Source organism: Pantoea sp. nfd-35 (assembly GCF_056892255.1).
Map to the genome: position 1 here is coordinate 1,091,346 of NZ_CP122403.1, position 461,373 is coordinate 1,552,718.

At 54.6% G+C, this 461,373-nt stretch carries 398 protein-coding genes, 8 tRNA genes, 3 other RNA genes and 4 pseudogenes (1 of these 413 cut by a window edge); 247 read left to right on the plus strand and 166 right to left on the minus strand.

Going from position 1 to position 461,373, the window contains the following annotated elements:
* Positions 1 to 261: 261 nt before the first annotated feature.
* Positions 262 to 579 (minus strand): DUF883 family protein, encoded by a 318-nt coding sequence (locus P9J57_RS05220; protein ID WP_014605201.1) that lies wholly within the window; start codon positions 577 to 579, stop codon positions 262 to 264.
* A 151-nt stretch (positions 580 to 730) separates the two neighbouring features.
* Between P9J57_RS05220 and P9J57_RS05225 the strand changes: the two genes are divergently transcribed.
* The 4 genes from P9J57_RS05225 to P9J57_RS05240 all read left to right on the plus strand — a co-directional run bounded on the left by P9J57_RS05225 (position 731) and on the right by P9J57_RS05240 (position 4,050).
* Positions 731 to 1,066 (plus strand): DUF2002 family protein, encoded by a 336-nt coding sequence (locus P9J57_RS05225; RefSeq protein ID WP_014605202.1) that lies wholly within the window; start codon positions 731 to 733, stop codon positions 1,064 to 1,066.
* A 136-nt stretch (positions 1,067 to 1,202) separates the two neighbouring features.
* Complete coding sequence (mmuP, locus tag P9J57_RS05230) at positions 1,203 to 2,609, plus strand: S-methylmethionine permease (protein ID WP_014605203.1); 1,407 nt, start codon at positions 1,203 to 1,205, stop codon at positions 2,607 to 2,609.
* Complete coding sequence (gene mmuM, locus P9J57_RS05235; RefSeq protein WP_015699657.1) at positions 2,599 to 3,534, plus strand: homocysteine S-methyltransferase; 936 nt, start codon at positions 2,599 to 2,601, stop codon at positions 3,532 to 3,534. The genes mmuP and mmuM overlap by 11 nt, the downstream gene beginning before the upstream one ends.
* 96 nt (positions 3,535 to 3,630) lie before the next feature.
* On the plus strand, positions 3,631 to 4,050 hold the full coding sequence (locus tag P9J57_RS05240) for a hypothetical protein (protein WP_015699658.1): 420 nt from the start codon (positions 3,631 to 3,633) through the stop codon (positions 4,048 to 4,050).
* Here the strand turns inward: P9J57_RS05240 and speG are convergent, their stop codons facing one another.
* From speG to P9J57_RS05270, 6 genes are read right to left on the minus strand one after another with little or no spacing between them, the layout of a single operon-like run.
* Positions 4,051 to 4,596, minus strand: a complete 546-nt coding sequence (gene speG, locus P9J57_RS05245; RefSeq protein WP_029570534.1) for a spermidine N1-acetyltransferase — start codon at positions 4,594 to 4,596, stop codon at positions 4,051 to 4,053. It abuts the gene before it with no gap.
* A gap of 13 nt (positions 4,597 to 4,609) precedes the next feature.
* Positions 4,610 to 5,293: an ABC transporter ATP-binding protein gene (locus P9J57_RS05250; RefSeq protein ID WP_015699659.1), complete on the minus strand. Its 684-nt coding sequence runs from the start codon at positions 5,291 to 5,293 to the stop codon at positions 4,610 to 4,612.
* Entirely contained in the window at positions 5,286 to 6,116 is an 831-nt protein-coding gene (locus P9J57_RS05255) for an ABC transporter ATP-binding protein (protein ID WP_019106311.1), read from the minus strand. The genes P9J57_RS05250 and P9J57_RS05255 overlap by 8 nt, the downstream gene beginning before the upstream one ends.
* Positions 6,106 to 6,963 carry an ABC transporter permease gene (locus P9J57_RS05260; protein WP_013026852.1) on the minus strand — a complete coding sequence of 286 codons (858 nt, stop codon included), beginning with the start codon at positions 6,961 to 6,963 and terminating at the stop codon, positions 6,106 to 6,108. The genes P9J57_RS05255 and P9J57_RS05260 overlap by 11 nt, the downstream gene beginning before the upstream one ends.
* Entirely contained in the window at positions 6,960 to 8,012 is a 1,053-nt protein-coding gene (locus P9J57_RS05265; protein WP_013026851.1) for an ABC transporter permease, read from the minus strand. Before P9J57_RS05265 ends, P9J57_RS05260 begins: the two co-directional genes overlap by 4 nt.
* The gene (locus P9J57_RS05270; protein WP_019106312.1) at positions 8,012 to 9,586 is read right to left on the minus strand and encodes an ABC transporter substrate-binding protein; all 1,575 of its coding nucleotides are present in this window, start codon (positions 9,584 to 9,586) and stop codon (positions 8,012 to 8,014) included. Before P9J57_RS05270 ends, P9J57_RS05265 begins: the two co-directional genes overlap by 1 nt.
* 648 nt (positions 9,587 to 10,234) lie before the next feature.
* Here P9J57_RS05270 and mgtA point away from each other — a divergent pair.
* The 4 genes from mgtA (at position 10,235) to P9J57_RS05290 (ending at position 15,202) form a co-directional block, all read left to right on the plus strand.
* Positions 10,235 to 12,937, plus strand: a complete 2,703-nt coding sequence (gene mgtA / locus P9J57_RS05275; RefSeq protein ID WP_072137093.1) for a magnesium-translocating P-type ATPase — start codon at positions 10,235 to 10,237, stop codon at positions 12,935 to 12,937.
* A 472-nt stretch (positions 12,938 to 13,409) separates the two neighbouring features.
* The gene (locus P9J57_RS05280) at positions 13,410 to 14,195 is read left to right on the plus strand and encodes a winged helix-turn-helix domain-containing protein (protein ID WP_022623559.1); all 786 of its coding nucleotides are present in this window, start codon (positions 13,410 to 13,412) and stop codon (positions 14,193 to 14,195) included.
* Positions 14,182 to 14,655 carry a hypothetical protein gene (locus P9J57_RS05285; protein WP_022623558.1) on the plus strand — a complete coding sequence of 158 codons (474 nt, stop codon included), beginning with the start codon at positions 14,182 to 14,184 and terminating at the stop codon, positions 14,653 to 14,655. Before P9J57_RS05280 ends, P9J57_RS05285 begins: the two co-directional genes overlap by 14 nt.
* Positions 14,656 to 14,947: 292 nt before the next feature.
* On the plus strand, positions 14,948 to 15,202 hold the full coding sequence (locus P9J57_RS05290) for a FaeA/PapI family transcriptional regulator (protein ID WP_019106315.1): 255 nt from the start codon (positions 14,948 to 14,950) through the stop codon (positions 15,200 to 15,202).
* 406 nt (positions 15,203 to 15,608) lie between these two features.
* Here the strand turns inward: P9J57_RS05290 and eitC are convergent, their stop codons facing one another.
* From eitC to eitA, 3 genes are read right to left on the minus strand one after another with little or no spacing between them, the layout of a single operon-like run.
* Positions 15,609 to 16,370, minus strand: coding sequence for a siderophore ABC transporter ATP-binding protein EitC (eitC, locus tag P9J57_RS05295; protein ID WP_014605212.1), 762 nt, complete (start codon positions 16,368 to 16,370; stop codon positions 15,609 to 15,611).
* The gene (locus tag P9J57_RS05300) at positions 16,370 to 17,407 is read right to left on the minus strand and encodes a FecCD family ABC transporter permease (RefSeq protein WP_013026844.1); all 1,038 of its coding nucleotides are present in this window, start codon (positions 17,405 to 17,407) and stop codon (positions 16,370 to 16,372) included. The genes eitC and P9J57_RS05300 overlap by 1 nt, the downstream gene beginning before the upstream one ends.
* On the minus strand, positions 17,407 to 18,405 hold the full coding sequence (gene eitA / locus P9J57_RS05305) for a siderophore ABC transporter substrate-binding protein EitA (RefSeq protein WP_013026843.1): 999 nt from the start codon (positions 18,403 to 18,405) through the stop codon (positions 17,407 to 17,409). Before eitA ends, P9J57_RS05300 begins: the two co-directional genes overlap by 1 nt.
* A gap of 561 nt (positions 18,406 to 18,966) precedes the next feature.
* Between eitA and P9J57_RS05310 the strand changes: the two genes are divergently transcribed.
* Positions 18,967 to 19,911, plus strand: a complete 945-nt coding sequence (locus P9J57_RS05310; protein WP_483279411.1) for an ATP-grasp fold amidoligase family protein — start codon at positions 18,967 to 18,969, stop codon at positions 19,909 to 19,911.
* Here the strand turns inward: P9J57_RS05310 and P9J57_RS05315 are convergent.
* The 3 genes from P9J57_RS05315 to P9J57_RS05325 all read right to left on the minus strand — a co-directional run bounded on the left by P9J57_RS05315 (position 19,908) and on the right by P9J57_RS05325 (position 22,410).
* Positions 19,908 to 20,975: an ATP-binding protein gene (locus tag P9J57_RS05315; RefSeq protein WP_483279412.1), complete on the minus strand. Its 1,068-nt coding sequence runs from the start codon at positions 20,973 to 20,975 to the stop codon at positions 19,908 to 19,910. The genes P9J57_RS05310 and P9J57_RS05315 overlap by 4 nt on opposite strands.
* Positions 20,972 to 21,670: a response regulator gene (locus P9J57_RS05320; protein WP_014594389.1), complete on the minus strand. Its 699-nt coding sequence runs from the start codon at positions 21,668 to 21,670 to the stop codon at positions 20,972 to 20,974. The genes P9J57_RS05315 and P9J57_RS05320 overlap by 4 nt, the downstream gene beginning before the upstream one ends.
* A gap of 200 nt (positions 21,671 to 21,870) precedes the next feature.
* Entirely contained in the window at positions 21,871 to 22,410 is a 540-nt protein-coding gene (locus P9J57_RS05325) for a GNAT family N-acetyltransferase (protein ID WP_116219801.1), read from the minus strand.
* Positions 22,411 to 22,658: 248 nt separating this feature from the next.
* On the opposite strand from P9J57_RS05325, the gene P9J57_RS05330 reads away from it, so the two are divergent.
* Positions 22,659 to 22,946: a hypothetical protein gene (locus P9J57_RS05330; protein WP_019106128.1), complete on the plus strand. Its 288-nt coding sequence runs from the start codon at positions 22,659 to 22,661 to the stop codon at positions 22,944 to 22,946.
* Between the two features lie 147 nt (positions 22,947 to 23,093).
* Entirely contained in the window at positions 23,094 to 26,195 is a 3,102-nt protein-coding gene (locus P9J57_RS05335; protein WP_483279413.1) for a multidrug efflux RND transporter permease subunit, read from the plus strand.
* A gap of 167 nt (positions 26,196 to 26,362) precedes the next feature.
* On the opposite strand, the gene P9J57_RS05340 is transcribed toward P9J57_RS05335, so the two are convergent.
* Together P9J57_RS05340 and ompC (P9J57_RS05345) are read right to left on the minus strand one after the other, a co-directional pair.
* On the minus strand, positions 26,363 to 26,791 hold the full coding sequence (locus tag P9J57_RS05340) for a GFA family protein (RefSeq protein ID WP_026021031.1): 429 nt from the start codon (positions 26,789 to 26,791) through the stop codon (positions 26,363 to 26,365).
* Positions 26,792 to 26,876: 85 nt separating this feature from the next.
* Positions 26,877 to 27,980: a porin OmpC gene (gene ompC / locus P9J57_RS05345; RefSeq protein WP_014605218.1), complete on the minus strand. Its 1,104-nt coding sequence runs from the start codon at positions 27,978 to 27,980 to the stop codon at positions 26,877 to 26,879.
* 669 nt (positions 27,981 to 28,649) lie between these two features.
* On the opposite strand from ompC (P9J57_RS05345), the gene P9J57_RS05350 reads away from it, so the two are divergent.
* Entirely contained in the window at positions 28,650 to 28,772 is a 123-nt protein-coding gene (locus P9J57_RS05350) for a helix-turn-helix domain-containing protein (protein ID WP_240758751.1), read from the plus strand.
* On the opposite strand, the gene P9J57_RS05355 is transcribed toward P9J57_RS05350, so the two are convergent.
* The gene (locus tag P9J57_RS05355) at positions 28,762 to 29,667 is read right to left on the minus strand and encodes a LysR family transcriptional regulator (protein WP_105083404.1); all 906 of its coding nucleotides are present in this window, start codon (positions 29,665 to 29,667) and stop codon (positions 28,762 to 28,764) included. The genes P9J57_RS05350 and P9J57_RS05355 overlap by 11 nt on opposite strands.
* A gap of 97 nt (positions 29,668 to 29,764) precedes the next feature.
* On the opposite strand from P9J57_RS05355, the gene P9J57_RS05360 reads away from it, so the two are divergent.
* On the plus strand, positions 29,765 to 30,364 hold the full coding sequence (locus tag P9J57_RS05360) for an NAD(P)H oxidoreductase (RefSeq protein ID WP_105083403.1): 600 nt from the start codon (positions 29,765 to 29,767) through the stop codon (positions 30,362 to 30,364).
* 83 nt (positions 30,365 to 30,447) lie between these two features.
* A complete protein-coding gene (locus P9J57_RS05365; protein WP_246871713.1) occupies positions 30,448 to 31,554 on the plus strand; it encodes a right-handed parallel beta-helix repeat-containing protein in 1,107 nt (368 codons plus the stop codon).
* Positions 31,555 to 31,741: 187 nt separating this feature from the next.
* Here the strand turns inward: P9J57_RS05365 and P9J57_RS05370 are convergent, their stop codons facing one another.
* Positions 31,742 to 32,140 carry a winged helix-turn-helix transcriptional regulator gene (locus P9J57_RS05370; RefSeq protein ID WP_105077895.1) on the minus strand — a complete coding sequence of 133 codons (399 nt, stop codon included), beginning with the start codon at positions 32,138 to 32,140 and terminating at the stop codon, positions 31,742 to 31,744.
* Positions 32,141 to 32,242: 102 nt separating this feature from the next.
* Here P9J57_RS05370 and P9J57_RS05375 point away from each other — a divergent pair, with 102 nt between their 5' ends.
* Positions 32,243 to 33,256, plus strand: coding sequence for a zinc-dependent alcohol dehydrogenase family protein (locus P9J57_RS05375; RefSeq protein ID WP_105083401.1), 1,014 nt, complete (start codon positions 32,243 to 32,245; stop codon positions 33,254 to 33,256).
* Between the two features lie 193 nt (positions 33,257 to 33,449).
* Here P9J57_RS05375 and P9J57_RS05380 read toward each other — a convergent pair whose 3' ends face one another.
* Positions 33,450 to 34,118 carry an ATP-dependent Clp protease proteolytic subunit gene (locus P9J57_RS05380; RefSeq protein WP_483279414.1) on the minus strand — a complete coding sequence of 223 codons (669 nt, stop codon included), beginning with the start codon at positions 34,116 to 34,118 and terminating at the stop codon, positions 33,450 to 33,452.
* A 910-nt stretch (positions 34,119 to 35,028) separates the two neighbouring features.
* On the opposite strand from P9J57_RS05380, the gene P9J57_RS05385 reads away from it, so the two are divergent.
* Positions 35,029 to 36,369: an MFS transporter gene (locus P9J57_RS05385; protein WP_072138979.1), complete on the plus strand. Its 1,341-nt coding sequence runs from the start codon at positions 35,029 to 35,031 to the stop codon at positions 36,367 to 36,369.
* 122 nt (positions 36,370 to 36,491) lie between these two features.
* On the opposite strand, the gene P9J57_RS05390 is transcribed toward P9J57_RS05385, so the two are convergent.
* From P9J57_RS05390 to P9J57_RS05405, 4 genes are read right to left on the minus strand one after another with little or no spacing between them, the layout of a single operon-like run.
* A complete protein-coding gene (locus P9J57_RS05390) occupies positions 36,492 to 37,844 on the minus strand; it encodes an MFS transporter (protein WP_483279415.1) in 1,353 nt (450 codons plus the stop codon).
* A 38-nt stretch (positions 37,845 to 37,882) separates the two neighbouring features.
* Complete coding sequence (locus tag P9J57_RS05395) at positions 37,883 to 38,815, minus strand: SMP-30/gluconolactonase/LRE family protein (protein ID WP_483279416.1); 933 nt, start codon at positions 38,813 to 38,815, stop codon at positions 37,883 to 37,885.
* Positions 38,812 to 39,750: a hydroxyacid dehydrogenase gene (locus P9J57_RS05400; protein WP_483279417.1), complete on the minus strand. Its 939-nt coding sequence runs from the start codon at positions 39,748 to 39,750 to the stop codon at positions 38,812 to 38,814. The genes P9J57_RS05395 and P9J57_RS05400 overlap by 4 nt, the downstream gene beginning before the upstream one ends.
* Positions 39,750 to 40,442: an RraA family protein gene (locus tag P9J57_RS05405; RefSeq protein WP_014605231.1), complete on the minus strand. Its 693-nt coding sequence runs from the start codon at positions 40,440 to 40,442 to the stop codon at positions 39,750 to 39,752. The genes P9J57_RS05400 and P9J57_RS05405 overlap by 1 nt, the downstream gene beginning before the upstream one ends.
* Positions 40,443 to 40,617: 175 nt before the next feature.
* On the opposite strand from P9J57_RS05405, the gene P9J57_RS05410 reads away from it, so the two are divergent.
* Positions 40,618 to 41,334 (plus strand): IclR family transcriptional regulator, encoded by a 717-nt coding sequence (locus tag P9J57_RS05410; protein WP_015699685.1) that lies wholly within the window; start codon positions 40,618 to 40,620, stop codon positions 41,332 to 41,334.
* A gap of 120 nt (positions 41,335 to 41,454) precedes the next feature.
* Here P9J57_RS05410 and P9J57_RS05415 read toward each other — a convergent pair whose 3' ends face one another.
* The 10 genes and pseudogenes from P9J57_RS05415 to smpB all read right to left on the minus strand — a co-directional run bounded on the left by P9J57_RS05415 (position 41,455) and on the right by smpB (position 51,638).
* On the minus strand, positions 41,455 to 42,213 hold the full coding sequence (locus P9J57_RS05415) for an iron ABC transporter ATP-binding protein (protein WP_483279418.1): 759 nt from the start codon (positions 42,211 to 42,213) through the stop codon (positions 41,455 to 41,457).
* The gene (locus P9J57_RS05420; protein ID WP_064374196.1) at positions 42,210 to 43,202 is read right to left on the minus strand and encodes an iron chelate uptake ABC transporter family permease subunit; all 993 of its coding nucleotides are present in this window, start codon (positions 43,200 to 43,202) and stop codon (positions 42,210 to 42,212) included. The genes P9J57_RS05415 and P9J57_RS05420 overlap by 4 nt, the downstream gene beginning before the upstream one ends.
* Positions 43,192 to 44,151 carry an ABC transporter permease gene (locus P9J57_RS05425; RefSeq protein ID WP_064374195.1) on the minus strand — a complete coding sequence of 320 codons (960 nt, stop codon included), beginning with the start codon at positions 44,149 to 44,151 and terminating at the stop codon, positions 43,192 to 43,194. Before P9J57_RS05425 ends, P9J57_RS05420 begins: the two co-directional genes overlap by 11 nt.
* On the minus strand, positions 44,148 to 45,092 hold the full coding sequence (locus tag P9J57_RS05430; RefSeq protein WP_013026818.1) for a siderophore ABC transporter substrate-binding protein: 945 nt from the start codon (positions 45,090 to 45,092) through the stop codon (positions 44,148 to 44,150). The genes P9J57_RS05425 and P9J57_RS05430 overlap by 4 nt, the downstream gene beginning before the upstream one ends.
* A 230-nt stretch (positions 45,093 to 45,322) precedes the next feature.
* Positions 45,323 to 47,470, minus strand: a complete 2,148-nt coding sequence (locus P9J57_RS05435) for a TonB-dependent receptor domain-containing protein (RefSeq protein ID WP_227008698.1) — start codon at positions 47,468 to 47,470, stop codon at positions 45,323 to 45,325.
* Positions 47,471 to 48,203: 733 nt separating this feature from the next.
* A complete protein-coding gene (locus P9J57_RS05440; protein WP_014605236.1) occupies positions 48,204 to 49,100 on the minus strand; it encodes an alpha/beta fold hydrolase in 897 nt (298 codons plus the stop codon).
* Between the two features lie 164 nt (positions 49,101 to 49,264).
* Complete coding sequence (locus tag P9J57_RS05445; protein ID WP_013026815.1) at positions 49,265 to 49,882, minus strand: TetR/AcrR family transcriptional regulator; 618 nt, start codon at positions 49,880 to 49,882, stop codon at positions 49,265 to 49,267.
* Positions 49,883 to 50,178: 296 nt separating this feature from the next.
* A pseudogene (locus P9J57_RS05450) lies at positions 50,179 to 50,568 on the minus strand (integrase arm-type DNA-binding domain-containing protein); the annotation flags it as partial.
* A 181-nt stretch (positions 50,569 to 50,749) separates the two neighbouring features.
* Positions 50,750 to 51,112, minus strand: a transfer-messenger RNA (tmRNA) gene (ssrA, locus tag P9J57_RS05455).
* A gap of 43 nt (positions 51,113 to 51,155) precedes the next feature.
* Positions 51,156 to 51,638 (minus strand): SsrA-binding protein SmpB, encoded by a 483-nt coding sequence (gene smpB / locus P9J57_RS05460; RefSeq protein ID WP_013026784.1) that lies wholly within the window; start codon positions 51,636 to 51,638, stop codon positions 51,156 to 51,158.
* A 158-nt stretch (positions 51,639 to 51,796) separates the two neighbouring features.
* Here smpB and P9J57_RS05465 point away from each other — a divergent pair, with 158 nt between their 5' ends.
* Entirely contained in the window at positions 51,797 to 52,231 is a 435-nt protein-coding gene (locus P9J57_RS05465; protein WP_013026783.1) for a type II toxin-antitoxin system RatA family toxin, read from the plus strand.
* Complete coding sequence (locus P9J57_RS05470; protein ID WP_013026782.1) at positions 52,224 to 52,517, plus strand: RnfH family protein; 294 nt, start codon at positions 52,224 to 52,226, stop codon at positions 52,515 to 52,517. The genes P9J57_RS05465 and P9J57_RS05470 overlap by 8 nt, the downstream gene beginning before the upstream one ends.
* A 131-nt stretch (positions 52,518 to 52,648) precedes the next feature.
* Here the strand turns inward: P9J57_RS05470 and bamE are convergent, their stop codons facing one another.
* The 3 genes from bamE to nadK form a co-directional block, all read right to left on the minus strand.
* Entirely contained in the window at positions 52,649 to 52,999 is a 351-nt protein-coding gene (bamE, locus tag P9J57_RS05475) for an outer membrane protein assembly factor BamE (RefSeq protein WP_014605250.1), read from the minus strand.
* Between the two features lie 186 nt (positions 53,000 to 53,185).
* Entirely contained in the window at positions 53,186 to 54,847 is a 1,662-nt protein-coding gene (gene recN / locus P9J57_RS05480; RefSeq protein WP_105077667.1) for a DNA repair protein RecN, read from the minus strand.
* 84 nt (positions 54,848 to 54,931) lie between these two features.
* Positions 54,932 to 55,810 (minus strand): NAD(+) kinase, encoded by an 879-nt coding sequence (gene nadK, locus P9J57_RS05485; protein ID WP_014605252.1) that lies wholly within the window; start codon positions 55,808 to 55,810, stop codon positions 54,932 to 54,934.
* 122 nt (positions 55,811 to 55,932) lie between these two features.
* On the opposite strand from nadK, the gene grpE reads away from it, so the two are divergent.
* Positions 55,933 to 56,514, plus strand: coding sequence for a nucleotide exchange factor GrpE (gene grpE, locus P9J57_RS05490; RefSeq protein WP_072404112.1), 582 nt, complete (start codon positions 55,933 to 55,935; stop codon positions 56,512 to 56,514).
* 58 nt (positions 56,515 to 56,572) lie between these two features.
* Here the strand turns inward: grpE and ung are convergent, their stop codons facing one another.
* Positions 56,573 to 57,253, minus strand: a complete 681-nt coding sequence (gene ung, locus P9J57_RS05495) for a uracil-DNA glycosylase (protein WP_014594344.1) — start codon at positions 57,251 to 57,253, stop codon at positions 56,573 to 56,575.
* Positions 57,254 to 57,509: 256 nt separating this feature from the next.
* On the opposite strand from ung, the gene grcA reads away from it, so the two are divergent.
* Complete coding sequence (grcA, locus tag P9J57_RS05500; RefSeq protein ID WP_014605253.1) at positions 57,510 to 57,893, plus strand: autonomous glycyl radical cofactor GrcA; 384 nt, start codon at positions 57,510 to 57,512, stop codon at positions 57,891 to 57,893.
* Between the two features lie 208 nt (positions 57,894 to 58,101).
* On the opposite strand, the gene srmB is transcribed toward grcA, so the two are convergent.
* On the minus strand, positions 58,102 to 59,430 hold the full coding sequence (gene srmB / locus P9J57_RS05505) for an ATP-dependent RNA helicase SrmB (protein ID WP_014594342.1): 1,329 nt from the start codon (positions 59,428 to 59,430) through the stop codon (positions 58,102 to 58,104).
* A 167-nt stretch (positions 59,431 to 59,597) separates the two neighbouring features.
* Here srmB and trmN point away from each other — a divergent pair, with 167 nt between their 5' ends.
* Complete coding sequence (gene trmN / locus P9J57_RS05510; protein WP_014605254.1) at positions 59,598 to 60,350, plus strand: tRNA(1)(Val) (adenine(37)-N(6))-methyltransferase TrmN; 753 nt, start codon at positions 59,598 to 59,600, stop codon at positions 60,348 to 60,350.
* Here the strand turns inward: trmN and nadB are convergent.
* Positions 60,332 to 61,993: an L-aspartate oxidase gene (nadB, locus tag P9J57_RS05515; protein WP_483279419.1), complete on the minus strand. Its 1,662-nt coding sequence runs from the start codon at positions 61,991 to 61,993 to the stop codon at positions 60,332 to 60,334. The genes trmN and nadB overlap by 19 nt on opposite strands.
* Before the next feature lie 371 nt (positions 61,994 to 62,364).
* Here nadB and rpoE point away from each other — a divergent pair, with 371 nt between their 5' ends.
* From rpoE to acpS, 11 genes are all read left to right on the plus strand, one after another.
* Positions 62,365 to 62,943, plus strand: a complete 579-nt coding sequence (gene rpoE / locus P9J57_RS05520) for an RNA polymerase sigma factor RpoE (protein WP_006120509.1) — start codon at positions 62,365 to 62,367, stop codon at positions 62,941 to 62,943.
* Positions 62,944 to 62,969: 26 nt separating this feature from the next.
* Entirely contained in the window at positions 62,970 to 63,623 is a 654-nt protein-coding gene (rseA, locus tag P9J57_RS05525; RefSeq protein WP_014594339.1) for an anti-sigma-E factor RseA, read from the plus strand.
* Positions 63,623 to 64,579, plus strand: coding sequence for a sigma-E factor regulatory protein RseB (rseB, locus tag P9J57_RS05530; RefSeq protein WP_014594338.1), 957 nt, complete (start codon positions 63,623 to 63,625; stop codon positions 64,577 to 64,579). The genes rseA and rseB overlap by 1 nt, the downstream gene beginning before the upstream one ends.
* Positions 64,576 to 65,040: a SoxR-reducing system protein RseC gene (gene rseC, locus P9J57_RS05535; protein ID WP_013026770.1), complete on the plus strand. Its 465-nt coding sequence runs from the start codon at positions 64,576 to 64,578 to the stop codon at positions 65,038 to 65,040. The genes rseB and rseC overlap by 4 nt, the downstream gene beginning before the upstream one ends.
* Before the next feature lie 219 nt (positions 65,041 to 65,259).
* Positions 65,260 to 67,059, plus strand: coding sequence for a translation elongation factor 4 (lepA, locus tag P9J57_RS05540; RefSeq protein ID WP_013026769.1), 1,800 nt, complete (start codon positions 65,260 to 65,262; stop codon positions 67,057 to 67,059).
* 9 nt (positions 67,060 to 67,068) lie between these two features.
* Entirely contained in the window at positions 67,069 to 68,043 is a 975-nt protein-coding gene (gene lepB / locus P9J57_RS05545) for a signal peptidase I (RefSeq protein ID WP_014594337.1), read from the plus strand.
* A 131-nt stretch (positions 68,044 to 68,174) separates the two neighbouring features.
* Positions 68,175 to 68,855, plus strand: a complete 681-nt coding sequence (gene rnc, locus P9J57_RS05550) for a ribonuclease III (protein WP_014594336.1) — start codon at positions 68,175 to 68,177, stop codon at positions 68,853 to 68,855.
* A gap of 44 nt (positions 68,856 to 68,899) precedes the next feature.
* The gene (era, locus tag P9J57_RS05555; RefSeq protein WP_013026766.1) at positions 68,900 to 69,805 is read left to right on the plus strand and encodes a GTPase Era; all 906 of its coding nucleotides are present in this window, start codon (positions 68,900 to 68,902) and stop codon (positions 69,803 to 69,805) included.
* Positions 69,806 to 69,809: 4 nt separating this feature from the next.
* Entirely contained in the window at positions 69,810 to 70,547 is a 738-nt protein-coding gene (recO, locus tag P9J57_RS05560) for a DNA repair protein RecO (protein WP_013026765.1), read from the plus strand.
* A gap of 66 nt (positions 70,548 to 70,613) precedes the next feature.
* The gene (gene pdxJ / locus P9J57_RS05565; RefSeq protein WP_014605257.1) at positions 70,614 to 71,345 is read left to right on the plus strand and encodes a pyridoxine 5'-phosphate synthase; all 732 of its coding nucleotides are present in this window, start codon (positions 70,614 to 70,616) and stop codon (positions 71,343 to 71,345) included.
* Positions 71,345 to 71,725: a holo-ACP synthase gene (acpS, locus tag P9J57_RS05570; protein ID WP_006120525.1), complete on the plus strand. Its 381-nt coding sequence runs from the start codon at positions 71,345 to 71,347 to the stop codon at positions 71,723 to 71,725. Before pdxJ ends, acpS begins: the two co-directional genes overlap by 1 nt.
* Here the strand turns inward: acpS and P9J57_RS05575 are convergent.
* On the minus strand, positions 71,722 to 71,970 hold the full coding sequence (locus P9J57_RS05575) for a YfhL family 4Fe-4S dicluster ferredoxin (protein ID WP_013026763.1): 249 nt from the start codon (positions 71,968 to 71,970) through the stop codon (positions 71,722 to 71,724). The genes acpS and P9J57_RS05575 overlap by 4 nt on opposite strands.
* Before the next feature lie 330 nt (positions 71,971 to 72,300).
* Positions 72,301 to 73,140, minus strand: a complete 840-nt coding sequence (locus P9J57_RS05580; protein WP_014594334.1) for a MurR/RpiR family transcriptional regulator — start codon at positions 73,138 to 73,140, stop codon at positions 72,301 to 72,303.
* Positions 73,141 to 73,295: 155 nt separating this feature from the next.
* Between P9J57_RS05580 and yfhb the strand changes: the two genes are divergently transcribed.
* Together yfhb and tadA are read left to right on the plus strand one after the other, a co-directional pair.
* Positions 73,296 to 73,934, plus strand: coding sequence for a phosphatidylglycerophosphatase C (yfhb, locus tag P9J57_RS05585; RefSeq protein WP_013026761.1), 639 nt, complete (start codon positions 73,296 to 73,298; stop codon positions 73,932 to 73,934).
* Positions 73,935 to 74,007: 73 nt separating this feature from the next.
* Positions 74,008 to 74,502 (plus strand): tRNA adenosine(34) deaminase TadA, encoded by a 495-nt coding sequence (gene tadA / locus P9J57_RS05590; protein ID WP_014605260.1) that lies wholly within the window; start codon positions 74,008 to 74,010, stop codon positions 74,500 to 74,502.
* Here tadA and mltF read toward each other — a convergent pair.
* Positions 74,499 to 75,956: a membrane-bound lytic murein transglycosylase MltF gene (mltF, locus tag P9J57_RS05595; protein WP_014605261.1), complete on the minus strand. Its 1,458-nt coding sequence runs from the start codon at positions 75,954 to 75,956 to the stop codon at positions 74,499 to 74,501. The genes tadA and mltF overlap by 4 nt on opposite strands.
* Before the next feature lie 267 nt (positions 75,957 to 76,223).
* On the opposite strand from mltF, the gene purL reads away from it, so the two are divergent.
* From purL to glnB, 5 genes are all read left to right on the plus strand, one after another.
* Positions 76,224 to 80,114 (plus strand): phosphoribosylformylglycinamidine synthase, encoded by a 3,891-nt coding sequence (purL, locus tag P9J57_RS05600; protein ID WP_105082814.1) that lies wholly within the window; start codon positions 76,224 to 76,226, stop codon positions 80,112 to 80,114.
* Between the two features lie 567 nt (positions 80,115 to 80,681).
* Positions 80,682 to 82,109, plus strand: coding sequence for a sensor histidine kinase (locus P9J57_RS05605; RefSeq protein ID WP_014605263.1), 1,428 nt, complete (start codon positions 80,682 to 80,684; stop codon positions 82,107 to 82,109).
* A gap of 3 nt (positions 82,110 to 82,112) precedes the next feature.
* Positions 82,113 to 82,784 (plus strand): two-component system QseEF-associated lipoprotein QseG, encoded by a 672-nt coding sequence (qseG, locus tag P9J57_RS05610; protein ID WP_483279420.1) that lies wholly within the window; start codon positions 82,113 to 82,115, stop codon positions 82,782 to 82,784.
* A complete protein-coding gene (gene glrR, locus P9J57_RS05615; protein WP_019106085.1) occupies positions 82,784 to 84,118 on the plus strand; it encodes a two-component system response regulator GlrR in 1,335 nt (444 codons plus the stop codon). Before qseG ends, glrR begins: the two co-directional genes overlap by 1 nt.
* 89 nt (positions 84,119 to 84,207) lie before the next feature.
* Entirely contained in the window at positions 84,208 to 84,546 is a 339-nt protein-coding gene (gene glnB / locus P9J57_RS05620) for a nitrogen regulatory protein P-II (protein WP_003848647.1), read from the plus strand.
* Between the two features lie 206 nt (positions 84,547 to 84,752).
* On the opposite strand, the gene hmpA is transcribed toward glnB, so the two are convergent.
* On the minus strand, positions 84,753 to 85,937 hold the full coding sequence (gene hmpA / locus P9J57_RS05625) for an NO-inducible flavohemoprotein (protein WP_014605265.1): 1,185 nt from the start codon (positions 85,935 to 85,937) through the stop codon (positions 84,753 to 84,755).
* Between the two features lie 325 nt (positions 85,938 to 86,262).
* Between hmpA and glyA the strand changes: the two genes are divergently transcribed.
* Both glyA and P9J57_RS05635 read left to right on the plus strand, forming a co-directional pair.
* A complete protein-coding gene (glyA, locus tag P9J57_RS05630; RefSeq protein WP_014605266.1) occupies positions 86,263 to 87,516 on the plus strand; it encodes a serine hydroxymethyltransferase in 1,254 nt (417 codons plus the stop codon).
* 130 nt (positions 87,517 to 87,646) lie between these two features.
* Positions 87,647 to 88,795 (plus strand): 3-phenylpropionate MFS transporter, encoded by a 1,149-nt coding sequence (locus P9J57_RS05635; protein ID WP_014594325.1) that lies wholly within the window; start codon positions 87,647 to 87,649, stop codon positions 88,793 to 88,795.
* Here P9J57_RS05635 and csiE read toward each other — a convergent pair.
* Positions 88,777 to 90,045 carry a stationary phase inducible protein CsiE gene (gene csiE, locus P9J57_RS05640; RefSeq protein ID WP_029568392.1) on the minus strand — a complete coding sequence of 423 codons (1,269 nt, stop codon included), beginning with the start codon at positions 90,043 to 90,045 and terminating at the stop codon, positions 88,777 to 88,779. The two genes, P9J57_RS05635 and csiE, sit on opposite strands and share 19 nt — an antisense overlap.
* 155 nt (positions 90,046 to 90,200) lie before the next feature.
* Between csiE and P9J57_RS05645 the strand changes: the two genes are divergently transcribed.
* The 3 genes from P9J57_RS05645 to P9J57_RS05655 all read left to right on the plus strand — a co-directional run bounded on the left by P9J57_RS05645 (position 90,201) and on the right by P9J57_RS05655 (position 93,007).
* The gene (locus P9J57_RS05645) at positions 90,201 to 90,827 is read left to right on the plus strand and encodes a DUF1007 family protein (RefSeq protein ID WP_013026749.1); all 627 of its coding nucleotides are present in this window, start codon (positions 90,201 to 90,203) and stop codon (positions 90,825 to 90,827) included.
* Positions 90,818 to 91,798 (plus strand): nickel/cobalt transporter, encoded by a 981-nt coding sequence (locus P9J57_RS05650; protein WP_014594323.1) that lies wholly within the window; start codon positions 90,818 to 90,820, stop codon positions 91,796 to 91,798. The genes P9J57_RS05645 and P9J57_RS05650 overlap by 10 nt, the downstream gene beginning before the upstream one ends.
* 195 nt (positions 91,799 to 91,993) lie before the next feature.
* Positions 91,994 to 93,007, plus strand: a complete 1,014-nt coding sequence (locus tag P9J57_RS05655; RefSeq protein ID WP_014605268.1) for a YrzE family protein — start codon at positions 91,994 to 91,996, stop codon at positions 93,005 to 93,007.
* 47 nt (positions 93,008 to 93,054) lie between these two features.
* Here P9J57_RS05655 and suhB read toward each other — a convergent pair whose 3' ends face one another.
* Entirely contained in the window at positions 93,055 to 93,858 is an 804-nt protein-coding gene (gene suhB, locus P9J57_RS05660) for an inositol-1-monophosphatase (RefSeq protein ID WP_013026746.1), read from the minus strand.
* Positions 93,859 to 93,980: 122 nt separating this feature from the next.
* On the opposite strand from suhB, the gene trmJ reads away from it, so the two are divergent.
* The 5 genes from trmJ to sseB all read left to right on the plus strand — a co-directional run bounded on the left by trmJ (position 93,981) and on the right by sseB (position 98,841).
* The gene (gene trmJ / locus P9J57_RS05665; protein WP_013026745.1) at positions 93,981 to 94,727 is read left to right on the plus strand and encodes a tRNA (cytosine(32)/uridine(32)-2'-O)-methyltransferase TrmJ; all 747 of its coding nucleotides are present in this window, start codon (positions 93,981 to 93,983) and stop codon (positions 94,725 to 94,727) included.
* A gap of 136 nt (positions 94,728 to 94,863) precedes the next feature.
* On the plus strand, positions 94,864 to 95,361 hold the full coding sequence (iscR, locus tag P9J57_RS05670; protein ID WP_014594322.1) for a Fe-S cluster assembly transcriptional regulator IscR: 498 nt from the start codon (positions 94,864 to 94,866) through the stop codon (positions 95,359 to 95,361).
* An 89-nt stretch (positions 95,362 to 95,450) separates the two neighbouring features.
* Positions 95,451 to 96,611 (plus strand): IscS subfamily cysteine desulfurase, encoded by a 1,161-nt coding sequence (locus P9J57_RS05675; RefSeq protein WP_483279421.1) that lies wholly within the window; start codon positions 95,451 to 95,453, stop codon positions 96,609 to 96,611.
* A 127-nt stretch (positions 96,612 to 96,738) separates the two neighbouring features.
* Positions 96,739 to 98,025: an aminopeptidase PepB gene (gene pepB, locus P9J57_RS05680; RefSeq protein WP_013026742.1), complete on the plus strand. Its 1,287-nt coding sequence runs from the start codon at positions 96,739 to 96,741 to the stop codon at positions 98,023 to 98,025.
* 51 nt (positions 98,026 to 98,076) lie between these two features.
* Positions 98,077 to 98,841, plus strand: coding sequence for an enhanced serine sensitivity protein SseB (gene sseB, locus P9J57_RS05685; protein WP_013026741.1), 765 nt, complete (start codon positions 98,077 to 98,079; stop codon positions 98,839 to 98,841).
* Between the two features lie 33 nt (positions 98,842 to 98,874).
* Here the strand turns inward: sseB and sseA are convergent, their stop codons facing one another.
* Positions 98,875 to 99,717, minus strand: a complete 843-nt coding sequence (sseA, locus tag P9J57_RS05690) for a 3-mercaptopyruvate sulfurtransferase (protein ID WP_483279422.1) — start codon at positions 99,715 to 99,717, stop codon at positions 98,875 to 98,877.
* A 145-nt stretch (positions 99,718 to 99,862) separates the two neighbouring features.
* Here sseA and P9J57_RS05695 point away from each other — a divergent pair, with 145 nt between their 5' ends.
* The 13 genes from P9J57_RS05695 (at position 99,863) to P9J57_RS05755 (ending at position 119,992) form a co-directional block, all read left to right on the plus strand.
* Positions 99,863 to 104,761, plus strand: a complete 4,899-nt coding sequence (locus tag P9J57_RS05695; protein WP_483279423.1) for an alpha-2-macroglobulin family protein — start codon at positions 99,863 to 99,865, stop codon at positions 104,759 to 104,761.
* Positions 104,762 to 104,773: 12 nt separating this feature from the next.
* Positions 104,774 to 107,101, plus strand: coding sequence for a peptidoglycan glycosyltransferase PbpC (gene pbpC, locus P9J57_RS05700; RefSeq protein ID WP_105079346.1), 2,328 nt, complete (start codon positions 104,774 to 104,776; stop codon positions 107,099 to 107,101).
* 176 nt (positions 107,102 to 107,277) lie between these two features.
* On the plus strand, positions 107,278 to 107,709 hold the full coding sequence (gene ndk / locus P9J57_RS05705; RefSeq protein ID WP_003848684.1) for a nucleoside-diphosphate kinase: 432 nt from the start codon (positions 107,278 to 107,280) through the stop codon (positions 107,707 to 107,709).
* Positions 107,710 to 107,892: 183 nt separating this feature from the next.
* Positions 107,893 to 109,062, plus strand: coding sequence for a dual-specificity RNA methyltransferase RlmN (rlmN, locus tag P9J57_RS05710; protein WP_013026737.1), 1,170 nt, complete (start codon positions 107,893 to 107,895; stop codon positions 109,060 to 109,062).
* An 81-nt stretch (positions 109,063 to 109,143) separates the two neighbouring features.
* Positions 109,144 to 109,875, plus strand: coding sequence for a type IV pilus biogenesis/stability protein PilW (pilW, locus tag P9J57_RS05715; protein WP_013026736.1), 732 nt, complete (start codon positions 109,144 to 109,146; stop codon positions 109,873 to 109,875).
* The gene (rodZ, locus tag P9J57_RS05720; RefSeq protein ID WP_028715467.1) at positions 109,865 to 110,875 is read left to right on the plus strand and encodes a cytoskeleton protein RodZ; all 1,011 of its coding nucleotides are present in this window, start codon (positions 109,865 to 109,867) and stop codon (positions 110,873 to 110,875) included. The genes pilW and rodZ overlap by 11 nt, the downstream gene beginning before the upstream one ends.
* A 39-nt stretch (positions 110,876 to 110,914) precedes the next feature.
* Entirely contained in the window at positions 110,915 to 112,036 is a 1,122-nt protein-coding gene (ispG, locus tag P9J57_RS05725) for a flavodoxin-dependent (E)-4-hydroxy-3-methylbut-2-enyl-diphosphate synthase (RefSeq protein WP_014594315.1), read from the plus strand.
* Between the two features lie 105 nt (positions 112,037 to 112,141).
* The gene (hisS, locus tag P9J57_RS05730; RefSeq protein ID WP_013026733.1) at positions 112,142 to 113,416 is read left to right on the plus strand and encodes a histidine--tRNA ligase; all 1,275 of its coding nucleotides are present in this window, start codon (positions 112,142 to 112,144) and stop codon (positions 113,414 to 113,416) included.
* A 38-nt stretch (positions 113,417 to 113,454) separates the two neighbouring features.
* Positions 113,455 to 114,072: a YfgM family protein gene (locus tag P9J57_RS05735; protein ID WP_014594313.1), complete on the plus strand. Its 618-nt coding sequence runs from the start codon at positions 113,455 to 113,457 to the stop codon at positions 114,070 to 114,072.
* 19 nt (positions 114,073 to 114,091) lie between these two features.
* Entirely contained in the window at positions 114,092 to 115,273 is a 1,182-nt protein-coding gene (bamB, locus tag P9J57_RS05740) for an outer membrane protein assembly factor BamB (protein WP_013026731.1), read from the plus strand.
* A gap of 173 nt (positions 115,274 to 115,446) precedes the next feature.
* A complete protein-coding gene (gene der, locus P9J57_RS05745) occupies positions 115,447 to 116,931 on the plus strand; it encodes a ribosome biogenesis GTPase Der (RefSeq protein WP_013026730.1) in 1,485 nt (494 codons plus the stop codon).
* 71 nt (positions 116,932 to 117,002) lie between these two features.
* Complete coding sequence (locus P9J57_RS05750; RefSeq protein WP_014605275.1) at positions 117,003 to 117,224, plus strand: zinc ribbon domain-containing protein; 222 nt, start codon at positions 117,003 to 117,005, stop codon at positions 117,222 to 117,224.
* A gap of 326 nt (positions 117,225 to 117,550) precedes the next feature.
* Positions 117,551 to 119,992, plus strand: a complete 2,442-nt coding sequence (locus P9J57_RS05755) for a glucose/quinate/shikimate family membrane-bound PQQ-dependent dehydrogenase (RefSeq protein WP_014605276.1) — start codon at positions 117,551 to 117,553, stop codon at positions 119,990 to 119,992.
* 50 nt (positions 119,993 to 120,042) lie between these two features.
* Here P9J57_RS05755 and P9J57_RS05760 read toward each other — a convergent pair whose 3' ends face one another.
* From P9J57_RS05760 to xseA, 3 genes are read right to left on the minus strand one after another with little or no spacing between them, the layout of a single operon-like run.
* Positions 120,043 to 120,375: a protealysin inhibitor emfourin gene (locus tag P9J57_RS05760; protein WP_015699744.1), complete on the minus strand. Its 333-nt coding sequence runs from the start codon at positions 120,373 to 120,375 to the stop codon at positions 120,043 to 120,045.
* Positions 120,372 to 121,385 carry a M4 family metallopeptidase gene (locus P9J57_RS05765; protein WP_019106077.1) on the minus strand — a complete coding sequence of 338 codons (1,014 nt, stop codon included), beginning with the start codon at positions 121,383 to 121,385 and terminating at the stop codon, positions 120,372 to 120,374. Before P9J57_RS05765 ends, P9J57_RS05760 begins: the two co-directional genes overlap by 4 nt.
* A 40-nt stretch (positions 121,386 to 121,425) precedes the next feature.
* On the minus strand, positions 121,426 to 122,799 hold the full coding sequence (xseA, locus tag P9J57_RS05770) for an exodeoxyribonuclease VII large subunit (RefSeq protein WP_026021029.1): 1,374 nt from the start codon (positions 122,797 to 122,799) through the stop codon (positions 121,426 to 121,428).
* A 168-nt stretch (positions 122,800 to 122,967) separates the two neighbouring features.
* Here xseA and guaB point away from each other — a divergent pair, with 168 nt between their 5' ends.
* Together guaB and guaA are read left to right on the plus strand one after the other, a co-directional pair.
* Positions 122,968 to 124,434 carry an IMP dehydrogenase gene (gene guaB / locus P9J57_RS05775; RefSeq protein ID WP_013026725.1) on the plus strand — a complete coding sequence of 489 codons (1,467 nt, stop codon included), beginning with the start codon at positions 122,968 to 122,970 and terminating at the stop codon, positions 124,432 to 124,434.
* Positions 124,435 to 124,503: 69 nt separating this feature from the next.
* Entirely contained in the window at positions 124,504 to 126,084 is a 1,581-nt protein-coding gene (guaA, locus tag P9J57_RS05780) for a glutamine-hydrolyzing GMP synthase (protein ID WP_019106075.1), read from the plus strand.
* 183 nt (positions 126,085 to 126,267) lie between these two features.
* Here the strand turns inward: guaA and P9J57_RS05785 are convergent, their stop codons facing one another.
* Complete coding sequence (locus P9J57_RS05785) at positions 126,268 to 127,146, minus strand: DMT family transporter (protein WP_019106074.1); 879 nt, start codon at positions 127,144 to 127,146, stop codon at positions 126,268 to 126,270.
* 496 nt (positions 127,147 to 127,642) lie between these two features.
* Positions 127,643 to 128,662 (minus strand): alpha/beta hydrolase, encoded by a 1,020-nt coding sequence (locus P9J57_RS05790; protein WP_015699747.1) that lies wholly within the window; start codon positions 128,660 to 128,662, stop codon positions 127,643 to 127,645.
* A gap of 358 nt (positions 128,663 to 129,020) precedes the next feature.
* On the opposite strand from P9J57_RS05790, the gene P9J57_RS05795 reads away from it, so the two are divergent.
* Both P9J57_RS05795 and P9J57_RS05800 read left to right on the plus strand, forming a co-directional pair.
* On the plus strand, positions 129,021 to 130,991 hold the full coding sequence (locus P9J57_RS05795) for a tetratricopeptide repeat protein (protein WP_128391917.1): 1,971 nt from the start codon (positions 129,021 to 129,023) through the stop codon (positions 130,989 to 130,991).
* A gap of 452 nt (positions 130,992 to 131,443) precedes the next feature.
* Entirely contained in the window at positions 131,444 to 132,217 is a 774-nt protein-coding gene (locus P9J57_RS05800) for a DUF3750 domain-containing protein (RefSeq protein WP_019106071.1), read from the plus strand.
* Positions 132,218 to 132,334: 117 nt separating this feature from the next.
* Here P9J57_RS05800 and P9J57_RS05805 read toward each other — a convergent pair whose 3' ends face one another.
* Complete coding sequence (locus P9J57_RS05805; RefSeq protein ID WP_013026715.1) at positions 132,335 to 132,514, minus strand: DUF2158 domain-containing protein; 180 nt, start codon at positions 132,512 to 132,514, stop codon at positions 132,335 to 132,337.
* Between the two features lie 189 nt (positions 132,515 to 132,703).
* On the opposite strand from P9J57_RS05805, the gene P9J57_RS05810 reads away from it, so the two are divergent.
* Positions 132,704 to 132,973, plus strand: coding sequence for a hypothetical protein (locus tag P9J57_RS05810; RefSeq protein ID WP_015699752.1), 270 nt, complete (start codon positions 132,704 to 132,706; stop codon positions 132,971 to 132,973).
* A complete protein-coding gene (locus P9J57_RS05815) occupies positions 132,970 to 133,473 on the plus strand; it encodes a helix-turn-helix transcriptional regulator (RefSeq protein WP_015699753.1) in 504 nt (167 codons plus the stop codon). The genes P9J57_RS05810 and P9J57_RS05815 overlap by 4 nt, the downstream gene beginning before the upstream one ends.
* Here P9J57_RS05815 and mgtE read toward each other — a convergent pair whose 3' ends face one another.
* From mgtE to ppk1, 5 genes are all read right to left on the minus strand, one after another.
* Complete coding sequence (mgtE, locus tag P9J57_RS05820) at positions 133,474 to 134,907, minus strand: magnesium transporter (protein WP_013026712.1); 1,434 nt, start codon at positions 134,905 to 134,907, stop codon at positions 133,474 to 133,476.
* Between the two features lie 124 nt (positions 134,908 to 135,031).
* Positions 135,032 to 135,217: a YfgG family protein gene (locus P9J57_RS05825; RefSeq protein WP_013026711.1), complete on the minus strand. Its 186-nt coding sequence runs from the start codon at positions 135,215 to 135,217 to the stop codon at positions 135,032 to 135,034.
* Positions 135,218 to 135,315: 98 nt separating this feature from the next.
* Complete coding sequence (gene tehB, locus P9J57_RS05830) at positions 135,316 to 135,915, minus strand: tellurite resistance methyltransferase TehB (protein ID WP_033766119.1); 600 nt, start codon at positions 135,913 to 135,915, stop codon at positions 135,316 to 135,318.
* A 41-nt stretch (positions 135,916 to 135,956) separates the two neighbouring features.
* Positions 135,957 to 137,480 (minus strand): exopolyphosphatase, encoded by a 1,524-nt coding sequence (gene ppx, locus P9J57_RS05835; protein ID WP_014594297.1) that lies wholly within the window; start codon positions 137,478 to 137,480, stop codon positions 135,957 to 135,959.
* A 5-nt stretch (positions 137,481 to 137,485) separates the two neighbouring features.
* The gene (gene ppk1 / locus P9J57_RS05840) at positions 137,486 to 139,546 is read right to left on the minus strand and encodes a polyphosphate kinase 1 (protein ID WP_014605285.1); all 2,061 of its coding nucleotides are present in this window, start codon (positions 139,544 to 139,546) and stop codon (positions 137,486 to 137,488) included.
* A 154-nt stretch (positions 139,547 to 139,700) separates the two neighbouring features.
* Here ppk1 and P9J57_RS05845 point away from each other — a divergent pair, with 154 nt between their 5' ends.
* From P9J57_RS05845 to pstB, 3 genes are read left to right on the plus strand one after another with little or no spacing between them, the layout of a single operon-like run.
* Positions 139,701 to 141,797 carry an ABC transporter permease subunit gene (locus P9J57_RS05845; protein ID WP_483279424.1) on the plus strand — a complete coding sequence of 699 codons (2,097 nt, stop codon included), beginning with the start codon at positions 139,701 to 139,703 and terminating at the stop codon, positions 141,795 to 141,797.
* Entirely contained in the window at positions 141,794 to 143,428 is a 1,635-nt protein-coding gene (gene pstA, locus P9J57_RS05850) for a phosphate ABC transporter permease PstA (protein WP_483279425.1), read from the plus strand. Before P9J57_RS05845 ends, pstA begins: the two co-directional genes overlap by 4 nt.
* Positions 143,429 to 143,434: 6 nt before the next feature.
* Positions 143,435 to 144,208, plus strand: coding sequence for a phosphate ABC transporter ATP-binding protein PstB (gene pstB / locus P9J57_RS05855; RefSeq protein WP_013026705.1), 774 nt, complete (start codon positions 143,435 to 143,437; stop codon positions 144,206 to 144,208).
* A gap of 29 nt (positions 144,209 to 144,237) precedes the next feature.
* Here pstB and purN read toward each other — a convergent pair whose 3' ends face one another.
* Both purN and purM read right to left on the minus strand, forming a co-directional pair.
* Positions 144,238 to 144,876: a phosphoribosylglycinamide formyltransferase gene (gene purN / locus P9J57_RS05860; RefSeq protein WP_013026704.1), complete on the minus strand. Its 639-nt coding sequence runs from the start codon at positions 144,874 to 144,876 to the stop codon at positions 144,238 to 144,240.
* The gene (gene purM / locus P9J57_RS05865) at positions 144,873 to 145,913 is read right to left on the minus strand and encodes a phosphoribosylformylglycinamidine cyclo-ligase (protein ID WP_013026703.1); all 1,041 of its coding nucleotides are present in this window, start codon (positions 145,911 to 145,913) and stop codon (positions 144,873 to 144,875) included. Before purM ends, purN begins: the two co-directional genes overlap by 4 nt.
* Positions 145,914 to 146,143: 230 nt before the next feature.
* Here purM and upp point away from each other — a divergent pair, with 230 nt between their 5' ends.
* From upp to hda, 4 genes are read left to right on the plus strand one after another with little or no spacing between them, the layout of a single operon-like run.
* Positions 146,144 to 146,770, plus strand: coding sequence for a uracil phosphoribosyltransferase (gene upp / locus P9J57_RS05870; protein WP_013026702.1), 627 nt, complete (start codon positions 146,144 to 146,146; stop codon positions 146,768 to 146,770).
* Complete coding sequence (locus P9J57_RS05875) at positions 146,770 to 146,955, plus strand: hypothetical protein (RefSeq protein WP_019106067.1); 186 nt, start codon at positions 146,770 to 146,772, stop codon at positions 146,953 to 146,955. Before upp ends, P9J57_RS05875 begins: the two co-directional genes overlap by 1 nt.
* Entirely contained in the window at positions 146,930 to 148,213 is a 1,284-nt protein-coding gene (gene uraA, locus P9J57_RS05880) for a uracil permease (RefSeq protein WP_013026701.1), read from the plus strand. Before P9J57_RS05875 ends, uraA begins: the two co-directional genes overlap by 26 nt.
* Positions 148,214 to 148,245: 32 nt before the next feature.
* Positions 148,246 to 149,022: a DnaA inactivator Hda gene (hda, locus tag P9J57_RS05885; RefSeq protein ID WP_014594292.1), complete on the plus strand. Its 777-nt coding sequence runs from the start codon at positions 148,246 to 148,248 to the stop codon at positions 149,020 to 149,022.
* Here the strand turns inward: hda and arsC are convergent.
* Positions 149,019 to 149,366, minus strand: a complete 348-nt coding sequence (arsC, locus tag P9J57_RS05890) for an arsenate reductase (glutaredoxin) (protein WP_014594291.1) — start codon at positions 149,364 to 149,366, stop codon at positions 149,019 to 149,021. The genes hda and arsC overlap by 4 nt on opposite strands.
* A gap of 5 nt (positions 149,367 to 149,371) precedes the next feature.
* A complete protein-coding gene (gene bepA, locus P9J57_RS05895) occupies positions 149,372 to 150,835 on the minus strand; it encodes a beta-barrel assembly-enhancing protease (protein WP_013026698.1) in 1,464 nt (487 codons plus the stop codon).
* 352 nt (positions 150,836 to 151,187) lie between these two features.
* On the opposite strand from bepA, the gene P9J57_RS05900 reads away from it, so the two are divergent.
* The 7 genes from P9J57_RS05900 to P9J57_RS05930 all read left to right on the plus strand — a co-directional run bounded on the left by P9J57_RS05900 (position 151,188) and on the right by P9J57_RS05930 (position 158,473).
* Positions 151,188 to 152,213: a substrate-binding domain-containing protein gene (locus P9J57_RS05900; protein WP_013026697.1), complete on the plus strand. Its 1,026-nt coding sequence runs from the start codon at positions 151,188 to 151,190 to the stop codon at positions 152,211 to 152,213.
* A complete protein-coding gene (locus tag P9J57_RS05905) occupies positions 152,197 to 153,219 on the plus strand; it encodes an ABC transporter substrate-binding protein (protein WP_014605289.1) in 1,023 nt (340 codons plus the stop codon). Before P9J57_RS05900 ends, P9J57_RS05905 begins: the two co-directional genes overlap by 17 nt.
* Complete coding sequence (locus P9J57_RS05910; protein WP_110015588.1) at positions 153,219 to 154,100, plus strand: ABC transporter permease; 882 nt, start codon at positions 153,219 to 153,221, stop codon at positions 154,098 to 154,100. Before P9J57_RS05905 ends, P9J57_RS05910 begins: the two co-directional genes overlap by 1 nt.
* Complete coding sequence (locus tag P9J57_RS05915) at positions 154,097 to 154,912, plus strand: ABC transporter permease (RefSeq protein ID WP_483279426.1); 816 nt, start codon at positions 154,097 to 154,099, stop codon at positions 154,910 to 154,912. Before P9J57_RS05910 ends, P9J57_RS05915 begins: the two co-directional genes overlap by 4 nt.
* Positions 154,909 to 155,895 (plus strand): ABC transporter ATP-binding protein, encoded by a 987-nt coding sequence (locus tag P9J57_RS05920; RefSeq protein ID WP_019106065.1) that lies wholly within the window; start codon positions 154,909 to 154,911, stop codon positions 155,893 to 155,895. Before P9J57_RS05915 ends, P9J57_RS05920 begins: the two co-directional genes overlap by 4 nt.
* Positions 155,896 to 155,906: 11 nt before the next feature.
* The gene (locus P9J57_RS05925; protein ID WP_028715449.1) at positions 155,907 to 156,737 is read left to right on the plus strand and encodes a phosphodiesterase; all 831 of its coding nucleotides are present in this window, start codon (positions 155,907 to 155,909) and stop codon (positions 156,735 to 156,737) included.
* Positions 156,738 to 156,892: 155 nt separating this feature from the next.
* Positions 156,893 to 158,473, plus strand: coding sequence for a sensor domain-containing diguanylate cyclase (locus P9J57_RS05930; protein ID WP_014594286.1), 1,581 nt, complete (start codon positions 156,893 to 156,895; stop codon positions 158,471 to 158,473).
* A gap of 52 nt (positions 158,474 to 158,525) precedes the next feature.
* Here the strand turns inward: P9J57_RS05930 and P9J57_RS05935 are convergent, their stop codons facing one another.
* Positions 158,526 to 159,344: a helix-turn-helix domain-containing protein gene (locus tag P9J57_RS05935; protein ID WP_013026690.1), complete on the minus strand. Its 819-nt coding sequence runs from the start codon at positions 159,342 to 159,344 to the stop codon at positions 158,526 to 158,528.
* Between the two features lie 247 nt (positions 159,345 to 159,591).
* On the opposite strand from P9J57_RS05935, the gene P9J57_RS05940 reads away from it, so the two are divergent.
* The 3 genes from P9J57_RS05940 to P9J57_RS05950 all read left to right on the plus strand — a co-directional run bounded on the left by P9J57_RS05940 (position 159,592) and on the right by P9J57_RS05950 (position 164,271).
* On the plus strand, positions 159,592 to 160,992 hold the full coding sequence (locus P9J57_RS05940; protein ID WP_064352285.1) for an MFS transporter: 1,401 nt from the start codon (positions 159,592 to 159,594) through the stop codon (positions 160,990 to 160,992).
* Positions 160,993 to 161,002: 10 nt separating this feature from the next.
* On the plus strand, positions 161,003 to 162,958 hold the full coding sequence (locus P9J57_RS05945; protein ID WP_019106063.1) for a glycoside hydrolase family 127 protein: 1,956 nt from the start codon (positions 161,003 to 161,005) through the stop codon (positions 162,956 to 162,958).
* A gap of 242 nt (positions 162,959 to 163,200) precedes the next feature.
* Complete coding sequence (locus tag P9J57_RS05950; RefSeq protein ID WP_013026686.1) at positions 163,201 to 164,271, plus strand: AI-2E family transporter; 1,071 nt, start codon at positions 163,201 to 163,203, stop codon at positions 164,269 to 164,271.
* Positions 164,272 to 164,308: 37 nt separating this feature from the next.
* On the opposite strand, the gene bcp is transcribed toward P9J57_RS05950, so the two are convergent.
* Both bcp and P9J57_RS05960 read right to left on the minus strand, forming a co-directional pair.
* Positions 164,309 to 164,776 carry a thioredoxin-dependent thiol peroxidase gene (gene bcp, locus P9J57_RS05955; protein WP_014605294.1) on the minus strand — a complete coding sequence of 156 codons (468 nt, stop codon included), beginning with the start codon at positions 164,774 to 164,776 and terminating at the stop codon, positions 164,309 to 164,311.
* 142 nt (positions 164,777 to 164,918) lie between these two features.
* Positions 164,919 to 165,500: a glycine cleavage system transcriptional repressor gene (locus P9J57_RS05960; protein WP_089517136.1), complete on the minus strand. Its 582-nt coding sequence runs from the start codon at positions 165,498 to 165,500 to the stop codon at positions 164,919 to 164,921.
* Positions 165,501 to 165,643: 143 nt separating this feature from the next.
* Between P9J57_RS05960 and dapA the strand changes: the two genes are divergently transcribed.
* The 6 genes from dapA to ypfH all read left to right on the plus strand — a co-directional run bounded on the left by dapA (position 165,644) and on the right by ypfH (position 172,141).
* Positions 165,644 to 166,522, plus strand: coding sequence for a 4-hydroxy-tetrahydrodipicolinate synthase (gene dapA, locus P9J57_RS05965; protein WP_014594282.1), 879 nt, complete (start codon positions 165,644 to 165,646; stop codon positions 166,520 to 166,522).
* A gap of 14 nt (positions 166,523 to 166,536) precedes the next feature.
* On the plus strand, positions 166,537 to 167,568 hold the full coding sequence (bamC, locus tag P9J57_RS05970; RefSeq protein ID WP_015699760.1) for an outer membrane protein assembly factor BamC: 1,032 nt from the start codon (positions 166,537 to 166,539) through the stop codon (positions 167,566 to 167,568).
* A gap of 146 nt (positions 167,569 to 167,714) precedes the next feature.
* Positions 167,715 to 168,428, plus strand: a complete 714-nt coding sequence (purC, locus tag P9J57_RS05975; RefSeq protein ID WP_014605296.1) for a phosphoribosylaminoimidazolesuccinocarboxamide synthase — start codon at positions 167,715 to 167,717, stop codon at positions 168,426 to 168,428.
* Between the two features lie 131 nt (positions 168,429 to 168,559).
* Positions 168,560 to 169,423 carry a KPN_02809 family neutral zinc metallopeptidase gene (gene ypfJ / locus P9J57_RS05980; RefSeq protein WP_014594278.1) on the plus strand — a complete coding sequence of 288 codons (864 nt, stop codon included), beginning with the start codon at positions 168,560 to 168,562 and terminating at the stop codon, positions 169,421 to 169,423.
* Positions 169,420 to 171,387: a tRNA(Met) cytidine acetyltransferase TmcA gene (locus P9J57_RS05985; RefSeq protein ID WP_483279427.1), complete on the plus strand. Its 1,968-nt coding sequence runs from the start codon at positions 169,420 to 169,422 to the stop codon at positions 171,385 to 171,387. The genes ypfJ and P9J57_RS05985 overlap by 4 nt, the downstream gene beginning before the upstream one ends.
* Before the next feature lie 73 nt (positions 171,388 to 171,460).
* Positions 171,461 to 172,141 carry an esterase gene (gene ypfH, locus P9J57_RS05990; protein WP_014594276.1) on the plus strand — a complete coding sequence of 227 codons (681 nt, stop codon included), beginning with the start codon at positions 171,461 to 171,463 and terminating at the stop codon, positions 172,139 to 172,141.
* Between the two features lie 35 nt (positions 172,142 to 172,176).
* Here the strand turns inward: ypfH and P9J57_RS05995 are convergent, their stop codons facing one another.
* From P9J57_RS05995 to P9J57_RS06005, 3 genes are read right to left on the minus strand one after another with little or no spacing between them, the layout of a single operon-like run.
* Complete coding sequence (locus P9J57_RS05995; RefSeq protein WP_013026677.1) at positions 172,177 to 172,365, minus strand: YpfN family protein; 189 nt, start codon at positions 172,363 to 172,365, stop codon at positions 172,177 to 172,179.
* Positions 172,366 to 172,387: 22 nt separating this feature from the next.
* Positions 172,388 to 173,515 (minus strand): succinyl-diaminopimelate desuccinylase, encoded by a 1,128-nt coding sequence (dapE, locus tag P9J57_RS06000; protein WP_013026676.1) that lies wholly within the window; start codon positions 173,513 to 173,515, stop codon positions 172,388 to 172,390.
* A gap of 1 nt (position 173,516) precedes the next feature.
* Positions 173,517 to 173,885 carry an ArsC family reductase gene (locus tag P9J57_RS06005; protein WP_014594275.1) on the minus strand — a complete coding sequence of 123 codons (369 nt, stop codon included), beginning with the start codon at positions 173,883 to 173,885 and terminating at the stop codon, positions 173,517 to 173,519.
* A gap of 399 nt (positions 173,886 to 174,284) precedes the next feature.
* On the opposite strand from P9J57_RS06005, the gene P9J57_RS06010 reads away from it, so the two are divergent.
* Entirely contained in the window at positions 174,285 to 174,332 is a 48-nt protein-coding gene (locus P9J57_RS06010) for a hypothetical protein (protein ID WP_227008733.1), read from the plus strand.
* A gap of 130 nt (positions 174,333 to 174,462) precedes the next feature.
* On the opposite strand, the gene acrD is transcribed toward P9J57_RS06010, so the two are convergent.
* The 3 genes from acrD to narQ all read right to left on the minus strand — a co-directional run bounded on the left by acrD (position 174,463) and on the right by narQ (position 180,255).
* Positions 174,463 to 177,579 (minus strand): multidrug efflux RND transporter permease AcrD, encoded by a 3,117-nt coding sequence (acrD, locus tag P9J57_RS06015; RefSeq protein ID WP_014594274.1) that lies wholly within the window; start codon positions 177,577 to 177,579, stop codon positions 174,463 to 174,465.
* Between the two features lie 165 nt (positions 177,580 to 177,744).
* Positions 177,745 to 178,377: a response regulator gene (locus P9J57_RS06020; protein ID WP_013026673.1), complete on the minus strand. Its 633-nt coding sequence runs from the start codon at positions 178,375 to 178,377 to the stop codon at positions 177,745 to 177,747.
* 189 nt (positions 178,378 to 178,566) lie between these two features.
* Positions 178,567 to 180,255, minus strand: a complete 1,689-nt coding sequence (gene narQ / locus P9J57_RS06025; RefSeq protein ID WP_089517137.1) for a nitrate/nitrite two-component system sensor histidine kinase NarQ — start codon at positions 180,253 to 180,255, stop codon at positions 178,567 to 178,569.
* Between the two features lie 253 nt (positions 180,256 to 180,508).
* Between narQ and P9J57_RS06030 the strand changes: the two genes are divergently transcribed.
* The 3 genes from P9J57_RS06030 to nudK all read left to right on the plus strand — a co-directional run bounded on the left by P9J57_RS06030 (position 180,509) and on the right by nudK (position 183,260).
* A complete protein-coding gene (locus tag P9J57_RS06030) occupies positions 180,509 to 180,781 on the plus strand; it encodes a YdgH/BhsA/McbA family protein (RefSeq protein ID WP_013026671.1) in 273 nt (90 codons plus the stop codon).
* A gap of 272 nt (positions 180,782 to 181,053) precedes the next feature.
* Positions 181,054 to 182,526: an L-asparagine permease gene (ansP, locus tag P9J57_RS06035; protein WP_014605303.1), complete on the plus strand. Its 1,473-nt coding sequence runs from the start codon at positions 181,054 to 181,056 to the stop codon at positions 182,524 to 182,526.
* 155 nt (positions 182,527 to 182,681) lie between these two features.
* Positions 182,682 to 183,260 carry a GDP-mannose pyrophosphatase NudK gene (gene nudK, locus P9J57_RS06040; RefSeq protein WP_013026669.1) on the plus strand — a complete coding sequence of 193 codons (579 nt, stop codon included), beginning with the start codon at positions 182,682 to 182,684 and terminating at the stop codon, positions 183,258 to 183,260.
* A 44-nt stretch (positions 183,261 to 183,304) separates the two neighbouring features.
* Here the strand turns inward: nudK and P9J57_RS06045 are convergent, their stop codons facing one another.
* Genes P9J57_RS06045 through P9J57_RS06080 form a run of 8 tightly spaced genes read right to left on the minus strand, consistent with a single transcriptional unit; the run spans position 183,305 to position 191,225 of the window.
* Positions 183,305 to 184,264, minus strand: coding sequence for a ribokinase (locus tag P9J57_RS06045; RefSeq protein ID WP_015699767.1), 960 nt, complete (start codon positions 184,262 to 184,264; stop codon positions 183,305 to 183,307).
* Positions 184,261 to 185,157, minus strand: coding sequence for an allose kinase (alsK, locus tag P9J57_RS06050; protein WP_088900722.1), 897 nt, complete (start codon positions 185,155 to 185,157; stop codon positions 184,261 to 184,263). The genes P9J57_RS06045 and alsK overlap by 4 nt, the downstream gene beginning before the upstream one ends.
* Complete coding sequence (gene alsE, locus P9J57_RS06055) at positions 185,154 to 185,846, minus strand: D-allulose 6-phosphate 3-epimerase (protein WP_483279502.1); 693 nt, start codon at positions 185,844 to 185,846, stop codon at positions 185,154 to 185,156. Before alsE ends, alsK begins: the two co-directional genes overlap by 4 nt.
* Positions 185,846 to 186,898 carry an ABC transporter permease gene (locus P9J57_RS06060; protein WP_072138199.1) on the minus strand — a complete coding sequence of 351 codons (1,053 nt, stop codon included), beginning with the start codon at positions 186,896 to 186,898 and terminating at the stop codon, positions 185,846 to 185,848. Before P9J57_RS06060 ends, alsE begins: the two co-directional genes overlap by 1 nt.
* A gap of 14 nt (positions 186,899 to 186,912) precedes the next feature.
* Entirely contained in the window at positions 186,913 to 187,902 is a 990-nt protein-coding gene (locus tag P9J57_RS06065; protein ID WP_024471243.1) for an ABC transporter permease, read from the minus strand.
* Positions 187,895 to 189,400 (minus strand): sugar ABC transporter ATP-binding protein, encoded by a 1,506-nt coding sequence (locus P9J57_RS06070; RefSeq protein ID WP_013026664.1) that lies wholly within the window; start codon positions 189,398 to 189,400, stop codon positions 187,895 to 187,897. Before P9J57_RS06070 ends, P9J57_RS06065 begins: the two co-directional genes overlap by 8 nt.
* A 2-nt stretch (positions 189,401 to 189,402) precedes the next feature.
* Positions 189,403 to 190,383: a substrate-binding domain-containing protein gene (locus P9J57_RS06075; RefSeq protein WP_019106056.1), complete on the minus strand. Its 981-nt coding sequence runs from the start codon at positions 190,381 to 190,383 to the stop codon at positions 189,403 to 189,405.
* A gap of 11 nt (positions 190,384 to 190,394) precedes the next feature.
* On the minus strand, positions 190,395 to 191,225 hold the full coding sequence (locus P9J57_RS06080; protein WP_013026662.1) for a DeoR/GlpR family DNA-binding transcription regulator: 831 nt from the start codon (positions 191,223 to 191,225) through the stop codon (positions 190,395 to 190,397).
* A 489-nt stretch (positions 191,226 to 191,714) separates the two neighbouring features.
* Between P9J57_RS06080 and P9J57_RS06085 the strand changes: the two genes are divergently transcribed.
* Positions 191,715 to 192,782 (plus strand): DUF1176 domain-containing protein, encoded by a 1,068-nt coding sequence (locus P9J57_RS06085; RefSeq protein WP_014605307.1) that lies wholly within the window; start codon positions 191,715 to 191,717, stop codon positions 192,780 to 192,782.
* Here the strand turns inward: P9J57_RS06085 and ampH are convergent.
* The 3 genes from ampH to P9J57_RS06100 all read right to left on the minus strand — a co-directional run bounded on the left by ampH (position 192,779) and on the right by P9J57_RS06100 (position 196,468).
* Positions 192,779 to 193,942, minus strand: coding sequence for a D-alanyl-D-alanine-carboxypeptidase/endopeptidase AmpH (ampH, locus tag P9J57_RS06090; RefSeq protein ID WP_014594262.1), 1,164 nt, complete (start codon positions 193,940 to 193,942; stop codon positions 192,779 to 192,781). The genes P9J57_RS06085 and ampH overlap by 4 nt on opposite strands.
* A 212-nt stretch (positions 193,943 to 194,154) precedes the next feature.
* Positions 194,155 to 194,841, minus strand: a complete 687-nt coding sequence (locus P9J57_RS06095; RefSeq protein WP_013026659.1) for a response regulator — start codon at positions 194,839 to 194,841, stop codon at positions 194,155 to 194,157.
* Positions 194,831 to 196,468, minus strand: coding sequence for an ATP-binding protein (locus P9J57_RS06100; protein WP_015699773.1), 1,638 nt, complete (start codon positions 196,466 to 196,468; stop codon positions 194,831 to 194,833). Before P9J57_RS06100 ends, P9J57_RS06095 begins: the two co-directional genes overlap by 11 nt.
* A 304-nt stretch (positions 196,469 to 196,772) precedes the next feature.
* Here P9J57_RS06100 and P9J57_RS06105 point away from each other — a divergent pair, with 304 nt between their 5' ends.
* The gene (locus P9J57_RS06105; protein ID WP_014594259.1) at positions 196,773 to 198,134 is read left to right on the plus strand and encodes a 2-hydroxycarboxylate transporter family protein; all 1,362 of its coding nucleotides are present in this window, start codon (positions 196,773 to 196,775) and stop codon (positions 198,132 to 198,134) included.
* Positions 198,135 to 198,356: 222 nt separating this feature from the next.
* On the opposite strand, the gene tkt is transcribed toward P9J57_RS06105, so the two are convergent.
* Together tkt and tal are read right to left on the minus strand one after the other, a co-directional pair.
* The gene (tkt, locus tag P9J57_RS06110) at positions 198,357 to 200,357 is read right to left on the minus strand and encodes a transketolase (RefSeq protein WP_019106053.1); all 2,001 of its coding nucleotides are present in this window, start codon (positions 200,355 to 200,357) and stop codon (positions 198,357 to 198,359) included.
* Between the two features lie 63 nt (positions 200,358 to 200,420).
* Positions 200,421 to 201,371 carry a transaldolase gene (gene tal / locus P9J57_RS06115; protein ID WP_483279428.1) on the minus strand — a complete coding sequence of 317 codons (951 nt, stop codon included), beginning with the start codon at positions 201,369 to 201,371 and terminating at the stop codon, positions 200,421 to 200,423.
* 360 nt (positions 201,372 to 201,731) lie between these two features.
* Here tal and maeB point away from each other — a divergent pair, with 360 nt between their 5' ends.
* On the plus strand, positions 201,732 to 204,011 hold the full coding sequence (maeB, locus tag P9J57_RS06120; RefSeq protein ID WP_483279429.1) for an NADP-dependent oxaloacetate-decarboxylating malate dehydrogenase: 2,280 nt from the start codon (positions 201,732 to 201,734) through the stop codon (positions 204,009 to 204,011).
* Between the two features lie 98 nt (positions 204,012 to 204,109).
* Here the strand turns inward: maeB and hemF are convergent, their stop codons facing one another.
* Together hemF and amiA are read right to left on the minus strand one after the other, a co-directional pair.
* The gene (gene hemF, locus P9J57_RS06125; protein WP_194761266.1) at positions 204,110 to 205,024 is read right to left on the minus strand and encodes an oxygen-dependent coproporphyrinogen oxidase; all 915 of its coding nucleotides are present in this window, start codon (positions 205,022 to 205,024) and stop codon (positions 204,110 to 204,112) included.
* 48 nt (positions 205,025 to 205,072) lie between these two features.
* On the minus strand, positions 205,073 to 205,918 hold the full coding sequence (amiA, locus tag P9J57_RS06130) for an N-acetylmuramoyl-L-alanine amidase AmiA (protein ID WP_029568366.1): 846 nt from the start codon (positions 205,916 to 205,918) through the stop codon (positions 205,073 to 205,075).
* A 209-nt stretch (positions 205,919 to 206,127) separates the two neighbouring features.
* Here amiA and P9J57_RS06135 point away from each other — a divergent pair, with 209 nt between their 5' ends.
* From P9J57_RS06135 to P9J57_RS06180, 10 genes are all read left to right on the plus strand, one after another.
* Positions 206,128 to 206,553, plus strand: a complete 426-nt coding sequence (locus P9J57_RS06135) for a GNAT family acetyltransferase (RefSeq protein WP_006117810.1) — start codon at positions 206,128 to 206,130, stop codon at positions 206,551 to 206,553.
* Positions 206,543 to 207,004: a DUF2919 family protein gene (locus P9J57_RS06140; protein WP_013026651.1), complete on the plus strand. Its 462-nt coding sequence runs from the start codon at positions 206,543 to 206,545 to the stop codon at positions 207,002 to 207,004. The genes P9J57_RS06135 and P9J57_RS06140 overlap by 11 nt, the downstream gene beginning before the upstream one ends.
* A gap of 65 nt (positions 207,005 to 207,069) precedes the next feature.
* Positions 207,070 to 207,690, plus strand: coding sequence for an RpoE-regulated lipoprotein (locus P9J57_RS06145; RefSeq protein WP_029570411.1), 621 nt, complete (start codon positions 207,070 to 207,072; stop codon positions 207,688 to 207,690).
* A 207-nt stretch (positions 207,691 to 207,897) separates the two neighbouring features.
* Complete coding sequence (locus tag P9J57_RS06150; RefSeq protein ID WP_015699780.1) at positions 207,898 to 208,911, plus strand: sulfate ABC transporter substrate-binding protein; 1,014 nt, start codon at positions 207,898 to 207,900, stop codon at positions 208,909 to 208,911.
* Positions 208,912 to 208,913: 2 nt separating this feature from the next.
* A complete protein-coding gene (gene cysT, locus P9J57_RS06155; protein WP_014594252.1) occupies positions 208,914 to 209,747 on the plus strand; it encodes a sulfate/thiosulfate ABC transporter permease CysT in 834 nt (277 codons plus the stop codon).
* Positions 209,747 to 210,622: a sulfate/thiosulfate ABC transporter permease CysW gene (gene cysW, locus P9J57_RS06160; protein WP_013026647.1), complete on the plus strand. Its 876-nt coding sequence runs from the start codon at positions 209,747 to 209,749 to the stop codon at positions 210,620 to 210,622. Before cysT ends, cysW begins: the two co-directional genes overlap by 1 nt.
* The gene (cysA, locus tag P9J57_RS06165; RefSeq protein WP_013026646.1) at positions 210,612 to 211,700 is read left to right on the plus strand and encodes a sulfate/thiosulfate ABC transporter ATP-binding protein CysA; all 1,089 of its coding nucleotides are present in this window, start codon (positions 210,612 to 210,614) and stop codon (positions 211,698 to 211,700) included. Before cysW ends, cysA begins: the two co-directional genes overlap by 11 nt.
* A gap of 118 nt (positions 211,701 to 211,818) precedes the next feature.
* On the plus strand, positions 211,819 to 212,700 hold the full coding sequence (gene cysM / locus P9J57_RS06170) for a cysteine synthase CysM (RefSeq protein WP_013026645.1): 882 nt from the start codon (positions 211,819 to 211,821) through the stop codon (positions 212,698 to 212,700).
* A 179-nt stretch (positions 212,701 to 212,879) separates the two neighbouring features.
* Complete coding sequence (locus P9J57_RS06175) at positions 212,880 to 213,560, plus strand: response regulator transcription factor (RefSeq protein WP_013026644.1); 681 nt, start codon at positions 212,880 to 212,882, stop codon at positions 213,558 to 213,560.
* Positions 213,557 to 214,909: an ATP-binding protein gene (locus P9J57_RS06180; RefSeq protein WP_013026643.1), complete on the plus strand. Its 1,353-nt coding sequence runs from the start codon at positions 213,557 to 213,559 to the stop codon at positions 214,907 to 214,909. Before P9J57_RS06175 ends, P9J57_RS06180 begins: the two co-directional genes overlap by 4 nt.
* Before the next feature lie 49 nt (positions 214,910 to 214,958).
* On the opposite strand, the gene crr is transcribed toward P9J57_RS06180, so the two are convergent.
* From crr to cysZ, 5 genes are all read right to left on the minus strand, one after another.
* Complete coding sequence (gene crr, locus P9J57_RS06185; RefSeq protein ID WP_013026642.1) at positions 214,959 to 215,459, minus strand: PTS glucose transporter subunit IIA; 501 nt, start codon at positions 215,457 to 215,459, stop codon at positions 214,959 to 214,961.
* 42 nt (positions 215,460 to 215,501) lie between these two features.
* Positions 215,502 to 217,229: a phosphoenolpyruvate-protein phosphotransferase PtsI gene (gene ptsI, locus P9J57_RS06190; RefSeq protein WP_133345032.1), complete on the minus strand. Its 1,728-nt coding sequence runs from the start codon at positions 217,227 to 217,229 to the stop codon at positions 215,502 to 215,504.
* 160 nt (positions 217,230 to 217,389) lie between these two features.
* Entirely contained in the window at positions 217,390 to 217,647 is a 258-nt protein-coding gene (gene ptsH / locus P9J57_RS06195) for a phosphocarrier protein Hpr (RefSeq protein WP_003848868.1), read from the minus strand.
* 388 nt (positions 217,648 to 218,035) lie between these two features.
* Positions 218,036 to 219,004, minus strand: a complete 969-nt coding sequence (gene cysK, locus P9J57_RS06200; protein WP_013026640.1) for a cysteine synthase A — start codon at positions 219,002 to 219,004, stop codon at positions 218,036 to 218,038.
* Positions 219,005 to 219,149: 145 nt separating this feature from the next.
* Complete coding sequence (gene cysZ, locus P9J57_RS06205) at positions 219,150 to 219,911, minus strand: sulfate transporter CysZ (protein ID WP_024471233.1); 762 nt, start codon at positions 219,909 to 219,911, stop codon at positions 219,150 to 219,152.
* A gap of 218 nt (positions 219,912 to 220,129) precedes the next feature.
* Between cysZ and zipA the strand changes: the two genes are divergently transcribed.
* From zipA to P9J57_RS06220, 3 genes are all read left to right on the plus strand, one after another.
* Positions 220,130 to 221,128, plus strand: coding sequence for a cell division protein ZipA (gene zipA, locus P9J57_RS06210; protein WP_308538716.1), 999 nt, complete (start codon positions 220,130 to 220,132; stop codon positions 221,126 to 221,128).
* 67 nt (positions 221,129 to 221,195) lie between these two features.
* A complete protein-coding gene (gene ligA / locus P9J57_RS06215; protein WP_014594249.1) occupies positions 221,196 to 223,214 on the plus strand; it encodes an NAD-dependent DNA ligase LigA in 2,019 nt (672 codons plus the stop codon).
* 1 nt (position 223,215) lies between these two features.
* A complete protein-coding gene (locus P9J57_RS06220; protein ID WP_013026636.1) occupies positions 223,216 to 223,434 on the plus strand; it encodes a DUF3820 family protein in 219 nt (72 codons plus the stop codon).
* 55 nt (positions 223,435 to 223,489) lie between these two features.
* Here P9J57_RS06220 and P9J57_RS06225 read toward each other — a convergent pair whose 3' ends face one another.
* On the minus strand, positions 223,490 to 224,497 hold the full coding sequence (locus P9J57_RS06225) for a bile acid:sodium symporter family protein (protein ID WP_013026635.1): 1,008 nt from the start codon (positions 224,495 to 224,497) through the stop codon (positions 223,490 to 223,492).
* Between the two features lie 95 nt (positions 224,498 to 224,592).
* Between P9J57_RS06225 and P9J57_RS06230 the strand changes: the two genes are divergently transcribed.
* On the plus strand, positions 224,593 to 225,513 hold the full coding sequence (locus P9J57_RS06230) for a LysR family transcriptional regulator (RefSeq protein ID WP_013026634.1): 921 nt from the start codon (positions 224,593 to 224,595) through the stop codon (positions 225,511 to 225,513).
* On the opposite strand, the gene P9J57_RS06235 is transcribed toward P9J57_RS06230, so the two are convergent.
* The 7 genes from P9J57_RS06235 to P9J57_RS06265 all read right to left on the minus strand — a co-directional run bounded on the left by P9J57_RS06235 (position 225,510) and on the right by P9J57_RS06265 (position 226,701).
* Positions 225,510 to 225,860, minus strand: coding sequence for a FlxA-like family protein (locus P9J57_RS06235; protein ID WP_013026633.1), 351 nt, complete (start codon positions 225,858 to 225,860; stop codon positions 225,510 to 225,512). The two genes, P9J57_RS06230 and P9J57_RS06235, sit on opposite strands and share 4 nt — an antisense overlap.
* Positions 225,861 to 225,979: 119 nt before the next feature.
* Positions 225,980 to 226,111: non-coding RNA, RtT sRNA (locus P9J57_RS06240), on the minus strand.
* A gap of 31 nt (positions 226,112 to 226,142) precedes the next feature.
* A non-coding RNA gene (locus P9J57_RS06245) (RtT sRNA) lies at positions 226,143 to 226,274 on the minus strand.
* Positions 226,275 to 226,305: 31 nt separating this feature from the next.
* Positions 226,306 to 226,381 (minus strand) — tRNA-Lys (locus P9J57_RS06250).
* A 4-nt stretch (positions 226,382 to 226,385) separates the two neighbouring features.
* Positions 226,386 to 226,461 (minus strand) — tRNA-Val (locus P9J57_RS06255).
* Positions 226,462 to 226,502: 41 nt separating this feature from the next.
* Positions 226,503 to 226,578 (minus strand) — tRNA-Val (locus tag P9J57_RS06260).
* A 47-nt stretch (positions 226,579 to 226,625) separates the two neighbouring features.
* A tRNA-Val gene (locus P9J57_RS06265) sits at positions 226,626 to 226,701 on the minus strand.
* Positions 226,702 to 226,971: 270 nt separating this feature from the next.
* On the opposite strand from P9J57_RS06265, the gene gltX reads away from it, so the two are divergent.
* Positions 226,972 to 228,390, plus strand: coding sequence for a glutamate--tRNA ligase (gltX, locus tag P9J57_RS06270; protein ID WP_013026632.1), 1,419 nt, complete (start codon positions 226,972 to 226,974; stop codon positions 228,388 to 228,390).
* Between the two features lie 124 nt (positions 228,391 to 228,514).
* Here gltX and P9J57_RS06275 read toward each other — a convergent pair whose 3' ends face one another.
* Both P9J57_RS06275 and P9J57_RS06280 read right to left on the minus strand, forming a co-directional pair.
* The gene (locus tag P9J57_RS06275; RefSeq protein WP_024471562.1) at positions 228,515 to 228,868 is read right to left on the minus strand and encodes a YfeC-like transcriptional regulator; all 354 of its coding nucleotides are present in this window, start codon (positions 228,866 to 228,868) and stop codon (positions 228,515 to 228,517) included.
* A 112-nt stretch (positions 228,869 to 228,980) separates the two neighbouring features.
* Positions 228,981 to 229,769 carry a formate/nitrite transporter family protein gene (locus P9J57_RS06280; RefSeq protein WP_013026630.1) on the minus strand — a complete coding sequence of 263 codons (789 nt, stop codon included), beginning with the start codon at positions 229,767 to 229,769 and terminating at the stop codon, positions 228,981 to 228,983.
* A 360-nt stretch (positions 229,770 to 230,129) separates the two neighbouring features.
* Between P9J57_RS06280 and P9J57_RS06285 the strand changes: the two genes are divergently transcribed.
* Positions 230,130 to 230,205 (plus strand) — tRNA-Ala (locus P9J57_RS06285).
* A 46-nt stretch (positions 230,206 to 230,251) separates the two neighbouring features.
* Positions 230,252 to 230,327, plus strand: a tRNA-Ala gene (locus P9J57_RS06290).
* A gap of 143 nt (positions 230,328 to 230,470) precedes the next feature.
* Here the strand turns inward: P9J57_RS06290 and P9J57_RS06295 are convergent.
* Entirely contained in the window at positions 230,471 to 231,232 is a 762-nt protein-coding gene (locus tag P9J57_RS06295) for a nucleotidyltransferase domain-containing protein (RefSeq protein WP_210494149.1), read from the minus strand.
* Between the two features lie 225 nt (positions 231,233 to 231,457).
* Positions 231,458 to 232,648, minus strand: coding sequence for a NupC/NupG family nucleoside CNT transporter (locus P9J57_RS06300; protein ID WP_014594244.1), 1,191 nt, complete (start codon positions 232,646 to 232,648; stop codon positions 231,458 to 231,460).
* A gap of 361 nt (positions 232,649 to 233,009) precedes the next feature.
* Between P9J57_RS06300 and P9J57_RS06305 the strand changes: the two genes are divergently transcribed.
* Both P9J57_RS06305 and P9J57_RS06310 read left to right on the plus strand, forming a co-directional pair.
* The gene (locus P9J57_RS06305; protein WP_013026627.1) at positions 233,010 to 234,251 is read left to right on the plus strand and encodes an Nramp family divalent metal transporter; all 1,242 of its coding nucleotides are present in this window, start codon (positions 233,010 to 233,012) and stop codon (positions 234,249 to 234,251) included.
* Between the two features lie 117 nt (positions 234,252 to 234,368).
* Positions 234,369 to 235,046: an O-methyltransferase gene (locus P9J57_RS06310; protein WP_014594243.1), complete on the plus strand. Its 678-nt coding sequence runs from the start codon at positions 234,369 to 234,371 to the stop codon at positions 235,044 to 235,046.
* Between the two features lie 55 nt (positions 235,047 to 235,101).
* Here the strand turns inward: P9J57_RS06310 and P9J57_RS06315 are convergent, their stop codons facing one another.
* Together P9J57_RS06315 and mgrA are read right to left on the minus strand one after the other, a co-directional pair.
* On the minus strand, positions 235,102 to 235,464 hold the full coding sequence (locus P9J57_RS06315; RefSeq protein WP_013026625.1) for a DUF2502 domain-containing protein: 363 nt from the start codon (positions 235,462 to 235,464) through the stop codon (positions 235,102 to 235,104).
* A gap of 152 nt (positions 235,465 to 235,616) precedes the next feature.
* The gene (gene mgrA, locus P9J57_RS06320) at positions 235,617 to 236,606 is read right to left on the minus strand and encodes an L-glyceraldehyde 3-phosphate reductase (RefSeq protein WP_014594242.1); all 990 of its coding nucleotides are present in this window, start codon (positions 236,604 to 236,606) and stop codon (positions 235,617 to 235,619) included.
* A 219-nt stretch (positions 236,607 to 236,825) separates the two neighbouring features.
* Here mgrA and P9J57_RS06325 point away from each other — a divergent pair, with 219 nt between their 5' ends.
* Positions 236,826 to 238,478 carry a thiamine pyrophosphate-binding protein gene (locus P9J57_RS06325; RefSeq protein ID WP_064374158.1) on the plus strand — a complete coding sequence of 551 codons (1,653 nt, stop codon included), beginning with the start codon at positions 236,826 to 236,828 and terminating at the stop codon, positions 238,476 to 238,478.
* A gap of 162 nt (positions 238,479 to 238,640) precedes the next feature.
* The gene (gene glk, locus P9J57_RS06330; protein ID WP_014594240.1) at positions 238,641 to 239,606 is read left to right on the plus strand and encodes a glucokinase; all 966 of its coding nucleotides are present in this window, start codon (positions 238,641 to 238,643) and stop codon (positions 239,604 to 239,606) included.
* A gap of 53 nt (positions 239,607 to 239,659) precedes the next feature.
* On the opposite strand, the gene P9J57_RS06335 is transcribed toward glk, so the two are convergent.
* Positions 239,660 to 240,388 carry a LytR/AlgR family response regulator transcription factor gene (locus P9J57_RS06335; RefSeq protein ID WP_013026621.1) on the minus strand — a complete coding sequence of 243 codons (729 nt, stop codon included), beginning with the start codon at positions 240,386 to 240,388 and terminating at the stop codon, positions 239,660 to 239,662.
* Positions 240,385 to 242,055 carry a sensor histidine kinase gene (locus P9J57_RS06340; protein ID WP_026021025.1) on the minus strand — a complete coding sequence of 557 codons (1,671 nt, stop codon included), beginning with the start codon at positions 242,053 to 242,055 and terminating at the stop codon, positions 240,385 to 240,387. Before P9J57_RS06340 ends, P9J57_RS06335 begins: the two co-directional genes overlap by 4 nt.
* A 265-nt stretch (positions 242,056 to 242,320) precedes the next feature.
* On the opposite strand from P9J57_RS06340, the gene P9J57_RS06345 reads away from it, so the two are divergent.
* Together P9J57_RS06345 and alaC are read left to right on the plus strand one after the other, a co-directional pair.
* The gene (locus P9J57_RS06345) at positions 242,321 to 242,845 is read left to right on the plus strand and encodes a GNAT family N-acetyltransferase (RefSeq protein WP_483279430.1); all 525 of its coding nucleotides are present in this window, start codon (positions 242,321 to 242,323) and stop codon (positions 242,843 to 242,845) included.
* 117 nt (positions 242,846 to 242,962) lie between these two features.
* Entirely contained in the window at positions 242,963 to 244,198 is a 1,236-nt protein-coding gene (gene alaC / locus P9J57_RS06350; protein ID WP_013026618.1) for an alanine transaminase, read from the plus strand.
* A 50-nt stretch (positions 244,199 to 244,248) separates the two neighbouring features.
* On the opposite strand, the gene ypdK is transcribed toward alaC, so the two are convergent.
* The 3 genes from ypdK to P9J57_RS06365 all read right to left on the minus strand — a co-directional run bounded on the left by ypdK (position 244,249) and on the right by P9J57_RS06365 (position 247,155).
* Positions 244,249 to 244,320: a membrane protein YpdK gene (gene ypdK / locus P9J57_RS06355; RefSeq protein ID WP_006120362.1), complete on the minus strand. Its 72-nt coding sequence runs from the start codon at positions 244,318 to 244,320 to the stop codon at positions 244,249 to 244,251.
* Between the two features lie 198 nt (positions 244,321 to 244,518).
* The gene (locus P9J57_RS06360; RefSeq protein ID WP_105079364.1) at positions 244,519 to 245,547 is read right to left on the minus strand and encodes an HlyD family secretion protein; all 1,029 of its coding nucleotides are present in this window, start codon (positions 245,545 to 245,547) and stop codon (positions 244,519 to 244,521) included.
* 6 nt (positions 245,548 to 245,553) lie between these two features.
* The gene (locus tag P9J57_RS06365; RefSeq protein ID WP_019106043.1) at positions 245,554 to 247,155 is read right to left on the minus strand and encodes an MFS transporter; all 1,602 of its coding nucleotides are present in this window, start codon (positions 247,153 to 247,155) and stop codon (positions 245,554 to 245,556) included.
* Positions 247,156 to 247,305: 150 nt separating this feature from the next.
* Here P9J57_RS06365 and P9J57_RS06370 point away from each other — a divergent pair, with 150 nt between their 5' ends.
* The 5 genes from P9J57_RS06370 to P9J57_RS06390 all read left to right on the plus strand — a co-directional run bounded on the left by P9J57_RS06370 (position 247,306) and on the right by P9J57_RS06390 (position 251,252).
* Entirely contained in the window at positions 247,306 to 248,091 is a 786-nt protein-coding gene (locus P9J57_RS06370; protein ID WP_072138917.1) for an IclR family transcriptional regulator, read from the plus strand.
* Positions 248,092 to 248,098: 7 nt separating this feature from the next.
* Positions 248,099 to 248,551 (plus strand): universal stress protein, encoded by a 453-nt coding sequence (locus P9J57_RS06375; RefSeq protein ID WP_014605321.1) that lies wholly within the window; start codon positions 248,099 to 248,101, stop codon positions 248,549 to 248,551.
* 9 nt (positions 248,552 to 248,560) lie between these two features.
* A complete protein-coding gene (locus P9J57_RS06380) occupies positions 248,561 to 249,370 on the plus strand; it encodes a G protein-coupled receptor family protein (protein WP_013026612.1) in 810 nt (269 codons plus the stop codon).
* A gap of 257 nt (positions 249,371 to 249,627) precedes the next feature.
* On the plus strand, positions 249,628 to 249,909 hold the full coding sequence (locus P9J57_RS06385; RefSeq protein ID WP_014605322.1) for a lipoprotein: 282 nt from the start codon (positions 249,628 to 249,630) through the stop codon (positions 249,907 to 249,909).
* A gap of 467 nt (positions 249,910 to 250,376) precedes the next feature.
* A complete protein-coding gene (locus P9J57_RS06390) occupies positions 250,377 to 251,252 on the plus strand; it encodes an SMP-30/gluconolactonase/LRE family protein (protein ID WP_126843461.1) in 876 nt (291 codons plus the stop codon).
* Between the two features lie 32 nt (positions 251,253 to 251,284).
* On the opposite strand, the gene P9J57_RS06395 is transcribed toward P9J57_RS06390, so the two are convergent.
* Positions 251,285 to 252,505, minus strand: a complete 1,221-nt coding sequence (locus P9J57_RS06395; protein WP_263751792.1) for an L-lactate MFS transporter — start codon at positions 252,503 to 252,505, stop codon at positions 251,285 to 251,287.
* 265 nt (positions 252,506 to 252,770) lie between these two features.
* Between P9J57_RS06395 and P9J57_RS06400 the strand changes: the two genes are divergently transcribed.
* The 17 genes from P9J57_RS06400 to P9J57_RS06480 all read left to right on the plus strand — a co-directional run bounded on the left by P9J57_RS06400 (position 252,771) and on the right by P9J57_RS06480 (position 266,132).
* The gene (locus P9J57_RS06400; protein ID WP_015699793.1) at positions 252,771 to 253,010 is read left to right on the plus strand and encodes a hypothetical protein; all 240 of its coding nucleotides are present in this window, start codon (positions 252,771 to 252,773) and stop codon (positions 253,008 to 253,010) included.
* A 383-nt stretch (positions 253,011 to 253,393) separates the two neighbouring features.
* Entirely contained in the window at positions 253,394 to 253,723 is a 330-nt protein-coding gene (locus P9J57_RS06405; RefSeq protein WP_015699794.1) for an STN domain-containing protein, read from the plus strand.
* A 321-nt stretch (positions 253,724 to 254,044) separates the two neighbouring features.
* Positions 254,045 to 254,578, plus strand: coding sequence for an RES family NAD+ phosphorylase (locus P9J57_RS06410; RefSeq protein ID WP_029571443.1), 534 nt, complete (start codon positions 254,045 to 254,047; stop codon positions 254,576 to 254,578).
* Positions 254,579 to 254,634: 56 nt separating this feature from the next.
* On the plus strand, positions 254,635 to 255,003 hold the full coding sequence (locus tag P9J57_RS06415) for a hypothetical protein (protein WP_015699796.1): 369 nt from the start codon (positions 254,635 to 254,637) through the stop codon (positions 255,001 to 255,003).
* A 1,023-nt stretch (positions 255,004 to 256,026) separates the two neighbouring features.
* On the plus strand, positions 256,027 to 256,602 hold the full coding sequence (locus P9J57_RS06420) for a fimbrial protein (RefSeq protein WP_013026604.1): 576 nt from the start codon (positions 256,027 to 256,029) through the stop codon (positions 256,600 to 256,602).
* Positions 256,603 to 256,677: 75 nt separating this feature from the next.
* A complete protein-coding gene (locus tag P9J57_RS06425) occupies positions 256,678 to 257,214 on the plus strand; it encodes a fimbrial protein (RefSeq protein ID WP_014605327.1) in 537 nt (178 codons plus the stop codon).
* A gap of 42 nt (positions 257,215 to 257,256) precedes the next feature.
* Positions 257,257 to 259,731, plus strand: coding sequence for a fimbria/pilus outer membrane usher protein (locus P9J57_RS06430; RefSeq protein ID WP_483279431.1), 2,475 nt, complete (start codon positions 257,257 to 257,259; stop codon positions 259,729 to 259,731).
* Between the two features lie 57 nt (positions 259,732 to 259,788).
* Entirely contained in the window at positions 259,789 to 260,538 is a 750-nt protein-coding gene (locus P9J57_RS06435; protein ID WP_457196910.1) for a fimbrial biogenesis chaperone, read from the plus strand.
* 58 nt (positions 260,539 to 260,596) lie between these two features.
* Positions 260,597 to 261,175, plus strand: a complete 579-nt coding sequence (locus tag P9J57_RS06440) for a fimbrial protein (RefSeq protein ID WP_217268014.1) — start codon at positions 260,597 to 260,599, stop codon at positions 261,173 to 261,175.
* Complete coding sequence (locus P9J57_RS06445) at positions 261,175 to 261,729, plus strand: fimbrial protein (RefSeq protein ID WP_014594227.1); 555 nt, start codon at positions 261,175 to 261,177, stop codon at positions 261,727 to 261,729. The genes P9J57_RS06440 and P9J57_RS06445 overlap by 1 nt, the downstream gene beginning before the upstream one ends.
* A gap of 161 nt (positions 261,730 to 261,890) precedes the next feature.
* Complete coding sequence (locus tag P9J57_RS06450) at positions 261,891 to 262,109, plus strand: FaeA/PapI family transcriptional regulator (RefSeq protein WP_457196907.1); 219 nt, start codon at positions 261,891 to 261,893, stop codon at positions 262,107 to 262,109.
* Positions 262,109 to 262,783, plus strand: coding sequence for a hypothetical protein (locus P9J57_RS06455; protein WP_014605331.1), 675 nt, complete (start codon positions 262,109 to 262,111; stop codon positions 262,781 to 262,783). Before P9J57_RS06450 ends, P9J57_RS06455 begins: the two co-directional genes overlap by 1 nt.
* Entirely contained in the window at positions 262,762 to 263,556 is a 795-nt protein-coding gene (locus tag P9J57_RS06460; protein WP_014594226.1) for a fimbria/pilus periplasmic chaperone, read from the plus strand. The genes P9J57_RS06455 and P9J57_RS06460 overlap by 22 nt, the downstream gene beginning before the upstream one ends.
* Positions 263,546 to 264,058, plus strand: coding sequence for a fimbrial protein (locus P9J57_RS06465; protein ID WP_126843463.1), 513 nt, complete (start codon positions 263,546 to 263,548; stop codon positions 264,056 to 264,058). Before P9J57_RS06460 ends, P9J57_RS06465 begins: the two co-directional genes overlap by 11 nt.
* A gap of 9 nt (positions 264,059 to 264,067) precedes the next feature.
* The gene (locus tag P9J57_RS06470; protein WP_072138911.1) at positions 264,068 to 264,571 is read left to right on the plus strand and encodes a fimbrial protein; all 504 of its coding nucleotides are present in this window, start codon (positions 264,068 to 264,070) and stop codon (positions 264,569 to 264,571) included.
* Between the two features lie 87 nt (positions 264,572 to 264,658).
* Entirely contained in the window at positions 264,659 to 265,138 is a 480-nt protein-coding gene (locus P9J57_RS06475) for a fimbrial protein (protein ID WP_233516634.1), read from the plus strand.
* Positions 265,139 to 265,274: 136 nt separating this feature from the next.
* Positions 265,275 to 266,132, plus strand: a complete 858-nt coding sequence (locus P9J57_RS06480) for a hypothetical protein (protein ID WP_015699805.1) — start codon at positions 265,275 to 265,277, stop codon at positions 266,130 to 266,132.
* 201 nt (positions 266,133 to 266,333) lie between these two features.
* Here the strand turns inward: P9J57_RS06480 and P9J57_RS06485 are convergent, their stop codons facing one another.
* Positions 266,334 to 267,524: an ROK family transcriptional regulator gene (locus tag P9J57_RS06485; RefSeq protein ID WP_049800811.1), complete on the minus strand. Its 1,191-nt coding sequence runs from the start codon at positions 267,522 to 267,524 to the stop codon at positions 266,334 to 266,336.
* Positions 267,525 to 267,584: 60 nt separating this feature from the next.
* Here P9J57_RS06485 and P9J57_RS06490 point away from each other — a divergent pair, with 60 nt between their 5' ends.
* The 6 genes from P9J57_RS06490 (at position 267,585) to P9J57_RS06515 (ending at position 273,909) form a co-directional block, all read left to right on the plus strand.
* Positions 267,585 to 268,961, plus strand: coding sequence for an ABC transporter substrate-binding protein (locus P9J57_RS06490; protein ID WP_014594220.1), 1,377 nt, complete (start codon positions 267,585 to 267,587; stop codon positions 268,959 to 268,961).
* A 44-nt stretch (positions 268,962 to 269,005) separates the two neighbouring features.
* A complete protein-coding gene (locus P9J57_RS06495; protein WP_199226579.1) occupies positions 269,006 to 269,920 on the plus strand; it encodes a carbohydrate ABC transporter permease in 915 nt (304 codons plus the stop codon).
* Positions 269,920 to 270,984 carry a carbohydrate ABC transporter permease gene (locus P9J57_RS06500; protein ID WP_158150814.1) on the plus strand — a complete coding sequence of 355 codons (1,065 nt, stop codon included), beginning with the start codon at positions 269,920 to 269,922 and terminating at the stop codon, positions 270,982 to 270,984. Before P9J57_RS06495 ends, P9J57_RS06500 begins: the two co-directional genes overlap by 1 nt.
* A gap of 5 nt (positions 270,985 to 270,989) precedes the next feature.
* Positions 270,990 to 272,099: an ABC transporter ATP-binding protein gene (locus P9J57_RS06505; protein ID WP_022623453.1), complete on the plus strand. Its 1,110-nt coding sequence runs from the start codon at positions 270,990 to 270,992 to the stop codon at positions 272,097 to 272,099.
* A gap of 15 nt (positions 272,100 to 272,114) precedes the next feature.
* Positions 272,115 to 272,828: a glycerophosphodiester phosphodiesterase family protein gene (locus tag P9J57_RS06510; protein WP_015699811.1), complete on the plus strand. Its 714-nt coding sequence runs from the start codon at positions 272,115 to 272,117 to the stop codon at positions 272,826 to 272,828.
* Between the two features lie 757 nt (positions 272,829 to 273,585).
* Complete coding sequence (locus P9J57_RS06515; RefSeq protein WP_013026586.1) at positions 273,586 to 273,909, plus strand: hypothetical protein; 324 nt, start codon at positions 273,586 to 273,588, stop codon at positions 273,907 to 273,909.
* On the opposite strand, the gene P9J57_RS06520 is transcribed toward P9J57_RS06515, so the two are convergent.
* From P9J57_RS06520 to P9J57_RS06530, 3 genes are all read right to left on the minus strand, one after another.
* Complete coding sequence (locus P9J57_RS06520) at positions 273,906 to 274,724, minus strand: DUF4225 domain-containing protein (RefSeq protein ID WP_078829265.1); 819 nt, start codon at positions 274,722 to 274,724, stop codon at positions 273,906 to 273,908. The two genes, P9J57_RS06515 and P9J57_RS06520, sit on opposite strands and share 4 nt — an antisense overlap.
* 282 nt (positions 274,725 to 275,006) lie before the next feature.
* Positions 275,007 to 275,081 (minus strand) — tRNA-Arg (locus P9J57_RS06525).
* 73 nt (positions 275,082 to 275,154) lie between these two features.
* Entirely contained in the window at positions 275,155 to 276,087 is a 933-nt protein-coding gene (locus P9J57_RS06530; RefSeq protein ID WP_161610873.1) for a formate/nitrite transporter family protein, read from the minus strand.
* A gap of 243 nt (positions 276,088 to 276,330) precedes the next feature.
* Between P9J57_RS06530 and ccmA the strand changes: the two are divergent.
* The 10 genes and pseudogenes from ccmA (at position 276,331) to mlaA (ending at position 284,180) form a co-directional block, all read left to right on the plus strand.
* Positions 276,331 to 276,949 (plus strand): annotated as a pseudogene (ccmA, locus tag P9J57_RS06535) (cytochrome c biogenesis heme-transporting ATPase CcmA).
* On the plus strand, positions 276,949 to 277,608 hold the full coding sequence (gene ccmB, locus P9J57_RS06540; protein WP_019106029.1) for a heme exporter protein CcmB: 660 nt from the start codon (positions 276,949 to 276,951) through the stop codon (positions 277,606 to 277,608). Before ccmA ends, ccmB begins: the two are co-directional and overlap by 1 nt.
* Positions 277,609 to 277,662: 54 nt before the next feature.
* Entirely contained in the window at positions 277,663 to 278,403 is a 741-nt protein-coding gene (locus tag P9J57_RS06545; protein ID WP_014594213.1) for a heme ABC transporter permease, read from the plus strand.
* Entirely contained in the window at positions 278,400 to 278,633 is a 234-nt protein-coding gene (gene ccmD / locus P9J57_RS06550; RefSeq protein WP_013026580.1) for a heme exporter protein CcmD, read from the plus strand. The genes P9J57_RS06545 and ccmD overlap by 4 nt, the downstream gene beginning before the upstream one ends.
* Positions 278,630 to 279,115, plus strand: a complete 486-nt coding sequence (ccmE, locus tag P9J57_RS06555; protein ID WP_014594211.1) for a cytochrome c maturation protein CcmE — start codon at positions 278,630 to 278,632, stop codon at positions 279,113 to 279,115. The genes ccmD and ccmE overlap by 4 nt, the downstream gene beginning before the upstream one ends.
* Positions 279,112 to 281,070, plus strand: coding sequence for a heme lyase CcmF/NrfE family subunit (locus P9J57_RS06560; RefSeq protein ID WP_483279432.1), 1,959 nt, complete (start codon positions 279,112 to 279,114; stop codon positions 281,068 to 281,070). The genes ccmE and P9J57_RS06560 overlap by 4 nt, the downstream gene beginning before the upstream one ends.
* Positions 281,067 to 281,621, plus strand: a complete 555-nt coding sequence (locus P9J57_RS06565) for a DsbE family thiol:disulfide interchange protein (protein WP_014605344.1) — start codon at positions 281,067 to 281,069, stop codon at positions 281,619 to 281,621. Before P9J57_RS06560 ends, P9J57_RS06565 begins: the two co-directional genes overlap by 4 nt.
* A complete protein-coding gene (locus tag P9J57_RS06570; protein ID WP_042676304.1) occupies positions 281,618 to 282,073 on the plus strand; it encodes a cytochrome c-type biogenesis protein in 456 nt (151 codons plus the stop codon). Before P9J57_RS06565 ends, P9J57_RS06570 begins: the two co-directional genes overlap by 4 nt.
* Positions 282,073 to 283,284: a c-type cytochrome biogenesis protein CcmI gene (gene ccmI, locus P9J57_RS06575; protein WP_104933533.1), complete on the plus strand. Its 1,212-nt coding sequence runs from the start codon at positions 282,073 to 282,075 to the stop codon at positions 283,282 to 283,284. The genes P9J57_RS06570 and ccmI overlap by 1 nt, the downstream gene beginning before the upstream one ends.
* A 131-nt stretch (positions 283,285 to 283,415) precedes the next feature.
* Complete coding sequence (gene mlaA, locus P9J57_RS06580; RefSeq protein ID WP_014605347.1) at positions 283,416 to 284,180, plus strand: phospholipid-binding lipoprotein MlaA; 765 nt, start codon at positions 283,416 to 283,418, stop codon at positions 284,178 to 284,180.
* 166 nt (positions 284,181 to 284,346) lie between these two features.
* Here mlaA and fadL read toward each other — a convergent pair whose 3' ends face one another.
* Positions 284,347 to 285,624, minus strand: a complete 1,278-nt coding sequence (gene fadL, locus P9J57_RS06585) for a long-chain fatty acid transporter FadL (protein ID WP_014594206.1) — start codon at positions 285,622 to 285,624, stop codon at positions 284,347 to 284,349.
* 358 nt (positions 285,625 to 285,982) lie between these two features.
* Here fadL and P9J57_RS06590 point away from each other — a divergent pair, with 358 nt between their 5' ends.
* From P9J57_RS06590 to sixA, 4 genes are all read left to right on the plus strand, one after another.
* On the plus strand, positions 285,983 to 286,279 hold the full coding sequence (locus P9J57_RS06590; RefSeq protein ID WP_014594205.1) for a YfcZ/YiiS family protein: 297 nt from the start codon (positions 285,983 to 285,985) through the stop codon (positions 286,277 to 286,279).
* Between the two features lie 162 nt (positions 286,280 to 286,441).
* Positions 286,442 to 287,752, plus strand: coding sequence for an acetyl-CoA C-acyltransferase FadI (gene fadI / locus P9J57_RS06595; RefSeq protein ID WP_014605349.1), 1,311 nt, complete (start codon positions 286,442 to 286,444; stop codon positions 287,750 to 287,752).
* Positions 287,752 to 289,872, plus strand: coding sequence for a fatty acid oxidation complex subunit alpha FadJ (fadJ, locus tag P9J57_RS06600; RefSeq protein WP_028715420.1), 2,121 nt, complete (start codon positions 287,752 to 287,754; stop codon positions 289,870 to 289,872). Before fadI ends, fadJ begins: the two co-directional genes overlap by 1 nt.
* Before the next feature lie 201 nt (positions 289,873 to 290,073).
* Positions 290,074 to 290,556 carry a phosphohistidine phosphatase SixA gene (gene sixA, locus P9J57_RS06605; protein ID WP_042676303.1) on the plus strand — a complete coding sequence of 161 codons (483 nt, stop codon included), beginning with the start codon at positions 290,074 to 290,076 and terminating at the stop codon, positions 290,554 to 290,556.
* 77 nt (positions 290,557 to 290,633) lie between these two features.
* On the opposite strand, the gene P9J57_RS06610 is transcribed toward sixA, so the two are convergent.
* Positions 290,634 to 292,454, minus strand: a complete 1,821-nt coding sequence (locus P9J57_RS06610) for a methyl-accepting chemotaxis protein (RefSeq protein ID WP_019106023.1) — start codon at positions 292,452 to 292,454, stop codon at positions 290,634 to 290,636.
* Positions 292,455 to 292,729: 275 nt separating this feature from the next.
* Complete coding sequence (gene smrB, locus P9J57_RS06615; RefSeq protein WP_013026568.1) at positions 292,730 to 293,278, minus strand: endonuclease SmrB; 549 nt, start codon at positions 293,276 to 293,278, stop codon at positions 292,730 to 292,732.
* Positions 293,279 to 293,438: 160 nt separating this feature from the next.
* Between smrB and prmB the strand changes: the two genes are divergently transcribed.
* From prmB to P9J57_RS06645, 6 genes are read left to right on the plus strand one after another with little or no spacing between them, the layout of a single operon-like run.
* On the plus strand, positions 293,439 to 294,371 hold the full coding sequence (prmB, locus tag P9J57_RS06620) for a 50S ribosomal protein L3 N(5)-glutamine methyltransferase (RefSeq protein ID WP_014605352.1): 933 nt from the start codon (positions 293,439 to 293,441) through the stop codon (positions 294,369 to 294,371).
* A gap of 46 nt (positions 294,372 to 294,417) precedes the next feature.
* Positions 294,418 to 295,503, plus strand: coding sequence for a chorismate synthase (gene aroC, locus P9J57_RS06625; protein WP_014605353.1), 1,086 nt, complete (start codon positions 294,418 to 294,420; stop codon positions 295,501 to 295,503).
* A gap of 4 nt (positions 295,504 to 295,507) precedes the next feature.
* On the plus strand, positions 295,508 to 296,326 hold the full coding sequence (gene mepA, locus P9J57_RS06630; protein WP_022623444.1) for a penicillin-insensitive murein endopeptidase: 819 nt from the start codon (positions 295,508 to 295,510) through the stop codon (positions 296,324 to 296,326).
* Positions 296,327 to 296,334: 8 nt separating this feature from the next.
* Complete coding sequence (locus P9J57_RS06635) at positions 296,335 to 297,138, plus strand: sulfite exporter TauE/SafE family protein (RefSeq protein ID WP_014594199.1); 804 nt, start codon at positions 296,335 to 296,337, stop codon at positions 297,136 to 297,138.
* 20 nt (positions 297,139 to 297,158) lie between these two features.
* The gene (locus P9J57_RS06640; RefSeq protein WP_013026563.1) at positions 297,159 to 297,704 is read left to right on the plus strand and encodes an elongation factor P hydroxylase; all 546 of its coding nucleotides are present in this window, start codon (positions 297,159 to 297,161) and stop codon (positions 297,702 to 297,704) included.
* A gap of 34 nt (positions 297,705 to 297,738) precedes the next feature.
* On the plus strand, positions 297,739 to 298,020 hold the full coding sequence (locus tag P9J57_RS06645) for a YfcL family protein (RefSeq protein ID WP_013026562.1): 282 nt from the start codon (positions 297,739 to 297,741) through the stop codon (positions 298,018 to 298,020).
* A gap of 27 nt (positions 298,021 to 298,047) precedes the next feature.
* On the opposite strand, the gene mnmC is transcribed toward P9J57_RS06645, so the two are convergent.
* Positions 298,048 to 300,060, minus strand: coding sequence for a bifunctional tRNA (5-methylaminomethyl-2-thiouridine)(34)-methyltransferase MnmC2/FAD-dependent 5-carboxymethylaminomethyl-2-thiouridine(34) oxidoreductase MnmC1 (gene mnmC, locus P9J57_RS06650; RefSeq protein WP_105087405.1), 2,013 nt, complete (start codon positions 300,058 to 300,060; stop codon positions 298,048 to 298,050).
* A 152-nt stretch (positions 300,061 to 300,212) separates the two neighbouring features.
* Here mnmC and fabB point away from each other — a divergent pair, with 152 nt between their 5' ends.
* Positions 300,213 to 301,433: a beta-ketoacyl-ACP synthase I gene (fabB, locus tag P9J57_RS06655; RefSeq protein ID WP_013026560.1), complete on the plus strand. Its 1,221-nt coding sequence runs from the start codon at positions 300,213 to 300,215 to the stop codon at positions 301,431 to 301,433.
* Positions 301,434 to 301,525: 92 nt separating this feature from the next.
* Here fabB and pdxR (P9J57_RS06660) read toward each other — a convergent pair.
* Positions 301,526 to 302,965, minus strand: a pseudogene (gene pdxR / locus P9J57_RS06660) (MocR-like pyridoxine biosynthesis transcription factor PdxR).
* An 88-nt stretch (positions 302,966 to 303,053) separates the two neighbouring features.
* On the opposite strand from pdxR (P9J57_RS06660), the gene P9J57_RS06665 reads away from it, so the two are divergent.
* The gene (locus P9J57_RS06665) at positions 303,054 to 303,497 is read left to right on the plus strand and encodes a rhodanese-like domain-containing protein (RefSeq protein ID WP_014605357.1); all 444 of its coding nucleotides are present in this window, start codon (positions 303,054 to 303,056) and stop codon (positions 303,495 to 303,497) included.
* Between the two features lies 1 nt (position 303,498).
* On the opposite strand, the gene flk is transcribed toward P9J57_RS06665, so the two are convergent.
* From flk to P9J57_RS06685, 4 genes are all read right to left on the minus strand, one after another.
* Positions 303,499 to 304,539 (minus strand): flagella biosynthesis regulator Flk, encoded by a 1,041-nt coding sequence (gene flk / locus P9J57_RS06670; RefSeq protein WP_014605358.1) that lies wholly within the window; start codon positions 304,537 to 304,539, stop codon positions 303,499 to 303,501.
* Positions 304,540 to 304,653: 114 nt separating this feature from the next.
* Positions 304,654 to 306,156: a tripartite tricarboxylate transporter permease gene (locus P9J57_RS06675; protein WP_026021021.1), complete on the minus strand. Its 1,503-nt coding sequence runs from the start codon at positions 306,154 to 306,156 to the stop codon at positions 304,654 to 304,656.
* 11 nt (positions 306,157 to 306,167) lie between these two features.
* Positions 306,168 to 306,599 carry a tripartite tricarboxylate transporter TctB family protein gene (locus tag P9J57_RS06680; protein ID WP_013026555.1) on the minus strand — a complete coding sequence of 144 codons (432 nt, stop codon included), beginning with the start codon at positions 306,597 to 306,599 and terminating at the stop codon, positions 306,168 to 306,170.
* 12 nt (positions 306,600 to 306,611) lie between these two features.
* On the minus strand, positions 306,612 to 307,592 hold the full coding sequence (locus tag P9J57_RS06685) for a Bug family tripartite tricarboxylate transporter substrate binding protein (protein ID WP_105082223.1): 981 nt from the start codon (positions 307,590 to 307,592) through the stop codon (positions 306,612 to 306,614).
* Positions 307,593 to 307,711: 119 nt separating this feature from the next.
* Here P9J57_RS06685 and tctD point away from each other — a divergent pair, with 119 nt between their 5' ends.
* Positions 307,712 to 308,383, plus strand: a complete 672-nt coding sequence (gene tctD, locus P9J57_RS06690) for a transcriptional regulator TctD (protein WP_014605360.1) — start codon at positions 307,712 to 307,714, stop codon at positions 308,381 to 308,383.
* A complete protein-coding gene (locus P9J57_RS06695) occupies positions 308,374 to 309,762 on the plus strand; it encodes a sensor histidine kinase (RefSeq protein ID WP_210502080.1) in 1,389 nt (462 codons plus the stop codon). The genes tctD and P9J57_RS06695 overlap by 10 nt, the downstream gene beginning before the upstream one ends.
* On the opposite strand, the gene P9J57_RS06700 is transcribed toward P9J57_RS06695, so the two are convergent.
* Positions 309,743 to 310,642: a DMT family transporter gene (locus P9J57_RS06700; protein WP_105088688.1), complete on the minus strand. Its 900-nt coding sequence runs from the start codon at positions 310,640 to 310,642 to the stop codon at positions 309,743 to 309,745. The genes P9J57_RS06695 and P9J57_RS06700 overlap by 20 nt on opposite strands.
* A 149-nt stretch (positions 310,643 to 310,791) precedes the next feature.
* Between P9J57_RS06700 and pdxB the strand changes: the two genes are divergently transcribed.
* The 14 genes from pdxB (at position 310,792) to hisP (ending at position 324,116) form a co-directional block, all read left to right on the plus strand.
* Positions 310,792 to 311,925, plus strand: coding sequence for a 4-phosphoerythronate dehydrogenase PdxB (gene pdxB, locus P9J57_RS06705; RefSeq protein ID WP_033775293.1), 1,134 nt, complete (start codon positions 310,792 to 310,794; stop codon positions 311,923 to 311,925).
* 106 nt (positions 311,926 to 312,031) lie between these two features.
* Positions 312,032 to 313,042, plus strand: coding sequence for an aspartate-semialdehyde dehydrogenase (locus P9J57_RS06710; RefSeq protein WP_014594188.1), 1,011 nt, complete (start codon positions 312,032 to 312,034; stop codon positions 313,040 to 313,042).
* Positions 313,042 to 313,845, plus strand: coding sequence for a tRNA pseudouridine(38-40) synthase TruA (gene truA, locus P9J57_RS06715; RefSeq protein WP_013026548.1), 804 nt, complete (start codon positions 313,042 to 313,044; stop codon positions 313,843 to 313,845). The genes P9J57_RS06710 and truA overlap by 1 nt, the downstream gene beginning before the upstream one ends.
* Positions 313,846 to 313,870: 25 nt before the next feature.
* On the plus strand, positions 313,871 to 314,521 hold the full coding sequence (locus P9J57_RS06720) for a DedA family protein (protein ID WP_013026547.1): 651 nt from the start codon (positions 313,871 to 313,873) through the stop codon (positions 314,519 to 314,521).
* Between the two features lie 161 nt (positions 314,522 to 314,682).
* Positions 314,683 to 315,597 (plus strand): acetyl-CoA carboxylase, carboxyltransferase subunit beta, encoded by a 915-nt coding sequence (gene accD, locus P9J57_RS06725; RefSeq protein ID WP_013026546.1) that lies wholly within the window; start codon positions 314,683 to 314,685, stop codon positions 315,595 to 315,597.
* A gap of 91 nt (positions 315,598 to 315,688) precedes the next feature.
* Positions 315,689 to 316,957: a bifunctional tetrahydrofolate synthase/dihydrofolate synthase gene (folC, locus tag P9J57_RS06730; protein ID WP_105082220.1), complete on the plus strand. Its 1,269-nt coding sequence runs from the start codon at positions 315,689 to 315,691 to the stop codon at positions 316,955 to 316,957.
* Positions 316,947 to 317,738 carry a cell division protein DedD gene (gene dedD, locus P9J57_RS06735; RefSeq protein ID WP_015699833.1) on the plus strand — a complete coding sequence of 264 codons (792 nt, stop codon included), beginning with the start codon at positions 316,947 to 316,949 and terminating at the stop codon, positions 317,736 to 317,738. Before folC ends, dedD begins: the two co-directional genes overlap by 11 nt.
* Positions 317,739 to 318,003: 265 nt before the next feature.
* A complete protein-coding gene (gene cvpA, locus P9J57_RS06740) occupies positions 318,004 to 318,489 on the plus strand; it encodes a colicin V production protein (RefSeq protein WP_026021019.1) in 486 nt (161 codons plus the stop codon).
* A 37-nt stretch (positions 318,490 to 318,526) separates the two neighbouring features.
* On the plus strand, positions 318,527 to 320,044 hold the full coding sequence (gene purF / locus P9J57_RS06745; protein ID WP_013026542.1) for an amidophosphoribosyltransferase: 1,518 nt from the start codon (positions 318,527 to 318,529) through the stop codon (positions 320,042 to 320,044).
* Positions 320,045 to 320,145: 101 nt separating this feature from the next.
* Positions 320,146 to 320,715, plus strand: a complete 570-nt coding sequence (locus P9J57_RS06750) for a UbiX family flavin prenyltransferase (RefSeq protein ID WP_013026541.1) — start codon at positions 320,146 to 320,148, stop codon at positions 320,713 to 320,715.
* A 270-nt stretch (positions 320,716 to 320,985) separates the two neighbouring features.
* Positions 320,986 to 321,768 carry a lysine/arginine/ornithine ABC transporter substrate-binding protein ArgT gene (gene argT, locus P9J57_RS06755; protein ID WP_014594186.1) on the plus strand — a complete coding sequence of 261 codons (783 nt, stop codon included), beginning with the start codon at positions 320,986 to 320,988 and terminating at the stop codon, positions 321,766 to 321,768.
* Positions 321,769 to 321,934: 166 nt separating this feature from the next.
* Complete coding sequence (locus P9J57_RS06760; RefSeq protein ID WP_014594185.1) at positions 321,935 to 322,621, plus strand: histidine ABC transporter permease HisQ; 687 nt, start codon at positions 321,935 to 321,937, stop codon at positions 322,619 to 322,621.
* Entirely contained in the window at positions 322,618 to 323,334 is a 717-nt protein-coding gene (locus tag P9J57_RS06765) for an ABC transporter permease (RefSeq protein ID WP_014594184.1), read from the plus strand. The genes P9J57_RS06760 and P9J57_RS06765 overlap by 4 nt, the downstream gene beginning before the upstream one ends.
* A gap of 8 nt (positions 323,335 to 323,342) precedes the next feature.
* Positions 323,343 to 324,116 (plus strand): histidine ABC transporter ATP-binding protein HisP, encoded by a 774-nt coding sequence (hisP, locus tag P9J57_RS06770; protein WP_013026537.1) that lies wholly within the window; start codon positions 323,343 to 323,345, stop codon positions 324,114 to 324,116.
* A 5-nt stretch (positions 324,117 to 324,121) separates the two neighbouring features.
* Here hisP and P9J57_RS06775 read toward each other — a convergent pair whose 3' ends face one another.
* A complete protein-coding gene (locus tag P9J57_RS06775; protein ID WP_014605367.1) occupies positions 324,122 to 325,072 on the minus strand; it encodes a sugar-binding transcriptional regulator in 951 nt (316 codons plus the stop codon).
* 192 nt (positions 325,073 to 325,264) lie between these two features.
* Between P9J57_RS06775 and dalD the strand changes: the two genes are divergently transcribed.
* Genes dalD through P9J57_RS06790 form a run of 3 tightly spaced genes read left to right on the plus strand, consistent with a single transcriptional unit; the run spans position 325,265 to position 329,444 of the window.
* On the plus strand, positions 325,265 to 326,656 hold the full coding sequence (gene dalD, locus P9J57_RS06780) for a D-arabinitol 4-dehydrogenase (RefSeq protein ID WP_014605368.1): 1,392 nt from the start codon (positions 325,265 to 325,267) through the stop codon (positions 326,654 to 326,656).
* 9 nt (positions 326,657 to 326,665) lie between these two features.
* Positions 326,666 to 328,129 (plus strand): xylulokinase, encoded by a 1,464-nt coding sequence (gene xylB / locus P9J57_RS06785; RefSeq protein ID WP_483279433.1) that lies wholly within the window; start codon positions 326,666 to 326,668, stop codon positions 328,127 to 328,129.
* Positions 328,130 to 328,163: 34 nt separating this feature from the next.
* The gene (locus P9J57_RS06790; protein ID WP_013026533.1) at positions 328,164 to 329,444 is read left to right on the plus strand and encodes an MFS transporter; all 1,281 of its coding nucleotides are present in this window, start codon (positions 328,164 to 328,166) and stop codon (positions 329,442 to 329,444) included.
* A gap of 33 nt (positions 329,445 to 329,477) precedes the next feature.
* On the opposite strand, the gene P9J57_RS06795 is transcribed toward P9J57_RS06790, so the two are convergent.
* Positions 329,478 to 330,377: a TIGR01777 family oxidoreductase gene (locus P9J57_RS06795; protein ID WP_013026532.1), complete on the minus strand. Its 900-nt coding sequence runs from the start codon at positions 330,375 to 330,377 to the stop codon at positions 329,478 to 329,480.
* A 182-nt stretch (positions 330,378 to 330,559) separates the two neighbouring features.
* On the opposite strand from P9J57_RS06795, the gene yfcF reads away from it, so the two are divergent.
* Complete coding sequence (yfcF, locus tag P9J57_RS06800) at positions 330,560 to 331,201, plus strand: glutathione transferase (RefSeq protein ID WP_013026531.1); 642 nt, start codon at positions 330,560 to 330,562, stop codon at positions 331,199 to 331,201.
* A 110-nt stretch (positions 331,202 to 331,311) separates the two neighbouring features.
* Positions 331,312 to 331,836 (plus strand): NUDIX hydrolase YfcD, encoded by a 525-nt coding sequence (yfcD, locus tag P9J57_RS06805; RefSeq protein ID WP_014594178.1) that lies wholly within the window; start codon positions 331,312 to 331,314, stop codon positions 331,834 to 331,836.
* A 197-nt stretch (positions 331,837 to 332,033) separates the two neighbouring features.
* On the opposite strand, the gene P9J57_RS06810 is transcribed toward yfcD, so the two are convergent.
* Positions 332,034 to 332,834 (minus strand): helix-turn-helix transcriptional regulator, encoded by an 801-nt coding sequence (locus tag P9J57_RS06810; RefSeq protein WP_014594177.1) that lies wholly within the window; start codon positions 332,832 to 332,834, stop codon positions 332,034 to 332,036.
* Positions 332,835 to 332,941: 107 nt separating this feature from the next.
* On the opposite strand from P9J57_RS06810, the gene P9J57_RS06815 reads away from it, so the two are divergent.
* A complete protein-coding gene (locus P9J57_RS06815; protein WP_105078782.1) occupies positions 332,942 to 334,036 on the plus strand; it encodes a quinone oxidoreductase family protein in 1,095 nt (364 codons plus the stop codon).
* A gap of 115 nt (positions 334,037 to 334,151) precedes the next feature.
* Here the strand turns inward: P9J57_RS06815 and P9J57_RS06820 are convergent, their stop codons facing one another.
* From P9J57_RS06820 to P9J57_RS06835, 4 genes are all read right to left on the minus strand, one after another.
* Complete coding sequence (locus P9J57_RS06820; RefSeq protein WP_014605373.1) at positions 334,152 to 334,976, minus strand: ABC transporter permease; 825 nt, start codon at positions 334,974 to 334,976, stop codon at positions 334,152 to 334,154.
* A gap of 10 nt (positions 334,977 to 334,986) precedes the next feature.
* The gene (locus P9J57_RS06825) at positions 334,987 to 336,252 is read right to left on the minus strand and encodes an ABC transporter permease (protein ID WP_014605374.1); all 1,266 of its coding nucleotides are present in this window, start codon (positions 336,250 to 336,252) and stop codon (positions 334,987 to 334,989) included.
* 45 nt (positions 336,253 to 336,297) lie between these two features.
* Entirely contained in the window at positions 336,298 to 337,323 is a 1,026-nt protein-coding gene (locus P9J57_RS06830; protein WP_483279434.1) for an ABC transporter substrate-binding protein, read from the minus strand.
* Positions 337,324 to 337,439: 116 nt separating this feature from the next.
* Positions 337,440 to 338,702: a 4-aminobutyrate--2-oxoglutarate transaminase gene (locus P9J57_RS06835; RefSeq protein ID WP_105080342.1), complete on the minus strand. Its 1,263-nt coding sequence runs from the start codon at positions 338,700 to 338,702 to the stop codon at positions 337,440 to 337,442.
* Between the two features lie 118 nt (positions 338,703 to 338,820).
* Between P9J57_RS06835 and pdxR (P9J57_RS06840) the strand changes: the two genes are divergently transcribed.
* Together pdxR (P9J57_RS06840) and P9J57_RS06845 are read left to right on the plus strand one after the other, a co-directional pair.
* Positions 338,821 to 340,314, plus strand: a complete 1,494-nt coding sequence (gene pdxR, locus P9J57_RS06840) for a MocR-like pyridoxine biosynthesis transcription factor PdxR (protein ID WP_029569024.1) — start codon at positions 338,821 to 338,823, stop codon at positions 340,312 to 340,314.
* Positions 340,315 to 340,579: 265 nt separating this feature from the next.
* Entirely contained in the window at positions 340,580 to 341,665 is a 1,086-nt protein-coding gene (locus P9J57_RS06845; protein WP_105078779.1) for an ABC transporter ATP-binding protein, read from the plus strand.
* A 50-nt stretch (positions 341,666 to 341,715) separates the two neighbouring features.
* Here P9J57_RS06845 and pta read toward each other — a convergent pair whose 3' ends face one another.
* The gene (pta, locus tag P9J57_RS06850) at positions 341,716 to 343,845 is read right to left on the minus strand and encodes a phosphate acetyltransferase (RefSeq protein ID WP_483279503.1); all 2,130 of its coding nucleotides are present in this window, start codon (positions 343,843 to 343,845) and stop codon (positions 341,716 to 341,718) included.
* A gap of 84 nt (positions 343,846 to 343,929) precedes the next feature.
* The gene (gene ackA, locus P9J57_RS06855; RefSeq protein ID WP_028715405.1) at positions 343,930 to 345,132 is read right to left on the minus strand and encodes an acetate kinase; all 1,203 of its coding nucleotides are present in this window, start codon (positions 345,130 to 345,132) and stop codon (positions 343,930 to 343,932) included.
* 333 nt (positions 345,133 to 345,465) lie between these two features.
* Here ackA and yfbV point away from each other — a divergent pair, with 333 nt between their 5' ends.
* The 3 genes from yfbV to P9J57_RS06870 all read left to right on the plus strand — a co-directional run bounded on the left by yfbV (position 345,466) and on the right by P9J57_RS06870 (position 347,226).
* Positions 345,466 to 345,915: a terminus macrodomain insulation protein YfbV gene (gene yfbV, locus P9J57_RS06860; RefSeq protein WP_105080341.1), complete on the plus strand. Its 450-nt coding sequence runs from the start codon at positions 345,466 to 345,468 to the stop codon at positions 345,913 to 345,915.
* 143 nt (positions 345,916 to 346,058) lie between these two features.
* On the plus strand, positions 346,059 to 346,553 hold the full coding sequence (locus tag P9J57_RS06865) for a YfbU family protein (protein WP_026021018.1): 495 nt from the start codon (positions 346,059 to 346,061) through the stop codon (positions 346,551 to 346,553).
* A 13-nt stretch (positions 346,554 to 346,566) separates the two neighbouring features.
* Positions 346,567 to 347,226 carry a sugar phosphatase gene (locus P9J57_RS06870; protein WP_013026518.1) on the plus strand — a complete coding sequence of 220 codons (660 nt, stop codon included), beginning with the start codon at positions 346,567 to 346,569 and terminating at the stop codon, positions 347,224 to 347,226.
* A 28-nt stretch (positions 347,227 to 347,254) separates the two neighbouring features.
* Here P9J57_RS06870 and yfbR read toward each other — a convergent pair whose 3' ends face one another.
* Complete coding sequence (gene yfbR, locus P9J57_RS06875; RefSeq protein WP_013026517.1) at positions 347,255 to 347,854, minus strand: 5'-deoxynucleotidase; 600 nt, start codon at positions 347,852 to 347,854, stop codon at positions 347,255 to 347,257.
* Positions 347,855 to 347,924: 70 nt separating this feature from the next.
* On the minus strand, positions 347,925 to 349,142 hold the full coding sequence (locus P9J57_RS06880; protein ID WP_014594167.1) for a pyridoxal phosphate-dependent aminotransferase: 1,218 nt from the start codon (positions 349,140 to 349,142) through the stop codon (positions 347,925 to 347,927).
* 959 nt (positions 349,143 to 350,101) lie between these two features.
* On the opposite strand from P9J57_RS06880, the gene lrhA reads away from it, so the two are divergent.
* The 16 genes from lrhA to P9J57_RS06960 all read left to right on the plus strand — a co-directional run bounded on the left by lrhA (position 350,102) and on the right by P9J57_RS06960 (position 368,457).
* Positions 350,102 to 351,025, plus strand: a complete 924-nt coding sequence (gene lrhA, locus P9J57_RS06885) for a transcriptional regulator LrhA (RefSeq protein ID WP_013026515.1) — start codon at positions 350,102 to 350,104, stop codon at positions 351,023 to 351,025.
* Between the two features lie 638 nt (positions 351,026 to 351,663).
* Positions 351,664 to 352,107, plus strand: a complete 444-nt coding sequence (locus P9J57_RS06890) for an NADH-quinone oxidoreductase subunit A (RefSeq protein WP_013026514.1) — start codon at positions 351,664 to 351,666, stop codon at positions 352,105 to 352,107.
* A gap of 15 nt (positions 352,108 to 352,122) precedes the next feature.
* Complete coding sequence (locus tag P9J57_RS06895; protein ID WP_006120026.1) at positions 352,123 to 352,800, plus strand: NuoB/complex I 20 kDa subunit family protein; 678 nt, start codon at positions 352,123 to 352,125, stop codon at positions 352,798 to 352,800.
* 117 nt (positions 352,801 to 352,917) lie between these two features.
* On the plus strand, positions 352,918 to 354,717 hold the full coding sequence (nuoC, locus tag P9J57_RS06900) for an NADH-quinone oxidoreductase subunit C/D (RefSeq protein ID WP_013026513.1): 1,800 nt from the start codon (positions 352,918 to 352,920) through the stop codon (positions 354,715 to 354,717).
* Positions 354,718 to 354,719: 2 nt separating this feature from the next.
* On the plus strand, positions 354,720 to 355,235 hold the full coding sequence (gene nuoE / locus P9J57_RS06905; protein WP_013026512.1) for an NADH-quinone oxidoreductase subunit NuoE: 516 nt from the start codon (positions 354,720 to 354,722) through the stop codon (positions 355,233 to 355,235).
* A 2-nt stretch (positions 355,236 to 355,237) separates the two neighbouring features.
* The gene (gene nuoF / locus P9J57_RS06910) at positions 355,238 to 356,587 is read left to right on the plus strand and encodes an NADH-quinone oxidoreductase subunit NuoF (protein ID WP_483279504.1); all 1,350 of its coding nucleotides are present in this window, start codon (positions 355,238 to 355,240) and stop codon (positions 356,585 to 356,587) included.
* A 111-nt stretch (positions 356,588 to 356,698) separates the two neighbouring features.
* Positions 356,699 to 359,422: an NADH-quinone oxidoreductase subunit NuoG gene (gene nuoG / locus P9J57_RS06915; protein WP_028715403.1), complete on the plus strand. Its 2,724-nt coding sequence runs from the start codon at positions 356,699 to 356,701 to the stop codon at positions 359,420 to 359,422.
* Positions 359,419 to 360,396 (plus strand): NADH-quinone oxidoreductase subunit NuoH, encoded by a 978-nt coding sequence (nuoH, locus tag P9J57_RS06920; RefSeq protein WP_013026509.1) that lies wholly within the window; start codon positions 359,419 to 359,421, stop codon positions 360,394 to 360,396. Before nuoG ends, nuoH begins: the two co-directional genes overlap by 4 nt.
* A gap of 11 nt (positions 360,397 to 360,407) precedes the next feature.
* Positions 360,408 to 360,950, plus strand: a complete 543-nt coding sequence (gene nuoI / locus P9J57_RS06925; RefSeq protein WP_013026508.1) for an NADH-quinone oxidoreductase subunit NuoI — start codon at positions 360,408 to 360,410, stop codon at positions 360,948 to 360,950.
* Positions 360,951 to 360,960: 10 nt separating this feature from the next.
* Positions 360,961 to 361,512: an NADH-quinone oxidoreductase subunit J gene (gene nuoJ, locus P9J57_RS06930; protein ID WP_014605380.1), complete on the plus strand. Its 552-nt coding sequence runs from the start codon at positions 360,961 to 360,963 to the stop codon at positions 361,510 to 361,512.
* Positions 361,509 to 361,811 carry an NADH-quinone oxidoreductase subunit NuoK gene (nuoK, locus tag P9J57_RS06935; protein WP_013026506.1) on the plus strand — a complete coding sequence of 101 codons (303 nt, stop codon included), beginning with the start codon at positions 361,509 to 361,511 and terminating at the stop codon, positions 361,809 to 361,811. Before nuoJ ends, nuoK begins: the two co-directional genes overlap by 4 nt.
* Positions 361,808 to 363,643 carry an NADH-quinone oxidoreductase subunit L gene (gene nuoL / locus P9J57_RS06940; RefSeq protein ID WP_013026505.1) on the plus strand — a complete coding sequence of 612 codons (1,836 nt, stop codon included), beginning with the start codon at positions 361,808 to 361,810 and terminating at the stop codon, positions 363,641 to 363,643. The genes nuoK and nuoL overlap by 4 nt, the downstream gene beginning before the upstream one ends.
* 204 nt (positions 363,644 to 363,847) lie before the next feature.
* The gene (gene nuoM, locus P9J57_RS06945) at positions 363,848 to 365,368 is read left to right on the plus strand and encodes an NADH-quinone oxidoreductase subunit M (RefSeq protein ID WP_013026504.1); all 1,521 of its coding nucleotides are present in this window, start codon (positions 363,848 to 363,850) and stop codon (positions 365,366 to 365,368) included.
* 6 nt (positions 365,369 to 365,374) lie between these two features.
* Complete coding sequence (gene nuoN, locus P9J57_RS06950; protein WP_013026503.1) at positions 365,375 to 366,832, plus strand: NADH-quinone oxidoreductase subunit NuoN; 1,458 nt, start codon at positions 365,375 to 365,377, stop codon at positions 366,830 to 366,832.
* A 199-nt stretch (positions 366,833 to 367,031) separates the two neighbouring features.
* Positions 367,032 to 367,958, plus strand: coding sequence for an alpha/beta hydrolase (locus tag P9J57_RS06955; RefSeq protein WP_019105999.1), 927 nt, complete (start codon positions 367,032 to 367,034; stop codon positions 367,956 to 367,958).
* 40 nt (positions 367,959 to 367,998) lie between these two features.
* On the plus strand, positions 367,999 to 368,457 hold the full coding sequence (locus tag P9J57_RS06960) for a GNAT family N-acetyltransferase (RefSeq protein WP_013026501.1): 459 nt from the start codon (positions 367,999 to 368,001) through the stop codon (positions 368,455 to 368,457).
* An 89-nt stretch (positions 368,458 to 368,546) separates the two neighbouring features.
* Here the strand turns inward: P9J57_RS06960 and P9J57_RS06965 are convergent, their stop codons facing one another.
* Entirely contained in the window at positions 368,547 to 370,205 is a 1,659-nt protein-coding gene (locus P9J57_RS06965; RefSeq protein ID WP_041930844.1) for a glucan biosynthesis protein D, read from the minus strand.
* A 343-nt stretch (positions 370,206 to 370,548) separates the two neighbouring features.
* Between P9J57_RS06965 and elaB the strand changes: the two genes are divergently transcribed.
* On the plus strand, positions 370,549 to 370,860 hold the full coding sequence (gene elaB, locus P9J57_RS06970) for a stress response protein ElaB (RefSeq protein ID WP_015699853.1): 312 nt from the start codon (positions 370,549 to 370,551) through the stop codon (positions 370,858 to 370,860).
* Between the two features lie 207 nt (positions 370,861 to 371,067).
* The gene (locus P9J57_RS06975; RefSeq protein WP_028715401.1) at positions 371,068 to 372,264 is read left to right on the plus strand and encodes a nicotinamide mononucleotide deamidase-related protein YfaY; all 1,197 of its coding nucleotides are present in this window, start codon (positions 371,068 to 371,070) and stop codon (positions 372,262 to 372,264) included.
* Positions 372,265 to 372,499: 235 nt separating this feature from the next.
* Here the strand turns inward: P9J57_RS06975 and yfaE are convergent, their stop codons facing one another.
* The 4 genes from yfaE to ubiG all read right to left on the minus strand — a co-directional run bounded on the left by yfaE (position 372,500) and on the right by ubiG (position 377,445).
* On the minus strand, positions 372,500 to 372,760 hold the full coding sequence (gene yfaE / locus P9J57_RS06980; protein ID WP_014605383.1) for a class I ribonucleotide reductase maintenance protein YfaE: 261 nt from the start codon (positions 372,758 to 372,760) through the stop codon (positions 372,500 to 372,502).
* A gap of 2 nt (positions 372,761 to 372,762) precedes the next feature.
* The gene (gene nrdB / locus P9J57_RS06985; protein WP_014594159.1) at positions 372,763 to 373,893 is read right to left on the minus strand and encodes a class Ia ribonucleoside-diphosphate reductase subunit beta; all 1,131 of its coding nucleotides are present in this window, start codon (positions 373,891 to 373,893) and stop codon (positions 372,763 to 372,765) included.
* A gap of 78 nt (positions 373,894 to 373,971) precedes the next feature.
* Positions 373,972 to 376,257, minus strand: coding sequence for a class 1a ribonucleoside-diphosphate reductase subunit alpha (nrdA, locus tag P9J57_RS06990; RefSeq protein WP_013026495.1), 2,286 nt, complete (start codon positions 376,255 to 376,257; stop codon positions 373,972 to 373,974).
* Positions 376,258 to 376,716: 459 nt separating this feature from the next.
* On the minus strand, positions 376,717 to 377,445 hold the full coding sequence (gene ubiG, locus P9J57_RS06995; protein WP_210509689.1) for a bifunctional 2-polyprenyl-6-hydroxyphenol methylase/3-demethylubiquinol 3-O-methyltransferase UbiG: 729 nt from the start codon (positions 377,443 to 377,445) through the stop codon (positions 376,717 to 376,719).
* A 176-nt stretch (positions 377,446 to 377,621) separates the two neighbouring features.
* On the opposite strand from ubiG, the gene gyrA reads away from it, so the two are divergent.
* Together gyrA and rcsC are read left to right on the plus strand one after the other, a co-directional pair.
* Complete coding sequence (gene gyrA, locus P9J57_RS07000) at positions 377,622 to 380,264, plus strand: DNA topoisomerase (ATP-hydrolyzing) subunit A (RefSeq protein WP_019105996.1); 2,643 nt, start codon at positions 377,622 to 377,624, stop codon at positions 380,262 to 380,264.
* Positions 380,265 to 380,481: 217 nt separating this feature from the next.
* Complete coding sequence (rcsC, locus tag P9J57_RS07005; RefSeq protein ID WP_013026490.1) at positions 380,482 to 383,331, plus strand: two-component system sensor histidine kinase RcsC; 2,850 nt, start codon at positions 380,482 to 380,484, stop codon at positions 383,329 to 383,331.
* 39 nt (positions 383,332 to 383,370) lie between these two features.
* On the opposite strand, the gene rcsB is transcribed toward rcsC, so the two are convergent.
* From rcsB to P9J57_RS07020, 3 genes are read right to left on the minus strand one after another with little or no spacing between them, the layout of a single operon-like run.
* Positions 383,371 to 384,021 carry a response regulator transcription factor RcsB gene (gene rcsB / locus P9J57_RS07010; protein WP_014605387.1) on the minus strand — a complete coding sequence of 217 codons (651 nt, stop codon included), beginning with the start codon at positions 384,019 to 384,021 and terminating at the stop codon, positions 383,371 to 383,373.
* 1 nt (position 384,022) lies between these two features.
* Positions 384,023 to 386,683 (minus strand): phosphotransferase RcsD, encoded by a 2,661-nt coding sequence (gene rcsD, locus P9J57_RS07015; RefSeq protein WP_483279435.1) that lies wholly within the window; start codon positions 386,681 to 386,683, stop codon positions 384,023 to 384,025.
* Between the two features lie 19 nt (positions 386,684 to 386,702).
* Complete coding sequence (locus P9J57_RS07020) at positions 386,703 to 387,857, minus strand: MFS transporter (protein WP_089517167.1); 1,155 nt, start codon at positions 387,855 to 387,857, stop codon at positions 386,703 to 386,705.
* Between the two features lie 693 nt (positions 387,858 to 388,550).
* Here P9J57_RS07020 and P9J57_RS07025 point away from each other — a divergent pair.
* The 5 genes from P9J57_RS07025 to ompC (P9J57_RS07045) all read left to right on the plus strand — a co-directional run bounded on the left by P9J57_RS07025 (position 388,551) and on the right by ompC (P9J57_RS07045) (position 408,776).
* Positions 388,551 to 401,708, plus strand: a complete 13,158-nt coding sequence (locus tag P9J57_RS07025) for an Ig-like domain-containing protein (protein ID WP_483279436.1) — start codon at positions 388,551 to 388,553, stop codon at positions 401,706 to 401,708.
* 661 nt (positions 401,709 to 402,369) lie between these two features.
* Positions 402,370 to 403,725: a TolC family outer membrane protein gene (locus P9J57_RS07030; RefSeq protein WP_019106571.1), complete on the plus strand. Its 1,356-nt coding sequence runs from the start codon at positions 402,370 to 402,372 to the stop codon at positions 403,723 to 403,725.
* Positions 403,726 to 403,751: 26 nt separating this feature from the next.
* On the plus strand, positions 403,752 to 405,899 hold the full coding sequence (locus tag P9J57_RS07035; protein ID WP_019106570.1) for a type I secretion system permease/ATPase: 2,148 nt from the start codon (positions 403,752 to 403,754) through the stop codon (positions 405,897 to 405,899).
* Positions 405,896 to 407,062 (plus strand): beta-barrel domain-containing protein, encoded by a 1,167-nt coding sequence (locus tag P9J57_RS07040; RefSeq protein ID WP_014594151.1) that lies wholly within the window; start codon positions 405,896 to 405,898, stop codon positions 407,060 to 407,062. The genes P9J57_RS07035 and P9J57_RS07040 overlap by 4 nt, the downstream gene beginning before the upstream one ends.
* Before the next feature lie 586 nt (positions 407,063 to 407,648).
* Complete coding sequence (gene ompC, locus P9J57_RS07045) at positions 407,649 to 408,776, plus strand: porin OmpC (protein ID WP_014594150.1); 1,128 nt, start codon at positions 407,649 to 407,651, stop codon at positions 408,774 to 408,776.
* Positions 408,777 to 408,811: 35 nt separating this feature from the next.
* On the opposite strand, the gene P9J57_RS07050 is transcribed toward ompC (P9J57_RS07045), so the two are convergent.
* Together P9J57_RS07050 and P9J57_RS07055 are read right to left on the minus strand one after the other, a co-directional pair.
* Entirely contained in the window at positions 408,812 to 408,961 is a 150-nt protein-coding gene (locus tag P9J57_RS07050; protein ID WP_014605391.1) for a hypothetical protein, read from the minus strand.
* A gap of 145 nt (positions 408,962 to 409,106) precedes the next feature.
* Entirely contained in the window at positions 409,107 to 409,220 is a 114-nt protein-coding gene (locus tag P9J57_RS07055; protein WP_013026480.1) for a hypothetical protein, read from the minus strand.
* Positions 409,221 to 409,365: 145 nt separating this feature from the next.
* Between P9J57_RS07055 and apbE the strand changes: the two genes are divergently transcribed.
* The 3 genes from apbE to P9J57_RS07070 all read left to right on the plus strand — a co-directional run bounded on the left by apbE (position 409,366) and on the right by P9J57_RS07070 (position 412,799).
* Complete coding sequence (gene apbE, locus P9J57_RS07060) at positions 409,366 to 410,406, plus strand: FAD:protein FMN transferase ApbE (protein ID WP_014605392.1); 1,041 nt, start codon at positions 409,366 to 409,368, stop codon at positions 410,404 to 410,406.
* Positions 410,407 to 410,420: 14 nt separating this feature from the next.
* Entirely contained in the window at positions 410,421 to 411,062 is a 642-nt protein-coding gene (gene alkB, locus P9J57_RS07065) for a DNA oxidative demethylase AlkB (protein WP_013026478.1), read from the plus strand.
* A gap of 84 nt (positions 411,063 to 411,146) precedes the next feature.
* Positions 411,147 to 412,799 (plus strand): multidrug ABC transporter permease/ATP-binding protein, encoded by a 1,653-nt coding sequence (locus tag P9J57_RS07070; protein WP_028715396.1) that lies wholly within the window; start codon positions 411,147 to 411,149, stop codon positions 412,797 to 412,799.
* A gap of 184 nt (positions 412,800 to 412,983) precedes the next feature.
* On the opposite strand, the gene P9J57_RS07075 is transcribed toward P9J57_RS07070, so the two are convergent.
* A complete protein-coding gene (locus tag P9J57_RS07075) occupies positions 412,984 to 413,187 on the minus strand; it encodes a hypothetical protein (protein WP_013026476.1) in 204 nt (67 codons plus the stop codon).
* A 282-nt stretch (positions 413,188 to 413,469) separates the two neighbouring features.
* Positions 413,470 to 414,723, minus strand: coding sequence for a mechanosensitive ion channel family protein (locus P9J57_RS07080; RefSeq protein WP_483279437.1), 1,254 nt, complete (start codon positions 414,721 to 414,723; stop codon positions 413,470 to 413,472).
* A gap of 731 nt (positions 414,724 to 415,454) precedes the next feature.
* Here P9J57_RS07080 and P9J57_RS07085 point away from each other — a divergent pair.
* Together P9J57_RS07085 and arfA are read left to right on the plus strand one after the other, a co-directional pair.
* Positions 415,455 to 416,858: a glycoside-pentoside-hexuronide (GPH):cation symporter gene (locus tag P9J57_RS07085; RefSeq protein WP_014605394.1), complete on the plus strand. Its 1,404-nt coding sequence runs from the start codon at positions 415,455 to 415,457 to the stop codon at positions 416,856 to 416,858.
* A gap of 41 nt (positions 416,859 to 416,899) precedes the next feature.
* Complete coding sequence (arfA, locus tag P9J57_RS07090) at positions 416,900 to 418,414, plus strand: arabinosylfuranosidase ArfA (RefSeq protein ID WP_019106566.1); 1,515 nt, start codon at positions 416,900 to 416,902, stop codon at positions 418,412 to 418,414.
* Between the two features lie 520 nt (positions 418,415 to 418,934).
* Here the strand turns inward: arfA and P9J57_RS07095 are convergent.
* The 5 genes from P9J57_RS07095 to P9J57_RS07115 all read right to left on the minus strand — a co-directional run bounded on the left by P9J57_RS07095 (position 418,935) and on the right by P9J57_RS07115 (position 422,650).
* Complete coding sequence (locus P9J57_RS07095) at positions 418,935 to 419,366, minus strand: ExbD/TolR family protein (protein WP_013026472.1); 432 nt, start codon at positions 419,364 to 419,366, stop codon at positions 418,935 to 418,937.
* 26 nt (positions 419,367 to 419,392) lie between these two features.
* Positions 419,393 to 420,013: a MotA/TolQ/ExbB proton channel family protein gene (locus P9J57_RS07100; protein WP_235193314.1), complete on the minus strand. Its 621-nt coding sequence runs from the start codon at positions 420,011 to 420,013 to the stop codon at positions 419,393 to 419,395.
* Between the two features lie 181 nt (positions 420,014 to 420,194).
* On the minus strand, positions 420,195 to 420,893 hold the full coding sequence (locus P9J57_RS07105; RefSeq protein ID WP_227008702.1) for an energy transducer TonB: 699 nt from the start codon (positions 420,891 to 420,893) through the stop codon (positions 420,195 to 420,197).
* A 252-nt stretch (positions 420,894 to 421,145) separates the two neighbouring features.
* Entirely contained in the window at positions 421,146 to 422,102 is a 957-nt protein-coding gene (locus P9J57_RS07110) for a FecR family protein (protein WP_013026469.1), read from the minus strand.
* Positions 422,099 to 422,650 carry a sigma-70 family RNA polymerase sigma factor gene (locus P9J57_RS07115; protein ID WP_014594144.1) on the minus strand — a complete coding sequence of 184 codons (552 nt, stop codon included), beginning with the start codon at positions 422,648 to 422,650 and terminating at the stop codon, positions 422,099 to 422,101. The genes P9J57_RS07110 and P9J57_RS07115 overlap by 4 nt, the downstream gene beginning before the upstream one ends.
* A 685-nt stretch (positions 422,651 to 423,335) precedes the next feature.
* Between P9J57_RS07115 and P9J57_RS07120 the strand changes: the two genes are divergently transcribed.
* The 7 genes from P9J57_RS07120 to P9J57_RS07150 all read left to right on the plus strand — a co-directional run bounded on the left by P9J57_RS07120 (position 423,336) and on the right by P9J57_RS07150 (position 433,193).
* Positions 423,336 to 425,780 (plus strand): TonB-dependent siderophore receptor, encoded by a 2,445-nt coding sequence (locus P9J57_RS07120; RefSeq protein ID WP_105079380.1) that lies wholly within the window; start codon positions 423,336 to 423,338, stop codon positions 425,778 to 425,780.
* A 28-nt stretch (positions 425,781 to 425,808) separates the two neighbouring features.
* Positions 425,809 to 427,500 carry an ABC transporter ATP-binding protein/permease gene (locus P9J57_RS07125; RefSeq protein ID WP_019106562.1) on the plus strand — a complete coding sequence of 564 codons (1,692 nt, stop codon included), beginning with the start codon at positions 425,809 to 425,811 and terminating at the stop codon, positions 427,498 to 427,500.
* 29 nt (positions 427,501 to 427,529) lie between these two features.
* Positions 427,530 to 428,786, plus strand: a complete 1,257-nt coding sequence (locus P9J57_RS07130) for a thioredoxin family protein (RefSeq protein WP_105079381.1) — start codon at positions 427,530 to 427,532, stop codon at positions 428,784 to 428,786.
* Between the two features lie 26 nt (positions 428,787 to 428,812).
* Positions 428,813 to 430,162, plus strand: a complete 1,350-nt coding sequence (locus P9J57_RS07135) for a TldD/PmbA family protein (protein WP_241866537.1) — start codon at positions 428,813 to 428,815, stop codon at positions 430,160 to 430,162.
* 17 nt (positions 430,163 to 430,179) lie between these two features.
* A complete protein-coding gene (gene tldD / locus P9J57_RS07140; protein WP_013026463.1) occupies positions 430,180 to 431,637 on the plus strand; it encodes a metalloprotease TldD in 1,458 nt (485 codons plus the stop codon).
* A gap of 224 nt (positions 431,638 to 431,861) precedes the next feature.
* Entirely contained in the window at positions 431,862 to 432,890 is a 1,029-nt protein-coding gene (locus tag P9J57_RS07145; RefSeq protein WP_105079383.1) for a DUF2891 domain-containing protein, read from the plus strand.
* Positions 432,891 to 432,986: 96 nt separating this feature from the next.
* Positions 432,987 to 433,193, plus strand: a complete 207-nt coding sequence (locus tag P9J57_RS07150; protein ID WP_015699874.1) for a hypothetical protein — start codon at positions 432,987 to 432,989, stop codon at positions 433,191 to 433,193.
* 84 nt (positions 433,194 to 433,277) lie between these two features.
* On the opposite strand, the gene P9J57_RS07155 is transcribed toward P9J57_RS07150, so the two are convergent.
* The 3 genes from P9J57_RS07155 to P9J57_RS07165 all read right to left on the minus strand — a co-directional run bounded on the left by P9J57_RS07155 (position 433,278) and on the right by P9J57_RS07165 (position 435,429).
* Positions 433,278 to 433,354: transfer RNA gene (locus tag P9J57_RS07155), tRNA-Pro, on the minus strand.
* 73 nt (positions 433,355 to 433,427) lie between these two features.
* Positions 433,428 to 435,182: an LPS biosynthesis-modulating metalloenzyme YejM gene (gene yejM / locus P9J57_RS07160; protein ID WP_019106559.1), complete on the minus strand. Its 1,755-nt coding sequence runs from the start codon at positions 435,180 to 435,182 to the stop codon at positions 433,428 to 433,430.
* A gap of 22 nt (positions 435,183 to 435,204) precedes the next feature.
* On the minus strand, positions 435,205 to 435,429 hold the full coding sequence (locus tag P9J57_RS07165; RefSeq protein ID WP_013026459.1) for a YejL family protein: 225 nt from the start codon (positions 435,427 to 435,429) through the stop codon (positions 435,205 to 435,207).
* 158 nt (positions 435,430 to 435,587) lie between these two features.
* Here P9J57_RS07165 and yejK point away from each other — a divergent pair, with 158 nt between their 5' ends.
* Complete coding sequence (yejK, locus tag P9J57_RS07170) at positions 435,588 to 436,592, plus strand: nucleoid-associated protein YejK (RefSeq protein ID WP_014594136.1); 1,005 nt, start codon at positions 435,588 to 435,590, stop codon at positions 436,590 to 436,592.
* Between the two features lie 92 nt (positions 436,593 to 436,684).
* Here yejK and rplY read toward each other — a convergent pair whose 3' ends face one another.
* Both rplY and radD read right to left on the minus strand, forming a co-directional pair.
* A complete protein-coding gene (gene rplY, locus P9J57_RS07175) occupies positions 436,685 to 436,969 on the minus strand; it encodes a 50S ribosomal protein L25 (RefSeq protein WP_013026457.1) in 285 nt (94 codons plus the stop codon).
* Between the two features lie 131 nt (positions 436,970 to 437,100).
* A complete protein-coding gene (gene radD / locus P9J57_RS07180) occupies positions 437,101 to 438,855 on the minus strand; it encodes a DNA repair helicase RadD (RefSeq protein WP_483279438.1) in 1,755 nt (584 codons plus the stop codon).
* 155 nt (positions 438,856 to 439,010) lie between these two features.
* On the opposite strand from radD, the gene rsuA reads away from it, so the two are divergent.
* From rsuA to P9J57_RS07195, 3 genes are all read left to right on the plus strand, one after another.
* Entirely contained in the window at positions 439,011 to 439,730 is a 720-nt protein-coding gene (rsuA, locus tag P9J57_RS07185; RefSeq protein WP_013026455.1) for a 16S rRNA pseudouridine(516) synthase RsuA, read from the plus strand.
* An 11-nt stretch (positions 439,731 to 439,741) separates the two neighbouring features.
* Positions 439,742 to 440,938: a Bcr/CflA family multidrug efflux MFS transporter gene (locus tag P9J57_RS07190; protein WP_013026454.1), complete on the plus strand. Its 1,197-nt coding sequence runs from the start codon at positions 439,742 to 439,744 to the stop codon at positions 440,936 to 440,938.
* A gap of 265 nt (positions 440,939 to 441,203) precedes the next feature.
* On the plus strand, positions 441,204 to 441,524 hold the full coding sequence (locus tag P9J57_RS07195; protein WP_013026453.1) for a YejG family protein: 321 nt from the start codon (positions 441,204 to 441,206) through the stop codon (positions 441,522 to 441,524).
* Here P9J57_RS07195 and yejF read toward each other — a convergent pair.
* From yejF to yeiP, 9 genes and pseudogenes are all read right to left on the minus strand, one after another.
* Positions 441,511 to 443,116 (minus strand): annotated as a pseudogene (gene yejF, locus P9J57_RS07200) (microcin C ABC transporter ATP-binding protein YejF). The gene P9J57_RS07195 and the pseudogene yejF overlap by 14 nt on opposite strands.
* On the minus strand, positions 443,117 to 444,139 hold the full coding sequence (locus P9J57_RS07205; RefSeq protein ID WP_029569011.1) for an ABC transporter permease: 1,023 nt from the start codon (positions 444,137 to 444,139) through the stop codon (positions 443,117 to 443,119).
* Positions 444,139 to 445,233, minus strand: a complete 1,095-nt coding sequence (locus P9J57_RS07210) for a microcin C ABC transporter permease YejB (protein ID WP_015699894.1) — start codon at positions 445,231 to 445,233, stop codon at positions 444,139 to 444,141. Before P9J57_RS07210 ends, P9J57_RS07205 begins: the two co-directional genes overlap by 1 nt.
* Positions 445,234 to 445,244: 11 nt before the next feature.
* Positions 445,245 to 447,053 (minus strand): extracellular solute-binding protein, encoded by a 1,809-nt coding sequence (locus P9J57_RS07215; protein ID WP_210531581.1) that lies wholly within the window; start codon positions 447,051 to 447,053, stop codon positions 445,245 to 445,247.
* A gap of 65 nt (positions 447,054 to 447,118) precedes the next feature.
* Positions 447,119 to 448,681, minus strand: coding sequence for a cyclic di-GMP phosphodiesterase (locus tag P9J57_RS07220; RefSeq protein WP_014605412.1), 1,563 nt, complete (start codon positions 448,679 to 448,681; stop codon positions 447,119 to 447,121).
* Between the two features lie 206 nt (positions 448,682 to 448,887).
* On the minus strand, positions 448,888 to 449,457 hold the full coding sequence (gene mepS, locus P9J57_RS07225) for a bifunctional murein DD-endopeptidase/murein LD-carboxypeptidase (protein ID WP_013026447.1): 570 nt from the start codon (positions 449,455 to 449,457) through the stop codon (positions 448,888 to 448,890).
* Positions 449,458 to 449,971: 514 nt separating this feature from the next.
* Complete coding sequence (locus P9J57_RS07230; RefSeq protein ID WP_015699897.1) at positions 449,972 to 450,673, minus strand: phosphatase PAP2 family protein; 702 nt, start codon at positions 450,671 to 450,673, stop codon at positions 449,972 to 449,974.
* A gap of 41 nt (positions 450,674 to 450,714) precedes the next feature.
* Entirely contained in the window at positions 450,715 to 451,692 is a 978-nt protein-coding gene (locus tag P9J57_RS07235) for a CobW family GTP-binding protein (protein WP_210531582.1), read from the minus strand.
* A gap of 77 nt (positions 451,693 to 451,769) precedes the next feature.
* Positions 451,770 to 452,342, minus strand: a complete 573-nt coding sequence (gene yeiP, locus P9J57_RS07240) for an elongation factor P-like protein YeiP (protein ID WP_015699899.1) — start codon at positions 452,340 to 452,342, stop codon at positions 451,770 to 451,772.
* 283 nt (positions 452,343 to 452,625) lie between these two features.
* Here yeiP and P9J57_RS07245 point away from each other — a divergent pair, with 283 nt between their 5' ends.
* Positions 452,626 to 452,910: a YkgJ family cysteine cluster protein gene (locus P9J57_RS07245; RefSeq protein WP_014594124.1), complete on the plus strand. Its 285-nt coding sequence runs from the start codon at positions 452,626 to 452,628 to the stop codon at positions 452,908 to 452,910.
* A gap of 330 nt (positions 452,911 to 453,240) precedes the next feature.
* Positions 453,241 to 453,816, plus strand: coding sequence for a hypothetical protein (locus P9J57_RS07250; RefSeq protein ID WP_210531584.1), 576 nt, complete (start codon positions 453,241 to 453,243; stop codon positions 453,814 to 453,816).
* Between the two features lie 312 nt (positions 453,817 to 454,128).
* Here P9J57_RS07250 and P9J57_RS07255 read toward each other — a convergent pair whose 3' ends face one another.
* Positions 454,129 to 455,511 (minus strand): MFS transporter, encoded by a 1,383-nt coding sequence (locus P9J57_RS07255; protein WP_028715357.1) that lies wholly within the window; start codon positions 455,509 to 455,511, stop codon positions 454,129 to 454,131.
* 474 nt (positions 455,512 to 455,985) lie between these two features.
* On the opposite strand from P9J57_RS07255, the gene P9J57_RS07260 reads away from it, so the two are divergent.
* The 5 genes from P9J57_RS07260 to fruK all read left to right on the plus strand — a co-directional run.
* Positions 455,986 to 457,017 (plus strand): LacI family DNA-binding transcriptional regulator, encoded by a 1,032-nt coding sequence (locus P9J57_RS07260; RefSeq protein WP_028715356.1) that lies wholly within the window; start codon positions 455,986 to 455,988, stop codon positions 457,015 to 457,017.
* A 247-nt stretch (positions 457,018 to 457,264) separates the two neighbouring features.
* Positions 457,265 to 458,194 carry a dihydrodipicolinate synthase family protein gene (locus P9J57_RS07265; protein ID WP_013026440.1) on the plus strand — a complete coding sequence of 310 codons (930 nt, stop codon included), beginning with the start codon at positions 457,265 to 457,267 and terminating at the stop codon, positions 458,192 to 458,194.
* 315 nt (positions 458,195 to 458,509) lie between these two features.
* The gene (locus P9J57_RS07270; RefSeq protein WP_174261453.1) at positions 458,510 to 459,796 is read left to right on the plus strand and encodes an anaerobic C4-dicarboxylate transporter family protein; all 1,287 of its coding nucleotides are present in this window, start codon (positions 458,510 to 458,512) and stop codon (positions 459,794 to 459,796) included.
* Between the two features lie 394 nt (positions 459,797 to 460,190).
* Complete coding sequence (gene fruB, locus P9J57_RS07275) at positions 460,191 to 461,321, plus strand: fused PTS fructose transporter subunit IIA/HPr protein (protein WP_014594120.1); 1,131 nt, start codon at positions 460,191 to 460,193, stop codon at positions 461,319 to 461,321.
* On the plus strand, positions 461,318 to 461,373 hold the 5' end (the start) of the coding sequence (gene fruK / locus P9J57_RS07280; RefSeq protein ID WP_013026437.1) for a 1-phosphofructokinase. 883 nt of this gene lie beyond the right edge of the window; 56 of the gene's 939 nt are visible here — the first part of the coding sequence; it begins with the start codon at positions 461,318 to 461,320; its stop codon lies beyond the right edge, outside the window. The genes fruB and fruK overlap by 4 nt, the downstream gene beginning before the upstream one ends.

The following is a 461,373-nucleotide window of genomic DNA, read 5'->3' on the forward strand; positions in this document are numbered from 1 at the left end:
TGCGGATAACGAAGTTTTTTTCCATGAATCAGGCTTCGTCCTTGCAAACATCTTGTGGTGTGACAATGAAATGAATACTAGATGTAGCGTTAATTGCGGTCAAGCGTACTATATATGGGGTTAATGGCCCCGGATGCGGCAAGCCAGTGGCGACGCGCCCTGCCACGCGAAAAAATATTTTGTAAAGCCAGTTGCGCAAAAAACAGGCATAAAAAAAGCCCCGCTCATTGAGCGAGGCTGATGATAACGGCAGGGCAGGGACTAGCGGCGGGACACTAACAGCGCGCCCAGCACAATCCCGACCGCAGCGCCGATGCCGACACCGTACCAGGGTTTATCATGCACATAGGCATCAACCTGATAGCCGGCATCGCGGGCGGCCTGCGAAACACGATTGCCGCCACCGTTTAATTTCGCACGGGTTTGCTTCAGCAGCGCTTCCGCCTGGCTGCGGGCTGAATTAACCTCATCCTTCGCTTCGCTGCCGTAAGATTTCAGCAACGCTTCAAGTGAATCAGCCAGCTCGTTCACATCCTGATTGATATCAATGTCATCGTTTTTTTGCGTTCGATTAAACATTTTTGGCTCCCTTGTCATTAACACGTAATACTCAGTGTAGACCACGTTTGACTTAACGAGGCGCGGGATGGCCCTTTAGGGAAAATTCCGAATGCCCGTGCAGCCACGCTGATGTAAGGTTGCGTGGCTTTTGAAGAGGAGAGGATCAAGCATGTATTTACGACCAGATGAGGTAGCGCGCGTACTGGAAAAAGTAGGCTTTGAAGTCGATGAGATTACACCACGCGCTTATGGCTACCGTCGTGGCGACAACTATGTTTATGTTAACCGCGAAGCGCGTATGGGGCGCACGGCGCTGATCATTCACCCAACGTTGAAAGAAAAAAGTCAGCCTTTTGCCGAACCGGCGTCAGAAATGAAAACCTGTGATCACTACACGCAGTTCCCTCTCTACCTGGCGGGTGATTCGCAGGAACATTATGGTATTCCACACGGTTTCAGTTCCCGCATGGCGCTTGAACGCTATATACAGAGCGTGTTCGGCTAGCGCATCCCGCCCCGTTAACGCGGGGCAACGATCCCTTCCCGTCGATGCCTGACCGTTTCGCCCGTTGCATTTCGGCGCCGTAATGCGTATAAATCTGCTGCATATAGATGTTTAGACGTCCATACGGATGGGATATATGAGCGAGCAGACGACTTCTTCGCAGGATCAATTTAAGCGAACCATGAAAGTTCGCCACCTGGTGATGCTATCGCTGGGCGGCGTCATCGGTACCGGCCTGTTTTTTAATACCGGCTACATTATTTCCACCACCGGGGCCGCAGGCACGCTGCTGGCTTATCTGATTGGTGCGCTGGTGGTATGGCTTGTGATGGCCTGCCTGGGTGAGCTGTCGGTCGCCATGCCTGAAACGGGGGCATTTCACGTCTATGCCGCTCGCTATCTGAGCCCGGCCACGGGCTATACCGTCGCCTGGCTGTACTGGCTGACCTGGACCGTCGCGTTGGGCTCCAGCCTGACGGCGGCAGGGTTCTGCATGCAGTACTGGTTTCCACATGTGCCGGTCTGGCTATGGTGCCTGGTCTTCTGCATCGCCATCTATCTGCTCAACGTGATTTCCACCCGTTTCTTTGCCGAAGGGGAATTCTGGTTTTCCATCATCAAAGTCATCACGATTGTCGCCTTTATCGTCCTGGGCGGCGCGGCCATGTTTGGCTTTATCCCGATGAAAGACGGCACGCCCGCGCCGGGTTTGAGCAATATCACCGCACACGGCTGGCTACCTAATGGTGTATTACCGATTCTGATGACGATGGTCGCGGTGAACTTTGCCTTTTCCGGCACCGAGCTAATTGGCATTGCCGCAGGCGAAACCGAAAACCCGCAAAAAGTCGTGCCGCTGGCCATTCGCACTACCGTCGCGCGCCTGATCCTGTTCTTTGTCGGCACCGTTTTCGTGCTGGCCGCCTTAATTCCAATGGACCAGGCCGGCATCGTTAAAAGTCCCTTTGTGCTGGTATTTGAGAAGATCGGCATTCCCTGGGCGGCAGATATCATTAACTTTGTGATACTCACGGCCATCCTGTCTGCGGCGAACTCGGGTCTGTATGCCTCAGGCCGCATGCTGTGGTCGCTGGCCAATGAGAACACGCTGCCGCGCGCCTTCGCCCGGGTCAACAAACGCGGGGTACCGCTGCTGGCGATAACGGTCAGTATGATCGGCGGCCTGTTGGCGCTGTTCTCCAGCGTGGTCGCGCCGGATACCGTATTTGTGGCGCTGTCTGCTATCTCTGGCTTTGCCGTGGTGGCCGTGTGGTTGAGCATCTGCGCGTCGCACTACGTTTTTCGTCGTCGTCATGTGCAACAGGGTAAATCGCTGCAGGAACTGGTTTATCGCGCGCCGCTGTATCCGCTCACTCCCATCCTGGGCTTCCTGCTTTGCCTGCTGGCCTGTGTGGGGCTGGCTTTCGATCCCTCGCAGCGTATTGCCCTGTGGTGCGGAATTCCGTTTGTGCTGTTTTGCTATGGCGCTTACCATGTCACGCACAAAAAAACACAGGCTAAGGAGGCCAGGGATGTCGCATAATCCTGTTTCGCGCGCATTACAACAGTCTGCACCGCTGATTCTTGACGGCGCGCTGGCGACCGAGCTTGAGGCACGTGGTTGCGATCTGGCGGATGCGTTATGGTCCGCTAAAGTGCTGGTGGAGAACCCTGAGCTGATTTACCAGGTGCACTACGACTATTTTGCTGCCGGCGCGCGCTGCGCCATTACTGCCAGCTATCAGGCAACGCCGCAGGGCTTTGCGGCGCGGGGCCTCAACGAAACGCAGTCTCTGGCGCTGATCGCGCAAAGCGTCGAACTGGCTAAACGTGCCCGCGCAGATTATCTGGCGACGCAGGCCGAAGCAAAGATCCTGCTGGTGGCGGGATCGGTCGGACCTTACGGCGCGTTTCTGGCCGATGGATCGGAATACCGGGGGGATTATGCGCTGCCAGAGACTGAAATGATGGCGTTCCATCGCCCACGGATCAACGCATTACTGACGGCGGGCGTGGATGTACTGGCCTGCGAAACGCTGCCCTCCTTTGCAGAAGCCCAGGCGCTGGTTGCCCTGTTAGGCGAATTCCCTGACAGCCGCGCCTGGTTCTCGTTCACGCTGCGTGATGCCGAACACATCAGCGACGGTACGCCGCTGCGTGAGGTGGCGGCTTACCTCAATGCGCAACCGCAGGTGGTGGCATTAGGAATCAACTGTATTGCGCTGGAAAGCGTTACGCCGGCCCTGCAGCAGCTCCAGCGCCTGACGGACAAACCGCTGGTGGTCTATCCCAACTCGGGCGAGCAGTACGACGCCAGCAGCAAAACCTGGCACTCTGCGCCCTCTGGCTGCACCTTGCATGACAAGTTTAGCGAGTGGCAGCAGGCCGGAGCCCGGCTCATTGGCGGCTGCTGCCGCACCTCCCCCAAAGACATCGCGGCTATTGCCCGGCATTGTCAACCGCAATAAAGCGGCAGAATCGGGCGATGATAGCCCGATTGAGACAGATGAAAAGGTGGGAAGGGCGGTTTACACTGTGCTTCCTGACTTTTATCGGATCCTTCCATGAAACAGCACATTCTGGCGCTTGCCGCCGCGATGCTTCTGAGCGGCTGCGCCACCATTGTTGGCACTGAAACTCAATCGGTTCTGATCGATTCACAGCCGCCGGGCGCGCGTTTTACCGTGCAGGATGAAAACGGCCGCCCGGTTGCGGAAGGATACACGCCGAAAACCGTCGTCCTGGAGAAATCCAACCACCGCTACTTTGGCAAAAAACACTATCTGCTGATGCTGGAAAGTCCGGGCTATGTGCCAGTAACGGTGCCAATTGAGGCCCGCGCCAACCTCTGGTATCTGCTGGGAAATATTCCCCTGCTGGGTTTACCCGGTTGGTTACTGGTGGATCCGTTCTATGGCGGCATGTACAACCTCGAGCCAGAGCATCCCAGCCCTTACATGAATCCGGTCGGCGCGCGCGGCTGATTACTGGGCAGTGGGTTTGACCATGCTGCCCTGGGTTTTATGCCGTTCCAGATACTGATGCTGGAAAATGCACATACGGATCGTATTGCGGTACTCGCCATTGATAAAGAATTCGTGTTTTAGCACGCCTTCGATCTCAAAACCGAGTTTGCTGTAGATATGGATCGCTTTCTCATTTTCCTGATCGACAATCAGGTACAGCTTGTACAGGTTGAGGACTGAGAAACCGTAATCCATCGCCAGGCGGGCGGCCTGGGTTGCCAGGCCTTTGCCCTGATGGGTCGGATCGATGATGATCTGAAACTCAGCACGGCGATGGACATGGTTAATTTCGACCAGTTCCACCATTCCCACTTTTTGCCCCTCATGTTCCACCACGAAACGTCGCTCGGTCTGATCGTGAATGTGTTTGTCGTAGAGATCGGACAGCTCAACAAAAGCCTCATACGGCTCTTCGAACCAGTAGCGCATGACGCTGGCATTGTTATCAAGCTGGTGCACAAAGTGCAGATCTTCTCTTTCCAGCGGGCGGAGTCTGATGGTCATTATCTTTCCTTACTTAGGCTGGAGCGGCAATGTGCTCAACGATCCGCCCCTGCGCCATGCGTACGGCACGGTCACACATATGGTCAATCACGTCAGGATCGTGACTCACCAGAACCATGGTCAGGCCATCCTGACGCTTGAGATCGTTAAGCAGATTGAGGATTTCAGCCTGTATTGACATATCCAGTGCTGATGTCGGCTCATCCAGCAGCAGTATTTTGGGCTGCAGCAACAGAGCGCGAACAATCGCCACGCGCTGACGCTGGCCGCCGGACAGCTGATGAGGATAACGATCGGCTAACGACGGGTCCAGCCCGACATGGCGAAATCTGTCATCAATACGATCGTCAATGTTATCCTGCTTAAGCAGCCTGAGCGGCTCAGCCAGCGTGCGGCGCAAACGGTGGCGCGGATGCAGGGAAGCATATGGGTCTTGAAACACCATTTGCACGTCCTGGCGCAGCGCACCGGTAAAGGTTTTGCCTGGCTGCACCGGATGCCCGGCCAGCTGCATCTCGCCCTGCCAGTGGGGATTCAGTCCAGCCATAACCCACAGTAGCGACGATTTACCACAGCCGGACGGGCCGACCAGGCCAAAGCACTCACTGGCGTTCACCTGTAGATTCACGTCGTGCACCACCGTGCGGAGATCGTAACCCTGTTTGTGTGACACACTGAGGTTATGCAAATTAATCATTGTGGTTGGCCTCCAGCGCCGCGCGGTCCAGAACCGGCAGTGGTTGTCCATGTGTTACTTTACTGGGACGGCATGACCACAGCGTGCGGGTGTAGGGATGCGTGGCCTGAGGCAGATCGGCGGCCGGCAGCGTATCCAGCACCCGGCCTTTGTACATCACCATAACCCGCTCGCAGTGTTCCGAAACCTGTTGCAGGTCGTGGCTAATCAGCAGCAGGCCCATGTTGCGTGACTCAACCAGCTGGCGGATCAGCGACAGCACCTGATCGCGCATGGCGTGATCCAGCGCGGAGGTCGGCTCATCCGCAATCAAAAAAGCCGGATCGGTAATCAGGGCGATCGCCAGCATCACGCGCTGGCCCATGCCGCCCGAAAGCTGATGCGGATAGAACTGCATCAGGGCTCGCGGATCGGGCAGGCCCACCGCGTCCAGCATATCGCAGACTTTTTCTTTTCGTTCCGCCCGACTCAGGCGGCGATGCAGAATCAGCGGTTCTTCAACCTGCCAGCCGATCGTCCGCGCCGGGTTCAGCGCATACTTGGGATCCTGCATCACCATGGCCACGCGATCGCCACGAAGCTTACTCCAGCTGCGTTCGTTCAGGGTCAGGGCATTTTCACCGGCGACCTGGAGCTGGGTAGCCTGCAGATGCAGTGACGGAGACAGCAGTCCCATCAGGGTTCGTGCAGTAAGGGATTTGCCGGAGCCGGATTCGCCGACCAGCGCCACGCGCTCACGCCCGATAGAAAAGCTAATGTTATCGACCAGCGTCGCGTCGTCGCTGCGGATGCTGAGCGACTCTACCAGAATGTTATTTTGCATGTCGGGTATCCAGTCGGTCACGCAGGCCATCGCCTGTCAGGTTAAAGGCCAGGCTGGCAAACAGAATGGCCGCGCCGGGTGCAGCAGCGACCCACCACTGGTCAAATATGACCTTACTGCCTTCTGCCACCATTGAACCCCACTCGGCGGTCGGCGGTTGCACGCCCATGCCAAGGAAGCCCAGTCCGGCGGCCGCCAGAATAATCCCACCCAGACTGAGTGCGGCGCGCACCACCGCGGTGGGCAGGCACAGCGGCAGAATATGGCCGAACATCAGGCGAAAACCGGTAATCCCCTGCATTCGGGCCGCCGCCAGATAGTCGCTGCGGCGCAGCGCCAGGGTTTCGGCTCGTGCCTGGCGGGCAAACGGAGGCCAACTGGTCAGCGCCAGAGCCAGCGCGCCGTTCATCAGTCCCGGTCCCATCATTGCGACCAGCGCCAGCGCAATCACCAGGTTGGGCAGCGACAGAAAAATATCCGTAATGCGCATTAATACGCGCTCGGTCCAGCCGCCCGCGTAACCCGCGGTGATCCCCACCAACAGGCCAACCGGAATGGTCAGAACCAGGATCAGCGAGACCAGCAGCAGCGTAGGGCGCGCGCCATAAATCACCCGGGAGAGTAAATCGCGACCAAATCCATCGGTGCCGAACCAGTGTGCAGCCGAAGGGGGCAGCAACCGGCTGGCGATGGTTTGCAGATTCGGATCGTAGGGGGCAATAAGCGGGGCCAGCACTGCCATCAGAATCACAATCGTCACCAGCGTCAATCCAATGGTTAACGAGGTGATGCGGCGACGGCGGCGACGGGGTCGCACCGTTTCAAGTTCAGTGAGTTGTTGCGTCATCGTGTTCTCGGGTCGGTTAACCAGGTGAGGGCATCCGCCAGCGCGTTAATCAGGATAAAGCAGCCGCCTATCAGTAAGGTGGCGCCTAAAATCGCCGGCACATCGCCAGAGAAAAGCGCATTGGTCATGTAGCGCCCCACGCCGGGCCAGGCAAATACGGTTTCCGTCAGGACCGAGCCTTCCAGCAAGGTCGCGTAAGAGAGCGCAATCACGGTAATCAGGGTGCCGAGCACGTTAGGGAAAATATGGCGCAACAGAATGCGCCCCCGTCCCGCGCCTTTGGCTCGTGCCAGCACCACATACTCTTTGCTGCTCTCTTCCAGCAGTGCCGCGCGCAGCAGGCGGGTGATGCCTGCCATCGCCAGCAGGCCCAGGATCACCACCGGTAACCATAAGTGCGCCACCGCATTCCAGAATATTTCCCGGTCACCCGACAGCCAGCTGTCAATCAGCACGAAGCCGGTTTTCGGCTCCAGCGTATAGGCCCAGATATCATCCAGCCGCCCCGGTCCTGCAGACCAGTGCAGAACCGCATAAAACAGCAACAGGCCCAGCAGGCCCAGCCAGAAAACCGGCACAGAGTAGCCCAGCAGGGAGATAAAGCGGGCGACGTTATCAATCCAGCTGCCGGGTTTCCACGCGGCAATCAGTGCCAGTGAAACGCCAAAGATGACGGCAAAAATCATCGCGCAGGTCGCCAGCTCAATGGTGGCCGGAAACGTCTGAAGCAGGTCGCTGCTCACCGGCTGGTTGGTCAGGCGGGATACGCCGAGATCGCCGCGCAGCAGGTGTTCAATGTAGTGCCAGAACTGCATCAGTACCGGCTGATCTAATCCCAGATCGTGACGCACCTGTGCATAGGTCGCTTCGCTGGCATGATCGCCAGCGATTTGCTGTACCGGATCGATAGGGGACAGATGCGACAGCATAAAAGTGAACGCCAGCAAACCCAGCAGGGTGATCGCCAGCGACAGCAAGCCTGATGAAAGGCGGCCAACGCGCCGCCAGACATGCCGGGCGGGCCCGGCAGAAGAGGCAGACTGTGCCATTACTTCGTTACCTGCGAGTAGTAAACCATGTCCGGGTTAATGCCCTGAACATAGCCCTTGAGGTTATCGCGCAGGGCGATAAGGTTTTTCGCCTGCAGGCCAATCACATAAGGCGAGCTTTTCAGCACTTCACGCTGCATGGCCTGATAAAGCTCAACGCGTTTTTTCGGATCGCTTTCAGCCGTTGCCGCCAGCACCTGTTTGTTCAGCTCCGGAATGTGCCAGTCGGAACGGTAAGCAATCGTCTTGCTGCCATCTTCCGGGTTATAGGCAAATGACGCGGCGTTGGTGTTCGGATCAAAGTAGTCTGCGCCCCAGGCGTTGATCGTACCTTCGTAATTATGCGCTTTGACGCGGGTCGAGACTTCAGAGCTCAGTCCCGGTAACACTTCCACTTTCACGCCGCCCTTGGCAAAGCTGCCCTGCAGGGCCTGAGCGATATCCAGGTAGGGAGGCTGATTGCTGGTAGACAGGGTGAAGCTGACGTTAGTCAGGCCGGCCTTTTTCAGAATCGTTTTGGCTTTTTCAGGATCGTAACTGTAGGGGTTGTCGTTTAATGCACCCAGAAAACCTTTCGGCAGAAACGTCTGGTGCACATCGAACTGGCCTTTCAGCAGCTGTCCGGCAATGCCCTTGTAGTCAAACAGGTAGCGCGCGGCTTCCCAGAAGGCCGGATTTTTTAAGGCGGCGTTGTTTTTGTTGCCGATGTTGAACTGAATGTAATACAGCGAGGCCATCGGAATGGCTTCGGTTTTCACACCGCTTTTGCCCTGCAGCGAGGCGATCTGATCGGCCCCCAGGTTACGGGCGATGTCTGCATCACCTTGCTCAAGCAGCAGACGGCGGGCCGCGGGTTCCGGCACGTTCTTGATCAGAATATTTTTGATCTTTGGCGCCCCGGCTGGAGAGGTCGGATTGGCGGTCAGGATCACGGCCTGGTGCATCACGACCTTGCGAATCTGATACGGGCCGCTACCGGCGGAGTGCGTGGCCAGCCAGCCGTTCCCCAAATCGCCTTTTTCGGCGTGCGCGCTAACGGTTTTTTCATCGACGATGGAGGACACCGGTGCTGACAGCAGGCTCAGCACATAGGCCGGGCTGACGTCGGCCGTCCAGCTGATTTGCACATGGTCGTCATCGACCTTTTTCAGGAAGCTATCCACATTATCTTTATTCCAGCCGAGCTGGGTAAGAATAAAGGAGGGATCCAGATTCAGTTTCACGACGCGACCCAGCGAGAAGATCACATCTTCCGGACGCAGTGGATTGCCGCTGGAGAATTTAGCGTCTTTACGCAACGCAAATGTCAGGCTGCGATTGTCACTGCCTGGCTGCCAGGACGTTGCCAGCGTGGGTTTTAAATCAATTGGGTTCTGCGGGTCGGACTGGACCAGCCGCTGATAAATATTGGTGAACGCCTGTACGCTGGTGAGTTCAAATCCCTTCGCCGGATCGAAGCTGTCGGCATCATCGGTCGACTGCACCACGACTAACGTATCTTTTGGTGTGGCAGCATTGACGCTAAAGGCGGTGGCCAGTGACAAGGCCAGTAGTGATGGAATTATTTTTTTCATGGAAAATCCTTGCCTGAGAAAGTAACGCGAGTGTACGAAAGGGCTCATGCAAAGAATAGTCCATTATCGGCTAATGATATGCAAAAAAGTTATAAAAAATGCAGCCCGGTTATAAGACGCAAACAAAACGGCTGTGCGAAACAGAAACGGTTAATAAACGAGATGGCGATTGAACGGTTATTTTCCTTTACCCGAAGGACCCGGCGTTTATACTACGTGAAAATATTTGCAGGAGTCATACATTGGACAGTCACCCTAAACGCGATTTAACTCCGGCAAGCTAACTGCATTTCGCTGCTTGCCACACGGCGGGCAGCAATCCCTTCTTTAGATCACGATTGCTCTCCTTGAAATTAACGCTGTAGTCACCGCGAGAGCACGCTATGTTGATGTATATTCTGGCACTTTTTCCTCCGCCTCGACAGGCGTAGCTGCGGGCTGCGCACCCTTTCACTTTCAGCTTTCTTTTGCTTTGCGTTTATTTCGCAAGGCCCGACATCTGTCGGCCTGATATTACAGCCGCAGGGTGGGAAAAATAACTTTTTCTAAGAGACGGGCTGATTCAATAAACCGGTAATCACCGGAAAACCAGGCATGCATTATTTGGCATGCAGGATATCTGTTGCTTTAAATCAGGGAGATGTCGACATGAGCGACATGAAACTCGAACAAGCCGCGATGGCTTACCATGCGCATCGTGCAGCAAAAAAATCAAACACCCCTTATGCCATTGAACGTGAAGCACGTTATCGCACCGATGTGACGCTGACGAATCTGCACAGCAGCTTTGAGGGGCTGACCCATGCGGAAGCCAGCGCACGACTCAATGACTATGGTCGTAATGAAGTCATGCATGAGAAGGCGCCCTCTGCGTTTATCCAGCTGATTACGGCATTCAATAATCCGTTTATTTATGTGCTGATGGTTCTGGCACTGGTGAGCTTTATAACGGATTACTGGCTGCCGTTGCGGGCTGGTCAGGAAACCGATCTCTCGGGCGTGACGATTATTCTTACCATGGTGACGCTGAGCGGGCTGCTGCGTTTCTGGCAGGAGTTTCGCACCAATCGTGCCGCTCAGGCGCTGAAATCTCTGGTGCGCACTCAGGTGACCGTGCTGCGTCGGGAAGAGGGCTGTGCAATCTCCCGGCGCTACGATATCGATATGCGCGAACTGGTGCCGGGGGATGTCATTTTACTGAGCGCGGGCGATCTGGTGCCTGCCGATGTGCGCCTGCTGACCTCACGCGATCTGTTCATCAGTCAGGCGATCCTGACCGGGGAATCCCTGCCGGTAGAAAAAAACGATCTCAGCGCAGGCGTGGAGATTGAAGAGCAACCCGGTCGCAGCGTGCTTGAGCTGAAAAACAGCTGCCTGATGGGGACCAATGTTGCCAGCGGCACGGCCAGAGCGTTAGTGGTCGCCACCGGCAGCGAGACCTGGTTTGGTTCGCTGGCGGCCTCTCTGTCCGGCCGCCGTCCACAGACATCGTTTGACCGCGGCGTGAACAGCGTTTCCAGACTCCTCATCCGTTTTATGTTGGTGATGGTGCCGATTGTCTTACTGCTGAATGGTTTTACCAAGGGCGACTGGATGGATGCCATGCTGTTCGCGCTGGCCGTTGCGGTGGGCCTGACACCGGAAATGCTGCCCATGATTGTCAGCGCCAATCTGGCAAAAGGCGCCATTGCGATGTCCCGTCGCAAAGTGATTGTTAAACGCCTGAACGCCATCCAGAACCTGGGAGCAATGGATGTGCTCTGTACTGATAAAACCGGCACGCTGACACAGGACAATATTTTGCTGTCGGCGCATCTCAACGCTAACGATGAAGAGGATGCCCGCGTCCTGCTGCTGGCATGGCTTAACAGCAGCAGCCAGAGCGGTGCGAAAAATTTGATGGATCGCGCCGTGCTGAAGTTTGGTGAGCAAACGCTGTCTAAAGCGCAGTGCAGCCAGTTTCAGAAAGTGGATGAGCTTCCTTTCGACTTCGTTCGTCGTCGTGTCTCGGTCATCGTGGAGGATTTGCAAAGCCACCGCCCGTTGCTCATCTGCAAAGGCGCTGTAGAAGAAATGCTGGCGGCGGCGACCACGCTACGTCAGGGCGATACCACTCTTCCACTGTGCGAGCAAAAGCGCGCAGAGCTGATCGCGCTGACACGGCATTATAACCAGCAGGGTTTTCGTGTGTTGCTGGTGGCCACGCGTGAGCACGGGATATCGGTGCCGCTCAGCCGTGAAGATGAGTGCGAATTAACGATTGAAGGCCTGCTGACATTCCTTGATCCGCCTAAAGAGAGCGCGGGCAAGGCGATACAGGCACTGAAAGACAGCGGAATTCGCGTAAAAGTGCTGACCGGCGATAATCCCCTTGTGACGATGCGCGTCTGTCAGGAAATCGGGCTGGCTTCAGAAGCCATGCTGACCGGTAATGAAATCGAGGCCATGAGTGACGACGAGCTGCGCCGCGACGTCGAGCGCTGCATGATCTTCACCAAACTTACGCCTCAGCAGAAGTCACGCGTGCTTAAACTGCTGCAACAGAATGGACATACCGTTGGCTTTCTTGGCGATGGCATTAATGATGCACCCGCGCTGCGCGAGGCGGATGTCGGCATTTCGGTCGACAGCGCGACGGATATCGCCAAAGAGTCGTCCGACATTATTTTGCTGGAAAAAGACTTAGCGGTACTGGGCGAAGGCGTACTGAAAGGGCGTGAGACCTTTGGCAATATCATCAAGTACCTGAACATGACGGCCAGTTCGAATTTCGGCAACGTGTTTTCCGTGCTGATAGCGAGTGCGTTTATTCCTTTTCTGCCCATGCTCTCTGTACAGCTGCTGATTCAGAACCTGATGTATGACGTCTCTCAGTTGGCGTTGCCCTGGGATAAAATGGATCGCGAGTTTCTGCGCAAACCGCGTAAATGGGATGCGGGTAACATCAAACGTTTTATGCTGTGGATGGGGCCAACGTCTTCCATTTTCGATGTCACAACCTTTGCGCTGATGTGGTATGTGTTTGGTGCCAATCACGCCGGTGCGCAGTCGCTGTTCCAGTCCGGCTGGTTTGTTGAAGGTTTACTGTCCCAGACGCTGGTGGTGCACATGTTACGGACGCAGAAAATCCCCTTTGTTCAGAGCTGTGCCCGGTTACCAGTGCTGCTGACCACGCTGGGTATTTCCGCCGCCGGTATTCTGCTGCCGTTCTCGTCGCTTGGCGCAATGGTCGGGTTAGTGCCCCTGCCATGGCACTATTTCCCCTGGCTGGTGCTGACGCTATTCAGCTACTGCCTGGTCGCGCAGGGAATGAAAATGTTTTATATCAAACGTTTCGGCCGCTGGTATTAATCTGCCTGCAGGAATAAACCGATAACGTCATAAACGACAGGTGGATGCCGAAACCGCGTTGGCAAGGCATCCACCGCCCGCCGTACTCTCCCCGCATTGCTGCCGATCGCACACTTTGTTTTGGATCAATCCGTCGAAAGTGATGCCATAAATGTAAGCAAGCTAGTGGTCATTCCCTCTCTCCCGCCAGATTTCTCTGATACAATTTGCACATTATTCACCGCGTCAGCGTCGGGGGATCTTGAGGTGAGCCGGTATGGGGCAGGCCGCGTTCACTGCCGCGGGTGCAGGTTGTTAACCACCTGAACCTGCGATCGCCTCGACGAGGGCCAGGTCCTGCCGAAGCGGATTCCGCATTCACCGTTTGTGTGCCTTCGCGAGCCATTGCGCTTTTGTCCCATGCCGATAAGGGTTTGTTGCCACGCATGTGTTGCTTATTGATTAAACACGCAGTTTGTTGCCGGAGAACGGGATGCAACAAACGGAGTACGTGATTGACGATTTGGTGCGGTTTATACCGGCTCAGGGCCTGCTATGCCTGGTGGATTCCAGCGAGACCAGCGTGCCGCTATCGCCTGCCTGCAACCATTTACTGGAAATGTTCCTGAAAAGCGCCGGCGTCGTGCTGGCCCGCGAGCAGATCCTGGATAACTTCTGGCAAGAGACGGGCGCAACGCCTTCTTCCAACAGCCTCAATGCCTACGTTTCCGCCATTCGACGCGGGCTGTCTTCACTGGGCATAGAGCAGGAGGCGATTACCACGGTGTACAAGGTGGGCTTCGTTTTCAATCCCGCCATTCGCATCCAAAAATTGGCCCTCCAGCCCCCAAATCCCGGGGGCGAACCGGCGTCCACTTCCACTTCCACATCCGTTACGCGACGCAGCCCGCGCGCCTACTGGCTGTCTGGCGGTTTTATCTTGCTGTTACTCGGCGTGCTTCTTCTTCCGCTGCTTCTGAAAGAGAAAAGCATCACGCCCGTCAGCGTCGCCCGGCTTGACGGCTGTGACGTCTTTTATCTTCCCGTTCACCCCGGTGAATCGACCTTTCCTGCTGAACGCGTGTGGCACAAGCTGATTGCAGACAGCGGAATGGCGTGTCAGAAGGGCGGTCGGTATATGTTTTATGTGGACAGAAATGTCACGGCAGGCCACAGCGGCAACGTCTATGTCTCCTACTGCGTGAGAACGAAAGACGAAAAAATAGCGTGCTCAAATTATACCGAGCTGGGATGGAGGCCAGATAATGATAACCCCTAAACGACGCCTCGCCTTATTGCTGTGCCTCATCATTGCCCTGGCGGGCGTGGTCATTTATGCCAGCTATTATTACGTGCGATCGCACAGTGACATGTTTGAATTTACCTGCGCGGCTAATTTACAGCAGCGCGATGCCGCCACTGACTTTCATCTGGACGCCAGTTTTGTGCTGACGCTGCGTTATTCTGGCGACGCAATGGTCTCCGTTGATGGCATCGTACATAAAAATGGCAAGGATTACGTATTAAGGCGTAATGCCGAATTCCACTATTCACCTTATATTCAGTCTCTGTATAAACTCAATCATTTCACCCTTCATCCGGGTCTGCGGGATAATGTTCCTGACAGCGTATTGAATACCAACTTCTCCTATCTTTATATCAGCAAAATAACCGGTATGAACGATGCCGTACTTATCGGTAGCCGTGTATTGCCACTGATTGTCTGTCACACCCGCTAACGGATTGACCGGACGGGCACGAGCTTGCCTGCCGCTCGCCTGTCCTCATTCTTCTTGCCTCACCGCTGTCTTCGTCTGGTTTATTATTTTGTGTTTATTTATAAATTCAGAATATTAAATCTAAAAATAAGCGTGGATAAGTGTTTGTGGTTGCCTGAGGGCGGTAATTGTTAAATTGCATCGTCGGTTAAGATTGCGGTCGGTTGTGGCAGAGAGCCGTCGCCGATACGCGCTTATACAAGCGTTTGATTTCGAAAATGAAGTCGGATTTTTACCTTACGGGGAGCCAGCGATGAAAAATTTAGCTTATAAAATTCAGTGTGAGGCGAAATGGAATCAGCTTCAGGAAACGGAAAAAAAACCAAAAATGAAAGATGTGATGATGTGCCTGATAAAGCGCCAGGCGGAGGGAATCATGACTCGTGATGTCGCGGATGAATGCGATATGTCTATTTATGCTGCGCGAAACTGGTTATTGAAACTGGAAAACAGTGGTTTATTAAAAAAAGAACCCGGGCGTAAATCCTGCAAGTGGTTCATCCTCTGAATTTTAATTATCTTATTTCTGTCGTGATAACAGGCCCAGCCCTGAACGCTACGCTTTTTTTAAGGGACAACACATTATCAGCATGGCAACGGCGTGCATGAAAGGAAAAAGCGCCAGCTTAGTATGGCCTGGGGAAAGGGGAGTAGCGCAGCAGCAAGCTGGCTGCCCATGATGAGATTTCGGCCAGCACGGCAAAAACGCCCTCGTCTCAAGCGCGCCGTAGCACGCGACCAGTCTGGCAGCCCGACAAGCAGCCCGTCCTTGCACAGAAAGCGGCCTGAAGGGGCACGACCGAATAAAAGCCGAGAGTAAACACAAACCGGCAGGCAGAACAGGCGATCACAAACGGCTGACCGGGCGCAGCGGAAACGGTGACATCGCGTTAAACATTTAACGCAGCACTGAATCAGGCATAGTAATGAATATGCTTCTTGCCATGGACGGGCGACGTCTCGATTTTCGTCCTGACCTTGAACACGTCCCACAGAAGCGACTCAGTGAGTATCTCATCAGGCGTTCCCTGCGCAATCAGTTCGCCCTCCAGCATCACAATCAGCCGGTCACAAAACAGCGCCGCATGATTCAGATCGTGAATGGCGACAATGCTGGTGACCGGAAGCTCGCTAATGAGCTTCATCAACTGGATCTGATGGTGAATATCCAGGTGGTTAGTGGGCTCATCAAGCAGAATTTCATTGGGCGCCTGGGCTAATGCCCTGGCGATGTGTACGCGCTGGCGTTCACCGCCGGACAGGCTCTGCCAGCCCTGATCGCAGCGTGAGCACATATCCACCCGCGTCAGTGCGGCTTCCACTATCTCATCATCGTGATGTGTCCAGCTGGAAAAAGGGGAGTGATGCGGGATCCTTCCAAGCTTTACGACATCACGTACGGTCATATTGGCGCTGGTTAACGCATGTTGCTCAACAAAAGCCACACGGCGGGCAAGCTGCTTTCTGGCAATCAGGGACAGATCCTTGCCATCCAGCATCACTTTGCCCGTGTGTTGCTTACGCAGACCGGCCAGCAGGCGCAGCAGCGACGATTTACCGGAGCCGTTCGGCCCCAGTAAGCCCACGGTTTCGCCCGACGAGACCGCCAGGGATACATCGTTAACGATGACTTTTTTTCCTACCCGCCAGGTAAGATTTTCCGCGCTGATGCTCATTATTGCGTCCTGGAGCGATAAATAATAATTGCAAAGAAAGGCACGCCAACCAGCGCGGTCACGACGCCAACCGGCAGGCTCTGCGGCGCAATCAACATACGTGAAGCAATATCCGCCAGGACCATCAGAATCGCGCCGGCGATGGCACAGGCAATCAGTAAGCGGCTGTGTAGCGGGCCGAAAAAGAAGCGCATCACGTGGGGAACGACCAGGCCGACAAAACCGATCGAGCCAGCCATACTGACAATCGTGGCGGTCATCAGGGCGGTTGCCGTGAACAGCACCAGACGCACCACGCCGACCGGAATCCCCAGCGAGGCGGCGGCGTCGTCACCAAAGGTAAATGCGTCCAGCGCGCGGGAATAGTACAGGCAGACCGCTAAACCGATGACCACTATCACCAAAACCAGCTGAAACTCAGGCCAGCGCACGCCGCTAAAGCTACCCAACAACCAGAACATCACGTCACGCGCCTGTTGGGCATTGGCTGAAGTACTGATGGTATAGGCGGTAATCGCATTGAAAAGCTGCGACGCTGCCACGCCCGCCAGAATGGTACGCTCTGTGCCACCGCGTGCGCCATTGGTGAGTAGTGCAACAAAGGCAAAGGCGGCAAAGGCGCCGGTAAAGGCGCCCAGCGACAGGGAAATCGCACCGGCCCCGACGCCCGAGACCACGATCAATACCGCACCCGTCGATGCGCCGGCAGAAACGCCCAGTACGTAAGGTTCGGCAAGGGCATTTTTCAACAGGCTTTGCAGTACAGCACCGCAAATGGCCAGACCGGCACCGCTCAGCGCCGCAACCAGCGCACGGCTTAAACGAAAGTCCCAGATAACGCTTTCGTGAATACGGTTCACGGGCACATCCGTCATACCCAGTTTATTGGTCACGGTGTACACCACGGATTTCAACGGTATCGATAATTCGCCTACGCTGACGCCGAGCGCGATAACCATAAACAGCACGACGATGGCGATGATTGCGACAGCAATAAAACCCATGCCACGTCGTGCCTGAACAACCCCTTCACGCATTAATTCAGGCCCATCTTACGTAACTGTTCGCCAACCTGTTCTGCCCCGTAAAGGGTACGAATCGTCGGGTTCATTGCCTGACCGTCCATCACCACGATATGGCCTTTCTTCACCGCATCCAGCTGGCTGACCGCCGGATCGCTTTTCAGGAACTTAATCTTTTCTTCGGCGTTATCCAGTTTCCAGCGATTACGGTCAAGGCTGGTCACAACGATCACATCCGGATTGGTGGCAATAATGCTTTCCCAGCTCACGGTGGGCCATTCAGTTTCAGTGGTGATCGCATTATGGCCGCCTAACACATTGGCAATAAAACCGGATGCGCCGTTCTTACCGCCGACGTAAGCGTCGGCAGAGGGCGAGGAGCTGGAGAACCAAAACAGGAAGGAGAGATCTTTCTTACCTTTCGGGAAGGCTTTTCTCAGGGCGCTTTCGCGTGCTTTAAAGTCGTTGATCACCTGCTGGCCGCGATCTTCTACGTTAAAGATTTTGGCAAAATCGGCGATCTCTTGATAAACGTACGACATATTCCACAGCGTGGCACGGCTACCATAGATATCGCCGGTGTTCTGTTTTGTGGCACACATGCCCGGAGACAGATAGGTGTTGATGCCCACTGACTCAAAGTCTTCGCGTTTGGCGACCTTGCTGTTCGGCCCCATCAGCAGCTGGATCTGTGCCGCAACAAAATCGGGGTTCTTCGCCAGAATGGATTCCAGCGTTGGGATCTCGACGGTCAGTACCGGCACTTTGGCATTTTGTTCCGCTAACTGCGGTAAGACTTTGGTCGGCCAGAATGCGCTGGCCACCATTTTGTCCTGCAGTCCCAGCAGCAGCAGAATTTCAGCGGTATTCTGCCCAAGCGCCACCACGCGTTCAGGTGCCTTGGTGAATGTTTCTTTCTGACCACAGTTTTCAATCGTCAGAGGATAGGTGGTTGCCCAGGCGGAACTCGTTGTCAGGAAAATAAAACTTAACAGGCTAAGCATTTTTTTCATTAGTATCTGTCCATTAATAAATGAGACTGCGTGCTTTTAACATTCTGGCGCGGCGGATTTTATCAGACCTAAAATGTAAATAGAAATCATTATTATATGAGTTGGCTTTTAGCTGAAATGTATAAAAATTACTTGAGTGAAAGAAATCAACGTGCCAGCCTGGTCATTATTAAAATAAATAACACTGAGCTAAAACAGATGAGTAAACCCTTCATTACAATTAGAGGAGTAATAGTTAATGTAATGATAGATGAAATAATATTAACCATAGGAAGAGGGTGAAGTACGGCAATGCGCGGTTTAGCGTTCCTGACTGACTGACTGACTGACTGACTGACTGACTGACTGACTGACTGACTGACTGACTGACTGACTGACTGACTGACTGACTGGGTTGCGGGCGCGTTACGCGGTAATGCGTCTGCGTTGCCCCGGCGTGGCGCGTCGGCAGCGCCAGCGACGTTTTCGGCTAGGGCTGGCGGCTCCATCTCTGCTCCATCATTCACACAAACTCCAGCAATCTATTCTGCTTATCATCCTGCCACTTTCGGGGAGGATAAGATGAAGACGCTGAACTATATCGCTAAATATGTTGAATATAAGCTCAAAATCATCAGGTGTTTTTTAATTAGCGACGTACTTTTCCATACGCAACGACTGCGCCCGTTGTTAAACAGAGAGCCGGATCTGATTCATCCTGTCACGTTGAATGAAAAAATGTGCTACAGGCTGCTCTATGACAGGAAGCCGCTTTATACGCTGCTGGCAGACAAGCTCGCTGTCCGTCACTACGTTGCCAGCCGCACGGATGAAGTCACGGTCGCGCCCTTAATTAAGACCTATAAAAGCACCAAAGAGATTGATTTTGCCGCGTTGCCCGATACCTTCGTTTTAAAGTGCAATCACGACAGTGGCAGCACGATAATCTGCAAAGACAAAACGGCGTTCGATAGTCAGTCTGCTTTATTAACGCTGGATTTAGCCCTGAAAAAGAACATGTATTACTGCACGCGAGAGTGGCAATACAAAGACATTACGCCCACCATTCTGTGTGAAGAATATATTGAACTGTTTGAGGGAAGGGACAGAAGCACTACGCCCGAGATGTTGCGTATTCACTGCTTCGACGGCAATGCGAGCATTATCGAAGCCGACTTTACTGATGAACAGGGCAGGGAGTACGTGAATGTGTACAACAGAAAATGGGAACTGCAGCCCTTCCAGATAGCCTATCCCCATCATCCTGTTTTTATACCGGAACCGGCGCTGTTTTATCGCGCCCTCTCTGCTGCGCAGGCGCTGGCAAAAGATATCGACTATTGCCGGGTCGATTTAATGCTGAAGGACGACAGCCTGTACTTCAGCGAGATCACGCTTACGCCACAGCGCGGTAAGCTCAAAATCATTCCCCAGGAATGGGACGCGATACTTGGCGCGATGTGGCAACAGCAGGCGTACCATAAAACCTTCCGCCTGCCTTCAAGCCCAGAGGTAGACTTGCGCTAGTCAGCGTCAGGCCAGCGCAGTAAAAAAAGGGAGCCGCCCTGGGATGATGTGCGGTAACGAATATCGCCCCCATGAGCCTGCATAATCGCCTTCGCAACGGATAAACCCAGCCCGCATCCCTCCGGGTTTATCGCACGACCTGCGGCGCCGCGTTGAAACGGCTCAAACATATGACGCTGGAAATCGTCGGGCACGCCCGGCCCCATATCTTCCACCTCAATAAAAAACAGGTTGTCCCGATATCCGCTTCGGACCCTGACGATGCCCGGTGTGGCGTAATTAAGCGCGTTATCAAATAAAATGGTCAGGCACTGAATAATGCGCAGCGGATCACACCGAGTAACGGCATTATTTTGCTCAATGATGAGGTTAAATCCCTGCTCCCGAAACGGGTGACAAAACGATGCGCCAACGTTTTCCAGCACGTCGCTCATTGCCACGGCTTTCACATCCAGCGTAAAGGATCCGCCTTCTGCCGCTCCCACGACGCGCAAATCGTCGATAAGCCGTGATAATCCTTCTGTCTGCCGCAGCAGGCTTTTGAACAACGGCGGATCGGGTTCAAACACCTCTTCAACCAGCCCCTGCAGCCTGCCGCGTAAAATCGTGACCGGCGTTCTGAGTTCATGGGCGATCGCCGCATTCCAGGACTTTCTTTGGTTGTCCAGCGTCTGCAGCTTTTCCGCCATTTCGTTAAAGTCCCTGACTAACGTATTCACCTCCCCCAGGCTGCTCTGACTGTTTGCGGCGCGGGCGCTCAAATCGCCCTGAGAAATCCGGCGCAAACTGGTGGCAACGGAACTCAGGGGATTCAGTATCTTGGCGGAGAGTTTGAAAGCAAACAGTAATGCAATCAGGAAGCTGATTATCGAGCTGATAGCGATCCAGACCCAGTCAAAGACCGTCATGCTTTCACTGTTGCTGGCGGACAAACCGCCGGGGAAGTTTTCAATAATGAAGCTGTAAAACAGATAGGAACCGACCACGGCCACAATAATGATGGTGAACGTCAGGGACAGCATAAACAGAAGAATTTGCCGACTGAGCGCTTTATCTTTATTCACTTCTGTTCACCCAGCCGATAGCCTATCCCACGAATGCTTTCCGGTACGCCGTTTAAGCCACAGCCTTCAAATTTTTTACGCAACTTACTCATGTGGCTGTCTACGGTTCTGTCGAGCGTGTCGCTTTCGGGCAGGCAGGCATTGAGCAGCTCTTCACGGCTGAAGACCTTACGGGGATATTTTGCCATGTGCGTCAGAAGCTTGAATTCTGTGGTGGTCAGCACCGGCGTAAACGTCTGTCCACCGCTGTGGATCTCCACACAGAACTCATCGGTGTAGATGGTCATAAAGCGGGTTCTGATCAGGGATTGAGGGACAGCCTGATTTTTTGCTCTGCGCAGCACGGCCTCAATACGGGCGACCACTTCCGAAGGATTAAAGGGTTTAACGATATAGTCATCGGCACCCAGGCGAAGCCCCATCAGCTTATCAATATCCTGATCCAGCGCGGTCACCATGATCACCGGCGTGTTGCTTTCTTTACGCAACGTTGAAAGCACATTCCAGCCATCGATTAGCGGCAACTGGATATCCAGCAGCACCAGGTCAGGCTGTAAGGTTTTAATTAAGGCCAGAGCGCTTTCCCCCTCTGCCGCATGTACCGCTTTCATTCCGGCGCGTTTGATATAACTCATTAATATATCAGAGATTTCAAAGTCATCCTCAGCCACAAGGATTAGATTGTCGTTGCTCATAACGCCCTCAAAATTAAAAACACCTGTTGCGGATGATGGGGCAGCACAGCCGGAGGAGAAGCGCGTCCTATCATCAGGAACATTACGCCTGTCATGACAGGCAGACCAGCAAAAGCACTGCGCACAGCATGAAACCCACAATCAGACCTTAGCCAAAAGAAAAGCAACGTCACGCGGCGACAGAAAGCATGGAACGCCTGTTAGCTGATGCACCACTCTCTTTGCAGGATGGCGTAAATCTGCGTATTTTCATAAATCGCGATGCCATTGTGATCCGTGAATGACACATGCTCTTTAAAGCATCCTTCCAGCCGCATCCCCAAACGCTGACATAATCGCTGCGAACCCGCGTTGTCATCGGCGACATAGGCATAAATCCGCCTGACATTTTTTATCCGAAATAAATAATTAAACAGGCAGATTGCGGCTTCCTGAGCATAGCCATGGCCTTGATAGGCAGGATTCAGATACCATCCCACGTTCCGGGTACGGGCATCCGGTTCTTCGTCATCACAGGCAAAAAGATGACCGATTAATTCGCCTGTCTGTTGCAGACACAGGGCAAACTGCGTGGCGTCAATGCTCCTTTTCCGCGCCTCCTTGACGGCGGCCTCAAGATCGGCCAGTTTCTCATCGAAAAAGCAGGCCGGATAAGGCGCGGATAAATAATTTAACAGGCCCTGAGCATCCTGTTGCAAAAAACGCCTGATGAAGACGCGTTCACTTTCAGCTATTTTCATCTCAAACCCTTTCCCGGGATAAAATAAAGGAGAATACCTTGTAATTTTGTGCCCTGATAATCTCTGTCCCTGTCAAAGTTCAGCATATATTATGTCCTGCGCTTTTAAATTGTCTATCGAATATATTGCGCTGTGTGCGACGTTTTTTTATTTTTACCGATCCATACTCTCTCCATAAACTTTACATAATAGGTCATTGTCAGGCGGGTACACTCCGGAATAATGCGCATTATTGGAGAGTATTCGTGATGACGCCGCGTAATTTAGTGAGGTCCGGTTTTTGCTTTTTATTTTTGCTGCTGTTCACCACCGGTTTGCATCCTTCCGGCGTCACACCGCTACAGCAAGCGTTAAGCGTTAAGGGGAGAAGCGTGATCGCGACGATGTATCGGCCTGTGAAAAAGATTAATCGCCATGAGCGAACCGCCCAGACGCCGTTCTGGGAGGCGGTCACCACCAATGCACTGGCCTGCCGGGGCGGGCGCGTAACCCGGCTCCTGTATAAGGCCGCGCTGCGCCGACTAAAGGAGGCGTAAATGCACACAGCAAACAAGCCAGTTACCACCACGATGAATTGACAGACTGGCGTCTTACTTTAAAAAGCACTCACACGTGTGTGGCTTACAGCGTAACAGGTGACGGTTTTCTGCCCTCATCTTTTTTATATTCAGTCAGGGTAAATCATGCCTCAGTTTTTTATTAATCGACCGGTATTTGCCTGGGTTATTGCCGTTTTTATTATTTTGTTTGGCCTGCTCTCCATTCCAAAATTACCCGTAGCGCTTTATCCCTCGGTGGCACCGCCGACGATCAGCATCACCGCCTCATATCCAGGATCAACGCCGGAAACCATGAACAACAGCGTGGTGGCGCTGATTGAGCGTGAGCTTTCATCGGCAAAGCACGTGCTGTATTACGAATCGTCCAGCGATACCAGCGGTATGGCATCCATTACGGTGACTTTTGCGCCCGGCACCGATCCTGAGCTGGCTCAGGTTGATGTGCAAAACCGTATCAAAGTGATTGAGCCGCGCTTGCCCCAGGTCGTGCGGCAGAATGGCCTGAGCGTTGAGGCCTCGGGCGCTAACTTTTTGATGATCGTCGGGCTGACGTCTAAAGATGGCAAACTCACTGAGGCCGATCTGAGCGACTACTTTTCACGCAATATCACGGAAGAGCTTCGCCGTATTGAAGGCGTGGGTCGCGTGCAGCTGTTTGGCGCAGAGAAAGCGATGCGGATCTGGGTCGATCCGGTCAAGCTTAGCCAGTATCGCCTGACCGTCAGCGATATCAGTCGGGCAATCAACACGGAAAATACCCAGATCGCGCCCGGACGGACCGGTGACGCACCGGCGGTTGCTGGCCAGCAGGTCAGCTATCCGCTACTGGTCAAAGGCCAGCTTGGTTCACCCCAGGAATTCGCCAGTATTACCCTGCGCGCCAATCCGGATGGATCTCGCGTGGTGCTGAGCGACGTGGCGCGGGTTGAGCTCGGATCGCAAACCTACAGTTTTGCCACCCGTGAAAACGGACGCGTCTCTACCGCGGCAGCGATTCAGCTTTCGCCAGGCGCCAATGCGGTTAAAACCGCAGAGCGGATCAAACTCCGTCTGAACGAGCTGCGTCAGGCTATGCCAGAGGGAATGGCTTACAGCATTCCGTTTGATACGACGCCCTTCGTGAAGATCTCGATTGAGAAGGTCATTCATACCTTTATCGAAGCCATGATACTGGTCTTCCTTGTGATGTATCTGTTCTTACAGAATGTTCGCTATACCTTTATCCCGGCGATTGTTGCGCCGATTGCGCTGCTGGGCACCTTTACCGTGATGCTGCTGGCGGGATTCTCGGTCAACGTATTAACCATGTTCGGTATGGTGCTGGCGATTGGAATCATCGTTGACGATGCGATAGTGGTGGTGGAAAACGTCGAACGAATCATGACGGAAGAGGGGCTGGGCCCGAAAGCGGCAACGCAAAAGGCGATGAAGGAGATTACCGGTGCGGTCATCGGGATTACGCTGGTCCTCAGCGCGGTCTTTATCCCGATGGCGATGGCCAGTGGTTCCGTTGGGGCGATATACCGGCAGTTTACGCTCTCAATGGCGGTTTCTATCCTGATCTCCGCCTTCCTGGCGCTCAGCCTGACGCCGGCGCTGTGTGCCACGCTGTTAAAACCTGTTGATCGGCATGCTCATCAGAAAAAGGGCTTCTTTGGCTGGTTCAACCATAAGTTTGCAGCAATGACTTACCTTTACGGCCAGGGCGTAAGCCGTTTATTAAAACGGGTAGGCGGTGCGTTAGCGGTTTATGCGGCGCTGTGCCTGCTGTTCTTTCTGGCGATAAAAAACCTGCCGTCTTCGTTTCTGCCGGAGGAGGATCAGGGCTACTTTATGACCTCCATTCAGCTCCCCTCGGACGCGACCAGCGAACGCACGCTGAACGTGGTAAAAGCTTTTGAACAGCAGGTGCTTTCAAGCCCGGCGATGCAGTCAACTATCGCGATAATGGGGTTCAGCTTTGCGGGTTCCGGGCCTAACTCCGCCATGGCTTTCACCACCTTAAAAGGATGGGAAGATCGTCAGGGGGCCACCGCCTTTTCTGAAGCCGCGCGCGCGCAGAAAGTGATGTCAGCGAATCCTGAAGCGGAAACCTTTAATCTGATCCCCCCGGCTATTGACGAGCTGGGGAACTCATCGGGCTTTACGTTGCGCCTGCAGGATCGCGGCGGCAAAGGCTATGCGGCGCTGAAGAAGGCGGAGGAGCAGTTACTGGCGCTTGCGGCGAAAAGTTCTGTCGTCCGGGATGTGTACGTTGACGGCTTACCCGATGGGCAGATGATCCGGCTTAATATCGATCGACAAAAAGCCTTTGCGATGGGCGTGGCTTTTGATGAGATCAGCCAGACGCTTTCCGGCGCGATAGGTTCGCTTTACGTCAATGATTTTCCCAACAGCGATCGTATGCAGCAGGTCATCATTCAGGCCGATGCGAAATATCGTATGCAACCCGAGGATATTCTCAGGTTATACGTGCGCAATGCGTCCGGCGGAATGGCACCGCTCGCTGAGTTTGTTCATGCGGAGTGGGAAACCTCCCCGTTGCAGCTGGTTCGTTATCAGGGTTATCAGTCAATCAAGATAACCGGCAATCCCGCACACGGCTATTCAAGTGGCGATGCGCTGAACGAGATGAGCCGGCTGGCGAAACAGCTGCCAGAAGGCTTTGCAATAGAGTGGACAGGTGGCTCGTTACAGGAGCAGCAATCGGCCTCTGAAGCGCCTATGCTGATGGTGCTGTCCATGCTGGTGGTGTTCCTGGTGCTGGCGGCGCTTTATGAAAGCTGGTCAGTGCCGGTCTCCGTTATGCTGGTCGTGCCGCTTGGCCTGCTGGGCGCGGTCATTGCCGTCAGCCTGATGGATATGCAGAACGACGTATTCTTCAAAGTTGGCATGATTACGATTATTGGACTGTCGGCAAAAAATGCCATTCTGATTGTCGAATTTGCTAAACAGATGCACGAAGGCGGCAAAGGGCTGGTTGAGGCAACGCTGGAAGCCTCGCGGATGCGTTTACGCCCGATCCTGATGACGTCGCTGGCCTTTACCCTGGGCGTGGTACCTTTGATGCTGGCTAGCGGAGCAAGTGCCAGAACGCAGCAGGCGATCGGCAGTGGCGTATTTGGTGGGATGATCAGCGGCACGCTGCTGGCCATATTCTTTGTACCCCTGTTCTATTTTTCAGTGATGAAGGCGGTCGAAAAACTAAAACCGAAGCAGCGCTAAGCGCCTCTGAATCAGGCCGGGCGAGGGCAACATAGCCATTCGTCCGCTTGTCGGGTCAGATAGCGTATTAGGTCGTTAAGATGGCGTGATGATCTTTACTGCTGTGACGTGACGTGACGTGACTGCGCCGCTGGCGTCAGTGCATGAGGGATGGCTGAGGAAACCGATTAGCGGTGCGGCATTCTGGCTTCGAACGCTTTGCCACTAAAGCGGGCATATTGCCCTGTAAGGCGCCAGAAGGCAGGCTGAGTCTCGGTGTAGATTTCAGCGGCCAGCACCAGACGGCGCTGCACATCTTCAGTCAGGTCAAGCTGTGTCCAGGGAATAAAGTAGCGTTGGCTGTCAGTCAACAACAACCACATTGGAGAACCACAGCCGGGGCAAAAATAGCGTTTACCCTGTAAAGACGAGGTGAAACATGAGGGCGAGGCTGACTGCCTGAGTAATGCTGGCGCACTGGCCGCTTCCATGTACATGGCAATCCCGCCTGACCATTTTTGACACAACGTGCAATGACAGGCATGCACGTTCAGTTCATCGATCTCGACGGCGAACTGACACTCACCACAAAGGCAACGCCCGGTAAATGTTGTCAAAACCATCCTTGTACCCCAGAGCGGTAAATATGCGGGTGATAAAAAAGCCAGCTCTGAGAGCTGGCTTAACACGAGTGCGTCGGAATTAGAATTGATAAACCAGGCCGACGGCCAGAATATTGTCAGTTGAAATGCCCGCTGCCTGAGTGAAGTCGGTTTCATCCAGCAGGTTGATTTTATAATCGATGATGGCTGACATATTTTTGTTGAAGTAATAGGCCGCACCTAAATCAACATATTTCACTAAATCCCGGTCGCCAAAGCCTTCAAGATCTTTCCCTTTTGATTGCAGATAAGCGATGCTGGGGCGCAGACCAAAGTCGAACTGATACTGCGCAACGACTTCGAAATTCTGTGCTTTGTTGGCGAAGCCTGGGTTGCCATTACCAACGCGTGTGGCATTGTAGGTTTGGGTATATTGTGCCGCCAGATAAACGGCATTGGCATCGTATTTCAGCGCGGCTGAATACGTTTCGGCATTATCACCCTCACCCAATGCCAGACCGTTCTGGTCCAGTGTGCGTTTGGAATGAGAATAGGCCACACCGGCATTGATGCCCAGAGGAGAGGCATAGGTCACTGCTGCACCGTAGCCGTCGCCGTTTTGCTTCGCAGCATTACGGTTATTATTCGTCACACTGTTGCCTTCACCATCAGCACCGCCGTTTCTGCCTTGATACTGTAAGGCAAAGTTAAGTCCGGATACCAGGCCAAAGAAGTCGGTATTACGGTAGGTCGCCAGGCCATTGGCACGTTGTTGCATAAAATTATCGGAGCCATAGGTGTCGCCGCCAAACTCCGGCAACACGTCGGTCCAGGAGGTAACATCGTAAACCACGCCGTAGTTACGGCCGTAGTTGAACGAACCATAGTCACCGTATTTGAGCCCCGCGAAGCCTAAGCGCGTCCATGACTGGCTCTCAGATTTTTCATCGCGGTTCGCCTGCATGTTGTATTCCCACTGGCCAAATCCGGTCAGTTGGTCGGTGATCTGCGTTTCCCCTTTTACACCGAGGCGAGCATATGAATTATCACCACGCTCACCTTTATCACTGGTGAAATAGTGCAAACCCTGCATTTTACCGTAGAGATCTAATTTATTACCGTCTTTGTTATAGATTTCTGCAGCATTTGTTACACCTGCTGCTAACAATGTAGTTACTGCCACTGCAACTAATTTAAGTTTCATGAGAGAAATCCTGTAGTTTTATTTTATATTAACCAGAGCCACTGATGGATGAGGCGCGCTTAAATGGCTCACTATTTTTAAATGACAATGCGGTATGAATTCAATAATAAGTTTCCTGCCATTTCGATTTGTTTGTGTTTGTATGATCTGCGTCTAAATAGAAGGGCTGGTGTGTTTTCTGTTTGTCTTAAAATTATTGCTTTTATCTTTTCGTTGTTGCTATTTTTGGAATTATCCGTTGTTTTTTATGGGTTCTTTCTTTTGTTCTTATTATGACTTATTTGTTAATTGTTTTTTCTGACGTGCTCTGTTTTTTATAACTTCATTAATAAAAGAATAAAGATGAGGGAAGTGTTTTTACGTAATTAAAGGTTTTGCATTTATTGACACGGAAGGTGAGATCTTACCCTAAGAGACGGGTTGATAATGTACAGCGTCTCTATTGCACTCTGTTAAAATAGTGTTTAATAAGAACGAGGTGTTTAAAAAAGTGGATATGTTTATCACAAGTATTTGTTAACCGCGTTTATCTTCCCGGATCTGCGTCCTCAGCAAAACTGTTGAGTTTCTCAATATCCATTCACCGTTAACTGCCTCACATCTTCACTTTCAGAATGAAATGGTTAATCAATCTCTCTTTTCTTTTTGAAAAGCTCCCATTTTTTATTCGTGATAATTATCACGCGTATCATCACCCAAACTCAAGGGGATAAGGTCAGGGCGGCAGCCATCCTTGGCATCAGCCTGACCACCCTGTGGCGTAAGTTGAAAGAGTACGATCTTAACAGCTAACCGCGGCTGGCGAAGCGGCTTTGATGTGGTCAATAAATGCCCTTAACGCCGATGACATATAGTGGCGATTAGGATAGTAAAACTGCAGGCTGGGCTGCTCTGGTAACCACGCTTCCAGTACCGGAACCAGACGGCCAGCTGCCAGTTCATCTTTTACCTGTTCGTGATAGAGGTAGCCCAGTCCGACACCGCACAGCACGGCATCACGTTGAGCGTCCATATCGTCCAGCAGGATATTACCGGCCGGAAGTATCTCAAGCCTGCCTTCCGGGCCGTTGAATTCCCATTGATAAATGCGACCGCTACCGTGACGAAACATCACGCACTGATGATTCATGATGTCACGCGGGTGCTCAGGCGGTGCATGGCGGGCGAAATAGTCCGGGGTTGCCACCACAACCAACCTGATTTTGGGCCCAACGGGAAGCGCGATCATATCTTTTTCAAGCCTGCTGCTGAGGCGAATACCCGCGTCAAATCCCTCTTTCACGATATCGACCAGCCGGTCTTCCGTTGTGATTTCCACACGGATATCCGGATAAAGCCGACTGAATGTTGCCACCAGTGGGATTAACACCATGCGCGAGGCAAGACGCGATGAGTTAATTTTTAGCGAGCCCATGGGCGTCTGACGAAAACAGTTAGCCTCATCAAGTATCACATTGATTTCATCAAAGGCCGGGCGCAAACGCTCATACAGATTTGCTCCGGCTTCTGTCAGGGCAACGCTACGCGTTGTGCGATTGAACAGCCGGATTTTCAGCCGCTGCTCAAGTTGCTTTATTGCGTGGCTGACCGCCGAGGGCGACAGGCCAAGCTCGTCACCGGCCGCGCGAAAACTTTTGTGGCGTGAAACCGCGATAAAGGTCGCAAAGTCATAGACGTTCAGTTTCATTGGTGAAAATCTCTCATTAACCCATCTCAAATCATACGTTTCACACACTAATGTGGCGAGCGTAATGTGAATGCCTCAACACAAGATGAGGTGAAAGATGAAATCAACAAACCTGTATATCGTCTGGTCACATCCCCGTGCCGATTCACTCACCGCACAGATGGTGGAAAGCCTGCGCCACCGGGCGGAGCAGGGGGGCGCACATGTTAAGACGCTGGATCTCTACCGCAGTGGCTTTGATCCGGCGATGCGGGAAGAGGACGAACCCGAGTGGCAAAATCCGGCTAAGCGCTACTCACCGGAGGTGCATCGTCTGTTCAGTGAGCTTGACGATCGTGATGCGATCATTTTTGTCTTTCCGCTGTGGTGGTACAGCTATCCCGCCATGCTCAAAGGCTATCTGGAACGCGTGTGGAACTACGGTCTGGCCTACGGTGAAAACAGCGCGTTAAAAGATAAAAAAGTACGCTGGCTGGCGCTGGTCGGCGGTTCTCAGCAAACCTTTATTAAATATGGCTGGGAGAAAAACATCACGGATTACATGATGGGCGTTACGGGCTATCTGGCGATCGGTGACGTGGAGGTTCATTTCCTCTATAACACCTTGGGTGTTGAGGAGACGATTGATGACAGCCACTCGCATTATGAGCAACTGTTTGCACAAGCGCAGGAGGTCGTAGACAGCACCATTGAATAAAGCATGGCAGGGCGATCGCTGCCCTGCAAAACGGCGTACATGACAGCCTGGCCAGTATCGGGCGTCGACAGGAGATGACCAAAATGAAAATAGCCATAGCGGGCCTGTTACTGATATCCGGCTCTGCCATTAGCGCGGTGGGCAGTTGCGATGTCATTGGAGGTGGGGCGCAGTATCAGGATCGTCTTACGCCGGATAACGTCGCCCACTATGTTACTGTCCGCACTTTCGATGCGTTGAAACAGGCTGTCGACAGCAATCATCCCTTCATCTATGTTCCGGGTGATGTCACCATCACGGTGCCGAATCAGCCACAGGCATTGCGCATTAAAGCCGGGCAGACGCTTTTTAGCAATCGTGGTGAAAAAGGCAGTCGGGGCGCTTTATTACAAACGCCATGGCTCAATGACGGACTTAATCAATATCCTGTGTATGTTGTTGAGGCTAAAGCAAGGATAACCGGGCTGCGTATTGAAGGCCCCTCTGGACAACCGGACACGCCGAATAAAACGATTGGCATCCAGTTTTTACCCGGCACCGATCATATTGATATCGACAACAATGAGATTTATCACTGGCCGTGGGCCGGGATTAGCGTAAAAACGTCCATCGACAATAAAATTCATCACAACGTTATCCACGATAATATCCGTACCCAACTGGGCTACGGTGTGGTGGTACAAAATGGCCATGCCCAGGCCGATATCTACTGCAATACCTTTAACGCTAATCGTCATGCTATTGCCGGAAAAGGCGATGACGGTGAGGGCTATCACGCTTATAACAACCTTGTGCTCAATGGCGGAGCACGGGGCGCTTACCATCAGTTTGATATGCACAAGGGCGCGCAGGGCCACGGCGGGAAAAAAATCATCATAAACAATAATCTGTTTGATTATGGCCGCTACGGGACGTCAAACCGAGGCAGTGTTTATATTCGAGGTGTACCGACCGACGGGCCGGTTAGCGTTAACGACAATCTGTTTACCCAGCCCTGGACGGTAGGCTTGCAAACCGCTGTGGGTGGTGTGCCTGGCTCAATCCCGCCGGTTGAGGAGATTAAACGCTACAATCGTTTCAGTGTGGCGGCACATTACAGTAAAGATGCGGCCGGATTTTGTGTTGTCTCCGTGGCAGAGCACAGGATGCCGGTGAACTGTGAGTCGGTTGCTTCTGTGCTTGAGAAATAAGCAATGGCGAGACAGCACAGAAAACCGGTCATCGGTTGCTGCGGGCCACCTTGTGATGTGGCAGATGGAAACGTACTGAACGACTGAACCTCACCACCTGCGTTTCAGGTTCCTCCCCATGATATCCTGCGGAGGAACCTGTCCAGGATCAGTCATAACAGGTTTTGGGGGCACCGCGCACGGCCATTCATTGTGCTTCAGCCTCGGACGTTTCCGGCACAACGGCGGGGTTTTTTTTGCCTAATAAGGCCAGCGCGTGTTGCTCTCCCCACTGCTTTAACAGCCCAAGCAAGGGCGCAAGCGAAGCGCCTTCTTCGGTCATGCTGTACTCCACCTTCGGCGGAACTTCAGCATACACTTCGCGATGAATTAACCCGACGTTTTCCAGTTCCCGAAGTTGCCGCGTGAGTACCCGCGGCGTGATATCACCCAGCCGTCTTCTTAGCGCATTAAACCGCAGCGTTTCGTTTTGCAGGTGGTAAAGAATCATCCCTTTACCCTTGCCGCCAATCAGTTCCAGCGTGGCTTCAACCGGGCAGGCCACCGCATCGTAATTTTCATATCTTGGGTTTTTTACAGTATCCAAAATGTACCTATATCACCTAAATGACCGTATTTAATAAAATGCACATATGGTCTATGTTTAGCAACTGCTGATTAAGACATCCCTCTTTTAACGGAGAAAAGCATGAAAGCACTTACCCTTAAAGCACCAGGCGGACTCAACAATATCCATGTGTCGGACATCGCCGATCCGGGCCAACCGGGCAAAGGTGAGATTCGGGTCGCTATCAAAGCCGGCTCCCTGAATTTTCACGATCTGATTGTCGCTACCGGGCAGTTTCCAACCGAAGATGGCCGCATCCTGCTGTCTGATGGCGCAGGCGTGGTAGAAGCCATTGGCGAAGGCGTTAAGGATTTCCGCGTGGGCGACAGCGTTGTGTCAACCTTCTTTCCCGTCTGGCTGTCCGGCAAACCTTCCGCAGAAGTGGGAGGCTTTGCCCATACGCCGGGCGACGGCATTGATGGCATGGCCAGTGAGTATGTCGTGCGTTCGGAGAATGCCTTTACCCATGCCCCGAAAGGCTGGACGCACACCGAGTCGGCCACGATCACCACATCTGGCCTGACAGCCTGGCGCGCCCTGATCACTGAAGGCAAACTGCAGGCCAACGACACGGTGCTGGTGCAGGGAACGGGCGGCGTGTCCATGGCCGCCCTGCAGATCGCCAAAGCGATGGGCGCGAAAGTGATCGCCACATCCTCATCAGATGAAAAGCTTAAGCACGTTAAAGCGTTGGGTGCCGATGAAACCATCAACTACCGCACCACTCCGAACTGGGGCGATAGCGTCCTCGCACTGACCAACGGCGTGGGCGTGGATCATGTTGTTGAGGTGGGCGGCCCGGCGACGCTGGGCGAGTCACTGAAAGCGGTCAAAATCGGTGGGCACATCACCCAAATCGGTATCATTTCCGGCGATGAAGCAACGCTCTCCATTCTGTCTGTTCTGGCGAAGCAGGTCACCATTAAAGGCGTGATCGTTGCCAGTCGTCAGGACCAGATTGACTACGTGAAGGCGCTGGAAAGCATGAACCAGAAGCCGGTTATTGACCGGACGTTTAAATATGACGATATTGCCGAGGCCTTCGCCTGGCAGCAGAGCGGCTCGCATCTGGGCAAAATCTGTGTTGAGTGGTGACAGATAGATAAAGTGGGCATGTAAGCCTTGTCATAAGAGGCGAAAACCTGCTTGTCGTCGGTCAAAAAAGGGTGCATACGCTGTGCACCCTTTTCAACAAAACCCCCTGCACAGCACGGGTAAGTGAGCGGTGTTATCATCCAACGGCTCGAACCTCGTCTGACTTGCAGGCTCTGCCCCTCTTCATCATCCTTTAGTCATTATCATGAAAATAATACGCGGCATCAGCAGTCTGAAAATCGGTCATTTCGCCTGTGGCGATGCCCGTGGCTAATGCCTGCTTGTTGTCCAGCAGCTTATGGTTATCTTCACTGTAGGTGATCTTTTCAATCTGCTCGTCAGTGAGGTGGGTGCAGGACTGATAAATCGTTTTTATCACGTTCCGGTATCTGCTGGTAAATTCGGTTTTCTCGTCCAGCATATTTTCACTGACATTGCTACGCGGCGCGTTTCCAACGGTTGGCGCATGCAGTAAGAAAATGCTGTCACCCATAACCTGCCTCTTTTGTGCGCCGCAGTAGATCATCGTCGCCGAGGACTCGACGGAGGAGGCGTTCACGGTCGTAACGGGAATGGGGGAGTTTTTAACGACCTGATAACCAATTTTCCCGGCATCAATGTCACCACCGGGGCTGCTGATATAGAGCAGCACCTGCGTGGCTGATTTATAATTCTGACCGATCTCATCGAGCACGGATGAAAGCGACATCACCTTATTAAGCGTGACCACGCCGGTAAAAAACACCTTTACGGATTTAACCGTATTTGGCGGGCGTTTGCCGTCAACGACTCTGTTGATAGCAGCCAAAGAGGGTGCACTGATCGTAATAAGCAGGGCCGCTATCAAAGCGTTATATTTCATTGTTGAATCATCCCTCCGTTTTTTTTCATTTCTTATCAGCCACAGGGGTTTTATGCAATGCCGATTGGTTATTTGCAGGGCTTTGTTACCCTTTAATATATTTCACATTATTATTTATCAGGCATTTTTAATCGTTAGGGTGCGAATTTTTTTCCTCGCGATAGTAATAGCGTGAATCTCGGAATACCTGATGTTTAACACTGTTTTGAATATCGCGAAACCTGTTATCAGTGAAGACCTGCGCCTCTGAACGGAGTGCTGTCACCTGAAAGCAAATGGCGGCGCGTGGAGGATAATCCAGCTGTCGGGTGATTGCCGGATGACCGTGAATGCGTTGACCAGGCACGTTCGACGTGTGCACTGAAGGCGCTCTCAACACAAAACGCTGTCAGTGTCGGTCAGGTCATCGATTCGCGCCTTATCCTGGGTGTATTTTCGCCTGTCTGCGCTCGCGTGCAGTGAAAACATGAAGAGACCTTCGCGCGACATCACGTTTTTAGTGGCGGTGTATTAAGGCGCAAAATGAAACTGATAAGATGCCTTTTTTAAATTGTTACTGCTGCGGCAGGCAAAACCTGATTTCCTGTCCTCTGTCTCGTCGGCAGCCGACGCTGCCACATCATCCATCAGGCGACTCTGCCTAACGCCAGCCTTGCCGGTCTCTGCTGATATTTTGACTGTCGCATTTCCCCAACATCGCTCCCGTTTCAACGCGTAAAAACTCCTCCAGCGTCACATATCGCCGCTTATGCTGATACCTTTTTGTGACAAATAACACAACCTCATAACATTTACCTGCGGCGGAAAAAGTTTGACCAGATAATGAGTGTACTTTGTACACCAAGGTTTTACAGAGTAAAACAAGCGATGTATCCAGGCGTAAAACCATGACAATTCTGCGAGGAACACCATGTCTGAAAAGATGCCGAATGGCGCATTAACCTCCGATATCGAACAGCAGACCGTAAAACGCGTGATAAGACGGATCCTTCCCTTCCTGATCGTCTGCTATCTGATCGCTATCATTGACCGGGGCAACATCGGAATGGCGGCGTTGCAAATGAACGAGGATCTCGGCCTGTCCAAAGCGGTATTTGGTCTGGCAAGCAGTCTGTTTTTTGTCGGCTATTTTCTGTTTGAAGTGCCCAGCAACTTAGCGATGCAAAAGATTGGCGCAAAGATTTGGATATCTCGCATTATGGTGACGTGGGGCATCGTATCCGTCTGCACCGCCTTTGTTTCAAGCGCTGAAATGCTCTATTTCCTGCGCTTCTTGCTGGGTGCTGCCGAGGCGGGTTTTTTTCCCGGCGTTATCCTGTATTTGACCTACTGGATCCCCGGTAAGTACCGCGCCCGCGTCATCGCGACGTTTATGGTGGCCATTCCGGCGGCAAACTTCATTGGTTCACCGATCTCGGGCGCAATACTCTCGCTGGATGGCTGGTTCGGGTTACGCGGCTGGCACTGGCTGTTTATTTTAGAAGGCATTCCAGCCGTGCTTTTAGGCGTCGCCGCCTTTTTCCTGTTAAGCAATCGCCCTGAAAATGCGACCTGGTTAACCGAAGATCAGCGCAACTGGCTCAGCACCACGCTGGCTGAAGAGAACGCAAAACGTAAAGTGATTGGTCATATTTCGTTGTGGCAGCTTCTGCGGCATAAACATATCTGGGTGATGGCGCTGATTTACGCAGGGGCTTCGGCTGCCGGTTCTACATTGAGCGTCTGGTCGCCGCAGTTGCTTAAGTCGTTTGGACTCGACAACTTCACCACCGGGCTGGTCAACGCGATTCCTTATGGCCTGGCGTCGGTGTTGATGATTGTCTGGGGACGAAGCTCTGACCGCACGGGCGAACGCCGCTGGCATACCGCGTTAACGCTTTTCCTGATCGCGGGTGGGCTACTCTCTGCCTTCCTTACGCAGTCGCTGGCGGGAAGCGTGGTGATTCTGTCGCTGGTTCTGATTGGTGCTTACTCCATGAAAGGCCCGTTCTGGGCGCTGGCGTCCGGCTGGATGTCTTCTACCACCGCAGCGGCGGGCTTAGCGGCTATCGGCGCAATGGCGAATTTGATTGGTGGTGGCCTGATGGTCAACGTCTACGGCATTATCAATGAGCAAACTGGCAGCCATGCGCTGGCGATGGTGCCACTGGCGGTACTCTGCGCGGCGGGCGGTATCGCGGTGCTGATCATGGGCCGCAAAAGCGCCGCAAAAATCGAGGTTGATCAGAGTCTGTCACCGGCAAGCAAATAGTGGGTTCAACCTGAAAAACCAGTAAAGCGCCTGCGGGCGCTTTTTTTGTAGCCGATGACATGGCGGAATAAGGCTTAACAGGAAAAGGTAAAGGCGCCGGAGCGCCTCAGGGGAGGGGATGACTATGCTTTGCGGTAAGGATCTTTGATTAACGCTACGGTAAACGCGCCAATCAGCAACACGGCGGAAACTGCCAGCAGCGCCCACATAAAACCCCCGCTTGTCTGACGCACATAGCCAATAAGCGAAGGCCCGACAAATCCCCCCAGATTGCCGACAGAAACAATCATGGCTAATCCGCCTGCGGCCGCGCTTCCTGTGAGAAAACCCGAAGGCAGTGCCCAGAATGACGCCTGAAAAGCCAGAATGCCGCTGACGGTAAAACAGAGCGCAAGCATCTTCACCACCGGCTCATTCACGACGGCGCTGCAGGCCAGCGCGATGGCGGCGATAACCAACGCAGCGCTGATCCAGCGAATGCGGTTGCCGGAGGCATTGGCCCGCTGCGCCCAGAACAGCATGCTGAAGGCACCACAAACATAAGGTAGCGCGGTCAGAAAACCCGTGGCGGTATGGCTCACGCCAATCTGCTTGATGATCTGCGGCATCCACAGGCCCACGCCAATAGAACCGACAATGCCGCAAAAATTAATAAAAGCCAGCAGGTAAAGCAGGGGATTGCGCAGCGCGTCACGCAGGCTGGCACCGTGCGCCCTTTCAATTTGCTGCTGCTCGTTTGCCAGTCGTCGGCTCAGCAACGTTTTTTCCGCCTCGCTCAGCCAGTTGGCCTTTGCCGGGCGATCGTTGAGGAAGAACAGGCACAGGACGCCGAGGATAACGGCCGGAAACCCTTCCAGCAGCAGCAACCATTGCCAGTTACGAATGTGTTCATGCCCGGTGATTTGCATCAACATGCCGGATAAGGGTGCGCCGATGATATTCGCCACGGGGATGCCGACTAAAAATGCCGCCGTGATTTTTGCGCGCCAGCTTCCGGGAAACCAGTAGGTGAAGAACAGATAAATACCCGGTGTAAAGCCTGCTTCAGCCACGCCCAGGCAAAAACGGGCAAAGGCAAAGCTGACCGGCCCGGTAACGAAGGCGGTCGCCATGGAGATGATGCCCCATGAGATCATGATGCGGGCGATCCAGATACGAGCCCCCACTTTTTGCATAATCAGGTTACTGGGCACCTCAAACAGAAAATAGCCGATAAAAAACATCCCGGCACCAAATCCAAACTGCTCAGCCGTGATGCCCAGATCGGCGTTCATGCCCAGTGCGGCGAAGCTGACATTGGTGCGATCCAGATAACTGACCACGTAGCAGATGAAAATAAAAGGCAGGATACGGCGGAACGCTTTAGCCGCCGCCCGTTCGCTTTGTTCAAAATCCGTTTGATTCATGTCTTCATGGGATGCAGACACGGCTGCTGGCTCAACAGGTGAGCCAGTGCTTACAGAATGCAGATTCATGGTTGCCTCCGCTGCGTTCAGAAAACGCAGTGTTGTTCTCAGAGAAAATCGGTGGACAGGAAGGGCAGTGGATGGCCTGGTGTTTTCATTGAACAGGTAAGAATGCTGCCGCTGACCGATTCGGTAATAAACAGCTGCTGTAAATTTTCGCCACCAAAACAGAGATTGGTGGTGGAGCGTCCGGCGGGGCTGGTGAGAATTTCTGCGGGCTCAGCCAGATCGTTCAGCAGCCAGACGCGGCCCAGGCCAGGGTTGGCAATCAGCAGCTCGCCGTGCGCGTTCATGGCTAATCCATCGGGACCGCTGGGGCCGTGCGAGGTAAAATACTGACCGACCTTGCTGACTGAACCATCGCGCTGAAGCGGCACGCGCCAGATCGCATTGCCACGCGTCATCGCGACATACAGCACTTTTTCGTCTGGCGACAGCACCAGCCCGTTTGGGCTTGGGCAGTTATCCAGCAGAATATCCAGCTTTCCGTCCTGGCTGAGCCGATAAACCCGGCCAGTGGGATCGTGCAGCCCGGTTTGCCCCTGATCGGTGAAATAGAGGTTGCCCCGGCTGTCGGGCGTTAAATCGTTCACGCCGCGAAAACTCTCGCTGTTACGGCGCGAGAGCCACGGCGTGATTTTTTGCGTTTTGAGACAGAGCTTCATTAACCCGTGACGATAATCCGTAATCAGAAGCGTCTCCGGACCGACAAGTTTCATGCCGTTGGGTTCGCCATCGTATTGCACGACGATGTCCCAGTTGCCTGCCATATCAACGCGGAATATCCGGCCATAGGGAATGTCGGTCAGGTAAAGACAGCCCGAAGGATGCCAGACCGGCCCTTCAAGAAAAGAGTCGGTAAGCTGGCCGCCGCGATTCGCGGTGGCCCAGGCATTGTGACGGTCAGGTGCGCGGAAGCGGTCGGGCAACCGGGTAAAAACCGATGTCTGCCTGACCTCCGGTGTGGTCAGGCACATCATACGGTGGCTTCCTTTTGCACTAATACCTTAAGCAGATTGGTCACGGAGGCCGTGCCCATTTTCACGTAAGAATTATCACTCACGCCGCCGATATGCGGCGTAATGATGACGTTTTCCACCTTCTGCCAGATGTGCGGCGCAGTTAGCGGCTCAACGGTAAAGCTGTCCAGCGCCGCGCCGCTGAGTCTGCCGCTGTTAAGGGCACGAATCAGGGCATCATCATCAATCAGTCCACCGCGCGCGGTATTCACCAGCACGGCGCCGGGTTTGAACTGTGCCAGGGCCTGGTCATTGATCATCTTGCTGTTTTGCGCAGTAAGAGGACAGTGCAGTGACACAATATCTGCGCGCGCATACAGCGTGGCTAAATCGTCCACCTGCTCACAGCCTGCGGGCAGCGTTTTCGCCCAGGGATCGTAAGCTATCACCTGCATGCCAAACACCCGACCAATGTCCGCCACCCGGCCGCCAATCGCGCCCAGGCCAACCAGTCCAAGCGTCCGGCCTTCAAGTTCAAGCGACTTGTGGGTGGATTTATCCCAGTGGCCGTCACGCATCCGGCGATCCAGCGGGATCAGGGATTTGGTGCAGGCCAGAATCATGGCCCAGGTATGTTCTGCCACCGCTGCCGCATTGGCACCGGGCGCAGACTGGACGCTGATGTTTCGTTCGGCCGCCGCCGTTTGATCGATAACGTCAATGCCGCTGCCATGCTTGGAGATCACGCGCAGGGCAGGCGCTGCATCCATGATGCGGGCGTTAATTTTTCCATAGCGCACCACAATCCCGACCGGATTGTGCTGCTCACAAAGCGCAACAAGATCGTCTTCTGACGGCTTAGTGCCCGCAAAGACCACCTCATAATCCTCCAGCATCGCGAGCGCGGCGGGAGCGATGTCTGCGCCGGTAATGATGACTGTGTCCTTTTTACGCATCACAGTTCCTCCCCTTCCGCTAACATGCCCGCTGCACGCAGGGCACCGTTCAACCAGCCCGGCCTTTTGTCACCGGCTTTGATCGCCGCAATACGGCGGGTTTCCATATCCAGTTTTTTCGCCGCGAGCTCCAATACCACTTCTACTTCATCGCGTGGCACCACCACCACGCCATCGATATCACCCACCACCAGATCGCCCGCGTTAATCGTGGCGCCGGCAACAGAAACCGGGTAATTCACGCGACCAGGAATGAACTTCGTCGGGCCACAGGGATTGAGCCCGGCCGAGAAAACGGGATAGGTATGCGTGCTCAGTGCGTCCGCATCCCTGACCGCACCATCGATGATAATCCCGGCAATGCCGGATGCTTCGGCCTGGGTTGCCATGATTTCGCCTAACAGCGCGCAGCTGATATCGCCCTTGCCATCCACGACGATGACATCGCCGGGTTTGGCCACCGCCAGCGCAGCATGGATCGCCAGGTTATCACCCGGGCGCACTTCCACTGTCACCGCCGGCCCGGCCACTTTCATATGTGTGCCCAGCGGTTTGATACGGCCATGCAGCGTGCCGCGTCTGCCCGCGACATCCGCAATAATCGCGGCCTGAAATTCAGCGGCACGTCTGACATAATCACTGCTGACTCGCGTAACGTCTCGGTTGATCATCGGTTTTTCGTTCGCGGACATGGGTCACCTCACAGGTTGTTTGTTTTACAGAGTAAAACTGTGTTGTACATAATGAAATAACTATATCGGTGACACTGACCACGGCGCCAGTGTTGCGAGCTTGTTTGTGATGTAAACAAGATGTGACTCACAGTTTCGGGTACACTCGGTGCCAGCAAAAATCAGGAGAAGCGAAATGGGAAACGAAGGCGTTAATGCGGTAGAGAAGGCGCTGGCCTTGCTGGATTGTTTTAAGCCAGGCGAAGAAAGCCTGTCCCTGACGACGCTGTCGCAGCTTTCGGGCTACCACAAAACCACCGTTTATCGACTGATGAATTCGCTGGAACGTATGAGTTACGTGGTCAGAAGGGATAACGGCATTTACACCCTGGGGCCAAGGCTGCTTTATCTGGGCAAGCTCTATGAACAGTCGTTTCATCTGGCCAGCGTGGTTCAGCCCGAACTGCAAACGCTGGCCTCAGCCACAAAGGAAAGTGCCAGCTGGTATGTGATTGATAGCGGCCAGCGTCTTTGTGTCTTTCGTGCCGAATCCTCAGATGGCTTACGGCATACGCGACTGCCGGGCTCGCTGTATCCGCTGGACAACTCCGCAATTGGTCAGGTGCTGCGTCACTGGGGGATGGGCGAAACCTTGTTTGATGACGCACCGGATTTACCGCTCTATACCTCGGGCGCGCGCGATCCCCATACTGCCGCCTTTGCCATCCCGGTGTTTGGCGAAGGAGATAAGTTAGCCGCAGCCCTGGCGTTAACCGGCCCATCGTCACGGTTAACGCTGGATCGCAAAGAGGCGGGATTGGGTGAACTGATGCGAGAGTCCGCAGCCAGACTTTCCGCTCAACTCGGCGCGAGAAAAGCGTTCTGTGATGTTGTTTATGCACACAACGCTTAAAAAAACTGTTGCTGAACGCGTGCATGAATGCAGCCACAGGCTCTACATGCACGCGTTGGCCCGCAGGTTGACTGAAAGCGCCGATGGCATAACCACCGGCGTTTCGCCCGGTGCGCAAGGTTAACGGTAGTAGACCGCAATGTGCTGTCCCGCCACGGTTTCAACCGCGACAGGTATTTCAAAAAGGCGCTCAATAAGATCGGGTTTCATCATATCAGCCGGCGAGCCGCAGAAAAAAACCGCACCGTTCTTCATGGCGATAATATGGTCTGAATACGTCGAGGCGAAGTTAATATCATGGATAACCAGGATGATGGATTTTCCCAGCTCGTCAGCAGCGCGCCGTAGCTGCTTCATCATGGTCACGCTGTGTTTCATATCCAGATTATTCAGCGGCTCATCCAGCAGCACGTATTTTGTATTTTGACACAGCACCATCGCCACAAAAGCGCGCTGTCGCTGGCCTCCCGAGAGTTCATCAAGATAACGTTCAGCAAGCGGGAGCAAGTCCAGAAAATACAGTGCCCGATGGATATGATGCTTATCGTTTTCCGTGATGCGCCCTTTGGAATAGGGATAGCGACCGAAACTCACCAGATCGTACACCGAGAGCCGGCTGGTGACCTGATTTTCCTGCCGCAGTACCGACATAATTCGCGCCAGCTTCTCGCTGTGCGCTTCATTGACGATGAGCGAATCGATTCTGACCTCACCGCTGTCGGGCTTCAACAGGCGGCTAATCACCGACAGCAAGGTTGATTTGCCTGCCCCATTGGGCCCGATGATTGAGGTAATACCCGATGAGGGCAGGGTTTCGTTGATGTTTTTAAGGACAGATAACGGGCCGTATGCCTTATTCACATTCTCAACTTCAATCACGTCGCCACCTTTTTCAGAATCAGGTAAATAAACAGTCCACCGCCTAAAAATTCAATAATGACGGACAGCGTGCCCGCCATGTTAAACACCTGCTCCAGGATTAACTGTCCGCCCGTCAGCATGATGATGCCAATCAGCACCGTTCCCGGTAGCAGGTAGCGATGACGCCACGATCCCACCACGGGCCAGGCAAGGTTGACCACCAATAGCCCCAGAAATGTCATCGGCCCGACCAGCGCAGTTGAAATTGCCACCAGGAGCGAAACCAACAGCAACAGACCGGTGACATAACGCTGAAAAGGGACACCAAGTGCCGTCGCGCTATTGCGCCCTAACGCAATAACGTCCAGGCGGTGCCGTATGCGCCAGACGATAATCGTGATTGCAGCAATCAGCACGGCCGAAAGGGCCAGCACCGCCGGGTCAGCATGGGTAAAAGTGGCAAACATCCGGCTTTGTAGCACGGCGAATTCGCCAGGGGAGAGTAAACGTTGCATCAGACCCGAAAGGCTGCGAAAGAGGGTGCCAAACACCAGGCCCGTTAACAGTACCCGGTGAAGATCCAGCCCACTGCGGTTAAATAGCCAGCGATAGAGCAGCGTGGCAAAGATCATCAACAGTGCCGTTTCGCCAAGAAACGGCACCATACTTCCCAGCTGGCTCAGTTGCGAAAGCTGAACAAAAAACACCAGCAGGGTTTGGATAAACACAAAAAGCGACTCAAGGCCCATGACCGAGGGCGACAAAATGCGATTTTGCGTGATGGTTTGAAAAAGCAGCGTACTGATGCCGGATGCAAAGGCGACCAGCACGATGGTGAATAAAATCTGCCCCCGATGTTTCAACACGTAGCTGATATTTCCCTGCAGATGCAAGGTCATAAAGACAAGGGAAACAATGACCGCAAGCAGGGCTAACAGGCTGATTCGCCAGACGGGCGAGGAGACGTTTTTCAGGGAGCGGGACAGCGGTGACAGATCAGTTGCCATAGCGCCTTCCTCTGATAATCAGCACCAGAAAAACCGCCGCGCCCAGTACGCCGAGTAAGGCACTGACCGGGACTTCAAAGGGATAAATAATCAGCCGCCCCAGGATATCGCAGCTCAAAACCAGTATGGCACCTGTCATCGCGACCCAGGGCACGGTGCGGCGCAGGTTATCGCCGAAAATCATGCTGACAATATTCGGCACAACCAACCCCAGGAAAGGCAGGACACCGACGACAACGATCACCACACCGCTGGCAATGGCGATCATCGCCATCCCCGTTAACTGGATCTGGCGATAGTTCAGCCCGACGTTAACCGAGAAGTCCTGGCCCAGACCGGCCACCGTGAAGCGATCGGCAATCAAGGCTGCCAGCAGGGTAATCAGTCCGACAATCCAGATCAGCTCATAGCGGCCCTGCATTACACTGGAAAAGTCACCGGATTCCCAACTGCCCAGCGACTGCAGGATATCAAACTGCATCCCCAAAAATGTCGTTACCGAGCTGAAAACGGCGCCCAGCATGATGCCAGCCAGCGGCACAATAAACGCGCTTTTCTGCCGGATGCGCTGAATGAGCAGCATAAACAGCACCGTACCGGCCAGCGCAAACAGGGAGGCGATGCACATTTTGACGATAACGGGCGCCGCCGGATACCAGACCATCACCAGCAGAAGCCCCAGGCTTGCGGACTGGGTTGTACCCACCACAGAGGGCTCAACAAAACGGTTCTGCGTCAGCATCTGCATGATCTGGCCTGCCACGCTCATCGCGCTACCGGCAAGCACCAGCGCGACAGTACGTGGAAAGCGGCTGACAAACAGAATTTCCCGCATCTCGGCATCGTGCCACAGGTCGATTAATGACATGCGGGTTACGCCCGTGACTAAGCTCAGCATAACCAGCGTAGACAGCAGCCCCAGGCCGATGAGATAAGCCCCGTATTTCATTCAGGCTGCTCTCTGGCAGCGAGCAGTTGCTGTTTGATCTGGCTCATCATGAGGCTGTAGCTCTGGATCCCGCCGGCAATATACAGCGAGGCGGAATCCAGCCAGATAATCTGCTGCTTTTTCCATGCGGTGGTGCGGCGCACCAGCGGATTATCCAGAACCTGACGGGCCGACAGGCCTTCTTTACTGCCGATGGCGCTGTCACGGTCCAGAACGAACAGCCAGTCGGGATTCGCCTGCATGATCAACTCGGGTGAAATGGCATTGCCATGTTTGCTGGCGTTGGGCAGAGAGAGTGCAGGCTTGAACTGCAGCACATCAAAAACAAAACCAAAGCGGGAGTGCGGCGTATAGGCGCTGAGTTTGCCGCCGTTAACCATTAACATCATGGCGCTTCCCGACCGGGCGGCGAGGGGGCGAAGGTCTGCAATCTGCGCGTTAAATGCGGTTAAAACGGCTGTTGCCTGCGCCTGTTTGCCAAAGATCTCCCCCAGTTGCGTCGTGCGCTGCGTCAGGCTTTGCATGAAATCATGCGGGTCAATATCCAGAGAAACGGTGGGGGCGATACCGCTGAGTTTGTTGTAGGCCGCCAGGGCTCTGCCACCGGCAAAGATCGCCTCCGGTGCGGCGGCGCTTAAGGCTTCATAGGCGGGCTCAAACAGCGTTCCGGCATTGAAATAGCCCTGACCATTATATTTAGCCAGATGCGCCGGATAGGTGAAGCCGGCTTGCGGGACGCCCGCCGGTGTAATGCCTAATGCATCGGCAATATCCAGCGTGGACGGATTGAGGATCACCACGCGTTGAGGGTGCTGCGGCAGCGTCGTGGTTCCCTGCAGATGCGCTACCCTGACCGTTGGTGCTTCACCAGCAGATGCCGGAGGCAAAACCGTCAGTACCCAGGCCAGGGGCAATAAAATCGACAGAAACGGGAAACGCATGTGTTCTCCTTGCGCGTGGTTAGGGTCCGTATAAGGTCATGGGTTTTGGTTTATACGCAGTTCTGATTACCTGCTTTACGCGCCTGTATCACGCAGCGGTCGCAATGCATAAAACGTGATGCCGGGCCAGTTACTGTTCAGGCTGCTCTCTGTCCATCCCACGCTCGCTCAGATAAATCATCCTGTGACGGCACCATTGACGGGGCGGCGTGAAAGCATCAGTGGGGCGATCAGAATGACGCCGTTATTGAGGCATACATCGTGCGGCCGGGAACCGCGTAGTTGTTGCCTGAAACCCCGCTTGAGGATGGATGGTCAGAGACAGGGTTTTTATCAAAAAGATTGTCCAGCCCGGCATTAAACTTAAGGTTTTTCGTTGCCCGGTACTGGCCAGACAGGCCATAAATCATGTAGGCATTGCGGATGCGTGCCGTCGCGGTATTGCCTCTCGCCGCCTGGTCTGCGCTGCTGTTCAGCCCCAGCATCTTTCCGTAGTATTTTGCGGTAAATGAAAGGCTGATGTCGTCATTGACCTGCCAGTCAAGGGAGGACCACGTGGCGAGCGTTGGCGTTGTCACGAGCATCACGCCCAGAGAATCTTCGGCTTTGAGCATTCGCGTGAACGTATTACTCAGCGACAGGCGCTTCATCCAGGGGCCCATTTCTTCTGAAATCAGGGGAAGGGTCACATTGCCTTCCAGGCCCTGAGTTCGCGCCGTATCAAGATTGACGCGTTCAAGCCAGTAGCGGCCTGAGGTATCACCGGGTAAATAGCCAACAGGCGCAGAGGCGATTTTGTCTTTGAAGCGGCTGTCGAAGAACGTCAGCCCCGCGCTCCATCCTTCATAATCGAAGATCGCGCCCACTTCCCAGTTTTGTGACGTTTCAGGCTTGAGTTTATCGCTGCCCATCGTGTAACAGCCGCCGCCGTGGTAATCGGCATAGCCGTTACATCCAGCGCCTTTTGAGGATTCAATAAAGCCTTTACTGGCCTGGCGCACGCTGGGTGCTTTAAAACCTTCTGAATATCCCCCTTTTAACGTCAGCGTATCCGTGGCCTGCCAAACCAGATAGGCGCGTGGCGTTGTCCTGTTACCGTAATCGGTATTATCTTTGCGCAGGCCCAGCGTCAGTGAAACAGTATCCAGCAGGTCGATTTGATCTTCGACAAACAGGCCGGTACTTTTGGCCTGAGCGTGATGTTTGCCATAGCTGCTGGAGGCGTCCGCCACCACGCCAACAGAGCGAGGGTTGTTCAGCTCTTCTTTTTTCCACTGTGCGCCGACAGTCAGGTTATGTGGTAAACCGAATTCAAATGGCAGGTTAATATCGCCTTCAACAATGCGTTCTTGATTCCACAGCGCCACATCCTGACTGCCCGTCACCGTACCGCCAGAAATCACCGGAATATCGGTTACCCAGTTTTTAAATTTATTTTGATAAACGTTCAGCTTTGCCGTGCCGAAATCAAAAATACCGCGATAATCGAGCGCATAATTTTCACGTTCAAGTTTATCCACACCGCGCAGCGCAATTTCACTGCCATCCATGGATTCACCGGGAATACCTCGCTCGGTTCCCTGCTGAGTGGAAACGGCGATGCGCTGATGAGGGGTGATATCCCAGCCGAGTTCTGCGCCGTAATTTTCATTTTTGCGGCCTTCCTGGCCGCTTCCCCAACGCAACGTGTCGGTTTCGCTTTTATCCGCTTCGCGCTTGTTCCACGAACCGTTAACACGCAAATCAAATCCCTGGCCCAGCGGACCACCAATGCTGCCTGTCCAGGTCTGGGTATTGCCCCGGTTGCCATCCTGCGGCCGTCGGGTGCCTGCCGTTAATGCGCCGTGCCAGGTATCGCTATTTTTCTTTGTGATAATATTCACGACTCCGCCCATTGCATCCGAACCATAGAGCGCGGACATGGGCCCTCTGACCACTTCAATGCGTTCAATCGCATCAACGGGGATCCAGTTAATATCGTCGAAATAGTTTTGCTGGGTGCTTTTAATACCGTTACTTGAGCCGATGCGTTTGCCGTCAACCAATAACAGCGTATAAGCCGCGGGCATACCGCGCAGTTGAATACCGGAACTGACGTCTGTGCCAATGGCTTTGGTCACGCCTGCGACACGTTCAAGAATATCGGCCAGGTCCGTGGCGGATTTACCAATGTCTCTTTCCAGCTGTTCTGCCGTGATAACAGAGATTGATGCAGGGGCATCTTTCAGTCGCTGTTCAATCGCCGATGCCGTTACCACCATGACATCTTCACTGTCTTCATTCCTGTCAGACTCAGCCAGAGCGGGGGAGATCATGCCAACAGCGGGAACCAATAAACTCGTGGTAATATGGCGAGTGATTTTTTTCAACGGCATCATAACGATTAATCCTTTAACGATTGTCATCCAGTTGATATATCCCTGAGCGAAAGAAATCATAATTCCATATGCAAATGGGAATCAACTCAATAATCATTATCAATTGCCGGAAAAATAAATCCGTCATGAAACTGAGTGGTTTTTTTAACGAATTAAATTGCCAGCAAGCGTCGTAAGAATACCAGGGTGCCACAAATGCGCCTGAACTAACTGATTAAGATTGCAAGGTTTTGGGATTGTATTTGGCTAAATTTAAATTTTCATTAACGCTGGTTTGAATAATGAGTTGTCTATAAATAACGCTTAAATATTAGATATTCTCTTCTTTGTCTCAGAAGACATATACAGGCAATTAACAATTTCGGGCTTGGTTATTAACTTTCAATAAGCGTTTTATTTATATTTTAACGATGATCAGGCCGGAGTTGCGGTGCAGGTAACGCGTAATCTGAGGGAAACTGGAAAATCAGGCGAATCTTTTATTCAGAATAATGATGAATATCGTATTCAGAGGCGGTGGGAATATTGCAGTGGATTGCGGGCGCATCCGCTAAACGTGTTCCGGGGATGCTCAATCCTCAGACACGTTTTTGACGTCAACGCGCCTTTGACACTCCGCGGCTCTCAGAGGAAAGGGACGCGGCGTTCGGATAGCGCATTCACCTTTATTGTCCACACCGAACGGCCAGCAAAGCTGTGCCGATGGTTTTGTTATCCATGGACAGAGACTGGTCTAATGCCTGTACTGGCCAAAAAACGCGGCCAGGGCGTTGGCAGTGGCTTCGGGCTGTTCCTCCGGCTGAAAGTGCCCGCAATTGGCGATGTGCTGGCCGTGTATATCATCGCCATAGGCTTTCAGCGTCGCCGCCATATCTGCAATCGAGCCTTGATCGGCGGACAGCCCCAGTACCGGCATGACCAGTCGCCCCTGCCTGACCAGCTCCGCATTTTGCGCGGCCGACTGAGACAGCGCTCTGTAAAACGCCAGCCCCGCGCGTAAGCCCCCCGGCGTTTTAAGCAAGCGCTCATATTCGCTCAGTTCAGTCTCGCCATAACAGCTGTGGTTAGCGGCTTTCTCGCGAAAAAACCATTCCAGATAAATGCGCTCACGGCCTGCCAGCAAGGCTTCAGGAAGATCCGCTACGGCATGAAAGGCAAAGTGCCATGTTTTCCAGGATTTGTCAGAAGCCGACGGCAGTTTATCCGGTAACGATATGCCCGGAATACCGGCATCCATCAACGTTAGCGCCCGTATTTCCTCGCCATATAACATCGCATAGGTAAAGGCTACCCAGGCACCGACGTCGTGTGCGGCAAGAAAGTACGATCCCAAACCGAGTGAATCGATAAAGGCATGCAGCCGCGTGGCAACCGTTTGAGTGTCGTAGCCGGAAAGCGGCTTATCGGTGTCCCCCTGGCCCGGCAAATCAACGGCGATAATTCGGTATTGATCAGCCAGAGGCAGCATGACATGTCGCCATGCAAACCAGCTTTCGGGAAAGCCGGCCAGCAACACCAGCGGAAAGCCATCCTCACGACCGCCCGTGACATAGTGAAAGCGCAGACCTTGTATCCGGGAAAAATGGTGACTAAAACCATCGGGTGCAGCAGGGAGCATGAGAGCAGACATAGGGTTTTCCTAAAGTAAAAGTACACTACCGGCTTACAGCCGCCATGGCGCGGTGTAATCATCCGCCGCTTAAAATGGTGAACCAGGTGCATGGATCAAATGAGTCATGAAGACCGCTGCAACGGCAATATTGCCCCGGCGAGTGCGGCTTCAACAATCATGCGTTACGCCAGAACCTTCAACGCCTGAGCCACAAAACGCTCAGCATCGTCGGTGAGGGTTGAGGCTTTACCGATGACGCGCATTCCCTGAAGCAACGCCAGAATCACCTCGGCAGCGGCGGTTTCGTTGGTTGTCGCGGCAATGGAACCATCCTGTTTTCCGCTTTTGATCAATTCCGCAATGTTGCTGCGTCGCTTTGCCAGCTGTTTTTCGAGGCTGGTGGCTGCAGCGCCGAGCTGGTCGACGTTAGTGACACCTGCCACCACCATGCAGCCCAGCTTGCCTTCTTTCCCCTGACTGAGCTCAACGTAATCCCGCAGCAGTTCGGCAAGCTTGTCTTTGCTGGTCGTGGCCTTTTCCAGCCGGGTTTTTATCTGTTCCTCCCGGAGAAACACATACCGCTCAAGCGCCCTAGCAAAAACGCCCTGTTTGTCTTTATAAGCCTTGTAAACGCTACCGGTACTGAGGTTTGTCGCTGCGGTGATGTCGCTGATGCTGACGTCACTAAAACCACGATCGCGAAATAGCCTGATGGCCCCATCCAGAAATTGCGCTTCGTTAAAAGCACGCGGTCGGCCCGCAGAGGATTGCGCACTGCCGGTATGGGAAGGGGATTTCATAGCTAATCTCCAATTAGGAAATGATCGTTTCCTTTTTAGAGCATGGAGGGGGAGGCTGTCAAGGGGAGGAAGAGGGAGGGGGTGACACTGTAGATTCTGATCTCGGGTTCAGGCACAAAGCAGAAGAGACTTGATGAGTGTTAAGACTTAATCAGGCATGCAGCAGATCTATAGTGTCAATCTAGAGCCATCACCAAATTTCACGTATCAAATTGACCTGCTCCCCGTTGATTAACACATCCCGATGTTAGTAATGTCTTCATAAGCCACATGAGGACATTACGTGGGTAGGATCAGATATCCTTAGCGTAATCCGTCGTAACGCTAGCTTTTTTCAAAGCAAACCAGTTAGCTGCCACTGCTGAGAAAATGCTGTTTAACGCTATCTGTTGCTGTTCTGTGTCCTGTTCGGCCTGCGTTTGTGGGTCAATGCCGTTAGCGAATAAGGATAGATAAGCAGCGCGCATGCGTCTAGCATCTGCCAGTGAGAGAGCAGGGAAGGCGCCGAGGCCCATCATGGTACGCTGTTTTGTCGCTGGCCTTTGATAGCGGAAACGCCAAAGCACCTTTCCGGTAGTTTTCACAACCATAAAAAGTCCGTCTCCATCATGTAGCGTCAAATCTTTATCAATGGCTTTGGAGCGAATAACTTCTGTGTTTGTGAGTGGGCGCGTAGTCCTTGCCATGAGGGGCTTTCCTGCGTGAATTGGTATACGTTATTGGCATACATCTTGACGTATACCAATAATCACTGGATTTTCCCGGATTTGCTCGGACGATTACAGACACAAAAAAGCCCGCAAGGCTTTCACCGTGCGGGCTTTCAGGACTTCAGCGGACAATTCTGGTATCGCCGCGAAAGAATTTTGGTGGAGCTGGCGGGAGTTGAACCCGCGTCCGAAATTACTACACCGTCGGCACTACATGCTTAGTACAGTCTTTACATTCGCCGGTCAGCTGCGGACAGACACGCCACTAACAGACTAGCCTGATTAAGTTTAACGCTTCAACCCCAGGCAAGGCATCCACGCGATCTCTTTTGGGTTTGACCTCTCTTGATCCCCGTCCTAAGAGCGGAGGCTAGGGAGAGAGGGCTCTAAGCAGGTTATTAAGCTGCTAGTGCGTAGTTTTCGTCGTTTGCGACTATTTTTTTGCGGCTTTTTACGAGGCCAACCGCCCCTCGGCATGCTCCTAAGGCTTCACAATCCCGTCGAATCCAGAATCAGCCCCAGAACTTCAAATACTAGCAAAAAAGCGTATCGAAATCCAGTGTTTAACGATTGGCGTTCTTCATGATACGCGCTTTATCCATTTGCCATTCGCGATCTTTGATGTCATTGCGCTTGTCGTGCTCTTTCTTACCGCGAGCAACGCCAATCTTTAGCTTACACCAGGCGTTCTTCCAGTAGAGCGACAGCGCCACAACGGTATAGCCTTCGCGGTTCACACGGCCGTAAAGTGAGTCCAGCTCACGCTGCTTTAACAGCAGTTTACGGCTGCGGGTAGGATCGCAGACCACGTGCGATGAGGCCACCGCCAGCGGCTGAAAAGTGGAACCGAACAGATAAGCTTCACCGTCGCGCAGCAGAATGTAGCTGTCGCTGATGTTGGCTTTACCTGCACGGAGTGATTTAACTTCCCATCCCTGTAGCGACAGGCCGGCTTCGAACTCTTCTTCAATGAAGTATTCGTGGCGGGCGCGCTTATTCATGGCAATGGTGGCAGAACCGGGTTTGTGTGCTTTTTTCTTTGTCATAATGCCGCGTATTTTACATCACTTGGTCGGTTATCGCATCCCCAGTCCAGCGGGGCAGCAGGAAACAGGGTATTCTAGCACACCATGGCAATGAGGAATTTTTGTTTAATCGCTGAAAATGCTATTATTTAGCGGTTTTGTGACGAACAGGAACCATTATGGCTCAGATTAGTCGTTCGGCGCTTGTCCCCTTTAGCGCCGGACAAATGTACCAACTTGTAAATGATGTGGATGCTTACCCGCAATTCCTGCCGGGCTGCACCGGAAGCCGCGTACTGGATGCCTCAGAGAATCAAATGACGGCTTCAGTCGATGTGTCGAAAGCGGGCATCAGCAAAACATTTACCACCCGAAATACGCTGACCGACAACCAGAGCATTCATATGCAACTGGTCGATGGGCCGTTCCGTAAGCTCACCGGCGGTTGGCGCTTTGTCGATCTCGGGGATGATGCCTGTAAGGTCGAGCTGAGCCTGGAGTTTGAGTTCACCAACATGCTGGTCGAAATGGCATTTGGTCGAATCTTCAAAGAGCTGGCCAACAGCATGGTGCAGGCCTTTACCCAGCGCGCCAAAGAGGTTTACAGTGCCTGATATCTCTGTCGAGGTGGTGTACGCCCTGCCTGAAAAACAGTATCAGCATTACGTAAAACTGGAAGAGGGCAGCACGGTTGAGCAGGCTATCCGCAAATCAGGCTTGCTGGAACTGCGGCCTGAAATCGATCTCGCCAGCAACAAGGTGGGGATTTACAGCCATCCGGTAAAACTGAGCGATACCGTGCAGGAAGGCGACCGGGTTGAAATTTATCGCCCGCTGATTGCCGACCCGAAAGAGCTTCGTCGTCAACGAGCAGAGCGCGCGGCAAGCAGTAAAAAATAATCTCTCGGTTCGATTTCTGAGCATGAAAAAGGCGCTGATTAGCGCCTTTTTTACGTTCTGTCTTTTACGTTCGCTCAAACTGCGTTCGGTGATGCTAAGTCGCTTGTCGGTAACGACCCTGGCGTCCTGGATTAATTATCCTGTGAAGAAGACAGCGCGGGCTTGTTATCGATGTTGGTCAGTACGCCGCTACGGTCAAAGGTCAGGGTCAGCGTTTGCTGTTTCACCTTCTCGTGGCCTGGCTCCTCACGGAAGACGTAGTACCAGACATTGCTGCCAAAGGGATCTTTCATCATTGGCGTACCCAGCGTATAGGCAACCTGCTGCTGAGTCATACCGGTGTGAATCTTGGCAACATCGTTAGCAACCAGATAGTTGCCCTGATTGATATCGGGGCGATAAACAACGCGCTCTAAAGTAGAACATCCGGCGGTCATCATTAACATTACCACTGCCGCGGCAGTCAGCGTTTTACAGCGCATCTATACATTCCTTTTCCGGGGCGAAACGCCTTTTACAGGCTGTTCTTCTGCCATCAAATTCTGAACTCTGCCTGCGGCAGGCTTTATTATTCAGGCGACATTAGCTGTCGATGATAATAAACCTTTTCGCTATTGGAAACCTCTACAGAGCATGCATATGACCACGCTGTGGTAAAAAAGTGCATATCAGGCCGCTAAAAGTTCTTTCGCGTTAGCCAGTGTGTTGCGGGTGACCTCGCTGCCGCCCAGTAACCTCGCCAGTTCCTGCAGGCGTGCGCGCTTATCCAGAGGCTGCATATGCGTTTCTGTCATTTCGCCATCGGTTTCCTTGCTGACAAAGAAATGCTGATGTCCACAGCCCGCAACTTGCGGCAGGTGGGTTACGCACATCACCTGGGTAGATTCGCCCAGCTGACGTAACATTTTACCCACTACCGCAGCCGTCGGACCGCTAATCCCCACGTCAACTTCGTCGAAAATCATCGCCGGCGTTTCCATTTTCTTCGCGGTGATAACCTGAATCGCCAGCGCGATACGCGACAGCTCACCACCCGAGGCGACTTTACCCAGCGGCTGTAACGGCTGTCCGGGGTTGGTTGTTACCTGAAAATCAATGCGGCTGGCACCGTCGGCGGTCAGTTGCTCCGGGTTGAAGATCAACTCAATGGCAAAGCGACCGTGCGGCATCGAAAGCAGATGCATGCTCTGAGTAATCAACTGCTGTAGCTCGTTGGCATAACGGGTGCGTTGCGCATGCAGTTGCTCCGCGCACGCCAGGGCAGCCTTGTAGTGTTCGGTTACCAACGTCTGCAGGCTTTCCTGATCGCTTTCCTGCTGTGACAGCAGTTCCGCTTCATCGAGTAGTTGCTGGTGCACGGCGGGCAGGCCCTCTGGTGCCACATGGTGCTTGCGGGCCAGGGCGATTTGCCGGGAGATACGCTGTTCCAGCTCATAGAGGCGGTTCGGATCCAGATCCAGACTGTCGCAGTAGTGACGCAGTTCGTCACTGGCTTCGCTCAGCTGAATGGCGGCTTCTTCCAGCAGGTTATAAACGCCGCTGACCTTGTCATCCATCGCAGTGAGTTCAGACAGCATCTGACGCGCGCTGTACAGCATGCTGTTCAGATTGGTGTCGTCACTGTCGGCTAACAGTTGCAGCGCCTGCTGGCTGGTCGACAGCAGTTGACCGCTGTTCGCCAGGCGTTTGTACTCTTCGTCAATCTGCTCAAATTCCCCTGCTACCGGCGCAAACTCGTTCAGCTCTTTAAGCTGATACTGCAACAGCTCACGGCGGGATTCCCGCTCCTGCGCCTGTTGTTGATGCTGCGCCAGCGTGCGGCAGCTCTGGTGCCATGTCTGATAGGATGCCCGCATCTGAACGAGCTGGTCGTCATGACCGGCGTAGGCATCCAGCAGGTGCTTTTGATGATCGGGTTTGAGCAGCAGCTGATGGGCATGCTGGCCGTGGATTTGGATCAGCAACTGGCCCAGATCGCGTAACTGCGAGAGAGGAACGGCCGTACCATTGATAAAGCCACGTGAGCGACCATCGGCGCTGATGACGCGGCGCAGCAGGCACTCGTTGCCATCGTCGAGATGATTATCACTAAGCCAGCGCTGGGCAGACGGCGACGCTTTAATTTGAAAGCGCGCACACAGGTCAGCACGGCTGGCCCCCTGACGCACCATGTCCGCATCGGCGCGACCGCCGAGGCACAACCCAAGCGCATCGATAGCAATAGACTTACCTGCACCGGTCTCACCGGTGATGGCGGTCATACCGCGTTGGAAATCAATGTCGAGCTCACGAACGATAGCGAAATTGCTGATGGTCAGTTGTGCCAGCATAGCGTCACCTGTATGAATAAACACATATGGTTTTTCATACAGTATAAACTGGTTTTTTATCCAGTAAAGAGGGCGCGCTCATTTTCAGAACAATTTTTTTGACCAGCCCAGTTTTGAACTCAGCGTATTGAAATAACTGTAATTTTTAGGATGGATAAGGTTGAGATGATTTTCGCTACGGCGAATCAGCACATCTTCTCCTTCCTGGATAGGCAGCGCAATCTGGCTGTCACAGCTGATCTCAAGGTCATTACGCCGTGCCGAGAAACGCAGCCGAATCGTACTGCTGCTGTTGATCACCAGCGGGCGCGCCGACAAGGTGTGCGGGAACATGGGCACAATGGTAATGGCGTCCAGAGAGGGCGTTAAAATCGGGCCGCCCGCTGAAAGCGAATAGGCGGTGGAACCGGTAGGCGTGGAAATAATCAGGCCATCGGAACGCTGCGAGAAGGCAAAGACTTCGTCGATGTACACTTCAAACTCGATCATGTGCGCGACTTTGCCCGGATGCAGCACCACTTCATTGATGGCGCTGCCAATACGCGGGGAGCAATCCGTCTTGCAGACCTGCGCTTCCAGCAGAAAGCGGCTTTCGACAAAATAGTTGCCGTTCAGCACTTCATCGAGCTGGTGATGGGCGTTATCGGGGTCAAGATCGGTTAAAAACCCTAAATTACCGCGGTTAATGCCAATCACTTTTATGTCATAACGCGCCAGTACTCTGGCGGCACCTAACATATTGCCGTCGCCGCCCACCACGACGGCCAGATCGGCCTGTTGGCCAATCTCAGCCAGCGTACCGGTCTGAACATTCCCCAGCGACAGTTCCTGTGCAATCTGCTGTTCAACGATAACGGGATAGCCTTTGGCAGTCAGCCAGCGACACAGCATCTCATGTGTGGTGAGCGCGGTAGGATGGCGTGGATGGCCCACAATACCAATGCAGTTAAAGTGTTTGTTCATCGAGTGGGTGTTCCTCATAAGCCAAATCGGCACGATGATGTGACGTGTTCCCTTGAATCCGTCAAACCAATCCCCATAATAAGCCAACCAGCGACGTGAATGTGCAAAACGCGGAGAAATTCATGAGTAGTAAAGAACAGAACACCCCAAACGAGCAAGTCTCAGACGAAATTCAACAGGATCAACACCAATCTCAGGACGCGGAGACAGCAGTAGAGGTGGATCCGCGTGATGAGCGCATCGCTCAGCTTGAAGCTGAGTTAGCCCAGTTGCAGACGGGCGTGCGTGATGCGCAGCTGCGTGCGCAGGCAGAAATTGAAAACGTTCGCCGCCGCACCGAGATGGATATTGAAAAAGCGCACAAGTTTGCGCTGGAGAAGTTTGCCAATGAGCTGCTTCCGGTGATCGATAGCCTGGAACGTGCACTGGAACTGGCCAACAAAGAAGACGAGAAGTCTGCCTCTATGGTTGAAGGCATTGAGCTTACGCTGAAATCCCTGCTGGGCGCGGTGCGTAAATTCGGTGTTGAAGTGGTCGGCGAAACCGGTGTGCCCTTTAATCCTGAAGTGCACCAGGCGATGTCGATGATGGAGTCTGAGGATTTCGAGCCTAACCACGTCATGATGGTCATGCAACGCGGTTATACGCTTAACGGCCGCCTGCTGCGTCCGGCCATGGTTGCCGTGGCGAAAGCGAAAGCCTGATTACTGTCTTACCCTGCAAACGGCCGCGCACTGACGCGGCCGTTTGTGTTTATGGCGTTTACTCAGGTAATACCGGCGTCCAGTTAATCGGCGTTTTACCGGCATCGCGTAGCAGCGCATTGGTTTGGGAAAAATGCTGGCAGCCAAAGAAGCCACGATGCGCGGAAAGCGGGGAAGGGTGCGGCGCCTGCAGCACGTGATGGCGCTGGCGATCGATAATGCTGCCTTTCTTCTGGGCGTGCGAGCCCCACAGCAGAAAGATCACGCCTTCACGCTGTTCGTTGATAGCTTTAATCACCGTATCGGTAAAGGTTTCCCATCCCAGTCGGGCGTGAGAGTGCGCTTTACCGGCTTCAACGGTCAGTACGGTGTTCAGTAACATCACGCCCTGTTCCGCCCAGCTTGCCAGATAACCATGGCTGGGCCGCTCAAACCCCGGAATGTCCTGCTGCAGCTCTTTGTACATGTTCTGCAGTGACGGCGGCGTCTGCACGCCCGGTAGCACAGAGAAAGCCAGCCCGTGTGCCTGGTTCGGGCCGTGATAAGGGTCCTGCCCCAGAATCACGACGTTAACGTCACCTAATTCGGTTAAGCGAAACGCGTTAAACACATCTTTCTGTGGCGGATAAACCGTTACGCCTGCGGCCCGCTGATTCGCGACATGCTTCAGGGTTTCAATGAAGTAGGGTTTTTCTTTCTCTTCGGCCAGCACGTCGTGCCAGGTCAGCTTTTCAGCCATGATCAACTCCCTTGTATTTCGAACCCTAAGCTTAGCGGTTCAGTCTTCAGACATGAAGCCCAAAAATTTTTGAAGAATTAAACAAAATTTTCCTAAGGCGGGTTTTTAAAATCAAAAGCTTACCAGGGTGACGATAAAACGCCCGGCTGTAATTGATGCAGGTCAAAACTATGGCAGACATCGGGTGGTATACCAACAGCTCAAATTGACTGAGTCACGGTGTAGACGAAGGTCGCACCTTGCAGGAGGGATTGAAATGATCACAGGTATTCAGATTACCCAATCGAGTAATCCGGCGTTAATTAACTCTTTCTGGCTGCTGGACGAAGAAAAAGCCGAAGCGCGCTGCCTCTGTGCCGTTGCAGGCTATCAGGAGGATCAGATTGTGAAGATTGGGGAGTTAGGCGACGTGGCTTACCGCGACGTGCCGGTTGAGGTGAAACCTCAGGTTCGCGTAGAGGGCGGTCAGCATCTCAACGTCAACGTATTGCGCCGCGAAACGCTGGAAGATGCCGTGAAACATCCCGAAAAGTATCCCCAGCTGACGATCCGTGTTTCAGGCTATGCCGTGCGCTTTAACTCACTGACCGCGGAACAGCAGCGCGATGTGATTGCCCGTACCTTTACTGAAAGTTTGTAACGGATCGGGCGCTGAAATAAAACGCAGCGCCTGTCTGCGAAATTTATCAATGTTAACAACATGATAGATTTTATTGGGTAAGCGCGCGTTTGGGCTGGCAGGCCAGCGTCACCTGTTCGATGCTAAAATCACGCTAAACGCGTATTTACAGGCCTTATAAAAACAAAAATCGCCTCACTGGAGGCGATTTTTTTAAGTCCGTGCTGATTTATTCCGCACTCTCGCTGCCCGGCGTACTGCCGCTCGGCTTGCGACGCTTGCCCACGTTTTTGAGGTCACGGTGACGCTTTTTAACCCGCGGTTTCTCTTCTTCTTTCGCTTTTTTCTCTGCACGCTTGGCAAGCGCCTTTTTCGACGGTTTTCCCGTCGTTTTCGCCGAAGGCGCGCGCGTAACAGGACGCAGCTCGTCAATCACCCGGGCTTTAATCGGTTCATCAACGTAGCGGCTGACTTTACCGAGCAGCAGATGGTCGTGTGCTTCAACCAGCGAAATCGCGATACCTTTACGACCGGCCCGGCCAGTACGGCCAATGCGGTGCAAATAGGTGTCAGCGGTGCGCGGCATATCGAAGTTGATGACGTGGCTGACATCGTCGACGTCAATGCCGCGTGCGGCAATATCGGTCGCCACCAGCACATTGACGCGGCCCTCGACCAGGCGTTTAATCGCCTCATTGCGTTTAGCCTGCACCATTTCACCTTCAAGGTAGCTGGTGCGGATACCGGCATCATGCAGCCAACTGACCAGCTCGTGCAGACGTTCGCGCTTGCGCACAAACACAATTGAACGGGTCACTTCCGGCTGCTTTAACAGATGAACCAGCAGCTTTGTCTTGTGCTCAAGATCGTCGGCGCGGTGATACCACTGCTGGATCTTCTTACGCTCGCGACGGCTGGGATCGGCTTCCAGTTCAACCGGTTCATTCAGCAGGCGCTCGGCAAAATCCTTGATATGCTCGCCTTCCAGCGTGGCAGAAAACAGCATCGTCTGTTTGCGCCAGCGCGTTTCGCCCGCGATGGTTTCAATATCCTGAGCAAAGCCCATGTCCAGCATGCGGTCGGCTTCATCCAGGATCAGCGTTTCTACAGCGCGGCAGTCAAAGTTTTCTTCTTTAATGTATTGCAGCAGACGACCAGTGGTGGCAACCACAACATCCTGATTTTCGCTAAACACTTCAGCGTGGTTCATGAAGGCCACGCCGCCAGTGATGGTGGCGATATCCAGATGCGTGTGTTTCGCCAGTTCCCGTGCCTGGTCGGCAACCTGCATGGCCAGCTCACGGGTTGGCGTTAAAATTAAAATACGCGGCGGGCCAGACTTCTTGCGCGGAAAATCGAGCAGGTGCTGCAACACCGGTAATAAATACGCGGCGGTTTTCCCGGTCCCGGTAGGTGCCGAACCCAGAACGTCGCGGCCCTCCAGCGCGGGGGGAATGGCAGCAGCCTGAATTGCTGTCGGGCGCGTATAGCCTTTCTCCTGCAGCGCTTCAAGCAGGCTTTCGTCGAGTTCAAGTTCGGAAAATGTGGTTACGGTCATGTTCTACCTCAGTTTGGGGCGCTGATTATAGACAGATCGAACATAATCTTCATCTGTTTATCGGTATTGACTGCGCCAGATTACGTCAACGGCGTGAATTCCCCAACCCACCACGTTACACTTACGCCTTGCCGTACGGCAGGATAAAAGGTGAATGGTCGCTGAGTATGATGCAGGACAAGCCGCAGGCGCGGCCACAATTAAAAAAGAACGGTTTTACCTTCAAGCAGTTTTTTGTTGCACATGACCGCTGTGCGATGAAGGTCGGCACAGATGGTATTTTGCTGGGCGCATGGGCACCGGTCGCCGGGGTGAAGCGGATTCTCGATATCGGCACCGGTTCGGGCCTGATAGCCCTGATGCTGGCCCAGCGTACTCCGTCGAATGTCGACGTGGATGCCGTAGAGTTAGATCCGGACGCCGCACAGCAGGCGCATGAAAACATCCAGCAGTCGCCGTGGGCAGCGCGTATGCAGGTTCATCAACAGGATATCGCCCAGTGGGCTGAAAACTGCGAAGCGCGTTACTCGCTTATCGTCAGTAATCCTCCTTACTTTGATCCCGGTGTGGCCTGCGCAACCCCGGCTAGAGACAGCGCACGTGCCACCGGTTCATTAGATCATCAGACGTTATTGCGCTGTGCGGCCGCGCTGATCGAAGAAGAGGGATTTTTCTGTGTGGTCTTACCCGAAGCGACAGGGCAGCAGGTTATCGCGCTGGCACAGGCTGACGGCTGGCACTTACGCTTTCGTTTTGATGTAGCAGAGTACGCACATCGTCCCCCGCATCGGGTTCTGCTGGGCTTTTCTCCCAGCCCCGGCGAAACCCTGTTTGAGCGGTTGGCTATTCGCGATGCAGACAGGCAGTACTCAGACGCCTGGCAAAGCCTGACGCGTGACTTCTATTTGTTTATGTCCTGACCCGGTTGCAGCACGGTAGGCTGGGCCTCAGGGAGCAAATCCGGATAGTCGCGGATAAAATGCAGCCCGCGGCTCTCTTTTCTCTGTAGTGCACAGCGCACCATCAGCTCAGCTACCTGCACCAGGTTACGCAGCTCCAGCAGGTTATTGGACAGGCGGAAATGATGGTAATACTCGTCTATCTCCTGTTGCAGCAGGGTAATGCGGCGCAGTGCCCGCTCCAGCCGTTTGGTGGTGCGGACAATGCCCACGTAGTCCCACATAAACAGCCGCAGCTCATGCCAGTTATGCTGAATTACCACCCGTTCATCGGCATCATCCACCTGGCTGTCGTCCCAGGCCGGCAGGTTATCAACGGCCTCGACCTCCGGTAAAACACCCAGCAGATCCTCTGCTGCCGACCAGCCATATACAAGGCATTCGAGCAGCGAGTTGGAGGCCATGCGATTGGCACCGTGCAGGCCGGTGTAGCTGACTTCACCGATGGCATACAGGCCGTTGATATCGGTGCGGCCCTGCGCGTTGACCATGACGCCGCCGCAGGTGTAGTGCGCGGCAGGCACCACCGGGATCCTGTCTTTGGTCAGATCGAAACCAAAGGTCAGCAGTTTTTCGTAGATCATCGGGAAGTGTGAACGCACAAAGGCTTCAGGCTGATGGCTGATATCCAGATACATACAGTCAACGCCAAGGCGTTTCATCTCGTGATCGATGGCGCGGGCGACAATATCGCGCGGCGCCAGTTCAGCGCGCGCATCGAAGTCGGGCATAAAACGCGAGCCGTCGGGCCGCACCAGCCAGGCCCCTTCGCCGCGCAGCGCTTCAGTGAGCAGAAAGTTTTGTGCCTGGGGATGAAACAGGCAGGTCGGATGAAACTGGTTAAACTCCAGATTAGCCACGCGACATCCCGCCCGCCAGGCCATCGCAATACCATCACCAGAGGCGATATCGGGGTTGGTCGTGTACTGATACACTTTGGCCGCGCCGCCCGTTGCCAGCACCACGGCACGTGCGCGGCAAGTCTCAACCCGTTCACGATTACGGTTCCAAATCCAGGCGCCGGTCACCCGGCGCGGGCCCGGCAGGCCGAGCTTATCCGAAAGAATCAGATCCACCGCGTTGGTGCGCTCGAGAATGCGGATATTGGGATGATGCAACGCTTTGCCTACCAGCGTGGTTTCTACTTCGCGACCCGTCGCATCCGCGCTGTGCAGGATACGGCGGTGGCTGTGGCCGCCTTCACGCGTCAGGTGATAGCGCATCTCGCCTGCAGCCTGGGGATCGGTATCAAATGCCACGCCGTTATCAATCAGCCATTGCACACAGTGCCGCGCATTGCTGGCCACAAAGGAGACGGCGGCCCGATCGCATAAACCTGCACCCGCGATCAGCGTGTCTTCCACATGTGAATCAATGCTGTCGGTTTCGTCAAAAACCGCCGCAATCCCGCCTTGCGCATACAGCGTCGAGCCTTCATTGACCTGCGCTTTGCTTAATACGGTGACCTGATAATGCTCTGCCAGACGCAATGCCAGCGACAATCCCGCTGCACCGCTGCCGACGATAAGGACATCACACTGATAATCAGAGGAAGAGAAAATTGTCATAGTGTTTAATTTACTAAACAAGAATGGACCGAGCATAAGCGTTTGGACATTTTTTGTGAAGTATTTTGAACACAAACGCGGCAATATGCGTGTCTGAAAATTAATTCATTAGTGATATCAAGAGGTTAATGTTTTGCAGGTTTAAATCGGGTTTTTTATACCAAACTTAATCGATTACAAGGATTTAAAGATGAAAAAGCTGTTGTCATAGGTTACTCTGCCTGCGATTTGCGCGCGTTACACTGAACGAAAATGAACAAACTGTGTGATTTTGCCGCAAAGTGGCTTAAAAGAGGCCGAGAGTGAACTTTTTGCCACGCAATGACTCAAAGCGCATGCTTGCTCAATAGCGGTGTGCTGGCAGTTCCTTAACGCATAAGAAAGTATTTGGGGAGACATTACCTCGGATGAGCGAGCAGTTAGCGGACCAGGTTCTTGTTGAACGGGTTCAGAAGGGGGATCAAAAGGCGTTTAACTTACTGGTAATTCGTTACCAGCATAAAGTGGCGAGCCTGGTCTCACGATATGTCCCTTCAGGCGATGTGCCTGATGTCGTTCAGGAATCATTTATCAAGGCTTATCGTGCGCTGGACTCGTTCCGGGGCGATAGCGCGTTTTACACCTGGCTGTATCGTATAGCAGTGAATACAGCAAAAAATTATTTGGTCGCTCAGGGGCGTCGTCCGCCTTCCAGTGATGTTGATGCAATTGATGCTGAAAACTTCGAAAGTGCGGGCGCATTGAAAGAAATTTCGAACCCTGAGAACTTAATGTTGTCAGATGAACTGAAACAAATCGTCTTTCGTACCATCGAGGCGCTTCCTGAGGACTTGCGAATGGCAATTACCCTCAGGGAACTTGACGGTCTGAGCTATGAAGAGATCGCCGTCATTATGGATTGCCCGGTGGGCACGGTCAGGTCCCGTATCTTCCGTGCACGTGAGGCCATTGATAATAAAGTTCAACCGCTTATCCAACGTCAGTGATAACGGCTACTGGAAGGGTATTAGGCATGCAGAAAGAAAAACTTTCCGCTTTAATGGATGGTGAGGCTTTAGACAGTGAGCTGTTTTCAGCGCTGTCCAAAGACGCAGAATTACAAAAAAGCTGGGAACGCTACCATCTTATCCGCGATACCATGCGCGGTGACGTGGGTGAGCACCTGCATTTTGACATTGCTGCACGCGTCGCTGCTGCGATTGAAAAAGAGCCGCAGCGCAACGTCACAACCTTGATCCCCGAAGCACAGCCCGAACCTTCTCGCTGGGAAAAAATGCCGTTCTGGCATAAAGCTCGCCCGTGGGCGGCGCAGATTACCCAGGTTGGTGTCGCCGCCTGTGTTTCCCTGGCTGTTATCGTTGGCGTTCAGCACTATAACCAACCGGGTAGCGGCAGCGTCGAAAGTTCTGATTCGCCGGTCTTCAACACCTTACCTGTCATGGGTAAAGCCTCTCCCGTGAGCCTTGGCGTGCCTTCGGATGCTTTTGGCAACGGTAATGCGACTCAGCAGGTGCAGGATCAACGTCGTCGCGTGAATGCCATGCTGCAGGACTATGAACTCCAGCGTCGTCTGCATGCGGATCAGCTGCAGTTCGAAACCAATGCGCCTAAACAAGCGCAGGCCAATGTCCCTGGTAATCAGTCATTAGGAATGCAGCAGCAGTAATGAAGCCGCTATGGTATGCCGTCAGCCTTCTGGCAGGCAGCCTGTTGTGGTCATCTGCCGCCCCAGCGCAGGTTTCTGCGTCTGGGGCGTTATTGCAGCAGATGGAGCAGGCAAGCCAGACCCTCAACTACGAATTCGCCTACATTAACGTTTCCCGCCTTGGCATGGAATCTCTGCGCTATCGTCATGCGGTTATCGACGATCGCGTTTATGCGCAGGTGTTGCAGATGGACGGTCCGCGTCGTGAAGTGATTCAACGCGGCAACGACATCAGCTATTTTGAACCTGGCATTGAGCCTTTCTCGCTACCGGGCAACCACATTGTGGATGCGCTACCGTCCATTATTTATGCTGATTTTAGCAAGCTGGATACCGCCTACGATTTTATCACCGTGGGCCGTTCACGCATTGCCGACCAGATGTGCGACGTAGTGCGCATCGTTTCACGCGATGGCACGCGCTACAGCTACGTTGTCTGGCTGGACGTGGATACCAAGCTGCCGCTCCGGGTCGATTTGCTTGACCGGGATGGTGAAACGATGGAGCAGTTTCGCGTTATCAGCTTCGCGGTGGATGATGGCGTTCGCAATCTGATGCAGGGGCTGGAGAAAGCGAATTTGCCGCCGTCGCTGTCGTTAACTAAAACCGATAACGTTTCGTTAGACTGGCAGCCCGCCTGGCTCCCCGCTGGCATGACGCTGGTCTCGCAAAGCCGTCGCACCATTCCCGCGTTAAATAAATCGGTTGAATCACGGCTCTACAGCGATGGCCTGTTTAGCTTTGCGGTCAATGTCACTCCGGCAGATAAAAACAGCACCGCACAGACATTGCGCACGGGACGTCGTACGGTGCAAACCGTAATACGCGATAATAACGAAATTACGGTCGTCGGCGAACTACCGCCCGTGACGGCCAAACGTATCGCAGACAGCGTCGAATTCGGGGCAAAAAAATGATGAGAGAATGGGCCACTGTGGTGGCATGGCAGGATGGCATCGCTACGCTGCACACTGAAGCTAAAACGTCCTGCAACAGCTGTCAGGCACGTAAAGGCTGCGGTAGCCATATGCTGAATAAGCTGGGGCCAAAGAACGCGCACGTGATGCAGATCGCCAGCAGCAAGCCGTTGACGCCGGGCCAGCGTGTTGAACTCGGTATCAAAGAGAGCAGCCTGCTGGGTTCCGCGCTGCTGGTTTATATGACGCCTCTGTTTGGCCTGTTCCTGTTTGCCGGCCTGTTTCAGGCGCTGTTTGGTAGCGACCTCGCGGCGGCCTGCGGCGCGCTGTTAGGCGGCGTGGGGGGCTTTATCGTGGCCAAAGGTATTTCGATGAAATTTGGCGATCGCGAGGCATTCCAGCCCGTTATTTTGAACATCGCTTTGCCGCCGGATGCACTGCGCGTTGAAAGCGAAGCCTGATCCTCACTCAAGCCGCACTTGCTGCGGCTTCTGTCATTATGGCGCCTCGCCAAAAACTGTTTCGCTTCCACAACGTTCCATTCTTTTATGCGCGGCCTTAACAGTGTAATATGCGTCGTCATTAATGAGGCTGACAGGATTGTGGGTTAAGAGCGATCTTCCTGAATGTGTCTGTGCTCAGGTTTCTAACTGATTCTCTACGTGAAGATATTCCTATAAATGAAGCACATAAGAAATTTCTCCATCATCGCCCATATTGACCACGGTAAATCCACGCTCTCTGACCGCTTAATTCAGATTTGCGGGGGATTAACCGATCGCGAGATGGCCGCGCAGGTTCTTGACTCAATGGACCTGGAGCGTGAACGTGGCATTACGATTAAGGCGCAGAGCGTAACGCTCGATTACAAAGCAAAAGACGGCGAAACTTACCAGCTCAATTTCATCGACACGCCGGGACACGTTGACTTCTCGTATGAGGTTTCCCGCTCACTGGCCGCCTGTGAAGGCGCACTGCTGGTGGTTGATGCCGGACAGGGCGTTGAAGCACAAACCCTGGCCAACTGCTACACCGCGATTGAGATGGATCTGGAAGTAGTGCCGGTGCTGAATAAGATCGATTTGCCAGCCGCCGATCCCGATCGTGCCGCGCAGGAAATCGAAGACATCGTAGGCATTGACGCGACCGACGCCGTGCGTTGCTCAGCCAAAACTGGCGTGGGCGTACCTGAAGTGCTGGAGCGTTTAGTTCGCGACATCCCGGCACCAGAGGGCGATCCGGACGCCCCTTTGCAGGCGCTGATTATTGACTCCTGGTTCGATAACTACCTCGGCGTTGTATCGCTGGTGCGCGTGAAAAACGGCACTATGCGCAAAGGCGACAAAATCAAGGTGCTGAGCACCGGGCAGGTCTACAATGCTGACCGTCTGGGTATCTTCACGCCGAAGCAGGTTGACCGTACCGAGCTGAACTGCGGTGAAGTCGGCTGGCTGGTGTGCGCCATCAAAGACATTCTTGGCGCACCCGTGGGCGATACGCTGACCACGGCACGCAACCCTGCGGATAAAGCCTTACCCGGCTTTAAAAAAGTGAAGCCGCAGGTTTATGCCGGTCTGTTCCCCATCAGTTCTGATGATTACGAAGCGTTTCGTGATGCGCTGGGCAAGCTGAGCCTGAACGATGCCTCGCTGTTCTACGAGCCAGAAAGCTCAACGGCGCTGGGCTTTGGTTTCCGCTGTGGCTTCCTTGGGCTGCTGCACATGGAGATCATTCAGGAACGTCTGGAACGCGAATACGATCTGGATCTGATTACGACCGCGCCGACGGTGGTGTACGAAGTGGAAACCACAAGCGGTGAAGTCGTCTACGTGGACAGCCCTTCGAAGCTGCCACCGCTTAATAATATTGAAGAGCTGCGCGAACCGATTGCCGAGTGTCATATGCTGCTGCCGCAGGAATACCTGGGCAACGTCATCACGCTGTGCATCGAGAAACGTGGCGTTCAGACCAACATGGTTTACCACGGCAACCAGGTGGCGCTGACCTATGAGATTCCGATGGCGGAAGTGGTTCTCGACTTCTTTGACCGTCTGAAATCAACGTCTCGGGGTTATGCCTCACTGGACTACAATTTTAAACGTTTTCAGGCCTCTGACATGGTGCGCGTTGACGTTCTGATTAACTCAGAACGTGTTGATGCGCTGGCGCTGATTACCCACCGTGAAAACGCACCTTACCGTGGACGTGATCTGGTTGAGAAAATGAAAGAACTCATCCCACGTCAGCAGTTTGATATTGCGATTCAGGCGGCAATTGGCAACCACATTATCGCTCGCTCAACCGTTAAACAGCTACGTAAGAACGTACTCGCCAAGTGTTATGGCGGTGACGTCAGTCGTAAGAAAAAGCTGTTGCAGAAGCAGAAAGATGGTAAGAAGCGAATGAAGCAGGTCGGTAACGTTGAGCTGCCGCAGGAAGCATTCCTCGCCATTCTGCATGTCGGAAAAGACAGCAAATAAGGATCTCAAATGGCTAATATGTTCGCCCTGATACTGGCGATAGCGACGTTGATTACCGGCATTCTTTGGGTGATCGATCGTATTAAGTGGGCACCAAAGCGTCGTGCGTTGCAGGCGGCGGCGCAGGCGCAGGCGGGCGGAACACTCGACAGCAAAGCGCTGGCGAAGATGGCCCCTAAGCCGGGCTGGATTGAAACCGCCGCATCGGTGTTTCCGGTGCTGGCCGTGGTGTTCTTTGTGCGCTCGTTTGTGTATGAGCCATTCCAGATCCCGTCCGGCTCTATGATGCCAACCCTGCTAATTGGTGACTTTATTCTGGTCGAAAAGTTTGCGTATGGCATTAAAGATCCCATTACGCAAACGACGCTGATCCCTACCGGGCATCCAAAACGGGGCGATATCGCGGTGTTTAAATACCCGAAGGATCCCAGCCTGGATTACATCAAGCGCGTGATCGGTCTGCCTGGCGATCGGGTGACCTACGATCCGTACAGTAAAACGCTGACCATTAATCCGGCCTGCGATAACGGCAAGCCCTGTAGCAAAGCGCTGCCCGTCACCTATAGCAATATTGAACCCAGCAAATTTGTTCAAACGTTTAGCGGGTTTGATGGTAACGAAGCGGGTAACGGTTTCTATCAGCTACCGCTGAATGACACCATGCGGGGGGGATTACGTCTGGCCACGCGCAAAGAAACCCTGGGCGATGTAACGCATGACATCCTGTTGGTGACAGAAGCACAAAGCCAGGCGAGCATGTACTATCAGCAGCCCGGCCAGCCGCAGGCCAGCTGGGTCGTGCCGCAGGGGCAATATTTCATGATGGGTGATAACCGCGATAACAGCGCCGACAGCCGCTACTGGGGCTTTGTTCCCGAGCGTAACCTGGTGGGTAAAGCGGTCGCCATCTGGATGAGTTTCGAAAAACAAGAAGGTCAGTGGCCAACCGGCGTACGACTCAGTCGTATCGGTGGTATCCACTAACCATAGCCTGACAGTCAGGTGAAAAGGGTGGCCCTCCAGGTGGGGGGCCACTGCACACCAAACAGAATGAGTTGGTTCTCCAGCCCTGTTTGGTATGCAGAGTGACAGACGCAAAACAGAACTGGAATCGCATGAACCCCATCTTGATTAACAAGCTTCAGCGCAAACTGGGCTACACTTTTACACATTCTGAACTTTTACAGCAGGCCCTGACCCATCGAAGCGCCAGCAGTAAACATAACGAACGTCTTGAGTTTTTAGGCGATTCCATTCTCAGCTATGTGATTGCTAACGCGCTCTATCACCGTTTTCCACGCGTGGATGAAGGGGATATGAGCCGTATGCGTGCAACCCTGGTCAGGGGAAATACGCTGGCAGAGATGGCGCGCGAGTTTGATTTGGGAGAATGCCTGCGTTTAGGCCCCGGTGAATTAAAAAGCGGGGGCTTTCGCCGTGAGTCCATTCTGGCGGACACCGTCGAAGCGCTGATTGGCGGCGTTTTCCTCGACAGTGATATTCAGACGGTGGAAAAGCTGATCCTCGACTGGTATCAGACGCGCCTGGATGAAATCAGTCCGGGTGACAAACAAAAAGATCCCAAAACGCGCCTGCAGGAGTATCTGCAAGGCCGGCATCTGCCACTACCCAGTTACTTAGTCGTGCAGGTACGTGGCGAAGCCCACGATCAGGAATTCACCATTCACTGTCAGGTGAGTGGCATGGCAGAACCGGTGGTGGGCGTAGGCTCCAGCCGCCGTAAAGCCGAACAAGCAGCCGCCGAACAGGCGCTGATTAAACTTGGTCTGGAATAGTATTATCTCGGCGCTTTAACAGGCGCTAAAACCTCAGGATTCGAATGAGCGAAAACGTTACATACAGCGGCTTTGTCGCGATAGTTGGCCGACCCAACGTCGGTAAATCCACCTTACTGAACCAGTTGCTGGGGCAGAAGGTTTCGATTACGTCGCGTAAGCCGCAAACCACTCGTCACCGCATTATGGGTATCCATACGGAAGGCGCCTACCAGGCGATCTATGTGGATACGCCAGGCCTGCACATGGAAGAGAAACGGGCGATTAACCGCCTGATGAACCGTGCTGCCAGCAGTTCTATCGGTGACGTTGAACTCATCATCTTTGTGGTGGACGGCACGCGCTGGACGCCGGATGACGAAATGGTATTAAACAAGCTGCGCGATGGCAAAGTGCCCGTGCTGCTGGCGATCAATAAAGTCGACAATATTCAGGACAAAAGTATTCTGCTGCCGCACCTGCAGTTCCTGAGCCAGCAAATGAACTTTATCGATATTGTGCCGATTTCAGCAGAAACCGGTAAAAATGTGGATACCATCGCCGCCATTGCCCGTAAGCATCTGCCGGAATCTGACCATCACTTCCCGGAAGATTACATTACCGATCGTTCGCAGCGCTTTATGGCCTCAGAAATCATCCGTGAAAAGCTGATGCGTTTTCTGGGGGCTGAACTGCCTTACTCGGTCACGGTTGAAATCGAACAGTTCGTGTCGAATGCGCGCGGCGGTTATGACATCAACGGTCTGATTTTGGTCGAGCGTGAAGGGCAGAAGAAAATGGTGATTGGTAACAAAGGCGCCAAAATCAAAACCATCGGTATCGAAGCCCGTAAAGACATGGAAGAGATGTTCGATGCGAAAGTGCATCTCGAACTGTGGGTCAAAGTTAAATCCGGCTGGGCGGACGACGAACGTGCGCTGCGCAGCCTGGGTTACACAGACGATCTCTGATTAAATGGAAGGCTGGCAACGCGCCTTTGTGCTGCATAGTCGTCCTTTCAGCGAGACCAGCCTGCTGCTTGATCTGTTTAGTGAAAGTGAAGGCCGCGTACGTGTTCTGGCAAAAGGGGCACGTTCACGGCGTTCCCAACTGAAAGGCACCTTACAGCCTTTCACGCCTTTACTGGTGCGCTGGAGCGGGCGTGGGGAAGTCAAAACCCTGCGCAACGCTGAAGCGGTCTCCCTGGCATTACCTCTCAGTGGCATCACGCTATACTGCGGCCTGTACGTTAACGAGTTGTTATCTCGGGTACTGGAGCAGCACATTCCCTTCTCTGAACTGTTTTTCGACTACCTGCAATGCATTCAGATGCTGGCGGCAGGCGAAGGATCACCAGAGCCTGCGCTGCGCCGTTTTGAGCTGGCGCTGCTGGGTCATTTGGGTTACGGCGTAGACTTCCTGCACTGTGCGGGCAGCGGTGAACCGGTCAGCGAAGCCATGACCTACAGCTACCGTGAAGAGAAAGGCTTTATTGCCAGCCTGGTGCTGAACCAGCGTAGCTTCACCGGGCGTGAACTGCAGGCGCTGTTTACCCGAGAATTCCCGGATGCAGAAACCCTGCGCGCAGCCAAACGTTTCACGCGTATGGCCCTCAAACCCTACCTGGGCGGTAAGCCGCTAAAAAGCCAGGAGCTTTTTCGCCAGTTTACCCCGAAAAAAAAGCCCACTATTTCTGACGAGACAGAGCACTGACCGTAGCCTGGCCTTATCTCTGCGCGGTACACTCAACGCAATGACCATAATGAACCGAGGATTGTCATGGCTGAGTTACTGTTAGGCGTGAATATCGACCATATCGCTACCGTTCGCAATGCGCGTGGAACCCATTATCCCGATCCGGTACAGGCGGCGTTTATCGCCGAACAGGCGGGTGCAGACGGCATTACCGTGCACCTGCGCGAAGATCGTCGCCACATTACCGACAGGGATGTGCGCATCCTGCGCGATACCATTGAAACGCGCATGAATCTCGAAATGGCCGTGACCGAGGAGATGCTGGCTATCGCCTGTGAAATCAAACCGCATTTCTGCTGCCTGGTGCCGGAAAAGCGCGAGGAAGTCACCACCGAAGGCGGACTGGACGTCGCGGGCCAGCAGGAGAAGCTGAACGCCGCGGTGAAACAGCTCAGCGAAGCGGGCATTCTGGTGTCCCTGTTTATCGATCCCGATCACCGCCAAATCGAGGCGGCGGTGACCAGCGGCGCGCCCTATATTGAAATTCATACCGGTGCCTATGCTGAAGCGCCTGAAGGCCCAGCGCGCGACGCTGAGCTGGCACGTATCCGTCAGGCCGCCACCTTTGCTGCCAGCCGTGGGTTAAAAGTTAACGCCGGTCATGGGCTGACTTACCACAACGTACTGCCAATCGCCGCCCTGCCGGAAATGCATGAGCTGAATATCGGTCATGCGATTATTGGACGTGCCGTGATGAGTGGTCTGCCTGAGGCGGTGAAAGCCATGAAAGCACTGCTGCGAGAAGCGCGTCGCTAATGGCTATCCTGGGACTGGGCAGCGATATCGTCGAAATAGAACGCATTGCCGATGTGATTTCACGTTCAGGCGATCGTCTGGCGCGGCGTGTCCTGAGCGAGGCCGAGTGGCAGCAATATCAACAGCACCGTCAGCCGGTTCGTTTCCTGGCCAAACGTTTTGCGGTTAAAGAGGCGGCGGCAAAAGCCTTTGGTACCGGCATTCGGGGCGGGCTGGCTTTTAACCAGTTCGAAGTTTATAACGACGCGCTGGGTAAACCGCTGCTGCGTTTCTTCGATCATGCCGCCGAGGTGGCGCAACGTCTTGGCGTGCAGCATGTGCATGTCACGCTGGCAGATGAGCGTCACTATGCTTGCGCAACGGTGATCATCGAAAGTTAACCGTGCAGCTGCACAAACTTATCCCACAGCGCATCGCGTGATTCGATGTGCTGTGGATCAATGACGATCGTGTTATCAATCGGGCAAACGCGCTGACAGGTTGGAAGATCGTAATGACCCACGCACTCCGTGCAGCGACTCACATCAATTTCATAGATTGCCTCACCCATCGCAATCGCCTGGTTCGGGCATTCAGGTTCGCACATATCGCAGTTAATGCATCGTTCGGTAATCAGTAGAGACATCGCGGCTTCTTAATCAAGGCATCGTTGTGGTCGTGCTGCTGTATCGGGCAACGTTCATCGCAGAGAACGGGCCAGCACCTTACTTCAGACGTTCGGTCCCAAACAGGGCAGCGAGACGTCCTTACTCTGGCTGTTTTTCACCTGCTGACAGCCGGCAGGACAGTAGCATATTTTGTTTATCACAAAAATGATGCAGGTAAACGAAGTGTTGTTGCCGCCGTGTTTATCTCGCCGCTCAGCGCGTTATTGCAACCGCAATGCGCCATTCAGCACTTGAGCATTGAGGCCAGCCTGGCTGGCCTCTTGTCCGGTTATGTCGATTCGCCCTGCCTAGATCAGTTTCTTAACCAGAGCTTCGCTGTGACGAATATGGCTGGATGCTCGCTCAGGATCGTTCTGCACCAGGGCCATAAACAGCAGGTCGGTCAACGCCAGCTGCGCGGTGGTAGATGAGATGGCGGCGCTGCGCGTGCTCTGCTCTTCTGCCACGGTGTACAGGCAATGGGTGGCGCACTGCTGCAATGTGTTAGGCGTAAAACCGGTAAAGGCCAGCACATCCGCCCCTACGCGAACGGCTTCCTGAGCGGCAAGGTTGATTTCACGTCGTTCGCCGGTGTAGGAGATCGCCAGCAGCACATCGCCAGATGACATGGCCTGAACACTGGCCAGCAGCGCGTGCATATCCTGTTCCGCCACCGCATTGATACCAATTTTCATCAGCTTCCATGAAAAATCCTTTGCCACCAGGCCGGACGCGCCAATGCCGACCAGCAAAATGCGGCGTGCGCGCTTGAGCAACTGCAGGACGGCGTTTAATTTCTCTTCACTGTTGATATCCAGCGTGGCGCGAATCGCAGAGAGCTTCTCCGTGAGTAATTTTTCACCCACGGCTTTGAGCGGATCGTCGCTCAGGATCTGGTTGTGCACGGTGATGGCATCTTTATCCGCCAGCGATTCACTCAGCGCCAGCTTAAGAGCCGGAAAGCCTTTGTATCCCAGTTTTTGTGCGAATTTAACCACGCTCGACTGGCTGACCCCGGATTCTTCCGCCAGCTTTTGTGAACTCAGATGCCGTGCCCGATCCGGTTGTGACAGTAAAAAATCCGCCAGCCGACGCTCGTTCAGCGCCAGAGAGGGATAAAGCTGGCGAATGCGCAGCAATGAACTCATGCTCAATCCTTATGATTTAGCGGATGTTCCGCATGGAATAAATGATTCTATGCGCATTGTAGTCACTGGAATAAAAAATGACAGCCATCGCCTCGTTGGACGAAGATGACTACAATAGAGGCTGTTGATGCCAATTAGGTAAAAAGGAGTGTTGTTTGACCAACGATATACAACGTCGCGTGGTGTTTTTCGACCTTGATGGCACATTGCACCAACAGGACATGTTTGGCACCTTCATGCGCTATCTGCTGCGCCGCAAGCCGCTTAATCTGCTGCTGGTGGTGCCGTTGCTGCCGGTTGTGGGCGCGGGTTTATTGTTTAAGGGACGCGCCGCGCGCTGGCCGATGAGTTTGCTGCTGTGGTCGATCACCTTTGGCCGCTCTGAAGCCACACTGCTGCGGCTGGAAGCCGAATTCGCGCAGTGGTTTCGACAACGCGTTAAAGCATTTCCCGTGGTGCAGAAACGACTCAGTGAATACCTTAGTAGCGATGATGCCGATGTATGGCTGATTACGGGCTCACCGCAGTCGCTGGTGGAGCAGGTCTATTACGACTCCGCATTTCTACCAAGGGTGAAGCTCATCGCCAGCCAGATGCAGCCCGGTTTAGGCGGACGCATATTGAAAATGCGCTGTCTCGGCCATGAAAAAGTGGTGCAGCTTGAAGAGCAAATCGGCACGCCCTTACAGCTGTATAGCGGTTACAGCGACAGCAAACAGGATAACCCGCTGCTGTTCTTCTGCCAGCATCGCTGGCGCGTCACCCCGGGTGGCGAATTACAACAGCTGGAATAACCGCTGTCACGCTTCGGTTTTACGGATTCGATGGTTATAATGCGCCGCTTTTTTGCTGCCGGGAGTGGTCTGCGTGACTCAAGAACAAGATGAATACTGGATGCGCCGGGCGCTTACGCTGGCGCAGCGCGCATGGGAGCAGGGCGAGGTGCCGGTCGGTGCGGTGCTGGTTCAGGGCGATCGGGTGATAGGCGAGGGCTGGAACCGGCCTATCGGGCAGCACGATCCCACCGCCCATGCGGAGATCATGGCCTTACGTCAGGGCGGGAAAGTGCTGGAGAATTATCGCCTGCTCAATACCACGCTTTACGTCACGCTGGAACCCTGCATTATGTGTGCGGGCGCGATGGTGCACAGTCGCATTGGCCGTCTGGTTTATGGCGCGCACGATGTGAAAACCGGCGCAGCCGGCTCACTGATTGATATTCTGGGACATCCGGGAATGAATCATCAGGTGGCGCTGCATCAGGGAGTGCTGGAAGAGGAGTGCGCGGCAATGCTGAGCGACTTTTTCCGCATGCGCCGCCAGCAACAAAAAGCGTTGCGTCAGGCGCAGCGCGAAAGTTAATTCATTGCCACCTCAGGCGTGACGGCAGGATAACCTTTGCCCAGCTCTGCCTCCAGGGCCGCCTGTTGGGCAATGCGTTTTTCCTGCTCCTGCAAATAGCCCACCAGGCTAATTTCATATTTGCGGATATTCTCCACGTAATTATAGGCTTCCTGCCCGCGTGCATAGCCATAGGTGGTTTGTGAGTAGTAGCGCTTCTGGCTCAACATGGGTAGCCGCAGTTTAACATCTGCCCAGCTGTCGGGATTTCCACCCTGTTTAGCCGTGAGCTTACGCACATCCAGCATATGCGCATAGCCCATGTTATAGGCCGCCAGGGCAAACCAGATACGCTCATCTTCCGGAATCGTTTGTGGCACCTTTTCCATCATGTTTTGCAGATACTCGCTGCCGCCACGGATGCTCTGCTCAGGATCGGTACGGTCACCTACGTCAACGCTGTCAGCGGTATTCCGCGTTAACATCATCATGCCGCGGACGCCGGTAGGCGACGTCGCCTGCGGATTCCAGTGCGACTCCTGATAGGAGATCGCCGCCAGCAGCCGCCAGTCGATATTTTTGGCGTACTTTTCAAACAGGGGTTTTATATCGGGCAGCACGTTATCAATGGAGCGCAGGAAGGTGCGGGTATCCACGTAGTCGAAGGTGCCGACGTGACCGAGATATTTCTCTTCAAGTCTTGCCATCGCCCCTTCTTCTCCCATGCTGTTAAAGAAATCCAGCATGGCGGCGTTCAGGCTGTCATCGCTTTCGTGCGGTAAATACCACGTTACCGGTTCTTCATCGGTGACGTCGAAAGCCACAGCCAGTTGGGGATGAATGCGCTGAAGCAGGGCAATCGTCACGGAATCGCCAATCGTATAATCCAGCTTGCCCTCAGCCACGGCTTCCAGCAGGGCTTTCGGACTTTGATCGGTCGAAATGGCCCAGTCGAGATCGGGATAGTGATTCGCCCGGGCGTTTTTAAGCGTCGACAGATAAGCCGATCCAGAGGCAACAACCAGCCGCCCCTTTAAGTCACCCAGGTTTTTTGGCCGCGGTTTGTCCACGCGATAGACCAGCTGCTGCGAAACGCTGTAGTAGCCCGGACCGATCTGATAACGCGACAAACGCTCATCGTTATAAATCAGACCTGCCGCCAGCAGATCCGCTTTGCCGTCGTCGAGCGCATCGAACAGATCGCTGAGGTTGGCGCGCACCGTTATATCAAGCTTAACGCCCAGATAATCGGCAAAACGCTTCGCCAGCTCGTAGTCCATCCCGGCCGGTGCTTTATTCACGGTGTAGTAAGTCAACGGCGAGTTTACGGTACTGACGCGTAGCACTCCCCGTGATTTAATCTGTGAAATCGTATCTTGTCCTCCCCCGTACCAGGGAATAGACGGCCACAGTGCCAGAGCCAGCAGCACGGTAAGCAGACCGATAACCAGATAATTAAATTTTAGGCGTTTCAAATAGTTATCTCTCGATGGCTCCAAGGCCTCTGTCTTTTAAGGCAGTATTGATCTTGTTTTAACTCCCAGAGCGAGGGGCATTTTGCGCAACAAACACCGGCAGAGCAACTTATAAAGCAATTTTTGCGCAAATTTCAGGCAAATCTTGATGGCCATAAATTTTGCGCAAACGGTTTCGTCGCGGAGTGGGTTTCTTTATAATACGCCCCGTTTTCCCCTGTTGCGCCCAATGAAGCGTCGCCCGGCGCTTCGAAGACGAGAGATCTTATGATGGAAATTCTGCGTGGTTCGCCCGCCCTGTCGGCATTTCGTGTAAACAAATTGCTGGCCCGCTTTCAGGACGCTCATCTGCCGGTGAGTGATATTTACGCTGAGTACGTCCATTTTGCCGATGTCAGCGCGCCGCTGAGTGAGGATGAAAAATCCCGTCTGCAGCGCCTGCTCAAGTACGGTCCTTCTCTCGCTGAACATGCGCCACAAGGGCGTTTAATTCTGGTCACGCCACGTCCTGGTACGATATCGCCGTGGTCATCAAAAGCCACAGACATTGCTCATAACTGCGATCTGTCGCAGGTGCGTCGTCTGGAACGAGGCATGGCCTTTTATGTCCAGGCACCTCAGCTTTCTGAAAGCCAATGGCAAACGCTCTCCGCACTGCTGCACGACCGCATGATGGAAACGGTTTACAGCGATTTCAGCGAGGCTGAGCAGCTGTTTGCTCACCATGAACCTCAGCCGGTCAAAAGCGTTGATGTGCTGGGTGAGGGCCGTCAGGCGCTGGTTCAGGCCAATATGACGCTCGGCCTGGCGCTGGCCGACGATGAAATTGACTACCTGCTGGCGGCCTTTACCCGGCTGGGACGCAATCCGAACGACATTGAACTTTATATGTTTGCCCAGGCGAACTCTGAGCACTGTCGCCACAAAATCTTTAACGCTGACTGGATCATCGACGGCGAAAAACAGCCTAAATCACTGTTTAAAATGATTAAGAACACCTTCGAGCAAACGCCGGATTATGTTCTGTCAGCCTATAAAGATAACGCGGCGGTAATGGAAGGCTCGGAGGTCGGTCGCTTCTTCGCGGACGCAGAAAAGGGTGAGTACGCCTATCACCAGGAAGCCGCGCACATTCTGATGAAGGTTGAAACGCACAACCACCCAACCGCGATTTCGCCCTGGCCTGGCGCGGCAACCGGCTCCGGCGGTGAAATTCGTGATGAAGGTGCCACGGGGCGCGGTGCCAAGCCGAAAGCGGGCCTGGTCGGGTTCTCGGTGTCGAACCTGCGCATCCCCGGCTTCGAACAGCCCTGGGAGGAGGATTTTGGCAAGCCAGCGCGCATCGTCAGCGCGCTGGATATTATGACCGAAGGCCCACTGGGCGGCGCAGCCTTTAACAACGAATTTGGTCGTCCGGCCTTAAACGGCTACTTCCGGACCTATGAAGAGCAGGTTAACAGCCACAACGGGACTGAACTGCGCGGCTACCACAAGCCCATTATGCTGGCTGGCGGCATCGGAAACATTCGTGCGGACCACGTTCAGAAAGGTGAAATCACCGTCGGGGCCAAACTGGTCGTGCTGGGCGGGCCGGCGATGAATATCGGCCTGGGCGGCGGTGCGGCATCATCCATGGCATCAGGCCAGTCCGATGCGGATCTCGACTTTGCATCGGTGCAGCGTGACAACCCTGAAATGGAGCGTCGCTGCCAGGAAGTGATCGACCGTTGCTGGCAACGGGGCGATGACAACCCGATTCTGTTTATCCACGATGTGGGCGCGGGCGGCCTGTCCAACGCCATGCCGGAACTGGTCAGCGACGGTGGACGCGGCGGTCGCTTCAACCTGCGCGACATCCTGAGTGATGAACCGGGAATGAGCCCGCTTGAAGTCTGGTGTAACGAATCACAAGAGCGCTATGTGATGGCCGTTGCCCCTGAAAAGCTGGCCGAGTTTGCTGCCATTTGTCAGCGCGAACGTGCGCCGTATGCGGTGATTGGTGAAGCCACTGAAGAGCAGCACCTGACCCTGAACGACAGCCACTTTGATAACAGCCCGATTGATATGCCGCTGGACGTCCTGCTGGGCAAAACCCCGAAAATGACGCGCGATGTGGTGAAACTGCAGGCGAAGGGCGATGCCCTGCAGCGCGAGGGCATTACGCTGACGGACGCGGTAAATCGTGTGCTGCACTTGCCAACCGTAGCGGAAAAAACCTTCCTGATCACCATCGGCGATCGCAGCGTAACCGGCATGGTGGCGCGCGATCAGATGGTGGGCCCCTGGCAGATCCCGGTTGCCAACTGCGCCGTGACCACGGCCAGCCTCGACAGCTATCATGGTGAGGCTTTTGCGCTGGGCGAGCGTGCGCCTGTCGCACTGCTGGACTTCGCCGCCTCGGCCCGCCTGGCGGTTGGTGAAGCGCTGACGAACCTGGCCGCGACGCCGGTCGGTTCGCTGAAGCGCGTGAAACTCTCGGCTAACTGGATGTCTGCAGCAGGCCATCCGGGGGAAGATGCGGGCCTGTATGACGCTGTAAAAGCCGTCGGTGAGGAACTGTGTCCGGCGCTCGGCATCACTATCCCGGTGGGTAAAGACTCCATGTCGATGAAAACCCGCTGGCAGGAAGGCACCGAACAGCGCGAAATGACCTCGCCGCTGTCGCTGGTGATCACGGCTTTTGCAAGGGTAGAAGACGTACGTCGCAATGTGACGCCACAGCTGGTCGCCGATCGGGACAACCTGCTGCTGTTAATCGACCTTGGCAACGGCGCTAACACCTTAGGCGCGACGGCGCTGGCTCAGGTTTATCGTCAACTGGGCGACAAGCCTGCTGATGTCCGTGATGCAACGCAGCTGGCTGGCTTCTTTAATGCCATTCAGGCCCTGGTCAGCCAGCAAAAACTGCTGGCTTACCATGACCGCTCAGACGGCGGCCTGCTGGTTACCCTGGCGGAAATGGCTTTCACCGGTCACTGTGGCATCGAAGTCGATATCGCGGCGCTGGGCAGCGATGCACTGGCTGCGCTGTTCACCGAAGAGCTGGGGGCGGTGATTCAAATCAACGCGGCGGATCGCGAATCCGTGGAGCAGATTCTTGCTGAACATGGCCTGGCGCACTGCAGCCATTTGCTGGGCAGCGCACAGTCGGGCGATCGCTTTGTGATTCGCTCAGGCGACAGCGCGGTTTACAGCGAAAGCCGCACCACCTTGCGGACCTGGTGGGCAGAAACCACCTGGCAGATGCAGCGTCTGCGTGATAACCCGGCCTGTGCCGATCAGGAACATCAGGCAAAGCAGGATGACACCGATCCCGGGCTGAACGTTAGCCTGACCTTTAAGCCAGACGAAGACGTTGCGGCACCGATGATTGCAACGGGCGCGCGTCCACGCGTTGCCGTGCTGCGCGAGCAGGGCGTTAACTCGCATGTGGAAATGGCGGCCGCCTTTGATCGGGCAGGTTTTACGGCGGTTGACGTGCATATGAGTGACCTGCTGGCGGGCCGGATCGATCTGGAACCTTTCCAGGCGCTGGTGGCCTGTGGCGGTTTCTCCTACGGTGACGTATTGGGCGCGGGTGAAGGTTGGGCGAAATCCATTCTGTTTAACCCGCGCGTACGCGATCAGTTCGAGTCGTTCTTCCATCGCCCACAAACGCTGGCGCTGGGCGTGTGTAACGGCTGCCAGATGATGTCTAACCTGCGTGAATTGATTCCGGGTAGTGAGCTGTGGCCGCGCTTTGTCCGTAACCAGTCTGAACGTTTTGAAGCACGCTTCAGCCTGGTTGAAGTGGCTGCCAGCCCGTCGTTACTGTTGGATGGCATGGCCGGTTCCCGTATGCCGATCGCCGTATCGCACGGCGAGGGCTTCGTGGAGGTGCGTGATGGCGCGCACCTTGCCGCACTGGAATCGAAAGGGCTGGTGGCGCTGCGTTATGTCGATAACACAGGCAAGGTGACGGAAGCCTATCCGGCAAACCCGAATGGCTCGCCAAACGGTATTACTGCGGTGACCAATGAAAGTGGACGCGTCACAATTATGATGCCGCATCCAGAGCGTGTGTTCCGCACGGTCAGCAACTCATGGCACCCGGCTGAATGGGGCGAAGACAGCCCCTGGATGCGCATTTTCCGCAATGCACGGAAACAATTGGGTTAAGAACGGCGAAAAAAGACCGGGAGGCCTGAGTGCCTCCCTTTTTTATTCCCCACTTGTTGGCAAAAGGAGACATACGTCACCTTTTGTTGTCGCCGATTGGTGACATCTATCTTTATGATTTCTATAGATTGAAAGGGAAAAGCAAAATTGTGTTGGTATCTGGCGACACTTTTAGCGGACCAGACAGTCTGAAATGAGCGAAGTCAGCTGAATGGTTTTTTCAAAATATTGATTACAAAGGTATTTTAAAAACTGGCATGAACCTTGCTATACTATGCCTGTTGCTCATTCATCTGTTTATGATTGCCACCCCACAGCGGGCAGAGCTCATAAAATCCGAATGACGCACCAAACGGAGCCTGTCGTCCACCCAACCGATAATCGTATGTTCTGCATCGTTATCAAGCATCGGACGCAACGTTGAGTTAGGCTCCACCCATTCTCGCGTACTGCTATGGCGGTGCGTCAACGGCAGGCCATCGCGCCTGCCGTTTTCTTTTCTGCCTCTTCCTTCTCTGGGCTGACTCCGCTAGCATCCGGTAAGCGTATCTTTAAGGAAGCCGTCGCGTGAAAAAATGGCGTTTATTTCCCGGGTCCCTGCGCCAGTTGGTGCTGATGGCCTTTTTGCTGGTGCTCCTGCCGCTGTTGGTGCTGGCCTGGCAGGCCTGGGAAAGTCTCTCAGCGTTAAGCAATCAGGCTGCCGACACTAACCGAAATACCTTTACTGACGTCAGGCGCAGCGAGGCGATGGCCCGCACCGCTATCGAGCTGGAACGGAGTTATCGCCAGTACTGTGTGCTGGGTGATACGTCTCTGGCAAAGCTCTATCAGACGCAGCGTATCCGCTATGGTCAGATGCTCAGTTCCCATGCCGACAGCCTGCCCGATTTACCGGCGTTTAAAACGTTGCAGGCCATTTTGCCGCAGCTGGAAACCATGCAGTGCGATAATGGTAATCCTGTGACCGGTGCGTCACAGGCGCTGGAAAAATTTTCAGCGACAAACGTGCAACTGGTGCAGGATACGCGAGAAGTGGTGTTTGCACGTGGTCTGCAACTGCAACGTGAAATAGCCGACCGTGGTCAGTTTTTTGGCTGGCAGGCGCTTATCCTGTTTATTATCAGCCTGACGTTAACCCTGCTGTTTACCCGCATGATCATCGGCCCGGTAAAAAGCGTAGAGCGGATGATTAACCGACTTGGCGAAGGACGCGAACTGGGCAGCAGCATGGTGTTTCGCGGTCCGCGCGAGTTACGCTCTTTGGGGCAACGTATTATCTGGTTAAGTGAACGCCTGGCCTGGCTGGAAACCCAGCGACATGAATTTTTACGTCATCTTTCACACGAACTTAAAACGCCGCTTGCCAGCCTGCGTGAAGGTACAGAGCTGCTGGCTGATGAGGTTGCGGGCATACTGAATCCTGAACAGAAAGAAATCGTTTCAATACTGGATAACAGCAGTCGCCACCTGCAACGCCTTATCGAACAGCTACTTGATTACAACCGCAAACTGGCTGATGGCCCGATTACCCTGGAAACGGTAGATCTGAATGACATCGTGTATGACGTTGTTAATGCGCATGCACTCTCAGCCCGAACCAAGCTTATGCATGTCAATATCGATCTGAAAGCCACAGATTGCCTGGCAGAACCTATGCTATTGATGAGCGTGATTGACAACCTCTACTCTAACGCCGTGAACTATGGCAATGAATCCGGTAACATTTGGCTGCACAGCCAGCGGCAGGGCGATCGAATAATCATCGATGTCGCTAACAGCGGTACGCCCATTCCCGAAAATGAGCAGGAGATGATTTTTGAACCTTTTTTCCAGGGCAGTCATCAGCGTAAAGGGCCGGTCAAAGGCAGCGGACTGGGGTTAAGCATCGCAAAGGATTGTCTGCGCCGCATGCACGGTAGCCTGCAACTGGTTACCCGTGACGACGCTGATGTTTGTTTTCGCATCGAACTGAACACCACAGCCGGGAAAGTCTGAAGCATGAAATTTTTCACCGCCCTCGTGATAAGCGCACTGAGCAGCATGATGCTCAGTGGGTGTGCCTCATCCCCGGTCACCACAACAGCCCAGCCCGCTTCGGGCAGCGTTGTGGTGCCCGAAGCGCGGCTGGTCGACTATCTCAGTATGCGCTGCGTCGATATCTGGCGTATTGAGAATAGCGCCGCCATGACGAATCCCCTTTACTGGATGCGCAGTATAGACTGTGCCGAACGACTTTCTCCCGCTGAAGCACGAGCGGAGGCCCACCGCTGGCCGGTGGACAGCTGGTCGCGCGCCTTTAAGCAGGGGGTATTAATGGCAAACGGCAATGTGACGCCACTGGAACGCCGCGACTACATCAACGTGCTTGATGGCTACAGCGAGCAGTTCCCCCCCAATATGCGTGCGTTAATTCAGCTCTGGCGCAGCAATCAGGTCGCCCAGCTTGAACTCAGCGCCATGCGGTTACGCTACGCCCATTTGCAACAGAGCAGCGATGCCCAGTCAGATTCGCTGCGTCAACAACAGATAAAACTGCGTCAGCAGCTCAGTGATACCCAGCGCAAACTGGAGCGGCTAACCGATATTGAGCGCCAGCTTTCGTCGCGCAAAACCTCTGATATGCCTGACGGCAGTCACGGAACGGCACTGCCACAAGAGGAAGATCAGTAATGGTGAAACAAGCGGCCCACCTGCTTTTAGTGGATGATGATCCCAGCCTGCTCAAACTGTTAGGTATGCGCCTGACCAGTGAGGGATATCAGGTGACGACCGCGGCCAGTGGGCCGGATGCGCTTCGGCTGTTGCAGAAAGAGAAGATCGAGCTGGTCATCAGCGATCTGCGCATGGATGAAATGGACGGCCTGGCATTATTTGCTGAAATTCAAAAGCGTCACGCGGGTTTACCGGTCATCATTTTAACGGCGCATGGTTCAATCCCGGAAGCCGTAGCGGCAACGCAGCAGGGCGTGTTCAGCTTCCTTACCAAGCCCGTGGATCGCGATGCACTGTATAAGGCGATAGACGAAGCCCTGGCGCAGCGAGCGCCAGTCAGCGACGACCGCTGGCGTGAAGCCATAGTGACCCGTAGCCCGCAGATGCTGCACTTACTTGAACAGGCACACATGGTTGCCCAGTCAGACGTCAGCGTGCTGATTAACGGGCAAAGCGGCACGGGTAAAGAAGTCCTGGCACAGGCTATCCATGCCGCCAGCCCGCGCGCGCAAAAGCCGTTTGTGGCCATTAACTGCGGTGCCTTACCTGAGCAGCTTCTGGAATCAGAGTTGTTCGGTCACGCCAAAGGCGCCTTTACCGGCGCGGTCAGCGCGCGTGACGGCCTGTTTAAAGCCGCGGAAGGCGGCACGCTGTTTCTGGACGAAATTGGCGATATGCCGCCTGCACTGCAGGTGAAGTTACTGCGCGTGCTGCAGGAGCGTAAAGTCCGGCCGCTGGGCAGCAATAATGATATCGATATTGATGTCCGGATTATCTCGGCCACGCACCGGGATCTGCCGAAAGCGATGGAAAAGAATGCGTTTCGCGAAGATCTCTTTTACCGCCTGAACGTGGTGAACCTGAAAATCCCCGCGCTGCATCAACGTACCGAAGATATCCCACTGCTGGCTAACCATTTGCTGCGTCAAACGGCAGAACGACATAAGCCGCAGATCCGCAGCTTCTCCGTCGATGCGATGAAGCGCCTGATGTCTGCCAGCTGGCCAGGTAACGTGCGTCAGTTGGTTAACGTTATTGAGCAGTGTGTCGCGCTCAGCTCCTCGCCCGTTATCAGCGATGCGCTGGTAGAGCAGGCGCTGAGTGGAGAAAACAGCGCGCTACCGACCTTTGTTGAAGCACGGAATCAGTTCGAACTTAACTATCTGCGTAAGCTGTTACAGATGACCAAAGGGAACGTCACCAACGCCGCGCGTCTGGCTGGACGTAACCGTACCGAATTCTATAAGCTGCTGTCACGGCATGAACTGGACGCCAGCGACTTTAAAGAGTAATTTTTTGCCCCCATAGTCTGCGGCGCTGCCAGCGACATTTATACTTTAATAACCCTCTAACCATGGAGGGCTCGAGGAAAGGATCTGACATGAAAAAGATCGATGCAATTATTAAACCCTTCAAGCTCGATGACGTGCGTGAGGCACTTGCTGAAGTCGGCATTACCGGCATGACCGTGAGCGAAGTAAAAGGATTTGGTCGCCAGAAAGGCCATACGGAACTCTACCGTGGCGCAGAGTACATGGTGGACTTCCTGCCCAAGGTGAAAATCGAAATGGTTGTCGGAGATGATATCGTTGATACCTGCGTCGAAACCATCATGCGCACCGCACAAACCGGAAAAATCGGCGACGGTAAAATCTTTGTTTTCGATGTTGCCCGCGTAGTGCGCATCCGTACTGGCGAAGAAGACGAAGAAGCGATTTAATTCACTTTAGATGCAAAATCTTTAGCTGAAATCCCGGCGATGTTGGAAAAGTTTCATTCGTCGAGATCTCGCCCCGTCCTGATATGAGGGAGGGGCGAAAAGCTGTCTGTTTCACCACAAAGTGTTACCCCCGCCCGCGTTAACGCAGCACTGCACACCGAACGGCTGGCACCACTGCTTCAAGGGCGCCGTTCGCAGTCGCCGATTCATATCTCTTTATGTGGACCGAACCGCTCATAGTGAATTCTGTCCGCCGTAATGCCGACCGCATGCAACTGCTTAACGATAAATTGCATAAAGCCAAGTGGCCCGCAGAGATAAAAGTGGGTATTCACATCCCGCAGCCGCGCTGACAGGGTCGCCAAATCCATCATACCTTGCGCATCGTAGCGGCCTGCATCGGGTTCGTCCGGCTCGCGATACCAGATGTGCTGTGCAAAATCAGGAAGCAGGGCACCGGTGGTGGTCACTTCGTCTGCGAAGGCATGCTGTTTGCCATTTTCGGCGGCGTGAAGCCAGTTGACGGGCGCCAGATGCCGCTGTGCAGCCAGCGCGTGGAGCATTGCCAGCATTGGGGTTTGTCCAACGCCGGCGGAAATGAGCGTGACCGGCGTTGTCGGGCTAACCTGCAGGAAAAAATCGCCGTGCGGGGCGGCCAACTGCACTTCACTGCCGACTTCTGCATGCTGATGTAGCCAGCCGGACAGGATTCCCTGCGGCGCCTGTTTCACCGCAATACGGTACATTTTCTCGTTGCTCCCTGTGGTTAGTGAGTACTGACGAATTTGATGATATTCACAACCTGCGGGCTGCAAGTGAAGCGTCAGATACTGACCGGGTTTAAAGGGGGCAACCGGACCCCCGTCCACAGGCGTAAAAGTAAAGCTTTTAATCACGGCACTCTGCTGCTCAATCGCGCTGATGCGAAACGGCCGCGTCCCGCGCCATCCGCCTTTTTGCTGCTCCGATGCCTGATAAATCGCTTCTTCGCGCTGGATAAACACATCCGCCAGTACACCGTAAGCACGTCCCCATGCTGCCAGCACGTCATCACCGGGATTCAACAGGGTTTTGATGGTAGCAAGTAAATGCTCACCCACAATTGCATACTGCGCGGGCTGAATATTCAGGCTGGTATGTTTTTGCGCAATTTTTTCAACGGCCGGCAGTATCGCTGTCAGGTTTTCGAGGTTTGCGCCGTAGGCACATATCGCATTGAACAGGGCTTCACGCTGCCCGCCGTTACGTTGATTATTCATGTTAAAGACATTTTTTAGTTCAGGATGCTGAGCAAGCATGCGGTCATAGAAATGAGCAGTCAGATCGGGGCCGCAGGCGGCAAGGGCGGGAAGGGATGATTTCACGGTAGCAATAGTCTGAGCATCAAGCATGGCAACACCTCATTTAAAGTTGCATTTTAAATGCATCTTATGATCATTTCTTTCATGCTGTAAATCTCATGCTGGGTTTTACTGGCAGCAACTGGCCGGTTTTCGCGACAAAAGCGCAAAAAATCTTTTACAGAGTGAAAAAATGATATTGGCGGGCAATCGTTGCAAAAAAGGGATAAAAAGGCATGGCGTCTCGGTAGCCAAACGTTTGCGTAAAAAGAGGGAATTCACCCTACCTTACCCCGATAAAACGGTTTACACTGTCTGCCTTCGCCCTCAGGGGGCGTAAATTGCCGATTTAAAGATAGCCAGTCAGGAGATGCGGATGTTAAAGCGTGAAATGAACATTGCCGATTATGATGCCGAGTTGTGGCAGGCGATGGAGCAAGAGAAAGTGCGTCAGGAAGAGCACATTGAACTGATTGCTTCTGAAAACTACACCAGCCCGCGTGTTATGCAGGCGCAAGGTTCTCAGCTCACTAACAAATATGCCGAAGGCTATCCGGGCAAGCGCTACTACGGTGGCTGCGAATACGTAGACATTGTTGAACAACTGGCTATCGACCGTGCTAAAGCCCTGTTTGGCGCTGACTATGCGAACGTGCAGCCTCATTCTGGTTCTCAGGCTAACTTTGCCGTTTTCACCGCGCTGCTGCAGCCAGGCGATACCATTCTGGGCATGAACCTGGCACACGGCGGTCACCTGACACACGGTTCACCGGTTAACCTGTCGGGCAAACTGTACAACGTTGTGCCTTACGGCATCGACGAAACCGGTAAAATTGACTATACCGAGCTGGCCGAGCTGGCACAGACTCATAAGCCTAAAATGATCATCGGCGGTTTCTCGGCGTATTCCGGGATTTGCGACTGGGCTAAAATGCGTGAAATCGCTGACAGCGTTGGCGCATGGCTGTTTGTGGATATGGCGCACGTTGCCGGTCTGATTGCTGCGGATGTTTACCCTAACCCGGTTCCACATGCACATATCGTGACCTCCACGACGCACAAAACCCTGGCTGGTCCGCGCGGCGGTATCATCCTGGCGCAGGGCGGCGATGAAGATCTGTACAAAAAGCTTAACTCAGCCGTCTTCCCTGGTGGACAGGGCGGCCCGCTGATGCACGTGATCGCCGGTAAAGCCGTGGCCTTCAAAGAAGCCATGGAGCCTGAGTTTAAAGCCTACCAGCAGCAGGTCGCCAAAAACGCTAAGGCAATGGTAGAAGTGCTGATCGCGCGTGGCTATAACATCGTATCAGGCGGCACCTATAACCACCTGTTCCTGATCGATCTCGTCAGCAAAAACATGACCGGTAAAGAAGCCGATGCCGCACTGGGCCGCGCGAATATCACCGTAAACAAAAACAGCGTGCCAAACGATCCGAAAAGCCCGTTTGTCACCTCTGGTGTTCGAATTGGTACGCCTGCCGTTACGCGCCGTGGCTTTAAAGAAGCAGACGTACGCGAACTGGCCGGTTGGATCGCGGATGTGTTAGACAACATCAACGATGAAGCCACCATTGAGCGTACCAAGCAGAAAGTACTGGATATCTGTGCGCGCCTGCCGGTTTACGCATAATCCTTTCTGTTGAAAACACAGTCTGACAAGAGGATGGCCATGGCCATCCTTTTTTATTGCCTGCATAACCCGGCTCTGACAAAGTAACGACCACATATCATTGCCTGGACGCATCATTGCTGGAGGGAACATGGCAATCGGCTCCGCCAAGTGGCTTGGACTAAGCTACTTCACCTACTTTTTCTGCTACGGCATTTATCTTCCTTTCTGGGGCGTCTGGCTCAAAGGTGTGGGCCTGAATGCTGAACAAATTGGCCTGCTATTGGGGTGCGGCATGGTGGCGCGCTTTGTGGGCAGTTTATTCATCGCCTCTCAGGTTAAAAATCCCGGACAATTGATTACGGCATTACGCCTGCTAGCCCTGCTGACCTGCTTTATTGCGGCGGGCTATTGGGTTGGGCAGCAGTGGATGTGGCTGCTGTTAGTCATGACCGGTTTTAACCTGTTTTTCTCGCCGCTGGTTCCTTTAAGCGATGCACTGGCCGCCACCTGGACGCAGCAAATTGGCCTTGCCTACGGGCCCGTTCGCTTGTGGGGTTCGCTGGCGTTTGTGATCAGCTCAGCCCTGACCGGTATGCTGGTGAGCGCCTTCTCTTCGCAGGCGATCTTAATGCTGCTGTCGGTTGGGTTGGTCAGTATGCTGGCAGGAATGCTGCTTACCCCGCGTACCCATCCCCAGGGCAGCGAAAGGCAGGGCAGAGTGGGTGGCGGCTGGCAGGCCTGGCGCGATCTGATAAAGGAAAACGCGGTCTGGCGCTTTATGGTGTGCGTGACGTTATTACAGGGCGCACATGCGGCTTATTATGGCTTCAGCGCCATCTGGTGGCAGGAGAGCGGTTATTCTGCATCGGTAGTGGGTTATCTTTGGTCGCTGGGCGTGGTAGCGGAAATCGTGGTGTTTGCCTTAAGCCATCGACTGTTTCACCGCTGGCGCGCACGGGATCTGCTGTTGCTGTCAGGCATCTGTGCGCTGGTTCGCTGGGGACTGCTCGGCGCCAGCACCGCGTTGCCGCTGCTGATTGTGGGGCAACTACTCCACTGCGGTAGCTTTACGGTATGTCATCTGGCCGCAATGCGCTTTATCGCTTCACGGCAGGGGGCGGATGTGATCCGTTTGCAGTCGCTCTATTCGGCGCTGGCAATGGGCGGCGGAATTGCCGTCATGACCATGATTTGCGGCGTACTCTTTACTCACCTGCACGGTCATCTCTTCTGGGTGATGGCGCTGGTGGCACTGCCCGCACTGTTCCTGCGGCCGCGTCAGGATTCCAGCAAATAGCGAATGCGCTGCTGATGGTATTCAGTCAGCGGCAGTTCGGCGTGGATAAGTGGGGGAGAGAAAAGGGGCAGCGAGGTGACATAAGGCGAAATAATGACATCTACTTCGCGCGGTGCGCCGTCGCGCTGGAAATCTTCAACGCGCTGATAGGTGATGTTAACAGGCAGCAAGGTGATCTCGCGGATTTGCTGCTCGACATCCTGTTCCAGTTCGGGATCGTCACCGGTGAGCAGCAGCACCTGTTTTTCCTGCAATGCGCTGCTTTGCATCAGCCACGCACCCAAAATCACCGTCACCAGGCTGACCTCTTCCGGCGCGAACTGAACCTGAAATGTCTGCTCGAAAGCGTCCAGTGCCTGCTGTGTGGTGCGCAGCAGGCGCGGATAAAGCCTGGTTACGTCTTGTGCCACACTGTCATCAATAGCCATTGTAAAGTAGGTGCGATCCAGCGCCTGTGCCAGGTGGGTATATAACTGCTGCTGGAGTTCGGTGCGGTCATGAAAAGTGGTGCCGGCGACGTGCTCAAAATCATCAATGAGCCGCTGTGTGGCGCGCATCAGTCGCTGCTCGCTGGGATGGTCGACAAGGCTGGCGTCCGGAAAATGGATCAGGCTAAATAACAGCGTCCAGAAATCCGTTTCGCTGGCGTCCGGCGTCAGATGACAGCGCTTTTGCCAGTGATGAATAACATCTTTTGCGGCCTGACGTTCTGCTTTCGCTGACAGCCATGCCTGTTGCTGCGCCGTAAAGATCGCAGGCTGGCGCTGGCACAGGCCGTATTTCATAAATATTTGTAAAAAGAGTTGATCGCGCGTGCTGAACGGGCGATTAAGGCACAGGCTGCAGTGCTGGATCAGCGCCTGTAAATTGGTTTCATCGTACAGCGCTTTTTCAATTTTCATCTGCTTCAGACGCAGGCGTAAGGGCGCGGCAAAATGCTCGCAGACAAAGGCCTGCGACAGTCGCAGGCTGCGTCGCAAATTATGGATTAAGCAAATGCGTCGATCCAGCTCTGTACCATGAATGCGCAGGCTGCCATCCACCATCTGATGGAGTTCCAGTCGATGATAGCGCTGTATCTCATCACCCACTTCCGCGATGTCCTGTCTCGCGGTGGCGATGTCCACTCCGTTTAGCAGGCTTAATCTTTTAAGCGTCAGTGCGGGAGCGGGCAGAAACAGCAGTAACAACAGATGACAGCGACGCTGTGAACCGGTGAAGAGTGGTGCTGAAGATGTAGCAGAACTCATCAATCATTATTCCAGCAGGCTATTTTTAGCTAAGAATAGTCAACCTCCTGAACCCTTGAACGGTTTACCCGTTTTTTTGTTCAGAGGTTTAAGGCGGGTCACAAAATTTTGTTACTTAAGAAACCTTTTCATCAGGAACGTTACTTTATAACATTATGAGACGCATGTTTTTTGCACTATTTACCCTGGTCAGTTCGTCAGCGCTGGCACATCCACACAGCTTTATCGATATGAAAACCGAGCTGGTCACGAAGGACGATCGTTTTACCGGCCTGAAAATGACGTGGACCATGGATGAGATTACCTCCGCCGACCTGCTGTATGACGCGAGCGATGCCAAACCGGGAACGGTGGTATGGAAGAAACTGGCGGCGGGTGTGATGGCGAACGTGCTCGGGCAACATTACTTTTCCGAAATCTGGCATAACAAGCAGCGGGTGAAGTTCTTGAATTTACCAACGGAATACAATCTGTCGCGCAGCGGCAACAAGGCGGTACTGGAATTTGTTCTGCCGCTGGCCGAGCCGCCTTTACTCAAAAATGAACGCTTTGAGATTTTAACCTTCGATCCGACCTACTTCGTGGATATGTTCTACGACAAACCTGAGGCGTTAACTGTACCGCAAGCTTTACAGTCACGCTGTGCATTCACCTTACATACGCCCAAACCGGATGACTCTTTGAAACAGTATGCGCTCTCGCTCGACAAGGCAGATGCGCCGCCTGAGGATATGGATCTGGGAAGGCAGTTTGCACAAACGGTAATACTGACATGTCACTGACGCTCACGACCCAAGCCAAAAAACGGCTGTGGCCGCTGGCACTGTTTACGGCAGGGTTGGTTACTCTGGGCGCGGCCATCTGGCTGCACTGGCCCCAGATACTTCTGCAAAGCGTGCTCTGGCAAAAAGTGCTGCATCGCCAGATGACTCAGCTCCTGCAGCAGGTTGCCGAGCAGCCTCATCATGCCGGACTGTCGTTACTGGCATTCAGCCTCATCTATGGTGTCCTGCATGCCTTAGGGCCAGGTCACGGTAAAGTCGTGATCACGACCTTTCTGGCAACGCATCCGGCAAAACTGAAAACCAGCATGAAACTCACGCTACTGGCCTCGTTGCTACAGGGCTCAGTGGCTATCATCCTGGTCACGCTGATGCTGGTGGTGCTGAAAACCTCATCGCGGCAGCTGCACCTCAGCAGTTTCTGGCTGGAGAAGAGCAGTTATGTGTTGGTTATTGCCCTGGGTATCTGGATAGGCTACCGGGCGATAAAGGCGCTTTGGCTGCTGTTGCGTCCTCAGCCGACAATGAGGATTCATGCGCTGCGCCCTCATCATCAGCATGATGAACACTGTGGCTGTGGCCATGCGCATTTGCCCAGCGCACAGCAAATGGCGGGCGCCGTTAATGGCAAAACGCAGCTGTTGGTGGTGATCTCCATGGGGCTGCGTCCCTGTTCAGGCGCGATCATGATGCTGCTGTTTTCTAAAGTGATTGGCGTGTATCTGTGGGGCGTCCTTTCTGCCGCCGTTATGGCGGTGGGGACCGCCCTGACCATTTCTGCCATTGGCTTACTGGTGCAGCGTTCCCGCGTGCTGGCGCAACGTCTTGGCGCGGACAGCCAGGTGGGTAAAGGTGCCCGCAGCCTGTTGCCTGTGCTGGCGTTAGTGGGCAGCCTGACGTTGATTGTTGTGGGCTGTGCGCTCTGGCAGTCTGCTCAGCCTGGTTTTACCGGCGGTATCCGACCCTTTTAATTTCTGCGGCGGCGGAAGATATTCCCCGCTGCCGGGATCCTCGCATTTTCGCTTCGCAACTATTTTTATTTTCTCTTGCACGTTGAGTGGTGAAAATAGTTTTCACTGACTACGCTGTTTATAGTTATTGCGAACCCCTGTCTGGGAATGAAAAAAACGACACTCACCTGCTATGTGTTGCGAGGGAAATATCTCATGGCTGATACCCGTATTAATAATGGCTACAACGATCCGCTCGTCACCGGAGCGGCAGGCTTACCCCTTAAACGCATTTCCTGGAGTGCCGTTTTTGCCGGTGTAATTTGTGCTTTGATTATTCACATATTATTAACCTTGCTGGGTACGGCAATTGGTGCTACCACCATTGACCCTTTGCAGGAAGATAATCCATTTAAACATCTGGGAACGGGTGCCCTGGTCTGGACGGCCATTGAAATGCTGATCGCTATTGCCGCCGGTAGCTACGTCGCCGGTCGCCTGGCGCAGCGTGAAGGCGCACTGCACGGCTTGCTGATGTTTGGTATTAGTACCGTCTTAACTATTTACCTGGCCGTGAGCCTTGCCAGTAGCGTATTAGGCGGCGCCATGAATATTCTTGGTACGGGTTTCCAGGCAGTAGGAAGTGGTATTTCAGCCGCTGCGCCATCGGTTACCCAAATGGCTAAAGAAAAACTGCAGCAAAATAATATTAATTTAGACAATATGCAGCAAGAACTGGAAACGACGCTGCGTCAAACGGGTAAGCCTGAATTACAACCGGAAAATCTGAAGCAGGATGCGAATAATGAAGCGCAGAATGCCGAAAATCAGGCAAATAACACGGCTAATCATCCACAAACGGCAGACACAGATTTAGCAAACTGGTTTAAAGGCGTTATTGCTCGTCATTCAGATACTTTACAGGCCGCCGATCGTGATGCTTTAAAAAATATTATTAAAGCGCGGACCGGAAAAAGCGATCAGGAAGCTGAGCAGATCGTCAATCAGGCAGAACAAAGCTATCAACAGGCTATGCAGAAATATCAGGAACTGAAAAAACAGGCAGAGCAGAAAGCGCGTGAAGCCGGCGAGCAGGCGGCGAAAGCAACCGCGAAAGCCAGCTGGTATGCTTTCTTTATCCTGATTATTGAAGCGGTACTGGCAGGCGTGATGGGAATGGTAGGACGTCGTACTCAGCCACGTCAGGTGTTAACGCACGAACGTCGTTAATCCCAAGGCAATAAGAAAGGCGGCACGTTATCGTGCCGCCTTTTCTTTTAGCGCTTCAGCGCTTCGCTCAGCTCTTCGCGCATCGCCGATAACAGCGATTTCACCACGCGAGGGTTACCGGCAACGATGTTGCCTGAATGCAGGTAGCCGTGGTTGCCGGTGAAGTCAGTGACCAGTCCGCCCGCTTCGCGCACCAGGAGTTCACCCGCCGCGAAATCCCACGGTTTCAAACCAATTTCAAAGTAGCCATCAACGCGGCCTGCGGCGACGTACGCCAGATCCAGCGCAGCGGAGCCGGTGCGACGGAAATCGGCACACTGCGTAAACAGCTTGGTCATGATGTTCATATAAGCTGGGGCGTGCTGTTTGAGCTTGAAGGGGAAACCGGTGGCAAGAATGGTGCCATCCAGATCGCGAGCGATACTGCCGCGCAGGCGGTAACCATTCAGCTGCGTGCCCTGTCCGCGTACGGCGCTGAACAGTTCATTACGCATAGGATCGTAAACGACAGCCACTTCTGTACGGCCTTTAATACGAACGGCAATAGAAACAGAGAAGTGGGGCAGGCGTTTAATAAAGTTGGTGGTGCCATCCAGCGGATCGATTACCCATTGAATATCCTGATCTTCGCCCTCAAGCTCACCGCTTTCTTCAGTGATGATGGTATGTTTTGGGTAAGATTTACGAATGACTTCGATAATCAGGCGTTCTGCGTCGCGGTCAACATTCGTTACGAAGTCGTTGCTGCCTTTCTGGCTGGCCTCGACAGCGTCCGGGGTTTCATAATTCTTGGCAATTAAATTTCCGGCCTTGCGCGCTGCGCGCACGGCAATGTTGAGCATTGGATGCATCGGTATCTCTCGCTGGATGTTAAAGAACGGGGAAAACGGCGCGGAGTATAGCAGGGTGTTCGGTAAATGTCCTGCTTTATGTTAGAGTACGCGTCATCATTTTCTGACCGATCCCAACTCTTATGCTGCAAAATATTCGTATCGTGCTGGTGGAAACTTCTCATACCGGCAACATGGGCTCCGTAGCGCGCGCCATGAAAACCATGGGGTTAACTAACCTCTATCTGGTGAATCCACTGGTGAAGCCAGATTCCCAGGCTATCTCTCTGGCAGCGGGTGCCAGTGATGTTATCGGTGAGGCAAAGATTGTTGACTCTCTGGATGAAGCCATTGCCGGGTGCAGCCTGGTGGTCGGCACCAGCGCCCGCTCGCGATCTCTGCCGTGGCCGATGCTGGACGCCCGGGAATGCGGCGTGAAAAGTATTGAAGAAGGGCAGCAGGCCCCTGTCGCGCTGGTGTTTGGCCGTGAACGCGTCGGACTGACAAACGACGAATTGCAAAAGTGTCACTACCACGTGGCCATTCAGGCGAATCCGGAATACAGCTCGCTGAATCTCGCGATGGCCGTGCAGATCATTGCTTATGAAGTGCGTATGGCCTGGCTTCAGGCGCAAGAGAACCAAACCCCAAAACCGCAGTACGACGCTTCCCCTTATCCGCTGGTGGACGATCTGGAACGCTTCTATCAGCACATGGAAAACATGATGCTGGAAAGCGGGTTTATCCGTGAAGCCAACCCGGGCCAGGTCATGAGCAAACTGCGTCGTCTGTATACGCGCGCCCGTCCTGAACGCGATGAGCTCAATATTTTGCGCGGTATGCTCTCGTCTTTCGAGAAGCGAAAAGGAACCAGAACGGACGGCGAATAATAGTTGAGTAAATTACCAGGTTAAATACTTGAGTAATTTACTTGGTTAAATAGTTGACCAAATTACTCAGGAATGTCAGACTTGCTGCCATCTTCGCTAATCCTCCGATAACCGGACGCTATTGAGGTTGTATGCTATGAGACTGACATCCAAAGGACGTTATGCTGTTACCGCCATGCTGGACGTTGCCCTTCACTCTCACCAGGGCCCGGTTCCACTGGCAGATATCTCTGAACGCCAGGGCATTTCGCTCTCCTATCTGGAGCAGTTATTCTCGCGTTTACGCAAGCATGGCCTGGTAGCAAGCGTCCGCGGGCCGGGCGGCGGTTATCTGCTAGGTAAAGAAGCCAATGCGATTGCGGTGGGAGAAGTGATCACGGCGGTAGATGAGTCCGTAGACGCCACCAAGTGTCAGGGCAAAGAAGGCTGCCAGGGCGGCGAACGCTGCCTGACTCACGTCCTGTGGCGCGATCTGAGTGTGCGCATTAGTGAGTTCCTGAACAACATTACGCTGGCTGAGCTGGTGAATAATCAGGAAATCCTGGATGTGGCCGACCGTCAGAACGCCAATGACAACCGCCGTTTCCAGAACTCCCGTTCTCAGGAAATCAACGTGAACCTTCGCGCCTCGTAATCCTCCTCTTCTCCGGCCCTTACTGCTAACGCGGTAGGGGCTGAATCTGCTATAAATACGTATGATTTTCTATACGGAGCTGTAGCGCAATGAAATTACCGATTTACCTGGATTACGCCGCTACCACGCCGGCCGATCCGCGTGTGGCCAGCAAAATGATGCAATTCCTGACGCTGGATGGCACGTTTGGTAACCCGGCCTCTCGTTCACACCGTTTTGGCTGGCAGGCCGAAGAAGCGGTAGACGTTGCGCGTAATCAGGTGGCAGAGCTGGTGAATGCTGACCCGCGTGAAATCGTGTTTACCTCCGGTGCCACCGAATCCGACAACCTCGCCATTAAAGGCGCAGCCCAGTTTAATCAGGCGCGCGGCAAGCACATCGTTACCAGCGTAACCGAACATAAAGCGGTGATTGATACCTGCCTGCAACTTGGACGTGAAGGCTTCGACATTACCTGGCTGACGCCCGCCGCCAATGGTCTGATCGCGATTGAGGATTTGCGTGCTGCACTGCGCGATGACACCGTTCTGGTGTCGATCATGCACGTGAACAATGAAATTGGCGTGATTCAGGATATCGCCGCGATGGGCGCGCTCTGCCGCGAACGTGGCATCCTGTTCCATGTTGATGCCACACAGAGCGTAGGTAAGCTCGCTGTCGATCTTAGTGAACTCCCTGTCGATCTGATGTCCTTTTCCGCCCATAAAGTGTATGGCCCCAAAGGGATCGGCGCGCTGTATGTGCGCCGTAAGCCGCGCGTTCAGATCGATGCACAAATCCATGGTGGCGGCCATGAACGCAATATGCGCTCGGGCACCTTACCTGTGCACCAGATCGTGGGGATGGGTGAAGCCTATCGCATTGCCCGTGAAGTCCGCGAAGAAGAGATGGCCCGCTTGTCTGCCCTTCGGGATCGGCTGTGGCAGGGGCTGCGCCAGACCGGCGGCGTCAGCGTAAATGGCGATTTGCAGCACAGCTGTCCCAACATTCTCAACGTAAGTTTCACTGACGTTGAAGGTGAGTCATTGATCATGGCGTTAAAAGATCTTGCGCTGTCGTCTGGATCGGCCTGTACTTCTGCCAGTCTTGAACCCTCCTATGTCCTGCGTGCGCTTGGCCTGAACGAAGAGCTGGCACACAGCTCGCTTCGCTTCTCGCTGGGCCGTTTTACCACGGAAGACGAGATCGATTATGCCATCGCGCTGGTGCAGAAGTCCGTTACGCGCCTGCGTGAACTCATGAAGTCATGATGCATTTGCCAGCCGAGGCTGACAAACTGTGCGCCGACAACATCTGCGGCGTGCAGCGTAACATCTGAATGAAAAAGCCGTCTTAAAACAGGCTGGATGAAACGAATAACGAATACGGAGCCCTACAATGAATACACAACCGATGAATATTACGCTCAGCAGCCAGCCCGCCGATGCGCGCTGGGGCGAAAAAGCGCTGTTAAGCAGCAATGATAACGGCATGACCCTGCACCTGCGTGAAGCGGATGCCTTGATGACCATTCAACGGGCCGCCCGTAAACTGGATGGCCAGGGCATTCGTCATGTTTCACTGGCTGGCGAAGGCTGGCACCTTGAGCAGTGCTGGGCATTCTGGCAGGGTTATCGCGGGCCTAAGGGCAAAAATCAGGTGGACTGGCCGCAACTGGGTGAACACGAGCAGGCGGAGTTCGATCGCCGCCGCAAAATTGTTGGCTGGGTGCGCGACACCATTAATTTACCAGCCGACGATCTGGGCCCGGAAACGCTGGCGCACAGCGCCATTGACTTACTCAGTGAGCTGGGTGGTGAGGCCGTCAGCTATCGCATCACCAAAGGCGACGACTTACGCGAACAAGGCTACATGGGCCTGCACACCGTGGGGCGCGGCTCCAACCGCCCGCCGGTCTTTCTGGCGCTGGATTTCAACCCAACCGGAGACAGCGAGGCGCCTGTTTACGCCTGTCTGGTGGGCAAAGGCATTACCTTTGATACCGGCGGCTACAGCCTGAAACCGAGCGCTGGCATGGACTCAATGAAGTCGGACATGGGCGGCGCGGCCACCGTCACCGGTGCGCTGGCGCTGGCGATCGCGCGCGGGCTGAATAAGCGGGTTAAACTTTACCTCTGCTGCGCGGATAACATGGTCAGCAGCAATGCCTTCAAACTGGGCGACATCATTCGCTACCGTAACGGCAAGTCGGTAGAGGTGATGAACACCGACGCTGAAGGCCGCCTGGTACTGGCTGATGGCCTGATTGATGCCAGCGAGCAGAACCCGACGCTTCTGATCGATGCGGCAACCCTGACCGGTGCCGCGAAGACGGCGGTCGGCAATGATTATCACGCGCTGTTTACCTTTGACGATGGCCTGGCGCAGTCAGTGATGGGCAGCGCAGTCAGCGAAAACGAACCTTTCTGGCGTTTGCCGCTGGCGGAATTCCATCGCAACCATCTGCCATCGAACTTTGCCGATCTGAACAACATTGCCAGTCCGGCGCATTCGGCAGGTGCCAGCAGCGCTGCCGCGTTCCTGTCGTACTTCGTCAGCCACTATCAGCAGGGCTGGTTACATATTGACTGCTCAGCGACCTATCGCAAAAGCGCGGTCGATCAGTGGGCTGCCGGTGCAACCGGTCTGGGTGTCCGTACCCTCGCCAACCTGTTACTGAAATAAGCGCAATCCAGCGGTGACCTGGTCACCGCTTTCTCAAGGTAGAAGTAAACTATGAACCGTCTTGAAGAGGTGCTGAAGCTGGCCGCGACCGAGCCTGCGCACCGGCCTGAATTTTTCCAGCTGTTGCTGGAAGCTGACGTCTGGGTGCCCGGCGAAAGCACCAGCCAGCAACTGGATGCCAGTACGCCGGTGGATCTCCAGCACTGGGAAAAAGAGGATGGCAGCAGCGTCATACCGTTTTTTACCTCCGAACAGGCGATGAGCGAAGCCGTTGAGAGCGAACAGGCGTATTTACGTTTACCCGTGCGCACCCTGTTTGACATGACGCGTGGCGAAACCCTGTTTTTGAACCCAAAACTGCCGACGGGAAAAGAGTTCTCCGCGGCGGAAATCAGCCATCTGCTGGGCGAAGAGGGCAGTGCACTCACTCAGCAAAGCGTGCTGGAAGGTGGGCAGTCACTGCTGCTGTCGGAAGTGGCAGAACCGCCTGCCCAGATGATTGACTCTCTGACCCAGCTGCTCAGCAAATATAAGCAGGTGAAACGCGCCTTTGTTGCCAGCATTCGTGAACGCGCGGATGAGGAACCTAACCTGCTGATTGGGATTGAAGCGGACAGCGATATTGAGGCCATTATTCAGGCCGCTGGCAGCGTCGCCAGCGACACGTTACTGGATGACGCACCCATTGATATCTGCGAGGTCACGGCAGACGATCGCGGCATCAGCCACTTCTTTACCGCCCACATCACGCCCTTTTATGAACGTCGCTGGGGGAGTTTCCTGCGCGAGTTCAAAGGCGGTCAGCGTATTATCTGACAACGCGCGCGGCCTCACCGGCCGCGCGTCTTCTTATTTCGCAATCGGCAAATCGTCCCGGCTTCCCCATTCGCCCCAGGAACCGTCATAGAGCGTAGCCTCCCGAACGCCCAGCGACGTCAGCGCCAGAATCAACACGACCGCCGTAACGCCTGAGCCACAGGTGGCGACAACGGGTTGCGTCAGGTCCACGCCCGCCTGGGCAAACAGGGCGCGCAGTTCGGACTCTGGCTTCAGTTGTCCCTGTTCAACCAACAGGTTCCACGGCAGATTCAGACTGTTGGGAATGTGCCCGCGATGTAAACCAGGACGCGGTTCATCTACCTCGGCATTGAAGCGGTTAGCCGCACGGGCATCCACAATCTGTGCGCCACCTTCATGGCTAATCAACAGCACGTCAGTCAGGCGTTTCACCAACCCGTCATCGAACTCAGCCTCGAATTCGCCCTCAGGCAGGCTCACTTCCCCCTCCGCCAGCGCAAAGCCTGCGGCTTTCCAGCCCTGCAAACCGCCAGCCAGAATGGAAACCTGGGCGACGCCGAAAGCGCGCAGCATCCACCAGGCGCGCGGGGCAGAAAACAGGTTGCCCTCATCATAAACAATCAGATGTTTATCACTGTTGACGCCAAGCTCGCGCATGGCCACGGCAAAGCTTTCAGCGCGCGGGAGCATATGCGGATAGGGGCTGGTGTGATCGGAAAGTGCTTCAATATTAAAGAAAGGTGCCTGGGGCAAATGACCCGCCAGGTATTCAGCCTGGATATTGCGAACCGCATCCATGCCTAGCGGCAGCATACGTGCGTCCAGTACCTGCAGCGTTTCATCGTTGTAGTGTTCTTGTAACCAGTCGGCGGACACAAACAGTGGCGTCGTCATAACAACCTCATCTCAGCAATCTGTCATGCCAGTGTCCGGTAATGTGCACACCATCTCAAGAGAAGCGTTGATTAAATGCGAGCGTTGATGTGAAATTGCCCAGCGTTATATAACAATTCCCCTGGGGCCCGGTGAAGGATTTACCATGAAAAAACGCATTAACCGGCTGCTGTTCAGCATGCTGATCGGTGGTTCGCTGCTGTCTGTCGCCACCTTACCTGTTTTTCCTGTCAGTGCAGAAACCCCTGCAGCCAGCGCGCAGGCCAGCAAACCACTCACCATTATCGATCTCTCTGAATTACAGCTTGATGGCGCGGCGGCGCTGGTTTTAACCTTTAATCAGCCGCTGGATGACAAGCAGGATCTGGCGCAAAAGGTCAGGTTGATCGACGATAAACACGGCAAAGTCGATGGTGGTTGGGAGCTTTCCAGCAATCGTAAAGCCCTGCGTTTTCGCCATCCTGAACCCTCTCGTCACTTCACCGTGACCGTCGATTCGGGCTTGCGCGCCGCCAGCGGTGAGACGCTGACAACGGCCTACAGCAAAAAAATCACTACCCGCGACATTGAGCCGATGGTGGGCTTTGCCAGCCGAGGCTCCCTGTTGCCGTTGCGTATCGCGCAGGGGCTGCCGGTACTGGCGTTGAACGTAGACCAGGTGGATGTGGATTTTTTCCGAATCAAAAATGCGGGCCTGGCGGAATTCCTTTCCCAGTGGAATTACGGTAACAACCTCTCTACCTGGCAATCTCAGGAACTGCTGAAAACCAGCCAACTGGTGTATACCGGCCGCTTTGAACTCAACCCGGCCCGTAACACGCGGGAAAAACTGCAGTTGCCGCTGAAAGACATTAAGCCGCTTCAGCAGCCAGGGGTTTATCTGGCGGTCATGAAGCAGGCGGGCACTTATCACTACAGCATGCCTGCGACGCTGTTTACCCTGAGCGATATCGGCCTGTCGCTGCACCGCTTTCCCACCCAGTTTGAACTCTTCGCACAGAGTCTGGAAAACGGCGCACCGCTTTCCGGCGTCAGTATCAGGCTGTTGAATGATAAAGGCCTGGTGCTGCAAAACGGCACCAGCGACAGCAGCGGTCATTTGCGCCTTAATGCAGACGAAAAAGGCAAGTTCCTGCTGGCCATGAAGGGCGAACAAACTTCGCTGATCGACCTGGCGCGCCCTGCTCTGGATTTAGCCGAATTCCCCGTAGCGGGGCCCGAAGGCTATGACAAACAGCTCTTCGTCTTCGGCCCACGAGATATTTATCGGCCTGGCGAAACAGTGATCGTCAATGCGCTGCTGCGCGATGCGGACGGCAAGCCTTTACCTGCCCAACCGGTTAAGGCTGAGCTGGTACAGCCCGACGGCGAGGTAGTGCGCACGGTGGTCTGGCAGCCGCAGGACGGTTTCTATCAGCAGCGGTTTGCTTTACCGGCTTCGGCGATGACCGGCGGCTGGATGCTGCGGCTGAATACCGGTGATAACCAGCTGCGGCAGTGGCATTTCCGCGTTGAGGATTTTCTGCCTGAGCGCATGGCATTAACGCTGAAAAACGATGAACAACCCCAGCCTGCGGATGCCGATATTACGTTCGACATTGAGGGGCGCTATCTGTATGGCGCGCCTGCGGCAGGGAATCAGCTGCAGGGACAGCTCTATCTGCGTCCGGCCCGTGAGGCGGTTGCTGCGCTGCCGGGCTACCAGTTTGGTGACATCACCGAACAGGGCCTGAAGCGCAGTCTGGACGATGTCGATCTTAAGCTTGACGCCAACGGCAAGGCGCAACTGACCGTGGATAATCAGTGGGATCAGCTTCACTCACCGCTGAACCTGATACTGCAGGCCAGCCTGCTGGAAACCGGCGGTCGTCCGGTCACCCGACGTGCTACTCAGGCCATCTGGCCGGCGGACGCGTTGCCCGGTATCCGTCCGCTGTTTGGCAATAAGGCGATCTACGATTACCGCAGTGACAGCTATCACGATGAGCCGACCGTGCCGGAAAACAGCCTGGCAGAATTCGATATTGTTTATGCCAACAGTCAGGGCGCTAAGCTGGCGGCAGATAAGCTTGACGTACGCTTAATTCGTGAACGGCGTGACTACTACTGGAGCTTCTCTGACAGTGAAGGCTGGCAGTCACGTTACGATGCCAAAGACCTGCAGGAAGATGAGCAATCTGTCAGCATTCCCGCTGACGGCAGCACCAAGGTCAGCTTCCCGGTCGAGTGGGGCAGCTACCGGCTAGAGGTCCAGTCGGGTGAAAAAATCATCAGCAGCGTGCGTTTTCAGGCGGGCTATGACTGGCAGGATAATACCAATGGTACAGGCGCGCTGCGTCCGGACCAGGTCAAACTAAAGCTGGATAAAGCCGCGTATCAGCCGGGTGAAACCGTCCATTTGCAGGTCGAATCGCCCACGGCCGGGAAAGGTTATCTGATGGTGGAATCCAGCAGCGGGACGCTCTGGTGGCAACCCTTAACGGTGCCGCAGGGTGGAACCCAGGTGGACGTGCCGATCGCGGCCAACTGGCAGCGCCACGATCTCTATTTCAGTGCCATTGTGGTGCGGGAAGGGGACAAAACCAGTGGTGCCACGCCGAAACGGGCGGTCGGACTGTTACATCTGCCGATGGCGACCGAGGCGCGACGTTTAACGCTGACGCTGGACGCACCCGATAAGGTTCGTCCTGAGCAGAACCTGACGGTGAACGTTCAGGCCAGCCGTGAAGGCGGCCCGCTGCCTGACAAGGTGCACGTCCTGCTGTCAGCGGTAGACAGCGGTGTGTTAAGCGTGACGGATTATAAAACGCCCGATCCCTGGACGGCTTTTTTCGGTCGCAAGCGTTATAACGTCGATCAGTACGATGTGTTTGGTCAACTGATTGAAGGCGGTGGACGGCTGGCTGCTCTGCGCTTTGGCGGAGACGGTGAAGACGAATCCATGACGCGCGGCGGTAAAAAACCGGTCACCCACGTCAATATCGTGGCGCAGCAACTTCAGGCCGTTACGCTGGATAAAAACGGCAAGGGCGCCATTACGCTGTCCATTCCGGCCTTTAACGGCGAGTTGCGCTTAATGACGCAGGTCTGGAGCGATGACAGCTTTGGCGCTGCCGAACGTAAGCTGGTGGTGGCTGCCCCGCTGGTCAGCGAACTGGCCACGCCGCGTTTTCTGGCCAGCGGCGACAGCGCGTCACTGGCGCTGGATATCACCAATCTGACGGACCTGCCGCAAACGCTGAAGGTCGATTTGACTGCCAAAGGTCTGATAGGACTGTCGGGCGCGGCCACACAAAATGTGACGCTGGCAAAAGGCGAAAGGACCACCTTGCAGGTGCCCGTGACGGCGAAAACCGGGTTTGGTGACGGCGAAGTGCAGGTGCAGATTTCAGGACTGAACCTGCCCGGTGAGACGGTGCGGCCCAGCCAGCAGACGTGGAAGATTGGCGTCAGGCCGCCTTATCCAGCGCAAACCCTCAATTTTGCCGCTGTGATTGACCACGATCGCCCCTGGCAGGTCACGGCGGCGGCGTTTGCGGGTCTGGATGCAGAAACCCTGAGTGGACAACTGACCCTGAGTAATCGTCCGCCTTTAAATATCGCCAGCTACATTAGTGCGCTTTATGCCTATCCCTATGGCTGTCTGGAGCAGACCACCAGCGGTCTCTGGCCGTCGCTCTATACCAGTCAGGCGCAGCTCAGCGCTATGGGGATAAAAACCAGCAGTGATGACGTTCGTCGGGCCGCCGTTGACACCGGCATCGCCCGTCTGGCCGGGATGCAGCGTGCTGACGGCAGCTTTGGGTTGTGGAGTAAGCAGAGTGAAGAGGAGTTCTGGCTCACACCTTACGTTACTGACTTTTTACTGCGCGCCAGCGAAGCGGGCTATGCCTTGCCCCCTGACGTGATTGATCGGGCTAACGCACGGCTGCTGCGTTATTTACAGGACCCTTCACAAATTACCGCTAGTGGCAGTGCCGACATCGATGCATTGCGTTTCAGCGTTCAGGCTTATGCCGGCCTGGTGCTGGCGCGTCAGCAGCGTGCGCCACTGGGCGCGTTGCGTGCGCTTTACGAAAAGCGTGACAAGGCCAAATCGGGGCTGGCGCTGATGCAGTTGGGTGTCGCGCTGAAGCTGATGGGGGATGGACAGCGTTCGCCGCTGGCTGTGATGCAGGGCGCCACGCTGTCACGACCTGAAAGCAGCTGGTTTGGCGACTATGGCAGCACGGTGCGCGATGAGGGGATGATGATCGCCCTGTTAGCGGAATATCAGCTGCAGCCGGAACTGCAAAACAGCCTGCTGCTGTCACTGTCAAAAGAGCTGAACGGCAAGCGCTGGCTCTCTACCCAGGAGAACAATGCGCTTTACCTGGCGGCGCGCACGCTGCAAACCGCACAGGGTAAGGATTGGCAGGCGATACTACAGGGTCATCAACCGCCCGTAAGCAGCAGTGGGCCTGTGAATAAAGGGCTGGATAGTCAACAGCTGACGCAAGGCGTTGACGTGAGCAATCCCGGCACGGCACCGCTGTATGGCAGCCTGAACGTGGTGGGTTATCCGCTGACGCCGCCGCAACCCGTCAGCCATATGCTGTCCGTTAAGCGAGAGTACTTCACCCTGGACGGTAAACCGGCGGATCTCAATAATCTGCGCAGCGGTGAATTGCTGGTGGTCCGTCTTACCGTGGCCGCGAAACGCCGCATCAGCGATGCGCTGGTCGTGGATCTGTTACCGGCCGGACTGGAGCTGGAAAACCAGAATCTGGCAGACAGCAGTGCCAGCCTGGGTGACAGTGCGGATGCGCTAAAAGAGAGCATGATGGATATGCAGCAGGCCAACATCCGGCATATTGAGTTCCGTGACGATCGCTTCGTTGCCGCGCTGGCAGTGGATACGTATCGTCCTGCAACCCTGATGTATCTGGCGCGCGCAGTAACGCCGGGCATCTACCATATGCCGCCACCGCAGGTGGAATCGATGTACGTACCTGAGTGGCGGGCGATTGGTGCGTCGCCGCAACAGCTGCATGTACAACAGTAGCCGGGCCGGGTTGTGATCAAAAACAGGCACATCAAAAAGCGGTGGGTAGCCCTGCCGCTTTTTATTCTGGCCTTGCTGCTTGTCCCGCTGATTCTGGATCGGTTATTCCCCTTGCCCCTTAAAGAGGTTCAGCCCGCACGTGTGGTGGTCGCCGAGGACGGCACACCCCTGTGGCGCTTCGCTGACGACCAGGGCATCTGGCGCTATCCGGTCACTCCCGCTGACGTGTCGCCGACGTACATACAGGCGTTGCTGACCTATGAAGATCGCTGGTTCTGGTACCATCCCGGGATTAATCCGCTCGCCCTGCTTCGCGCGGCCTGGCAGGACCTGCGTCATGGCAGCGTCATTTCGGGTGGCAGCACTTTAACCATGCAGGTGGCCAGAATCATCGACCCACAGCCGCGAACGCTGCGGGGCAAGCTGATTCAGGCTTGGCGCGCTCTGCAACTGGAGTGGCATCTCTCTAAATACGATATCTTAACGCTTTATCTTAATCGTGCGCCCTTTGGCGGCACGCTGGAAGGGATTGGAGCGGCAAGCTGGAGCTGGCTGGGTAAAGCGCCGTCACAGATGACAAGGGGCGAGGCGGCGCTAATGGCCGTATTGCCACAGGCACCCAGTCGTTTGCGGCCCGATCGCTGGCCAGAGCGGGCTGAAGCGGCACGTAATAAGGTGCTGGATCGGCTGGCGCAGTATCATGTCTGGTCGCCCCGACGGGTCGCTGAAATCCGCCAGGAACCGGTCTGGCTCCCGCCGCGCCAGATGCCGCAGATGGCGCCGTTACTGGCGCGGCGACTGTTATCGATGACTACGCACGATAAAATCGTCTCTACGCTGGATCCGTCGCTGCAGCGCGAGCTGGAAAGCATGGCGCTGAATGTGAAAAACCAGCTTCCTCCGCGCACCTCACTGGCGATACTGGTGGTGGATCACACCACTATGGCTGTGCGGGGCTACGTCGGTTCCGCCGATTTCGGCGACGACAGCCGTTTTGGTCATGTGGATATGATTGCCAGCGTTCGCTCGCCGGGATCGGTCCTGAAACCCTTTGTCTACGGCATGGCGCTGGACGAGGGGCTCATCCATGCCGAGTCTTTACTGCAGGATGTTCCACGTCGTTTTGGCGATTACCGTCCGGGTAACTTCGATACTGGTTTTCATGGCCCGGTCAGCGCCAGTGAAGCGCTGGTGCGATCACTCAATCTGCCCGCCGTGCAGCTGCTGGAGGCGCTGGGCCCAAAAAATGTGGCCGCACGCCTGCGCAATGTGGGGCTAAATCTACGTTTCCCACCGGGTACAGAGCCTAATCTGTCGTTGATTCTCGGCGGCACCGGAGCGCGCATGGATGATATCGTGGCGGCCTATAGCGCCTTTGCCCGACATGGCAACGCCGGTCAGCTGCGCTGGATGGCAGACCAGCCCTTACAGGAACGCCCACTGCTTTCGCCCGGTTCGGCCTGGATCATCCGCCGTATTCTGGGCGGTGAGGCTCAGCCTGCGGGTAATGGCAGCGCGCCTGCGGTGGTACCGCTGGCATGGAAGACCGGCACCAGCTACGGCTACCGTGACGCCTGGGCCGTGGGAATCAATCCGCGTTATCTGATTGGTGTTTGGGTCGGACGACCCGATGCAACGCCGGTTGCGGGGCAGTTTGGTTTCGCGTCTGCGGTTCCCGTCATGAATCAGGTTAACAACGTACTGATGAACCGCCTGGCCGGGCGGGCAATCCCCACCGATCCGCGACCGGCGTCGGTCAGCGTGGCAGGCATCTGCTGGCCCGGCGGGCAGCCGCTGCCCGAGGGAGACGAAAACTGCCGACAACGGCGGCAGAGTTGGGTGCTGAACGACACGCTGCCGCCGACCTTGCTGGCGCCGGGGCAGGAAAGCCTGAGCGGATTGCACCTGCGTTACTGGCAGAACGAACAGGGCTTACGGGTTGCGGCGGATTGCCCGCGAGCCATCAGCCATGAACGTCTGGTGTGGCCTTTGCCGCTGGAAGCCTGGCTGCCGCCGCAGGAGCGTCGGGCGCAGCGCTTACCGGCGGTTGATCCCCGGTGTCCGCCCTTGCAGCAGGGCAGTAGCGCGCCGCTGATTGTGACTGGCGTTATTGACGGGCAGCGCGTTCAGCCGCTGCCGGGCAATACTACGCTGGTGATACCGGTCGCGGTGCAGGGCGGTCAGGGCGTTCAGCGCTGGTGGTTTTTAAACGGCGAGCCGCTCGAAACGCAAAGTCAGAACGGCACCCTGTCGCTACCTCTTGATCGGGCTGGGGACTATCAGCTGGTGGTCATGGATGAGGCCGGTCAGCTGGCCTCTGTCGTTTTTACCCGTGGGTGAGTGTTTTTTGCGCTAAATCAGAGTTGAAAAGTATTAGCCCCGACTCAGATCAAGATTTTTCAATAAATTATGGGTTCGGTGATAGGCAACGTCACACTCAACCCCTATAATCGGCGCCGTTTCTTAGCCGGGGCGCGCGCCCTCGGTTTCTTCAGAACGTCAAGACAGAGGTCATCATGGCAATCGAACGTACTTTTTCTATCATCAAGCCAAACGCCGTCGCTAAAAACGTGATCGGTGCCATCTACAACCGTTTTGAAAGCGCAGGCTTCAAAATCGTTGGCGCAAAAATGCTGCAGCTGAGCAAAGAGCAGGCTGAAGGTTTTTACGCAGAGCACCAGGGCAAGCCGTTCTTCGACGGTCTGGTTGAATTCATGACGTCTGGTCCGGTTGTGGTTTCTGTACTGGAAGGTGAAAATGCCGTTCAGCGTCACCGTGACCTGATGGGTGCAACTAACCCTGCTAACGCGCTGGCTGGCACACTGCGTGCAGACTACGCTGACAGCTTCACCGAGAACGCAACCCACGGTTCAGATTCTGCCGAATCAGCCGCTCGTGAAATTGCCTATTTCTTCGGCGAAAACGAAATCTGCCCGCGCACCCGTTAATTGCTTAACGACTGACGCGTACAGGGCTTTACAAAAATCTGCTGAACACGGGCAACTCTAGCCTGTTATCAGGCAGCAGATGTTGTACAATATTGCGCCTTCATTGAGCCAGCTTAGTGAAGGCGCAATTTTTTTCTTTTCCCAACAGCGCCATAACGTGTAACAACGAGGCCAGAGAATATTATGTCCGAACAGATTGTGACGTCCGCGTCCACCTCGCCTATTTCCGTCTCACCCAAAAGCCAAAAAATCAACCTGCTGGATCTCAACCGTCAGCAAATGCGTGAGTTTTTTGTCTCGCTCGGTGAAAAACCCTTCCGTGCCGATCAGGTGATGAAGTGGATTTACCACTACTGCTGCGATGATTTCGAGCAGATGACCGACATTAACAAGAAGCTGCGTAACCGGTTAATGGAACTCACCGAAATTCGCGCCCCGGAAGTGGCTGAAGAGATGCGCTCAACGGATGGCACCATTAAATGGGCTATTCGCGTCGGCGATCAGCTGGTTGAAACGGTGTATATCCCGGAAGGGGATCGCGCCACCTTATGTGTCTCCTCTCAGGTGGGTTGCGCGCTGGAATGTAAATTCTGCTCGACGGCGCAGCAGGGCTTTAACCGCAATCTGCGCGTGTCAGAAATTATTGGTCAGGTCTGGCGTGCCGCAAAAATCGTCGGTGCGGCCAAAGTGACCGGTCAGCGTCCTATCACCAACGTGGTGATGATGGGCATGGGTGAGCCGTTGCTCAACCTGAATAATGTGGTTCCGGCCATGGAAATCATGCTGGATGACTTCGGTTTTGGTTTGTCGAAACGCCGTGTCACCCTGTCGACCTCGGGCGTTGTGCCTGCCCTGGACAAGCTGGGCGACATGATCGACGTTGCGTTGGCGATTTCGCTGCATGCGCCAAACGACAAACTGCGTGACGACATCGTACCCATTAACAAGAAATACAATATTGAAACCTTCCTGGCGGCGGTTAAACGCTATATTGGGAAGTCCAATGCGAACCAGGGACGCGTCACGATCGAATACGTGTTGCTGGATCATGTTAACGACAGCACCGATGACGCGCATGAACTGGCGGCATTGCTGAAAGAAACGCCGTGTAAGATCAACCTGATTCCATGGAACCCCTTCCCCGGGGCACCTTATGGTCGCAGCTCGAACAGCCGCATTGACCGCTTCTCCAAGGTGTTAATGGATTACGGCTTTACCACTATCGTGCGTAAAACCCGTGGCGATGATATTGATGCCGCCTGCGGCCAGTTGGCCGGGGAAGTGATTGACCGTACGAAACGCACCCTGCGTAAGAAAATGGCGGGCGAAGCCATATCTGTGAAGGCGCTCTGAAAGGCTGACTAACAGGGTTTTCCATTCCGTCTCTGCGTGGCAGGCTGCTGCCAGCCACAGGGATAACAGGATGGAAAGGCGATGGGCAAAGGGATGTGCACGGCATTACTGGCCGTTTTTGTTGTAAGCGGTTGTGTCCGTTCGCCGACCCAATCGGGGGCAGCGGAGCTTCGTTTGCAACTGGGTATGCACTACCTCGCGGTAGAGGATTATCCTGCTGCGCGCCGTAATCTCTTACGGGCGCAGGCGGCCGCTCCCCAGGATTACCGCGTGCCCCTGGCATTGGCCCGGCTGGCTCAGCGGCAAGGGCACACTGCCGCAGCGCATTATCATTTTCAGCACGCGCAGCGAATTGCGCCACATAATGGTTACATCCCTAACAATTACGGTGCGTTTCTTTGCGCTTTAGGGCAGTATGATGAAGCGCATCAACAGTTTATCCGGGCGAAGGGTGCGCAGGAAGGAGACGCCCGTATCGATGCGTATGAACTGTCGGGGTATTGTTATCTGCGGGCAGGAAACAGAGAAGCAGCGCGTGCTGCTTTGTCGTATGCGCTCGATGCGGACCAGAGTAAAGGAGCGTCGCTACTAGCCGAAGCTGAAAGCGCGGTCGAAAATGACCAGTGGGCTAACGTAGCGCTATTATTAGAGCTTTACCAGCCGCTGCCGGAGACGGCACGCAGCCTGGCGTTACACATACGTTTCGCCGCGCAACAGGGAAATGCCGCAGACGTTTCACGTTATGGCGACCAGTTAGCGCGACGTTTTCCGCAATCGATACAGTACCAGCGTTATTTAGCTAATGAATACTGAAGCCACTCAAGAAAATTCTGCAGTTCATTCCACAGGTACACGCCTGCGTCTGGCCCGTGAACAAATGGGACTCACGCAGCAACATGTTGCTGAACGCCTGTGCCTGAAACTTACTACCGTACGTGATATTGAAGAAGACAAATCACCTGCGGATTTAGCCTCTACCTTCCTGCGCGGTTACATCCGTTCTTATGCGCGTCTGGTGCACATTCCTGAAGAGGAACTGCTGCCGATGATGGAAAAGCAGACGCCGGTTCGTGCCGCAAAAATTGAGCCGATGCAAAGCTTCTCCCTGGGCAAACGGCGTAAGAAACGCGACGGCTGGCTGATGATTTTTACCTGGCTGGTGGTCTTTGTCGTGATCGGCCTGACAGGCGCCTGGTGGTGGCAGAACCATAAAGCCTCACAGGATGAGCTGGTGTCGATGGCCGATCAAAACGGCAGTAACAGCGACAGCAGCCAGTCTATCCCCCTGGGACAGACGAACGGCGCATCAACCGATAACAGCACCAGCGTGCCGTTGGGCAATAATGCCGCCAGCACACCAGCGAACGCCGATGAATCCACCGGCACGGCGCCTGCTGAAAACAGTAACAGCAGTAACAGCACTGCCGCGGCTGCCCAGCAGGAAGAGAATAACACCGTTGTTTCGCCTTCTCAGGCACCGACTTCGACCAGCCCCGCACCGGCCAGCACCAATACGGCGCAGCAGATGCCAGTGGGCGCGGCGGCGGTTAGCGAACCGGCGGCGGATCCGAATGCCGTGGTGATGACCTTTACCGGCGACTGCTGGCTGGAAGTCAGCGATGCAACGGGTAAGAAACTGTTTAGCGGTATCCAGCGCAGCGGTGGCAAGCTGAGCCTGTCTGGCACGGCTCCCTATCGTCTGAAAATTGGCGCGCCATCCGTGGTTCAGGTGCAATATCAGAATAAACCCGTTGATTTAAGTCGGTTTATCCGTAATAACCAGGTTGCTCGCCTGACGTTGGGTGCGCAATAACAGCGTATCGCGTGTACCGGGCAATTGTGGAGAAGAAATATGCATAACCAAGCACCCATTATCCGTCGTAAGTCTAAACGTATTTACGTCGGCCAGGTGCCCATTGGCGACGGTGCGCCAATCGCCGTTCAGTCGATGACCAACACCCGCACGACTGACGTAGCCGCGACGGTCAATCAGATCAAAGCCCTTGAGCGCGTAGGCGTCGATATCGTCCGCGTCTCGGTGCCCACCATGGATGCCGCCGAAGCGTTTAAGCTGATTAAGCAGCAGGTGAACGTCCCCCTGGTGGCAGATATCCACTTTGACTACCGTATTGCGCTAAAAGTCGCGGAGTATGGAGTGGACTGCCTGCGTATCAATCCGGGTAATATCGGTAATAACGAGCGTATTCGTGCGGTGGTTGACTGCGCCCGCGATAACAATATCCCCATTCGTATCGGTGTTAACGCCGGATCGCTGGAAAAAGATCTGCAGGAAAAATACGGTGAGCCTACACCGCAGGCCCTGCTGGAATCGGCGATGCGCCATGTCGATCATCTGGATCGTCTTAACTTCGATCAGTTTAAAGTCAGCGTGAAAGCCTCTGATGTGTTTCTGGCGGTTGAATCCTATCGTCTGCTGGCAAAGCAGATCGAGCAGCCGCTGCATCTTGGTATTACCGAAGCGGGCGGTGCACGTGCCGGTGCGGTGAAATCGGCGATTGGTCTGGGGCTGTTACTGGCCGAAGGCATTGGCGACACGCTGCGTATTTCTCTGGCAGCCGATCCGGTTGAAGAGGTAAAGGTTGGCTTTGATATCCTGAAGTCGCTGCGCATCCGCTCTCGCGGGATCAACTTCATCGCCTGTCCGACCTGTTCACGTCAGGAGTTTGACGTCATTGGCACGGTAAACGCGCTGGAGCAGCGACTGGAAGACATTATCACGCCGATGGACGTCTCCATCATCGGTTGCGTGGTGAATGGGCCTGGCGAAGCCACCGTTTCTACGCTTGGCGTGACCGGCAGTAATAAGAAAAGCGGCTTCTATGAAGATGGCGTGCGCCAGCGCGAACGTCTGGACAATGACGATATGATCGATCAACTGGAAGCGCGCATTCGTGCCAAAGCGGCCATGCTGGATGAAACCCGTCGTATTGACGTGCAGCAACTGGAAAAATAATCCGTTGCGTGTACGGCGTGCATGACTTTTTTAGCTGAACCTGTGCGGTTTCATCCTCATGAGGTATGATGCCGGACAGGTTTTTTTGCATTAAGAGATTTTAACGTGGCGAAGAATATTCAAGCGATTCGCGGGATGAACGATTTCCTGCCTGCGGATACGGCCATCTGGCAACGGGTTGAAGATGTACTGAAGTCAGTGCTGGCGAGTTATGGTTACAGCGAAATTCGCTTACCCATCGTAGAGCAGACTCCTCTTTTCAAACGCGCAATTGGTGAAGTCACCGATGTGGTTGAAAAAGAGATGTATACCTTTGACGATCGCAATGGCGAAAGCCTGACGCTTCGTCCGGAAGGCACGGCGGGCTGCGTGCGCGCAGGTATCGAACACGGTCTGCTTTATAACCAGGAACAGCGCCTGTGGTACATGGGGCCGATGTTCCGCTACGAGCGTCCTCAGAAAGGACGTTATCGCCAGTTTCATCAGATAGGCGTTGAAGTCTTTGGTCTGCAGGGGCCGGACATTGATGCCGAACTGATCATGCTGAACGCACGCTGGTGGAAAGCGTTAGGCATCGCCGACCATGTTCGTCTGGAACTGAACTCCATTGGTTCGCCTGAAGCCCGTGCCAACTATCGCGATGCGCTGGTGGCGTTTCTGGAACAGCATAAAGAGGCGCTGGATGAAGACTGTAAGCGCCGTATGTACAGTAACCCGATGCGCGTACTCGACAGTAAAAATCCTGATATTCAGACGCTGCTGAACGATGCGCCTCAGTTGGGCGATTATCTGGATGTGGAGTCACGCGAGCATTTTGACGGGCTGCGCGCGCTGTTAGACGACGCGGGTATTGCTTACACGGTGAATCAGCGGCTGGTGCGTGGGCTGGATTATTACAACCGCACGGTAATTGAATGGGTTACCGACAGCCTGGGCTCCCAGGGGACCGTTTGCGGTGGCGGTCGTTATGATGGGCTGGTAGAACAGTTGGGTGGCCGTGCCACACCGGGTGTCGGTTTCGCAATGGGAATGGAACGCCTGGTGTTGTTAGTGCAGGCGGTGAATCCGGAATTTGAACCCGCGCGCAATGTCGATGTCTATGTTATCGCTTCAGGTCAGGGCGTTCAGTCAGCGGCGATGCAGCTGGCAGAAAAACTGCGCGATCACCTGCCTGAAATGAAACTGATGACCAACTTTGGCGGCGGTAACTTCAAGAAGCAGTTCGCCCGTGCGGATAAATGGGGCGCCCGCGTTGCCCTGGTGCTGGGCGAAGATGAACAGAAGGCCGGTCAGGTCGTGATTAAAGACCTGCGCAATGGCGAACAGCAAACGCTGGCGCAGGCGGACGCGGCTGCTGCACTGCGCACGCTGTTGCAGTAAGCGTGTCAAAGCACAACCATTGAAAGGAGAAGGATTGCGTGGAAGTTTATAGCAATGAGAACGAACAGGTTGATGCGCTGCGTCGCTTTTTCGCCAACAACGGTAAAGCCTTAGCCGTAGGCGTGGTTATCGGGATTGCTGCACTGGGCGGCTGGCGCTACTGGTCCAGCCATCAGCAGGATTCCGCGAAAACTGTATCGGCAGAATACCAAAAAGTCACCCGTGCGATGCAGGCCGGTAAGCCAGAAACCCTGGAAGCCGTCAACACGTTCGCCAGCGAAAACAGCAATACTTACGGTGCCCTGGCGGCCCTGGATCTGGCTAAGCAGTATGTCGACAGCAATCAGCTGGACAAAGCCGCTACCTTGCTGCAAAACGGATTGAAAGATACTAAAGATGCCAACCTGCAGGCGGTTATCAACCTGCGCCTGGCACGCATTCAACTGCAACAGAATCAGGCTGATGCGGCACTTAAAACCCTTGACAGTGTGAAGGGTGATGGCTGGACAGCCATTGTTGCTGACATCCGCGGCGAAGCGCTGCTCAGCAAGGGCGATAAGCAGGGCGCGCGCGATGCATGGAGCAAAGGCGTAGAATCTGACGCGTCTCCTGCACTGAAGCAAATGATGCAGATGAAGATGAATAACTTAAGCTAAGCCAGTCAAGAGAGAGCGCATGGAATTACGTAAATACCTGCTGCCGGGGCTGATCTCAGTCACCTTGCTCAGCGGTTGCTCGCTGTTCAGCGGCGAAGAAGATGTAGTGAAAATGGCCCCATTGCCGAAGGTGGAAAACCAGTTTACGCCTCAAACGGTATGGAGCACCGGCGTGGGTGATGGTATCGGTGATTTTTACTCCAACCTGCACCCCACCTGGCAAGACGGCACCGTTTATGCTGCTGACCGCTTTGGTATCGTAAAAGCGCTCGACGCGGCCGATGGTAAAGAAAAATGGAAAGTCGATCTCTCTGAGAAAACCGGCTTCTTCTCGAAAAACCGTTCTGCCATGCTGTCCGGCGGCATCACCGTGAGCGGCGATCGCCTCTATATTGGCAGCGAACGCGGGCAGGTCTATGCACTGAACACCAGCGATGGTGCCATTGCCTGGCAGGCGAAAGCGGCGGGTGAAGCCCTGTCGCGTCCTGTGGTCAGCGATGGTCTGGTATTGATTCATACCAGTAATGGCATGTTGCAGGGCCTGGATCAGGCCACGGGAGCGGTGAAGTGGACCGTCAACCTGGATATGCCTGCGCTGTCACTGCGCGGAGAATCTGCGCCGTCTGTGGCCTTTGGTGGCGCCATTGTGGGCGGCGATAACGGCCGTGTCAGTGCCGTTATCCTGAACCAGGGCCAGCTGATTTGGCAGCAGCGTATTTCACAGCCCAGCGGCGCAACGGAAATTGATCGCCTGAGCGATGTGGATACCACGCCGGTCATTGTCAACGGCGTGGTCTATGCGCTGGCTTACAATGGTAACCTGACCGCACTGGATTTACGCTCAGGTCAGATTTTATGGAAACGTGAAATCGGCGGCGTTAAAGATCTGATTGTCGATGCGGGTCGCATCTACCTGGTCGATCAGGACGATCGTGTGATTGCGCTGAATGCGGATGGCGGTGTCGCTATCTGGCGTCAAAGCGAGCTGCTGCATCGTAATCTGACTTCACCGGTTCTCTATAACGGCTACCTTGTGGTCGGCGACAGCGAAGGTTACCTGCACTGGATGAACACCACCGATGGTCGTTTTGTTGCCCAGCAAAAGCTGGACAGCTCAGGCTTCCAGACTGAGCCAGTCGTCGCCAGCGACAAACTGCTGATTCAGTCGAAAGACGGTGAAGTTTACGCCATTACTCGCTAACGGGTAAGTTGTCAGGCAGGGTGGTTCCCTGGCACAACGGCTCCTGATTTCATCAGGGGCCGTTTCGTTTTTAGTCAGGCATGGTATCCTTAGCGCCTTAAGCCTGAACTGAGCGGCTAAAGCCGTTATAATCACGCCATTCGGGCGATTTAATACATTATTGAGGCATTGTTATGGTACCTGTGGTCGCGCTGGTTGGGCGTCCCAATGTGGGAAAATCTACGCTATTTAACCGTTTAACCCGCACACGAGATGCGCTGGTAGCGGATTTTCCTGGACTGACTCGCGATCGCAAATATGGTCGCGCCGAAGTGGAAGGGCGCGAATTTATTGTTATCGATACCGGCGGTATTGATGGCACCGAAGACGGTGTTGAAACGCGCATGGCGGAGCAGTCGCTGCTGGCGATCGAAGAAGCCGATGTTGTGCTGTTTATGGTCGACGCTCGCGCAGGCATGATGGCCGCCGATCAGCAAATTGCAAAGCATCTCCGCTCTCGTCAAAAAGCAACGTTTCTGGTGGCGAATAAAACCGACGGACTGGATCCGGATCAGGCGGTGGTGGATTTCTATTCTCTGGGCCTGGGTGAAATTCACGCTATCGCGGCCTCGCACGGTCGTGGCGTAACCAGCCTGCTGGAAACGGCGCTGCTGCCGTGGATGGAAAAGGTCGATCCGGTTGAGGTCACCGAAGAAGATGAAAACGAAGCTTACTGGGCAGCCTTAGCGGCAGAAGAAAACGGTGAGGAAGAGGAAGAAGAAGACGATTTCGATCCCACAACCTTACCGATTAAGCTGGCGATTGTTGGCCGTCCTAACGTAGGTAAGTCTACGTTGACTAACCGCATCCTCGGTGAAGATCGCGTGGTCGTTTACGACATGCCGGGCACCACCCGTGACAGTATCTACATTCCGATGGAACGTGACGGTCGCGAGTATGTGCTGATCGATACGGCGGGCGTACGTAAGCGCGGTAAAATTACGGATACGGTAGAGAAATTCTCAGTCATTAAAACGTTGCAGGCGATCGAAGATGCCAACGTCGTCATGCTGGTGATTGACGCCCGCGCCGGCATTTCCGATCAGGATCTGTCGCTGCTGGGCTTTATTCTCAACAGTGGACGCTCCCTGGTTATCGTCGTGAATAAATGGGACGGCCTGTCGCAGGAAGTGCGTGACGAAGTCAAAGAGACGCTGGATTTCCGCCTGGGCTTTATCGATTTCGCACGCGTGCACTTTATTTCTGCGTTGCACGGCAGCGGCGTAGGCAACCTGTTTGAGTCCGTTACGGAAGCCTACGACTGCTCTACAAAACGTGTCAATACCTCCCTCCTGACGCGCATCATGAATATGGCGGCGGAAGACCATCAGCCACCGCTGGTTCGCGGTCGTCGCGTTAAACTGAAATATGCCCATGCGGGCGGTTACAACCCACCGATTGTGGTGATCCACGGTAATCAGGTTAAAGACCTGCCGGATTCCTACAAACGTTATTTGATGAACTATTTCCGCCGTTCACTTAACGTGATGGGAACGCCCATCCGCATTCAGTTTAAAGAGGGTGAAAACCCTTACGAAGGCAAACGCAATCTGCTGACGCCGACGCAACAGCGCAAGCGTAAGCGTCTGATGGCGCATATGAAGAAGAATAAGCGTTAATTGATCGAGGGCCAGGTGGCCCTCTTTTTTTTGCCCTAAGATTGCGTTTATTTGCATAGTCGGGTGAAAATATGCGCGCAACGTGTGAAAAATGTTATCAACCCCTGGCCCCTGACGAGATCGATCTTATCTGCACCGGGTGCGGTGTTCGTTATCGCTACCAGCCTGTCTGCCCCGACTGCCATCAGCCCCTTGAGCAACTCAAAAGTTGCGGCGCGACCGACTATTTTTGTCATCATAGTCACGGCTTAATTTCCAGACGTCGTCTCACTTACAGGATTTTTCCTGTCTGACGCCTGGCCACTTCAACCTGCAACACATGAAGATCCCAACGCTGCGAACCGTAACGGCGTAAAAATTTGTAGCGAAAATGCTATTGCTTCGTAACAAACCCGTTTAAACCTTCACGGGATAACGTACCAGGTGGTACAATTTTGCTGCGTCATGACGGGGTTGCCCCAGTGCAGGCTGTCTCGGGAAAACATCATTCATTTCATGAACGCGGGTCCGCTTTAATTGGAATAAAACAACGCTGCTTCTTTTACCTGCAACGTGACCGGCGATGAGCCGGGTCGCGCACAGGGCTGGAGCGGTTTTGTTTATCAGGAGAGTAAGTGTTATGGCTGAAACATCATCTCGATCCGGTAAAGGGTTGAGAATATGGTCCGTGCTGCTCGGGCTGGTGCTACTGGCAACCGGCCTGTTCTTTGCGGTTGGCGGGGGACAACTCGCGACGCTTGGCGGCAGTTGGTATTTTCTGGTTGCAGGCATCGTTACGGTGCTGTCAGCCATTCAGTTTTTCCGTGCGAAATCCTCCGCGGTTGTCCTGTTCCTGCTGGTGTTTGTAGGAACGTTAATCTGGGCCGTCATTGACGCCGGACTGCAATTCTGGCCTCTGGTTTCCCGCCTGATGGTGCCTGCAGGTCTGATGATTCTGGCGTTCATCACCTGGCCTGCGCTGCGCAAGCGCGAAAACAAGCCTTCGCTGGCAAAAGTGTCGTATGCCTTTTCTGCCGTGATTGCCGTAGGCATGGTCGCTACCTTAGTTCAGATGTTTCAGCCCCATCCTACCGTTGCCTCAACCGGTCAGGAACTGCCGCTGATTCCGGTAGATAAGTCAAAGCAACAGCAAAACTGGGATCACTACGGGAATACCGCAGGGGGAAGCCGCTTTGTTGCGCTGGACCAGATTACTCGCGATAACGTGAAAGATCTGCAGGTCGCCTGGACTTATCACACCGGCGATATCCCTGAAAGCCCAACCGGCAATGGCGCTGAAGATCAGCAAACGCCGCTGCAGGTGGGAAATACCGTTTATCTTTGCACCCCGCACAACAACGTGATCGCGGTGGAAGCCGACAGCGGTAAGCAGATTTGGAAGCGTGAGATTAATGCTCAGGCAGAAGTCTGGCCGCGCTGCCGTGGTCTGGCCTATTTTGATGCGACGAAACCGCTTACCCAGCCGACCCAACCGGGTTCTACGCCGGTTCCTGGCGTTACGCTGGCGGCCGGAGACAGCTGCCAGCGCCGTATTCTGATGAATACCATCGATGCGCGCCTGATTGCCATTAATGCTGATAACGGCGAGTTCTGTGAGGACTTTGGTGACCACGGCATCGTGGATCTCAAAAAGGGCCTGGGCGATGCGCCCGATCCGCTTTATCAGCTCACCTCTGCACCCACGATTGCCGGTACCACCGTTGTCGTAGGCGGGCGCGTGGCTGACAACGTTAAAACAGATATGCCTGGCGGCGTGTTACGCGGTTTTGACGTGATCACCGGCCAGATGCGTTGGGCCTTTGACCCGGGCAATACCGATCCGAATGCTATTCTGATGCCGGGCAAGGACTATACGCGGAGTACGCCAAACTCATGGGCGCCGATGTCCTACGATCCGGCCATGAACACCGTGTTTATTCCGATGGGAAGCTCATCGGTTGACCTGTGGGGCGCAAACCGCAACGCACTCGATCATAAATACGGTGCCTCCGTACTGGCACTCGATGCAACAACCGGTAAAGAGAAGTGGGTTTATCAGACCGTGCATAACGATCTGTGGGACTTCGATCTGCCGATGCAGCCGAGCCTGATCGACTTCCCGATGAAAGACGGCAGCACCAAGCCTGCGGTCGTGATCGGCGGCAAAACCGGCATGATCTTTGTGCTGGACCGGATGACCGGCAAGCCACTGACCAAAGTGGAAGAGCTGCCAATGCCGCAGGGACATATCCCTAACGAGCAGTACACTAAAACCCAGCCGCATTCGACCGGTATGCCGATGATTGGTAATCAGACGCTGAAAGAGTCCGATATGTGGGGGGCCACGCCGTTCGATCAGCTTGCCTGCCGTATCGCCTTTAAATCTATGCGCTATGACGGCCTGTTTACCGTGCCGGGCACGGATAAGTCGCTGAGTTTCCCGGGTTCGCTGGGCGGAATGAACTGGGGCAGTATGTCCACCGATCCGAATAACAACCTGTTGTTTGTTAACGACATGCGTTTAGGATTGTGGGTACAGATGATTCCGGTTGATACCAGCAAGGTTTCCCGTGGCAGCAACGGCGGTGAGGCGATCAATACCGGCATGGGCGCCGTTCCACTGAAAGGTACGCCTTATGCGGTGAATAAGAACCGCTTTATGTCACCGCTGGGCATTCCTTGCCAGGCACCCCCGTTCGGTACCTTGTCTGCTATCGATATGAAAACGCAGAAAATCGTCTGGCAGGTTCCGGTGGGTACCGTGCAGGATACCGGTCCGTTCGGGATCAAAATGCGCGCGAAAATGCCAATCGGCATGCCAACGCTGGGCGGCACGCTGGCAACCCAGGGCGGCCTGGTGTTTATCGCCGGTACGCAGGATTACTATCTGCGTGCGTTTGATAGCGCAACGGGTAAAGAAGTGTGGAAAGCGCGTCTGCCCGTTGGCAGTCAGGGCGGCCCGATGAGCTACGTCTCGCCGAAAACCGGCAAGCAGTACATTCTGATCTCTGCAGGGGGCGCGCGTCAGTCACCGGATCGCGGTGACTACGTGATTGCTTATGCGCTGCCAGACAGCAAGTAACAGCGATAACGGGTAAAATAAAAGGGCCGCTCGCGGCCCTTTTTTTGTGCTTATTTTCCGTCCCGGAAGAGCGACACCAGCTCCGGCGGGGCCGACTGTTCCGGTATCAGGATCACCACCGTACCGGCCTCACGGCGCGTGGCGTACTGGATCTGGATACGAAAATAGCGCTGATCCCCGCATCCTACCTTAGTGGCTTTATCCTCTGACTCGCCCAGCGGCATCGCCTGCTCCAGCACTTTGCAGACACGCTGTTTCTCTGGCGCAGGAAGTTCACCTAAGGGAAAACGACGCTCGCTGCGTAAGCCGGGGATAAAAGCAAAGCCACCTTCGCGCGTCACCACAATGGTGGCGTCGTCGGTAAGTTCGGGGAGTTGACTCATAATACGCCTACCTCTTTCCACGCCTGTTCAATTTTACTGCCGACGGAACGATCAAAGCGCTTTTCACCGTGCTGCACGGTCAACTGTGCAAAGGTTTTGAAGTCAGCATCCTGATGCAAATTATCATCACACAAGGTGTCATACCACGCTTGCCCTGCCTGTTCCCAGGCAAAACCACCTAGTGCTTGTGCTGCCAGATAAAAGGCACGGTTAGGAATGCCAGAGTTCAGGTGCACGCCGCCGTTGTCTTCTCGCGTTTTAATATAGTCGTCCATATGGCCCGGTTGCGGATCTTTACCCAACATTGGGTCGTCATAAGCGGTACCAGGGTGCGACATCGATCGCAAGCCTTTGCCATTGATGCCTTTCGCCAGCAGGCCTTCACCAATAATCCAGTCGGCCTTATCGGCAGTCTGTTTTTTACTGAACTGCTTCACCAGGGAGCCAAAGACATCGGACATGGATTCATTTAGCGCGCCAGCCTGTTCAAAATAGATCAAACCGGCTTCGGTTTCTGTGACACCGTGCGATAACTCATGCGCAACAACATCAATAGCGATAGTAAAACGGTTAAAGATCTCACCATCGCCGTCGCCGAACACCATCTGCTGTCCGTTCCAGAAAGCGTTCTGATATTTTTCACCATAGTGAACGGTTCCTGCTAATTTCAAACCGTTATTGTCCAGAGAATTGCGTTTATATATCTGCCAGAAGAAATCGTGTGTGACGCCAAGATAGTTCCAGGCCTCGTCGGCGGCAACGTCACCATTTGAAGACTGGCCTTCTTTACGCACCAGGGTTCCCGGCAACGTTTCCTTGTTTTGGGCATCATAGATTTCACGCTCAATCTTCCCGGCCTGCTTGGTTTTCGGCGCAGCCGTCTTTTGCCAGTGCTCCGCCATCAGGTGCTGAACGTGGGTGAGGGTACGGCGCGCCTGCTCCTGCTGATGACCGGAACCGTGGGCGATAATCTTACGGAGAATATAGGGAGGGATAACGCTGAAAGCCATTGTAGACTCCTTGGCACGAGGGATGTACCAGGAAGTATAGTTAAGAAATGCTTTTCTTTCGTTTCGGTTTTTCGGGAATAAGCTGCGTGACCTGACTTTCTACCCAACCATCATCGAGACGGGTACGCAGTAAATCGCCTGTGCTCACCTGACGCGTTTTCTTCACCACCTGGCCAGCGTTGTCGGTCGTGACGCTAAATCCACGCGCCAGCGTGGCTAACGGACTGACGCCTTCCAGCTGGGCCGCAAGCTGACCGAAGCGGTTTTTGTCACGGTTAAGCAATTTTTCCATGCTTTGTTGCAGGCGATAGTGCCAGCTTTGTAGGCTTTTTTGCGCCAGATACAGGCGCTGCTGTGGCTGCTGCTGCGCCAGGCGCTGTGACAGGCGGTCCTGCTGGAGAGTGACATTGCGAAGCCGCTGTTCCATCGCCTCGCCCAACCGCTGCTGCAGGCGAAACAGTGCGGTTTGCTGGCGGGCCAGACGCAGTTGAGGATGCTGCTGCTGCAGGCGATGATCCAGGCGACTGAATACCCGCTGCTGGCGCGCCAGATAATAATCCATTGCCATCTCCAGCCGCTGCTGCTGTGACTGCAGCTGGCGCAGGAGTTCAAGTTGATTACGGCTGACAATCTCTGCCGCAGCGGAAGGCGTTGGCGCGCGCAGGTCAGCAACAAAATCGGCAATGGTGACGTCGGTTTCATGGCCAACCGCGCTGACCACGGGAATGCGACTGGCAAAAATCGCACGCGCAACGCGCTCGTCATTAAAACTCCACAGATCTTCCAGTGAACCGCCGCCGCGACCCACGATCAGCACGTCGCACTCGGCACGCTGGTTCGCAAGCTCAATGGCGCGCACGATAGCGGCAGGCGCATCTACGCCCTGAACGGCAGTGGGATAAATCACAACGGGCAGTGAGGGATCGCGACGATGCAGCACGCGCAGAACATCGTGCAGGGCTGCACCCGTCGCAGAGGTGACCACGCCAACCTGCTTAGCCGGCTGTGGTAAGGGCTTCTTGTGTTCGGCTTCGAACAAGCCTTCCTGCGCCAGCCTGGCTTTCAGTTGCTCAAACTGCTGCTGTAGCAGGCCTTCACCGGCGGGATGCATACTTTCAATAATCAGCTGATAATCGCCGCGCGGTTCATAGAGTGTGATATTTGCGCGAACCAGGACCTGCTGGCCGTGCTGGGGACGGAACGTCACACGACGATTACCGTTACGGAACATGGCGCAGCGGACCTGGGCGCCATCATCTTTCAGGGTAAAGTACCAGTGGCCAGAAGCAGGCTGGGTGAAATTGGAGATCTCGGCGCTGAGCCAAACCAGGCCCATCTCATTCTCCAGCAGCTGACGCACTGTCGTATTGAGACGGCTGACGGTAAAAATATTGGCGTTTGGCGGCAGCGACATGTGACGAAGATCAAATTCCAAATCAGTAGGTTAATCAGTCGATACTACATTGCTGATTGCGCGGATCAAGACTTTTTCTCAAATAATAGTGGAGGCAATCGATTACGGCCTGTATAATGCCGCGGCAATATTTTATCTATTCTCACGCACCCGAGGTGGAGTATTGCCATGTTAAGAATCGCTAAAGAAGCACTCACTTTTGACGACGTCCTGCTCGTTCCTGCACACTCCACCGTCCTGCCGAATACGGCCGATCTCAGCACTCAGCTGACCAAAAACATTCGTCTGAATATTCCCATGCTTTCTGCTGCAATGGATACCGTGACCGAAGCGGGTCTGGCTATTGCGCTGGCGCAAGAGGGCGGTCTGGGCTTCATTCACAAAAATATGTCGATTGATCGCCAGGCAGATGAAGTGCGTAAGGTTAAAAAGCATGAAAGCGGCGTCGTCACCGAACCGCAGACCGTGTTGCCCACCACTACGCTGGCGGAAGTGAAAGAACTGACCGAACGCAACGGTTTTGCCGGTTACCCGGTCGTGAATGCGGATAACGAGCTGGTGGGCATTATCACCGGTCGCGATGTGCGCTTCGTCACCGATCTTACCCAGCCTGTGACGGCCGTGATGACGCCAAAAGAGCGCCTGGTGACGGTGAAAGAGGGTGAAGCCCGTGATGTCGTCCTGCACAGAATGCATGAAAAGCGCGTAGAAAAAGCGCTGGTCGTGGATGACAGCTTCCACCTGCTGGGGATGATCACCGTTAAAGACTTCCAGAAAGCCGAACGTAAACCTAACGCCTGTAAAGATGCGCAGGGTCGTCTGCGCGTCGGTGCGGCTGTAGGCGCCGGTGCGGGCAACGAAGAGCGCGTAGATGCGCTGGTTGCTGCCGGTGTGGACGTACTGCTGATTGACTCGTCGCATGGCCATTCAGAAGGCGTACTGCAGCGTATCCGTGAAACCCGCGCTAAGTATCCTGACCTTGAAATCGTCGGCGGCAACGTTGCAACAGGTGCGGGCGCGCTGGCCCTGGTTGAAGCTGGCGTGAGCGCGGTTAAAGTCGGTATCGGCCCGGGCTCCATCTGTACTACGCGTATCGTTACCGGTGTGGGTGTCCCTCAGATCACCGCCGTTTCAGATGCCGTGGCCGCGCTGGAAGGCACCGGCATTCCGGTTATCGCGGACGGCGGTATTCGTTTCTCTGGTGATATCGCGAAGGCGATTGCTGCGGGCGCATCCTGCGTCATGGTGGGATCGATGCTGGCAGGGACCGAAGAATCGCCGGGTGAAATCGAACTTTATCAGGGCCGCTCTTTTAAATCCTACCGTGGAATGGGCTCGCTGGGCGCCATGTCTAAAGGTTCATCGGATCGTTACTTCCAGACCGATAACGCTGCTGACAAGCTGGTGCCAGAAGGTATTGAAGGCCGCGTGGCTTATAAAGGCCGCCTGAAAGAGATCGTGCATCAGCAAATGGGCGGCCTGCGTTCCTGCATGGGCCTGACCGGCTGCCAGACCATTGATGATCTGCGTACCAAAGCCGAATTCGTGCGCATCAGCGGCGCGGGCATCAATGAAAGCCACGTGCACGACGTGACCATCACCAAAGAGTCACCGAACTACCGTATGGGTTCATAACCCCGTAAGATTTCCCGCCCGGCAACAGCCGGGCGCTTTACTTTAAGTCACCGTTCTGGAAACCCCTCAATGACGACGGAAAATATCCATAAGCACCGCATTCTGATTCTCGATTTTGGTTCTCAATATACGCAGCTGGTTGCGCGCCGCGTACGTGAGCTTGGCGTGTACTGTGAACTCTGGGCCTGGGATGTCACCGAAGAGCAGATTCGCCAGTTCAATCCAAGCGGCATCATTCTGTCTGGCGGCCCGGAAAGCACAACCGAGCATGGCAGCCCGCGCGCGCCTGACTATGTGTTCGCGGCTGGCGTGCCGGTTCTGGGTGTTTGTTATGGCATGCAGACCATGGCGATGCAGTTGGGCGGCAAGGTGGAAGGATCCAACGAGCGTGAGTTTGGCTATGCGCAGGTTGAAGTCAACACGGCAAGCGCCCTGATTCGCGATATTGAAGACGCCATCAGCGCAGCCGGTAAACCGTTGCTGGATGTCTGGATGAGTCACGGTGACAAAGTGACCGCTATCCCTGCTGACTTTGTTACCGTTGCCAGTACAGAAACCTGTCCATTTGCCATCATGGCGAACGAAGAGAAACGCTTCTACGGCGTGCAGTTCCATCCGGAAGTGACGCATACGCGTCAGGGGCTGCGCATGCTGGAACGTTTTGTTATCGATATTTGTCAATGTGAAGCGCTCTGGACACCGGCAAAAATCATCGAAGATGCCGTCGAGCGTCTGCGCGTGCAGGTCGGCAACGACAAAGTGATTCTGGGCTTATCTGGCGGTGTGGATTCGTCAGTGACCGCCATGCTACTGCATCGCGCCATCGGTAAAAACCTGACCTGCGTATTCGTCGATAACGGGCTGCTGCGCCTGAATGAAGCTGAGCAGGTGCTGGACATGTTTGGCGACCATTTTGGTCTGAACATTGTTCACGTTGATGGCGAAGCGCGTTTCCTGGACGCCCTGGCCGGGGAAAACGATCCGGAAGCGAAGCGTAAAATCATCGGCCGCGTCTTTGTTGAAGTCTTTGACGAGCAGGCACTGCGCCTGGAAGACGTGAAGTGGCTGGCGCAGGGTACCATCTACCCTGATGTGATCGAATCGGCTGCCTCTGCTACCGGTAAAGCGCACGTGATCAAGTCGCACCACAACGTCGGCGGCCTGCCGAAAGAGATGAAGATGGGCCTGGTCGAGCCGCTGCGCGAGCTGTTTAAAGACGAAGTGCGCAAGATCGGTCTGGAGCTGGGCCTGCCTTACGATATGCTCTATCGTCATCCATTCCCGGGGCCAGGCCTTGGCGTGCGCGTACTGGGTGAAGTGAAGAAAGAGTACTGTGACCTGTTGCGTCGTGCGGATGCCATCTTTATTGAAGAGCTGCATAAAGCCGATCTCTACAACAAAGTCAGCCAGGCCTTTACCGTGTTCCTGCCTGTACGTTCTGTTGGCGTTATGGGCGATGGCCGCAAGTATGACTGGGTCGTTTCACTGCGCGCGGTAGAAACCATCGACTTCATGACCGCCCACTGGGCGCACCTGCCGTACGACTTCCTGGGCCGCGTGTCCAACCGCATCATCAACGAAGTTAACGGTATTTCCCGGGTGGTTTATGATATTTCCGGCAAGCCACCGGCGACGATTGAGTGGGAATGATTTAGCGTCCGGCTCAGACCGACAGTAAACAGTGTAAAACGAAGCCCGCGTTATGCGGGCTTTTTGCATTTTAGCTCCCGCATTGTCTGGCCGATAGTCGCTTCGCCGGAACGGCGAGGGATATCACTGACTTTCGCCTGCAAAATGAGTTCGCGTTGAACAGCGCACGGCGCTGAAGCGAACTTAGGATCTACGCCAGGCGGCAGGCAGGAGACGTACGACGCGAAGCTCAGTGACGACAATCCCCACCAGGATTAGCGCCGCTCCTGCAAGTCTTTCCGGCGGCAGACGATCGCCCGCGAGAAAATAACCAAAAATCCCACTAAACACAGGTTCGCAAATCAGTATCAGGGCGACCTTTTCCGGGGCCAGCACAGCCTGAGCACGATTCTGAATGGCGTACGCCAGGGCTGTTGCGAACAGGGCCAGTGACAGGATTGTTAATGCTGTCGGCAGCGAGTGAGGTAAAGAAAACTGGTCACGGGCGACGCTCCATAACAAAGAAAGCACGCCAACGATGCCCAGTTGTATCGATGTTGATGCCAGGGAAATGTCAGGCGTTGTGAAAGTCGACACGATGACGATGTGTACGGCGAAGCACACCGCACAACCCAGAATAAGTAAGTCACCATAGTGCACCCTGAACCCGTCAAGGCTGAGTAAGCCAAGCCCAAACACGGCAATGGCGGTTCCTGCTGCCTGTTTAGCACTGGGGCGTCCTCTGCCGATGAGATAGATACACAACGGCGTGAAAACGGTGCACAAGCCTGTGATGAACCCGGCATTGGAGGGCGTTGTGTAAGCTGTGCCGGATGTCTGTAGGGAAAATGCAGCGAAGAGCACGATGCCCGCCAATACCGCACTCACCCAGTCACGTGGCTTCAGGTGGCGAAAAGAACGGATCGAAAAGGGGAAAAGCGCGAAAGCCGCCAGGGTAAACATCCACGCGTTCAGGGTGGATGCGGCCATGAAGCCCAGCGTGTCGTGCTTCGCAACGAAGCTCCAGCCCCACACAGCCGTGACGGCTAAAAGCGCGATTGACCAAAGGATGCGATATGACATAGTTGTCCCTTAGGCAGGCATTTATACCGAATGCCTGGCCCAGAATTGTATGTCAGCGGTACCCAAAGCGGCTTACGATAATTCAGTAAAAAGATCCTGGCAATCCTTAACGCTGTTCCTGCGGCGGCTATCCGAAATCTCAACTGTTGATGACGCGAAGTAGCGAGATAGAAGGGGGCAGTACAAGGTGCCAGCAACCGGGAATTTGATAAGGTCAGGGTTCTGTGGCTGGTGGTGGTCGGGATGAGCAATGAGCAGACGTTGATAACATTACTGCCTCGCTACAAGCCTGCTTAACGGCGGGTTTTTCCTTTCACTGGTCGAAGGCCGTTTTTGGGTGAAGGCATAAATACTTGCGCGGAGTGGAGAAGGGTGATCACGCCCTGATGCCTGTCAGCCTTTAAGCCAGAAAAAAATCAGCCGGTGCTATCCGGCTGATTTTATTTACCGCATGTCTGCACGAACAAAAAAATACGAATCCGCTGTCGGGCGATGTTTACTTAAGGTGTTCCTTCAATTCCGCTGACGCCTGGCCAATCGCCGTGCGTACCGTCGGCTCTTTACTCAAGGCATTCAGCAAACCAAAGTCGTGGATCATGCCGTTATAGCGGGTCACCGTCACCGGTACACCGGCGGCATCCAGCTTACGTCCAAAGGCTTCACCTTCATCGCGCAGCACGTCGAGTTCGGCAGTCTGAATCAGCGTTGGCGGTAAACCGGCCAGTTGCGCCTCAGTGGCACGCAGCGGAGAAGCCAGAATGTTATTCCGATCTTTATCTGACGTGGTGTAGTTATCCCAGAACCACTTCATCATGTTTCGGGTCAGGAAATAGCCGTTGGCGAATTGCTGATAAGACGCATCATCAAAATGGGCATCGGTAACGGGCCACAGCATCACATCGTAACGAATCGCCGGGGTTTTATGTTGTTTGGCCTGCAGCGCGACGGCGGCCACCATGTTGCCTCCCACGCTGTTACCGACCAGCGCCAGGCGCTTACCGTCAACGCCAATTTCCGCACCGTGCTCGGCTACCCATTTAGTCGCTTCATAAGCCTGAGTAATCGCGACCGGATAATGGGCTTCTGGTGATGGCTCGTAATTCACAAATACCGCCGCAGCGCCGGATTCGTTCACAAGGTCTCGCACCAGACGTTCGTGCGTCGGGAAGTCACCCAGCACCCAGCCGCCACCGTGGAAGAACATGAATACCGGGAGCACGCCAGTTGCGTGTTCGGGTTTAACAATCGTCAGTTTGAGCGGCTTGCCCAATGCTGTGATGGTTTTTTCAGAAACCTGTGCGGGTGGCAGTGTGGCACCTTGCTGCGCGCCGGTGAGTACCGCGCGTGCTTCTTTAGGCGTTAAGGTCTCGATGGGCTTACCGCCGCCACTGTTGAGAGCTTTAAGAAAGGCGGCGACGCCAACGGTAGGTTCAGGCGCATTCTCCACAGGGCTGGCCCATGCTGATGTGATCTGGCTGGCTAACAATAAAGCACCTGCGGTGAGTTTCACGTTCATTTTGATTTCCTTGTGTTTGCGATTAAGTAGTGCGCTATTTAGTTTGGCTAAGATGGCAGGTATTTCTTAAGTTGTAAACTACTAAATAGTGCGCTATTTAAATTTCATGGCTGACGCGAGAATAATGCTGATGGCGAAAAAGCGCGGGAAGAGGCGTGGCGTCTGTATTGGATGGCATTTTTTACGATTTACCCGTGGGTTAATCAATTTCGTGCCAGTTGTTTTTTTGAGCGCTACACTCATCTCTGAACCGCAACGCTGTCAGCTTGTAAAACAGCCTGTGTGTGTCCATTTCACGGCATGATAGCGACGGGCAATCAGGCTTTTTGATGACTCAAACTCAAGGACTGAATTAACCATGTTTAAGCGTCTTCTCTCTTCTCTGCGCAATAAAAACCAACCCGCCGATACCGCACCAGACGAGCCCGCTCAAGAACGGGAGATGATTGTTGCTTACGATGCTCATGGACAGGAAATGCACATTGCACGCAATGAATGGCGTGAGAAGGTCTTTCTGCCGGATCTGGAAAAGAAGTGGGATGATGCGGACGCGTTGTACACCGCGATTCTGATGGGGTTGAAAGACGCCTTTGCTTCCGATCTGGTTGCGGCAGCGGAGCGCCTGGTGGATATTGACCGTAATCCTGAACGAAGTCATACCCTCCACGGCATTGTACTGATGGAAACCGGCCACCTGGATGCGGCAGAACAAACCCTGCGAGAGGGAATGGATAAATCAGGCGCGACAGGAACCTTACTCACCAATCTGGCGAAAGTCTTTGCCGAGCGCGGTGAGGACAAACGGGCAGATGACACGCTCTTGCAGGCTATTCAAACCGATCCGAACCTGGATAACGGCTTACTCTGGTGGGTGAGCATTCAGCGCGAGCACGGAGGCGAGGATGCTTACATTGAGGGATTGCGCAGCGTTGCCGCGATGCCGGGAAGCTGGCGAGCACAGCTCTGGATGGCCCGTTTTTATCTGGAGCATAACGAAACCGACAAGGCTCGTGGACTTTATGAAGAGGTGCTGTCGGGTGGACGGTACGATGCTGAGGCGCTGTATATGATCTCTGGCGACCTGGGGAAAAATGGCGAGATTCCGCTTCTGATTTCGCTGGTTGCGCCCCATTACGATGTTCAAAAGCACGATCCTATGGCCGGTATCAATTTATTGCAGGCTTATCTTGAGTTGGGGCAGACGGATCAGGGGCTCACGCTTCTTAACCAGCTGTATGCACTCAATTTTGCCCCGATCAAGCAGCATCTTGATTATTACAGACAAGCGTTTGAAGAGAAACGCCGCCAAACGGAACCCGTTCAGCAGGTGGCGCCTGATGATGTGAAAATCACAACGTTATCCGTTACGCAGCCCATTTGGCATTACGGCTTATGCAAAGCCGACTGGCTGTTTAACCAAAAATCTGAAGAGACAGCGAAGATCGGTTTCTTTGCGTTATCAAAAATACCGGATGGCACCGCAGCCCAGGGCATACAGCGCGAAGATGAGCTTGGCCGACTGTCGCGCGCGATTCCGCTCTATCTCGCTGAAGCCGTACATTACTGGAGTGATTATGCGGCGTGCACCTATTTTCTGATGGCGGAGGGCCACGGTCCTGTTCTCACTGGCCAACCGATGGTGGGTGAGGATATTTATGAGATCCTGCCGCCTGACATGAAGTATGTGGTGACGGGGGAAATTGGCTGCACTGGCGAGGGCGAACAGCGTCGTTGGCAGATTGCGTTGTCGCTGTGGAACTGTAACACGCGCAGTAAACAGTCGACTGAAACTGAAGAGGTAACGGATGCCGGGTTAGGCAACGTGATGCAGGCGTTGGAGCAAAAATTACTGATGCAGGCCGGCCTGAAGCGTGAACAACCACTGGATGCCTTTTATCAACGTCCTCCGGCTGACGCGTTGCCTGTCTATCTGACCGGGCTGGGGCAATCGTTAATGCTGACGTTGCTGGCTAACCAACAGGTTCCGTATTCGGAGGTCTGGAATGAGCGCGCCATGTTGGACTGGCCGCTGAATATTCTCCGTCACTGGCCATCTCTGACTGCCGCTAAAATCATTTATCTTTCCGGGTTGGGCAAAGCTTTCGATTATCACTCGGAGGCACTGCCGGGCTACCAAACATCCAGCCTGGAATTGCTGAGAATGGAGAGCAGTCAAAGCAGCGTGATTGCAGGACTCGCGCCGCTGATGTGGAAAATATTTGGCATCGAAGGTGAGATAAACTCACGCAGCCAACCTGTCGCGCCGGAGGCGCAGCAGCGCTATGAAGCGTGGTTGCAACGTGTAGCGGAAAAGGCGATAACAGGCTAGTTTTCAGACGGCGGGTTCAAGATAACCTATGCTGTTGTTGAAATAGCCAGGCATGAAATGCATCTGGGATCTGTTATCTGCTTCGAGCATGGGTGAAGTGCAGGCTTCGCGTGCCTTCGGGATTGGCTCTGACGCCTTCTGTACTGACCGCAAAGCAGAGGGCAGCCCAGACCGGTCGCGCGCTGAATGCGCGCGGCGAGTATCCCTGCTTGCTTCCTGAGCCTGAGTCGAGGCGGGTTTCAGGCTGGCTGATTCTGCGTATAGCCCGCCTCTTAGCATACTGGTGGTGACAGCCATCACGGCCCCTTGACGTTGCGTGATGGCGGGCGTTGCGTCTGCAGCCACTCACCAGCGTGAGCAAATATTGCGATGACATCGCAGCATAGTTAGTGAATACAAACCTTCTATTTCATTGCAAAATCATCCCTTATCTTTTACCTGCAGGAACCGCGATGCTGCCTCTGAAAATCTTCAGTCTCTGTTTTCTCACCGTGATTTTGCTGTCGCTTGCGGCCAGCCTGACACAAGCCACTCATGGCAACAACGCTACCGGCCAGGGTGGCTGGGCAACGGCCCGAAGGGATTCGGCTGGTGTCGCGCCCGATCCACAGGCCAACGCCAGTCAGGCCATCGTTCAGGTCTATGCCGCACCGACATACGGCTGGAAAGGCGCTATCGCGGTGCACCCGTGGATTATCTTTAAACGTGCAGGTGAAAGCCGCTATACACGTTACGAAGTCATTAGCTGGGGGAGCGGCGATAAGGTAAGACGTAATTCATCGTTGCCTGACGGCTACTGGTACGGGGCAAAACCGCGGCTGTTGGTCGAGCATCGTGGCCCGGATGCGCAAAAGCTGATCCCGCAGATTGAAGCCGCCATAAAATCCTACCCCTGGCCCACCACCTATCGCGCCTGGCCCGGGCCGAACAGTAATACCTTTATGGCGCACATTGGTCGCAATGTGCCGGATCTCAAGCTTGATCTGCCTGCCAACGCCCTGGGAAAAGACTACCGGCCATTATGGCGCCCCGTGGGCTTGCCGCCGTCAGGTCGTGGGGTTCAGGTATCAATACTTGGCGTCGCGGGCATTACGCTGGGGGCGGAAGAAGGGGTTGAAGTGAATCTTTTGGGACTGAGCGCGGGGATAGGCTTTGCGCCGTTTCGGCTAAGACTGCCTTTTATTGGCGGTTTAGGAAAAAATAATCTGCAGGAAAATAAAATCTGACAGCCGTTTGGTGGATGACGCGGCAGGCGAAACAGGTTACCCGAGTGTTGGGTTGCCGCGTAACCCCACTTCGGGTTGTCTTAACCGTTACGGTCTGCCTGAGTCACATCATCCGTTTTAACAGACGCCAAAATCGCCATCTTCATGGTAGAGATTTACGCTGTCCGCGTTAACTTCGATTTCTTTTTGAGTGGCATCGTCCACGCGAGCGCACCACAGCGTTTCTCCTTCGGCACGTAGCACCACCATTTTGGGGCCGCCCGTTTTCGATTGTACCAGGTCATCAGTTTTAAACATATTTCCTCCGTTGTGAGTATTGATTTTAGTCCATCACGCCAGACTGACACTTTTTTGCGTAACCTTTTCCATTTTAGCCGCAACCTGTTTTACCTGCTGCCCGACAACCCCCATGCTGCTCATCTACCGCATTAAGCATAAATGAGTTGTCAGTTGACAACTCATTAAAAACAAGGAATGATATGCACCATGGTGGACAGAAAGCGACATCCCAGCAAAGAGATTGAAGCCGCATTATGTTACGCAGAGTTCCATGGGTGGCTGGTGGTTGCTAAGGGCCATCACGCATGGGGCAAAATGTACTGCCCGGCAAATCTGTCGGCGTGCCGCTGTGGTGAATACTGTCTGACCTGTATCTGGCGCACCCCGAAAAGCGCGCAAAACCATGCCAAAGCGCTGCGGCGCGTGGTAGACAACTGTATCGCCACCCGTGAGTGGAAAAAGAGGGAAGGATTATGACGGACTATCATTTCACCCTGCGGTTTGAACTGCCTGAATCAGCCAAATCCATCGACGCATTACTGGAAAAACTGGCGGAGGCAGGATGCGACGACGCGCTGGTCGGTGCCGGTATGGCAGGTAAGCTGGCACTGGAGTTTACGCGCCACGCCGACTCGGCGAGTCACGCACTCGGCAGTGCGATAGAGGATGTGCAGTCTGCCATTCCGGGCGCAGTCATGGTTGAAGCCGCACCTGACTTTGTCGGCTTAACCGATGTCGCCGATCTTATCGGCGTATCCCGTCAGAACATGCGGAAACTGATGGTCACGCACAGCAAACAGTTTCCGCTACCGGTTCACGATGGCAAAACGGCCATCTGGCATTTAGCCGATGTGCTGGAGTGGCTGGCACAGCGTAATCACTACCAACTGCCTGCGGTCACCTGCGAGCTGGCACAGGTGACGCGTCGGCTTAACGTGATGGGATCCCTGCAGCGCTACGGTTATCAACATTCGTGATCAGTGTGGTATCAGAAAGATTGTCGCCAGGCCCAGAAAAATAAAGAAACCACCAGTATCGGTGATGGCGGTAATCAAGACGCTTGAGCCCACGGCGGGATCGCGTTTCATTTTCGTCATGACCAGCGGCACCATGACACCCATAACCGCAGCCAGCAGGAGATTCAGCACCATCGCCAGCATCATGACGCCGCCCAGCGCCATGTTATCGTACATGAGCCAGGTCACTCCGCCCATAATGGCGCCCCAGAACAGGCCGTTAATCAAAGCGACGCCGAGTTCACGCATAAACAGGAACGAAAAGTTCCCCGGCTCAACCTGATGCAGGGCCAGGGCGCGAACAATCATGGTGATGGTCTGATTACCGGTGTTCCCACCTATCCCGGCAATAATCGGCATGAGCGTAGCAAGGGCGACAATCTGCGAGATAGTGCCTTCAAACAGACCAATGACGCGTGAGGCAATAAATGCCGTACACAAATTGATTGCCAGCCATGCCCAGCGGTTGCGCACGGATTTGCGCACTGGCGCGAAAACATCTTCTTCCTGACTGATCCCACCCATTTTTCGGATATTGCTTTCGTTCTCTTTGTTAACCAGATCAACAACATCTTCAATGGTGATGCGGCCGATGAGTTTACCCTGCGCGTCAGTGACCGCCGCTGAGATCAGGTTGTAACGTTCAAAGGCACTGGCTGCATCTTCGGCTTTATCATCAAGCTGAAACGTGGTGGGATGCGAATTCATCACGTCGCTCACCATGGTCTTGGGTTTGTTCAGCAGAATAGCGGTTAACAGCAGTTCGCCCAGCAGTTGGTTGTTTTCATTGGTGATAAAGATTTTGTCTGTACCGTCCGGCATGCTTTTGCCTTTCCGCAAAAAGCGTTGCACTGTGGCTAAGGTCACATCCTCGCGCACCGTGAGGATATTGAAGTCCATAATCCGGCCCACGCGATCCCGGTCGAACTGCATCACGCTCAGGATGCGGGCGCGCAGGTTAGGCTCAAGCGAGGTCAGCAGGCGTCCGGTGAGGTCGCGTGGCAGGTAACGTACCAGCCAGGCCTGATCGTCAATGTCCAGGGGTTCCATAGCCTGCAGGATGGCGCGATCGCTCATCTCTTCGGTCAGGCTGTCCCAGACGGTTTCAGAGGCTTCAACCAGCACATGACCGCGTTTCTCACCCGGTACCAGGCTCCAGAGTGCCAGACGCGCTTCTTCAGGCAAGGCTTCAAGAATATCGGCAAGGTCAGCGGCGTGAAGCTGGCTGATGTCTTGCTGCAGAATTTCACGATTTATCGCATTTTCACGTTGCTGCTCAGCGGTGAGATGGCTGGCTTTATCCAGCAATTCATCCACCAGATCGTGCTCATTGAGCAGCAGCGTCAGAATACGATGACGAATTTCACTTAAACGTTGAGTGTGTGAGGCAGACACATTGCATCCCTATAGTCTGAAAGCACTTGCACGAAGTGTAGCGTTTTGACCGAAAAAGGGATGTAAAAAATGGCGCTGATGCAGGGGATCGCGCGTCGATTAATCAGGTTATGACATCTTATGATTAACGGCTGTCAGAAAGCGTGGTGATCGCCGGAGGCGAGTCGGTTTGTTTTTGCTGATGATGCTCGAAAGCCGCGGGCAGGATAAAGACGAGGCGACTAAACAGAATGATAAAACTGATGAGTAAAACAATCCGCGTCATGCTGACGCTTTTTTTACGTCTTCGTGGAGAAAGGGCGCTGTTCACGCAGTGTAATTCCTGTAAAAACCCAAGACGGGCGACAGCAATATTTAGTCACAGTCGCCCGCTGAAATCAACCGCTGTTTAAAAAAAATACAACAATGTTAATAACTGGCTTTCTGCGCCAGGAGCGTCGCAAACCGGCAGTTTATCCGGTTGCCATTTTCATCTTTGCGGTGTAACTGACCCCAGTTTTCGTTGTACTTCACGATGTGCCAGTTGCGATAGTAATGACTTAACTCGCCGGATTTAAAGGCAAAAGGGAAGTCAGACGGACAGGGTGCATCCTCGGTATTCATAGCGGCAACAATCAGGTTGAAGCCATTTTTCACGGTGCAGGCCTGCATATCGGCAATCAGCTGGGGGATAGTTTCCGGCTGTAAAAACATCATCACCACCGTAGAGATCGCCAGCTGGTACGCACCGTTGAAACGCACCTGGTTTAAATCCTGCTGCGCCGTATGAATGCCGGTCAGCCCTTCGGCGGTAATAATCTGATTCAGGCGTGCCAGGCTTGCCGGATTATGGTCCCAGGCAGTCACTTCGAATCCATGTTGATTCAGAAACAGCGTGTTGCGCCCGCTCCCGCATCCCAGGTCAAGCGCTTTGCCGGGCGTAAGCTTAGGCAAGGCGTCAACCACTTCAGAATGGGTGGGCGTTAAGCCGTAGGTATCGGCAAAATAATGTTCAGTTCGTAATGTCATCGTCATCGGTTCGGTGATGCGGGCAGTCAGTGCCCGCACGATCAGGCTTCTGCGAGAATCAGTTTCCAGCCGGTTACTTCATCCCAGTAGGTTTGCTCACGCTCCAGGTCGAGTTGCACCAGGTTATTCTGACTGAAATAGCCTGCCGGAAAAGTGAGCGTCCAGTGGCCGTCATCGCAGGTGAGTTTTAACGCGTCCGGGCGAGTCGTGGCCTGGCGCTGGTTATTCAGCAAGGTCCCCAGACGAAGCAGAAAGATAAGGGGCAAAAACTGCTTCTTCTTAAACAGCGTCACGCGCGGCAGCTCATCTACCTTCACCGCTTTACGGTGAAATCTGACCAGCGCCGCCAGCAGCATTTGCTGATCCTGATTAAAGCCTGGCAGGTTGGTGTTCTGCAGGATATAGGCTGAATGGCGCTGTAAACCACTGTGATTAATGGTCAGCCCCACCTCATGCAACATGGCAGCCCATTTCAGTAGCGCAGCCAACTGCGGATTCGCCAGTTTGGGATTTTGATCGCGCCACTGCAGATAGAGCTGTTCCGTCGTCTCCAGTACGCGTCGAGCCTGATCGCTGTCGATGGCGTAGTGATTCGCCAGGCTCTGAGCCGTACGGCTGCGAATATCTCGATGGCGGAAACGGCCTTCCATTTCGTACAGCACACCTTCACGAAGTGCGCCATCACTCAGCGTCAGTTCACGGATAGCCAGCGCGTCAAAGACGCCGCAGAGAATGGCCAGGCCCGGAACGAACACGCTTTTACGCTCCTCAGACAGGCCCGGCAGGCTCAGCGCAGCAAATGACTTGTGCTTAATGACTTCGTCATACAGTTTCGTCAGGCGCTCAGGGGTAATCAGCTTCTCTTTCTCACCCATCGCCAGCAGCACCTCACAGGCGGCTTTGATGGTGCCAGACGCGCCCAGCGCATATTGCCAGCCGTGCAGACGGTACTGCCAGGCCAGCGTTTCCAGCTTCTGCGTGGCGGCCAGGCGGGCGCGACGAAAGTTCTCAACGCTGATTTCACCGCCGGGAAAATAAAGCTGGGCAAAACTCACGCAGCCCATGCGACGGCTTTCTACCAGCTGCGGCTCAAAATCTTCACCGATCACTAATTCCGTTGAACCGCCACCGATGTCGATGACCAGCTTGCGGCCTTTTTCCGGCTGCGTATGTTCAACGCCCATAAAAATCAGGCGCGCTTCTTCGTGACCGGAAATCACCTCAATCGGGTAAGGAATAACGTCAGCCGCGCGCTGCAAAAAGGTTTCGGCATTCACCGCCTGCCGTAACGTATGTGTGCCCACGATCGTCACGTTGCTGGCGTTAAAGCCCTGCAGACGTTCAGCAAACAGCGCCAGGCAGTTCAGCCCGCGTTCCATCGCCTCTTCGCTCAGGTAATTTTTGGCATCCAGCCCATCGGCCAGATGTACCCGTTGCTTCAGACGCCCCAGAACCTGCAAAGCGCCATCCACCACGCGGGCAATTACCATGTGGAAACTGTTGGAGCCAAGGTCAATTGCCGCAAACTCTTGAGGTTTCGGCGTACTTTTTTGGGAGATAGGCATAGGCGTTATTCAGGTTGTTCCAGCTTCTTAATGTAATCATAAATGGCCATCTGCGACCGTACTTTACGACGATTACCGCGCTGAACGTACTGGTTAGTCAGCTCTTTATCCACAACACGTGCTTTAACGGTGTCGCTAAGCTGAATAGCAATAATGTCCAGGATGCGCTGCTTTATCTGTGGATCAAGGATCGCCACGGCCACTTCGATGCGATAATCAATGTTACGCGTCATCCAGTCCGCGGACGAGAGAAACACTTTCTTATCACCACCGTTTTCAAAAATGTATACGCGGTCGTGTTCCAGGAAGCGGTCAACAATACTGATCACACGAATGTTTTCACTGATCCCGGGCAAGTCTGGAATCAATGAGCACATTCCGCGCACCAGTAAATTAACATTTACGCCAACGCTGGATGCGGTATAAAGCCTGTCTACCAGCCCTTTGTCCACCAGGTTGTTAATTTTCAGCGTAATCCCACTGGGGCGTTTTTGCTGCGCGTTGGCGATTTCGTTATCGATCAAATCATACAACATGCGACGCGAGTTTTGCGGAGAAACCATTAAATGGTCAAAGGTCACCGGGCGATAGGGATTTTCAATAAAGTTGAAGACCCGGCGCACTTCATTGGTGATACGCGCATCGGCGGTTAACAGGGAATAGTCCGTGTAAAGGCGTGCCGTTTTTTCATTGAAGTTACCCGTACCGATGTGGGCGTAGCGCACGATCTCCTCGCCTTCCCGGCGGGAAATCAAAAACAGCTTGGCGTGAATCTTCAGCCCGGGCGCGGAGAAAATAACGTGTACACCGGCTTCCGTCAGGCGTTTTGCCCAGTAAATATTGGCTTCTTCGTCGAAACGGGCCTGCAGCTCGACTACAACGGTCACTTTTTTCCCGTTATAGGCGGCATGAATCATCGCATCCATAATGCGCGAATGCTTGGCGACGCGGTAAATATTGATTTTGATCGCCAGCACGCTCGGGTCGAATGACGCCTGACGTAACAGTTCAAGAACATGCTCGAAGGTGTGGTACGGATAGTAAAGCAGCACGTCGCGATTACGAATGGCATCGAAACCGTTGCGGAAACCGTCAAAGCCAATATGGCGGATTTGCGGCATCGGCCGGTTAATCAGGTTGTTCTTCCCGACGTTAGGGAAGCCGATAAAATCTTTAAAGTTGTGGTAGCGCCCCCCCGCCAACACGGAGTCGTAATTTGAAATCGACAGCTTGTCGCACAGTAGCGCCACCATCGAATCCGGCATGTCGCGCTGATAAACAAAACGCACCGGTTCAGCGGTCAGACGCTGTTTCAGGCTGGATGACATCAGTTCCAGCAGGCTGGATTCCATTTCTGTCACCAGGTCGTACTCCGCATCACGCGTCATTTTCATCGAATAGGCGTTGAGCGTGTCGTAGTCATAGAAACCTTTAAAAATATCATCCAGACAATACCGCAGGATGTTATCAAGCAGGATCATAGGCTTACGGCGACGGGGAGGTTCGGCTGGCAGATTGATGAAGCGTGGCACTTTATCCGATGGAATTTCCAGCAGGGCGTACTGAATATCCTGACCGCGAATAATTTCAACCGCCAGGTAGGTGTAATCGTCTTTCAGAAACTCGGTTAAATCGGTTTCATGAGTAATCAAAATCGGCGTGATGTGCTGACGCAGCTCATGCTTAAAGTAGTGGCGCAGCCAGCTTTGCTGGTTAGGTGACAGCTGACGTTCGTTTATCAGGAATATTTGATTACGCGCCATCTCCAGCAGCAGGTCGTTATACAGGGCGTCAAATTCCTGATCTGACTTCAGGACGCGCTGTTGAATCTTTTTTAACAAATGGCGTGGCGTGCTGGCGGAGCCTTGCTCTTCGCCAATCAGGATACGGCGTTTCAGATCGGCAAAACGTACCTTGTAAAATTCGTCGAGGTTGTTCGAGTAAATACCTAAAAAACGCATACGTTCAATCAGCGGATTACCTTTATCTGCCGCTTCCTGCAAAACACGTTCGTTGAAGCACAACCAGCTCATTTCTTTTTCGATATAAAGCTTTACCTGACCCATTCTCACTCCGTATGACGGTTGCAGGACTGACGACGATACAGTATCCAACAGCATTATGGCGAGAGTATGGCAGGGTTGTCCAACAGCAAAAGTTGTCTTATCAACCAGCTACGGGCAACATAGCGACTCATTTCCGCCGCATAACCAGGGCCGCATGAGCGTAAACCATATTCCTGTGCAGTTTAGCGATCGCCGACGTCGTGCTATTGACCGTTTCACGCGGCGCCTCGTCACGTGTTGCGGAGCGGCCATTCTGCTACTGATGATGCTGTTGTTCTTTTGGTTGCTTTGGGTGGTCCTGCCGTTATTCAGCGCGCCGGGCGTGCAAAGCGTCAGCAGCCAACGTCTGTGGGATTCGGCACCGGCTCTGGCGATAGGCAATCTGGGCGACGTAGGCTGGCGCATCAGCCGCGATGGAAGGGCGCGCTTTATTCCGCTGAACGGACAACCGGCAGCTCCGGCATTAGGGCTTTCGCCCGTGCCGGAGCAGATAGTAACCAGCGCAGACGACAAGACGTTGCTGCTTAATGCCCAGGGCAGTTTAACCCTGCTGCAACCGGTGATAAGCCAGGGCGAAGGCGAATGGCATTTCCCATTGGGCGATAAGGTGTTTCGCCTGCCACAGGGCGGAATAAAAAAGATGGCGCTGGCCACGATTAGCCCTGACCAGTGGCGCATCGCCGCCTCCGGTGAGTCCGGAGTAAACCTACTGACGCTGGGCACCAACCAGCAGGCGTCGCTGATTACGCTGCCGGCCCAGCAACCTCAGCATCTGTTACTGTCACCCAAAGGCGACCTGCTGTATACCACCGAAGGTAACCTGCTGCAGGTCTGGCAAATTGATGACGGGCGAGCCTGGCTGCGCGAAACGCAGACGCTGGCTCAGCCGCCCCGGCAGTTGCTGTTACTGGCTGGCGGGCAAAGCCTGCTGATCCAGGATGACAGCGGCATTTCTCAGTGGTTCTCCATAGCGGGTCAACACGGCCTGCGCTTACACCGCATCCGGACCTTTGAGCACAGCGCCGGACAGGCCACGATGATCGGTGAGCCACAGCGACGGGTGTTTGCCACGGTTGATCAGACCGGCATGCTGAAGGTGTTTGCCAGTAAACAGAACGGGCCTATCCTGCAACGGCAACTGGCCGCTGGTATTCTTCAGGCCCAATTCTCCCCCCGTGGTGACAGCCTGCTGCTGGAGCGGCAGTCAGGCTGGGAAACGCTGAAGCTGACGAATCCCTGGCCGGATGTGACCTGGCGTAATTTCTGGCAAAAAATCTGGTATGAAAACTATCCCAAGGCCGACTGGGTCTGGCAATCCACCAATGCTGGAGACAGCTACCAGGCGAAATTCAGCCTGATCCCAATGGTCGTGGGCACGCTGAAAGCGGCCAGTATGGCTCTGCTGTTTGCCACGCCGCTGGCGCTGGCCGCCGCGATGTATACCGCGTGGTTTATGGCACCGGGCCTGCGTCGTTGGGTTAAGCCCGCCATTGAGATGATGGGGGCGCTGCCCAGCGTGGTGATCGGACTGATCGCCGGATTATGGTTAGCGCCGCACGTAGGCCAGGCGTTAGTGGGCGTGCTGCTGCTGCCCGTGACGCTTGCCGGCAGCCTGCTCGGCTGTGGCGTAGTGAGCCGTCGCCTGCCTGAGCGCTGGCACCAGCCAGGACGAGAGGTGTTGTTGCTTCTGCCTGTGCTGCTGAGTGTCACTCTGCTGACGTTAGGGTTGCCGACCTTGATCGTACCCGATGCCGGGGACTGGCTACCGCATTACGCGCAACGTAACCTGTTGGTGGCGGCGCTGGCGATGGGGTTTGCGCTGGTACCGTTAATTTTTACCCTGGCTGAGGATGCCCTGTTTAGCGTGCCGGCTTCGCTGGGACAAGGCTCGCTGGCGCTGGGTGCCACGCCCTGGCAAACCCTGACGCGAGTTGTGCTGCCGGGCGCGTCGGCGGGGATTTTTGCCGCCTTGATGATTGGCTTTGGCAGGGCGGTCGGCGAAACCATGATTTTATTAATGGCGACGGGTAATACGCCGCAAAGTGAAGGCGGCTTGTTCAGCGGCCTGCGTACGCTTTCCGCCAACATCGCGATCGAGATGCCTGAAGCGGCCGTGGGCAGCGCCCATTACCGAATTTTGTTCCTGAGTGCGTTTTTATTGCTGATATTTACGTTAATGATTAATACCCTGGCAGAACTCATCCGGCAGCGCCTGCGCCATCGCTTTAGTCAGTACAAGGAGCAGGCATGACGGTGATGCGACAAAACGACCGCTGGCGCTGGTTAACGGCCGGGGCCGTGACGGTGTGCCTGTTGGCGTTTACCTTATTGATAGGATTGCTGGGATGGCAGGGGCTGCGTACCTTTTGGCCTCATAAGGTTGAGCTCTATACCTTTACGCAGCCTGACGGCAGTCACACCCGGCTGCTGGGTGAAACCCTTGAGCGGCAGTCACAGTATCCGGCCCCGGCTGGCAATGCAGATGACCCGCACGCGACGCTGCATCGCTATTTGATTAAAACCGGCAACCGTGACTGGGCCGCACCGGATTTTCGTATTGCGCTCAGCAAGAATACACCGGCAGTCAGCCAGCCTGAGGCCATCATGGTGTTACAGCGCCGCAGTTACGGCAATGCTTACGGCTGGCTTGTGGGCCTGCGCGAAGACAATGAAGCGCTGACGGCCAAAAACATCAATGCACTTTTACAGCAGCGCCTTGAACAGGTGCAGATTCTGGTACGTCAGGCCAACGAAATCCGTCGTGTTGATATGGCCCGGCTGAATCAGCAACTGGATCAGCTAGACGATCAGGCTGAACAGCAGCGTGAGGCAAAGCAGTTTGATTTGCAGGCGCAGTCAGAATATGACGCCAATCAGGCTGCACTTGAGCGTCGGCTTATTCAGCTCAATGACAGGCTGAACAATCTGCAAGAGGAAAGTCAGCGTGACGCCTTAATTCTGCGTGACGTTAACGGTATCGAGCACAGTATCCCGCTGTCGCAGATCGTGGCGGCCTGGCAACCCAATGCCATGACGTTGACAGAAAAAACAGGGCACTTTTTCCACCAACTGTGGCGCTTCGTCAGTGATTCGCCTGCCGAGGGCGAAAGCGATTTTGGCGTTTTCCCCGCCATCTTCGGCACGGTTCTGATGGTGCTGCTGATGTCCGTGGTTGTTATGCCGTTGGGGGTGATTGCAGCCGTCTGGCTGCATGAATATGCCGGACGCAATGCCTTGACCCGACTGGTACGCATCGCGGTGGTGAACCTGGCGGGCGTACCATCCATTGTCTATGGTGTGTTCGGACTGGGCTTCTTTGTCTGGCTGGTGGGCGGTTCGGTCGATCGGCTGTTCTACAGCAGCGCGCTGCCGAATCCCACCTTCGGCACGCCGGGCTTGCTCTGGGCATCGCTCACGTTGGCCCTGCTGACCCTGCCGGTGGTGATCGTGGCAACGGAAGAGGGCTTATCCCGCATACCGAACAGCCTGAGACAGGGATCGCTGGCGCTCGGGGCGACGCAGGCCGAAACCTTATGGAACGTGGTGCTGCCGATGGCGGTTCCGGCGATGTTAACCGGGCTGATTCTGGCGGTAGCGCGCGCCGCGGGCGAAACCGCGCCATTGATGCTGGTCGGCGTGGTAAAAATGGTACCGGAATTGCCGGTTGATGCGGTGTTTCCCTATCTGCACCTCGACAGAAAATTTATGCATCTGGGCTTTCAGATTTATGATTTAGCCTTTCAAAGCCCCAATACCGAAGCCGACCGGCCGCTGGTGTTTGCCACGGCGCTGCTGCTGGTGCTCATTATTCTGTTGCTGAACCTGCTAGCCATGGGCCTGCGTCACCGTCTGCGTGAACGCTATCGCCTGATGACTCAATAACTGACGATGACTACAATGCCCGAAACTGATATTGCGCTAACCGTTGATCACCTTTCGCTCTGGTATGGTGAGCGCCAGGTGCTTCAGGATGTCTCGCTGCAGCTACCCAAAAACCGTATTACCGCCCTGATTGGGCCGTCCGGCTGCGGCAAATCAACGTTGCTGCGCTGCTTTAATCGTATGAATGACGTGATCGATAACTGCCGCATCGACGGCGAGATTCTTCTGGAGCAGCAGTCGATCATGCGGCCTGCCCAGGATGTCTCTGCGCTGCGTCGCCGGGTCGGTATGGTTTTCCAGCGGCCCAATCCTTTTCCGAAGTCGGTCTACGAAAACGTGGTGTACGGATTGCGCTTGCAGGGCGTGCGCGACAAGCGGGTACTGAATGAGGCCTGTGAACGCGCACTCCGTGCGGCGGCGTTATGGGGAGAAGTGAAAGATCAGCTGGCACAGAATGCCCTGACGCTCTCCACGGGGCAGCAGCAGAGGCTGGTTATCGCCCGCGCCATTGCGATTGAGCCGGACGTGCTGTTACTGGATGAGCCGACGTCGGCGCTGGACCCGATTTCAACGCTGGTGATCGAAGAACTGATGAGCACCCTGAAACAGCACTTCACGCTGGTGCTGGTGACCCATAATATGCAGCAGGCCTCACGTGTGTCGGATTACACGGCCTTTATGCATCAGGGATCGCTGGTGGAGTTCGACACAACAGACAAGATTTTCACGACGCCGAAGGTGCGCCGGACGGAAGATTACATCACCGGACGCTATGGCTGAAAAGGGCAGGGAGCCTGGCTCCCTGCCTGTTACTCGTGGGCGTAGCCCTGAAGCGGTAACGGCTTACCATCCAGCCAGGCCTTTCCCTCACGCATGGCCAGGCGGCCTTCAACAAACCAGTTAATCACCAGCGGATAGATGGCATGTTCCTGATGTTGCACGCGCTCGGTAATGTCCGCTTCGCTGTCTTCGGCAAAAACGGGCACCTTGGCCTGCAGAATCACCGGACCACCGTCCAGTTCATCCGTTACGAAATGCACTGACGTGCCATGCTCCGCATCGCCATTTTCCAGGGCCTGGCGGTGAGTATGCAGTCCGGGATATTTGGGCAGGAGCGACGGGTGAATATTCAGCAGTCGGTCGTGATAATGCGCCACAAAACCCGGGCTTAAAATGCGCATATATCCTGCCAGCACCACAACATCCGGCGCACAGGCGTCGATCTCACGCATAAGCTGGCGATCAAAACTTTCACGGTCGCTAAAGTCACGGGCGTCCAGGGCAATAGCCGGAATGCCTGCCCGCTCTGCGCGGACTAAGCCATAGGCGGAGGCTTTATTACTGAACACGGCAGCGACGCTGCCGTGAATACGCCCGTTTGCACAGGCGTCAAGGATGGACTGAAGATTACTTCCGTTGCCGGAGATCAGCACAACCAGCTTTTTCATGACGTGATGACCACACGCTCTTCCGCTTCTGATGCCTTAATCACGCCGATTTTCCAGGCATTTTCACCGGCGGCGCGCATTAGTTCAACGGCTTTATCCGCGTCGGCAGGGCTCAGGGCAATCAGCATACCCACGCCACAGTTGAACGTACGGTACATTTCGTGACGGCTGACGTTACCAGCCTGCTGCATCCAGCTAAACACAGCCGGCCATTCCCAGCTTTTTTCGTCAATCACGGCCTGGGTGTTATCGGGCAGCACGCGTGGAATGTTTTCCCAGAAGCCGCCGCCGGTAAGATGCGCGATAGCATGCACATCGACCTGTTCGATCAGGCTCAGAATGTTTTTGACATAAATGCGGGTAGGTTCCAGCAAATGATCGGCCAGCGGTTTGCCTTCGAGCTGCTCAACCTGCGGATCGGTCCCGCTGACTTCCAGAATTTTGCGCACCAGAGAATAACCATTGGAGTGCGGGCCGCTGGAGCCTAATGCGATCAGGACATCGCCGTCCTGCACTTTGCTGCCGTCAATGATTTCTGATTTCTCAACGACGCCAACGCAGAAGCCGGCCACGTCGTAGTCTTCGCCATGATACATGCCCGGCATTTCGGCCGTTTCGCCGCCCACCAGTGCACAGCCTGACTGCAGGCAACCCTCGGCGATACCGGTGATGACCGCCGACGCGGTATCCACATCCAGTTTGCCGGTGGCGTAGTAATCCAGGAAGAAGAGCGGTTCAGCGCCTTGTACCACCAGATCGTTGACACACATCGCGACCAGATCAATGCCGATAGCATCGTGGCGCTTAAGATCCATCGCCAGACGCAGTTTGGTGCCTACGCCGTCGGTGCCGGAGACCAGCACGGGTTCACGGTATTTTTGCGGCAGCGCACAAAGCGCACCGAAGCCGCCTAGTCCACCCATGACTTCCGGGCGACGCGTCTTTTTCACTACGCCTTTAATACGGTCAACCAGAGCGTTACCAGCATCAATATCAACACCGGCGTCTTTGTAACTGAGAGAGGTCTTGTCGGTCACTGCGAGGTCCCCACGCGAGTTGCGGTTGGTGGTTTAATATAAAGCGCGGCAATTCTACCAGCGCAGGCAAACGTTTGCGAGTCTCAGATTGCGTCCCCGGCGATTTTCATCAATCCTTACTTTGCCATGACAAAATGCCTCTGATTGCGCAAGCACATGTGGCACTGCGGCGAAAAGGCGGTATAATCCCGCGATTTTTTTTTAGCTCAACTCACTCCGGGAGAACAACAATGAAGATCGTGGAAGTCAAACACCCGCTGGTCAAACATAAACTGGGACTGATGCGTGAGCATGATATCAGTACAAAGCGTTTCCGCGAGCTGGCCTCTGAAGTCGGCAGTCTGCTGACGTATGAAGCGACCGCCGATCTGGAAACCGAAAAGGTCACCATTGAGGGCTGGAATGGCCCGGTTCAGGTTGATCAAATCAAAGGTAAAAAAATCACCGTCGTGCCTATTCTGCGTGCCGGTCTGGGCATGATGGAAGGCGTACTGGAGCACGTACCCAGCGCGCGCATCAGCGTTGTTGGCGTCTACCGTGATGAAGAAACGCTGGAGCCGGTGCCTTACTTCCAGAAACTGGTTTCGAATATCGAAGAGCGCCTGGCACTGGTGGTTGACCCCATGCTGGCCACGGGCGGCTCAATGATTGCCACGATAGACCTGTTAAAGAAAGCGGGCTGCAGCAGTATCAAAGTGCTGGTGCTGGTTGCGGCACCTGAAGGGATTGCCGCGCTGGAAAAAGCGCATCCGGATGTGGAGCTTTACACCGCTTCTGTGGATCAGGGGCTTAACGACAAGGGTTATATCATCCCAGGCCTGGGTGATGCCGGTGATAAAATCTTCGGCACCAAGTAATGATGAAAATCCGCGGCGCCATGCATCACGCTGTTTTCAGCCTGCAGCAGCAGGCCGAGCCGCTTTTTTCTGTTGTAACACATAAAGAAATGAACCAGCCGACCAGAGAGTCGGCTTTTTTTTGCCTGAAAACAGACCACTCACTCAAGGGGACTTTTAATGACTCGTCGCGCTATCGGCGTTAGCGAACGGCCGCCATTACTGCAAACGATTCCGCTCAGCCTGCAGCATCTGTTCGCCATGTTTGGCGCCACCGTGTTAGTGCCAATTCTGTTCCACATCAATCCGGCGACGGTATTGCTGTTTAACGGTATCGGTACGCTGCTGTACCTGTTTATTTGTAAGGGAAAAATCCCCGCCTATCTGGGTTCCAGCTTTGCCTTTATTTCACCCGTGTTGCTCCTGCTGCCGCTGGGTTATGAAGTAGCGCTGGGCGGTTTTATTCTGTGTGGCGTGTTGTTCTGCCTTGTCGCGCTGATCGTTAAAAAAGCCGGAACAGGCTGGCTGGACGTGATGTTTCCGCCAGCAGCAATGGGGGCCATCGTTGCCGTCATTGGTCTGGAACTGGCTGGCGTGGCCGCGAATATGGCGGGGCTGCTTCCAGCCGAAGGCCAGTCGCCAAACGGCACAACCGTGTTGATTTCGCTGGTGACCCTGGCGGTTACCGTTTTTGGATCGGTTTTGTTCCGTGGATTTATGGCGATCATTCCTATCCTGATCGGTGTGCTGGCCGGTTACGCGCTTTCCGCCTTCATGGGCATCGTGGACTGGAGCGGCGTTGAACAGGCGCACTGGTTTGCCTTACCGACGTTTTATACGCCGCGCTTTGAATGGATTGCCATGTTGACCATTCTGCCCGCCGCTCTGGTGGTCATTGCTGAGCATGTGGGCCACCTGGTCGTGACGGCGAATATCGTTAAAAGAGATCTGGTGCGCGATCCCGGACTGCATCGTTCCATGTTCGCCAATGGCTTATCGACGGTCATTTCCGGGTTCTTTGGATCCACCCCGAACACGACATACGGCGAAAACATTGGCGTCATGGCGATTACCCGCGTTTACAGTACCTGGGTGATTGGCGGCGCGGCCATTTTCGCGATTTTACTCTCCTGCGTCGGCAAACTGGCGGCCGCTATTCAGGCGATTCCGGTGCCGGTGATGGGCGGCGTATCCCTGCTGCTGTATGGCGTTATCGGCGCGTCAGGTATCCGTGTCCTGATTGAGTCCAAAGTGGATTACAACAAAGCGCAAAACCTGATTCTGACCTCCGTTATCCTGATTATTGGCGTCAGCGGGGCGAAAGTACATATCGGGGCTGCCGAGCTGAAAGGCATGGCGCTGGCCACGCTGGTCGGCGTTGCGCTGGCCTTAATTTTTCGCGTCATTTCCCTCCTGCGTCCAGAAGAAGTGATTCTGGATGCGGAAGACAACCGCGAGTCGTAATCCCACCGTCAGCGGTCAAAAGTCGGGCAGGGATGCCCGATTCATCTCTGGCCGAAAACTATGATAGACTTGCCCCGATTTTTGCTTGTTCTCTTGCTGAGGTGCTTCTGAACACGCCGGCACAATTGTCATTGCCACTCTATTTACCTGACGACGAAACCTTCGCCAGCTTCTGGCCGGGTGAAAACCCCTCGCTTATTGCCGCGATTAAGGGTGCGCTTAGCCAGCAACATGGCAGCTATCTTTATTTCTGGTCTCGTGAAGGGGGCGGTCGCAGCCATCTGCTGCATGCCGCCTGCGCTGAAATGTCTGCACGCGGCGAAGCCGTGGGCTATGTGCCGCTCGATAAACGCACCTGGTTTGTCCCGGACGTGCTGGAAGGCATGGAGCAACTGCCACTGGTTTGCATCGATAATATTCAGTGCATTGCGGGAGAAGAGGCCTGGGAAATGGCGATTTTCGATCTTTATAACCGCATTCTGGAAACCGGCAATACCCGGTTGTTTATTACCGGCGATCGTCCACCGCGTCAGCTCAATCTGCATCTGCCCGATCTGGCATCGCGCCTCGACTGGGGGCAGATTTATCGTCTACAGCCGCTCTCCGATGAGGATAAACTGCAGGCTTTACAGCTGCGCGCCGGACTGCGGGGATTTGAACTGCCTGAAGACGTCGGGCGCTTTTTGCTAAAGCGCCTTGACCGAGAAATGCGCACGCTGTTTGATACGTTGGATCGTCTCGACAGCGCATCCATTAGCGCCCAGCGTAAGCTGACGATTCCCTTCGTAAAAGAAACCCTTGGCCTCTAAAGGATTTCCAGTACCGCTTCTGGCGGACGTCCCAGGCGGGCGCGATCGCCGTTGATCACAATCGGTCGCTCAATCAGTTTGGGATTTTCCAGCAGCGCGTCCAGCAACGCGCTTTCCCCGATGTCAGGCCGATCCAGCCCCAGCGCCGCATAAAGCGGATCCTTACGACGCATTAACTCACGGGCACTTTGCATATCCAGCTTTTGCAGCAGGATCTGTAACGTCTGGCGATCCGGCGGCGTGTCCAGATAGTGCACGATCTCCGGGGCGATGCCGCGCTCTGCTAGCAGCGCCAGGGTTTCCCGGCTCTTGCTGCAGCGTGGATTATGATAAAAGGTCACCATACTGTTTATCCTCGTTGATACTGCTTAAAGCGTTGCTGGAGCTGGCGTAGCTGGTCGATGCGGGCATCGTAACGGGCCTGTTTCAGGCTGCCGAGCGGCACCAGTGAACTGGCCCGGCTTAGGGCGCTAATGGCCTGATCCAGCTGGCCGCTCAGCGCCAGACTTTCGGCGCGGGCAAAGAGCTCCTCATCTGTCAGCCCCTGCTGCGCGGAAGCCTGGGCCAGCAGATCCCATCCGTTGGTATCGTCTTTATGAGTCCAGGTATAGCGGTTGAGAATGCGGCTGGCGTTCGCCGGCTGTTTCGCTTCCACATAGGCATTAGCGAGGTTCAACTGGACGACCGGGCTGGTTTTTGAGGCCTGGGTCGCGGTCAGCATCGCTATCGCCTGCTGCGGTTGATTCAGGCCGATGTCAATGTCAGTCATCAGGTCCAGCAGCCAGACATTTTCAGGTTGTTTCGCCAGTAACGGTGCCACGATCCTTTTCGCCTCACCAAAGCTTTTAGCCTGCAGGAACTGCACGGCTTTACCGTACTGCGAGGCCAGCTGTTCGCGGGAATTACCGTTAGCATATTGCGTAAGCAGTTCGTCCGTTAACTGGTTACGGCCAGTCGAATACATGCCTAATGACCGCACTTTGGCCAGATAAAAGTCTTGAGACGACTGCACCACCACCGGACGCATCTGGTTTGCACGGTTGCGCGCATCGGCAAGACGGCTGTCAGGCAGGGGATGGGTTAACAGGATTTCCGGAGGCTTCGAAGAAAAGCGGCTCTGATCGGCCAGTTTTTGCAGGAAGTTAGGCATGGCTTGCGGGTCAAAACCGGCGCGCTGTAACACCTGAATACCGATGCGATCGGCTTCCTGTTCATTATTTTGGGTAAAGCTGATAATCCCCTGTTGGGTGCCGGCCAGCGTACCGGTCAATGCGGCCATGCCCATTTGTGGGCTGGCCATCGCCAGTAAAATTGAACCCAGCGCGCCCACCCAGGTGAGCGGGGCATTACGTTTTTGATCTTCCATTGCCCGCGCCAGATGGCGCTGCGTGACGTGGGAGATTTCATGGGCCATGACTGAGGCCAGCTGGCTTTCGTTATCCGTAAAACGGAACAGGGCCGCATGCAACACCACGTTGCCACCAAAGAAGGCGAAGGCGTTGAGCTCATCGTTCTGAATCAGGAAAAAGTGGAAGGGCGTTTTAACGGCGTCCGCATGCGAAACCAGCCGCTGCCCAAGTTGGTTGATGTACTGATTCAGCAAAGGATCGTTAATCAGCGGGGCACTGGCGCGGAGCTGGCGGACGTAGAAGTCGCCCATCTGGAGCTCCTGATTAATCGACAGAGTCGATCCTGCCGTGGTCCCCATATCCGGCAGCGAATCACTGATATCCGCACGGGCGGTCAACGGGCCGGATAACGTCAGTGCAGGGAGTAGCGCAGCAAGCAGCGTCTTTTTAAACCGGTTCAACATGCCTTAATCCTGTAATGAATCCCTGATTTGGACAGGTAAGCAGCGGAAATGTTCTGTTTTTTCATCAACAGCGCTACGGTCTTCGTATCTTAACCACAGCCAGGGAAGAATGAAATGGCGTTATGGTAGCCGGGATTGGCGCATTGCCCCTTCCGGGCTTATCGGGTGCTTGCCAACCCCAACCGCCCTGTATCAGTAGTCAGAAAAAGGCATTCGTCTTGCTGCCCGCGCATTGACGACGTGGTGAACCGCTGTCACCGCAATGTCATCTTCCCGTGATGTTGATGTCACACAACCCCGTTAGGTTAAGCGCCAATGAGATCGATCTCATTATCGATTAACCGGGGGTGAAATGAGTGATTTAATCAGCGTGGCGGTTCTGGCCGGCGTTTCGCGAGCAACCGCGGCGCGTGCCTTTTCCGATCCCCATCTGCTTAAGCCCGGCACGCTGAAAAAAGTGCTGGAGGCCTCGGAGCAACTGGGTTTCAGACCTAACCACATTGCGCGCCAGCTCCGTACGCAAAGCTCCACGACGCTGGGCGTTTTGCTGCCTTCGCTCAGTAACCCGGTGTTTGCCTTGCAGCTTCAGGCCATGGAGCAACAGGCGCGTCTGGCGGGCTATGGCCTGCTGGTGGCCACGACCGATTACCAGCCAGAGCGTGAAGCCGCCATGATTGAACATATGCTGCGCCAGCGCGTCGCGGGCATGGTGCTGACCGTCTCCGACGCGGACAGCAGCACCGTATTAGCCCCGCTGGCAGAGGCGCGAATGCCCTTTGTTCTGGCGCATAACGTGCCGCAACAGCAAAACTGGCGCTGTGTCTATGTCGATAACCGTCGCGCAATGGCCGAAGCCACGGCGCACCTTATTGCGCTGGGTCATCAGCATATCGTGATGGCGGCGGGACCGATGCTGCAGTCGGATCGTGCCCGTCAGCGCTATCTTGGCTATTGCGATGCGATGCAGCAGGCAGGATTTGTCCCGAGGGCGCTAATTGATATGCCCAGCCATACCCAATCCAGATTCGAGCCCCTTTTACCGCTGATCAACAGCCCGGACCCACTGACCGCCGTCATCTGCAGTAACGATCTCCTGGCGATCAGCCTGCTGGGCGCGGCCGCCCGTGCCGGCATTCAGGTCCCGCACCAGCTGTCGGTCATGGGGTTTGACGGCATTGCTATAGGCGAACAGCTTTCACCCTCGCTGGCCAGCGTGGTACAGCCCAGCGATCGGTTAGGTGCCTGTGCCATCGATATGCTTCTTCAACCCTCTCATGATGACTCGTGCCTGCTGGACCACTGGTTGCGTTCAGGCGAGAGCATCGCTGCAGTCTTTCATTCGTCAACATCAGGGAACCATCATGTCTACACACAATAAAATCACCGTGCTTGCCAGGGCGGCGCTCTTCACCGCCTGTGCATTTTCCAGCCAGCTGGTGCAGGCTGCTGAGAATGCTATCTGCTACAACTGTCCACCTGAATGGGCAGACTGGGCGACCGAGCTTCAGGCCATCAAAAAAGATACCGGCATTGTGGTGCCGCAGGACAACAAGAACTCCGGGCAGGCGCTGGCTCAACTGGTCGCCGAGAAAGATAATCCCGTTGCCGACGTGGTGTATTACGGCGTCAGCTTTGGTATCCAGGCGGCTCAGGCAGGCGTGATTGCTGACTATAAGCCGGCCAACTGGGATCAGGTGCCGGCAGGCATGAAAGATCCGGAAGGGAAATGGGTTGCGCTGCATTCCGGCACGATGGGCTTTATGGTCAACGTAGATGCGCTGGGCGGAGCACCCATTCCAACATCCTGGGACGATCTGCTGAAGCCAGAATACAAAGGGATGGTGGGCTATCTCGATCCGGCCAGTGCGTTTGTGGGTTACGTGGCCGCCGTGGCGGTGAATCAGGCCAAAGGCGGCAGTATGCAGGACTTCACTCCCGCACTGACCTGGTTTAAAAAGTTGCAGGCGAACAAGCCTGTCGTGCCGAAACAGACGGCCTATGCCCGGGTGATCTCCGGCGAGATCCCCATTCTGCTGGATTACGACTTCAACGCTTATCGCGCCAAATATAAAGATCATGCCAATGTGGTGTTCGTGATCCCGCAGGAAGGGACGGTCACGGTGCCTTATGTCATCAGCCTGGTGAAAAACGCCCCGCACGCCGCTAACGGCAAAAAAGTCATGGACTACGTGCTGTCGGATAAAGGCCAGGCCATCTGGGCCAATGCCTATCTGCGCCCGGTACGGCCTTCAGCCATGTCTGCCGAGGCCAAAAAGCGCTTCCTGCCAGACAGTGATTACGCGCGCGCGCATACCGTGGACTATCAGCAGATGGCCGATGCACAGAAAGCCTTCTCTGCCCGCTACTTGAGTGAGATTCGGTAATGGCAGCGTCTGACGCCCGCAGCGATTTACCGGTGGCAACGCGCCACCGGTCACGCCGACGCGAGCAGGGGGCAAACTGGCCATGGATGCTGCTGCCAGCCTTACTGTTTTTTGCCGCGTTCTGGCTGTTACCTTTTGCCCGATTATTACAGATGGGCATGACGCCGGATCGCAGCACACATCACAGTGGCTACTGGACGGTAATTACCCAGCCGCAGTATCTGCAAAGCCTGGTGAATACCGTGCTGCTGTCGCTGACGGTAACGCTACTGACGTTGGTCATCGCCACCGTCGTAGGGTGCTTCCTCGCTCGCCAGCGTTTCACCGGACGCGGCACTCTGCTGGCACTGCTGACCTTTCCTCTGGCGTTTCCCGGCGTGGTGGTGGGGTTTTTAGTGGTGATGCTGGCAGGACGACAGGGCGTGCTGGCGCAGATCAGCCTGCGCCTGTTCGATGAGCGCTGGACGCTGGCCTACTCACTCACCGGGCTGTTCATTGGTTATCTCTACTTTTCGCTGCCGCGCGCCATTGTGACGTTGGTGGCCGCGAGTGAAAAACTGGATCGCTCGCTGGAAGAAGCCGCCCGTTCGTTAGGCGCCAGCCAGTGGCGCATTGTCTGGGATGTGATCGTGCCGGGACTTAAACCGGCGCTGCTCTCCAGCGGTGCGCTGTGCTTTGCCACCAGTATGGGCGCATTTGGCACCGCGTTTACCCTGGGAACCGACCTGAGTGTGCTGCCGCTGACCATTTATGGCGAATTCACCAACTACGCTAACTTCGCCACGGCGGCGGCGTTATCGGTGGTCATGGGCGCTGTCGCCTGGGCTGGCTTAATGCTGGCGCGCGTACTCACCCAGTCAAAACAGGAGCCGTCATCATGAAGCGCCGTGGGCTGTTTTACCTGCAGGTCGCGATCACCATACTGACTGCACTGTTCATGATTGTGCCGGTGATCCTGTCGATGCTGGCGGCCGTGACGCAGAACTATTTTGTTGGCCTGCGCAGCGGACTGACGCTGAAATGGGTGGCGCAGGTTTGGGAGATGTACAGCGACACCTTTTGGCTGTCATTGCTCATTGCCGTCAGCTGCTTGATCGTCACCGTGGCGATCGGCGTACCGGCCGCCTGGGGCTTACTGAAATCGCCCTCTCGCTGGGCATCGCGCATTGAAGAGTGCCTGATGTTGCCGGTGGCGCTTCCGGGCCTGGCCACCGCACTGGGCATTATCCTGCTGTATGGCCAGTTCAGCAGCCTGCGTGACAGCTGGGTGTTTATCCTGATTGGTCACGTCCTTTTTACGCTGCCGTTTATGATCCGCCCGGTACTGGCGGTGATGCAGGCGATACAACTGCCCCGACTGGAGGAGGCTGCCGCCAGCCTCGGGGCCGGCTTCTGGCGTCGCTTTTTCACCGTGGTGGTTCCCAACTGCCGCAACGGCATTCTCGCCGGGGCCTTTATGGTAATTACGTTATCGGTAGGCGAATTTAATATCACCTGGATGTTGCATACGCCACTGACCAAAACCCTGCCAGTGGGCCTGGCCGACAGCTACGCCTCGATGCGGCTGGAAGTCGGTTCTGCTTATACCCTGATCTTTATTTTAATGATTCTACCGCTGCTGTTGATGCTCAACGCCTGTAATCACTGGCTTGAACGCCAGTCTCGCCAACAACCAAGGGAGGAAAAAGCATGATTGTTGATGCGGTTAACGTCACGCTACGCGGCTGTGCGCGTCGCTTTCATCACCATCAGGCGCTGCACCCACTGGATCTTAGCGTACGCGCAGGGGAAACCCTGGTTCTGCTGGGCCCGTCCGGCTGTGGCAAAACGACCACGTTGCGCATTATCAGCGGGCTGGAGAGCACTGACGCGCCGGGTGAAGTCTGGTTTGACGATCGCAACGTGACCGACCTGCCTATTGAGAAGCGTAACGTAGGAATGGTGTTTCAAAACTACGCCCTGTTTCCCACGCTTAACGTGGCGCAGAACGTAGCCTATGGGCTGAAAGTGCAGGGCATTCCGCGCCACGAGCGTGAGGCCCGGGTCAACGAGATGCTGGAACTGGTCGATCTCACGTCACTGGCACATCGTCATATCGACAAGCTCTCCGGCGGGCAGAAACAGCGCGTGGCGCTGGCAAGAGCGCTGGCGGCGCGGCCTAAAGTGCTGCTGTTTGACGAACCGCTGGCGGCGCTGGATGCCAAACTGCGTGAGCGTCTGCGTCTGGAAATCGGGGGCCTGTTAAAAAAGCTGGCTATCACCGCCGTGTATGTCACTCACGATCAGCAGGAAGCTATGGCGCTTGGCGATCGTATCGCCGTCATGGAGCAGGGGCGCCTGGTGCAGATCGATACGCCGCAGGCCATCTATCAGCGTCCGGCCTCGCGTTTTGTGGCGGATTTCGTTGGCGCGATTAACTGCATCGCACGTGACGATCAAGGCCATCCGGTGCGTTTTTGTCGACCAGAGGATGTGCTGCTGGCAGACGAAGGCCGCTATGCGCAGCACGGCTGCATTGTTGCCAGCACCTTTCTCGGCGCGTCTCAACGCCTGATGATTGATATCGGGCTGGACAAGCCGATTCAGGTTGAACGTCACGCACGGGAAACCTGGCACGCCGGGCAGCGAGTGAGCTGGTCGCTGGCTGAGCAGGCCGCACTCGAATTTACCCTTTAAGGAGTCAACGTTTGTCCGTTAAACCTGTGCTGATTGCTCAAATCAGCGACTTGCATATTAAAGCGCACGGTCGTCTGTCGTATAAAAAAGTCGATACGTATAATGCCCTGTTACGGGCGATCGCAACCCTGAATGGCCTGACGCCCCGGCCCGATGCGGTGGTCATAACCGGCGACCTGGTGGATTTTGGTACGGCAGAGGAGTATCAGACGCTGCGGCAGGCGCTGGCCACCCTGGCGTTGCCGTTTTACCTGATGGCGGGAAATCATGACGATCGCCAGGCGCTACGGGCGGCGTTTCCCGATCATCCCTATTTGCAACAGGGCCCGACGCTCAACTGGCAACGGGAGGTTAAGGGGGTTCAGCTACTGGCGCTCGATTCCAGCGTGCCGCAGCAGCCGTGGGGCGAGCTTGATGAACAGCAGCTTGACTGGCTGGATGCCGCACTGACCGCGTCACCGGACAGCCCCGCGCTGGTGATGCTGCATCACCCGCCCTTTGTCTGCGGTATCGATCATATGGATCGCCAGCGTTTACGCGCCCCTGATGCGCTGGCGGCGATCGTCAGTCGTCATCCGCAGGTCGAACGTGTGCTGTGTGGCCATGTACACCGCGCGATTCAGACCCGCTTTGCCGGTACGCTGGCCTGCATTGCCCCCGGCGTATCTCATCAGGTTGCGCTGGATCTGCAACCGGATGGCCCGGCAAACTTCATGCTGGAACCGGCAGGATTTTTACTGCATCGCTGGCATCCGCAGCAGGGAATGACCACGCATCAGTGTGCGATTGGAGACTATGATGGCCCCTGGCCCTTTTATGATCAAAACGGGCTAATCGATTAAAAGCCATACGAGCTGACTTTTTGGTTAATGCCGCGCTTAAACCTGCTCAAATTGTCCTACAGCGTGTAAACTTACACGCTGTAGGACCGCAATCACGATAAAAACAACAGAGTCAGGCACAGCAAAATGAATCTTTGCACTGTGGCGTTCCCGCCATGCTCATAAATTTCCGTCCCCGGGCGGACTTACGCACGCTTATTGCGCTGCTGGTTATTGCCAGCATAGTCATCACGCTTGCCAATAATTTATATGCAACCTGGCGCGTGCAACGCATGGTGCTGATCGACAGCACCCTGGAAGCCAACCGCGCTTACGCTGCCAAACTGGCCTCCACCAGCGAAGTCTTTTTCCGGCTGGCGCAGTCCCAGTTGCACTTCAGTGCTAATTTACTGGGAAAAGATTTCAATAATGAGGCACTGCTCAAAGCGGAAGTGAACCGTCTACGTGAGCAGACCGACAGTTTTAACTCGGTCGCCGTGGTGGATGAAACGGGTACGGTGCGCGCAATATCTCCCGAATCGCTGACCTTGACCGGGATGCATCTGACCAGCGATGCGGCCCGCGAAGCGCTGCAGACCCGGCAACCGCTGATTAGCAGACCGACACTCTCTGCCGCCAATAACCTGCTGATTTTTGTCTCATGGCCCATCTGGAATAACCAGGGACGCTATCTGGGCTATATTGGCGGGACGATTTACCTGAAAAAGAAAAGTATTCTGAATGCGCTGCTGGGTGAACAGTTTTATCGCGACGGCACCAGCGTATTTGTTCTCGACGGCGATAATCAGGTGCTGTATCACCAGAACCGCCAGATGGTGGGCAAAACCATGTCGCCACTGATGAGCGATCGGGAACGTCAGGAAAAAGATAACGGCTCGCTGGTCTTAACTGAGCCCGACAAACCGACCCGGCTGGCCGGCTACGCCATCGTCCCCACGACGGGCTGGATGGTGGTGGCGTTGAAACCTGTCGACGTCACGCTGCAACCGCTGTCGGGGTTGCTCCTGAAAGTCCTGAAGCATTCAGTGCCCTTTGCCTTACTGACCTTGCTGGTGGCGGTCATTCTGGCACGGATGATTGCCATGCCGCTCTGGCAACTGGCCCGCAAGGCCAGCAAGATTGATGCCTCAAGCGCCACCTACGAAATTGGCGGCATTCGGGCATGGTACTTTGAGGCCGCCCAGGTTAAACGGGCGCTGTTAACCGGTATTGGGCTGGTACAGGACAAAATTGGTCGCCTGAGTTCGGAAGCGCAGACCGATTCGCTAACGCTGTTACTCAACCGCCGCGGGCTTAACGCGGTACTCGATTACTACCAGACGATGCGCCAGCCTTTTGCCGTGCTCGCCCTGGATATCGATCATTTCAAAAGCGTCAATGACAACTGGGGACACGACGTTGGCGATCGGGTGATTCGGCAGGTGGCGCAGACGCTACGACAGAGCGCCCGGCAGTCGGATGTGGTCTGCCGTAACGGTGGTGAAGAGTTTTTAATGCTGTTGCCTAACACGCCTCTGAAAGAGGCTGAGGCGACGGCCGAGCGCATTCGCATCAGCATCGCGGATAACGCTATCGAGGCGGTCGGCCATATCACGATTTCCATCGGCGTAGCGGAATGGGATGCCCGGCGGCCGCCGCTGGAAAGCAGCCTGAAGCGGGCTGACGATGCCCTGTATCAGGCTAAGAACAGCGGTCGCAACTGCACCGTGGTTGCCAAACGCGTAAAAGCCTCTTGATCAAGACTGTGCGCTAACGGTTTCTGGCCCGCCCGGCAATCCGGGCGAGCCATCAGGAATTGATATGCTCGCGGCAGTAGCGTCGCTTCCAGCTGGCAGGTGTTAAGCCTGTATGCTTACGGAATATCTGACGGAAATAGCCCACATCATTGAACCCACACTGGCGCGCTACCTCGGTTAACGGCAGCTTATCGCCGATCAGCAGCTTTTCTGCCATTAATACGCGCTGCCGGTGAAGGGCTTCCGTCAGCGTCAGGCGAAACACGCGCCGGTAAACACGTCCCAGATAATCGGCATTGCAATGCAGCGTTTTCGCCAGCGTGGAGGTTGAAAGCGCCAAGTGATACTGCGTGCGAATAAGCTGATTGGCTTTCCAGGCCAGGTCAACGCCGGGGCTGTCGACAACATCCTCGTGCAGCGCCGGAGCCGCGAGCTGCTGCAGTATAAGCAGTAAAATACATTCCAGTGCGACGCTGCGGTGAATGTTTTCCTGCTCGCTGAGGAACTGCCGGAACAGGGCGATGATATAGGCCGGATCGCCAACGCGAGTATGCTGGGGAAGGTGGAGCAGTGCCTGGTGTAAGCCATGCTGCTCAGGCTGTTTCTGCCAGTCAAAATGCAGCCAGTAAAATTTCAGATCGGCCGGAAAAATCCCTTCTCCCACATGCAAATGCCCTGGCCTCAGCAGCAGGCTTTCGCCCGCCTGCACGCTGAACAGCTCGCCATCCTCCCGAATCGTTAACTGCCCGCGTTCAACGAAAATGATCTCCCAGGAGGTCAGCCTGCGTGCAGGATGGGTTCCCACGCCGCGCGAAATAAACAGCCCGCCATTTTGCACCTGTATCGGAAACGTTATGGATAATTCGAACATCGTTATTCATTTTCCCGCTGCTACGGAGGTAATTGATGTCTTTCTCTCTGATTATTAACTAAAAAAAAGACATGTACCTGATCCAGTTCACACTTTGCTTCACAGGTCGGAATTACCCCGTTTTTATACTTTTTTGTGCTCTTGTTGGTGAACGGATTCCTGACAAAATAAATCGGGTTAAGCGCTAAAACACCAATAAGCCCGGCATAAGCGGGCAATCCTCTCTGTCCTGCATGAGGCATTTTAAATGACTTCTACGACTATCGCTCAGGCCGATCTTAGCCCGTCGGCTACGCAGAGTGCGCTGTCCCTGCGAGAGAAAATAGGTTACGGCTTGGGTGACGCCGGTGGCACGGTGATCACCTGCCTGATCACCAACTTCCTGACGTTTTTCTACACCGATGTGTTTGGCTTAACGCCCGCGCTGGTCGGCACCCTGTTTATGGTGCTGCGCGTGTTTGACGCGGTCTCCGATCCGGTGATGGGCGTCATTGCCGACAGAACCCATAGCCGTTGGGGGCGCTTCCGCCCGTGGCAGCTCTGGGTGGCCGTTCCCCTTGGCCTCATTGGTGCGCTGACGTTCACCGTGCCCGCCGTCAGCATGGACATGAAAATTGTTTGGGCGTTTGCCACCTATCTGCTGCTCTCTGTCAGCTATACCGCCATCAACGTGCCCTATTGCGCGCTGATCAACACCATGACCACCCGCCACACAGAAGTGCTGGCCTGCCAGTCATGGCGCTTTGTATTGTGCGGGGTGGCCGGGTTTCTGGTTTCGGTAGGGCTGCCGTGGCTGGTCGCGGTGTTGGGTAAGGGGAATGCGGCCCTGGGCTATCAGTCTGGCGTCGGTATCCTGTGCGCTCTGGCGGTCGTGATGTTCCTGTGTTGCTTCTTTTGGGTCCGCGAGCGCGTACCGCTGGACAGCCTGGGCAAATTTACCCTGCGTGAGCATCTGGCCGGGCTACGCAAAAACGATCAGCTGTTGCTGATGCTGGTGATGTCTTTTTTGCTGATTAACGTGTTTAACATTCGCGGCGGCGGCTACATGTACTTCATTACCTATGTGTTACAGGGCAGCACGGCTTTCACGTCGCTGTTTTTTACCATGGTGACGTTAGCCTCCATTGTGGGAGCGGTGATCGTGAACCCGCTTTCCAGGCGCATTGACACCGTCCGGCTGTATTACTGGACCAACCTTGTGCTGGCCGCACTCGCAGTCATGATGTGGTTCCTGCCGGTCGGGCCGTCATGGCAGATATTGTGGCTGGTGGTGATCCTCAGTAATGGCATCATCCTCGGGTTCACTCTGCCGCTGCATTTTGCCCTGATGGCCTTTGCTGATGACTACGGCGAATGGAAAAACGGTGTCCGCTCGTCGGGCATGAATTTCGCGTTTAACCTGTTCTTTATCAAGCTTGCCTGGGCCTCCAGCGCCGTCATTATCAGCCTGCTGTTTGTCATCGTGGCTTATAAGCCGGGGATCGGCAATCAGACGGCTGCCTCCCTGCACGGTATTACCGCCACGGAAACCCTGTTACCGGCGCTGTTCCATCTGTTGCTGGCATTCACCATCCGCGCCTGCAAGCTCACTAACCCGATGATGGCGCAGATCGCCCACGACCTGCGTATTCGCCATGTTCCGTCTTGAGGAGAGTAAGATGTCTGTCAATGAAGTCGATCTGCATAAGCTGACTATCCACGATCCGTTTCTCGGTAAGTATCAACAACTGGTGCGGGAGGTGGTCATTCCTTATCAGTGGGAGGCGCTTAACGATCGGATCGAGGAAGCCGATCCCAGCCATGCCATCGAAAACTTTCGCATCGCGGCTGGCCAGCAGGACGGGGAATTCTATGGCATGGTGTTTCAGGACAGCGATGTAGCGAAATGGCTGGAGGCGGTGGCCTGGTCGCTTTGCCAGAAGCCTGACGCGGAACTGGAGAAAACGGCCGATGAGGTGATTGAGCTGATCGCGGCGGCGCAGTGCGAGGATGGCTATCTCAACACTTACTTCACCGTGAAAGCGCCGCAAGATCGTTGGACCAACCTTGCCGAGTGCCACGAGCTTTACTGCGCCGGGCACATGATTGAGGCGGGCGTGGCATTTTACCAGGCGACCGGCAAACGCCGTTTACTGGAGGTGGTGTGCAGGCTCGCCGACCATATCGACAGCGTCTTCGGCCCTGAGGAGCATCAGCTGCATGGTTATCCTGGCCATCCCGAGATCGAGCTGGCGCTGATGCGGTTGTATGAAGTGACTCAGCAACCACGCTATCTGGCGCTGGTGAATACGTTTGTCACGCAGCGCGGCACCCAGCCTCACTTCTATGATATTGAGTACGAGAAACGCGGTCAGACTTCCTACTGGCATACCTATGGCCCGGCATGGATGGTGAAGGACAAGGCTTACAGCCAGGCGCATCAGCCTCTTGCCGAACAGCAGCACGCAGTGGGCCACGCGGTGCGGTTTGTTTATCTGATGACCGGCGTAGCGCACCTCGCGCGTCTGAGTCAGGACGAAGGAAAGCGTCAGGACTGCCTGCGGCTGTGGCACAACATGGCTCAGCGGCAGCTTTATATTACGGGCGGAATCGGCTCCCAAAGCAGCGGTGAGGCGTTCAGCAGCGATTATGATTTACCCAATGACACGGTATATGCCGAAAGCTGCGCGTCCATCGGCCTGATGATGTTTGCCAGACGTATGCTGGAAATGGAAGCCGACAGCCAGTACGCCGATGTGATGGAGCGCGCGCTGTATAATACGGTACTGGGCGGTATGGCGCTGGACGGGAAACATTTCTTCTACGTCAATCCGCTGGAGGTGCAGCCGAAAACCCTGCATTTCAACCATCTTTACGATCATGTGAAACCGGTGCGCCAGCGCTGGTTTGGCTGTGCCTGTTGCCCACCAAACATCGCGCGTTTACTGACCTCGCTCGGTCACTATATCTATACGCCGCACGAGAATGCGCTCTTTATCAATCTCTACGTCGGCAACCGGGTTGATGTGCCCGTCGGCGATCGCACGTTGGGTATCCGTATCAGCGGTAACTTTCCCTGGGAGGAAACGGTCACGATTTCTGTGGATGCCACCCAGCCCGTAAAACATACTCTGGCGTTACGACTGCCTGACTGGTGCGAGGCGCCGCAGGTGAGCTGTAACGGTGAGGTGGTGACGGATCGCGCCCGCAAAGGCTACCTGTACATTGAACGGATTTGGCAGGAGGGCGACACGCTCACGCTAACGCTTCCGATGCCGGTGCGCCGGGTGTACGGTAATCCGCTCGTGCGTCATGTGGCGGGTAAGGTGGCTGTCCAGCGCGGGCCGATAGTCTACTGCCTGGAGCAGGCCGATAACGGCGAGCAGTTACACAATGTATGGCTGCCCGCGTCTGCGGCGTTCAATACCTTTGAAGGGAAAGGCGTCTTTGCGCACAAGGTGTTAATCCAGGCTGAAGGGGTGAAAAAGACCGCCCACGAGCCAGCGCAACAGCCGCTGTGGAACTACGACCGCGCACCGGCTGCACCGCAGAGCCAGACGTTAACGTTTATTCCCTGGTTCTGCTGGGCGAACCGGGGAGAAGGGGAGATGCGTATTTGGGTAAACGAAGCCTGATCCCAGAACATTGACCGACAGCGGGCCGGAAAGGCGTTCGGCCCGCTGTGAATAGAATCGGTGGCGATTCGCCTGCCAGTGGACAGCCTCAGCCAGGTTCAAACTCCCGTTAACAGGGCCGTGCAGGCCTGCCATCGCCCGGTCAACGAAAGCTGTCAGGCCACAGACTGCTTTTCACATCTTTCCCGCACCAGAATATCCGGTACAATCATGGCCCTTTTTGACGTTATGGACCCAACGGCATGCTGGCTTTATTGATTCAATGGTACAAACGCCGTTTTAGCGATCCGCAGGCGATTGGCCTGCTGGTGATTCTGCTGGCGGGATTCTGCATTCTTTTCTTTTTGAGTGGGTTGCTGGCGCCCTTGCTGGTGGCGCTGGTTCTCGCTTACCTGCTTGAATGGCCGACGGTACGGCTGCAACGCATTGGCTGTACGCGGAGCTGGGCGACCAGCATCGTGTTGGTGCTGTTTGCCGGGATTCTGCTGGTTCTGGTCTTGATTGTCGCCCCCGTCGCCTGGCAGCAGGGCATCAACCTGACGCGGGATCTGCCCAACATGCTGAACAAGCTCTATCTGTATGCGGCGGGTTTACCCCGACGTTTCCCCGCCCTGGTCGATGCGGGCATCATTGACGTCATCGTTGAAAACCTGCGCGGTCGTCTTAGCGGGGTAGGCGATTCGCTGGTGAAATATTCCCTGGCCTCGCTGGTAGGCTTGATGACCCTGATGATTTATCTCGTGCTGGTGCCGCTCATGGTGTTCTTCCTGCTGAAGGACAAAGAGCAGATGCTGAACGCCGTTCGGCGCGTGCTGCCGCGCAATCGCGGGCTGGCAGGGGAAGTGTGGCAGGAGATGAATCAGCAAATTACTAATTACATTCGCGGCAAGGTGCTGGAAATGGTGGTGGTCGGGATCGCCAGCTGGCTGGCTTTCATGTTCCTCGGCCTTAACTACTCGCTTTTGCTGGCCGTATTAGTGGGGGTTTCGGTTCTGATCCCCTATATCGGCGCGATGCTGGTCACCATTCCGGTTATTGGCGTAGGGTTGTTTCAGTGGGGGCTTGATAGCGAGTTCTGGACGCTGTTAACCGTCTATCTGGTGATTCAGGCACTGGACGGCAATGTGCTGGTGCCGATTTTGTTCTCAGAAGCGGTCAATCTGCATCCGCTGGTGATCATCTTGTCAGTGGTGATCTTTGGCGGAATGTGGGGATTCTGGGGCGTGTTTTTTGCGATTCCGCTCGCCACCCTGGTCAAGGCGGTGGTGCACGCGTGGCCTGAAGCCCCGCTGGATGAAACGCTGAGTCGCTAAACGTTCAGGGCGCGGACGATGCCGCGCCCTGAAGACATCAGGCTGACTTGAGGTAGTCCATCACGATGTCGTGGTGGTTTGACGTTTTGAAATCGTCGAACACCTTTTCGATTTTGCCATTCGCATCCACCAGGAAACTGATGCGATGAATGCCGTCGTAGGTTTTCCCCATAAAGGTTTTTTCACCCCAGACGCCAAACTGCTCGCAAACCTGATGCTCCTGGTCCGACAGCAGCGTGAAGTTAAGCAGCTCTTTTTCTGCAAAACGTGACAGCTTTTCGGGTTTATCCGTGCTGATCCCCAGCACCTCGACGCCAGCTTTTTTCAGCTCATCCATGTTGTCACGCAGACCGCATGCCTGCACGGTACAACCCGGCGTCATGGCTTTTGGATAGAAATAGACCAGAACACGCTGCCCCTGGAAGTCGGCTAAATTTACTTGTTCGCCATCCTGATCGGGCAAGCTAAATTTCGGTGCGGTATCACCGGCTTTCAGTGGATTCATCACATCTCTCCATTTTGAGTTCATGCTGTGGTTAATACACCAAGAGGCGAGAAACTGCCAAATGGAAAATTATCTGTTTCAGACGTATTCCTCACCTGACTGCACTTTTAACGTAGCAGAACAGTCACGGGGGCGCTCGTCTTTACCTGCCAGGTGCGGCCAGTTCACGATTATCGGCATCGCTCAGGCTGTAGAGACGCAACGAACCCTGCGCATTAAGCTCCTGGCATAATTCATTAAAGGCCTGTTCAAAGGCCGGACCATCGCTCCGCGTCGGGCTGTGCGCCGTCATCTGAATATAGAGCGTAGCGGGCCTGTCGTGCTGGGCTGGCTGAATGCGTGACACCAGTTCAGCGATGTTCATCAGGTGCTTGTCCGTTAAATCCGTAAAGCGCTCAATAATATGCGGTGAGTCAGCGACTTCGACCTGAATAAACGCCGTATCCGGCATCGGAGGGCGGGCGGTCGCATGGGTGCGTTTCATCACGATGAGCAGCTCCAGCTCTGCGCCTTTAAGCGGCAGCGTTGACTCAATCAGCGTAATGGCGTTCCAGCTACCGGACAGCAGCATAATGAACGTGAATTCATCCCCAAGCATGGCAAGGCGACTGTCTTCAATGTTGCAACCGCAACTGCTGACGTGACGGGTAATCGTATTGACGATACCCGGGCGGTCAACACCCAGTGCGGTGATCACCAAGTGGTGGGGTTGAGATTGCTGCAAAATAGGATTCCCTGTGCATTTGCTAATAACCATAAGGTAAACATAAAAAAAACTGCTGACAAGCGCGGGAATAGCGGAGCTTGCTTGCTTTTCCCTAAGTGTAAAACGTACCATGAAGCACTTGTTTGTCGAGGGGATCGCCAATGTTTACGGGAAGTATTGTTGCACTCGTTACGCCGATGGATGACAAAGGTAATGTCTGCCGTGCGAGTTTGAGAAAACTGATTGATTACCATGTCGCCAGCGGTACGGCGGCGATCGTTTCCGTCGGCACCACCGGCGAGTCTGCCACGCTGAGCCATGACGAACATGGTGATGTCGTGCTGCAAACCCTGGAACTGGCGGATGGGCGTATTCCCGTGATTGCCGGAACCGGTGCGAATGCCACCGCTGAAGGCATCTCTCTAACCAAACGCTTTGAAAATTCTGGCGTTATTGGCTGCCTCACCGTCACACCTTACTATAACCGCCCCACGCAGGAAGGCCTGTTTCAGCACTTTAAAGCGATTGCCGACAGTACCAGCCTGCCACAAATGCTGTATAACGTACCTTCGCGCACCGGCTGTGATATGTTGCCGGAAACCGTTGCCCGCCTCGCCGAAATCAAAAATATTATCGGAATCAAAGAGGCAACGGGGAACTTATCCCGTGTCAGCCAGATCCAAGAGCTGGTTAATGATGAGTTCATCCTGGTGAGCGGCGACGATGCCAGCGCACTGGACTTTATGCAACTGGGCGGCAAAGGCGTCATTTCGGTGACGGCTAATATAGCAGCACGCGAAATGGCCGAGCTGTGCAGGCTCGCACAGCAGGGTAATTTCGTTGAAGCTCGCCGTCTCAATCAGCGTCTGATGCACCTGCACCAGACGCTTTTCTGTGAACCTAATCCAATCCCGGTTAAATGGGCGGCAAAACAGCTAGGATTAATCGCTAATGACACGCTGCGTCTGCCAATGACACCACTGACTGCGGTTGCACAGCCGAAAGTGGAGCAGGCGCTGGTGAAAGCGGGTTTGCGATAATTTAGGGAGTTTGAATGAATTACTCAGTAAAGCGGTCAACGATTGCAACAGTGGTGGGGCTTTCCACCCTGATGCTATTGTCGGCCTGTTCGAACGATCAGCGTTACAAACGCCAGGTCAGCGGTGATGAGTCCTACCTGCAGGCCAGTGGTCTGCGGGAGCTGAAGGCACCGTCGGGCATGATTCTGCCTGTCCAGAACGGGGAATACGATATTCCGCCTTCAACCAGCAAAGCGCCGGTTGGCAAGCAGCTGGATATTCGTCCACCGGCCCAGCCTCTGGCTCTGATGAACGGCTCACGCGCCCAGTTCAGTAATAACACTGGTGTGCTGATGTTTGATAACAGCCGGGGATCGATTTGGTCGCAGGTTGTGGGGGTCGTCCAGTCTAATAACTTCCCGATCGCTTCCCGTAATGACGCCGGACAACAGCTGACCACCGACTGGGTACAGTGGAACCGTGCAGACGAAGATAAGCAGTACCGTGGTCGTTACCAAATCAGCGTTCAGTCGCAGAGTTATCAGCAGGTCCTGACAGTCCGTCTGCTGGAGCTGCAGCAGGAAGGCAACAGCGTGACCTCGCCAGTGCAGATTCAGCGTTATACCGCCCAGATGCTGAACGACATCGCCGCAGGAATGGACAAGATCGCCACCGCGAATGAAAACGCTGCCGCCGGCCGCGTCAGCGGTGCGATTGATGTGCAAAGCGGTGCCGACGACACCGGCCTGCCTATGCTGGTGTTACGCACGCCGTTCAATGTTGCCTGGCAGCGTCTGCCTGCGGCCATGAGCCGTGTAGGAATGGACGTTACCGACAGCACGCGCTCAACCGGCAGCATGAAAGTGACCTACAAAGCGCCGGGCAGCAGCACCTGGGACAGCGTGGGCGCCAAAGATCCTGAGTTGCCAAACGGCGATTACAAGGTTCAGGTTGGCGACCTCGACAACCGTACCAGCCTGCAATTTATTGATCCTAAAGGCCATGTACTGACGCAGGCGCAAAACGACGCGCTCGTGGCAGTGTTCCAGGCCGCAATGAACAAATAAAAAATTACCCCAGGCCGGAGATTCTCCGGCCTTTTTATTTCGTTTTTTGGCATAATAGCGCGAGACGAGGTAATCGATTGCGTCACGGCAATCAACGCAAAATGCCTGCCTCAGAACCGGATCTTTCATGTTTGGAGTTAAATAAGATGCAAAAGCGAGCTGAGTTGTATCGCGGTAAAGCGAAAACCGTATACAGCACCGATAACCCGGATCTGCTGATACTTGAATTCCGCAACGATACATCAGCAGGCGACGGCGCCCGCATTGAGCAGTTTGATCGCAAGGGCATGGTGAATAACAAGTTCAATCATTTCATCATGACGAAGCTGCAGGAAGCGGGCATCCCGACACAGATGGAAGCCCTGCTGTCAGATAACGAAGCGCTGGTGAAAAAGCTGGACATGGTCCCGGTCGAGTGCGTAATCCGTAACCGTGCGGCCGGTTCGCTGGTGAAGCGTCTTGGCGTCGAAGAAGGGATTGTGCTGAACCCGCCGCTGTTCGACCTGTTCCTGAAGGACGATGCTAAACACGATCCGATGGTTAACGAATCTTACTGCGAAACCTTTGGTTGGGTCAGCAAAGAGAATCTGGCCCGTATGCGTGAGCTGACCTATAAAGCCAACGACGTACTGAGCAATCTGTTTGATAAGGCAGGTTTGATTCTGGTGGACTTCAAGCTGGAGTTTGGCCTGTTCAACGGCGAAGTGGTACTGGGGGACGAATTCTCACCCGATGGTGCGCGCCTGTGGGACAAAGAAACCTTGGATAAAATGGACAAAGACCGTTTCCGTCAGAGCCTGGGTGGCCTGATTGAAGCCTATGAAGCGGTAGCCCGTCGCCTGGGCGTCAAACTTGACTGAGTAACGCTCAGCAGGTCACGAAAAGGAGAGCGCAGGCTCTCCTTTTTCATTTTGGTGTAAAGCTGGTGATTGCGCCGTCACGCATCTAAAATCATGCCATCTGAGTTAATACGCCACAGGGAGCAAAAACCATGCGCTGGCAAGGACGTCGCGAAAGCGACAATGTCGAAGATCGCCGTAATCAGTCATCCGGTAACCGGGGAGGACGCATTCCTCTGCCACGCGGCAAGGCGGGCATTATCATGCTGATTCTGGTCGCGGTGGCGGGTTATTACGGTTATGACCTGACCCCGTTGCTGACCGGGGGCGAGGTGACATCGGGCAACCAACAGCAGCAGCGCACCGCCAACCCGAATCAGGATGAGGCGGCAAAGTTTACGTCGGTCATGCTGGCGACGACCGAAGACACCTGGGACAAGTTGTTCAAACAGATGAACAAACAGTATACGCCGCCGAAGCTGGTGATGTATCGCGGCGCTACGCGCACCGGCTGCGGCACCGGACAGTCTGTTATGGGGCCCTTTTACTGCCCGGCTGACCAGACTGTTTATATCGATCTGTCATTCTATGACGAAATGAAAAACAAGCTTGGGGCAGGCGGCGATTTTGCCCAGGGCTATGTCATTGCGCATGAAGTCGGCCACCATGTGCAGAAGTTGCTGGGCATTGAACCCCGGGTACGTCAGATGCAGCAGGGGGCCAGCCAGACTCAGATTAATCAACTGTCTGTGAAAATGGAGCTTCAGGCCGACTGCTTTGCGGGCGTCTGGGGCCACTATATGGAACAGGAAAAAATCCTTGAAGTGGGGGATTTACAGGAAGCGTTAAACGCAGCCGAAGCCATTGGTGACGATCGTCTGCAGCAGAAAACCCAGGGCCGGGTTGTGCCGGACAGCTTTACGCATGGTACGTCCGCGCAGCGGTATACCTGGTTCAAACGCGGATTCGACAGCGGTAACCCTGGCCAGTGCGACACCTTTGCTCTTAAAGGATGAACCTGAAAGCAGCGACCTGCGCCATGCAGGCCGCCGGTATACGGCGGCTGGCCGTGATCGGCGGCGAAGCCGACTGGTGCCGGGACACCGCGCTCTCATGGAGCCAGACGCTGGAAGGCGACTGGCTGTGGCTGAGCGATAACCCGCCGGAAACCGGCACGCACTGCGCCCCGACCGCATTTCGTACGCTGCTGGGGCGTGAATTCCATCATGCCGTGTTTGATGCCCGTCAGGGGTTCCATGCCGAGGCGCTGGCGGCGCTGGCCGGAACGCTGACGGCCGGTAGCTGGCTGCTTCTGTTAGTGCCCCCCTGGGCGCGCTGGGCGCAGCAGCCCGATGCGGACAGCCTGCGCTGGGCTGATGTCAGCGAGCCGATTGCCACGCCCCATTTTGTCCATCACCTGCAACGCCTGACGGAAGACGATCAGCAGGCGCTGTTGCATCAGCAGCCGCAGCCGCTCGCGCTGCCCAACTGGTCGTCACGGCCGGCCTGGCACTGTCAGGCCGCGAGTCAGCAGCAAAGCATTCTGCAAGAGCTGACGCATTTTTCTGCTGGCGTGGCGGTCATCACCGCCGCGCGCGGCAGAGGCAAATCGGCGCTCGCAGGCATGCTGGCGCGACAGAATACGCGCTGCCTGGTAACCGCACCGGCAAAAATTACCACTACAGTGTTAGCCTCTTTCGCCGGAGAACATTATCGGTTTATGGCACCGGATGCGATTCTGGCGCTGCCCGACCAGCCCGAGTTTGACTGGCTCATCGTGGATGAAGCCGCGGCCATTCCCGCTCCGCTGCTCCATGCGCTGGTAGCACGTTTCCCGCGCGTGTTGCTGGTAACGACCATTCAGGGTTACGAAGGCAGCGGCCGTGGCTTTATGCTCAAGTTCTGCGCTGAGCTGCAGCAGGTGCGCTACTTTACGCTGGACGAACCGTTACGCTGGGCTCGCCACGATCCCCTGGAACACTGGCTCAACCAGGCTCTGCTGTTTGAGGATGCCGCTGAAACCCCGTCCCTGGAGGAGCGTGCGCCCCGGCGAGCAGAGGCGTCTGATTTCGCCGCCCAGCAGGCGGCTTACCAACTGCTGACCAGTGCGCATTACCGCACCTCACCGCTGGATCTGCGTCGCCTGTTGGATGCGCCAGGCATGCATCTGTGGCTGGCGGGCGAGGTTCCGGCGCTACAGGGCGCGCTATGGTTGGTAGAAGAGGGCGGGCTGACGGATGAACTGGCGCAAGCGGTATGGGCGGGCCACAGGCGGCCTCGCGGTAATCTGGTGGCGCAGTCGCTGGCCGCGCACGCCGGGCTGACGGAAGCCGCCACGCTCCGCGCCTTGCGAATTAGCCGGATTGCCATTGCCGCACCTGCGCGCCGCCGGGGAATCGGCCAGCAACTGGTGGCCGCCGCCTGCGCGGATGCCGCCGGATATGATTACCTCTCGGTCAGCTTTGGCTACACTGAACCTCTCTGGGCTTTCTGGCAAGCCTGTGGCTTTACGCTGGCGCGAATTGGCAGTCAGCGAGAAGCCAGCAGCGGTTGTTATGCGGCGATGGCCGTGCTGGGGCTGACGACGGCCGGCAAAGCGCTGCAGCAGAAGGCGGAGGGAAGCCTGGCCCGTGACTGGCCGCTGCTCAGACCGCACATTCCGCTGGACCTGCCGCTACCGGCAGCCTGTGACCACGCGTTTACCCGGCGCGATGCCTGGCTGGCCGCCGGTTTTGCCTGGGCGCAACGCCCGCTGGAAGCGAGCCTGGCGGTGCTTCAGCGGCTGGTTGGCATCAGCCAGCAGCCTTTGCCGCTCCTGCGACAGGCGGTGAATGCCGACACCAGCCTGGCTGAACTGGCTCAGTCTGCCCGGCTCAACGGACGCAAGACGCTGATTACGGCCTTACGCGCTGAAGCCGCCGCTGCGCTACTGGCGTTACCCGGCAGAGAAGGCGAAGCGTTGCGTGAGCAATTGCAATAAATCCACCAAGACATTCAAATATTCCCACTATCATCCTGCGCCCGGGGGCGTAGAGTAGTCGCAGGAGGTCGATATGACACTGAAATATGTAATTGTTCAGCAGCCCACTCAGGCTGCCCAGCTGTTTCTGCTTTATCATGCCGTGGGGGACAATCCCGACGCGATGGGCCAAATTGGCAGCTGGTTTGCTAAAACGTTTCCGGCGGCGCTGGTGGTGTCGGTGGGATCGCCGGGGCCGGGCGGTCAATGGTTTAACGAAGCCGGCCTGCATGATAAAAGCGAGCAGGCCTGTGTAGACAGCAGCATGCCGCAGTTTGTCGAGTCCGTGCGTCACTGGCAGCAGAAAAGCGGGGTGCGTCCCGAAGCCACGGCACTGGTGGGGTTTTCACAGGGGGCCAGCATGGTGCTGGAAGGCATCAAAGCCCACGACGATCTGGCTGGCCGGGCGGTTGCCTTTAGCGGTCGCTTTGTGACGCTACCGGAAAAGGCCAGCACGCGGACTACCGTGCATCTGATCCATGGTGATTATGATGACCGTATCCCGCTGATGCAGGCGCAACAGGCGGAACAGCGTTTAACCGCGCTGGGCGGTGATGTCACGCTGAATATCGTAGAGGATTTGGCGCATGCCATCGATCAGCGCAGCATGGATTTTGCGCTGCATCATTTGCAGTATACCGTGCCGAAACGTTACTTCGATGAAGCCTCAGGCGGGGCAAAACCTGGCGATGACGATGTCATTATGATGATGTAACCGCGCGCCCTCGCGATGGCGGGGGCGCATGACCGTTATTTTTTCTTCGGCCAGTTGTCGTCCTCGTCCCACTTGTCGTTGAAATCACGATGAGGCGGGAGATCGGGTTTGTTATCCATAAATTTTTTATGATCGATGCGTTTCAGATCTTTATAGACGTTCATTAACACGCCCACCATCAGCAGGATCACCAGGATCCACCAGTAATCTTTAATAAACTCCATAGGCCCGCTCCTTCCCTCGCTGTCAGGCGATCAATTGTTCCATGATGCGTTGATACATCCGACTCAGCATTTGTAAGTCTGATGCTTTCACGCATTCGTTAATTTTGTGAATCGTGGCATTCACAGGACCCAGTTCCACCACCTGCGAGCCCATACGAGCGATAAAACGTCCGTCAGAGGTTCCACCAGAAGTCTGCAACTGCGGCTTAATTTCATTATAGTGCGTAACGGCGTTGACCACGGCATCAACCAGCTTGCCGCGTGAGGTCAGGAATGGCTGGCCGGAAAGCTTCCACTCAATGGTGTAACGCAACTGATGGCGGTCCAGCAGTTCTGCGACACGCTGCTGAATCAGGGTATCGGTGAGTTCCGTACTGAAACGGAAGTTGAACTGCACAAACAGCTCGCCGGGGATGACGTTGTTACTGCCGGTTCCCGCCTGAATGTTGGCGATCTGCATGCTGGTGGCCGGGAAAAAGGCGTTACCCTGATCCCATTCCGTGGCGACCAGCTCGTTAAGCGCCGGCAGAGCACGGTGCACGGGATTATCCGCCAGTTGCGGATAGGCTACATGGCCCTGTACGCCATGCACGGTCAGGTTCGCGGTGATGGAGCCACGACGACCATTTTTCACGACGTCGCCCACGACTTCGTTGCTGGAAGGTTCTCCGACCAGGCAATAATCCAGACGCTCGTTACGCGCCATGAGGCGCTCAACCACTTTTACCGTTCCGTTCGCGCCGCTGGCTTCTTCGTCAGACGTAATTAAAAAGGCCAGACGCCCCTTGTGATGAGGATGAACGGCGACAAACCGCTCGGCGGCAACAACCATGGCGGCCAGCGATCCTTTCATATCTGCTGCACCGCGCCCAAACAGCATGCCGTCGCGGATGGTGGGTTCAAACGGGGGATTAATCCAGCGGCTGGCATCGCCCGGGGGAACAATATCGGTGTGGCCGGCAAACGCCAGGGTTTCGCCTTCGCCGCGCGTGGCCCAGAAATTCAGCGTGTCGTTGATGTTCATGGTTTCGATGTGGAAACCTATCGCTTCCAGGCGTGCGATCAGCAGCGCCTGACATCCGGCGTCATCGGGGCTGAGAGAAGGGCGACGAATAAGCTGCTGCGTCAGCTCAATGACCGGACAAAACATATTATGACTTCTCCTGAAGACGATTCTGGTAAAGAGATTCGCTGAAGCCCAGCAGCAGCGAGCCGTCGGGTGCGCGCAGGACAGGGCGCTTGATGATAGCAGGCTGGGCCAGCATCAGCGCTTTTGCACTGGCGGCATCGGTGATGGCCTCGCGCTCTGCCTCGGGTAGCTTACGCCAGGTCGTGCCGCGCGTGTTGAGCAGATCCTGATAGCCCAGTACGTCGATAAACTGCTGCAGCTGGTCACCGGTCAGGCCGTCAGCACGATAATCATGGAAGCGATAGTCCACGCCCGCCGCCTCTAAACAGCGACGTGCTTTTTTAATCGTGTCGCAATTTTTAATCCCAAACATGACCCACTGCGCGCTCATCGCCTGCTCCTGTCATTAAAATTAGCTCTGGAGTTTACCATAGTGTGATCTGATGCAGCATCCGCCCGATCGCGCCTGTATCGAAAAATACCCTGCACAGAGGCGTTTCCCGTCGGGGGTAAACGGTTTCAGTTTTGCCTCTAATGATTTCGCGGTTTATCATTTCGGAATTAAGAATTTCCTTAATTGTGATTTTTAGGCTACGTCCTGGTCAAAACCGCATTAAAACCTGTCAGCTTAGGCCCTTGCTGAAGTGTGCGTCAGCCAGCAAATCAGAAAATACTTAGCTTTTTGTCGCCTTTGCCGATAGTAATGACAGGTGTAAACGTATTCACCAGGCGAAAAAAAAGGCGTAATATTGCCACTACAATAAGAGAGGGTTCTATGATTGACACCGAAATGGGGAACTGGAAAGAATTCATCGAAGCGATGTTACGCAACAAGTAACACGTGAGGAGAAAAGCAGGGCACTTTCCCCTCTGCTGTAATTCTGACCACACACACGAATAAAACGGCCGCTGCGAGCAGAGGCCGTTTTTTTTTGCCTGATTGAGGCGCCGTCAGGCAAGCGGGTTAATCAGTCCCGATGCTTCTCTTTCAGGGGAAAGCGGCGACGCACCAGCACAAAGAACAGCGGCACAAACAGAATGGCCAGAATCGTGGCAGAAATCATCCCGCCCATCACGCCCGTTCCCACAGAATGCTGACTGCCGGAGCCTGCGCCGCTGCTGATCGCCATCGGCAGCACACCGAAGATAAAGGCCAGCGACGTCATCAGGATCGGCCGCAGGCGCTGGCGTGACGCCGCCAGCGTCGATTCAATCAGTTCACCTCCCTTACTGTTAAGCTCGTTAGCAAACTCGACAATCAGGATGGCGTTCTTGGCCGAAAGCCCGACCACGGTCAGCAAGCCCACCTGGAAATAGACGTCGTTCTCCAGCCCGCGCGTCCAGGTGGCAATCAGCGCACCGATCACGCCAAGCGGGACGACCAGCATGACAGAGAACGGGATCGACCAGCTTTCATACAGGGCTGCCAGGCAGAGGAAGACAACCAGCAGCGAAACCACATACAGCGCGGGTGCCTGAGAGCCCGATAACCGCTCCTGATAGGATGCTCCCGTCCACTGGAAACCCACGCCAAGCGGCAGGGATTCGACCAGTTTCTCCATTTCATTCATCGCTGTACCGCTACTCACGCCCTCTGCGGCTTCCCCCACGATTTCCAGGGAGGAGTAGCCGTTATAGCGTTCCAGACGCGGTGAACCGGTTTGCCAGCGGCTGGTGGCAAATGCCGAGAAGGGCACCATGGTGCCACTGCTGTTACGCACGTACCATTTATCGACATCGCCGGGCAGCATGCGGTAGGGCGCATCAGCCTGCACATACACTTTTTTTACCCGTCCACGATCCAGAAAGTCGTTCACGTAGCTTGAGCCCCAGGCAGTGGCTAGCGTGTCGTTAATGGTATCCAGTGATACGCCCAGCGCCTGGGCTTTGCGCTCATCGATATCAATTTGCAACTGCGGGCTGTCATCAAGGCCGTTATGACGGACACGGGACAGGAGCTTATCTTTGCTGGCCTTGTCGAGCAGCATGTCGCGCATCGCCATGAGCTTGTCATGCCCGATGCCGCCATGATCCTGTATTTCCAGGTCAAAGCCCGATGAGCTGCCCAGACCGGTAATCGCCGGCGGACTGCTCGCAATGACCGTGGCCTCATTGATGTGTTTGAACGCTTTTCCGGCGCGCTTAATGATGGCGAACGACGTGCGATCGGCCCCGGGTCTGTCACCCCAGTCTTTCAAACGAATAAACAGACGCGCGACGTTCTGCCCGTTCCCGCCGGGGCCGGAACCGATCGTTGAGAAGACCGACAGCACGTTATCTTTCTCTTTCGTCAGGTAGTACTTTTCCACTTTTGCCACTACCGCCGAGGTCTGATTCATGCTGGAACCGGCGGGAAGCTGGACCTGGGTCAAAATCATGCCCCGATCTTCCTGGGGCAGAAAAGACGAAGGCAGATGAAGAAACAGGAACGCCATGATGCCAATAATCCCCACATACAACAGCAGCCAGCGGCCGCCCGTGCGCAGAATGTGGGCGACACCACGCTGATAGCGGTCGGCGTTGCGGTTGAAATGGTGGTTAAACCAGCGAAAGAAGCCGCGCTCGCCGTGATGTTCCCCTTTGGCGATGGGCTTAAGCAGCGTGGCACACAGGGCGGGTGTCAGGATCATCGCGACCAACACCGACAGGATCATGGCGGAGACAATAGTCACCGAAAACTGGCGGTAGATTGCCCCTACGGTGCCACCAAAAAAGGCCATAGGAATAAATACGGCGGAGAGTACCAGCGCAATTCCGACCAGTGCCCCCTGGATTTGCCCCATCGATTTGCGGGTGGCAGCGCGCGGCGAGATCCCTTCCTCGCTCATGATACGTTCAACGTTCTCCACGACCACAATCGCATCGTCTACGAGCAGGCCTATCGCCAGCACCATAGCGAACATGGTCAGGGTGTTGATGCTGTAGCCGAAGGCAAAGATCACACAAAAGGTGCCAAGCAGCACGACGGGCACCGCGATGGTAGGGATTAACGTGGCCCGGAAGTTCTGCATAAACAGATACATCACGCCAAATACCAGCAGAATAGCTTCCAGCAGGGTTTTGACCACGTCGGTGATAGAGGCTTTAACAAAGGGCGTGGTTTCATACGCGATTTTCGCTTCCAGCCCGTGCGGAAAATAGTGTGATAATTCATCCAGCCGCGCCCGCACCAGTTTATCGGTGTTCATCTCGTTGGCACCGGAGGCCAGTTTTATGCCCAGGCCGGAGGCGGACTGGCCATTGTAGCGGCTGAGGGAATCGTATTTTTCAGCGCCGAGCGCCACCGTTGCGACATCACCTAGCGTCACCACGGAGCCATCGGGATTATTCTTCAGGGTAATCGCTTTAAACTGGTCGGGGGTTTGCAGCATCGCCTGCGCGTTCACCGTGGCGTTCAGCGCCTGATTATTGACGGCCGGTAGCCCACCCACCTGGCCCACTGCAACCTGGGTATTCTGGGATTTGATGGCATTGACCACATCATCGGTGGTCAGGGCATAGGCGGTCAGCTTGTAGGGATCGAGCCAGATGCGCATAGCATATTGCGTACCGTAGGCATCCACTTCACCCACCCCATCAATACGGCTTAAGGGCTCCTGAATATTACTGGCGACATAATCAGCAATATCTTGTTTGTTCATGCTGCCGTCAGTTGAGACAAACGCCACCATCAAAATGTTACTGTCGCCGGTTTTATTGACGGTCACCCCTTGTGACTGCACCGGTTGAGGTAACTGGCGCAGGGCCGACTGCAACTGATTCTGAACCTGCTGACGGGCTTCATCAGGATTGGTACCCGCGGTAAAGGTGAGGGTGATTTGCGCCTGGCCGGTATTACTGCTGTTGGAGGACATATACATCAGGTTATCGATACCGGTCATGTTCTGTTCGATAACCTGGGTGACGGTATTTTCCAGCGTTTGCGCTGAGGCGCCGGGATAAGTGGCGGTAATACGCACGTTGGGCGGGGCGAGATCGGGATATTGCTCAACAGGAAGTGAAATAATGGCGAGCGTGCCGCAAAGACACAATAAAATAGCCAAAACCCAGGCGAAAATTGGGCGGTCGATAAAGAAATTCGACATTGAACCGACACTCCTCACTGCTTTTATTATTAATATGAGCGATGCAGCGCGTGACGCACAGGAAAATCCACGCAAACCACGCACGGGTAGGACTCTACTTTACGTGCGAGGCGGGTTTGAAAAGTGGAGAAATTGTAGAGAATGTGTAAGTTTGCGCGTTTTTTATCAACTGTTTCGGCGCTCAATCCACATAATTGTTGCAGCAACGCGTGAACGTACATCAAGTTTGCGCAGGACATTACGAATGTGGACCTTCACCGTTTCTTCCGAGATATGAAGTGCATGAGCCACGTCTTTATTAGACAAGCCCCGCGCCACTTCCTGCATCACGCCGCGTTCGCGTTCGGTCAGCAAGCGGAAGGGATCGTCACTGTTATGTCGCATGGACAGAGCGTGCCTTACCGCATCGCTAAACACCGTCTCACCCTGTAGGGCCTGCATGATCTGGCGCAACAAGATTTCGGGTTCGCTGTCTTTGAGTAAATAGCCGTCCGCTCCTGCATCCACCAGGGCGTAAATGTCGCTGCGCGCGTCAGAGACCGTCAGCACCAGAATACGTGAGCTGATGCCTTCATGACGAAGCGCTTTTAACGTATCCAGCCCTGACATCCCTTTCATGTTGAGATCGAGCAGGATGATATCCGGTGTCAGACGGCGGGCTTCCGCCAGCGCTTCAGTCCCGTTACTGGCTTCAGCGATGACCTGCAACTGCGGCTCCAGCGCCAGTAGCTGGCGGATGCCCCGGCGCATAAGGGGATGATCGTCCACGATCATAATGGTTAAAGCAGGTTGTGCCATGTTAGCTCCCTGTGCACTGGATGTCAGACGGCGGTACGGGCAATGCGAACGATCGGCTTTCCAGACCGTTCAAGAATGGTGATGCGCAGAATGTTGATTGTAATGGTTAATTCTGCCTTCAGGTGTTGATCTGCCACATCTTGTATGATCTCAGGATGTTATTAAAATACACAATGGCGGGCAACAGCACTACTCACGCGGCAGCGCCGGACGCGATGGAAAACGCAGTGTGACACGTGTTCCGCGTGGTTGTGCCGTAATCTGTAAGGATCCGGCTAGCCGTTCAGCCCGCTCCGTCATGGTCGTCAGCCCGTAATGCCCCTGCGGTTCCTCTGTCGTGCCGATCCCAATACCATCATCCGTCACGCTCAGTATATGTTCGCCTTCATCTGTGTGCTGATAGTCGAGGGTAATCATCTGTGCATTTGCATGGCGAATGGCGTTAAGCAGCGCCTCGCGGGCAATCTGGAGTACGTGTACCTGCTGTTGAGCATCCAGCGCCTCAAGCCCTGGCTGGCAGGTGAAATGGATGTCGGCCTCAGACTGCTTCTGCAAGGGGGCGATCATTGCGTGCAGTGCGGCCATCAGATCGGATTTTTCAATCGTTAAACGGAAGGTGGCAAGCAACTCACGGAGCTGACGGTAAGCTTCAGCCAGCGCAAGATCGAATTCGGCAATAATGTCATGTGCTGCCCGATCGCGCGCATCGACAGTGCGCCGCAGCAGCGTCAGTTGAATACGCAGGTAGGTCAGTGCCTGAGCCAGCGAATCATGCAGCTCGCGTGCAATGGTGGCGCGCTCTTCAATCAATAGCATCTGCTGCTGCTGTTTTTGGGTCTGCCAGATCCAGACTGACCGGGCCAGCATTGCCGCCAGGCTCTGCATTAATGCTGCAGGCGGCGTCGTAACGGTCGTTTGCCAGTGCAGGGTGCCAATAGGGTGATCGCCCTGCTGCAAGGGTAACTGATGCCAGGCCTGAGAAGGGGCGATTTGCCCGGACTCAAAGGTAAACTGCTCGCCTTCCAGGCGGATAAACGCAAGCTTTTCTCTGGCAAGCACGCTGGCCAACACGCTGTTGAACAGGGCCGGATGCAGGGGGCCGCGCGCTAAAATCTGAGAGCTCTGATAGAGCAGCGAAAGCGTGCGGTTTGCCTGGGTCAGATCCCGGGTTTTATCGCGGACCCGCTGCTCCAGGAGCTGATAGTGCGCGTGCAACTGGGCGGCCATGCTGCTGAAGGTGTGTGACAGCACCTTAAGTTCATTCTGCTGCTCGACGTGCAGAGGCGGGAACGCAAAATTGCCCTTTTCCACATAACGACTGGCGGTGACCAGCGCGTTCAGCGGCTTAACGACCTGCTGACGGGTAAAGCGTATCGTCATCAACGCCAGCGCCACGATCGCCACCAGGCCCGTCAGGCTACTGATCGCCACCACCCGCATTTTCAGTTCAGCATAACGCTGCAGTTCCAGGACAAAGCGATCGATTTCCCCCACGTAGACCGGCATTTGAAGCTGCCAGGCTTCTGCTGCATCGGCATCAAGATGCTGAGCTAACTCCGGCCAGCCCGCGCGCAAACGTTGATAGTGGTTAATAACTTTATGTGGCACCCAGGGGCGGTCGAGGCCTTGTAAAACGGGGGCATCAAGGGTGTGCTGGAACTGCGCCAGATGCGCTACCAGCAGGCGAGGCTCCAGCCTGGCATCCCAGGCCAGCCGGTAACTCTGCATCCGTAGCGAACCGGCCAGATTAATGGCTTCCGCGTCACGCAGGCTGCTGGAAAGGGTGAGCAGAGCCAGACCGGTTGTCAGCAAAGCCAGCAACACAATCAGCGTTAAAGACTGCGCAATACTTCGGGTAACAGAGCGTTTAACAATCACAGCAAATAACCCCTTCAGTAACAGGGAAGGATAAATGAGGTGGCAGAGGACGCCAGGCGACCTGTCATGAAATAGCCCGAAATGAGACCGTTCAGCAGCTTTACTCACCCGGATTGACGTTTCCCAGGAATCCCGACGTCAGACCGACCATTACTCGCACAGCTTTACAACTCACAAAGGTTGCCTTGCATTGTCTCGCCAATAATCAATAACGTGTTTAACCACAGCGACCAACGCGAGTACAGGAGTATTTATGAAACGATTACCTGCTTACCTCACCGCCGCCCTGTTGGCCACTGCGTCATTTTCTACCTTGGCCGCCACGGCGGTGGACCAACGCGAGGCACAGGATCTGCAAAAAATCGGCAGCGTCTCTGTTTCCAGCGTAAATGGTTCACTTGACGATGTGACTCGCCAGCTTTCACAACAGGCGAAAGCCGAAGGCGCCAGCCACTTCCGGGTCATCGGTGTGAACACGCCGGGTGATTCCAGCCTCTGGACCGGCACCGCAGAGATTTACCGCTAAACCCTCTCTATTCCATCCCTGTAGTGTTTACCGGCCAGCCAATGGCCGGTTTTTTTGTGATCTCAGAAAAATTTTTTACAAATCGTCCCGCATATCCCCTCGGTATATTTTGCTTCGATGTTACATAACGGTTAGGATTCATCGCCGTAAATTCCCGCGCCGCTTTCCGTAAACTCACAGGCGGACGCACAGAGGAAGACAACCCATTTCGCAGTGCTGAACGCAATCGTTTGGATGCGCTATGACTTATGGTCAGGACAAACAGGAAGGCTATGAAATCTACAAAGAAATCCGCAGCGGACATGCGCGCTGCGAAACGACGCTGGCTCAATTCCCACGACTCCGGCTATAAGAAGGCCATGGGCAATCGTCACGTGCAGATGATTGCCATCGGGGGAGCCATCGGTACGGGGCTGTTTCTGGGCGCAGGCGCCCGTTTACAGGCGGCAGGTCCGGCCCTCGCCATCATCTATCTGGTCTGCGGTATCTTCTCATTCTTCATCCTGCGCGCACTGGGCGAACTGGTTTTACACCGTCCCAGCAGCGGAAGCTTTGTCTCCTATGCTCGTGAGTTCATGGGCGAGAAAGCCTCTTATGTGGCGGGCTGGATGTACTTTGTTAACTGGGCCATGACCGGGATTGTGGATATCACTGCCGTTGCGCTTTATATGCATTACTGGGGCGCGTTTGGTGATGTGCCGCAGTGGGTATTTGCGTTAGGGGCGCTGGCGATTGTCGGTACCATGAACATGATCGGCGTAAAGTGGTTCGCCGAAATGGAGTTTTGGTTCGCGCTGGTCAAAGTGCTGGCGATTGTCATTTTCCTGGTTGTCGGTGTCGTGTTCCTCGGCACGGGTAAACCGCTCGATGGAAATGCAACCGGCTTCCACCTGATCACGGATAACGGCGGCTTGTTCCCGCACGGTCTGTTGCCGGCGCTGGTGCTGGTGCAGGGCGTCGTATTTGCCTTCGCCTCGATTGAACTGGTCGGTACGGCAGCAGGCGAGTGTAAAGATCCGGAAACCATGTTGCCGAAGGCGATCAACAGCGTTATCTGGCGTATTGGTTTGTTCTATGTCGGTTCCGTGGTGCTGTTAGTGATGTTGTTGCCGTGGAATGCCTACCAGGCTGGGCAAAGTCCGTTTGTGACCTTCTTCTCTAAGCTGGGCGTGCCTTACATTGGCAGCATTATGAATATTGTGGTGCTGAGTGCGGCGTTATCCAGCCTGAACTCCGGTCTCTACTCGACGGGCCGTATTCTGCGCTCAATGTCGATGGGCGGTTCCGCACCGAAGTTCATGTCTAAAATGAGCAGCCAGCAGGTGCCCTATGCCGGGATTCTGGTGACCGTCGGCGTCTATATCATCGGCGTGGTGCTTAACTACTATGTGCCGTCTCAGGTGTTTGAGATCGTATTAAACGTGGCGTCACTCGGCATTATCTCTTCCTGGGGCTTTATCGTGCTTTGCCAGCTACGCCTGCGTAAAGCGATCAAAGAAGGCAAGGCAGACGACGTCAGCTTCAAGCTGCCAGGCGCGCCTTTTACCTCATGGCTGACGCTGCTGTTCCTGTTCAGCGTACTGGTATTGATGGCGTTCGACTATCCAAACGGCACCTATACTATCGCCTCCATTCCGTTGATTGCGGTGATTCTGGTACTGGGCTGGTTTGGCGTGCGTAAGCGTGTGAACGCCATCGCAGCGACCGAACACGATCATCACGAGCACGACGGTAAATCGTCGTAACCGAGACGTTTCGCATAGAATGCCAGCCAGCGTGCTGGCATTTTTTTTGCCTGTGAGGATGGACGATGACGTGCGCAAGGCCCGTAATTCAGATAGTTTTCTTTTAACGTACGTCCTATTATCTCAGGCTCCCTTCCTGTCGCTGCGGAGCGTCCATGTCCTTCAAGATCAACATCATCAAAGATAAGCTGCTGTCAGAGAACTGGTTTGTCCTGCGTAATATCACTTATGAGATTACCGACAACCGGGGCGAACTCGTGCGTCACAAGCGTGAAGTTTACGACCGCGGCAACGGTGCCACCATTCTGCTGTATAACCGTGACAAGAACAGCGTGGTACTGACGCGCCAGTTCCGCATTGCCACCTACGTTAACGGTAATGAAGACGGTATGTTGATTGAAGCCTGTGCAGGCTTGCTGGATGATGACTCGCCTGAAGACTGCATTCGCAAAGAGGCCATTGAAGAAACCGGCTATGCGGTGGGCGAGGTGGAAACCCTCTATTCGGTTTACATGTCGCCGGGCGGCGTGACCGAGCTGGTGCATTTCTTTGCGGCTGAATACCACGACGCGCTGCGGGAAAATGCGGGCGGCGGCGTAGAGGATGAAGCCATCGACGTGCTGGAAATCACGTTTCCTGAGGCCATGCAGTGGGTGAAAGCGGGGCGCATCCGCGATGGCAAAACCATTATGTTATTGCAGCATGCGCTTATTGCAGGCTGGCTCACGCTCTGATGGAGTACAGAGCAGACGCGCCACCAGGCGCCTCTGCCTGAATGTTACGCGCAGGCCAGCACGCTTTCGGCCACGCATTCCGGGTGCGCCTGCAGGCGTGCCAGTGCATCGGCATAAGCGGGCATAGCATGAGCGGCTCCCTGTCGTTCAACGCACAGGGAGGCAAACGCTGCGGCGAACAGTGCAGCCTGTTCCAGAGAAACGCCGGCGGCCAGCCGGGCAGCCAGCGCACCGTTAAAGGCATCGCCCGCGCCGGTTGTATCAAGCGGCGTGGCGGGAAACACCGGAATATGCAGCAGCTGTTGCCCGTCAGACAGTAAGGCCCCCGCCGTACCCAGGGTAATAATTACCTGACGTGCTCCCTTGCGGTGCAGCACAAGGGCGGCCTGCCGGGCGCTGGCGAGGTCCGTGACCTTCACGCCGGTCAGCAGCATGGCTTCGGTACTGTTGGGCGTCAGCAGATCGACCTTTGCCAGCAGAGCGTCACTGATTTTTTGAAACGGTGCCGGATTAAGGATGACAAAGGTATTTGCCGCCCGGGCATGATCGATCATGCGCTGAATCGCGCTCAGATTATTTTCCAGCTGTACCAGCAAAATATCCGCCGCGGCAACAGTCGGCCTGCAGCGCGTCACTTCCGCTGCGCTGACGGTGAGATTCGCCCCAGGATAAACAGAAATCATATTCTCAGCGTCATTACCGGCCACGTAAATCAACGCATTGCCGGTGGGTTTCTCTTTGCAGGTGAACAGCGTAATGGCATCAAAGCCGGTTTTTTCCAGATGCCGGCGGGCAAATATGCCGAAGTCGTCGTTGCCCACTTTGCCGATGTAGTGCACCCGGGCGCCCGCACGAAGCGCGGCGGTGGCCTGATTCGCGCCTTTGCCGCCGGGCCCCATCATGCTGTGCTGGGCAATTAACGATTCACCCGGTAGCGGAAAGCGGGCCATGCCTGCCACGATATCCAGGTTGAAGGAACCGAACACGCACACTTTGCCTTTCATTTTTTCCCTCCAAAACAGCGCTCGGCGGCCAGACAGGCACCGCGACAGCCCGTGTGATCGGTTGCATGGCTGAAAACGATTTTTAAACCCTGGCGCGTAACAGGCGGTCGCAGATGTTGCTGAATGGCGCTGCGCAACTGCACCAAGGGAAAATCCGCCATCGACAGTACGCCACCGCCCAGAATCAGGTACTCGGGATCCAGAATGTTCATTTCGCTGGCGATCAGCTGTGCCAGCCGCTGCACAAACGCCCGCAGATCAGGGTGATCGCCATGCCGGGTAAAGAGTTGCGAAATCCCCGTATCCGGCTGTTGTGCTGCCGCCCAGGTGCTGAGCCAGTGACCGGATATCAGGGTTTCGGCACAGCCCCGGTTGCCGCACGGGCAGGGCAGGTCGTTGTTCGCCAGCGGAATATGGCCCAGCTCGCCTGAGCCGCCATGATGACCATGATAAAAGCGGCCTTCCAGCCACAGGCTGTTACCCAGACCGGTGCCGGGATATAACCCCACGGCATTATTGGGTAACGTCTCCAACTGCAGCAAATCCCACAGCATCAGGTGGTTCACATCTTTATCCATGGCAACCGGAACGCCAAGGCGCGCGCTGAGCCGTGCCACGACGGGTTGTTGATCCAGCGCCTGAATAAAGGGCAGCGAGATCACCTGCTGGCGGTCACGGCTGAGAATGCCGGGCAGGCCAAGCATCACCCCGCTTACCGGCTGCGCCTCCAGCGTTTCGCAAATCAGATCGCCAAGCGCGACCAGCGCATCCGCCTGTTGCGACCAACTGGCGGTCGGCACTTTACGGAAGCCGCACCAGTTCCGGCCTTCTTCCATCAGCTGCAAACGGGTGCTGGTGCCGCCAATATCAATGCCAAGCCAGCGTGATTTCATGCAGACTCCTGCGCCAGTCCCTGCGCGGCATCAATACTGTCGCGCATCATTGTCCAGGCGGTGGAGAGATCGTCATGCAGGTTGAACAGGCCCGAGGTGCCGACAATCAGCACTTCCGCTCCGGCTTCCAGCAGGGTGCGATAAGTGCGTTGATTACAGGAGCCATCGATCTCAATCAAATAGTGGTAGCCGTGGGCGCGTTTTAACGCACTGAGTGCCCGAATCTTCCCCACCATTTCCGGTATGAAGGGTTGCCCGGCATAACCCGGATCCACCGTCATCACCGTGATCTTATCCAGCAGATGCAGGTAATGATGAATAAAGGACACCGGCGTGGCGGGGTTCAATACCACGCCCGGTTTTTTCCCCAAACTGCGAATCAGGTTGATCACCCGGAAGGCATCCCGATTGATCGTCTCTGCGTGCGGGCAAATATAGTCCGCTCCGGCGTTGGCGACTGCCTCAATAAAATCGGTGGGCTGCTCAACCATCAAATGCACATCGATAGCCACTGGCGTGTGCGGGCGAATTTGCTCAATAAAGAACGGTGAGAGCGTGATATTTTTGACGTAGTGACCATCCATGATATCAACATGCAGGAAGTCAGCGCGGGTGTTCAGCACAGCCAACTGCTGCTTGATCTCCATCAGGTTCATACACATCAACGACGGGGAGATTTGAATTCGCATCATACTTCCTTTTTCTCAGTCAGAGGATTCAGTACCGCACTCAGGCGCTTGCTGCGCTTCATGGCACGGCGTTCATTGAGTCGGGCTTTACCCTGTTTCACGGCCAGCACCACAATCAGCACTGCGCCCCACATCGCCAGGCTGACGTGCTGGCTGATATTCATCAGGTTGAAGCCAGTTGAGAGGATCTGCAGGGCAATCAGCGCCAGCACGACGCCGGTCACACGGCCAAAACCGCCGTTGGGATCGGTGCCGCCAAGAATAATGGCCAGCACGGTCAGCAGCAGGTACGCATCGCCATAGCCCATACGCGCAGAGTTAAATCGCGCCATCATCACGAGCCCCGCCAGCACGCATAGCAGGCTGGAAATCACATACACCAGCACGATCATGCGATGCGTATTAATTCCGCTAAACCAGGTGGCATTAATGTTGCTTCCGCCCATATAGATGCACTTACCTGCACGGGTTTTCCCCAGGAACACCGCCAGCAGCGCCGCGGCCACGAAAAAGACCCACAGCGGCAGAGGAATGCCCAGCAGCGTGTCGGCGCCCAAAGCGCGCACCACCGGCGGCATGCCGCTCACCGCGGCGCCTTTTGTCAGCCAGATGCCGATGCCGTTGAGGGTAATCATGGTGGCCAGGGTCACCAGAATGGGATGGGCACCGATGCGGGTTACCATCACGCCGGTGATCAGGCCAATCAGTGCAGCAATCAACATGGCACCCAGCACCGCTAGCAGCAGCCAGGCCAGCTGCTGACCGGTTCCCGCCCCGTCTGGCAACATGCCGAGTAGCACCCAGGCGATGAACAGGCTGGTCAGATTGGCGGTGGTAATAATCGCCAGGTTTAATCCGCCACTCAGAATGGCAATAAACATCGCCAGGGTGAGCAAGCCCAGCTCAGGCAGTTGAAAGGCCATGCTGAGAAAGGTGGAATCGGTAAAAAAACGGCCGGGCAGCAGGATGCTGAACAGCGCCAGCGCAAACGCGATGAGCAGCAGCAGGCCGGTATTGGTACCGTCAGGTTTCAACGCAGTTAAAGGTTTCATGTGTGCTTCTCCCATCAGACAAAGCTGACGTCAGTCTCTTTGCGCTTTTTATAGTGCGTGACGGCGATGGCGACCATAATCACGCCACCGACCACGATGTTCATGAAATAGTTGGATACGCCAATCAGGTTGAGGCCGTTCTTTAAAATGGCGATCAGGAAAACCCCCATTAAGGTGCCGCTGACCGTGCCTTTCCCGCCCATCAGGCTGGCACCACCCAGCACGGTGGCAGCCAGCACATCCAGTTCACCGCCGACCAACGCGTTTGGCACCACTTCACCCATGCGATAAACCTGCACCAGTCCGCCAATGGCCGCCATCGCCCCCAGCCAGCCGTAGGCAAAGAGGTGAATCAAACCAACGCGAATCCCGATGCGCCGCGCGGACTCCGCATCACCGCCCACGGCATAAAGCTGGCGGCCCAGATGCGTTTTGTTGAGTAACACGGCCGTCAGGGTGGCGATGACCAGCAGGACGAGCAGGGGCAGGCCAAGCTGAAACGTCTGGCCCTGCCACTCAAACGGCAGCACGCTGCGAAGGGTGATCCACCATTCAGGCAACTGATAGAGGCTGCGTCCGCCGGTTGACCACATCAGCAGCCCAAACAGCAGCGACTGCATGCTGATCGTGATGATGATGGAGACCACCCGCAGCCAGGTAATGAGCCAGGCGTTGATCATGCCGAACAGCGTGCCGCAGGCCACCGCCAGGCCAATACTCAGCAGGGCGTGATCAAACTGATAGCGTATAAACAGGGTGGCGATGAAGTACTGCACCACCGAGGCCACGGCAGCAAAGGAGATATCGATGCCGCCGGTGACCAGCACCACAAAGAGCCCAAGTGCGAAGATGCCGGTGACCGCATAGCTTTCGGCTAAATCCAGCAGGTTTTGTACGCTGAGGAACTGGTCGCTGGACAGCGAAAACACCCCAATAAACAGCAGTAAAACCCAGGTCAGCCAGCCCTGGCTGGAATGAGGACGTAAACGGGATAAGTCAGGCATTGATGACCTCCGCCAGTTGCTGTTCTTGCACTCGGTCTGGCTGGTATTCGGCATGGATCGTCCCCTCACGGAAATGCAAAATGCGGTCGCAGTTGTGCCAGACCTCTGGGACTTCATCGGAAATCAACATAATCGATAAGCCTTCTCGCGCCAGTTCGTGGATCAGCTGGTAAATACTGGCCTTCGCGCCGACATCGACGCCGACGGTGGGCGAGTCAAGAATTAACAGGCGAGGTTGAGTGAGTACCCACTTGGCTAAAACAATCTTTTGCTGGTTGCCGCCGGAAAGCGTGGAAATTGCCTGCTCGGGATCGGCAACCCGGACGCCAAGCTGCTGAATCCACTGCAAGATCAGCCTGTTCTTACGGTATTCATCAATCAGGTGAAAGCGGTTTTGCAGCTTATCGAGAATCGGCAACACCATGTTATCGGCCACCGACTGTTGCTGAACCAGCCCCAGCGTCAGACGGTCTTCTGAGACATAGCCAATACCGGCTTTGATGGCGTCTTCATGGCTACGGAAGCGTACCGGTTTCGTGTCCAGCCAAATCTTGCCGCTGTCGGGCTGGGTCATACCAAATAGCGACAGAGCCAGCTCGGTACGACCCGAACCCAGCAGGCCACAGAGCCCCAGCACCTCGCCTTCGTACAAACGAAAATTCACGTCGTGGTACTGCCCGCTCCGGCTGAGGTGTTCGACTTCCAGCAACACGCGATCGCGCCTGCGCGTGACGTTTTTCAACGGATATTCCAGCTTCTGTCCGGTCATCAGTTCTGTCAGACGGTGCGGCGTCATGTCCTGTGCTGGCCAGCTGCCAACCCTGCGGCCATCGCGAATAACCGTCACCCGATCGGAGATTTCCAGTACTTCATCCAGTCGATGGCTGACAAACACCACACAGATGTTTTTCTGTTTGAGATAGCGCACCGTGCGCAGCAGCTGATTCACTTCTGTACGGGTTAGCGAGGCTGTGGGTTCGTCCATGATCACCAGCCGGGCATCGGCAACCAGTGCCCGGCAAATCGCGACCTGTTGCCGCTGGGCAATGGAGAGGTGCGCCACTTTCTCGTTGAGATCGAGTTCAAACTGAAGCTCGTCAACGATACGTCGGGCGCTGGCATGCAGCCTTTTACGCTGATGCCAGCCGAACAGGCCACGCAGGTTGTGTTCAAACGCAATGTTTTCGGCCACGCTCAGGTTAGGGAACAGAGACAGATCCTGATAGATCACCTGTATACCAAAGTCTCTGGCCTGCTGGGTTGAGAGGCGGGGCAAAATTTCCCCTTCGCCCAGACGGATCTCGCTGCCCTCATCCGGCGCATGAACGCCTGAAATCACCTTAATGAGCGTGCTTTTGCCACAACCATTGGTCCCGGCAAGGCAGTGCACTTCTCCGGCCAGCAGCGTCAGCGAAATATCGCTCAGCGCACGATGACCACCAAACGTTTTCGACAACGCATCTAACGTCACGAGCGTCTGCGGTGCGACAGGTCTCATCTCTACAGCCCCAGCTTAATCAGTTTCGGCAGGTTGGCTTTATCCAGGCTTTCGGTGTTATTGCCCAGAAGGGTATGCGTCGTGTCATCGACCCGGACCTTGCCTAATCCCTCAATGGTCATGCCATCTTTAATGGGCGTGTTTTTCTCCATCATCTCGGCAAGACGGACAAACACTTCACCGGCCGTATGGGGATTCCAGATATAGCCGCCTTTGATCGCGCCCCGATTGACGAGCTGCGCGCCCTGGCCCGGACTGAAGGCTCCGATGACGCACACTTGGTTAACCTTATTGCGGTTCATTACGGCCCGGCCTGCGCCGATAGGGCCCTGTGAGCCAAAGGCTAAAATCCCTTTCAGATTGGGATATTTAGACATCAGCTCGTTGGTGGTACGGATAGAATCATCCAGCGATTCGCCTACGCCAAATTTGTCGGTGACCAACTGCATTTTGGGATAATGCTGTTTTTGATACGCCAGCGCGGCGTCGGTCCACTGCTGGTGGAGCGGCACCGTCAGGCTGCCAACGTACATGGCGTATTGCCCTTCATCGTGCATACAGGCTGCCAGCGCTTTCATATGGTTGATGCCGTGCGTGGCTGCATCCACTAACTCAAAGTCCCAGTTGGCGAATTTCTGACCCGGTGATTCATGGGTAATCACTTTGATGCCCGCATCGCGCGCCCGCTGTAAGACGGGCTCCAGGACTTTAGGATCGTTGGGAACCACGCCAATGATATCGACTTTCTGCGCAATCAAATCCTCAATAGCGCGAACCTGCAAGGCGGGATCGGCTGCGGTGGGTCCGACCATCCATGCATCTATGCCGCTTTTCGCCGCTTCACTTTTAATCCCGGCTTCCATCGCGTTGAACCATGGAATACCGCCAATTTTCACCACGATGCCCATACGTATTTTTTCTGCTGCCTGAGCCTGGAATGCGAATAACGCGATCAGGGAGCAGGCGATAAGCTGTTTTTTCATAGTGACTCCATTTATTGATTAATAAGCTGCACGGACTGAGGCCGTTGTGAACAGTCGATAATATTTACCCCGTTCCACGCCAGTTCCTGTTCCAGCTCTTTATCTTTTAACTGGTCGGTAATAAGAAAATCCACATCGCGATAATGACAAACACGCGCGAATGAGGGCCGAAGAAACTTAGAGCTATCCATTAATAAATGTTTGCGTTCAGCTGCCAGAATGAGTTGTTGTTTTAAATGTGCATTATGTTCATTCCCCTCGCGTAAATAACCGTCGTTGCCCAGGCTGCTACAGGAAAAAAAGATTTTATTTATTTGAAACTCTTTTAACGGTTGTTCAGTTACGATGCCGTGAAAATCTTCATAGCGATCGGAATATTCGCCACCCAGGCAGATCGTGCGAATACTGCTGCGCGCCGCCAGGGTCTGCACAATGCGTAAAGAATTAGTTAATACAGTTAATTCAATATCCGGTAACTGTCGGGCCAGATAAAAACACGTGGTACTACTATCGAGTAATAAACAATCACCTGGGCTAATAAACCCCAGCGCCCGCTTAGCAATGGTCATTTTGGCATCGACATGTTCATTAATTCGCTGCCGGAAAGATAATTCATACTCATTAATGGCCCGGTTATTTATCTGAATGGCTGCATTATATTGTTTAACCGGAACAGCGCCGCCATGGCTTCGCTGGAGTATGCCTTTCTTTTCCAGTTGCGCTAAATCCCGACGAATCGTTTCCTGCGAAACCTGACATAAGGCGGTCAGTTCAGCGACAATCACGCGTCCATTACGCATTAATTCATCAATAATTCTCTGCTGGCGTTCAATCGGCAACATGCTGGCCTCCGAGGGTTATAAAGTACTGGAAGGCACGCGGCAAAAATGTGGCCTGAGCGTGGCTACGCAGGTCACTCTTCTCACAGCGTGCGTAAAGAGATATTTGTTGGGTTTTTATGAAAAACTATGTAATAGGTATATTAAAGACGTGACTGATATCACTAAATTAGGGTTATTTAACTGTAAGAAACAGGGCTGACAGGCTTTTATGCCTGCACCTGTGGCGACTATAACATGCCTGTTTTTGACCGTTTATGTGTATTTGACCGATTCGACTGGCGGGAATGTCCGACGAATCCGATTGAGCGCATCAGAGTGAAACAGCATGATGACTATTCTGCAGAGATCACCGCCTTTCTTTTGTTGTAAAGCGGATGTTTTTTAGTCGGTTAGCTGCGCTTGCTGAGCACTTCACAGAATGCGGCCCTCGTGACGTGCGCTATTGCGCTATCATCTTCCACTCAAAGAAGTTGGGGTTCGATTTTCTTAATGTGGTATGGGATGAAATCGCTGTTTGCGTTGTCTGTTTTTATGGTTGCCGCTGCTCAGGCTGATCCGGTACAGAAGCTGTTTTCTGACTGGCAACTCACCTGCAATAATGCGGCGCATTGCGTTGCGCGCAGCATACCTGGCGACCAGGGCCTGGTTATGACGCTTTCCCGCAGTGCGGGATCCGATGACAAACCGTTACTGCGCATCGATTACGGCAGTGCATACAGCGGCGCGCTGCCCGGCCCGGCGCTGCAAGATAATCTTTTAGTCGATCAACGTCGGCTGCGGCCTGACTTCAAGCACTGGACGGTTGAGCCACACCATCTTGCTACCAGCAATCCTATCGCCATTAACGAATTTCTTGAACTGACCATGGATGCGAAAAGCCTGCAGCTGACGTTCAATGCCGGTCCGCAGATCTCGTTGCGCGGTATGAAAGCCGCGTTGTTATTTATGGACGATGTGCAGGGCCGGGTGAATAGCATGAGTGCCTGGGTCAGGCGCGGAGGAAGAACCGGCGTCCCGGCCGCACCGGCCGTACCGCAACTGCCGCCGGCGATGGCTGCGCCTGCGCCACTGACGCGTGACGAGACCAGCGGGCTGATCGACTACGGAACGTGGCGGGTAAATTCGGATACCTGTTCCCTTGATCCCCTGCGCCGCGAAGTCAGCGTCTCGCCGCTGACAGACAAAAAAGCGCTGCTGCTGGTCAGCTGTGAAATGGGCGCCTATAACGTGATCGATCTGGCTTTTGAAGTAACGCGTGCGCCGCCCTATGTGGCGCGTGGGATTACGCTGACCTTGCCTTTTACCCCGCCGGGCGCATCAGAGCGCCAGCTGGAGCTGATTAACGCAGATTATGATGCGGCAAGCGGGCAGCTCTATACCTTTGGCAAAGGACGCGGACTTGGCGACTGTGGTACCGCGACCCGCTGGCAGTTTGACGGCGAGCATTTTGTTTTAGCCGAGTATGCCGAGGAGTCAACCTGCGATGCCTGGCACAGCAGTGACGACTGGCCCACGCTTTGGGTGAGCCAGTCAGCCTCATCAGCGGTGAGCGGTTAAGGAATCGCCTGGACCATCATCGGCGAGCCGTTCTGATTGCCTACCAGCTCAGCGAGCAGGTTGTTTACGCCGTCACTCATCGGCGTAAAGCGCGTCAGAGGCGAGCGGGTAACGACCACAAAAACCCCGACGTTTTGCTGGGGAACCATCGCCATATAGGTGATGAAGCCGCCGCCGCCGCCGGTTTTCTGGATAATGCCAGGGCGACCGTTGGCCGGCCCCATATAAACCCACCCCATTCCCAGCGCGTCGGCTTTGCCCGGCACGTCCATGCCGTCAACTTTATGCAACTGGTCGCGACGGTAGATCAGCGTCTGCAGGCGGTCGATCTGTGGCGTACGGTGATTTACCGAGGAGTTGAGGAACTGCTGCATCCAGCGGCCCATATCATCAGGCGTCGAATATACGCCACCGCTGCCGATGGCCGCCAGCGTGTTATTACAGGGGCTGGCGCCTTTTTCCGCCACCATCAGGCGTGCGCACTGCTCAGGTGACGGCGTAAAGGTGGTGTCTTTCATCCCCAGTGGACGGGTAATTAACTGCTGCAGCAGGGCAGGATAAGGCTTACCGGCCGCGCGCGACAGCGCATCGCCCAGCAGGTCATAACCGAGATTGGAATAGGCCGCATTGGTGCCGGGGGCGGCTTTCAGGCTGGCCGTGTTTAACCAACGCCAGCGTTCACTCTGTGTCGGCCAGACAAACACCGGACGATGGGGTTTGCCGCCGGGCTGCTCTCGCGGCAGACCGCTGGTATGGGTAGACAGGTTAATCAGCCGAATGGGCTGACCATCAAAACTGGGCACCCGCTTTCCGGGCGGTGCATATTTACTGAGCGGATCGTCAAGGCGAATCTCCCCGCGCTCGGCCATCTTCACCATGACTTCACTGGTCATCAGTTTGCTGAGTGAGGCAATACGAATTAACGAATCCTTTTGGGGGCGAATATTGTTTCCTGGCCGCGTGTCACCAAAGCTGGCGAAAACCCGCTGATTACCATCTATTGCGACCAGCGCCATGCCTGTCGCACCGCTGGCATAGAAGATATGCTCCGCATAGCGGTCAACAATTTGGGATGCCAGCAACGGATCGGGCGCAACCTGCGCCATGCTTTTAAGGGGAAGCAAAGAAACCAGTAGAGCCAGTACGTAAGGAGTGCGCATTTTCAACGGAGAGGGCTTCGCTATAGGAATCGGGTGAAAACCTATAGTAATCAGTTTGCGGATGACGGGAAGAGCAAAGGACAGTTTTTTTTGTTTCGGATTACAGCATGCGGGCCAGACGTACCGGTGACGTCATGGGATTGGCGCCGCATTTTGCCCCTGAAAGCCACCTGACTGAACCGGCGCAGGGCGAGCACGGGACACCCGTTCGGTCAGGTGCGTTTGTACATGCGCCGGGGATGGCCCACCTTGCCATACAGCATTTCGACCGTCAGAAAGCCGGTTTCCACGCAGTGCTCCAGGTAGCGGCGGGCGGTCGTTTTACTCAGCCCGGTTTCTGTCATCACCTCATCGACCGAAAAAAGGCGCGTTGTGGCGGGCGTAAACAGTGTCTGAACCCGGGCCAGGGTATTTTCCTCAATGCCTTTGCTGCCGTTATCGTGCGGGTAGTTCTTCGCCTGCAACTGATACAGCACATCGACATTTTTCTGATCGACAATTTTCCATGTGCGCTGTTGGTCTGCAAAGGCGATGAAGTTGGCAAGCGAGCGGTTAAGGCGTTTCCAGGATACCGGTTTAAGCACGTAATCAAAGGCACCGTTGCGAATGGCCTGGCTGCAGGTATCCATATCACTGGCCGCCGTAATAAAAATAATGGAGCAGTTCGCGTTGGCCAGCAACGGATCGCCAATCAGGGTGATGCCTTTGCCATCAGGCAGGTAGTTATCCAGCAGCACCAACTGTGGCGCGGTCAGTTCAAGCTGCTGTCTGGCTTCTGCCAGGGAGCTGGCTATGCCGACCAGCCTGAGCTCAGGGTGCTTACCAATCAGTTCTGCATGAAGCTGAGCCAGTTCAGGCTCATCTTCAACAATCAGGACGGTAACAGGATCATGTTGCATCGCGGACGTTCTCCGTTTCCGTTACGGGACAGCTGTTGGTTTGCGCACAGGGGATAAACAGCGAGAACACCGCGCCACGGGGCACGTTGTCGCTGACCTCAATGGTTCCCCCTGCACGGGTAATATAGCTTTCGGTTAAATACAACCCGATGCCGTGATCGCCTCGGGTTTTGGTGGTCATGCCACGTTCAAACATGCGCTCGCGGATTGCCGGCGTAATGCCCACGCCGCGATCCGCCACTTCGATGATCAGCTCACGGGTACTGAGTTTAATCAGTACTTCAACAGGTTCATGAGGCAACGGGGCGCGCTGGGTGGCTTCAATGGCGTTGTCCAGCAGGTTGCCAATCACCGAAATCAGTTCGGCATCGGAAAGCGCGGGAAACGGCTTATCCATCAGGCACGCGGGATCAAAGTGGAGAATGACGCCTTTTTCTCTGGCGCGAGCGGCTTTGCCCAGTAATAAGCCGCACAGCAGAGGCGAAGTGAATCGGGCCGAGACAAAGTCCAGCAACTCCTGCTCGTGCTCGGACTGCGCTTCAATGTAACCAATCGCTTCGTCAAAACGCCCCATGTGCAGCAGCCCGGAAAGCGTGTTCATGCGGTTAAGCTGTTCATGACGCATGATGCGCAGGTTATCGACATAACGTTTCACCTGGCTGAGTTGGGCGCTGAGGGAATCGATGTCGTTAAAATCGCGAAAGGTGATCACCCATCCCATTAGCGCGTCCTCCAGCATGATGCGCACCCGGCTGGCGATGACGGTCAGCGAGTTAAATTGGCAAATCTCATCGTGGGTATCTTTTTCCAGCATTACGGGCTGCGATAAAAAGGGCACCGGGGAGACGATCTGGCTGACAGACTCGCCGCGCAGCGCCTCGGCGGACTGTGACAGTCCCAGCAGCTTGCGGGCAGCCTGATTAATCACTTCGATCCGCAGTTGTTCATTGATAACAATGACGCCTTCATAGATCGATTCCATCATGGCTTTTTGCTGGCGGACCATCAGGCCGATCTCGCGCGGTTCCAGCGAGAAAATCTGTTTTTTAATATTACAGGTAAAAAACCAGGAGAAAATAAACAGGGCAATAAGCACCAGCGCCGCCACGATCAACAGGTTGATCATGTTGCTGAAGGTGATGGCATCCAGATAGCGGGCGAGGTAGCCAACGGAAACAATACCGACGACCTGGCCGCGATCGTTGAGAATAGGCGCCTTACTTCGCAGTGACATTCCCAGGCCGCCTGTCCGAATGGTGGTGATACTTTTCCCTGCCAGCACCGCTGCGTTATCGCCGCCCACCAGCGGTTTGCCAATTCGGTCCGCCGTCACCGAGTGAAAAAGATGCAGGGCCTGGTTATCGCCAATCACAATAAAACTGGCATCGCTTTTCCGGGCTATAGCCTTCATCAGCACATTGATGGTCGTGATGTCACGATCCGCCACCGCTTTTTTCAGTTCCGGAATCAGCGCGATCTCGTCTGCCTGAACCTTCGCGCGCATGCTCATCGCCTGATAAAGCTGCCGGGTGATGCTGACGTAATAATAGCTTCCCAGTAACACGAACAGGACAGACGAAAAAACCACGAGCGAAAGAAACAGCTTCGTTTGAAATGACAACTTCATGACTGTCACACGTATTTTGGAATAATAACTTCAATGTATCATCTTTTTAACAATAGGAACTACATCGGTTTAATTATTTGATAAATAGTGATTTTTATCGATTATCTAGGCTAAAAAAGCCCCTTAAAAGGCTGAATAACGGCAGCGGGGAATAAAAACCATAAACACCACGGCGATTATCACGATGCGGATCACGCTCTGGAAATAACACCATTAAAACTTTATGCCAGATACCTTCTTCTTCACGTAATTCCGCCTTTTTTCCCGGCATCCTGAAAAAAACGATGACGCAAAGAGGATAATAATGAGCTCACCTGATAATTCTTTTCTGTCTGACACGCTGACCCGTTCACCGCGCAGGAAAACCCTGAAAGAGCAGTGGTGGCATATTATGGATAACTGGAAAGTCGGGATTATTCCTCTGCCGCTGTTTGTGCTGGCCGGTGCGCTCATTGCGGTAGACTGCCTGAGTGGAACGCTAAAAAGCGATATCGTGGTCATGGTCGCCACGCTGGCCTTTTTTGGCTTTGCCTGCGGAGAGTTTGGCAAACGCCTGCCCGTGGTGGGCCGTTTAGGGGCAGCGGCTATCTGCGCCACCTTTATTCCTTCTGCGCTGGTGTACTACGGTTTGCTTCCCGACATCGTGGTAACGTCCACGACGCAATTCTACAAATCGACCAATATTCTCTATCTTTACATTTGCTGCATCATTGTCGGCAGCATCATGAGCATGAACCGCACGGTGCTGATCCAGGGCTTTCTGCGCATCTTTTTCCCCATGCTCTGTGGTGAAATCGTGGGGATGATTGTCGGCATGGGCGTGGGTTTAGCGCTGGGGCTGGAACCCTTCCAGATTTTCTTTTTCATCATTCTGCCCATTATGGCGGGTGGCGTCGGTGAAGGTGCCATTCCGCTCTCCATCGGCTATGCGGCATTGCTCCATATGGATCAGGGCGTGGCGCTGGGCCGCATCCTGCCCATGGTTATGCTGGGCGGCGTGACCGCCATTATTATCTCCGGCTGTCTGAACCAACTGGGTAAACGTTATCCGCACCTCACCGGGGAAGGCCAGCTGATGCCAAACGTGACCAATGTTGAACCCGAGCCGCTGCAGTCCGTTTTCTCCGGTAAAGTTGACGTGACGGCGATTGCGTCCGGTGCGCTGCTGGCGGTGCTGCTCTATATGGTAGGGATGTTAGGGCAGAAGCTGACAGGGCTGCCTGCGCCGGTAGGGATGCTGTTCCTGGCCGTGCTGGTAAAACTGGTGAATGGGGTTTCTCCGCGTATTCTGGCCGGTTCTCAGGTGGTCTATCGCTTCTTCCGTACGGCGGTAACCTATCCGGTTCTGTTTGCCGTCGGCGTCGCCATCACGCCCTGGCATATTCTGGTTACCGCGTTTACGCTCACCAACCTGCTGGTGATTATCAGCACGGTCAGTGCGCTGGTCGCAACGGGCTTCTTTGTCGGGAAAAAGATTGGCATGCATCCCATCGATGTTGCCATTGTTTCCTGCTGCCAGAGTGGGCAGGGCGGTACGGGCGATGTGGCGATTCTTACCGCCGGTAACCGCATGGGCCTGATGCCGTTTGCGCAGATCGCCACGCGCATCGGCGGGGCCATTAACGTTTCGCTCTCGTTGTTATTACTGAGCCATTTTCTCAAGTAAACCTGTTACGCCGACTGAAGCGCTCGCAAAGCAGCATGGCTCCCCAAAGGTGCAGGCGTGAGACAGCCTGAATCCCTTGCCGGGAGTAGGGCTGAGAAAGTGGGAGAGGCTGAGAGAGACGAAAACAGGCGTTCAGAAAAGCGACGTGCCAGCGCAGGGCTGGCACGTCGTGTTGGCCAGGCGACCTGACGCGAAGCAGCAGGTCGCTCAGCAGCAAGTGGATTATGCGGGTTTCAGCAGTGCTTCTGCATGGCTGACGATGTTTTCCACCGTAAAGCCAAATTCAGCAAACAGCTTCTCGGCCGGCGCCGACTCGCCGAAGGTCGTCATGCCCACAATGGCACCGTCCAGGCCAACATATTTATACCAGTAGTCGGCGATGCCTGCTTCTACCGCCACGCGCGCTTTGACCGCAGAAGGCAGCACCGACTCACGGTAAGCGGCATCCTGTGCGTCAAACAGGTCAGTGGAGGGCAGTGAAACCACGCGCACCTTGTGACCGCCAGTTGTCAGCTTCGTCGCGGCACCCAGGGTTATTTCTACCTCGGAGCCGGTCGCAATCAGGATGATGTCTGGCGTGCCGTCGCACTCCTTCAGCACATAACCGCCGCGCTTGATGTTAGCCACCTGCTCTGCGGTACGCTCAGGCTGAGCCAGGTTCTGACGCGACAGGATCAGCGCTGTCGGGCCATGGTGGCGCTCAATCGCTGCCTGCCAGGCTATTGCCGTCTCCACCTGGTCACAGGGGCGCCATACGCTCATGTTTGGCGTCACGCGCAGGCTGGCAATTTGCTCAACCGGCTGGTGGGTTGGGCCGTCCTCGCCCAGGCCAATGGAGTCATGGGTATACACCATGATCTGCCGGGCCTTCATGAGTGCCGCCATGCGCGCCGCGTTACGGGCGTACTCAACGAACATCAGGAAGGTGGCGGTATAGGGCACAAAGCCGCCGTGGTGGGCAATGCCGTTACCGATCGCCGTCATGCCAAATTCACGCACGCCGTAATGGATGTAGTTTCCGGCCGGATCGTCTTTGATGGATTTTGAGCCAGACCAGATGGTGAGGTTGCTCGGTGCCAGGTCGGCAGAACCGCCCAGAAACTCTGGCAGCAGTTTGCCATAGGCTTCCAGGGCATTCTGCGAGGCCTTGCGGCTGGCAATTTTTTGCGGATTGGCCTGCAGCTCGGCAATAAACTTCGCGGTTTCCGCTTCCCAGTTTGCCGGCATGCCGCCGTTCATGCGGCGCTCGTACTCGGCCGCCAGCTCTGGATAAGCCTGCTTATAGGCCGCCAGTTTGTTGTTCCAGGCTTTTTCGCGCTCAGCGCCGGCCTGTTTGGCATCCCACTGCTGGTAAATCTCTTTGGGGATCTCAAACGCCGGATAGTTCCAGCCCAGTTGCTTACGGGTCAGCGCCACTTCTTCTTCGCCTAACGCCGCGCCGTGGGCTTCTTCTTTACCGGCTTTATTCGGTGAGCCGAAGCCAATGACCGTACGGCAGATGATCAGTGACGGCTTGTCGGTGACGCTCTGCGCTTCCTGAATCGCGGCTTTAACCGCATCGGCGTCATGACCGTCGATTTCACCCACAACGTGCCAGTTATAGGCTTCAAAGCGTTTGTGCGTATCGTCGGTAAACCAGCCTTCGGTTTCACCATCAATAGAAATACCGTTGTGATCGTAGAAGCCAATCAGTTTGCCCAGTCCGAGCGTACCGGCCAGCGAGCAGACTTCATGAGAAATGCCTTCCATCAGACAACCGTCGCCCATGAAAACATAGGTGAAGTGATCGACGATATCGTGATCGGGACGGTTAAACTGGGCCGCCAGCGTGCGCTCAGCAATCGCCAGACCAACGGCGTTCGCCAGGCCCTGGCCCAGCGGACCCGTGGTCGTTTCCACGCCTGGCGTATAGCCAATTTCCGGGTGGCCCGGCGTTTTAGAGTGGAGCTGGCGGAAGTTTTTCAGTTCTTCAATCGGCAGATCGTATCCGGTCAGGTGCAACAGGCTGTACAGCAGCATGGAGCCGTGGCCATTTGAAAGGATAAAGCGGTCACGATCCAGCCAGGCGGGGTTGGTTGGGTTGTGCTGGAGGAAATCGCGCCACAGGACTTCGGCGATATCAGCCATGCCCATTGGCGCACCAGGATGACCTGATTTTGCTTTTTGTACCGCATCCATACTTAATGCGCGAATCGCATTAGCCAACTCTCTGCGTGAGGACATAAAGGGTCTCCCTTGTTAAGCATCAGGGCGGGAGTGCTCCCGCCCGGTAAAAGAGGGGGAAAACTACAGACGCGCTGCCAGCACATCTTCCAGTTTTTGCTGGTCAACGGCGAACTGACGAATACCGTCTGCCAGTTTCTCTACCGCCATCGGGTCCTGATTATGTTCCCAACGGAATTCGGCCTCGGACAGCGGGGAAGGCTGGTGGAAACATTCGGTTGAGGGTTCGAGCTTGCGCTCTACGGGCTCCTCACTGTTTTGCAACTCTTCCAGCAGGTTAGGTGAAAGCGTCAGGCGGTCACAACCGGCCAGGGCAAGCACCTGCTCAACTTTACGGAAGCTGGCGCCCATGATGATGGTGTCATAGCGGTGCTTCTTGTAGTAATCGTAAATGCGGCGTACGGATTTCACGCCGGGATCTTCATCCACGTGGTACGGGTCCATCGGTTTGCGGGTGTTGTACCAGTCGTAAATACGGCCCACAAAAGGTGAAATCAGGTAAACACCGGCTTCGGCACAGGCACGGGCCTGCGCGAAGGAGAACAGCAAGGTCAGGTTGCACTGGATACCATTTTTTTCCAGTTCTTCAGCCGCCTTAATGCCTTCCCAGGTGGAAGCCAGTTTGATCAGGATGCGTGAGCGGTCAATGCCGTGTTCTTCATACATGCGAACCAGCTTTTCCGCTTTCGTGACGCACATGCCACGATCGAAGGAGAGGCGCGCATCCACTTCGGTCGAAACACGGCCCGGTATGCTTTTCAGGATTTCCATACCGAGATTGATTGCCACTTTGTCGCTGGCGTTGATGATCTGCGTCTCTTTGCTGCCGCCCTGCTTTTTCGAATAGTCGATGGCGTCATCAATCAGGTGTTTGTAAGGCTGGAGAGCAGATGCTTTCAGAATAAGCGAGGGGTTGGTGGTCGCATCTTGTGGGTGATAATTTCGAATCGATTCGATATCGCCACTGTCAGCCACCACGGTAGTGAACTGTTTAAGGGCTTCAAGCTGGTTCATTTCTACACTCCTTGAAAAAAACGTTGTAACGAAAGGGAACACCTCTGGCCTCGTGCCCTAATCAGTGCAGACATTACCGGTCGCAGTAACGCCGACTCACCACCTTGCAACAGACAGGGTGCAGTGAAAATGCGTTTTCTCTGAATGTTGTGCGATGGGGGTAGCGCGCAATCATCCGAGATGACATTTCTGCGGATAACGACTGCCCGGTTATTAAGAATAGCAGCCATGACAAATGACGCAGACCAGACTGTAACAATCTGTGCCTTAAGAAATGAGGTTCTTTGAAGCGCCTCACCGCTTTGTGGTTGTCTGCTTTCTATACTGGGCGTTCACTTACCTGGCGAAGAAGGATGTCAAATGGATGACCAACTGAAGCAAAGTGCGCTCGATTTTCACCAGTATCCCACTCCCGGCAAGATTCAGGTCTCGCCCACTAAAGCGCTGGCCACCCAGCGCGATCTGGCCCTGGCCTATTCACCCGGCGTCGCCGCGCCCTGCTTAGAAATTGCCGCCGATCCCCTGGCCGCCCATAAATACACCGCACGCGGTAATCTGGTGGCGGTCATTTCTAACGGCACGGCGGTGCTGGGCCTGGGCAACATTGGTGCGCTGGCCGGTAAGCCGGTGATGGAAGGCAAGGGCGTTTTATTCAAGAAGTTTGCCGGTATTGACGTCTTTGATATTGAGGTCGATGAGCACGATCCCGATAAGCTGATTGAGATCGTCGCGGCGCTGGAACCCACCTTCGGCGGCATCAACCTGGAAGATATCAAAGCGCCAGAGTGTTTCTATATTGAGCAGCAGCTACGGCAACGCATGAAAATCCCGGTGTTCCACGACGATCAGCACGGCACGGCGATTATCTGCACGGCGGCGGTGTTAAACGGATTGCGTATTATCAAGAAGGCGATTTCCGACGTGCGGCTGGTGGTCTCCGGCGCGGGCGCCTCGGCGATTGCCTGCATGAATCTGCTGGTCGCGTTGGGTTTGCAGAAGCACAATATTCAGGTGTGCGATTCAAAAGGGCTGATCTACCGTGGGCGCGAGCCCAATATGGCGGAGACCAAGGCCGACTATGCGGTTGAGGATCAGGGAAAACGTACGCTGGCCGAGGTTATTGAGGGCGCCGACATTTTTCTGGGCTGCTCTGGCCCGGACGTCCTGACGCCTGACATGGTCAAAACCATGGCCAGCGATCCGCTGATTCTGGCGCTGGCGAATCCGCAGCCAGAAATTCTGCCGCCGCTCGCTAAGGCCGTGCGGCCCGACGCCATTATCTGCACCGGCCGTTCTGACTATCCTAATCAGGTGAATAACGTCCTGTGCTTTCCGTTTATCTTTCGGGGAGCGCTGGATGTTGGCGCAACGGCCATCAATGAAGAGATGAAGCTGGCGGCGGTGCACGCGATAGCCGAGCTGGCGCAGGCGGAGCAGAGCGATGTGGTGGCTTCGGCCTATAGCGATCAGGACCTGAGCTTTGGCCCGGAATATCTGATCCCCAAACCCTTCGATCCCCGGTTAATTGTGCAGATCGCCCCGGCGGTGGCGAAGGCGGCGATGGATTCCGGTGTGGCGACCCGGCCCATTAGCGACTTCGACGCCTATCGCGAACAGCTCACGGAATTCGTCTATAAAACCAATCTGTTTATGAAACCGATTTTCTCTCAGGCGCGCAAAGCGCCGAAGCGCGTGGTGCTGGCAGAGGGGGAAGAGGTTCGGGTGCTGCATGCGACGCAGGAATTAGTGTCGTTGGGGCTGGCAAAACCTGTTTTGATAGGCCGCCCGAACGTTATCGCGATGCGCCTTGAAAAGCAGGGGCTGAAGATCGAAGCCGGAAAGGATTTCGAAATCGTCAACAACGAATCCGATCCCCGTTTTAAAGCATACTGGAACGAGTATTACCAGATGATGAAGCGGCGCGGCGTAACGCCCGAGCAGGCACAGCGCGCGGTGATCGGTAATCCGACGCTCATTGGGGCCATCATGGTCTATCGCGGTGAAGCGGATGCGCTCATCTGCGGCACCATCGGGGATTACAACGAGCACTACGAGATTGTGGAGAAAGTGCTGGGCCTGCGTTCCGATGTGAAAGTGGCAGGGGCCATGAATGCCTTGCTGCTGCCGCACGGCAACACCTTTATTGCGGATACCTACGTAAATGAAGATCCCACACCCGAGCAGTTAGCGGACATCACGTTAATGGCGGCCGAAACCGTGCGGCGATTTGGTATTGAACCGCGGGTTGCCCTGCTGTCGCACTCCAGCTTTGGCACCTCAAATTCTCCTGGCGCTCGAAAAATGCGTGACGTACTGGCGCTGGTGCAGCAGCGCGCACCTGAGCTGGAAATTGACGGCGAGATGCACGGCGATGCGGCACTGGTAGAGAGCATTCGTCGGGAGATCATGCCCGACAGCCCGCTGAAAGGCAGCGCCAACCTGTTGATTATGCCCAACGTGGAGGCGGCACGAATCAGCTACAACCTGCTGCGCGTCTCGCACGCTGACGGCGTGACGGTGGGGCCGGTGCTGATGGGGATGACCAAACCGGTACACGTACTCACCCGCATCGCCTCCGTGCGGCGCATCGTTAATATGGTGGCGCTGGCGGTGGTAGAAGCACAAACCCAGCCGCTGTAACACAACGGGGCCGCATGCAGCCCCGATTTTCACCTTCGCGCATGAAAGCGCTGTTAACTTTGTCTTCCTGCCCGTTACGCGGGGCAGGAAGACGAACGTCACTCGGGCAGGTTAAGCCAGTTCTTCACCGGCAGAAAATCGCGGTAGAGCGCGGCCTCTGGCGAATCCGGCTCAGGATGATAATCATATTCCCAGCGTACCAGAGGCGGCAGAGACATCAGAATCGATTCCGTTCTGCCTCCGGTTTGCAGGCCAAACAGCGTGCCGCGATCCCACACCAGATTAAATTCCACGTAGCGACCACGACGATAGAGCTGAAACTGACGTTCACGCTCGCCAAACGGCAACGACTTGCGGCGCGCCACGATGGGCTGATAGGCGTCCAGGAATCCCCGGCCCACCGCCTGAATCAGCGCGAAGCTTTTTTCAAAGCCAGGCAGATGAACATCATCGAAGAATAGCCCACCAATCCCGCGCTGCTCGTCACGGTGTTTTAGGTAGAAATAGTCGTCGCACCACTTTTTAAAGCGCGGGTACACGTCCTCGCCAAAAGGCTGGCATAGATCAAAAGCCGTCTGATGCCAGTGCAGCGCATCCTCTTCGAAACCGTAAAACGGTGTCATATCGAAGCCGCCGCCAAACCACCAGATAGGCTCGGCACCGGGTTTTTCGGCAATAAAGAAACGCACGTTGGCATGGCTGGTCGGCACATAGGGATTGTGCGGATGAATCACCAGCGACACGCCCATGGCTTCAAAACTGCACCCGGTCAGTTCAGGCCGATGCGCGGTAGCGGACGCGGGCATCTGATCGCCATGAACGTGCGAAAAGTTGACGCCGGCCTGTTCAAAGACGGCGCCATCACGCAGCACGCGGCTTCGTCCGCCGCCGCCGCCGGGGCGCTGCCAGCTGTCTTCAATAAAATGGGCACCGCCGTCTTCGGCGGTCAGCTTGCGACAAATCTCATCCTGCAAATCCAACAGGAACGTTTTTACACGGGAGATATCTGGCATGTGATGAGCTTCTCTTGGTAAAAATTGGACGTGATTATAGCTGATTCATTATGACATTCGGCGATCGTACTCATCAAAGTAGTTGATTATTCCCGTGGCGATAGCCGACGCGATTTTTTGACGAAACGCGCTGGTGCCCAATAGCTGCTCTTCCCGTGGGTTGGTGATAAACGAGGTTTCCACCAGTACCGAGGGAATCGACGGCGATTTTAATACGGCAAAAGCGGCCTGTTCGGTGTGCTGACTGTGAAGGTGGTGCACCGGCCGGATCTGATCCAGCACATGTTTACCCAGCGTCAGGCTGTTCTTAATGGTATCCGTTTGCACCAGGTCAAACAGGATCTGCTGCAGATAGTGATCCTGCGCTTCCACCTTTGCGCCACCGACCTTGTCGGCATCGTTCTCTCTGTTCGACAGATAGCGCGCCATGCTACTGCTGGCACCGCGGTTGGACAGGGCGAAGACTGAGGCGCCGTTGGCATCGGGGCTGGTGTAGCCATCGGCATGGATGGACATAAACAGATTCGCGCCATGCTGATGGGCAATTTCCACGCGCTGATAAAGCGGAATAAAGTGATCGCTGTCGCGCGTCAGCCGCACTTCAATGCGGGGATGGGACTGCAGTTCACGGCGCACGTTATTGGCAATTTCCAGGACGATATGTTTCTCTTCCGCGCCTTCTTCGCCCACCGCACCCGAATCAATCCCGCCGTGCCCCGGATCGATCATCACAATGCGTTTACCGTTACTGGCGGGTGGCTTGGGTGAGGAGTGACGGGAAGAGAGCGAAGCCTGCTGTTCTTTCGCCTGTACGGCGCGCGGGGACAAAACAGCCAGCGCCAGTCCTGACAGCAGAAGCTGGCGGCGGTGAATCAAACGTTTAAGCAAATGCATGTGCAGGTCCATAAGCAACAATCATGCAAAGTGTTATAGCGTAACGTTAGCGCCAGGGCGATCTTTCAAGCATTTCAGGTTATTACTTTGTATTTCAGCCCACTAACAGCCAAATCCCTTTTTTTTAACGTTGCCGCCAGTGGGGAGGGTTGCGCCCGACGAAGAAAGCGTGATAATCAGCAAATTGTGGTAAATAGCAGGAAAAGAAGATGGAAATCCGCACCTTCCGCCAGGAAGACTTTGAAGAAGTAATCACGCTCTGGGAACGCTGTGATTTGTTACGCCCGTGGAACGATCCGGAACTGGATATCGAACGTAAAATGCATCACGACGCCGATCTTTTTCTGGTGGCTGAAGTGGGCGGTGAAGTTGTCGGAACGGTCATGGGCGGCTACGACGGGCATCGCGGGGCGGCCTACTATCTGGCCGTGCATCCTGATTATCAGGGGCGTGGTTTTGCCAATGCCTTGATGAACCGGCTTGAAAAAAAACTCATTGCGCGCGGCTGCCCAAAAATCCATTTGATGGTACGTGAAGAAAACGATCAGGTCGTCGCCTTCTATGAAAAACTCGACTATGAAACGGTCGATGTGGTGTTGCTGGGTAAACGTTTAATCGAAGATCGTGAATATTAATTCCGTCTGGCCGCCTGAAGAGTACGACGATAAAGGTCAGCTGCGTCTGCCGTTTCTTTTTTGGCTGATTCTGCTGCTGCAGTCGCGTACCTGGCTGTTGCTGATCATGGCTGGCGCCTCACGCCAGCAGGGAAACGATCTTCTGGCGCTCTTTTATCCCGATCGCCAGGCCTTCTGGGTAGGGCTGGCGCTTGGCTTACCGGCGCTGGCGGGCCTGCTGCTGACCGGCTATCGTTCGCGTTTGCCCCGAGTGTGGCGCAGCTGGCGTCAGGTGTTGATGCTTTCCGTAGCAATTAACCTGATTTGGCAAGGCGCACAGCTGTATCTGGCGGACTTCCTCAGTTCACCGCTTCCCCTGTTACTGACGCTATTCGATCTGCTCGCGCTGCTCTGGTTATTCAGCAGCGTTCGGCTTCGCGCCTGCTTTTTACCCCAACCGCATGCTGAATAAACTTTTTGCCGCTTTGCGACTCCAATCAGTTCTGCCTTAATGTTCTTTTATTAACAGGAGTTTTCATGAAAGCTGTTCGTTACACGTTACTGACTGTGGCCATGCTGGTCAGTGGGTGTGCCAGTTCCTCCGGTACTGATGCTAACAGCAGCCAGCAGGTAAGCTGGTGGAATCCACTGAGCTATCACTGGTCTGCCGCGCTGCCGTGGAACTGGTTTGGTTCCTCGCTTACGGCCACAGAGCAGGGCGTGGGCGGCATCAATGGCTCAACGACCATGACCGAAGCCGCCATAAAAGAGGGGTTAAAAGGCAAGTACGATCTGCGTCAGGGCATGCGCGGCCATAACGGGCAGGTGGTGTCGTTCTGGCAGGCTATGGATGATGGCAAAGTGATGCTGGTGATTTATGGTCAGACGCAGGTCGATCGCGTTGAGGTGCTGGACAGCCGTATCGCCAGCGCCGATGGCAGCAAAATCGGTGACGCGTTCAGCGCCAAATTCGACAAAGCCTTCAACAACTGCGTGCTGGCGAGCGGACTGGACAACCGTGACGTGGAGTGCCGCGCGCCCAACAGTCAGCATCTTCGCTATGTCTACAGCGGAACCTGGCACGGGCCAGAAGGGTTGATGCCGTCGGATGACACACTCAAGAGCTGGACGCTCAGCAAAATTGTCTGGCAGCGCTAAGTCTTTTTTCACACCGCTCAACCGCAGGGCATAACCGGCCCTGCGCGTCCAATTCTGTTTTTCGTCTGTCTTTTCCCGCCGCCTTATGCCTTTTTCGACTTTGAAATCAGCAAACGATATATAAAACCGTTACGGGTTTACGCTGAGTTATAAATAAACTGCTGTATCTGCAGATGAGATCTGCATCAAATTTCCTCAGGGTGAACCATGACCTTACCAGCGATGAAAAAAATCGTGAGCGGACTCGCACTGTCGCTGAGTCTGGCCGGTGCCGCAAACGCGACCGAGCTGTTGAACAGCTCTTACGATGTCGCACGTGAATTATTTGTCGCCCTGAATGCGCCTTTTGTCAGCCAGTGGGATGCCAGCCATCCTGACGACAAGCTGACCATTAAGATGTCTCATGCCGGGTCATCCAAACAGGCGCTGGCGATCCTGCAAGGCCTGCGTGCCGATGTGGTGACCTATAACCAGGTCACCGATGTGCAGGTGCTGCACGATAAAGGCAAACTGATCCCTGCCGACTGGCAAACCCGCCTGCCGAATAACAGTTCGCCGTTTTACTCCACCATGGCGTTCCTAGTGCGCAAGGGAAACCCAAAGCAGATTCACGACTGGTCCGATTTAACCCGTGACGATGTGAAGCTGATTTTTCCTAATCCCAAAACCTCGGGCAACGGACGTTATACCTATCTTGCTGCCTGGGGCGCCGCCAGCAACGCTGACGGGGGCGATCAGGCTAAAACCCGCGCTTTTATGACAAAATTTCTGAAAAATGTTGAAGTCTTCGATACCGGTGGCCGAGGTGCTACGACCACCTTTGCTGAACGCGGTCTGGGCGATGTGTTGATCAGTTTTGAGTCTGAAGTGAATAACATCCGCAACCAGTACGGCAAAGACGACTACGAAGTCGTGGTGCCTAAAACCGATATTCTCGCGGAGTTTCCCGTTGCCTGGGTAGATAAAAACGTCGAGCAGAATAAAACAGCCGATGCAGCGAAAGCCTATCTGACCTGGCTGTATTCTCCTGCGGCGCAGAAAATTATTACGGATTTCTATTACCGCGTGAACAATCCGCAGTTAATGGCGCAGCAAAAAGCCCGTTTTCCTGCCACGAACCTGTTTCGTGTTGAAGACATTTTTGGCGGCTGGGATAACGTGATGAAAACCCATTTCGCCAGCGGTGGCGAGCTAGACCAGTTATTAGCGGCGGGGCGGTGATCATGTTTGCAGCCAGCCAAAAACGCGTCCTGCCCGGTTTCGGTCTCAGCCTGGGCACCAGCCTGCTCTTTACCTGTCTGGTGCTGCTGCTGCCAATCAGCGCACTGATTATGCAGCTGTCGCAGATGACGTTGCAGCAATACTGGGACGTGGTCACCAATCCGCAGCTCATCGCAGCCTATAAGGTCACGCTGCTGTCGGCCGGTGTGGCCTCACTGTTTAATGCCGTATTCGGCATGTTAATGGCGTGGATCTTAACGCGTTACCGTTTTCCGGGCCGCACGCTGCTCGATGGTCTGATGGATCTGCCGTTTGCGCTGCCGACCGCGGTTGCTGGCCTGACGCTGGCCGGTCTGTTTTCCGTGAACGGCTGGTATGGACAGTGGTTCGCGCATTTTGATATCAAGATCTCCTATACCTGGATCGGTATCGCGCTCGCGATGGCCTTCACCAGTATTCCGTTTGTGGTGCGTACCGTGCAGCCGGTGCTGGAAGAGCTGGGGCCTGAATATGAGGAAGCGGCTCAAACGCTGGGCGCCACGCCCTGGCAGAGCTTCCGCCGGGTCGTTCTGCCTGAAGTGGCACCGGCCTTACTCGCGGGCACCGCGCTGTCGTTTACCCGCAGCCTGGGCGAGTTTGGTGCGGTAATCTTTATTGCCGGCAACATCGCCTGGAAAACCGAAGTGACCTCGCTGATGATCTTCGTGCGCCTGCAGGAGTTTGACTATCCGGCAGCCAGCGCCATTGCCTCGGTCATTCTGGCGGCATCGCTGCTGTTACTTTTCGCTATCAACACTTTACAAAGCCGCTTTGGTCGTCGTCTGGGAGGCCATTAATGGCAGAGATTTCGCAACTCAATCATGCCGACCGCCAGCCTGTTAACTGGGCCAAGTGGCTGCTTATTGGTATCGGTGCGCTGATATCCTTGCTGCTGCTGGTCGTGCCGATGGTGTCCATCTTCTGGGAGGCCCTGCATAAAGGACTGGGCGTCACCTTAAGCAATCTGACCGACAGCGATATGCTCCATGCCATATGGCTTACGGTGCTGGTCGCATTGATTACCGTGCCGGTGAATTTAGTGTTCGGCACGCTGCTGGCCTGGCTGGTGACACGCTTTACCTTTCCGGGACGTCAGCTGCTTTTGACGCTGTTCGATATTCCCTTTGCGGTATCGCCTGTCGTGGCGGGCCTGATGTATCTCCTGTTCTGGGGCATTAACGGCCCGGCGGGCGGCTGGCTGGATGCCCATAATATTCAGGTGATGTTCTCCTGGCCTGGCATGGTGCTTGTCACCGTCTTCGTTACCTGTCCGTTTGTGGTGCGCGAACTGGTGCCGGTGATGCTGAGCCAGGGCAGTCATGAAGATGAAGCCGCGGTGCTGTTAGGTGCCTCGGGCTGGCAGATGTTCCGTCGCGTGACGCTGCCGAATATTCGCTGGGCCATGCTGTATGGCGTCGTGCTGACCAACGCCCGCGCGATTGGTGAGTTTGGCGCGGTTTCCGTGGTTTCGGGTTCTATTCGCGGTGAAACCTACACCTTACCGCTTCAGGTTGAATTACTGCATCAGGATTACAACACGGTGGGCGCCTTTACTGCCGCAGCCTTACTGACCGTGATGGCAATCGTGACGCTGTTTCTGAAAAGCATTGTGCAATGGCGTTTAGAGCAACAGCACAAACGCCTGCAACTGGAGGACAATCATGAGCATTGAGATTAACCAGATCAACAAATCCTTTGGTCGCACAGCGGTGCTGAACGATATCTCACTGGATATTCCGTCTGGCCAGATGGTGGCCTTACTGGGGCCGTCCGGTTCCGGTAAAACCACGCTGCTGCGCATCATTGCTGGACTGGAACATCAGAACAGCGGTCAGATTCGTTTTCACGACCACGATGTCAGCCGCCTGCACGCCCGCGATCGCCAGGTCGGATTTGTCTTCCAGCACTATGCGCTGTTCCGTCATATGACGGTCTTCGACAATATTGCCTTTGGCCTGACCGTGCTGCCGCGCCGTGAGCGTCCGTCCAGTGCGGAAATTAAAAAACGCGTCACGCGCCTGCTGGAGATGGTGCAGCTTTCCCATCTGGCGAACCGTTTCCCGGCCCAGCTTTCGGGAGGGCAGAAGCAGCGCGTCGCGCTGGCAAGAGCCCTGGCCGTGGAACCGCAAATCCTGTTGCTGGATGAGCCCTTTGGTGCGCTGGACGCTCAGGTGCGTAAAGAGCTGCGCCGTTGGTTACGTCAGCTGCACGAAGAATTGAAGTTCACCAGCGTGTTCGTCACCCACGATCAGGAAGAGGCGATGGAAGTGGCCGATCGCGTGGTGGTGATGAGCCAGGGCAGCATCGAACAGGTGGGGACGCCGGATGAAGTCTGGCGCGATCCCGCCACGCGCTTCGTGCTGGAATTCCTGGGTGAGGTTAACCGCTTCGACGGTGAAGTGCATGGTTCTCAGTTCCATGTCGGGGCGCACCACTGGCCGTTAGGCTATACCTCTGCACATCAGGGCGCGGTCGATCTGTTCCTGCGCCCGTGGGAAATCGACGTTTCGCGCAGAAGTAGCCTGGAAACGCCGCTGCCCGTTCAGGTCTTAGAAGTCAGTCCTCGTGGTCACTTCTGGCAGCTGGTGGTGCAGCCAACGGGATGGCAGAGCGAGCCCTTCTCGCTGGTCTTTGACGGTGAACAGACCGCGCCGTTGCGCGGCGAGCGCCTGTTCGTGGGGCTGCAGCAGGCCCGACTGTACCAGGGCGCGACACCGTTACGGGCGGTTGCCTTTGCACACAGCGCCTGATATTTTCTTTTTTCACGCAGGGCGGGACAGTGTCCCGCCTTTTTAATGACCTGAATACCGCGATAACCCAGGCTGTGGCCTGGATCAGGGCGGAGAGGGTTTTGCCAGGAAATGCATCGTGACCACTCTGGAAGACACCATCGGCAATACGCCGCTCATCAGATTACAGCGCCTGGCGCCTGACAACGGCAGTGAAGTCTGGCTTAAGCTGGAAGGCAATAACCCTGCCGGTTCAGTGAAAGATCGGGCCGCCTGGTCGATGATCCACCAGGCCGAGTTGCGCGGCGACATTACGCCGGGCGACCAGTTGATCGAAGCCACCAGTGGCAATACCGGCATTGCGCTGGCGATGATTGCCGCGTTGAAGGGGTATCGGCTGCGGCTGCTGATGCCCGACAACATGAGTCAGGAGCGGCAGGATGCGATGCGCGCCTACGGCGCAGAACTGGTGCTGATTAGCCGCGAGCAGGGGATGGAAGGCGCACGCGATCGGGCTCAGGAGATGGCGGCACGGGGCGAAGGAAGGGTACTGGACCAGTTCAATAACCCGGATAACCCGCTCGGCCATTACCAAACCACCGGGCCTGAGCTGTGGCAGCAGTCGAAACAGCGAATGACCCACTTTGTTTCCAGCATGGGTACCACGGGAACCATTACTGGCGTAGGCCGGTTTTTAAAGGATCACCAGACCGGCGTTAAAGTGATTGGCCTGCAGCCTACCGAAGGCAGCAGCATTCCCGGCATCCGCCGCTGGCCCCAGGCTTACATGCCGGGCATTTATCGCCCTGAGTTGGTGGATGACATCATTGATATGGGACAGCAGGAAGCCGAAGAAACCATGCGCGCGTTAGCGCGACGTGAAGGCATCTTCTGCGGCGTCAGTTCCGGCGGTTCGGTTGCTGGCGCACTGCGCATCGCCCGGGCGAATCCGGGGAGCGTGGTGGTGGCTATCGTCTGCGACCGGGGCGATCGCTATCTCTCAACCGGAATTTATCAGTAGCGTCCTCCTCAATACCGATGCGTTAAAAAAGGCGTGTGTTGCCCACCAGGGCGCATAAGCCTTTTTTATTTACCGGTGTTGGCACTATGCTTAGTCGCATCTGTAAGGATCGCGTAAAACCGGCTGCGCATTACGTTGGCTCGGTTCAAAATAGCGCCAGTTACGCATGAGAGATAACAATGAAAATCTTGCTGGTAGATGACGACGTAGAGTTAGGCACCATGTTAAGCCAATACCTGATAACAGAAGGTTTTGACGCTCAGCTGGTGTTAACCGGCAGTGCCGGGGTTCAGGGAGCGCTGTCGGGGGAGTTTAGCGCCATGATACTGGACATTATGTTGCCCGATATGAGCGGCACCGACGTGCTGCGCCAGGTACGTCAGCAAAGCCGCCTGCCGGTAATTATGCTGACCGCCAAAGGCGATAATATTGATCGGGTCATCGGGCTGGAAATGGGCGCGGATGACTATATGCCCAAACCCTGTTATCCCCGTGAACTGGTTGCGCGTTTGCGCGCGGTCCTGCGCCGGGTTGAGGAGCTTGCACCGCAGCAGGACAAAAAAGAGATACTGCAGTGGGGCGAGCTCACCCTTAATTCTGCCAGGCGGATTACGGAGTGGAAGGGCAAAACGTTTGACCTGACCGCCTCAGAATTTAACCTGCTCGATTTGCTGCTGCGTTCACCCGACCGGGTAGTGACGAAAGACGAACTGTCAGAAAAAGGTCTGGGCCGACCGCGCGAAGCTTACGATCGCAGCGTGGATGTTCACATCAGTAATATTCGTCAGAAGCTCAGTGCGCTCACGGCGGAGAGCATTACGATTGAAACCGTTCGCAGCATTGGCTATCGCATTCGATGAGTCACAGCTATCGCGGACGCATGTTCTGGAAAATCCTGCTGGGCTTTTGGCTGGTATTTTTCATCATCAGCCAGCTTATCTGGCTGGGGTTTTCACTTTCCGGAACCCGCCACCATCCGCCTGAACTTCAGGTAACACAGCGTCTGGCGGATGTGTTAATGGCATCAGCCACGTCCGTGCTGGAACGTGAAGGGCCAGCCGCACTCAAGGTGATGACAGCAGAGTGGACGCCTGAGGAACGCCAGTTCCTGAGCATAAGTCCTGTTGATGACCTTCAGCCCGCCGTCAGCGCGCCGCCGCCTGTTTCCGATACCACTGATAAATCGTTTTTCCCCAATCGGTTGGTGCGTCAGGTAAAGGGTGCAGACGGCAACGATTATGAACTGATGTACGACCTCAGAGGAATGCGTGAGCTGAGTCGGGAAGGGCGACCACACAACTTTCTGAACATACCTGAACCCATGTTTATTTTTGCTGGCTCGGTAGGGCTGCTGTTCAGTTTGCTATTGGCCTGGAACCTGACCCGGCCAATGCGACAGCTACGCGAAGGGTTTTCGCGCGTGGCTAATGGGGATTTACGCGTCCGGCTTTATCCGGCACTGCGTAAACGCCACGATGAGCTGTCGAGCGTGGCTCAGGCATTCGATGCCATGGTAGAGCGGCTGGATACGCTGGTGAAGGCGCGTGAGGCGCTGCTTCATGATATCTCTCACGAACTGCGCTCACCGCTTGCTCGCCTGCAGTTGGCCACCGGGCTGGCACGTCAAAGGCCAGAGAATGTCAGTACCTCACTGGATCGCATTGACGAAGAAGCGCAACGACTTGATAAGATGATCGGCGAGCTGTTGACTCTGGCGCGTGCAGAACACGAAAGCATGCCGGGAGAACACTATTTCGACCTTGCGGGATTGCTGGAGGCGGTGGTGACAGACTTACGTTATGAAGCGCAGATCCCCGGTGTGGATGTCGTGTATGACGTTGATGAGCGCGCCGATCATACGGTGCGTGGTAATGCGGAACTGTGCCGCCGTGGCATTGAAAACGTATTACGTAATGCCCTGCGCTTCTCGCTGCCGGGACAACGTATTCATGTGAGCCTGAAGGTGGAATCGCAGTGGCTGGCTATTCACGTACGTGACCAGGGGCCGGGTGTGGAAGAAACCAAACTTTCCAGTATCTTTGACCCGTTTGTACGCGTGAATTCTCCGCTGATGGGCAAAGGTTACGGGCTGGGGTTGGCTATCGTACGTAAAGTGGTCTTGGCGCATCATGGGGAAGTGCACGCCGTTAACCGACCGGAAGGCGGGCTGGAGCTCACGCTGCGTTTGCCGCGCTGGCAGCCGGATTAACGCGGAAAACGAACATAAAAAAACGGCACCCTCAGGTGCCGTTTTTCGTTTACTTCCTGATGCGAATCACAGGGGTTTCACCCACAATGACCTGACCAGAAAGCTTCGTCAGATCTTTGATTTCATCCATGTTGGAGATGACAACAGGCGTCAAGGTTGATTTCGCTTTCTCTTCCAGCAGCGCCAGATCGAACTCAATAACCACGTCGCCTTTTTTAACCTTCTGACCTTCTTCAGCGATACGTTTGAAGCCTTCGCCTTTCAGTTCAACGGTATCAATACCGAAGTGAACAAAAAGCTCAATGCCGTTATCTGATTCGATTGAAAATGCGTGGTTGGTTTCGAAAATCTTGCCGATAGTCCCGTCAACCGGAGCAACCATTTTGTTGCCGCTTGGTTTGATCGCAATACCGTCACCCACGATTTTTTCTGCAAACACCACATCTGGTACGTCTTCAATGTTCACGATTTCGCCTGACAGAGGCGCTACGATATCAATTGTCCCAGCGCTATCTGTTTTTTCGCCAAAAAGTTTAGAAAACAAACCCATGATCTTCTCCTAAGCAGTAATTTGGGGCCAGCATCTCGTGGATCAGCAGAGCGTTTTTTCTTTAATGAACTTGTTAACCAGGTTCATTAAGTCTTCCGCCGTAGGTTGAGCCAGTGCCTGCTCTGCCAACGCCTTCGCATCTTCGAAATGTGTATTACGAATAATTTTCTTGATGCCAGGGATAGAAATGGCACTCATGCTGAATTCGTCCAGCCCCATTCCCAGTAACAGTAGTGTAGCACGTTCGTCACCTGCCAGCTCACCACACATGCCAGTCCATTTACCTTCAGCATGAGACGCATCAATAACTTGCTTGATGAGGTTCAGCACTGACGGTGTCATTGGGTTATACAGGTGCGAAATCAAATCATTACCACGATCTACTGCGAGAGTATACTGCGTCAAATCGTTTGTCCCAATGCTAAAGAAGTCGACTTCTTTAGCCAGGTGGCGGGCAATCACGGCTGAGGCAGGCGTTTCGACCATAATGCCGACTTCGATTGACCCATCAAACGCTTTGCCTTCTTCGCGTAACTGCGCTTTAAGCATGTCCAGCTCGGCTTTCAGACTGCGGACTTCTTCGACCGAAATAATCATCGGGAACATGATACGCAGCTTGCCGAACGAGGAGGCACGCAGAATGGCGCGCAGCTGAGCATGCAGGATCTCTTTACGATCCATCGCGATACGAATAGCACGCCAGCCGAGGAAGGGGTTCTCTTCTTTTGGCAGATTCATGTAAGGCAGGTCTTTATCACCGCCAATGTCCATGGTACGCACGATAACGGCCTGCGAGCCCATCGCTTCAGCAACGGCTTTGTACGCCTGGAACTGCTCTTCTTCGGTCGGCAGCGAATCGCGATCCATAAACAGGAACTCGGTGCGATACAAACCGACACCTTCAGCGCCGTTACGCTCTGCGCCGGCGATATCTCGCACGGTGCCGATGTTGGCGCAGACTTCAACCTGATGACCATCCAGAGTTACCGCGGGCAGATCTTTCAGCTTAGCCAGTTCATGTTTTTCGGACAGGTACTGGTTCTGAACCGCTTTCAGCTCTTCCTGAACGGCGTCAGACGGATTGACGTGAATCGCATTGTTCACGCCATCCAGAATGATGAAGTCACCGTTTTTAATGGAGGTGGTCACGTTACCGGTGCCGACGATCGCAGGGATTTCTAACGAACGCGCCATGATAGACGTGTGCGACGTCCGACCACCCAGGTCGGTAATAAAGCCCAGCACCTTTTTCAGGTTTAGCTGTGCGGTCTCTGACGGCGTTAAATCTTTCGCCACCAGAATAGATTCGTCCTGGATTGCGCTCAGATCGACAATGTGCAGACCTAAAATATTTTGCAGCAGGCGTTTACCGATGTCGCGCACGTCCGCCGCACGCTCTTTCAGGTATTCATCATCCAGCTCTTCCAGCGCTTTAGCCTGAGCGTCAATCACGGAATTCACCGCGGCATCGGCAGTTGCGTGATCTTTTTTGATCAGGTCGGTGATTTCCTGCTCCAGCTCTTCATCTTCCAGCAACATGATGTGGCCTTCGAAGATCGCTGCTTTTTCTTCACCCAGGGATTCGCTGGCTTTGATGCGAATGGCTTCCAGCTGTTCAGCCGCTTTGCCGCGGCCCTGAAGAAAGCGCTGGATCTCCTGCTCAACCTGATCATCTGAAATCTTTTTACGGTTGATGACGATCTCGTCTTCTTTCAGCAGCAGAGCTTTGCCGAAAGCGATACCTGGTGATGCTAAAATGCCTGAAATCATAACCCTACCTTTTAATCACGATGGCTGACTGGACTCGTTGCATTGCCATAGTCGTGGGACACGTACTCTACGAAAGCAATAACGCGGACAGTTTGTCCGCGATCAAGATGTTGCACGCAATGGCGCAGAAGAGTCGTTTTAAAGCGGTGCAGAAAGGAGATTACTCCAGTTCCGCCATCAGCTTAACTAAATGCTCTACGGCTTTTTGCTCATCTTCACCTTCCGCAGAAAGGGTCACAACGGTGCCCTGGGTCAGACCCAGCGTCTGCAGCTTAAACAGGCTTTTAGCGCTGGCAGATTTACCATTGGAAGTGACAGTGATTTCTGACTGGAAGGCTTTAGCTTCTTTGACAAATTGCGCAGCAGGGCGAGTATGCAGTCCGTTTGGTGCGGTAATGGTAACTTCTTGCTGGAACATTCTATTTCCCCAACTTTTTCAGGATTAGTGTTATGGATCTAAAGTCTAGCCTGGAGCCCTAACTTTAGCCTGTGAAGGTGCGCGGGTATACATCTTACTGTCTAACAATGCGCTTGAATGAGTCTTTCATTCCCGCTGAGTGTCAAAAAGCGATTTGAGCACGTCACCGGTTAATTATGCCGTGATTTGCCCTTTCACTAAATCTGAATCTTGACTCAGCTTGATCCACTTCAAAGGAGGATTAATTTCAGGCTTCGAAATAATTGGCAGTCTAAATACCAGAGCCACGTGAGTGAAATCAATCTGCGACATGGTGAAAGTGAGATCTGCGCCACAAAAAAGCACCCATCCGGGTGCTTTTTAGGCATTTATCCGCACCCGTTTCGGGCTATTGCAGCTCTTTTTCGGTAAAGAGATCGGCAAACAGGGCGGTACTGAGATAGCGTTCGCCGGAAGAGGGGAGAATCACGACGATATTTTTATTGGCGTAAGCTTCATCTTCCTGCAGCTTCAGCGCGGCGGCAACGGCGGCGCCAGATGAAATACCGGCCAGGATGCCTTCTTCTTCCATCAGACGACGTGCAGTGGAGATGGCTTCTTCGTTGGTGATAGCCACTGCCAGGTCAATCAGCGACAGCTCCAGGTTGCCTGGAATAAAGCCAGCACCGATCCCCTGAATCTTGTGGGGGCCGGGTTTCAACTCTTCGCCCGCCATTGCCTGGGCAATGACCGGTGAGTCGGTTGGCTCAACCGCGACCGTGATCAATTCTTTTTTGCCTTTGGTGTTTTTTATGTAACGACTTACCCCGGTCAGGGTACCGCCGGTACCCACACCGGCGATGAACACGTCCACTTCGCCATCCGTATCTTCCCAGATTTCCGGGCCGGTGGTCTTTTCATGAATTTCCGGGTTAGCCGGGTTGCTGAACTGCTGCAGCAGCAGGAATTTGTCTGGATCGCTGGCAACAATCTCTTCAGCTCTTGAGATGGCACCTTTCATGCCTTTTGCGCCTTCGGTCAGCACCAGATTTGCGCCTAACGCTTTCAGCAGCTTGCGCCGCTCAACAGACATGGTATCCGGCATGGTGAGCGTCAGTTTATAGCCGCGTGCCGCCGCCACATAGGCCAGCGCGATGCCGGTGTTGCCGCTCGTCGGCTCAACCAGTTCAATGCCAGGCTTAAGAATACCGCGTTTTTCCGCGTCCCAAATCATATTGGCACCGATACGGCATTTCACACTGAAGCTCGGGTTACGGGACTCCACCTTCGCCAGGATGCGGCCGTTACCGATGCGGTTCAGTCGAACCAGCGGCGTATGACCAATTGTTAAAGAGTTGTCTTCATAAATCTTGCTCATAGCCTGTCCTTAACTGTATGAATTATTGGGAACCCTCAGAGCATACCTGTTCTTCTTTCTGGCGGAAGGAAAGAAATCATATATCTATATGTCTCATGGCAATAAGACCTGCCAAAAATTGCATAAGGATAGTTGATGTTTTAGCTCAGGTGCCACGAGCAAGCTTCGCACGATAACGATCGACCCACATTGCCGTTGCGCCACAAACAGCTACCGGCATAATGGCCAGGTTAACGACCGGAATCATCGTAAACAGGCTGACCAGTGCACCAAACTGCATGTTTGCCGTCTTGTGCTGACGCAGCGCCTGGCGCATCTGCTGAAAACCCACCTTATGGTTATCGAAAGGATAGTCACAGTACTGAATCGATAACATCCACGCGCTGAACATAAACCATAAAACGGGCGCGACGGTCTGCCCAACGCCCGGAATAAAGTAGAGCAGCAGTAAGCCCAGCGCGCGTGGCAGGTAGTAGCCCAGCTTCTGCAATTCGCGTTTCATAATGCGGGGAACATCTTTGAGCAGGCCTACCCAGCCGCTGTCAGGTAATGGTTTCCCGGTCAGGCGCGCTTCCAGTTGTTCGGCCAGTAGCCCACAAAAGGGGGCGGCAATCAGGTTGGCAAGGGTGGAAAAGAAGTAACTGAACACCAGTACCACGGAAATCACCGACAGCGGCCACAGCAAATAGCTCAGCCACTGCAGCCAGTCGGGAACGTGGGACATTAACTGCGGGATCCAGCTATCAAGCTGGTAAAAAAGCCACACGAAAGCCCCGCCCAGCAGAAGGATGTTGACCAGTAAAGGGATAATCACAAAGCGTCGAATACCGGGCAATCTGACCAGCTTCCAGCCCTCGCTGAAGTAATGCAAACCGTTAAAAGCGGAAACCGAATTGTTGACAACCATAAAGCCCGTTCTCCTGAAGATGGTAAGGCGCGTCTACTATAACCTGGCTTTTTCACCTCTCCAGGTGCCGTTTGGGTAAAAAAACAGCGAAAAAGCGTGGGTGGTCTATCTTATTTGTGAGAAAATACTGCACAGACTTGCACTTATCTGGCAGGGCAAATACAGTTAGAGAATAAAGTTTGCCGCGGTGGCAAGGTATTGGAACAACAGAGAATACAATGATGCAGGATTTGCGTCTGATATTAATCGTTGTTGGCGCGATCGCCATTATAGCGCTTCTTATTCACGGACTGTGGACCAGCCGTAAAGAGCGCTCTTCAGTGTTCCGCGATCGCCCGCACAAACGTTTGAAACAACGTGATGAACATGATGATGAGACGCTTACCGACGACGTTGATGACGGCGTGGGTGAAGTGCGTGTGCGCCATGCCCGCGACCATCAGGAACCTCACTTCGATGATATTCGCGATACGCAGCCAGACGAGCAGCACGCGCCTGTAACGCCACAGCGTGCACGTCAGCCTGCCACATCAGTGCCGGAAAGCGATCCCCTGTTTGCGCCAGCACCTAAGCCTGAATCCGCACAGCCGCGGCCAGCGCCTGCACGCCAACAGCCCGCGCCTCAGCCAACCTTTGTTGCGCCACCGGTACAGGCAGATCCTCTGCTGGATTCTGACCCGCTGGATAGCGTTCAGCCCAATCCCGTTTATCAGGCTGAGCCTGAACCCGCGCCTGAGGTCGTCAGCCCGCCGCCGCCTAAGCAACCTGAAGCGCGCCCTGCAACCAGCAGCAAGCCGAAAGAAGCGGTGCTGGTTCTGCATGTCGCCGCTCATTCCGGTGGTCAGCTAAATGGTGAAGCCCTGTTACAGGGGATTTTGCAGGCCGGTTTTCAGTTTGGTGAAATGAATATTTTCCATCGTCACCTCAGCCCGGCGGGCAGCGGCCCTGTGCTGTTTAGCCTGGCCAATATGGTGAAACCTGGCTCGTTCAATCCGGATGAAATGACTGATTTCACCACGCCCGGCGTGTCTATTTTTATGATGGTGCCGTCGTATGGCGATGCGAATCAAAACTTTAAGCTGATGCTACAGTCCGCACAGCGTATTGCGGACGATGTGGGCGGTGTGGTTCTCGATGACGAGCGCCGTATGATGACGCCACAAAAACTGGAAACCTACAAAGCGCGTATCCGCGATGTGGTTGAATCCCGGGACTAATCCACACTTTTTCAATTTGTTATGATAAACCCCCGCCTGTCGGGGGTTTTTTATCTGATGGGGTTATATGAAATCCGTCCAGGAACACATCACCGAACTGCGCACGACGCTGCGCCATCATGAATACCTTTATCACGTTATGGACGCACCGGAAGTACCGGATGCGGAATATGACCGCCTGATGCGCGAGCTGCGCGAGCTTGAAGAACAGCATCCTGACCTGATTACGCCTGACTCACCCACGCAGCGCGTCGGGGCGGCTCCCTTAATGGTGTTTGAGCAGGTCCGCCATGAAGTGCCTATGCTGTCACTGGATAATGCCTTTGACGAAGCCAGCTTCAGAGCATTTAACAAGCGCGTGCAGGATCGGCTAAAAAGCAGTGACGATCTGGTCTACTGCTGTGAACTCAAACTGGATGGCCTGGCCGTGAGCCTGTTGTATGAAGACGGACTGTTAACCCGTGCGGCAACCCGCGGTGACGGCACAACCGGCGAGAATATTACAAGCAACGTGCGGACAATCCGCGCGATCCCACTGCGGCTCAAAGGCGAGAACATTCCTGCCCGCGTCGAAGTGCGGGGCGAGGTGTTTATGACGCAAAACGGCTTTGAAAAGCTGAATGCGGAAGCGCGCCGCACCGAAGGCAAAGTCTTTGCCAATCCGCGCAACGCCGCGGCAGGTTCACTGCGCCAGCTCGATCCCCGTATTACGGCAAAACGACCACTCACGTTTTTCTGTTATGGCATTGGCCTGCTGGAAGGCGGCGAGATGCCGCGCAGCCATATGGCGCGTCTGCAACAGTTTAAAGCGTGGGGCTTGCCGGTCAGCGATCGTATTCGTCTGGTTCATAACGTGGATGAAGCGCTGGCCTTTTACCACGAGGTTGACGCGCAGCGTGCAGAACTGGGGTTTGACATCGACGGCGTCGTGATCAAAGTCGATTCTCAGGATCTGCAGGAGAAGCTGGGCTTTGTCGCCCGTGCGCCGCGTTGGGCGGTAGCCTTTAAGTTTGCCGCTCAGGAGCAGATGACCGTCGTGCGCGACGTTGAATTCCAGGTGGGCCGCACTGGCGCGATTACGCCTGTGGCGCGCCTGGAGCCGGTGCAGGTCGCTGGCGTAATGGTCAGCAATGCGACCTTGCATAACGCCGATGAGATAGAACGTCTTGGTTTGCGTATTGGCGATAAAGTTGTGATTCGCCGTGCCGGTGACGTGATTCCTCAGGTGGTGAATGTCGTTGTCAGCGAACGCCCTGAAGACGCGCGTGAAATCCTGTTCCCTTCCCACTGTCCGGTATGCGGATCCGATGTTGAACGCGTCGAAGGCGAAGCTGTCACACGCTGTACCGGCGGGTTGATCTGTGGTGCTCAACGTAAAGAAGCGCTGAAACATTTTGTCTCGCGCCGCGCCATGGACGTCGAGGGGATGGGCGATAAGATTATCGATCAACTGGTAGAGAAAGAGTACGTCAAGACGCCGGCAGACCTGTTTCGATTAACCCGTGAAACCTTAACCGGCCTGGATCGGATGGGGGCGAAATCGGCGCAGAATGTGGTCGACGCTCTGGAAAAAGCCAAATCCACTACGCTGGCGCGTTTCTTGTATGCGCTCGGTATTCGCGAGGTTGGCGAAGCGACCGCGGCTAACCTGGCTAACCACTTTGGCGAGCTACAAAAGGTAATGGATGCCGATCTGGACGCGCTGATCGCAGTGCAGGATGTGGGCACCGTGGTGGCGAAGCACGTACGTCACTTTATGGAAGAAGAGAGCAATCGCGACGTGATTCGCCAACTGGTCGAAGACATTGGTATCAACTGGCCCCAGGTGATGGTGGTTAAAGCGGAAGAGATTGACAGTCCGTTTGCAGGCAAAACCGTGGTGCTCACCGGCTCGCTGTCACAGATGAACCGTGACGACGCGAAAGCGCGCCTTACCGAACTCGGCGCGAAAGTCAGTGGAAGCGTATCGAAGAAAACCGATCTGCTTATCGCGGGCGAAGCGGCCGGTTCAAAACTGGCGAAGGCGCAGGAACTGGGCATCGAAGTGATCGATGAAGCTGAAATGATTCGTCTGCTGGGAGCCTGACATGGACAAACAGTATCTGGTTGAAATAGCTAACACGGTCATGCCGTTTGGCAAATACAAAGGCCGGGTGCTGATTGATTTGCCTGAGCCTTACCTGCTGTGGTTCGCCCGCAGTGGCGACTTTCCTTCAGGACGTTTAGGTGAGCTGATGCAACTGACGTTGACGATTAAAATTGAAGGGCTGGAAGGCCTGGTGAAGCCCCTGAAGCGCGGTGAGTAATTACGCTGCCTCGTTATATTGAGCAAACGAGGCAACGATTTCCTACGCGTTTCGGTTATTTCTGCGATTCCACCACGGCGGCTTTATCTTTTTTAGCCTGCAACGCATTGGTTTTCTTATAACGCCCGGCAATAAACGAACACACCATCAGCTGCACCTGATGAAAGATCATCAGTGGCAAGACGATAATGCCCACGGCGCTGGCGGGGAACAGAATGTTCGCCATCGGCACACCGTTTGCCAGACTCTTTTTGGAACCACAGAACAGGACAACGATCTCATCCTGACGGCTGAAGCCAAACAGGCGAGAGGCAAAGTAGTTAATCAACAGAACGATAGTCAGCAGCAGTAGACATCCCGCCAGAATCCACAGCAGCGTATCAACGCCAACCCGTTTCCAGATGCCGTTTACCACCGCTTCACTGAAGGCGGAATAGACCACCAACAGAATAGAGGTTTGATCCGTAATACCAATCAGACTCCGGTTTCTTTCCACCCAGCCGCTGATCCAGCGACGTGACAGATGGCCTAAAACAAAAGGCACCAACAGCTGCAGCATGATTTTACCCACCTGCTCAAGGCCATCACCCGGTCCGCTGTTGTTAACGTCCATAACCAGATTCACCAGCAGGGGGGAGATAAATACGCCCAGCAGGGAAGATGCCGAGGCGCTACAGACCGCGGCAGCAACGTTTCCGCCCGCCATTGAGGTAAAGGCGATAGCTGACTGTACCGTGGCCGGTAAAATACACAGATAGAGGAAGCCGGTATAAATCTCGGCACCAACTTTCACCGGATGCCACCAGACAATTAACATACCGATAGCCGGGAACAGCACAAAGGTACTGCACATAATCCAGAGATGGAGCCGCCAGTGGCTGCTACCGGCAATGATTTTTTCCCGCGACAATTTGGCGCCATGCATAAAGAAAAGCAGCGCAATCGCGGCGGTGGTCAGGTACTGAAAAAAGTCAACAAAATGACCTCTGGCAGGAATAAAAGAGGCCAATAATACGGTGATGATAAGCTTTATCATCATTGGGTCTATACGTAAAAATCCCATCGTTAAAATCCGGTTAAATTTAGGCTGAGGTGATTGTGCGCGATGTGGGTTTAGAAATAAAATTGATTTATTAGATTAATCTATGTGAGAAATCGATGAATTACTCTTTGCGTCAGCTACGCACCTTTGTTGCTGTAGCGCATTACGGCGGTTTTAGTCAGGCAGGGCAGGCTATTGGTCTGAGCCAGTCGGCCGTAAGCCACAGCATAAAAGAGCTGGAAAATGAAATTGGCGTTCGCCTGCTGGACAGGACGACGCGCGAAGTCGTGCTGACCGAGGCCGGCCAACAGCTGGCCTCCCGCATGGAAAGGCTGCTCGAAGAGATAAACACAACGCTGCTTGATATTCGCAGCTACGGTGAACAGCGCAGTGGCACGGTGCGAATCGCGGCCAGTCAGACCATCTCTGCGCACCTGATGCCGCAGTGCCTTGCTGCCAGCCAGCATAGCTATCCGGACATAAAAATCATTTTGCACGACCGCGTACAGCAGTGGGTGTTAGAAAGCGTCCGCAATGCTGAAGTGGATTTTGGCATCGTGATCGGACCGCTTAACGACACCGATTTTGACGGCTGCGCTATTCTGGATGAACCTTTTTTGCTGTTATGTCGTGAGGACGATCCGCTTGCCGACGTTGCTCAGGCAAACTGGTCTCTGTTAGATGGGCGAACGATGGTGCTGCAGGATTACGCGTCAGGTAGCCGGGTATTAATTGATGCGGCTTTACGCCAGCAAAATATCAACGTTAATGTCGTTCAGGAGATCGGCCATCCCGCGACGCTGTTTCCTATGGTCGATGCCGGCATTGGGATTAGCATTTTACCGGCGCTAGCGTTACCGCTTCCGGCAGGACGGGCGCTGACGGTGCGCCGTCTTTATCCGGAGATCAATCGCACCCTGACTTTAATTAAGCGTAAAAATCGCTCATTAACGCCAGCGGCCGAAGCGATCTGGCAGGAGGTGCGTCAGCAGGCAAGATTGCTGACGCAACAACGCGAGTCAAGACCGGCGTTTTAGATATAGACATCGAGTTGATTGGTCTGCGTCGGGCGGTTAACGCCATCTGCAGATGCAGTATTACCTTCTTTTTGCGCCTGCTTTGCTTCAGCTTTCTGTTGCTCTTTGCGTTGTAACTGCTGGATTTGCGCTTCTAAAACCTGGATTTGTGCCTTAATCGTATCTTGCTGCTTCTTTTTCTGCTCTGTGGTCATCGTCTTATCGTCACCCAAACTTTTCAGTTGGTCGTTGAGACGAGAAATCTGCTTATTCAGGCTGGCGATTTGTGATGCGGTATCACTTGAGTTGGTTGTGTCTGATGAACTGCTGCTTCCGATACTCGGCGTGCTGGTTAATATCGTTGTCATTATGATCTCCTTGCAAATAGACGTTTTAGGTTATCGGACGCTTGCCGCAAAAGCTTAATGCCCCAAAATGTTAATTTTACGAAAAGATTCTTACAGTCTGGCGTCAGGACGGATAAATTTGGTGGGTCGTGCAGGATTGCCTCGGCCCGGTGGGCCTCGCCCTGCGGGTGATGCTGGCGCATCAGCCTGAACCGCTTTGCGATTCAGTCGAACCTGCGGCAGGTTCTCATCCTGCACGTTTTACGCACAGCAAAAAGGCGCCTTTAGGGCGCCTTTCAACATTGGTGGGTCGTGCAGGATTGCCTCGGCCCGGTGGGCCTCGCCCTGCGGGTGATGCTGGCGCATCAGCCTGAATCGCTTTGCGATTCAGTCGAACCTGCAGCAGGTTCTCATCCCGCACGTTTTACGCACAGCAAAAAGGCGCCTTTAGGGCGCCTTTCAACATTGGTGGGTCGTGCAGGATTCGAACCTGCGACCAATTGATTAAAAGTCAACTGCTCTACCAACTGAGCTAACGACCCGAAGTGGTGGGTGATGACGGGTTCGAACCGCCGACCCCCTCCTTGTAAGGGAGATGCTCTACCAACTGAGCTAATCACCCACTTCGGTACTGCTTCACAAGAGTGTCATCTGACTAAGATATGGTGGGTGATGACGGGTTCGAACCGCCGACCCCCTCCTTGTAAGGGAGATGCTCTACCAACTGAGCTAATCACCCATATCTTATCTCTTGTCACTGCGGGCCACCTTAAACCTTCTTAAGAGTGGTGGGTGATGACGGGTTCGAACCGCCGACCCCCTCCTTGTAAGGGAGATGCTCTACCAACTGAGCTAATCACCCCCGCTGTGTGGAGTCGCATTATAGGGATAGTTGATTTTGAGTCAACGCTTTTTAAAACATAATTGTGCGTTCGGTTTAATTTTAAACATCCCGCAGGGATTTTATCCAATGTGCTGGTTTTCTTAGCAGAAATACAGGCTTTGCTGCCGCTCTGCTGTCTTGCATGCATTGAGGATTCATCATCAGATGCTAGAATATGCGCACTGTTTTCGCGTCTAACCCGTTTTTTGTCATCCAGACAACGAACCTGCGCATTTAAGGCAATACTGAATGAAAATCAAAACTCGCTTCGCGCCAAGCCCTACCGGCTTCTTACACGTAGGTGGCGCTCGTACCGCACTCTACTCATGGCTCTTTGCCCGTCATCATCAGGGCGAGTTTGTACTGCGCATTGAAGATACCGATCTTGAGCGTTCTACACCGGAAGCCATCGAAGCTATTATGGATGGGATGAACTGGCTGAGCCTGGACTGGGATGAAGGCCCTTATTACCAGACCAAACGCTTCGACCGCTACAACGCCGTCATTGATGAAATGCAGGAAGCGGGTACTGCCTATAAATGTTACTGCTCGAAAGAACGTCTTGAAGCGCTGCGTGAAACGCAGATGGCCAACGGCGAAAAACCCCGCTATGACGGCCGCTGCCGTGACAGCCATGAGCATCATGCCGCTGATGAGCCGCATGTAGTGCGCTTCCGTAATCCACAGGAAGGCTCTGTTATTTTTGACGATCAGATTCGCGGTCCGATTGAGTTCAGTAACCAGGAGCTGGACGATCTGATCATCCGCCGTACCGATGGCTCACCGACTTACAACTTCTGCGTCGTGGTCGATGACTGGGACATGGGCATCACCCACGTTGTGCGCGGTGAAGACCACATCAACAACACACCGCGTCAGATCAATATCCTGAAGGCGATAGGCGCACAGGTGCCGGTTTATGCCCACGTTTCGATGATTCTGGGTGACGACGGTAAGAAACTGTCTAAACGTCATGGTGCAGTAGGCGTGATGCAATACCGTGATGACGGCTATCTGCCAGAGGCGTTGCTTAACTATCTGGTACGTCTGGGCTGGTCACATGGCGATCAGGAAATTTTCTCTGTCAAAGAGATGACGGCGCTGTTTAGCCTGGACGCGGTCAGTAAATCGGCCAGCGCCTTTAATACCGAAAAACTGCAGTGGCTAAATCACCACTATATTAATGCGCTGCCGCCCGAGTACGTGGCAACCCATCTGCAGTGGCATATTGAACAGCAGAACATTGATACCCGCACTGGCCCGGAACTGGCAAAGTTGGTGACCTTGCTGGGCGAGCGCTGCAAGACGCTGAAAGAGATGGCCGCATCGTGTCACTATTTCTATCAGGATTTTTCAGAATTCGATGCCGATGCCGCGAAAAAGCATTTACGTCCAGTCGCGCGTCAGCCGCTGGAAGTGGTTCGCGACAAGCTGGCCGCATTGACTGACTGGAATGCAGAAACAGTGCATCAGGCTATTCAGCAGAGCGCGGATGAGCTGGGTGTGGGCATGGGCAAAGTCGGCATGCCGCTGCGCGTCGCCGTCACCGGCGCCGGTCAGTCTCCCGGACTGGATGTGACGGTGGAAGCCATTGGCCGTAGCCGCAGCGTTGAGCGTATTGAAAAAGCACTGGCCTTTATTGCTGAGCGTGAAGCACAGAGCCAGTAACCGTTCTCTTCCACGAGAGGCGGCTTGCGGCCGAGCGCTTTCTGCATTAACCGAGGAAGGCCAGGCCGCGGGACGTGATTGTCTGAGACGAAAAAAAACCGGAAGCATCGCGCTTCCGGTTTTTTTATTGTTCGTGAATGCCCAGTCGATCAAGCACACCTTTTATCCCTTCCCGCAAAATCAACGCCGTGAGCTGATCTTGCTCGTTCTGACTCATTTGCTGGACAGAACTTATCAATAACGCAGGTAATGAATTCGGTGGGGGAGTATAATTTGCCGTGGGTTCATTAAGGTTGCGCGTCGACTGAATGAAACTTTTCACGCGTTCATCAATATGAATCAATCTGGCTTTTCCGCCCTGAACGCCGGGTTTTGGCGTGGTCGTCCAGTTCTCGCGTTTGATCCATTTGTTCACCGTCTGCCGACTGTAGCCCGTTTCGATTGCCAGTTCTTCCGGAGTTAGCCATTCCTTTTTCACGATGCTGTCCCTGTTCAATACATTAGCCATACATATTACAGCAAATCGTAACGCGTGAAAGTAACAGGAAACGAAATTGCCTTTTGTCTCTCAACAAAAGGCAGGGGATTGTTTATTGCGCAGTGCTTGGCTGCTCGGCTGCGGGGCGGAAAGCGAGGAAGTAAGCCAGACCAACGAAAACGGCACCGCCGACGGCGTTACCTAAGAATACCGCCACGAAGTTAGGCAAATATTCAGCCCAGCTCATCTGTCCGGCAAAGATCGCAGCAGGAATAATGAACATATTCGCCACAACGTGCTGGAAACCAATGGCCACAAACGCCATGACCGGGAACCACATCGCGAAAATTTTGCCGACCACATCTTTACTGGCGAAGGCGAGCCACACGGCAAGACATACCAGCCAGTTACAACCGATGCCAGAAATGAACGCATGCAGGAAATCGGCATGGACTTTGGCATTCGCAATCGCCAGCGTCTTTTTCAGGTAATCACCCTCGGTCATGGCCAGCATGTGGCCAAAGAACCAGGCGATAGCGATGCTGCCAAGGAAGTTTGCAATCGTTACCCAGAACCAGTTGCGTAATACGCTGTAGCCACTAATACGGCGTGCAAACCAGGCAACAGGCAACGTCATCATATTACCGGTTAACAGTTCGCCACCGGCCAGAATGGTCAGGATCAATCCCACCGGGAACACCGCAGCCCCTAAGAAGCCGCCAAATGAGCCCCAGTCAGCAGGCAGAGAGTTAATGACATGAACATCCAGCAAGAAACCTGTAGCAATAAAGGCACCTGCCATGAAGCCAAGAATTATTAAGGAGCTAATGGAAGCATGGCTTTTTGCCACGCCAGCCTGAATCGCCAGTTGGGCGATCTCTTTGGGTGTATGCAGCGACATATATTCTCTATTGATTTTAGTATTGGAGCGAAAACGCCTGGTTGAAGAACGGTGCGCTGGAGAAAACCATGCAGCCGTATTAGATAGCGGGCTAAGTTTTACACGACATTACCGGGAAGACAAGATAATTCCCATAACATATTTAACCGTGAATTAACTTAACTGCCGATAAAAAGTTACTCTTCAACCAGGCTCCTTTCACGATGTTAACAAGGGCAGGAGAGAAACAAACGCACGTCATCACGCTAAGTTTGCCGTCTTTTTCAGCGATCAAACACAGAATGTGATTTTGCCGTTGACACTCCATGGGGGGTTGCATATTATGCCGTCCGTCGCTTAACACGACGGTTTTTTCGGTTCGGGGCTATAGCTCAGCTGGGAGAGCGCTTGCATGGCATGCAAGAGGTCAGCGGTTCGATCCCGCTTAGCTCCACCAAACTTCTTCCCAAAAGTTTGGCACTGAAAAAATGATTTCCAGATGTGGGGGTATAGCTCAGCTGGGAGAGCGCTTGCATGGCATGCAAGAGGTCAGCGGTTCGATCCCGCTTATCTCCACCAAATCTCTGGCTTCTCAGCCTTTCTGATATTTCTCTTCGTCAATCCACACACAAGCGTATATAGCGTGCCTGTGCGATTTATCCTCTTTGACATTATCTTTCTGCAACACAGCAGGCGTTTATCATCTGGCGTTGTGCCTGAATTCAGCCTAATTGTTGCGTCAGCCATCGACGGAAGTCATTAAGCTGTAGAATAAACGCCTCAGCCGTCGCCCGTGGTGCCTGACTTTCTGCGAAAAAGAAGGCCATTGCCGCTTCACGCGCCGGATAACGCGCAACGAACCGCTCAACGTGCTCCTCAAGGCTGCGCGGCCAGTCCGTGTCGCTATCTTTGCGTAACATATTGGTGGCGCGAATCAGTTTTCTGGCAGCCGCGCGCTGAAGTGGCCGCTGCTGCCAGGGCTGGCTGGCGCGGGACAGGCGCGTTGCATACTCGCTCAGCACCTCTGTGACATCGCGGTTTATCGCCCACGCCAGCGCGCGGGATGGCCTGTAAAGCGCAAAAAGCACAGAGAGATCCTGGCCATAGAGACAGCGGCAATGGTGCTTCAGCCAGAATCCCCAGGAAAGGCTGTTCTCCGGCGCGCGGGCCTCATTGAGCGTGCCGATATCAAAATCGACTTTACTCACTACCGGATGCTTCACGGCCAGCGCCTTTTTCAGATCGGCCAGGCTGTTTTGCTGCACCTGATCAGGTGAATGGCGGAATATCAGGCACAGGTCCAAATCAGATTCTCCCTCAACGGCGCTTCCCGACGCTACGCTGCCGTAAAGATAAACGCTGTGCAGGCTATCCCGATAGTCAGCGCTCAGTTGGGCCAGGGCATCGTCAATGACAGCCTGAAACGCGGGCTGAACGTCTGCAAAGGGCAGGGTAAGAATAAAACCCTGTGGATCCAGGCTCATAATGGCTCCTGTATGGCAAACACAGTCGATAACTGAACGATGCGGAGGTGCGTGGTAAACCGCGAGATCTTCCGCTCAGCAGACAAGGGCAGTATTTATCAGGGCGACAGATGGGGTCAACTTTCTTGCCCGGCACTCAGGTTCCGGCGGGCAAGGAGTTATGGATGGGAGGGAGACAAAAAAGGCGAGTCGTTTGACTCGCCTTAATGTGGGCAGAACGCGAACTCAGAATGCCAGTACCAGGCCTGCAATCGCCGCAGACAGCACGCTGACCAGCGTTGAGCCGTACAGCAGTTTCAGACCGAAGCGTGAAACCACGTTACCTTGCTCTTCGTTCAGTCCCTTGATGGCGCCAGCGACGATGCCGATAGATGAGAAGTTGGCGAATGAGACTAAGAATACTGACAGGATGCCTTCCGCGTTCGGTGACAGCTGACCGGCAATTTTCTGCAGATCCATCATGGCTACAAACTCGTTGGAAACCAGTTTGGTTGCCATGATGCTGCCGACCTGCAGGGCTTCGCCTGATGGCACGCCCATCACCCACGCAAAGGGGTAGAAGACATAACCCAGCACGCCCTGGAAGGTCACGCCGAAGATGAAGTCAAACAGCGCGTTCAGGCCCGAAATCAGTGCGATAAAACCGATCAGCATGGCTGCAACGATGATGGCGACGCGGAAACCGGCAAGAATGTACTCGCCCAGCATTTCAAAGAAGCTCTGACCCTGATGCAGATCCTGCAGTTGCAGATCTTCTTCGCTGTCAACGCGGTAAGGGTTGATGAGCGACAGCACGATAAAGGTACTGAACATATTCAGCACCAGCGCGGCGACAACATACTTAGGTTGCAGCATGGTCATGTAAGCGCCCACGATAGACATGGAAACCGTCGACATCGCAGTGGCCGCCATGGTGTACATACGGCGTTGTGACATTTTGCCCAGAATATCTTTGTACGCGATAAAGTTCTCAGACTGTCCCAAAATCAGAGAGCTTACGGCGTTGAAAGATTCCAGTTTGCCCATGCCGTTGATCTTAGACAGCACGGTACCAATTCCACGGATGACCCATGGCAGGATGCGGAAGTGCTGAAGAATACCAATCAGGGCTGAGATGAACACGATGGGGCACAATACGTTCAGGAAGAAGAACGCCAGGCCTTTATCATTCATGTTACCGAACACGAAGTTGGTACCCTGAGCGGCATATTTCAGAAGATGATCGAAGAAACCGGCAAATCCTTTGACGAATCCCAGACCGGCTTCCGAGTTCAGGAAGAACCATGCCAGAACGATCTCGATAACCAGAAGCTGTACGATGTAGCGAACCCGAATACTTTTTCTGTCGTGGCTGACCAGAAGGGCCAGCACGCCAACGACCACTAGTGCTAAAAGAAACTGCAAAATATGGGACATGATTGCTCCAAATTTGAGGAGGATTGTATTTTGCTGCGTATTCTATGTAACGGCTTACCGAAAAACGAGATCTCCACCACAATATAAGTATTCAATATCGCCAATTTTCTCAGAATACTCTCACCGATCACGCCCTGTAACCAAATTGTTCACATCATATTCACTTAAACCTATTGTCTGTAATTTAAACAACACGTAGAGTAGGGGAATTGCGCCTGACCTTGAGGCATTCTGCACCTCCAATTTATAGCAATGGCTATACTTTATAGCACTATCTATTACACTGATTACTAAAACCGCATTTCACTTGCGCCTGTGTCGCTTTAAGCTGCACAGGTAAACCAACGACAGGGTAGCCAATATGTTTGAAAGCCGTGCCGCCGAGCGCGCCGCTCGCGGAGCAAGAAAAGTGAAACTCGCCCTGTTGGGGCCCGCCTTTATCGCCGCTATCGGGTATATCGATCCGGGCAACTTTGCGACCAATATCCAGGCGGGTGCTGCTTACGGTTACCAGCTCCTTTGGGTCGTGGTATGGGCCAATATCATGGCGATGCTTATCCAGTTGATGTCAGCCAAATTGGGCATTGCGACGGGCAAAAACCTCGCGGAACACATCCGCGATCGTTTTCCCCGTCCGGCGGTGTGGTTCTATTGGGTACAGGCGGAGATCATCGCGATGGCGACCGATCTCGCAGAATTTATCGGTGCCGCTCTGGGCTTTAAACTGCTGCTGGGTGTGTCCCTGATGCAGGGCGCTGTGCTTACCGGCGTGGCCACCGTGCTTATTTTGATGCTGCAAAACCGTGGGCAAAAGCCGCTGGAGCTGGTGATTGGTGGCCTGCTGCTGTTTGTGGCGGCAGCGTACATTGTGGAGCTGTTTTTCTCCCAGCCCAAGGTCAGTGAACTGGTGACAGGCATGGCGCTGCCGTCTCTGCCCAACGCGGATGCGGTCTTTCTTGCTGCGGGTGTGCTGGGCGCCACCATTATGCCGCACGTGATTTATCTGCATTCTGCATTGACCCAGGGAAAAAGCAGTGACAGTCAGGCCCGGCGCTATTCATCCACCAAGCTTGATGTCGCCATTGCCATGACCATTGCGGGATTTGTCAATCTGGCGATGATGGCCACGGCCGCTGCCGCCTTCCATTTTAGCGGCCACAGCGGGATTGCCGAGCTCGATCAGGCTTACACCACGTTGCAGCCGTTACTGGGCCACGCTGCCGCCACGGTGTTTGGCTTAAGCCTGGTCGCGGCGGGGCTGTCTTCTACCGTGGTGGGCACCCTGGCCGGACAGGTGGTCATGCAGGGATTCATAAAATTCTATATTCCGCTGTGGGTGCGACGCGCAGTAACCATGGTGCCTTCGTTTATTGTGATCTGGGCCGGCTGGGATCCTACGCGCGTGTTAGTCATGAGTCAGGTGTTGCTGAGCTTTGGTATCGCGCTGGCTCTCATTCCGCTGCTGGCCTTCACCGGCAACCGTGAGCTGATGGGCGAGGCATTGGTCAATTCACGACTGATGCAAAACACCGGCCGCGTCATCGTGGTGCTGGTGGTGAGTCTTAACGCCTATCTGCTGATCGGCCAGATGATGGGAATGTAATGCCGCTGCCTGGCAACCCGTCAGGCAGCCCATCTTTAGCTTTTAAAGCCTGTTGCCTTGAGCTTTATCCGCATCCGTTTATATTTTCTTCTGTCTTGTTGATTCAGGAGCGGAACGATGCGGACACCGGATTATCCTTCAGAAGACCAGCCAAAATGGGCTGCGGTCGACGACTACTTTTCTCAGCAACTTATTCCTGCCGATAGCCATTTTCAAGCCGCGCTTGTCGCCAACCGTCAGGCGGGGCTGCCTGCTCACGATGTTTCTGCCCTGCAAGGCAAGATGCTCGGGCTGTTTATCAAAATGATTAATGCCTCACGCGTGCTGGAAATTGGCACGCTGGGAGGTTACAGCACCCTCTGGATGGCTCAGGCGCTGGGTGCGGAAGGGAAAATTACCACTCTCGAAGCTGACAGCCATCATGCGCAGGTTGCCAGGCAGAACATCCACCGTGCAGGGCTGGCCGAACGTGTCGATCTGCGTCTCGGTGCAGCGCTGGACGTGCTGCCTCAACTGCAGGGGCCGTTCGACCTGATCTTTATCGATGCGGATAAGCGAAACAATCCGCACTACCTGCGTTGGGCAGTCACTCTGGCGCGCCCCGGCACGGTCATTATTGCCGACAACGTTGTACGAGGCGGGGCGGTAACAGAGGCGGCTTCCACAGACTGCAACGTGCAGGGCGTGCGTGAATTTTTCCAACTGCTTACCAGCGATCCCCGGCTGGACGCGACGGCGATTCAAACCGTAGGCGAAAAGGGCTGGGATGGCTTTGTCATGGCCAGAGTGAAGTAGAGCTGGCACTACACCTCAGGTGGCCTGCCAACCCGTTCGGGCCAACAGGCGCGCTTTAGCGATAGCGTTCAGGATAGCGATGGTGTTCGCGGCGTTCAGCGTGCCAGTGGCGATGCTCATGCTCCCAGCGACGTTGTCTGTCGCGTGCGTGCCAGCGGCGTTCGCGTTCCCACTGCTGATGACGTCGCCACGCTTCGTGTCGCCACCAGCGACGCTCTTTATAAGCATAGCGATCGTTAAACCAGCGCGGCTCACGCCAGTGGTGACCGTCCCAGTAATAACCTCGGCGGTCGCGATCGCCCAGATGAAGCGTTACGCCGGGCGCGAGACGCACGGATGTATCTGAGGCCTGAGCGGTGTGCATTGCCAGCGGCATTAACATGGCTACAACGGCAGCCAGTAAGATTCCACGTATCATGATTTTCTCCTGACGGCAGCGTGTCTCCGCTGCTGATACGCTATTTTGTCGGTATCAGGCCGGAGAAACCTGTGGAAGCCGTCTGAAAAACCGTTAAAGCTAAAGGTTTGAGAGTTTTCTGGCGCAGCCGCCTGGCGAACCAGGCGGTGCGGTTACAGCAGCGCGGACTCAATTGCGGCCAGTTCATCATCCCTGAGGGGCGCCTGACTCAGCATTTGTAGGGCATCATCGATTTGCGCCGTTTTACTCGCGCCTATCAGTACCGAGGTAATGCGGGGATCGCGCAGTACCCACGTCAGCGCCATCTGTGCCAGCTTCTGGCCGCGCTGTTGCGCAATAGCATTAAGCCTGCGAACTTTTTCCATCTTTTCGTCAGTAAGCTGGCTTTCGTTCAGGAATTTGCTGCCGCTGGCAACGCGAGAATCCTGCGGGATGCCCTGCAAATAGCGATCGGTCAGCACGCCACCCGCCAGCGGCGAGAACGCAATACAGCCTGCTCCATGCGCATCCAGCGTCTGAAGTAATCCCTGTTCCGGTGTACGTTCAAAGAGCGAATAACGAGGCTGGTGGATCAGGCACGGCGTGCCCAGATCGCGCAGAATCGCCATCGCGTCGGCTGCCCGTTCCGCGGGATAGTTTGAAATCGCCGCATACAGCGCTTTACCCTGCCTGACCACATGATCCAGCGCCCGCATGGTTTCTTCTAGCGGCGTGTCCGGATCCGGACGGTGGTGATAGAAGATATCGACATATTCCAGCCCCATCCGACGCAGGCTCTGGTCCAGGCTCGCGACCAGATATTTTCGGGAGCCCCAGTCGCCATAAGGACCTTCCCACATGGTGTAACCGGCTTTGGTCGAAATAATCAGTTCATCGCGATGAGCCTGAAAATCTTCACGCATGATGCGGCCAAAATTCACTTCGGCGGAGCCGGGAGGCGGGCCGTAGTTATTCGCCAGGTCGAAATGCGTAATGCCGTGGTCAAACGCGTGGCGCAGCAGTTGACGGCTCACGTCCAGTTGCGTGTTGTCGCCAAAGTTATGCCACAGGCCCAGTGAAATCGCGGGAAGTTTCAGGCCGCTGCGCCCACTGCGACGCCACTGCATATGCTGATATCGGTCCGGATGAGGGAAAGCTGTCATAGTAAGGTCCTGAGTAAAAAACAAATAAATGTGCCAAAACCGCCTCAGTGTATACGCTTACACTCAGTATTAATTCGTGTGAAGTCGCATATTCACGGAATAATGCACGGTCGTAACGCGGGCTTGCCATGCAATACATCGGCTAAATTTGCTGCCATTCTCGCCAAATTTTCGCCATGTCAGATACTTATCAGAACAATCCCCTCAAAGGAATTCGCTATGTCCGATTTTACGGTTGGTGATTATCTGTTGGCTCGCTTACAGGAGTGCGGCGTCAGGCATTTGTTCGGCGTACCGGGTGACTACAATCTGCAGTTTCTGGACCGCGTTATTGCGCACCCGGATATTGGCTGGGTGGGATGCGCCAATGAGCTGAACGCCGCTTACGCCGCAGACGGCTACGCGCGATGCACGGGCGCAGCCGCCTTGCTGACCACCTTTGGCGTCGGAGAACTCAGCGCCATTAATGGTCTGGCGGGCAGCTTTGCCGAATACCTGCCAGTCATCCACATCGTGGGCGCGCCATCAAGCCAGGCGATGCAGCAGGGGGATTGTGTGCATCATACGCTGGGAGACGGGGACTTCGGTCACTTCATCCGAATGGCGAAGGAGGTCAGCGCCGCAACGGCAGCGTTGACGGCTGACAATGCCACGGCTGAAATCGACAGGATTATACTTACTGCACTTCAGCAGCATCGTCCGGGCTATTTAATGCTGCCGGTTGACGTTGCACAGCGGCAAACCTCTGCGCCTGATCAGCCGCTAATGCCCACTACCGCGTCGTCTGATGAGGTGCGCATCGCATTTCAGCAGGCGGCAGAGCGGTTGCTGGCACCTGCGAAGCGGGTTTCGCTGCTCGCCGATTTTCTTGCCCAGCGCTGGCAACAGCAGCCGGCGCTGGCGGCCTTACGGGCAGGACGTGCGTTTCCCTGTGCCACGTTGTTAATGGGTAAAGGTGTACTGGATGAACAGCAGCCGGGCTTTGTTGGTACCTATGCCGGCGAAGGCAGTGAAGGTGACGTGCGGCAGCAAATTGAAGAGGTGGACGTGACGATTTGTGCTGGCGTGCGGTTTACCGACACCATTACGGCGGGTTTTACGCAGCAGTTCAGTCAGGCACGACTTATCGATATTCAGCCGCACAGCGCGAGCGTAGCGGGACAGACGTTTGCCCCGTTGTCGATGGCAGAGGCATTGCAGGCGCTGCTGCCCGTCTTCGAACGCCTGGGGGCAGGCTGGCAGGCCGCCTGTGCGCCACGGGCGGCAGAGCCGGTTCCCGACGCCGCTCTTATCAGCCAGTCTGCTTTTTGGCAGGCGATGCAGGGGTTTCTGCAGCCTGGCGATATTATTCTGGCGGACCAGGGAACGGCGGCATTTGGTGCCGCATCTCTGCGGTTGCCCGTTGGGGCACAGCTTTTAGTGCAGCCGCTCTGGGGCTCTATCGGTTATACGTTACCCGCCGCGTTTGGTGCGCAAACGGCCTGGCCCGGGCAGCGCGTTATCCTGATTATTGGCGACGGTTCGGCCCAGTTGACCATCCAGGAGTTAGGATCCATGCTGCGAGATCAACAGCATCCCCTCATTTTTCTGCTAAACAATGAAGGCTATACTGTGGAGCGGGCGATTCACGGCGCCGCGCAACGTTATAATGATATTGCCCAATGGAACTGGACAGCGCTGCCGCAGGCGATGAGCCTGGAATGCCAGGCGCAGAGTTGGCGCATCAGTGAAACCGTGCAGCTCCAGGCGCTGATGGCGCAGCTCACACAGCAGCGCAGGCTGTCGTTTATTGAAGTGGTGATGCAAAAAGATGACCTGCCGCCGTTATTGCGCAAAGTCTCAGCCTGCCTGAGCCAGCGCAACGGCGGTTGAGATTCGGAAAGTTGCCTCTGTGCAGGCCAGCCTAACGCGGTTAGGCTGTTGCACACACGAGTCAGACGCTCACCAATAACTTCGGTGAGCGTTGTTGTTTTATCGGCAGGATTTTATAGTGTCCTCCAACTCTTTAAGACCCCCAAGCGGAGCACCAGAAGAATGACAACTTATGCCTTGGTCGGCGATGTCGGCGGCACCAATGCCCGTCTCGCTTTGTGTGAGGTGGAAAACGGCAGCATCTCCCAGGCCAAAACATTCGCAACATCAGACTACGACAGCCTCGAAGCCGTCATCCGCCACTATCTTGATGAACAAAAGCAGGATATCAAAGACGGTTGTATCGCCATTGCCTGCCCGATTACCGATGACTGGGTTGAGATGACCAACCACGACTGGGCATTTTCGACCAAAAAGCTGAAAGAAAACATCGGTTTTGAACACCTGGAAATTATTAACGACTTCACAGCGGTTTCCATGGCCATCCCTATGCTGGGTGCGGAACATGTCATTCAGTTTGGTGGCAAAGAGCCGATCAAGGATAAGCCTGTGGCCATTTACGGCGCGGGTACCGGGCTGGGCGTGAGTCATCTGGTCCATGTTGATAAGCGTTGGGTCAGTCTGCCCGGCGAAGGCGGCCACGTTGACTTTGCGGCCAACAGCGAAGAAGAAGATCAAATCCTCGAAGTGTTGCGGGAAGAGCTAGGCCATGTGTCGGCCGAGCGTGTTCTGTCCGGCGCGGGGCTGGTCAATCTCTATCGGGCGATTGTGAAAGTCGATCATCGCGTACCCGAAAATCTCAAGCCCAAAGAAGTGAGTGAGCGTGCGCTTGCTGACAGCTGCACCGACTGCCGTCGTGCACTGTCGCTGTTCTGCGTGATTATGGGACGTTTCGGCGGTAACCTGGCCCTGAACCTTGGCACCTTCGGTGGAGTGTACATCGCGGGCGGTATCGTGCCGCGCTTCCTGGAGTTCTTCAAATCGTCGGGCTTCCGGGCGGCCTTCGAAGACAAAGGGCGCTTTCGCGATTATGTCGCCACGATTCCGGTCTATATGATCACCCACGATCAACCCGGATTATTAGGCGCTGGCGCGCACCTGCGCCAAACGCTGGGCCGCATTATCTAATGCCTGCCGTTGCCCTTCCCGGTGGGAAGGGCTGTGTCCATTCCGCCCTTCCCCTACAAGCGCATGAGCAGCCGGAAGGTTTTGACCTTGCTACGACTGACCGGCACCTGAAAATCCTTGTCCCTTAGCTTCAGCAGATAAGTATTATTGAACCAGGGTTCAATCTCTCTGATCTTATTCAGGTTGACGCAGTACGAGCGGTGACAGCGAAAGAATTGCTGTTCAGGCAGGCGTGCGCAAAATTCGCTGATGTTCATCGACATCACGTAATCTTCGCGGCGCGTATACACGAAGGTTAATTTTTCGTGGGCTTCAACGTAGTAAATATCGTTTACGTCGGTCACGATGATGCGCTCATCTTTGATCAGGTTAACCGTGAGGGCATGTTGCGCACTCGGTGCCTGGGTAATCGTATGCTGCTGTTGCCAGCTGGCTTCCAGCTTGTTGAGCATCGTGATAATACGTGACTCATGATAGGGCTTGAGAATATAGTCAAATGCTTCCAGCTCAAAGGCCTCGACCGCATGCTCTTTCCAGGCGGTAATAAAGACAATGAGCGGCTTGTGAACGAACTGATGGATATTCTGCGCCAGTAACATGCCATCCAGAGACGGGATATTAATGTCGAGAAAGATCACATCAACCCGGTGCTGTTGCAGATATTTCAGCACGTCGAGTCCGTCATCAAAGCAGGCTTCAATGTCAATTTTACTGTGCTGCTGAATCATCCAGCTCAGCTCTTGCTGGGCAAGGAATTCATCCTCTACGATGATGGCTTTCATGCAAGATTCCCCACCAGTGGCTGTCCGTTTTTGCCCAGCGTAAAGGCAATCTCTGTGCCGGGTTGATGACGCACGATATGCAGCCCCTGGCCCGAAAGCAATTTGACCCGGTGATGCACGTTTAACAGACCGATTTTATTGCCCGGCATGTCGTTGCGCGCGACCTTGTCGATCACCTCATCGCTGATGCCTTGTCCTGTATCCCGCACGGCAATGCGGACCTTGTCGCCCAAATCGCGCACGCTCAGCGTGACCACGCCTTTGCCTTTACAGGGTTGAATGCCATGCACGATGGCGTTTTCGACCAACGGCTGAATCAGCAGGCTGGGCAGCGAGAAATGCAAATCCTCATCCACGTCATAAATCATCGTCAGCTTGTCGCCGAAGCGAGCCTGTTCAATGGCGATGTAATCCTTTACCTGCCACAGCTCTTTTTTAATATCGATCAGCTCATCGTCATTCAGTTCGAGGTTGTAACGCAGATAACGCGATAAGTTAATGACCAACTGACGCGCCGTATCCGGATTAAGGCGGATAGAAGATGAAATCGCATTGAGCGCATTAAACAGGAAATGCGGATTTATTTTACTCTGGAGCGCACGCAGTTCCGCTTTATTGGCCATCTCTCGCAGCTGCTCGGTGCGGGAAACTTCAAGCTGGGTGGAGATAATCTGCGACAGGCCCACGGCCATCTCTTTTAGTGAACCCGTGATACGGTACGCACGGCGATAGTAGATTTTTAAGGTGCCGGTAACCTGTCCTTTTTCCCGCAGTGGAATGACGATCATTGAATGAATGTCTTTTGTCCGATGGGCTTCATCATTGTTTTTAATGATGATTTTTCCGCTGTGAATCGCCTGAGCCGTGGTGGGGCTGATACCGTCATCGCCGTGCTGATAGTTGTGCTCGCCATAGCCAACATAGGCCAAAATCTTCTGTTTATTGGTCATGGCGACGGCATCCGCTTTGATTTCCCGCCGGATAATATCGCAAATGTTGCGAAGTGAATCGCTGTTCACCTGCCTGAAGAGCGGCAGCGTCTGGTTAGCAATATCCAGCGCCAGCTTGGCCTGACGCGCTGCAATGGCCTCTTTCTCGCCCTCTACGCTCTGCACCAGCAACACGATTAAGCCAATGCTGGAGGCACCGAGAATCATCGGCAGGGCGATTTCAGACACAATCGCCAGCCCCAGCGCGACAGGTTTGGCCCATAGCACAATCAGCAGCATCGTCAGACTTTCACAAAACATACCGCCCAGAATCCCTACCAACCAGCGCCGTTCGCGCTGCACCCGACGGTTGATTCCCCCCGCGACGATCCCGGCTATGATGCTGGTGATCAGGCAAGGCACAGAGGTAACGCCATGAACATCAATCAGAAAGCGGTGCAGGCCGGCAATCACGCCTGTGGCAATTCCCACCCAGGGGCCAAAGAGAATGCCGCCCGCCATCACCGCAATCACCCGCACGTTAAGCAGTGATCCCTCCACGTTAACGCCTGACCAGGTACTGAATAGGGCGAACAGGGAAAAAATCGCAATGACGGCGGCTTTTTCCAGCGAGGTATGCTCATCCTTTTGTAACAGCTGACGAAAAGGCCGGGTTCGCGTCAAAAAAAACAGGCAGATCAGCATCAGCGCGGCGCGATCAAAGACGGCGAGGAGCATGTTAAAGTGTGAAGTCACAGGCGACTCTTCAGCTATGTTAAAGAACGCTATGATAAAAAATGTGATGATGATGCGCCAGCATGCCTGACGGTCAGCGCGGCTGTTCATGTTTTAGATCAATTTATCTAAAACAGGGAAAAGCGGAAATGTTGAGTGCATTAAAGGGGAACAGATTATTCCTCGCTGAATTTGGGGCAGGGCGCGGACGCCTGACAAGGTGATTCGCGCCGTTATCCTCGTTTAAGCCCTCGCTCGGGAGTAGAGTATGCAGGTAATGACTTCACGTTTGACGCTAACGACATTACGCCCTGAAGACTGGCAACTGTTCAGGGCTGTGCATGAAGATCGCGATACGATGAAGTGGGTGAGTGACATTCCCGACGAAGATGATATTCGCGAACGTTTCACCCAACGTCTGGCACCCTGGCAGGTGGGCAGCTTTCACATGTTGTGTCTGGTCGTCAGGCGGCGCGATAGCGGAGAGGCCATTGGCCTACTGGGCTGCACGCCTGAGTGGCAGCCTGCCCGCCAGGCCGAGATCGGCTACATGCTGCTGCAACGCCACTGTGGCCGGGGCTTTGGCAGTGAAGCCCTGGAGGCACTGTGTGAGTGTTTGTTTGATGCTGATTTCCTCAAACTCAAGGCGATGGTGGTAGAGGGGAACTGGGCATCACGTCGGATTCTGGAAAAAAATGGCTTCACGCTACAGCGCACACTACAACATAATTATCTGTTAAATGACCGCTGGGTGAATGACTGGCTGCTTGAGCGACTCCATCCGCAAATATAAAAAATTTTCTGCTCCTATCGACAAAGTTGTTATTGGCACGTTATGTTCTTGTTGTGGTCACCGCAGTGACCAGCGTCGCTCGGACGGTCCGGGCGCTAACGTTTTCCAGAGGATATCATGGCTGATAACAGCACAACCCGTCGTTTCTCACGCATTGAACGCCTGCCGCCTTACGTATTTAACATCACCGCTGAACTGAAGATGGCTGCGCGTCGGCGCGGTGAAGACATCATTGATCTTTCAATGGGCAATCCTGATGGGGCGACGCCGCCTCATATCGTAGAAAAACTGTGCCAGGTGGCGCAACGCGAAGATACGCACGGTTACTCGACGTCGCGGGGAATTCCTCGTCTGCGCCGCGCGATTTCACGCTGGTATGAAGAGCGTTATCAGGTTGATATCGATCCGGAATCTGAAGCTATCGTCACGATTGGCTCCAAAGAAGGCCTGGCCCACCTGATGCTGGCAACGCTCGATCACGGCGACACGGTGCTGGTGCCTAACCCCAGTTATCCTATTCATATCTACGGCGCAGTGATCGCCGGTGCCCAGGTGCGTTCTGTACCGCTGGTGGAAGGCATTGATTTTTTCAATGAGCTGGAGCGTGCCATCCGGGAAAGCTATCCCAAACCCAAGATGATGGTACTGGGCTTTCCCTCGAATCCGACGTCTCAATGCGTCGAACTGGACTTTTTCGAACGCGTGATTGCGCTGGCGAAGCAGTATAACGTCCTGGTGATCCACGATCTGGCTTATGCCGATATCGTTTATGACGGCTGGAAAGCGCCTTCTATCATGCAGGTGCCGGGTGCACGCGATGTGGCAGTCGAATTCTTTACCCTGTCTAAAAGCTACAACATGGCAGGCTGGCGCATTGGCTTTATGGTCGGCAACAAAGAACTGGTCGCTGCGCTGGCACGTATCAAGAGCTATCACGATTACGGGACTTTTACGCCCTTGCAGGTGGCGGCGATTGCGGCGCTGGAAGGCGATCAGCAATGCGTGCGTGATATTGCCGAGCAATATAAACGCCGTCGCGATGTGCTGGTAAAAGGGCTCCACGAAGCGGGCTGGATGGTTGATATTCCTAAAGCCTCTATGTACGTGTGGGCAAAAATACCTGACCACTACGCTCATCTCGGTTCACTGGAATTTGCCAAGCATATGCTGCAGGAGGCGAAAGTCTGCGTCTCGCCAGGCGTGGGATTTGGTGATTACGGTGACACGCATGTCCGCTTTGCGCTGATTGAAAACAGCGATCGTATTCGTCAGGCAGTAAGAGGGATTAAAGCGATGTTTCGTGCTGACGGCATTCTGCCAGGCAGCGTGAAAAGCATGGAAGAACAAATATAGTACGCCACTGGGGCGACCGTCTGTCGCCCCCTACGGACTGCTTGCAAAAACTACAGCATCAGCACAAAGGTGCCGACCCAAAGCAGTACGAAGAAAGAAATTCCCATCAATGCATATTTCACACACGAACTCCTCTGAGCGGTTACGATATTGGCGATCCCGATCCAGCGCAACGCGGACAGAAGGGATAAGGCCGCCGTTCAGGTCAACGGTCAACGGTTTCCCGGACGAACTGAATAACTCAGTACAGGATCGGGGCTAATCTACGCGTATTCAGACCGAAAAGAAATAGTTTGGTTCTGAGAGTTTGTTCACATTTTTTACTGAGTGTTAATTTCCGGAACGGCGGACATCCCGACACGTAACTGGGCCAGATTCGGCTGCCCTTTATCCAGCACAATTTTCACCGGCAAGCGCTGAACGATCTTAGTGTAGTTGCCGGTCGCATTGTCGGGAGAAATCGCCGAGAATGTCGCGCCCGTCGCGGGTGCAATGCTGTCAACATGGCCGGTAAAGACCTGATCGGGTAACGCATCCACTTTGATGCGCACGGGTTGCCCGGGGCGAACATCTTTCAACTGCGTTTCCAGATAGTTGGCTGTGATATAGGTTTGCTGCAGCGGTACAACCGCCAGCAGACGCGTGCCAGCGGAAACCCAGGCCCCCAGCCGCACCGTACGCTGTCCCACCATGCCTGCCACCGGCGCCACAATACGGGTGTAGGAAAGATTCAGACGTGCCTGATCGACGTTGGCTTTCGCCGCGGCGACATCGGCCTGTGACGACCTGACGGCCGCCTGCAATACGCCAACCTGCTTAATGGCGGCAGCCAGCGCCGCTTCGCTCTGGCGCACCGTGGCCGTGGCCGAACGCTGTGCAGAACTGGCTTTTTGCTGCTCGTCTGCGGCCACCGTACCGCTTTTATAAAGGCGGTTATAACGTTCAGCACTCTGACCGGCATACTGAGCCGTGGCCTGGCTGGCCGCGACGCTGGCCTTTTGCTGCGCAATAACTGACTGCTGTTGCTCCAGCTGTGCCTGGCTGCTCAACAGTTTGGCTTCACTGACCTGCAAATCAGCTTCGGCGCTTTCAAGCGCCACGCGATAATCGCGATCGTCCAGCGTGGCTAAGCGTTCGCCCGCCGCCACCTGCTGGTTATCCTTCACGTCGATATGGGCGACATAGCCGGACACTTTTGGCGCGACGATGGTGTAATCAGCATTCACCCAGGCATCATTAGTACGATGATCGTTACGGGTCATGACCGCCCAGACAGCCAGCGCCATCACCAGTAAAACCAGCAGCAGCAGTGAAAGCAGCAGGGTTTTTCTCATTACTAAAGCACGCATATTCAGTTATCCCGACGTGGAGGTTGCAGAGTGGATCAAGGTTTGTGGCGGCCAGACCCGTTTGGGTAGCAGAGCAGTGATCAGCAGCAGCAGTAGCGCAAAACCGATCAGCAGCAGCCAGGTATCACTCAGGCCGAGCACCAGCGCCTGGTGCTTGACCTGGGTAGCGAAAGCGCGCAGGTTTTCAACAGAGCTTGCGCTGCCGTCTGGCAGAAGCGGATAGCGGCCACTGGCCTGGCCGCTGTCGGGGGCCGTCATCAGCCAGGGTCTGCTGGCCGCCTGATTAATCAGGATGCTGGAGTGAAACTGCTCACGATGGCTGACGAACCATGACACCAGGGTTGAGGCGGCGATGCTGGAGAATCCCCGCACGGTATTAAACATCGCCGAGGCGAACGGGCCTTCCGGCGGGGCAACGACGCTGGTGGCGCTCATCAGGACCGGCAAAATGACCATCGGTTGGCCCGCGGCCTGTAAGGCCTGAATCAGCCAAAAGTTGTCTCTCGCCCAGCCGGTGGTGATCTGCATGCCGAGCAGACAAGCGGCGATAAGCAACCCCAGGCCGAGCGACAGCACCCAGCGACAGTCGATCCAGCGAATATTCAGCAGGGCGGCGATAAAGGGCGCGATAATCAGCTGCGGTAAGCCGATGGTTAAGGCCAGCGGCGCAAACTGGGCAATACGGAACCCCTCAACCTGAGCAAAATAGGTTGAGGGCAGCGCCGAGCCGGACAGTGACACAATGAGCACGCCCGCCAGTACCAGCAAGCCGTGCATCAAATTACGCCGCCTCAGCATCTGCAACTTAAACAGCGGCAGCGGATGAAACCACTCGTTAATCAAAAACACAATCAGTAGCGGCAACGCCGCAAGAAGCATGGCCGCAATGAGCTGCGAATCCAGCCAGTCGAGCCGTTCGCCTTGCGTGAGCACCAGAACGACCAGCGCCATGCCGCTACAGCCGGTAAGCATGCCAAACAGGTCGATCTGCTGAAACCGTTCGGTGCGCAGGGGATCCTGAGGTAATCCCCAGGCCATCAATACGAGGGCAATCAGCATGCCGGGCACGACCTGCCAGAACACAAACATCCAGCTGACTTCATCTGTCCAAAAGGCCGCCAGCGAGGCGGCCATGTTCGGGCCAAACGTGGCGGTAAGCGCATAGGCGCCCAGGCCATAAAGCTTAATCGGAGGGGGCAAAAATCGCAGCGCGACGGTCATCAGCATTGGGGGAAGCGCGCCGCCAAACAGGCCCTGCACGACGCGCAAGGCAATAAACAGAGCAGGGTTCGTCATCAGCGGCAGCAGCACGCCGGATAATAAAAAACCGGCGGACATGATCAGCGAAAAACGGCGCAGGGAAAACGTCACGGCAAACCACGGCGCAATCATCATGGCGGCGACTTCGGCGGCCTGATAAACAGAAATAATCCAGCTACCCTGGTCGTAGCCGATGCCCAGCGCGGCACGAATATCGGCCAGGGCGATATCACTGACCCGATCGTTAAGGCCTGACGTCAGTGCGGCGATCCAGACGCCAAGCAGGCCTAATGCCAGTCGCAAGGTAAAGGGATGCAGCGTCGGCGCATTGCCGGGCCGGGTTGTCATAGCAGGTGCTCTCATTATTATGGTTCGATGTATTGCAATGCGATACAGCGCGGCGATATTACATGGCAATATGCTGTATTGCAATGCGGTACATGCTGTAAAACGTGCGCTTTTCGGGTTACAGTAAGTCAGCTCAAAAAGGACGACGCTATGACTCATCAATCATCCAGCCGCGAGGATGAAAAAACGGGCGGCATTCAGGTGATTGCCCGGGCGGCAAAAATTCTTAATGCCTTAGGCGAACATCCCAGTGGCATGAGTCTGGGCGAGATTGCGCAGGTGGTCGATCTGCCGCGTTCCACCGTACAACGTATCGTGGCGGCGCTGGATAGCGCAGAGCTGGTGCGAAGCAGCGGGGCGGGTGGGCTGCGCCTGGGGCCGGCTTTGCTGAAACTTCTGTCCAGCGTCAACACGGATGTGGTGGATTTAGTGAAACCCCTGCTGGAAAAACTCTCTGCCGATACCAATGAAACCGTATCGCTGGCCCGCGCAAGCGGCTCACAGCTGGCGGTTGTGCATTATGTTGTGGCGTCACGCGAGCTGCGCGTGGTGCCGCGCATCGGACTGGATCTGCCGCTTTACAGCACCTCAGGCGGCAGAGCGTTGCTGGCGCTGGAAAGCGATGCCGACGTGCAGGCAAGGGTAGGCGATGACTGGCGCGAACTGACCGATAAAACGGTTAAAACGCTGGCGGCGCTTTTGCAGATGATTCACGAGGTGCGTAAAACCAGTATTTCCTACGATCGCGGTGAAACGCTTGAAGGCGTTTCAACCATGGCTTTCGCGCTGGATACGATCTTCGGCCGCTTTGCGGTGTCATTACTGGTGCCTACGGCACGTTTTAAGAAACACGAGGCACGTTATCGTGAGGAAATGCTGCAATGTAAACAGGCGCTGATTCGCGAAATTGGCAAAATCGCCGCTGTTGAAGGATAACGTCCCGATGAAAACAGTCTTAATGGCTATTGATAACACCCCCGTTGCGAAGAAAGTGATTTCCCTGACGATTGAAGAAGCGCTGGCACATCGTGCAGAAGTGATGGTGTTATGCTGCATCGATCCCGCTTATTCATCCTGCAGCCAGCCTATCGATATTGATGCAGGTGAAGATCCGGCGGATTTTGTCGCGGCTCAGGATGAACAGAATACCGCTGAAATGGTGGTGCGCCATGCGCTGGCTCCCTTATTGCAGGCTGGAATCAAGGCGCGGGGCATGATACTGGCCGGCGAAGCGGCGGACACGATTGTGGCGCAGTCGCAACAGTTAAACGCCAGCATGATTATTATGGGGCGACGCCATTTGTCTCCCTTTAACCGTTTATTGAAAGGATCTGTGAGTGCGGCCGTTGTTGAACGCGCGCATTGCCCGGTACTGATTGATGTGCGTAAGGATTAACAACGTAGTATGACTTCCCTGCTTTTAATTACGCTGGTGGCCTTTGTGCTGCTGGCGATTATCATTTTTATGTTGGTCAGAACGACCCGGTTGCGCGTCTGGCAGGGCATCGTCCTGTTTATCCTGCCGCTTATCCTGTCGAATATTTTATTGTTCAAGTGGATTTTGCCTCAGCAACAGCAGGAAAAACGCTACGAACGGGCTGCGGACTATATGGCGCAGGCAACGGTCTATCGGGTATTGCGTACTCAGGAACCGGCCCTGTGGCAATTACTGACACGCGAACTCGCCCACAAACTGCGTGAAGGGGAACCCATGATTCAGGCCGTTGGCGAGCTGAGAGGCTGGCTGACGGATGTGATTAATCAGCGTCTGATGCGCGCGTCAAACCATGCCATCGTTAATTACATTGGCGTTTCTGTCGAAGAAATGCAGGCGCTAAATAAACGCGATCCCGGCCTCTGTTTTCAGTTTCTCTACCCGCAGGTGAAGGGCGGCGTGAATCTGGCAAAAACGCTGCCGGCCGCGCTGAACCAAAAAGAGGCGGAAGCCACTGAATATTTGCTGCTTAACAGCCTGGCGGAAGAACAGCCGATGGATCGCGATCAGGCTCAGGATGATTTGAAGAATATTGTTGATCGCCTATACCAGAAATGGGGCGATAAGCTGCAGCAGCTCAATATGCCAGCAGACACGGCAGTGGACCGTTCTTCAATGTGTGCCATGTCCATCGATCTCTACAGTGCAATTCTCGCACTCCCGGACAAGCAGGCCGCGAATCTGCTTCGTAGAATGATTGCGCTTTCTGGTGAGGGATAAGCAAAAAAAGCCCGCTTAACGCGGGCTAAATTGAGAGGCTTTTTTTAGTGAGGCTTTTTATTAGTAGAGTCATACCTGGTGTTGTGCTTTGACTGTTTCTCGTTAGATGCAGTTTCGCAGTTTAATGGCACATTATGCCAACTGTTTACCCGTATTGAATCAATTGGTAAAACTTCGTAAATACGCGACAGTCGCGTACTATTCCTATAGATACGCATTTTGCAGCACCTTACACTGCGTCAAAATGTGAGGGAAAAATGAAAAAAACACTTATTGGTGCACTGGCACTTATTTTGCTGAGCGGCTGTACCGCCAGCAAACCCGGGGCGTTTGAGCGGGTCGATGAAGACACCTCCTCAAATACGGTTCAGTACCGTTTCGATCCGTCAAAAGTTAATCGCGATGCCATGGAAATTGATGTGGCGAAATACTGCATGGATAAGGGTTTTGATAAGGTAGAAAATCTGCCTGCTCAGGACAGCACAATACCAGGCCTGAAGAAAACCTGGTATCAGTGTAATTACGCGGTGAAGAGTTAACGAATAAAACGAGGTGGGATTGAATCCCACCTTCTTTTTTATATTATGCTGTGTGAAATCTTTGCCCTTCAGTTTTTCTCATATCTGGCGGACATCCTTTCCTGTCTCCGCCTGTCGCTATCCTGCCCTGATATCATTTTTGACCCGCTGATAAAATAACCCGCTGATACTGTGGACAGGACCGTGGTACTTAATGCTTTCATACGACATCTCCACTTTTTCGATGCTTAAAATATTACGCTGAAATAGTGGAGTAAACATGTAGCCAGTGTAGAGTTACTTCGATAATTATTTCTTTATATTTCAAAATGGGCGGTGGCGGATAAAGAATCTGACTATTCCAATCAGAACAGGATGAATAAGCGCTAATATGCGTAAGACCTGTCTTAAAAACAAGTAAGAAAAGCGTTGTCCCGGTTGGGGAAATCGGAGCTACATTATTAGCAGGTCTATAAAGGGAGGCAAACATGGCTTACAAGGTAAAAAATATTCTGCCACTTCAGGCGGAGTTAGGGGAATGCCCGCTTTGGTCGGTAAAGGAGCAGGTATTGTGGTGCGTTGATATCCTGGCACCGGCGATTCATCGTTTTGATCCCCTTAGTGGCGAACTGACGACCTTTCCTCAGCAGGAGGAGGTAGGGTGCATAGGCTTGCGTGAACAGGGCGGTATCATCGCCGCGCTGCGCGGTGGCGTGTGGCTGCTGGATGAGCAGGGCAAACCACAGAAAAAAGTGGCTGATAATCCCGGTATCGCGGAGAAAAGCCGGTTCAATGACGGACGTGTCGATCCCTGGGGCAATTTCTGGTGCGGCAGCTTGTGGGAGCCACAGGATAAAAACGGCGGTTTGCTGTGCCGTATGACGCCAGACCTGAAACTTGAGGTGAAAGCGCGTGATATCAAGATCTCAAACGGCGTGGCATTCTCCCCCGATCGCCAATGGATGTATCACACGGATACGCCCAATGCAGTGCTTTACCGCTATCCGTTGGATGCGCAGGGCGAACCAGGCGAGCGGGAGGTTTTTCGACGTTTTGACGCCAGCGGCGGTTTACCCGATGGTGCAGCGGTAGACAGCGAAGGTTTTTACTGGTCGGCACTCTTCGATGGCGGCCGGGTTGTGCGCATCCATCCTCAGAATGGTGAAATCGTCGATGAGATCAGGCTGCCGGTTAAGTGGCCAACGATGGTGGCCTTTGGCGGCAGCGAGTTAAAGACGTTGTATATCACCAGTTCACGAGAAAATCTCAGTAAAGAAGATCGGGAACGTTACCCGGAATCGGGAGATATTTTCGCGGTTGAGCTGGACGTGGCCGGCATAGCGGAACCGCTGTTTCGCGGCTAAAAAGGGAGGCCAGGCTGTCCTGGCCTCTGAAATTACTGGCGTTGCAGCTGCGGCGCGCTCCCGGACTGACTCTGCGGCATCCGGATAGTGAGCGACAGCAGTAAGGACATGACCAATAGCGTCATGATAAGGCTGAACGTCACGGTAAAACCGCCAAACAGTGAGGCAACCAGCGATCCCAACACGCTGCCAATGCCAAACCCCAAATAAATCAGACCATAGTTTTTCGTCAGGTTATTCAGGCCGAAAAAGTCACTGACCAGGGAAGGGAACACGGTAATCGTGCCGCCGAAGCTGAAAGCGACACAGGCCAGCGACAGGAAAAAGGTGGTCTGGTTCATGTGCGTAAACAGTAATACGCTCATGCCTGTCAGAGCGATCAACTGGGCCAGGGAAATAACCCGGATACGAACCATTTTGTCCGACAGGACGCCCAGCACCAACCGGCCACTCAGGTTAGCGACGGCAATGACGGTGACCGCGTTAGCCGCCGTCTGAGTGCTGAGGTGCACCAGGCCTTCCCCGATATCTTTGGCGACGCCAATGACGTAAAGCCCGCTCATGCACGCCGTCAGGAACATCAGCGCCAGCATCCAGTACTGCGGAAGGCGCACTGACTCAGCCAGCGTATAATTGCGGGTTGCCTGATGTTGCGCCGTTGACGAACGTTGCAATGGCGCATCGCGCATCATCAGCGCACCGATAACTATCATCGTCATGGCTAATACCCCCCAGAGAATAAAGGTTTTTTCAAGCCCAAACTCAGCCAGTAGCGCTCCACAGATAAATTTGAAACCCAGGCTGCCCAGGCCGTAGGCACCAATCGCGCAGGCGGATATCATCCCTTTGCGTTCAGGAAACCATTTCACGCAGTTAGACAATGTCATCAGGTAACCTGCGCCGTCAGCCAGCCCCAGCAGAATGCCTGCGCTCAGGTACAGCATGACCAGGTTATCGGCATGTGAAGTCAGCCATAAGCCCAGCGCCATCATTACTCCCGCGCCAATCGTCACCTTACGGACACCAAAACGTTCCTGCAGCTTACCGGCAAGCGAAGAGGCTACCGCCAGGCCCAGACTCAGTAATCCAAATGAAAAGGCCACCTGGCTCACCGATGCCGCCAGCTTTTGCGACAGCTGACCGTTAAACAAGCTCCAGGTATAAACCGATCCCAAAGCAAACTGGGTAATCACTGTGCCGAAAAGGGTTAACCAGCGTGTACGCTGACCAACAGCCTGTTGTCGCTCATTCATTATTTTTACTCCCACAGGAAAACTGGAAACTGCGGCCAGATTAAACAAATGCCTGACGCGCGGGAGGGAAAAGAGCATGAACGGAATGCAGAATGGAATGAAATGCCGTGAGAGCGGCATGAATGGCAGGCCCGATAAACGTAACCAGACTAACCATGTGATGAGTTCAGGTAAGTAGGCGTAAGTAAATGTTACGGTTAGCGGTTTTTACCGGCAGGTTGCGTGTTTTTTTGCCAGGCTTAAAGTCCATTCAACAGGAGGAAATATGAAAGACCGGACATATGAATCCATCACCAGTGAGGATGAAGTTTGCTGCATTATCGGTCAGGCAGTGATCGAATTGAGCACAGAGCAGCAGCCTGTCACGAAATCTACGCTGGCGCTAAAATTATTGTCAATGGCGGATCGTGACAGCGACGATGAGCGAGTTCTGCTCTACTGGATTGCGCGCAAGGCGATCAATCAACCACAATATCTTGTCAATCATCAGCAACAATGGGCATGAGGCCCTGACAGGAAAGGGCTCCACGCCCGGTACGGTTCAGCGTAACGCACAGCGCGTAATCGTAACGCGTACAGCACACCTGAAAACTGACCGTAAAATCGTGGTAAAGCCAGGGATGGCATCGACCTCCTCATCTCCCCCCAGTGATCTCTCTTCCCCGACCCGGCTGCCGTTTCAATTTACATTCTGATCTGTCTCGCGCTGTGGCGCTTCCCGATGCTGCGGCCCGCGTTCTGGTGAGTCTGACGCTGGACGGAGCGGTTCAAAGAATCGGATGAAAGACGCCCGCGGACCTGTGATCACACTCAGACATATTCCCCCTGCTGACAGGCTCCACCCGTTGTGGGAATAATGAATGCCTGTTTTCCCTGCCGGAGAGGTTTATGAATTCAGTCCCCCTCAAGTGCCTTGGCGTAATGATACTCGCTATCCTCGCTACGGCATGCAGCCCTTCATCCAATGGTCACATTCCTCTGGGTAAATGTGACGTCAAAGGGACTTACAGTATAAATTTCCCACGCTTTGACGAAACGGCACAGCAGTTAGCCCATGCATCTGGCTGTTTTATTGAGACGGACTTGTCACGAACCGGCGCTGTCCACGTCAATCCTGTGCAGGGAACCATGACGATTCGGGAAGCGGTCAGTCAGGCGATTAAAGGCACCTCACTTACCATCGTGGCGCAAAAACCGGACACCATCACCGTTGAATAATCAGGGCGAAGAATATGCGTAACTTAGCGGCGCTAACAGGAATGGTGTGGCTCTTATCCGTGTCAGCCTGCTACGCCGGTCATGGCGGAGCGGACAGCAATGGCGGAAGTGGCCTTCCAGGAAAGAACGGGCAACGCGGGATGGCGGGCTGTCCCGGTGGCACGCCACGCTCAACAGACGGTCACTTTTATTTGCCGGGTACACAGGAGCGGTGCAATCCGCCCTCTGCCAAAAAACACCACTGGGGCCCGCAGCGGAGCGTTGAGAGCATTTAGGCTAACCCGCCTGAATGCCTCACGGGCACGTTAAAAGGTGAGAACGATGAACCCTGACGCTTTTTTGCCCCTTGCGGGCCAGTTTTATCGCGCGGTGTTATCTGAGAATGCCCGGGCTGTCCTCGCTGCGCCCGGGCTGCAAAGTGCTGGTCGTTATCATCGGCAGGGGCAATCAGCGTTATATATGAGCCCCAGGCCTGAATGGTCTGTAATCGCGGTTTCAGGTTACATGCGGGAAGATGGCTTACCGCGCGTGCTCATTCCGCTACGCGTGATGGGGGCCAGGGTTGTCGATCAGCGGGATAAAGCGCGTTGTCTGCAAATGGGAATTATCCCTGAGCTATCGAATCGCCCCTGGCGTCCCGCGCTGCAGCAGGGACAAACGCCGGACGCCTGGGAAAATGCGGACAGAGCAAGAGCATTAGGCGCCGATGGGATAATTGACTGTTCCCGTATGATTCCCGGCGGTTGGCACCTCTGTCTGTTCCGCTGGAATACAGATAATGCGCCATGCGTTGCGGTATGCGGCAAACCCATTACGATCACGCTTTCACAGAATGGCCCCAAATGGGGATTATAACGGGTGCAGTGCAGCCGAAAACCTCCCCTCTGAAACCCTTCAGACAGGTGAATAACATGAGAACCGCTTCTCTGCTGCTATGCTCGCTCCTCCCATTAATGGCCCTGGCGACAGCGCCAGATTATCCGGGATGCGACCTCAATGTGCAGCATCAGCTGATGGCGGCGCCAGTTGGCAGCATGACGGACGTGCGTGAGGCGCACATTGTTATGCGTGCCGATGTCCTACAGGCCGATATCGGCAAAGCCCGGAAAGCGCGCCAGCTCACGCAGCCAGAAGCCCGCGCGCTGTGGCAGGACATTGCACAGGTGCGCAAAGACAGTGCCCGGTGGGTGAAAGTCCAGGGGTTTTTAAGTGCGGCGGAGCGGGCCAGTTATGACCGCGCGCTGGATCGCGTGGCGGTGCAACTCTGTAAACGCGGATGAACCCTGACAAATTAATGTTTTGATCAAAATGGATAATCTGATTTCACTGTCAGTTGCCTTAAAAACAACTAAAAAAGCAATGCTTTTCCATTTTCATAATTCATATTTATAACGCCGTTCACAATTATACGCTTTTCCACTCTTTAACCGAAAATACCCTACTTTAGCTTTACTAAAGCCTGTGTCCGGAAATCACAGAAAGGATGGACGTTATGCTCGCTATCCCTGCCGATATTTGCGCCCGGCACGTCACGCGCTTTAACCGGCATTTTCCTGCCAGATTGTAAACATGCCCCTCAGAAACTATTTTTTTATTTATGAATGTTTTTAACGAATCAATGTGGTTTGGGGGCTTTACTATGTCGTCATAAAACCGGCCTTTCGCCAACCGCGGCATCATGCAATGTGCCCGGCGCAGGGTACGCCTTAAAATCACATCCGCAGGTAAAATGCCGCTGGCGGAGCTGGAAACGATCGGATTTTTCACAAGCGGAGGTCAGGTGCAATGAAATGATTTCGAAAAAGGATAATATTATCCGGAATAATTATTAACCGTGTGGTTTGTATCAAGTCATAATTTTTTGACATGGGCGTCATCATAACGAACGCGTGCTGTGCGCGCACGAATCTATATTGGGAATGTTATCACTTTGAGAAGAAAGCAGATGCCCTTAAGAATATTCGTCTCACTTAATATGTAACTCTGATGTATTTTACTTTTCGATCTTTAATTCTACATTTTTACACTTTAATGAGATAATAAACTATAGTTTAAATTTATCTGGTTTTATCTACTTTGCGGCAAGATTAAATTAGTATTAAAGATCGTATATACATTTAATTTCTTTATTTTGTTTGTAAATCAAAAACTCCAATGCATAATTGGCTTTGCCAGTTTTAAGGTGTGTTTTTAATTAATTTCTATGCTTTTGTTAAATGTATAAATATTTGTTAAATAGATATTGATCTGTTTGATGATATTTATTTGTTATTGCATTAATCAATTAACGGGATTAAATAGGTATGAAAATTAATAAAGTTGCAGTGGTTTTGATGCTTGCTCTGGGAATGGGCGCAACAGGTGCGCATGCGGCCAATCAGGGACAGGGAAAAATCACTTTCCATGGTCATATCATTGATGCTGCATGTTCCATCGGGAGTGACAGCGAAAAACAAACTGTTGAACTGGGCCAGATTTCAGCTCGACAGCTAGAAGATCAAGGAACATCCAGCCCAAAAGTTTTCACTATTGATCTGGAAAACTGCCGCATGAACAGCACCGACGATGGCAATGGTAACACTGTTATCACCTCGCCAACGGTGAAAGTGACCTTCGGTGGAACGGCTGCAGTAAAATCCGATGGCTCCACAGATAATAATAAGTTCGGCATTATGGGCACCGCATCCGGTGCGGGCGTGGTGATCACCGACGCGTCCAGCGCAATTATTCCCGTTGGCGGTTCCAGTGAAGCCCGTACCTTAATTGAAGGCAATAATACGTTGGCATTCTCTGCCTATCTGCAGGGACTGGACGACAATAATGCGATTAAATCCGGTGAGTTTACCTCGATTGCTGACTTTACGTTAGCGTATGACTAAGAGCTGATCACAAACGTTTCCCCTACCCGGTCAGCTCATGACCGGGTAGGGGAGTTATCTACAGGCATAAACAGGATGCATATTGTTTATTTGCGTTTGACGCTATTCATCTTTTTTATTTGCCATTTCACTGTCCAGGCGTCCCCGATTAAAGATGAGGGGCAGGGCCGTGTTTACGTTAATGGTCAGATTCTGACATCGGCGTGCAATATTCATACTGAAGATGTCTGGCAAGAATTTGTGTTCGATTCACTTACGCCGCATATCGTAGAGAATAATAATGGGCTCAATGAAAAACGATTTTCCATTCGCTTAGTGAATTGTGATCTTAGAGATGAAGATAAATGGCGAAGCATAGCGTTCACCTTTTCAGGTGAGGCGGTTTCTCACGCGCCCTCTTTATTTTCGCTGAGGGGCGAGGCCAAAGGGATTGCACTCAAAGTGACTGACAGTGACGGCGAGCAGGCATTGCCGGGCATACCTATGCACAGCGTTGTCCTGAGTCAGAATGAACATCAGTTTGATTATGTTATGCAGGTGGTTCCGGATGGAAAATTCTATATAGAAGGCGACTGGGCGGGTGCAATACGTTTTATGCTGAGTTATCAGTAAATCCCTTTCTTGCACGATTCGCTATAACAAAAGATAACGTAAATGGGTAAACCACAACTATTACATCGATATTGTCTTTTTTTTAGCGTTTTAATAACGATGTCGGGTTATTGCGGCGATACACGCGCTGTTGAATTTAATACTGACATTCTTGATGCCGAAGATCGAAATAATATTGATTTATCCCGTTTCGCCCGTGCGGGTTACATCATGCCGGGTACCTATAGTCTCACACTTCGGTTGAATGAGCGGAATATCATTGAACAGGAGGTGGTGTTTAAAGAGAAGAAAGGTGCCGAAGAAGTGCAGGCCTGTCTGACGCCTCAGCAGGTTGAGTTACTCGGTCTTAAGCACGATGCGCTGGCAAAGATAAGCTTTGACCATAATGACGACTGCGCTGATTTTTCCGCGCTGGACGGTGTCAGGCTGCGCGGCGATCTTTCAACCTCGTCGCTCTATATTTCGGTACCCCAGGCCTGGCTCGAATATCAGGATGCCACCTGGCTGCCGCCTTCACGCTGGGAGAATGGCGTACCGGGGGTAATGCTGGATTATAACATCAATACCAGCTTCACCCGTCCGGTACACGGCAGTCAGTCACAGCGAGCCAGTGCCACCGGTACGCTCGGTGCAAACAGCGGCCCCTGGCGTTTGCGAGGCGACTGGCAGGCTAACTACAACAAGACAGGCGGCTCCAGCGGTGGCACGACCCAACGTATCGACTGGAGTCGCTTTTACCTTTATCGCGCGCTGCCGTCGCTTATGGCGAAACTCACTCTGGGTGAGGATTATCTTCGATCGGATATTTTTGATACATGGCGCTTCACCGGCGCGTCATTGGTCAGCGATGAAAGCCAGCTGCCCCCCAGGCTGCGCGGCTATGCGCCGGAGGTGAGTGGCATTGCACGCACCAATGCCAAAGTCATCATCAGCCAGCAGGGACGGATCATTTACGAAACCATGGTGGCGGCAGGACCGTTCCGCGTGCAGGAACTCAGCAGTGCGGTGAGTGGGCAACTGGACGTAAAGGTGGAAGAGCAGGACGGTAGCGTACAACACTTTCAGGTCACCACCGCCACCGTGCCCTATCTGACCCGGCCGGGCCAGGTGCGTTACAAGCTGGCCACCGGGCGACCCTCCGATTTCCACCACCATGTGCAAGGGCCGACATTTGGCACCGCCGAAATATCATGGGGCGTGGCTAACAGTTGGTCACTGTATGGCGGGAGTATTTTCTCTGCGGACTATCACAGTCTGGCCATTGGTGTGGCTCGTGATCTTTACCGGTTTGGTGCGCTCTCAGCGGATATCACCCAGTCTGCAACATCGTTACCGGACAGGGGACATTTACAGGGCCGTTCCTGCCGTTTGAGTTATTCAAAGCGCTTTGACGACTTCAACAGCGATTTGACCTTTGCGGGCTACCGTTTTTCCGAACGCAATTACATGACCATGACGGAGTACCTTGACGCGCGCTATCGCAATGGCGTAACGGGCAGCAGTAAAGAACTTTATACCGTTACGGCGAGCAAAAGTTTTACGGATCTCAACCTTTCTGCCTACCTGAGCTGGTCTCACCAGACGTACTGGGATCGCCCGCGTGCCGACCGTTACAGCCTTTCTGCCAGTCGTTATTTCGATCTGAACCGTTGGCGCAATCTGTCCGCCACCGTTTCCGCCGTGCGAACGCGCGATTACGGCCGTAAGGATGATGCGCTCTGGCTAACGATAAGTGTTCCTTTTGGTCAGGGGACGGCCAGCTACAACGGCAACTGGAGTCAACAGACTTACAGCCAAACCGCAGGATGGTATGAACGCCTGGAAAACGGTGACAGTTATCGCCTGTCGGCCGGAACGCGAAGCGGAAAAAGCGAGAGCATCACGACCCAGGCGAGCGGGCTGTACAGCCACACAGGAACGGCTGCAGACATCACCGCCAATCTGGGCTGGCAGCAGAACGGCTATACCTCAGCGGGCTTGTCGATTAGCGGCGGCCTGACAGCGACCAGCGAAGGGGGCGCGCTCCATGGCAGCAGCGTCAGAGGAGGCACCCGAGTGTTGGTCAGCACTGATGGCGTGGCGAATGTGCCGGTGGGCCGTAATGGCATGACCAACCGATTTGGCCTGGCCGTGGAACCCTCCGTACCCGGCTACTATCGCGCCACGGTCAAGGTAGATGTGAATCGGTTGCCGGATGACATCGAAATCAGTAGCGCGCCCGTTGCGGAAGTTTCACTGACCGAAGGGGCGATTGGTTTCCGCCGTTTTGACGTGCTCAAGGGCGCGAAAGTCGTGGCGACTGTCGCGATGGCTGACGGCACTTTTCCTCCTTTCGGGGCCAGCGTGCGCAATGCAAAAGATCAGGAGTTAGGCATGGTGAGTGAAGCGGGCTTAGCCTGGATTTCAGGGGTTAAACCCGACGAGGTGCTGACGCTGTTCTGGGGCGACAAGGCACAGTGCCGGGCAACGCTTCCGTCACTCATCCCCGACAGTCAACTGCTGCTGCCCTGCGAGTAACCTTCCCATGCAGCCTGTCTGGGATCTGAAAGCAAACATATACAAGGTGCAAACGAGATGATGAAAAGACGCAAGGATAGGTGGGCATTACTGTTGATAACGAGTGTGCTGGCGACGTTGGCAGGGCAAACAGCGCAGGCCGCCATTGCCCTTGACCGCACGCGCGCCATTTTTAACGGAGGCGAAAAAAATCTCATCCTGAATATCAGCAACGACAATCAGAAAGAGCCCTATCTGGCTCAGGCCTGGCTGGAAGATGCACAGGGCAATAAGCTCACCAACTATCTCAGGGTCACGCCGCCCGTGCAGCGCGTGGAGCCGGGCGCAAAGAGCGTCATTCGCATTACCGCGTTGCCCTCTTCCGCCTCGCTGCCGCAGGACAGGGAAAGTGTGTTTTATTTCAGCGTCCGGGAAATTCCGCCGCGCAGCGACCGCGCCAACGTGTTGCAACTGGCCCTGCAGACCCGAATCAAACTGTTCTATCGACCAGCCAGCATCACCCCTGAGCGCTTCAGCCGCCATGATGATCAGTTAGTCCTGCACAAAGTGAAAGGCGGTTTCCGCGTGGAGAACCCAACACCTTATTACATGACGTTGCTGGGGATCATCAGTAAAGGCAACCGTGCTGTTGAGAAAAGCTTTGTGCCCGTCATGATCGCCCCGATGTCGAGCGAGACGGTGAAGTCCTCGGTTTCCCGCGATCCGCAAATTATCACCATTAATGATTTTGGTGGAAAACCTGTTCTGCCCTTTCTCTGCCAGGGCTCGGCATGTCGGGCCGATCCCGTGGCCGTCACTCAGCACTGAAGAAGGAGACAGAATAGTGATAGTGCGAGCGTCTGAACTCTATGTCGGATGGAAACACATGATGGCAATAACCCTGATCGCAGTGCCGCTGATATCCACGTTCCCGCGAGCTCACGGACGGGAAGCCCGGTGGGAAAATACGCTAAGAGGAATGTTGCAGGCCTCAGGCTCATTGATCACCTCACCCTGTGTATTAATGCCGGAATCTCAGGTTCAGCATATTACGCTCAGCCCTGTTGCGTTGGCGGCGTTAAACAAGACAGGCGATGTCACTGTGCCCGTGGATATTCATCTCGTACTGGATCACTGTCCCAGCGGCGCCCGGCATTCTGGCACCCCACAGGACCTGCGCCACAGGTTATGGCTCGCCGATCAGCGCTCGGTCAGACTGCGTCTCCTCGGCGACAGGGCCAATGATGATGCGCGATTTTTCAGCATAAAAGGCGCATCCGGTCTTTCTCTGCGCATGGAAGATCCTTTGGGTAACCTCCTGATTCCCGGCCTGTTAAGCCAACCCGTTCCGCTTGCCGAGGGGCGCAATGACCTGGTACTCAAAGCACAGCTCTGGCGTAACCGCGATCCGCTGGAAGCGGGCGAGTGGCAGGCCGTTATCAACATTGGCATGGAGTACGAGTGATGGAGAACCTAATCCGTTTTCGTCGCGCGGGCGGTGGTTTGCTGATAGCGATTGGCCTCACGATGTTCACCGCGCTGCTGCTGGTCAGGGCGAAAGCGGATGCGGGATCAACGGACGTTGTGTTCCGCGGAACGCTGCTTGCCGTGCCCTGTCTGGTCGACATGGATTCGGTGGATCAGACGGTAGCCTTCTCGCCCATCGTCGCCCGGCACTTTACCAACAATCATCAGTCCTATCCGGTCGACTTTTCCATTGCGCTAAAAGAGTGTGACCTGTCTGTCGGCTCGCAGGTAAGCGTCACGTTTTTTGGCGATAAAAACGCCGTAAATCCTGCACTTTTTGCGCTGAATGGCACGGTGGAAGGGTTGGGGCTGGCGGTCAACGATGCTCAGGGTAACGCGGTACTTCCCGGTGTGCTTCAGCCGCCTGTTGAACTCACCGACACGGAAAATCGGCTGGAGTGGCTGGCCCGATTGCAGCGTACGGCCGCAAATGGCGAGGTCACGTTAGGGGAATACAGTGCAATGATCACCTTTCAGTTGCAATACGAATAAAACAGCACCGTTACTGCCGCCTTGTAGTCAAGGCCGCAAAGCGCACAGCATCAGGAGGTACAGCCGTTGAATATCTTCAGCTTGTTAGATCAAGGCCATCAAGCCGGTACTCAAACTCATCCGGCCAGCGTGCGCGGCCGGGTACTGATCAGGGAGGTGATATGCGTAACGAACGCCTGAAACAACAGTGCCTTGCCGTGCTGGGCACCGCCAGGGACGTGGACAAGGGACTGTCCACCCGAGACATCGCTGACGCGCTGGATATTAGCGTGTACAAAACCCGATTGCTGTTGCTGGATCTTGAGAAAGAAGAGCGGGTCAAGGCGCTGCCGCGTGAAAAGCCCTGGCGGGGGGCGGCCCGGCGCTGGGCGGGTCGTTGATGACTGGCACAAGTGTGTGTTCAAACGCCTTCTTCCAGCTTGGGCTTGAGGCGATACAGCAGGCGCTGTCAGACCATTTGGGCAAGCAGATTCGCCTTCAGGGATTCTACTTTCCGACGATGCAAGCGCTGCTCGCCTGGAGCATGAATCCACGGCTCGCAAAGGGATGCATGATTGTGATTGCCGGCAGTAACCCGGTGCTGTCGGTGTTAAGCGGCCTGGTGGATCCGAAGCGTATCCTGCTGTCAGACGCGGGCGAATCCCGGCAGGCACTGATGGAGAAACTTTACATCAAGGCGCGATGCGCGCACCTGAAGGTGCCGGTAAAAAAAGAGGCCATTTACCTGACCCGGCGTGAAGTGATCTATATGCGCGCCTTTATACAGGGCAAACCACACCAGTCACATAGTAAACGTGACAGCGGTATTCGACTGGCTGTGATGAAGAAAATTGGGGCAACAGGGCCGGTTTCTCTGCTTATTCGTTTTCGCCTGTTGCGCGGCCTTAAAAGCGATTACCTGCTGAAACCTGCCCGGTTAGCGCACGGGCAGGCGGTGGAACAGCGCGGCGGCATCCCGCAGAACATCACGCCGACTGCGCAAAGAGACAGGCGTTGCCTCGGGCAGCCGGAAACACAACAGGACATTTTGCTATGTGGACAAAAGCGATATTGATAAAGCTCTGGGCCATTCTGGCGCTGGCAGGCAGTGTGAATGCCCATGGCGCGCTGACGGTTGATCGATCGCGCCTGATCCTTAATCAGGGGGAAAAGTCGATCAGCCTGAACGTAACCAACCGCAATGAAAAAGATCCCTACCTGGCGCAGGGCTGGATGGAAGATGTAGACGGAAAAAAAATCAGCGGTCCGCTGATGGTATTGCCGCCGGTGCAGCGTGTTGAAGCGGGCGGCAAGACGCTGGTGCGTATTCAGGTTCTCCCGGCCATCTCGTCGCTGCCGACAGACAGGGAAAGCGTTTTCTACCTTAATCTGCGGGAAATACCGCCAAAATCGGCTAAAGCCAACGTCCTGACGCTGGCGATGCAGATCCGGCTCAAAGTCTTCTATCGCCCTAAAGGACTGAACGTGGATCCGATGTCAGATACGGTTCCCGGCACGGAAACCCTGACGCTGATTAAGCAGGGAAACCAGTATGAAGTGCACAACCCAACGCCCTACCATTTTTCCTTCGTCGAAGTCAGACGAAGCCTGACCGGAAGCGGACTGGCACGTTTTGAACCCGTCATGGTGGCACCGAAAAGCCGCCAACTGCTCAGTCCGACCGTCAGTGAGTTAGGCAGCACGCCGGTTCTGATGTTCGTCAGCGATTACGGCAGCCAACGGTTGTTGCCGTTTATTTGCAACGGCAACACCTGCCAGGCAGAGAAATCGCGCATACCGAATGAGATTTCCTTTAGGCAACAGCAGGCGGAGCGCAATGAAAGCTAAATTCAGGCTGTGCAGCCTTCTGCTGCTGACTGCATTCATGGCGAGCAGCGTACAGGCAGAGGTTAACAATGGGGATATGACCACGCTGACCATCCGCGGCATTCTGGTGGAGACGCCGGAATGCGTGGTCAACAACCAGGAACCCATCGAGGTGGACTTTGGTGAGGATGTGGTGATTAGCCGAATAAACGGCGTTGATTATAAAAAGACACGAATCATGTACAGCCTGCTGTGTACATCCCTGGCTAAACAGGGGCTAAAAGTCACGATTATCGGCGAACCGGCTGCGTTTAATACTTCGCTGCTTGCAACCAGCAAATCGGCACTGGGTATTCAGTTAATGCATGAGAATGCCGCGCTGTCGCCGGGCGGCAGCGTTGCATTCAATTATAACGACGGCACGTTGCCCGAATTATGGGCCGTGCTGGCAGTACAGAACAACGCTCTGCCCACGGCCGGTACCTTTACAGGTAATGGAACGATGGTGTTTGAGTATCAGTAAGGAGCCAGCATGCACCCTGTTTATATTCCGCTCGTGTTTAGCGCCGTATTCTGCTTGCCGTTTAACGCAGCCAGTGAGAACCCGAAGGCGGATGTGACGTTTCGCGGCACGCTAATCGAACGTATTCCCTGCACCGTTAATAACGGTGACACCATCACGGTGAATTTTGGTGATGATGTGATGACAACCCGGCTGGACGATGACAACAGCAATGTTTACAGCCGGGAGGTTGTGGTTCCGCTGGACTGCAGCTCACGCGATGTGCGGTTGCGCATTGATGGCATCACCTCGGCGTTCAACCCTGAACTGCTTGCCGGTCATCAGGCGGGATTCGGTTTTCGCCTGATCTATGGTGACAGAACGATGCCGCTCAACGACTGGATCCAAACGAACGTCAGCGCGCAGGGCATGCCCGATCTCACCTTTACCGTTCGGCCCGTCAGGCAGGAGGGCGTAACGCTCAACGGCGGAGAGTTCAGCGTCGTCGCGTCTTTGATAGCGAATTACCTGTAAACATGGAACATCATGACAAATCAAGGAGTCAGGATGCCTGGTTATGAAGGATATGCGAAAGGTCGACATCGGTGGCCCGGAATACGGATGGGCAGTCTGCTGTTGGGGGGATTAGCCCTGATTGCACCCGATGTCTACGCGAACAATCTTGCGCTCAAAGGAACGCTTATCACCCCGCCGTCCTGCATCCTTAACGGAGACAGCACGCTGGAAATCAGCTTTGGGGAAAGCATCAGAATTAAAAGCGTTCCCGATGGTCTGTATCGCCAGGCCGTTAACCCGGGGCTGGAGTGCGATAGCAGTAATCTGGCATGGAATTTGGTGTTAACCGTCGCCGGTACAGCGGCAGGATTTGATAACGAGAGCGCAACGGTCGTGACCGCAGAGCAGGCGGATCTGGGCGTGAAACTGTATATCGACGATGCGGCGTTTGAACTCAACAAAGCGTACAAGGTGAATGGCCAGACGCTACCGAAGATAGAAGCCGTGCTGGTTCAACGTGAAGGTGCGGAGCTGGATGAAGGCGATTTCACGGCCAGGGTAACGTTACGCGCTGAGTTTCAGTGAAAACGGCGGGTGCCTTAACTTGAAAGGTGACGCCCACACGGCGCGGTTTTCACTCAAGGCGCCTCTCTGTCGCGAATCCTGTGGCGAAAGGCGGAGCTTAAGGCCTTTTGTAATGAATAGTCTGTGAGGAAACCTCATGCGTTTTTTTTATTTCCTAACCAGCGTGTTTTTTCTGCTGTTTTCGTCATGCCCGGTGAAAGCCTTATTGCATGAGAATGCACCTTTCCCGATTTTTGTGGGTAACACGCAAAAAGTGCCCGGCACACAGGTCGAATTTCATGTCGGACGCGCCACGAGTTACATCGATCCCCATCAACCTCACTACGTTACGGCAAACTCAGGGATTGCGATTTATTTTTACTGGTGCACACAAAGTGGTGGCAGTTGTGCAGGCCCCGGGAATACCAGTGTGCCACCCGAAAATATCATTGCTCGCGGGGAAGGCTGCCCCACCGATGACATACATCAATTTATCGATTGTCTGCATGAGAAAATAGATCCAGGCGGGCAATATATGGCGACCGTCCCTGACAATGTGGGGTCAGATTCGCGGCTGACGCGCGGCCGGGTTTGTTTACGCTATCTCAATGATGTTAATTCGGTGCTCGGCACAACGTTTACCTCCAGTTATAACTCTTGCAAGTTATCGCCGCCGACCCAAACCTGGTGCGCGATGGAAACTCCTAATGTGGATATCGATTTTGGCATAGTCCATGTGGGAGAGGCTGAAGGACAGTCGCGGGAAAAGGATATCAGCGTGTATTGCTCGGGACCGGCCAACTATATTATCGATCTGACAAGTGAAGATTCCTCTGTCCCTTTAAGTAACGGCATGAAAGCCGAATTAACTATCGATGGGCAGTTGATACAATCCCAAAGGCTGGTTTCAACGGAGCAAGGCTCAACGACTTATAAGCTGCAAGCGGAATTGAAGGGGCAACCTGTGGCAGGGGCTTTTAACAGTACAGCAATACTGTTTATTTCCTACCCGTAATCGTGCTGGCAGGATTGATATTTACCGGGCCTGACAGGGCACAATGTTGAACGGGCCATTCTGGTCGGATCTAAACGCCTGTGGGAAGCCAGGCCTGTTAATCATCGCCCTCTGAGTCAGGATTACAGGGGGGAACTGTTTTCACGTTGAATGCGCCCACTCATGGGCGCTGCATTTTAACCACGCAGTGAGACTGAGATGTCAGCTAAATCCCTGGCGATCCCCGCCATCCTGTTGGGCAACGTTATGCAGAACCATGGCGGCGGCCCCAAATGCGACGGTATCCGTGGCGGAGATATCCGGCAGGCAGATCTCGGGTTGCACGACACGGCTGCCCTTTAAGCTATCCAGCCTGGAGAAGTCGAGCCAGACCGCGAGCCGTTCACGAACGCTTTGAGGCAGTGTTCCCCCCACATAGATCGCCGCAGGGGCAAGAACAGCGTTCAGCATAAAGCCCAGACGGGCGATTTCCGGGCCTGTTCGTTCGATCCATTCGTCGAGAACGCTGACGTTTTCAGTAAGGAATCGCTGCCAGATGTCTTGTGAGCGCCCATCCGGTATCTGGCCGAGGCGATGCTGACACCACGCCGCAAGGTCAGTAAAGGAGGGGCGGGGCCTGTCGAGTGGCAGTAACAGACCAATTTCGCCCGCGTTGCCAAGATGACCGCGATAACGCTGTCTACTCAAAATAATGCCGCTGCCGACGCCTTCTGACAGATAGAGATAGAGAAAGTCTTCATGATTAGCCGCATTACCCAGTGCCATTTCACCCATCGCTGCAGCATTGGCATCATTCTCAATTAACACCGGACAGCCCAGCGCCTGCTGAATGGACTCGAACAGTCCGGGTTCATCCCAGGAAAGCACCTCGGGAGCCAGATGAAGGGGAGCAACGCCCCGCTGGAATCGCGTGGGCATGGCAATGCCTGCACCAATCACTAAAGTATCCGGAATGTGGTTTCTCTCAAGCAGGGCTCTGTGCCCTTTCTGAATCGCTGACCGGGCCGTGGCGAAGGTATCGTAAAGGCCGCGCAGCTCAATTTCGTCAACCCGCTTCCCCGTGAAATCAAGCAGCATCAGCGTAATGGAGAAGCGGCTGGCATGAACTCCAACGGCATAACCAATGGCGGAATTCAGCGTGAGATCAATGTGCGGAGCGCCCCGGCCAGACGGGCGACGCGCCCCTTCGACGATGATCCCTCGCCTGATGAGATCGCGGGTCATCATGCTGACGGCCGCCGCTGTTACGCCACAGCCCTCGGCGAGCTCGGCACGCGATGCGGCGTGGTTGCGACGCAGATAACGCAGCACCGCAGACTGCGTTGTACCGATTCCTTCCCAATGCTTCGATGAAGTCAATGCCGCTTCTCCCTGTCGTTGTCGCGTGGTCATGAACCTGTCATTTAAATAAATTAACTTACTTAAATAATAGGTACAACGGGAATAAAAACCATGTCGAAAAAACGCACTCTCCTGGCAAGCGTAATGATTTCCGCGCTCTGTGTCGGCATTGCCCATGCCGAAGAGATCACCATCAAACTCTCCACGCTTGCTGAGCGCAGCGCACCCAACCGCATCACCAATATTGAAGATGCCGCCGACATCATGAACAAGCAATTCAAGGCTGCGGGTGTCGATAAACATATTGTGATTCAGGCCAACAGCAGTGCGGTCAAAGGCTGGGACGACTTCGCGATGGACATGCTGAAGGCGATGTCCGTCGGGCAGGGGCCCGATATCTATGTGCTGCCTCATGAGTGGATTGGCCAGTTTGCTAAGGACGGTTATGCCTTGCAAATGAACGATAAGATCGCTGCTGCGCCGTGGGTCTACAGCGATATCCTGCCTGTGCTGTGGGATGCAGCAAAAGCAAACGATGGCAAGATTTATGGCATACCGCAGGATGCCGAAATACGCATGTTTTTCTACAACAAAGATATGTTGAGAAAAATCGGCAAGGATGAAGCTTTTATTAACGCTATCCCTGCCAGGGTGGAATCCGGTGATTTTACGCTTGACGATCTGACTGCGCTGGCCAAAGAGGTCGTGGACGGTAAAGCGGCCCAGTATGGCATGCTGCACCGCCCGAACGTGGGTATTGATTATCTTATGGTTTTTCAGTCATACGGCGTGAAATTTATGGATGAGAAGACCGGCAAACTCATCTTCCCCAAAGCGGAAATGGCCGACGCCCTTGGCTGGTATGCGCGTAATGCTAAGCAGGGCGTTACGCCTGTCGATAATACGGCGATGAGCTGGGATGCCATTCAGGGTGCGTTCAAGCAGGAGAAGGCGTTTATTTTCCACCAGGGCGTTTGGGCGGTAGCCTGGCAACTGGGTGACAAAAATGGGGCCGTCTGGCCGTCGGACAAAGACGGTTATTTTCATAAGATAGGCTGGATTCCTGCTCCCGCGGCCAAAAAGGGCGGCCAGCCCTCAAACCTGTCGCATCCGCTTCTCTATACGGTGAATGCCAAAAGTAAAAATGCCGACATCGCTGCCGAACTCGTGGCACTGGCAACGTTGCCCTATTTTAACAACGAACATGCCGTAACCTCCTATCACACCGCCATCAGCAACGCGCAAACGGCGATGCCGAAATACCGGGATAACTGGGTGTTGTCTGCTGCCTCGCCCATGATGGCGCATGCGAAGTTCGTGCCCAATCAGACGCAGTTTGGCAGCTACAACAAGGTACTGTTCAGCGGCCTTCAGGCCGTGGAAACAGGGAAAATGACCGCAAAACAGGCCGTGGATTTTATCGCTGAAGAGTTAGAACTGCAGTTCGGCGACGATATAGAAATCCGTTCGTCCGTTGCCAGCAAATAGGGTTTAGCCCGCCCAATGCGATCGTTAATATTGAGGGAGGTGAGATGATGTCGCAGTTCCAGCCTCGGGCGCACCGGCCCGCCCGGCCCGTCTTCTATCTCGCGCCCGCTATCGCGCTGTTGGTCGTTTTTTTCCTTGCGCCCATCATCGTCAATACCGTTATCGCCTTTACCGATATGGGCGCGAATCTTCGGGTCGGTCAATTTACACTGCATAACTTTGAGCGGATTGTGTCGCGTGATGCGCGTATTCCTGGCGTGCTACTAACAACGCTGATTTATGTAACGGCGACGCTGTTTCTTTTCAATGTCGGGCTGGGTGCGCTGCTGGCTATCACATCAACGGCAATCCCTGACCGACTCGGGAATCTGTTTCGCGGTCTCTGGCTTTTGCCGCGCATGTCACCGGCCGTGCTCTACAGCATTCTGTGGATATGGGTGGCCGATCCCACGCCGTCCGGTTTGCTTAATCAGATAACGGGTTCCTTCGGGTTGCAGCCGATGAATCTGCGCAATGATTTCCCCTTGTTTCTGATCGTGGTGGCAAATGGCCTGGTCGGCGCATCCTTTGCCATGGTCATTCTGACGTCAGCGATTCGTTCCATCCCTTCACATCTTGCCAATGCGGCACGGATAGATGGGGCGAGCGAGTGGGGCGTGCTGCGTTATGTTGTGGCCCCCGCGCTGTCTCAGCCCATTCGATTTATTACGATCTATCAGGGGCTCTCCCTGATGACGACCTACGAATACATTCTGCTCATCACCGGGGGCGGTCCCGTTTACGACTCCACACCTTATGCGCTCTATATCTACCGTCGTGCCTTTGAAAATGGTGCTTATGCCTATGGTGCGGCCCTGGCGCTGGGTTTGATGGTGATCGGCGTCGCCGCGACCTTAATACAGTGGCGTGTCAGCAATATGCGCGCGACATTCGCCGCGCCGAAAATCGAGGTATTGTGATGTCACGCGTGCAAACCACATCGGTTGCCACATCGAAATGGGCCCGTCTTGAACGCAGAGGCACCGTCAATCGTGTCGGCTTCCTTTCTGTGGTCATTCTCTTCCTGACGCTGATTTCGGTTCCGATCCTGCTGCCTTACCTCTGGCTTCTTGCGAAATCCCTGACCACCTCTGATGCGTCTATCAGTCGGCTTGTTCTTTGGCGCACCAGCGCCATTGCGGGCGTGGCTTATCTCGGCGCGATCGTGCTTGCTTTTATGGCAGAGCGCTTGCGCAGGCCGGTATTGTCCTGGAGTGCGCTCGGCATCATCGTGCTGCTCCTCGTGATGATCTTTCTGATGCCCTATCTGACGTTGCACAACTACCGGTTTCTCTGGCTGCGGGATATCGCGAATACCGGCACAACGCGTGTGGATCTGATGCCGTCGGTCTGGACGGCACTGGGCAGCTCCCTGATCTTTGCCGTCTCTCAGACGCTGATTGTGACGATCGTCGCCACGCCAGCAGCCTACGCGCTATCCCGCTTTGCCTTTGCCGGCCGGGAAAATTTTCTTCGCGGTTTGCTGCTGTTACATGCTTTCCCCGCGCTGGCACTCACCATCGCCATCTTTATCCAGCTCCATTATATGGGCCTGCTCAACCATCTCTCCGGCGTGGTGATGGTCATGAGTGCGCTGGAACTGCCCTATGCGATCTTTGTTCTTAAAGGCTTTTTTGACGGCGTGCCCTGGGATATTGAGATGAGTGCGGTGACTGATGGTGCCACCCGTTTTCAGGCCTTACGCATGGTGGTGTTGCCCCAGGTGCGTAGCGGACTGATTGCGATCGCCACCTTTACCTTTCTGCGCGGTTGGGAGGAGTACGTCTTTGTTCAGACGTTACTCATCGACAAAAGCCAGATGACGATGAGCCTCTACCTCTTCTTTGTTGCACAGGACAATACCGGCGCGGATTACGGCATGATCGCCGCCGTCGGCATTATTTACCTGCTCCCCGTGCTCGTTCTCTACACCTTCACGCAGAAATACATCACCCAAATGAGTTTTGGCGGTATTAAGGGATAATTGTCATGGCCTCGATCACTCTCAACAATGTCACCAAAAACTGGGGCGAGACCCAGGTCCTGAAACCGATCAATCTTACCATTGAGAACGGCGAATTCGTCGCCATCCTCGGGCCATCTGGATGTGGTAAATCAACGACGCTGTTTCTGCTGGCGGGGCTTTATGCGCCAAGCAGTGGTGAGATCGCGTTTGACGGGCACAATGTCAATCGCATTGATGCCCGCGATCGTAATGTCGGTATCGTCTTTCAGTCTTATGCGCTTTACCCGAATTTGACGGTGCGTGAGAACATCGCGTTTCCGTTGCGCTTTAAAAAATTAGATAGAGATCAAATCGCCAGGCGCGTGGAAGAAGCGGCCAGTCTTGTACAAATCAGCGCACTACTCGATCGACGTCCGTCGCAGCTTTCAGGTGGGCAGCAGCAGCGCGTGGCGCTGGCTCGCGCCCTGGTCAAGGAACCGAATATCCTGTTACTTGACGAACCCCTTTCTAACCTTGATGCAACACTCCGTATCACCATGCGGACAGAGCTTAAGAATCTTCAGAAACGTCTTGGCTTCACCACCTTGATCGTCACTCATGACCAGATGGAAGCCATCACCATGGCCGATCGGATTATCTGTATGAATCAGGGCGAAATCGTCCAGATCGGTACGCCCGAGGATCTTTACCGACGTCCTGACGATCTCTTTGTGGCAGGATTTATCGGCTCGCCGCCCATGAATCTGGTGAAGGGGCAAGCCCTGGGGCGCTTCCTGCAACTGGGACAAATGTCACTCGAACTGAATCACGGATACGATGGCCCCGTCTGTTTTGGTCTGCGTCCAGAGGATATCAGCCTGGTTGCCCCTGATGATGCGCCGCTATGTGGAGAGGTGATGACCGTTGAGCCGATGGGACGCGAAGTGTTTTACACGATCGACACGCCAGCCGGCAGGCTCCATGCACTGGAATACGGTGAAGCAGTGCGTCATGCGCCCGGTTCCCGAATCGGTATCGCATGCCAATCCGCGCTGACACTGATTTTTAATTTGTCCGGTAAACGCATCGTCGATCTTCATGCCAACCTCTCCGTATTCTGCCATCCCGGCAAACATGTCCATGCTGCCAGCTAACAGGAAATTACCCTAATGACCCGAATCGTCTCACATCGTGGCGCCAACCATTTTGCGCCAGAGAACACCTTCTTTTCCGCAGACCTGGCGCTGGAACAGGGGGCTGATTACATTGAGCTGGATGTGCGAGAAAGTGCCGATGGTGTGCTCTACGTTATCCATGATGAAACGCTGGATCGTACCACTAACGGCACCGGCCCTGTGGGTCATGCCTTATCGCGCGATATTGATGCGCTGGATGCGGGAAGCGGGTTCGACGAGCGCTTTAAAGGTGCCATGGTGCCGCGGCTTGATGCTTATCTTGAACATCTGCGCGGTCGCGCGGGCGTTTATATCGAGCTGAAATACTGCGATCCGGTTAAAGTAGCTGCATTGGTACGGGATCTCGGTATGGTCCGCGACACGTTCTTCTTTTCGTTTTCCGAGGAAATGCGCCGCGGTCTTCAGGCCGCCGCGCCGGACTTTCGTAAAATGATCACCCTTGATATCGCGATGTCGCCCTCTCTTGTGAGAACCGTCCATCATGCATCGCTCATTGAGTTGAGCGTAGAACAGATGCGTAATCGAGCCATCCTTGAAGCGAGCCGTCAGGCCGAGCTTGAAATCATGGTTTATTACGGTGGTGACGACATAGCAATTCATCAGGAAATCGCGGCGGCGGGCGTCGATTATATTAACCTTAATCGGCCGGATATTTTTAGTACAATACGTAATCAAACAGCCATGTAATATGATCGAATAGCGCACCTGAAGGTGTTTTTCATTGGGAAGCACCTTTAGAACGTCGAAGCAAAATACTGCTTTGAAATCAAAATAATCTCGATGTTTGAATTGGACGAAGGTAGTGCAAGGTTTTTACAGTGAAGAGAATATTTGGATAGTGAATTCTGATTTGATAAAAGTGTATTTCCAAAGGATGTAATTTGTACGCATAAGCGAAAAGATGTTTAACGTAAATGATTTTTTAAATAGTGCTATTTTTTATTATTACATTTAAGTTTTATATATGCATGCCGAAAAATATTTTCTTTTTTATATGTTAATTTCAATTTGAAACTCATTAAGGGTGAAAAAGGAAAAGCGAAAAATATTCTGACATTCTCTATCTTTAGATATTTTTGAGAAGGTTTTAGCTTGGTGGCTATATTTTAATTGTGTGATGAGTGTCATGGTTTTTTTGTTCAGGCAAGGTTTTCATTCTGTCTGAAACGATCTGAAAAGTTGCCCTGGATGTGCTAAATTTTTATAAAGTAACCAGGTTATATCTATTTTTTAATTTTCAATCTTTATTAAAAGCAATGATTTGACGTAAAGAAAAGAGCTTGGGAGTGATATGTTTCTTTAAATACATTGATATATGATTGCTGTGCTGGATTACTCCTATAAAAGAATTCGATGATAATTCTCCGTCAACAGAACATGTGGCATCTTAACTTTAAGCTATGATATGATAAATTTAATACCATATCGACTCAGGGCGCACTGAATGAACGATTTTGAGCAAAAACTTCTCGATAACGGTTTTTCTGCCAAGAATATCGGTAAACTCAAAAGCATCATTAACAAAGATGAATCTAAAAAAGACACACTTCAGAGTCTCGTGATTGATCTTAGCAAACGCTTTTGGGGAGGGGTCATTGCTCTGGTTATTTTGGCTCTAATTGGATTGAACGGCATTTTTAATGCAGACTCTTCAAATGCCATCCCATACATCATCGTCCTGACTTTCGCTTTCTTCGTGGTGTATTTCGTCACGCCTCTTAACTTAGCCTGGAAATCATACAAATTTATCAGGAAGAATAAACATTAGTTCTGTGCAGGATTGTTTTTCATTTGGTAAAGGTTCATACCTATTCCAGTTCCCTTGTGTATAGCACCCAAACCTTTGAGAGCGAGTGCTGGTTTACTCAGAAGCTGGACTTTGCGATAGTGATCGGTTGGTAGATATTTGTATAACCTCCATGCTTCAGGTTTTAGGGTAAGCTTGAAAAGGCCATAGTATGATGTTGTCAGGTCCACGACCTGGTAGGTTAACAATCCTAAGCGCTTATCAAAACCGAGAAAATCGGCTGCGTCTTCATATTTATCTCTTACTGGGTTAGATGGGTGAGGCACACCACTTAGCTTACCTATACTCTCAATCCCAGAACCCACACCATTCATCACCAGGGCTGAGCCTGCCACTACTCCGATAACATTGCCTGTTGTTACAGAGCCTACGATTAGACCAACCCCTGCAACAATTTGCATGCCACTCAGCACGACGCCGATACCGTCAATGACATACCCAATGACTTTTTCATGGTCATGGTAAAACTGCACAGAAGACGATACGACAGCTTCTCCTGTTCTGAGCATCGTGTCTTGAATCTTCAAGTTTTGGGTTTCCTGCTTGAGATTTTGGATGCACTCCTGACATTTGTCATCCGAGGTAGCAGTGCGGATGGTTTGAAGCTGCGAGCGGCTAAACTCTCGCACTTCATCCTGAAACTTCAGGCGAACAAGGGCATCCTTGAGATGGAACTGTGAGAGGGATGTTGCCACATTGACTAAGTGGTTGGCCTCCAGGCTTGCCATAGTCAGAAAGTAGCTTGATTGCCTGTTTCTGTCCCAGTAGTTGTCCATAACGATACCTTTGTTTAGCAGGATTTATCGAATATTAAAGTAGCGTGGGTTAAGAAACAAAACAAATACATCCAAAGCAAGGTTTGAAGAAGAGGGGGCAATGAACCCGGTATTTGACGTAGCGAAGGACAGGAGAGATTGATTCGTCTTTAACGCTTCGTCATGTAAGTGGCCTGATGTTGTTTATGAAGACACATCTAAGTTTTAGTAGCTTAACTGAAGGAAGAAGGGGTCAGATGAATGTCTAAAATGAGGTTAAGTAGACTTGAAGAAAGGCATACATGGTGTCCCCTGCAGGAATCGAACCTGCAACTAGCCCTTAGGAGGGGCTCGTTATATCCATTTAACTAAGGAGACGCCAGCGCAGTATACCGCAGTTAGGCGGCAGAATTCACTACACCGTCGCGCGTTTGCTCATTCTGTCAGCAATTTAGCGTTCTTCTTGTTGCTGCTGACGTTTTTTCTCCGCTTTACGTCGTTCCGCTTTCGCCTTTGCCTGGGCAGCTTCGCCCATATCATTGCGAATCTGCGCATGGCTGATCAGGGCGAAAATCAGCGTACCGCCCGTCAGATTACCCAACAGCGTCGGGATAGCAAAGGGCCAGAGAAACTCGGTCCAGGGAATGCTGCCGTTAAATACCAGGTAAAGCACTTCGACGGAACCCACCACGATATGCGCCAGATCGCCCAGCGCGACCAGCCAGGTCATCATCACAATGACAAACAGCTTGGCGGCACCGGCATAGGGGAACATCCAGACCATGGTGGCAATGATCCAACCTGAAATCACCGCATTCGCAAACATCTCGCCCGGCGTATGTTCCATTACCTTCATGCTGATGTCGGTAAATGCCTGTCGGGTGGCTTCATCAAAAATCGGCATTTCAGTAAACGCCAGGGCCGCGAACGCTGTCCCGATAAGATTACCCAGCAGCACAATGCCCCACAGGCGAAGCAATAAGCCAAGATTGCTCACAGTGGGTTTGTGCATAAAGGGCAGGACGGCGGTCACGGTGTTTTCAGTGAAAAGTTGCTGCCGTGCCATAATCACAATCACAAAGCCAAAGGTGTAGCCAAGATTTTCCAGTAAAAACGCGCCGGGCACGCCATCCAGATGCACCTGAAAAATGCCCTTAGCCATCAGCGAGGCGCCCATCGACAGCCCGGCAGCAATAGCGGACCACAGCAGCGCCATGCCGTCACGTTCCAGCTCTTTTTCCCCGTCCTGACGAATCTCCTCATGGATAGCGGCGGCGCGAGAGGGCAGGGCGTCTTCATCCACTTCAATATCCTCTTTGCCCTGTTCTTTCTCTTCGCTGTCTACGTTGTTAGGTCCCTGACTGGTGCTTGATGAAGGCTTCATGTTTTCTCCTGGTAACAGTGCAAATGCGTTATAAGCGTAGTCGTTTTTTGGCTCGCGAAATTGTTTCTACAACAGCTAACAAAAGTTACAACATTTTGCTGTGGTGCGCTTTTTGTCCGCTTAACGTCGTGAAAAGCACGAATATCTAACCTCAGTGGGAAAGGGGGCCGCGCACGGTCTTCGGCACACTGCAACATTGTGCTATCATTTGCGCCTTATTTGGCTGGCGCGATTTACCCCTCCATGTTGGAAATCATGAATCTGCTTTGTGTGCGTGATGAACGTGCGCTCTTTGAGGCGCTCACGTTTCGCGTGTCGGCAGGTGATATCGTACAAATTGAAGGGCCAAACGGGGCCGGTAAAACGTCGCTGCTACGGATTCTGGCCGGGTTGAGCACGCCTGAACACGGCGAGGTGCGTTGGCAGTCGCAGCAAATTCATCAGCAACGCGATGTCTGGCATCAGGCCATGCTTTATCTTGGGCATCTGCCGGGGATCACCTCGGCGTTGTCGGCGCTGGAAAATCTACGCTTTTATCATCCGAACTGCCGCGATGAGCACATTTTTACTGCACTGGCCAGCGTCGGACTGGCGGGCTATGAAGACGTGCCAGCCGCACAGCTCTCTGCAGGGCAACAGCGGCGAATCGCGCTGGCCCGGCTGTGGGCTGACCCAGGCAGCCCTGTGGATTCTGGATGAACCTTTAACCGCTCTTGATCCTGTCGGCGTCGAGACCTTAATGGCGCGCTTTGCGGAACACGCGCAACAGGGCGGTTCTGTTATTGTGACGAGTCATCAGGCGCTGCCGGGGCTGAACGGTAAGATAAAAACCGTTCGCCTGCATGCCACGGAGTGGCAGTAATGTTGTGCCGTCTTATTCAACGTGAATTACGCATCGCCTGTCGTCGCGGTGCGGAGGTGGTTAATCCACTGTGGTTTTTCCTGATCGTGATTACGCTTTTCCCGTTGGGTATCGGTCCCGATCCTCAGCAACTGGCCCGGATCGCGCCTGGTATTGTCTGGGTTGCTGCGTTGCTCTCCTCGCTGCTGGCGCTGGAAAGGCTGTTTCGCGATGACTTCAATGACGGCACGCTGGAGCAACTTTTATTGTCTCCCACGTCGCTGCCGGTCATGGTGCTGGGCAAAGTGATTGCCCACTGGCTGGTCACCGGCTTGCCGTTAATCCTGCTTTCGCCGCTGGCGGCTCTGTTGCTGTCCCTGGATATCCCGAGCTGGCGAGCGGTGGCACTGACGCTGCTGCTGGGAACACCGACGCTGAGTTTTCTTGGCGCAATTGGGGTGGGGCTGACTGTGGGATTACGTCGTGGTGGCGTGCTGCTCAGCCTGTTGGTCCTGCCGTTGGCGATTCCTGTCTTGATTTTTGCCAGTGCGGCCATTGATGCCGCAGGACAGGGCGTCGCCATTGGCGGTTATCTGGCGTTGCTGGGGGCAATGCTCGTCGCGAGTGCAACGCTGGCGCCTTTTGCCACCGCCGCGGCGTTGCGGATTACGTTGCACTAAATCAGCACGCATCAGACGTGTTATTAGCGTTTATTTTAATGTGAGCAATTGAACATGTGGAAAGGATTACATCAGCTGGCTAAGCCCGAACGGCTCTATCAGTTGTGCGGTCGCCTGCTGCCGTGGTTTGCTCTGGCCAGTGCGGCGGTACTGCTGCTGGCCTGGGTATGGGGATTTGGCTATGCACCGGCAGACTACCAGCAGGGTGACAGCTTTCGCATTATGTATATCCACGTTCCGGCGGCCATGTGGTCGATGGGGATATACAGCGCGATGGCCGTTGCGGCGTTCACGGGGCTGGTCTGGCAGATGAAAATGGCCGATTTAGTGTCAGCGGCGATGGCGCCAATCGGTGCCGTGTTTACCTTTATCGCGCTGGTCACCGGTTCTGCCTGGGGCAAGCCGATGTGGGGAACCTGGTGGATATGGGATGCCAGACTGACGTCAGAACTGGTGCTGCTGTTTTTATATCTGGGCGTGATTGCGCTGTATCAGGCCTTCGACGATCGTCGCATGGCCGGGCGGGCCGCAGGCGTGCTCATTTTGGTCGGGGTGATCAATCTGCCCATCATTCATTTCTCTGTGCAGTGGTGGAATACCTTACATCAGGGATCGTCCGGGTTGCTGCAACAGGCGATCGCGCCGCCGATGCGCACGCCGCTGCGCTGGGCCATCCTGGGTGACCTGCTGTTGTTTATCACCTTAACGCTGATGCGCTTACGTAACCTGATTCTGCTTACGGAACGTAAACGTCCCTGGGCAATTGCCCTGGCGAAGACAAGGAGCAAAGTATGACGCCCGCTTTTGCCTCATGGCATGACTTCGTTGCCATGGGCGGCTACGCCTTTTATGTGTGGCTGGCGGTGGCAGGCACGCTGGTGCCGCTTTTCGCCCTGATCTTGCATAGTAGGTGGTCACACCGACGTTTGCTGGCGGACATTCGCCAGCGTGATGCACGGGAGCGCCGCCTGCGAGCGGCCAACGTTCAACGTACCGCCAACCCTACGGCAGGAGAAGAGAAGTGAATACCCGCCGTCGTAATCGCCTGTATGTCGTGGTGGCGATACTTACCGGACTTGGGCTGGCGACCGCACTGGTGATGTATGCGCTGCGGTCCAATATCGATCTGTTTTATACGCCGGGTGAAATCCTGGAGGGAAAAGGCGATGCGCACATCAAGCCTGAGCCCGGACAGCGCCTGCGCGTGGGCGGCGTCGTGATGCCTGGCAGCGTAACGCGGGATCCCCACACGCTGGCGGTTTCCTTCCAGCTTTATGATGGTCGCGGTGTGGTCAACGTGAGCTTTGTCGGCATTTTACCGGATCTGTTCCGCGAAGGTCAGGGCGTTGTCGCGCAGGGCGTACTTGAGCCCGGTAACCTGATCAAAGCCAAAGAGGTGCTGGCAAAACATGATGAAAACTATACGCCTCCCGAAATCAGCACCGCGATGAAACCCGCACCCTCTGCGCAACAGGCCGCGAATAACCCGGCAGGACGTACACCATGATGCCAGAACTGGGCAGTTTCTTACTCTGTCTTGGATTAGCGTTGGCGCTGCTGCTCAGCGTCTATCCGCTGTGGGGCGCCTGGCGCCTGGATGCCCGCCTGATGGGCATGGCGCGTCCGCTTGCCGTTGGCCTGTTTGCCTGCGTCGCGGGGGCTTTTATGCTGCTGGTCTGGGCGTTTATCGTTAACGATTTTACCGTGAGCTATGTCGTCAACAACTCAAACTCACTGCTGCCGGTTTACTACCGCATTGCGGCCACCTGGGGCGCGCATGAAGGATCGTTGCTGCTGTGGGTGCTGCTGCTGAGTGGCTGGACGCTGGCCGTGGCAATTTTCAGCCGCGGTATGCCGCAGGACGCGCTGGCCCGGGTGTTGTCAGTGATGGGGATGATCAATCTGGGCTTTTTGCTGTTTATCATCCTCACCTCTAATCCCTTCAGCCGGACGCTGCCCGATTTTCCCGTAGACGGTCGCGATCTTAATCCAATGTTGCAGGATATCGGCCTGATCTTTCATCCGCCACTGCTGTATATGGGCTATGTCGGCTTCTCCGTGGCCTTTGCTTTTGCCATCGCCTCATTAGTGGCGGGACGGCTGGATACCGCCTGGGCGCGCTGGTCGCGTCCCTGGACTACCGCCGCCTGGTTATTCCTGACCATTGGCATCGTACTCGGTTCCGCCTGGGCGTATTACGAACTGGGCTGGGGCGGCTGGTGGTTCTGGGACCCGGTGGAAAACGCCTCCTTTATGCCGTGGCTGGCGGGCACCGCCTTAATGCACTCGCTGGCGGTTACGGAAAAACGCGGCACCTTCAAGGCCTGGACGGTGCTGCTGGCTATTACCGCGTTCTCCCTGAGCCTGCTCGGCACCTTCCTGGTCCGTTCCGGCGTGCTGGTCTCGGTACATGCTTTCGCCTCCGATCCGGCGCGCGGCATGTTTATTCTCGCATTTTTGGTCATCGTGATTGGCAGCTCGCTGCTGCTGTATGCCATTAAAGGCGGCCAGGTGCGCAGTCGGGTGCAAAATGAGCTCTGGTCGCGAGAATCTTTTCTGCTGGGGAATAACGTGCTGCTAATCGCGGCCATGCTGGTGGTCCTGCTCGGCACGCTGTTACCGCTGGTGCATAAACAGTTAGGGCTGGGCAGCATTTCCGTTGGCGAACCCTTCTTTAATACCATGTTCAGCTGGTTAATGGCTCCGCTGGCGTTAATGCTCGGTATTGGGCCGTTAGTACGCTGGCGACGCGATGAACCACAAAAACTGGTTCGTCGTCTGCTGATAGCGCTGCTCGTGACGCTGCTGGCCTCCGTGCTGCTGCCCTGGTGGTTGCAGGATCGTGTTGAAGCCATGACGGTGGTGGGATTACTGATGGCGGTATGGATCATCCTGTTGACCCTGATGGAACTGCATGAGCGTGCCACTCATCGTCATAGTTTTTTTACCGGATTACGTCACCTTTCGCGCAGTCACTGGGGCATGGTGCTTGGACATCTCGGCGTGGGTGTCACCGTTATTGGCATTGCGTTCAGTACCCAATACAGCGTTGAGCGCGACGTGCGCATGAAAGCGGGCGACAGCGTCGATATCCATCACTACCATTTTGTTTTTCGTGATGTTCAGGACTTACAAGGCCCTAATTACAGCGGCGGCGTGGCGGTCATTGACGTTTCCCGCAAGGGCAAGCCGGAAGCCGTGTTGTATGCGGAAAAACGCTTTTACTCTGCCGCGCGCACCATGATGACCGAGGCGGCGATCGACGGCGGCTTTACCCGCGATCTTTACGCCGCGCTGGGTGAAGAGCTCAGTGACGGTAGCTGGGCGGTGCGTATCTACTACAAACCCTTTGTCCGCTGGATCTGGTTTGGCGGCTTGTTTATGGCCGTCGGAGGGCTGTTCTGTTTGCTGGACCCGCGCTATCGCTCGCGCAAGAAAGCCGATCGTGAGGTGCGGACATGAAAAAAATTCTGTTTGTTCCGCTGGGATTATTTTTACTGCTGGCTGCCGCGCTGCTGTGGCAGCTGTCACGTAATGCGGAAGGGGACGATCCTTCACGGCTGGAATCGGCCTTAATTGGTAAGCCCTTGCCCGTGTTCAGGCTGGAGGCGCTGGATAAGCCAGGCAAAACCTATGATCAGCAAACGTTGATCACCGGTAAACCACTGTTGCTGAACGTCTGGGCAACCTGGTGTCCGACCTGCCGCGCCGAGCATCGCTACCTTAATGAGCTGGCAGAGCAGGGCGTTCGGGTTGTAGGGTTGAACTACAAAGACGATCGCCAGAAGGCAGTAACCTGGCTGAACACGCTGGGTAATCCTTATGCGCTCAGCCTGTATGACGGTAACGGGATGTTGGGCCTCGATCTCGGCGTTTATGGCGCACCTGAAACCTTTTTGATTGATGGCAAAGGCATTATTCGCTATCGCCATGCTGGCGATCTGAACCCGCGCGTCTGGCAACAGGAAGTCAAACCCTTGTGGGATAAATACACGAAGGAGAGCGGCGCATGAGATCCCTGATGATGATGCTCTGTGGGCTGCTGTTTAGTGCCAGCCTGTGGGCCGCGATTGATACCTATGCGTTTGACTCCGTGGCGCAGGAGGAGCAGTACCGTGAAATCACGGCCTCGCTGCGCTGTCCCAAATGCCAGAACAACAGCATCGCCGATTCTAATGCGATGATTGCGTCAGATATGCGGTTGAAAGTTTATCAACTGATGAAGCAGGGCCAGAGCCGTCAGCAAATCATCGACTATATGGTGGCGCGTTATGGCAATTTCGTCAGTTACCAGCCGCCTGTCACGCCCTCAACACTGATCCTGTGGGCCGGCCCGGCGCTGTTTGTGATTGTGGGCGGTGCCGTGATCGTGTGGCGTAGTCGTCAGCGTAAAACCCGAAGCGAGCTTGATGACCAGGAACAACAGCGTCTGGCGGCGATTCTGAAGTCGGACAGGACACGATAATGGCTGTCTTTTTACTCACGATTTTTCTGCTGCTGCTGGCGGCCAGCGTACTGTTTTTAGCCGCAGGCTGGCGTCAACGTGAAACCCACGCGGCGGCGCGCGACAACCTTAATACGCATTTTTATCGGCAGCGGCTGGCTGAGATAACCCTGGACGAAGAGCAGGGCGTGATTGCCGATCGCGCCGTGATGGAGCAGGAGTTACAGCAAACCCTGCTTAGCGATATTCCGCCCGCTTCGGATGCCCACTCGCACCGCAGCCGTCGCTGGGTGCTGTTACCCGGCCTGATCGTTTTAGTAATCGTGTCACTGGCAAGCTATCTTAAAACCGGTGGCTTAACGCAGTTAAGTGGCTGGCTCCAGGTGCAGGAAGCGTATCCGGCGCTGCGCGCCCAGCTCATGGATCCCCATGCCCGGCCACTTACCCAAGAGCAGCTCTCTCGCCTGCAGCTCGGTTTGCGCAGCCAGCTGCAAACCGAACCTGATAACCTCAGTGGCTGGGGGATGCTGGGCCGCCTCGGTATGGTACTCAACAATGCCACGGGCGCGCGTCAGGCTTTCGAGCATGCGTTGCAGCTGGCACCGAATAATTTTGCCCTGCAGCAGGATTATGCTGAGGTGCTGACGCGATCGGGCGATCCTCAGGATAACCGCCAGGCCGGGCTGCTGCTCACGGATCTGCTTAAACAGCATCCGCAGGATATCCGCACCCTAAGCCTGCTGGCCTATAATGCGTTTGAACAACAGCAGTATTCGCAGGCGATAGACAGCTGGCAAACCCTGTTGCAGGTGTTACCGGCCGACGATCCTCGTCGTGAGGGCATTGCGCGCAGCATTGAGCAAGCCAAAACCGATGCAGGGCAGCAAAGCAGTCAACTAACGGTCGAGGTCACGCTTTCTCCCCAGGCAGAAAAAATGTTACCGCCGGGCGGAGTCATGTATATTTCGGTGACTGACGGCGTCTCGCCCGTACCGGTCGCGGTGAAGCGCATATCGCCCGGACATTTTCCCGTGTCGCTGACGCTGGATGACAGTAATGCGATGTTGCAAGAGCGACGTCTTTCAACGCAGAAACAGATTCAGGTTCGCGTCAGGATTGCACGAAATGGCCGCGCAAATCCTGAGCCGGGTGACTGGTTTGGCGTTAGCGCGATAGTCCCCTGGGATGGCCATCAGCACATTGACGTCGCGATTGATAAACAGCAGCCTTAACCGGCTGGCGTCTGGCAATGTCTGAATCTGCCAACCGCACGGGAGATATCAGCTATGCTTGCTGGACTGCGCTGATCTACCCGCTGAAACTCAGCAGGGTATAAATAACTTATATGCACAGGGAGAAAAAAATGGATCACCGCCTGACCAGCCTGGCTTTGACCAGTGTGCTTCTGGTTGGTTGTGCCAGTTCAAAGCCTGCTGACGATGCGCCTGCAGGGCGTAGCGATCCGCTTGAAGGTTTTAACCGCACAATGTTTAACTTCAACTATAACGTGCTGGACCCTTACGTGCTGCGCCCTGTGGCAGTGGCCTGGCGCGACTATGTTCCCGTGCCTGCGCGCGCGGGCCTCAGCAACTTCCTGGGCAACCTCAGCGAACCTGCCAGTATGGTAAATGCGATTCTGGTCGGCGAACCGCGCAATGCAGGTATCCACTTTACACGTTTCTTCCTGAATACGGTGCTGGGGCTGGGCGGTTTCATTGATGTCGCCGGTAAAGCCAATCCGGAACTGGCGCGCCAGGGGCCGCAGCGTTTTGGTACCACGCTCGGTCACTATGGCGTGGGCTATGGCCCTTATGTGCAGTTACCGGCCTATGGCAGCTTCACGATACGCCAGGACGGCGGTGATTACGTCGATACGCTTTATCCTGTGCTTGGCTGGTTGACCTGGCCCATGTCCATCGGTAAATGGACGCTGGAAGGCATCGAATCGCGCGCACAGTTGCTGGACTCGGATGCTATCCTGAAACAGCAACGCGATCCTTACGCCTTTATCCGTAGCGCCTACTTCCAGCGCTACGACTTCCTGGCGCGCGGCGGCAAGCTGAAGCCAGAAGAAAATCCGAATGCGGCGGCGATCCAGGACGATCTGAAAGACATTGATTCGCAGTAAATCATGGCCCGCCAGAAGCCGCCTGTCGCAAGGGCGGCCTGATAAGCGGCCCGGGGTGATGACGTGAAGCTGCTACAGGGTTGTCACCAGGCTGCATGACGTGTGACGTTCCCGTTAGCAATAAAAAAGCGACACTCAGTGTCGCTTTTTTTATGCGTTTCGCGCATCAGAACTTGTAGTTGAAGCTTGCGCCATACAGCCAGGCTTTACCACTAGAGTTAAAGGTATAGGTGCCTTCCTGCACGGTCACTTTCTGACCGTGCATGTAAGACACGCCGACGTCTACCGATGCATCGTCGTTAAACGCATAAGAGGCACCGGCGCTCAGCCACAAACGGTCCTGATCCGGGATAGAGATAGAACGCTTGTCAGCCGGAACCGGGCTGTCATCAAAGGCGATACCGCTGCGGAAGGTCCAGTTTTTGTCGTACTGGTAGGTGGTACCCAGTGCGATGCGGTAGGCATCGTGGAAACCTTCATCTTTATAGAACAGCGTCTGGCCGTTTGAGCCCGTTGCTTTCAGCTCCTGAAACTGACTCCAGCTGGTATAGGCCAGGCTATAGTGGACGGCCCACTGTGGTGCCACTTTATGCCAGCCTGAAACTTCCCACATTTCCGGCAGGTTTAAGGTTAACGCGCCGGGAACTGTAGAGCCGTTTGTACCTGTCGGGAGATTAGTAACTTCTGGGTTATTACGAGGATTGAATGGCAGGCTACTTTTATAGTCTCCATCAAAGTCAATTTTCACTTCGGAGCGGTAGGTAAAACCAAAACGGTTATTGTCATCGACTTCGTAGAGTACGCCAGCGTTCCAGCCGTAGCCCCATTTGTCCCCCTTAAGATAGGCAACTTGCGTATCTGCGGGTATACCGAGCCGTGCGCCCGCTTCACCAGCATAGCGCTCAATTTTAGCTTTGGCATATACAGCATCAAAACCTACCCCGAAGCTGAAATGCTCATTCAAACGATAAGTCGTGCTGAGGTTCAGGTTACCCGTCATCAGGTCAGTTTTGCCGCCCAGCCCGCCCGCGGTATAACCGTTGTTAAACTCTGTCGCCAGGCCGTAGTTAGACGTCGCTGACGCGCCTACCCACCACTTGTCATTGATCGGCTGGACGTAATGCAGGTTAGGGATCCATTGGTTCGGTGCGATGTTTTTCGCGTCCAGGCTGCGGCCCGTCGGGCTTTGGCCACTGATATCCACTTCAGGATCGATGTAAACCGCACCGATTGAAAATTCAGGGCGATCCATGAGTGCCATGGTTGCCGGGTTACGACTGGCTGAGGCCGCCGTATCACCCATTGCGCCTTCGCCAGAATAAGCGCGACCTAAACCAATGGAAGAAAATTCATTTAACTGAAATCCGGCTGCATATACGTTAGAGGAAATAAGCGCTACTGCAGCTGCCACGGCTGACTTTGCGAACAGGTTTTTATGGTTCATGACCACAACCTCATGTGAATTATTATTTAACGTTGTGACGTCGCGTAACAAGGAACGGCGGATTGTATGGACTGATGTCAAATGCACATATCAGACCAGTGCGGAGAGTATAGGTCCGACCTGTACACATGTTGCAATATTGTTTTTAAAATATTTCCAATTTGATAGGTGAAAATTCGATCTGCTTAACACTTCTCGGGAATAAATGGGCAGAGCGGCAGGAGCAAAACTGATCCACATCAAATTTTATTGTGATATTCGTCACTTAGCGCGGTGTGTGTAGCGGGTTGATAAGCCAGAGCGTAAAATTTTCAGCAGAAAACTCACCCACCTTATGATGTGATGTCAGGAGAAAATCATGACAAATGCTTTAAAAAAATGTAGCGCGACGGAAACGGCTGCCTGCTGTTGCGTCGATGTTGGTACGGTGATGGATAATTCAGACTGTACGGCCAGCTGGTCAGCATGGTGTAAAGATCGCGCCGATGCCGAAACGAAACTGGCGCAGCTGACGGAAAGGGCGCGCCAGGTCGAGTCAGAACCCTGCGTTATCGATTCCAGCATGGTGGAAGAGGCCGGTGGCGTGCAGCTTAATATCGACTTTACCTTTAGCTGTCAGGCCGAAACTCTGATTTTCCAACTGGGTTTGCGTTAAACATTTCGGCGCCGCTGCTCTGCGGCGTTTTTCATTTTCGTGTTTCTTATCTCACTTTTCTCCTCCTGATGTTGGCGGCGCACCCGCTTGTGGTTAACACTGTGGATCAGGTCAGACCTCTTTCGGCAATGATGCCTCGGTCACGATGTACAGGTGGATACAATGAGCAAAGCGCAGTCACTGCTGACGCGTAATGGCGAGCGCATCGCCATCACCCACGGATTACGTACGCCTTTTCTTCGCCAGGCCACGGGTTTTCACGGCATCCCTGCGGTTGAACTGGGTCGCATGGTGATCAGCGAAATCATGGCCCGAAGTGAACTCCCGGTTGAGGTGATTGAGCAACTGGTCTTCGGTCAGGTGGTGCAAATGCCGGAAGCGCCAAACATTGCACGTGAGATCGTCTTAAGCAGTGGCCTGAGCGTCAATACCGATGCTTATAGCGTCAGCCGCGCCTGCGCCACCAGCTTTCAGGCGGTGGCAAACGTCACCGAAAGCTTACTGGCAGGTACGATTTCTGCCGGCATCGCAGGCGGGGCGGACTCCTCCTCTGTGCTGCCCATTGGGGTCAGTAAAACGCTGGCGCGCGCGCTGGTGGATATGAATAAAGCGCGTGGCTTTTCACAGAAGCTGCACATTCTCCGGCGGCTGCGCCCTAAAGATCTGTTACCGGTTCCGCCTGCCGTTGCGGAGTACTCCACGGGATTACGTATGGGGGATACCGCAGAGCAGATGGCCAAAACGCATGGCATCAGCCGGGAAGAGCAGGATGCATTGGCCCTGCGCTCGCATCAGCGCGCGGCCCAGGCCTGGCAGTCAGGCGTACTGAGTCAGGAGGTGATGGCCGCCTTTGTGCCGCCGTGGAAAGCGCCCATCGAGCAAGATAATAATGTGCGTATGGATGCAAAAGCCGCCGATTATGCCCGGCTGCGTCCGGCATTTGACCGTCAGCACGGTACCGTTACTGCGGCAAACAGTACGCCGCTTACCGATGGGGCTGCTGCGGTCATTTTAATGCGTGAAGGCCGGGCAAAAGAGCTTGGAATACAGCCGCTGGGCTATTTACGCAGCTATGCGTTTACCGCTATCGACGTCTGGCAGGACATGCTGTTAGGGCCGGCCTACGCCTCGCCGCTGGCGCTGGATCGTGCCGGGATAGCCTTAAAGGATTTGACGCTGATTGATATGCACGAAGCCTTTGCCGCTCAGACGTTAAGCAACCTGAAAATGTTTCGTGATGAACGTTTTGCCCGGGACGTGTTAAACCGCGCCCATGCGCTGGGCGAAGTTGACGAGGCACGTTTTAATGTCTCGGGCGGATCGATCGCCTTTGGGCATCCGTTTGCCGCAACCGGCGCACGCATGATTACCCAGACGTTAAATGAATTACGCCGCCGGGGCGGCGGGCTGGGTTTAGTCACAGCCTGCGCCGCCGGGGGTTTAGGGGCAGCAATGGTTCTGGAGGCCGAATAATGGAACAGAGCGCGTTCACATTACAGATGCGGGACGATCATGTAGGCGTGATCACCATTGATGTACCCAATGAAAAGATGAATACGCTTAAAGCGGCATTCGCGGCACAGATTGCGGCAATCATTGCGGAAGCACGCAAGCATCCGCAACTGCTGGGGCTGGTGCTGATTTCAGGCAAACCTGACAACTTTGTTGCAGGGGCCGATATCAGCATGATCGATCGCTGCCAGAGCGCCCACGAGGCAGAAGCGCTGGCCAGACAAGGGCAGGACGTGATGGCGGCGATTGCGGCATTGCCATTTCCTGTGGTGGCGGCAATCCATGGTGCTTGTCTGGGCGGCGGGCTTGAGCTGGCGCTGGCCTGCAACGCGCGCATCTGTTCGCTGGACGATAAAACCCGTATTGGCCTGCCTGAAGTGCAGTTGGGGCTGCTGCCGGGGTCGGGCGGCACGCAGCGCCTGCCTCGCTTAATCGGCGTACAGAAAGCCTTACCGCTTATCCTTACCGGTAAGAACCTGCGGGCCAGGCAGGCGAAAAAGCTGGGCATTGTTGATGATGCCGTGCCGCAGGCCATCCTGCTTGACGCCGCCGTTGAACTGGTGAAGAAAGGGAAATACCGCAGAGCGCCGCTGCCCCTGCGCGATCGTCTGCTGCAGGGCCCGATGGCTCGTCAGGCGCTGTTCGCACTGGCCAGACGCGAAACCGATCGTAAAACCCAGGGTAACTACCCAGCGGCACGACGCATTATCGAGGTGGTTCGCATCGGCCTGGAGCAGAGCAGTCAGGCCGGTTACGCCGCGGAAGCGCGGGCGTTTGGCGAACTGGCGATGACGCCAGAGTCGGCCGCGCTGCGCAGCCTGTTTTTTGCTTCCACCGCCATCAAGAAAGAGAACGGCACCCAGGCTGAACCACGACCACTCCAACGGGTCGGTGTGTTGGGCGGCGGGCTGATGGGCGGCGGGATCGCCAGCGTCAGCGCCGTTAATGCGGGGCTACCGGTGCGCATCAAGGATATCAGCCTTAAAGGCATCAACCATGCCCTGCAAACCAGTTGGGATCTGCTGAGTAAAAAAGTGAAACGCCGGCAAATCAGTCCGGCACAGCGTCAGCAGCAGATTGCGCGCATCAGCGGCAGCACCGACTATCAGGGATTCACCCAGCGCGATATCGTGATTGAGGCGGTCTTTGAGGACCTGGATCTGAAAAGACAGATGGTGGCGGACGTTGAGGCGAACTGTCAGCCTCAGACGATCTTTGCTTCCAATACCTCATCGATTCCCATTGCAGAGATTGCGGCGACGGCACGGCGCCCAGAGAACATCATCGGCCTGCACTATTTTAGCCCGGTGGAAAAAATGCCGCTGGTCGAGGTGATCCCGCATGCCACGACCTCGCCTGAAACGCTTGCCAGTACGGTAATGCTGGCACGGAAACAGGGTAAAACGCCGATAGTGGTGGCCGATAAACCTGGTTTTTACGTCAACCGTATCCTCACACCTTACATCAACGAGGCCATGCGCTGCGTGGTGGAGGGGGAACCGATCGATCACATTGATCGGGCGCTGGTGAAGGCAGGATTCCCGGTGGGGCCGGTTCAGCTACTGGATGAAGTTGGCATTGATGTCGGCAGTAAGATTTCACCGGGCCTGCAGCAGGCTTATGGCGAGCGGTTTGCCGCGCCTTCCGCGCTGGATGCCGTGATCAAAGACGGTCGCAAAGGACGCAAAAACGGTAGGGGATTCTACCTGTACGGATCGTCGCGTCTGGCGCGTAAGAAGGTCGATCCGGCGGTGTACGGCTTAGTGAAGACCCGGCCGGTGGCAAAGCAAAGCGGCGCGCAGATTGCCGAACGGTGCATGATGATGATGTTAAACGAAGCGGTGCGTTGCCTGGATGAGCAGGTTATCCGCTCGCCGCGGGACGGCGATATCGGTGCGGTGTTTGGCATTGGTTTTCCCCCCTTTTTGGGCGGACCGTTCCATTACATCGACAGGCTGGGCGCGGCAGAAATCGTCAACAGATTAACGCGGCTTCAGCAACAGTACGGGGACCGTTTTGCGCCCTGTGACGCGTTGCTGCGCGCAGCTGAGCAGCAGACAAAGTTTTACACTTCTTCATAAATTCGAATACCCACTCCGATTCAGGGGGTTAGAAACGCGCCGCACAAGCGTGAGGCGCTGCACGAATCTGACAGGTGCTTATTTAATAAACAACCGGTTGACTATACTGAAGTCATTAGGGTACAACACGACGTTCATTCGCAGAATGAAGCGCCTGATGCGGATGCATCAGGCGATGTCGACAAACAACAGCGGTGCTTTATGCAAGTTTTTATCATGCGTCACGGCGATGCGGCTCTTGAGGCTGCCAGTGATTCAGTCAGGCCTTTAACGCTTTGTGGATGTGACGAATCACGTCAAATGGCGAACTGGTTAAAAGGTCAGTCTGTTGACATTGAACGTGTACTTGTCAGCCCCTATCTCCGTGCGCAGCAGACGCTTGCCACATTTCGTGAGGCGTTCCCTTTGCCAGAAGGGGAGGATATTTTGCCGGAACTGACCCCCGGCGGCGATCCCGGTCTGGTCGGATGCTATTTGCAGGCACTGGCGAATGAAGGGGTTAAATCGGCGCTGGTTATCTCTCACTTGCCACTGGTGGGCTATCTGGTGTCAGAGCTTTGCCCACAGGAAACCCCACCGATGTTTGCCACCTCGGCCATTGCCTGCGTTGACTTCGATCCGGCTGAAAGTCAGGGCAAACTGTTATGGCAGGTCAGCCCCAAAAAACTCGCGAAAGCGATGTAATAATGTCGGGCCATTTACTGGCCCGAACATGAAAACGATCACCGAACGTTATTCCCGTCTGCTTCTTTCCCTGCAGGTCAGGCAATCACAAAACGTGATACTGAGCCCGCCAGCGTTTGCGCCTGGTCATGGAGCGCGCTTGCCGCCGCAGAGGACTGTTCCACCAGGGCCGCGTTTTGCTGCGTCACGTTATCCATTTCAACGATAGCCACGCCGACCTGCGCAATGCCGCGGTTCTGCTCTTCAGACGCGTGAGAGATCTCGTTCAGTATCTCTGTCACATTGCTGACCGAGGTGACGATTTCTCCCATAGTGTTACCTGTCTGACTGACCAGCTGTGAACCGGCGCGGATGCGGGCAACCGAGTCCTGAATAAGCGCTTCGATTTCTTTTGCCGCCAGCGCGCTGCGCTGCGCCAGATTTCTCACCTCACTTGCGACGACGGCAAAACCACGGCCCTGTTCGCCAGCCCTTGCCGCTTCTACCGCGGCGTTCAGTGCCAGAATGTTGGTCTGAAACGCAATACTGTTAATGACGGAGGTGATCTCGGAGATTTTCCCCGAGCTGGCAGAAATTTCATCCATGGTGCTGACGACATTGGTCACCAGCTCTCCGCCACGGCTCGCCGTGTCAAAGGTTTGCTGCGCCAGCCTGCTGGAATGATGAATATTATCGGCGTTCTGTTTTACTGTCGCAGTCAACTGCTCCATGCTGGCTGCCGTTTGCGCAAGGGCCGCTGCCTGGCTTTCTGTCCGTGCCGATAAATCATTATTCCCGGAGGCGATTTCTGCGGAAGCCTGGCTGACGCTGGTGACGCCGCTGCGAATCCCGCTGATAATCCGTCGCAGTTCATCGCTCATCTCGCCTACCGCGCGCATGAGCTCGCCCAGCTCATCCCGACGGGTCGAGTTGAGCATGATGCTGAGGTTGCCACGCGCCATCTGGTTCGCCACGTTCAGCAGTTCAGAAAGTGGACGCGTCAGCTGTCGGGTAATAAACAGGGCGATAACAATACCTGCCACGATGGCAGCGATAACAATGGCAGCCATTAACCACACGGCCTGTCCGGCATCGTGATTGGTGGCATCCAGCTGTTGCGTAAACAAGTTATTGCTCATGTCCGTCAGGGTCTTACCCGCAACCGCCAGCTCGGCTGTGGCCTCTTCGCCTGCTTTCACGGAGGCCATCAGCGCATTAATGTCAGCTTGTTTCCCGTCAAGCTGTTCGCTGATTTTTGCGAGCGTTGCATTGTCTGCCGGGTTAAGGCGAGGTGCAACCTGTGCGATAAGCCCGACGGTTTCAGTGAGGAAGTTGCTGAGTGCGCTGCGATCGGCATCTTTGTGCTCAAGGCCAAAGAGTTTCACCCGCACCGCGACGCCAGCCAGATGCTTATTGATTTCCTGTAAGGCTGCGGCAACCTGCGCGTCATTGCTGCTGCTCGTGGCAAGCTGGCTGATCCCCCGCATTTCTTCTTCGACAGACAGGCTTTGTAAAGCCTGAGCCCCATTACGAACGGCCTGCACGGTATCGGCCCGTTTCTGCCGGTAGGTGGCAATGGCTGACGGCATCGCCGTAATCATCGCCTGCTGACTGGCATCCCAGCGAAAAACGCCCAAATTTCTCAGGTTCTGATCCACCTCTTTCAGCATGGCTTCGTTCAGATCGATGAATTTTTCATCATGTGTTCTGACGAATTGCAGCCGGGCATCTTTGGCCTGTGAAAACCGATCGTTGACACTTTTCAGCTCCCTGAGCTTTTCGGCCCGGACGCTAATATCGTTGAGGTTTTTAATACCGCATATCGCTACGGCCAGACTCAAAAGCAAAATCAGTCCAAAACCGAGCATTAACTTTTTACCTACGTTTAAATTCTCAAAAAAATGACTTAATGCGCTCATTCAAAATGTTCCCTTGGTCAATACGCCAAAATGTTGAAGCCTAATGTGCCTAAATGCCTAGACGTTATCGGCAAGGGAAAACTTGTATTGAATATAAATAGTTTCTTAAGCAAATAGTCTGCGTCAGCCTGAACAGAAAGCAGCAGAACGCCTGGCCAAACAGGGTCGGGATCGGGCGTTTAAGGGGAGCGACGTGTGAGTCCCGTTTAACGGGCTCCCCCGTCAAAGGGGGAGGCAGCGGGGCAAGGTGCTTAAGCCGTTTTGCTGCCTGAATGTCAGGGCAGCTCTGGCGGTTGCCACTCTTCTACTTCAATCAGCACCAGCAAGGCAGCGTCGCCACCAAACATTTTAGGTGCCTGGTGAAAGGCCATTACCCAGGGATGTTGAGCCAGCCAAAGCGGCGTTTGCTGCTTTAGAATATGTTTACCATGTCCGGTCATCACGCTGGCGCAAAAAAGGTGTTCGCGACGACAGGCGGCAATTAGCGCGCCTAACTCCTGCTTGGCCTGCATCTGTGTTAACCCATGCAGATCGAGAAAAATCTCTGGCGTGTAATCGCCCCGACGCAGCTTTTTCAGCTCAAAATGGCTCACGTCCGCGCGCACATAGCGCGTCGCCCCTTCAGTGGAAAGCAGCGGCTGGAACTCATCGGAAAAGTAGTGGCTGTTATCCGCCTGTTCAGACAGCAGCCTTTTTATCGGCACTTCCCGGGTTTTAACCGCCGGTTTGTGTACGATAGTGTCTTGTTTTAACTGACGCGTTCCTGTCATCAACTGGCGAAACAGCGCTTGATCATCCTGGCTCAGGGGGTTTTTTTTACTCATGGGTGGTGAATCATGTCTGAGGTGGCTGATTAACAGCAGAAGCCGATACCTTACCGTTAACCGTCATTAATTGTCAGCTTTTTCACCTTGCTGCGCTGAATTCTCCTCGGCTTCGTGGCAAACTATCGGCCGAATTAGTAAAAGGCCTGCGGAGGGCTACGTGGACAAAATTTTCGTCGATGAGGCAGTGAACGAACTGCACACCATTCAGGATATGCTGCGCTGGTCAGTGAGCCGCTTTACGGCTGCCGGAATCTGGTACGGACACGGCACAGATAACCCCTGGGACGAAGCTGTCCAGCTGGTCCTGCCCACGCTGTGGTTGCCCCTGGATATCCCTGAAGACATGCGTAACGCGCGCCTTACGGCCAGCGAACGCCATCGCATTGTTGAGCGCGTCATTCGCCGCGTGAACGAGCGCATCCCGGTCGCCTATCTCACGAATAAAGCCTGGTTCTGCGGCCATGAGTTTTACGTTGATGAACGGGTTCTGGTTCCCCGTTCGCCCATTGGGGAACTGATTGAAAACCGCTTTGCCGGTCTGATCACGGACAAACCGCGACATATTCTGGACATGTGCACCGGCAGCGGCTGTATTGCGATTGCCTGCGCCTATGCCTTTCCGGACGCAGAAGTGGATGCAGTGGATATTTCCCACGATGCGCTGGCGGTCGCCGAGCAAAATATTGAAGAGCACGGCCTGATTCATCACGTCACGCCGATCCGCGCCGATCTGTTCCGCGAACTCCCGCCGGTGCAGTACGACCTGATCGTGACGAATCCGCCCTATGTCGATGCGGAAGATATGGACGATCTGCCGAGCGAGTATCAGCATGAACCCGAACTGGGGCTGGCGGCGGGCAGCGATGGCCTTAAACTGGTGCGCCGCATTCTTGCCTGCGCGCCGGGCTACCTGAGCGAGCAGGGCGTGCTGATTTGCGAAGTGGGCAACAGCATGGTGCACATGATGGAACAGTACCCCGATGTGCCCTTTACCTGGCTGGAGTTCGACAATGGCGGCGACGGCGTCTTTATGCTCACCCGCCAGCAGATCGTGGATGCACAGCACCATTTCTCATTTTATAAAGACTAAAAGGATGGGCGAACTTTCGCCCGTCAAACCGTAACAAGGAATCTCAATGGCCGGAAACAGCATCGGACAGTTCTTTCGCGTCACCACCTTTGGTGAATCTCACGGTATTGCCCTGGGCTGTATTGTTGATGGCGTGCCGCCGGGCATCCCGTTAACCGAAGCCGATATCCAGCACGATCTCGACCGTCGTCGTCCAGGCACGTCGCGCTATACCACCCAGCGCCGTGAGCCGGATCAGGTGAAAATTTTGTCTGGCGTGTTTGAAGGTGTGACCACCGGTACCTCGATCGGCCTGCTGATTGAGAACACCGATCAGCGCTCGCAAGATTACGGTGCCATTAAAGATCTGTTCCGTCCTGGCCATGCGGATTACACCTATGAGCAGAAGTACGGTACGCGTGACTACCGTGGTGGCGGCCGTTCATCAGCACGCGAAACCGCGATGCGCGTGGCTGCTGGGGCGATTGCCAAAAAATATCTGCAGATGAAGCACGATATTGTGGTTCGCGGCTATCTGGCGCAGATCGGCGACGTGGCCTGTGAACTAAAAGACTGGAGCATTGTGGAAGATAATCCTTTCTTTTGCCCGGATGCGGACAAGCTGGACGCGCTGGACGAGCTGATGCGCGGCCTGAAGAAGGAAGGCGATTCGATTGGGGCCAAGGTTACGGTCATGGCGGAAAACGTACCACCAGGCCTGGGCGAGCCGGTTTTTGATCGCCTGGATGCCGACCTGGCGCATGCGCTCATGAGCATTAATGCGGTGAAAGGGGTAGAAATCGGCGACGGTTTTGCTGTGGTTAATCAGCGTGGCAGTCAGCATCGCGATGAAATTCGCGCCAGTGGTTTCCAGAGCAACCATGCGGGCGGTATTCTGGGCGGCATCAGCAGCGGTCAGACCATCAGCGCCAATCTGGCCATGAAGCCCACCTCCAGTATTACCGTGCCGGGGAAAACCATCACCCGCGACGGCGAGGAAGTGGAGATGATCACGAAAGGTCGCCACGATCCCTGCGTGGGCATCCGTGCCGTGCCGATTGCCGAAGCCATGATGGCCATCGTGCTGATGGATCATCTGCTGCGTCAGCGCGCGCAGTGTGGCGATGTGCACTCCACCGTGCCACGTTGGTAAGCCAATGAAAATTTTGCTGATGGTGAGCGCGCTGTTGTTGAGCGCGGCCAGCCTGGCGGCGACGCCGTGGCAGCGCATCCAGCACCCGATTGCGGGTCAACCGACGGCTATTGGTGGCTTCGCCAATGGCTGTATTGTGGGTGCGCAGGCTTTACCGCTTAATTCGCCTGATTATCAGGTGATGCGTCAGGATCAGCGCCGCTATTTCGGGCATCCCGATCTGATCCTGTTTATCCAGCGCCTGGCCACCCAGGCCCATAGCCTCCAGCTAGGAAACGTGTTGATTGGCGATATGGGCATGGCGGCGGGCGGGCGCTTCAGCAGTGGACATGCCAGCCATCAAACCGGGCTGGACGTGGACATCTGGCTGCAACTGCCTAAAACCCGCTGGAGCGCGCAGCAGCTGCTTAAGCCCCAGCCGCTGGACCTCGTCACCGCCGACGACAAGAACGTGGTGGCGCGCCACTGGCAGCCTGAGATTGACAGCCTGATTAAGCTGGCGGCGAAAGATGAAGATGTCACGCGTATTTTCGTCAATCCGGCGATTAAAAAGCAGCTGTGTGCCGATGCAGGCACAGACCGGGCCTGGCTGCGTAAGGTGCGCCCGTGGTTTGCGCATCGCGCCCACATGCACGTCCGTTTGCGCTGTCCGCAGGGCAGCCCCGACTGTGAAGAGCAGGCACCGCCGCCTGCCGGTGACGGCTGCGGAGCAGAACTGCAAAGCTGGTTTTTGCCCAGGCAGCCTGGCTCTGCACCGGTGAAACGCGAACCACCGCCGCTGCCTGCGGCCTGTCAGGCACTGCTGGATAAACATCTACTGTAAGGGTTCCCATGGAATGGTTCGTTGTCAGCCCGTTGTTGGTCGCGCTACTGTTTTTCATTGCGCTGCTGGCAGGTTTTATTGACTCCATTGCGGGCGGCGGCGGACTGTTAACCGTTCCCGCGTTGCTGGCGGCCGGGCTGTCACCGGCTCAGGCGCTGGCAACTAACAAGCTGCAGTCGGTCGGCGGATCGTTCTCGGCCAGCCTCTATTTTGTCCGGCGCGGGGCGATTAAGCTGAGCGAGCAGCGGCTGAATATCGCCATGACCTTTTTGGGGGCGGTTGGCGGTGCCATTCTGATCCAGCACCTTCAGGCTGATTTTTTGCGTCAGGTGCTGCCGCTGTTGTTGATTGCTATTGGCATGTGGTTTCTGCTGATGCCGCGCATCGGTGAAGACGATCGCGTTCACCGCCTGCAGGGGCTGCCTTTTGCCCTGGTCGGCGGTGGCTGTATCGGCTTTTATGATGGCTTCTTTGGACCCGGTGCGGGCTCTTTCTACGCGCTGGGCTTCGTGACGCTATGCGGCTACAACCTGGCGAAAGCCACCGCCCACGCCAAACTGCTCAATTTCACCTCAAACTTGGGCAGCCTGCTGTTTTTTATGTTTGGTGGCAAAGTGGTCTGGGGCACGGGACTTATCATGATGCTGGGGGCTTTTTGCGGGGCTCGTTTGGGCGCCAGGCTGGTGCTGGCACGCGGACAAAGGCTGATTCGCCCGATGGTGGTCATCGTTTCGGCGGTGATGAGCATCAAGCTGCTCTGGGACAGCCACGGCAGCGAATTGATGGCCTGGCTGAGCACGCTGAATCTGTAATACTTTTACGTGATGACTTAATGACAACAACACATAATTACGCGCAGCTTATTACGCTGTTTGATGACTGCTTTAGCCACGATTTTCAGACCCGTCTAATTAAAGGCGATGACGAACCGATCTATCTTCCAGCGGATGATGAATCACCATGGAACCGGGTGGTTTTTGCTCATGGGTTTTATGCCAGCGCGCTGCATGAAATTTCACACTGGTGCATTGCTGGCGAAGCCCGGCGTAAGTTAGTGGATTTTGGCTACTGGTATTGTCCGGACGGACGCGACGCGCAAACGCAGAGCCAGTTTGAAGCGGTTGAGGTGAAGCCGCAGGCACTGGAGTGGATGTTTTGTGTAGCCGCAGGCTTTCCCTTCAACGTCAGTTGTGACAATCTCGAAGGCGATTGTGAGCCAGATCGCATTGGCTTTCAGCGTAAAGTTCATGCCCAGGTCATGAGCTATCTGGCGTCGGGTATTCCTGACCGCCCCGCACGCTTTATTTCAGCCCTGGCTGACTATTATGGCAGGCCTTCTCTGACCGCATCGCAGTTTCCCTGGCCGGACGATCTGTGATGCATAAGGGACTTAATAACAGAGGAATGATGAGATGATCGCAGAATTTGAGGCACGTATTCTGGCCCTGATTGACGATATGGTTGAGCACGCCAGTGACGATGAGCTATTTGCCAGCGGTTATCTGCGCGGCCACCTCACTCTGGCAGTCGCTGAAGTGGAACTGCTGGACGACCACACGCCGCAGGCGCTACAGATTCAGGTGACACGTAGCCTGCAAAATGCCATTGCTGCCGGGGAGTTATCGCCACGGGACCAGGCGCTGGTGATTGGCATGTGGGATAACCTGTTTTTACAGGCCCGTCAGACGGCCTGAGTAGTCAGGGCGGCAGACCGCCCTGTGCTATTTCCCCGCTTTTTTACCCTTCAGTAGTTTTCTTACCCAGTAACGATTGGGATGAAGCGCCGCGAGCGTGTTGAGGTCCAGCGGCTGGGGTTCACCGCTAAGCTGAGCCGCCAGCACTTCCGCCGCCAGGGGGGCGCTGCACAGCCCGCGTGAGCCAAGTGCACCAAACAGATAAAGGCCAGGGAAACAGGGCGCCATTTCGCTCTCGGCCTCGCGGGCGCGCTGCTGAGCAAGATCGGCATAAACGTCAAGCGTTGCCACGTAATCCGGCACGCTGCCGACCATGGGCAAATGATCGCGTGTGGCGCAGCGCACGCCATTGCGCGCCTCGCCCTGACTGACGTCCACTTCATCCACCCACCTGCTGTGTGGCAGGCAGTGCTGCAGACGGCTGCGGTTTTGCTGCTGATCGTCTTCGCGATAGGCGGTAGAGGTGTCGCCACGATGATAGCTGGCCCCGATACAGTGCGTACCAAACTGCGGGCTGGCTGGCGTGAGGTAGCCGTCATAGCAAAGTACCGTTTTCAGTGCCGACAGGGCCGGTGAAGCCGGGATATGGCTGACCTGACCGGCGACCGGGTAAACCGGCAGGGCATCGGTCTGAGGCAGATCGGTCATGGCATGACCATTAGCCAGCACCACAGCCTGATGCTGGGTTGCGGGCTTTTCGTCAAAGGTTAACTGCCAGCCTTGCGGAACCTGCGTCAGTGCGGTGACGCGGTGCAGCCAGTGAATGCGTAATCCACGCTGCTCGCAGTGGGACAACAAGGCTGTGGTTAATTCGGCCGGGGCCAGCCAGCCGCCCAGTGGATAAAAGATACCGCCGCAATCCAGCGCCACATTTGCTAACGCGGCTGCCTCGTCCTGGTTGACGCCAAAGGCGACCTCAGCCGGTAGGGCCATATCCAGCATCTGCGCAATCTTACTGGCACTTTTCTCGTCCCAGCCCAACTGCAATACGCCGCTCCAGTCATGTTCATAAGGCAGATCGAGTTGATCATACAGGCGACGGGCAAAACTGAATGCGGCAGGAAAGAAAGCCGCCAGGGCAGGATCGTGCTGGTTAAGGAGCGGATAGAGCGCGCCCTGACGGTTACTGGACGCCCCCAGCGCGGGCGCCTCGTCAGCGCAGTAGAGCGTCACGCGAAAGCCCCGGCGAAGTAAGGCAAGGGCCAGCGTCGCGCTGGCAACGCCGCCGCCGACCAGGGCGATCTCCTTACCGGACAGGGCAGGGCGCGCATACCAGGGCTGGCGATGAGTCAGCGCAGGCGCGGCCTCAAGCGAACCGCACAGCATTTCCCGTTTCGGCCCAAAGCCTTTACGCCGGGTCACCGCAAAGCCCGCCTGTTGCAACCCGCGCCGCACAAAACCCGCTGCCGTAAAGGTTGCAAATGTGCCCCCTGGCCGGGCCAGTTTCGCCATCGACGCAAACAGTTCCGGCGTCCACATATCGGGATTTTTCGACGGCGCAAAGCCATCCAGAAACCAGGCATCCACCTGGCGATGCAGACTGTCATCAAAATTATCAATTAGCGCATTAATATCGCCTAACCACAGGTCCAGTGTGACGCGGCCCGAATCAAATAACACCCGCTGGCAGCCTGGCAGTGCCAGCGGCCACTGGTGCTGGAGCTGTTCAGCCCAGGGGGCCAGTTCGGGCCAGTGCTGGTGGGCCGCCGTTAAATCGGCCTGCGTCAGGGGGAATTTTTCAAAACTGATGAAGTGCAGACGTTTTAGGGGCGCGTCAGGATAATGTTGCTGGAAGGAATCAAAGGCCTGCCAGAGCGTGAGAAAGTTCAGGCCTGTGCCAAACCCGCTTTCGGCAACAATGAGCAGATCGCGCGGGTGCTGATGAAAGCGTTGTGGGAAATCATTGCCACCCAGAAAGACATAACGTGTCTCTTCCAGACCGTTGTCATTGGAAAAATAGACGTCGTCAAACGCTCGGGAAACAGGTGTACCCTGTTCGTTCCAGCTCAGTCTGGCGTGTTCAACCTGGGGTGTTTTCACAGTAAAGGCTCATTTTTCAGGGAGTGTCAGGATCTTATCGGTCGGAGTGACATGACGCAAATTTACAAAAGGAAATGGCTGATCGGACTTGTTCGGCGTACAAGTGTAAGCTAGAGTGCTCGTCAAATAACAGAAGTGGTGAGGAAGATTGAATGAAACGTGCTGTGATTACTGGCTTAGGGATCGTTTCCAGTATTGGTAATAACCAGCAAGAGGTGCTGGCATCTCTGCGTGAGGGCCGCTCAGGCATCACTTTTTCCCAGGAGATGAAAGATTCCGGCATGCGTAGTCACGTCTGGGGTAACGTTAAACTCGATACTACCGGCCTCATCGATCGCAAAGTTGTGCGTTTTATGAGTGATGCGTCCATCTATGCTTACCTGTCTATGGAAGAAGCCATCAAAGATTCTGGCCTGAGCAACGAAGCTTACCAGAATAACCCTCGCGTAGGTCTGATTGCAGGATCTGGCGGTGGTTCCCCACGTTTTCAGGTTTTTGGTGCGGATGCCATGCGCAGCCCACGCGGTCTGAAAGCCGTAGGGCCTTATGTGGTGACTAAGGCAATGGCGTCAGGCGTTTCAGCCTGTCTGGCTACGCCGTTTAAAATCCACGGCGTGAACTATTCAATCAGCTCTGCCTGTGCGACCTCCGCGCACTGTATCGGTAACGCGGTTGAACAGATTCAACTGGGCAAACAGGATATCGTTTTTGCGGGCGGCGGCGAAGAGCTGTGCTGGGAAATGGCCTGTGAGTTCGATGCAATGGGCGCACTTTCTACGCGTTATAACGACACGCCAGAAAAAGCCTCACGGACCTATGACAACGAACGTGATGGCTTCGTCATTGCGGGCGGCGGCGGTATGGTCGTGGTTGAAGAACTGGAACATGCGCTGGCGCGTGGCGCGCACATCTACGCTGAAATCGTGGGCTATGGCGCAACGTCGGACGGAGCAGACATGGTTGCGCCATCCGGTGAAGGCGCAGTGCGCTGCATGAAGATGGCGATGCACGGTGTGGATACGCCAATCGACTACCTGAACAGCCACGGAACCTCTACGCCAGTCGGTGATGTGAAAGAGCTGGGTGCCATTCGCGAAGTATTCGGCGACAACACGCCGTATATTTCTGCAACCAAAGCGATGACCGGCCACTCCTTAGGGGCGGCGGGCGTGCAGGAAGCTATCTACTCGCTGCTGATGCTGGAGCACGGTTTTATTGCCCCAAGCATCAATATCAGCTCGCTGGACGCGGCGGCAGAAGGGATGAATATTGTGACTCAGCCAACTGAAAAAGCGCTGACCACGGTAATGTCAAACAGCTTTGGCTTTGGTGGCACCAACGCCACGCTGACAATGCGTAAATACCAGGCTTAATGCCCGGTTAAAAACGTGGCGTCGCGCTGCGCGGCACGACGTGAACCCTGCGAAAAGGTCGGCTTGCCGGCCTTTTTTGTTTTGATTATCCCTCAGCGACGGTTGGGTGATGAGCCTGATGAAAGCAGCCTCACCAGCTTATCGCACCCGGCCACTATCTCATCCGGCGTCAGCGCCGCAAAACCCAGAATCCAGCCTTGCTGACGCGCGCCATCGCCGTAGAGCGGACTCAGGCGAGGCAGCAATAACCCCATCTTCTCGGCCTGTAAGCTCAGCCTCGCTTCGTCGCCCTGCCGCAGAGCAACGGTTGTCTGCAGTCCACCCGGGCAGGGAAAGGGGCTGAGCCAGGGCGTCAGGCGTTGCGCTATCTGCTCGAGTAAGCGATCGCGGCGGCTATGGTAAAGCTGGCGCATCAAACGCAGGTGGCTGGCAAAATGCCCCTACTGCATAAATTCCGCCGTTACCGCCTGGGGCAGCAGGGCGCTGTGCCCGTCAAGCAGGCTGCGCGCGCGACCTAAGGGCGCGACCAGCGGGCCGGGCACCACCATCCATGCCAGACGTAGCGACGGAAACAGCGATTTTGAAAATGTGCCGAGGGTAATGACCCGGTTATCGTTGTCGAGCCCGTGCAGCGCAGACGCAGGGCGATCGTCATAGTGAAACTCGCTGTCGTAATCGTCTTCAATCAGCCAACTGCCGTTGCGCCGTGCCCAGTCCAGCCAGGCCAGACGGCGCGGCAGGCTTAATGACACGCCGGTGGGATACTGATGCGAAGGCGTCAGATACATCAGCTTTGCTGTTCCGGCTTGAGGAATCGCCCCCTCGGCATCCACCTGAATGCCGCGCACCCGTGCGCCTGCAGCAAGAAAGGCATTGCGCGCCCCCGCATAGCCCGGCTCTTCCATCCAGATCTCATCACCGGGATCAATCAGCATTAACGACAGCAGCTGCAGCGCCTGCTGTGAACTGGTCAAAATAATCACCTGCTCAGCCTCACAGTGAACCCCACGAGACAGGGCAAGGTAGTCTGCAAGCGCGTGGCGAAGTGGCAGGTACCCCAACGGATCGCCATAGCCCATGACGCCAGGGCCTGCGGTGCGCTGCACGCGGGCGGTTAAGCGCCGCCAGAGGGGATGAGGAAAGGCGCGCAAATCTGGCGAACCTGCCGAAAAGGCATACGGAAAGGGCGCATCCTGACAATCGCCTGTCGCCAGTATCTGATGGCCGCGCTGCGAGAAATGCGCCATGCGGTCAGCGCGGGGGCGCGGCGCGCTGACCGGCAGCGTGATGGCAACGAAGCTACCGCGACCGGACTCCCGCCGCAGGTAGCCTTCACTTTCAAGCTGAGCGTAAGCCGCTTCAACCGTAACGCGTGACAGATTCAAATCGGCAGCCAACTGACGGCTGGAGGGCAGTTTCTGACCCGCCTGAAGGTGCGCGGTCTATATCCACTGGCGAAGCGTGGCGCACAGGCGGTCGCGTAGACCGCCGGTTGCCTGATGATGAAACAGTTGCAGCAGCGGGGAAGTCATCGTGGTCTTATGGGCTCATTGAAAGCGGTATTATCCAGCAGTCCACTTTGCCGTAAACTGCCTGTCTGCCACAACAGGAGAAAAAACGATGTCATCTGTTTTAGGTTTTCCCCCCGCGTCACCGCAGCAGAGCCTTGCATATCTGCAGGCCAAACTGGCTTATTACACCGATGCCTGGGATCTGGCTGACGATCTGGCCCATCAGCGACCGGGCGTTGTCGTCATTGATGCCCGTCAGATCGAGGCTTACCGCGCTGGTCATCTCTGCGGAGCAATAAATTTTCCGCATCGGGAAATGAATGAAGCCAGCACGGCCGGACTGGATCGCAACCTGCTGTATGTGACGTACTGTGATGGCATTGGCTGCAATGGTTCGACCAAAGCGGCTTATCAGCTGGCGTTGCTGGGATTTAAGGTCAAAGAACTGATTGGCGGGCTGGATTTCTGGAAGCGCGATGGCCATCCCATGGCATGGGGCGACGAGCCGGGAGAATGGCCGCAGACGGCTTCTGCGGCATCCTGTGGGTGTTAACTTACAGCACCAGCCAGAGTAAAAAGGCCAGAACGATTAACCCGACGACCGCGCTCAGCACCGGGCGCGCTGCCAGCGGCTGCAGGACAGGCGGCAGCGAGCCGGAGATGGGCGCCCAGATGGGATGGGGATTCAGTTCGTTATCGGCCAGGGCTTGCTCGTGTGCTCTTTCTGCGCGACGTGCAAACAGGAAGTTAAGCAGATCCTGGGTTTGCGTCGGGGTCAGCACCATCTGAGGCGTAGCCTGAAAGCGTTGCAGGCTGTAGTCTTCCAGCATCTGCTGTTCACGCTGATCCAGAGGGTGTTTCAGCGAGGTTTCAATCAGCTGCAACGTCGGCGCACTGTGCTGGCTTAACGTCTGACGGACCTGTAAATACTGAGTGAGCAGCGGATAGTGGCGTGACGGGATCGGATCGCCGCTGGTCAGGTTTACCAGCTTTAGTGCGGCGGTCCATATTTTGCCACTGGATTCGCCCGTTGCGGCAGCCAGGCGCACAATTTGCTGATTCAGCGCCTGATGCTCGGCAGGCAGCAGCGTGCGATCGCTGCTGCGGCTCTGCTGAGGTTGCGGAATGGCCATCTGACCATTTTGCAGCATGGTCAGCACCTGACGAAGCTGATCCTGGGTTAATGCGCTCAGCACCGTCTGACCAAACTGCTGGCGGATAAAATCACTTACCGCCTGGCGGTTATTGCCTTTGGGCAACAGGTCGGTGAGTTGCGTCATTAACTGACGCGTACCGTGACCGGTCTGCACCTGCGCCAGGCGGTTGTTAAGAAACTGCTCCGCAGCCGGAAAATGGCGTGACTGGAGTTCTGCTTCGCTTTTAACACCGACTTCATGACGCAGGCCGGCCCAGAGCTCAGGCGCTTTAAGCGTGCTGAGCGACATGATGCGCACAATGAGGCGCTCAAGCGTCGTGCGCTGGGCAGGAGAAAGGGGTTGTTCACCGGCAACACTTCCCGTACGCGGGGCGTCAGTTTGCGGATTAACAGATGAACGATCGCCGACCGGCACACCGGGGCCGCTGACAGGTTGCATGGCGGATTCCTTGGGAAACAGAACAGCGTGGGGTGCGCCGGAAACAGAATACACTATGATAACAAAAGCCCCTGGGAAATCCACGGGGCTTGTGTGTTTCGAACAAAGATTTACTTACTGATGCGCGGGAGCGGGCTTACGGCGCAGCCGTTTCCATAGCAGCGGCACGATTAATACGGCAACGGCGAGGATCAACAGGACTTTCGCAATCGGACTTTCCCACAGAATGCCCATCTCACCGTTGCTGATCGACAAGGCACGCCGCAGGTTTTGCTCCAGCATTTCACCCAGCACGAAACCCAAAATCAGCGGTGACATGGGGAAATCCATTTTCCGCAGGATATAGCCGAAAATCCCCAGTCCGACCATCAGCAGCAGGTCAAAGGTGGTGCTGTGCACCGCATAAACGCCCACGGCCGAGATGGCGGCGATAGCCGGAACTAAAAACCACAGCGGAATCGTCAGCATCCGCGCAAACACGTTGATCATCGGGATGTTCATGATCAGCAGCATCAGGTTACCAATCAGCAGCGCGGCAATCAGTCCCCAGACGATATCCGGCTGTTCGGTAAACATCGCAGGTCCAGGCGTGATGTTGTACAGCGTCAGCGCACCGACCATGACCGCGGTGGTGCCGGAACCGGGAATGCCCAGAGTCAGCATCGGAATAAACGAGCCGCAGGCGGAGGCATTGTTCGCCGCTTCCGGCGCAGCCACACCGCGAATATCGCCCTTACCAAACTGATCGCTGCCAGTGATTTTTTTCTCGGCCATGTAGGCGATAGCACTGGCGATAGTAGCGCCCGCGCCGGGCAGCACGCCCACAAAGAAGCCGATAAATGAGGCACGCAGTGTGGCACCCGTAGACATAGCGGCCTCTTTCATATTGAACATCATGCGGCCACTGGCACGCACCACCTTTTGCCCGCTATGGGTGGATTCCAGCATCAACAAAATTTCGCTCACTGAGAACAGGCCAATGACGACCACGACAAACTGGATGCCGTCAGAAAGGTGAACGCTGTCAAAGGTGAAGCGATAGACGCCGGTATTCGCGTCCACGCCCACGGTCGCCATGCTCAGCCCGATCAACGCCGACAGAAATGATTTAAGCGGGTTCTGACTCATCATGCTGCCCAGACAGGCAATGGCGAAGACCATAAGCGCAAAATATTCGGCTGGGCCAAACGCCAGCGACCAGCGGGCCAGCAGCGGTGCGAATAAGATGATGCCGATGATAGCGATGGTGGAACCGACAAAGGAGCTGACGGCAGAAATAGAGAGCGCCACGCCCGCTTTACCTTGCTGCGCCATCGGATAGCCATCCAGTGCGGTCATAATGGCGCCGGCATCGCCCGGAACGTTGAGCAGTATCGACGAAATACGTCCGCCGTATTCACAGCCCAGATAAACGGTGGCCAGCAGAATCAACGCGGATTCTGCTGGCAGGTGCAGGGCGAACGCCAGCGGCATCAAAATCGCTACGCCGTTGATCGGCCCGAGTCCCGGCAGTAAGCCTACGATGGTGCCGATAAAGCAGCCGATAAGGGCAATCAGCAGATTTTCCGGCGTCATGGCAACGGCAAAGCCGTGCATCAGGAAAGACCAGGTTTCCATCATTTCTCTCCTTAATTAAACAGGCTGCCAGCAGGCAAGGTAACGTCCAGTAGATGGTCGAAGGCGTAAAACAGTGACCATCCCATTACACCACCGGACAGCACAGCGGCCCACCAGCGCGCGCCAAACAGCAGGCCGATACCAAACGTCAGCAGCGAGGTCGCTAACGGGAAGCCCAGGGTTTCAAACATCCCGCCGTACACCAGCATCATCGCCGCCAGCGCCACCAGGCGTTTCAGTGTGGCGGGCGTGGGCCACTGGATGGCATCCGGTTTTCTCAGCAGCAGCATCACGGCACAGAAAGCCATCAGGCTGAGAAGCACCAGCGGAAAAGGACGTGGGCCGACAGGCTCATAGCTGTATTCACTCTGTATCTGCCAGGCGATAACCAGTCCCGCCAGGCACAGCACTAGCCACAGGGTGGCAAAAATACGATCGCTCATGATCTCTCCCGCTTACTTAGCCAGACCAAAGGATTTCGCCTGCTCGCGATAGGCGGCAACCTGGTCTTTCACGTATTTATCCAGTTCAGCGCCAAACATATTGAATTCGAACAGGCCTCGCAGTTCGCGCTGCTTCTTGAATTCCGGGGTTTGCACCATTTTCTCAAAGGCGCTCTGCCACCACTGATAATCGGCATCGCTGACTTTAGGGCCAAGATAGAAGCCGCGAATAATCGGCCATTCCACGTTAAAGCCCTGCTCTTTGGCGGTAGGAATCGAGGCCAGCTGATCGGGCAGGCGTTTGTCTGCCATTACCGCCAGCACGCGCAGTTTGCCCCCTTGTAAATGCGGCACCATCTCGCTGAGATCGCCCGACATCACCTGAATATGATTACCCAGCAGGGCGGTGACGACTTCACCACCGCCTTCAAACGCGACATAGCGCATTTTGCGCGGATCAATACCGGCTTCTTTTGCGACCAGCGCCGTTTTCATCCAGTCCTGGCTGCCGATAGAGGCACCCGCACCCACCACCACTTTGGTGGGATTTTTTTTCATATCCGCCATGAGTTCGCCCAGGTTTTTCCACGGCGCGTCTTCACGCACGGCAATCATGCCGTAATCGGTACCGATCGCCGCCAGCCACTTCACGTCATCAACCGAGTAGCGACCAAATTTTCCCTGAGACAGGTTCAGCAGCGATCCCCCCGAAAAGGCCACGACCGTACCGGCTTCGGCAGGACGCTGCGCAACGATCGCGTTATAGGCCACCGCGCCTACGCCACCTGGCATGTAGGTAATGCGCATCGGCTTCTCGATCTGCTTCGTTTCCATCAGCGAAACCTGAATCAGCTTACAGGTCAGGTCAAAACCGCCGCCGGGTTTAGCCGGTGCGATGCATTCTGTTCTGTCGGGTGCAGCAGCATAACCTGATGAGGAGAACATAAAAGCCAGTAGGGCAGAGGCGAGGGCGGTGTGGATTATTTTTTTCATCGTGCGCTCCATCTTTGTTTCAGAGTGTGATTACTACCGACTATTCGGTGTTATTGAATTGTTAAAACAGCAACCTTTCATTTACCTTTCATTCATGAGGTTTAGTGAAAGGATGTGATATGCGTCTCTTACTGGTGGAAGATACGGCCGAGCTGGCGCGATGGTTACAGAAGGCGTTAACACAAAAAGGCTTTGCTGTGGACTGGGTGGCGGACGGCCTGGCGGCCGATCACAGCCTGCAAAGCGAAGACTATGCGCTGGTCGTACTGGATGTCTCTCTGCCGCGCCTGGACGGCATTGAAGTATTAACCCGGCTGCGCCGCCGGGGACAAACTGTGCCGGTACTGATGCTGACCGCGCGCACTACGCTGGATGACCGCGTGCGCGGTCTGAACACGGGGGCGGATGACTATCTGACCAAACCCTTTGAACTGGATGAGCTGGACGCGCGCCTGCGAGCGCTACTGCGGCGTTCTCAGGGGCAATCGCCACAAAACCAAACGCTGGGCCAGTTGGTGCTGAACGGCGAGGGTTACTTTTTGCTGGCCGAAAAACCGCTGGCGCTGACGCCGCGAGAATCCAGCGTGCTGACGACGCTGATGCAGCGTCAGGGTCGCCCGGTCTCGCGGCAACATTTGTATGAACAAACCTTTACGCTGGCGGATGAAGCCAGCCCGGAAAGTATTGAACTCTATGTGCATCGGGTGCGCAAAAAACTGGCCGGAAGTGATGTCGGTATTGTGACGCTACGCGGTCTGGGTTACAGCCTGGAAACCCTGGCATGCGATTAATCACCTCGCTACGGGGAGAGCTGCTCGCCTGGCTGGGACTACCATTGCTCCTGCTGTGGATTCTGTCAGTTTATACGCATTACCAGAGCGGCCTGGCGGCGGCGAATCAGGCCTACGATCGTTCGCTGCTGGCCTCTGCGCGCACCGTTGCCGAGCGGCTGGTGGTCCGTCATCAGCATCTGGAGGTCGATGTGCCCTGGGTCGTGCTCGACAGCTTTGAGCGCAATATGAACGATCGCCTGTTTTACCAGGTGATTTCGCCCCAGGGTAAAACGCTGTCGGGTTATGACGGGCTGCCGCCGATTCCGGCCACCAGCGAGATGTCTGAAGCCTATCCTGCGTTAGTCCATTTTTATGACGGGTTTTACCAAAAACAGCGCATTCGGGTCGCGGCCTTATGGCAGCCGGTCAGCGAGGCGGGCGTGGAAGGTATGGCACTGGTGCTGGTGGCGGAAACTATCCATTCCCGTGAGGCGTTTGCCCAGGGGCTGATGCGGACAGCCTTACTTAGCCAGAGCGCGCTGGTGCTCATCGCCTTGTTGCTGGCGAGCATGATGCTGCGCCGGGTATTACGGCCTTTACGTCGGCTGTCAAAGATTGTCCTGCGCCGCGACGGTGCTGAACTGACCCCGCTGCCTTCGCTGCCCTGGTCGGAACTTCAGCCGCTCATTGTGGCCTTTAACCGCTATCTGGAACGGCTGAGAAAATTGCTGGCACGGCAGGATCGGTTCAGCGCCGATGCCGCGCATCAGCTGCGCACACCGCTCACCATTCTGAAAACGCAGATTAGCACGGCGCTGGATAGCGATCGGCCCGAACAGTGGCGGGAAAGTCTACAGAGCATGCACTACACGCTGGATGACACCATTCTGCTCACCGACCGTTTGTTACAACTGGCGCGCATCAAAGCCCGCCACGGGGAAGATAAACCCATGACGAGAGTGGATTTGGCGGCAGTGGTGCGTGAAGCGTGCCTGAGTCGTTATGCAGCGGCGCGCGCGAAACAGATTGACCTGGGTTACGAAGGGGATGAGCACGGTGAGGTGAAAGGCGATGCGCTGTTGCTGGGCGAGCTGTGCGCCAACCTGCTGGATAACGCGATTAAGTACACGCCAGCGCAGGGCATGATTACGGCCCGCGTAGAGAACGGCAGGCTGCAAATTGAAGACTCGGGACCGGGGATTAGCCGGGAAGAGCAACAAAAAGCACTGCGGCCTTTTATCCGGCTGGATAATGCCGCGATGCAGGCCGGAGCGGGCATTGGACTGGCGCTGGTACAGGATATTTGTGCCTGGCACGGGGCGGCCGTCACGCTGGAGAGCAGTCCGTTACTGGGCGGACTGCGTGTTTCCGTCAATTTTAGCGCGGATCGGCCTTGATCGATTTGCGCGCGCTAAGCGGCCTGCGCAGCCGCTGTGCCAGCAAAACGCCCGTCAGCGTCAGACCGCCGCCGATCCAGTGATAGCTGTGCAGATGCTCATGCAGAAACAGCACCGCAATCAGGGCGGTAAAAACTGGCGTCAAATTCATAAAGATGCTGGTGATGCTGGCACCTAATTTTTGCACGCCATGGATCCACAGCCAGGGGGCAAGAATCGAGGCAAACAGCCCGGCAAAGGCCACCAGCGGAAGGTTATGCGGCGTAAGCGCCACGTCCGGCGTCATCAGAAAGCCGGGTAACAGCAACAGAACGCCAAAGGCAATTTGCACATACAGGCTCTGCCAGACCGGCAGCGGAATTGACCAGCGTTTGGTCATCACGCCATAAAGCGCATAGCTGGCTGAGGCCGCCAGCATCATGGCTTCACCTGCTCCGATGCCGTGATGCAGCAACTGATCAAGATTGCCTGCGCTGACCAACCAGATTAAGCCACAAAAGGAGATCAGGCTGCCCGCCAGAATCCCCACGGTCGGGGCAATGCGCAGTATGACCACACTGAGCAATACCGTTAACAGTGGGATTAGCGCGGCGATGATACCCATAAACAGGGCGCTCACGCTGTGCGCGGCATAGTAGGCCAGGCTTTGGTACAGCGCCATGCCCAGCAGACCCAGAACCATCAAGCGCAAGAGGTGCGGCCGGATCGTCTGCCATTGCCGTATCACACCCGGTAACACAAACGGGGTCAGGACCAGCAATGCCAGTAACCAGCGATAAAAAGAAATCGCCGCAGGCTCGATGGCACTCGCCGATAATTTATTAACGATAGCATTAACCGACCAAATTAAGACCGCAAACAGCGGGAACAAAAAGAACATAATATGACTCCAGCCTCAGACCCGCCGCAGTGTACGCCTGTGTTGCCCCTTTCTGCCAGCCTTAGCACTCACTGCACAGCGTGGTTAGGCTAACGCGGGGCTTTTGTGCCAAAATAGCGCCCTTAAATGCAACACACAGGAAAGCCGTGGTGAAAATTCTCGTCGATGAAAACATGCCCTATGCCCGTGAACTCTTTAGCCGCACGGGCGAGGTGGTCGCTGTCCCTGGCAGGCCGCTTCCTGAAGCCCAACTGGCCGATGCCGATGGCCTGATGGTGCGTTCCGTAACCCAGGTTAACGCTGCGTTACTGCAGGACAAGCCCGTAAAGTTTGTCGGCACGGCAACCGCGGGCACAGATCATATTGACGAAGACTGGCTTGAGCAGGCGGGCATTGCCTTCTCTGCCGCGCCGGGCTGTAACGCGATCGCCGTCGTAGAGTATGTTTTTTCTGCCTTGCTGCTGCTGGCGGAGCGCGACGGTTTTCAGTTGCGCGATCGCACGGTGGGCATCGTTGGCGTCGGTAACGTGGGCGGGCGATTGCAGAAACGCCTTGAAGCCTGGGGCGTGAAAACCCTGCTGTGCGATCCGCCGCGCGCTGACCGGGGTGACAAAGAGGATTTTCACTCGCTCGATGCGCTGGTGGAACAGGCCGATATTTTAACGTTTCATACGCCGCTGTTTAAATCTGGCCCCTACAAGAGCTGGCATCTGGCCGATGCCGCGCGGCTGATGGCCCTGAAGCCCAACGCCATTCTGATTAACGCCTGCCGCGGCCCGGTGGTGGATAACGCCGCGCTGCTGGAAGTCCTGAACATGCGTCACGATCTCAGCGTGGTGCTGGACGTCTGGGAACCTGAACCGGATCTCTCCCTGGCGCTGCTGGATAAGGTGGATATCGCGACGGCCCACATTGCCGGTTACACCCTGGAGGGCAAGGCGCGCGGCACGACTCAGGTGTTTGAGGCCTGGTGCGACTTTATTGGCCAACCGCAGCAGGTGCCGCTGAGTAGCCTGCTACCGACGCCGGAATTCAGCCAGATCAGCCTGAACGGGCCGCTCGATCAGCCAACGCTGAAACGGTTAGTGCATCTGGTGTATGATGTGCGCCGCGATGATGCGCCCCTGCGAAAAGTGGCGGCAAAACCGGGCGAGTTTGACCGCCTGCGCAAACAGTATGAAGAGCGTCGCGAATGGTCATCATTACAGGTGAACTGTGATAATGAAGCCACCGCTGAGCAGCTTATTCAGCTGGGCTTTAACGCCATATTATCCTCAACCTGATGGGTTCAGCCGGGTAACGCGCGGCTGAAGGTAGGGATAATTCTGAATCCCCGGGCGGTGACATCACCGCCTTCTGTTTTTATGTCATTGTCTGAGGTAAACCAACATGTCTGACGGCTGGAATATTGCGCTACTGGGCGCAACAGGCGCAGTAGGGAACGCTGTACTGGAACTACTGGCTCAACGCCAGTTCCCGGTTGGTGAATTGTATTTGCTGGCGAGCGACAACGGTGCCGGTGAAATCAAACGTTTTGAAGGACGTTCTGTGCGCGTTGAAGACGCGGCCGGGTTTGACTGGTCACAGGCGCAGCTGGCCTTTTTTGTTGCCGGTCGCGATGCATCAGAACGCTATGCCGAAGAGGCGGCGGGCGCGGGCTGTCTGGTGATCGACAGCAGCGAGCTGTTTGCCCTGTCACCGGACGTGCCGCTGGTGGTGCCGGATGTGAATCCACAGGTGCTGGCCGATTACCGTAATCGCAACATCATCAGCGTGGCGGATAATCTGGTGAGTCAACTGCTGACGGCAATCAAACCGCTGGTGGATGCGGCAGGTTTGGGCCGTTTACAGGTCACCAATCTGATCTCTGTCTCCACCCACGGCAAAGTGGCCGTGGATGCGCTGGCCGGTGAGAGTGCGCGTCTGCTGAACGGCGTGCCCGCTGACGAGCACCATTTTGGCCGCCAGCTGGCCTTTAACCTTCTGCCGCAGCTGGCAGATAGCGAAGGCAGCGTAGAAAGCGAGCGCCGCCTGGTCGATCAGGTACGCAAAGTCCTGCAGGACGAGGGTTTGCCCGTGGCGGTCAGCAGCATTCAGGCGCCGGTATTTTATGGCAATGCGCAGATCGTACATATTGAAAACCTGCGCCCGCTGTCGGCGGAAGAGGCAAGGGCAGAGCTGGCGCTGGCTGCGGATATTCATCTGAGCGAAGAGGATGCGGTGCCGACGCCGGTTACCGATGCCTCGGGCAGCGATGAACTGAGCATTGGCTGTGTGCGTAACGACTACGGCATTCCTGAGCTGTTGCAGTTCTGGTCGGTGGCCGACAACGTCCGTTTCGGCGGTGCGCTCATGGCGGTGAAGACCGCTGAGAAGCTGGTTCAGGAGTACATGTACTGATGTCAGAAGGTCAGACACAAAAACTGGCACTGGGCATCGAGTACGACGGCAGCCGCTACTATGGCTGGCAACGACAGCAGGAAGTGCGCAGCGTGCAGGAAAAGCTGGAACGGGCGCTGTCGAAAGTGGCCGACCATCCGGTCAGCGTGTTCTGTGCCGGCCGCACCGATGCCGGCGTACACGGCACCGGCCAGGTGGTGCATTTTGAAACCGTTGCGCAGCGCGCCGATGCCGCCTGGACGCTGGGCGTGAACGCCAATCTGCCAGACGATATCGCTGTACGTTGGGTCAAGGCGGTGCCGGACGACTTTCACGCGCGTTTTAGCGCAACCGCCAGGCGTTATCGCTATTTGATCTACAATCAGCGGCTCCGTCCGGCGATTCTGGGTAATGGCGTGACGCATTTTTACTATCCTCTGGATGTAGAAAAGATGCAGCGCGCCGGACAGTGCCTGCTGGGCGAGAATGATTTTACCTCTTTCCGCGCCGTGCAGTGTCAGTCGCGAACGCCGTGGCGCAACGTGATGCACCTGAACGTCACGCGCCACGGGCCTTATGTGATTGTCGATATTAAAGCCAATGCGTTTGTGCACCATATGGTGCGCAATATTGTCGGTAGTCTGATGGAAATTGGCTGCGGCAATCAGTCAGAATCCTGGATGGCGGAACTGCTGGCGGCTAAAGATCGCACGCTGGCGGCGGCAACGGCGAAAGCCGAAGGGCTTTATCTGGTGGCGGTGGATTATCCCGTGCATTTTGCTTTACCTCAGCCGGCGATGGGGCCATTGTTCCTCGCGGATTAATTAACCTTACGTACAAGGGATCGTTATGGAGTTTATCCATTTTGTGGTCGATTTTATTCTGCACATTGATGTGCATCTGGCCGAATTAGTCGCGCAGTATGGCATCTGGATCTACGCCATCCTGTTTCTGATTTTGTTCTGCGAAACGGGCTTAGTCGTCACGCCGTTTTTGCCGGGTGATTCACTGCTGTTCGTGGCAGGGGCGCTGGCCGCGTTGCCGGGTAACGATCTCAACGTGCATCTCATGGTGGCGCTGCTAGTCATCGCCGCTATTCTGGGGGACGCCGTGAACTACACCATCGGCAAACTCTTTGGCGAACGGCTGTTCAGCAACCCGAACTCGAAAATTTTCCGCCGCAGCTATCTGGATAAAACCCATGCCTTTTATGCCCGGCACGGTGGGAAAACCATTATTCTGGCGCGCTTCGTGCCCATCGTGCGGACCTTTGCGCCTTTCGTCGCCGGAATGGGGCACATGTCCTACCGCCACTTCGCCCTGTTTAACGTCGCGGGCGCGCTGGCCTGGGTGCTGCTGTTTTCCTATGCGGGTTATCTGTTTGGCGATTTGCCCGTGGTACAGGAAAACCTTAAGCTGCTTATCCTCGGGATTATCGTGGTGTCGATTCTGCCAGGTGTGATTGAAATCTGGCGCCATCGCCGCCAGGCTAAGCAGTAAAATTATCCCTGAGTAGCCGCGTTGCTCAGGGGTAAGACCAGATTTTTATCCACAGTCTTAATTGGTTGTGGTTTAATGAGCGACATTTACCGTCTGCTGAAGCGGTTTTCAGCAGTATCAAGACGACTGGACCAGGTCAGTTTTAAACAGAAAGGTCATCAATGAGCTGGATTGAACGCATTCTTAATAAAAGCAACATTACGCCCACAAGTCGCGCCAGTATTCCGGAAGGGGTGTGGACGAAATGCGACAGCTGTGGCCAGGTACTTTATCGTGCCGAGCTGGAGCGTAATCTTGAGGTCTGCCCTAAGTGCGACCACCACATGCGCATGCATGCCCGTGAGCGCCTGGCGAGCCTGCTCGATCAGGGCACGCTGGTTGAGCTGGGCAGCGAGCTGGAACCCAAGGATCTGTTGAAGTTCCGGGATTCCAAAAAGTATAAAGATCGTCTGGTTGCTGCACAGAAAGCCACGAATGAGAAAGATGCGCTGATCGTGATGAAAGGTCAGCTGCACGGTATGCCGGTTGTGGCGGCCGCCTTTGAATTCGCCTTTATGGGCGGCTCAATGGGATCGGTGGTTGGCGCACGCTTCGTCCGGGCTGTTGAGCAGGCGCTGGAAGATAACTGCCCGCTGATCTGCTTCTCCGCCAGTGGCGGTGCGCGTATGCAGGAAGCGTTAATGTCGCTGATGCAGATGGCCAAAACCAGTGCCGCGCTGGCGAAAATGCAGGAACGCGGTCTGCCGTATATTTCGGTTTTGACCGACCCGACCATGGGCGGCGTGTCTGCCAGCTTTGCGATGCTGGGCGATCTGAATATTGCCGAACCTAAAGCCCTGATCGGCTTTGCGGGTCCACGTGTGATTGAGCAGACCGTTCGTGAAAAACTGCCGCCGGGCTTCCAGCGGAGTGAGTTTTTAATCGAGAAAGGGGCGATTGATATGATCATTCGTCGTCCGGAAATGCGCTATAAACTGGCGAGTCTGCTGGCAAAAATGATGAATCTGCCCGCACCGCTGCACGACGGTGAAGCGTTCGCACCTGCGACGAGCCATCCGGAGAGCAACGAGGCCTGACAGGAGACAGAAGGTGCGCAGGTCGCGCCTTCCACCAATGCACCGTATACCTTGCGGCTTTCATCGGGTATAAATTTGCAAAACGGGACATATGGACAATCTTCACCTTCCTCAAGCCACGTCGCCTTTGGCCACGTGGCTTTATTATCTTGAGCACCTCCACTCTCAGGCGATAGAACTGGGCCTGGATCGTATTCGCCAGGTGGCGCAAGGTCTGGACCTGCTCAAGCCTGCACCCTTCGTTTTTACCGTTGCGGGCACCAATGGCAAAGGGACCACCTGTCGCACCCTGGAAACCTTACTGATGGCAGCCGGCTATCGGGTAGGGGTTTACAGCTCGCCGCACCTTGTGCGCTACACCGAGCGCGTTCGGATTCAGGGGCAGGAACTCAGTGAAGCCCAACACAGCGCCAGTTTTGCCGACATTGAGGCCGGACGAGGTACGGTTTCTCTGACCTACTTTGAATTTGGCACGCTGTCGGCGCTTAACCTGTTTAAGCAGGCGGGGCTGGATGTCGTCATTCTGGAAGTCGGGTTGGGCGGTCGGCTGGACGCGACCAATATTGTCGATGCGGATGTCGCGGTGATTACCAGTATCGCGCTGGATCATACCGACTGGCTTGGCCCGGATCGTGACAGTATTGGCCGGGAAAAAGCCGGTGTCTTCCGCCAGGCGAAACCCGCCGTGGTCGGTGAACCTGATATGCCTGCCACAATTGCTCAGGTTGCCCGTGAAAAAGATGCGCGGTTAATGCAGCACGGGCGCGACTGGCACTATCATCAGCAGGCAGAGAGCTGGTCGCTGCGCGATGCGCAAGGCGAGCTGCATGATTTACCGCTGCCTCAGGTGCCGTTGCCTAATGCGGCTACCGCACTGGTGGCGCTGCGCGCCTCCGGGCTGAACGTGAGCGACACAATCATTCGTGCGCATCTGCCGCTGGCGATTTTACCGGGGCGCTTTCAGACCATCAGCGAATCCCCACGGGTGATTCTGGACGTTGCCCACAATCCGCATGCGGCGACCTATCTGGCCTCGCGACTGGCTGCATTGCCGCAAAGCGGACGCGTCCATGCGGTCGTGGGGATGCTGCACGATAAAGACATTGCCGGCACCCTGGCGGCCCTGGCACCTCAGGTGGACTGCTGGTATTGCGCACCCTTGGCCGGTCCGCGCGGTGCCAGCGCGGAGCAGCTCATGGCGCACGTAACGCCCGCTCAGGCATTTGCGGATGTTGAACAGGCCTGGCACCAGGCGCGCCAGCAGGCAGAAGCGCAGGATATTATTCTGGTCTGCGGCTCTTTCCTGACGGTGGCGCAGGTTATGGAATCGATTGAAACGGAGAAAGGACGTGGCGAGTAAGTTTCAAAACCGTTTAGTCGGTACCGTTATTCTGGTGGCCGTCGGCGTGATCGTATTGCCGGGGCTGCTGGATGGTAAGAAAAAACATTATAAAGAAGAATTTGCCGCGATCCCGCTGGTGCCCAAACCCGATGACCAGCAGGACAGCGAAATGGTGCCGCCGGTGACGCAGTCGCTGCCTGCGCATCCGCCAGCAGGCGCAGGCAGTGCGGTCAGCCATTCTGATACGGATGATGATGCCGCCGCTGAGGGCAGTAGTCAGCCCGAGCAAAGTAGCGAACCGAGCGTGGTCTCACCGCCACCGGTCCATTCGTCTCCGGCCACGACAGCGCCGAAAGCCAGGCCGGTTGAGCCAACCCGACCCAAACAGGTTGAGCAGGCTAAACCGAAGTCGGTCGAGCAGACGCAGAGCAAACCGGTAGAAAAAACCAAACCGGTTGAGCAGGCTAAGCCTGTTGAAAAAACCAAACCGGCCGAGCAGTCGCAGCCTGCGGAAAAAACCGCGCCTGCGGAGCAGCCCAAAGAAACGCAGCCTGCCGGTCAGGCTTACGTTGTTCAGTTAGGCGCACTCAAGAACGCCAGCAAGGTTAACGAGATTGTGGCGAAACTGCGCCTGTCGGGTTACCGGGCCTATACCGTGCCGTCTACGCCCGTGCAGGGGCAAATCACCCGCATTTATGTGGGGCCGGATGCGTCAAAAGCGAAGATGCAGGCGGCCGTCGGCGAGCTGAAGAACGTTTCAGGCTTGAGCGGCGTGGTTAAGTCTTACAGCGCCCGCTAAAGCGCCGATTGGCGCTGCCGATAGAAATAACAGGCAGCGCCAATCGGGATGAGAACGGCAGTGCCTGACCCGGCTTAACGCTAAATTTCTGACAACTTTTCAGCCTGTTAGCGGGGTGAAAATGACACAGGCGAAGACGGATTTTTTCATCGCCTTTTTTATGGATGCAGAACCTGAAAACCCCTACGCAAACGTTTTCTTTTTCTGTTAGAATGCGCCCCGAACTGGAAGCAGGGGTGCAATGGCACTGGCGCTGGAAGAGTTCATGATCTGGATTGATTACGTCATTATTGCGGTAGTTGGTTTTTCGGCTTTGGTCAGCCTGGTCCGAGGGTTTGTCCGCGAAGCCTTATCTCTTGTTACCTGGGGATGCGCGTTTTTTGTCGCCAGTCATTACTATGCCTACCTTGCAGTCTGGTTCACAGGTTTTGACGACGAACTGGTTCGTAACGGAATCGCGATTGCGGTGCTGTTCATCGCGACCCTGATTGTGGGCGCAATAGTGAACTACGTTATCGGCTCGCTGGTTGAGAAAACTGGCCTGTCGGGAACCGATCGGGTATTAGGCGTTTGTTTCGGGGCATTGCGTGGTGTGCTCATCGTGGCCGCTCTGCTGTTCTTCCTGGATACATTCACGGGCTTTTCAAAGAGCCCGGACTGGCAGCAGTCTCAACTTATTCCCGAGTTCAGTTCTATAATCAGGTGGTTTTTTGACTACCTGAAAAGCACGTCGAGTTTTTTGCCCCGGTGAGACCACCGGGCGTACGGCTTAATGAGGAAATGACAACATGTGCGGTATTGTCGGTATCACCGGTTTCATGCCGGTCAACCAGTCGATCTATGACGCGTTAACGGTGCTCCAGCACCGTGGGCAGGATGCCGCAGGCATTTGTACCATCGATGCGCTGAACTGCTTCCGCCTGCGTAAGGCTAATGGGCTGGTCAGCGATGTTTTCGAAGCGCGTCATATGCAACGTTTACAAGGCAACATGGGGATTGGTCACGCACGCTATCCTACCGCGGGCAGCTCCAGCGCTTCTGAAGCCCAGCCATTCTACGTTAACTCGCCGTACGGTATTTCCCTTGCCCATAACGGTAACCTGACCAATGCCCACGAGCTGCGTAAGCAGCTGTTCGAAAAAGGCCGTCGTCACGTTAATACCACCTCCGATTCTGAAATCCTGTTGAATATCTTTGCGCAGGAACTGGATCGTTTTCAGCACTATCCGCTGGAAGCCGATAACGTGTTTGCCGCCATCGCTGCCGTCCACCAGCAGGTGCGTGGCGCCTATGCCGTGGTGGCGATGATCATCGGTCACGGCATGGTCGCCTTCCGCGATCCTAACGGCATTCGGCCACTGGTGCTGGGCAAACGCGTCATTGCCGATGGCCGTACCGAGTACATGGTCGCCTCCGAAAGCGTGGCGCTGGATACCCTGGGTTTTGAATTTATCCGTGACGTGGCACCGGGTGAAGCGGTTTACATCACTGAGCAGGGGCAGCTTTCAACCCGTCAGTGTGCCGAAAACCCAAAAAACAATCCTTGCCTGTTCGAATACGTCTATTTTGCGCGTCCGGACTCCTTCCTGGATAAGATTTCGGTCTACAGCGCCCGCGTGCGCATGGGCACCAAGCTGGGTCAAAAGATCGCCCGCGAGTGGGAAGATCTGGATATCGACGTGGTGATTCCCATTCCGGAAACCTCGATGGATACCGCGCTGGAAATCGCCCGCATCCTTGATAAGCCTTACCGTCAGGGATTTGTGAAAAACCGCTACGTGGGCCGCACCTTTATCATGCCGGGACAGCAACTGCGCCGCAGCGCCGTTCGCCGCAAGCTCAACGCTAACCGCGCTGAGTTTCGCGATAAGAACGTGCTGCTGATTGATGACTCAATTGTTCGTGGCACCACCTCCGAGCAGATTATCGAGATGGCGCGAGAGGCGGGCGCGAAAAAGGTCTATCTTGCGTCTGCCGCGCCGGAAGTGCGCTTTCCTAACGTCTACGGCATTGATATGCCCAGCGCGACCGAGCTGATTGCCCACGGCCGTGAAGTGGAAGAGATTCGCCAGATTATCAAAGCAGATGCGCTGATTTTCCAGGATCTCGATGACCTTATCGAAGCCGTACGGGAAGAGAACCCGGATATCGTGCAGTTTGAGTGCTCCGTCTTTAACGGCATCTACGTGACGAAAGACGTCGATCAGGGCTATCTTGAATATCTGGAATCCCTGCGTAACGACGATGCGAAAGCCATCGCCCGTCAAAACGAAGTCGAAAACCTCGAGCTGCATAACGAAGGGTAAGCGAACCTGAATGCAAAAAGGAGGGCGGGATTTATCCCGCCCTCTGTGTTTTCTGCCGGTCTGCGCTATTATGGTGCACTTTGCCACTGCAAGGTTGAACGATGAAACGACTCATTATTGGTATTTCGGGCGCAAGCGGCGTGATCTATGGCGTCCGGCTATTGCAGGTCTTGCAGCAGATCAGCGACGTGGAAACCCATCTGATCATCAGCCATGCGGCACGTCAGACGCTGAGCCTGGAAAGCGACTACAGCCTGCGGGACGTCCAGGCGCTGGCAGACGTGGTTCATGACGTGCGGGACATTGCCGCCAGTATCTCCTCCGGGTCGTTCAAAACGTTGGGCATGGTGATCCTGCCGTGCTCAATGAAAACCCTGTCCGGTATTGTTCACAGCTACAGCGACTCGCTGCTGACGCGCGCAGCAGACGTGGTGCTGAAAGAGCAGCGTAAACTGGTCCTGTGCGTACGTGAAACCCCGCTGCATATTGGTCATCTGCGCATGATGACGACCGCGGCCGAACTGGGGGCCATCATCATGCCGCCGGTGCCGGCGTTTTACCACCGTCCAACCACTATCGAGCAGCTTGTCGATCAGACCGTTAATCGGGTCATTGATCAGTTTGATATTGAACTACCGCAGGACTTGTTTGTGCGCTGGCAAGGTGCATAAGCGTGTTCTTTCGCCCTTATTTGGTGCAGAAACGCGGGAGCGATCACTGTTCCTGCATTTCTTGAACTAAAAGTTCACAACATCGCTTTTTCTCTGCGACATCACTGATATATTCCTTTCACAAACCCAGTCTTTTCGTCACCAAACGGGCGGCTGGGCAGACGGCAAAACTGTAGAACTGGCATGAAACATGCACAGGAAAAGGCAGTGTTCGTCGCAAACACACATCATGCATCACATAACAATAAGCAATTTACTTGAGGGTAATCTATGAAGAAGCGTGTTCTGGCTCTTTCTTTAATGTTGGGCCTGTCCAGTGCGGCCAGCGTATTTGCAGCAGTACCGACCTCGATTCGTGTCGGCACTGACCCAACATATCCGCCGTTTGAGTCGAAAAACGCGCAAGGACAGCTGGTTGGTTTTGATATCGACCTGGCTAACGAAATCTGTAAACGTATCCAGACCAAGTGTACCTATGTAGAAAGCGATTTTGATGCGCTGATTCCGTCGCTGAAAGCGAAGAAAATCGATGCCATCATCTCCTCGCTGTCCATCACCGCTAAACGTCAGGAAGAGATTGCGTTCTCAGACAAACTGTATGCCGCTAACGCACGCTTAGTCGCGCCGAAAGGATCAAAAATCGAGCCGACGCCTGAGGCGCTGAAAGGCAAAAACATCGGCGTGCTGCAGGGCACTACTCAGGAAACCTACGCGAATGAGTACTGGCGTCCAAAAGGCGTAACCGTAACGCCTTATGCCAACCAGGATCTGGTCTATCAGGATCTGACCGCTGGCCGCATTGACGCCGCCTTCCAGGACGAAGTTCAGGCCGCCGAAGGCTTCCTGAAACAGCCTGTCGGTAAAAGCTATGCGTTTGCAGGTCCGGCCGTGAAAGACGATAAAATCTTCGGTGTCGGAACCGGTATGGGATTACGTAAAGACGATACCGAGTTGAAAGCGGCCATCGATAAAGCATTTGAATCAATGCGTAAAGACGGTACCTACGACAAAATTGCGAAGAAATACTTTAATTTCAACGTGTACGGTGACTGATCTGTCGTCTTCGCCTCTGTTGTTCGCATAACAGAATAAGCCCTGGGTTGTCCCGATCCCTCTGGTCGGAGCAACCCTGTGTCATCGGCTATGCGAGAACAGAAGCTGCGCTGCCCGTCTGCACGACGGCGCAGCGTCGTTTCCACCCCACGACAGGACCTTTTCCATGTTGTATGGCTACTCTGATGTCATTTTAAAAGGCACGCTGGTCACGCTTGAGCTCGCCCTGAGCTCGGTGCTGCTGGCGGTGATCCTGGGTCTGATTGGCGCAGGCGCGAAGCTGTCGCGCAATCGCCTGCTGTCACTGATTTTTGAGGGCTACACGACGCTGATTCGTGGCGTGCCCGACCTCGTTCTGATGCTGCTGATTTTCTACGGCCTGCAGATCGCTCTCAACCATCTCACCGATGCGCTTGGCCTGGCCCAGTTCGATATCGATCCCATGGTGGCCGGCATCATCACCCTGGGCTTTATCTATGGCGCCTATTTTACCGAAACCTTCCGTGGCGCCTTTATGGCGGTGCCAAAAGGGCAGATTGAAGCCGCCACGGCGTTTGGTTTTACCGGTTCGCAGGTTTTCCGCCGTATCCTGTTCCCTGCGATGATGCGCTACGCGCTGCCCGGCATCGGTAATAACTGGCAGGTGATCCTGAAAGCCACGGCGCTGGTTTCCCTGTTGGGGCTGGAGGATGTGGTAAAAGCCACGCAGCTGGCAGGTAAAAGCACCTGGCAGCCGTTTTATTTTGCTATCGTGGCGGGCGTGATTTATCTGGTCTTTACCACCTTGTCTAACGGCATTCTCTGGTGGCTCAATCGCCGCTACACGGTCGGCGTGAAGAGGGCGGAGCTATGATCGAGATTATTCACGAATACTGGAAGTCGCTGCTCTGGACAGACGGTTATCGCTTCACAGGCGTGGCGATTACCCTATGGCTGCTGATTGTCTCGGTCGTACTGGGCGGCTGCATGGCCGTGTTGCTGGCGATTGCTCGTGTATCACCCAATCGTTTTATTAGCCTGCCGGTGTGGCTCTTTACCTATGTGTTTCGCGGTACGCCACTCTATGTGCAACTGCTGGTGTTCTATTCCGGCATGTATACGCTGGAAATCGTGAAAGGCACAGAGCTACTGAATGCGTTTTTCCGCAGCGGCCTGAACTGTACGCTACTGGCGTTTACCCTTAATACCTGCGCTTACACCACGGAAATTTTTGCCGGGGCGATTCGTGCCGTGCCACACGGTGAAATCGAAGCGGCGCGAGCCTATGGCTTCTCGACCTTTAAACTGTATCGCTGCATTATTTTGCCTTCTGCACTGCGCACGGCCTTACCGGTTTACAGCAACGAAGTCATACTCATGCTGCACTCTACCGCACTGGCCTTTACCGCAACCGTGCCTGATTTGCTGAAAATCGCCAGGGACATTAACGCGGCAACCTATCAGCCCTTTACCGCGTTCGGCATTGCGGCCGTGTTATACCTGATTATTTCTTACGTGCTGATTAGCCTGTTTCGTCTTGCGGAACGTCGTTGGCTGGCGCACGTGAAACCTTCTTCATCGCATTGAGTAAGACTATGGCTGATAACAAATTAAGCGTCACCGACCTGCATAAACGCTACGGTGAACATGAAGTATTAAAAGGTGTGTCATTGAACGCCAATGCAGGCGATGTCATCAGTATTATTGGCTCGTCGGGTTCCGGGAAAAGTACCTTTCTGCGCTGTATTAACTTCCTCGAAAAGCCGAGTGAAGGCACCATTGTGGTCAACAAGACCGCTATTACCCTGGTACGCGATACGGACGGCCAGCTGAAGGTGGCAGACAAGGAGCAGCTGCGCCTGCTTCGTACCCGTCTGACCATGGTCTTTCAGCATTTCAACCTGTGGAGCCACATGACGGTGCTGGAAAACGTTATGGAAGCGCCGATTCAGGTGCTGGGCCTGAGTAAAGCGCAGGCACGTGAGCGCGCGATTACCTATTTGAACAAGGTCGGCATCGACGAGCGCGCGCAGGGAAAATATCCCGTCCATCTCTCGGGAGGGCAGCAGCAGCGCGTCTCCATTGCCCGCGCGCTGGCGATGGAGCCGGAGGTGCTGTTATTTGATGAGCCCACCTCAGCCCTGGATCCTGAGCTGGTCGGCGAAGTGCTGCGTATTATGCAGAAGCTGGCCGAAGAGGGGAAAACCATGGTGGTGGTCACGCACGAAATGGAATTTGCCCGTCACGTCTCCAGCCACGTCATTTTCCTGCATCAGGGGAAAATTGAGGAGCAGGGGCCACCGGCTGAATTATTTGGTCAGCCCAAGAGCCCGCGCTTACAGCAGTTCCTGAAGGGATCGCTTAAGTAGGCAAGCTATCGGTTATTCAGCAGGCGCACGGCGGTGGCTTCATCGGTCACCAGGCCCGATATCCAGCCGCCGTTCAACGCCGCCTGAATAGCGGCATATTTTCGCTCCCCGCCGGCAAAGCCGATGATATTGCGCGTCGTCTGGCTTTCCAGCGCCACGCTGGTTAACAGCGCATCGGTTTCCCCTAACACGCGTTCGCCCTGCTGATTGAAGAAATGACCGAGCATTTCACCGACCACGCCGCGCGCATTCAGCGCCTGCACCTGGCTGTCTGTGATAAAGCCTTCGGCATGGAGCGGGCAGCCGGGATTGACCTCCCCAATTCCCAAAAAGGTGACGTGGGCCTGTCGTGCACGGTTGACCACGCGCTGATAGACCTGATGCCGGCACCACATCTGCTTATCGTCTGGGCTGTCGGCGAACAGCGGGGCGGGAATGAAGAAATACTTGCCCTGCATTTTTTCAGACAGCTTAAGCGGCACGTCGTAGCGGGTGCCTGAATCGTCGCGGGCGATGGCCCCAATCATGGAAACACAGTGATGCTGCGGTCGTTCAACCCAGGGAAGCGCATCAATAATGGCACGCAGGGTTTTTCCCGAACCGATGCCAAACACCTGCGGCTCGTCGTTATTGATAAACTGCGACATCACCTCTGCGCCTTCTACCGCCAGCATTTGCTGTATGGCATTGTCGTCCAGATCGCCGGAAGGCACCACGCGGCAGTGCTGCAGGCCAAATTTCTCCTGCACGTCGTGCGCCAGACGCAGGCAGTGCGTCACGGGGTGGGCGATCTTTACGCTGACCATGCCCATTTCACGCGCCCCGGAAATCAAACGCTGGGCCACCTGGCGCGACAATCCCAGTGCCCGGGCGATCTCCTGCTGTGTTAACCCAGCGACGTAATACATCCAGGCGGCACGCGCCGCCAACTCCTGTTTCTTCTCTTCTTTGTTCATTGCGCCATTCCCTTCTCTGCGGATCGCCATTTTATCGCGCAATCTGTTTAAAAGCCTATCAGGGCAAAAGCCCAATTAACGGGCCAATGTCTTAAATGTGAAATTAATCACAGAACCTTGACGTTACCTCTGATTAACATATGTGCATCGGGCAAATGCCCTTAATTTAAACAAATGCCTAAAGAGGTCATGATGACACCATCAGTTTGGATGCATATCGGCGCAGGCTCTTTCCATCGTGCCCATCAGGCATGGTATCTGCACCGCCTGATGCAGCAGGGCGACAGCCGCTGGCATATCGCGCTGGGCAATATCCGCGATGACGCAACGCCGTTGCTGACGCAGCTAACCGCCCAGCAAGGGGAATATGTGCTGGAGACGGTCACGCCTGAGGGCGAGCGTCACTACGAGACCATTACCTCCATTCGGCAGGTTCTGCCGTGGGACAAAGAGATCAGCGCGCTGGTGCAGCAGGGCGCCGATCCATGCACCCGGGTAATCGCCTTCACCGTGACCGAAGCGGGTTACTATTTAACACCGGAACATGAGCTTGACCTGCAGCAGCCCGATATTCAGGCGGATCTGAATGGCGAGGCGCGAACCTTGTATGGCGCGCTGGCGCGTATCCTGACGGCACGCGTCGTCAACGGTGGGGCGCCCGTGACCCTGTTGAACTGCGACAATCTGCGCCACAACGGTGAGCGTTTCCGTCAGGGTTTTTTGGCCTTCCTTGCGGCAAAAGGGGCAGGTGAGCTGGCCGCCTGGGTGCGTGACAACACCACCTCGCCGAATACCATGGTGGATCGAATCACCCCGCGTCCCACGCCTGACGTCGCGGAGCGCGTTCAGGCGGCAACCGGTAAAGATGATGCGGTGCCGGTGATGGCTGAGTCCTTTATCCAGTGGGTGATCGAAGACGATTTTATTGCCGGGCGTCCGGCGCTGGAGCAGGTGGGCGTCGAGCTGGTCGAGTCGGTGTTGCCCTGGGAAGAAGCCAAGATTCGTATTCTTAACGCCACCCACAGCGCCATTGCCTGGGCGGGCACGCTTATCGGTTTGCTTTACATTGATGAAAGCACCCGTCAGAAAGCCATCCACCAGATGGCATGGGAATATGTCTCACAGGATGTCATACCTTCACTTTCACCCAGCCCGCTCAACCTGGCGGAGTATCGGGATGTTGTCCTGTCCCGCTTTAGCAATCCGTGGATAAAAGATACCAACCAACGGGTGGCGGCTGACGGTCTGTCAAAAATTCCCGCCATGGTGACGCCGACGCTACGGGAATGCTATCAGCGCGGCACGCCGCCTGCGGCCAGCCTGGTGCTCCCGGCGCTGTTCTATCTGTTTTTGCAACGCTGGGCCAGTGGCGAGCTGCCTTATGACTATCAGGATGGCGTGCTGCAACCTGAAGTGGTACAGCAGTGGTTTGCCCATGCCGATCCGTTACAGGCTTACATGACCCAGACGTCCCTGTTTGCTGAGCTGGCCACATCACAGGATTTTCATGCGCGGCTTAGCACCACCGTCGCCGGGCTGGAAACGTGGCAAGTCCAGCCAGAACAACCGCTGGCCGTGGTTTAGGGGGCGAATATGTATCTGGGTATCGATATCGGCACCTCTGAGCTTAAAGCGCTGATCGTGAATGCGCAGGGCGAGATCGTGGCATCGGAACATGCCGCCCTGGCCGTGCAGCGCCCCCATCCGCACTGGGCAGAGCAGGACCCGCATGACTGGTGGCGCGCCTGCCATCAGGTCATCACGCGTCTGCGTCAGCAGGCACCTCTGGCCTGGTCTGCGATAGAGGCGATTGGGCTGTCAGGACAAATGCACGGAGCGGTGCTGCTGGATGAGCAGGGTGAAGTTTTACGGCCCTGCATTCTGTGGAATGACACACGCAGCGCGGCAGAATGCCACTGGCTGGGTCAGCATCATCCCGAAATCATGCACATTAGCAGCAATATGATCATGCCGGGCTTCACGGCCCCAAAGCTGTGCTGGGTGGCCCGGCATGAGCCTGACTGCTTTCGTCGCATTAGCAAAGTGTTATTGCCAAAAGATTACCTGCGCTGGCGCCTGACCGGGCGCTTTGTCACCGATCCCTCGGATGCCGCGGGCACCTTATGGCTGGACGTCGCCAAACGCGACTGGTCAGCGGCACTGCTGGCCGCAACGGGAATGCGTCGTGACCAGATGCCTGCACTCGTCGAAGGGAATGCCGTCAGCGGCACGTTACGGCCGGCGATTGCCGACGAATGGGGGCTCTCCTCGTCGGTCATCATTGCAGGCGGCGGCGGGGATAATGCCACCTCGGCGGTTGGCGTGGGCGCCGTGAATCCTGGCGATGCGTTTATTTCATTTGGCACCTCTGGCGTCATCTTTGTGGTTAATGACCGGCTGCAGGCCGATCCGCAGTCAGGCGTGCACGCTTTTTGCCATGCGCTGCCTGATCGCTGGCACCAGATGAGCGTCATGCTCAGCGCCGCAAGCTGCCTGCGCTGGCTGTGCCAGTTGCTCTCGGTCAGTGAAAACCAACTGCTGGAAGAGATTGCTGCGCTGGGTCCGGCACAAAAACAGCAGGCCCCGCTTTTCTTGCCTTATCTCTCTGGAGAACGTACCCCGCACAACGATCCTGATGCGACGGGCGCGTTTTTTTATCTGCGGCACGAAACCCAGCGTGCCTTACTAGGCTATGCGGTGCTCGAAGGCGTAACCTTTGGCCTGGCCGACGGCCTGACCGTCTTAGGGGAAGGACGGCGTGCCATTACCCAGTTCAGCCTGACCGGCGGCGGCGCGCGCAGCAGCCTGTGGGCGCAGCTGATCGCCGATGTGCTGGCGCTGCCTGTCGTGACGCATCCCGCCAGCGCATCCGGTGCACTGGGCGCGGCGCGCCTGGCCTGGCTGGCTGCGGGCGGTGATGAAGCGCAGGTGTGTCTTAAACCCCCGATACAGGCGCGCTTCCTGCCCAATCCTGAGGTTCGTCAGGGGCTGCAGCAACGGCTGGCTCAGTTCCGTGAGCTTTACCGTCAACACTCTCAGTCCCGTTCGCTGGCCTGATTAACCTGTAACCAAACAGAGAAGGACGATCGTCATGCACTCTACTGCGTACTGGTTTGGCTTGCCCAAACATCTGATCTGGGGATTTGTCGCCATCGCTGTTTTTATGGCAGGTGACGGTTTCGAGATGGCGTTCCTGTCACGTCATATTACCGATATGGGATTCACGCCGGGGCAGTCGGCGCTGGTGTTTACCTTTTACGGTTTAGCGGTGGCGCTGGCCGCCTGGGCATCCGGTGTGGTGGCGGAGCTGATTACGCCGCAGCGCGCTATGCTGATCGGTTTTATCTTGTGGGTTGTCATGCACGCCCTGTTTATGAGCCTGGGGCTGGGGATGCGCAATTATCCTCTTATGTTGCTGTTTTACGGTATCCGTGGCCTGGCCTATCCGCTGTTTATCTACTCATTTATGTTGCTGCTGGTGCAGGTGCTGCCACGGGAACGGCTGGCGGCTGCCACGGGCTGGTTCTGGGCGATGTATTCGGTAGGCATCGGCGTGGTCGGGAGCTATCTGCCCAGCCTGATCATTCCTTCCATTGGTGAAACCGGCACGCTCTGGCTGGCGATTGGCTGGGTAACCTGCGGCGGCTTGCTGGCCTATTTTAGCCTGCGCAACGTGCCGGTCGATCGTTCTCGCGTCAACTTACCCCTGCGGGAAAAAATGACGGAAATGTCGCGTGCGGTGACTATCCTGTTCACCAACCAGCATGTGTTTTACGCCTGTCTGATCCGCATTATTAATACGCTGTCGCTGTTTGGTTTTGCCATCATTATGCCGCTGCTGTTTGTGGATCGGCTTGGGTTTACGCTCTCAGAGTGGCTGCAGATTTGGGCGGTGTTCTTTTTTGTCACCATTTTTACCAATATCTTCTGGGGCATCATGGGTGAACGTATTGGCTGGATTCGCCAGGTGCGCTGGTTTGGCTGCCTCGGCATGGCGATCTCCAGCCTGGCGTTCTATTACCTGCCTGTCTATGCCGGTCACAATTTCCTGGTCGCCCTGATTCCTGCCGTGATGCTGGGCATTTTCGTGGCGGCCTTTGTGCCCATGACGGCGGTTTTCCCTACGCTGGAGCCCCATCATCAGGGCGCGGCCGTCTCGGTGTATAACCTGTCTGCAGGCATGAGCAATTTTGTTGCGCCCGCCATCGCCTCCATGATGCTGCCGTTCTTTGATATCGTCGGCGTGGTCTGGGCTTACACCTGCCTGTATGTGTTTGCCGGTGTGCTGACGTTTATCATCCGCGTACCGCAACCGAATCACGGCGCGCTGCGTTCCACGGTGAAGTCGAAAACCGCGGTCACCTCTCAGTAAAAAAGCGAAGGGGAGCAAGTGCTCCCCTGATCCTCAGCTTTTCACCACATCCTGTAATGCATTCTGCAGCTCATACCAGCGGAAGCGAAAACCCGACGCCTCCAGCCGTTTTGGCAGCACATGTTGCCCACCCAGCACCAGTACAGACGATTCTCCCATCATCAGCTTGATGGCACTGGCGGGCGTGCGCATGAAAGCCGGGCGGTGCATCACCTCACCCAGGGTAGCGGCAAACTGCTCATTGCGCACGGCGTAGGGCGCAACCATGTTAAAAGGGCCGTTACAGGCATCATCGTCGAGCAGCCACAGAATGCCGCTGACCATGTCATCAATGTGGATCCACGGCATATACTGTTTGCCGCTGCCAATCGGGCCACCAATTCCCAGCTTAAACGGCAGTTTCATTTTACTCAACGCGCCGCCTTCTCGCGTCAGCACGACGCCGGTACGCAGCAGGCAGACGCGGGTGCGCTCACTCTGCGCGGTCAGCGCCAGCTGTTCCCAACGGGCGCAAAGTTCGTGGGTGAACTCGTTCTGTCCGGGATCGTCCTCGGTTAATACCACGTCGCCCGTGTTGCCATAAAAGCCCGTTGCCGATCCCGAAATCAAGACGCGCGGTGGCGTGGTACTGGCGTTAATCAGGGAGGCAATGCGCTCCGTTATCTGCCAGCGGCTCTCGCACAGCTGCCGTTTGTGGGCCTCTGTCCAGCGTTTATCCGCGATGGGTTCACCGGCCAGGTTGATAACGGCATCCACGCCATCCAGCGAGTGCTGTTGCGCCAGGCCTGACCAGAGCGCGATATCTTCCCCCAGCATGTCTCGTGCAGCGGCAACGTCGCGCGTGACCACGCTGACCGTGTCGCCACGCTGTTGCAGACGTGGAATAAGATGGCGGCCAATAAGCCCGGTTCCACCGGTAATTAAGATATGCATAGTGCGGCTCCGTCTGAATTTTTATTTTTTGCTTACTTCATCATAGAAGAGTCGTACCCGTGTGGCGTGAGCCGCTTCGTAATTTAGTCAGTTGAGCGCAAACATCGGACCAGCGCCTGGTTGTTTTCAGAAATAAAAATCGGTAAAGATGATGCACCCCTGTCAGCTATTTGAGGTAGCAGATGAATTACCCCTCCATCACCCTGTGGTCAGATTCATCTTTCTTTAGTCCTTATGTCATGTCGGCTTATGTTGCGCTCAGCGAAAAAGGGGTGCCTTTTAGCGTAAAGCGTATCGATTTATCGCAAAACCAGCAGCGTGCTGAGACCTATCGCGATCTGTCGTTAACCTGCCGCGTCCCGACCTTACAGGTCGATGACTTTATGCTGAGTGAATCATCGGCCATCTGCGAATACCTCGAAGAGCGTTTTGCTGCCCCTGAATTTGAACGCCTCTATCCCAAAGATCGCGAGAAACGCGCCCGCGCCCGGCAAATTCAGGCCTGGCTGCGCAGCGATCTGCTGCCCATTCGCCAGGAGCGCCCTACCGAGGTGTTATTTGCCGGTGAGCGCTTTGCGCCCTTGTCGCCTGCAGCCGTTGAGGCCGCCGAAAAACTGATTGCCGCTGTTCAGCGCCTGTTGCCAGAACGTCAGCAAAATTTATTTGGTGAGTGGTGCATTGCAGATACCGATTTGGCTGTCATGCTTAATCGACTGGCGCTGCATGGCGATACCTTGCCTGCGCGTTTGCAGCACTATGCTGAGTTTCAATGGCAGCGGGCATCAGTACAGTTATGGCTAACGGAAAGCGGCAAAAATCGCTAGCGATCGGCGCTTGCTCAAGTTGTCATAAGTGATTACCTTACGACACACTATGATATAGGTGTGGCAAACAGCGCGTGCATAAAGACACGCTAAACAGGAAAGGGTTACGGATGGTGGATCAAACTGCTGGTGGCGAAATCGAATGGGTCGATATCGTAAGCGAAGAGAATGAAGTCGTTGCACAGGCCACGCGTGCGCAGATGCGCGCGCAATGCTTACGTCACCGCGCGACCTATATCGTGGTTCATGACGGTATGGGGAAAATACTGGTTCAGCGCCGTACTGAAATCAAAGATTTTATGCCAGGCAAACTGGATGCGACGGCTGGCGGCGTAGTGCAGAGTGGCGAAGACATGCTTGAATCGGCGCGGCGTGAAGCCGAAGAGGAGCTGGGCATTGCGGATGTGCCTTTTGCAGAACATGGCAAATTCTATTTTGAAGATGAGCATTGCCGCGTCTGGGGGGGATTATTCAGCTGTGTGTCGCACGGCCCTTTTGCTATGCAGGAAGAAGAAGTGGATGAAATTTTCTGGATGACCCCGGATGAAATCACCGCCCGCTGTGATGAGTTTACCGATGATTCACTCAAAGCCTTATCTCTGTGGCTGAGCCGCAACAACGAAAACAGTCACTGATACCTTCTGTTAGCTTTGCGGGCGGTCGTGGCCGTTCGCAAAGCGGGCACGCGGCGTTGATCGCCGCCTCATTCGCCTGATGATCAACTTCCCGCCTTTTGTCGATCGCTCGCCGTGCCAGGGCACACCTTGCGCAGCCGCGTCGGACAGGGCGCATGTAACTATTCGACCTGCCAGAATGAGAAAGCGGCTATGAGTCAACGTCGCGCGTCATCTTCAGCGCCAGGTGAAGAGGCGCAGGGCACATAGGTCACCATTCTCAGCCCCGGAAAGTCGTGCAGATAAAAACTGTGATAACGCCAGGTTTTCAGCGCGCCCCCTTCAGCTGAGAACTGCTTGATGCCTTCATTGCCGCTGATGACCCGATACTGGTCCCACAGCGCTTTGAAATCGCTGTTCTGCAGCAGTTGGCTGATCCTGGCCTGGAACCGGGGATGGCCGTTTTCCAGATCGACACGGACGCGAAAACGCGCAACCAGCTTTTCTGCTTCATCGTGCCAGCGTTCGCCAAAGTTTATGCGCGCTGCGGGATGATTAAACATAAACCATAAGATATTGCGGTATTCGGGCATCAGGTCGTCAAAATCGGTCAGCAGCGTCGCAAGCGGCGCATTCCAGCACAAAACATCCAGCAGCGTATTGGTGATGTAGGTAGGAAGCGGCTGCTGCTGAACGATAAGCTGCAGCGAAGAAGGCAGGTTGCTGGTGATGTCAGTCGTCGCTATCTCTGCTGCCAGCCTGTGCAGGTGTTGCGCCTGGTCGTCGCTCATTGACAGCGCATCTGCCAGCCTTTCCAGCGTCTCGTGGGTCACGGCATTGGCCCGGCCCTGTTCAATGCGCGTGTACCAGTCAACGCTGATGCCCGCGCGTTCAGCCACTTCTTCCCGACGTAACCCCGGCGTGCGCCTCGGTTTACTGGACTGAATTTTGGCTTTCTCAGGCGAGGTCGTTTCTCTGACCGTTCGAAGAAACAGACCCACATTCTTATTAAGTGACATGTTTTCTCTCTGACTGGGCGTGGCGGGTCCTGGGATAAGGCAGACACTGAATAACCCCTTTTAGGCGCTCTAGACTACAACCTCCTGTGATAGGTGAGGAGAGAAAAATGAAAGCTGTCGTTCTGAAAGCGTGGGGCGAACCCCTGGTTTATTCGGATGTGCCCGAACCGGTTTGCGGTTCAGGTGAGGTCCTTGTCGAGGTTGTCGCTGCCCCAGTGCTGAGTTACACCAATGAGGTATTTTCCGGCCAGCGCCATTATTTACTGGATCTGCCCGCCATACCGGGCTGCGGTGCCGTGGGAAAAGTGCTGGAAACCGGCCCGGACGCGACCCAACTGAAAAAAGGGATGTGGGTTTTTTGCGATCCTACCGTCAGATCGCGCGACAGTGCGTTAATGCCTGACATCGTTCTGCAGGGCTGGAGTGCACGCGGTGGAGGCGGCCTGGCACTGCAGCAATATCATCGTAACGGATCCTTTGCCGAAAAAATCCGCATTCCCACCGAGAATGCCTTACCGCTGGGCGAGATGGCCCTAGATGATGCCAGGGCCTGGTGCGTGGTTAATACACTGCTTATCGCCTATGGCGGATTGCAGGCTGGTCGGTTTGAGCCGGGGGAAACCTTGCTGGTGAGCGGCGCAACTGGCAATTTTGGCAGTAGTGCCGTGGCTATTGCGTTGGCCATGGGTGCAGGCAAGGTCATTGCGACGGGGCGCAATACGGCGATACTGCAGGATCTGGTTGCGCGCTTTGGTCCACGGGTTATTCCGGTGCGCCTGACAGGGGATGAGCAGACGGATCTCGCAGCCTGTCAGGCGGCGGGCGGCTTTATCGATATGGTGCTGGATTTTCTTCCGCCCGCCGCGCCAGCCTCTGCGGTGCGTACGGCGGTCATGAGCGTTCGGCCTTACGGACGGGCGGTGTTAATGGGCGGCGTCGGGATGTTGGGCGGAGAACCGCTGTCTCTGCCTTATCCCTGGATCATGCGTAACCTGGTGACGATCAAAGGGCAGTGGATGTACGAACGTGCCGACAGCCATAAATTAATTCAGTTGATTCAGCAGGGGCAGCTCGATCTTCACCACTGGACGATAACGCCGTTTGCGCTCAACGACGTGGCGCGTGCCGTAGAACATGCGGCACAGCATGCTGGCCCGTTTCAACAAACTGTGGTGGTACCGCCCGTTCAGCGCCTGACGTGATTTTTCCCATGACCAGGCTGACAGAGGCTGGGTGCGCACTATCCAGATCAGACAACCGCCCACACGTTAACAATGTGGGCGGTTTAACAACCTGAACCGGTTTCCTGAATGTTATCTAAACCGGCTGTGGCTGGCGCATCTTTTCCCCGCGCCGCCGCAGGACTTCCATGACGATCAGTAACAGGAGCGAAGCCGCAATCATAATTGTGGCGGCGGCCGCGATAGTGGGATCGAGGTTTTCACGAATACCGGCAAACATCTGAATCGGCAGCGTCCGCTGCGTTGGGCTGGCAAGAAACAGCGTCACGACAACTTCATCAAATGAGGTGGCAAACGCGAACAGTGCCCCGGAAAAAACGCCCGGTGCAATCAGCGGCAGGGTGACTTTTCGAAACGCCAGCAGCGGAGAGGCACCGAGGCTGGCAGCGGCCCGCGTCAGATTGGTGTCGTAGCTTTTCAGTACGGCGACCACCGTGATCACCACAAAAGGAACGCCCAACAGGGCATGGGCTAACACCAGGCCGAGGTAGCTGTTCAGCAGTGACAGTTTGGCAAAGAAGAAAAACATGCCAACGGCGATGATCACGACGGGCGCCACCATGGGAGAGATAATGATTGCCATCACCAGACCTTTGCCGCGAAACTCGCCGCGCACCAGGCCCATGGCGGCCAGCACGCCCAGTACGCTAGCCAGTAGCGTGGCTAGCGGCGCAACCAGCAGGCTGTTCATTAACGCACCTATCCACTCCTTCGAGTGAAAAAAGGCCTCGTACCAGCGCAGCGAAAAACCACTCAGCGGATAGCTCAGAAATGAGCTTTCGTTAAACGACAGCGGCACAATGACCAGAACAGGCACAATCAAAAACAGCAGTGCCGCTGCGCCGTAAAAATTAAACAGGTAACGCCAGACCCGCAGCAACGTCGAACCTTGTTGTTTCATCATTTGCTCCTTAACGTACTGCCGCCTCGGATGACGTCCGGGTGACACGTGAATACACCACATACAGCAACGTCACGATAATCAGCAACTGGCTCCCCAGGGCGGCGGCCATGCCCCAGTTCATGGTGCTGTTGGTAAAAAAGGCGACAAAGTAGCTGACCATTTGATCGTCCGGCCCGCCCAACAGCGCTGGCGTAACGTAATAGCCAATCGCCATCATGAACACCAGCAGCGCGCCTGCGGTAATCCCGGCATAGGTCTGCGGGACATAGACGCGCCAGAAGGCCACAAAGGGATGGGCACCCAGCGACACGGCCGCCCGGACATAGCTGGGAGAAATCCCTTTCATGACGGCATACAAGGGCAGCACTATGAAGGGCAGCAGGATATGTGTCATGGAGATGTACACGCCGACCCGGTTGAACACCAGCGTGAGCGGACTGTCGATGAGCCCTGTCGCCATCAGCGTCCGGTTAATTAATCCTCCTGACTGCAGCAGGACAATCCAGCTGGCGGTACGCACGATCAATGAGGTCCAGAAGGGCAACAGCACCATAATCATTAGCAGGTTGGCGCGGTTGGACGGCTGCTTCGCCAGCCAGTAGGCCAGCGGATAGCCCAGGCCCACGCACAGCAAGGTGACCACGGTCGCCATCCACAGCGTACGTAGCAGAACGTTCACATAAAGCGCCTGATCGGGGGACTGCGCGACGATGTCGCCGGTCTTTGCATCAACCTTGTGGTCAAACACTGACAGCAGGTAATAACTGGTATAGGGTTTGGCTACGCGCTTGAGGGTTTGCCAGGTAGACAGCTCGCCCCACAGGGGCTGCTTATCAATGAGGGTGGCTTTGACGTTAACCCCATCCTCGGGGGCCTGGCGGGGCACGGCCAGGATCAGGCGACGAAACGCATTGTCTTCATAACTCAATCGCTTCGCAATGCCAGAGATCTGGCCCTGCTCGCGCGCCGCGCTGACTTCCTTCGCCAGCGTGGCAAACAGGCTTTCATCCGGCAGCGCCTTGCCGTTCCATTTAGCCAGGGCCTGGCTGGTTTGCGGAAGTGCGTCGTGAAGCTCAGGGTTATTGACGCTCATACTGAGAATAGAGCCGATGGGGAACAAAAAGCACACCACGACGAAAATCAGTAACGGAGCAACTAAAAACAGGGAGCGTTGTGTTTTTAACCAACCTGCCCGGTTAAATTGCTGGCGCAGACTGAACGCGCCTTCCGTACGTCTGACGGGCGCTGAATTCATCACGGGGTTTTGACTCATGCCGATCTCCTGAAAGGGGGCTGCCGGAGCGGGTCCGGCAGCGGGTTATTTCGCGGCCCAGGCGTTAAAACGCTGTTCCAGCTCTTCGCCATGTTCCAGCCAGAATGTGGCGTTAACCTGAACGGCTTTGGCCATGTTTTCCGGTGCCGTTGGCAACTGAGCCAGACGATCGGCCGTCAGCAGTTTGCCTGCCTTGATATTGGCGGGGCCATAAGGAATATTTTCGGCATACACTTTTTGGTTCTCGGGCTGCAGCGAGAAGGCGATAAATTTCTCTGCCAGCGCTTTGTGCTTTGAGCCTTTCACAATCGCCCAGTTATCGAAGTCGTACAGGTTGCCGTCCCAGACGATTTTGAAATTATGACCTTCTGCCTGAGCGGTGCCGATGCGGCCGTTATAGGCCGATGCCAGCGTCACGTCGCCTGAAACCAGCCACTGCAGGGGCTGCGCGCCCGATTCCCACCACTGAATATTCGGCTTTAGCTCATCCAGTTTCCTGAAGGCACGATCGACGCCCGCCGGGGTTGCCAGCACCTTGTAAACGTCTTCGCGCTTCACGCCGTCCGCCATCAGCGCGATTTCCAGCGTGTATTTCGCGCTCTTACGCAGGGCGCGTTTGCCGGGGAATTTTTTCACATCCCAAAAATCTGCCCAACTGGTGGGGGCGGTTTTGAGCTTGTTGCCATCGTAGGTCAGTACGGTAGACCAGACGAAGAAGCCCGCACCACATTCGCTCACGCTCCCCTTGGCAAAGTCGGCTTTGTTGCCTAACTTGCTCCAGTCCAGGGTTTCAAACAGCCCTTCTTCACAGCCCCGCTCCAGTTCCGGGGTTTCCAGTTCTACAACATCCCAGCCGACCTGTTGGGTTTCAACCATTGCGCGGATGCGTGCCATTTCGCCGTTATATTCACCGGCTTCAATGCTGTCCTTCCCCGAGGCCATGAAAGGCTTATAAAACGCTTTATCCTGTGCGTCCTTGTTGGTGCCCCCAAAGGACACCACCGTAAGATTTTCGGCCTGTGCCTGGATGGCCACCGCTGCCAGAACCAGTGCCGCTATGTTTTTCATCATCCCCGAACTCCTGAATTATTATGTTCAGGCAGATTCCTCTGCCCGGTGTTTGCTTTGCAATCATGATGCCAGGGGCTGACCCGCAGCGGAACGTGCGGCGCGTCAGCCCGCGAAACCTAATACTTACCCAGGATACGGTTCAGCAGATTCAGTGCCGTGCGGAACTGCGCGTCCGGAATGGTGAGAGGGTAGAGGAAACGAATAACGTTGCCGTGTACGCCGCAGGTGAGCAGCAGCAACCCTTCGTCCAGCGCCTCTTGCTGAATAGCTTTGGCGATGTCTGCGCTGGGTTGGCCTTCGCTGTTAGTGAATTCAGCCGCGATCATAGAACCGCGACCGCGCACCTCTGCCAGCGCACTACAGCCTGCGCCCTGCAGCGTTTCCGTCAGTTGCCCGCCTAACAGCAGGGCGCGCTCGCACAGGTTTTCATCGCGAATGACCTCCAGCACGGCCAGCGCAGCGGCAATGGCCGGTGGGCTTCCTGCATAGGTGCCACCCAGGCCGCCGGGCAGGGGCGCATCCATTACGTCAGCCCGCCCTGAAACCGCCGATAGCGGCATACCGCCCGCCAGGCTTTTTGCCATGGTGATCAGGTCTGGCTGCACGTCAGGATAGTATTCACTGGCAAACAGCTTGCCGGTGCGGGCAAAACCACTTTGGATTTCATCGGCGATCAGCAGAATGCCATGTTGATCGCACAGCGTGCGCAGGGCGGTCACAAACGCTGGCGGCGCGACATTGAAGCCGCCTTCACCCTGAATGGGTTCATAGATAATGGCCGCAACCTGTTGCGGGCTGATATCGCAGCGGAAAATGGTTTGTAAACTCTCCAGCGCATCATCGACGCTACAGCCATGCAGTGCATTCGGGTAGCGGGCGTGAAATACTGAGCTGGCAAAGGGGCCGAAACCGGTTTTGTAGGGGACCACTTTGCCCGTCAGCGACATCGTCATGTTGGTGCGGCCGTGAAAGGCCCCCGTAAAGGCGATGACGCCGGGACGGCCGGTTGCCGCGCGGGCAATTTTGACCGCGTTCTCAACGGCTTCTGCGCCGGTGGAGAAAAAGGTGGTCTTGGCGGGGCTGCTTACCGGCACCAGCGCATTCAGTTTTTCCGCCAGGGCAATATAATTTTCGTAAGGCACAACCTGAAACGCGGTGTGGGTAAAATGATCGAGCTGTTCTTTGATGGCGGCGATCACTTTGGGATGACGATGTCCGGTATTCAGCACGGCAATGCCTGCGCTGAAATCGATAATTTCACGGCCCTGGTGATCCCATAACGTAGCGTTTTCTGCTTTCATCGCATAGAAATCGCACATCACGCCCACGCCGCGCGGCGTAGCATTGAGACGACGGACCTGCACTTCACTGTTACTCATAACGCGACCTCATGGTGTTTGTTGCCATATTGTTACAGTGGAATCTGCCTCCTTGCTTTTTAGCGTTTTCAGGGTTTTATAATCCAGAGCCAGTTTTTTTTATTTTGAGGTACCAATTTTGCGAAGCTTACTCGGTGACCTGCTTGCACAACGTCTGGCCTCGCTTTCCGGCGGTACGCTGAATAAGCGATTGTATGATGTCTTGCAGGCAGCGATTCAGGACGGATCCATTGCCACCGCGACGCGACTGCCCGCCAGCCGCGACCTTGCTCGCGAACTTTCTGTCTCACGTAATACCGTGCTGGCAGTCTATGAACAGCTTCAGTCTGAGGGCTATGTACAAACCCGCACCGGAAGCGGCACCTTCGTCAGTACCGTGCTGCCGGAACAGGTGCCGGGTGAGCCGCTGATCAGGCCCGTCACGCCGCCGATGAAACCCGTCAGACTGTCGCGACGGGGTTCACGCCTGCTGGCGAGCAGCGGTGCCGGGAGCCATCAGTGGGGGGCATTTATGCCCGGTGTGCCGGACGTCAGCCATATGCCGCACGACATCTGGCGCAAAATTCAGCTCCGCCTGAGCCGACGGCTGCCGGTTGAAAACCTGAGCTATGCCAGCCACGGCGGCTGTGTTGAGTTACAACAGGCGCTGGCGGATTACCTGCGGGTGATCCGTTCGGTGAACTGCACCCCCGAACAGGTACTGATCACCGCCGGAACCCATCAGTCGCTGGATCTGCTGGCGAAAATGCTTTGCGATCCGGGAGACAGGGCCATCGTCGAAGAGCCGGGATACTGGGGGATCCGCAATGTGCTGGCGGTGAACGGCGTCACGCTGATCCCCACGCAGGTTGACGATCAGGGGCTGGTTTTGCCGCCCGAGCAGCCAGACAGCCCGGTGCCTCGCCTGATCTGTGTGACGCCTTCTCACCAGTATCCTCTCGGGGCGGTCATGAGCCTGCAGCGGCGCCATGAATTACTGGAGCGCGCAAAAAGCAGCGGCAGTTGGGTGGTGGAAGATGACTACGATGGCGAGTTCCGCTTTACCGGAAGTCCCATTCCTGCGCTACAGGGCCTGGCGGCGGATGCCCCAGTGATTTATCTGGGCACCTTCAGTAAAACCTTGTATCCCGGCATCCGGCTCAGCTACATGGTGGTGCCTAAATCCCTGGCGGCACGGATGAAAATGGCGCACTCCGAGCTGTATCGCGGCGGCTACGGGTTAGTACAACTCACGCTGGCGGAGTTTATTCGGGAAGGGCACTATGCGGCCCACGTACGACGCATGCGGCAGATTTACAGCCGCCGCCGTGCTGCGCTGGTGGAGGTGATTAGCACATCGCTGGGCGCCGACTGGATAGTGCATCACAGCAATGCGGGGTTGCATCTGGTTCTCAGGCTGCCGGACAGCATTGACGATGTGGCCTTTAGCGCAGAGCTGGAACAGTGCGGTGTATTAACACGTCCCCTGTCGTCCTATTATCTTCGGGGCACGCCGCAGCGCGGATTGCTGCTGGGTTATGCCTGTGTTGACGAAGCCGCCATTCCCGCCGCGTTCGCGCCTATCCTGACCCGGTTGCAACATCACCTGCAGGTGGCGTCTGTCTCGCCCTGATGCACCATCAGTGCGCATCCCTGGTATTGCCTGATTCTGTGATAACTGTCACGTTAATTTAATGTTAAATTTAAAAAGGCAATAAAATACAATGGCCTGCAAAGTAAATTTGTAAGCCATTTCTTTTTAGATTGTCAAATTCTGCTTGTGCAAATCAAATGCGTTGTGGTAGTGCTAAAAAAAGGCCCGACAGGATTCGCACGTCAAAAGGATGATGCATGAATCGTGCCGAAACCCTTTTTCATCCTGTTTACGAGATTACGCCATGAGAAATTTTGTCAGTTTTCGGAATATCAAAAAGAGCTACGACGGCGACAAGCTGGTGGTGCGCAACCTCAATCTGGATGTGGCAGAAGGCGAGTTTTTGACCCTGTTAGGGCCGTCAGGCTCCGGGAAAACGACCAGCCTCATGATGCTGGCAGGATTTGAAACGCCCACCGATGGCGAGATACTGCTTCGTGATAAACCTTTGCACACGTTGCCGCCGCATCAGCGTGATATCGGTATGGTATTCCAGAACTACGCGCTTTTTCCCCACATGACGGTGGCCGAAAATCTGGCGTTTCCTTTGTCGATTCGTCGTTTGAGCAAGGCCGATATTGCCCAGCGAGTTAAGCGGGTGCTGGATATGATTAAACTCACTTCGCTGGCAGACCGTTATCCCGCACAGATGTCTGGCGGCCAGCAGCAGCGGGTGGCCCTGGCGCGGGCGCTGGTATTTGAACCTAAACTGATCCTGATGGACGAGCCGCTGGGGGCGCTGGATAAACAGCTGCGTGAACACATGCAGATGGAAATTAAGCAGCTGCATAACATGCTCGGGCTGACCATTGTTTACGTGACTCACGATCAGAGCGAAGCTATGACCATGTCTGACCGGGTGGCGGTCTTTAACGACGGCATGATTCAGCAAATGGACAGCCCGAATAAGCTTTATGAACAGCCCGACAACGCCTTCGTGGCGCAGTTTATTGGCGAGAATAACAGCCTGCTGGCAACCCAGTCAGGGCAGCAGGGTGATTACTATCAGGTGACGCTGGATAACGGTATCCAGCTGGATGCGCTGAAGGTGCGGCCCAGTTCTCCGGGCAAGAAAATACAGCTCAGTATCCGCCCTGAACGCATCAACGTAAATGCAGCCAAACCGGGCGATCAGTCGGTCCAGGCCCAAATCCAGCAGTTTATCTATCTGGGTGACCACGTGAGAATGCTGACGGAAGTTGCTGGTCAGGGAAACTTTATGGTGAAAATGGCCTCATCGGAGGTCTCACCCGGCTGGACGGCGGGCAGTGAAGTGACCTTGTCCTGGCAACCTCAGCACCTGCGCGCGCTCGACGTTACGCTGCAATAGGCATAAAAAAAGAGCATGCAGTCTGCATGCTCTTGTTCAACGGGAAGGGATTAACCTTCAGCCTGCTGCGACTGAATCGCCGTCAGGGCAATGGTGTAGACGATATCGTCTACCAGTGCGCCGCGTGACAGGTCGTTGACCGGCTTACGCATGCCCTGCAGCATTGGCCCGATTGAAATCAGGTCAGCGGAACGCTGCACCGCTTTGTAGGTGGTGTTACCGGTGTTGAGATCCGGGAAAATAAAGACCGTTGCGCGTCCGGCAACCTGCGAGTTGGGCGCCTTGGATTTTGCCACGTCTTCCATAATCGCCGCGTCGTACTGCAACGGCCCATCAATCACCAGATCCGGGCGTTTTTCCTGCGCAAGACGCGTGGCTTCACGCACTTTCTCCACGTCGCTACCGGCACCTGAATTACCGGTTGAGTAGGAAATCATGGCGACGCGTGGATCGATGCCGAAGGCTTTCGCTGAATCGGCAGACTGAATGGCAATTTCTGCCAGCTGTTCAGCCGTTGGATCGGGGTTGATCGCGCAGTCGCCGTAGACCAGCACCTGCTCTGGCAGCAGCATAAAGAACACGGATGACACCAGTGAGCTGTTGGGCGCGGTTTTGATCAGCTGTAACGGCGGACGAATGGTGTTGGCCGTTGTATGTACCGCGCCCGAGACCAACCCGTCAACTTCCCCGCTTTCCAGCATCATGGTGCCCAGCACCACGTTATCTTCCAGCTGTTCCTGCGCAACCACCTCGGTCATTCCTTTGCTTTTGCGCAGCTCGACCAGACGCGGAACATAGTTCTGACGCACCACTTCAGGATCGACTATCTCAATGCCTTTACCCAGCTCAACGCCCTGGGCTGCCGCAACGCGCTGGATTTCATCCGGATTGCCCAGCAGGACACAGGTCGCAATGCCGCGGTCGGCACAGATTGCTGCGGCTTTAACGGTACGGGGTTCATCCCCTTCCGGCAGAACAATGCGCTTGCCAGCCTTGCGAGCCAGTTCGGTTAACTGATAGCGGAAAGCCGGCGGCGACAGGCGGCGACTGCGCTCAGACGTGGCGGTCAGCGACTCGATCCAGTCCGCGTTAATGTAACTTGCGACGTATTCCTGGACTTTTTCAATGCGCTGCGTGTCATCAACCGGTACTTCGAGGTTAAAGCTTTGCAGGCTGAGCGAGGTCTGCCAGGTATTGGTTTTGACCATGAAGACCGGCAGGCCAGTCTGGAAGGCGCGATCGCACAGTTTGGCGATGCGCTCGTCAATTTCATAGTTACCGGTTAAAAGAATGGCACCGATCTCAATACCGTTCATCGCGGCCAGACAGGCGGCAACCAGCACGTCAGGGCGGTCAGCCGAGGTGACCAGCAGCGAGCCCGGGCGGAAATGCTCAAGCATATGCGGGATGCTGCGTGCGCAGAAGGTCACTGATTTGACACGGCGGGTCTGAATTTCACCTTCGTTAATAATCCGGGCGTTCAGGTGGCGGCACATATCAATGGCGCGGGTCGCAATCAGGTCGAAGCTCCACGGCACACAACCCAAAATGGGCAAGGGACTGTTGGCAAACAGCTGGTCAGGATTGATATTCGCGATGCTGGCCTTCGATGAGTCATCGAAAATTTCAGACAGGTCAGGGCGCGTACGGCCCTGCTCATCAACGGGCGCGTTCAGCTTGTTGATGATCACACCGGTGATGCTTTTATTCTTCGAACCGCCAAAGCTGCTTTGTGTCAGTTCAATACGCTCTTTGAGCTGTGCGGGAGAATCGTTACCCAGCGCGGTCACGAAGACGATTTCAGCGTTTAACGTTTTGGCGATTTCATAGTTCAGCGCGCTGGCAAACTGGTGCTTACGCTTAGGCACCAGGCCTTCAACCAGAACCACTTCAGCATCCTGCGCATTGGCGTGGTAGCGGGCAATAATTTCTTCCATCAGCACGTCTTGCTGATTAGAGCCCAGCAGCGATTCCACACGGGACATCGGCAGCGGCTCTGCGGCCGGGATGCCTGAACTCTTGCGCACAATGCTGGTGGTCTGGTCAGGTGCATTGCCGCCCGCACGCGGTTGTGCAATGGGTTTGAAAACGCTCAGTCGAACGCCTTTACGTTCCATGGCGCGAATAACGCCAAGGCTAACGCTGGTCAGACCGACGCTGGTGCCGGTCGGAATGAGCATAATTGTACGTGACACGATTGAACCTCTCAGATTTCACTGGGTGTCAAAACAACGCCGTCAGCCGGAGCTGACGACGAAAGGAGATCAGGCGGTAAGGCGAGCGGCATCTCGGGCAATCACTAACTCTTCGTTAGTGGGGATCACCACTGCCGGGCGAGTGCCTTCTTTGTTGATAAAACCTGACTTGCCAAAGCGAGCCGCCAGGTTGCGCTCGTGGTCAATGTCAAAGCCCAGCAGCGCCAGCTTGTCCAGGGTCAGCTCACGCACCATCGCCGCATTCTCACCGATACCGCCGGTGAAGACCACGCCATCGAGACGACCGTCCATCAGCGCGGTATAGCTGCCAATGTATTTGGCCAGACGGTGGCAGAAGACATTCATTGCGCGTTTAGCATCGTCTTTGGTGGCGTAGTTGTCTTCAACATAACGGCAGTCGCTGGTGACTTCGGTCAGCCCTAACAGCCCCGACTCTTTGGTCAGCATCTTGTTAATGGCATCGACGCTCATGCCCAGAGTGTCGTGCAGGAAGAAGATAATGGCCGGATCGATATCGCCGCTGCGGGTGCCCATGACCAGGCCTTCCAGCGGGGTCAGGCCCATAGACGTATCCACACACTCACCGTTACGGATAGCAGAAACAGACCCGCCGTTACCGAGATGACAGGTAATGATGTTCAGCGTTTCTAGCGGCTTATTCAGCATTTTTGCCGCTTCGTGGGTGACATAGTAGTGGCTGGTACCGTGTGCACCGTAGCGGCGCACGCCGTGCTCTTTATACAGGGCATACGGCAGCGCATAAAGGTAGGACTCTTCCGGCATTGTCTGATGGAAAGCCGTGTCAAAAACCGCCACATTCTTGTCAGATAAGTGCGGGAAGTTTTTCATGGCTTCATCAATGCCAATCAGGCCCGCTGGGTTATGCAGTGGTGCAAAAGATGATGCATCTTTGATACCCTGCACAACAGACTGAGAAATGACCACTGACTGCGTAAGTTTTTCGCCGCCGTGAACAATACGGTGACCTATTGCAGCGATTTGTGCTGAAAGCTCTGGTTTTTGTGCCAGAATTGTTTTAACAATGAAATTCAGCGCTTCGCTGTGGGCTGCGCCAGCACCTAAAGGTGCTTCCTGCTTCTGACCATCAAGTTTCCATTTGATCCGTGCTTCGGGCAGGTGGAAGCATTCAGCCAGACCCGAGAGGAATTCTTCACCGCTGGTGGGATTAAGGATGGCAAACTTGAGAGAAGAGCTGCCGCAATTCAGAACCAGTACTAACTTACTCGACATGGAAGTACCTATTTGTTAAAAGTGGCTAAAAATAACGCAATCAGACTTACAGCGTAGCCCATCGACGCAGCCAGATTAATGACAGAAGTCATACCCAGGTCAAAATAGTGCGTTTTATGCAAAAAAAATTGAGTCTTTACGCATAAATTTGAAATTTCGCTTAAAACGGGCCTTGTCGTCTCTGTTACAAGGGAAGTTGCGGCAGTGACGCTGTTAAAACGGCGTCAGAATAGCCGGAGTCACCTTTAAAGACAAAAATATTTGAAGGATGTTACGTAAAGTTGTGTGGTTATAATTATTTTTCAAAAAATACAGTATTAGTTGAGGCGAGCCATGGCGAATGAATCTTACACCGGCTGGTTCCGGATGTTTCAACGCGGACAGCATTATATGAAGACCTGGCCCAACGATAAACGCCTGGCACCGGTCTTTCCTGAGAACCGTGTATCGACGGCTACGCGCTTTGCGATTCGCTTTATGCCGCCGCTGGCGGTCTTTACGCTCACATGGCAGATAGCGATGGGTGGGCAATTGGGCCCGGCAGTGGCAACGGCTCTCTTTGCCTGTAGTTTGCCTATGCAGGGATTATGGTGGCTGGGTAAGCGATCCGTCACCCCATTGCCGCCCACGCTGCTGCGCTGGTTCCATGAAGTGCGCACGAAGCTGGAAGCCGCAGGTCAGGCGATCGCACCGGTTGAAGGCAAACCAACTTACCAGGCACTGGCCGATCTGCTTAAGCGCGCCTTTAAACAGTTGGACCGCACCTTTCTGGACGATCTTTAATCCGCACCGTGCAGAAATTATTGCACTCAAACCTGCGGTTAAATCAATGAAAAGCGATGTGGCTACGCCCGCATCGCTTCCCCTGTGTAATTATCTTTCCATCGTATAAAACCTGAACAGCCCGCGGGCTGGAGGACAAGATGATGGAAATGACCCACGCGCAACGTTTGATCCTGACTAACCAGTACAAAATCATGGCAATGCTGGAACCGGAGAGCGCCGAACGTTTTCGTCGCTACCAGACTATCATTGAGCGTGGCTATGGCCTGCAAATGCGGGAGCTGGACAAAGAGTTTGGCAAGCTTCCCGAAGAGACCTGCCGGACGCTTATCGACATTATGGAAATGCACCACGCGCTGCAGGTCTCCTGGGCTAATCTCAAGACCCAAGGCGATATCGACCCACGACGTCTGGCATTTCTGGGGTTTGATGCCGCCACGGAATCCCGCTATCTCGGTTATGTGCGGTTTATGGTGAACATCGAAGGGCGCTATACCCATTTTGATGCGGGAACGCATGGCTTTAATGCGCAAACGCCGATGTGGGAAAAGTATCAACGTATGCTGGCTTTGTGGCAGACTTGTCCTCGCCAATACCATTTAAGCGTAAACGAGATTGCGCAAATCATTAACGCCTGATGAGGAGTGACGCGTGGAGTACAGTGGTTTTTTATTTGATTTAGATGGCACCTTAGTGGATTCGCTACCCGCGGTTGAACGCGCCTGGAGCAACTGGGGTGCACGTCATGGCATTGCGGCTGATGAGATTCTGGACTTCATTCACGGAAAGCAGGCGATTACTTCACTGCGCCACTTTATGGCGGGCCAGTCAGAAGCCGCAATCCAGGCCGAGTTTCTGGCGCTGGAAAAAACGGAAGCAGAAGACACGGACGGCGTGCGGGCGCTGCCAGGCGCAAAAGCGTTGCTCACGCAGCTGAATGCGTTGCAAATCCCCTGGGCGATTGTCACCTCCGGCTCCGTGCCGGTGGCGCATGCGCGTCACAAAGCAGCAGGTTTACCTCAGCCTGCCGTGTTTATTACGGCCGAACAGGTGGCGAAGGGCAAGCCAGAACCCGATCCTTACTTACTGGGCGCAGAAAGGTTAAAGCTGTCGCCAGCCGACTGCGTAGTGGTAGAAGATGCGCCGGCCGGCGTGATCGCCGGGTTAGCTGCGGGCTGTGCCGTGATCGCCGCGAATGCGCCTGATGATACGCCACGCATTGACGAAGTGGCGCTGCGCCTGACTTCACTGGAATCGCTGGTGGTCACCAAACGATCGACGGGCAAGTTTGCGTTTCACCATCAAGGCTAGGTAAAAGGGCGGCGTGAAGCCGCCATTGTCAGAGCGGCGTGTCCTGCGAGATTTCGTCCAGAGACAGGCTAAAGCTGGGAATGAATACCTCCACGAAATAGCTCATTTCGGGCGAACGACGCTGATTCAGGGTTTTTTCCAGCCGCGCTTTTGCTAACAAAAACTCATTATTGCCGGCCGACAGCTCTTCCAGGCATTTTACGTAGGCACAGATCGCATCGGCTTGTTTCACGACGGCTTTTTCTTCCTCACTGTGCAGATGCTCATCAATCAGCGGACGGTAAACATCCTGCAACTCGTCCGGCAGCATCTCAATCAACTTCTGCTGCGCGATTTTCTCAATCTTTTTGTATTCGTGGGCGATCTGCGCGTTGTAGTACTTCACCGGCGTGGGTAAGTCTCCGGTCAGCACTTCACTGGCGTCGTGATACAGCGCCATCATGGCGATGCGCTCGGCATTAAGGTTGCCGTTAAACTTCTTATTTTTAATGATGGCCAGCGCGTGGGCAACCATCGCGACCTGCAAACTGTGTTCAGAGACGTTCTCTGTGCGCACGTTGCGCATCAGCGGCCAGCGGTTGATGAGTTTGAGACGGGAAAGGTGGGCGAAGAAATGGCTCTGAGTCATGGTAATTCCTGTTTGCGACAGGGGAGAGGCGTGCTCTCCCCGAAATCACATCAGTATAGGCGCATCCGGACTACTGGCGGTAGCCTTGCAGAAAACGGCCAAACTTATTGATCGCCATTTCCAGATCGTCGACGCGCGGCAGCGTCACGATGCGCAGATGATCGGGCCACGGCCAGTTAAACGCCGTTCCCTGAACCAGTAGCACTTTCTCCTGTAGCAGGAAATCCAGCACCATTTTCTGATCGTCGTGGATATTGAATTTTTTGGCATCAATACGCGGGAACATATAAAGCGCGCCCTGCGGCTTCACACAACTCACGCCTGGAATATCGTTGATCAGTTCCCATGCGCGCTGACGCTGTTCATAGAGCCGCCCGCCAGGCACAATAAATTCACTAATGCTCTGATAGCCGCCCAACGCAGTCTGAATGGCATGCTGCGCGGGGACGTTGGCACACAGACGCATGGAGGCCAGCATCTCCAGCCCTTCGATATAACCTTTAGCATGCTTTTTGGGGCCGTTTAGCACCATCCAGCCCTGGCGGAAACCCGCTACGCGATAGGTTTTAGACAGGCCGTTAAAGGTTACGGTCAGCAAGTCCGGCGCCAGTGCAGCAATAGAGTGATGCTGTGCGTCGTCGTACAGAATTTTATCGTAGATCTCGTCAGCGAAAATAATCAGGTTATGCTGGCGGGCAATCTCAACGACTTCCATCAACAGTGCTTTGCTGTAAACCGCACCGGTTGGATTATTGGGATTGATAATCACGATGCCGCGCGTGCGTGGCGTAATTTTACTGCGGATATCATCCAGATCCGGGAACCAGCCTGCGGACTCATCACACAGGTAGTGCACGGCTTTGCCGCTTGATAGCGACACGGCCGCGGTCCATAGCGGGTAGTCAGGTGCCGGCACCAGCATTTCATCACCGCTGTTCAGCAGCGCCTGCATGGCCTGGACGATGAGTTCAGAAACACCGTTGCCGATATAGATGTCTTCCACCGTGACGTCGCGCATGTCACGCGCCTGGTAGTGCTGCATGATGGCTTTACGAGCAGAATACAATCCTTTGGAGTCACAGTATCCCTGTGCGCTGGGAAGGTTACGGATGACATCAACCAGAATCTCGTCCGGCGCTTCGAAGCCAAAGGGGGCCGGATTGCCGATGTTCAACTTAAGAACTTTATTACCTTCTTCTTCAAGGCGTTTAGCCTCTTTTAAAACCGGTCCACGAATGTCGTAACAGACATTGTCCAGTTTGCCGGATTTATCAATTTGAAAAGTCATTGTGGCCGCCTTAATGTGCAGAATCCTTGTGCCTGCCGCTGAAAACAAACCTGCACAATGTACTCTCCTCAGGCCGACAAAAGAAGGGCAGGGCGCGGTTTTGGCGTGTTCAGCATCTTTGTCTCCAGCCAGACGATGGAATGCGTATTGGTTATCAAGCAGGCCGGTTGTAACGTTTGTTTTTTTGAGTTTTATTAGTTTATTATGCTGCGATTAAAAATTGAGCGCTGGGTAATGTCTGCTTTTATTTTGCCGATAATGAACCTGAAGGCCGTAAAACAATCTGAGAATCTGTGATGCGTCATGAGTGAAATAGTTTAATTATGCTTTATTGATGCATAAAATTTGCACGCAAAAAGCGGCCTCAACTCAGAGTAACCTGAAAAAAAACGATGGTGCATAATGTTAACTATCTTATATCAAAGGTTTTTTATAAGATTTTCAGGGCCGGGAGAGACAACCGGGAGCATCATCAATGCATGTTTCATCGCTGAAAAGTCGTATTTCCTGTTTTCAGGCAGGTTACGTCCGCTCAGGACATTCTCGAAGGGATGTAAGATGCTATTTGATCAAAATATGCAATGCTTTTCACAAAAACATTTCCATTTTGCGGTCAAAAATGATTAAGTATAATTTACTATTTGATGAGATTAAACGCTGCGTACCGTTAGCGTATTACAGACCCGTTTACCCCTGCCTGAGGGCACTTTGGGGGTAGGAAAAGACAACTACACAGCTTCCCGCATTTTTGCATCCAGTGCCTTCGGTACAGAAGTTGTCTCTGTCTTCAGGACCCGGTTTCCCTGTTTTGCAGGGAAGTACCGTCTTCCTCCGTAAGTAAATTTTATGTCGGCCCTTTGCCGGGACGCCATGAAGCATCATTACCGCTTATCGCTTTGATAAGCTTGTAATAACACCAGGATAGTAGTTCTTAAAAATCTAATAAGTGAAGAAAAAACATGACTAATGCAAATCGTCCGATACTCAATCTCGATCTCGATCTGCTCCGGACTTTTGTTGCTGTAGCTGACCTGAATACCTTTGCAGCCGCGGCTGCTGCGGTGTGCAGAACGCAATCGGCAGTGAGTCAGCAGATGCAACGTCTGGAACAACTGGTCGGTAAAGAGTTGTTTGCCAGACATGGCCGCAACAAGTTGTTAACTGAACACGGCATTCAGCTTCTGGGCTATGCCAGGAAAATCCTGCGTTTTAACGATGAAGCCTGTACTTCACTGATGTACAGCAACATCCAGGGTGTACTGACGATTGGCGCTTCTGACGATACCTCAGATACCATTCTGCCGTTCCTGTTAAACCGCGTGACCTCTGTCTATCCAAAACTGGCGATTGATGTTCGCGTGAAACGCAATCCGTTCATGATGGAAATGCTGAATCAGGGCGAAGTTGACTTAGTCGTCACGACGTCAAGCCCGGGTAACTTTACCCATCAGGTTCTGCGTACCTCTCCGACCCTGTGGTATTGCGCGGCGGATTATGTGTTCCAGCGTGGAGAAGCTATTCCACTGGTACTGCTTGATGAACCCAGTCCGTATCGTGATATGGCGATTGATCATCTCAACGAAGCCGGTATCCCGTGGCGTATATCTTACGTTGCATCAACCCTGGCGGCCGTTCGTGCGGCAGTCAAAGCAGGATTGGGTGTAACGGCGCGTCCGGTAGAAATGATGAGCCCGGAACTGCGCGTGATGGGCGCAGCAGAAGGCTTGCCGGTTTTACCGGATACACAGTATCTGCTGTGCCGTAATGCCGACAGCGACAACGAGCTGGCGCTGGCCATCTTTAATGCTATGCAGTCCACGCACGATCCGTACAACATGGTGGCCAACGCTGACGGCACGCTGTTGCTGGATGACGAAGAGTAACATTTTCACGCTGTCGCAAAAAAAACGTCATTCACCGGTAAGATAATGGCTGTAAACAGGCCTCTTGTTCTGTAAAAAGAACAGGAGGCTTTTTTTTGACCTTTTTCCTGCGAAATAAAAACCCGCACGGAGACGCTGAGTTTATCGCCTGCCCGCAAGCATTTCAGGGCGATGTAAATGGCGGGCGAGAGGCAAAATGTAAAATATTTGATTCGAATCAGTCTGATAACTGCTGAAATTTAACACAAAAAAGATAATTCTGTGTTCTGGATCAACAAAATAGCCATTCCCAAGGGAAGGAAAACCCCCGAAATCCTGTCAAAATATGAGGGTTAATTGCACGATCCATGCGCGCAAATACCCGCTACACTAAAATTACCCTTACAGACTGAAGCGATTTAGCTGGAAACACGCGCATCATATGTTAATAATATGATGCAGGTGTAAAATAAAGTTTGGATACTTTTGTCAAAGTTGACAAAAGGTTATAGAAAGGAGTAAAAAACCCCATAAAATTGCTGCTTATTGCAGAGTAACAGCAAAATTTGTAAGGTTTTTATCCTTCCCTTTGAATCGATGTGGTGAGTTTGCTGCCAGAACCCGAGCAGGATGCCCGCGCCACTTTTGATGAGTAAGCAATGAGTATGTCAACTACCACCGAAATCATCGCTCAGCATTGGGCATTCGTCGTATTTATCGTCATCGCTTTTGGCCTCTGTGCGTTCATGTTAACCGGAGGCTGGCTGCTTGGCGGCAGAGCGCGTGCCCGTTACAAAGACACACCTTTTGAGTCCGGCATTGAATCCGTCGGTGACACTCACCTCCGCTTATCAGCAAAATTCTACCTGGTAGCGATGTTCTTCGTTATCTTCGACGTAGAAGCTCTCTTTTTATACGCATGGGCGACCTCTATCCGTGAAAGCGGCTGGGTCGGCTTTGTGGAAGCCGCAATTTTCATTTTGGTGCTCCTGGCGGGCCTGGTTTATCTGGTGCGCATTGGCGCGTTGGACTGGACGCCTGCACGCCGGCGAATCGTGGTTAAAACGCCTACGGTAAGTCACACCAATCCTCATAAGCAGTAAAAGAGAGGCAATAAGATGGACTATACGCTCACCCGCATAGACCCAAACGGTGGTGAGAACGACCGTTACCCTCTGCAAAAGCAGGAAATCGTCAGCGATCCGCTGGAGCAGCACGTTCATCGCAGCGTCTACATGGGCAAGCTCGAACACGCCCTGCACGACATGGTGAACTGGGGACGTAAAAACTCCCTGTGGCCTTACAACTTTGGTCTTTCATGCTGCTACGTTGAGATGACCACCTCCTTCACCGCCGTGCACGATGTCGCGCGTTTCGGTGCAGAGGTTATGCGTGCATCGCCACGTCAGGCCGACTTCATGGTCATTGCCGGTACGCCGTTTACCAAAATGGCCCCGGTGATTCAGCGTTTGTACGATCAGATGCTGGAGCCGAAATGGGTGATTTCCATGGGTGCCTGTGCCAACTCAGGCGGCATGTACGATATCTATTCTGTCGTGCAGGGCGTTGATAAGTTTCTGCCGGTTGACGTGTATATCCCGGGTTGCCCGCCGCGCCCTGAAGCTTACATGCAGGCACTGCTGCTGCTGCAGGAATCCATTGGCAAAGAGCGCCGTCCCCTTTCGTGGGTGGTCGGAGACCAGGGCGTTTACCGTGCCAATATGCAGTCTGAGCGTGAACGTAAGCGTGGCGAACGTATTGCAGTAACCAACCTGCGTACACCAGACGAAGTTTAAGTTAACCGTATGGATGGAATCAGTGCCTGCAGCAGACAACACCACAAATTAATGCATGGCACCATCCTGACGCCTTCATTTGAGCGCCTGTTATCAGGCCGGAATGGTGAGTAACGTATGACAGATTTGACCACGCAAGATCTCGCTCAGCCGCTATGGCAAACCCGGGATCACCTGGATGACCCGGTGATCGGCGAGCTGCGTAATCGTTTTGGGCCGGATGCCTTTACCGTTCAGGCGACCCGCACCGGTATTCCGGTTGTTTGGGTAAAGCGTGAACAGCTGCTGGAAATCATTACATTCCTGCGAAAACTTCCTAAGCCGTACGTCATGCTGTATGACCTGCATGGCATGGACGAACGCTTACGTACCCACCGCGCCGGTTTACCTGCCGCGGATTTTTCCGTTTTCTACCACCTGCTCTCGATTGAACGCAATCGCGACATCATGCTCAAGGTGGCTTTATCTGAAAACGATATGCATGTGCCGACCATCACCAATATTTTCGCCAATGCCAACTGGTATGAGCGCGAAACCTGGGAGATGTTTGGTATCACCTTTGATGGTCACCCGCATCTGACGCGCATTATGATGCCGCAGACCTGGGAAGGGCATCCGCTGCGCAAGGACTATCCTGCGCGTGCGACCGAATTCGATCCTTTCACGCTGACGAAGCAGAAAGAAGATCTGGAAATGGAAGCGCTGACGTTCAAGCCGGAAGACTGGGGCATGAAACGCAGCACCGCCAACGAAGATTTCATGTTCCTCAACCTCGGTCCAAACCACCCGTCAGCGCACGGTGCTTTCCGCATCATTTTGCAGCTGGATGGGGAAGAGATCGTCGATTGCGTCCCGGATATTGGTTATCACCACCGTGGCGCAGAGAAAATGGGCGAACGTCAGTCCTGGCACAGCTACATTCCTTACACCGACCGTATTGAGTACCTTGGTGGCTGCGTTAACGAAATGCCTTACGTACTGGCCGTTGAGAAACTGGCTGGTATCGTGGTGCCTGACCGCGTGAATGTTATTCGCGTCATGCTCTCTGAGCTGTTCCGCATCAACAGTCACCTGCTGTACATCTCGACCTTTATTCAGGACGTTGGTGCAATGACGCCGGTGTTCTTTGCCTTTACCGACCGTCAGAAAATTTATGATGTGGTTGAGGCGATTACCGGTTTCCGCATGCACCCGGCCTGGTTCCGTATTGGCGGTGTGGCACACGACCTGCCGAAAGGCTGGGAGCGCCTGCTGCGTGACTTCCTGGACTGGATGCCGAAGCGCCTGAAAGAGTATGACAAAGCGGCGCTGCGCAACACCGTTCTGATGGGCCGTTCGCAAGGTGTGGCAGCCTACAATATGGAAGAAGCGCTCGCCTGGGGCACCACAGGTGCAGCCCTGCGCGCCACCGGTCTCGATTTTGACGTGCGTAAATGGCGTCCCTATTCAGGCTATGAAAACTTCGACTTCGAAGTGCCCGTGGGTGCCGGTATCAGCGATGCCTACACGCGCGTACAGCTGAAAATGGAAGAGATGTGGCAGTCGCTGCGTATTCTGGAACAGTGCCTGAACAACATGCCGGAAGGGCCGTTTAAAGCCGATCATCCGCTGACAACCCCGCCGCCAAAAGAGCGCACGCTGCAGCACATTGAAACCCTGATCACTCACTTCCTGCAGGTGTCATGGGGCCCGGTTATGCCGGCCAATGAATCCTTCCAGATGATTGAGGCGACCAAAGGGATTAACAGTTACTACCTGACCAGTGATGGCAGCACGATGAGTTATCGCACACGTGTGCGTACGCCGAGCTTCCCGCACCTGCAGCAGATTCCTTCGGTAATCCGTGGCAGCCTGGTATCCGATTTAATCGTGTACCTCGGTAGTATCGACTTTGTTATGTCAGACGTGGACCGCTAATTATGCACGATCAACACATTGCTATTAAAACGATCGACCCTAACGAGGTCTTCGTGCTGAGTGCGGAAGAGCACCATGCGATTGAGCACGAAAAACACCATTACGAAGATGCACGCGCCGCGTCAATTGAAGCGCTGAAAATCGTACAGAAACAACGTGGCTGGGTACCAGACGGCGCGATTCATGCGATTGCCGACGTTCTGGGCATTCCCGCCAGTGACGTAGAAGGTGTGGCAACGTTCTACAGCCAGATTTTCCGCCAGCCGGTTGGCCGCCACGTGATCCGCTACTGCGACAGCGTGGTCTGTCACATTACCGGTTTTCAGGGCATTCAGGCTGCGCTGGAAGAAAACCTCAATATCAAGCCCGGCCAGACCACGACCGACGGCCGCTTTACGTTGCTGCCGACCTGTTGTCTGGGTAACTGCGATAAAGGCCCAACCATGATGGTGGATGAAGATACGCACGTTCATCTGACGCCGGAAGGCATCGCCTCTTTGCTGGAGCAGTATCAATGACAATTAAACAGATCATTCGTACTGCCGAAACCCATCCACTGACGTGGCGCATGCGCGACGATCAGCAGCCGGTATGGCTGGATGAGTACCGCAGCAAAAACGGCTACGCCGGTGCGGAAAAAGCACTGAAGGGCATGGCACCCGACGAGATCGTGGCGCTGGTGAAAGATTCCGGCCTGAAGGGACGCGGTGGTGCAGGCTTCTCTACCGGTTTGAAGTGGAGCCTGATGCCGAAAGACGAATCCATGAACATCCGTTACCTGCTGTGTAACGCCGATGAAATGGAGCCGGGCACCTATAAAGACCGCCTGTTGATGGAGCAGATGCCGCATCAGTTGGTTGAAGGCATGCTGATCAGTGCGTTTGCCCTGAAAGCCTACCGTGGCTACATCTTCCTGCGTGGCGAATACATTGAAGCGGCGGTGCATCTGCGCCGTGCCATCGCTGAAGCGACCGAAGCCGGGTTACTGGGTAAAAATATCCTGGGCTCAGGGTTCGATTTCGAACTCATCGTCCACACCGGCGCAGGCCGCTATATTTGCGGTGAAGAAACCGCACTGATTAACTCGCTGGAAGGACGCCGTGCTAACCCACGTTCTAAGCCGCCTTTCCCGGCGAGCGCGGGCGTTTGGGGTAAGCCGACCTGCGTGAACAACGTTGAAACGCTGTCAAACGTGCCGGCTATTTTGGCAAACGGCGTTGAGTGGTATCAGGGTCTGTCTAAGAGCGACGATGCGGGTACCAAGCTGATGGGCTTCTCGGGTCGGGTGAAAAACCCTGGCGTCTGGGAACTGCCGTTCGGTATCACGGCCCGTGAAATCCTGGAAGACTATGCCGGCGGCATGCGCGATGGTCTGCGCTTTAAAGCGTGGCAGCCGGGCGGGGCGGGAACGGACTTCCTGACGGAACAGCATCTGGATCTGCCGATGGAGTTCGCCAGCATCGGTAAAGCGGGCAGCCGTCTGGGTACGGCGCTGGCCATGGCCGTGGACCATGAAATCAATATGGTTTCACTGGTACGCAATCTCGAAGAGTTCTTTGCCCGTGAATCCTGCGGCTGGTGTACGCCATGCCGCGATGGTTTGCCGTGGAGCGTGAAGATCCTGCGCGCGCTGGAGCAGAAAAAAGGCCAGCCGGGGGATATCGAAACCCTGGAGCAGCTTTGCCGCCAGCTCGGCCCGGGCAAGACGTTCTGCGCCCACGCACCCGGTGCAGTCGAACCGCTGCAAAGCGCCATTAAATATTTCCGTGAAGAGTTTGAAGCCGGTATCGCGCCGCAGGTGTTGCAGGTGTTTGGTAATACCCGATCGATCGGTGGTATTCAGCCAAACCTGCTGAAAGCGCGCTGGTAATTCGCCGTTATCCACGGGAGCTGGCCCTGTGCCGCCGTTCCTGCTGCAGTGTGCAGGAACAAGAATTTGATTAACGCTCGTCTATGACGAGCCTTACGGAAGCATGTCACTATGGCTACAATCCATGTAGACGGTAAAGAATATGATGTGAACGGAGCGGACAACCTGCTACAGGCATGTCTGTCTCTGGGCCTTGATATTCCTTATTTTTGCTGGCATCCGGCGCTGGGAAGCGTGGGTGCCTGCCGCCAGTGTGCGGTAAAGCAATTCCAGAACGCTGAAGATACCCGCGGCCGCCTTGTCATGTCCTGTATGACGCCGGCGTCTGACGGCACCTTCATCTCTATTGATGATGGCGAAGCGAAAGAGTTCCGTGAAAGCGTGGTTGAGTGGTTAATGACCAACCACCCGCACGACTGTCCGGTATGCGAAGAGGGCGGTAACTGTCATCTGCAAGATATGACGGTAATGACCGGCCACAGCTTCCGCCGCTATCGCTTCACCAAACGCACCCACCGTAATCAGGACCTTGGCCCGTTCATTTCGCATGAGATGAACCGCTGTATCGCCTGCTACCGCTGTGTGCGGTATTACAAAGATTATGCTGACGGTACCGATCTGGGCGTTTATGGCGCGCATGACAACGTTTACTTCGGCCGCCCGGAAGACGGCACGCTGGAAAGCGAGTTTTCCGGCAACCTGGTTGAAGTCTGCCCAACCGGCGTATTTACCGATAAAACCCACTCTGAACGCTATAACCGTAAATGGGATATGCAGTTCGCGCCCAGCATCTGTCAGCAGTGCAGCGTGGGCTGTAACACCAGTCCGGGTGAGCGCTATGGCGAGCTGCGCCGCATCGAAAACCGTTACAATGGCAGCGTTAACCACTACTTCCTGTGTGACCGTGGTCGCTTTGGTTACGGTTACGTCAACCTGAAGGACCGCCCTCACCATCCGGTACAGCTGCGCGGCAGCGATCGCGTGACGCTGAATGCGGAGCAGGCGGTGAACGTCGGGGCAGACGTGCTGCGCCAGGCGAAACGCGTGATTGGTATCGGCTCGCCACGTGCCAGCGTCGAGAGCAACTTTGCGCTGCGTGAACTGGTCGGGGCCGAAAACTTCTCTACCGGTATGCCTGCCGGTGAGCAGGAACGCCTTGAACTGTTGTTAAAAGTGCTGCGTGACGGCGGAATTTATACGCCATCGCTGCGTGAAATTGAAAGCTACGATGCAGTGCTGGTGCTGGGGGAAGATTTGACCCAGGTTGGCGCGCGCGTGGCCCTGTCTGTGCGCCAGGCTGTGAAAGGTAAGGCCCGTGAAATGGCCGCTGCGCAGAAAGTCGCAGACTGGCAAATCGCGGCCATCATGAATATCGGTCAGCACGCTAAGCATCCGCTCTTTGTCACCAACGTCGATGAAACGCGTCTCGATGATATTGCCGCGTGGAGCTATCGTGCCCCAGTGGAAGATCAGGCGCGTCTTGGATTTGCCATCGCCAATGCGCTGGACGAAACCGCCCCGGCCGTAAGCGATTTCGACGCTGCGCTGAACGGCAAGCTGGATGTCGTCGTGCAAGCGCTGGCCGGCGCTAAAAAACCGCTGATCGTTTCCGGTGTTCACTCAGGCAGCACTGCCATGATTGAAGCGGCCGCGAACGTGGCGAAAGCGCTGAAAGCGCGCGGCGCAGACGTCGGTATCACCTTACTGGCAGGCCATGCGAACAGCATGGGGCTGGGCCTGATGGGCGGAAACACCCTGGACCAGGCGCTAGAACAACTGCAAAGCGGCGAAGCCGATGCGGTCGTGGTACTGGAAAACGATCTCTATCGCCATGCGCCAAAAGCGCAGGTGGATGCGGCGCTGAATCAAGCCGCTAACGTGATCGTCGTTGATCATCAACGCACCGCCACGCTGGAGAAAGCCGGACTGGTTTTGTCCGCGGCCAGCTTCGCGGAAAGCGACGGCACCTCAATCAACCACGAAGGGCGCGCACAGCGTTTCTTCCAGGTGTACGATCCTGCCTATTATGACAACAGCATCGTGATGCTGGAAAGCTGGCGCTGGTTGCATTCGCTGCACAGCGCGCTGGAAAGCCGCCACGTTGACTGGACGCAGCTGGATCACGTCATTGATGCCGTGGTTGCCAGTCTGCCACAGCTGAAGGGAATTAAAGAGGCGGCACCGGATGCCAGCTTCCGTATCCGTGGTCAGAAACTGGCGCGTTCACCGCATCGTGCCAGTGGCCGTACCGCCGCGCGCGCCAACATCAGCGTGCACGAGCCGCGTCAGCCGCAGGATCAGGACACGATGTTTGCCTTCTCAATGGAAGGGAACAACCAGCCGAACGCACCGCGTTCGCAGATCCCCTTTGCCTGGGCGCCAGGCTGGAACTCACCTCAGGCATGGAACAAATTCCAGGATGAAGTGGGCGGTAAACTGCGTCACGGCGATCCCGGCGTGCGTCTGTTCGAAGCCAGCGACGCACAGTTAGCCTGGTTCAGCAGCGTACCTGGCGCGTATACCACTAACGGTCAGTTCCGCGTCGCGCCTTACTATCAGCTATTCGGTAGTGAAGAGATGACGCAGCGCGCGCCGGTGATCCAACAGCGTATGTCGGCACCCACTCTGGTCCTGAACCCGGAGGATGCGGCTAAGCTGGGCGTGAACAGTGGCGCGTCTGTGGAATTAACCTGTGCCGGTGAAACCGTACGCTTGCCTGTGCGTTTCTCCGCGTCGCTGCAGGCAGGGCAGGTGGGGCTTCCACTCGGTCTGCCGGGCGTACCGCCATTCCTGGCGAATGCAAAAATTGATTCTCTGCAGGAGGCGGCGCAATGAGCTGGTTAACTCCAGGTGTTATCGACATTCTGATCGCCGTGGGTAAAGCGCTGGTGATTCTGCTGGTCGTGGTGGGCTGCGGTGCGTTTATGAGCTTCGCCGAGCGTCGTCTGCTCGGCCTGTTCCAGAACCGCTATGGACCGAACCGCGTGGGCTGGGGCGGATCCTTGCAGCTGGTTGCTGACATGATCAAGATGTTCTTTAAAGAGGACTGGGTTCCCCCGTTCACCGACCGCTTTATCTTTACCCTGGCGCCGGTCATCGCCTTCGTGTCACTGCTGCTGGCATTTGCCATCGTGCCGGTTTCGCCGACCTGGGTCGTCACCGACCTGAACATCGGGCTGCTGTTCTTCCTGATGATGGCGGGCCTGGCGGTCTATGCCGTACTGTTTGCCGGCTGGGCGAGTAATAACAAATACTCGCTGTTAGGTGCCATGCGCGCCTCTGCGCAGACGCTGAGTTACGAAGTGTTTCTGGGACTGTCGCTGATGGGCGTAGTGGCGCAGGCGGGATCGTTCAACATGACCGATATCGTCAACAGCCAGACGCACCTGTGGAACATCATCCCGCAGTTCTTTGGTTTTCTGACCTTCTGTATTGCGGGCGTCGCGGTCTGTCACCGTCATCCTTTTGACCAGCCAGAAGCTGAGCAAGAGCTGGCCGACGGTTACCACATTGAATATGCCGGGATGAAATTCGGCCTGTTCTTTGTGGGTGAATACGTCGCGATTACCACCGTCTCAGCACTGATTGTGACGCTGTTCTTCGGGGGCTGGCATGGGCCTTTCCTGCCGCCTTTCATCTGGTTCGCCCTGAAAACGGCGTTCTTTATGATGATGTTCATCCTGATTCGTGCTGCGCTTCCGCGTCCACGCTATGACCAGGTGCTGTCGTTCGGCTGGAAAGTGTGTCTGCCGTTGACGCTGTTGAACCTGCTGGCGACCGCCGCAGTGATTCTGTACACAGCGCAGTAAGGGGTAAACAAATGACATTAAAAGATATTGTCGTAGGCTTCGGCACGACAGTTCGCAGTATCTGGATGATAGGCATGCACGCCTTCGCGAAACGCGAAACCCAGATGTATCCGGAAGAGCCGGTCTACCTGCCACCGCGCTATCGTGGTCGCATCGTTTTGACGCGCGATCCCGATGGGGCAGAGCGTTGCGTTGCCTGTAACCTGTGTGCAGTAGCCTGTCCGGTAGGCTGTATTTCACTGCAAAAGGCCGAAACCAAAGACGGTCGCTGGTATCCAGAGTTCTTCCGTATTAACTTCTCACGCTGCATTTTCTGCGGCCTGTGCGAAGAGGCCTGCCCAACCACCGCTATCCAGCTGACGCCGGATTTCGAGCTGGGCGAGTTCAAGCGTCAGGATCTGGTGTATGAAAAAGACGATCTGTTGATCTCGGGGCCGGGTAAATATCCGGAGTACAACTTCTACCGCATGGCAGGTATGGCGATTGACGGTAAAGATAAAGGTGACGCTGAAAATGAAGCGAAACCCATCGACGTCAAAGGCTTATTACCTTAAGGAGCAAGGCATGGAATTTGCGTTTTATCTTTGCGGACTGGTGGCGGTGGTGACGACGTTACGCGTCATTACCCACACTAATCCGGTACATGCGTTGCTGTACCTGATCGTTTCGCTGTTATCGGTGGCGGGTGTCTTTTTCTCCCTGGGTGCCTACTTTGCCGGTGCGCTGGAAATCATCGTGTATGCCGGTGCCATCATGGTGCTGTTCGTGTTCGTCGTGATGATGCTCAACCTGGGCAAGGCCACGGAGAAACAGGAACGCGAATGGCTCAGCCCGTCCCTGTGGATCGGTCCCGGTCTGGTGTCCTTTCTGCTACTGGCGGTCATGATTTACGCCATCATGACGGCACAGGATCAGGGCATTGACGGTAAAATCATCGACGCGAAAGCGGTCGGTATTAGCCTGTTTGGCCCGTATGTCCTGGCGGTTGAACTGGCATCAATGCTGCTGTTGGCCGGTCTGGTTGTTGCCTTCCATCTGGGACGTGAAGAGCGCCAGGGTGAAGTCCTGAGCAACCGTTCAAACGATGCCGCGCAGGCGAATAAGGAGCAAGCATGATCCCGTTACAACATGGATTGATTTTGGCCGCGGTGCTGTTCGTTCTTGGCCTGACCTCGCTGGTACTGCGCCGCAACCTGCTGTTTATGCTGATCAGCCTTGAAATTATGATCAACGCCGCGGCGCTGGCGCTGGTCGTTGCGGGTAGCTACTGGGGACAGGCCGATGGTCAGGTGATGTATATTCTGGCAATCAGCCTCGCCGCAGCGGAAGCCAGTATCGGTCTGGCCCTGCTGCTTCAGCTCTATCGTCGTCGTCAGACGCTGAACATTGATATTGTGAGCGAGATGCGCGGATGAACCTTCTCTATTTAACTGTCTTGTTTCCGCTGATCGGCTTTTTGCTGTTAGCGTTTTCCCGTGGTCGCTGGTCAGAGAATCTGTCGGCGACGGTCGGAATGGGTTCGGTGGGGTTAGCCGCACTAACTACCCTGTATGTTGGCGTTGACTTCTTTGCTAACGGGCAGCAGGTATTCACCCAGGCGCTGTGGACCTGGATTCACGTGGGCAATTTTAACATTCAGGTCAATCTGACTCTGGATGGCCTCTCGCTTACCATGCTGTCGGTGGTTACCGGCGTCGGTTTCCTGATCCATATGTTCGCCTCCTGGTATATGCGCGGAGAAGAGGGCTATTCACGCTTCTTCGCTTATACCAACCTGTTTATCGCCAGCATGGTGGTTCTGGTGCTGGCGGATAACCTGATGCTGATGTATCTGGGCTGGGAAGGGGTAGGGCTGTGTTCTTACCTCCTGATCGGCTTCTACTACAGCAATCCGGAAAACGGCAAAGCGGCGATGAAAGCCTTTATCATCACCCGCGTCGGCGATGTGTTTCTGGCCTTTGCGCTGTTCATCCTTTACAACGAACTGGGTACGCTCAACTTCCGCGAGATGGTTGAGCTGGCACCGGCACACTTTGCGGCGGACAATCACATGCTGCAGTGGGCTACCCTGATGCTGTTAGGCGGTGCGGTCGGTAAATCGGCCCAGTTGCCCTTACAGACCTGGCTGGCCGATGCAATGGCAGGCCCGACACCGGTATCGGCACTGATTCACGCCGCGACCATGGTAACGGCAGGGGTTTACCTGATTGCCCGCACGCATGGCCTGTTCCTGCTGACGCCTGAGGTGCTGCATCTGGTCGGCATTATCGGTGCCATTACCCTGGTGCTGGCAGGCTTTGCTGCCCTGGTTCAGACGGACATCAAACGCGTTCTTGCTTACTCCACCATGAGCCAGATTGGCTACATGTTCCTGGCGCTGGGCGTACAGGCGTGGGATGCCGCGATTTTCCACCTGATGACCCACGCCTTCTTTAAAGCCTTGCTGTTCCTGTCTTCAGGTTCGGTTATTCTGGCCTGCCACCACGAGCAGAACATCTTTAAGATGGGCGGACTGCGTAAGAGCATCCCGCTGGTTTACACCTGCTTCCTGGTGGGCGGCGCCGCGCTGGCGGCACTGCCACTGATTACCGCCGGTTTCTACAGTAAAGATGAAATCCTGTTTGGTGCGCTGGCGAACGGTCATCTTAACCTGATGGTAGCGGGCCTGGTGGGTGCGTTCCTGACCTCAATTTATACCTTCCGCATGATCTTCATCGTGTTCCACGGTGAAGAGAAGATTCATGCTCATGCGGGTAAAGGCATTACCCATCATCTGCCGCTGCTGGTGCTGCTGGTGCTCTCTACCTTCGTTGGCGCACTGATTACCCCACCACTGGCGGGGGTTTTGCCGGCGAATGAGTTTGGTGAAAACGGTAAAGTGACGCTGGAGATTGCATCGGGTCTGGTCGCGGTTTCCGGCATCGTGATTGCAGCCGCACTTTGGCTGGGCAAACGTCAGCTGGTGACCCGTATTGCCAACAGCGCACCGGGCCGCTTCTTCGGCACCTGGTGGTTCGCTGCCTGGGGCTTCGACTGGCTCTACGACAAGGTGTTTGTCAAACCGTACCTGGGCATTGCGTGGCTGTTAAAACGCGATCCGCTCAACGGCCTGATGAACCTCCCTGCGTTGCTTTCACGTATCGCCAATAAAGGTCTGGTGGTCAGTGAAAACGGTTATCTGCGCTGGTACGTGGCGTCGATGAGCGTGGGTGCCGTCGTGGTTCTGGCCCTGTTGCTGGTAATTTAAAGATTGATGAGCGGGGTGAGTTCGCTTACCCCAGTTAAGAATGTCCAAATAACCGAGTAATGAGCGCAATCGTCGCAGCCAGTTTCATTACCGCCAGCGCACAGCAACCGGAGCGTACTGAAGTACGTGAGGATTGCGAGCACTGCCGGGAATGAAAATGGTAAGTAAGATAGCTCATAAAAGGCCATAAAAGGGAAGTATGCCGTGTTATTACCTTGGCTAATTTTCATACCCTTCTTCGGTGGTTTTATCTGCTGGCTCGCCGAGCGCTTCGGCGCGAAAGTGCCACGCTGGATTGCACTGATCACCATGGGGCTGACGTTGGCGCTTTCACTGCAGCTGTGGTTGCAGGGAGGCTATTCACTGACGCAGGCAGCGGGTATTCCGCAGTGGCAATCGAGCTTCTCAGTACCCTGGATCCCCCGTTTCGGCATTAATTTCCATTTAGCGCTTGATGGCCTTTCGCTATTAATGGTGGTGCTGACCGGGCTGCTCGGTTTGATGGCCGTGCTGTGTTCGTGGAACGAGATCGAGAAGTATCAGGGATTCTTCCATCTTAACCTGATGTGGATTCTGGGCGGCGTTATCGGTGTGTTCCTTGCCATCGACATGTTCCTGTTCTTCTTCTTCTGGGAAATGATGCTGGTGCCGATGTACTTCCTCATCGCACTGTGGGGACATAAAGCCTCGGACGGGAAAACCCGTATCACCGCGGCCACCAAATTCTTTATCTATACCCAGGCATCAGGTCTGGTGATGTTAATTGCGATTCTGGCGCTGGTGTTTGTCCACTACAACGCGACCGGCGTCTGGACGTTCAACTACGAGCAGTTGTTGAAAACGCCCATGTCGCACACCGTCGAATATCTGCTGATGCTGGGCTTCTTTATCGCGTTTGCGGTGAAAATGCCGGTGGTGCCGCTTCACGGCTGGTTACCCGATGCGCACAGTCAGGCGCCGACAGCAGGTTCTGTGGACCTGGCGGGTATTTTGCTGAAAACTGCGGCCTATGGTTTGCTGCGTTTCAGCCTGCCGCTGTTCCCCAATGCATCCGCTGAGTTTGCCCCTATCGCGATGTGGTTAGGTATCATCGGTATCTTCTACGGCGCCTGGATGGCGTTCTCGCAGACGGATATTAAACGCCTGATTGCCTACACCTCGATTTCCCACATGGGCTTTGTGCTGATTGCGATTTACACCGGCAGCCAGTTGGCCATTCAGGGTGCGGTGATACAGATGATTGCGCACGGCCTGTCTGCGGCGGCCCTGTTTATCCTGTGTGGTCAGCTGTATGAGCGCCTGCACACGCGTGATATGCGTCAGATGGGCGGTCTGTGGTCGCGCATCAAATGGATTCCGGGTTTATCACTGTTCTTTGCTGTCGCCAACCTGGGGATGCCGGGCACCGGTAACTTCGTGGGTGAGTTTATGATCCTCACCGGCAGCTTCCAGGTCGTTCCTGTCATTATTGTGATTGCGACCTTTGGTCTGGTTTTCGCTTCGGTTTATTCGCTGGTCATGATGCAGCGTGCCTACTACGGCGAAGCGAAATCTAAAGATCCACTGCCGGGAATGTCGGCACGTGAATTCCTGACCATTGGCGTGCTCGTGGTTCTGCTGGTGCTGTTGGGTATTTATCCCCAGCCGATTCTGGATACCTCACATGCTGCAATGAGCAATATTCAGCAGTGGTTTACCGCTTCAATTTCAACTACAAGGCCGTAATTCGCCATGACAATAACTCCTCAACAATTGATCGCGTTGCTGCCGCTGTTAATCGTCGGATTGACGGTGGTGGTTGTGATGCTGTCCATTGCCTGGCGACGCAATCACTTTGTTAACGCCACGCTAACAGTGGTTGGCCTGAACCTGGCTCTGCTGTCGCTGTATTTTGTGGGCCAGGTCGGGGCGATGGACGTCACGCCGCTGCTGCGCGTTGATGCTTACTCGATGTTTTATACCGCACTGGTGATGCTGGCCAGCCTGGCAACCTGTACGTTTGCCTATCCATGGCTGGCGACTTTCCCGGATAACAAGGACGAGTTTTATCTGTTGGTCCTGATTGCCGCACTGGGCGGTATCGTGCTGTCAGCGTCTAACCACCTGGCATCGCTGTTTATCGGAATTGAACTGCTGTCACTGCCGCTGTTTGGTTTGATTGGTTACGCGTTCCGCCAGAAACGTTCGCTGGAAGCGGCCCTGAAATACACTATCCTGTCGGCGGCGGCATCGTCCTTCCTGCTGTTTGGTATTGCGCTGATTTACGCTGACTCTGGCAACCTGGGCTTCGTCAGCCTGGGCAAAAGCCTGACTGACAGCATGATTCAGGCGCCACTGTTGCTGGTGGGCCTGGGAATGCTGATTATTGGTCTGGGCTTTAAGCTGTCGCTGGTGCCGTTCCACCTGTGGACGCCAGACGTGTATCAGGGGGCACCGGCTCCGGTATCAACGTTCCTGGCCACGGCCAGTAAAATCGCCATCTTCGGTGTCGTCATGCGCTTGTTCATGTATGCGCCGGTGACCGACAGCGAAGCGGTGCGAACGGTATTGGGTATCATCGCCTTCGTTTCCATCCTGTTCGGTAACCTGATGGCGATCTCGCAGAGCAACATTAAGCGCCTGTTGGGTTACTCCTCCATCGCGCATCTGGGTTATTTGCTGGTGGCGCTGATTGCGGTGAAAGATCATCAGCTGTCGCTGGAAACCTCTGGGGTTTACCTGGCCGGTTACCTGTTCAGCAGCCTGGGTGCCTTTGGTGTCGTGAGCCTGATGTCGAGCCCTTATCGCGGTCCGGATGCGGATTCACTTTACTCGTATCGCGGTCTGTTCTGGCGTCGTCCGGTTCTGTCTGCGGTGATGACGGTGATGATGCTGTCGCTGGCCGGTATTCCAATGACGCTGGGCTTTATCGGTAAGTTCTACGTGATTGCCTCTGGCGTGAGTGCGCACCTGTGGTGGTTGACCGGTGCGGTGGTGGTGGGGAGTGCTATCGGCCTGTACTACTATCTGCGCGTGACCGTGAGCCTGTACCTGAGCCCACCAGAACTGCTTAACCGTGATACGCCTGATAACTGGGCCTTCACCGCGGGCGGCGTGGTGGTACTGATTTCAGCGATTCTGGTACTGCTGTTAGGTGTTTATCCGCAGCCGTTAATCAGACTGGTACAGATGGCTCAGCCCCTGATGTAATCGTCGATTGTCATACTGAATCAGGCCCTCGGGCCTGATTTTTTTGTCTGAAATCTGCCTACTGCACCACGCAGCGACTTAACCGCACGACCGGTGACGACGCAAGGGTTTCTGCTGCCCTAAAAAAATACGTTATCTTCATTCTGTCTCCCTATTTTTCTGCTGCAATGTCCTCTGGCTTGTTACAGGAGCATGGCCTATGGAGCGCCGTCATTTTTTATTAGGCTTCACCGCTGCGCTGATAGTCGCAAAGAGCACGCTGTCGTGGGCATCCCAGCCGGAAATCTCACACACGGTGATTCCGCTCTGGCCTGGCACGCCACCCGGCGGCGGCGGCGGCCCTGTCGGTGCCGTTAAGACCTCATCTTCGGGCGCACAGCGCAATATCGCGGTGCCGACGCTGACAGTGATCAAACCGAACATGCCCAACGGCCATGTTGTTCTGATAGCCGGCGGCGGGGGGTACAAACGGATAGAAATGGCGAAAGAAGCCTGGCCTGCGGCACGCTGGTTAACGGCACGCGGCTATACGGCGGCGATTCTGCGCTACCGGCTTCCCGGCGAGGGCTGGGCAGCGGGCAACATAGTCGCGCTGCAGGACGCCCAGCGCGCGCTGCGGCTGTTACGGCCGCAGGCAAAGCGGCTCTCGGTGCTGGGTTTTTCCGCGGGTGGGCACTTACTCGGAATGGCTGTGACGCGCCAAGACTTTCAAAGCTATGCAGCCCTTGATGCGTTGGACAGTGCGCCAGCTTATGCTGACGGGGCGGCGCTGATCTATCCGGTGATCACCCTGGAAGCGCCCTATACGCACACCGCAACGCACCGTATGTTGGTGGGAACGCATGCGACGGCGGCAGAGGATGCAGCCTGGTCGGTTCAGAATTACGTGTCATCGACATCGCCTCCCTTTTTTCTGGTCCAGGCCGAAGACGATCCGGTTTCCGATCCCCATAACACCCTGATCATGGCCAGCGCCTGCCAACAGCATCAGGTTGACGTCGAGCTGGTGCGCTATCTCACGGGCGGGCATGGCTTTGGTATGGGAAAACCCGGCACGCCGACCATGGCCTGGCCTCAACATTATCTTCACTGGCTGCAGAAAGGCCGGCGCGGTAAAGTGATGTGATGCCTCCCGGGCAGGCGGCCCATTTTAGTAAGGATAAGACATGCATATCAGTTGGCTGGATCTTCAGCATCAAGCCTTAAGCGTTCCGCAGCTCTACGCGGCGCTGGCTTTACGCTGTGAGGTATTCGTCGTGGAGCAGCAGTGCGCCTATCTGGACGTCGATGGCCTGGATTTGCAGGGCGAGAATCGTCACATTCTCGGCATGGCGCAGGGGGACCTGCTGGCCTACGCGCGCATATTGTCACCCGATCGCGCGGGGGCAGAGGTGAAAATCGGACGCGTGCTCATATCTAGTAAGGCTCGTGGCCTGAACTTAGGCAACCAGCTGATGACACAGGCAATCGCCAGTTGTGAGCAGCACTGGCCGGGGCATTCACAGTTTCTCTCTGCTCAGGCGCATCTTGAGGCGTTCTACCAGCGACATGGCTTTATCACGGTCAGCGACAGCTATCTTGAGGACGGTATTCCCCATATCGATATGCGCAGAGCAGGGCAGTAAAGCGCCGCTAACGGCTCAGATGCCCTGTGGGGCAAAAAAAATGCATCCCGGCGGTTGGCCTGAGATGCATTTCACGTGAGAGGGAAGCGTTAGCTTACGGTCATCTGGCGATCGTCAACGTATCTACGCTGGTCCGGCGGCGGTGGCACATACTGATAGAGCCAGGTCTCACTCAGGGTTTCGTCTTTGGTGCGCAGGAACAGGCGCATCTCAACGGGCTGAACGCTGTCGCTGTTGGGATACCAGTCGAACAGGATGCGGTAACCTTTTATCGGTTCGACATACAGGATCTCTACCTGTTTAAAGGTGCCTGAGGAAACCGTAATCACCGGTTCAATGCCTTTCGGTGCGGCTGCCTGCAAGTCGCCGCCGATAAAGTCCACAGCGAAACGGCGGCACCAGACATCCGGGAAGTGCTCGCCCGGCGCCCAGCCTTCGGGGAAACCACCAATGCCGGTGCGGGTCGCATCTACGCGGGCCAGATCGCTCTGAACGGGCGGCAGGGCGCTCCAGTAAAGCTTGTAGGCAAAATTGTATTCGCTACCGGCTTTGATCGGCTCTGCGGGCTGCCAGAAGCAGACGATGTTATCAAGCGTTTCGCCGGTGGTTGGAATTTCCATCAGGTTAATGGCGCCTTTGCCCCATTTGCCTACCGGTTCCACCCACAGGCTTGGGCGTTTGTTATACCAGCCAATCACGTCCTGATAGTTCTCAAAGTCATGGTCAAGCTGGAGCAGGCCAAAGCCGCGCGGGTTTTCGTCTTCGTAGGCGTTGAACTGCAGGCGCTGAGGATTATTTAACGGCCGGGCAATCCATTCACCTTTGCCGCTCCACATCGCCAGGCGATCGGAGTCATGAATCTGCGGATGATAGGTGTTACACATCCGGCGTTCGTTGGTGCCGCAGCTGAACATGCTGGTCATCGGCGAGATGCCTAACTGACGAATGTCCTTGCGGGCAAAGAGATGATTCTCAATCTCCATGACCACGCGTTCTGCTTCGCAGTGAATGACAAACTTATAGGCCCCGGTGATGCTGGCACCGTCCAGTAAGGCATAGCAGGTAAAAGTGGTGTCTTCCGCTTTCGGCGTTTCAAACCAGAAGGCCGTAAAGTCTGGAAACTCTTCCTGACCGTTGCTGAAGGTGTTGATGGCCACGCCACGCGCGGACAGGCCGTACTGATAAGTGTCATCGACCGCGCGGAAATAGCTGGCACCCAGAAACGAGACAATGTCGCGGCGGGCCAGCTCAGGTTTTTTGAAGGCGCGGAAACCGGCAAAGCCAAGATCCGTTTTACCCTGCAGTTGTTTGGTATCGACTTTGGCATCGTTGTAGTTAAACAACTCAGGACGAAAATGAATCTCGCGTGCTTCACGACTGGCGCTGTCCACAGAGAACATGCGGATGCGGCGTTTAAATCCCATGCCTACGTGGAAGAACTGCACATCCAGTTCGCGATTGGGAATATTGTTCCACAGAGAGTGGTTGGCATCATACTGAATGTCGTTGTATGCCTGTGGTGTCAGGGTTGCCAACGTGGGGGGAAGGGGGCCGGGTGCGCCGCCCCAGGGTTTTTTAGCCAGCGCGGCCGCATTCTTCTTCAACTCATCGAAATCGAAGCGTACTGCGGTTCCGTCAGCAATGCCATCATCTGCCCAGGCGGATTGCGCGAACAGCGTTGATAAGCCTGTCATACCGCTTACGGCGGAAAAGGCCATTGACGCTTTCATAAACATTCTGCGATTCATGCCAGAGATCATTCCTTAGCTGTTCGAGTTTGCTGTGACTGTCGTGTCAGCGCATTGATATGCACATGGCCTGATTATTACAGGCAACAGCTGGGTACGACAGTCGGCGTAGATAAAAATTCATTTCGTTGAAAATTTATCAGATAAATCAAATAAGCGAAGCGAAATCGCTGCCAGCGGGCCATCTCTTACACTTCTTTGCGTAGCGCCCAGCGTGACACAGATTCACTGCCATTTTGTTTACTCACGCTGATTTTCAGGCAATTCCTGGCGGAGTTCCACGCAAAGCCCTGTTTTGTGACTATAGTTAACCAGGTGCTTTGCAATTCACATGGAGGAAATGATGGTAAAACAGACTGAATCTTTTGAAACAGGCTATGACGACGATATCGCACTGCTGACCGAAACGCTGGAAGAAGTGCTGAAGTCATCAGGGGATCCGGCCGACCAGAAATACATCGAACTGAAAACCAAAGCTGAACGAGCGCTGGAAGATGTAAAGTCACGTGTTAGTCAGGCGTCCGATAGCTACTACTATCGTGCTAAACAGGTTGCTTACCGTGCCGACGATTACGTTCATGAGAAACCGTGGAAGGGCATCGGTATTGGTGCAACGGCAGGGCTGGTTTTAGGCCTGCTGCTGGCTCGCCGTTAAGCTAAACGCGTAGTGCAATACGTACAACGGGCAGGCTCACTCCTGTCCGTTTGCGCTTTCTCAATATCCCTTGCCTGCTTTATAGCTTCTTATCTCCTCCTTATCCTCTCGCCAGACGCGGCCTTATTCGACGCTAAATCTCCCTTACAGATTGTGTTTTACGCAGGGGCTTTCTAAAGTGAACCTAATGGCACAAGGAGAAAGAACGTGATTAGAGTCGAAATGCTGTCCACGGGCGATGAAGTGTTACACGGTCAAATCGTCGATACCAACGCGGCCTGGCTGGCTGATGTGTTATTTCAGCACGGAATGCCGATGACCAGCCGTACAACAGTAGGTGATTCCCTGTCGTCCCTGGTTGAGACCTTACAGGCACGTAGTCTTGAAGCGGATGTGCTCATCGTTAACGGCGGCCTGGGGCCCACATCTGATGACCTTAGCGCCCAGGCGGCTGCGATGGCGAGTGGCGTTGAACTGGTGATGCAGGAAGCCTGGCTTGAAACTATGGAAGCCTGGTTCGCCAGTCGTGGACGTGTGATGGCCGACAGCAATCGCAAACAGGCCGAAATTCCTGCCAATGCCGAAATGCTCGATAATCCGGTCGGCACCGCCTGTGGATTTGCCCTGCAGCTCAACCGTTGTTGGCTGTTTTTTACCCCCGGCGTACCCTCCGAATTTAAAGTGATGGTTGAACAACAAATCATCCCCCGCCTGAAAAATAAATTTGACCTGCCAGAGCCGCCGCTGTGTCTGCGGCTGACGACCTTTGGTCGGGGTGAAAGCGATATTGCTAATGAACTGGAGCCGCTGGCGCTGCCGGAAAACGTGTTGATGGGCTACCGTTCATCAATGCCCATTATCGAAATTAAGCTCACCGGGCCTGCCTCACAGCGCGTGGCGATGGAGCAGGTCTGGCAGCAGGTGCGTTTACTGCTGGCGGAATGCACGATTTTTGAAGGGTTGGAGGGGCTGCCTGCGCTGTTGGCGCGAGAACTGAATCAACGTAACCTGCGTCTCGCAATCAGCGAGCAGTACACGGCAGGGTTACTCAACTGGCAGTTGGCTTCGGCTGAGGTTCCCCTGAGCGCCACCGAAATTCTGCCGCAGCAGGACGAAAGCCTTGAGGTACAGGTGATGCGCACGCAGGCGCTGGCGGCGAGGCTGCAGACGCCGTTGGCCCTGTCGGTCGGCAACCTGAGCGAAGGCGAGATTTCCGTTGCGCTACACACGCCGGAGGCGACCTGGGGACAACGCGTGAAGTTTAACCACGGTCGTCATAATCTGGAAACCCGGCAAAAAGTGGTGGCGATGATGGCGATGAATATGCTGCGCCGTTGGCTACACGGCAGTGAGGTAAGCACAGGGCACGGCTGGATCGATGTGATCGAAACGGTGAAGCACTAAGCCTGAGCGTACGTAAGGGCTGGCGTCGCCCAGCCTGTCTTATGAAAGCGCCGACAAACCGTTAAGCGGCGCGCGCTGACGGTTTTATGCTGGGGACGTGGCGTTGTTGATCTCACCTGGCTGGCAGGCTTCGATTTTGAAATCAAGGTGATTGCCCGTATTCCCTGAGCCAGCGCCAGAAAAAAAACCGCCATTCGGTTGGAATGACGGTTTATTAACTGCCTGAGATGCGTGCCTAGAGTTCAAGCTCGATCTCGCCCTTCGCCTTACAGCAGCAGGGCAGGATCTCGCCCTGCTCAATAAACGCCAGCGGCTTTTCCGCGTAGTCGACTTCGCCGCTCAGTAGCCGCATCCGGCAGGAGCCGCAATAGCCCTCACGGCACTGGAATTCAACACACAGGTTGTTGGCTTCCAGCATCGTCAGCAGGTTAGGGTGATCGTCTGCGCCCTCCAGTCGGGTACCGGAACTGCGCAGAATAACAACGGAACGGCTCATCATTACAACTGGAAATCGTCGAAGTCGTTTTCGCCCACTTCGGAGTCAATCTGACCGACCAGATAGGAGCTGACTTCCACTTCCTGCGGGGCCACCTGAACGTTGTCCGACACCAGCCATGCGTTGATCCAGGGAATCGGGTTAGAACGCGTTTCGAAAGGCAGATCGAGGCCAACCGCCTGCATACGAATATTGGTAATGTATTCAATATACTGACACAGGATATCTTTGTTCAGGCCGATCATCGAACCGCCGCTGAACAGGTATTCCGCCCACTCTTTTTCCTGCAGTGCCGCTTTTTTGAACAGTTCAAAACACTCTTCACGACATTCGGCGGCGATCTCTTTCATTTCAGGATCGTCTTCGCCAGTGCGCAGCAGGTTCAGCATGTGCTGAGTACCGGTCAGATGTAGGGCTTCGTCGCGGGCAATCAGCTTAATGATTTTCGCATTGCCTTCCATCAGCTCACGCTCGGCAAACGCAAACGAGCAGGCAAAGCTGACATAGAAACGGATGGCTTCCAGCGCGTTGACGCTCATCAGACAGATGTACAACTGCTTTTTCAGGGCACGCAGGCTGACGGTGACGGACTTACCGTTAACCTGATGGGTGCCTTCACCTAACAGATGCCAGTAGCTGGTCATCTCAATCAGATCATCGTAGTACTGCGAGATATCCTGAGCACGTGCCAGAATCTGCTGGTTGGTCACGATATCGTCAAACACCACCGCCGGGTCGTTTACGATGTTACGAATGATGTGGGTGTAGGAGCGTGAGTGGATCGTCTCTGAGAATGCCCATGTTTCGATCCAGGTTTCCAGCTCAGGAATGGAGATCAGCGGCAGCAGCGCCACGTTCGGGCTGCGTCCCTGAATGGAGTCCAGCAGCGTCTGATATTTCAGGTTGCTGATAAAAATGTGTTTTTCGTGATCGGGCAGGGCCTGGTAATCGATGCGATCGCGTGAAACATCGACCTCTTCAGGACGCCAGAAGAACGAAAGCTGCTTTTCGATCAGCTTTTCAAAGATATCGTATTTCTGCTGGTCAAAACGGGCCACGTTAACGGACTGACCGAAAAACATCGGCTCTTTCAACTGGTCATTTTTATTCTGAGAAAAAGTGGAGTAAGCCATAAAAAACTGTCCAATGTAGACGAGGCTCAGCACCGGCCTCGCGGGAAAATGTGGGCGGGAATGGCTCCCGCCCGACCGTCAGATCTTACAGGCGCCGCTTTCGCAGCCATCATCCTGAATAGAAGGTGCCAGATCATCCTGCGCATCTTCCGCACCATCACGGGTGTTTTGATAATAGAGCGTCTTCACGCCGAACTTATAGGCGGTCAGCAGATCTTTCAGCAACTGCTTCATCGGCACTTTGCCATTCGGGAAGCGTGACGGATCGTAGTTGGTGTTAGACGAAATCGCCTGATCGATAAATTTCTGCATCACGCCAACCAGCTGCAGGTAACCGTCGTTGGAGGGCATATCCCACAGCAGTTCGTACTGATCTTTAAGACGCTCATACTCCGGCACCACCTGACGCAGAATACCGTCTTTGGATGCCTTGATGCTGATATGACCACGCGGCGGCTCAATACCATTGGTAGCGTTTGAAATCTGCGATGAGGTTTCAGACGGCATCAGCGCAGAAAGCGTTGAGTTACGCAGACCGTGGGTTTTAATCTGCTCACGCAGGGTTTCCCAGTCCAGGTGCAGCGGCTCATTGCAAATCGCATCCAGATCTTTCTTGTAGGTGTCGATCGGCAGTACGCCCTGCGCATAGGTGGTTTCATTAAACCACGGGCAGGCACCTTGCTCTTTCGCCAGCTCGTTTGAGGCTTTCAGCAGGTAATACTGAATGGCTTCAAAGGTTTTGTGCGTCAGGCCGTTGGCGCTGCCGTCGGAGTAACGCACGCCGTGCTTCGCCAGGTAGTAAGCAAAGTTAATCACGCCAATACCCAGCGTGCGACGGCCCATCGCACCGCGTTGTGCGGCAGGAATCGGGTAATCCTGATAATCGAGCAGGGCATCCAGCGCACGTACCGCCAGGGTCGCCAGCTCTTCCAGATCGTCCAGGCTGTCAATGGCGCCCAGGTTGAACGCTGACAGCGTACACAGCGCGATTTCACCGTTCTCGTCGTTGACGTCGCTCAGCGGCTTGGTCGGCAGCGCAATTTCCAGACACAGGTTAGACTGGCGAACCGGCGCGATGCTGGCGTCAAACGGGCTGTGTGTGTTGCAGTGATCGACGTTCTGGATGTAGATACGGCCCGTTGAGGCGCGTTCCTGCATCATCAGCGAGAACAGATCGACGGCTTTCACTCGCTGCTTGCGAATGCTGCTGTCTTTTTCATATTTGGTGTAGAGGCGCTCAAACTCATCCTGATCGGCAAAGAAGGCATCGTACAGGCCAGGCACGTCTGACGGGCTGAACAGCGTGATGTCTTCGCCTTTAAGCAGACGCTGATACATCATCTTGTTGAGCTGCACGCCATAGTCCATATGACGCACGCGGTTGCCTTCAACGCCACGGTTGTTTTTCAGCACTAACAGGCTTTCGACTTCCAGGTGCCACATTGGGTAGAACAGCGTGGCTGCGCCGCCACGAACGCCGCCCTGCGAACAGGATTTCACCGCAGTCTGGAAGTGCTTATAGAACGGGATACAGCCCGTGTGGAATGCTTCGCCACCACGGATAGGGCTGCCCAGCGCGCGGATACGTCCGGCGTTGATACCAATGCCCGCGCGCTGAGAAACGTATTTCACAATGGCGCTGGAGGTGGCATTGATCGAATCCAGGCTGTCGCCGCACTCAATCAGCACGCAGGAGCTGAACTGACGCGTAGGCGTACGCACTCCCGACATGATGGGCGTTGGCAGCGAGATTTTGAAGGTCGAGATCGCATCGTAGAAACGCTTGATGTAATCCATACGCGTATCGCGCGGATAACCTGAGAACAGGCAGGCGGCGACCAGGATATACAGGAACTGGGCACTTTCGTAGATCTCACCGGAGACGCGGTTCTGAACCAGGTATTTGCCTTCTAACTGCTTCACGGCCGCGTAGGAGAAATTCATATCGCGCCAGTGGTCGAGAAAGCCATCCATCTGCTCGAACTCTTCACGGCTGTAGTCTTCCAGCAGATGGCGATCGTACTTGCCCAGATCGACCATCTTAACAACCTGATCGTACAGCGCGGGCGGTTCAAACTGACCGTAAGCTTTTTTACGCAGGTGGAAGATTGCCAGTCGGGCGGCAAGGTATTGATAGTCAGGGGCATCGCGAGAAATAAGGTCTGCAGCGGCCTTGATGATCGTTTCATGGATGTCAGACGTTTTGATGCCATCATAAAACTGAATGTGGGAACGCAGTTCTACCTGTGAAACCGACACATTGTTCAGCCCTTCGGCCGCCCAGTCGAGGACACGGTGAATTTTGTCGAGATCAATGCGCTCCTGGCGGCCATCGCGTTTAGTAACGAGCAGACTTTGGTTCATGTCGCGTTTTTACCTTTGCGTGAGTATCCAATAATTAAAAGAAATCCCGATTTATACACAGCATATTCATTGTGAATAATGTTGTGGATAAACACTACATCTTGGGGTTGTCGACGATATGCATAACAATATGGAGGCTTATTCTAGTATTTTGCTGGCGCTTAACAAGAGGAAAAAATGATGTCTGCGGGGGTTGTATTTTCTGAGGGTTTTCTTAAGCCGCGTCTCGTAAGGCCGCAGGTCGTGTCAACCATTCAGAGAAAATATTGCAATTTATGATCGACCGCTGATTTTTCAAACATTGCGCTAACTTTTCCAACACCTCAGCGCGGGAGAGCAAAACGTGCAGATACTGTCTCAGCCAATGCCCTGGATCCGCCCCACGGAAACACTAACCTGCGCAGATGACAACAGGATGACAGCAGCGTGGGCAGGACAGAGCCGCACGCTGCAGGATTATCAGGCGTTGCCGTGATGCGTGTGTATCATGTAGTTCACATCCACACCGTTACCCAGACGAAACTTATCGGTGATGGGGTTGTAATGCAGGCCAATCATATTGCGCTCACGTAGCGGCGTTTCATCGACCCAGCCCAGCAACTCAGAAGGGCGGATAAATTTCTTCACATCATGGGTTCCCCGCGGCACCATGCGCAGCACATATTCAGCGCCAAAAATGGCCATCAGCCAGGCTTTAGGATTGCGGTTGATAGTCGAGAAGAACACTTCACCACCCGGTTTAACTAACTGCGCGCAGGCATGCACCACCGAACGCGGATCGGGCACATGTTCCAGCATTTCCATGCAGGTCACCACATCGTATTCGCCCGCATGCGCGCTGGCGTGCTCTTCCACCGTTTGCTGGACATAGCTGAGCGTGACGCCGCTCTCCAGGGCATGCAGACGCGCCACTTCCAGCGGTTCGGCACCCATATCCAGCCCGGTGACCACCGCGCCTTCCCGCGCCATGCTTTCGGCCAGGATGCCGCCGCCACAGCCAACATCCAGGACTTTCTTGCCGAACAGCCCGTTGCTGTGTTGCGCAATATAGCCCAGCCGCAGAGGGTTAATACGGTGCAGCGGTTTAAATTCGCCCTCCAGATCCCACCAGCGCGAGGCAACGGCCTCAAACTTGGCAATTTCCTGTGCATCGACATTGTGCTGATGATTCTGTGGTTGTGCATTCATTGAATCGTGACTCCTGACAAAACGTGACATCAGTATAAACGCTTAACTGACTCTGACGCACCTTATCAACTTGAGGAAAAGCACCTTAATAAGGTGGTTAACGTTCACCAGCGAATTGCTCTGTGATATACTTTCGCACCTTTAAAATCCGGGATTAGTAGAGGGATAGCGGCTCCATGAGCGACCTTGCGAGAGAAATTACACCGGTTAATATCGAAGAAGAGTTAAAAAATTCTTACCTCGATTACGCCATGTCGGTCATCGTTGGCCGAGCTTTACCCGATGTGCGTGATGGCCTGAAGCCAGTACATCGCCGCGTACTATACGCGATGAGCGAACTGGGTAATGACTGGAACAAACCCTATAAAAAATCTGCCCGCGTCGTCGGTGACGTTATCGGTAAATATCACCCCCATGGTGATTCTGCCGTTTACGACACCATTGTACGTATGGCCCAGCCTTTCTCCCTGCGTTACATGCTGGTGGACGGTCAAGGCAACTTCGGATCCATCGACGGCGACTCCGCTGCGGCGATGCGTTATACCGAAGTGCGCATGTCCAAAATCGCCCACGACCTGTTAGCTGACCTGGAAAAAGAGACCGTTGATTTCGTTCCGAACTACGACGGCACCGAGCAGATCCCTGAAGTTCTGCCCACCAAAATTCCTAACCTGCTGGTAAACGGTTCGTCCGGTATCGCAGTCGGCATGGCAACCAATATCCCACCGCACAACCTGCGTGAAGTGATCAACGGCTGCCTCGCCTATATCGAAGATGAAAACATCAGCATCGAAGGGCTGATGGAGCACATTCCGGGGCCTGACTTCCCGACAGCGGCCATCATTAACGGTCGTCGCGGCATTGAAGAAGCCTATCGCACCGGTCGCGGTAAAGTGTATATCCGTGCCCGTGGTGAAGTGGAAGTGGACGCCAAAACCGGGCGTGAAACCATCATCATTCACGAACTGCCGTATCAGGTGAACAAAGCGCGCCTGATTGAGAAAATCGCCGAGCTGGTGAAAGAAAAACGCGTTGAAGGCATCAGTGCGCTGCGTGATGAGTCTGATAAAGACGGCATGCGTATTGTCATTGAAATCAAGCGTGATGCGGTTGGTGAAGTCGTCCTCAACAACCTCTATTCACTGACTCAGTTGCAAACCTCTTTCGGTATCAACATGGTGGCGCTGCATCAGGGCCAGCCGAAGATTATGGCACTGAAGGAGATTCTGGAAGCCTTCGTTCGCCATCGTCGTGAAGTGGTCACGCGTCGTACTATTTTTGAACTGCGCAAAGCTCGCGATCGTGCGCATATCCTTGAAGGCCTGGCGATTGCGCTGGCTAACATCGATCCGATCATTGAGCTGATCCGCCGTGCGCCCACGCCTGCCGAAGCGAAAGCGGGCCTGATCGCACAATCCTGGGATCTGGGCAACGTGTCTGCCATGCTGGAGCGTGCCGGTGATGATGCTGCCCGCCCAGAGTGGCTGGAAGCGCAGTTTGGTATTCGTGAGGGTAAATATTACCTGACTGAACAGCAGGCTCAGGCCATTCTGGACTTACGTTTACAGAAACTGACCGGGCTTGAGCATGAAAAGCTGCTGGATGAATACAAACAGCTGCTGGATCAAATTGCGGAGTTGCTCCACATCCTGGGAAGTTCTGAGCGCCTGATGGAAGTCATTCGCGAAGAGCTGGAACTGATGCGCGATCAGTTCGGCGATGAGCGCCGCACGGAAATCACTGCGAACAGCGCAGACATCAACATCGAGGACCTGATCAATCAGGAAGATGTGGTCGTCACGCTGTCGCATCAGGGCTATGTAAAATATCAGCCGCTGAGTGATTACGAAGCGCAGCGTCGCGGTGGCAAAGGCAAGTCTGCCGCCCGCATTAAAGAAGAAGATTTTATCGATCGTCTGTTGGTGGCAAACACCCACGATACGATTCTGTGCTTCTCCAGCCGTGGCCGACTCTACTGGATGAAGGTTTACCAGCTGCCGGAAGCCAGCCGTGGGGCACGTGGACGTCCAATCGTCAACCTGTTGCCGCTTGAAGCGAATGAACGTATCACGGCGATTCTGCCTGTGCGCGAATACACCGAAGGCTTCAATATCTTTATGGCAACCGCGAGCGGCACGGTGAAGAAAACCGGTCTGCAGGAGTTCAGCCGTCCACGCAGCGCCGGTATCATCGCCATTAACCTGCGCGATGATGACGAGCTGATTGGCGTAGCGCTGACCAACGGTAACGACGAGGCGATGCTGTTCTCGGCCGCCGGTAAAGTGGTTCGCTTCGCCGAATCTGCCGTGCGTGCCATGGGCCGTACGGCCTCGGGCGTACGCGGTATCAAGCTGGCGCAAAACGATCGTGTGGTTTCCCTGATTGTGCCGCGTGAAGAGGGCGCGATTCTCACCGTGACGCAGAACGGCTACGGTAAGCGTACCGCGAACAGTGAGTATCCAACCAAATCCCGTGCGACGCAGGGCGTGATCTCCATCAAAGTGACCGAGCGTAATGGCCCGGTGATTGGTGCAGTGCAGGTGGTCGACAGCGATCAGATCATGATGATCACTGATGCCGGCACCCTGGTGAGAACCCGTGTGTCTGAAGTCAGCATCGTGGGCCGTAATACCCAGGGTGTGATTCTGATTCGTACGGCAGAGGACGAGAACGTGGTCGGACTGCAACGCGTGGCTGAGCCGGTGGAAGAAGAAGAGCTGGACTCTATCGACGGCAGCGTGGCGGAAGGGGATGACGATATCGTACCTGAAGTCGACAATGACGACGATGACGTACCCGCAGCGGACGACGATGAGTAATTAGCGCGTCGTACGTTAAGAGCAACGGCAGGTCAGGGATCACCCGACCTGCCGTTTTTTTTGCGGCAGGTTTGGCAAAGGATGATTTCCTCAGGGGCAAATAGTCCCAAACTGCGCCCGGTGCCCGTCACCGACTGGCTTTTTTGCTGCGATAAAGCTAGTGTATGAGCATTAAAAATCCCACGATGCGACTAACCTTGCCACCTGCGAGTTACCTTTGAAATATCTAGTCTCTTTCCGCACGACGCTTCGCATTTCGCGCTATCTGTTTCGCGCGTTGGCGCTGCTAATCTGGCTACTGGGCGCGGTGCTGACCACCTTCTACATCATTAGCGTACTTCACGATAAAGAGAACAAGGTACGGCAGGAATTTGCTGGCAACTACGGCACAATTGACTGGTACGTTCGCCTCTCAGCGGGCAAGATGCGCGAGCTTAAGTTCATCGCTGAAAACCACCTCACCAGCGCCAGCGGCGGGGGAGAAGCCTCAGATCGGTCAACGGCAGGAAAGACGATTCAACCGCAGTTTACCCCCCTTTTTTCCAGTGATGACTGCACCGCCATGAGCGCAACCTGGCGCAACTCACTGGACTCACTCAGTAACTATATCAATTACTGGAGGAGTCATTTCGCCTCATCTTATGAGCTCAACCGGGTGTTCCTCATTGGTGGCGATAACAAGTGTCTGGCGGATTTTGCTATTGGTAACAACGTTAACCGCGATAACAGCCTCAAGCTGTTGCAGGAAAACCTTCAGCGCTACCGCAACAGTTCGGAAGAGGAGCGTCGCAACCCGGTCTACTGGGTAAACAGCAGCGCCCAGCCAGGCGTAGGAAACTTCTCTGTTATCATGCCGATCTACGTGGCGGATAAACTTCAGGCCCTGCTGGGCGTCGAGCAAAATATCCAGCTTGATGCGTTTATTCAGCCCGGTAGCCTGCCCGTCACGGCAACGATTACGGATGAAAATTACGCTCCGCTCCTGACCTCGCGCCGGGGCGGTTTGGGCTTTTCATTAAATGAATTGCCTGATGATAAAACCTGGTTTGGCTATCTTGACGGTTACCGTCAGTTGGTGCTGAAAAAACCGTTGCCACCGTCGAATCTTAACGTGGTGTGGTCGGTCTCTACCGATGTGCTGGTCGATCAGCTCAAACTGATGATGATCAATGCCCTGTTGCTGAATATCCTGAGCGCCATCCTGCTGTTTACGCTTGCCTGGCTGTTTGAGAGACGCATGTTTTTGCCAGCGGAAGAAAACGCACACCGGCTGGAAGAGCACGAGCAGTTCAACCGTAAAATTGTCGCTTCAGCGCCGGTAGGGATCTGCATTTTACGCACCAGCGATGGTACCAATATTCTCAGTAACGAGTTGGCACACAACTATCTGACGCTGCTGACGCAGGAAGACCGTAAGCGATTAAATGAGATCATCGGCGGGCAGCAGGTTAACTTTGTTGATGTCCTCACGGGCAGTAATACTAACCTGCAAATCAGCTTTGTGCATTCCCGCTACCGCAATGAAAACGTGGCGATCTGTGTGCTGGTGGATGTTTCCGCCCGCGTGCGCATGGAGCAATCCTTACAGGAAATGGCCCACGCGGCAGAGCAGGCCAGCCAGTCGAAATCCATGTTCCTGGCAACGGTCAGTCACGAACTTCGTACGCCGTTGTATGGCATCATTGGTAACCTGGATCTGCTGCAGACGCGGCAGCTGCCGAGCGGCATAGACTCGCTGGTGACCGCGATGAATAACTCTTCCAGCCTGCTGTTGAAGATCATCAGCGATATTCTCGACTTCTCCAAAATTGAATCGGAACAGTTGAAAATAGAGCCGCGACCTTTCTCGCCGCGCGAAGTGATCACCCATATTGTCGGAAACTATCTCTCCCTGGTGGTGAAGAAGCGCCTGACGCTTTACTGCTATATCGAGCACGATGTTCCGCAGGCACTTGATGGTGATCCTCTGCGACTGCAGCAGGTGATTTCTAACCTTCTGAATAACGCCATTAAATTCACCCATACGGGCTGTATTATTCTGCATGCCTATGTCACACAAGGCTATCTGGCGTTCCGCACGCGTGATACCGGTGTGGGTATTCCGGCTAAAGAGTTGACCCGACTGTTTGATCCCTTTTTCCAGGTGGGCAACGGCGTACAGCGTAATTTCCAGGGGACCGGATTGGGGCTGGCGATCTGTGAAAAACTGATCAACATGATGGACGGTGACATTGAGGTTGAATCTGAGCCGGGAATGGGAAGCCAGTTTATTGTCCGTATTCCGATCTACAACGGTAAACAGCCTTCCATTCCGCTGCTGGACGGCTTACAGGATAAGAAAATCTGGCTGGCGATGCGCAATGAATATCTGGCGCAGTACCTTGAACGGCTGCTAAAGCAGCATGGTATCCAGGTTGCTGAATATCAGGCCCAGCCGGGCAGTGATGATGTGGTGCTGACAGATTACGTGCCCGACATCCACGCGCCAGTGCGGGCGGTTATCACTTTTGACGGTTCGCACGTGGACATGCCCCGTGAGCCTCAGACGGGACGCTGGATCCACAGCACGGCAACCCTGCATGAGTTACCCACGCTGCTGGCGCGCATTTACCGGATTACGGTTGACGCGGAGGTGAACGATGGCCTGGCGCTCGACGGTCCGGTGGAAGAAAAAATTCATAATGACGACATTATGGTACTGATCGTTGACGATCATCCTATCAACCGTATGCTGCTGTCAGAACAGCTTGGCACCCTGGGTTATCAGGTTAAGACCGCCCAGGACGGCGTCGATGCGTTAAACGTTCTCAGTCGTAATAACATCGATATCGTGCTTACCGATGTCAACATGCCGAATATGGATGGCTATCGCCTGACGCAGCGACTGCGCCAGCTGGGGCACGTGTTTCCGGTAGTCGGCGTCACCGCCAACGCGCTGGCAGAAGAAAAACAGCGCTGCATGGATGCAGGGATGGACAACTGTTTGTCGAAGCCGGTGACCTTAGACGTGTTGAAAACAACGCTGGGCATTTATGCAGAGCGGGTACGGAAAACGCGGGTAGGGTAGCAGGGAAAAGAGGCGGTGCGAAACGCACCGCCTGAGGACTTAATCTTTATCGATTTGTGTCGCACTGACGGACGACAGGTAGTTGAGCAGGGCGATATCATTATCCACGCCCAGCTTCATCATGGCCGATTTTTTCTGGCTACTGATGGTCTTAATACTGCGGTTCAGCTTCTTGGCAATTTCGGTCACCAGGAAACCTTCAGCAAAGAGGCGTAATACTTCGCTCTCTTTAGGTGACAGACGTTTATCGCCATAGCCGCCCGCGCTGATTTTCTCCAGCAGTTTGGCGACGCTTTCCGGCGTATATTTCTTGCCTTTCTGCAGTGCCGCCAGCGCTTTTGGCAAATCGGTTGGCGCCCCCTGTTTCAGGACAATGCCTTCAATATCCAGATCCAGCACCGAGCTCAGAATGGCTGGGTTATTGTTCATTGTCAGAACAATGATGGACAGATCGGGATAGTGACGTTTGATATATTTAATCAGCGTAATACCGTCGCCGTATTTTTCCCCTGGCATAGAGAGGTCGGTGATCAGGACGTTCGCATCAAGTTTGGACAGGTTGTTGATTAGCGCCGTTGAATCTTCAAATTCACCTACAACGTTAACCCACTCAATTTGTTCCAGAGACTTTCGGATACCGAAAAGAACAATTGGGTGATCATCGGCAATAATTACATTCAAGTTATTCATCTTATTGGTTACCTTGCTGCAGCAGTTGATTGACATAAGCGTCAATATTACTGGTGGTATTTTTAATGTTTGAATCGTCACATACTTTGATGTGGTGTTCTAACGCTTCACAAAGCTGTTTGCCCGGTGTCAAATTGAGCATAGCAAACACGCCCTTAAGGCGATGAGCTGTCTGAGCAAGCGAGGCATAATCTGATATCGCTGACTCAGTATACAATCTCTTTACATCATCCGGTACTGTCTCAGTAAACAGCTGGAAATAGCCTCCACTTAACAGTGCCGTGCCGGCGTCATCTTCAGTGTCATCCTCCATCACATCGTGGGACAATTGCTTCTCAATCAGTGCCAGCAAGGCATCAAGTAATGCATTGCTGAGATTGAAATTGACGCGATACTGTTGGTCGTTTAAAACATGATGGCCAGGTTCATCCTCCGCCAGCAATAAAGCCCAGCCGCTGAGTTTGCTGGGATCGTCAGTAATCTGTACATCGTGATCCTGGCCTGAGATACGTTCATCCGGCGTCAGGCAGCGTGCGCCCCAGTTCTCCAGATGGCGACAGACGATCTTGTGCACGTCTTCAACGGCAATCTCAACCAGGGCGGTAATCCCTTCGAGAATCTTCTCTTGATCGTCTTCGTGCTTCTCTTCAAGCGTAAGCGGAAGCTGAATGTTATATCGGGTGCCAATGTCCGCCTTAGCAACGATTTCCAGGCTGCCGCCCATTTGCTTGCACAGCTGTTTGCACAGGAAAAAGGCCATGCCCGAAGCCTGACCATAACGATCCTGGCTGGTATCGCCCAGGAACGGAAAATCGACATTGGCCAGTTCATCGATCGTGAGCCCAGCTCCCGTATCCACCAGCTCGATATAGAGGCGGTCAGGGTGCTGTTCGGCGGTTTTTACCTCAAGGGTAATCTTGCCCCAGCGCGTGGTGATCAGGGCATAGTGCATTAGCGTCGTCAGCACTTTGCGCAGGGCACGGCGATCGCCAAAGCGTACTTCATCGTTCGGCTGATGATTATTCACCACCAACGATAACCCTTTACGACGCAGCAGTGGCAGGCTTTCCAGCGCGATTTCGTCCAGAAGTTCCTGCAGATTAAACACACTGGCGTCAGGCGACCAGTCGTGCGCTTCAAGGCGATTCAGCAGCACAATATCGTCGACCAGACGTGCCAGTGACTGGCTCTCATCCAGAATATCCAGCACGCTTTCGTCATTCTCTCGCTGGCTCAGGTGCACCAGCTGCGAGACAATTTTTTCCAGCGGCTGATTTAACGCGTGACCAAGATGATGCAGCAGTTGCTGACGCATCTGGTGGTTGCGATCTAACACCTGTTGCGCTTTTTGCAGTTTCTTGTTCACCAGCAGCTCGCGATCCTGATCGCGCATCATGAACAGTTGGGTGTGCGGAGACAGCACGCTTCGTGCGTGACGAATCTCATACACTTCATTGTTGATGGTGGCTTGCAGTACGCCCTGATGCTGGTCGGACATATTGATGATTTTCTGCAGATTCAGGTGAGGCAAAAGATGCTCAGCGATTTTATTGCTCAACAGCGTGCGGTTACTGGCAAAATCATAGACCAGCAGGCCAACGGGCAAACTGGCCACAATCTCCTGATTGAGCACCCGGAGCGAATCCAGCTCGGCGCTTTGATTCTCACTGGGTCGTAGAGACTGCTGACGTAGCAACAACATGCCGCTAAGCGAGAGTAAAAACAGCACCAGGTTAATCAGCAGCGGCCACATCAAATTATGTGCGCTGTCGAGCAACAGGCGTAAGAGTGGCACACGGTAAACCAGCTGTAGCGATGTACTGGGTAGTGCAGCGGCGATTTCAATATCGTGATTGACCAGGGCTACCTGTGTGGTTTCAACATCGTCCTGGTTGCTGCTGGCGTTGTTATTCAGCGTGGCATCCTGACGCAGCTGGAAATTCTCCACCGGCATATTCAGGGGAATTAAGTCGTTGATGGGCAGATCAAATGCCACCACAGTCGCCAGATGACCGGGCTGATTAAACGTGGTGCGCAACGTAAAATAGTGGTCGTTCTGAAAGGCAAGATGGCGAAGGGGAGAAAAGCTTTCACGCTCATCCAGCGCATTGGCCTGCTGCAGCATTTCAGCACGTCGTGCCTCAACCAGAGAACTGATGGCATTCTCTTTGTAACGCGTCGTCATGTCTTTCAGCGGCAGGGTGGAGATCATGATCAGGCTGTTGTCCTGACCATTTAAAAAGTACATGGACCAGGTCGGCGTTTCTGCACCCCATAAGGTGTCCAGATAGCTGGACATTCGCATCGACATATCCAGCGTGCTGCTGTCATGGGACCCGAAAATCAGCGCTTCGGTTTTGCGGCGCGTTTTTTCCAGATAGTAGACATCCGGACGCAGGCGCGTCTCTTGCAGATTACTGGCAGGAGGCGTACCGGCAGCACTGGTCGACAGGTTTTCATAAATCTGCCAGGTAACGAAACGGTAGGCATCAATACGTTTCTGAATATCTCGCGCCATATCCGCCATGGCGTAACGTTTGTCGGTCAACCAGGCATTGACGGAGTTTTGCACCATAAAGCCTAGTGCCAGTAACAGCACCAGATTAAATACGATAAAAAAGCGAGTGACATTGCCGGATGTCAGCGGAAACTTATACAACATAGCGTCTCAGATACCTGAATTATCGCGCAACGTTGCGCGCACTGACAGCCACAGCCAACAATAACAGTGCTATGAGTAAAAACGCACCGCTAAGGCTAATCCATTGAGAAATGAACCCGATCAACGCCGGACCAGAAAGAATACCTGCATATCCCAACGTTGTCATGGCGGAAATCGCCAGGTTAGCCGGCATATCATGCTGGTTACCTGCCGCATTGAACAACATCGGCACGGTATTCGATAATCCAAAGCCGACCAGTAAGAACGCCAGCAATGAAGCTTCGGGCCATGGGAGGAGCACCGCTAATGCCATTCCTGATGCCGCCGCCAGCGCACTCACCAACATGACAGCATAACGGCCGAAGCGATGAATAATTTTATCCCCGCTAAAACGCCCAACTGTCATGGCAACGGAAAACAGCGCGTAGCCGAGCCCGGCATGCGCGGTCGTCATCACAGGGTTTTGCAACAGCAGGAGTGCGCCCCAGTCGAGCACGGCGCCCTCTGCTAAAAACAGAATAAAACACAGCATGCCCAGAAAGGCGACGCGTCCACGTGGGATGACCAGCCACGGCTGATCGGGCTGGTGCAAACGCTGATTCATAAAGGTGGGGATTCGCCACAACAACAGCACCATCATCACGGCCATCACGATCAGCACGGAAAGCAGTGGCGTCAATCCCAGGCTCAACAGCAGGCTGACCGCCCCGGCACCCAGAATACCGCCCAGGCTAAAAAAAGCATGAAAGCCTGACATCATCGGCTTGCCAGCTGCTTTTTCCACTTCTACGGCCTGATAATTCATGGCGACGTCCAGCATGCCGAGTCCGGCACCAAACAGCATCAACGCGGCGGCCATGAAAAGATGCGTTTGCACCGTGGCGAGCAGCGGCATCATACATAACACCAGTAGCGTTGAAAATATCATCACTGTACGGCAGCCAAAGCGCGCTACCAACGTGCCGGTTACCGGCATCGCGAGCAATGAACCGATACCCAGACACAGCAACAGGGCCCCCAGGGAAGCACCATCTAAATGCAAGCGATCGCGTGCATAGGGCACCAGTGGCGCCCAGGCTGACATTCCCAGGCCATTGATCAAAAAAATGATGCGTGTGCCCCCGCTCAGGCGGCGGTCAGAGGAAGTTGATTTTGCGGCATCCAATGCTGTCATGGCCCTAATTCATCAGTAGCAAAGCAGAAAAGTGTAGCATTAATTGGCTGCAAAACGCTGTGAGAACACAGGTTTAACAGGTTTTCCGGACCGCTTTTATCAGCCCTGTCAGCGGCCAGTGTACCGACTTTTACCGCGACAAATTTTTTTTCCAGAACTTTCCTGGCATAACCCGCGGGTAAACCCTGCACCGGCCCTCTTTCAGGAACGATCTGCATCACAGTTTAGTGATGTGAATTGCTTAGCTGAATTTCAGTATCGGGCAGGAACCCAGAAAACAAAAAAATAGAGACATTTCCGGCACTTTTGCAATTTATTGGAAATATTTAGCAATATTTTGACATGCAATAACATGCATTCCGCCTTTTTCCCCCCTGATAAATCACAAAAATTGCTAATGTTATTTTTATTAATTCATAAATAAAACTGCATCTTATGATTGATTTTTAAACGCAGGCAGTTAACTATTGATTGCACGATGTTGCCATTTGTGAGCATCGATTAATACAAATGTTAAAAAACAAAGTCACTACTTGCGGAGTTGCCTTTTACTTCGCCTGTTTGCTTAAACCGCCTCCGCCAGGCCGAAACGTTTTCCGATACACAGCATGAAAAAACGTCAATGAAAAATCATAACTTATTTTTATGGTTTTCATTTCAGCTAATTAGATATTCTGGTGGAGCAAGGTCAAGATGGCAGAACTCACTCAAAGTCGCGTCGATATCATTTCCCGTGCAAATGGTACGCTTACGTCTCAGGTCGACGGCGGCTTAACGCAAACGATCACTCTTAATGAACCGAGCGTAGTACGCATTAATGGTACGCGTGAGGCTGTCGTACAATACCAACGTCAGGGCGACGATCTCATCGTCCAGATGCGTGACGGAAGCTCCGTTCGCTATAAAAAATTCTTCCTCGACGATGCCGCAGGCGACCACAGTGAACTGGTCTTTGATGATGGCGTGAACCCTCCAGAGCATGCACTCTTTCCCACGACGGCAGGCGCAACAGATTTAGCGACAACATCCGTGACGCCCGGATTTGAGTCACTGGATAACGTGGAGCCGCTCCTGCTGGCTGATAACAGCAATATTTCTACCGGCCTGATGACGGCGAGTGGTGTTGGCCTGTTAGGACTGGGGGGGTTAGCACTGGGCACCAGTCGCGGCGGAGGCGGAGGCGGTGACACACCGGCAGCACCGGGAACGCCTGGAACGCCAGCAACACCGACCCTGACCGTTAATCCCTTTGCCGGTGACAACGTTCTGGACAACAGCGAGAAGGCCAGCGATCAGCTGGTCTCCGGCACCACCAGCAACGTGGAGGCGGGCCAGACCGTCACCGTGACGCTGGGCGGCCAGACCTATACCACGACCGTCGGGGCCGACGGCAGCTGGAGCCTGAGCGTACCTTCGGCGGCGCTGACCGCGCTGGCCGCGGGCACCACCACGCTCAACGTGACCGTGAGCAACGCGGCGGGAACGGCGGCCAGTGCTGAGCAGGTGATTACGGTTGACGCGCCCGTTACCACGCCGGGCGCACCGACCCTGACCCTTGATCCCTTTGCCGGTGACAACGTCCTGGACAACAGCGAGAAGGCCAGCGATCAGCTGGTCTCCGGCACCACCAGCAACGTGGAGGCGGGCCAGACCGTCACCGTGACGCTGGGCGGCCAGACCTATACCACGACCGTCGGGGCCGACGGCAGCTGGAGCCTGAGCGTGCCTTCGGCGGCGCTGACCGCGCTGGCCGCGGGCACCACCACGCTCAACGTGACCGTGAGCAACGCGGCGGGAACGGCGGCCAGTGCTGAGCAGGTGATTACGGTTGACGCGCCCGTTACCACGCCGGGCGCACCGACCCTGACCCTTGATCCCTTTGCCGGTGACAACGTTCTGGACAACAGCGAGAAGGCCAGCGATCAGCTGGTCTCCGGCACCACCAGCAACGTGGAGGCGGGCCAGACCGTCACCGTGACGCTGGGCGGCCAGACCTATACCACGACCGTCGGGGCCGACGGCAGCTGGAGCCTGAGCGTGCCTTCTGCAGCGCTGACCGCGCTGGCCGCGGGCACCACCACGCTCAACGTGACCGTGAGCAACGCGGCGGGAACGGCAGCCAGTACTGAGCAGGTGATTACGGTTGACGCACCGGTTACCCCTCCAGGCCCACCGACGATAACGGTGAATGACTTTGCCGGTGACAACGTCCTGGACAACAGCGAGAAGGCCAGCGATCAGCTGGTGTCCGGTACCACCAGCAACGTGGAGGCGGGCCAGACCGTCACTGTGACGCTGGGCGGCCAGACCTACACCACCACAGTTGGGCCGGACGGCAGCTGGAGCCTGAGCGTGCCGTCGGTAGCGCTTGCTGGGTTAGCGGCGGGTGCGGCCACCATCGACGCAAGTGTGACGAACACCGCAGGTAATAATGCGACAGACAGTCAGCCGTTTACCGTCGAAGCGCCAGCAGGTGCAGCAGGTACACTGGTTATCACGCAGCCGCTGGGCGGCGACGGTTTTATTAACGCTCAGGAAGCAGCTCAAGGATTGACCGTAAAAGGATCGGTCGCAGGGGTGGCCCAGGGGCAGCAGGTCGTTGTGAACTTTAATGGTGTCGATTACACCGGCACCGTTGATGCCAATGGACTCTGGTCCGTCATCATTCCGTCCGGTGCCTTTAGTGGCGTCAGTGATGGGGTGAAACAAATCACCATCAGCACCGTGGATGCCAATGGTAATCTGCTGTCCAACACCGCCGATATGACCCTGCAGGCCACTACGCTGCCTGCCATCTCGCTTGATAGCGGCTCGCTGAGTGACGGTATTCTCAATAATACCGAAAGCAGCAGCGATCAGGTATTAAGCGGCAATACCGGTGTCACCGGGGCTGGCCAGCAGGTACAGGTTCAGCTCGGCGGTAAAATCTATGACCTGCCAGTAAATAATGACGGAAGCTGGAGTGTGACCGTACCTGCGGCCGATCTGGCTGCACTGCCACAGGGCAATAATCCGCTTGTGGTAAGCGCGATCGATCAGGCCGGGAATGTGGTGACACAGACCAGCACGGTCAATGTCGATACGCAACCGCCTTCATTAGGTGTGGATCCCGTGGGCGGTGACAATACGCTCAGCGTAAGCGATCTGACCCAGCCGCTGATATTGAGCGGTACCGGGCAGAATGGCGATCAGGTCACGATGTCACTTAACGGCAGATTCTACCGCACGCTGGTCAGCACCAATGGACGCTGGTCATTGCGTATCGATCAGTCCGATTTGGCCGCGTTACCCTCGGGTAGAAATCCTTTTACAGTCACCATTACCAACGCCAATGGCAGTCAGACGACGTTCACCAGCGAACTGAACGTCGCAACGGCACCAGAAGTGCAGCCAACATTGAGTGTGAACAGCGGCACCTTTGCGGGTGATGGCGTGCTGGATGGTTCAGAACAAAAACTGCCACAAACGCTCACCGGTACCTCAACAAACGTAGAGGCCGGACAGCAAGTTAGCGTCACCATTAACGGTATAACCTATATCGGTACGGTAGAAGCAAGCGGTAACTGGAGCATCGTTATACCACCCGTAGCACTGGCAACGCTGGCTGAGGGCAGTCAGGCTCTGACCGTCACCGTGGTGAATGCCGCAGGTAATACCACCAGCACCGAACTGACCTTCCAGGTTGACGCAACAGGAAGCAGCGTTGCCCTGGCTCCGGCAGGAAACAACAATTATCTTAATGCCGATGACGTGGCCAGTGAGGTCGTGCTTAGCGGTAGCACCAGCAATATCCCGGCAGGCAGCATTGTTAACGTCACCGTTAACGGTAACAACTACACCGGTACGGTAGGCGCGGATGGCACCTGGACGGTGACGCTGCCGGCGGGTAGCCTCGTTGGCTTACCCAACGGCGCGCTTCCTGTTACCACCACCATTACCGATGCGGACGGCAATACGCTGGCAACCAGCACCTCGAATATCAACGTTGTGGCGACCGATGTACCGGTTGCGACACCGGGCGATGCGTTTGTCGATGGCGTACTGAACGGCAGTGAAGCGGCAGCGGGCGGTGCTATCACCGGCAACAGTGGCGTAACCGGGGAAGGCCAGCGCGTGGTGGTTACGCTCAATGGCGTCAACTACACCGGTATTGTCGATAACACCGGTAACTGGCAGGTGAACATTCCTTCAGCGGTGCTCTCAACACTGCCACAGGGATCGGTGCCTTATACGGTTACCCTTACCGACATTGCCGGCAACACCAGTAATGCCGCCGGCAGCGTGACGGTCGATACTTTACCGCCAGCCCTGACGGTAGCAACACCGTCTGGCGATGGTGTTCTTAATGCAGTTGAACTTCAGCAGCCCCTGGTCCTGAGCGGTAACAGCGAAGGTAATGCCGTTATCGTAGTCAACATTAACGGAACCACCGTCAGCACCACCGCCAATCCGGACGGGAGCTGGACGCTGGAAGTACCGGCTGCGGCACTAAACGGTCTGACCAACGGCAGCTATCCCCTGACCATCACTGCTACCGACACCGCGGGCAATATCACAACGGACACCAGCAGCCTGACGGTGAAAGCCGATGCGGCTTCATTACCCACGCTGACCCTTAACCCGTTTGCCGGTGACAATCTGGTTGACGGCGCTGAACGTCAGGTCAATCAGGAACTGTCGGGCACCACCACCAACGTGGAGGCGGGGCAGGTTGTGACGCTGACCGTGGGCAGTGACGTGTTTAGCGGTACCGTTCTGGCGGACGGATCGTGGCGCCTCACTGTTCCTGCTTCCGTTCTGTCGGCGCTGGCCGATGGTAGCGCCACCTATACAGTTGCCGTCAGCGATGCCGCAGGCAATACCACCTCGACGGATCTTGCGTTGACGGTCAACAGTAATGCTTCCGGTGTGGCGCTTGATACGATAAGCGGAGATAACTTCCTGAATGCCAACGAGGCGGGGGAACCGTTGATCATTACGGGAACCACCGTCAATGTGGCACCGGACAGCACTGTCACGCTGCAGTTTAATAATGTCACTTACACCGCCGTGGTCTCTGCTGGCGGTACATGGAGCGTGATCGTCCCACCATCCGCTCTGGCAGCCCTGACGGATGGCCCTGCGGCCTTAACCGTAACGACGACGGATACAACGGGCGCGGCGCTGAGCAGTTCAGCCACGCTCAATGTCGCGATTAACAATGTTCCCAACCCTGTGGTGATCACGGCCTTCGGCGACGGGATCCTGAATGCCACGGATATTTCCAGCGTACAGCAGCTTAGCGGAACGACCGGCGTAAGCGGTGTGGGCCAGACCGTGAGCGTTTCCCTGGGCGGCAATGTTTATACCGGTACGGTAGACGGAAATGGTAACTGGCGTGTGAGTCTTCCTGCCAATGCCTTAGCCGCACTGAATGAAGGCAGCACGGACTATACCGTCACGGTCACGGACGCGGCAGGGAACAGCCGCGAGGTAAGCGGTAACGTTAATGTTGACCTCACGCCACCGACCCTGACGCTTGATCCCGTCGCCGGGGACAATATCGTAGACGCCGCAGAAAGCACGGCGCCGATCGTCCTGAGCGGCAGCAGCGATGCGGGCGAGGGGCAGGTTGTGACCATCACCCTGAATAACCAGGTATGGAACACCACGGTAGGTGCTGACGGCAACTGGAGCTTTGCGCTGCCAGCGGGCGCCCTGGCAGACGTCGCAGCGGGCAGTTATACCCTGACGGTGAGCGTCAGCGATCCGGCGGGGAACCTTTCAACTGAAACCCGTGATATTACCGTGGCGACCGGTACATTAGCGATAAGCATTGATACGCCTTTTGCCGACAGCTACCTGGGTCAGATTGAGGCAGCCAGTGAACAAACGCTGACAGGCACGACAGGGCTGTCCGGCGCAGGCCAGATTGTGACCGTCACGCTAGGCGGTAATGACTATGCAGCCACGGTGGATGCTCAGGGCAACTGGACGGTCACGCTGAGTAGTACCGTCCTGCAGGCCTTGCCCGAAGGCTCAAATACGCTTGTCGTCACCGTTAGCGATGCGACAGGCAGCAGCGGCAGCCTGAGCAGCGCAATCACCGTTGACTTTACCCCACCGGAACTCAGCCTGAATCCTGTAACCGGTGATAATCAGATTAACTCACTGGAAATTCTGCAAAATATTTCCGTTTCAGGTACAGCATCGCTGGCCGATGCAGGGCAAACGGTGACGGTGACGCTTCAGGGCGAAACCTATCAAACCCTTGTCTTGATTGACGGTACCTGGGTTCTTGAGATACCCGCCAGCGTCATGCAGGGCTTGCCGGATGGCCCTTACTCACTGGACGTCACGCTGACCGATGCCGCAGGCAACCAGACCACGCTCACCCAGACCCTGACGCGCGTCGCAGACAGCGCGTCGCTTCCGGTACTGACCCTCGATGCCATCAGCGGGGATAATTACCTTAACCAGGGCGAAGCGGCTGCGGACTTAACCATCAGCGGCGGCAGTACGAATTTGACCGCTGGTCAGGTGATCACCGTTTCGCTCAACGGGCAAAGCTACACTGGAGAAGTGCAGGCAGATGGCCGCTGGACGGTGACCATTCCACAGGCTGACGTCAGTGCCTTACCGGACGGTCCTCAGAGCGTGGTGGTGAGTGCCACCGACAGCGCAGGCAACCCGACCAGCAGCGATGCGATCCTTAATGTTATTGCCAGTGGCGCGGCGCTGCCGACCCTGAGCGTGGATGTGGTCGCCAGTGATGACATTATCAACGCCATTGAAGCCGGAGCGGATCTGGATGTCAGCGGCAGCAGTACGCAACTGGCAGAGGGAACGGTAGTGACCGTCACGCTGAACAACGTCGGCTACACCGGCACCGTTGACGCGGCGGGTAACTGGACGGTCTCAGTGCCGTCTTCGGCTCTGAGTGGTCTGCCTTCCGGCTCGCAACAGACCTTTGTCGTCACGGCAAATGACGTGGCAGGTAATACCGCCCTGACTAACCACAATGTCGCGATTGACACGACATTACCGGTATTGAGTGATATCAGCCTGAGTGCAGGCACATCGCTTAATCTGGCCGAGTCGCTGCAGGATCTGACCGTGAATGGCAACAGCGATCCGGGCGCGCAGATCACCGTCGTCCTGAACCAAATCACCTACACCACCAGTGCAGATGAGAATGGTGTCTGGTCACTGGCAATCCCCGCCGCGGATTTGCAGCAGCTCAATGACGGGCTCCAGACGCTGACGATTACCGCAACGGACGCCAGCGGCAATGTCACTACCAACACCAGCACCACGCTGGATGTGGCCTTCCGCACACTGCCGGAGCTGACGCTGGATACGCCGTTTGGTGATGGCATTGTCAGTCAGGCCGATGCTGCCGGTGAACTCACCCTGAGCGGCAGTGCGACTAATCTGCCAGAGGGCAGCCCGATCACGGTGACGATCGGCGATCAGCCGTTTAATACGACCGTTGGTGCCAACGGTGCATGGACCTTAACGCTGGCGCCGGGCGCGCTCGATGCCTTACCCGATGGCCTGACCCAGGTGGTGGTGACGGCCAACGATGCGGCAGGCAACCCGGCTGAAGTCAGCGCAGGCATTGAGATTCTGGTGACCGTACCGGCCGATCCGACCATAGCCGCCACGTTGTTTGGCGATAATGTGATTAATACCGCTGAAGCCGCCTCCGTGCAGCTGATTACCGGCACCACGCCGTTTGGCGATGGACAAACCGTCAGCGTCAGCGTAGACGGCACGCCGCTAACCGTCTCTGTCGATGCGAACGGTAACTGGAGCGCCAGCCTGCCGCCCGACGTGATTGCCGGTCTGGCAGACGGAACGCACACGATTAGCGTGATCACCACTGACCGGGCCGGTAATACTTCTGTTGCCGTTACGCAAGACTTCACGACGGCCACGGCACCTATCCCCGAACCCACGCTGAACACGCCATTTGGTGATGGCCGTATCAACGCGATAGAGGCGCAGGCAGATGGCACCCTGAGCGGCAATCTGAATATTGATAATGCCGCCTCCGTTACGGTAACCGTCAACGGTACGGCCTATGCCGCCACGCTCAACGGTGATGGCACCTGGTCCCTGGCTCTGCCATCGGCATTACTGCAGACGCTGCCAGACGGTAACTGGCCCGTTGCGGTAACCATGACGGACACCAACGGCAACACGGCCACGATAAACAGCAACATTGTGGTAGCAATACAAACTCTGCCGGATGTCAGCCTGACTCTGCCGTTCGGTGACGGAGCACTGAATGCGGCTGAAGCGGCACAAGACCAGACGCTGACCGGCTCGACAGGTATCAGCGGCGAGGGCCAGACAGTAACGGTGACCATCAGCGGCTTTAATAACGATTTGCCACTGAATGCAACCGTTCTGCCGGACGGAAGCTGGTCACTGGTCCTGACGCCGGCGCAGATGGCGCAGATCCCCAACGGCAGTCATGTTATTACCGTCAACGCCACGGATATTGCCGGCAACACTGACAGCACTACGCTCAATGTGGTCACCGCCGTCACCGTTCCCGTGCCCACCTTTACTGACCTGCAGTTTGGTGGCGATAACGTGCTGAACATCAGCGAGGCCGCTGCTGGCGTAACGCTGACCGGGACGACCGGTAGCCTCGGTGCAAACCAGGCGGCAAGTATCAGCGTGGATCTGGATGGAATACGCTATCCGGGTACCGTTGATGCGAATGGTAACTGGAGCGTCACGATCCCACCTAATGCGTTGAATACCATCGGAAGTGGCCCGCACAGCGTGACGGTGAATGTGGTGGATGCAACGGGTAATCCGGCTACGGCACAGTTTGACTTTACCGCCGATCTGACACCGCCAGCCCCGAGCGTGGATCCGCTGCCACGCAACGGCTATGTCAACGCCACTGACGTCGAGAACGGTATCACGCTGACGGGCAATACCGGTGAAACCGGCGCTGGGCAACAGGTTGTGGTGACTATCGGCACCACCGATTTCACTGCCCAGATAGCGGCGGATGGAAGCTGGACATTGCCGTTGAGTAACGCGCAACTGAGCGCCTTAACCGATGGCACCTATTCGTTAGCCATCACCGTCACCGATCCTGCCGGTAACAGTACGACGCTCAACGAATCCCTGGTAATCGACACAACGGCGCCAGCGATCACCGGCGTGACGTTTGCAGGTGATGATGGGCTGAATTATGCCGAGAGTATTCAGCCTCAGGTGTTAAGCGGCATCGCTAACGGTGCGGAGACCGGGTCACAGTTAACCGTCTCCTATAACGGCACGCTGTTAGGTACGGCGGTTGTCGGTGCCAACGGCGCCTGGAGTCTGACCCTGACGCCAGAACAAATGAGCACCTTCGTCGCACCGGATACCACGTTAACGCTTGCCGTCAGCGACCTGGCGGGCAATCCGGTCACGCAGGATCTGACGGTGCCGGTTGATCTTACACCCCCACCAGGACCGCTGGTCACGCTGGGCACCGTATCGGGTGATAACATCATCAGCACGGTCGATCAGCAGGCAGGTGGCGTCGTGGTGAGTGGAACGTCACAAAATCTCGGTGCCACCGGTGTCGTTACCGTCGTGATCAACGGCGTGGACTACAGCACGACGATTGATGCTAACGGCAACTGGACGACGGCAACCTTACCGGTCAGTGATTTTGGCAGCACTGATGGCCCGGTCACGATTACCGTCAATGCCACCGACGGAACGGATACCGTGACCACCAGCGGCACTGTTCAGATCGATCTGACGGCACCGGTACTGACGATTAACAGCTTCACGGGTGACGATGTGGTTAACGCCAGTGAAAGTTCAACGCGTCAGACCATTAGCGGTACGGCGGACACCAGCGAAACGGGACGTACGGTAACGGTTACCCTGAATGGCAAAACCTACACGGGGATCGTGCAGGGCGACGGCACCTGGTCTACCAGCGTGCCAGCCAGTGATATGCAGGCGTTGGACAACGGTGAAACGACCATTAATGCGCAATTGACCGATGCCGCCGGCAACGTGGGCAGTGCCAGCCGCACCATTAACGTCGATACCGCAGCACCATTGATTGAGATTGACGCCTTCCTCGGCGATAACCTGATTAACGCCGCCGATATTGCTGTCGGGCAGGTATTAACGGGCCGGACAACCGGTGCGGAAGAGGGACAAACCATTTCCCTGTACGTGGGCGATGGCGCCCCTGTCGCCACCGGGATCATTGGCGCTAACGGCGTCTGGAGCATTGACCTCACGCCGCAGGTGCTGTCCAGCCTCAACGACGGTGCGCTGGTCTTTGGCGTGCGCGTCAACGATCAGGCTGGCAACCAGACGGATGCCACGATTACCGTGAACAAAGTGGTCAATGCCGCCTTGACGTTGGTAGTGGATTCTGTCTTTGGTGACGGCACGCTGAGCGCGATCGACACCACGATTGCCCAGACCATTACCGGTACGGCGACCTCTGCAGGCGTAGGCGCAACCGTCGCGGTCACGATCGGCGGCACGACCCTGACCAGCGCCGTGGGCCAGGACGGGAAGTGGGCGATTGTTGTTCCCCCCAGTGTTCTCGGCCTGCTGAGCGACGGTGAACTGGCCCTGAACGTGACGTTAACCGATGCAGCAGGCAACAGCCGCAGCGTGGGTGAAACGGTCAATGCCATCGTGAATGCCGTACCTGTCGTGGATAACCTGACCGGTCTGTTTGGCGGCGATAATCTGCTGAATATTGCCGAGGCCGCGGTTGATCAACAGATTGGCGGGATTATCGAGAACGCGGCAGTGGGCTCACGCGTGACCGTTATCCTGGGGACGAAGACGTATAACACCACGGTGCAAGCCGGGGGTAACTGGAGCGTGACGCTGCCGTCCGGCGATCTCTCTTCCTTACTTAATGGCAATCTGACGCTGGGCGTGACTGTCACCGATGCCGTCGGTAACGTAGCCAGCAATAGCGCAACCATTGGTATCTTCACACAAACGCCGACCATCAGCCTGACGTCGCTGTTTGGTGATGGCGTGCTTAACCTGGTTGATATTGCCACCAGCCAGACCATCAGCGGCGTGGTGAATAACGTTGCTGCCGGTTCGGTGGTCACGCTGAACGTGGGGAACAGCCAGGTCACGGCAACGGTCGGCAGCAACGGCACGTTCACCGCCACGGTTGCGCCGGATATTTTGAGTACTCTGACGCAGGGAAATCTCACGATTGGCGCCACGGTCACCGATCAGGCCGGTAACACCGCCTCTACCAGCGCCGGTATTCGCGTCGATACCATCGCGCCTACCCTCACGATCAGTCCGCTGTTTGGCGATGGCCTGTTAAATGCCGCGGATGCGTTACTGGGCCAGACGATTGGCGGCGTGGTGAACGGTGCAGAGGCCGGTTCCCGTGTCGTAGTGACGATTGGCGGCCAGCAAATCGTGACGGCAACGGACGCCAGCGGGAACTTTGCTGTGTCACTGACGCCAAGGCTGCTCCAGGGCCTGACGGACGGTACGCTGACGGTCGGCGTCAGCGTCACGGATGCGGCAGGGAATACGACCAGTAGCACGGCGTCGGCCACGGTAGGGATTAACACCTTACCTAAAGTCACGCTCAACCCACTGTTTGGTGACGGCATTTTGAATATTGCCGAGTCGCTGGTCACCCAGACCATCAGCGGTACCGCCACCGGCGTAGCCGCAGGCAGTACCGTCAGGCTGGCGATTGGTAATACCACGGCAACGGCGATCGTTAACAACGACGGCACCTTCTCGGCCACGGTTTCCCCCGCCATTCTGGCTACGCTGCTCGGCGGTAACTTTACCGTGAGTGCCTCGGTTACCGACGCCGTAGGTAACACCACCTCCACCAGCGGCGGTGTGCAGCTGGGGCTGACTCAACCCACCCTGACGGTCAATACCGTGTTTGGTGACGGCATCCTCAGCGCTGCGGACCTGGCCTCTAACCAGACCATCAGCGGGACATCGAATCTGGCTGCCGGGGCGACGGTCAGTGCTACGCTCAACGGCATTACCTATTCAACGAAAGTGATCAGCGGTGGCAACTGGACAATCAGCGTGCCAAAAGGTGATTTAACCGGTATCAGCGATGGCCTTAAAGCGGTTGCGGTGACTGCCACAGATGTGAATGGTAACACCGTGACAGGCAGCGGCAGCCTGACCGTCATCAGTAATACCCCACCCGCCGTAACCATTACTTCGCTGTTTGGTGATAACGCATTAAGCGTGGCTGATGTGAAAACCACCCAGACGATTAGCGGTACGGCGACCAATGCGGAAGGGTCGCTGGTGCAGGTGACGATTGGCGGCCAGACCTTTACTACCACGGTCAGCAGCAACGGCAACTGGAGCCTTCCGGTTTCGGCCTCTAATCTCGCGGCGATCGCGGATGGACTCTATACCGTCACGGCAAGCGTGACGAATGGCGTGGGCAACAGCGGTAATGCCTCGGCTTCGCTGGGCGTTGCCAGCCGGACCACGCCAACGGCGGGCATCAACAGCTACTTTGGTGGGGATGGTTATCTGAATATTGCCGAGGCGAATGTTGCAGAAACCATTAGCGGTACGAGCAGTAACGCGATTGGGGGACGGGTTTCCGTCAACGTGGCGGGCAACATTTTCACCACGACGATTGGCAGTAACGGTGCCTGGAGTATCAGTGTGCCGTCAGCCACCCTGAAAGGCATTGCGGATGGCAGCCATTCTGTAGCCGTTACCATCACCGACGTGGGCGGTAACAGCACCACAGCCACCAGCAGCTTCACGGCGCTGTCGCACAATCAGCCGCTTCTGGGCGTCGATCCTGTGCTGAGTGTGGTGTCATCGCTGATCAACGGGCTGACGGTGCAGGGGGGCTCTCTGAATGCGGCTCAGGGGTCAAAAGTCAGCGTTACGCTGCTGCTGGCTAACGGCAGCAATGGGCCGACGATTAACACCACCACGGATGCGCTCGGACGCTACGCGGCTAACTTCAGCCCCGCGCTGTTATCGGTTGGGGGACTGCTGCTGTCGCTCAATACGCTGGCGAAGGTCACGATTACGGATGTGGCGGGCAACAGCTACACCACGACCAATACGCTATTGTTAGGCGCTGTGTTGCCGGTTACCACGGCGTCAACGACCGAGTCCGTTGCGCTGTTCTCACTGGTGGACGACAGTGCAACCGCGGCGGGCCATGATACGCAGCACAACACGCAGTCCACCGAAGAGGCAACGCCGACGGTGCACGTGGCTTCAACGCTGACCACCGAAGCCGATGTGGCCGCGCCGGTCAATGCGTCGGAGGACAATACCGGCGTCGCGGCGGCGGCAGTCGCTGAAACGGCAGCCGTAACAGACACGCCTGTTGACGAAAGTTACAGCATCGGCGGGGTGGTCATTACGCTGGCAGATGGCAGCATCGTGGAAGGCGCATCGGTAAATGGGAGTAGTGGTGCCGATACGGTTGTGGTCAGCGATCTGAACTTCAGCCATATCGATGGCGGTGCAGGAACCGATACGCTGGTGCTGAACGGCGATCATCTGACGTTGGATCTGACCGATCTTGGTCTGAAAGTGGAAAACATTGAAGTGCTCGATCTCGGCCAGAGCGGCACGAACGCTGTGAAGCTGGATCTCAACGAGGCGCTGAATATCACTGACCAACAAAGCGATGACCTGGTGATTAAAGGGGCCGACGGTAGCCTTGTCACGCTGGTCAATGGCCAGGGGGGCACGTGGGAAATCAGTGGCGAACGCATGGTGAATGGTCAGTCCTACGAGGTCTACCATAACTCGGCGCTCACCAATGACAACACGTTGGGCGATGTTCTGATTCAACACAATCTGCAGGTACACATCGTTTAACATACGATATTCACGTTAAGCACTTACCCACAGCAGCGGTTGCGCAAGCTTCCGCTGCTTTTTTTCTGCAACGTGGCTTTCAACATTCCGCCACTCTTCCTGGCAACATGTCAGCATGGGGTAAGCACGCCGTGAGGGCATCCGGCCACTAACGGATAGATGAAACAGGCCGTTTTATCTTGACTTCGGGTAACGCTGTACCGACCCAGAGTAACGGGCAGATTAACGCCGGTTCGACAGGAAGCGTAATCGTCGCCTTTTGATGCCGCCTTGCCTGACAACCGCTTCATTAATCACAATCACGAGACCTTCCAGGACCTGAGAGTGCAGCGTTCCGACTGACGGCCGCTCGTGACTCAATGGTAAGCAATATGACTTTTTTAAAATCGATGTCGTTAATTTTATCTTAAGTAGTGGCAGGGAATTGTGTCTGTTTAAAAAATCGCCTTTTAGTAAATATATTTGATAATTGGTGATTTTTAACATGACCACTTTCTCTGTATGTACTATTAATAGTAACTCGCGCTTAGCGGTCTTTACTGAACGCATTAAATAAATTAACAATAAAATGCGTGATGCTTATCGTGCCCTTGCTTTTTTTACATACTGAAATCACCAGGACGTCATCGAATGATCATAAGAAAACCTGTTGGTATGAATAATGAACAAAGCGCGTTTAGCCCTGTTTTTTTACGTCCTGAATGGCCTGGTCCTGCCCGCGGCATTTGCCGCCCCCTTACCGAAAGCGGAGTTCAACTGGCGCGCAGCACCCAGCGAAGAGCAGGTCGCCATTTTGACCCTGCGGGAAGCCATCCTTCGAGCCTTCGCACGCAACCCAAAAATTTCCGAGGCGGCGGCGCAGATTCATATTGGTGAAGGCGATCTGAGTGCCGCGCAAAGCGCCTGGTATCCCCAGATATCGCTTCAGGGGGCCGCGGGGCGCTCACATCAAACCGACTCATCTGGCAGTCTGAATAACAATGGGTCCGGCGGCATCACCCTCAGCCAGCTGTTATATGACTTTGGCCGCACTAACGGTGCCATTGACGAGCAGCATGCCCTGTCAGATGCCTACCGCTTCGGGTTATTTGACGCCATGACGCAGGTGGCTAAAGAGGCCTTACAGTCTTATCTGGAAGTCAAACGTTATCAGGCACTCGCCGCCACGGCACAGACGAATATCGCCTCGCTGGAGCACGTACGCGACATTGCCAAAATGCGTGCAGATGCCGGGCTCAACTCTCAGTCAGATGTGCTGCAGGCCGAAACCCGTATCGCCGCCATGCATGCCACGCGTGAACAGTATCTGGCCCAACTGCGTTCTGCCAACGCGCAGCTTACCGTCCTGACTGGTGTGGTGCCTGCCACGCTGCCTGAGCTGCCCCAGGCGCTGTTACAACAGCAAATTACCCTGGACAAAATCGCCTATGAAAACAGCGCATCGGTGCGCAGTGCGCAATACAAACAGGAAGCCGCCCGCGAACGGGTCCGTCAGGCGCAATCGGGTCACTGGCCCAGCATCAAGGTTCAGGCTGGCCGGACGCGTTACGAAAACGATACCCGCTCATACTGGGACGATGAAGTCCAGCTTCAGGTAGAGGCGCCGCTCTATCAGGGCGGTCTCGTCAATGCCAAAACCCAGTCAGCGGAGGGCGATCGGCTGGCCGCCCAGGCTGCGGTACAGCAAGCCAAACTCACGATTAATCAAAACGCCTCCACATCTTACGCCGATATGATCGGTGCTCAGCAGCGTCAGCTGGCGGGAGAGGCGCAGTTAGCCAGCGCTGAACATACGCGCAACGTGTATGCCGATGAGTACCGGCTCAGTAAACGCAGCCTGAACGATCTGCTTAGCGTTGAACAGGATGTGTTTCAGGCCGACAGCGCGCGAATCACTGCGCTTTATGACGGGTGGGATGCCACCGTCCGTTACGCCGCTGCCGTCGATAACCTGCTCGACATCATGGGTATCGATCGTCAAAAAAACAGCGGTGACCTTCTTCCTTCTTTGCAATAGCCAACCCGTTTTAAAAGGCGCGAACAATGAGTGCACAAAACCCGACGACCGATAACTGGATTGCTGCGATGTTGCGCGTGGCGGCACGCTTCGGTAAGCCTGCAGAGGGCAAAACGCTTCGCCAGCAAATGCGCTGGTTTGAACACCTGCCGGTGGCGCAGCAGCGGGATCGCTTGTGCGGGCTGCTGGGTCTCCATTTAACCATGGTGCCGCAGAACCAATTGCGCTGGCGGCAGGACATCACGCCCGTGGTGCTGGTGATGGAAAATAACAGCGTCGCCGTGCTGGAAGAAATCGATGGCGAGGGCGGGGCGCGCTACTGGCTTAGTGAAGGCGGCGATGTCATTCGGGAAGGCGAGCTGGCAAGCCTGCTCTCCAGAGCGCAGGGGGACATTGGCGTGATTGGCGTGGCCGCGCGCGGAAGAGATGCCCGCATTGATGAATTCGTGCAGCCCTATGAGCCACACTGGTTCTGGAAAAACTTTCGCGGCATGGGCCGGCGAATCGGCGAAATATCTCTGGCATCGGTAATCAGTAACGTCCTGGCACTCGCCGGTATTCTTTTCTCAATGCAGGTGTACGACAGGGTTATCCCGGCGCAGTCCGAGGCGACGTTGTGGGTGCTGTTTGTCGGCGTGCTCATTGCCGCCGCCATTGAATATCTGATTCGCCTGATGCGAACGCAGGTTTCTGACCTGATGGGGAAACGCATCGATCTGAAAGTGTCCGCCATGCTGTTTGCCCGGGCGATGAATATTCGCAATGAGTCACGGCCTAAATCCACCGGCTCTTTCATCTCCCAGCTGCGTGAAATCGATCAGGTTCGTGAGTTACTCACCTCAACCACCGTCGGCGCTGCCGCAGACTTACCCTTTGTCATTCTGTTCCTGTTTATCATGTCGTTTATCGGTGGCTGGCTGGTGCTGATTCCGCTGGCTGCTATTCCGCTCATTATTATTCCGGGGATGTTAGTGCAGTTCCCTATGGCGCGTCTGGCAAAAGCCGGGCTGCGCGAAGGCGCGCTGCGGAATGCCGTGCTGGTCGAGACGATAGAAGGCATTGAGGATATCAAAGCGCTGCAGGCCGAGCCTTACTTTCAACGCCAGTGGGAGCAAACCCACGAGGTCAGCGCCTCGATTGGCAATCAGCAACGTCTGTGGGGCGCCAGGCTGACCGGCTGGGCCTCCACCGTGCAGCAACTAACCTACGCGGGCATGCTGGTGTTCGGGGTTTATCTGGTACTGGATTCACAAATCACCACCGGTACGCTGGTGGCCTGTAGCCTGCTCTCTTCGCGCACCATCGCGCCACTCATGCAGCTGACCATGGTGTTTTCTCGTTGGCAGCACGCCAAAACCGCGATGAAAGGGCTGGATGAGCTGCTAAAAAAACCGCTCGATAAACCCGAGTCGGCCACCATGGCGCACTGTCCGACCCTGACCGGCCACTTTGAACTGCGCAACGTGCACTATACCTACGACGAAGAGAACGAAAAAAACGTGCTCAACGTGCAGCAGTTGAACATTAAGCCTGGAGAGAAAATAGCCATTCTGGGGAAGGTGGGCGCGGGCAAATCGACCCTGTTAAAAATACTGGCGGGCCAGGCGCAGGCCAGCCAGGGAAAAGTGCTGGTGGACGGCGTGGATATGGCACATATCGATCCGACCGATTTGCGCCGCCAGCTTGGCTGGCTGTCCCATGATTCGCGGCTGTTTTTTGGCACGCTCAGGCAAAATCTGCTGCTCGGCAATCCCCACGCCAGCGAACAGGAAATGCTGCAGGCGTTACGGATTAGTGGCGCGCTGTCGCTGGTTCAGCAGGATGCGGCCAGTCTGGATCGCGTGATCAATGAAGGGGGGAGAGGGCTGTCAGGTGGACAGCGGCAGATGATCATGCTCAGTCGAATGATCCTGCGCCAGCCGCAGGTGGTGCTGCTGGATGAGCCAACGGCCGCCATGGATGAGCAGCTTGAAGAGCATGTCATCCGTCAAATGCAGGGCTGGATCAGTGGACGCACGTTGATTCTGGTGACGCATCGCCCCGCTCTGCTGAAGATGGTCGATCGCATTGTCGTGATGGATAACGGGCGCATTATTGCCGACGGTGCGAAAGAGCAGATATTGCGGCGCGCCACTCAGAACGTCCCGGAAGCGACACAGGGAGGTGCGGTATGAGTGTGATCATCGATAAAGACCTTGCCAGACACGAGCGGCGCACCTCCGCGATCATCTGGTTGTGTACGGCGGCGCTGGCCTTTTTCCTGATCTGGGCGCACTTTGCCATTCTTGATGAGGTAACCGTCGGGACCGGTAAGGTTACGCCATCTACGCGCGCCCAGGTCATTGACAGCCTGGACGGTGGCATCGTTAAGCAGCTCAACGTGCACGAAGGCGATATTGTAGAAAAGGGCCAGATACTGGCCACGCTGGACCCAACCCGGTTTCAGTCCAACTTTGGTGAAGTACAGGCCAGAGTTCGCACGCTGCGTGCTTCATCGGAACGGCTCAACGCTGAACTGTCGGGAATTCCACTTAAATTCAGTGCTGAGACGCAAAAAGAGCCGCAGCTGGTGGCGCGTGAGAGACAGCTGTATGAATCGCGTCGGCGTAACCTCACCGAGACCATCAATAACCTGCAACAGTCTTTGCGGCTGGTACAGGATGAGCTGCGGTTAACTGAACCGCTGGTGGCAAAAGGCGCAGCGGGGCAGGTTGAAGTGATTCGCCTGCGCCGCCAGGTCAGCGATCTGCGTGGAAAAATCGACGAGGCGCGTAACGACTATCTGGTCCGCGCTCATGAGGAGCAGGTAAAAAACAATGCTGAACTCGACGCCCAGCTACAGGTAGCCGCAGGCAAAGAGGATCAGCTGACGCGCGCCACGCTCTATTCACCCGTGCGCGGCATCGTTAAAGATATTCAGGTCACCACGGTAGGTGGTGTGCTCGAACCCGGCGGAAAAATGATGGAAATCGTCCCCCTGGAAGATCAGTTACTGATTGAAACCCGTATCAATCCCCGTGATATCGCTTATATTCGGCCCGGGCTGGCGGCCGTGGTGAAAGTCACAGCCTATGACTCATCCATTTACGGGGATTTAACCGGCGTGGTGGAAACCGTTTCGCCTGATACCTTGCAGGATGAAGTTAAGCGCGACCAGTATTACTACCGGGTTTATGTGCGTACGCAAAAAGCAGAACTCACCAACAGGGCTGGACGACGCTTTCCTATTGTTCCGGGCATGGTGGCGAATGTGGAGATCAAAACGGGGCAGAAATCTGTCATGGACTATTTGCTTAAGCCGTTGAATAAAGTCAAAGAATCGATGCGTGAACGCTAATATAGCCCACGTTTTCTGACGTCACGTATTTTAGTTACTCTGCGTGATAAATTAGCCGCTGAAGTTTACCTGCTGAGGCGGTATATTACGCGAAATAAACCCATAAATACGGTGAAGAATCCCGCAGCTATCCCGGCTATTCAACTCTCTAAGACAATACAGACAAAGTTCAGGCAAAAAAAAGCCGGGCAATAAGCCCGGCGATATATAAGGGTAAAAAAAAATCATTCGGGGTGAATGAAGATAAGAAATAAATGATGATAGCGGGAGTAAGTATATTGGCTGGCGAATAATAAGTTTTACCATTGAGTGCTTAGGATTATTCCCACTAAAATCATTCGGATAGCTATTATTTTCAACGCGGTTGTCATTTTGTGCTTTATTTTTTATCACTCCGTGCGGCTAATAAGTTCCCCTTTATTTACATATAGCAATAAATTTTACAGATCATGAAACACTTTCGGAAATTTAGTAGCATTTTTACGATGGATTATTACCCATTATGAAACAACAATGGTTTGCCGACCGATATTACCATCGGTTTGCAGTGGCAAATATAAAAGGCACATAACAGAGGGTAATAAAAATGAAGCGTCACATTCTCTCCCTGGCGATCCCGGCATTACTGGCAGCTGCGGGCTCGGCAAATGCGGCTGAAATATACAATAAAGACGGCAATAAATTAGACCTGTTCGGCAAGGTTGACGGATTGCACTATTTCTCGGACAACGACGGTGCCAACGGCGACCAGTCTTATGTTCGTTTTGGCTTTAAGGGTGAAACCCAGGTAACAGATCAACTGAGCGGCTACGGCCAGTGGGAATACCAGGCGGCGCTCAACAATTCAGAAGCACAGGGTACGGCAAACAGCTACACCCGTGTTGGTTTTGCAGGACTGAAATTCGGCAATGCGGGTTCATTCGACTACGGTCGTAACTACGGTGTGGCTTACGACATTGGCGCATGGACTGACGTTCTTCCTGAGTTTGGTGGCGATACCTATGGCGCAGACAACTTTATGTTCCAGCGTGGCAACGGTATGGCGACCTACCGCAACAACGGCTTCTTCGGTCTGGTAGACGGCTGGAACTTTGCAGTTCAGTATCAGGGCAAAAACGATAACCCAACGGAAGCAAGCGGCGGGCGTGATGTGCTGGGTGAAAACGGCGACGGCTGGGGTCTGAGCACGACCTACGATCTGGGCTCCGGTTTCGGTATCGGTGCGGCAACCTTCCAGTCGGATCGTACCAACAACCAAAATGGCAATGCGCCGGGCATTCTGGGTCGCGGAGATAAAGCGGAAGCTTATACCGGTGGTCTGAAATACGATGCTAACAACATTTATCTGGCTGCGATGTACACGCGCGCCTATAACGCGATCAGCTTTGGCGACAGCACAAGCGCTAATCAGCCAAACACGGCCTACGGCTATGCTGACAAAGCTGATAACTGGGAATTAGTGGCACAGTACCAGTTTGACTTTGGTCTGCGTCCTTCTCTGGCGTACGTTAACTCGCGCGGCACCGATGTGCAGAACTGGGGCAAACAGAATCTGAAGAAATATGTCGACGTGGGTGCGACTTACTACTTCAACAAAAACATGTCGACCTATGTTGATTATAAAATCAACTTACTCGATGACAACGACTTTACCAAGGCCGCCGGCATTAATACCGATGACGTGGTGGGCGTAGGACTGGTGTACCAGTTCTAAATGTCACAGGGAGCGCCCGTGCGCTCCCTGATTTATTAATCTGCCGGGTGTTCCGGCTCGTTATCATCCTGTGGCACGATCACGTTGCCATATCTGGCCCCCTCGAATGCCACACCTGAAAGTGTAAACGCAGCAAAACTCAGCCAGTTTTGCATCGCAGTCATCACGGTTTCCGACTTATCCATCCCACACCTCTCAGCAACACAGTTAAGGTTTCTGGTGCAGGAATCGTGCCAGCCCAACCGCTCTCATAGCCACGGAAAAACAGGTGATTTTGCTACAATGGCGCGCGAATTAGGGGGCTGATGACCTTAAATGGTGCAGGGGCGATCAACGACGGCGCAGGTAAGTGGTTGGCATGTTGCGATTACGGCGTTGCTGCCATGTTTTATAGCTTCCTAATACGAACAGGCCCAGCACAGCGGCAAGGATTACATAAATCATCTGTGACTCCTTATTCTGACGCTCTCAGGAGCGAGCGGAACGTAGCAGTGTGATCGACCTAATAAGTTTTATCAACCATGTTTAAGTTACTTTACTTAGTGTTTGTGCTTTGAAATATGCACAGATGACCTGTTACGGATAAATAATGATGCGTTTTAAGATAAATCTCCTGTTTGTGGCTTTAATGTCATTGTTAATGGGATGTGACGACACGTCATCCAAAGCCCATGACGCCATGGTGCTGGAAGGCAAAACGATGGGAACGGTGTGGCGAGTCAGCCTGGCAGGCGTGGAGGCTGGACGCAAAGCGGCACTACAACAGCGCATCCAGCAACAACTGGATGCCGATGATGCGGAACTCTCGACGTGGAAACCGACGTCAGTGCTGTCACGTTTTAATCAGAGCCGTGCAACAACGCCTCAGCCGGTGAGTGAAAACATGGCTGATATCGTGACGATTGCGCTGCGTATCGGCAAAAAAACCTCGGGCGCCATGGATATCACGGTCGGGCCGCTGGTGAATTTATGGGGATTTGGCCCCGATAAGCAGCCCAACCATATTCCGGATGACAGCCAGATCGCCGCGGCCAAAGCCCTGACCGGCTTACAACATTTACGTGTCATACAGGGAGGCGAAGGCCAGTGGTTACAGAAGGATCTGCCAGGCTTGTATGTTGATCTCTCCACGGTGGGAGAAGGTTTTGCGACCGATCACCTTGCGCGACTGATGGAACAGGAGGGGATTAACAATTATCTGGTCTCGGTGGGGGGGGCTGTGCTATCCCGCGGGATGAATGCGCAGAACCAGCCATGGCGGGTGGCGATTCAGAAACCGACCGATCGCGAAAATGCCGTGCAGGCGCGGGTAGACCTGCAGGGACACGGCATCAGCACATCTGGCAGCTATCGAAACTATTATGAGCTAGACGGCAAACGTCTTTCACACATTATCGATCCCGCGACTGGCCGCCCGATTGACCATAAGCTGGTGTCAGCGACCGTGATTGCCACTACGGCGCTGGAAGCGGATGGCTGGGACACCGGCCTCATGGTGTTAGGTACTGAAAAAGCCAAAGCGCTGGCGATTAAAGAGAAACTGGCGGTGTATTTAATCACCCGGGAAGGCGATCGCTTCGTCAGCTGGATGTCGCCCCAGTTCTCTGCTTTTATTATTCCATCTGACTGACTGAGAGAAGCGCTATGCTGGATCTGTTTAGTGATGCCTCACCCTGGCAAGAACCCCTGGCTGATGGTGCGGTGATTTTACGCCGTCGCGCACGCGATGAAGCGGAAGATCTGTATCAGGCCATGATGGCAATAGCAGAATGTAATCCGTTTGAGCACCGCATCACGCCGGGCGGACATCGCATGTCCGTTGCGATGACCAACTGTGGGGACTTCGGCTGGTCGACAGATGCGCGCGGCTACCGATACAGTGAACAGGACAGCAGCAGTCAACGTCCGTGGCCGGCAATGCCGGATGCGTTTCGCCGGCTAGCGCAGCAGTCGGCTGAAGAGGCCGGCTTCCCGGGCTTCAATCCGGATGCCTGCCTGGTTAACCGCTACGAACCCGGCGCTAAGCTGACGCTGCATCAGGACAAGGATGAAAAAGACTTACGCCAGCCCATCGTTTCAGTGTCACTGGGCCTGGCGGCGGTTTTTCAGTTTGGTGGCTTTGAGCGGGGCGACCATGCACAGCGGGTTTTGCTGGAACATGGCGATGTGGTGGTGTGGGGCGGGCCTTCGCGACTGCGCTATCACGGCATCCTGCCGCTCAAGGCAGGCATCCATCCGCTCACCGGCGCCTTTCGCTATAACCTGACATTCAGGCGGGCTTTTTAACCCCCGCGCAAAGTGCGAATAACTATTGCTATCATTTGCCATCACATTACACTGCAGGCTGATTTTCATGTCTGGTAAGGTTCTATGGCGTTGTTGAATGTGGTTTTCTGCCAGTATCGCTGGCCGTTTATTGGCGTAATTTTGCTCACCCTGCTGAGTGCCGCATTGGGTATTGGCATGATTGCTTTTATCAATAGCGAAATGATCGTCGCCGTGAATACTTCCCTGACTGTTCTGCCCGCGTTTCTGTTCCAGGTCGTGATGCTGATGGGCGTAACGCTGGCCTCACAGCTGGCGCTGACCTGGCTGGGCCATCAGTTTGTCTGGCGCATGCGTGGCGAATTTATCAAGCGTATCCTGGACACGCGCGTGGAGCGCATCGAACAGATTGGTAGCGCACAACTGCTGGCGGGATTAACCAGCGATGTCCGGGCAATCACCCTCGCTTTTGTCCGATTGCCTGAGTTAATTCAGGGCATCATTATCACGCTCGGTTCAGCGCTGTATCTTGCCTGGCTGTCACCCAGAATGCTGCTGGTCACCAGCGGCTGGCTGGTGGTGACCATCGTCGGCGGCTGGATGCTGGTGTCGCGGGTTTATCAGCATATGGCGAAGCTACGCGATGTCGAAGACAATCTCTACCGCGATTACCAGACGGTGATCGAGGGGCGTAAAGAGCTACAGCTTAACCGTGAGCGTGCCAGACTCATCTATGAAACGGTTTATCAGCAGGACGCCAACACCTACCGGCACCATATTGTGCGTGCCGATACCTTTCATCTCAGTGCCGTTAACTGGTCAAACATCATGATGCTGGGCGCTATCGGGATGGTGTTTTACATGGCTAACAGTCTGGGATGGGCCAATACGGCCGTCGCGGCCACCTTTTCCCTGACGTTGCTTTTTTTGCGCACGCCGCTGCTGTCCGCGGTCGGCGCTCTGCCTACGCTACTGAGCGCTCAGGTCGCCTTTCGCAAGCTCAATACCTTTGATCTCGCGCCCTATGAACCTGACTTTCCCACCTTTAACGGCGAAACCGACTGGCAGACGCTTGAATTGCGAGATGTGACCTTTCACTACGGCGATAACGGTTTCCAGGTCGGACCGGTTAACTTGCGGCTCCAGCGCGGCGAGCTGGTGTTTTTAATCGGCGGTAACGGGAGCGGCAAATCGACGCTGGCCATGCTGCTCACCGGACTGTATCGCCCTCAGTCCGGCAGCCTGTTAATCGATGGCAAACCGGTTGATATGGGCGACCTCGATCGCTGGCGCAAACACTTTTCCGCCGTCTTTACCGATGTCCATCTGTTTGATCGCCTGATTGACAGCAAAGGCGATCCGGCGTCACCCGCCCGGATTCAGCAGTGGCTGGAAAAGCTTAAAATGCAGGACAAGCTAAAGATTGAAGGGAATAAGATCCTGAATCTGCAGTTGTCAAAAGGGCAAAGTAAAAGGCTGGCGTTGCTGCTGGCCGTGGCTGAACAGCGCGATGTCCTGCTGCTGGATGAGTGGGCAGCCGATCAGGATCCCCATTTCCGCCGGGTTTTCTATCGTGAACTACTACCGGCGTTACAGGCCGCCGGTAAAACGGTATTCGCCATCAGCCACGACGACCACTACTTTATTCATGCCGATCGTCTGCTGGAAATGCGTGAGGGTAATCTGTACGAATTAACCGGCCATGCTCGCGACCACGCCAGCCTGGATGCCGTCAGGCTGACCGATACCGGATTATGATGTCTGATGAACGCGATTGACAAGGCTGCCCAATGCCAGACTACTACACTCAGAAGAGGGGCAGAGGGTTGATGCATAAAGGATAAAGCCGCTCAGGGTGAGCGGCTTAGAAAAGGTCTGGTTGGCGCTTGAAATCACACGTTGCTTTGCTGTAACGCGGTGTGAGGTTGGTAGCTTGTTATAATCAATCGTTTGGCGGGATGGAGAAGTTTTTCAGTGAAACGACAAAATGTTGTTGGCCTTTGCTGATGCGCGCACCGCGATCGCACCACTGACTTGCCAGACGAAAGAAATCGTCACAACCGATGTCGTATGCCAGCTCCACCTTATTGATACCTGAGTGCAGTAAATTTTCTGCATCCTTCAGGTTTTTAGCTTGGATGATCATATCTGTACCCTCGATTTCAGGAGGAAACAGAATAAGCTTTTTTTATGACAAAAATGTTTCAGTTTGATGAACCGCTGTCTTATTTGTTATTTTTGTGAAGCATTAGACATTATGGGTTTATCACTAACTCATTAATTAATATCAATAATGGTGATTTTTTAGCAGTTTATCGGGAAAGTCTGATATTGCAACCATCAGCAGCGGGCTGTTCAGCACAGCCCGGCAAACAGAAATCGTTTAGTCCTGTTGATGTCTGTCAGGCAGCAGGCCAATCAGAGGTTTTCAGGTCTGGGCTTCATGCTCACTCTCAGGGCGAAGACGTTCCTGAGCCAGAAAACTCAGGTCGCTGCCTGCAGGACGCTGGTAAATGCGCAGCGAAAAGACGTTAGCGATGGCATATACGTATTCGAAGATGGCCGATTGGGTATGTTCATAATCGACCCAAAGCACTGACGACGTAAAGCAGTAGATCTCAATGGGCAGCCCCTCAGAAGACGGCTTCATTGACCTCACCACGATATACATCTCTTTATGGATATCATCTCGCTGAGCCAGCCAGGCGGTGAGATAGTGACGAAAGATCATCAAATTCGTCATGCCATTTTCAACGAACCAGCGATCGCCGACGGCACTCAGTTCGCGACCATCCATAAGTTTGGACAGTTGTTCATTAATGCCGCGAATCTGCGTCATGGGCTCCAGCATGGCGTGATTTACAAAGCTTATGGACGTTTGATCAATGTAGAAACTGCGCATGATCCGGCGTGCACCGGATGAGAACATGGCCTGCCAGTTGGTATAGGTTTCGGTCAGAAAGGTTTTGGTGGGAACGCGGGACAGAGTATTGTCCCAGTTGCGAATAGTAATGGTGTGAAGGGCGATATCCACTACCTCTCCACTGATATTATTGACCGGAAGCTCTATCCAGTCTCCTAGCTGCAACACATCATTCGAAGAGAGCTGTATATTCGCCACCAGCGACAGTAAGGTGTGCTGAAATATCAACATCAGTACCGCTGCCACCGCACCCAGACTGGAGATAATAATGACTGGCGACTTATTTGACATGATAGCCAGGATCATAATCGCCGAAATGATATGCACCAGAATTTTGCCGACCTGAATATAGCCTTTAATGGAATGGTTTTTACGTTTCGACTTTTTTACGTAGGAGATATTGATAATCTCCAGTACTTCATTAAAGAACAGCGACAGATAGACCATAAACAAAATGCCGCAGATGGTCTTAATGGCAATCAGCAGATGCTCGGGTAAGTCCGGCATAAACTGCAGCAGGAAGTAGACGGTGATCACCGGAATAAAATTAGACAGCTTTTCAGACAGCCTGACGTCTTTGTCCAGCGGCACCTGATTTTTATGGCTGCTGAAGAACACCTTACGTACGACTTTGACAACCAAAAACTTACAAATCAGATGCGCAACCAGGCCCGCGACAATCAACACAACGATGTTAATAGCAATGGAAAGAGCAGGTTTGTTCTCGATAAAGTGTTGTATGTTGTTAAAATAATTCATGTTAATCGTATGCCTGGAAATTTGTCTGTATTCAATCACAAACCTGATAATGGCGATAAGCGTAGCGTGCGTTTGAACGTCGTGCGAGGGGTAAGTTAATTGAATTGATTTATCATGCCATAGTGCCACTTTACGCCTGTGGCATCGCCAGCCTGTCTGACGCGTGAACAGGGGCGGCAGAGCGGGGCAGTCAACGAAAGTCTGGCTCGTTCAGGCCATGACTGTACTGCCTGTGCTGAGGTTCACGTACGCGTCCTGCGAGCGCTGGCGCGTTCACCAGGGCAGTGCATGGGTAACCGGCTTTGTACTGTGCCACAGAGGTATTTTTCGCCGCCTCATAACGGTCAGTTTCGGCAACAGGTCTTTAGCCTTTCGGTTATTCAGGACAGGCAGATATCAGTATCGTCATATTGAACCGGGGATGCTATGCGCGCGTTAACTCCCTGCATATAAATGAGCATCATTGAATTAAGGTTATATTTTCCCGATGCTCATCATTTTATTGAACCTGTTCCTGCTGTAGCTCAGGCGTGTGTTTTTTCTCTTAGTGACATGTTGTTGGCCTGATAAAAAGGCGCTGCAAAATGCGGGTTTTACACTCTGTATTTATAGCTATTTACGCTAAATATATGGAGGATATCGCCGTAATTTGACTTATGAGAGGCATGGTGTAGGTTAAAAATACCTCAAAAACATATGCTTATCTCCACCTCTTTTCAGGAAGGTGGAAAATGAAAACTCACACTATCTCTAACAGTCACCCCGGTGGTCGTGTTCAGTCGGCGCGCTCGGGCAGAGTGGGCTTTATTGAAAAAGCCGGTTTTGGCGCCGGCGATGCGGCCTGCAATATGTTGTTTAATCCGATAACCATGTTCTTGTCGTTTTTCTATACGGATATATTTGGCCTTGCGCCGGGCGTGGTGGCGACCATCTTTCTTGTTGTACGATTTGCCGATGCGGTTTTCGACCCCTTTTACGGCGCTTATATTGATAAAACCGCGACGCGATGGGGCCGTTTTCGTCCCTGGATTATAGGCTTTGCCGTACCATTTGCCATTAGCTGTATGGTGATGTTTTACACACCGGATTTACAGGGGCATGCAAAGGTCATGTATGCCTTTATTACCTATCTGATTTTGTCGCTGCTTTATTCCGGGGTTAACATTCCTTATTGCTCGCTGGGCGGCGTAATCACTACCAACGCGCAAGAACGGGTGTCCTGTCAGCAATTCCGTTTTATGGGCGCCGGGCTCGCCAGCCTGTTCTGCACGCTGACATTACTGCCAATGGTGGCCTTTTTCGGTAACGGAAACCGGCAAATCGGTTTCTTCTGGGTCATCACCATTTTTGCCATCATTTCCCTGTTTTTGTTTGTTTTTTGTGTGGCAACCACCCGGGAGCGCATTACACCCAAGAGCAATGCCGGAGAATCCATTTTCACTATTATCCGGCAAATCACAAAAAACGATCAGTGGGTCGTCTGTGTCTTTGCCATGTTTCTGGACTGTATCCCTTCTTTTGTGCGCGGCGCCGCCTGTATCTACTTTGCGAAGTACGTGATGGGATTAAACGATTACTACGCCACGCTGTTCCTGAGCACCGGTATTGTTGCCGGTATTCTTGGCTCTTACATTACCCCGTTTTTCACGAACCGGTGGTGTAAGGTTCAGGTTTATCAGGCATGCAAAGCGGTCGCGCTGGCGATGTCAGTGGTGTTCTTCTTTTTGCCCGCCCAGAACGTGGTACTGGTGTTTGGCTGGTTTTTTATCCTGTCAGTCATTCATCAGATTGGTGCGCCTATCCTGTGGTCGTTTATCGGTGACGTTGATGACTATGGCGACTGGAAAACAGGCAAGCGCCTGTCTGGGATCTGTGCCTCTGGCAACCTGTTTTCACTCAAAATTGCGCTGGCCGTCAGCGGCGCGATTGTGGGGGCTGTCCTGTCGGTCACCGGTTATCAGGCCAACATTGCTGTGCAAAGCAGCCGCGCCATCGCCGGGATTTATGCGCTGATGGTCTGGATTCCCGTCGTGGGTTATCTGCTGTCTGTGTGGCTGGTCCGTTCGCGCTACATATTGACCACAGCCAAAATGAAAACCATTGAAGACGATCTGTTCTCAACGCATCCCGAGTAAGCCTTTATCCGTAATTCGTTATGAAGACAGAAGGGAAGAAAATGATTACGTACTTTTTCCAAAAACAAAACTACATCGACCAGGTGGACGATGCCCTTTACGGCTCCTTTGTTGAGCATCTTGGCCGCGCTGTCTATAGCGGCATCTATGAACCTGGGCATGCCACGGCGGATCAACACGGCTTTCGGCAGGACGTGGGGGAACTGGTGCAGGATCTGGGGATCAGCACCGTACGTTATCCCGGTGGTAACTTTGTCTCGGGCTATAACTGGCGTGACGGCATTGGCCCGCAAGCCGAGCGCCCGGTCAGGCTGGATTACGCGTGGCTGACGAAAGAAAGCAACCAGTTTGGCATCGATGAGTTCGCCACCTGGTGTGAGAAATATGCGGTGACGCCAATGATTGCCGTCAACCTTGGCACAGGTACGCCGCAGGAGGCCGGTTACTTTATTGAATACTGTAATCTGGCGTCCGGCACTGCGCTCAGCGATCTGCGCATCCAGCATGGTCGTGAAACGCCGTATAATTTTAAACTCTGGTGCCTGGGTAATGAGATGGACGGCGAGTGGCAAACCGGGCAGCTGAGCGCGGAGGATTACGTCAAAAAAGCGCGGGAAACGGCAAAAATCATGCGCTGGGTCGACCGGGATATCAGGCTGGTCGCCTGCGGCAGTTCTAACTCGTTACAGGCCAGCTACCCGGAATGGGATCGTATCGTTTTGGAAGGGCTCTATCATCAGATCGATTACCTCTCATGCCACCATTATTTTGAAAACAGCACCGGTAACCCGCAGGATTTCTTAGCGTCGTTCCAGAGAATGGATGATTTTATTCATACCATCACGGCCACGGCGGACTATGTAAAAGCCAAACTGCGCAGCGATAAAAAGATGATGCTGTCGTTTGATGAATGGAACATCTGGTCAATCGAAGGCGAACCCTGGCAGGATCATTTTATCGATCCCAACAACCTTTATCAGGAAGCGCCGCCCCTGCTGGAGCAGTCTTATACCTTCCTGGACGCGCTGACGTTTGGCGGGCTGATGTGTTCATTACTCAATCATTGTGACCGGGTGAAAATGGCGTCGCTGGCCCAGTTGGTCAATGTGATTGCTCCCATCTTTACCCGCCCCGGCGGCGAGGTGATTCGCCAGACCATCTTCTGGCCTTTCCAGATGGTGAGCCAGTATGGACGCGGGCACGCGCTGCGCTATTTTGCCAACGTTCCCACCGTTAACACGGTGCATGGCGAAACCCGGCAGGTACAAAGCGCGGCGGTGTACAATGAAGAGAGGCAGCAAATTGCCTTCTTTGCGCTCAATACACACGACCATGACGCAACAGACATCAGGTTTATGCTGGATGCGTTTGGTGAGGGAGTACTCTCACAACATATCGTGTTAGCCGGCCATGCGCTGGATGCCAGAAATACCTTCTCTCAGCCGGATAATGTGGTGCCGCAACCCCGCACGCTGACAAATGAGCAGCGTCGCCAGAAACAGGTGTCGCTCCCGCCTCTTAGCTGGAACATGGTGCTGATCGATCTGCAATGCTGAACAGGGATAAACCCGCCAGTGTCGGATGTTTCTGGCGAAGGTGATGAAGCGGCGGAGCCACTCAAAACCCACTATCGAGTGGGTTTTGACCGAACTGGGCCGGGTTTATCAATCGCCTTACTCCAGGATTTCGGCCAGATTTACGATATAACGTGAGGAGATAAAGGCAATTGACCTTTTATCAAATTCCCGTTCATGACGGATATTGGATAATAGGTTCCAGTAAAAAACCTTCGCCCCATACGGCTGCAGCGACAATCGACAATCTGACAGCGCGTGGGTTTTTTATCATTGTTTATCGCGCCTTTCCGGAACCATGAACCCTGTTTATCGGGGCGACGTTCTACGCATCAGAATAAATGTTTCCCTTAAACGAAATCCTGGCATGATGCTTTTTTAACAGCGCATATTGGCCTTTATTCGCTGTTGATCATTGATTAACCCGCTCGGCACAGTCATTCCTGACTATCGAACAGCCTGTGTTTTTTATCTGTTATTGACAAATGCAGTTAAATGACGCTCAGGCAGCCGGCACTTTTTTATCCACCACAAAATCAAACTTTGTTAAACCAACACTCTGGGCACTTGTCATCACGAAGGCCACTCGCCCATACGGGGTTCCCTGATCCGCATAGATACGGATATGCGGCGGTTCAGGCAGTTTTGCCGCATCCTGCAGTCGGGCTACAAAGGCGGCGTCATCGAGTGTTTCTTTATCCCAGGCAATATTCCCGTTGGCCGTCAGCGAGATATTCACTGATTTAATGTTCTTATCGACCATGCTGGCGTTAGCTTTGGGCAAATTGACTTTTACCGCCGGATTGATCACCGGCAAGGTAATCATAAAGACAATCAGCAATACCAGCATGACATCAATAAAAGGGGTCATATTAATATCATTGACCAGCGGATCGTCATCTGACTCAAACTGTGATTTACCTGACATACTCATTTTTCACGTCTCCTGAGAAAGCCGCGCTAAACTGGCTGACTGGCGCGAAATGGCTGAACAGAGCTCGACTGAGCTTTATCGCCAGCGTGCAGTTCCTCTACGTTAGACGTAATACGTGAGCCGGTAAGATAATAAGCGTGCAGATCGTTGGCAAAACGCGCGATGGCGTGCTGAAGGGCGCGGTTGCGACGACTTATGGTGTTAAACCCCAGAACTGCCGGGATAGCCACGAAAAGGCCAAATGCCGTCATGATAAGCGCTTCGCCCACCGGCCCGGCAACGTGAGCCAGATCGGGCTGGTCGGCCATGCTGATGGACTGCAGCGCATGATAGATCCCCCAAACGGTGCCAAGCAAACCTACAAATGGCGCCGTACTGCCAATGGAGGCAAGGATCCCCAGGCCTGATTGCAGATTGGCAGCGCTGTCGTCGATACTGTTTTTCAGGGCGCGGGCCAGCCAGTCGCTAATATCCAGATTGTTGCTGATGCCTGCTTCAATCGTATATTGGTGGGACATGGCCGCGTGTCCGGCGATGGCAAGGTCGCGAAACGGGTTGTTACCGTTGGCACCCAAGGTATCAATGGCTGCCGGTAGCGTCTTTTGACTCCAGAATAAATGCTTGGTGCGGTGGGCTATCTTTTTCATGCCCGCGCCTTGTATGCATTTTATAACAATGACCGACCAGGACATGACCGACATAATTAGCAGGATAATGGCCACTGACCGGGTAATGATGTCACCCTGTTCCCATACATGTTCTATGCCAAACTCATTCATAATGCATCCTCAATTAGTAAGAAAAGCGCCCGCTCATCATCATCCTGCCCTAGCTGGATAATTTGAACGTGATGGGTTGAATCGTCATAACGGAAATCGCCTGGCCGTTTTCCATGTAAGGATTGCAGCGTATTCGGGAAACGGCTTCCATTGCCGCCTGATCCAGATCGTCAAAGCCGCTGCTCCGTGCAATTTCGCGGTGTTTCACCGTGCCATCGGAGTTAATGATCAGGCGGATTAGCACCTCGCCCTGTTCCTGAAGCCGTTTCGCCCTACGTGGATAGTCCGGAGCCGGTACCTGGCAACCCACTGTGGCGACATTCCTGGGGGCAGCATTCGGTACGCTTTTCAGCATTTGCCCTTGAGACGTGGCGGGAATCGCCGTTCGTTCCGCCACTTTTGCATTTTGCACGGGTGAAGGTTTAACCGGTTCGACCGGGTGCGTTTTTTCCGTTAACGTTTTGTGTCGAACAACTGGCTTTGGTTTGGGCTTAGGCGGCACGACTTTTGGCTCAGGTGGCGGTACAACCGGCTTGACGTCATCCTGATCGATTTCGCGCGTGCTGTTATCGGCGGTCAGGACAGGTGGCGCTTTGACGACCTCCGGAACCGGTACGGGTTCAGCGGGCGCCTCGACCATGGTTGCTTCAATACTGGTTTGGGTCGCGGGATTAATAATATTCAGCGGATGGTATTGAGTGGTGTGGGTAATAGCCATGGCAATCAGTGCCAGGTGCAAGATAACCACCGCGCTCACCGCCAGCTTTGGCAGATTTTTTTTACAGGAACTCTGCGCGCCTTGCGGAGCAATCAGGGGAGCCGTTGGTATTCCAGGCACTGAAAGATGATCTTTGAAAATAAGGCGCTCTGCTTTCACTACTACCTCACGATAAATCGCTACTGCTCAATGATTCTCAGCAGCAGTTTCTGGAAGACTTATCCTGTATGTGCAACGAGAATGAAAAAATGACACCGGCCGGGGAAGAAAAAACGCAAATTTTTATGACGCGGCCGGCTCGATCCTGATCCAGTAATTCGTAGTGCGAGTGATCGCAATCGGCATTGTTTGGGCAAGCGCGTCGAGCGTGTAGGGAATATTATCAAGCGGGAAGTTGCCGCTGACTCGCAGGTCAGCGACGGCCGGGGCGACGCGAATGACGGCAGGACTGTAATTTTTCAGTGAGTTAATCACGGAACCCAGCGTAGCATCTTTCACTTCCAGGCGACCCTGCGTCCATGCGGTTTCCTCATAGGGCGAGACGCCCAGCGGGATAAACGACTGATGATCGAACCACAGACCGTGGCCTGCCTGAACCTGCCGACTGTCACCGTTTCGATTGGTCACTTTTACCACCGCGTTCAGGACGGCCAAATGAATACCGCTCGATTCCTGCCGAACATGGAAACGGGCTTCCTGCGCAAGAATTCGCCCTGCGTGGGTGGCAATGGTGAACGGGCGTTGATCGTCGACCACTTCGGCAATGATGCCACCGGTGCGCAGTTCCACTTTGCGCAAGGTTTCATCCAGCGAAATATTCAACGCCGTGCGGGCATTCATATCCAGCGTGCTGCCGTCGTTAAGTTGGATCCTGCGCCGCTGTCCGGTATCGGTATAAGCATCGGATAACAGGTAGGGCAAAGGATATCGCTGGTTTAATATCAACCCACTGAACACACCTAACGCGGCAACGCCACAGGCTTTTTGCAGGAACTGACGGCGGCTTGACGGCGCAAGCAACGTCTGGCGCAGATTTTCTGTGGGTATACTGTGGTTTAGCGTCTGAATCTTACCCAACGTTGCTTCAATTTTTGCACAGGCGGCGTCGTGACGATCGTCGGAATAACGCCAGCGCTCATACTGCCGGAAGTCATCTTCTGTGGCATCGCCCGAGCGTAACAGCACCATCCACTCAATTGCTTCCTGCGCGACGTCGTCGGGACGCTGGGTAAGTTTCATTTGTGATGTCCCGCCATCGGGTCAGATTGACCCTGAGCCACCAGATAACAATTCGTCAGTGCTTTAGCCACATATTTACGCACCATACTGGCTGATACGCCAAGCTCTTTAGCGATTTCAGCATAGGTCATGCCATCCAGTTGGTTGAGCAAAAAGGCCTTTCTCGCATTTACGGACAAGCCATCCAGAGCGCGATCGATAGCCAGTAAAGACTCCATCACCATCTCCAGTTCTTCGGGCGAGGGGTGACAATGCTGCGGGCTATCTGCCAGAGCTTTGAGATAAGCCTGTTCAAGGTCGCGGCGTCGCCAGTTTTCATATAACACGCGCTGGGCCAGTGTCGTCAGCATGGCCCTCGGCTCGCGAATGTGGGGCAGTTCCGGAATTGCCGCCAGACGTAAAAACGCTTCAGAAGCGATATCTTCTGCCATGGTGCCGTAGCTAATTCGACGCCGTAATTTATCCGTCAGCCAGCGATAATCGCTGCGAAAAATAAGCGTTAATATATCTGAACGATCGGTCATGTCGGCAGGCATAATGTCCCCCATCTGAAAACTTAACACCTTTCTCAGCGCCTCAATAAAGACCGAGAAATGGAACCCACTTTCTACCTTGCGCTAAGGTGCAGCTTATTGTGGGAAAAACCTTTGCCTACCAAGCAAAAGAAAGGCCAATGTGTTTCCGGACTTTTCTTTTTTAAGTTTATTTTTTTTATTTATTACTATTCAGCTTGTTATAAATGCATCGTTACGCTCTGCCACTCACTTCTCTTGTGCCATCTTTTTGACGCTGGAAGGCCAGCCTCAGTAGGCTGCACCGCAAAGGTGCTGCGTTCATCTGTCGCTGACGGCGGAGACAAGACAGAACGAAAGACAAGAGTATGATTTTTTTATTAACGCGTTTCATCTTCCTGACGCGAAGCGTCATTGATGCGAGTGTTGATTCACCAGAGAGCGCCCAGTAAAAGCTCACATCCAATTAAGCACCAGAATGGTGCGCTAATGCGTCGCCGTTCACTCGGCGTTGGGTTACACAGTGATGAATAACTTATAAATTAATTTTGAATTTAAATAGTTAATATTATTAATGTTTTAAAATTAAGTGATTTTTTTCACACAAACACCCTAATGAGGTGTCACTTTTTAAATCTCATTGCACATACCTACTGAGAAGAATAATCGACTCATAACAATACGACGTAGTCCCTTTACCTTTTCTGCTGGAGCTGTAGCAATGAACGAAGCACCGCATCATGCAAAGAAAACGTATTTTACCCAAGGCCGTCTGGCGTTGGCGGTAAATATTGCCCTGGCCATTACTGCCTTTCCGCTACTTGCGTTGCAGGATGGTTATGCTGCAGCGCCTGCGGCAATCAATTATTCCGTGCCTTCCGGTTCTCTGGAGCAAGGTTTATTAGCGATAGCCCGTCAAAGTCATCAAACCATCTCGTTCGATCCTAAACTGGTGGCGCCTTACCAGGCTAAAGAGATTAAAGGTCACTTCACGCTGAAGCAGGCTATTTTGCAACAGTTGCAGGGAACGCCACTTTCCGTCACTACCACACCTAATGGTACGCTGACTATCTATGCGATGAATCCCACCTCGCCGGTTAAACCCGCCTCAGATCTGCAAGCTGCGCAGGACAGCGGTCAGACTCTGCCAACGATTACCGTTAACGGTGAGGCAGAACGCAGCGAAGATGAAACGGTATATAATCCATCAATGTCGAGTTCTGCGACGCGCACCAATTTATCCCTGCAGGATACGGCACAGTCCGTTCAGGTCATCAGCCGCAAAGTGCTGGACGATCAGCAGGCCACCTCTGTGGAAGATGCGCTGCGTAACGTAGGAGGGGTCAATCTTAGTACCGGTAATCGCGGACAAAATGGCGTTAGCATCCGAGGTTTTGCCATTACCTCAGGTTCCACAGACGGCGTATCCAATCCCAGCAACGCGGTAAACGGCAGCCCTTTAGGTTACTCCAGTATTGATGGTGTTGAGCGTATTGAGGTATTAAAAGGACCACAGGCGGTATTAGCAGGAAACAGCTCACCTGCGGGTTCGGTTAACCTTGTCCGTAAAGCGCCGACGGCTTACCCACTGCATACAATAAAAGTCGAGGTGGCCAAATACGGTGAAGTCAAAACCGCAATCGATCTCGGCGGACCATTAAACGACGATAAAACGTTCCGCTACCGCCTTAATGCATCCACCATGCACTCCGATAACAGCTTCCCGGATTTTAATGGTAATCGTGCCGACTACCTTGCACCGGTTCTCGCATGGGAAGGGGAAAAAACACATATAAAAGTGGGCGCCGAATTTACCAATACCCGAAAATCAGGCCCTGCAGCAACTCTTTATAGTAACGGCCATATTTTAAAACTGCCTGAATACCGACTGGGTGATAAAGATGACCACTTCGCTCTTGATTCTAAAACTACCTATTATGAACTGAAGCAGGATCTGTCAGATAACTGGTCGTTTAACAGTAAAGCCGCTTATGTGGACAGCGTGAATAATTTCCGCGTTCATGAAGTTTACAATGCCGCGCGCAATGGCAATTTACTGAGCCACGAGCTGGGTATCAGACAGGACACCACGTCCTTAAGCCTGCAGAACGATATCCGGGGCAAATTCGATACCGGGCCGTTAACCCATAATGTTCTGGTGGGTTATGATTACCAACATACAGAGACCACCGACTGGGAACTGGTTCAAGGGCGAATCTTCACGACGGGAAATTATAACAATCCTGACAGCCTTTCTTTTCCGCCAATACCCGATCCAACCGCTAAAAACTATAATACGCTCGAACAACAAAAGGGAATTATTCTTCAGGACCAGATTGATTTCTGGAAAAAGCTGCATCTGCAATTGTCCGCCAAGCGAGCGCAATGGACGTCAAAATCGACAGCCTATGTTTCACCGACGCGCACTTTAATTACCTTTTCAGATGAAACGAAATGGGTGCCCAGCTACGGTGTGAGTTATGACATTACGCCTGAGGTCACCGTCTATGCTAATTTACTCAACAGTTTTCAGACAAGTGGATTGCTGGACCCCCGGACCGGAAGTGCATTTGCACCTTCCACAGGAAAATCGAAGGAGGCCGGCTTTAAATTCAGTCTGCTCGACGATAACCTGACGATTACGACGTCAGCCTTTGACATTATTCAAAAAAATCTCATCATTACGAATTTTGCCGGTCAACCAGTCGGGACACAGGGAAGGGAAACCAAAGGTTTCGATTTCGATTTAAATGGTCAGATATTGCCGGGCTGGAATATCACCACCAGTTATACTTTCTCTCAGTCAAAAGATCCCGACAACGCGGCACTTATCGGTTACCAAAGCAAAGTTGTGGGTCAGCCAAAACATACCGCGAGCCTCTGGACCACCTATGAAATACAGCAAGGGAAATTACAGGGACTGGGTGCGGGTGTCGGGGTACAGGCAGCAAGCAGTACCTGGAACGGTTACAGAAACAACTATTTTAAAGAGGGCGGTTGGGCCCAAACGGATGCCTCCGTTTTCTATCATCAGCCTAAATATACGGTGACGCTGGGCGTGAATAATATATTTAATCGCACGCTCTATTATTACACCTCAACCCCTCAGTTTATCAGTGTGAAACCTGACAGGACAGCACGTCTGACGCTGACTTATTCGTTCTGATACATGTAAATCACCAGAGTATACTAACGTGGTAAATAAAATCCCATCGGATGATAACCGTCCGGGTACGTGGCAATTAATCTATCCTTTCTGGATATCATCAGAGAAATGGCTGGCTATATTATTACTGGCTGTCATCCTGACAATTAATTTTACCACGACCTATGCCTTTGTCGCATTGAACAGGCTACACGGAAAATTAACCGATGCACTGGTCGCACTCAACTGGCCGGTAATCAGCAATGTCATGATTGAAAGCCTGATTATCGGCGCGTTAACCACGGTATTGCCTTTGATAAGCGTACTGGCGATAAACTATCTCACGTTGCGATGGCGGACATGGATGACCGCTCGCTTTGTGGAACGCTGGACAGAACATCCTGCTTATTATCAGTTAGAACGGGACAACGTTATCAGCAACAGCGATCAACGCGTTGCGGAAGATATCAATCTTTTTACCGACGTCACAATCAATTTATCGACCAACATTATTAATGTGCTGGTCAACATGGTCACTTTCACCATTGTGCTGTGGGGATTATCAGGCGCGTTATCCATTAGCCTGGGCAGCACGACATTATCTATTCCCGGTTACATGGTGATTGTCGTCTATTTGTATTCTGTTGCCCATCTCGCGCTGGCGCACTGGCTGGGTAAAGTCCTGATCGGCGTAAATATGAATAAACAAACGGTGGAAGCTGACTTTCGTTTCCTTGGCATGCAGGTTCGGGAAAACGCCGAGCAAATTGCTTTTTTTGAAGGTGGAGAGCGTGAACGGCGGCGGCTATTTTCGCGCTTTGAACGGGTGCGCGCCAATACCCTGCTGATGATGCGTAAGACGTTCAGACTCAACTTTTTCCAGAGCTTTTTTTCGCAGGTATTTTCGCCCTTACCCACGCTGCTGGCACTCCCGTTGCTACTGTCGGGAAAAATAACGATGGGCGGCCTGACGCAGATCACGATGGCCTACGGAACCTTGCTTAGCACGCTTTCTTTTTTCCCACAGGCTTATCAGTCATTTACCAACTGGATGGCGCTGTCCAACCGACTTCGTGATCTGCTCTGGGCGTTAAATAAAGCGCGCGATAAGCCCTCAGGGATTTTACTGAAGCATCAGGGGACGCGCCTGCAGTGCGAGAACCTGACGCTTCGGCAGCCAGATGGTTCGTTACTGTCCCATCTGCCGCACTGGCAGGTACAGGCGGGCGAGCGCTGGGTGATTCGCGGCCGTTCGGGCTGTGGTAAGAGCACGCTATTGCGCGCCTGTGCCGGGCTCTGGCCTTATGGCGAAGGCACTATTATTGCCCCCGAGTCTGTTCGTACGCTTTTTTTACCCCAGAAAAGCTATATCCCGGTAGGCACGTTAAAAAGTGCGCTGACCTATCCGCTTGAACCTGACGTTTTTACCGATCAGCAGTGCCAACAGGCGTTAATTGACTGCTGCCTGGAGGCTCACGCCGCTTCGTTAACACAATTTGACCGCTGGCAGCAGGTGCTCTCCGGCGGCGAACAGCAACGGCTGGCGATGGCCCGGGTGCTGTTGCACAAACCCGAAATGCTGTTTCTTGATGAAGCGACCAGCGCGCTCGATCCGCAGACAGAAAACCGACTTTATCAGGCGCTTATCGACCAGTTGCCCAACTGTACGCTTATCAGCGTGGCACACCGTAAAGAGCTTGAACACTTCCACCCTCATATTCTCACGCTCACGGCCCGTTAATGAGCGTTAACGCTTGCAAAGGAAACACTATGACGCATAAATCCATTGAATTAACCGATCTTGAGCTTGATGTCTTTCTGGCCGATGCTCAGTTACCGGTTCTCGTCGATCTCTGGGCCCCTTGGTGCGCGCCTTGCCGAGCGATGTCGCCGATTATCGATAAGCTGGCCCGCAACACGGCGGGACATTTACTGGTCGCCAAACTTGATGTCGAAAAATATCCTTCCATCATGCAGCGCTTTAGCGTACGGGGCATTCCCACCTTATTGCTGTTTAACCCGGCTCAGGACCCGGTTCGGTTAGTGGGCGCTCAGTCTCTGGCTCAGCTCAACGAATGGCTTGCCAACCATCAGGTCGACATCTCGGTACCCACAGTGCACGTACAGCAGGACGAAAGTCTGGAATGGGGCAGTTTCTATGGGGATGACGAACTGCTCGCTTTTATTGCGGCACGTGTGCTGCGACATGCCCGCGAGCGAGAGATTACCACGGGCCAGAGTCGCTACTGGATCGAGGGTAAAGGCACCCTTGCGGCGGCGATGGTCCATCAACCCGACAGTAATGCATTTGAACGTATCACCGGGCTTTCCGTTGCACTGGGCTGCCTGCTTGACCGTTGTGAATATCTCACGGTGGAACAGGTGGAAGGCCTGTTTGGGGCGTTACGGGCAGGTAAAGATTACCGACTGGTGCCACCAGCGTTTATGCAGTGGTGGCTGAGCGATGGGTTCTTCCCCTGGGATAATCATCTGCGTGCGCCCGAGCTAATAACGCTACTGGCGCAGTGGCAAACACTGTGCGCCGACCGGTTTGCCGGACGCGAAACGACGCCGCAGGCCTGGGCCGATATTGGCAATCTGGCATCTTCCCTGTTGTCTGGCTTCCAAACGTCAGACCGACAGCTGGAAAAGATAGTCGCCATGATGATCCAACATCTTTCACCGTTTCCTGTTACGACCGACGGTGAACGGTGGGACATCATCACGAAAAATATGAACTGGGCGCATTTCCACATTATGCAAATCCACTCAGGCTGGAGCGACGACGATCGCGCCACACCAGAGAAGCGAATGGGATGGTTTATGGCGAAAGAGCGTCAAACGCCGACGGGCAAGCTCACTCAGGGGGAGATCGCCCAGCTCAGAGAAGAATGGAAGTCGCTAAATGGTGAATTTATTAGTAAAGAAAACGCGCTTCATCAAAACCTGTTGCAGCTTGCGCTGCCAATAAGCACAGCATCGCAGACGGTTTTGAATCGCCTGCTTGCCGCGGCACCGGACCTTTAATAATGATGCATAAACAGGGGGCCGCTATGGCAAATACGTTGGCGCACAGCCGGGTTCAGCTGTCGGACCTGGCTGACAGCGTTATCAGGATGGCCTTGCAGGAAGGGGCTTCCGATGCGCAGGTGATGTTTAACGAAAGCACAGGACTGCTACTTGAAATGCGTCAGGGCCGGTTAAAAACGCGCACCCGCGCCAGTCAATCCAGCCTGTTTCTCACCGTTTACCGAGGTCATCATCAGGGAACGACCAGCTCAACGAACTATTCGTCTGCAAGCCTGCGTGAAACGGTGCAGGCCGCATGCCGTATTGCAGGTTACACCGGCGAAGATCGTTTCGCCGGACTGGCGGAGGCACGCTTTCTTTGCCGTGCATCGGACGAACTGGACCTCTGGCATCCCTGGAACCTCGACGAAGCCGATGCGACAGCACTGGCACAGCGCATAGAGGCCGGGATTGTTTCAGCGGGTGACGACGTCATTAGCGACGGTGTTACCGTGCACACCGGGCACTCGGACTGCTTCATCATGAACAGTCATGGATTTAGCTGCAGCGAACGCCAGAGCAATCACATGATGGCAGCCCGCGCGCTGGCCCGTAAGCAGAATCGCAGCCTGCTGGATTTCCATTTCTCGGTTGCCCGCCACTCCCAGTCACTCATGGCACCGGAAGAGATTGGACGCCGGGCTGGAAATGGCGCGATAGCGGCGCTGGATACTGCCCCGCTTCAGGGCAGCCAGCGCTGTCCGGTCTTGTTTGACGCTAAATGTGCGCTGTCTTTGCTTGACCATCTGGTTCAGGCGACCAGCGGTAGCGTGCTGTATCACCGTAACAGCTTCCTCGCTGACAGACTGGGCGAGACGGTTTTCAGCGACCACGTCAGCGTCACTGAAGATCCCTTCGCGCCGCAGGGGCTCGCCAGCCGGTCATTCGACGGCGACGGTATCGGCGGCACAACCCGCAAGATCGTTAATCAGGGGATTCTGGCGGGTTTTTTCCTCTCAGCTTATGCCGCGCGCCATCTTGATATGGCTCCGACCGGGAATGGCTGGGGGCCGGGAAACCTGTCTCTGACGAGCAGCCTGACGCAGAAGGGCGATGATTTCGACGCGATGGTAAAAAAACTTCATACCGGGCTGATCGTGACCAGTTTCAGCGGCGGCGGGCCACGGTTGATTAACGGTGATTACTCGCGAAGCCTGCGGGGTTTTTGGGCTGAAGGCGGGCAAATACGGTACGCCGTTGATGGCGTTACGGTGGCGGGTAACCTGGCCGAAATGTTCCGCAACATTGTGGCTATCGGGACTGACGTGATAACCCAGGGCGCACTGACTTCCGGGTCTGTATTAATTGATAACCTTCAGGTGGCAGGACGCTGAGCCAAAGGAGTTTTACTATGAGTCAAACAGGCACAACCACTCGCCTGGTACAGGCCAAACAGCAATTGCTGGAACCCTACGGCCTGAGCGATGCCCTGCTACAGGACATCATGGGACGGATTCTCGTCCATCGGGTCGATTACGCCGATTTATATGTGCAGAGTCTTCGCCATGAAAGTTGGGCAATGGAAAATGGCGTGGTGAACTTTGGATCGTTTGATGTCGATCAGGGGTTCGGCCTGCGTGCGGTAGAGTACGATCAGACCGCCTTCGCTTATTCTCAGCATCTTGATCTCAAACATTTGCGCGAAGCCGCGCGATCGGTGCGGACCATCGCTAAGCATTGCTGTCTCGCCCTGCCTGAACCTGTTAAAGCCCGGCCCGAGTCAACGCATATCGGCTCCCGCGATCCCTTAGTGGCATGGGAGGCGGCAGAGAAAATCAGTCTGCTCGAAAAAATCAACCAAATGACTCGTGCGCTTGACCCACGGGTGATTCAGGTCACGGCCAGCCTTCGATTGTCCCATTCGGTTAACTATGTCCTGCGCCATGATTTTTATCAGGCTGCAGATATTCGTCCGATGCTGCTGTTGCAGGTCAGCGTCATCGTCGAGCAGCGGGGCGTCCGTGAGTCGGCCACGACCGGCATAGGTGGGCGCGGCGATTTCAACATGTTCAACGATCAGGTGCTGCAACAGACTTTACGCACGATGGTGGATTCAGCACTGATAAATTTAGAGGCGGTTGCGGCCCCGTCCGGCGGAATGCCTGTTGTCATTGCCGCCGGATGGCCCGGCATGTTGTTGCATGAAGCGATGGGGCATGGCTTTGAAGGTGACTATAACCGGCTGGGTACCTCAGTTTACGCAGGGCGCATCGGAGAGAGAGTTGCACCACCTGGGGTGAATATCGTCGATGACGGCACGCTACAGGGGCGCCGGGGTTCGCTCAATACAGATGATGAGGGGCACCCGACGCAGTGCACCTCATTGATTGAAGACGGTATTCTGCAAGGTTATATGCACGACAGCCTGAGTGCCCGTCTGATGAAACTTCCCCCCACTGGCAATGGCCGACGTCAGTCCTACGCGTATCTTCCTATGCCGCGCATGACAAACACCTTTATGCGTAATGGCCAGTATGAACCTGAGGAGATCATTGCGTCTGTTAAACGTGGATTATATCTGGCTAACCTGGGCAGCGGACAGGTGGATATCGTCAGTGGCCAATACAGCTTTCAAAGCGCGCTGGCCTACCTGATCGAAGACGGCAAAATTACAACACCGGTTAAAGGCGCCACGCTGACCGGAAAGGGACCGGAAACGCTGCAGCAGATCAGCATGGTTGGCAACGATCTGGCCCTGGATCGTGGCGTCGCCACCTGCGGGAAATCGGGACAAAATGTTCCAGTGGGCGTAGGGCAACCGACGCTTAAAGTGGATAACCTCATCGTTGGCGGCACGCGCCAGCGATGAGGTCATCATCCGACGAAACCGGTCTGTGGCGCTTGTCGCTTTGACGGACGCTACGGGTGGGCTGACCGCTGTTCAAATGTCGATGCCAGCGTTTGCGCGCGCTGCGGACGCGCCAGAGCCCGCAGCGATCATGTGTTTTATAAGCCAAAAATGAACCTGCCGTCACTGACTGGCGGTAAGGGGAATCTTGAGACGGTTAACGCTTTCTCGGGTAAGGAATGATGATGAAATTAACGCCATCCTGGACTGATGCATTTGCCCGGATGCCATTAACCTATTTGCGCCAGGAATATCCCAGTCATCTTGTACACTTAATGCTTGATGACAGTGATGCCTTGTCGCCACGTGTACTGCATCCGGTTTTCTATGGCTGCTACGACTGGCACTCTGCGGTACACGGTTACTGGCTGTTGCTCCGTGCCCTGAGCCTTTATCCCACGTTGTCATGCCGTGATGAAATCATTGCTATTTTTCATGCGCATTTTACTGAAGAAAATATCGCGCAGGAACGTGCTTATTTTACCGTACCGTTTCGCACGGCGTTCGAACGTCCTTACGGTTATGCATGGTTGCTTGGCTTATCCGGGGAGCTGAAAAAATCTGCCTTGCCGCAGGCTGCGCAGTGGTATCAGAGGCTTGAGCCACTGACGCAGGACATTCGCAGTCGCTTTATCGACTACTTCAGTAAGCTGACCTACGCTATTCGGGTCGGGACCCATACCAATTCTGCCTTCGCGCTGATGTTAGCACTGGATTACGCACGCACTTTAGAGGACAGCTTGCTGGAAAACGTCATCGTTAATGTCGCAGAACGTTTTTACCGCGAGGACACTGATTATCCAGCACATTATGAACCCGGTGGGGACGAATACCTTTCTGGTGCATTAACGGAAGCCATGTTAATGAGTAAAGTCACCGTTAACTTCGCCAACTGGTTCGATGCATTTCTACCTGATATCGCCAGTAAGACCGCGCTGATGCAGCCTGCAGAGGTCAGCGATCGTACCGATCCCACCATCACACATCTTGACGGATTGAATCTCAGCAGAGCCTGGTGCTTTAGGCATCTTGCTGTTGCATTGCCAAACGCTCATCCCGCTGTCTCGTTGCTTCAGGCCGCAGCCGAACGGCATCTGACAGCCAGTCTCCCTCACGTGGTGGGCAGCCATTACAGCGGCGGCCACTGGCTTGCCAGCTTTGCACTGCTTGCTTTGGCGTCGCCTGTTGACGGCCAGGCTCATCATCAAACGTGATCTCGCGTTTGAGATCCTCTCCGGCATCCTGAGGTTACGATAACAAGATACGTAGCAGTAAACCGATGGTCCTGTAGATATCGCAGGGAATTTGTCATGACGCTGTTTTCAATGACAAAGCGCGGTCCGTTTGCGGCAAAGACGTTGACGCCGTTTGGCATCTTGACGCTAGAGCCTGCGCTTTTTCTGGGTGCGGGCGTGGGACGTTTTTGGGGCACGAGGGCAGAAATGTACTGGACGATGATGTGCGAAGCGGCGTTGTCTCATGCCACGCGCTTCTGCTATCTGATCACAGCAAAATGATGGCTGTTTTTACCATTGTTTTACCCTCACCAATCGCAGGCAATAAAAAACCAACCGTAAAGGTTGGTTTTTTAAGGGATAATTTGGTCGGCACGAGAGGATTTGAACCTCCGACCCCTGACACCCCATGACAGTGCGCTACCAGGCTGCGCTACGTGCCGAACTTTGGAAAGCTAGTCTACTGATTCTCTGCACGAATGCAAGCGATCAGGCAACTAACTGCCTCATTATTAATCAGTTAGCGATAAAACGTTTCTCTTCTGTGAGCACCTGCAACAAGAGCGCGAGTTCCGGTTTGTGATCTTTCAATACATTTCCACTGGCGTCGTAAGCACGGTAGCTGCCGTTATTGTTCAGCACCAGCGTGATTTTAGGCGTGGTAATGACCAGCTTATTATCTTCGCTACTGGTGACCCAGTCATGACGACGCTGAGCAGCAAACAGATCTTCGCCTTGAGCATAGTTGACCGGATTAGTGCGCACATGTAGCAGGCGCTGCATCAGGGTCACCATCACGTCCTGATGATCGGAAAGCCGAGTCACCGTCTGCGCGGGCGTGTCCGGCCAGTGAATAACCAGTGGCACCTGCAAGGTCTGGCGATTGCCTTCGTTGTCCGGATTGCCATCCAGCGCCACACCATGCTGAGCGGTAATGACCACCACGGTGTTTTTCAGTAAGTCACGTTGTTGCAGTGTGGTAAGGATGGCCTGAATCTGTTCATTGAGGGCAGGAGCCTGCCGCATATAGCTTCGCTGACGTGCTTTGTCGTTATCACCGCTCACCCTTGGGCCGTTCAGCGCCACCCAGGAGAACCAGGGCGTACCATCGCCTTTTTGGGCACTCAGCCAGCTTTGCCATTGTGAAACGGTGCTGGTATTGGGCTGCTCCTCGCTTGGGGGCAGAGAGTAGTCGGACAGCAGCGCCTGACGATACAGTGGCTGACTAAACCCCTCTGACGAGAACAGGCCAAACTGATAGCCCTGGGTGCTCAGTGCAGTAAGCAGGGCAGACGGCGTCCGCTGTGCCAGAACACCGTTCATATAACTCGGGGAGATGCCGTAGAACAGGCCAAACAGGCCTTTTTCTGCGTTGTCCCCGGCGCTGAAATGCTGGGTAAAGCGCACGTTCTGGCTGGCAAACTGGTTCAACGCCGGCAGGGCGTTATCGGCACTGGCACTGTTCAGACCATCCACCGTAATGACCAACAGGTTATCGCGTGAGCCTTTGTCCGCAAAGGTGATATCGCTGAGCGGATACTGCACTGCCGCAGCCTCAGGATCGCCTTGCTGCACCAGACGGCGCTGATATTCCTGCGCATCCAGCAAGCCGTGACGCTCAAGAAAGCGACGGGCGGTCATCGGATAAGAAAGGGGCAGATTCGCACGTTGCATCGTGATCGGGCGATAAAAATTAGCGTCCGCCCAGATATACATCAAATGACTGGCAAAAAAGGCGCTGATAAAAAGGGCGGCCAGCGGCTTGCCAAACGAACGGCGGTTCAGGCTACGCAGCTTCTGCCAGCTCCAGGTGGCAAACAGAATCTCCACCAGAAAAATGAGCGGCACGCCGATAAACATCAGCTGCCAGTCGCGCGCCATCTCACTTTGATCGGGGTTAATCACCAGTTCCCACACCACCGGATTAAGGTGTAAATGGAAACGGTTAAAGACGGCGCTGTCGACCATCAGCAGTGTCAAACCGGCGGTGGCGACCACCGTCGAAATCACCCGCATCAGACGTTGCGACATCACCACAAACGTCAGCGGGAAGATAATCAGCAGATAAACGGCAAATACAATAAAGCTGAAGTGACCAATCCAGCTGCTGTACGCATAAATGCGCCCAGCCAGTGAAGCAGGCCAGTCGGCAACCAACAGATAGCGGCTACCCAGAATGAGCGCGAAAAAGATATTGAACAGGGCAAACCAGTGTCCCCAGCTAATCATCTGGGAGACTTTTTCGCGGTAGCGCTGTCGGTTGGTTACCATAGTTTGACGTCAGATTAGCGAATTAATGGGCGCTGTCGTCTACCGACGCCTGCAGGGCATCAGCAAAAGAACGGGCCAGAGAGCGGCGTTGCGCGGGAGCAACATCGCTGTTGATCAGATTGGTTACCATGTTCCCCAGTACCATCAGGGAAAGGTCGGTTGGCGCCTGGTCTTTTTGCAAAACCTGCGCCATTTCCGCGAGGAGTTGTTCAACGCGTTGGTCGCTGTAACGGGATGATTGTGGCATAGCGAAAACTTATCTCGTCTCAAAAGGCGATATAGTACCGGAACAGCGCACTTTTTTCCGCAAATTTATCGAAAGCGCGGTGTTCGGGTTGTGCATGGAGTTGAAAGCTGCTGCTGGCGGTGTTTGAATACGCGCCTGTGCTATTAGGAGAGTTTACCATGAGTCTGGATATCGACCAGATTGCCTTGCACCAGTTAATCAAACGTGATGAAAATCAGTTAGAGCTGGTGCTTCGTGATTCGTTACTGCCGGCCACCAATACCGTCGAGGCGATGGTGGAAGAGCTGCACCGTGTATACAGTGCAAAAAGTAAAGCTTACGGGCTGTTTAATGCTGAAAGCGAACTGGCAGATGCACTGCGCAACTGCCGCAAGGGTAACGATGATTTTCTCGCTTTTAGCCGGGCTGCTACCGGACGCCTGCGTGATGAACTGGCAAAATATCCGTTCGCCGAAGGCGGCGTGGTGCTGTTTATCCAGTATCGCTATCTGGCGGTAGAATACTTGCTGGTGGCGGTGTTAAACAGCCAGTCGAGTATGCGCGTCAACGAACAGATGGATATCAGCAGTACCCACTATCTGGATATCAATCACGCCGATATTGTGGCACGAATCGATCTTACCGAGTGGGAAACCAGCCCTGAATCGACGCGCTACCTCACCTTCCTGCGTGGACGGGTAGGGCGAAAAGTTTCTGATTTCTTCATGGATTTTCTGGGGGCGGAAGTCGGACTGGATGCCAAGGCGCAGAACCGGGGACTGTTACAGGCGGTAGATGACTATTGTGACGAGTCGAATCTGGATAAGAATGAACGACAAAACTACCGTCAGCAGGTTTACAGCTACTGTAATGAACAGCTTCAGGCTGGGGAAGAGATCGCGCTGAAAGCGTTATCAGGTGAGCTGCCGCCACTGGGTGAAAAGACGTTTGAAGCCTTTACTCAGGAGCAGGGCTATGACCTGGAAGAGCATTTCCCGGCAGATCGCAGTACGTTACGTCAGTTAACCAAGTTTGCCGGTAGCGGTGGGGGGCTGACCCTGAACTTCGATGCCCTGTTGCTTGGCGAGCGCATTTTCTGGGATCCGGTCACCGATACGCTGACCATCAAAGGAACACCGCCTAACCTGCGTGAGCAGCTGCAACGCCGCACCAGCAGTAAATAAGCATCTGCCCGATCCGGCGTTCTGGCGGATAACAGGCAAAATAAAAGGGCCGGTTTCGCAACCGGCCCTTCTACTTTCAACGCATTCGGCGATTAAGCGCGAACGAAGTCGATGTGGTGCAGTTTTGGCTTGAACGGATGACGCTGAACAGCCTGCACTTTAACTTTGGTTTCTTTACCGTCAACCACCAGAGTCAGCACTTCTTCGTAGAAGCCTGGCTTGGTTTGCAGGTTCATCACCTGGTCGTGGTCGAGGTCGATAGCAACAGCGGCTTCTGAACCACCATAAATGATGGCCGGGAAGCGGTTTGCTGCGCGCAGGCGGCGGCTCGCACCCTTACCCTGCTCTTTACGTTCTACTGCATTGATAGTGAACATTAATACGTCTCTTTATGATTTCTGCTACAGGCGACCCAGTAACAGAAGGGTTATTCAACACCGCTTATGCACATGCAAAAGCGGGCGGCATTATAGCGGTAATCCCCTACAGGGGCAAACGCTAATAAGGCTTAGCGCAGTTCGTTAGCGCAGCGAAAGCGCCCCTGGTAGTCAAACAGCTTTTCGCGAATCTGCCAGAACTGGCCTTTGGCACGGGCCACCACAAAATCGGGATGGCGCAGAAGAGGCTGCAGGGCCAGCACATCGGCGGCGGTTTGCCAGCCCAGCGGCACGCCGGGCGCGCGCTGATGCGGGCGCATAAACAGGTGCTCAAACGCCTTGCGCTGTGCGGGCGTTTGCAGACGAAACCGCTCACTGACGCTGGTGCCGTCTTCATCGAAATAGGTGGCTTTCAACCATTCGCCTTTGTCGTCGCGGCCCTGTTCCAGCGTCATGCCGCCGCAGCGCAGAACGCGCGCATCTTTCAGCTTCAGCGCGGCTTTAAGCATATCGTCAGGATCGACCAGAATCGTGTCGCATTCGCGGCAGCGGCGCGCGGCGATGTCGTTTTCTGCGTTGCACGCCGGGCAGTTCTTAAACCGAAAGCGGTAGTCACACTGCTCGCGCCCGCCTTCGTCGTCTTCCAGTACGCCCTGACAACGCCGGCCAAAGTGCTCAATCACCATGCCATCGCTCGTGGCCTTGCCCCAGAAGGTATTGGCAAAGCCGCAGGCCGGGCAAAATACCTGCACGGGCTGATTGTCACTTTTCCCTTTCGGTGCGCCCACTTCAGGCGTAAACAGCTCGTGAGGATTACCGGCATAGTCCAGAATCAGGCAGTCTTTTTTGCCGGGCGACAGGCGCAGACCTCGCCCGACAATCTGTTGATACAGGCTGACTGACTCGGTAGGGCGCAGGATCGCGATCAGATCCACATGCGGCGCATCGAAGCCGGTGGTTAGCACCGCAACGTTGACCAGAAACTTAAGCTGCTGGGCTTTAAACGCCGCGATTAGCGCATCCCGATCTTTCGCGTGAGTTTCTGCCGACACCAGCGCGCTGTTTTCAGGCAGCAGGCCCAAAATTTCGCGCGCGTGTTCGACGGTGGCGGCAAAAATCATCACGCCGTAGCGATCCTCGGCAAATTCCACAATCTGCTGGATAATATGGGGCGTCACCCGCTGCTGCTGTTTGAGTTCCCGATTCAGGTCGGCTTCGCTGAACAGGCCATTTGCCTGAGCGGTGAGGCGACTGAAATCATACTGAACCACCGGCATATCCAGCCGTTCCGGCGGCACCAGAAACTGATGCTTGATCATATAGCGCAGGGGCAGTTCATAGATGCAGTCGCGAAACAGGGCCTGCTCGTCGCCCCGAACCATACCGTGATAATGAAAACGGTAGATCCAGCCTTTGCCCAGGCGAAACGGTGTTGCGGTCAGGCCGAGCAGACGCAACTGAGGATTATGCTGGCGCAGGTGATTGAAAATTTGCTGATACTGGCTCGCTTTGTCATCACCAATGCGGTGGCACTCATCAACAATCACCAGCGAAAAGGCGCGGTCAAACAGGCTGAGATTACGTGCAACAGACTGGACGCTACCGAACACGACTTTCCGCTGGCTTTCTTTGCGCTGCAATCCTGCCGCAAAGATGTCAGCCTCAAGTCCGTAAGCCTGATACTTGCTGTGATTTTGCGCCACCAGCTCTTTAACGTGCGCTAGCACCAGCACCCGACCTCGAGCCAGGCGCGCCAGCTCGGCGATCACCAGGCTTTTTCCGGCCCCGGTGGGCAGAACGATCACGGCAGGTTCAGGATGACGACGGAAGTGGGCGAGGGTGGCATCGACCGCTTCCTGTTGATAAGGGCGTAAGGTAAAAGACATGCTGTTCACTTTTGTAAAACCTGCCGCAATTATGCCACGAATCCACAATAAACGCGCTGTCAGCGAGGCGCAGATCAGGCTATACTTCCCCTACTTTTTCAACGGTTAAAAATGCCGTTTTAGTTTCCCTCCGCAGTAACAGGCAAAACGAATTCATGCGACTCGACAAATTCATCTCTCAGCAACTGGAAATCAGCCGTGCCATCGCCGCACGTGAAATCCGTGGTCAACGTGTTACCGTTAACGGTGATGTGGTGCGCGACACCGCTTTCAAACTCCAGCCCGATCATGAGGTTGAGTATGACGGCAATGTATTGCAGATGCAGACCGGGCCGCGCTACTTTATGCTGAACAAACCTCAGGGCTATGTCTGCTCAACGGACGATCCCGATCATCCCACCATCGTCTATTTCATTGAAGAACCGATGGCGTTTAAGCTGCATGCCGCAGGCCGGCTGGATATTGATACCACCGGTTTAGTCCTGCTGACGGACGACGGTCAGTGGTCACATCGCATTACCTCACCGCGCCACCATTGTGAGAAAACTTATCGGGTAACGCTGGAAGCGCCGGTGAGCGATGACACGGCCGCACAGTTCAGCGCCGGGGTGCAGCTGCATAATGAAAAAAGCCTGACTAAACCCGCTCAGCTTGAGGTCATCACCCCCACGGAAGTGCTGCTGACCTTGAGCGAAGGCCGCTATCACCAGGTCAAACGCATGTTTGCAGCCGTGGGTAACCGGGTCGTTGGCCTGCACCGCGAGCGCATTGGTGAGATTGTGCTGGACGAGGCGCTGGAACCGGGTGAATACCGCCCGTTAACGGAAGAAGAGATAGCCAGCATTGGCTTACCGGATGAACTTAAACAAAAATAGCGAGAAACCTGGTGCGTAAGGAAAAGAATTCGCCAATGGGGCTGGTCGTCATCCTCGGCCTGTTAGCGATGTTGATGCCGTTGTCGATAGATATGTATCTGCCTGCAATGCCACAAATTGCGCGCCAGTTTGCCGTGTCCGCCGGTAGCGTTCAGATGACGCTCAATCTTTATATCCTGGGTTTTGCCATCGGTCAGTTGATCTACGGTCCGCTCGCCGACAGCTATGGCCGCAAGCCGGTGATTACGCTCGGCACCCTGATATTTGCCTGCGCAGCGGCAGCCTGCGCACTTTCGCAGTCGATTGAACAACTGATTGCGATGCGTTTTTTACACGGTCTGGCGGCAGCGGCGGCCAGCGTCGTGATCAATGCGTTGATGCGTGACAGTTACTCGAAAGAAGACTTCTCACGCATGATGTCGTTCGTCATGTTGATTACCACCATTGCACCGCTGCTGGCGCCCATCATCGGCGGCTGGCTGCTGTTAGTCTGGAGCTGGCACGCCATTTTCTGGACGCTGTCGATAGCGGCGGTTATCACGACTGTTCTGGTGGCAACCCAGATTCGCGAAACCCTTAAACCTGAGCAGCGACAGCGCTTTCACCTGCGCACCACGCTGGGTAACTTCGTTATCCTGTTTCGCCACAAGCGCGCGTTCAGCTATATGTTATCGAGCGGATTCTCGTTTGCGGGGCTGTTTACCTTTCTTAACGCTGGCCCCTTTGTTTACATCGAACTGAATCACATTTCACCGCAGAGTTTTGGCTACTACTTCGGTCTGAATATTGTGTTTTTGTTCATCATGACGCTGATTAACAGCCGGGCAGTGCGCCGTTTTGGCCCCGTGGTCCTGTTTCGCTTCGGGTTGTTGGTGCAGTTTGCTATGGGCATCTGGCTGTTGATCGTCAGCGCTTTCGATCTGGGGTTCCTGCCGCTGGTACTAGGCATTGCAATGTTCATCGGCTGCGTGTCGATGGTGTCGTCAAATGCTATGGCGGTTATCCTTGATGAGTTTCCGCATATGGCCGGTACGGCCTCTTCTCTGGCGGGCACCTTGCGTTTTGGCGTGGGTGCGCTGGCAGGGGCGCTGCTCTCCCTGTTCAGCTTCAACAGTGCCTGGCCCATGGTGGGAACCATTGCACTGTGCGCGACAATCTCCGTTTCGTTATTTCTCTACGCCTCACGTCCGCGTACCGTCGCCCGCTAAGCGGGCGTCTGCCATCCTCTTTTTCCGCTTAGTCAAAAATGTTTCTTATTTGTGAAAAAAAATAGCAAATAAAGTAATCATATTGGGACTAAAATGATTGTTAGTTATCATTAAACGCGGTACATATAGCCAAAAGTGAGATTTAACTCGCAAATTTGCTCTACCGGGCGATTGCGGATCGGCGCGTTAAGCAGACTTTACCCACTCTGCAGGCTGACATCATTGGTTGTAAATTGCGCTTCATTCTCTGGAGATAGGGATCACTATGTTGCAACTTTCGGTTGTGCATCGCCTGCCACAGCGGTTTCGCTGGATTAGCGATCGTCATGCCGTGATTGAAACCGACGATGCGGGCTCAGAAGAGCATGACGTTATTGCGCTCAGGCTGATAAGCCATGATGGTGTTCCGGCATGGGAGATTCTGCGAGAACTGAAAGACATGCTGGCCGCCATTCAGGTTGACGGCAAAATCGCCGAGTGCGAAGGGCAGCCCTGCCTTTTTATCCGCCGTTGTGATGAGAGCGCCACGAACTGCTGCCTGAAAAATCAGGGCGTGGCGATTGCGGAAACCTTCATCGGTCACTGAGCGAAACGGAGCCGAGCAGCTCGCGGGTATAAGCCTGTGCAGGTGTGGCAAAGAGTGTCTCACAGTCGCCTTGTTCAACGACCTCGCCCTGACGCAGTACGATGAGCTGATGGCAGAGCGATCGCACCACTTCCAAATCGTGACTGATAAACAGATAACTCAGCTGACGCTGCTGCTGTAATGCCCGTAGCAGCGTCAGAATCTGTTTTTGTACGGAGCGGTCGAGTGAGGAGGTTGGCTCATCCAGTATCAGCAGCTCCGGTTCAAGAATCAGGACGCGCGCAATAGCGATTCGCTGACGCTGACCGCCGGAAAACGCAGTTGGATAGCGATGGCGGCTTTCCGCGTCCAGCCCGACCTCGGTCATGACCGCTTTAACCCCGTTCGTCCTGTTGTGCGGCACTCAGGTGTGGATAATGCACGGCCAGACCTTCGGCAACGATCTGCTGAACCGTCATTCGGGGATTCAGCGCAGAATTAGGATCCTGAAAAACGACCTGAATGCGGCGACGCAGCGGCAACAGCGCTTTTCTCGACAGCTGATGCAGCGGCTGATTGTCAAACCAGACCTCCCCCTGAGCGGCAATAAGACGCAACAACGCCATACCGGTGGTGCTTTTACCTGAGCCTGACTCGCCTACTAATCCCAGACTTTCGCCTCGTTTCAGGCTAAAGCTAAGATTCTCTACTGCAATTTTTTCGCCTGTTTTACGTTTAAACAGGCCCTGACGCAGGGGAAAACTGACGCGCAGGTTGTCCACCTTAAGAATAACCGGCGTATCCGCAGGGAGCGGCACTGCACGACCTTCCGGATCGGCTGCCAGCAGCTGCTTCGTGTAGGCGTGCTGAGGCTGTGTTAGCAGGCGCTGGCCGGCGTTATGCTCAACCACCCGACCAGAGCGCATCACGCTGACGCTGTCTGCCAGTTGGCGAACAATCTTCAGGTTATGGGTAATAAACAGCATGCCCATATTCAGTTCCTGTTGCAGTTCGCGCAGCAGGCCAAGGATCTGCGCCTGAACGGTGACATCAAGCGCGGTGGTCGGTTCATCGGCAATCAGCAGCCTCGGCTGGGTCAGCAGGGCCATCGCGATCATCACACGCTGGCGCTCGCCCCCGGAGAGCTGATGTGGAAAAGCGTTCAGGCGGGAGGCCGGCTGGCGAATACCCACGCGATCGAGACAGCGCAGGATTTCCGCTCGCGCGGGCTCGCGTCGCATGCCGCGATGTAGAGAAAGCACTTCATATAGCTGCTTTTCAATACTGTGCAAAGGGTTGAGTGACACCATGGGTTCCTGAAAAATCATCGCCATCTGATTACCCCGCAGGCCGCGGAGTCGCTGCGCCGATGCCTTGAGCAGGTCTTCGCCTGCCAGCAGAATTTCGCCCTGAGGATAGGCGACGGCGGACGCGTGCAGCAGCCGCATGATCGACAGGGCGGTAACGCTTTTTCCGGAACCGGATTCGCCCACCAGGGCCAGGGTTTCTCCTGCCTCTATACGCAGCGAGACATCGTCCACCACCTGATACAGCTGTTTGCCCTGACGAAAGGCGATGGAGAGATGGTTAACAGCAAGCAGCGGGGTGCTCATTCAGACTCCTTTACTGGGATCAAAGGCGTCGCGCACGGCTTCGCCAATGAAAATGAGCAGCGACAGCAGAATCGCCAGCGTAAAAAAGCCCGATAAACCCAGCCAGGGGGCCTGCAGGTTATTTTTCCCCTGCAGCAGCAGCTCTCCCAGAGAGGGAGAGCCGATGGGCAGACCAAACCCGAGAAAATCGAGCGAGGTTAAGGTGGTGATAGAGCCACACAGGATAAAAGGCAGAAAGGTCAGGGTTGCCACCATGGCGTTGGGCAGGATATGACGCAGCATAATACGTCCGTCACTGACGCCCAGCGCCTGCGCGGCCCGAATATAGTCAAAGTTACGGGTACGCAGAAACTCGGCACGTACGACGCTGACCAAACTCATCCAGCCAAACAGCACGGTAACCAGCAGCAGCCACCAGAAGCTGGGCTGAATCACGCTGGAAAGCAAGATCAGCAAAAACAGCGAGGGCATCCCGGACCAGACCTCAATCAGGCGTTGACCTATCAGGTCCACCTTGCCGCCAAAGTAGCCTTGTATGGCACCGATGACGATCCCAATCACGCTGGAAAACAGCGTCAGCAGCACCCCAAACAGGAGTGAAATGCGCAGACCATATAACAGACGCGCCATAACATCGCCGCCGTTGGCATCCGTGCCCAGCCAGTTCTGCCGGGAGGGCGGCGAAGGGAAGGGCACCTGAGAAGCGAAATTAATACTGTTGGCACCGAAACGGATGGGTGCCCAAAGCGCCCAGCCGTGATTTTCAATGCGCTGTTGCAACCAGGGATCCTGATAATCCGCTGCCGTGGCAAACGGGCCACCATAATCGCTTTCGCTATAGTTAAAAAACAGCGGAGCGTACCAGCGCTGCTGATAATGCACCAGCAGCGGTTTATCATTGGCAATGAATTCCGCGCACAGGGAAAGCATAAAGACAGACAGAAAAATCCACAGCGACCAGTAGCCACGGCGGTGATGACGAAAGCGCTGCCAGCGCTGCTGATTTAGGGGAGAAAGATGCATCACCGGCCCTCAAAATCAATACGGGGATCCACCAGGGTATAGGTCAAATCACTGAGGATATTCATCAGCAAACCTATCAGGGTGAAAATATACAGGGTGCCAAACATCACGGGATAATCGCGCTGGATCGTCGCATCAAAACCCAGCAGGCCCAGGCCATTAAGAGAGAACATCACCTCAATCAATACCGAACTGGTAAAAAACATGCTGATAAAGGTGGCGGGAAAGCTGGCGATCACCAGCAGCATCGCGTTGCGAAACACATGATGGTAAAGAATGCGCCGCTCTGAGAGGCCTTTAGCCCGGGCGGTGACCACATACTGTTTGCGAATCTCATCCAGAAATGCATTTTTGGTCAGCATAGTTAAGGTAGCAAAACCGCCAATCACCGTCGCCAGTACCGGTAGCGCAATGTGCCAGAGATAATCGGTTACCCTGGCGTACCAGGGCAGCGAATCAAACTGTGGAGACGTCAGACCGCGCAGCGGAAACCAGTCAAAATAGCTGCCGCCAGCAAACAGAACAATCAACATAATGCCAAACAGAAACGCCGGAATGGAGTAGCCAATAATGATGAAGGTGCTGCTCCAGACATCAAAGGTACTGCCGTTACGCACCGCCTTTCTAATGCCCAGCGGGATGGAGACCAAGTAGATAATTAAGGTACTCCACAGGCCAAGGCTGACAGAGACGGGCAGGCTCTGTTTGATTAACTGCAATACGGAAGCACTGCGAAACAGGCTGTCGCCAAAGTCAAAGCGCAGATAGTTCCACAGCATGGTGAGATAGCGCTCCCCGATAGGTTTATCGAAGCCGTAACGTCGCTCAATTTCTGCGATGACCTCCGGGTCCAGGCCGCGCGCGCCGCGGTATTGATTATCCCCTGGCGTGACGCGATGCAGGCTGGCCTGGGTGCCGCCGCCTTCACCGCTGCCCGCACCAGGCAGCCCGCTGGTCTGGCCAAACTGGATATTCGCCAGCGCCTGATCGACCGGGCCGCCTGGCGCAATTTGTACAATAAAAAAGTTGAGCGTAATGATGGCCCACAAGGTAGGAATAATCAGTAACAGTCTACGTAAAAAGTAACTTGCCAACCTGGCTCTCCTCAGCGTTTGTCGGCCGGCAGTCGCCCGGCTTTATTCACGTCATACCACCAGTTATCCAGACCTGTGCTGTAGGCAGGTTTAACCGCAGGATGGGAAAATTTGTCCCAAAAGGCAAGTCGCTGCTCGGCGTTGTACCACATCGGGATCATATACGCATTCCACAGTAAAATACGGTCCAGCGCCTGGCCCAACGGCAGCAAGGCGTCCGCATCGTCCTGATGGGCGATGATCTGTTTCACAACGCTATCGACAACGGGGTCCTTGACCCTGGCCGTGTTCCAGGAGGACTGAATATAGTCCGATTGCCAGTTGGCCTGCAGACTGCGTGAGGGGGTTGGCATCGCATGATAAAGATTACTGACCATATCATAGTCACCACTGCGCAGGCGGCGCAGGTACTGCGAGCTGTCAATTTGGCGTAGCGTTAACGTGATCCCCAGCCGCGCCAGATTATGTTGATAAGGAAGCGCCCATTCACTGTTTGCGCCTGCGGGCAGCAGCAGCTCTGCGCTAAAGGGCTGCCCGGTTTTATCATTAATCAGGCGCTGATTCCTGATGTGCCAGCCCGCCTGATTCAGCAGGGACATTGCCTTGAGCAGGTTGGTGCGATCGTAGCCGCTGCCGTCAGTTTGTGGCGGCACATAGGTTTCACTGAAGACTTCAGGCGGTAACTGTGCTGTGAACGGCGTCAGAATGCGCAGCTGCGCGGCATCGGGCAGGCCCCGTGCGGCATAGTGGGTATTCTGAAAATAGCTGTCTGTGCGCTTAAAAGCCTGATAGAAAAGCGTTTTATTCATCCATTCAAAATCGAAAGCCAGCGCCATCGCCTGCCGGACCCGACGATCGCTAAACAGGGCTTTTTCATTATTCAGCGCCAGCCAGCGCGTATCAATTGAGGCGGTATTCGGTGTGGTTTCTTTCACGATCTGTCGATCGTCGAAATGACGCCCCAGATACTGCGTGGCCCATTTCTTTGCCGACGTCTCTTCCCGCAGATCAAAGGCCCCGGCTTTGAATGCCTCAAATGCCACGTTGTCGTCCAGGTAATAGTCGTAACGCATTACATCAAAATTGAACCGGCCACGGTTAACCGGCAAATCTGCCGCCCAGTAATCGTTCACGCGACTGAATTCAATAAACTGGCCCAGCTTCCACTTACTGATGCGATAAGGCCCACTCGACAAGGGGGGCTGGCTGAGCGGCTCGTTAAATTTTCTCGTCTGCCAAAAGGTTTGGGAGATCACCGGTAGCGTCAGCAATCCCAGCATCAGGTCTTTATCCGGGGCCGGTAACCTAATACGCACGGTCTGGCGGTTGAGGGCGGTGACCGTGACGCCGCGATAAAATATCCGAAACTGCGGAACCCCTTCAGTCATAAACTTTTGGAAGGTAAAGGCCACATCCTCCGCCGTAATGGGTGAACCATCCTGGAACCGGGCGCGGGGATTAAGGGTAACGTCCATCCAGCTGAAATCCGCGGGATGACGAGCAGATTCCGCAATGAGGGGGTAATAACTGCTGGTTTCATCGTCCGACGTCGTGAATAAGCTGTCATACAGGGGCCCGGTACCGGCACCGGGATTGCCACGTGAGGCATAGCGGTTGAAATTGTCGTAAGTGCCAATGACGGACAAGACGATCTTGCCGCCCTTGGGCGCGGCAGGATTCACATAGTCGTAGTGACTGAAGTCTTGCGCATACTTTGGCGTCCCAACCTGAGCAAACGCGTAGCTTGTCTGAACCGGGGAAGCGTGCAGCGGAAGGGTAAGCAAGCTACACAGCAGCAGAAGGGCGAAGCGGAGCTGCATAAGGGATGTTCTCTCCTGTGAGTGTCTTGCACCGCAGCGATAATCTACGGCAATTAAAGCATGGGTTACCTGTTTTGACGCTGAAAATAGTCTTTGATCTGCTCCGGGCGTAACGGACGGCTATAAAAATAGCCCTGTAAATAGGTGACGCCGCGGTCGATCAACCAACTGGCCTGTTCGTCGGTTTCAACGCCCTCGGCCACGCTCATCAGATTGAGCCGTTTAGCCAGTTGTAACACCGTATCCAGCACCGGCGAAGTGATCGTTTCCGTTCCGATACTTTGCACAAATCCACGATCGATTTTCAGGTAATCAAAATGGTACTTCTCAAGATAGATTAATGCACTGTGCCCGGTCCCAAAATCATCAACCGCGATTTTAATGCCTCGCTGTTGTAGCCAGTGAAACAGTTCGGCCGCATTCGCGTTCTCGACGACTGCGCGCTCGGTAATTTCAAAAACATACAGAAAATGATCGTGAGGCATATTGTCCTGCCAGTACAGGACATCGTCACGAAAACTGCAGGCGCTGAGATGCAGAGGGGAAATATTTACGCTGATGCAGGTTCCTTTGGGCAGGCTATCACGGAGTTGATGTGCATCGCGGGCGACCAGTTCAAACAGGTGTCGGGTCAGGGGGACGATTTGGCGTTGTGCTTCAGCATAGCTGATAAAAATATCGGGTGGGACCGTTTCACCCGAAGGATGTGTCCAGCGTAGCAGTGCCTCCATACTATAAGATTTGCCATCCTGGGCCGAAACTAAAGGCTGATACTCGACATGAAATTCCCCTCGTCGGATACCCAGGGTGATCTCTTTGCCAGGCCGCTGAAAGCGGGTCAGCAAAAACCAAAAGGCACAGCTGGCGATTAATGAAATCAGCAGGCTGCTCAGCATGATGGTCTGATAGTCACTTGCTGACAGCGTTGAACCGTAGAGAGCAAACTGGAAAGGAAGGCCTTCCAGGGGCGTTTGCATTAGCGGCGGCGGGAGTTGACGATTTCGTACCAGCGTTGGCTGCCAACTGGTCATGGCAGTTTTATGGGCGAGTAAGGCAATCCCGGTGATTTCGGGGTAAGAAGACGCTTTTAGCTGATACGTTGCCAGGCTCAGATTCAATGTCGTAAAAATGCCGGACTGAAGGGTGCCGGGCTGCTTAATCCAGATGGCCAGCACCGGCTTTGTCGGCTGCATCGGCGTACCCGGCAACAACCGAATGTCCCTGTCACGTGTGCTATCCGTTCGGGCTGAGAGCGCGCTAAGCGGCTGAAAAAAGCTTCCGGTTGCGGAAGAGCAAAACGCGTTGCCGTCTTTAACTAAAATAATGGCGCGTATGTCGCCGGCAAACGCGGCTCGCGCGGTTAACTCATGATTACCGATATAGCATTCTGACTGAACGAACGGAAGCAGGGGGGAAAGCGTGTCCGAAATAAGCGTCTGGACGCTACGTTGAAAGTCGTTACTACTGTCGATGAGCAACTGTTTATGTTGGCTTTCCCGACGATGTTGGGTTTCGATGAGCAAAACAGAGGTTAACAACAAAAAAAACAGACTGCCAATAATCGCGCTATTCCACGCGATTTGACGAGGATAAGTTGCCTGGCGTATCAGCGCCCGCGACAATGGCATGAAGTGCTTCCCCTGATCAAAATATAAAACTTACTGGTGCGCAATCGCCCGAATATTTGCGTCTGAGAATATAACGAGTCTGTTAATAATGTCTCGTTATTATTTTGATAAACAAGTATTTTTAGGGGGATTCGAGGGATTAAAAAAAAACGCTGCCTGGGCAGCGTTCTGTTTTTCTCTGGCTGAGAGGACATTCGGGAGCTGCATTAGCTCGGGTTGCGACTTAAGACCCGCCGCGCTTCGCGATAACGTTTCTTCCAGTAATCTTCATTAAGGCTGGAGATCATGACACCGCTGCTGGTCGAAGCATGAACAAAGTTGTCATTGCCGAGGTAGATACCGACATGACGGCCCGTTGAGCCAGCACGGAAGAGAACTAAGTCACCCGGTCGCAGTCTGCTGCGAGAAATCTCTTTTCCCGTTCCCTGCTGTTCGGACGTTGAGCGAGGAAGATCCAGACCAAACTGTTCGCGGAACGTACGCTGAACGAAAGCGGAACAATCAATACCACGCTTGGTATCACCGCCAAGACGGTAACGAACACCTTTCCAGCTCGCGTATTGATCCATGATGCGCGTCTTAACATCAACGTTGCGCACCATCTCTTCGAACTCATCCTGAGACGCTTGAAGTAAAAAACCATTCTGGTTGTTAACTTCATGATTCTCGTTTTTAACGGTGTTATGGGTACTGCTACAAGCTGAGAGGAGAGTTGCCAGCGCCAGAGCGGGCGCAATCCGCCAGATATATCTCAGTATTGGTTGAGACTTGACCATTATTCGGGTTTTCCTTCGAAGTCCTTACGACAAGATTGTCGCCAGCCAGATGACAAAACGGAATGAGATTAATAAGCCAGTCAGAACAAGACAATGCTTTAATTATAAAAATGTGTAAATCACCACATTTTATCTATTAAAGAATGCTTAATACCGCGTCTTCTTTTCTCACTGCGACCGAGATTAACCGATTCCAGAGGCCGTGGCGAGCGCTTTTAATCAAATTCTGATAGGTTTTTTTGATACTTATCAAACTTAAATAACTTGTTCACTTTATCAACAGTTATTCAAGGTGATAACAGGATGAAAGGGGTGATCTGGCGCTAATTCCAGGCTTAGTGCGGGCTGGGAGAAGGTCTGCAGAGTAACTATCGCCGAAGGCTGAAGAGAAGTCCTGCTTTATCATCGGGTTCGGATGTTTTTTGGTTAGCTTGCTAATTATTTCCATAGGTTTTTTATAAGTGAGGGCGGGTTATAATTTAATCATAATTCCGCCCTCGCTAATTAATTACTATTAGGGTTTATTTTTACCCGGTAATTTGTGATAAAACCAATTAACCAGATAATCACTTGCCGGCGTTAATAGCCACCAGCTTAATCCCACTAACGCCACGGAAAGCGATCCGACTGCAATATCGCTAAACCAGTGCGCGCCTGCCATGACGCGTGGCAGCGAGAACAGCCCCACAATGACAACACCCACTAAAAACGTACGGAAGCCGAAATAACGCCACATGAATGCCGCAAAGATAATGAGCATCATGCCATGATCGCCCGGAAAACTGTCGCTTGACGCATCTTTGGCTGGGATACCCGTTAACTCACTGACGCGGTGAACGTTCTCAAAGAACAGCGTCGGGCTGGCGTGTTTTTCTGGGATCAAATGGCCCGCCTGGTTCAAAACGACCGCTGTCAGCAACATCGTAATGCCAATGGCAAACATACGACGGCGGCCCGCAGGCGTTTCCCGCCGCCACAGCCACAGATAGAGTAACCCCATCGCCAGCAACGACACGGCGTCAAAACCGCGAAAGTTAGTGATGGCGACCAGCAGGGCAAAGCCTGGGTGATCCACCATTTCATTATTAAACGCGAAGAAAATCCCTTTATCGATATCAAACCAAAACCCGTGATGGGGCGGTAAATACCATGAAAAAAACAGCACCAGTCCCAGTGCGTTAAGCAACAGGATGGTGACAAGGCGTGTTGCGTGCATAATTCTGCCCTAGTAAAAAATAACCGCCGACCTTAATCCTGTCAGCTTAAACGAAACCTCAACAAAGCAGATTGTAAACTATTCCAGTCGGCAGATGAGGAATGAATCATCTCAATGCGACTGTCAGGTGGGGTTGCGGCGAGAATTTCAACATGCACGTCTTCTCCCTGACGGTTAATGCTGACGCATCCTTCGGGGATGCGCAGCACGCCTTTAACCCGATCGACGGGGGCAAGCCGCGCCCATTCCAGCAAAGGAAGGCTATCAAACACCGTTTCGTGGTCAAAAATCCAGCCGCAGGCGACATAACCCTGACCCTCATTCACCGCCCGACGCCATGACGCGCGCCCGTCGAGTCGCAAGGCTGCGATACCGCTGCCCGGGGCCGCAGCGTGATGATGGTGGACCGGATGCGGAAGAGCGCGCGGTTTCCCGCGCGGACTGTCAAGTAACGCCAGGGGAATCTGACCGAACTCGGCAGTAACAAATTCACGATCGTCCTGATGGGTGGCAAGCCACGCCTGGAGGCGCTGCCGATCGGCCTCGCGCCAGCAGTCGCGTTTATTGCCGACAATAATGTCGGCCGCGGCCAGCTGATCGCGAAAGTTTTCATTTTCCGTTACACGCCCGTCGGCGAGCTGGCGGGCGTCCAGCAGGGTTAGCGTGGCCTGCAGTTCGATCCAGGGTTGATAAACAGACGACGTCAGCATCTGTAGCAGCTGGCGTGGATGGCCCAGGCCCGTGGGCTCAATCAGCAGGCGGTCGGGCTTGTTTTGTTGAAGCAGCCTGTTTAGCCCGACCTGCATGGGTAGCCCATTAACGCAACACATGCAGCCGCCGGGGATCTCCTTTAACGTCGCGCCACGGTTGGCCAGTAACGCGCCATCAATACCAATCTCACCGAATTCATTGACCAGCACAGCCCAGTTTTCATTCTGGGGCTTGTGCGCAAGCAGATGAAGCAGCGTGGTGGTTTTTCCGCTGCCTAAAAATCCGGTGAGAAGGTTAACGCGTGTCATGCCAGTGACTCCTGTAGAGAAAGAGGGTGGTGTTATAATATAACACTACCTGTCAACCCGGCGTACAGCGCGCGTTATCAGTCGGCACGTCCCATATAGCGACGCTCGGCAACATGGATGCGAATGCGATCGCCGTTGCTGAGGTACTCGGGAACCTGAATGATCAAACCGGTAGACATTCCCGCCGGCTTAGTGCGGGCACTGGCCGATGCGCCTTTGATACCGGGTGAAGTATCCACAATATCCATGTCCACCGTTTGTGGCAGCTCAAGCGCCAGCACCTGGCCATCCATCGTGAGTACCTGAATGCCGGGAATGCCACCTTCCGGGATGAACAGCAGCTCTTCTTCTATTTGCGCTTTTTTAAAGGAATAGGGCGTGTAATCTTCGTCGTCCATAAAGACGTATTCATCACCATCAATATAGGAGAAGGTAACGCTGCGGCGGCTCAGGGAGATGGCCTCAATGATCTCGTCGCCCTTAAAGCGTTCTTCCACCTTCGTACCGGTGCGAACATCGGTAAAACGCATTTTATAAAGCGTTGCCGCACCGCGCGCGCTGGGGCTCTGGACATCAATATCCTTTACCAGCAGCAGTTTTCCATTGTGGGTAACGGCCATTCCTTTTTTGATTTCATTCGCCTTTGGCATTGCTGTTCTCACTTGCAGAGTAATAGTGCGCGCAACGTTACTCGCGCGGTCGTGAACAGGCAAGATAGCGCGAAAAATTTTGTGGTCGCGGATCAGTGGCAGTGCAGGCGGGCGTTTATCTTCAGGCAGGATGAAGTGACTCAAGCCTCTCGCTCTCTGGGCATCGCGCTTCTTGCGAAAGCACGTTAGCCGTGGCAGGAAAAAATTTTTACGCGGCAAGGGATTTCGACGCTTTAAGCGTTCTGCTATCGTCCACCTTTGACACTATACAGAGAAATTCAAGATGGAATGCCGTTCAGGCTGTGGTGCATGTTGTATTGCACCCAGCATTTCTTCACCCATACCTGGTATGCCCGACGGGAAGCCAGCTGGCCATAAGTGTGTTCAGCTCGATGAAAACATGCGGTGCAAAATTTTCGGTCATCCTGACCGTCCTCGCGTCTGTGGCTCGCTACAGCCGAGTACTGCGATGTGTGGCGATAATCGCGAGCAGGCAATATTCTGGCTTGGTGATTTGGAGAGAGCGACAACGCCAGGAATTTCAGTTGTGCAAAACGATGAGCAGTGAGCTTAATGCTTCGCTGTAACGCACAAGCGATAGCGCTGATTTAACGATGTGTTGAATTACCGTTAATGTATAAAGCAATACCTTTTCTGTATACCTGAGTCAGTGATCTTAAAAAAACCAACCTGGTCAGAACATCCTGAGATTTCCTGTTAAACGGGATGTACCTTCGTTTGATTCTGAGTCGTTAGATCTGGCCAATCTTCAGATTTGATTCTATAACGCCCTGAAGCCGCGGCGTTCTGTTTATAGGTGGTTCATGGAAAGAATGAATGGAGACACTTACGCGTATGGACAATTTTTATCAAGAGTCTGATTTGGTTGGGAATTTTTGTGGCCCTTTCAGAGGCAGTATCGATTATTGTCTCATTGATATTCACTGATTTTATCCATGGAAATCCACACAGAAGTAAAAGTAATGCTGTTTCTATGATGGAAATTTTTCCATTAATAATGGGTTTTATAGCGATAATTGGCGTCTTTATTGTATTTTCACTCTCACAGGCTATTCAGGTAATTATGCTGCGAAAACTGTATCCAGCATTTGGTCGCCGTTCCTGTTTATTCGTCGCCCTTGCGACGCCGTTGGTTACGATTGTGACCTGGTATAGCTATGATTACCTGACGCCCACCGATTTTAGTTTTGTCGGAGCGGATTGGGTGCCGCCCTATCAGCATGGTATAAGTTTCACGAGATATTTCTTAACACTCGCATACCAGTGTATGGTAACGGCATTTAGCATGCTCTATTTTGATTATGAGGTCAGGGAACGCTCAAAAAAATCAGTGTTGCTGGGGACTCTTCTCATAACGATTATTGCTGGCGCTTTGTGGGGATATCACGATGCAACGGTACAATATCATTTTATAGATAATCCTGCAGATTCTCCTTCTATAACCGATTCTTAAGTTCATCACTTTTGAACTGTGCTCTTGCGCATTACCCTCCATCTTTGCCATAGCGTTTGTCAGGTACGCTTTAATCGTCCTTGTTTTAAGCTCCACCATTCAGAGTTTAAATAGCGAGAAACGGAGCGTTCACTTCATTGCGTCCAGCCGACTTCAGCGTACGCCCGGACGGTAAACGGCAAGACTCAACGCCAGATTCGCCGTCCAGAGTCGGTAACGTTTTGTTTTTAAAAGCAAATCTGACGAGCCAGAGAAAGACCCGTCAGATGATGGCTATCGGTCTCACCTGATTAGCACCGTAATTTTGCCTGGCTAGGGCGATAACTCTTCAAGCGATTTCCCTTTGGTTTCAATGGCGAAGAGCAGGGTAATCATTCCGCCGATTAGGGCAATCACGGCGAACGCAATGAAAACAAACCGGATCCCAAATCCCGATACAATGAAACCCACCATCAGCGGCCCAACAGACGACCCGGCGCGCAGCCAGGCGCTGGAAAAGGCAGTACCTGTCGCGCGAAGTCTGGTCGGATACAGTTCGGCCGAATAGAGATAAAGTGAAAAGGCAATTGTTTGTAAAATAGCATAGGCCATGCTGCCCAATATCAGTATCTGCCATGGCGTATTGGCACCCAGTACACACAGCACGATGAGCGGAATAATGGCCAGCATAAATGCCCAGGTGTACCAGCGCTTACGGCCTACTTGATCGATCTTAAAGGCACAAATGACAGAGGCAATAACGCCACAGGTAGAGGTAATCCATCCATAGGCCAGGCTGGTTTCTAATGGCAGATGAAACAAGGTTCTGTACATAGTAGGAAACCAGGTAATCATGCCGTTGTTAACGGTATAAACCGTGAGCCACAATCCCCACAGCATAAACGTGCGGGATTTGTAGATACCTGAAAACAGCGCCTTTACGCCGCTGGACGAGGCGGGCATCACCGGTACGGGTTTTATTACAGGCTCGGGTAATGACATACCACGACGAAGGGCTTCTGCTTCAAACAACTGAACGACTTTTTCAGCCTGTTGATGGCGGCCTTTAGAGACTAACCAGCGCGGAGACTCTGGCATAAACCAACGCAAAGGCGCCGCCAGAGCTGAAGGGATCAGGCCAATAAGAAACATGATTTTCCAGCCATAAATGGGCACCAGAAAGAATCCGATAAGGCCAGCACACATCATGCCGACTGGAAAGATCACTTCATAAAGCAGAAAAAACCGACCCCGCTTCTTTGCACCGACAAATTCGTTGATATAGGCACTGGCAACGGGAACCTCAGCACCAATGCCCAGTCCCTGCAAAAAACGAATGATCAGAATTGACCAACCGTTCCAGGCGAACAGGCAGGCGGCATCCATAATCACAAACATCACGATGGTGATACGTAAAACACCAATCCTGCCAATTTTTTCTGCCAGCGTACCAAAAAAGAGCGCTCCCACCAGTTGCCCAATATAGCTGGCTGCAATGATCAGACCGACGAACGTCGGCGTAAGCCCCCATTCCTGCGTCAGTTGTGGCAGGGCAAACGCGATGGCAATAATGGTATAGGCATCAAAAAAAGTGGACAGCCCTACCACAACACGAATCGCCATTAACCGGCGTGTGATGGGCAATCGCTCAAGCCGTGCCAGTAATACTGATGCGTCGGCGGGATGAGCGTGGCAAGCGATAACCTGAGTTGACATAGTTACACCCTGTTGCGTGATGGATATGGGGCAAACATGCAAGACGACGCGCGTTCCTGAGCCATGCATTTGCAGCCACTCACTGACGGTAGTTGCATAAAACCTGTGCAAAATGGATAGTGTGAAAACGTTAATGCAATCGTTTTCACATGAGTTATCGTTGGTTTAATATCCCGCTGCGTCAATTAAGCGGCTTGATTAATTGTTAACGTGTTCACATTCCGCTCTCAGGCAATCGAAAAAGCGTGAAACAGGTCATACTCTCTTCAATAGCCTTTACGGGGATGCTCAGGCTGGGGAGAACAATGAGAGCCTAAGCGTTGAAAATCGTATTCTTCAGGCGTGACGACAAAGAGAAATGCGGCCCCCACGCAGTGCATGTTAAGGGCGTATCCCGTTGTTATAGCGTCTGTTGTATAGTATTGCCGTCTGCAGAGGGATCTTTGCCACCCACATTAATCCTCGGAGTGATATATGGATCAGGAAAGCCAGGAAAAGGAACAGTCGGATAAAAGGCTGATAACGATGCGTGATGTTGCTAATGCCGCGGGCGTAAGCATCTCCACCGTATCGCGAATTCTGGATGAGAGGCTTCCGCAGTCAAAAAGCGCGTCAGCTGAAAAGGTTCGCCAGGTTGCCCGTGAACTTGGCTATCGGCGTGATTATGTTGCCTCCAGCCTGCGCAGGGGCGATACCGGCACGCTTGGCGTTCTGGTTCCGCGTATGACGGATGCGGTGACGGCGATGCTGTTTGAGGCTATCGCGACAGCAGCTTCACGACGCGGCTATTTTGCCATCGTGGCGACCTGTGGTGACGATCCGCAACAGGAAAAAGCGTCCGCAGAATCCCTACTGGACAGACGCGTTGACGGCCTGATTCTTTCAACCTGTCGTCTGGGCGATCCGCTTCCCCAGACCCTGCGGGAGCGCGAAATACCGCACGTGCTGGTATTGCGTACGGATGGCGTAAGTCCCTCTTCCGTTGGCGATGACGAAATGGGTGGCTACCTTGCAGCGCGTCATCTGATCGATTTAGGCCATAAAAAAATCGGGATGATTGGTGGACCGGATTTTGCGTCCAATGCGTTGAATCGTCGTAAAGGTTTTGAACGGGCAATGAGTGAAGCCGGTTTGCCTGTTCGGCCAGAATGGTGCCGTTCGTCTGACTTTAATATCAAGTCAGGCGAAGATGTGGGGTCGTCAATGTTGAACCATACCTCGCGGCCAACCGCAATTTTTGCCGTCAATGATGAGATTGCGATTGGGGTCATGGCTGCGGCGCATCGTGCAGGCATGACCATCGGCAAAGACCTGTCACTGGTCGGATACAACGATATCCCCCTGGTCAGCCGCTTGCCTGTCGCATTGACCTCAGTGCGAACACCGCTGGAACATATTGCCGGTAATGCTGTAGATATGCTTATCCATGGCAGGCATGAACCCCATTTATCGACCATTATTCCTACGTTAATTCCGCGAAAATCCACGTCTTCTCCTCATCAGTAATCGTTCCTTTAATGACCGCATTGCGAATGTAATGTGGTCATTAACCCGCTGGGATCCCGATCGCAAACTCTCTTCGTCTCCCAAAGCGTTTTGTGATAACTGCCTCATTTATCAATCGCCGCTGGTTGACGCGATGAAATTAGATTGCCAATTTATCTTATGTGAAAACGATTGCAGTAACGTTTTCATATTGTGGTCACTTTGACTGAACCTGTGACTAAAAGTATTTCACATCAAGGAGTTAATCATGATTAATATCGACCTAAGAGGTTTAACCCCTGCGCCTGTCACCCCATTCACGCGCGAAGGGCAAGTGGATTTTGACGCGATTCAACGTCTGGGCAGTTGGCTGGGAAGTATCGACGGCGTAAAGGGGCTGGTGGTCCTGGGTCATGCTGGCGAGGGCACCTTTCTGACGCAGGATGAACAGGCCGACGTGATTCGGGCATTTGTAAAATCGGTCGAAGGCAAAATCCCCGTTATTGCCGGTATTACCGGGGAAGGCACCGAAGTCGCGGCGCGTGAGGCAAAGCGCGCTGTCGAGGCCGGTGCGGCTGCCGGTTTGCTCTATCCCTCACACGGCTGGTTGCGTTTTGGATACCAAGACGGCGCACCTCAGGATCGCTACCGCGTCGTGTATGAAGAGAGTGGTTTACCGCTTATTTTATTCCAGTACCCGGATGTGACCAAAGCCACCTATAACCTGAAAACGCTGCTGGATATTTCCGCGCAACCCGGCGTGTTTGCGATGAAAAATGGCGTGCGTAATATGCGGCGGTGGGATACTGAAATTCCCGTCATCCGCCGTGAACGTCCCGATCTACAGATTCTGACCTGCCACGATGAATATCTGCTGCATACCATTTTTGATGTTGATGGCTTCCTGGTGGGCTACGGCAATATTGCCCCTGAGCCGCTGATTGAAATGATTAACGCAGGTAAAGCGCAGGACTATAAGAAAGCACGTGCTTTACATGATCGACTGATGCCTGTGACTAAAGCGGTTTACCATCGTGGCTCACATATGGAAGGCACTGTCGCACTCAAACATGCGCTGGTTGCGCGTGGCATTCTGGAACATGCCACTGTCCGTTCACCGCTGTTACCGCTGGGTGACGGAGCGGCCGAAGAGATTCATGCCGCAATGCGTTCTGCTGAGCTGGGCCGGGTGAAATAAAACGGGCGAGTCTGGCAGGCAGGGCGCCTTCATGTGGGAACTGCCTGTCGTCGCGGCCTAAGGCTATTCAACGTATCTCTGGGATAACCCGGTTTACTGACCGGCAGCCAGCCAGAGAAAAAAGGCATCAGCGCGATAAGAATTTACACCCTCAGTGCACCTGATACGCAGAAAACGGTTATTTAGCCGCGTGCCATTTCTCTGTAGGACATACCGATAAATAACCCGTTGCAACCTTGCGGAGTGAAAGGAAGCCTGTACCGGCCTTGAGTGTGGGCTGGAACGGTGTAAACCGCAGTCAGAAGGAATGGGATCATGCTACTACTACAGTTTATGACCGTGCTTTTTTTTCTGTTTTTGGGAATGCGTATTGGCGGTATCGGTGTGGGGTTTGCAGGTGGGGCGGGTGTAATCATGTTGTGCGCGCTGGGTGCCACGCCTGGCGATCTGCCCATGCTGGTAATGGTATTTATTATGGTGGTGATCGTCGCCATATCGGCCATGCAACAGGCAGGCGGCATTGATTATCTGGTGCAACTGACAGAACGTGCCTTAAGTCGCTATCCGCGGTTGTTGGTGATTACGGCACCGCTCTCAACCTGGTTACTGACCATGATGGCCAGTACCGGGCAGGTCTCTTTTGCCTGTATGCCCGTGATTGTGGCTGTGGCCAGAGATAATCACCTTCGTCCAACCCGCGCATTAGCGCTTTCCGTTGCCGCATCCTTACTGGGTATTGTGGCATCGCCCATTTCTGCAGCCGTGATTTTTCTCTCTGGGATTCTGGAACAGGGACCGCATGGTTGGGGCTATATTGAACTGATTGCCGTGACCATTCCCGCCACCTTCATGGCGCTTTTCTGTTCCGCCTTGTTTTACCTGTGGTGGGATCGCTTACGTCACACAGACCAGCTTGCGCATCAGGATGATGCGGTAAACACCGTACAGCATTCGCATTCCGCTCTCCACGGCAGACGTTCAGTACTGATTTTTATTGTCGGCCTGGTGACAGTGCTGATTTATGCCATTATCAGCAGCCCTAAAATGGAGATCATGACTCGCCCCGTTCTCAATAGCGGACAGGCACGGATTGCCGTAATGCTAACGGTGGCGATGGCTATCGTCATGTTCTGTCGGGTGAATGTGCATACGATTCCGGGATCGTCGGTGTTTAAAACCGGAATGACGTCTTGTATATGCATACTGGGTGTGGCCTGGCTGGGTTCCACATTTATGGAGAGCAATCGTCTGTGGTTGCAGGATAGGGTGGCGAGCTATTTTCTGGATTCCACATGGTTACTGGCGTTGATTATCGTACTGGCATCATGTTTTCTCTATTCTCAGGCGGCATCGACCAAAATTTTATTTCCGATGGCCTTAAGTATGGGCATTGCGCCCGCCACGCTTGTTATCTGTTTTCCCGCTACCGCGTCCCTGTTTATCTTACCGAACTATCCCACATTGCTGGCCGCCGTTGCGCTGGATGATACGGGATCCACCCGCCTTGGCCGAAGGATAATCGATCACCCGTTTATCCTGCCTGGCCTGCTGGCTACCGGTCTGTCGATGCTTTTTGCAGCAGGTTTAGCAAGGCTGTTCTAACCTTAAGGACATCATGAGCGTAAAAGGCTAAGCCCCTTTGCCGCCATGCTGTGAAGCCCGTGCTGGTGGATTATCACTGTCTGGCAACGTGCCTCTGAGAGGTTAACGTTACCCTGTTTGCAGCGTCTGCTGACGCTGCTGAAATCACGCTCAAAAACTCGGCCTCGTGTCGTCCAGGCTTCAGCACTATTTTTAAGAAAATTCCGTAACCTCTCTGAATTGTGCGTAATGTCAAAGATCTGTTATGCCGTTTACGCATTTTCTTGCCTGCAAAGCCAAGCTGAATAACAATCCCTGAAACGTTTCAGCGTTGCTGTGACAACCTTCACCGGGTCAAACAGCAAGATTCAACACCATTGAGCTGAAACGATTCAATCAGCAAGCGAGGAGAATTATGTTCCAGCTCGAATTGCAGGCCATCCATACCGGAGCCAGCGCCCAAAATAAAGAAGATGCGATTCGTCAGGTTGCGGCGGCACTTACCGCTGCGGGTAACGTGGCGGAAGGTTATGTCAACGGCATGCTGGCGCGTGAGCAGCAAACCTCAACCTTTTTGGGTAATGGCATCGCCATTCCTCATGGCACCACCGACACGCGCGATCTGGTGCTGAAAACCGGCGTTCAGGTCTTTCAGTTTCCTCAGGGAATTGCCTGGGGCGACGATCAAACGGCCTATGTCGCGATTGGTATTGCCGCGAAATCTGATGAACATCTGACGTTGCTGCGCCAGCTGACGCACGTACTGAGTGACGACAGCATCGCCGAACAGCTTAAAACGGCCTCTGCTGAAGATCTGCGCGCGCTGCTGATGGGTGAGAAGCAGTCAGCTGAATTCAGCTTCGATACTTCATTAATTTCCCTGGATGTCAGCGCACGTGACCTGATAACGCTGCAGGCCGTCAATGCCGGCCGCTTACAGGCTGCGGGTGTGGTTGATGCCAGCTATGTTGCTGAGGTGGTTTCCAGTAAACCGCTGAGTCTGGGGCAGGGCATCTGGTTAAGCGACAGCGGCAAAGGCAATCTGCAAAGCGGTGTGGCCGTCAGCCGCGCGGCGACAGCCTTTGAACATGAAGGTGAATCCGTGGCAATGCTAGTCAGCGTGGCCGCCGTCGATGACCGCCCGCTAGAGGTACTGGGTTACCTGAGCGCACTGCTGCATGGCAACAAAGCCGACCGTTTGCTGAAAGCCGATGCGGCAGGTGTTTATGCCCTGCTAACCAGCGAAGTTGACGAGCAGGCAGACCAACTGACGGCTGAATTTACTATTCGCAACGAGCATGGCTTACATGCGCGTCCGGGGACCGCCCTGGTGAGCGTGATTAAACAGTTCAACAGCGACATTACGATTACCAACCTTGATGGCAGCGGTAAACCTGCAAACGGACGCAGCCTGATGAAAGTCGTTGCGCTGGGTGTGAAAAAAGGTCATCGCCTGCGTTTTACTGCCAGTGGGGAAGATGCCCAACAGGCGCTGACGGCTATCGAAGAAGCCATCAACAGTGGCTTAGGTGAGGGGGCGGCATGACCAGACGTGTTGCAACCATCACGTTGAATCCTGCGTACGATCTGGTCGGTTA

Excerpts from the sequence above, each read along its gene's own strand:
- P9J57_RS05220 (WP_014605201.1), bottom strand. The coding sequence starts at position 579 with ATGTTTAATCGAACGCAAAAAAACGATGACATTGATATCAATCAGGAT.
- P9J57_RS05225 (WP_014605202.1), top strand. The coding sequence starts at position 731 with ATGTATTTACGACCAGATGAGGTAGCGCGCGTACTGGAAAAAGTAGGC.
- mmuP (WP_014605203.1), top strand. The coding sequence starts at position 1,203 with ATGAGCGAGCAGACGACTTCTTCGCAGGATCAATTTAAGCGAACCATG.
- mmuM (WP_015699657.1), top strand. The coding sequence starts at position 2,599 with ATGTCGCATAATCCTGTTTCGCGCGCATTACAACAGTCTGCACCGCTG.
- P9J57_RS05240 (WP_015699658.1), top strand. The coding sequence starts at position 3,631 with ATGAAACAGCACATTCTGGCGCTTGCCGCCGCGATGCTTCTGAGCGGC.
- speG (WP_029570534.1), bottom strand. The coding sequence starts at position 4,596 with ATGACCATCAGACTCCGCCCGCTGGAAAGAGAAGATCTGCACTTTGTG.
- P9J57_RS05250 (WP_015699659.1), bottom strand. The coding sequence starts at position 5,293 with ATGATTAATTTGCATAACCTCAGTGTGTCACACAAACAGGGTTACGAT.
- P9J57_RS05255 (WP_019106311.1), bottom strand. The coding sequence starts at position 6,116 with ATGCAAAATAACATTCTGGTAGAGTCGCTCAGCATCCGCAGCGACGAC.
- P9J57_RS05260 (WP_013026852.1), bottom strand. The coding sequence starts at position 6,963 with ATGACGCAACAACTCACTGAACTTGAAACGGTGCGACCCCGTCGCCGC.
- P9J57_RS05265 (WP_013026851.1), bottom strand. The coding sequence starts at position 8,012 with ATGGCACAGTCTGCCTCTTCTGCCGGGCCCGCCCGGCATGTCTGGCGG.
- P9J57_RS05270 (WP_019106312.1), bottom strand. The coding sequence starts at position 9,586 with ATGAAAAAAATAATTCCATCACTACTGGCCTTGTCACTGGCCACCGCC.
- mgtA (WP_072137093.1), top strand. The coding sequence starts at position 10,235 with ATGAGCGACATGAAACTCGAACAAGCCGCGATGGCTTACCATGCGCAT.
- P9J57_RS05280 (WP_022623559.1), top strand. The coding sequence starts at position 13,410 with ATGCAACAAACGGAGTACGTGATTGACGATTTGGTGCGGTTTATACCG.
- P9J57_RS05285 (WP_022623558.1), top strand. The coding sequence starts at position 14,182 with ATGATAACCCCTAAACGACGCCTCGCCTTATTGCTGTGCCTCATCATT.
- P9J57_RS05290 (WP_019106315.1), top strand. The coding sequence starts at position 14,948 with ATGAAAAATTTAGCTTATAAAATTCAGTGTGAGGCGAAATGGAATCAG.
- eitC (WP_014605212.1), bottom strand. The coding sequence starts at position 16,370 with ATGAGCATCAGCGCGGAAAATCTTACCTGGCGGGTAGGAAAAAAAGTC.
- P9J57_RS05300 (WP_013026844.1), bottom strand. The coding sequence starts at position 17,407 with ATGCGTGAAGGGGTTGTTCAGGCACGACGTGGCATGGGTTTTATTGCT.
- eitA (WP_013026843.1), bottom strand. The coding sequence starts at position 18,405 with ATGAAAAAAATGCTTAGCCTGTTAAGTTTTATTTTCCTGACAACGAGT.
- P9J57_RS05310 (WP_483279411.1), top strand. The coding sequence starts at position 18,967 with ATGAAGACGCTGAACTATATCGCTAAATATGTTGAATATAAGCTCAAA.
- P9J57_RS05320 (WP_014594389.1), bottom strand. The coding sequence starts at position 21,670 with ATGAGCAACGACAATCTAATCCTTGTGGCTGAGGATGACTTTGAAATC.
- P9J57_RS05325 (WP_116219801.1), bottom strand. The coding sequence starts at position 22,410 with ATGAAAATAGCTGAAAGTGAACGCGTCTTCATCAGGCGTTTTTTGCAA.
- P9J57_RS05330 (WP_019106128.1), top strand. The coding sequence starts at position 22,659 with ATGACGCCGCGTAATTTAGTGAGGTCCGGTTTTTGCTTTTTATTTTTG.
- P9J57_RS05335 (WP_483279413.1), top strand. The coding sequence starts at position 23,094 with ATGCCTCAGTTTTTTATTAATCGACCGGTATTTGCCTGGGTTATTGCC.
- ompC (WP_014605218.1), bottom strand. The coding sequence starts at position 27,980 with ATGAAACTTAAATTAGTTGCAGTGGCAGTAACTACATTGTTAGCAGCA.
- P9J57_RS05355 (WP_105083404.1), bottom strand. The coding sequence starts at position 29,667 with ATGAAACTGAACGTCTATGACTTTGCGACCTTTATCGCGGTTTCACGC.
- P9J57_RS05360 (WP_105083403.1), top strand. The coding sequence starts at position 29,765 with ATGAAATCAACAAACCTGTATATCGTCTGGTCACATCCCCGTGCCGAT.
- P9J57_RS05365 (WP_246871713.1), top strand. The coding sequence starts at position 30,448 with ATGAAAATAGCCATAGCGGGCCTGTTACTGATATCCGGCTCTGCCATT.
- P9J57_RS05375 (WP_105083401.1), top strand. The coding sequence starts at position 32,243 with ATGAAAGCACTTACCCTTAAAGCACCAGGCGGACTCAACAATATCCAT.
- P9J57_RS05380 (WP_483279414.1), bottom strand. The coding sequence starts at position 34,118 with ATGAAATATAACGCTTTGATAGCGGCCCTGCTTATTACGATCAGTGCA.
- P9J57_RS05385 (WP_072138979.1), top strand. The coding sequence starts at position 35,029 with ATGTCTGAAAAGATGCCGAATGGCGCATTAACCTCCGATATCGAACAG.
- P9J57_RS05390 (WP_483279415.1), bottom strand. The coding sequence starts at position 37,844 with ATGAATCTGCATTCTGTAAGCACTGGCTCACCTGTTGAGCCAGCAGCC.
- P9J57_RS05395 (WP_483279416.1), bottom strand. The coding sequence starts at position 38,815 with ATGATGTGCCTGACCACACCGGAGGTCAGGCAGACATCGGTTTTTACC.
- P9J57_RS05400 (WP_483279417.1), bottom strand. The coding sequence starts at position 39,750 with ATGCGTAAAAAGGACACAGTCATCATTACCGGCGCAGACATCGCTCCC.
- P9J57_RS05405 (WP_014605231.1), bottom strand. The coding sequence starts at position 40,442 with ATGTCCGCGAACGAAAAACCGATGATCAACCGAGACGTTACGCGAGTC.
- P9J57_RS05410 (WP_015699685.1), top strand. The coding sequence starts at position 40,618 with ATGGGAAACGAAGGCGTTAATGCGGTAGAGAAGGCGCTGGCCTTGCTG.
- P9J57_RS05420 (WP_064374196.1), bottom strand. The coding sequence starts at position 43,202 with ATGGCAACTGATCTGTCACCGCTGTCCCGCTCCCTGAAAAACGTCTCC.
- P9J57_RS05425 (WP_064374195.1), bottom strand. The coding sequence starts at position 44,151 with ATGAAATACGGGGCTTATCTCATCGGCCTGGGGCTGCTGTCTACGCTG.
- P9J57_RS05430 (WP_013026818.1), bottom strand. The coding sequence starts at position 45,092 with ATGCGTTTCCCGTTTCTGTCGATTTTATTGCCCCTGGCCTGGGTACTG.
- P9J57_RS05435 (WP_227008698.1), bottom strand. The coding sequence starts at position 47,470 with ATGATGCCGTTGAAAAAAATCACTCGCCATATTACCACGAGTTTATTG.
- P9J57_RS05440 (WP_014605236.1), bottom strand. The coding sequence starts at position 49,100 with ATGTCTGCTCTCATGCTCCCTGCTGCACCCGATGGTTTTAGTCACCAT.
- P9J57_RS05445 (WP_013026815.1), bottom strand. The coding sequence starts at position 49,882 with ATGAAATCCCCTTCCCATACCGGCAGTGCGCAATCCTCTGCGGGCCGA.
- smpB (WP_013026784.1), bottom strand. The coding sequence starts at position 51,638 with ATGACAAAGAAAAAAGCACACAAACCCGGTTCTGCCACCATTGCCATG.
- P9J57_RS05465 (WP_013026783.1), top strand. The coding sequence starts at position 51,797 with ATGGCTCAGATTAGTCGTTCGGCGCTTGTCCCCTTTAGCGCCGGACAA.
- bamE (WP_014605250.1), bottom strand. The coding sequence starts at position 52,999 with ATGCGCTGTAAAACGCTGACTGCCGCGGCAGTGGTAATGTTAATGATG.
- recN (WP_105077667.1), bottom strand. The coding sequence starts at position 54,847 with ATGCTGGCACAACTGACCATCAGCAATTTCGCTATCGTTCGTGAGCTC.
- nadK (WP_014605252.1), bottom strand. The coding sequence starts at position 55,810 with ATGAACAAACACTTTAACTGCATTGGTATTGTGGGCCATCCACGCCAT.
- grpE (WP_072404112.1), top strand. The coding sequence starts at position 55,933 with ATGAGTAGTAAAGAACAGAACACCCCAAACGAGCAAGTCTCAGACGAA.
- ung (WP_014594344.1), bottom strand. The coding sequence starts at position 57,253 with ATGGCTGAAAAGCTGACCTGGCACGACGTGCTGGCCGAAGAGAAAGAA.
- grcA (WP_014605253.1), top strand. The coding sequence starts at position 57,510 with ATGATCACAGGTATTCAGATTACCCAATCGAGTAATCCGGCGTTAATT.
- srmB (WP_014594342.1), bottom strand. The coding sequence starts at position 59,430 with ATGACCGTAACCACATTTTCCGAACTTGAACTCGACGAAAGCCTGCTT.
- trmN (WP_014605254.1), top strand. The coding sequence starts at position 59,598 with ATGATGCAGGACAAGCCGCAGGCGCGGCCACAATTAAAAAAGAACGGT.
- nadB (WP_483279419.1), bottom strand. The coding sequence starts at position 61,993 with ATGCTCGGTCCATTCTTGTTTAGTAAATTAAACACTATGACAATTTTC.
- rpoE (WP_006120509.1), top strand. The coding sequence starts at position 62,365 with ATGAGCGAGCAGTTAGCGGACCAGGTTCTTGTTGAACGGGTTCAGAAG.
- rseA (WP_014594339.1), top strand. The coding sequence starts at position 62,970 with ATGCAGAAAGAAAAACTTTCCGCTTTAATGGATGGTGAGGCTTTAGAC.
- rseB (WP_014594338.1), top strand. The coding sequence starts at position 63,623 with ATGAAGCCGCTATGGTATGCCGTCAGCCTTCTGGCAGGCAGCCTGTTG.
- rseC (WP_013026770.1), top strand. The coding sequence starts at position 64,576 with ATGATGAGAGAATGGGCCACTGTGGTGGCATGGCAGGATGGCATCGCT.
- lepA (WP_013026769.1), top strand. The coding sequence starts at position 65,260 with ATGAAGCACATAAGAAATTTCTCCATCATCGCCCATATTGACCACGGT.
- lepB (WP_014594337.1), top strand. The coding sequence starts at position 67,069 with ATGGCTAATATGTTCGCCCTGATACTGGCGATAGCGACGTTGATTACC.
- rnc (WP_014594336.1), top strand. The coding sequence starts at position 68,175 with ATGAACCCCATCTTGATTAACAAGCTTCAGCGCAAACTGGGCTACACT.
- era (WP_013026766.1), top strand. The coding sequence starts at position 68,900 with ATGAGCGAAAACGTTACATACAGCGGCTTTGTCGCGATAGTTGGCCGA.
- recO (WP_013026765.1), top strand. The coding sequence starts at position 69,810 with ATGGAAGGCTGGCAACGCGCCTTTGTGCTGCATAGTCGTCCTTTCAGC.
- pdxJ (WP_014605257.1), top strand. The coding sequence starts at position 70,614 with ATGGCTGAGTTACTGTTAGGCGTGAATATCGACCATATCGCTACCGTT.
- acpS (WP_006120525.1), top strand. The coding sequence starts at position 71,345 with ATGGCTATCCTGGGACTGGGCAGCGATATCGTCGAAATAGAACGCATT.
- P9J57_RS05575 (WP_013026763.1), bottom strand. The coding sequence starts at position 71,970 with ATGTCTCTACTGATTACCGAACGATGCATTAACTGCGATATGTGCGAA.
- P9J57_RS05580 (WP_014594334.1), bottom strand. The coding sequence starts at position 73,140 with ATGAGTTCATTGCTGCGCATTCGCCAGCTTTATCCCTCTCTGGCGCTG.
- purL (WP_105082814.1), top strand. The coding sequence starts at position 76,224 with ATGATGGAAATTCTGCGTGGTTCGCCCGCCCTGTCGGCATTTCGTGTA.
- qseG (WP_483279420.1), top strand. The coding sequence starts at position 82,113 with ATGAAATTTTTCACCGCCCTCGTGATAAGCGCACTGAGCAGCATGATG.
- glrR (WP_019106085.1), top strand. The coding sequence starts at position 82,784 with ATGGTGAAACAAGCGGCCCACCTGCTTTTAGTGGATGATGATCCCAGC.
- glnB (WP_003848647.1), top strand. The coding sequence starts at position 84,208 with ATGAAAAAGATCGATGCAATTATTAAACCCTTCAAGCTCGATGACGTG.
- hmpA (WP_014605265.1), bottom strand. The coding sequence starts at position 85,937 with ATGCTTGATGCTCAGACTATTGCTACCGTGAAATCATCCCTTCCCGCC.
- glyA (WP_014605266.1), top strand. The coding sequence starts at position 86,263 with ATGTTAAAGCGTGAAATGAACATTGCCGATTATGATGCCGAGTTGTGG.
- P9J57_RS05635 (WP_014594325.1), top strand. The coding sequence starts at position 87,647 with ATGGCAATCGGCTCCGCCAAGTGGCTTGGACTAAGCTACTTCACCTAC.
- csiE (WP_029568392.1), bottom strand. The coding sequence starts at position 90,045 with ATGAGTTCTGCTACATCTTCAGCACCACTCTTCACCGGTTCACAGCGT.
- P9J57_RS05645 (WP_013026749.1), top strand. The coding sequence starts at position 90,201 with ATGAGACGCATGTTTTTTGCACTATTTACCCTGGTCAGTTCGTCAGCG.
- P9J57_RS05650 (WP_014594323.1), top strand. The coding sequence starts at position 90,818 with ATGTCACTGACGCTCACGACCCAAGCCAAAAAACGGCTGTGGCCGCTG.
- P9J57_RS05655 (WP_014605268.1), top strand. The coding sequence starts at position 91,994 with ATGGCTGATACCCGTATTAATAATGGCTACAACGATCCGCTCGTCACC.
- suhB (WP_013026746.1), bottom strand. The coding sequence starts at position 93,858 with ATGCATCCAATGCTCAACATTGCCGTGCGCGCAGCGCGCAAGGCCGGA.
- trmJ (WP_013026745.1), top strand. The coding sequence starts at position 93,981 with ATGCTGCAAAATATTCGTATCGTGCTGGTGGAAACTTCTCATACCGGC.
- iscR (WP_014594322.1), top strand. The coding sequence starts at position 94,864 with ATGAGACTGACATCCAAAGGACGTTATGCTGTTACCGCCATGCTGGAC.
- P9J57_RS05675 (WP_483279421.1), top strand. The coding sequence starts at position 95,451 with ATGAAATTACCGATTTACCTGGATTACGCCGCTACCACGCCGGCCGAT.
- pepB (WP_013026742.1), top strand. The coding sequence starts at position 96,739 with ATGAATACACAACCGATGAATATTACGCTCAGCAGCCAGCCCGCCGAT.
- sseB (WP_013026741.1), top strand. The coding sequence starts at position 98,077 with ATGAACCGTCTTGAAGAGGTGCTGAAGCTGGCCGCGACCGAGCCTGCG.
- sseA (WP_483279422.1), bottom strand. The coding sequence starts at position 99,717 with ATGACGACGCCACTGTTTGTGTCCGCCGACTGGTTACAAGAACACTAC.
- P9J57_RS05695 (WP_483279423.1), top strand. The coding sequence starts at position 99,863 with ATGAAAAAACGCATTAACCGGCTGCTGTTCAGCATGCTGATCGGTGGT.
- ndk (WP_003848684.1), top strand. The coding sequence starts at position 107,278 with ATGGCAATCGAACGTACTTTTTCTATCATCAAGCCAAACGCCGTCGCT.
- rlmN (WP_013026737.1), top strand. The coding sequence starts at position 107,893 with ATGTCCGAACAGATTGTGACGTCCGCGTCCACCTCGCCTATTTCCGTC.
- pilW (WP_013026736.1), top strand. The coding sequence starts at position 109,144 with ATGGGCAAAGGGATGTGCACGGCATTACTGGCCGTTTTTGTTGTAAGC.
- rodZ (WP_028715467.1), top strand. The coding sequence starts at position 109,865 with ATGAATACTGAAGCCACTCAAGAAAATTCTGCAGTTCATTCCACAGGT.
- ispG (WP_014594315.1), top strand. The coding sequence starts at position 110,915 with ATGCATAACCAAGCACCCATTATCCGTCGTAAGTCTAAACGTATTTAC.
- bamB (WP_013026731.1), top strand. The coding sequence starts at position 114,092 with ATGGAATTACGTAAATACCTGCTGCCGGGGCTGATCTCAGTCACCTTG.
- der (WP_013026730.1), top strand. The coding sequence starts at position 115,447 with ATGGTACCTGTGGTCGCGCTGGTTGGGCGTCCCAATGTGGGAAAATCT.
- P9J57_RS05750 (WP_014605275.1), top strand. The coding sequence starts at position 117,003 with ATGCGCGCAACGTGTGAAAAATGTTATCAACCCCTGGCCCCTGACGAG.
- P9J57_RS05755 (WP_014605276.1), top strand. The coding sequence starts at position 117,551 with ATGGCTGAAACATCATCTCGATCCGGTAAAGGGTTGAGAATATGGTCC.
- P9J57_RS05760 (WP_015699744.1), bottom strand. The coding sequence starts at position 120,375 with ATGAGTCAACTCCCCGAACTTACCGACGACGCCACCATTGTGGTGACG.
- P9J57_RS05765 (WP_019106077.1), bottom strand. The coding sequence starts at position 121,385 with ATGGCTTTCAGCGTTATCCCTCCCTATATTCTCCGTAAGATTATCGCC.
- xseA (WP_026021029.1), bottom strand. The coding sequence starts at position 122,799 with ATGTCGCTGCCGCCAAACGCCAATATTTTTACCGTCAGCCGTCTCAAT.
- guaB (WP_013026725.1), top strand. The coding sequence starts at position 122,968 with ATGTTAAGAATCGCTAAAGAAGCACTCACTTTTGACGACGTCCTGCTC.
- guaA (WP_019106075.1), top strand. The coding sequence starts at position 124,504 with ATGACGACGGAAAATATCCATAAGCACCGCATTCTGATTCTCGATTTT.
- P9J57_RS05785 (WP_019106074.1), bottom strand. The coding sequence starts at position 127,146 with ATGTCATATCGCATCCTTTGGTCAATCGCGCTTTTAGCCGTCACGGCT.
- P9J57_RS05790 (WP_015699747.1), bottom strand. The coding sequence starts at position 128,662 with ATGAACGTGAAACTCACCGCAGGTGCTTTATTGTTAGCCAGCCAGATC.
- P9J57_RS05795 (WP_128391917.1), top strand. The coding sequence starts at position 129,021 with ATGTTTAAGCGTCTTCTCTCTTCTCTGCGCAATAAAAACCAACCCGCC.
- P9J57_RS05800 (WP_019106071.1), top strand. The coding sequence starts at position 131,444 with ATGCTGCCTCTGAAAATCTTCAGTCTCTGTTTTCTCACCGTGATTTTG.
- P9J57_RS05805 (WP_013026715.1), bottom strand. The coding sequence starts at position 132,514 with ATGTTTAAAACTGATGACCTGGTACAATCGAAAACGGGCGGCCCCAAA.
- P9J57_RS05810 (WP_015699752.1), top strand. The coding sequence starts at position 132,704 with ATGGTGGACAGAAAGCGACATCCCAGCAAAGAGATTGAAGCCGCATTA.
- P9J57_RS05815 (WP_015699753.1), top strand. The coding sequence starts at position 132,970 with ATGACGGACTATCATTTCACCCTGCGGTTTGAACTGCCTGAATCAGCC.
- tehB (WP_033766119.1), bottom strand. The coding sequence starts at position 135,915 with ATGACATTACGAACTGAACATTATTTTGCCGATACCTACGGCTTAACG.
- ppx (WP_014594297.1), bottom strand. The coding sequence starts at position 137,480 with ATGCCTATCTCCCAAAAAAGTACGCCGAAACCTCAAGAGTTTGCGGCA.
- ppk1 (WP_014605285.1), bottom strand. The coding sequence starts at position 139,546 with ATGGGTCAGGTAAAGCTTTATATCGAAAAAGAAATGAGCTGGTTGTGC.
- P9J57_RS05845 (WP_483279424.1), top strand. The coding sequence starts at position 139,701 with ATGAGCGTAAACCATATTCCTGTGCAGTTTAGCGATCGCCGACGTCGT.
- pstA (WP_483279425.1), top strand. The coding sequence starts at position 141,794 with ATGACGGTGATGCGACAAAACGACCGCTGGCGCTGGTTAACGGCCGGG.
- pstB (WP_013026705.1), top strand. The coding sequence starts at position 143,435 with ATGACTACAATGCCCGAAACTGATATTGCGCTAACCGTTGATCACCTT.
- purN (WP_013026704.1), bottom strand. The coding sequence starts at position 144,876 with ATGAAAAAGCTGGTTGTGCTGATCTCCGGCAACGGAAGTAATCTTCAG.
- upp (WP_013026702.1), top strand. The coding sequence starts at position 146,144 with ATGAAGATCGTGGAAGTCAAACACCCGCTGGTCAAACATAAACTGGGA.
- P9J57_RS05875 (WP_019106067.1), top strand. The coding sequence starts at position 146,770 with ATGATGAAAATCCGCGGCGCCATGCATCACGCTGTTTTCAGCCTGCAG.
- uraA (WP_013026701.1), top strand. The coding sequence starts at position 146,930 with ATGACTCGTCGCGCTATCGGCGTTAGCGAACGGCCGCCATTACTGCAA.
- hda (WP_014594292.1), top strand. The coding sequence starts at position 148,246 with ATGCCCGATTCATCTCTGGCCGAAAACTATGATAGACTTGCCCCGATT.
- arsC (WP_014594291.1), bottom strand. The coding sequence starts at position 149,366 with ATGGTGACCTTTTATCATAATCCACGCTGCAGCAAGAGCCGGGAAACC.
- bepA (WP_013026698.1), bottom strand. The coding sequence starts at position 150,835 with ATGTTGAACCGGTTTAAAAAGACGCTGCTTGCTGCGCTACTCCCTGCA.
- P9J57_RS05900 (WP_013026697.1), top strand. The coding sequence starts at position 151,188 with ATGAGTGATTTAATCAGCGTGGCGGTTCTGGCCGGCGTTTCGCGAGCA.
- P9J57_RS05905 (WP_014605289.1), top strand. The coding sequence starts at position 152,197 with ATGTCTACACACAATAAAATCACCGTGCTTGCCAGGGCGGCGCTCTTC.
- P9J57_RS05910 (WP_110015588.1), top strand. The coding sequence starts at position 153,219 with ATGGCAGCGTCTGACGCCCGCAGCGATTTACCGGTGGCAACGCGCCAC.
- P9J57_RS05915 (WP_483279426.1), top strand. The coding sequence starts at position 154,097 with ATGAAGCGCCGTGGGCTGTTTTACCTGCAGGTCGCGATCACCATACTG.
- P9J57_RS05920 (WP_019106065.1), top strand. The coding sequence starts at position 154,909 with ATGATTGTTGATGCGGTTAACGTCACGCTACGCGGCTGTGCGCGTCGC.
- P9J57_RS05930 (WP_014594286.1), top strand. The coding sequence starts at position 156,893 with ATGCTCATAAATTTCCGTCCCCGGGCGGACTTACGCACGCTTATTGCG.
- P9J57_RS05935 (WP_013026690.1), bottom strand. The coding sequence starts at position 159,344 with ATGTTCGAATTATCCATAACGTTTCCGATACAGGTGCAAAATGGCGGG.
- P9J57_RS05940 (WP_064352285.1), top strand. The coding sequence starts at position 159,592 with ATGACTTCTACGACTATCGCTCAGGCCGATCTTAGCCCGTCGGCTACG.
- P9J57_RS05945 (WP_019106063.1), top strand. The coding sequence starts at position 161,003 with ATGTCTGTCAATGAAGTCGATCTGCATAAGCTGACTATCCACGATCCG.
- P9J57_RS05950 (WP_013026686.1), top strand. The coding sequence starts at position 163,201 with ATGCTGGCTTTATTGATTCAATGGTACAAACGCCGTTTTAGCGATCCG.
- bcp (WP_014605294.1), bottom strand. The coding sequence starts at position 164,776 with ATGAATCCACTGAAAGCCGGTGATACCGCACCGAAATTTAGCTTGCCC.
- dapA (WP_014594282.1), top strand. The coding sequence starts at position 165,644 with ATGTTTACGGGAAGTATTGTTGCACTCGTTACGCCGATGGATGACAAA.
- bamC (WP_015699760.1), top strand. The coding sequence starts at position 166,537 with ATGAATTACTCAGTAAAGCGGTCAACGATTGCAACAGTGGTGGGGCTT.
- purC (WP_014605296.1), top strand. The coding sequence starts at position 167,715 with ATGCAAAAGCGAGCTGAGTTGTATCGCGGTAAAGCGAAAACCGTATAC.
- ypfJ (WP_014594278.1), top strand. The coding sequence starts at position 168,560 with ATGCGCTGGCAAGGACGTCGCGAAAGCGACAATGTCGAAGATCGCCGT.
- P9J57_RS05985 (WP_483279427.1), top strand. The coding sequence starts at position 169,420 with ATGAACCTGAAAGCAGCGACCTGCGCCATGCAGGCCGCCGGTATACGG.
- ypfH (WP_014594276.1), top strand. The coding sequence starts at position 171,461 with ATGACACTGAAATATGTAATTGTTCAGCAGCCCACTCAGGCTGCCCAG.
- P9J57_RS05995 (WP_013026677.1), bottom strand. The coding sequence starts at position 172,365 with ATGGAGTTTATTAAAGATTACTGGTGGATCCTGGTGATCCTGCTGATG.
- dapE (WP_013026676.1), bottom strand. The coding sequence starts at position 173,515 with ATGTTTTGTCCGGTCATTGAGCTGACGCAGCAGCTTATTCGTCGCCCT.
- P9J57_RS06005 (WP_014594275.1), bottom strand. The coding sequence starts at position 173,885 with ATGAGCGCGCAGTGGGTCATGTTTGGGATTAAAAATTGCGACACGATT.
- acrD (WP_014594274.1), bottom strand. The coding sequence starts at position 177,579 with ATGTCGAATTTCTTTATCGACCGCCCAATTTTCGCCTGGGTTTTGGCT.
- P9J57_RS06020 (WP_013026673.1), bottom strand. The coding sequence starts at position 178,377 with ATGGCACAACCTGCTTTAACCATTATGATCGTGGACGATCATCCCCTT.
- P9J57_RS06030 (WP_013026671.1), top strand. The coding sequence starts at position 180,509 with ATGAAACGATTACCTGCTTACCTCACCGCCGCCCTGTTGGCCACTGCG.
- ansP (WP_014605303.1), top strand. The coding sequence starts at position 181,054 with ATGAAATCTACAAAGAAATCCGCAGCGGACATGCGCGCTGCGAAACGA.
- nudK (WP_013026669.1), top strand. The coding sequence starts at position 182,682 with ATGTCCTTCAAGATCAACATCATCAAAGATAAGCTGCTGTCAGAGAAC.
- P9J57_RS06045 (WP_015699767.1), bottom strand. The coding sequence starts at position 184,264 with ATGAAAGGCAAAGTGTGCGTGTTCGGTTCCTTCAACCTGGATATCGTG.
- alsK (WP_088900722.1), bottom strand. The coding sequence starts at position 185,157 with ATGAAATCACGCTGGCTTGGCATTGATATTGGCGGCACCAGCACCCGT.
- alsE (WP_483279502.1), bottom strand. The coding sequence starts at position 185,846 with ATGCGAATTCAAATCTCCCCGTCGTTGATGTGTATGAACCTGATGGAG.
- P9J57_RS06060 (WP_072138199.1), bottom strand. The coding sequence starts at position 186,898 with ATGAAACCTTTAACTGCGTTGAAACCTGACGGTACCAATACCGGCCTG.
- P9J57_RS06065 (WP_024471243.1), bottom strand. The coding sequence starts at position 187,902 with ATGCCTGACTTATCCCGTTTACGTCCTCATTCCAGCCAGGGCTGGCTG.
- P9J57_RS06070 (WP_013026664.1), bottom strand. The coding sequence starts at position 189,400 with ATGAGACCTGTCGCACCGCAGACGCTCGTGACGTTAGATGCGTTGTCG.
- P9J57_RS06075 (WP_019106056.1), bottom strand. The coding sequence starts at position 190,383 with ATGAAAAAACAGCTTATCGCCTGCTCCCTGATCGCGTTATTCGCATTC.
- P9J57_RS06080 (WP_013026662.1), bottom strand. The coding sequence starts at position 191,225 with ATGTTGCCGATTGAACGCCAGCAGAGAATTATTGATGAATTAATGCGT.
- P9J57_RS06085 (WP_014605307.1), top strand. The coding sequence starts at position 191,715 with ATGTGGTATGGGATGAAATCGCTGTTTGCGTTGTCTGTTTTTATGGTT.
- ampH (WP_014594262.1), bottom strand. The coding sequence starts at position 193,942 with ATGCGCACTCCTTACGTACTGGCTCTACTGGTTTCTTTGCTTCCCCTT.
- P9J57_RS06095 (WP_013026659.1), bottom strand. The coding sequence starts at position 194,841 with ATGCAACATGATCCTGTTACCGTCCTGATTGTTGAAGATGAGCCTGAA.
- P9J57_RS06100 (WP_015699773.1), bottom strand. The coding sequence starts at position 196,468 with ATGAAGTTGTCATTTCAAACGAAGCTGTTTCTTTCGCTCGTGGTTTTT.
- P9J57_RS06105 (WP_014594259.1), top strand. The coding sequence starts at position 196,773 with ATGAGCTCACCTGATAATTCTTTTCTGTCTGACACGCTGACCCGTTCA.
- tkt (WP_019106053.1), bottom strand. The coding sequence starts at position 200,357 with ATGTCCTCACGCAGAGAGTTGGCTAATGCGATTCGCGCATTAAGTATG.
- tal (WP_483279428.1), bottom strand. The coding sequence starts at position 201,371 with ATGAACCAGCTTGAAGCCCTTAAACAGTTCACTACCGTGGTGGCTGAC.
- maeB (WP_483279429.1), top strand. The coding sequence starts at position 201,732 with ATGGATGACCAACTGAAGCAAAGTGCGCTCGATTTTCACCAGTATCCC.
- hemF (WP_194761266.1), bottom strand. The coding sequence starts at position 205,024 with ATGCCAGATATCTCCCGTGTAAAAACGTTCCTGTTGGATTTGCAGGAT.
- amiA (WP_029568366.1), bottom strand. The coding sequence starts at position 205,918 with ATGCATTTGCTTAAACGTTTGATTCACCGCCGCCAGCTTCTGCTGTCA.
- P9J57_RS06135 (WP_006117810.1), top strand. The coding sequence starts at position 206,128 with ATGGAAATCCGCACCTTCCGCCAGGAAGACTTTGAAGAAGTAATCACG.
- P9J57_RS06145 (WP_029570411.1), top strand. The coding sequence starts at position 207,070 with ATGAAAGCTGTTCGTTACACGTTACTGACTGTGGCCATGCTGGTCAGT.
- P9J57_RS06150 (WP_015699780.1), top strand. The coding sequence starts at position 207,898 with ATGACCTTACCAGCGATGAAAAAAATCGTGAGCGGACTCGCACTGTCG.
- cysT (WP_014594252.1), top strand. The coding sequence starts at position 208,914 with ATGTTTGCAGCCAGCCAAAAACGCGTCCTGCCCGGTTTCGGTCTCAGC.
- cysW (WP_013026647.1), top strand. The coding sequence starts at position 209,747 with ATGGCAGAGATTTCGCAACTCAATCATGCCGACCGCCAGCCTGTTAAC.
- cysA (WP_013026646.1), top strand. The coding sequence starts at position 210,612 with ATGAGCATTGAGATTAACCAGATCAACAAATCCTTTGGTCGCACAGCG.
- P9J57_RS06175 (WP_013026644.1), top strand. The coding sequence starts at position 212,880 with ATGAAAATCTTGCTGGTAGATGACGACGTAGAGTTAGGCACCATGTTA.
- P9J57_RS06180 (WP_013026643.1), top strand. The coding sequence starts at position 213,557 with ATGAGTCACAGCTATCGCGGACGCATGTTCTGGAAAATCCTGCTGGGC.
- crr (WP_013026642.1), bottom strand. The coding sequence starts at position 215,459 with ATGGGTTTGTTTTCTAAACTTTTTGGCGAAAAAACAGATAGCGCTGGG.
- ptsI (WP_133345032.1), bottom strand. The coding sequence starts at position 217,229 with ATGATTTCAGGCATTTTAGCATCACCAGGTATCGCTTTCGGCAAAGCT.
- ptsH (WP_003848868.1), bottom strand. The coding sequence starts at position 217,647 with ATGTTCCAGCAAGAAGTTACCATTACCGCACCAAACGGACTGCATACT.
- cysK (WP_013026640.1), bottom strand. The coding sequence starts at position 219,004 with ATGAGCAAGATTTATGAAGACAACTCTTTAACAATTGGTCATACGCCG.
- cysZ (WP_024471233.1), bottom strand. The coding sequence starts at position 219,911 with ATGGTTGTCAACAATTCGGTTTCCGCTTTTAACGGTTTGCATTACTTC.
- zipA (WP_308538716.1), top strand. The coding sequence starts at position 220,130 with ATGATGCAGGATTTGCGTCTGATATTAATCGTTGTTGGCGCGATCGCC.
- ligA (WP_014594249.1), top strand. The coding sequence starts at position 221,196 with ATGAAATCCGTCCAGGAACACATCACCGAACTGCGCACGACGCTGCGC.
- P9J57_RS06220 (WP_013026636.1), top strand. The coding sequence starts at position 223,216 with ATGGACAAACAGTATCTGGTTGAAATAGCTAACACGGTCATGCCGTTT.
- P9J57_RS06225 (WP_013026635.1), bottom strand. The coding sequence starts at position 224,497 with ATGGGATTTTTACGTATAGACCCAATGATGATAAAGCTTATCATCACC.
- P9J57_RS06230 (WP_013026634.1), top strand. The coding sequence starts at position 224,593 with ATGAATTACTCTTTGCGTCAGCTACGCACCTTTGTTGCTGTAGCGCAT.
- P9J57_RS06235 (WP_013026633.1), bottom strand. The coding sequence starts at position 225,860 with ATGACAACGATATTAACCAGCACGCCGAGTATCGGAAGCAGCAGTTCA.
- gltX (WP_013026632.1), top strand. The coding sequence starts at position 226,972 with ATGAAAATCAAAACTCGCTTCGCGCCAAGCCCTACCGGCTTCTTACAC.
- P9J57_RS06280 (WP_013026630.1), bottom strand. The coding sequence starts at position 229,769 with ATGTCGCTGCATACACCCAAAGAGATCGCCCAACTGGCGATTCAGGCT.
- P9J57_RS06295 (WP_210494149.1), bottom strand. The coding sequence starts at position 231,232 with ATGAGCCTGGATCCACAGGGTTTTATTCTTACCCTGCCCTTTGCAGAC.
- P9J57_RS06300 (WP_014594244.1), bottom strand. The coding sequence starts at position 232,648 with ATGTCCCATATTTTGCAGTTTCTTTTAGCACTAGTGGTCGTTGGCGTG.
- P9J57_RS06305 (WP_013026627.1), top strand. The coding sequence starts at position 233,010 with ATGTTTGAAAGCCGTGCCGCCGAGCGCGCCGCTCGCGGAGCAAGAAAA.
- P9J57_RS06310 (WP_014594243.1), top strand. The coding sequence starts at position 234,369 with ATGCGGACACCGGATTATCCTTCAGAAGACCAGCCAAAATGGGCTGCG.
- P9J57_RS06315 (WP_013026625.1), bottom strand. The coding sequence starts at position 235,464 with ATGATACGTGGAATCTTACTGGCTGCCGTTGTAGCCATGTTAATGCCG.
- mgrA (WP_014594242.1), bottom strand. The coding sequence starts at position 236,606 with ATGACAGCTTTCCCTCATCCGGACCGATATCAGCATATGCAGTGGCGT.
- P9J57_RS06325 (WP_064374158.1), top strand. The coding sequence starts at position 236,826 with ATGTCCGATTTTACGGTTGGTGATTATCTGTTGGCTCGCTTACAGGAG.
- glk (WP_014594240.1), top strand. The coding sequence starts at position 238,641 with ATGACAACTTATGCCTTGGTCGGCGATGTCGGCGGCACCAATGCCCGT.
- P9J57_RS06335 (WP_013026621.1), bottom strand. The coding sequence starts at position 240,388 with ATGAAAGCCATCATCGTAGAGGATGAATTCCTTGCCCAGCAAGAGCTG.
- P9J57_RS06340 (WP_026021025.1), bottom strand. The coding sequence starts at position 242,055 with ATGCTCCTCGCCGTCTTTGATCGCGCCGCGCTGATGCTGATCTGCCTG.
- P9J57_RS06345 (WP_483279430.1), top strand. The coding sequence starts at position 242,321 with ATGCAGGTAATGACTTCACGTTTGACGCTAACGACATTACGCCCTGAA.
- alaC (WP_013026618.1), top strand. The coding sequence starts at position 242,963 with ATGGCTGATAACAGCACAACCCGTCGTTTCTCACGCATTGAACGCCTG.
- P9J57_RS06360 (WP_105079364.1), bottom strand. The coding sequence starts at position 245,547 with ATGCGTGCTTTAGTAATGAGAAAAACCCTGCTGCTTTCACTGCTGCTG.
- P9J57_RS06365 (WP_019106043.1), bottom strand. The coding sequence starts at position 247,155 with ATGACAACCCGGCCCGGCAATGCGCCGACGCTGCATCCCTTTACCTTG.
- P9J57_RS06370 (WP_072138917.1), top strand. The coding sequence starts at position 247,306 with ATGACTCATCAATCATCCAGCCGCGAGGATGAAAAAACGGGCGGCATT.
- P9J57_RS06375 (WP_014605321.1), top strand. The coding sequence starts at position 248,099 with ATGAAAACAGTCTTAATGGCTATTGATAACACCCCCGTTGCGAAGAAA.
- P9J57_RS06380 (WP_013026612.1), top strand. The coding sequence starts at position 248,561 with ATGACTTCCCTGCTTTTAATTACGCTGGTGGCCTTTGTGCTGCTGGCG.
- P9J57_RS06385 (WP_014605322.1), top strand. The coding sequence starts at position 249,628 with ATGAAAAAAACACTTATTGGTGCACTGGCACTTATTTTGCTGAGCGGC.
- P9J57_RS06390 (WP_126843461.1), top strand. The coding sequence starts at position 250,377 with ATGGCTTACAAGGTAAAAAATATTCTGCCACTTCAGGCGGAGTTAGGG.
- P9J57_RS06395 (WP_263751792.1), bottom strand. The coding sequence starts at position 252,505 with ATGAATGAGCGACAACAGGCTGTTGGTCAGCGTACACGCTGGTTAACC.
- P9J57_RS06400 (WP_015699793.1), top strand. The coding sequence starts at position 252,771 with ATGAAAGACCGGACATATGAATCCATCACCAGTGAGGATGAAGTTTGC.
- P9J57_RS06405 (WP_015699794.1), top strand. The coding sequence starts at position 253,394 with ATGAATTCAGTCCCCCTCAAGTGCCTTGGCGTAATGATACTCGCTATC.
- P9J57_RS06410 (WP_029571443.1), top strand. The coding sequence starts at position 254,045 with ATGAACCCTGACGCTTTTTTGCCCCTTGCGGGCCAGTTTTATCGCGCG.
- P9J57_RS06415 (WP_015699796.1), top strand. The coding sequence starts at position 254,635 with ATGAGAACCGCTTCTCTGCTGCTATGCTCGCTCCTCCCATTAATGGCC.
- P9J57_RS06420 (WP_013026604.1), top strand. The coding sequence starts at position 256,027 with ATGAAAATTAATAAAGTTGCAGTGGTTTTGATGCTTGCTCTGGGAATG.
- P9J57_RS06425 (WP_014605327.1), top strand. The coding sequence starts at position 256,678 with ATGCATATTGTTTATTTGCGTTTGACGCTATTCATCTTTTTTATTTGC.
- P9J57_RS06430 (WP_483279431.1), top strand. The coding sequence starts at position 257,257 with ATGGGTAAACCACAACTATTACATCGATATTGTCTTTTTTTTAGCGTT.
- P9J57_RS06435 (WP_457196910.1), top strand. The coding sequence starts at position 259,789 with ATGATGAAAAGACGCAAGGATAGGTGGGCATTACTGTTGATAACGAGT.
- P9J57_RS06440 (WP_217268014.1), top strand. The coding sequence starts at position 260,597 with ATGATGGCAATAACCCTGATCGCAGTGCCGCTGATATCCACGTTCCCG.
- P9J57_RS06445 (WP_014594227.1), top strand. The coding sequence starts at position 261,175 with ATGGAGAACCTAATCCGTTTTCGTCGCGCGGGCGGTGGTTTGCTGATA.
- P9J57_RS06450 (WP_457196907.1), top strand. The coding sequence starts at position 261,891 with ATGCGTAACGAACGCCTGAAACAACAGTGCCTTGCCGTGCTGGGCACC.
- P9J57_RS06455 (WP_014605331.1), top strand. The coding sequence starts at position 262,109 with ATGACTGGCACAAGTGTGTGTTCAAACGCCTTCTTCCAGCTTGGGCTT.
- P9J57_RS06460 (WP_014594226.1), top strand. The coding sequence starts at position 262,762 with ATGTGGACAAAAGCGATATTGATAAAGCTCTGGGCCATTCTGGCGCTG.
- P9J57_RS06465 (WP_126843463.1), top strand. The coding sequence starts at position 263,546 with ATGAAAGCTAAATTCAGGCTGTGCAGCCTTCTGCTGCTGACTGCATTC.
- P9J57_RS06470 (WP_072138911.1), top strand. The coding sequence starts at position 264,068 with ATGCACCCTGTTTATATTCCGCTCGTGTTTAGCGCCGTATTCTGCTTG.
- P9J57_RS06475 (WP_233516634.1), top strand. The coding sequence starts at position 264,659 with ATGGGCAGTCTGCTGTTGGGGGGATTAGCCCTGATTGCACCCGATGTC.
- P9J57_RS06480 (WP_015699805.1), top strand. The coding sequence starts at position 265,275 with ATGCGTTTTTTTTATTTCCTAACCAGCGTGTTTTTTCTGCTGTTTTCG.
- P9J57_RS06485 (WP_049800811.1), bottom strand. The coding sequence starts at position 267,524 with ATGACCACGCGACAACGACAGGGAGAAGCGGCATTGACTTCATCGAAG.
- P9J57_RS06490 (WP_014594220.1), top strand. The coding sequence starts at position 267,585 with ATGTCGAAAAAACGCACTCTCCTGGCAAGCGTAATGATTTCCGCGCTC.
- P9J57_RS06495 (WP_199226579.1), top strand. The coding sequence starts at position 269,006 with ATGATGTCGCAGTTCCAGCCTCGGGCGCACCGGCCCGCCCGGCCCGTC.
- P9J57_RS06500 (WP_158150814.1), top strand. The coding sequence starts at position 269,920 with ATGTCACGCGTGCAAACCACATCGGTTGCCACATCGAAATGGGCCCGT.
- P9J57_RS06505 (WP_022623453.1), top strand. The coding sequence starts at position 270,990 with ATGGCCTCGATCACTCTCAACAATGTCACCAAAAACTGGGGCGAGACC.
- P9J57_RS06510 (WP_015699811.1), top strand. The coding sequence starts at position 272,115 with ATGACCCGAATCGTCTCACATCGTGGCGCCAACCATTTTGCGCCAGAG.
- P9J57_RS06515 (WP_013026586.1), top strand. The coding sequence starts at position 273,586 with ATGAACGATTTTGAGCAAAAACTTCTCGATAACGGTTTTTCTGCCAAG.
- P9J57_RS06520 (WP_078829265.1), bottom strand. The coding sequence starts at position 274,724 with ATGGACAACTACTGGGACAGAAACAGGCAATCAAGCTACTTTCTGACT.
- P9J57_RS06530 (WP_161610873.1), bottom strand. The coding sequence starts at position 276,087 with ATGAAGCCTTCATCAAGCACCAGTCAGGGACCTAACAACGTAGACAGC.
- ccmB (WP_019106029.1), top strand. The coding sequence starts at position 276,949 with ATGTTGTGCCGTCTTATTCAACGTGAATTACGCATCGCCTGTCGTCGC.
- P9J57_RS06545 (WP_014594213.1), top strand. The coding sequence starts at position 277,663 with ATGTGGAAAGGATTACATCAGCTGGCTAAGCCCGAACGGCTCTATCAG.
- ccmD (WP_013026580.1), top strand. The coding sequence starts at position 278,400 with ATGACGCCCGCTTTTGCCTCATGGCATGACTTCGTTGCCATGGGCGGC.
- P9J57_RS06560 (WP_483279432.1), top strand. The coding sequence starts at position 279,112 with ATGATGCCAGAACTGGGCAGTTTCTTACTCTGTCTTGGATTAGCGTTG.
- P9J57_RS06565 (WP_014605344.1), top strand. The coding sequence starts at position 281,067 with ATGAAAAAAATTCTGTTTGTTCCGCTGGGATTATTTTTACTGCTGGCT.
- P9J57_RS06570 (WP_042676304.1), top strand. The coding sequence starts at position 281,618 with ATGAGATCCCTGATGATGATGCTCTGTGGGCTGCTGTTTAGTGCCAGC.
- ccmI (WP_104933533.1), top strand. The coding sequence starts at position 282,073 with ATGGCTGTCTTTTTACTCACGATTTTTCTGCTGCTGCTGGCGGCCAGC.
- mlaA (WP_014605347.1), top strand. The coding sequence starts at position 283,416 with ATGGATCACCGCCTGACCAGCCTGGCTTTGACCAGTGTGCTTCTGGTT.
- fadL (WP_014594206.1), bottom strand. The coding sequence starts at position 285,624 with ATGAACCATAAAAACCTGTTCGCAAAGTCAGCCGTGGCAGCTGCAGTA.
- P9J57_RS06590 (WP_014594205.1), top strand. The coding sequence starts at position 285,983 with ATGACAAATGCTTTAAAAAAATGTAGCGCGACGGAAACGGCTGCCTGC.
- fadI (WP_014605349.1), top strand. The coding sequence starts at position 286,442 with ATGAGCAAAGCGCAGTCACTGCTGACGCGTAATGGCGAGCGCATCGCC.
- fadJ (WP_028715420.1), top strand. The coding sequence starts at position 287,752 with ATGGAACAGAGCGCGTTCACATTACAGATGCGGGACGATCATGTAGGC.
- sixA (WP_042676303.1), top strand. The coding sequence starts at position 290,074 with ATGCAAGTTTTTATCATGCGTCACGGCGATGCGGCTCTTGAGGCTGCC.
- P9J57_RS06610 (WP_019106023.1), bottom strand. The coding sequence starts at position 292,454 with ATGAGCGCATTAAGTCATTTTTTTGAGAATTTAAACGTAGGTAAAAAG.
- smrB (WP_013026568.1), bottom strand. The coding sequence starts at position 293,278 with ATGAGTAAAAAAAACCCCCTGAGCCAGGATGATCAAGCGCTGTTTCGC.
- aroC (WP_014605353.1), top strand. The coding sequence starts at position 294,418 with ATGGCCGGAAACAGCATCGGACAGTTCTTTCGCGTCACCACCTTTGGT.
- mepA (WP_022623444.1), top strand. The coding sequence starts at position 295,508 with ATGAAAATTTTGCTGATGGTGAGCGCGCTGTTGTTGAGCGCGGCCAGC.
- P9J57_RS06635 (WP_014594199.1), top strand. The coding sequence starts at position 296,335 with ATGGAATGGTTCGTTGTCAGCCCGTTGTTGGTCGCGCTACTGTTTTTC.
- P9J57_RS06640 (WP_013026563.1), top strand. The coding sequence starts at position 297,159 with ATGACAACAACACATAATTACGCGCAGCTTATTACGCTGTTTGATGAC.
- P9J57_RS06645 (WP_013026562.1), top strand. The coding sequence starts at position 297,739 with ATGATCGCAGAATTTGAGGCACGTATTCTGGCCCTGATTGACGATATG.
- fabB (WP_013026560.1), top strand. The coding sequence starts at position 300,213 with ATGAAACGTGCTGTGATTACTGGCTTAGGGATCGTTTCCAGTATTGGT.
- P9J57_RS06665 (WP_014605357.1), top strand. The coding sequence starts at position 303,054 with ATGTCATCTGTTTTAGGTTTTCCCCCCGCGTCACCGCAGCAGAGCCTT.
- flk (WP_014605358.1), bottom strand. The coding sequence starts at position 304,539 with ATGCAACCTGTCAGCGGCCCCGGTGTGCCGGTCGGCGATCGTTCATCT.
- P9J57_RS06675 (WP_026021021.1), bottom strand. The coding sequence starts at position 306,156 with ATGGAAACCTGGTCTTTCCTGATGCACGGCTTTGCCGTTGCCATGACG.
- P9J57_RS06680 (WP_013026555.1), bottom strand. The coding sequence starts at position 306,599 with ATGAGCGATCGTATTTTTGCCACCCTGTGGCTAGTGCTGTGCCTGGCG.
- P9J57_RS06685 (WP_105082223.1), bottom strand. The coding sequence starts at position 307,592 with ATGAAAAAAATAATCCACACCGCCCTCGCCTCTGCCCTACTGGCTTTT.
- tctD (WP_014605360.1), top strand. The coding sequence starts at position 307,712 with ATGCGTCTCTTACTGGTGGAAGATACGGCCGAGCTGGCGCGATGGTTA.
- P9J57_RS06695 (WP_210502080.1), top strand. The coding sequence starts at position 308,374 with ATGCGATTAATCACCTCGCTACGGGGAGAGCTGCTCGCCTGGCTGGGA.
- P9J57_RS06700 (WP_105088688.1), bottom strand. The coding sequence starts at position 310,642 with ATGTTCTTTTTGTTCCCGCTGTTTGCGGTCTTAATTTGGTCGGTTAAT.
- P9J57_RS06710 (WP_014594188.1), top strand. The coding sequence starts at position 312,032 with ATGTCTGACGGCTGGAATATTGCGCTACTGGGCGCAACAGGCGCAGTA.
- truA (WP_013026548.1), top strand. The coding sequence starts at position 313,042 with ATGTCAGAAGGTCAGACACAAAAACTGGCACTGGGCATCGAGTACGAC.
- P9J57_RS06720 (WP_013026547.1), top strand. The coding sequence starts at position 313,871 with ATGGAGTTTATCCATTTTGTGGTCGATTTTATTCTGCACATTGATGTG.
- accD (WP_013026546.1), top strand. The coding sequence starts at position 314,683 with ATGAGCTGGATTGAACGCATTCTTAATAAAAGCAACATTACGCCCACA.
- folC (WP_105082220.1), top strand. The coding sequence starts at position 315,689 with ATGGACAATCTTCACCTTCCTCAAGCCACGTCGCCTTTGGCCACGTGG.
- cvpA (WP_026021019.1), top strand. The coding sequence starts at position 318,004 with ATGATCTGGATTGATTACGTCATTATTGCGGTAGTTGGTTTTTCGGCT.
- purF (WP_013026542.1), top strand. The coding sequence starts at position 318,527 with ATGTGCGGTATTGTCGGTATCACCGGTTTCATGCCGGTCAACCAGTCG.
- P9J57_RS06750 (WP_013026541.1), top strand. The coding sequence starts at position 320,146 with ATGAAACGACTCATTATTGGTATTTCGGGCGCAAGCGGCGTGATCTAT.
- argT (WP_014594186.1), top strand. The coding sequence starts at position 320,986 with ATGAAGAAGCGTGTTCTGGCTCTTTCTTTAATGTTGGGCCTGTCCAGT.
- P9J57_RS06760 (WP_014594185.1), top strand. The coding sequence starts at position 321,935 with ATGTTGTATGGCTACTCTGATGTCATTTTAAAAGGCACGCTGGTCACG.
- P9J57_RS06765 (WP_014594184.1), top strand. The coding sequence starts at position 322,618 with ATGATCGAGATTATTCACGAATACTGGAAGTCGCTGCTCTGGACAGAC.
- hisP (WP_013026537.1), top strand. The coding sequence starts at position 323,343 with ATGGCTGATAACAAATTAAGCGTCACCGACCTGCATAAACGCTACGGT.
- P9J57_RS06775 (WP_014605367.1), bottom strand. The coding sequence starts at position 325,072 with ATGAACAAAGAAGAGAAGAAACAGGAGTTGGCGGCGCGTGCCGCCTGG.
- dalD (WP_014605368.1), top strand. The coding sequence starts at position 325,265 with ATGACACCATCAGTTTGGATGCATATCGGCGCAGGCTCTTTCCATCGT.
- xylB (WP_483279433.1), top strand. The coding sequence starts at position 326,666 with ATGTATCTGGGTATCGATATCGGCACCTCTGAGCTTAAAGCGCTGATC.
- P9J57_RS06790 (WP_013026533.1), top strand. The coding sequence starts at position 328,164 with ATGCACTCTACTGCGTACTGGTTTGGCTTGCCCAAACATCTGATCTGG.
- P9J57_RS06795 (WP_013026532.1), bottom strand. The coding sequence starts at position 330,377 with ATGCATATCTTAATTACCGGTGGAACCGGGCTTATTGGCCGCCATCTT.
- yfcF (WP_013026531.1), top strand. The coding sequence starts at position 330,560 with ATGAATTACCCCTCCATCACCCTGTGGTCAGATTCATCTTTCTTTAGT.
- yfcD (WP_014594178.1), top strand. The coding sequence starts at position 331,312 with ATGGTGGATCAAACTGCTGGTGGCGAAATCGAATGGGTCGATATCGTA.
- P9J57_RS06810 (WP_014594177.1), bottom strand. The coding sequence starts at position 332,834 with ATGTCACTTAATAAGAATGTGGGTCTGTTTCTTCGAACGGTCAGAGAA.
- P9J57_RS06815 (WP_105078782.1), top strand. The coding sequence starts at position 332,942 with ATGAAAGCTGTCGTTCTGAAAGCGTGGGGCGAACCCCTGGTTTATTCG.
- P9J57_RS06820 (WP_014605373.1), bottom strand. The coding sequence starts at position 334,976 with ATGAAACAACAAGGTTCGACGTTGCTGCGGGTCTGGCGTTACCTGTTT.
- P9J57_RS06825 (WP_014605374.1), bottom strand. The coding sequence starts at position 336,252 with ATGAGTCAAAACCCCGTGATGAATTCAGCGCCCGTCAGACGTACGGAA.
- P9J57_RS06830 (WP_483279434.1), bottom strand. The coding sequence starts at position 337,323 with ATGATGAAAAACATAGCGGCACTGGTTCTGGCAGCGGTGGCCATCCAG.
- P9J57_RS06835 (WP_105080342.1), bottom strand. The coding sequence starts at position 338,702 with ATGAGTAACAGTGAAGTGCAGGTCCGTCGTCTCAATGCTACGCCGCGC.
- P9J57_RS06845 (WP_105078779.1), top strand. The coding sequence starts at position 340,580 with ATGAGAAATTTTGTCAGTTTTCGGAATATCAAAAAGAGCTACGACGGC.
- pta (WP_483279503.1), bottom strand. The coding sequence starts at position 343,845 with ATGCTCATTCCGACCGGCACCAGCGTCGGTCTGACCAGCGTTAGCCTT.
- ackA (WP_028715405.1), bottom strand. The coding sequence starts at position 345,132 with ATGTCGAGTAAGTTAGTACTGGTTCTGAATTGCGGCAGCTCTTCTCTC.
- yfbV (WP_105080341.1), top strand. The coding sequence starts at position 345,466 with ATGGCGAATGAATCTTACACCGGCTGGTTCCGGATGTTTCAACGCGGA.
- P9J57_RS06865 (WP_026021018.1), top strand. The coding sequence starts at position 346,059 with ATGGAAATGACCCACGCGCAACGTTTGATCCTGACTAACCAGTACAAA.
- yfbR (WP_013026517.1), bottom strand. The coding sequence starts at position 347,854 with ATGACTCAGAGCCATTTCTTCGCCCACCTTTCCCGTCTCAAACTCATC.
- P9J57_RS06880 (WP_014594167.1), bottom strand. The coding sequence starts at position 349,142 with ATGACTTTTCAAATTGATAAATCCGGCAAACTGGACAATGTCTGTTAC.
- lrhA (WP_013026515.1), top strand. The coding sequence starts at position 350,102 with ATGACTAATGCAAATCGTCCGATACTCAATCTCGATCTCGATCTGCTC.
- P9J57_RS06890 (WP_013026514.1), top strand. The coding sequence starts at position 351,664 with ATGAGTATGTCAACTACCACCGAAATCATCGCTCAGCATTGGGCATTC.
- P9J57_RS06895 (WP_006120026.1), top strand. The coding sequence starts at position 352,123 with ATGGACTATACGCTCACCCGCATAGACCCAAACGGTGGTGAGAACGAC.
- nuoC (WP_013026513.1), top strand. The coding sequence starts at position 352,918 with ATGACAGATTTGACCACGCAAGATCTCGCTCAGCCGCTATGGCAAACC.
- nuoE (WP_013026512.1), top strand. The coding sequence starts at position 354,720 with ATGCACGATCAACACATTGCTATTAAAACGATCGACCCTAACGAGGTC.
- nuoG (WP_028715403.1), top strand. The coding sequence starts at position 356,699 with ATGGCTACAATCCATGTAGACGGTAAAGAATATGATGTGAACGGAGCG.
- nuoH (WP_013026509.1), top strand. The coding sequence starts at position 359,419 with ATGAGCTGGTTAACTCCAGGTGTTATCGACATTCTGATCGCCGTGGGT.
- nuoI (WP_013026508.1), top strand. The coding sequence starts at position 360,408 with ATGACATTAAAAGATATTGTCGTAGGCTTCGGCACGACAGTTCGCAGT.
- nuoJ (WP_014605380.1), top strand. The coding sequence starts at position 360,961 with ATGGAATTTGCGTTTTATCTTTGCGGACTGGTGGCGGTGGTGACGACG.
- nuoK (WP_013026506.1), top strand. The coding sequence starts at position 361,509 with ATGATCCCGTTACAACATGGATTGATTTTGGCCGCGGTGCTGTTCGTT.
- nuoL (WP_013026505.1), top strand. The coding sequence starts at position 361,808 with ATGAACCTTCTCTATTTAACTGTCTTGTTTCCGCTGATCGGCTTTTTG.
- nuoN (WP_013026503.1), top strand. The coding sequence starts at position 365,375 with ATGACAATAACTCCTCAACAATTGATCGCGTTGCTGCCGCTGTTAATC.
- P9J57_RS06955 (WP_019105999.1), top strand. The coding sequence starts at position 367,032 with ATGGAGCGCCGTCATTTTTTATTAGGCTTCACCGCTGCGCTGATAGTC.
- P9J57_RS06960 (WP_013026501.1), top strand. The coding sequence starts at position 367,999 with ATGCATATCAGTTGGCTGGATCTTCAGCATCAAGCCTTAAGCGTTCCG.
- P9J57_RS06965 (WP_041930844.1), bottom strand. The coding sequence starts at position 370,205 with ATGAATCGCAGAATGTTTATGAAAGCGTCAATGGCCTTTTCCGCCGTA.
- elaB (WP_015699853.1), top strand. The coding sequence starts at position 370,549 with ATGGTAAAACAGACTGAATCTTTTGAAACAGGCTATGACGACGATATC.
- yfaE (WP_014605383.1), bottom strand. The coding sequence starts at position 372,760 with ATGAGCCGTTCCGTTGTTATTCTGCGCAGTTCCGGTACCCGACTGGAG.
- nrdB (WP_014594159.1), bottom strand. The coding sequence starts at position 373,893 with ATGGCTTACTCCACTTTTTCTCAGAATAAAAATGACCAGTTGAAAGAG.
- nrdA (WP_013026495.1), bottom strand. The coding sequence starts at position 376,257 with ATGAACCAAAGTCTGCTCGTTACTAAACGCGATGGCCGCCAGGAGCGC.
- ubiG (WP_210509689.1), bottom strand. The coding sequence starts at position 377,445 with ATGAATGCACAACCACAGAATCATCAGCACAATGTCGATGCACAGGAA.
- gyrA (WP_019105996.1), top strand. The coding sequence starts at position 377,622 with ATGAGCGACCTTGCGAGAGAAATTACACCGGTTAATATCGAAGAAGAG.
- rcsB (WP_014605387.1), bottom strand. The coding sequence starts at position 384,021 with ATGAATAACTTGAATGTAATTATTGCCGATGATCACCCAATTGTTCTT.
- rcsD (WP_483279435.1), bottom strand. The coding sequence starts at position 386,683 with ATGTTGTATAAGTTTCCGCTGACATCCGGCAATGTCACTCGCTTTTTT.
- P9J57_RS07020 (WP_089517167.1), bottom strand. The coding sequence starts at position 387,857 with ATGACAGCATTGGATGCCGCAAAATCAACTTCCTCTGACCGCCGCCTG.
- P9J57_RS07025 (WP_483279436.1), top strand. The coding sequence starts at position 388,551 with ATGGCAGAACTCACTCAAAGTCGCGTCGATATCATTTCCCGTGCAAAT.
- P9J57_RS07030 (WP_019106571.1), top strand. The coding sequence starts at position 402,370 with ATGAACAAAGCGCGTTTAGCCCTGTTTTTTTACGTCCTGAATGGCCTG.
- P9J57_RS07035 (WP_019106570.1), top strand. The coding sequence starts at position 403,752 with ATGAGTGCACAAAACCCGACGACCGATAACTGGATTGCTGCGATGTTG.
- P9J57_RS07040 (WP_014594151.1), top strand. The coding sequence starts at position 405,896 with ATGAGTGTGATCATCGATAAAGACCTTGCCAGACACGAGCGGCGCACC.
- ompC (WP_014594150.1), top strand. The coding sequence starts at position 407,649 with ATGAAGCGTCACATTCTCTCCCTGGCGATCCCGGCATTACTGGCAGCT.
- P9J57_RS07050 (WP_014605391.1), bottom strand. The coding sequence starts at position 408,961 with ATGGATAAGTCGGAAACCGTGATGACTGCGATGCAAAACTGGCTGAGT.
- P9J57_RS07055 (WP_013026480.1), bottom strand. The coding sequence starts at position 409,220 with ATGATTTATGTAATCCTTGCCGCTGTGCTGGGCCTGTTCGTATTAGGA.
- apbE (WP_014605392.1), top strand. The coding sequence starts at position 409,366 with ATGATGCGTTTTAAGATAAATCTCCTGTTTGTGGCTTTAATGTCATTG.
- alkB (WP_013026478.1), top strand. The coding sequence starts at position 410,421 with ATGCTGGATCTGTTTAGTGATGCCTCACCCTGGCAAGAACCCCTGGCT.
- P9J57_RS07070 (WP_028715396.1), top strand. The coding sequence starts at position 411,147 with ATGGCGTTGTTGAATGTGGTTTTCTGCCAGTATCGCTGGCCGTTTATT.
- P9J57_RS07075 (WP_013026476.1), bottom strand. The coding sequence starts at position 413,187 with ATGATCATCCAAGCTAAAAACCTGAAGGATGCAGAAAATTTACTGCAC.
- P9J57_RS07080 (WP_483279437.1), bottom strand. The coding sequence starts at position 414,723 with ATGAATTATTTTAACAACATACAACACTTTATCGAGAACAAACCTGCT.
- P9J57_RS07085 (WP_014605394.1), top strand. The coding sequence starts at position 415,455 with ATGAAAACTCACACTATCTCTAACAGTCACCCCGGTGGTCGTGTTCAG.
- arfA (WP_019106566.1), top strand. The coding sequence starts at position 416,900 with ATGATTACGTACTTTTTCCAAAAACAAAACTACATCGACCAGGTGGAC.
- P9J57_RS07095 (WP_013026472.1), bottom strand. The coding sequence starts at position 419,366 with ATGAGTATGTCAGGTAAATCACAGTTTGAGTCAGATGACGATCCGCTG.
- P9J57_RS07100 (WP_235193314.1), bottom strand. The coding sequence starts at position 420,013 with ATGAAAAAGATAGCCCACCGCACCAAGCATTTATTCTGGAGTCAAAAG.
- P9J57_RS07110 (WP_013026469.1), bottom strand. The coding sequence starts at position 422,102 with ATGAAACTTACCCAGCGTCCCGACGACGTCGCGCAGGAAGCAATTGAG.
- P9J57_RS07115 (WP_014594144.1), bottom strand. The coding sequence starts at position 422,650 with ATGGGGGACATTATGCCTGCCGACATGACCGATCGTTCAGATATATTA.
- P9J57_RS07120 (WP_105079380.1), top strand. The coding sequence starts at position 423,336 with ATGAACGAAGCACCGCATCATGCAAAGAAAACGTATTTTACCCAAGGC.
- P9J57_RS07130 (WP_105079381.1), top strand. The coding sequence starts at position 427,530 with ATGACGCATAAATCCATTGAATTAACCGATCTTGAGCTTGATGTCTTT.
- P9J57_RS07135 (WP_241866537.1), top strand. The coding sequence starts at position 428,813 with ATGGCAAATACGTTGGCGCACAGCCGGGTTCAGCTGTCGGACCTGGCT.
- tldD (WP_013026463.1), top strand. The coding sequence starts at position 430,180 with ATGAGTCAAACAGGCACAACCACTCGCCTGGTACAGGCCAAACAGCAA.
- P9J57_RS07145 (WP_105079383.1), top strand. The coding sequence starts at position 431,862 with ATGAAATTAACGCCATCCTGGACTGATGCATTTGCCCGGATGCCATTA.
- P9J57_RS07150 (WP_015699874.1), top strand. The coding sequence starts at position 432,987 with ATGACGCTGTTTTCAATGACAAAGCGCGGTCCGTTTGCGGCAAAGACG.
- yejM (WP_019106559.1), bottom strand. The coding sequence starts at position 435,182 with ATGGTAACCAACCGACAGCGCTACCGCGAAAAAGTCTCCCAGATGATT.
- P9J57_RS07165 (WP_013026459.1), bottom strand. The coding sequence starts at position 435,429 with ATGCCACAATCATCCCGTTACAGCGACCAACGCGTTGAACAACTCCTC.
- yejK (WP_014594136.1), top strand. The coding sequence starts at position 435,588 with ATGAGTCTGGATATCGACCAGATTGCCTTGCACCAGTTAATCAAACGT.
- rplY (WP_013026457.1), bottom strand. The coding sequence starts at position 436,969 with ATGTTCACTATCAATGCAGTAGAACGTAAAGAGCAGGGTAAGGGTGCG.
- radD (WP_483279438.1), bottom strand. The coding sequence starts at position 438,855 with ATGTCTTTTACCTTACGCCCTTATCAACAGGAAGCGGTCGATGCCACC.
- rsuA (WP_013026455.1), top strand. The coding sequence starts at position 439,011 with ATGCGACTCGACAAATTCATCTCTCAGCAACTGGAAATCAGCCGTGCC.
- P9J57_RS07195 (WP_013026453.1), top strand. The coding sequence starts at position 441,204 with ATGTTGCAACTTTCGGTTGTGCATCGCCTGCCACAGCGGTTTCGCTGG.
- P9J57_RS07205 (WP_029569011.1), bottom strand. The coding sequence starts at position 444,139 with ATGCATCTTTCTCCCCTAAATCAGCAGCGCTGGCAGCGCTTTCGTCAT.
- P9J57_RS07215 (WP_210531581.1), bottom strand. The coding sequence starts at position 447,053 with ATGCAGCTCCGCTTCGCCCTTCTGCTGCTGTGTAGCTTGCTTACCCTT.
- P9J57_RS07220 (WP_014605412.1), bottom strand. The coding sequence starts at position 448,681 with ATGCCATTGTCGCGGGCGCTGATACGCCAGGCAACTTATCCTCGTCAA.
- mepS (WP_013026447.1), bottom strand. The coding sequence starts at position 449,457 with ATGGTCAAGTCTCAACCAATACTGAGATATATCTGGCGGATTGCGCCC.
- P9J57_RS07230 (WP_015699897.1), bottom strand. The coding sequence starts at position 450,673 with ATGCACGCAACACGCCTTGTCACCATCCTGTTGCTTAACGCACTGGGA.
- P9J57_RS07235 (WP_210531582.1), bottom strand. The coding sequence starts at position 451,692 with ATGACACGCGTTAACCTTCTCACCGGATTTTTAGGCAGCGGAAAAACC.
- yeiP (WP_015699899.1), bottom strand. The coding sequence starts at position 452,342 with ATGCCAAAGGCGAATGAAATCAAAAAAGGAATGGCCGTTACCCACAAT.
- P9J57_RS07245 (WP_014594124.1), top strand. The coding sequence starts at position 452,626 with ATGGAATGCCGTTCAGGCTGTGGTGCATGTTGTATTGCACCCAGCATT.
- P9J57_RS07255 (WP_028715357.1), bottom strand. The coding sequence starts at position 455,511 with ATGTCAACTCAGGTTATCGCTTGCCACGCTCATCCCGCCGACGCATCA.
- P9J57_RS07260 (WP_028715356.1), top strand. The coding sequence starts at position 455,986 with ATGGATCAGGAAAGCCAGGAAAAGGAACAGTCGGATAAAAGGCTGATA.
- P9J57_RS07265 (WP_013026440.1), top strand. The coding sequence starts at position 457,265 with ATGATTAATATCGACCTAAGAGGTTTAACCCCTGCGCCTGTCACCCCA.
- P9J57_RS07270 (WP_174261453.1), top strand. The coding sequence starts at position 458,510 with ATGCTACTACTACAGTTTATGACCGTGCTTTTTTTTCTGTTTTTGGGA.
- fruB (WP_014594120.1), top strand. The coding sequence starts at position 460,191 with ATGTTCCAGCTCGAATTGCAGGCCATCCATACCGGAGCCAGCGCCCAA.